This window comes from Paraburkholderia phymatum, assembly GCF_040965635.1.
Taxonomy (GTDB): domain Bacteria; phylum Pseudomonadota; class Gammaproteobacteria; order Burkholderiales; family Burkholderiaceae; genus Paraburkholderia; species Paraburkholderia phymatum_B.
This window is the reverse complement of the sequence record NZ_JBFRCH010000004.1, coordinates 1-452,390: the sequence shown is the minus strand read 5'-3', so window position 1 is coordinate 452,390 and position 452,390 is coordinate 1. Positions and strand designations below refer to the sequence as shown.

Sequence of the window (452,390 nt, the reverse complement as noted above, 5' to 3'; positions counted from 1 at the left end):
CATTGCCGTCGCGGCAGCGGGCACGGTCAACGTGCTGATTCCGATGCAGGCGTTCAATGCGTTCGTCGTGGCCGTCACATCGTGTCTCGGCATGACGTATATGCAGGACTTGATGCCGCGCTCGCCAGGCGCGGCCACGGCGTTGTTCTTCAACGCGTCGCGGGTCGGCTCGATCCTGTCGGGCGTGTTGTCGGGTGTGCTCGTCGCGGGCCTTGGCTATCGCGGGACGTTCCTCGTCTGCGGATGCCTCGCGCTCGGCGCGCTCGTCCTGTTCGCCGATCCACCGTGGAAGCGCATCGCGCAACGCATGCGCGACGCGTGGGACGACTGGCGGCATCCGGCGCAATGAGCACGCGATCCGACGATGCACCCGCCGCATCGCCGACGCGCCAGCGATGCAACACCTGTCACGCGCTCCCGAAAACCCTCACCTTCAAGCCAACACGCCCGCTTGTGAGCAGCCTCGATCGATGAACAGTAGAATCGGATGGAGCCTTCGCGGCGAGGTCCGGCAGGACGCACAGGCTCGGCAGTCGACCCATACCAGGGATACCAGCAGGAAAGCACGGCACGTCACGCGATAGCTCGCGGCGCGCCCCTTCGCCAGGGAGATCTCATGAAGGTGCTCGCTGTTCACCCAAGTGGCCTGATGTACACGCGCGTCTATCTGCGGCTCGAGCCGCTCGGGCTCGAAACCGTCGCGGCCGTGATACGCGAAGCCGGACACGATGTCCGCCTGATCGACCTTCAGGTCGAAACGCATCGCGATCTGTACAAGCTGATCCGCACGTGGCGCCCAGACGTGGTCTGCTTTTCCGGCAACTATCTCGCCAACATTCCCGAGATCATCGATCTGTCGAAGGCCGTCAAGGCGCAGCAGCCGGCGTGCTTCGTGTTCGTCGGCGGACATAGTGCGTCGTTCACGGCGAAGGACATGCTCAGGCACGCGGACGGCGCGATCGATTGCGTGCTGAAGGGCGAAGGCGAAGCGAAGGTCGTCGAGTTGCTCGATGCCGTTGCGCGCAACGACGATCTCTTGCACATTCCGGGCATCGTCACGCGCGAATGCGAAGGGCCGCCGCCCGGCTTCACGGAAAGCCTCGACCACATTCGTCCGGCGCGCGATCTGCTGCGCCACCGGCGCAAGTACTTCATCGGCGTGCTCGACCCGTGCGCATCGATCGAGTTTGCGCGCGGCTGTCCGTGGGATTGCACGTTCTGCAGCGCGTGGACGTTCTATGGGCGCAGCTATCGTTCGCGCAGCCCCGAAGTCGTCGCCGATGAACTCGCGTCGATCCGCGAACCGGGTGTGTTCATCGTCGACGATGTCGCCTTCGTGCATGCGGATCACGGCATGGCGATCGCAAGCGAAGTGGAACGACGTGGCATCCGCAAGAAATACTATCTGGAGACGCGCGGCGACGTGCTCTTGCGCAACAAGGAAGTCTTCGAGCGTTGGCGCAAGCTCGGTCTGCAATACATGTTCATCGGCCTCGAAGCGGTCGATGCCGAAGGGCTCAAGGCGTTTCGCAAGCGCATCGACGTCGGCAGGAATTTTGAAGCGCTCCGGTTTGCGCGCTCGCTCGGCATCACGGTCGCGGTCAATCTGATCGCCGATCCCGATTGGGACCACGAGCGGTTCGAAACGATCCGGCAATGGTGTCTGGAGATTCCCGAGATCGTGAACATCAGCGTGAACACGCCGTATCCGGGCACGGAAATCTGGCTGCGCGAACAGCGCCGACTGACGAGCCTCGATTACCGGCTCTATGACATCCAGCACGCCGTGCTGCCGACGAAGCTGCCGCTACCCGAGTTTTACGGCGAACTGGTGCGCACGCAGCAGGTGCTCAATCGCAAGCATCTCGGCTGGGGCGCGCTTTATCGTGCCGCAAGTGAAGCGGCTTCGCTGCTGATGCGCGGTCAAACGAATTTCGTGCGGATGCTGTGGCGCTTCAATTCCGTCTTCGATCCGGATCTGCAACTGCGCGATCATGCGCGCGAAGTGCGCTACGAGATGACGCCGCCGCCCGCGCAGACGCCCGAACAAAGCAACGTCAAGGTGCTTTACGTGCATCGCCCGACGGGACGCAAGGGCCGCAAGATCGACGACGCGACGGAAACGTTCGTCGATCAGAGCCGCATGGGTGCAGGTTAGCGTCAAGCCAACCGCGTGCGTTCAATCGCTTAGAACGGCTCCTTGAACGGCCGCAGATCGATCTCGTGCGTCCACGCGGATGGGTGCTGAAGATGGATCTGCCAGTACGCCTCGGCGATCGCATCGACGTTCAGCAGACCGTTCTCGCCGCGCTCGGTCGCCGCCTGCGGACGTGCAGTGCGCAGACGCTCGCCGTCGATGCCGCCGTCGATCACCACATGCGCGACATGCAGCCCGAGCGGCCCGAATTCGCGCGCCATGCTTTGCGCAACCATCCGCAGCCCGGCTTTTGCCGCTGCAAAGTGCGCGAAACCGGGCTTGCCGCGCAGACTCGCCGATGCGCCCGTGAAGATCACCGTGCCGCGTCCGAGCGGCGCAAGCCGCCGCGCCGCCTCGCGTCCAACCAGAAAGCCGCCGACGGGCCCCGAGCGAAGGAAGTCCTCCATCTGCTCTTGCGTCAGATCGCGAAACGGAACGTAGCGGTTGTTGCCGACGTTGTAGACGACGAGCGAAGGCACGTCGATATCGTCGGGCGGCGACATCGCCTTGTCGAACAGACGCATGACGTCGGCTTCCGATGCGCCGTCCATCGCGAACGATTCCGCCGATTCGCCGCGCCCCGCGATGTGTTTCGTCACGGCATCGAGCTTCGCCTGCGTGCGGCCCGCGACGATCACGTGGTATCCGTTCGCCGCGATCTTTCTGCACAGCGCCGCGCCCAGACCGAGTTCGGCGCCTACACCGATCACCAATGCGCTATTTCGCTTCATCGCGTCTCTCCGCTGACGTTCTTCATTGTCTGCGCACCGTGCAGCACGGCGCATTGAAACCGTCGCGCGATTATAGGCACCGAACGCAAACGGCTGCCGGCGAAACGACACGCGCGGCAGCGACCGCATTTCCGATCGGCGAGATGTCGAAGCGGCCGCCCGCCATCGCGGACGGAGTCAGGGCTCGGGGTTGTCGAGGTCCGACCTCACGACTGCTTCGCCATGGCGCTGCGCGGCCTCGCGCGCCTGATCGCCGTCGATGAACGGCCCGATATCGGGCGCGCCCGCAAAAGGGAACAGCAGCCGCCCGTCGGTTTTGCGCACGACCTTCAACTGCCCCATGTACGAGCCGTCCGTCGTGCGGCGGTAGGTGGCGTAGATCTGATAGTCGTCCGGCGACTCGGGTTTCGAGGCCACAGTGTCGCGTGCTTTCGGGAAAATCATCCGTGGCCTTGTCATCTTGCAACTCCAAGGTTGAATGCCCGTCTCGGCTTGTTGCAGGCATTTCGGTGAAATGGCGCAATGTCTCGCGTGACCTCGCGTGACAGGTGCGGGGCGCGCACATTGCGGTTCGGTTCATGCTGTACTGCTGCTCGGAGCGTCGATGCGCAGTCGGCGTCAATGCACATTGGCGCCGCCGCCCGGCTTGCCGATGCCCGGCAAGCGCTGATCGCCGCGGGCGCGGCCCGGATTGGGGACGCCCGTGTCGGATGCGGCCGCGCCCGTCATGCCGGGCGTCGACGACTGTTGCGGCTGCGGCGTCTTCAGTTCGCCGGAAGTGACGCCAGGCGTCGACATCGCCTTGTCGCTCTGCGTCGCGGGATGCGAGTCTGTCTGCGCGTAATAGGCCACGGGTGCGACTACGGTCGCGACCGCCGGCGCCGCGACGGACGCACCGGCAAAGATTGCCGCTGTCGCGCCGCCTGCAATGGAAAGCGTGTTCACGACATGCTCCTTTGTTACCCCTGTCCGGAAACGCTCAGCAAACCTCGTTCCGCTTTGTCGGCAGCGCTTCGCGACTGGGCCTGGCGGCTGCGCCGGATGCGCGGATTCGCATGCACGTTCATGCGTAATCCGCGATCGTCAGCGCGAGCGGCACACGCTTCAGCCGGGAACGATGCATGCTCGAATACATGCGATGACGCAGCGAAACGGCTGCGCATTTGCCACATCATTCGAAAAAGGGGAACGCCATGCCACTGAAGAGAGGCACATCGAAGGAAACCGTCTCGCACAACATCAAGACGGAAAAGAAGGCGGGCAAATCGCAGAAGCAGTCCGTCGCGATTGCGCTGAATCAGGCGCGCAAGTCCGGCGCGAAGATTCCGAAGAAGAGCGAGAAGTAGGCTCGTATCGTTTGCTCGAGACGCGGGCGGAGCGATCGGCCCGCGTGACGCGCCGACGGCTTCGGCGAGCGAGCCCAGCCGGCGGCGCCTTTTTCTTTCCAGCGCCCTTTCCAGCTTTCTTATCTCTTACGCAAGACGCGAAACGCAAGACGCGGCGCTACCGCGTGCGCTCCTCGTCGTACTCCGGACGCACGCCTCGCGGTAGCCACGGTTCCTTGCGAATGCACCACAGTTCGTAAGCCGGCTCGAACAGGCCCGTCTCGTCGAACGCGCCAAGCGGCACGTCGATTTCGTCGCGATCTGCGTACATCATGAACGCGACCGAGCCGCACGCCGGACAGAAGTGACGCCGCCCCTGCTCGGAGCTTCGCCATTCGCGCGTGCTGCCCGTAAAAGCGACGGCGTCACCGCGGAAAATCGCATACGAACCGAACGCCGATCCGTGCACGCGCCGACATGTCATGCAATGACACATGCCGACTCGTATCGGCGCGCCCTCCGCGCGAAACCGCACTGCGCCGCACGCGCAACCGCCTTCATGGATTTGCTGCTGGGACTCGTGACTCATCGTGTCCTCCATCAGGTGAAGCCTCATCCTGCTGCACGGAGGCAGTCGGCGTCAAACGTTGCCAACCCCACGAAATCCGGGCACTTGTACGGGTGCAAGGCCTATACTTCGGTAACGGTCGGGCCCGCTTTCTGCCGGCTCGCCGGCCACTTCACACGAGCGTATTGACGCCGGCTACGGACCCCGATGAGTGGATCTGACCGTCGCTAACCATTACTCTTCCAGCACCATGAGCGACGGCATCGAAAGCGCCCGCCGTGCGGGCGTCCTGCGTACCGGCGACCTGAGCGAACGCCCCGCGCGCGCACCCGACCATGCCGCCGAAGTGCGAACGCTGGTCACGGTGGCGAGCGCGCAAACGGGACGCCGCGACACGCTGCTGCAAGCCATCGCCGATGCCGCGCTCGCATCGTGCCGCGCGGGCAGCGCCGGCATCAGCCTGCTCGAAACGACGAGCGAAGGCGAAGCCATATTCCGCTGGCGCGCGGTCGCGGGAGCTTGCGCGGGCCTCGAAGGCCAGACGACTGCGTGGGCCGAATGCCCTTGCGGCGTGACGCTGCAACTCGGCGCGCCGCAACTGTTCGTCGATCCGCAGCGATACTTCACGGCCCTGGGCGATGCCGGCGCGATGATGACGGAAGGCATCATTACGCCGATTCCCTCCCGCAGCGCGGACTCGAAACAGCTAGGCGCGATCTGGGTCGCCTCGCACGACGACCATCGGTTCGACCGCGAGGACGTGCGTCTGCTCGGCAATCTCGCCGTGCTCGCGGGCGCGGCGTTGACGCTGCTCGATGCGCAACAGGCAGCCGAAGCGGAAGCGGCCGCCGCGCAACAGGCGCGACGCGCGCTCGAAGACGCGGCGAGCCGGCGCGACGAATTCATCGCAATGCTCGGCCACGAGCTGCGCAATCCGATGGCGCCCATCGACAGCTCGATCGCCGCGCTCAAGGTGCTGTGCGCGGGCGAAAAGCCCGCTAACGAAGTGCTCGCGATCGCGCAGCGGCAGATGCGTCAGTTGCGCACGCTCGTCGACGATCTGCTCGACGCCGCGCGGCTGCGCCACGGCAAACTCGCGATCAAGTACAGCCGCACGTCGCTGAACGAGATCGTGTATGACGCCGTGACGGCGCTCAAGCATCACATCGACGCACGCAAGCATCGACTCGTGATCGAAGGACTCGACGAGCCCGTTTATGTGCGCGCCGATCACGTGCGGCTCAGCCAGGTGGTCGGCAATCTGCTGTCCAACGCCGCGAAGTACACGCCTGCGGGCGGCACGCTGCGGCTGCGCGTGCAGGTCGATGCGGATAGCCCGGCCGTCGATCCCGAATGCGGCGGCATCGTGTCGATCGTCATCGAGGACAACGGCGTCGGCATGAGTCCCGACGCGCTCGCGCACGTGTTCGAACTGTTCGCGCAATCGCCGTCGAGCATGCGCCGCTCCGAAGGCGGCCTCGGCATCGGGCTCGCGGTCGCGAAGCGGCTCGTCGAACTGCACGACGGCACGATTGGGCTCGACAGCCTGGGCATCGGGCGCGGCACGATCGTGTCGCTACGTCTGCCGATTCTCGATCGCGAACCAGGGCTCGCTCCGGATCTGCCCGTCGTGACGATCGGCGCGCCGAGCCGCATTCTGCTCGTCGACGACAACGCCGATGCGCTCGACGCGCTGCACCTGCTGCTCGAACTCGAAGGGCACAATGTGATCGTCGCGCGCGGCGGACGCGAAGCGGTGCGGGTCGCCGCGAAGGAAATGCCCGAAGTCGGCATCATCGATATCGGCATGCCCGAGATGGACGGCTTCGAAGTGGCGCGCACGATACGCTCGAACCGGGACCTCGCGCATATGTTCCTGATCGCACTGACGGGCTATTCATCGGAATCGGACAAGTCGCGCGCGCTCGCGGCCGGCTTCGACTATCACCTGACAAAGCCTGTATCGATGGAACGGCTCGCCGATGTGCTGTCGCATCGCGACGGCAGAAACGTCAGCGGTCTTGTCTGATGTAATGCGCGATAGAGCGCAGGTGAGCCGGCGTGTGTTAATCGGCGTCACTTTCCCCAAGTCCCGCAAACCCTCACCTATCACCGCTCGGCGCGCTTCGACGCGCTCTTGATGCTGTCCGCAAAGCCTTATGGAACAAGGGTTTGCGACTGGTATCGGTGCGTGCACGAAGTGCTTCCGCCTCACTCCCGAATCTTCTCACCTTGATGGCATGCGCTTCAGCGAACTTGCGTTCCATTCGCAGACCCAGGTAAGGAACCGGCGAAGACGCGGTGACGTCCGCGCCGACCGCGACGACCTATGGTTCGCACGCGCAGTACGCAGCCGTCGATGCTCAACTGCTCGCGCACGGGCGCGACGAGATCCATGCGTCCGTAGAACGCGCAATCCATATGCATCAGCTTGCGCTGGATGATGTCGGGTTCGTCGAACGGCGTAATGCGAAACAAGACCAGGTCGGCTTCGCGGCGCGCGAGGTTGTAGCGACGCGAATCGGTGATCAGCTCGATCGACAACTGCGGATGACGCGCAAGAGACGCCGCGAACGCAGGCGTCAGCACGTGAATGCCGTACCAGTCCGATGACGAGACGCGCCCACGGCTCGTTTGCGTTGATCGTTGCGTGTGTGGATCGCGCGCGGTAGCGTGGCAAAGGTGAGAGCTTTCGGGAGTACGGCGTCTTGCGATTCGATAACCCGTAAAAGCTCACCTTTGAAGCGATGCGCGAGTTTTTCATGTGCGCTCGCATATGCGAGCCGAACGATTTACCCCTTGATTTAGCGCTGTTTTTGCGCTTGAGGTGAATCGCGTGTTGCGTCTGTCGATCACCATCGGCTCGGGTCCTGTAAAGCCTCACCTCAGCCGCGCGAACGCGTACGAGTCGCGCATTCAGCGAAGCACGCTCAGAACTTCACCTTCACCTGGAAGCCGATCGTGAACGGGAGGCGGTCGGAAGGAATCGGCGGAACGACGATGAAGTTCGCGCCGACGCGTTTATATTCGACCATCACAATAGGCGCGACGACGGGACCGATCGTGTGATCGTGACCGAGGCCCCAACTGCCGTAGTTATAGCCGGAGATAATCCCGCCGATCGCAGACAGGCGGATAACGCCCCAGTGCGCGAATTCGGGTGCCCAGACGGCGCCGCCGTACCATGACGGACGGCTCAACGAATTGCGAAACCCGCCCCCCGTCAGCGCCCATTGCCCGTTGAGCCAGCATTCGACGCCGAGTCCTGGATTGAACTGCTCGAAGTGCGTGCCCGGGTCCGGGTTGATGTGATACGACGCGAGCATCGCATCGACCCACACACCTCCACTGCACCAGTCCGCCGCACGCGCGCCCGACGCCCCCGTCAAACCGATGCCGGCTATCACACCCGCCACGCATGCACGACGTATCTTGTTCTTGATCTTTCCAAACGACATGTGTTCTCCGCAACCGGTTGCGCGCCGGCGTCATCGATGTCGCAATGAGTGTCGAATTGCTTTCCAGTCGCGCACTGTACCCCACAACCATGATGTTGATGTGGAGTGTGCGCTCGGAACGACAACGCGCTCGCAGACGCGCAACGATAGCGAAAGAACGATGACAGCCAGGTGAATGCGTTGAGCGCGCAATCACCCGGACGACATGCATGAGACTAAAGGCCGAGATCCGACAGCCCCGGATGATCATCCGGACGACGGCCGAGCGGCCAGCGGTACAGGCGTTCTTCTTCGCGGATCGGCTTGTCGTTGATGCTCGCGTGCCGATAAGCCATCAGTCCGTTCTCGTCGAATTCCCAGTTCTCGTTGCCATACGAACGGAACCAGTTGCCCGAATCGTCGTGCCATTCATAGGCGAAGCGCACGGCGATGCGGTTATCGGTGAACGCCCACAGCTCCTTGATCAGCCGGTAGTCGAGTTCCTTCGCCCACTTGCGCTGCAAGAACGCGACGATCTCGGCACGCCCCGTCGGGAACTCCGAGCGGTTGCGCCATTTGCTTTGCGGCGTGTAAGCGAGCGACACGCGTTCCGGCTCGCGCGTATTCCATGCGTCTTCTGCGACGCGTACTTTCTGGATGGCCGTCTCGCGCGTGAACGGCGGGACGGGCGGACGTCTTTCGATTTCGGCCATGATGTTTCCTCGTTGAACTGCGTCAGGTGGACCTTCGCCCGTTCGGCGAACGGGTGTTTTCACTTGCGGCATCGAGCAGATGCAAGGCGGCCGCGCGCGCATCGAGTGCCGCATCGGCGTCGCCGCTCACGAGCGCGACGCCAATCGCGCCGTCGATCAGGATCAGCCATTGACGCGACAGACGCGCCGCGCGCCGACTATCGCCGCCCGTCGACGCGACGTATTCGTCGCATTGCGTGCGCACGAATTCGAGCAGACGCTCCTTGTGTTCGCGCGCGACGACGCGAATCGGATCGTCAGGCGAAGCGATCTCGCCAGACGCATTGAGAAACGCGCAGCCATGAAACGATTCGGACGCAAACCATTCGCGCAATACATCGAACATCGCGAGCAGGCGCGCACGCGGATGCTTGCCACGGCGCAGCGTGCTTTCGCTGAACCACGTCATCCAGCGTTCGTCTCGCCTTTCGAGCGCGGCCGCCACCAGCGCATCTTTCGATTCGAAGTGCGTGTAGAAGCTTTTGCGCGCAGTACCTGACTGCCGGACGATCGCATCGACGCCCGTTGCGTGAATGCCGCCTGCGTAGATCAGGGCTTCCGTCGCGTCGAGCAGCCGCTCGCGGGCGCTCGTGATGGTGTCATCGGAAGTAGTCATGCGCGAAGGGTAGAACGATCATTCTCCTTCGTCAAGTTTTTGTGCGTTGTGAAATGTCCAGTCCGCTATCGGCGCGTTCGCGCGGCTTGCATTATCGTGTTGGATAATCGTTCAAAAGGATGAGTGTCATGAGCATCGTTTTTCGCCGTCCTGCGCTTGTTGCAGTGTGCGCTGCCGTGTTTGCCGCGACACTGGGCGCGTGCACGCCGCTGCAGGTCGTCACGCACACCGTCACGGCAACGGAAGCGCGAGTGCCCGCCGGCCAGTACAACCTCGATCCACATCACACGAGCATCACGTTCGACGTCGATCACTTGAAGTACACGCGCTTCACGATGCGGTTCGATCGCGTGGAGGGTCAGCTCGACTGGAAGGAAGGCGGGCTCGACAAGAGCCAGGCGACGGTGACGATCGACGCGGCGAGCATCGATACGCACGTCGCACTACTGGACAAGATGGTGAAGGGTCCGGACATGCTCGATGTCGAGCGCAATCCGCAGATCCGTTTTGTCAGCACGCGTTTTGAACGCACAGGCGAAGCGCGCGGAAAGCTGACGGGCGATCTGACGATACGCGGCGTGACGCAGCCGGTCACGCTCGATGTGACGTTCAACGGCTATGGACGCGATCCGCTGACGAAAGCCGATACGCTCGGCTTTTCCGCGGACGGCCGGTTCAGCCGTTCGAAGTTTGGTCTGACGACGTGGTATCCCGCCGTGGGCGATGACATTCACGTCGTCATTCAGACTGAGGCCGCGCGTCCGCCCGCGAGCTGAGCGCGCGGACTCATCATGCCGTCCAGTCGAGGATGACTTTTCCGCTTTCGCCGGAGAGCATGGTCGCGAAGGCCTCTTCGTAGTCGTCGACGGCAAAGCGGTGCGTGAGAACCGGCGATAGATCGAGTCCGCTTTGCAGCATCGCGACCATCTTGTACCAGGTCTCGAACATCTCGCGGCCATAAATGCCCTTGATTTCGAGGCCTTTGAAGATGACCTGCGTCCAGTCGATGGCCGTTTGCGCAGGCGGAATGCCGAGCAGCGCGATCTTGCCGCCGTGGTTCATCGCTTCGAGCATCGACGTGAACGCGCTCGGCACACCCGACATTTCAAGGCCGACGTCGAAGCCTTCCGTCATGCGCAGATCGCTCATCACGTCGCGCAGCGATTCGTGCGACACGTTCACGGCACGCGTCGCGCCCATCTTGCGCGCGAGGTCGAGCCGGTAATCGTTGATGTCGGTGATGACGACGTTGCGTGCGCCGACATGCTTCGCGATCGCCACGGCCATGATGCCGATCGGGCCCGCGCCCGTGATCAGCACGTCTTCGCCGACGAGATTGAACGAGAGCGCCGTGTGCGTCGCGTTGCCGAACGGATCGAAGATCGCGGCGAGATCGTCGGAGATTTCAGGCGGGATCTTGAATGCGTTGAATGCGGGAATCACGAGATATTCGGCGAACGCACCCTCGCGATTCACACCGACGCCGACGGTGTTGCGGCACAAATGCCGGCGCCCCGCGCGACAGTTGCGACAGAAGCCGCACGTGATATGCCCTTCGCCCGAGACGCGATCGCCGATCGAAAAGCCGCGCACTTCCTGGCCCATTTCGACGATTTCGCCTACGTACTCGTGACCGACATGCATCGGTACAGGAATCGTTTTTTGCGCCCAGTCGTCCCACTTCCAGATGTGAATGTCGGTGCCGCAGATCGCGGTGCGAGTGATGCGGATCATCACATCGTTGTGACCCACTTCGGGCTTCTTCACGCGGGTCAACGTCAGGCCCGGAGCGCGTTCGAGTTTTGCCAGTGCTTTCATTGCAATTGATGTCCCGTTTCAGATCACGCCAAGCGAACGACCCACGCGCGCAAATGCGTCGACGGTACGATCGATCTGTTCCGCCGTGTGCGCGGCGCTCATCTGCGTGCGAATGCGCGCGCGGCCCTTCGGCACGACGGGATACGAGAAGCCGATCACGTACACGCCTTCTTTCAACAGCGCATCGGCCATGTTCGACGCGAGTTGCGCGTCGCCGAGCATCACGGGAATGATCGGATGTTCGCCCGGCACGAGCGTAAAGCCATGCGCGCTCATCGCCTGACGGAAGTGCGCGCCGTTTTCGCGGACCCGTGCGCGCAACTGCCTGCCTTCGTCGCTCGCGAGCAATTCGAGCACTTTCAGCGATGCGGCGGCGATGCTTGGCGTGAGCGTGTTCGAGAAAAGGTACGGACGCGAACGCTGCCGCAGCAGATCGACGATTTCCTGGCGCGCCGCGACGTAGCCACCTGAAGCGCCGCCAAGTGCCTTGCCCAGCGTGCCCGTGACGATGTCGATGCGATCGATCACGCCGCAATGTTCGGGCGTGCCGCATCCGTGTTCGCCGATAAAGCCGACGGCGTGCGAGTCGTCGACCATCACGAGCGCGCCGTAGCGGTCCGCGAGATCGCAAATGCCTGCGAGGTCGGCGATGATGCCGTCCATCGAAAAGACGCCGTCCGTCGCGATCAGCTTGAAGCGCGCGCCCGCCGCATCGGCTTCGCGCAGTCTCGCTTCGAGATCCGCGAGGTCGTTGTTCTTGTAGCGGTAACGCTTCGCTTTCGACAGCCGCACGCCGTCGATGATGCTCGCGTGGTTCAGTTCGTCGCTGATGATTGCGTCGTTGTCGTCGAGCAATGTTTCGAACAGGCCGCCGTTTGCATCGAAGCAGCTCGAATAGAGGATGCAGTCGTCCGTCTTCAGGAACGCGGACAACGCACGTTCGAGTTCCTTGTGGACGGTCTGCGTGCCGCAAATGAAACGCACCGACGCCATGCCGAAGCCGTCCTTGTCGAGCCCTTCTTTGGCGGCAGCGATCAGGCGCGCATCGTTCGCGAGGCCGAGATAATTGTTCGCACAGAAGTTCAGCACATCGGCGCCGCTGTCGAGACGGATGTCGGACGATTGCGGGCTCGCGATCACGCGCTCGGTCTTGTGAAAACCATCGGCGCGGATCTGGTCGAGCGTGTTGCGCAGATGCGCGAGGAAAGGGTCTCGCATGAAACGGCTCCTTGAATGGCCGACTTTTCAACGCTACGCCAACGCACGATGTGCGGCAACGCGGCGGCCTGTTATAGTCAGCGATCGGTTTTTATCGGAAATTTTCGTTTTTTCGAACTAAAGTTCGATATGTCGAACAACTCTAAACGATAGGTCTGGAAATGGCAAGTTCGGGAATGCGCCGGGGGGCGTCTGGCACGGCCGCCACCGCGGCGCAAACGGCTGCGGCGCCGCCGCGCGTCGGCGAGCAGATTCAACGGTTGCGCAGCGAACGCAAGATGACGCTCGACGATCTGTCGCGCGCAGCGGGCGTGTCGAAATCGATGTTGTCGGAAATCGAACGCGACAAGGCGAATCCCACGATCGCCGTCGCGTGGCGGCTGACAAATGCGCTCGGCGTCAGTCTGGATTCGCTATTCGCGCCGCAAAAAGCGCCCGAGCCGATTGCCGTTTCTGGTCCGCACGACATTCCGACGCTGAGCGGTCACGACGCCAGATATCAGCTGCGCGTGTGGGGGCCGATCGAGCTGGCGGGCAAATTCGAATGGTATGAATTGACGCTCCAGGCGGGCGGCGCATTGGTGTCGAGCGCTCACGAGCCGGGTACGCGCGAGCATCTGACCGTTTTGCACGGCGTCATCGATATCGACGCGGCGGGAACGACGAAACGCCTGAAGACCGCGGATACGGCGCGCTATGTCGCCGACGAACCGCACGCGATTCGCAATGCCGGTAAGGGCGAAGCGAAGGCCTTGCTGGTTGTGATCCACGGTTAGGCCCGCACAGCCGGTTCTTCGGCAATACGTCAGGTTGCGGCCGATACTGTATGTTTGTACAGTATACGTGACTGACGGAGCCGAAGAAATGAACATCAATCAAGAACAGGATCTGGCGGCGCTGCGCTTCAAATCGGCCGCGCGCGACCTTGAGCATATCGTCCGGCATATTGCTGCGCGTTACATCGTGCAGCGGGTGCCGCTTACCTGGCGACTTCTGCATGCCATCGAAGCGGAAGCACTCGCGGACCTCGGTTTTGCCAGCCGGCACGATCCGTTCATGCTCGCGCTGTTTCAACGGCCAACCGATTTTCAATTCCCCGAGACGGATGATCCCGTCGACTTTGGGCAGTCGAATGCGCTGCCCGCCGTGTTTGCGTTTGCCGTTGCGGCCTATGACGAAGCGCAGAAGTCAAAGAGCGAGACTCGGACGCGACGCGAGGCGAGTGGAAGTGCCGGTCGGGCGTGGGGTGGGTGAAAGGCGTTCGGCGTCTGCTTCGAGGTATCCGGAGGGGCCGCGCTGGGAGTTTATGCGCGTAAAGTCACCGACTACAATCGTTTCACGCAACTAACGGAAGGACAGACCATGACCTCAGCCGATCTCGTTGGCTCCGTCGGCACGTCGCCCGATGCGACGGACCTGTTCGACCAAGAACGTCAAGACTGGCTCGCCGATCCGCGCACCGCATTCGACGCCTGGCTCGCGAGTCAGAATTTCCGCAATTCGTCGGCGGAGGTCTATCGGGCTCAGTGGGGGCTTTTCCTCGAATGGCTGGAGGCTCGGCACAAGAACCTGGTGACGGTCGACATGCGCTCGATTGCCGAATTCGTTGCTGGACTCTCGATACGCAAACCGCAGCGTGCCCGCTATTTGCGCTTGATCGAACGTGTGCTCGATCATGTGCGCGAAATCGAACTCGCGTCCACGAACCCGGCGCGCTTCATTGCTCAGGATGGCGAAGCGGAGTGGCGCAACGCGCGTGACAACGAGCCAACGGGTTTCCTCACGGCCGCAGAACGTTCCGCATTGATCGCACATCTTTCTTCGTCTGTCGCGCATCTGTCACCGGCGCAACGCTGGCGCGAGCGTCGGGATCGCGCGTTGATCGCCGTATTTCTCGGCGGCGGCATCAAGACGGGCGAAGCGCGAATCCTTCCGATTGATTGCGTGACGGCCGGTTCGCCGTGGATCGTGATCGAAGCGGCGAACCCGCTTTTTACGCGCCGGACTCGCCTGGCGCCGTTCGCCGTGCCGATCCTCAACCTATGGCTCGAAGAACGTAAGCAGGCGGAATTGCCGGGCGATCTGGTTTTCCCGGCATCGCCATCCGGGCGGCCGATGCACAAGGCGACCATGCTGCGAGCCGTCGACGCGTTGACGGAAGCATCGGGAATCGGGCATTCCCGAGAAGCTCGTGCAAGTCCGCATACGTTGCGCAACTCGTTCGCAGCGGACCAGTTCGAAAGTGGGATGGAAGTCGAGGTCGTCGGGCAATGGCTAGGATTCGCCCAGGCTGTATCGGCGAATCGGCTGCATCGCGCATGGAAAGCTTGGGCTGAACAACAGAAATTCGACGAAGAAAGACAGTTCGCAACGTCTGCCATGTCTCCCGCGAATGTCGACGATACGCCGGAAGACGGCTAGACGTATCCCGTAAGCCCTCACCTACGCGTTCCCGAAAAAACTCACTTTGACCGTTTTCGGGGAACTGAAAGCGATCCGATCAGGACAAGGAAGCGCTTCGTGCCGGCGACATGAAGCGCGTCACGGCCATCAGTCGCGAGCTGCCCGTCCCCGATGAATGCTCGCATTCTGGACAAAGCAGTTCGTAACGGCCTTCGACCTGAGACAGTTCGGGTTCACCCTCGGCGCATTTCGGACAACGGAGCGGGATTGTGACGTGCCCGTCGACGGCAGTGCCGATCGACTCGAGTTCATTGGCACTCAGCCTTCCTGCCCCTGCCAGCTGACACAGCAGATCCGCAATTGCGGGGCTTATGCCCTGCTGGGCGCGCAGCGCAGCCATCTGGCGCGTCAACAGATCGAGTTCCTCCGACTGCTCGCGCAACTGCGCGTCAAGCCGATCGCCCCGTGCTTTCGCGGCCGCGAGTTGCTGGATGAAATCGAATTCCTTACGGCTCGCATCGCGCACACTCGCCTGATAGGTCGCTGCCATCGCGCGCAACGAATCGAGTTCCACGAGCATCGGCTTGACGCGGCGTTCGGCTTCGGCCACCGCGTCCTTGATCTGTTGCGCATAGTGTTCGGTGTTCTGGCGCATTTCTGCCTGGAGGGCGTCGATGCGATCGCGCAACCCTGCATTCGCCGATTGCTCGAGTTCGAGGCGCCTGCGTACCGACGCGTTTTCAACTTCAAGCCGGCGAACGGACGCTTGCAATCCTTCCTGGTAAGCTGATCCGCTAGTGTTGGCAGCAGCGAGTTGAGTCTCAAGCACGCGTACGCGTTCCCACGCGGCGTCAGCACGGACTTCGCTGCGCTGAATGGTTTCCTGGGAAACTTCGCGTCGAATCTGGCCCTCGTGTGAGTCTCGCTCGGCGGCGGCGAGTAACGTTCTTAGTTCTTGACGTTCCTCATCGAGCGAGGCCTTTGCATGCGCCAACGCATCTTCGAATAACGCGCCAAGCAATTCACCGGCGCGCTCCTCGAGCGCCTTTGGAATGGCGCCGCCGCCAATTCGTACGCGGGATACTGAGCGAATCCGCTCCCAGAAGCTGTCGATGTCTTTTGGTATGTCGCTAGCGCTGCCCGTTTGCGTAAGTTCACGCACGGCAGCCATCGATGGCCGAATTCCGAGGTCGAAAAAGAGCCGCTTGCAGGCATGAAGCGACAATTCCTGGCGACGCGCACCATTGGCGCGCAGCGTGTCGAGTTCGTTTCGGATGGACTGGCGCTCTTCGTCGAGATTCATGGCTACCTCAAGGTCGCGGAAGTCGACGAATCATAACAATTTACGTAGCGTTTGTTACGGGTTTCATTCGGCGCGCGTTTTTCTTGCAACGAAAGCCTGATATCTACGGAATTCGGCGCAGCGAAGCGGATTTGGTAGGCGTGCTCGTGAAACAAATCGAAGAATAATCAGTAAGTCTTTGTTATGACGGCAGTTTAGATGATCGACCGATGTTTTGGCACTGTTTCACGGAGCGCGCGAGTGGTGCCGAGGTTTGTGGTCTTTGAGAGAGCTCGCGGGGCACGCGTTGAGAGTAATAAAAGTAAACACCTTTGAACCTTAGTTAAAGACGTTAACGCTCGCCGAAAGCCTTGTAGAGCAAGGCTCTGCGGGGGCCTGGGTGAAGTTTTACAGGAGACGTGGTGAGGTTTCGCGGGATCGCTCAGTGATGGGGTTCGGGGGGACGGGTGAGCCGGCTCGGGAAAGGTCGTGAGTGGCTTCGGGAACGCCAAAGATCGGCCAGTCGGCCAAAGGTGAGCGTTTTCGGGACGTCAGATCGATCGATGGCGCGTCGACGCTGATTGGCGTACCTCCGTCGCCGGCAGAAGCAGGTGAGGGGATTCAGGACGGCAATTCCGATGGTCATTGAGCTGATTTTGTGGGCGTTTCACACTGTCGGTGAGCACTCGCGGGAGAAAACTGAACAACATGGTGAGATTTTTCGGGATTCGTAGGGCTTTTGGGCTTGTGTTGGGGCCATGCAATCTCGATAGGTGAGGTTTTTCGGGAGCTGGACGCGGTCGAACCGATCGGGAGGCACGCTAGATGAGCAGTTGTTGCGAGCATCGGTCTTGACGGTGAGCGGATTCAGGAGATAAAGCCGCATGCACATCTTGCGCCAGTTTTTGCGTGCAAGATTCGAAAAGGTGAGGCTTTGCGGGAATGATGCGCGACCGGTTTGGGCTGAAAGGTGAGGAAATGCAGGAGCTTCGGCGTCGCAATTGCGCTGAGACGTCGTATTCGCGCGGATTCGGCGACGATGCCATGACCAGGTTCATTGCTAGGAGGTGAGGGTTTTCGGGAGAATCGAGCGGTCAGATTTTGGGCATCTCAGCGTCACCGGATCGGGCTGAGGTGAGAGTTTCCGGGAGTCGCACACTGCATCCGGCTGGGTCGGCGCTATCTAAGTATCTAAATTTGCGGGTTTTTCACTTCGTGATCCACCAAAGGTGAGCTTCTTCAGGACGTCGGGCTACCGATTCGTGGCGGGGCAAAGCCGGGTCTGGATCGGCTCTCAGGTGAGCGTTTTCAGGAGGCTCTTTGCGCACCTGATTTGTGTATGGGGGCTAGGAAGCCTCCCCGGTACCGGATCAGACGTTCGTAAAGGTGAGAATATTCGGGAGAGCGTCGTCGCGGTTGACCGGGTCCGCCGTTTACCGACAGCTGGGAGTTCCCGTGCAGAGATCATCTCCGCGTTTGCGTCTACGTTGGTTCCGGGCGGCGGATTTCTTCGTTTCGGCGGATTGGGCTGCCGGTAAAAGCACGGCTTTCGATGGACCAGTCGGCCCCATACTGAATCACTGAGTTAGTTGCAGCATCTGTCGACATCGCTTGACCGCCCCTGCGAATACTGAAGCGAGGCCAGTCGGCCATTGCCTCCGCAAATAGCCGTTCAGTCCTATCGCTACCAGGAGCCGCAGCAGCATCTGCATGCGTCGTTTATTTGCGACTTCCACAAAGGTGAGCCGTTACGGGAAGCGATTCGGGCGGTCGGCGCGCGCGCGACGCGACCGCACATCAGGCAGTCCCGCGACCATCAAAGCCATCACAAAATGCGTCCGAAATCAAAAGGTGAGGCTTTTCGGGAACGGCTCTGGGTGAGTTGGCCGCCGTAAACGCGTTTCACCCCAAGTAGGTGAGACAACCGCTATAGACGTGCATCACCACAGCCGGTATCCTTTCGCAAAATCTCTTCTTGACTCGACGCATGGCCACAAAGCGCGCGAAAAAAACCGATGTGGTGAGCCCAAGCTCCGCCGAATTGCGCAAGGCCGTCGAGGCGATTGCCATTCAGCCGAAGAGCGGCAAGATCACGCTGCTGACCCGCAAGCTGTTCAACGTGTTGCTCGCAGTCGCCCAGCAGGCGGATGAATCGGGCGACACCTATCGTGCGCTACTTTCCGACATCGTCGCGAACTCCGCTTTCGATTCCAACGATACTGCACTCGTCAAGGAGCACTTGCGCCGGATGGTGTCGGTACAGGTTGAGTGGAGCCAGGGCACGTCGAGCCAGAAGCCAGGGCGCAAGTGGGGCATTTCGACGCTGATCGCCGACGCCGAAATTCTTGAGGACCCCGCGACACGGCGCGTCTGGGTAGAGTTCTCATTCGCGCCGAAAATCAAGAAGAAGCTGCTCGATCCGGTGCAATACGCGCGGCTAAGCCTTCAGTTCCAGAGCCAGTTGCGCAGCAGCGCAGGTCTGGCGCTGTACGAAATCTGCGTGCGCTATCTGACCAATCCCAGCCATCTGACGATGCGTGAGGCGTGGGAGTGGTGGCGGCCGATCCTGTCCGGCACGCCCGACATGGAAGCCGGCGATGAAGCCAAGCGCGAGTACAAATATTTCAAGCGCGACTATCTGCGCCCGGCCATTGCGGAAGTCAACGCCGTTACGAATATCTTTGTCGAACTGATCGAACATCGCGAAGGCCGTCGGGTTGCGGAAATCCAGTTTCGCGTGACCGAGCGCAAGCAGCCGATGCTGGCGCTGGACGAGCATCCGAACGTATTCGACAGTACGCTCGTCGATCGCATGGTGAAGATCGGCATCCCGCTCAAGGAAGCGCAGACGTTGTACGCGGACAGCGAGGAAAACCGCATCCGTGCCGCGTTGCAAATGACGGAGCAGCGGATGCGCAGCACAACGCTGCCGCCCGTGCGCAGCGCGCCAGCGCTGTTCAAGGACGCCTTGAAAAAGGGTTATGCTCCGCCCGTCGACGCATTGCCTTCAACGCCCGCTGGCAAAGGCTCCACCGTGGCGCCAGCAGATGATCTGAAGGCGCGTCTGCTCGGCGAATACATGGCGTATCGGCGCAAGGAGGCACAGGCGCTGTACGACGAACAAGGTGAAGCGGAGCGTGAACTGGCGCGCCACTCGTTCGAGGAAGACGAACTGCCGGGTCTTGGTGCACACATGCGCGACGATTGGCGTCGACGCGGGCTGGAGTCGAAGCTGACGGAAACGGCGTTCTTCGACTGGCTCGCGCGCAGAACCTGGGGCGAGCCGACGGATGGGGATCTGCTCGCATTCACATTGAGTCAGTCGCGCGCCGCCTGATCGCAACTTGGCGCGCACTCGCTGCGCGCCCGTTGCTTTCCGCTACTGCTCAGATAGCATTTGCTCGATTTGCCGGAGTATCTCGTCGCGTTTCTCACGCGTGAGTCCGCGCAATTTCAGCTCGAGCCGATCATCACCGTACGACTTCAGATCGCCGACGGACACACCACCAAGCTTGATGTCGAGCCGTTGTGCGTAACGCTGACGGCCGGCCGGTTTCGCACTCTCCTGCGCTGTCGCCCTTCCCTTGACGATGTCCGCGACCTGCCGCGTGCTCAGATCATCCGAAAGAATCTTGTTGATCAGGCGCAGTGTTGAATCAGTGCCGCGCGCCGAATGATACCGGCCAACCTGATACGCCATGTTCGAACCGAATCGATCCGGTCGCGCCACCATCTCCTGCATCACGGCTTCCGGCAGCTTCGAAATCGACAGTGCGACAGCGATGGTCGACTCATCCAGGCCGAGATGTTCGGCGAGTTCTTTTTGACTCTGGAAGTGCTCTTCGTCCAGGAAGCGGCGCCATACGACGGCATTGTCGAATACCGTCTGCGAATCGCGCTGGACGTTGAGGTCGTAGCCGAGTTTGTAGCTCTGGATGCCGATCGGCAGATCGACCACGATCGCCTTTACCGTCTCCTTGTTCGCCTCCTTCAACGCGCGAACACGTCGACCACCGTCGCTAACGAAGTAACTGCCGGGATTGTTGTAATCAGGAATGACGTGGATGGCCTGCTGCTGTCCTTGCTTCGCAAGGTTGACGGCAAGTTCGGCAATCGACGACTTCAGATAAAAGTACCGCGGATTGAACGGACTCGGCTTGATCGCCTTCAGCGGAAGTTCAATGATCTGGCCAGGGCGGTAGCCTTGCTCAGCTCGCCAGTTGCGGTATTCGACCGACTCGTTCGCCGCTTCCGGTGGCTCGGGGTCGTTGATGGTGGACGACAATGCGGGCGCGCTCGTGAACGCCGCAATGTTCGAGGTCTTGGGCGCATTCTGCACGAGTCCGTCGATCGCGTTGAGCCGATCGAGCGCGGTGCGCTTTTCGCTACTGGTCGAATCGGGGCGTGCCTGGAAGCCTTTGGCGAATTGGGACGGTTTCATTCAGGTACCTTTATGCGCATAAATTCAGGGAAGCAGAGCGGCGATCTCATCGGCGCATGCGCGGATTTCGATGCTGGCAAGCTTGGCGCCTCGGTCGCTCATCTGCAGGACCGTCTGGCCGAGCGCCATTGCCTGCTTGTAGGCCTCTCGCGTCGGAATCTGAGTTCGCAAAAGCGGAAAACCGAGCTCTTCTAATGCACGTTTGAGTTCGCGCGTGAGCATTCGCTTCTCTTCGGTCTTATTGAGGAGAAAGACTGCGCGCAGGTCTTCGTTCATGACCTGCGCCTGCTGCACCAACTTGACGAGACCGACGCTCGACCAGTAATCGGCCGGGGACGAAGATGTGGGAATCACGGCAACCGTCGCAGCTAGCAGGACGACGCCGGAGACTTTCTCAGTGATGGACGGTGGACAATCGACGACGATCAGGTCGTAGTCGGCAACGAACTTCTTGATCTCACGATGGATCTGCGCACCGGCTTCGGAGAGATTAACGACAGGAAACGGGATGCCGGACTCGCTATCTGAGGATGCGCTGGCCCAATGGATGAGGGTGTTTTGACCGTCAGCGTCAACAACAAGAACGCGCTTGCCTCGCTCGTGAAAGGCAGCGCCGAGGTGCATCGCAATTGTGCTCTTACCGACGCCGCCCTTCTGCTGTGTAACCGCGATGATTTCTGCCGCCAACGTTCACCTCCTCTTTTTGTACGCCGCTGAATTTTACCTTGTTGAATTTGTAATTCAATCAATTTTGCCCAGATCCAACGGTTATAGGCCGTTCGGTATGGGTTTATGCGCATAAAGGATGGACAAGTAATCCGCGCTGCAGACCGTCTATGCGTAGGGACAGGATCGGGCGGTTAGGGCTTTGCAGATATGATTGAGGTTCTACCGGCGTTGGTGTGGGAGAGAGACACTGAAGCACGAATCGTTTATGCGCATAAACCGTGGAGGCACATTGCGGTACTACGTGCGGGATGAGGCAATCGGGCGAAGGATATGTGAGTCGTGCTTGTCAGACTGCTGCACTCAGCTTCTGGCGAAAGGACTCGCGGACCGATAAAGCGAGACCACATAAACACGCAATCGTCGCTCGCGTGGTGCATGAACAACCTTGCTCGAATTCATCAACGGAACGCTACCGTCCGTGCCCTGCGCGCGGGACTCTATATTCCTGGCAGGTAGCTGCTTCTAGACGGCCCAGCAGCCCCGATTGCCAACAGCGCTTGCGATGCGGTTCTTGTCCGCAAACCGATGGTCAGATGTTGCGGCGGCCGCAGCCGAGATAACACGCCACGCATAGGCCAACAAATTCAACGGAGGGTCCTTGTCGACGTCGCGAGCGACACAACCCGGCGCGATCCAACCCACAAGTGGGCGACCGCACTCCCAACGCTAATACAACTGCTGGCGCGACGGACCCCGCTCTAGATTCGTCGCTCAACCGGTTGGGCCCAAGCGATTCGCGCAGCATGGCCGTAAAATCCTTCGTTTCATCCCGATCCGGCCTAAAGCACCATGATCACTATCTACCACAACCCCCGCTGCTCGAAATCACGCGGCACGTGCGAACTCATTAGCGACACCTACAATCCGTCGAATGAACCCGTCGAGATCGTCGAATACCTTCGCAGGCCGCTTTCCGTAACGCAGTTGAAGCAACTGAACCAACTGCTTGGCTGCCCGGTTCGCGAAATGATCCGAGATTCGGAGCCGCCCTACGAAGAACTAGGGCTCGCCGACACGTCATTGAATGACGCTCAGTTATACGAAGCAATCGCTGCTCATCCGATCCTTCTTCAACGTCCAATCGTGGTTCGCAACGGACGTGCCGTCATCGGTCGACCGCCTGAGAATGTGAAAGCTCTATTTCCCTAGTTCGCGAATTAGGCCGACGCGTATCAAACAAGCTAGTCACGCTCTGTATCGGAGCGTGACGAACCCAGCCCGGCAAACGCGGCAGCAATCCATTGCTAGCAAGAGATGCTGAACTGATCTTCGCCGTCACCGACAGCTCGACCAAAGCATGGCTGCAATTGACGCACGGGTGACACTCTTGCTGGCGCAGCCCAAAGTAGACTTTGATAGAAGCCGCGCAAGGCATCATCGCGCGGCGCTCGAATCTCGACCCCATTTGGGAGGACCGACATGCTGGAACTTAGACCGTCATGTGAGGGATGTGGCAAATCACTTCCACCGAACGCCACCGATGCGCTGATTTGCAGCTTCGAATGCACGTTTTGCGAGGTCTGTGCGCTGACGAAGTTGCGCAACGTGTGCCCTAACTGCGGCGGAAATTTCCAACACCGTCCGATCCGTCCCGCTGCAATGCTCGCGAAATATCCCGCGGCGGCGAAACGGCACCCCGCGGACGTAGACGAGACATCACATAGCGCATTTTTTGCGCGTTATCGCGATACACCGCCCTCACAGCGCTAGACAGTCGATATCGCCCGAAAAGCGCAAAAAAGCGCCTTATAAGAACCAAGGCGCCTTCTCTTCATCCCGCCGACGTCGAACCGGCGACTTCACGCTTTCCCACCTCCATCAAGACCGCTACCCGTGCGCCAGACCTGCTTCCCGCGCTCGGACAGTTCACCGCAGCTATGCGTCTCGTCGGCTTGCGTACCGTCGATGGCCATATCGCCTCCCGGTTGTTCAAGCGAGCGAGGCTTTTGCTGCTTTCTCGCGGCGATCGCCTCGTCGTGGGATTTTCCAGAATGATCCAAGCTCATAATGTGCTCCTCCCAAAAAGCTTTCTAGAAATGTCACCCGAGCACAGACTGCTCACGGATACCTTAAGCTCACCAAAGTTCGAAAAATCGCTTGTCCACAAGTTCACTTCGAATCTGTAACAGCGCGTATTGTCGCGAGTCGTTTGTTGCGCTTTGCGGCGGCCCGGCAACCCGCTTGATTGATAAGGCAAAGATTCCACCTATCCACAGGGTTATCCAGAAAATCTGTGGATAACTTTTGCGTCCCCCAATTTATCCACTGCAGGCGATTAGCGTGTCATAGCGCGTGCCGAATTCGGCGCTATGGTTCACACGTCGGCCACTATGATTGACCGGCTGCATCTCCTTTTATCGCGCGTTCCGCGCCAACCGAGGAAGGAAGACATGGCCTATCACATTGCAGTCGTCGTCGGCAGCTTGCGCCGCGACTCGACCAACCGCCATCTGGCGAAGGCATTGATTTCGCTCGCGCCTTCAGATTTTTCTTTTGAGTTTCTGGACATCGGCTCGCTTCCGCTTTACAGCCAGGATTACGACCATGATTTCCCAGAAGCGGCTCTCAACTTTAAGCAGCGGATCCACGCTGCCAATGCATTGCTGTTCGTGACGCCTGAATACAACCGGTCGATACCCGGCGTGCTGAAGAACGCGCTCGACTGGGGCTCTCGCCCGTGGGGACATAGCGTCTGGGCCGGCAAACCGGGCGCGGTGATCGGCACGTCGCCGGCTGCGACGGGCACGGCGTTGTCGCAGCAACATTTGCGCAACGTGCTTGCCTATCTCGATGTGGCGACGCTCGGCCAGCCGGAAATGTTCATCAAACACACGACTGGCCAGATCGACGAAAACGGCAATATCACAAGCGACGACACGCGCAAGTTCTTGCAAAAGTTTGTCGATCGCTATGTGGATTGGGTGAAGCGGCACGTCGGCTAACGCCGCACATCGACAAACCACGCACCAGCGCCCGGCATCCGGGCGCTGCCTCGCTTTCGGAACGCGTTTGGCACGACTGCCGGCTATGTCTGACGATGCCCTGTCACGCGATCCCAGCCGTGCCGCACGGCGGCCTTGAACCGCTCCCAGCTGCCCTCCGGCCTATCCCGCTCCCAGTGCTCGCGGACTTCGGGCTCGATTTCTTCCCACTGCCGGTCGTGGTAGCGGGTTTCGCGCGCCATCGCTGCGCCGTGATGATAGGCGGGCACGTACTCGTCGAAGCGCAAGCCTTCGTCCGCGTACTGGGCGTCGTAGTGAGCGCGGAAATCTTCCTCGTACTCGAGAAATTCGTCGGGCACCTGTTGAGGCATCGCGCGCGCGGGCTCGGCCGTATCGGGCGTCATCACGGCGCCTGAGCCGGCAACGCCCGCCGATGCAACGGCCGCCGCCCCAGGGGTTTCGTCCGGAGGCGTGACGGGTTGCGTGCTGGTCGGCGCGGCATGGTGCGGATACTGGCCCGGCCGCGTCGTCTCCTGCTGCGCCGCCGTGTGTGACGGCGCCGAGTCCGGCTGTTCCGGCGGCGGCGTTTCGGGCCGCATCACCGCGCCGGCGCCCGGCGCGCTCGCTGCGGCAAGCGCCTGCGCCGACGGATCGTCGACGGGCGGCACGCCGTGCAGCGCATCCATCTCGGCACGCTTGCGCGCTTCTTCTTCGGTGATCCGCGCATCGCTCGACGCCTGGGCCGCCGTCGGCCCGGCCGCCGGCTTGCCGATGCCAAGCTCATCCATCACCGAATGCTCACGACGTGCTTGCGCCGCATCGTCGCGCGTTGCCGCCGCGCGGCTGCTCTCTGCCGGACGTTCGTTGACTTCGACCGCGCCGAGTCTAGCCAGCGACTTGCGCGCGAGCTCCGCGTGCGATTCGCTCGCGGCGTTCACGGCCACGAGCACCGCGCCGCGCCGCACGGCTTCCGTGTAGCGCTCGGCCTCGGGCGCGGTCGTGCCCGAAGTCTGGAAGAGACTCGACAGAAATCGTTCGATATTGGCGATCACGCCGGGCGTATGCGCGGTGGCGACATCGGCGGGTGTTTCGGGGTTCGCCTGCAATTCGATGTCGGCGGAGGCGAAGCCGGTCTGCACGAGCATGTTGCGCGCGCTCTCGGCTTGCTCGTAGCTGTCGAAAAGACCAATCACGGTGTGTCGCATATCTGTCTCCTGCGGCTTTCTGAACGGACCCCGCTGCGCAGCCGAGGCCGCTCGTTCGTCGATGCCGTGAAACGCGCAACGTTCATGCCGGAATGCATTGCCGCGCGGGCAGCCGGATTGATGAAAGAAGGGGCTCCAAACCTGCGACAGCGTCGAAACCACCGTCAATCGACGCGCCACGCTGCGTGGCGCGCTTTTACAACTAGCTGGTAATCCCTGGCAGTGCGTTCGAACCGGCCGGATGAGTCGGCGATTGCGTGATATCCCGCTGCAATGTCTGCAGGAATTTGTCGAGCAGCGCGATATCGAAGGGCTTCGACAGCATGCGCGCGTCGACGTGGCGCGCGCGCTCCAGTTCCTCCGCATAGCCCGTGACGAGAATCACCGGGAGCTTGGTCTCGAAGGTCTGGATATGCTCGGCGAGATCGATGCCGTTCAGCTTGCCCGGCATGTGGATGTCGGAGATCACGAGATCGAACGGCAGCGGCTCGCCTGCATGCTTCTGCGCTGCGCGCGCGGCGTCGAGCCGTTCGACCGCTGCGTCGGCGTTAAATGTGCACGTGACCTCGTGGCCCATCAGCTGCAGCAGCGCTTCCGTGCCCGCGGCGACTTCGTCGTTGTCCTCGACGAGCAGAATGCGCAGTCCGTGCGGCGCGTCGCGTTGCTCGGCGACGGGTTCGGCGGGCCGCTGGACTTCCGGCGCGTGCGTCGCGCGCGGCAGATACAGCCGCACCGACGTGCCCGCGCCGATCGCGCTGTCGATCGCCGCGAGGCCGCCCGAGCGCTCGCTGAACGCGAACACCTGCGGCAAGCCGAGACCCGTGCCCATGCCCTTCGGCTTGGTCGTGAAGAGCGGTTCGAACGCGCGCGACAGCACGTCCGGCGGCATGCCGACGCCCGTATCTTCCAGCGACAGCTGCACGAAATCGCCCGTGATCGGAAAGCCGTCTTCATGACGGAAAGTCACGTTGCTCGTGCGCACCGTGAAGCGGCCGCCGTTCGGCATTGCATCGCGCGCATTGACGGCGACGTTGATCAGCGCCAGCTCGAGTTCGGCGACGTCGACGTCCATCGGCCACACGCCGACGCCGACGTCCATCACCAGCGCGACCTTCGCGCCGAGCGACGCGCGCAGCAGATCGTGGCAACTGGGTAGCCAGCGCGCGACGTCGAGCGTTTCGCTGCGCAACGGCTGCTTGCGCGCGACGCCGAGCAACTGTCGCGTGAGTGACTGGCCGCTTTTCAATGCGCGCTCGATCGCGGCCAGTTCGCGGTCGAACGTAGCCGCGCCGCGCCGGCGCAGGATCTGCGCGTTGGCCGAGACGATCATCAGCAGATTGTTGAAATCGTGCGCGACGCTGCCGACCAGATTGCCGAGCGCTTCCATCTTGCGCGACTGCCGGTACGCCGATTCGATCGAGCGTCGCATCGACGCCTCCGCCTGCCAGCGCTCCCACGCTTCTTCCTCGGCTGCGAGCCGCTTGAGCGACAGCCAGATCACGCACCACAGCGCGATCGACGGCACGAACATCGACAGGATCAGCACGCTCAAATGCCGATACCACGAGGCCCAGATCGCCGACGTGCGATAGCCGCACGTCACATAGACGGGGTACGAGCCGACGCGGCGAAACGCGACGATCAGGCCCTCTCCGTCGACCGTCGAACGCACGCGCACGACGCCCGCGCGCCGGCCTTCGGCGAGTGCATCGGTATAGGCGTTGTGGCGCATCGGCGCCTCGATTTTCGACATCGGCGTGACGGGGTAGTGCGCGAGCAGCGAAGCGTCGGCGCGCGTCAGCGCCATCGTCATCGGCGAGTCGGTGCCGCCGAGCAGCTCGCGATAGAACGCGTTGAAGTAACTGGGCCGCAGCGCGACGGATACGATGCCCGCGAACTCGCCGTCGTCTGTGCGCCGCGCGACGCCCGTATTGAACACGACTTCCCCCGCGACATGTCCGACCATCACCTTCGAGACATGCGCGAGCACCTGGCCATCGCGGATGCCGATGAAATCCTCGCGCTGGCTGATCGACGCGGAAGGCGCCGGATAGAAGCGGCTGCTCGCGAGCAAGGTGCCGTCTCGACCGAATATGGCGACGGCCGCGACTTGCGGATAGCCGCCGCCCATTGTTTGCAGCTTTTCGTGGATCGAGGCTTCGCGCTCGCGGATGCCGTCGTCGTCGAGTCCCTGGACGAGATCGACGACGCGCGCATCGAGCGCGTCGTTCATGTCGAACACTTTCAGCGCATGCTCTTCGGCGACGCGCACGGTGCGCAGCGTCACATCCGTCGCGTCGGCTTCGCGCGAGCGCAGGTCGTTGAACGCCATCGCCGCGACGAACACGCACGGCAGCACGACGGCCGCCACCAGCAGCGCGATCAGCGTCATGCGGCGCACGGCGAAGTTGTGCTCGGGCACGGCGGGAAACAGGGCCTCGTTCGGCCGCGCGGCGCGCGCGCGCCCGTCCGATGCTTTGACGTCGACGGAAACGGGCCGGTCAGGTTTCGTCATGGCGCAGGCCGCACAGGCGGCGTGTTGCAAGCGGAAGAACTCTCATCATAGAGTCGGTGCGCGGCTTGCTCGCGCGCAATGCAACCATACGCGCAACGGCCGCGCCCCATCGAGGCTCGAAAGCGTTGACGGGACACGCTCGCAAATCAGCGACGAATCCGGAAGCGCAAACGTACACAAAAGTAAAAAGACGACCCCCCGTCCAACTAATTGCTATAGTTTCACTCGCATGCGCCTGTTTTGAGTTAATTTCATTCGACGAATGCCCGTTCGCGAGTTGCCTTTTCGCCGATTTGCTTCGAAAATTGCGCAACGATAAATACTCAGCCCGCCATGATCGGGCGAAATCCGCGCGAGGGCCCGGGCATTGCACGCCATGCAAGTCCCGCCAAACCCTTGCGGAGACCAGCGGGGCACCACGGAGCCATGAACGCCGTCTTGCCGCCGCAGCATGATCAACGGGGTAGGCTTCGAAAATGCCGGTCATTGACGTTGTCCATTGCGTGCACACTGCATCGGCCGCACGCCGCCAGTGCAGCACGCGCCGTACGGCGCGTCCGTCGGGCCGCCATCGGTGTCGAGCATCGCTCGTGCCGACCGCTTCTCCTTGCCGCTTACTCCTCGTCCGTGCGGTGCCATTGCGCGACTGCGCGAGCGGCCACTAAAGATTAAATTCACGCCGCCGTTAACACGTACGAGCCCACTCCGTTTCCAGTCCACTGCCATGTCTTTGCCCATTGTGATCGCCGATGATTCGCTGCTTGCCCGCAAGGTGCTCACCAAGGCATTGCCGGAGGATTGGAAAGTTGACATTACCTATGCTTCGAACGGCCGCGAAGCGCTCGATCATTATCGCAAGGGCCGCGCATCGGTGATGTTTCTCGATCTGACGATGCCCGACATGACGGGCTATCAGGTTCTTGAGGCCCTACAGCACGAGGACCTCAATACGTTCGTAATCGTCGTGTCCGCCGATATCCAGCCGATGGCAAGGGAACGCGTGCGCACGCTTGGCGCGATTGCCTTTATCGCCAAGCCCGTGACCCCGGAGGCGCTGCTTCCCATCCTGAAGGAGTACGGGTTGTATGTCTGAGCCAGTCCTAAACGAAGAGCAGCGCGACGCGCTGCAGGAGATCGCCAATCTGGCGATGGGCCAGGCCGCGACGCGCCTCGCGCTCCTGCTCGATGCGTTCATCGAACTTTCCGTGCCGCGCGTGCGCGTGGTCGCCGTGCGCGAGGCGGCGCAGGCGCTGCGTGACATGACGGGCATCAACGAGCCCGTCAGCGCCGTCCGGCAGGGCTTCCGATCCGACATCAAGGGCGAGGCGCTCGTGATCTGCCGCACGGGCAGCATCGAGCAGCTGTGCGCGCTCGTGAGCGACCCGTACGCGAAGTCCGCGTACGAGGCGACGTCGCAGGAAGAACTCATGTTCGACGTCGCGAACATCCTGACGGGCGCGTGCGTATCGTGCATCCTCGACCAGCTCGGGCGCACGCCGGTGTTTTCGCCGCCGGGCCTGCTCGGTTCGGCGATGTCGCTCGACGACGTCTTCCAGCCGAAAGTACTCGCCTGGGAGGCCGCGCTGTTGGTCGAAGTGAACTTCGCGCTGGAGGATCAGAGTTTCCGCGCCCACCTCGTGATGCTGATGGCGGAAGATTCGATCCGTCATCTGAGCACCGCTCTGGACGCCTTGCTTTCCAGCCTATGAATGCCCCGCTTCCAACGCTGAGCGACCTGGTCGTCGAACGGGTCGGCTTTGGCATTTTCGTGCTCGACCGTCAGATGAACGTGCTGATGTGGAACCGCTTCATGCACGATCACAGCGGACTGTCGGCGCAGCAGGTAGTCGGCAAGTCGATTTTCGCCAGCTTTCCGGAACTGCCGCGCGTGTGGTTCACGCGCAAAGTCGAAAGCGTCTTCCAGCTCGGCAGCTTTGCGTTCAGCTCGTGGGAGCAGCGCCCGTATCTGTTCAAGTTCGATCATGACCGGCCGATCACGGGCGGCGTCGACTACATGCAGCAGGACTGCACGTTCATGCCGATCATGCGCGAGCGCGAAGTGGAGGCGGTGTGCGTGACGGTGTGCGACGTGACGCACGTGAGCATCGTGCAGCGCGAGCGCGAAGAGGCTGTCGCGAAGTTGCAGGAATACGCGGACCGCGACGGTCTGACGGGTATCGCGAATCGCCGGTTCTTCGAAGCGCGGCTGCGCGACGAATACACGCGCTGGCAGCGCTACGGCGGCAATCTGTCGATCCTGCTATTCGATCTCGATCACTTCAAGAAGATCAACGACCAGTTCGGCCACATGGTCGGCGATACCGTGCTGCGCGAGATGGCGCGGCGTGTGTCGCACGTCGTGCGCGCGCAGGATACGTTCGGGCGCTTCGGCGGCGAGGAGTTCGCGTTGCTGCTGCCGTGCACGCCGCTCGAAGACGCGATGCAGGTCGCGGAGAAGATCCGGAACACGATCGGCGAATCAGCCGTCGATGTGCAAGGCGTGAACGTGCCGGTGACTGCGAGCGTCGGCGGCGCGGCGGCGCGGGTGGGCGTGCCGGCCTACGAGGCGCTCATCAACGAGGCGGACGCCGCGCTCTATAGCGCGAAGCGGCAGGGACGCAACCGTTCGGTCGCGTTCATCTGAGCGGTTTTCGCGGCGCAGGGGCCGAGCGCCGCCGGCAAGCCGCGCGTGTTCGACGCCCGCTGCACCGAGGCGCCCGCCGCGCTGATTCACTTGCGGCTCATCCACGAGCCGACGATGCGCCACTGGCCGTCGCGACGCACGAAGTCGTCCTTGAATGCGAACACGGCTGACTGACCGTTCGGCGCCATGAAGTGATCTTCGCCGACTGCGACGGCCCGATCGCCGTCCACATGAACCGCCACATTCTGCAGCGTCTGCGTCGAGCCCGCGGGCAATGGCGGCGCGCTCAGCACATCGCTTTTCGTACGCGTCACGCCCGACGGCGTGACTTCACGATACGAGTCGTCGAGCAGCGCCTCGAGCGTGTCGCGATCGCGATGCATGCTTGCCTGCAGCCACGTTTGCTCCATCTGGCGGATCACGGGTTCGTCGTTTTGCATCGCGAAGACGGGCGCCGAAAACGCAAAAGCGGCGAGAAGAGGCGCCTCAAAAAACATATGGAACTTCATGATATTCCTTCAATAAAGCGGAATTGAGAGTTATTTAAATTGACTAACCCGCGACGCAAAAATAATTGCCAAATTAGCGCCGGAGATAATTCGACCCTAAAATTAATTCCAGGAAAGTGTCGATATTTAACGTCCACCTTTTGCAGGCAGACAGCGGTTTAGCCCGAGGCGTGTCCTCCGGCGTTCATAGCGTCGACAAATGTAATCGAGATTTGCCCCGCGATATCTCAGACAAGTCTTAATTTGAGATAGCTCGCCAATCGAAGTCGATAATCGGACGGCGACAATGCGATTTTGATTGACATTGCGCCAAATGCCGCCGACGTTATTCGGTCGGCATCCCATACCGATTGACCATGCAGCTGCGTGCTTGCCGCACTTGCGCGATCGCTCGCTGTTTCTGCGGCGCCTGTCAAAGGTTGGTATACTTTTCGCCGTTTTCCGGCCTTTGGGGCTGGAGTTTCGCGCGTGTCCGCGCGCGCGGGCGGCTTGCCCTGCGGGTAGGCATGACTTCTTGATCGCCCCGTCGTGGGTGTCTCAGCGGAGATCGTCTTGGCCGTTTCCAATCTCGTCGTGGACGACACACAAACTGACGCAGCCGCCGCAAGTTCGGGCAGCTCGTTTTATCTCGCGATGCGCATCCTGCCGCCGGCGCAGCGCGACGCGATGTACCAGGTCTACGCGTTCTGCCGCGCGGTCGACGACATTGCCGACAGCGACCTGCCGCGCGCCGAACGCGCCGCGGGTCTGGAGCGCTGGCGGGCGGACATCGACGCGTGCTACGCGGGCTCGCCGCGCGCGTCGCTGCGCGAGCTGACCCGGCACATCCACACGTTTCATCTGCAGCGCGAAGACTTCCACGCGATGATCGACGGCATGGCGATGGACGCCGCCGCCGACATCTGCGCGCCCGACGAAGCGACGCTCGACCTGTACTGCGACCGTGTCGCGAGCGCGGCGGGCCGGCTGTCGGTGAGAATTTTCGGGATGCAGGAGCAGCCTGGCATCGAGCTGGCGCATCACCTGGGGCGCGCGCTGCAACTGACGAATATCCTGCGCGACATCGACGAAGACGCCGCGATCAACCGCTGCTATCTGCCGTACGAGCTGCTCGCGCGGGAAGGCATCGCGACGTCGAATCCGCTCACGGTCGCCGACGACCCGTCGCTGCCGCGCGTCTGCGCGACGCTCGCCGAGCGCGCGAAGCAGCATTTCGCCGCCGCCGACGCGATCATGGATGCGCAGCCGCGCGCGCAGGTTCGCGCGCCGCGCATCATGTCGGGCGTCTATCGCGTGCTGCTCGATCGCACGCTGGATCGCGGCTTCGACATCCCGCGCACGAAGATCAGCAAGCCGAAGCTGCGGATGCTGGCCATCGTCGCGCGCTACGCTTTCTTTTGATGCGCAAGCTGGTCCACGTGATCGGCGCGGGGCTGGCCGGCCTGGCGGCTGCTGTGCAGTTGCAGCGGCGTGGCGCGCAGGTGATCCTGTACGAAGCGGCTGAACAGGCGGGCGGCCGCTGCCGTTCGTATTACGACCGTGTGCTCGCGGGCACCGTCGACAGCGGCAATCACCTGATGCTGTCAGGCCAGCAGGCGACGCTGAACTACTTGCGCGCTATCGGTTCCGCCGACGAGCTTGTCGGGCCGACGCAGCCCGAATACCCCTTCGTCGATCTCGCGACGAACCGGCGCTGGACAGTCCGGATGTCGCCGGGACGTTTTCCGGCGTGGATTTTCGAGGCCGGCGCGCGCGTGCCGGAGACCGTGTGGTCGGACTATCTGTCGATCGTGCCGCTGCTATTCGCGAAGCCAGGCCGCACCGTCGCGCAGACGATGCGCAGCAACGGCGTGTTGTGGGACCGGATGCTGCGGCCGCTTCTGCTCGCGATGACGAATGTCGAGCCGCGCCACGCGACGGCAGAACTGGCGGGCGCTGCGCTGCGCGACACCCTCGCGGCGGGCGGCCCCGCAAGCCGGCCGCTGATTGCGCGCAATGGGCTGGGCTCGGCCTTCGTCGAACCGGCGCTGCGGCTTTTGCAGCATGGCGGCGCGGCGATCCGGCTCGGTACGAGGCTCGACGCGCTGGAGCTTGCGCACGCGTCGGAGAGCCGCGTGAGCGCGCTGCGCTTCGGTGACGAGCGCGTCGAAATCGGCGCGAACGAGGCCGTCGTGCTGGCCGTGACGCCTGACGTCGCGCAAGCGCTGCTGCCGGGCGTGCAGGCGCCGGACCGGTTCTCCGCCGTCGTGACGGCGCATTACGCCGTCGAGCCGCCGCTCGGCCACCCGCCGCTGACGGGCCTCGTCAACGCGACTGCGGACTGGCTGGTTGCATCCGATGGGCGTCTGTCGGTGACGGCGTATGACGCCGCAAGTCTCGTCGATACGCCACGCGACGAACTCGCGCGCATGCTGTGGAAGGACGTCGCGAGAGCGACGGGGCTGTCGGACGATCTGCCGCTGAAGTGGCAGCTGACGGTCGAGCCGCACGCGACGATCGCCGCGCGGCCCGAAGACGAGATGCGCCGTCCCGCTACACGCACTCGCTGGAACAATCTGATGCTTGCGGGTGACTGGACGGCAACCGGCCTGCCAGCGGGCATCGAAGGCGCGATCCGCTCGGGCCGGAAGGCCGCGGATACGCTGTTGAATGAACTGATGGAACGCCGATGAACGACCTATCCATGACCCAGACGCTGGGCGATGCACTGCCTCAAACGCTGATCGACGATCACGCCCCCGTCGCTGCCGCGCTGGCAACGGGTGCCGCGCCCGTCGACGCGCTCGACGCCGCCGTCGCGCGCGCGACCGATGCGATCCTCGCCGCGCAAAAGGACGACGGCCACTGGGTCTACGAACTCGAAGCCGACGCGACGATTCCCGCCGAATACGTGCTGCTCGTCCATTACCTGGGCGAGACGCCCGACGTCGAACTCGAACAGAAGATCGCGCGCTATCTGCGCCGCATCCAGTTGCCTGACGGCGGCTGGCCGCTCTTCACCGATGGCGCGCTCGACGTCAGCGCGAGCGTGAAGGCCTACTTCGCGCTGAAGATGATCGGCGATCCGGAAGGCGCCGAGCACATGGTCCGCGCGCGCGAGGCGATTCTCGCGAACGGCGGCGCCGAGGCGTCGAACGTGTTCACGCGCGTTCTGCTGGCGCTCTTCGGCGTGGTGACGTGGTACGCGGTGCCGATGATGCCCGTCGAAATCATGCTGCTGCCCAAGTGGTTCCCGTTCCATCTGTCGAAGGTGTCGTATTGGGCGCGAACTGTGATCGTGCCGCTGCTCGTGCTGAACGCGAAGCGCCCCGTCGCGCGCAATCCGTGCGGCGTGCGCATCGACGAACTGTTCCGCGGCGCGCCCGTGACGACGGGCCTGCTGCCGCGCTCGGGCCACCAGAGCAAGGGCTGGTTCGCCTTTTTCCGCGCGGTCGACAGCGTGCTGCGCGTGACGGACGGCCTGTTCCCGAAGGCGTTGCGCGAGCGCGCGATCAAGGCGGCCGTCGCGTTCGTCGATGAACGCCTGAACGGCGAAGACGGCCTCGGCGCGATTTTCCCGGCGATGGCGAACTCGGTGATGATGTATGACGTGCTCGGCTATCCCGCCGATCACCCGAATCGCGCGATCGCCCGCAAGTCGATCGACAAGCTGCTCGTCGTCCACGAAGACGAAGCGTATTGCCAGCCGTGCCTGTCGCCCGTGTGGGACACGTCGCTCGCGGCGCATGCGCTGCTCGAAACGGGCGATGAGCGCGCCGAGGAAGCCGTGCTGCGCGGCCTCGAATGGCTGCGTCCGCTGCAGATTCTCGACGTGCACGGCGACTGGATTTCGCGTCGTCCGGATACGCGTCCGGGCGGCTGGGCGTTCCAGTACAACAACGCCCATTACCCCGACGTCGACGATACGGCCGTGGTCGCAATGGCGATGCAGCGCGCGGCGGCGCTGACGAAATCGGATGTCGATCGCAAGGCGATTGCGCGCGCCCGCGAGTGGGTGGTCGGCATGCAGAGCAGCGACGGCGGCTGGGGCGCGTTCGAGCCGGAAAACACGCAGTACTACCTGAACAACATTCCGTTCTCCGATCACGGCGCTTTGCTCGATCCGCCGACGGCGGACGTGTCGGGCCGCTGCCTGTCGATGCTCGCGCAACTCGGCGAAATGCCCGCGACGAGCGAGCCGGCGCGCCGCGCGTACGAGTACCTGCTGAAGGAGCAGGAAGAAGATGGCAGCTGGTACGGCCGCTGGGGCATGAACTTTATCTACGGCACGTGGACGGCGCTGTGTGCGCTCAACGCGGCGGGCATCTCGCTCGAAGACGCGCGCATCAAACGCGCCGCGCAATGGCTCGTGTCGATCCAGAACCCGGACGGCGGCTGGGGCGAAGACGGCACCAGCTACAAGCTCGACTATCGCGGCTACGAAAAGGCGCCGAGCATTGCATCGCAGACGTCGTGGGCGCTGCTTGGGCTGATGGCGGCCGGTTACGTCGATCACCCCGCTGTCGCGCGCGGCATCGAATACCTGAAGAGCGAGCAGCGCGACCACGGCCTGTGGGACGAAGAGCGCTTCTCCGCGACGGGCTTCCCGCGTGTGTTCTATCTGCGCTACCACGGCTATCGCAAGTTCTTCCCGCTGTGGGCGCTCGCGCGCTACCGCAACATGACGCGCACGGGCGAGAAGCGCGTCACCGTCGGCATGTGATGGCGGCTCGGCCCGATCGCATGAACGCGAGCCTGCCCGTCATCGCCGTCACGGGGATGGCGTTCGAAGCGCGCATCGCACGCGGCAACGGCGTCGAGGCCGTATTCGCTGCGCGCGCCGATCTGCTCGAACGTGCGCTCAACGAAGCCGTCGCGCGCGGCTGCGCGGGCATCGTCAGCTTCGGCACGGCGGGCGGGTTGGCGCCCGATCTGGCGCCAGGCGCGCTGATCGTCGCGAGCAGCGTGCATAGTCCGCTCGGACACGTCGACACCGACTTGCGCTGGTCCGCGCGCATCGTCACCGCGCTCGGGGCGACGCCGCTGAATACCAAACTGTGGCGTGGACCGATGGCGGGCGTCGGCGCGCCGCTCGTCGGCGCAGCGGATAAAGCGGCGCTGCATGCGTCGACGGGCGCGCTTGCCGTCGACATGGACTCTCACCTCGCGGGCTCGATCGCCGAGGCGAACGGCTTGCCGTTCGCGGTCTGCCGCGCCGTCGTCGATCCGGCGTGGCGCACGCTGCCCTCTGCAGCGACGGCGGGCCTGCGCGACGACGGCACGACGGCCATCGGCCCGATCCTGCGCGAACTGGCGCGCCAGCCGTCGCAACTGGGCGGCCTGCTGCAGGTTGCCGCCGACGCCCGCGCCGCCCGCCGCACGCTCGTCGCAGCCCGGCATGTGCTGGAACGCTCGGGCGCGCTCCTCTGTCCCTGACGCGTCCCGCCGCACGCTTCGCTCACGCGCCCCGCAAGCCCGCAAGCAAGCCGCGCGGCGCCGGACGGCGCGCCGCGAAAACGAAACAGTGTGTCGGCCTTGATAATCCAGGGAAAACCCTTATCTCTGATCTAGCGCTACGTGTTAACCCTGGTGTGCGCCGACGAGCGCACCTACGCTATTCCGAAGAGGGGCCGAATGAATTTCCACACACGCAAATGGGTCAAGCCTGAGGACCTGAATCCCAACGGCACGCTGTTCGGCGGCAGCCTGCTGCGCTGGATCGACGAAGAAGCCGCCATTTACGCGATCTGCCAGCTCGATAACCAGCGCGTCGTGACCAAGTTCATGTCCGAGCTCAACTTTGTCAGCTCGGCGCGGCAGGGCGACATCATCGAGCTCGGCATGACGGCGACCCATTTCGGCAGGTCGTCGATCACGCTGCGCTGCGAAGTGCGCAACAAGATCACGCGCAAGAGCATTCTTACCGTCGAAAAGATGGTGTTCGTGAACCTCGACGAAAACGGCAATCCGGCGCCGCATGGCCGCAAGAAGATCCGCTATGCCGACGAGGCTTTCGAGCGCTACAGCGGAAAGCTGCGGGCGATGCAGCAGCAACCGTCGATGCTTGCCGCTTCGGACGACGCCGATGCAATCGATGCCGTCGATCAGGAAGCGGACGCAGCGCACTGACGCGCGGCGCGGCGGCTCATCGCCGTCATCCTTCGGCTAGCTGAGCCGGCCGCGAGAAAAAATCCCCGGCTGGTCACGCAACCAGTCGGGGATTTTTCTGCATCTACAGGACAAAAAATAAAGCGGCTTATTGCGAAGGAGACTTGCCCGGCGAAGGCGAAGGCGAAGGCGAAGGCGACGGCGCGGGAGCAGCGCCTTGTCCCGGCGCTCCGCCCGACGGATTCGACATCGAAGGCGCGGGCGTGCCGTCGGTGGGCGCCGTCGTCGAGGCGGGCGGCGGCGCGGACGTGTCGCCGGGATCTTCGTAGTTCGGCAGGCCGTCGTCATTGGCGGGCGGCTTCCGCTTTGCCCCGCCTGCGCCCGACGCGCCTTCCGGCGGCGCGGCCTCGCCCGGATTCTCGTAGTTCGGCAAGCCGGTGGGCGCCGCGCCCGGAACAGTCGACGGCGCCACGCCCGATGCCCCCGAAGGCGCTTCCGCACCCGAATCCTCGGGCTCGCTATAGTTCGGCAGGTTCGAAGCGGGCGCGCCGGCGCTGCGCAGCATCGAGCGGCGCTGCTGCGTGTAGGCGTCGCGGACGAACGAATACTTGTCGAGCGCGGCCTGTTCCAGCAGCGTCGTCGCGCCGAGCAGGTCCGAACGCACGCTGACGAACTGCAGGAAGTACAGCGGGTACTTGTACTCCGCGTCCAGATACGTCATCGGATTCGCGCGGAAATCGACGAAATAGCCGAGGCCGTCGCGGAACGAACTCGGCCCGAAGAGCGGCAGCACCAGATACGGACCCGACGGCACGCCCCAGCGTCCGAGCGTCAGGCCGAAGTCCTGCTTGTGCTTCGGCAGGCCGGCAGGCGTCGCGAAATCGATCAGGCCGCCGATGCCGAACGTCGAGTTCATCGCAAAGCGCATCAGGCTTTCCGTTGCGTCCGTGATGTGCAACTGCAGAAGGCTGTTGGCGAAGTTGTCCAGATCGCCGAGGTTCGAGAAGAAGTTGCTGATCGCCTGGCGCAGCGGCTGCGGCGTGACCTTCTGATAGCCCTTCGCGATCGGCACGGCGACGGTGCGATCGAGTGCATCGTTGAACGTGAAAATCGCGCGGTTCATCGGCTCGAGCGGGTCTCCCGGCTTCCGGTCCGGTCCCGTTGCACACCCCGTCGCAAGACTCGCGGCGGCCAGCGCCAGCGCGGCTGTTCGCATCTTCATGCGGCTATCCTTGTTGTTTCTTCAGTGCGCGGCGAGCGCGCGGTTTGCCCATCAGTACCGGCTGAAATACCACAGCGCCCGTCAGCGTGCAGACAAGGGACAGCGCGAGCAGCCGTCCCATGCTCGATGTGCCTGGATGGTGCGACAGCCACAGACTGCCGAACGCCGTCGCCGTGGTCGCTGCGCTGAACAGCACGGCATGCGTGAGACTCGATTGCAGCAGGCCTGTCTGTCCCCGGCGCCATGCCATCACAAAGTAGATCTTGAACGCCACGCCGACGCCGAGCATCAGCGGCAACGCGATGATATTCGCGAAGTTCAGCGGCATGTTGAAAGCGACGCACAATTCCAGCGTGACGATAGCCGACACCAGCAGCGGCACGAGCGTACGCAGCACGTCGCCGAACCGGCGCAGCGTGAGCCACAGCAGCACCGTGATCGACAGGATGGCCCACGCGGCCGCCTGCAGGAACGCCGTGATGATCACGTTCGCCGAGTGCAGGATCGAGATCGGCCCGCCGATTGCACCGGGCTCCGCCGTCTTCACGGCCTTCGCGAAGTTGCGCAGCATCACGTCGTCGCCGGGATCGGTGCCGGGCGGCACCTTCGGCGAAATTTCGACGAGCGCCTGGCCCGTCTTCGATACCCAGCTGTCCGCGATGTCCTTCGGCACGTTCTCGCGCGTGATTTCCGTCGGTTGCAGCAAGGTCGTCAGCTGGTGCAGCGAGATTTTCAGCGGTTCCGACATCGCGCGTTCGGCGCGGTCGCGCGTCGAGACATCGGCGTTCGCGAGCTTCGTCAGCGCATCCGACAGATGCTTCGCTTCGGCGGCGCCGGGACCGGGGTGATCTTCGGAGGCGAGAGCAAGCTGGTTCGCGCAGCGCTTCAACGCGGCGACGCGCACGGCATCCGTGGCGGGCGGCGCGGGCGTCTGCGTGAGCGCAGGCAACAGCTGCTGGGCGGCCGCCGAAATCAGCGCGAGTTTTTGCGGCTGATCGACGGGAATGTACGTGGAGAGCGTCGTCGTGCGGCCAACTTCCGGCAGCTTCGAGAGCCGCGCGGCAATCGCGTCGGCGGCCGCCAGCGAAGGCGCGAGTGCGCGCACGTTGTTGACGGCGGCTTCGGGCGCGTCGTTGAGCGAGATCAGTGTCGCCATCGACTCCGTGTTCGGGTCCTTCAGATGCAACGGATTGAAGTCGAAGCGCAGATGCAGCAGCAGCGGCGACGCGCCGATGATCGCCACGGCCGTCGCGATCAATACGGGCGTGCGGTTGCGGTCGAGAAAGTCGTCGACGGGGGCGAGGAACTTGAAGCCCGGCGACTCCGGTTCGCCCGGCGGATTGAGCACCTTGATGAGCGCGGGCAGCAGCGTCATGTTGGTCACGTACGCGACGAACATGCCGACGCCCGCGATCTCGCCCAGCTCGGACACGCCGCGATAGGCCGTCGGCAGGAACGAAAAGAAGCTCTCGGCAACGGCGACGGCGGCGAGCGTCAACGGCACGCCGATGCTGTAAGCAGTGTGAATGAGCGCGGCCGCGAGCCGGTCGTCGCGATTGCGCTCCTCGCGATACTTCACGCCGAACTGCACGCCGAAGTCGACGCCGAGTCCGACGAACAGCACCATGAACGCGACGGAAATCATGTTCAGTGCATCGACCATCATCAGGCCGAGCGCGGCCGTGATGGCGAGGCCCACGAACAGCGTGACGAACACGGCGAAGATCAGGCGCCCCGAGCGCAGCGCGAGCCACAGAATTCCAAGCACGACGACGAACGTCGCAATGCCGTTGATCTCCGCGCCGTCCTGCACCGATGCGAACTCTTCATCGGCGAGCGGCTGTTCGCCCGTCAGACGGATGCGCGCGCCGTACTGTGCATCGAGATCGAGCGATGCAGCCGTCTTGCGAATCTCTTCCGATGCATGCGCGCCCGCTTGCAGCGCCGCGTAGTTGACGACGGGCTGCACCACGATGAACGCGCGCGCGGGCACTTTCGCCGCGTCCTTGTCGACGAGCGCGCGCCACGAGAACACGGCGGGCTCGTTGGCGAGCACGTGATCGATCACGGTCGCGCTGCGCGACAGCAGGTTGCTCATGTCGGCGAGCTTCACCTGGCCGATCTGCAGCGGCAGCAGCAGGCTCGTGGTCAGCGTGCCCGCGAGACCCGTCAGGCTCGGATCGTGTGCGAGCGAGTTGATGAGGGGACGCGCCTTGACCAGTTGCCCGGTCGTCGATTGCACTTCGCTGACGGAAGGAAACAGCAAGCCGTTCTTTTCGAAGAACGGCCCGCTGCCCGGTTGCGATACCGAGACGAATTCCTTCGTTTCCTTTTGCAGTTCCGTGGCGAGCGTGTTGGCGGCGGCGTTCGCATATTCGGGCGCGCCCGCCTCGACGACGACGAGCAGCGTTTGTCCGCGATCGGGGAACGCCTTGTCGATCTGCTTTTCCAGCGCGGACCATTGCGCATCGTTCTCAACGAGACGGCTGGTGTCGGTATTGATCTTGAAGTGATGAACGACATAGATGGCGCTCAGCACGGCGAGTACGAGCGACAGCCCGATGACCTGCAGCGGACGGCGCACCGACCAGACAACGAGGCGAACGATTGAGGACTTCAGCATGTACGCGAGCGGGACCCAGTCAGATTGGTGTTATTGGCAGAGGGCACAAGTATACCGACGCGGCCGGCGCAAGGTCGCGTAGCGAACGCAGTGCGGCCCGTCAAAGCCGGTATACTGGCCGGTACCCCCGGCGCGGAAGCGGCCGCTTCCGCGCCGGGTCATTCTCAACTGTCCCGATGAGCGTATGAAACGTTATATCTCTGCTTTTCTGGCAGCCGCCGTGGTTTCCACCGCGGCTTTCGCACAAAGCGCGCCTGATGCGATCGTGAAGAGCGCGGTCGAAGGCACGGTCAGTGCGATGAAGGCCGACCCGCAGGCACGCGGTGGCGACATGAAGAAGATCACGCAAGTGGTCGAGTCACATTTCGTGCCCGCGACGAACTTCCAGCGCACGACGCGCATCGCAGTCGGCAAAGCCTGGAGTACCGCGTCGCCCGAACAGCAAAAACAACTGTATGAGCAATTCACGAAACTGCTTGTCGGTACTTACGCGGCATCGCTGTCGCAACTGCGCGATCAGGATGTGAAGTTCCGCTTCCAGCCAGCGAACGCGTCGGCTGATGCGAAAGACACCGTCGTTCAGTCCCACGTGCTGAGCAACGGCGGCGACGATGCGATCGACTACCGCCTGGAAAAAACGGCGAACGGCTGGAAGATTTACGACATCAACATGATGGGCGCGTGGCTCATCCAGGTGTACCAGACGCAGTTCCAGGAGCAGTTGTCGAAGGGTGGCATCGACGGTCTGATCAAGTTCCTCACGCAGCACAACGCACGTAGCGCGGGCTGACAACTGCGGCCTTGACCGCATAGCTTCGCGCGGCACATAACGCACAAACGGCAAGCCACAAACAGCAAGCCACAAACGGCAAGCCACAAACGGCAAGCCACAAACGGCAAGCCACAAACAGCAAGCCACAAACAGCAAGCCACAAACAGCAAGCCACAAACGGCAAGCCACAAACGGCAAGCCACAAACGGCAAGCCACAAACGGCAAGCCACAAACGGCAAGCCACAAACGGCAAGCCACGAACGGCGAGCCACAAACGGAAAGAGCGCAACGGTTTGAACCGTTGCGCTCTTTTTTCATGCGTCTTCGATCAGACTCAGTTCAACGCGGCTGCCGAGGTCTGCACCTTCTTGCCCGTGCCCGCGCGCTTGATCTCGTCGAGCTTGATCTCGACGTGACGCGAGAACACGTATTCGGCGGGACGCTGTCTGTCGAGCGGGATATCCTTTGCGAATTCGCCCGTCGTCCGCGCGCCCGTCAGGCTGACCTTGAACGCCTTCAGCGGATGCGAGACCGTGTCCATCACGGCCGTCGCTTCGAAGCCGCAGTGGACCATGCAGTCCGCGCACTTCTCGTAGTTGCCCGTGCCGTACTTGTCCCAGTCGGTGGTTTCCATCAGCTCCTTGAAGGTCTTCACGTAACCTTCGCCGACCAGATAGCACGGCTTCTGCCAGCCGAACACGGTGCGCGCCGGGTTGCCCCACGGCGTGCATTCGTACGTCTGGTTGCCGGCGAGGAAGTCGAGGAACAAGCTCGACTGGCTGAACGACCACTTCTTGCCGTTGTCGCCGCGCTTGAAGATTTCGCGGAACAGCTGCTTGGTCTTTTCGCGGTTCAGGAAGTGCTGCTGGTCGGGCGCGCGCTCATACGCATAGCCCGGCGACACCGTGATGCCGTCGACACCCATCGGGCCGACCGTGTCGAAGAACGCGGCGACGCGTTCCGGCACGGCATCGTTGAAGAGCGTGCAGTTGATATTCACGCGGAAGCCGCGGCGCTTGGCTTCCTTGATGGCCGCGACGGCCTTGTCGTACGTGCCGTCCTGCGACACCGAGTGGTCGTGCATTTCGCGGTCGCCATCCAGGTGCACCGACCAGACGAAGTACGGATTCGGCTCGTAGTCGTCCATCTTCTTCTCCATCAGCAGCGCGTTCGTGCACAGGTACACGAACTTCTTGCGCGCCATGATGCCCTTGACGATCTGCGGCATCTCCTTGTGCAGGAGCGGCTCGCCGCCCGCGATCGAAACGACGGGTGCGCCGCATTCGTCGACGGCTTCGAGGCATTCGGCCAGCGACAGACGCTGGTTGAGGATGGGGTCCGGATAATCGATCTTGCCGCAGCCGTTGCATGCGAGGTTGCAGCGGAACAGCGGCTCCAGCATCAGCGCGAGCGGATAGCGCTTGTTGCCCTTCAGGTGCTGACGCATGATGTACGCGCCGACCCGGACTTTTTGTAGCATCGGAATAGACAAATCGTCCTCCTTAAACTTCGCGTGCAGCGAGTGGTTGCGTCAGTTTCGACGGCAACTTGAATTCAACTTTTTCCTCACGTCCCGCCATCGTCGTGACGTCGACGGGGCCCAGTGCGCGAAGCGCATCAATGACGTTCTCGACCATTTCTTCAGGCGCCGATGCGCCCGCCGTAAGGCCGACCGTTTCGACGCCTGCGAACCATTCCGGCTTGAGTTCGGAGCCGTCGGCGACGAGATAGCTCGGCACACCTGATTCGCCGCCGATTTCGCGCAGGCGATTCGAATTGGAGCTGTTCGTCGCGCCCACCACGAGCAACACGTCGACCTGCGAGCTGAGCTCGCGCACGGCGGCCTGACGGTTCTGCGTCGCGTAGCAGATATCGCGCGTATCGGGGCCGACGATATCCGGGAAACGGCGCTTCAGCGCATTGATGATGCCGCGCGTGTCGTCCACCGAAAGCGTGGTCTGCGTAACGTAAGCAAGCGGCGTGTCCACGGGAAGCTCCAGCTTTGCGACGTCGGCTTCGCTTTGCACGAGCAGCACGGTCCCCGGAATCTGACCGATCGTGCCTTCTACTTCAGGGTGACCGGCGTGGCCGATCAGGATCAGCGTACGGCCCGCAGCAACGTACTGCCGACCTTGCACATGCACCTTGGTCACGAGCGGGCAGGTGGCGTCCAGCACATCCAGACCGCGCTCTTGCGCGTTGCGTTCGACGCTTTGAGCAACACCGTGGGCACTGAAAATCGCAACTGCGCCCTGCGGCACTTCATCGAGCTCTTCGACGAAACGCGCGCCTTTGCGGCGAAGGTTATCGACCACGTGCCTGTTGTGGACGATCTCATGACGCACATAAACAGGTGCGCCATGTTGCTGCAAAGCGCGATCGACGATCTCGATCGCCCTCACTACTCCCGCACAAAAGCCGCGGGGTTGGGCAAGGATGACTCGCATAGGCTGGCGAACTCCGACTGACGCGGGTTTCCGGGCAGATCGGTAAATACGACCTGTTCGCCGCGTCTGTATAGTTAATTGTCTTAAATCCGACGAAAGTCGATACTCGAGACCAAACGCGCATTCTAACGCTATCGCCGTTTGTTTGCTTTTTTGATGCACTGAGCTGTGGTGTTTCGCGCGGCAAAAATGACTCGCTGCGCAAGGTGACGGGAACCCTTAAACTAGCGGGCCTCGCCGCGCGTGCGCACGCCGCGCACCGTTTGCGCGCGGGCGTTGAATTTTCTGCGACGTCTTTGACGGACGGCGCATTCTTGAACGTATCGAAGGCGCCGTCTATCACATATTCGATGGTCGGACAGCAGTCGTTTTCCACGATTGGCGCGTCGTCGCGGCGGGTGTTGCCGCGCGCGTCCGCAACCGCGCATCGCGGCGCGGCTTCCAAAGAGGGCAATGCATGATTGCGGCGGTTCTGTTTCTGTTGGCGTGTTTGTCGCTCCTGATCTGGTGTGTGCTGCTGTTCGCGCGCGGCGGCTTCTGGCGCGCGCATCCCGCTGCGCCGCTCGCGTCCGGGACGCGTGACGCGTGGCCGGGCGTCGCCGCTGTGGTGCCGGCGCGCAACGAGGCGGACGTGATCGCGCGGGCTGTCACGTCGCTGCTCGCACAGGACTACCCGGGCGCGTTTCACGTGATCGTCGTCGACGACCACAGCACCGACGGCACTGCCGACGCCGCCCGTGCCGCGGCGCTCGCGCTGAAGTGTCCGGACCGGCTGACGGTGATCGGCGCGAAGCCGCTGCCTGCTGGCTGGTCGGGCAAGGTGTGGGCGCAGTCGCAGGGCATCGAGGCCGTGCGCGCGCTCGGCTACGTGCCCGAGTATCTGCTGCTCACCGACGCCGACATCGGCCATCCCGCCGACGCGCTCACGCAACTCGTGATGCGCGCCGACGCGGAACAGCGCGATCTCGTCTCGCTGATGGTCCGCCTGCGCTGCGACTCGTTCTGGGAAAAGGCGCTGATTCCCGCCTTCGTGTTCTTCTTCGCGAAGCTCTATCCGTTCTCGTGGGTCAACAATCCGCGCAACCGCACGGCGGGTGCGGCGGGCGGCTGCATGCTGGTGCGCCGCACGGCGCTGGAAGAAGCGGGCGGCATCGAATCGATTCGCGCGGAACTGATCGACGATTGCAGCCTTGCCGCGCGCATCAAGCATCGCGGCGAAGGGCGTCACCCGATCCGCCTGGACGTGGCGGCGCGCAGCGTGTCGCTGCGTCCTTACGATAGCTGGCGCGAGATCTGGAACATGATCGCGCGCACGGCGTTCACGCAGCTGCGCTATTCGGCGTGGCTGCTCGCGGGCACGCTGCTCGGCATGACGATCATCTATCTCGTGCCGCCCGTCGTCGCCATCGTGCTCGGTCCCAAGGGCTGGCCCGCGTGGCTCGCGTGGGCGGCCATGTGCTGCGCGTATGCGCCGATGCTGCGCTACTACAACCGCTCCCCGCTGTGGGCGCCGTTCCTGCCGCTCGTCGCGCTGTTCTACGTCAGCGCGACGTTCGGCTCCGCCGTGCGCTACTGGCGCGGCAAGGGCGGCCAGTGGAAGGCGCGCGTGCAGGCGCCCGCCGGGTCGAATCAATGAGGCGGCTCGTCTGCCTGATCGTGCTGTCGCTGGGCCTGATGCAGGCCGCACTGGCGGACGATCAGACCAGCCACGACCACATGTCCGCTTATCTGCGTCAGAAGTTCGGCGTCGCAAAGGAGAAGGCCGAACAGATCTCGAACGCAGTGCGCGCCGCATCTGAAAAGTACGCGTTGCCGCCCGCGCTTATTTTGGCGATCATCTCGATCGAATCGCGTTTCAAGGAAAAGGCCAAGGGCGGCAACGGCGCGACGGGGCTGATGCAGGTCGTGCCCGGCGCGCACAAGCGGATGCTGAAAGACGTGAAGGACCTGACCGATCCCGAGACCAACATCGAGGTCGGCTCGGCGATTCTGTATGGCTATATGAAATCGGCGGGCGGCGATATGAATGCCGCGTTGAAGAGCTACGGCGGATCGCAGGCGTATGCGGAGAAGGTCAACGGCCGCGTGAAGACGTTCGCGGAAGTGCTGGACGCCGAGGCGGCTGCGGCATCCGGCGCGGACCAGCCACTGCCGTCACGCGACGGCGGCTGCGATGCGCGCTGGACCTCGCTGTGTATCGGGCCGGTTGTCTACGTGAGCCCCGTTGATGATGCCGCCGACAAGCCCAGCGTTTCGCAGCGCGCGTCCAGCCTGCTCAATTCACTGCTGCCGCATTCGCACTGAACGGACGCGACTATACGAAGCGCACGGATCGACGAGCCGCCGCGCGCATTACTTCTGCGTCAGCATCATGTACATCTGGATGACCATGTCCGGCGAGAACTGGAACGGCACCCAGCCATGTCCCGTATGACGCAGCACCAGCAGACGGTCGCCGTTCGATTGCTTCTGCACGGCCATCACCGGGTTCTTCGTCGAGACGAAACGCCAGCCGGCGGGCAGGTTCGGCGGGACTTCGGGCTCCATCGACGCGCGCGCGTTCGACAGTTCCTCGACTAGCTGACCGACCTGCGACGGATGCAGCGTGACCGACTTGCCGCCGATCGTCATCGTGATTTCGTTCTGGCTCGGGCGTTCGATATGCAGCGTCGGCTTTTCGTCAGCAGCCGCTGCGTCGGCTTCCTGCGGCTCGACTCGTGCTTCAGTCGCAGCTTCCGAAGCTTGCGCGGCTTGCGCGGTTTCAATGGGCGCTTCGACAGCAGCGGCCGCTGCTTCGACAGCGGAAGAGGCGGCCTCGACCTGTTGCCGGGACGTCGTGAAAGCCTGAATCAGCTGATCGACGCCCGTTTCGAGCGCGCCAATCTGTTCGTGAAGGTTCATGCGTAGTTCTCTGGTAAGACCCGCGATTTTACCGTCTGCGCGCCGACGTTAAACTTCGTGTCGGCATCGAGTTGTAACAAAGCGTACGCGCGAGAATCACTGCGTCGGCCTCACGTCTTCAGATAGCCTGCGTCGCGGAACCAGTCGAGCGCATCGCGTAGTCCCTCGCGATACGGCCGCGCGCAATAGCCGAGTTCGCGCTCCGCTTTCGCCGACGTGAAGTACATCTTGTTCTTCGACATCTTCAATCCGTCGACGGTCACGAACGGCTCGCGCTTCGTGAACTTCGCGACGGCTTCCGCGCCCATCGCGAGCGGATACAGCGGCCAGCGCGGCAACGCGATGGTCGGCGGCTTGCGCCCGACCATGCCGGCGATATCGGCGAGCATCTGTTGCAGCGGCAGATTCTCGCCGCCGAGGATATAGCGTTCGCCGATCCTGCCGCGTTCGAGCGCGAGGAAATGGCCCATCGCCACGTCATCGACGTGCACGAGGTTCAGCCCCGTATCGACGAATGCGGGAATCTTGCCGAGCGCCGCTTCGACGATGATGCGGCCCGTCGGCGTCGGCTTCACGTCGCGCGGGCCGATGGGCGTCGACGGATTGACGATGACGGCGGGCAGCCCGTCGTTCGCGATCATCCGTTCGACCGCGCGCTCCGCGAGCACCTTGCTGCGCTTGTACACGCCGATGGCCTGCTGCGGCGTCATCGGCGATGTTTCGTCGACCGACTGGCCCGAGCTCGTCACCTTCAGCGTCGCGACGCTGCTCGTGTACACGATGCGCTCGACGCCTTCTTTCAGCGCGGCGCGCATCGTCGCTTCCGTGCCTTCCAGATTCGAGCGCTCGATTTCATTCGGGTCAGGCGCCCACAGCCGGTAATCGGCCGCGACGTGCAGCAGATAGCGCGCGCCGCGCAGCGCGGCGCGCATCGACGCTTCGTCGCGCATGTCGCCGACGACGATCTCCGCGTCGAGCGATTCGACGTTGCGGCGCGGACTCGTCGGACGCACGAGCACGCGTACCGCGAAGCCCTTTTGTTGCGCGATGCGCGCGACCGCCGAGCCGACGAAACCGGATGCGCCGGTGACGAGTACGAGATCGCGAGTCTGATCGGTCATTGCCTGCCGTTTCCCTTTTTGCCGTTTCTTCTCTACTGCTGCCCGAATGGCGTGTCGCAGAGGTCGGATTGTACGTGCTAAGGCTGAGTGACTGTCGATGGCGCGCGTCGTGCTCGCGTGCCCTTCGGTAAGCAAAGCCCGCGCGGCGCGACTAGAATGCCCGCGTGAATGCATGGAAACGCATAGGGAGGTGAAAGCATGTCCGGCACGGATCTCGATTCGCGGATGGAAACGTATTACGTGCGCGTGCGCGGCATGGTGCAGGGCGTCGGCTTCCGTCTCGCGACGGTGCGCCAGGCGCATGCGCTGGGTATCCGGGGATGGGTGGCGAACATGGACGACGGTTCCGTCGAAGCGATGCTGCAAGGGCCGGCGAATCAGGTCGACCGGATGCTGTCGTGGCTGCGTCACGGGCCGCCGGCGGCGCGCGTCACGGAAGTGACAGGCGAAGAGCGCGCCACCGACAAGCGCTTCGAACGCTTCGAGCAGCACTGAAGCGTACGAAGCACTCGAATTACTTGAATGAAGCAGAAAAAAAGCGCGCGGCACCGCGCGCTTTTTTCCGTGCTGACGAATCAGCGCGCCACCAGCAGGCTCTCTGCAAACCCCCAGTCGCGCTCGATCCATTGATGGCTGCAAACGAAACCTGCGTCGTCGGCGATCGCGTGCAACTCATCCGTGCGGTACTTGTGGCTGCTTTCCGTCCAGATCGTCTCGCCTTCTTCCAGTTCGACCGACAGCTTTGCCGCGCGCACTTGCGCGCTCACATGCCGTTTCGCGCGCAGATGCATTTCGACGCTGCGCACATCCGGGTTGAAGCGCGCGACATGCTCGAAGGCGTCGAGCGGAAAATCGCCATCGAGTTCGCGATTGATCCGCGCAAGCAGATTCAGGTTGAACGCGGCCGTCACGCCGATGGGATCGTCGTACGCGGCGATCAGCACGGGCACCGGCTTTTCGAGGTCGGTGCCGAGCAGTAGCGCATCGCCGGGCGCGAGCATGTTGCGGATGTCGCGCAGAAAACGCGTGGCGGCAAGCCGGCCGAAATTGCCGATCGTGCTGCCGAGAAACAGCACCAGCAGCGGCTCGTCCTTGGCGCGTCGCTTGCTCACTTCGGCGAGCCCCGCGAGATAGTCGCGCTCATAGCCGACGATCGAAATGCGTTCGATGTCACCCAGTTCGCGACGACATAATTGCAAAGCGGTGCGCGAAATTTCAATCGGGCAGTAAGAAGTGGGACGCTTTTTGCACAGCGCCTCGAGGATGCGGCGCGTCTTGCGGCCGCTGCCGCTGCCCAGTTCCGCGACGATTGCATCGTGCGGCAACTGCGCGACGATGTCGGTCGCGTGCCGCGCAAGCAGGCGTTCTTCGGCGCGCGTCACGCCGTATTCGGGCAGCGCGGTGATTACTTCGAAGAGCGCCGATCCCACTTCATCGTACAGATACTTCGACGGCAATTCCTTCTGAGGCTGCTTGCTGAGGCCAGCGCGGACGGCGGCGGCAAACTCCGGCGATACGTCGTGCGACAGATGATGCGATACGGCTGGCTGAGTCATGTTGGCTCCGTGTTGGCTCGTTTCCAGTGATGACTTGACTTGAGGACTGTGGATGCAGATACGTTGGAGTGACTGGACCGGCCTGCGTTCATCCGAGGCTAGCGTGAGCGCGTTCGATGACCGGGGCGTGTCTGCGTTCACACGTCTGCGAAGCAGATTGAAAGCCGCGTGTGAGCGGCGTAGAACGCCACAACCAAGCAAGAACCGCGCACGAGCGGCGCGAGAACTCAACGGGAGCGCGCCCGTCATTCCACCGAAGATTCGCCGACGTCGCGCGGCGCAGAGATGGAGTTAGGTTTTATAGCCCATCGTGCGTGAATATGCACGCACGCATTTCGCCCTGAAAACGCGACGTCGCGCGTGCAACCCGTCTAGAATGCGCGCTTCACGCGATGGCCGCGCTCCACATTCGGGGACGCGCGCGCCGCGCAGTTAAAACAAGACTTAAACAATGGACGACATCACTCGCACTATCGTGCCCCGCCTCGTGCTCCGCTTCGCATTTCGCACGCATGACCTCTCAAAGCGGACGGGCCGATGAACGCATATCAACCGGGGCGTGGCATCGCGTTGTCCGTGACGGCATCGATGCTCTTTGCGCTGATGTCCGTGTACGCGAAGCTGCTGACGCCGTTGACAGGGCTCGACATCTTCGCGTGGCGCGTGATCTGGACCGTGCCCGGCGCGTTTGCATTGATCGTCGTGCGCTCGCGGCTGCCGCAGTTGTGCGCGCTCGTGCAGCGCGCGCTCAGCGAGCCGCGCACGGCGCTCGCGCTGGCCGTCAGCGCCGCGTTGCTGGGCGTGCAGCTGTGGGTGTTTCTATGGGCGCCGCTGCACGGACGGATGCTCGAAGTGTCGCTCGGCTATTTCCTGTTGCCGCTGACGATGGTGCTCGTCGGCCGCTTCTACTATCACGAGCGGCTGGAGCCGTTGCAGTGGCTCGCCGTCGCTTGCGCTGCGCTCGGCGTGCTTCACGAACTGTGGGTGACACGCGCGTTTTCATGGCCGACGCTGCTCGTCGCGCTCGGCTATCCGCCGTACTTCGTGCTGCGTCGCAAGATCAACGCCGATTCGCTGACGGCCTTCGCGCTCGAAGTGTCGCTGATGCTGCCGTTCGCGCTCGCGATGGCGCTCAACGGCGGCTCGCTCGAACTGCTGTCGGGGCGCATCGACATGTGGCTCTTGCTGCTGCCCGGACTCGGCGCGCTGAGCACGGTCGCGCTCGCGTCGTATCTGAAGGCGAGCCGCCTATTGCCGATGGCGCTCTTCGGCATCCTCGGCTATGTGGAGCCCGTGTTGCTCGTGATCGTGTCGGTGACGCTGCTCGGCGAGACGATGACGGCTCAACAGCTTGGCACCTATGTGCCGATCTGGATCGCCGTCGGGCTGACGGCGCTGCATAGCGTGCGTCTGCTCGCGCCGGGTTGAATCGCTGCGCCTGCGCCGCTTGCGCCATGCTCGCGCGACGCGCGATAGCGCCGCGCTAGCGGCCCTCGTGCGTGGCGGCGCGCGCGCCGTCGATGCGCGCGCCGTCGATGCGCGCCGGACTGGCTTTCGCTTCGATCGCGTCGCGCAATGCCGGGCGCCATCCGAACGCAAACAACGCTTCGACCAGCACGAACAGCGGCCCGATCACGAGACCGATCAGGTCGTCGACGAATGCGGGCTTGCGGTGCTCATACGCGGCGTGTCCCACGAACTGGATGATCCAGCCCACGACGAAGAGACCGGCGCCCGATGCGAGCCACGATAGCGTCGGCTGCGCGGCGAGCCAGGTGCCGCACGCGATGCACAACGCGTAGAGGACGGTCATCATCAGGCCGAGCGGCACGTCGAGCGCGAGGTAATAGGCCACGCTCAGCACGACCAGCACGAGCGCCGGCGAAACCGGGAACGGCAGCGCTGCAAACGTCAACGCGGGCCGGCTCAACAGCACGGCGAGCGCCAGCACGATCATCGGAATGCCGACGAAGTGCGTCGCGATGTTGCGGCGGTCCCTGTGATAGGCCGCGTATTGCGCAAGCTGGTCAGTGAGCGTTCTCATCGATGCCCGTCCTCGTTGAACGTCATCATAATCGCGGTCGGCGGGCCGCGACAATTCAGCTAGCCGACAATCCGGCGTGTTCGAAGCGGCCTGTTCAAACCGACCCAACCGACGGACCGCGCTTCGAACAATGACGCCCGGATAGCAGCGGGGCGCGCGTAGCTGAGCGTTTGCCGCGCCGCGTTTGCCGCGCCGTACAGAAGCCCCGCGTCGAACACTAGAACGGATTGTCGATCACGCCCGGCTTCGCGTCGGGCTCTTCCTTGACCTGCTCGGGCAGGTGCGCGTCCGCCTGCAACGCGGCGACGACGCTATCGAGCGCCTCCTTGAGCGCGAGCGCCGCCTTCAGGCCGCGCTTGTCCTTCGTGATGTCGAGCGTGCCGTTCACGACGACGCGCGTGGTGCCGTTCGACACCGTCAGCGCGTCGCCCTGGATGTTGAGCACATCGTCGTCGTTCGAATACGCTTTAAACACCTTTCAGCCCTCCCGGACGCTGGTCCTTGAGTTTTTCCGGAATGCCCGGAAAACGGATTCCGCTCATCGCTTCGAGTTCGTGCACGGTCTTCACGTCGTAGCGGTCGGTCGCCACATTGTCCGCGACGATCGCGAACGCGAGCTTCTTCGACGGCACGTAGACGACCTTGAACAGTTGCGTCGGCACGAATACGCGCGTCGGCCCGATCGTCTGCAGTTGCGAGCCGGTGAAAAGCGGCCCGGTGACGACATACGTGTCGTCGTACTTCTTCGACAGCGTGCGCACGGCCGTCTCGATGTGCGACCACAAGTGCTGGTTATTGACACGATTCTGCGGCACCACGTTCGCGAGCGAGAACGATTGTGCCATTGCCTCCGCGTTCCAGCGGTCGCCCGCGGGGCTCATATGGCCGCGATCGAAGCCGCTGCGCTTGTAGTCGGCGAGCGTCGCGCCTTCGCCTTCAGGCAGGCGCGAGTCTTCGAAGAACTTGTTCGTGCGGACCATGTCCTTCGCGGCCTCGATATGGTCGCGCGTCAGATGCTCGGCGGACCACAACGGGCCGTGCGTGATGCCGGAATGCAGGACGGCGAAATCCGAATAGCAAAGCATGCGCGTCTTCGGCGTCATCCTTGCGTTCGTCAGCACGGGCCATTGGGCGTCGGGCGTGAAATCCGTGCAGGACGGAGCCGCCGATACATGGCTCGCGGCCACGATCAGCAGACTGGCTAACCACTTCTTCATGGATGTGAATGCGAATGAGGGGCTGCAAGTATAGCCGCGCGCGCTATGTGCGAGGCAACAACTACATGCAATCAGCACCGCATCGCGGATGCAATCGGCAAAAGCGTAACGGCCGCGTCGACACACGGCAATTTTTGCTCATTTCGCCTGGACGAAAGGACTGGAGAAAGATTGCAGAGCGAATGAAAGTCCGCGCCCGCGGACGGGCGGCGGGGCGGCGCTCAAATGATGGAAGTGAATCGGAAGCGTAAAGGGCGAAGCAGCGGTCCGGGCCGGACTCAGCGTCCGAACACGCTGTGCTCGGCGTGTACAGGCAGGCGGTCGACGGCCTGCAGACGCCAGAAGCCATTCATCGGCGTGCGCGTGCGGTCGGACGACCACGCCGCGCTGCCTTGTGCTGAACTGACCTGCTGCCGCCGGTCCACGTGCAGGCCGTTCAACGTGCATAAAGGTGCATCCGCGCTGGGCGCGCAGAGCTTGGTGACGCCGTCTTCGTCATGAAGTTCGCCCCATGGGGGCAGGTCGATCCCATCGTGTGCCTCTCTCGACCAGCGACGTTCGTCGGTGTCGAGCCATAGCACGGCGTAATCGTGATTGACGGTGGGGTCCGAACCGTTGATCAGTATCGTCAGCCGCATTAGACAGTCCCCCGGTGAAAAAGGTGATGCAGGTGATGCGCTTCTCAGTCTATGCCGGGCCAGAGGTTATTCAAGACAAACAGCTATCGCGAAGATTGAAAAACCCAATTGGGAACGCATCGCTGAACACCTAGATTAAATGAACGGCACAGGTGCGCGCGTCTGGCCGGTGTTCGACTATGACAAGCACGCGCGTTCCCACAATACAGGCTTTGGACGGAGGCTCAGATGTCGCAACTCAAGGGTTCGAAAACTGAAGAGAATCTGAAGGCCGCATTTGCAGGCGAATCGCAGGCCAATCGCCGCTATCTGTACTTTGCAGCGAAGGCGGACGTCGAGGGACAGAACGACGTCGCCGCGCTATTCCGTTCGACAGCGGAAGGGGAAACAGGCCACGCGCACGGCCACCTCGAATACCTCGAAGTCGTCGGCGATCCGGCAACGGGGCTACCGTTCGGCAACTCGCGCCAGAACCTGCAATCGGCGATTGCGGGCGAAACGCACGAGTACACCGACATGTATCCGGGCATGGCGAAGACCGCTCGCGAGGAAGGCTTCGACGAAATCGCGAACTGGTTCGAAACGCTCGCGAAGGCCGAGCGCAGCCACGCGAATCGCTATACGAAGGCACTGGACGCGCTGGTCGACTGATGCCGCAGGCGCCGGCATCCGTCGCCGGCGCGCTCCATTGCAGTCCGTCTGCGCGCGACCGCCCAGCTGGCGGACGGCAGGCCGAACGCAATCGGGCGGCAGGATAACGGGCTGAAGCGCAACACGAAGCGGCGCGACAACACCGACGCGGGACGAAGCGAGAGAAAGCGAGACGATCGCGATTTCGCGCGTACGGTTGGGCATCCATCGGTTGCGCATCCATCGATTGCGCGCAGAAGAACGAACAGACAACAACTGACAGACAGCCCGCTGCAACTTTGTTGCATGGCACGGGAGTAAGGGAGACGCACGCGATGCCTCACAAGGAAGGCAGCCTCGAAGCGCCGATCCGCTATCCGCTCGACTGGCAATCGGATGCTTTCTACGATCAGGATGCGATCGATCAGGAACTGACGCGCGTGTTCGACATCTGCGCGGGATGCCGCCGTTGCGTGTCGTTGTGCGGCACGTTCCCGACGCTGTTCGATCTCGTCGACGAAACGGAGATGGGCGAAGCGCACGACGTCGACAAGAAGAAATTCGGCGCCGTCGTCGACCAGTGCTATCTATGCGACCTGTGCTACATGACGAAATGCCCCTATGTGCCGCCGCATAGCTGGAACGTCGATTTTCCGCATCTGATGCTGCGTGCGAAGGCGGCGCGATACAAGCGTGGCGAGGTCGAGCTGCGCGACAAGTTTCTGTCGAACACGGATGCGCTCGGCACGTTCGCGGGCATTCCCATCGTCACGCAGACGGTCAACGCGGTGAATCACACGGGCGCCGCGCGCGGGCTGATGGAAAAGGCGCTCGGCGTCGACAAGAAAGCATGGCTGCCTGATTTCGCGTCGCGCAAATTCCGCAGCGCGGCGAGGAAGTCGCCGCAGGTGCAGGTGAAGGACGGCGAGCGCACACCCGGCAAGGTGGCGATCTACTCGACCTGTTATGTGAACTTCAACGAGCCCGGCATCGGTCACGACCTGCTGGCCGTGCTCGCGCACAACGACATTCCGTACGAACTCGTGTCGAGCGAAGCGTGCTGCGGCATGCCGTTGCTCGAGCAGGGCAATCTCGCGGGCGTCGCGGCGAAGAAAGAGAAGAACATGCCCGTGCTCGCGCGTTATGCACGCGACGGCTACGCGATCATTGGCGCGATCCCCAGTTGCGTGCTGATGTACAAGCACGAACTGCCGCTGATGTTCCCCGACGACCCCGACGTGCGCGCTGTCAGCGAAGCGTTCTGGGACCCGTTCGAATACTTCATGTCGCGTCATCGCGATGGGCTGCTGAAGACCGACTTCAACACGCCGCTCGGCAAGGTGTCGTATCACGTGCCGTGTCACGCGCGTGTGCAGAACATCGGACGAAAAACGTCGGAGACTTTCGCGCTCGTGCCGGATACGCAGGTGACGGTGGTCGAGCGCTGCTCGGGTCATGCGGGCACGTTCGGCGTGAAGAAGGAATTTCACGGGATGGCGATGAAGATCGGCAAGCCCGTCTTCAAGGCGATGGCGCAGGCGCAGCCCGATTTCATCACGTCCGATTGCCAGCTTGCGGGCCATCACATCGAACAGGGCTTCGACGAAAACGGCTTGCCGAAGACGCAGCTCGCGCACCCGTTGACGCTGCTGCGCAAGGCGTACGGCCTTTGATCTTCAATCAGCGAGGATACCGATGAGCATCGCAATGAACTCCCTATTGTCGCTCGAAAACTATGCGAAGGCGCGCAAGACGATGCGCGAGCAGATCATCGAGCACAAGAAGATCCGCCTTGTCAGGCTGGGCAATCACGTGACGTTCCTGTTCGAAGACGAACTGACGATCCGCTATCAGATTCAGGAGATGCTGCACATCGAGAAGATCTTCGACGAGGACGGCATTCAGGGCGAACTCGAAGCGTATCTGCCCCTCGTGCCCGACGGCAGCAACTTCAAGGCGACGATGCAGATCGAGTACGTAAACGAAGTCGAGCGGCGCGCGGCGCTGGCGAGGCTGATCGGCATCGAGGATCGCGTGTTCATGAAGGTGGACGGCGAAGAGCCCGTCTATGCGATCGCCGACGAAGACCTCGAACGCGAGACCAACGAGAAGACTTCAGCCGTCCATTTCGTGCGCTTCGAGCTGACGCCGTCGATGAAGGCGCGCCTTCGCGACGGCGCGGGCCTGCACATCGGTTGCGATCATCCGAACTATCCGGTGGACGTGCAGACGGTCCCCGACGAAGTGCGAGCGTCGCTCGTCGGCGATCTCGCCTAGAGCGGCTTGCGATAGACGACGAAGCCCGACAGGTCCGCGACCTTGTCGTAGAGCTGCATCGCGGTGTGGTTCGTCTCGTGCGTGAGCCAGTACACGCGCTCGGCGCGCGCGGCCTTCGCGGCGGCGTAGACGGCTTCGATCAGCGCGCGCCCGACGCCTTTGCCGCGTTCCGAATCGAGCGTGAACAGGTCGTGCAGATAGCACGTGGGTCCCGCCATCAACGTGCTGCGGTGATACAGGTAATGTACGAGACCGACCAGCGTGCCGTCGTCGCGCTCGGCGACCATCGCGTGCATCGGTTCGAGCCCGTCGAAAAAGCGCGCCCACGTGAGCCGAGTGATGTCGAGCGGCAGGGCGGTTTCGTCGAAGCGTCCATAGAAGCGGTTATAGCCGTCCCACAGCGGCAGCCATGCTTCGTAATCGGCGGGAACGACAGGGCGGATCTTCACGGCTTGCGTCACGGGCAGCGCTCCTTGTAATCGGCAGGTATCGTCGAAGCATAGGGTTTCTGTGGCACCATTGTTAGCTCCACGTCGAACGCAAAATCTGGAGCCACACAATTGGACTACGGGCTGTTGATGTCGAGCTTCGCGAGCGAGGCGGCCGGGCGCAAGCTCACGCAGCAGATGCTGCTTTACGAAAGCCTGCGTCACGCGATCCTGAACGGCGACATTCGCCACGGCACCCAGCTCGTGCCGACGCGCGCGCTCGCCGAGCAGCTAGGCATCGCGCGAAACTCGGTGCTGTACGCCTACGAGCGGCTTGCCGAAGAGGGCTTTATCGCGGCGAGCCGCCATGGGTCGATCGTCAGTTGTGTCGCGCTTCCCGGTGCCAATGCGGAGGCGTTCAATGCTGCGCCCCTCAGCCGGCTGTCGCGGCGCGTCGCGGGACTGCCGCCCGATCGCGGCAGCACGCGTGGCACGGGTGGCGCGACGGGCACGCATGCGCCGTTTCAGGCGGGCGTGCCCGCGCTCGACGAGTTTCCCGTCGCGCAGTGGCGCGCATCGATGGAACGCGCGTGGCGCTCGGTCGATGCGCGCGATCTCGGCTACGGCTATTACGCGGGTCATCCGTCGCTCAGGCGTGCTGTCGCCGAATATGTGCGCGTGTCGCGCAGCGTGCGTTGCACGGCCGATCAGGTGTTCATCACGTCGGGCACGCACACGAGTCTCGACCTGTGCGCGCGCATGCTCGCCGACCCGGGCGATTCCGCGTGGCTCGAAAACCCGGGCTATCACGGCGCGCGAATCGCGTTTCAGTCGGCGGGCCTGAACGTCGTGCCGATTCCCGTCGACGCGGCAGGCATCGCACCCACCGACGAGCACTGGCAGCGCACGCCGCCGCGCCTCGTCTACATCACGCCATCGCATCAATATCCGCTTGGCAGCGTGCTGGGCCTGGAGCGGCGCTGGGCGATCATCGGCAACGTCGTCGAACGCGGCGCCTGGATCATCGAGGACGACTACGACAGCGAACTGCGCCACAGCGGCCCGCCGCTGCCGTCGGTGCAAGGGCTGCGGCCCGCGACGCCCGTCGTCTATCTCGGCACGTTCAGCAAGACGATGTTCCCGGCGCTGCGCATCGGCTTCATGATCGTGCCGGCCAATCTCGCACCGGAAATCGGCGGCGTGATCGGCGAGATGTCGCGCCAGGGACGCATCGCCGATCAGATCGCGCTCGCGGACTTCATCGAAAGCGGCAGGTACGCGCGCCATCTGCGTCGCATGCGACGCATCTACCAGCAGCGGCGCGAGGCGATGGTCGGCGCGATTCATCGGCATATGCGCGATCTCGTGACGGTTTCGTCCGACGGCAGCGGCATGCATCTGACCATGCGCCTCGATGCGCCGTTGCAGGACCGCGACGTGAGCATCGCGTTGCGCGAGAAGGGCATCGCCGTGTCGCCGCTGAGCGCGTACTGCCACCAGGGCGAAGACGCCGCGCGATACAACGGCTTCATGCTCGGCTATGCGGGCGTGCATCCGGATAAGGCCGACAGGCTCGTCGCCGAACTCGGCGCGGCGATCCGCTCGCTGGCCATCGGCAAATGATATTCAACCAAGTGGTTGAATAACGCCGAAGCCGTGTCTATACTCGGGCTCATGAACGAGTCCGCACTCGATGGCGTGTTCCACGCGCTGTCCGATCCCACCCGGCGCGCGATGCTCGCGCAGCTTGCCGCCGGCGAACGCAACATCGGCGAACTGGCTGCGCCGTTCGCGATGTCGTTCGCCGCGGCATCGAAGCATGTGAAGGTGCTGGAAGGCGCAGGGCTGGTCCAGCGCCGCGTGGAAGGGCGCTCGCATATCTGCCGGATCGAACCGGCGCCGCTCGCCGCCGCCGATGCGTGGCTGCGCTTCTATGAACGCTTCTGGAGCAGCCGGCTCGACGTGCTCGAAGGCCTGCTGCGCAATCCACCGTAAGCATCTTGTCGACAGGGGGACAAGCAATGAACCTGAACGAACCACTCGGCGCTTTCGACGGGACGCAGGTCGTGCGCTTCGAACGCCTGCTGCCCGGACCGATCGAGCGCGTCTGGGCGTATCTGACCGAGTCCGACAAGCGCAGCCAATAGCTCGCGTCGGGTGCCATGCCGTCGCAGCCCGGCGGCGACTTCGTGATGCGCTTCGATCACTCGCTGCTGGCCGCGACGCCGGAACTGCCGCCCGAGCCGTATCGCCAGTACGCGGGCGGGCATGATTCGTATCACCGGCTGCTGCGCTTCGAGCCGCCTCATGTGCTCGCGTTCACGTGGGGCAGCATTCAGGACAACCTCTCGGAAGTGACCTTCGAATTGTCCGAGGCGGGCGATCAAGTGAAGCTCGTGCTGACGCACCGCAACCTGTCCGGCCGCAAAGAGCAACTCGACGTCGGTCCGGGCTGGCACAGCCATCTCGACGTGCTGCGCGAGCGCCTCGATGGCACTGCGCCCGCGTCGTTCTGGAAGATGTTCGAGCAGATCAAGGCGCGTTACGACAGACTCTGAAGCCTGAAGCGCCCGACACATGGTCTGTCGTCAACGTGTACGATCCGAACTCATCGCGTACACGTTGATGGAGACCAACTGTGTTTCGTTCGATCCTCACCCGCACTACGCTGTTGATCACGCTCGCGCTCGCGCGGACAGTCCCATCGGCCTATGCCGCCGATTCCGCCGCCAGCGCGACGGGCGCATCCGAACATGCTGCCGATTTCGTCGAGCACGACTTCCGCTTCTCGGACGGCACAGTCTTTCCCGAACTGCGCATCCACTACGTGACGCTCGGCACGCCGCAACGCGACGCACATGGCGATGTGACGAACGCCGTGCTGCTGATGCACGGCACGACGGGCACGAGCAAGGCGTATCTCACGCCGTCGATGCGCAAGGAACTGTTCGCGGCCGGCGAGCCTCTGGATGCGAGCCGCTATTTCATCGTGATCCCCGATGGTCTCGGGCGCGGCGGCTCGACCAAGCCGAGCGACGGGTTGCGCACGAAGTTTCCGCGCTACGGCTATGGCGACGTGGTCGAGGCGAATCACCGGCTGCTCGTCGACGGGCTGAAGGTGCGGCATCTGAAGCTCGTGCTCGGCACGTCGATGGGCGGCATGCAGACGTGGATGTGGGGCGAGCGCTATCCGGGCATGGCCGACGCGCTGATGCCGATCGCGAGCCAGCCGATCGCAATGGCGGGCCGCAACTGGCTGTGGCGGCAGATGATCGTCGGCGCGATACGCAGCGACCCCGGCTGGCAGGACGGCCACTACACGACGCCGCCGACGCAATGGGCGCGCGCGATGCCCGTCTTCACGCTGATCACGGGCAACGCGGCGCGCATGCAGGCGGCCGCGCCGGACCGCGCGGCGTCGACGCGCATGACGGAATCGATCGTCGAAGAGGCCGCGAAGAGCGATCCGAACGACGTGCTGTACTGGTTCGAATCGTCGTGGGACTACGATCCCGAGCCGAATCTCGCGGCAATTCGCGGGCGCCTGTTCGCCGTCAATTTCGCCGACGACCTGATCAACGCCACCGATCTCGGCGTGATGCAGCGGCTGATCGGCAAAGTGCCACAAGGGCGCTACGTCGAAATGCCGGAGACGGCGCAATCGTACGGACATCAGACGCTCGCGCACCCGGAAGTGTGGAAGCCCTATCTGATCCAGCTGATGAACGGCGCGTGATCTTCATATCTGTCCAGCGCGGGCGCGCGTGGACCGGGGTGCCGCGAGTGCGATAATCGACGTCGCCCCAAAAATGCAGAGCCGGAGAACATCGTGAGCCGCATCGACAACCCAACACATGACCAGGAAGCCGGCGTCGCCGATTCCACCCAGGACATCACGCGCATCGACGACACTCGCATCGGCGCGGTGCGTCCGCTGATTTCGCCGGCGCTGCTGCTCGACGAATTGCCATGCCCGCCCGGCGTGCAGACGCTCGTCGAAAAGAGCCGCGTCGAAATTGCCGATGTGCTCCATGGCCGCGACGACCGCCTCGTGGTCGTCGTCGGTCCGTGCTCGATCCACGACCACGGCCAGGCGATGGAATACGCGTACAAGCTGAAAGCGGCCGCCGATGCGCTGCGCGACGATCTGCTGATCGTGATGCGCGTCTACTTCGAGAAGCCGCGCACGACGGTCGGCTGGAAGGGCTATATCAACGATCCGCGTCTGGACGGCAGCTTCCGCATCAACGAAGGGCTGCGCCGCGCGCGCGAACTGCTGCTCGAAATCAGCGGACTCGGCCTGCCGACGGGCACCGAATTCCTCGACCTGCTGAGCCCGCAGTACATCGCGGATCTGATCGCGTGGGGTGCAATCGGCGCGCGGACGACGGAGAGCCAGAGCCATCGGCAACTGGCGTCGGGGCTGTCGTGCCCGATCGGCTTCAAGAACGGCACCGACGGCGGCGTGCAGATCGCCGCCGACGCGATCGTCGCCGCGCGCGCGAGCCACGCGTTCATGGGCATGACGAAGATGGGCATGGCCGCGATCTTCGAGACGCGCGGCAACGACGATGCGCATGTGATCCTGCGCGGCGGCAAGAAAGGGCCGAACTACGACGCGGCGGGCGTCGAGGAAGCGTGCGCCGCGTTGCGCAAGGTCGGCTTGCGCGAGCAGGTGATGGTCGACTGCTCGCATGCGAATTCAAACAAGTCGCACGAGCGCCAGATCGAAGTCGCGCAGGATCTCGCGAACCAGTTGTCGGGCGGCGAAAAGCGGATCATCGGCGTGATGATCGAGAGCCATCTGGAAGCCGGCCGTCAGGATCTGAAGCCTGGCGTGCCGCTTGCTCGCGGCGTGTCGATCACCGATGCGTGCATCGGCTGGGCGCAAACCGAGCCGGTGCTGCAGACACTGGCGCAAGCCGTGCGAGTCCGGCGCTCGCGCGTGAGTGTGAGCTAACGCCGTAGGCGTCGAAACTGCCGGATCGGTCAGCTTGATCAGCCTGCCGGCACGTATGGCCGATAACGGGCAACATCGCATGTGGCGCGGCCTTTGCGCGATGCAAGGCCGGCACGCCGGATCGTCCGGCGCATGGAGGCTTATGACTACCGCGAACCAATACTCGAAGACCGCGCCGAGCCGCGCGGATGTCGACGCTCTCGCGGGCGTGACCGTCGTCGAATTCGGCACCGACTGGTGCGGCTACTGTCAGGGCGCGCAGCCCGTGATCGCGGAGGGGTTCGGCCCGCACCCGGGCACGCGCCATCTGAAGATCGAAGATGGGCCGGGCCGGGCGCTCGGGCGTTCGTTCAAGGTCAAGCTCTGGCCGACGCTGGTCTTCATGCGCGATGGCGTCGAAGTGGCGCGCGTCGTGCGGCCGACGGACGCCCAACAGATCGAGAACGCGTTCGCCGCCGTGTCCTGAGCCAAGAGGCAACGCGTCAGCTGTTCGGAGGATCGCCGAACAGGCTGTCGATGTCCTTCGTTTCTTCCGACAGGTTGTATTCCTTCTGCACCGTCTTCAGCGCATCGTCGACGATGCGCTCGAAGCCGATCGCGTTGCCGAAGTGCTTCATCGTCCAGTTGCAGCCGCTGGCATCGGGTTCCTGCGATTGCGGGCGCGGCACGCTGATCTTCACGCCGTCGTCGACGACTTCCGGCGCGCGATGAATGCGTCGGCTCACTTCGTCCTGAAGCTGGGAAGCTGTGCGTGTCTTGCGTAGCATGAGCATCTCCGTGCGGGTGTGACCGATGCGTGGCCGACCGATGGCCACCACGCATCCGGACAGTCTAGCGCAACGCACACCATGCTTTTGCTCGCGGCTCGATAGCCCAGGCTTCGGGCTTATCGCTTGCTCGCTCGCGCGCGGCGCGATGCGCCAGTTTCCCGTTCACGCAAAACGCGCGCGGTCATGCGGCGCGTCGAAATCCTGCACGGGACCGAGCGGCACGATGCCCGTCGGATTCACCGAGCGATGGCTCTCATAGTAATGACGCTTGATGTGCTCGAAGTTCACGGTGCCCGCAACGCCCGGATGCTGATAGATGTCGCGCGTGTACGCCGACAGATTCGGATAGTCCGCAATGCGCCGAAGATTGCACTTGAAATGCCCGAAGTACACGGCATCGAAGCGGATCAGCGTCGTGAACAGCCGGATATCGGCTTCCGTCAGCCGGTTGCCCGTCAGAAACCGCTGCGTCGACAGTTTCTGTTCGAGCCAGTCGAGCGTGTCGAAGAGAGGCATCACGGCATCTTCATAGGCGCGCTGCGTGGTCGCGAAGCCGGACTTGTACACGCCGTTGTTGACCGTGTCGTAGACGCGCGCGTTGATCGCGTCGATTTCGGCGCGCAGCGGCGGCGGATAGAAGTCGCCCTGTTCCGCGCCGATCTCGTCGAACGCTGAATTCAGCATGCGGATGATTTCCGACGATTCGTTGCTCACGATCGTCCGCTGATGCTTGTCCCACAGGATGGGCACTGTCACGCGGCCCGTGTAGTGACGGTCGGCGGCGAGATAGACGTCGCGCAGATACGGCGCGTGGTTGATCGCGTCGGGCACGACGCCGGGACCGTCGTCGAAGGTCCAGCCGTCGGCCAGCATCAGCCAGTGCACGACGGAGACGCTGATCATGTCTTCGAGGCCTTTCAGCGCGCGCATGATCAACGAGCGATGCGCCCACGGGCACGCGAGGCTCACGTACAGATGGTAGCGTCCCGCTTCCGCCTCGAAGCCGTCGCTGCCGCTCGGACCCGCGTCGCCGTCGGGCGTGACCCAGTTGCGGAACACGGCATCCGTGCGCACGAAGCGTCCGCCCGTCGACGACGTGTCGTACCACCTGTCCTGCCATTGGCCGTTGACTAACAATCCCATGTCGCTGCTCCTTTCATCCTGTGCGTTCGACGCGCGCCCGCTTTGTGAGCGGCGTATCGGGCGTATTGGAAAACGGGACGACCACGTGCTTCGTCCTTTCCCCTCGATCCTATGATTTTCGACGCCCGCGCGCCTTTTGCCGTACGATTTTGCCGATGAAATCATTCGACGGGATCGAACATGTTGACCGACGACGAGCTTGCGCTGCTCGAAGCGATCCGTGAAAGCGGCAGCCTGTCGCGCGCGGCGGCGCGGCTCGGCAAGGCGCCGTCGACGGTGTCGCACGCGGCCCGTCAGCTCGAAACGCGCTTCGACGCGTTGCTGTTCGATCGGCGCCGCTACCGGCTGCAACTCACGCCCGCGGGCCAGTTGCTCGCCGAAGAAGCCGCACGCCTGATGCAGGACGTAACGCGCATGACGCAGCGCGTGCGGCAGATCGCGAGCGGCTGGGAAGACCGGCTGTGGATCGTCACCGACGAGCTGATGGAGTTCGAGACGCTGATGCCCGTCATCCATGCGTTCGACGCGCTGCAATCGGGCGTCAGGCTGCGCGTGACGACGGAAGAGCTGAGCGGCACATGGGAGGCGCTGCGCGACGGCCGCGCTGACCTGATCGTCGGCGCGACCAACGAGCCGCCCGCGATTGCCGGCTTGCGCTGGTTTGAGCTGGGCGTCGTGGACTGGGTGTTCGCGGTGTCGCCGCGTCACCCGTTGGCGAGCGTCAAGGAGCCGCTGCGGCGCGAGCAGATAGCGAAGCAGCGCGCTATCGTCGTGGCCGATTCGTCGCGCGCGAGCGGGCGCGCGTATGGGCTGCTCGGCGGACAGATGTCGCTCGCCGGGCCCAGCATGCGCGCGAAAATTCTCGCGCAGCGCGACGGGCTCGGGACGGGCTGGCTGCCGCGTCATCGCGTGGCGTCGCTGCTCAAGCGCGGCGAGCTCGTCGAAAAGGAAACCGCCGATCCGCGCGAGCCGAACCTGCTGTATGTCGCGTGGCGCGGCGATCAGGAAGGCCGCGCGCTGCAATGGTGGCTCGATCAGCTGCGCGAGCCGCGCCTCGCGAAGCGTCTGATGCAAGGCATCGACCAGTTCGCGTGAACCGCCTCCTGAACCATCAAGGTGCGCGCGAAACAAATGGAAATGCGAGGCAGACGTGACAGAAGCGCCGGGCGCGCACGTCGAAGGAATAAACAGGCATAGTGGGGCGTTCTGCTGACGAGGCGACAGCGGCGCGCGCATGCAGCGCGGTCCCGCATGCCGTCTTGCGTTCTTGCATGCGGCTTTCGCTGCCCCTACCGATCTCCAACGAAACGACTCATGGACACATCCACGTCACCACGCACGGCCACACGCGACGGCACGGACACGCTTTACGCGCCATTGCCGGCTACACGCTACACACGCACGGCGATGATCCTGCACTGGCTCATCGCCGTTCTCATCATCGCAAACGTCGCGCTCGGCCTTTCCGCCGATTCGCTGCCGGACGACTGGGTGCGGCCCGTCATCGATACGCACAAGTCGATCGGCATCACGGTGCTCGGTCTCGCGTTGCTGCGCGTGCTGTGGCGCGTGTCGCACCGGCCGCCGCCGCTGCCGCGCGAGTTTCCGTCGTGGGAACGGATGGCCGCGCATGTCGCGCACTTCCTGCTGTATTTCCTGATGATCGCGTTGCCGTTGTCGGGATGGATGCACGACTCCGCGTGGAAGGACGCAGCGACGCATCCGATGCATCTGTTCGGCGTCGTGCCGTTTCCGCGCATCGGGCTCATCATGAATCTCGATCCCGCCGTCAAGGAGCCGTTGCACGACAGGTTCGGCGCGCTGCATACGTACCTCGGCTACGCGCTGTATGCGCTGCTCGCGATGCATATCGGCGGCGCGCTGAAGCATGAGCTGCTCGATCGCAAGTCGGTATTCAAGCGGATGGTGCCGTGATGGATGCCGATGTGATCGAAGAGGCCACGCTCGCGCGCGGCGACGCCTGCGGTACGGGTGGCGAGCGTCCGAAGCCGTCGCTGCGCGACGCGTTGGAGGCGGTATCGCCGCGCATCAATCCGCGCAAGGCGAGCTGGCAGAGCGTCGTGATACACGGCAGCGTGACCGCGCTGTGGCTGCTGCTGTTCGCGCGAGCGTTCTTTCTGCATGGCGCGCTCGCGTGGTCGACGGGCATTGCGTATGTCGTCTACGACACGCTGCTGCTTGCGTTCGTTACCGTAAAGACCTGGCCGCTGGTCCGCCGCTCGTTGCCTGCGCATCGTTGCGCCGACGCCGCGTATCTGCCGACGATGGGCGTGATCGTCGCCGCGCACAACGAGGCGGCCGTGCTGCCCGTGACGCTCGCCGCGCTGCTGAGGCAAACGCATGGGCTGTCGCAGATCGTGATCGCCGACGATGGCTCCACTGACGGCACGCGCGATCTGCTCATGGGCCGCTTCCGTCTGGCCGAGCCGGCGCTGGGCGAGCTGAGCGCGCCCAGCGGCCGCTATCCGAATCTGTACTGGCTGCGTGTGCCGCACGGCGGCAAGGCGCGCGCTCTCAACGCGGCCATCGACGTGATGACGACCGACACCGTGATGACCGTCGACGCCGACACCTTGCTCGCCGACGACGCCGCGCTCGCGATGCGCGCGGCCTTCGCGCAAGCGCCGAAGCTGGTGGCGGCGACGGGCATTCTCGTGCCCGTGTGCAACCGCACGGCGAGCGGGCGCGTGTTCCAGTGGTTTCAGACCTACGAGTACATGCGCAACTTCATCGCGCGCTTCGCGTGGATGCGCGCCGACAGCCTGTTGCTGGTGTCGGGCGCGTTTGCGTCGTTCCGGCGCGATGCGCTCGTCGCTGTGGGCGGCTTCGATGCGCAATGTCTGGTCGAAGACTACGAGCTGATCCACCGGCTGCGCCGCTATTCCGTCGATCGCGGTCTGGGCTGGGACGTGCGCGTGGTCGGCGATGCGCACGCTGAGACGGAAGCGCCCGCGACGCTCGGCGCTTTCCTGCGCCAGCGCCGCCGCTGGTTTGCGGGCTTCCTGCAAACGCAATACTGGAACCGCGACATGACGGGCGACGCGCGTTACGGCACGCTCGGCCGCCTGATGCTGCCGATCAAGGCATTCGACACGATGCAGCCCATCTACGGACTGAGCGCGTTCGCGCTGTTGCTCGGCTTCATCGCCGGCGGACATGGGCTGATCGTCGCGTCGATCTTCAGCGTGATCGGCCTGAAAACGGCCATCGATCTCGCGTTCTATGTATGGAGCATCCACCTGTACGGGCGCTGGACGGGGCTGACGAGCGGCTCGAGTCTGCCGATGGCGGTGGCCGCCGCCATCGCCGAGCCGTTCACGTTCCAGCTGCTGCGGCACACGGGCGCGGCGCTCGGCTGGCTGCATTTTCTGCGCGGCGGCCGGTCGTGGGGCAAACAGCATCGCTCGGGTCTCGTCGGCGCGACGGGGCGCAGGTATTGACGGCCGTTGCGCGCGCCCGTCGAACTGTAATGCGTTGAAGCGCTCGTGTAATGCGTCGAGGCGCTCCTGAGCGTTGCACCTGCAACGACCTTGAACGACCTTGAACGCGCCGCTGCGGCATCGCCGGTCGCAGTCGTTCGCGCTTGGTGCGCACGTCGGCGCGCGAGCGGCCGCGCGTGCCTGACGTTAGCCCTCATAAAGCTCATCGGCGACTTCTAGTAGACTGAATGGCGATATCGGTTTTCCAACAATCAAACCGGCTGGGTCCCGCCGACCAGTCGACCGTTGTGCCAGGAGGCTTCATACATGCATGTCGTCGCTCCGTTGGACAGCAATACCGTCGATAACGCTGACAAACCCGCCGTGCGCGATCTGCGCCGCGTCGATATTCACCCCGATCACTGGTATCCGCTTGCATGGTCGCGCGAAGTGAAGCGCGGCAAGGCGCATGGCGTCCGCTTTGCCGGCGATCCGATCGTGCTGGTGCGCACGGAGTCGGGCAACGTGTTCGCGCTCGAGGACCGGTGCGCGCACCGACAGGTGCCGCTGCATGGCGGAGTGGTCGACGGCGAGGCGATCCGCTGCTGTTATCACGGCTGGACGTATGACTGCACGGGCAAATGCATCGACGTGCCGTATCTGGGCCGCGAACGCCTGCCGAACGGCGTGCGCGCGTATCCGTGCCGCGAATCGGAAGGGCTGATTTTCGTGTTTGCCGGCGATGCGCAACTCGCCGAAACGGTGCCGGTGCCGTCGCTCGGCTCAGTCGCCGACAAGGCCTACAAGACGCGCCGCTTCGGGCGCGAAGTCGCGTGCCATTACTCGTTCATGCACGAAAACCTGATGGACATGAACCATCAGTTCCTGCATCGCAAGCAGATGGGCAAGATGCGCGCGCGTTCGCTCGGCCGGCGGCGCGGCGAGAACTGGGTCGAGGTCGATTACACGTTCTCTCGTGAAGCGGGCCAGCAGCCGATCGGCGAGGCGCTCGTATTCGGGCAGAGCCGTCCCGATTCGAACATCGAGCGCAACGATGTGATGACGGTCCGCACGCAATATCCGTATCAGACGCTGCAGATTCGCACATCCGAAGGCTCGCTCGTGATGGATCTGTGGATCTGCTACGTGCCGCTCGACCGCGAGCAGCGCACCAATCGCACGTTCGGCCTGCTGTCCATCAAGCGGCCGAAGATCGGCGTGCTGCTCGACATCGCGTGGCCGCTGCTGGTGTGGTTCACCGAGCGCATCTTCGCGGAAGATCGCTGGATCGTCGAACGCGAGCAGGAGGCGCACGACGCGCAAGGCGCCGACTGGAATCACGAAGTTTTTCCTGTGATCAACGAGCTGCGCGACCTGCTGCGGCTGTGCGGCGCGCCCGCGACACGGCGCGTGATTCCCATCGAGCCGTCGGCTGAGTCGGTTGCCGTCTGATCTTTCGCGGCCGGTTTTGCGTCTATTGATCGGACGTTAGGCGTTCCAAGGTTCGGTGCCTCGCACTCGCCGCGCTTTTCCGCGCGCCCTTGATGCAGCTTGGGCGTTCGCTGCTTCGACAATGCGTTATGCTTGATTTCATCCGCGCGACGTTGGGCGGATGCGGCGTATTGTTCGAAGGAGGCTGTCTCATGTCCGAGGATGGCGACTTGGCTCCGCCGATCGCGGATCTGGAAATCGTATCGGCGCGCATGTTCGATTTTCCGCGCGATCTCGTCTTCAGGGCCTGGACGGACCCGGCGCATCTCGCGCACTGGTGGGGGCCGAAGGGCTTCACCAATTCATTCCACGAATTCGATCTGCGCCGGGGCGGCAACTGGCGCTTCGTGATGCACGGACCGGATGGCGTCGACTACAAGAATCACAGCGTGTTCGTCGAGATTGCCGCGCCCGAGCGGATCGTGTTCGACCACGTGTCGGGGCCGTATTTTCGCGTCACCGCAACCTTCGATGCAGTGAGCGACGGGCAGACGCGCGTCACGTTTCGCATGCTCTTCGAGACACCTGCTGTCTGTGCGCAGGTGAAGACGTTTGCTGTAAAGGCGAATGAAGAGAACTTCGACAGGTTGCAGAAGGAATTGAAGCGGATGGTTTGACGCTTCGTGCTTTTGCTTTTTGTCCGCTTCAGTCTCTGTTCTTCTGTACGTTTCGGCGCGTTTCGGCGCGTTTCAATAGGCCCAATATAGGCAACGCCCCCATGTTCCGGAGAACATGGGGGCGTTGTGGTCGCCTCGCGGCCCGAGCGCTTACGGCAGGTCGATCGTGCGCATCAACCCGCCACGCTTCGTGTGTGATTAGAAGCGGTGACGCATGCCGACCGACGCGACAGCCTGGCGGCGCGAGGAGGAGATGCCGCCGGCGTCGCCGTTGTCGATCATGGCCGCAACGAAGGCGCCATGCGGCGCGCTCGTCAGCTGGTACACGCCCTGTGCGTAGATGTCGGTACGCTTCGACAGAGCGTAGTCGCCTTGCAGGCCGACCTGGTTCGCGTGGAAGTGGTCATCTTCGATTGCGCCGTTCGTGTACGTATAGGCAATGCCCAGACCCAGAGCCGGCGTCAGGTTGTACCTCGCATTGGCTTCATAGTTGTTGGTGTGGGACGAACCCGTCGTGCCCGGGACATTGTCCAGGCGAGCCTGCGTCCAGGCGAGCCCGACGATCGCCGGACCGAACGCGTAGCTTGCGCCCACGCCGAACTGACGTTCACGATGAGCGGACACGAGGAAGGGCGTACCGTCGGCCTGCAGGGCCGTCATGACGCCCGTCGTGTTGCCGAACGGGCTGTTCTCCTGCGCGTAGCCGGCACCGATGCGCAAGCCCGCATTTTCATAGCCAGCGCCGAAGCTGTACGAGCGGTTATTGGCGAATTTCGAGCTGTTCGAAAAGCCGTACGTGCCGCCGAACGAGAAGCCAGCGTAGTTGGCGCTCGTGAACTTGATCGAGTTGTTGAATGCGACGGCGCTGTTCTCGCTCAGTTGGTCCAGGTTGCCGTAGTGCGCGAAGTTCGTGCCGCCCCAGCTACCCGTTGCCGTCAACGGTGCCACGAAGTCTTGCATCGCGTCGTACTGACGGCCCAGCGTAACGGTGCCAGCCTGGCTCGACAGACCGACGAATGCCTGGCGCGAGAACATCCTGCCGCCAATGGCTTGCGAGCCGTTGTTCAGGTTGAAGCCCTGCTCCAACGTGAAGATCGTCTTCAGGCCGCCACCCAGGTCTTCGACGCCGCGCAGGCCGAAGCGGTTTTCATCGACGGAGCCGCTGCCGAGTGCCCATTGTGCGTGGCCGTCGACGTTGCTTGTGTACGTGATGCCCGCGTCCAGCGTGCCATACAGCGTGACGCTGCTTTGTGCCTGTGCGACCGAGGCGAACGATGCGGCAACTGCCGTCGCGATCAGAATTTTCTTCATGTGTGCTTCCTTCAGTTCAAGGGGCAATACGAGGCTTGAATACAAACGGACAAGCTATGCGCGCCACGTCCCGTGCGAAGCAAGACCACTGCACTTGCCCTGTTTGGGGAAGCGCAAGTATAGAAAGGGCCCCTAACCATCGACTTATGCCGTAATTGGAAATGGTGTATTTCTGAAATGGAAATAAAAGACATCTACGGATGCAGCCGATTGATTTGATTTATCTTTTTATCGGCGATTGAAACATCGTTTATATTGAGATTAATTCATGTTGTTGTAGGCTGACAACGAAAATAGAATGGCGTTTTTATTTCAAGATAAATGGAACTGAGTAGCGCAAACAATGTTTTGCAATTTACCGATTTTCTATTGGACGGCTAGCCGAACAGGCGCGCAGATGCTGGTCTGAAGCGTTATCGGTGAATCCGATCGACGCATGACATCAAGCAAAAATAACGAGTGAACTTTTGCCGAGTTAGTGGATCGCCGATTAAAGATTTAATCTGGACATAAAACAGAAATAGCGGAGTGAGCGTCGAAATTGAAGCAACAGCCGACAGAAAGGATCGATGAACAGAAGAACAAACCTTTGCAAATAGGCCATTGAAATCGGCAATGACAATATTCAACAAAAATTAAAAGGCGGCATTCGTGAAGAATGACGGCCTTTTTACGCATTTAAACATTTCCCAATCGATATCACTTGCCGAGTTCATGGCCGATGATCCCGCCTGCGACAGCACCGCCTACGGTACCCGCCGTACTGTGCGTCGTCTCGTGGCCCACATATCCGCCCGCCGCCGCGCCACCGAGGGTGCACCCTGCCGCGAGCGGCAAGCACGCCGCCGCTACGGCCGCGATGCGGATCAGGACCGTATAGCGCTTCAACATGTCGTACCCCTGCATGATTCAACGTACCTTCCGAGCCGCAAGCGCCGTGCCAATTCCGTCGGCGGAATGTCCATTCGAGTGCGTCAGACGTTCCCAGGCGCGCCGTCACTTTGCTAGACTGCCTTCGCCAGCAGAACCAGTACTGGCGCCATCGTCCGCCGCGCCCAACCGTCCCACGAAGTACGGCACCCTCGAACGCAGCGGTCCCGACAACCGGAAATCGGAGTCCTCATGTCCTACATGCTGCTCATCGTCGAACCAACGGAACAACGTGAAGAGCGCGGAGAAGTCGCGGGCCGCGCCGTCTACGACCGCATGTTGAAATACCGCGCGGACCTGCAGTCGCGCGGTCAGTTGATCGCCGCCGAATCGCTGTCCAGCGTCAACAAGGGCGTGCGCCTCGAAAAGCGCGACGGGCAAACGCGCCTGATCGACGGCCCGTTTGCCGAAGCGAAGGAAATGGTCGGCGGATTCTTTCTGCTGAACGTCGATACCTACGATGAAGCGCTCGCGCTCGCGAACGAATGCCCGGCCGCCGAGTGGTGCACGATCGAGATCCGCAAGGTCGCGCCGTGCTACGACTACTAGCCGAACGCTAGCCAAACGCGCGCCGGACAAGCACTATCAGCCCGCAGCGAGGGTTTTCCCTGGCTCAGACGCATGTCGATCGGACCGCACGCTGCTCGTCGTGGAAGTAAGAAGCCGCCAAGGGCTTCCGTCACTATCCAGGAGAAATGGCGATGCGATTCATGATCATGGTGAAGGCCACTGCGGACAGCGAAGCCGGCAAGATGCCGGGAGAAGAACTGATTGCGTCGATGGCGACGTATCACGAAGAACTGCAGAAGGCGGGCGTGCTGCTCGATGCGTCCGGCTTGCAGCCTAGTTCGAAGGGTTGGCGCGTGCGCTATTCGGGCGGCAAGCGCAGCGTGATCGACGGCCCGTTCGCCGAAACCAAGGAACTGGTCGCGGGCTACACCGTGATCCAGGTGCGCTCGCGCGAAGAAGCGATGGAATGGGCGCGACGCTTCCCTGCGCCGTTCGGCGAGCATGCGGACGGCGAAATCGAAGTGCGTCAGATGTACGACCTCGACGACTTCGAGCCGAGCCAGGCGATGGACCGCTTTCACAACATCGAAGGCGCGAATCATTGAGCTCGCGCGCAGCCTAAGCGAGCCACACCCTATCTACGACCGCGCATTTCAGACGATACGGACGAACAATCATGCACAAGCAAATCTACTTGAACCTGGCCGTGAGCAGCGTCGAGAAGTCGAAGGCCTTCTTCTCGCAGCTCGGCTTCACGTTCGAACCGAAATTCACCAATGAGCAGGCGGTCTGCATGGTGATCGGCGAAAACATCTACGCGATGCTGCTCGCGAAGGACTTCTTCCAGACCTTCACGAACAAGACGCTGTGCAATCCGAAGGAGAGCACGGAGGCGCTCGTCTGCATTTCGTGCGACAGCCGCGCCCAGGTCGACGAACTGGTGGCGAAGGCGCGGGCCGCGGGCGGCGCGGTGCCGCGCGCGCCGCAGGACCATGGCTTCATGTACGGACACGGCTTCGAGGACATCGACGGGCACATCTGGGAACTGGTGTACATGGACCCGAACGCCGTCATGCCGACGGCCGACGCTTCCTGAGGCCGGCCGTGACGACGGCTGCGACTCACCGTGCGATCGAGGCAGTCTGGCGGATCGAATCCGCGAAGGTCATCGCTCATGTCGCGCGAATCGTACGCGACGTCGGCGTCGCCGAGGAACTGGCGCAGGACGCGCTGGTGGCCGCGCTCGAAACGTGGCCCAATGCGGGCGTGCCCGACAACCCCGGAGCATGGCTGATGGCGACCGCGAAGAACCGTGCGCTCGACCGCTGGCGCCAGGACGCCCTGCACGCGCGCAAGCACGAGGAGCTCGGCGCGGACATGGACGCGATGGAAGCGCACATCGTGCCGGATTTCGTCGATGCGCTCGACGCCGCGCGCGCCGACGACATCGGCGACGATCTGCTGCGGCTCGTGTTCACCGCATGTCACCCGGTGCTGTCGAAGGACGCGCGCGTCGCGCTGACGCTGCGCCTGCTCGGCGGCCTCACGACCGACGAAATCGCGCGCGCGTTTCTCGTGCCCGAGCCGACCACCGCACAACGCATCGTGCGCGCGAAAAAGACGCTCGCGGCGGCGAAAGTGCCGTTCGAAGTGCCACAGGCGAACGATCGCGCGGTGCGGCTCGCGTCGGTGCTCGAAGTGATCTATCTGATCTTCAACGAAGGCTACTCAGCGACGGCGGGCGACGACTGGATGCGTCCTTCGCTATGCGAAGAAGCGCTGCGTCTCGGGCGCGTGCTGGCCGGCTTGATGCCGGACGAAAGCGAAGTGCACGGCCTCGTTGCGTTGATGGAGATCCAGGCATCGCGCATGCATGCGCGCGTCGATGCGCAAGGGCGCCCCGTGCTGCTGCTCGAACAGGACCGCAGCCGCTGGGACCCGCTCTTGATCCGTCGCGGGCTCGCCGCGCTGGATCGCTCGGAGGCGCTCGACGGGATGAGCGGCCCGTACACGTTGCAGGCGGCGCTCGCCGCGTGTCACGCGCGGGCCCGCACGGCCGCCGACACCGACTGGACGCAGATCGTCGCGCTCTACGACGCGCTTGCCGAGGTCGCTCCGTCGCCCGTCGTCGAGCTGAATCGCGCGGTTGCCGTGGGCATGGCGTATGGGCCGATGGCGGCGCTGGAAATCGTCGATGGACTGGCGGGCGAAGCGTCGCTGAAAAATTATCACTGGCTGCCGAGCGTGCGGGGCGATCTGCTCGCGAAGCTCGGCCGCAACGACGAAGCGCGCGCCGAGTTCGAGCGCGCCGCTTCGATGACGCGCAATGCACGCGAACGCGAACTGCTGCTCGAACGCGCGCGTGAAATGAGCGGCGCGCATGGACGCATGCAGTAAGCGCGCTTACTGGCGTTGGGACGCGGTTAGCCGGCGTGCCAGCTCGTCACGTGCGCGAGCACCTTGTGCACGAACGGTATCGCGTGCAGTAAGCGCGCTTCGAGTCGGCGTCGGCGCTTTGGTTAGTCTGCGCGTTAGCTCGTGACGTGCGCGAGCACCATACGTGCGAACGGAATCGCGTGCTCGCCCGCGACCATGCCGAGCAAGCCGATCAGCGCGACGATGGGCGGTGCGGGCGATTTCACGTCGATGACGTTGTACAACAGGCCGGCGGCAACGCCCGCCGCCAGCGACGCGATATAGGCCTTCATACGAATCTCCGGACATGATGACGTTGCGTCACATCGTGATGACCACGCGCCCGCGCGTGCCGCCGGCGACGGCGGCGTAGGCGTCGCGCGCCTGTTCGAGCGCGAAGGCCTGCGCGATCGAAGGCGCCTGCAATCCGCCGCCGTCGAACACGGAAGCCAGTTCCGTCATCATCCGCGCGGAGTCGGCGACGCCCAGCTTCGCGCTATCCGCGCCAAGGAGCTGCGTTTCGTTGTGGTAGAAGTCGATCAGGTCGAAGTCGACGCGCCGCTTGCCCGTCGCGCTGATCTCGACGACGCGGCCGCGCCACTTGGCCAGCTTGAGCGCCGTCTCGAACGCGACGCCGCCGACCGCGTCGTACACGACGTCCGCGCCGCCGAGTTCCTTGACGCGCTGCACGGCGTTGTCGTCGAGCGGCACGTAGTGGTCGATCAGACGGCCGGCGGGCGAGTCCGCATCGGGCTTGCGCCGGTCGACGGCGATCACCCGGCAGCCGCGCGACTTCGCGATCTGCACGACCGCGCCGCCAACGCCGCCGCTCGCGCCGATGACGGCGACTGTTTCGCCCGCGACCAGTTGCGCGTAATCGACGGCGCCGAGCCACGCGACCACAAAGTTCACGCCGATCGCCGACGCCTGTTCGTGCGTCAGCGATCGCGGCTTGCGCGACAGCGCGCCGGCGGGAATCCTGATGAACTGCGCGTGCGTGCCGTCGCGCGTGAAGCCGATGTCGCCTCCCGTGCCCCACACGTCGGCGCCGATCCAGTCGGCCGGGCCTTCGACCACGACGCCGCTGAAGTCGCGCCCCGGAATGCGCGGCAGCGTGGTGTGCGCGAAGTGGCCGGAGAGATTTTTCACGTCGCTCGGATTCACCGAGGCTGCTTTTACTTGCACGATGGCGCTTTCGTCGTCGACGGCTGGTGTGGGGACATCGACATGGTCGAGGACCTCGGGGCCGCCAAAAGACTTGAACTGGATCGCTTTCATTGCCGCTCCTGGATGCTGTCGGATTCGGTGGATTCGCTTGCTGCGTCGCACGGGCGATGCAGGGTATGGCGGCAGTCTAGGTGACGGGCGCGACGGCGTTCAGACAAGTGCTTTCGAATATCGGACAGACGGCGCGAGAGGCGCTATCGTCGAGCTTCGCTCATTCACTCACGACGCTTCACCGGAAACGATCGCCATGCGTGACGATACCGGGCCAACGGTAGATCTGGTCGGCGTGGACGGCTGCAAGGGCGGCTGGTATGCCGTCATGCAGGACGCGCGGACGGGTGCCATTTCGGCTTGCATCTGCGCATCGTTTGCCGATGTCCTTGCATGGGCGCCGGCTCCCGCGATCGTGGCCGTCGATATGCCGATCGGGCTGTCGTTATCCGGCTATCGCGCTTGCGACGCAGAAGCGAGGAAGCGGCTCAAATGGCCGCGCAGCGCGTCGGTGTTCCCGACGCCCGTGCGTCAGGCGCTCGACGCGGAATCGTACCGGCAAGCGTGCGACCTGAATCGCGAAGCCACGGGAAAAGGCATCTCGCAACAGGCCTTCAACATACTTCCTAAGATCGCCGACGTCGATAAAGCGTTGCGGGCGAACGCGCGCGATGCATCGCGCGCGTTCGAAGTGCATCCTGAGCTGGCCTTCATGCAGCTTCAAGCGGGGCAAGGCGGCGAGGAGACTGGATTGATCGAAGGAAAGACGACGGCGGACGGGCATGCGCTAAGAAAGGCGTTGCTCGACCCGGTGTTCGGCGCGGCGCTGCAAGCCGCGCTCGATGCGCGCGTTTCGCGGCACGTGCAGAAAGACGATGTGCTCGATGCGTTTGCCGTGCTCTGGAGTGCCGGGCGCATCGCGACGGGCAGCGCGATCATGCTGCCCGGCGAAGAACCCCGCGACAGCGCCGGCCTGCCGATGGTCATTCGCTACTGATTTTGCATTTCGCGGGCGGGAATGCCCGCGCGATCGCCGCGACGCTCATGATGCTGCGCGTGCGTCGCGGCGAACGCCGTTACTCCGCGCCGCGCACGATGCGCAAGTCGCGCTCGACGGCATTGCCGAGCGCTGCCAGCGCCTTCTTGTACGCTTCGCTGTCGTAGGCTGCGACGGCCTGCTCGTACGTCGGAAACTCGATGACGACCGTCCGTTCCTTCAAGCCCTGTTCGCGCACTTCCTCGGCGGCGCCGCGCACGATGAACTTGCCGCCCGCGGCCGCGACGGCGGGCGCCGCCAGTTGTGCATAGGCGGCCAGCGCCGCTGCGTCGTTGGTCTTCCGGTAGACAGTGACCCAGTATCCCTTGCTCATTTCACGTTTCCTCATGTTTAAGGTTTGGCCGTAGCGGCGACGGGCATCCACCTGTCCGCGCCGCCGTCGCTCCCGAATTCTCGCCCAACAGCGCCGAGCGCGCTTGCCGAACCTGCCGCGTGTACCCGACAGCGCGATGAAGGACGGAAGCGTCAGGACTTCGTTCCGGCCGACCCGGCACGCGTCGCGTGAGCGATCGAAGTCGGTCGGCGGCGCGCCGAGTTCGCGGCGGAACATATCGCTGAAGCTGCTCGGAAGAGAGCCGAGCGCGCGCGATGCTGCCGACGGCGCGCCCTTCCGCGAGCCCCGACACCGCGACGGCCGGTTGCACCCGCCTGCGCCATTCCGCGAATCCGACGCCCAGCTCGCGCGTGAAGAGCCGAGCGAGCGTCCGCACGCTCGCGCCCACGGACGCCGCGTGCTGCTCGAAGCTGATCGCATTCGACGGATTGCCGATCACCGCGCGGCACAGCGCATCGAGTCTGCGGTCCGATGCGCCGGGCAGCGGAATGCGCAGCGACGAACGCGGCGCATGCGCGAGTTCGAGCATCGCGAGCCGGTACGCGGTGCCGAGATAATCGTCGTGGCGCGTGCGCGCCTGTTCGTGTTCGGCGATCGACGCAATCAGCTCGCGCAACAGGCCGTTGATTTCGAACACATCGCTGCGCGCGCTCAGATGGCCGATGCTGCGCTCTTGCAGATACAGGTTGCGCATCTCGACGTCGCTCATCATGTGGATCGAGTGCTCGGTGCCGGCAGGCAGCCAGACGGCGCGCTGCGGCGGAACGACGAGCGCCTCGCGCCCGGCCTCGACCCACATGACGCCGGAGACGGCATACAGCACCTGCGCCCACGTATGCGAATGCGAGTCGATGCGAAGACCGCGCGGATGGCGCCGCGCGAGCGAGTGGCCTTCGGCGTCATCGTGCAAAGCGGGCGGACGGGCTTGCGGCATCGGTCACGGCCCTTCCGTGCGGCGCCTGGTCTTGTCGCGGCGGCTGCCTTCGTCATCGTCGTCGCTTTCGTCGATGAACGGCGAGTCCGTATCGACGCCGCCCGAGCGCAGCGCGTTGCGCGCGTCTTCGGCAAGTTGCTCGTAGCGCCGGCGAAAACGCGTGAGCTCCTTCTCGTTCAGCTCCTCGAGATCGAGCAGCGCATTGTGCGCGCCGTCGAGCGCGCGGATCAGCTCGTCGAGCTTGATCTGCATCGCGGCCGTGTCGCGGTTTTGCGTGTTCTGGATCAGGAACACCATCAGGAAGGTGACGATCGTCGTCGACGTGTTGATCACCAGTTGCCAGGTATCGCTGAAATGGAACATCGGCCCGCTGACGGCCCACACGATGACGAGCGCGACCGCGATGACGAACGTCGCGGGTTTGCCCGCCATCGAGGAAAGACTCGTCGAGAACTTCGAGAACCAGTCGTTGTTCGTCACTCGCGGCTCCTGTTGCGTGAAGGTCAATCCTGACGATACGCATTCCCCGGCGCCCGCGCCGAAAAAACTTCATAGAACCAGCGACGGATTCTCCGCGCCCGCGCGTTCAAGTGCTGAACCGGACGATTTGCAGACCGGCAACCGATTCAAGCGAGAACGCAATGAACACACAGCGACTCATGCGCCTGCTGACGGCGGGCGTGCTCGCGCTGAGCGCTTCGGCGGCATTCGCGCAGGTGATCGTCGCGCCGATGGCGCCGCCACCGCCGCGCGCCGAGATCGTGCCGCCGCCGCACGCAGGCTACGCGTGGGACCCGGGCCATTGGCACTGGGCCCAAGGCCGCTACGTGTGGGTGCCGGGACGCTGGCAGGGCGTGCGGGTGGGCTATCGCTGGGTGCCGGGACACTGGGTCGCGCGCGGTCCGAACTGGCGCTGGGCGCCGGGCCACTGGGCGCTCTGATTGGCCGGCGATGGTGCGTCGAGCAGGGAGAGGAGCATGAAAAAGCGGCTGTTGCTGGTGTTGCTTGCCGTGACCCTGGCCGGTTGTGTGGTCGTGCCGGCGCGGCCTTATACGCGGCGCCCTGCCGTCGTCGTGTATTGACCGGACCGTTGAGCGGATGCGGGTGCCCCGCGTATGTGCCGCGAAAGGCGTACATGATAGGGTTCGCCGCGTCCATACGGCCCATGCGAAATCACCCATGACACGGAGCGACGGCAAGTGACAGAACGTCTTGTCGCGAGAGATTCCGCGCCACGCGCGCGGCGCGAGCGGAGTGGCGCGCGTTGAGCGGGCACGATCCGGACGCGGAACTGGTTGCGGGCGTCGGCAGACAGGAACCGGCCGCCGTCCGCGCGCTCGTCGCGCGCAAGTTGCCGCGTCTGCTGGCGCTCGCGATGCGGATGCTGGGAGACCGTATGGAAGCCGAGGACGTCGCGCAGGAAGCGTTCGTGCGGATCTGGAAGCAGGCGCCGAACTGGCGCGAGGGCGAAGCGCGTTTCGACACGTGGCTGTATCGGGTCGCGCTGAACCTCTGCTATGACCGGCTGCGCGGGCATCGCGAAGAGCCCGTCGACACCTTGCCCGACGAAGCCGACCCCGTTGCCGCGCCCGATTCGCAACTCGACGCGCAGTCGCGCGACGCACGCGTGCGCGCCGCGCTCGCCGCGTTGCCGGCGCGTCAGCGCGAGGCGCTCGTGCTCAACTACTACCAGGAACTGTCGAACATCGAGGCGGCTGCGTTGATGGGCATCACCGTCGACGCGCTCGAAAGCCTGCTCGCCCGCGCGCGCCGCAATCTGCGCGCTCGACTTGCCGGCGATGATCTCGCCGGAACGAGGGACTTGCGATGACACCAGAGAGATTTCGCGCCATCGTCGATGCGTACGGCGCGGACGCGCGCCACTGGCCCGCGTCGGAGCGGGCGGACGCGAGCGCGTGGGCCGACCAGCATCGCAGCGAAGCCGACGCGCTGCGCGCCGAAGCCGCGCGAATCGATGCGTGGCTCGCGAGCAATAGCGTCGAAGCGCCGGATGCTGCGTTCGTCGAGCGCATTGTCGCGTCGGCGCCTGCGCCTGCACCGGCATCCGCGAGAAAGCGTCCACGCTGGCTGACGCTGCCCGGCTGGCGCTCGCGGCGCGGAGGGCTGTGGTGGTCCGGCGCGGCGTTCGCGGGCGTCGGCCTGATCGGTGGGTTCGCGGGTGCGTTCGCCGTGTCGTTCTTCCTCGTGACGGGCACGCCGTCGCCGGCATCGGAATCTTCGTATCTGACAACGGGTTTTGGCGGCACCGCCGCCGATTGGAGCGGCGAATGAGCGGACGCGGCTGGAAATATCTGTTGATCGGCTCGCTAGTGCTCAACGTGTTCATGATCGGCGGCGTCGCGGGCGGTGCGTATCAATGGCTCATCACGCATGGGCGCACGACGGTCGCCGCTCAGCCGCAGCCGCGCGCGCTGCGCTTCGCGGCGCAAGGGCTGTCGGAGGAAAGGCAGAACCAGTTCGTCGATGCGCTGAAGGCCGCGCGACGCGAGGCGCGAACTTATGCGCGCGAAGGCCGCGAAGAGCGGCGCGAGGTGCTGCGTCTGCTGTCCGCGCCGCAACTGGATCGCGCGGCGCTCGACTCGGCGTTGAACAGGACACGCGAAGCCGATATCGCGTTGCGCACGCGTGTCGAGCAGAGCGTCGCAGATTTCGCCGCGACGCTGTCGCCCGATGAGCGCGCGAAGTTCGCCGAAGGGTTGAGGGAGCGCGGCCAGTGGCGGATCGCGCAGGCACAACAACAGGCACAACAACAGGCAAAGCAGGCAGAACAACAGCTTCAGCAGCGCCTTCAGCAGGAGCAGGGAGAAGAGCCTGCGAGCGAGTGAATTGCGCTGCATGGTCCGGCGAAAAAAAGCGACAAAGGCATCGACAAAAACAGCGACGAAAGATCGACGAAAACATCGACAACAGCAGCGACGGAAAAGCGCGGCACGCACCGTTTAACGCACATCGAGAAAGCGCATCACAGCCGACACAGGAGCGAGAGCATGGCCAATCCACCCGCTGCAATGACGGCGCCGCCGTTGAGCGCGGCCGCGATCGCGATGAACCGGTTCGGCCTTGGCGCGCGCGCCGACGAAGCGCCGCCCGCCGATCCCAAGTCGTGGCTCGTCGCACAGTTCGACACGTATCAGCCAATGCCCGCAGCATGGGCGGATCAACCGACGTCGCTGGCGATCGCGGCCGAGCTGGCGCAGCAACGCCAGCATGCGTTGGCGAACGCGGCGGCCAGTTCGACGAACGCGGCCAGCGCATCCGCGAGCGGCGCGAACGCCGGCGGCGCGCCCGCCAACACCGCCAACACCGCCAACACCGCCAACACCGCCAACACCGCCAACACCGCCAACACCGCCAACACCGCCAACACCGCCAACACCGCCAACACCGCCAACACCGCCAACACCGCCAACACCGCCACCGCCGACGATGCCAGGAAAGCCGCCCGCCAGGCCGCGAACAAGGCGGTGCGCATGGAAGCACGCGACACCTACCGTTCGGCCGTGAACGCCCGCTTCGCAAGCGCGCTGACGACGCCCGCGCCCTTCGTCGAGCGGCTCGTGCACTTCTGGGCCAATCACTTTGCCGTCTCCATCGATAAAGGCCAGGTCGCGTCGTTCGCGGGCGCGTTCGAAGCGGAAGCGATCCGCCCGCATGTGCTCGGACGATTCGAAGACATGCTGGTGGCCGCCGAGCGTCATCCCGCGATGCAGCTTTTTCTCGATCAGACGCGCTCGGTCGGTCCCGACAGTGCCGCCGCCATGCGCGCCGCGCAGCGCAATCCGAACCGCAAGCCCGGCCTCAACGAAAACCTCGCGCGCGAGATCATGGAACTGCACACGCTCGGCGTGCGCAGCGGCTACACGCAGGGCGACGTCACCGAGTTCGCGCGCGCGATGACGGGCTGGAGCATCGCGGGCGCTCAGGGTCCGCAGCCGAACAACGCGCCGCCGGGCGCGTTCGTGTTCCGTGCGCAACTGCACGAGCCCGGCACGCGGACCATCATGGGCCGCCGCTACGATCAGCCGGGCGAAGGGCAGACGCTCGCCGTGCTGCACGATCTTTCGACGTCGCCCGCCACGGCCACGCACATCGCGACAAAGCTCGCGCGCCACTTCGTCGCGGACAACCCGCCGCCCGATGTCGTCGACCGGCTCGCGACGGCCTTCATGCACAGCCGCGGCGATCTGCCGACCGTCTATCGCGCGTTGATCGACAGCGACGCCGCGTGGTCGCCCGTTGCCGTCAAGTTCAAGTCGCCGTGGGAATGGGCGATTTCGGCGCTGCGCGGGCTCGGCATGCGCGACTTGAACAACGCGAGCAGCGGGAACGGCACCGTGCAGATGGCGCCTGTTCTCACGCAGCTCGGCCAGCAGGTGTGGCGGCCCGGCTCGCCTGCCGGTTACGACGACATCGCCGCGAGCTGGGCCGCGCCCGATGCCCTCGTGCGGCGCGTCGAGATCGCACAGCGTATTGCGTCGCGTGTCGGCGACCGGATCGACCCGCGCTCGCTGGGGCAGACGCTGATGGCGGGCTCGTTGAGCGAGCCGACGGAACTGGCCGTGTCGCGCGCGGAAAGCGCATCGACGGCGCTCGCGCTACTGCTCGTGTCGCCCGATTTTCTACGGAGATAGCCATGCTCACCCGCCGCAGCTTCATCTGTGTGGCCGCAGCCGGCGCGGGCGCGATGCTCGTCGCGCCGCAGATGGTCTTCGCGCGCGTCGCGACGGATCGCCGCTTCGTCTTTGTGATCCAGCGCGGCGCGGCCGATGGCCTGAACACGGTCGTGCCTTATGCCGATCCCGCGTATGCGGCGTTGCGCGGCGCGCTGGCCGTCGATACGTCGTCGTCTGCGAAGCTCGACGGCATGTTCGCGCTGCATCCGTCGCTGGTGCAGATCGGGCAGATGTACGACGGGCGCGAGGCGCTGTTCGTGCATGCCGTTGCGTCGCCGTATCGGGACCGCTCGCATTTCGATGGGCAGAACGTGCTGGAGACGGGCGGCGCGTCGCCGTATCGGGTGAAGGACGGCTGGCTCAATCGCCTCGTCGGCATGATGCCGGGCGCGAATTCCGCGAACCGCGCGTCGAACCGCGCGGCGACGCACGAAAACGCGATCGCCTTCGCGCCGACCGTGCCGATGGCGTTGCGCGGTCCGGCGAGCGTCGCATCGTATGCGCCTTCCGCGCTGCCGCAAGCGCCCGACGATCTGCTCGCGCGCGTTTCGCAGCTTTACGAGCAGGACGCGCAGTTGCGCCCGTTGTGGGAATCGGCGATGGCGGCGCGCGGCCTCGCGGGCGACGCCGGCGCGCGTCAGGACCCGGCGAGCCTCGGCAAGCTCGCGGCCGGTTTTTTGTCGCGTGAGGACGGCCCGCGCATCGCGATGATCGAAACGGGCGGCTGGGACACGCACAGCGCGCAGATGCCGCGACTCGCGGCGCAACTGAAGGCGCTCGACACGATGCTTGCCGCATTGCGCGACGGGCTCGGACCGGCGTGGAGCAAGACGACGGTGCTCGTCGCCACCGAATTCGGCCGCATGGCGGCAGCGAACGGCACGGGCGGGACGGATCACGGAACGGCATCGGTGGCAATGGTGATCGGCGGCGCGGTGGCGGGCGGGCGCGTCGTCGCAGACTGGCCGGGGTTGCGTCAGAGTGATCTTTACGAGGCGCGCGATCTTAAGCCGACGGCGTCGCTGGATGCGCTGATTACGGGTGTCGCGAGCGAAAGCCTCGGACTCGATCCGCACAAGACCGCGCGCACGCTGTTCGCGCAAGAGCGCAGCACGCAGCCGATGACGGGGCTGATTCGCGCGTAGCTTTCGTTGCTGGTGGCGATCAGCTTTCCTATTTCCTAAACCTCAAAAACTAATAGGGAGAAAATCTTGAAGTACGCATCGAATCTGAAGTCCGCGAAGTGGCGCGCGCGGCTGTTGGCCGTGCTGTGCGCATCGACGCTTTCGGCCTGCTACGCCGTCGAGCCCGCGCGGCCGCCGCAGCCCGCGCCCGTTGCGGAAGTGATGCCCGCGCCGCACGCGCCGGGTTATCGGTGGGTGAAGGGCCACTATCGGTGGGAAGGGAATCACTGGCAGTGGGTGCCGGGCCATTGGCGGCCGGCTTGATACCGGGCTTTCATGCCGCTCGATGCGCCGCAAAAAAATTCATTGCGCGTGTCGATCTGAAGGTGGTTCGTTCGTCATAGTGGTGAAGACTCGCCGTCCGGCGAGCTTCGTCGCTCATCAACCCCTTCATCCAGCAACCATCTTGCATGCGACCAGGGCAAGGCATGGGACGGGAGCCGCCGCCAGGGCGTCAATTCCCGTCGACATGCTTGCTCTGGTCGACAAAGGAGAGACACGATCATGTCCAACTCAGCCGTCAAGCCCATCCCCGAGGGCATGCATTCGTTGACGCCGCATATCATCGTCGCGGGCGCGGCGGAAGCCATCGAGTTCTACAAGAAAGCGTTCAACGCAATCGAACAGGTTCGTATGCCCGGTCCCGGCGGCAAGCTGATGCACGCATCGCTGAAGATCGGCGATTCGACGCTGATGCTCGTCGACGAAATGCCCGATTGCGGCGGCGGAGCGTCGCTAGGGCCGAAGGCGCTGAAGGGCTCGCCTGTCGTGCTGCATCTGTACGTCGACGATGCCGACGCCACGATCGCGCAAGCGGAAGCGGCAGGCGCAAAAGTAACGATGCCCGCCGCCGATATGTTCTGGGGCGACCGTTACGGCCAGGTCGAAGATCCGTTCGGCCATCGGTGGTCGGTCGCGACGCACAAGCGCGACGTCACGCCTGAAGAAATGAAGCAGGCGATGGCGCAAATGGCGCAGGGCCGTCAGTAGCATCGGTTGCGTCGCCGAGCGGCGGACGCGGCGCGGCTATGAAAGCCGCGTTCGAAACGCGCCGCGCGGCGCGCCAACGTTGCGCAGCGGCATCGGTCGCGCGATGTTGGTGACATGGTGATGCGGACCACGTAGGCGGCCTCGGCGCGTTCCGAGGCTGCGCTCTTGCATCGCTTTGTCCCGACCTCGCGCGGTACAACAATCCAGGAGATCCGATGGACAAGATAGCGACGTGCCTGTGGTTCGACGGCAAGGCGGAGGAAGCCGCGAAGTTCTATACAGGCATCTTCAAGAATTCGAGCATCGACGAAGTGATGCACTATGGCGAAGCGGGACCGGGCACGCCCGGCAGCGTGCTATCGATGACGTTTCGTCTCGACGGCCGCGAGTTCATCGCGTTGAACGGCGGCCCGCAATTCACGTTTTCTCCGGCGATTTCGATGTTCGTGAAGTGCGAATCGCAAGCGGAAGTCGACGTGCTGTGGGACAAGCTGCTCGAAGGCGGCGGCGCGCCGCAGCAATGCGGGTGGCTCACGGACCGCTACGGCATCTCGTGGCAGATCGTGCCGGCCGCGCTGGGCAAGATGCTGAAGGACAAGGACCCGGCGAAGGCCAGGCGCGTAATGCAAGCGATGATGCAAATGGTGAAGCTCGACGTGAACGCTCTCGAAGCGGCATACGCGCAGCCGTGAATTTTTGCTGGCGAGGCGGGCGCTTGTGTGAACAGTTGCCCGCGTCTCTCGCCGGCGCGTTGGTTTTGGCGATGACGCCGCCTGACGTCTGCCGATGCCAGTACGGGCGTCCGAGTTTATGCGCATCAACTCTGGCCGGCCTCGGGCCACCGCGACCGACGCACTTCAGCGCGCGTTTCTGCGATGATCTGCGCTTTCCTGTTTGCCGGAGAAAGCGCACATGTCCCCATCCTCCTTTGAGGTTGAAACTGATCGACTGGTCTTGCGTCCTCACGTCGTCGAGGATTTCGACGAAAGTCTTGCGTTATGGTCTGACGAGATCGTCACGCGCTTTATCGGTGGCAAGCCGTTTAGCCGCGAAGAAGTGTGGTCTCGGCTTCTGCGTTACGTCGGACATTGGGTCGCGCTGGGATACGGCTATTGGGTAATCCGCGAGAAGCACAGCGGACGATTCGTCGGCGAGGTCGGCTTTGCGGACTATCGGCGCGAGATCGATCCGCCGCTCGATGGCGCGCCAGAAATCGGCTGGGTGCTGATGCCGTCCGCGCACGGGCAAGGCTATGCGACGGAAGCGGTGCTCGGCGCGTTGACTTGGGCCGATGCGAAGTGGCCGGCTTGCGACACCGTTTGCATCATCGCGCCGGACAACGTGGCGTCGCGGCGGGTCGCGCAAAAATGCGGCTACGTCGAAGAGCGACAGACAACGTACAGGGGTCACCCGACGGGAGTTTTTCGTCGGGCGTCAGGCCGCATTCATCCCATCGGTTCTTAAAACTCTCCTATGCCTTCTGGCCGAATGGTGCAGAGCCGCCATTGATGCGACATTCACTACGCGAGTGCACCGGTCATATGAACCACCCAATCGCACACAGATATCGAACGTAGATACGATGTTGACACATTAACCCGCGCCGCGTAGCATCACAGTATCGACATGGTAGATACGCGCGGCGCTTCTGGTCCTTCGTGGGCCTTGTGAAGGAGGAAGTCGTGTATCTGAGTTTCTCGGGCGAAGGTGGCGCTATGGCTATTCAGACAATCAAGCGGTGGGGCAACAGTCTCGCGGTGAGAATTCCCGCGAGCCTGGCTGAGGAATTGCATCTGCGCGAAGATCAGGAAGTCGACATGGTGGTGGCGGACGGCGCGCTGGTCGCAACGCCTGCCGTAAAGACGTTCAACTGGGACGAGTATCGCGAGCAACTCGCGGCGAGGCCGAACGACGTGCATCCGACTATCGATCTTGGCGTTGCGGTGGGTTCCGAACTTGCCGACCCAACGGACCAGGACGACTGGTAAGGAGCAACATGAAAAACGGCGTTCCCGAGATCGGCGATGTGTTGTGGATCAGGCTCGAACCCGTGGTCGGGCACGAGCAGGGCGGCGGGTATCCACGGCCCGTCGTCGTGTTGTCACACGAGGCGCATAACGGTCCCACGCACCGTGTCGTGGCCGTGCCCTGCACGACAAAGGCGCGCGGATTTTCGACGGAGATTCCAGTTTCCGCGTTGCCGAAGCCTTGTGTCGCGTTGATCGATCAGATCGTGACGCTCGATTGGGTCGCGCGGCGTGGCGAGTACCGGGAAGAGCGCATCGCGCAAGGCGAACTCGATGCGATTCGCCGCAGCCTGAAAGCGTTCCTGATGATATGACGACGGGCCGCTCGCGTCGCGCATCGCCGTGATCCAATGTGCAGCGGCGAGGCGCGTCCCGAGTCACGGGCGGCGCGTGACGTGCGCTGCGAACAGCCCGGCGGCCAGCATTTGTCGCTCGCAGCCGCGTGTTCGCTACTCGCGACGGCCCGCCATGCACGCTTGGAGCGTTCGCCGCTGTTTGCCTTGCGAATCGAAGTTCGCTTCATCTAGCCATTCCGCGAAGCCCGCGCGCAGCAGCGGCCATTCGCTGTCGATGATCGAGAACCACGCGGTGTCGCGATTGCGGCCCTTGTAGGTCACGGCCTGGCGGAAGGTGCCTTCGAACGTGAAGCCGAAGCGCGCCGCCGCCGCGCGCGAAGGCGCGTTCAGCGCATCGCATTTCCATTCGAAGCGCCGGTAGCCTAGTTCGTCGAACACGCGCTGCATCAGAAGAAAGATCGCCTCCGTCGCCATGCGCGTTTTTTGCAGGCGCCGCGAGAACACGACGAAACCGACTTCGATCACGCCGTTCGACTTGTCGATGCGCATCAGCGAAAGCGTGCCGACGGCCTTGCCCGTCGCCAGATCGATGACGGCGTAATGCAGCGGATCAGGCGACGCAGCGAGGGCCGTGAGGCAGTCGCGGTACGCTTCGCGTGTATCGAACGGTCCGACGGAAAGATACGTCCAGTCGCGGGCGTCGGGCGCGGCGCTATAGGCGTCGTACAGATCGTCGAGATGACGCTCGACGTTCACGCGTTCGAGCCGGCAATAGCGTCCCGTCATCGGCTGATCGCCGGGCGCTTTGGCTGGCTGCCAGTTCAGCATCGGTTCGCCGATCGGCTGGCCGTATTCGTTGACTCGCTGCCCCACGTTGTTCTCCCGTCGTGTGTGCGTTTGAAATATGCCAATCGGGCAAGATACGGCAAACGCTGCGCGTCCGTAAGAACCAGCCTGCGCGGATTCGATGGAGCCAGCGCCGACCACGGCAAGCGGGCACGGAACGACAGTTGCTGGCCGTCCTCATACCGACCCACGAGCCGCACGCGGCGAGGCGCCACGGAGTCACGCTCGCGAACGTTTGGAACTGAAAGGCTGTCGATACAGAATGAAAGTGATCGAACACCATACTCGGGAGACCCGCATGCTCGATGTCGCCGATGAAATCTCCCGCTTCAACGCCGGCCGTGACCCCGATCGCCTTGCGATGAAGTACGCGCGCATGCGGACATCGCCGTTCGTGTTCCTGCGCGGCACCTGTCATCTGTTCTACAAGCGTTCGTCCAAGGGCAGCGTGCTGGAAAGCTCGCCGCATGCGTGGATTTGCGGCGACTTGCACCTGGAAAATTTCGGCAGCTACAAGGGCGACAACCGGCTCATCTATTTCGACATCAACGATTTCGACGAGGCCTGCCTCGCGCCGTGCCTGTTCGAGATGATCCGTCTGCTGACGAGCGTGCTCGTCGCCGCCGACGATCTGAAGCTCAGCCGCGCGGAGGCGCTCGCGCTGTGCCACATCGCCGTCGATTCGTACGCGGTCGCGCTGCGTTTCGGCAAGGCGCGCTGGATCGAAGAGGAAACGGCCGAAGGGATGGTCGCCGAGCTTTTCGCTGCGCTGCATCAGCGCTCGCGCATCGATCACCTGAATCGGCGCACCGAACTGAAGGGCAAGAAACGGACGCTGCGCGTCGACGGCAAGAAGGCGCTGCCCGTCACCGATAAAACGCGCGAGAAAATCACCGCGTTCATGAACGACCTTGCGAAGCGCGAGCCGAATCCGGCTTTCTACGAGATCATCGATGTCGCGCGCCGCATCGCGGGCACGGGCAGTCTCGGCGTCGACCGCTACGTGATTCTGGTCGAAGGCAAGGGCTCGCCCGACGGCAACTATCTGCTCGACATGAAGCTCGCGCTGCCGTCCGCGACCGCGCCGAATGTCAATACGCCGCAACCTCGATGGGCGAGCGAGGCGGAACGCGTCGTCGAGATACAGCGGCGCGATCAGGTGGTGTCGCAGGCATTCCTGCATGCCGTCGAATTCGAAAAGCGCCCGTACGTGCTGCGCGGCCTGCAACCGTCCGAGGACCGCGTCGCGCTGGAGAACTGGAACGGCAAGCTGCCGCGGCTGGAAAGCGTCGTGGGCAACATGGCGGAACTGGTCGCGTGGGCGCACTTTCGCAGCAGCGGACGCCAGGGCTCCGCTATTGCCGATGACCTGATCGCGTTCGGCGAAAAAAGCAAATGGCAACTTGCGCTGATCGATCTGGCAACGCAGTGCGAAGCGCAGGTCGTGAGCGACTGGCAGGCGTACTGCAAGGCGTTCGATGCCGGGGCTTTTGATCCGACCTCGAAAAACTGACGGCGCGCGGCGAGGCCGCTGCTTGCGAACGCGCCGCGAATGCAATCGCTACGTGTCGAGGCGCACGCTCTCGCGCCACCGGCGGTCAAGAGAATAAACCGCCGCGACTGCCCGCAGCGCCGAACATATCCCGCCGCAACATTCGAAAAATACCAATACGTTTAGCGCGCTGGACGCCAGCGAGGGAGTATGTAAATCTGGCGATGGCGTCGTGGCGGAATGCGCGTCGTTTTTCGGGCTTGTTCGCCCTGCATTTCCTGAACCAGGCTTGTACCCGACGCCGCGCACGGGCGCGCTGCCCGTGGGGCATGAACAATGCCATCCTATGAGTCACTTCCACAACAGGAGACGGCACTATGGAAATCGAAGCGACCGCATGGTTCCCGCTGGACGACTATGCGCCCGTGAGGGACGGGTGGTACGAAGTCCAGCTTGTGAGCGGAGAGACGGCATTCGCCAAATTCGCGGAAGGCGGTTGGACCGAAAGGCCGCTCCTCGTGTTCACACACTGGCGCGGCTTGAGCGAAGATCCCGCGCGCGTGGACACTCCGGAAACCATCGACGCGGAAGCCACGGCAGCAGAAGGCGTGCGCGCTGCGTGGAACGCGTTCTTCCCGGGCGCGAACGGCGAGGCGCACAAGCCGCACGACATCTCGCACGGCAAGCCGCCACCCATCACGCACTGACTTCTCGCATCCATGCGGACCTGCGGACGGCGCGTCGGCGCCGCCGCTCGTTTCAGTGTCAACGCCTCTCTGTCATGCGGCCCTCGCGTTTTTCCTTGCTTCGCTAGAATGCAGCATCGATATCGCGAAGGCCTTCCATGCAAGATTTCCGCCAATCCATCGATCTGGCGCGCGCCACGCGCCTTCTGAATCACGGCCCTGTCACGCTCATCACCAGCGCGCACGGAGGCCGTTCGAACGTGATGGCGGCGTCGTGGGCGATGCCGCTCGATTTCGTTCCGCCGAAAGTCGTCGTCGTGATCGACGCGAAGACGCTGACGCGGCAACTCGTCGAAGCAAGCGGCGTGTTCGGCCTGCAACTGCCGACGCGCGGCTTCGCGCGTCATACGCTTGCGGTTGGATCGAATGCGGGCGTCGAGATCGACAAGCTCGCGGCGCTGCAACTCGAAACGTTCGCCGCGCAGATGATCGACGTGCCGATGCTGGAAGGCTGCGTCGCATGGTTCGAATGCAAGGTGATTCCCGACGATAGCCAGCGCCATGATCTGATCCTCGCCGAAGTAGTCGCGTGCTATGCGGACAGCCGCGTCTACTCGAACAACCGTTGGCACTTCGGCGACGATCACGACATGCGCACGTGCCACTACGTCGCGGGCGGCACGTTCTTCGAAACGGGCGACACGTTCGAAGTCGAAGCCGCGCCCGTCGATAGCGGCAAAAGCTGATTCACGTCTTGAGCGGCACCCAGATCTCGACGCCGCCCATTCCCGTCACGGGGTTGAACTGCTCGCTGTAGCGCTCGAAGTTGGGGGCATCGGCGGGCGTGTGGCCGGACTCGGGCAGCCACTTGTTCCAGATCGTGTTGCACGTGCGGCGTATCGTCGAGATGTGCTCGCGATGCGTGAACACCGCGTAGCGTTGCGCGCCGATGCGCACACGTCCCAGTTCGTCGGGCAAGCCCGAGAAATCGGTCACTTCGACGCCGCACATGTAATCGAAATTGCCTGAGTCGTCGGGGTTGTAGCTGACGCCGTACGCGACCTGTCCGAGCTGTCCCGGCAGCTGGCCGTTGATCGCGTTGAAGCGCTGCCATTGCGCGGGAATGCCGGAGCTGCTCTCGCAGTTGTAGCGCGCGCTCAATCCCGCGACGAGCAACGGAGCGCCGTCGACGAAACGCGGCGGTTCGAGATGGGCTAACAGGGATTCTTCCATTTTGATCGGCTCCACGAGTGCGATGTTGTCGAGATGACCTTGCGCGCGCAACGCTTCGGGCGTGAGCCCGAACTGCTCGCGAAACGCGCGCGTGAATGCCTCGTGAGAGCCGTAGCCTGCATCGACCGCGACGGCGAGAATATCCGGCGCGCCGCGCGCGAGACGCCGCGCCGCTTCCGTCAGACGCCGCGCGCGCACGTAGCGCATCACCGAATAACCCGTTGCCGCTTCGAATGCACGCGACAGATGAAAGCGCGATACACAGCCGCTACTGGCGATGTCGTCGAGCGACAGCTCGCCCGCGAAGTGGCTTTCGATAAACCAGAGCGCTCTTCCGGCAGGGTTCGCGGCTGGGTTCATAAGGACTCTCGTTTCGGCATGAACCCAGCATATCGATTGAAGGTAGCGTTCATTTGATTGCGCTTGCGCTTCGTCGCTACTCCATCGATTCCTTCAACGCGCCGCGTTCCTGTTGCACGGCGGATTGCGTGCCTTGCCGCAACAACGCGCCGCCGAGCGTCCCGGCCGTCGCGGCAAAGATCGCGCCGACGAGAAACGCGACGTGATAGCCGCTCGTGAGCGCGGCAGGCGTATCGGCGTGCTGCGCGCCGCCGCTCGCCGATTGCGCGGCCGCGAGACTTGCGAGCACCGCAAGTCCCAATGCGCCGCCCATCATGAACGACGTATTGACGATGCCCGACGCGAGGCCGGAATCGGCGGGATCGACATCGCTCATCGCCGCGAGCAGCAGCGGATTGAACGCGACGCCCGCGCCGATGCCGAGCAGCACCATGCCGGGCAGCACGTCGACGACGAAGTGACCGTCGACGGGCGCGCGCGCGAACAGCAGCAGTCCGAGCGCGGCCAGCAGCAGACCGGCGGCGAGGGGACGCCGGATGCCGAAACGCATCACCATGCGCGCCGACAGCCCGAGCGAGAAGAAACCCATGATCAGGTTCGCGGGCAGGAACGCGAGGCCGACCTGGAACGGCGCATAGCCGAGCACGCGCTGCAAATAGAGCGCGGAAATGAAGAACCACGCGAACATCGCGGCGGCCCACAACACGCCGACGATGTTGGCCGTCGCGACATTGCGCAACGTGAGGAGCGCGAGCGGCATCAGCGGATGCACGACGCGTGCTTCGATCGCGAGAAACGCGCCGAGCAGCGCGAGCGCGACGACGAGCAGCACGACCGTTTGCGCGGACAGCCAGCCTGCCTCGTTGCCGTTGACGATCGCATAGACGGCGAGCATCAGCGATGCCGTGACAGTCGCCGCGCCCGCGACGTCGAGCCGCTCGCCATGCGCGTGCCCGCGTCCGGCGGGCAGCAGCGCAATGCATGCCGCGTACACGGCAATGCCGATTGGCAGATTGACGAGAAAGATCCAGTGCCAGCTCAGCAGATTGGTCAACAGACCGCCCAGCAGCACGCCGATGCTGCCGCCGCCCGCGCACACGAAACCATAGACGCCCATCGCTTTCGCGCGCTCGCCTTCTTCGGTGAAGAGATTCATGATCAGCGACAGCGATACGGCCGACACCACCGCGCCGCCCAGCCCCTGAATCGCGCGCGCGCAAACCAGCATGACTTGCGAGTTCGCGAGCCCGCATGCAAGCGACGCCAGCGTGAACAGCGTAATGCCCGCGAGGAAGAGCTTGCGATGGCCGTACAGGTCGCCGAGCCGGCCGCCCAACAGCAGAAAGCCGCCGAACGTCAGCATGTAGGCGTTGACGACCCACACGAGTGCGGTTTCGGAAAAGCCCAGATCGGCCGCGATCGACGGCAAGGCGACGTTCACGATGGTCGTATCGAGCACGATCATCAGCACGCCCATGCACAGCACGACCAGTGCTAGCCAGCGTTTTTGACCTTCGATGTTATGCGTCATGCGCGCGTTCCTCCGTGGCTGTCGATGCGCTACCAGTCTAGTCAGGGTCCGTTTGGGACTGCAACGGGAAATCCCCTTTTGCGCACCGCTGTTATACACACGACGGTTGGGGCGGGCCGAAATCGACACGCAACGACTCAATGATTTTGTTTTGCCGCCGCCGCGCGGCGGAAACTTTATGCGAGGCCGCGCGGGAGGGCGGCCTTTACGAAGCCCGGACGGGACCACCGCGTGCGTCAACGGCAGACCGCGGGCACGCTACATCGCACGCAATGCGAATCGCTTGATCTTGCCGGTTTCCGTGCGGGGCAGCGCGTCGATGAAGGCGACGACGCGCGGGTACTTGTACGGCGCAACGGTATTCTTCACGAATTCCTGCAACTCCGAGACCAGTTTGTCGTCCCCGCTATAACCGGGATTGAGCACGACGAACGCCTTCACGATCTGCCCGCGTGTTTCGTCGGGCACGCCGATCACGCCGCATTCGGCGACGGCCTCGTGCTGCATCAGCACGCTCTCCACTTCGGGGCCGGAGATGTTGTAGCCGGCCGACACGATCATATCGTCGGCGCGGGCCTGATAGAACACGTAGCCGTCTTCGTCGATATAGACCGAGTCGCCGGGCAGGTTCCAGCCGTCGCGCACGAACTTGCGCTGGCGCTCGTCGGCGAGATAGCGGCAGCCCGTCGGCCCGCGCACCGCGAGCTTGCCGATCGTGCCTGCGGGCACGGGGCGCATGTCGTCGTCGACGGCTTGCACGATGTAGCCCGGCACGGCCTTGCCGATCGCATGTGGCCGCACGTCGCCACCGGCCGCCGAGATGAAGATATGAATCAGCTCGGTGCCGCCGATGCCGTCGATCATCTCGATGCCGCTTGCTTCTCGCCACAATGCGCGCGTCGAGTCGGGCAACGCCTCGCCTGCGGAAACGCTCTTCTTCAGCGAAGAAACGTCGAAGCGCGGAATCAACGGCGCCATCTGCCGATAGAACGTCGGCGCGGTGAACATCACGGTCGCGCGAAAGCGCTCGACGTTTTGCAGCAGCGTTTCGGGCGTCTGCTTTTCGATCAGCACCGTCGATGCGCCCGCGCGCAACGGGAAGCACAAAAGGCCGCCGAGACCGAACGTGAACGCGAGCGGCGGCGTGCCGCAAAAGACATCGTCGGCGGTGGGCTCGAGCACGTGGCGCGGGAACAGGTCGCACATCGCGAGCACGTCGCGATGAAAGTGCATGCAGCCCTTGGGCGCGCCCGTCGTGCCGCTCGTGAAGGCGATCAGGCACACATCGTCGGCGGCCGTGCCGCACGCTTTGAATTCAGCGGGCTTCAATGCGGCCAGCGCTTCGAGCGAACCGGGCGCGTCGTCATGAAAGACGAGCGTCTGCTCGAGGCCTTCGCAAAAGAACTCGTCGCCTTGCGTCGTGCAGCGCGCGAGTTCTTCCGTCAGCCGCGTGTCGCACAGCGCCGCGCTGATCTGCGCCTTGTCGATGATCTGCTTGAGTTCCTTCGCGCGCAGCAACGGCATCGTCGGCACGACGACGAGACCCGCTTTCAATGCGGCGAGAAACGCAGCGGCCATCTGCAATGTATTGGGACCGCGCAACAGTACGCGATTGCCCGGCTGCAAGCGCAATTCATCGACGAGCACGTGCGCGTTGCGATTGACCATCGCGAGCAGTTCGCCATAAGTGGTCGCCTGCGGTTTGCCATCGACATCCGACCAGATGGCCGGCCGGTCGCGATGCCCGCTTTCGACGGCACGATCGAGCAGTTCAGTCGCGCAGTTGAAGCGCGCCGGATACGCGACGTCGGGATTGTCGAGCAGAAACACGGGCCATTGATCCTCGGGCGGCAAGTGGTCGCGCGCGAAGGTATCGATGTGAGCTGACGGTTCCATCATGAAACTCCTCTGCCATACGTGCTAATCGGTGCTAGTCGTGCTAGTCGTGCGGAAAGGGTTGGTCCGCGCAAATGCGAAGCGGGCCTAGTCGGTAATCACGGCCGTCGCCTCGATCTCGACCTTGGCTTCATCCTCGATCAGCGCGACGACCTGCACCGCGCTCATCGCAATGTCGTAGTCGCCGATCAGTTCGCGGAACGTCTGGCCGATCTGCTTGAGCGCGGCCAGATACTCGCGCTTGTCGGTGACGTACCACGTCATCCGCACGAGATGCTCGGGCCTGCCGCCCGCTTCGCGCAATACGGCGAGCACATTGCGCAGCGCCTGCGCGGCCTGCTCGGCGAACAGATCACTCGTCATGCGCGCTTCCGCGTTCCAGCCGATCTGTCCGGCGATATACACCTGTGTGCCACTCGCCGCGACACCATTCGCATAGCCGCGCGGCTTCAACCAGCCCGCAGGCAGTAGCGGTTTCTTTTTCATGAGCGTTGCTCCTCGGATTGAACGGCATGCGGCGCGAACGCTGCGAGCGCCGTCGCGATGTCGTCGGGGATGTCGATCGACTGGCCGCTTTCCAGCGATGTCGTCACGAGCACCTGTGCTGCGCGAAAGCGCACTTCACCCGCGCAGCGTGCAACGATGGCGAGACCGATCGAGCGGCGCCCGATACGCGTCACGTCGAGCGACAGCGTGATCGTTTCGCTCATGCGGCTTGGCCGCGAGAACTCGCAATCGAGCTTGACGATCGGCAGGCCGACGCGGCGCGTTTGAATCATGTGCGCGTAGTCGATGGCGAGACGCTCGTTGAACCACTCTTCGACGAGCATGTTCGTCATCACCAGATACTGCGGAAAGTAGACGATGCCCGCAGGGTCGCAATGCGCGAAGCGGATGCGCACGGGCATGTCGAACGAGGCATTCATGACGTGCGCTCCTGTTCATGGCTCGCCGCATGCGCTTTCAGCAGATCGCGGCCGACGATCAGTTGCTGCACTTCCGTCGCGCCTTCATAGATGCGCAACGCGCGAATCTCGCGGTACAACCTCTCGACGGTCGCGCCGCTTCGCACGCCCATGCCGCCCCACAGTTGCACGGCGGCGTCGATCACCTGTTGCGCGCCTTCGCTCGCATGCCACTTCGCCATCGCTGCCTCGCGCGTGACGCTTTCGCCCTGATCGCGAAGCCATGCGGCGCGATAGACGAGCAGCGCGCTGCTGTCGATCGTCAACGCCATTTGTGCGAGCTTCGTCTGCGTCAGTTGAAAGTCGCCGAGCGTATGGCCGAACATCTTGCGCGACGCGGCGCGCGCGAGTCCTTCCTGCATCGCGCGCCGCGCAAAGCCCAACGATGCAGCTGCCACCGACGTGCGAAAGATATCGAGCGTGCGCATCGCGATCTTGAAGCCTTCGCCGGGCACGCCGAGCATCTGGCTGCGCGGCACGCGCGCGCCGGCGAAGTGAAGACGCGCGAGCGGATGCGGCGCGATCACGTCGATGCGTTCGGCGATCTCCAGGCCGGACGTATTCGCGTCGACGATAAACGCGCTGATGCCGCGCGCGCCCGGCGTCTCGTCCGTTCTCGCGAACACCACATAGAAGTCCGCGATGCCGCCGTTTGAGATCCACGTCTTGTCGCCATCGAGAACGTAGGTATCGCCTTCCGCGCGCGCCTGCAACGACATCGCGGCGACGTCCGATCCGGCTTCGGGCTCCGACAACGCGAATGCGGCAATCGCTTCACCCTTTGCGACGCGCGGCAGATAGCGCGTCTTCTGTTCGTGCGTGCCCGCGAGCGTGATCGCGCCGGAGCCGAGGCCTTGCATCGCGAGCGCGAAGTCCGCGAGACCGTCGTACTTCGCGAGCGTTTCGCGCAGCAGACATACTGCGCGCGTATCGATCGTGTCGCCGTGCCCGCCATATTGCGTGCCGCCGACGCCGTACTTCAGCCAGCCCGCTTCGCCCAATGCACGCACGAGTTGACGGCACGACGCATCGGTATCTTCATGCTGCACATGTGCGAGATGCTGCGCGGCCCATGCTTCGATGCCCTTGGCCAGTTCGCGATGACGCGCTTCAAAGAACGGCCAGGCCAATGCGCCGTGCGGATCGTTGAGATTCAAGGTCAGTCTCCTTCGAACACCGGGCGCGACTTCGCTGCGAACGCGCGATACGCGCGCTCGAAATCGCGCGTCGTCATGCAGATGGCCTGCGCCTGCGCTTCGGATTCGATCGCTTCGTCGATGCTCATGCTCCATTCCTGATGCAGCATCTTCTTCGTGATGCCGTGCGCGAACGTCGGGCCGGCGACGAGATCGGCGGCGAGCTTCAACGCTTCGTCGAGCAGTGCTTCCGGCGCGCACAGACGGTTGTAGAAGCCCCACGCGTACCCTTCTTCGCCGCTGGCGGAGCGGCCCGTGTACAGGAGTTCGGCGGCGCGTCCCTGACCGATGATGCGCGGCAGGATCGAACAGGCGCCCATGTCGCAGCCCGCGAGACCCACGCGCGAAAACAGGAATGCGAGCTTGCTGCGCGCGGTCGAGAGCCGCATGTCGGACGCCATCGCGAGGATCGCGCCCGCGCCCGCGCAGACACCATCGACAGCCGCGATGATGGGCTGCGGGCAATGGCGCATCGCTTTCACGAGATCGCCCGTCATGCGCGTGAAGAGCAGCAGCTCGGGCATCGGCAGATCGATCAGCGGGCCGATGATGTCGTGCACGTCGCCGCCCGAACAGAAGTTCTCGCCCGCGCCGTGAATCACGATGGCTTTTACATCGGTCGCGTAGGCGAGCTGCCGAAAGAGATCGCGCAACTCCGCGTACGATTCGAACGTCAGCGGGTTCTTGCGCTCGGGACGGTTGAGCGTGACGGTCGCGACGCCTGCGTTGACGGACCAGCCGAAGTGCTTTGCGTCATATGCGGCGAGCGTCGTGCGATTGCCGGCAAGCAGGGCGTCGGCAGCAGCGGATCGGGTCATTTACGTCTCCTGGCTCTTGATCGTGTTCAGCAGATGCTGCTTGAGCTTGCCGAGCTTTTGATGCGTGCGCGATTTCTCATCCAGATCGAGCCCGCCGAACATTTCGACGACCCATTGCTCGTGCGCGACGGCCATTTTGTCGAACAACGCGCGGCCTTCCGGCGTCAGGCGCACGCTCGTCGAGCGACGATCGTTCGGATCGGTGTCGCGTGCGACGAGGCCTTCTTTTTCCAGCTGATCGGTAATGCCCGTGATGTTGCCGCCCGTCACCATCAAACGGCGCGACAGTTCCGTCATCTTCAGCCCTTCGGGATGACGCTCCAGCTGCGCCATCAGATCGAAGCGCGGCAGCGTCGTATCGAACTCGTTGCGCAGACGCTTGCGCAACTCCGCTTGCACGAGATTTGTCGTCGTCAGCATGCGTAGCCACAGACGCAAGCCCATGTGGCTATCTGCGCCTGTGCTCATTTCCATGTCCACGACATTTTCTGCCGGCTTCGCGACGCCTTTGCGCGTGGGTTTCGCTTCGGCCGCGTCGCTGGCCTTTTTCTTTGCAGCTTGACTCATGTGACTTCTCCGCCTGAAACGGAAATCGATTGACCTGTGATGGATTCGGAGCCCGGCACGCACAGCCACAGCACAGCGTTCGCGACTTCGGCGGGTTCGACGAAACGGCGCTGCGGGTTGTGGCGCACGAGGATGTCGCGCGCTTCCCGCTCGCTGCGCGAAGTCTTCGCGGTGATCTGGTCGAGCGATGCGCGCAGCAGCTCCGTTTCCGTATAGCCGGGACACACGGCGTTGACGGTGACGCCCTTCGTCGCGACTTCGAGTGCAAGCGAGCGCGTGAGTCCGATCACGCCGTGTTTCGCCGCGCAATAAGCGGCGACGTACGCGTAGCCGATCTGTCCCGCCGTGCTCGCGATATTCACGATGCGTCCATAGCCGCGTTCGAGCATCGACGGCAATGCGGCGCGCGCGCATAGAAACACGCCCGTCAGATTGACGTCGAGCATGCGTTGCCAGAGCGCGATGTCCGTATTCGCGAAGGGCGCGGCCTGGGCCTGGCCTGCGTTGTTGACGAGCACGTCAATCGGACCTGCGTTCGACGCGGCTTCGGAAAATGCCTTGTTTACAGCACTTTCATCGCACACGTCGACGCTGAGGCATGCGGCGAGCTCGCCATGCCGGCTCAAAATTTCTCGTTGCGCGGCGAGACGTGCCGCGTCGCGGCCTATCAACGTGACGCGCGCGCCCGCGCGAACGAGCGCTTCGGCGGTTGCGGCGCCGATGCCGCTGCCGCCGCCCGTCACGACGGCATGCTTGCCTGCAAGCGTGGTGTTCATCAAACCGTTCCTTCCGCGCGTTGCGCGCGTTCGAGCGGCGACAGACGCGCATTCTCGGCGGCCTGCGCGCGCTCGCGTTCGTAATTGCGTTCGAGCTGCGATTTGGCCGCTGTGTATTGCTTCGGCCAGTTCACGTCGAAGTAGCCGATCTTCGCGGCTTCATTCAAGGTCCACGATGGATTCGCGAGATGCGGGCGCGCGATCGCGCACAAATCCGCGCGGCCTGCGGCGATGATGCTGTTCACGTGATCCGCTTCGGAGATCGCGCCGACTGCGATCGTCGCGATGCCCGCCTCGTTGCGAATGCGATCCGCGAACGGCGTCTGGAACATGCGGCCGAACACGGGCTTTTCGTCCTTGCTCACCTGGCCCGACGACACGTCGATCATGTCGGCGCCGGCAGCCTTGAAGGCGCGCGCGATCTCGACGGCATCGTCGGGCGTCGTGCCGCCATCGACCCAGTCGTGCGCGGAGATGCGCACCGACATCGGCTTGTCCTGCGGCCACACCTCGCGCATCGCGGCGAACACCTGCAACGGATAACGCAGACGGTTCGCGAGCGAGCCGCCGTATTCGTCGGTGCGATGGTTGGTGATCGGCGACAGAAAGCTCGACAGAAAGTAGCCGTGCGCGCAGTGCAGTTCGAGCCAGTCGAAGCCCGCCTCAGCCGCCATGTGTGTCGCGCGGACGAATTGCGCTTCGATGTCGCGCAGTTCTTCATGCGTCGCTTCGCGCGACCATTGGCTGACGCCGCGCAGATACTGCTGCGGCGACGCCGACACCAGCGGCCAGTTGCCGTCGGGCAAGGGTTGATCGATGCCTTCCCAACTGACGCGCGTCGAAGCCTTCGCACCCGCATGACCGAGCTGCATGCCGATCTTCGCATCGGTTTGCGCGTGGACGAACTGCACGATGCGGCGCCACGCGGCGAGATGCTCGGGCGCGTACATGCCGGGGCATCCGGGCGTGATGCGCGCCTCGGGCGACACACAGGTCATTTCCGTCATCACGAGCGCTGCGCCGCCCATTGCACGCGCGCCGAGATGCATCAGGTGATAGTCGCCCGCCACGCCGTCGACGGCCGAATACTGCGCCATCGGCGAGACGACGACGCGGTTCTTCAGCGTCACGCCGCGCAGCTTGAACGGCGTGAACATCGGCGGAATGGAAGGCTTTTGCTGATCGCGTTCGATGCCCGCGCGCACGGCGAGCCAGTCTTCGAATGACGAGAGGTAAGCGGCATCGCGCTCGCGCAGATTCTCATGCGAGATGCGCTGCGAGCGCGTGAGCAGCGAATACGCGAACTGCTCCGGCTCGAACGACGCGTAACGCTCGACGTGCTCGAACCATTCCGTCGAATTGCGCGCCGCATTCTGGATGCGCAGCACGCCGACGCTGCGCACCTCCGTGTAGTGCGCGAGCGCTGCGGCGAGATCGTGCGGATGCGCGTCGATGCTGTTCGCAAGTTCGATCGCATCTTCGAGCGCGAGCTTGGTGCCGGAGCCGATCGAGAAGTGCGCGGTATGCGCGGCGTCGCCCATCAGCACGACGGGCACGCGCTTGTTGTCTGCGCGTGTTTTCCAATGCACCCATTCGCGATTGACGACGCGCGGAAAACGAATCCATTGCGACGAGCCACGCAGATGACTCGCGTTAGACATCAGCGGATGGCCGTCGAGATACTTCGCGAACAGCCGCTCGCAGAATGCGATGCTGTCTTCCTTGCTCATTTCGTCGAGGCCGGCGGCGCGCCACACGCGCTCGGGCGTTTCGACGATGAACGTCGAGGTCTGATCGTCGAAGCGGTACGCGTGGGCCTGGAACCAGCCCCATTCGGTCTTTTCAAACGCGAACGTGAACGCGTCGAAGAGCTTTTTCGTGCCGAGCCACACGAAGCGGCAGTTGCGCATGTCGATGTCCGGCTGATACGTCGATGCGTACTTCTGGCGCATCGCGCTGTTCAGGCCGTCGCTCGCGATGATGAGATCGGCGTCGTAATCGTCGTCGTCGACGACCTGCGTTTCGAAGACCAGCTTCACGCCGAGTTCCTCGCAACGCTCTTGCAGGATGTTCAAGAGACGCTTGCGGCCGATGCCACAAAATCCGTGCCCCGACGAGCGCACCTTCGCGCCGCGAAAGTTGATCTCGATGTCGTCCCAGTGATTGAACGCGTCGAGGATCATGTCGGCGCTTTTGGCGTCGGCGGCGCGCAGGTTGCCGAGCGTCTGGTCCGAAAACACCACGCCCCAGCCGAACGTGTCGTACGGACGGTTGCGCTCGACGACGATCACTTCGTGCGCCGGATGGCGCCGCTTCATCAACAGCCCGAAATACAGTCCGGCCGGCCCGCCGCCAATACAGACGATACGCATTGCTGGTTCCCCAACTCGAGTGCAGCTTTTACTTTAGGTTTTGATAGTTTAGATGTCAAGTAAATTGATGCAACGAAGGGGCGGCGCGGTAGTACGGTGATCCGTGGGAATAAGGTCCGTCACGGAAGAAGCTGCTTCGTAAGCGATTAATGACGCCGCGTGACCCGGCGGGCGGGGACCGCGTTACGAGAGCCCGTCGAGATGTCCCAAGGAAAGGGTCCAGCTAGCAGGAGAGATTCCTGCCGAGGTACGCAGCGACCGCACCTGTCAGTGCGATGCTGTGCAATTCCTCCGGCGATGCCAGCTGCGCCTTGATAATTTCACGATTATCAAGGCGCAGCTCGGGTATGCATTCGAGGTGCAGTTCAAAGAAATGCACCCGGTCTCTTCGTCCGTCCCAGGTGCCGCAGACGCTGCCCGCGGGGAGCAATGGGTACGATGAGAGACCAATCTCCTCCTCCATTTCGCGCTGCGCCGCTGCATCAGGCGTCTCACCGGCCTTGATGCTCCCGCCGGGAAAACTCCACTCGGCCCGGTACGATGACTTCACCAGTAATAGCGCCCGTCCGACGTAGATTGCTACTAGCGCGCCCTCATGGCGAGGCCGTCGAAGGTGCCACCAGGCGCGAGCGAGCGGAAATCCGAAGCGAAGCACCATGCGCCAGACAGAGTCGATAAGCATGGCCGCGCGGGCTCGCTCAAGTCCAGGCATGACGTCTCTCCTTTCGTTTCATGGTTGGTGGATCTTCCGGTTCGCCGCGTTCGAGCGGCTTGGATCGATCCGCGTCTGTTACGCCACTGTTTGCGAACCGTAGTTTATCCGGAGGTTGCTCCCGCTCGGGATAGCGATTGTCATCAAATCAAGGGCATAGGTCGAAAGGGCCTGGCCGCTTCTGGCCGGTTGCACCCGCCGAAGCATGACGCCACAAAGCTGCGGCTGTCGAGGAATCTCGGCATGACGCCACAAAGCTGCGGCTGTCGAGGGATCTCGCGGCCTTTCTGCTCGACGGGCGCGCTTTGCCGCGCAACGCTTGAAAGCCGAAGAACTCGACAAGCTTCAGGCCATGCTCGTGAAGATGCACAACGCGGTCGAGGCACACGACGTGGATGCGGAAGCGATCGCGTCGACGGCGAATTTCATACGGCGCTGACGGCCCCCCGCACAACCGCATGCTCGACCAGTTCTACGCGAGCGTCATCACGATGCTTCGCGAGCACATCGCCGCCGATACGTTCGATGCGACGCTCAACAATGCGAACGCCTTCAGGCAATCGGCGATGCGGCTCAGCCAGCACGAATCCAATTTCTTCGCGGTGCCGGACGCGATCCCGATGCCGCGCAACGAGCGATGTACGCGCATATGGCCTTCGCCGGGAAACAGTTCGAGCCCGGCTTCGGCTTTGCTCGATAGCCGTCTGCTACATGGCGTGCGCGATGTAGCAGACGGGAGGTCCTCATGAAGATGGGTTCGGCTTAGTCGCGAAGAGGCGCAGTCGCGTGATTGTCGTGCAACGTCCGTCCGATCACGCGGGATGATCGAACGTGCCCGGGCTGGCGGACGTCGCCTTCCAGTCCGCGGTGCGTTCCTTCGATGCGCGTGCCAGCGCGTCCTTCACGCCTTGCGCGTCGAGATCGGCCGTGTAGACAGGCGAGCCCGGCTGCTGACGCCATGAATCTGCGATCGTGCCCGTATCCACGGCATCGAAGCCGATGTCGTCGACGAGTCCGAAGACGATCTGCTTCGCCTTCGGATCGTCGCCCGAGACGGGCAACGCGATGCGTCCCGCCGTGCCCGCCGGTTTGCCCATGCCTTCGAGATGCGCGGCGTAGATGTTGTTGAACACCTTGACCACAGGATGCCCGATCTGCTCTTCGACCCATCGGCTCTCGTTCGCACCCGCTTCGATGCCGTCGATCCTGCCGTCGCGCTGACGCGGATAGTAGTTGCACGTATCGATCACGACAGCCGATGGCTTCGCGTTGTCGAAGAGTCCCTTCGGCAACTGCGGGACCTTGGCGAGCGGGATCGTCACGACGATCACGTCGGCGTTCGCGATCATGTCCGGCACGTTGCTCGCCGTTGCGCCCGTTTGCTGCGCGACGGCTTGCAGCGAAGCGCCGCCGCGCGAATTGGCGATGCGTACCGCGTGTCCCGCGTGTCCTTTTTCGACGAGGCGGCGCGCGAGCACCTTGCCGATGTTGCCTGCACCGATGATGCTGATGTTCATCGAACTCTCCTGATCAAGTGGATGTAGCGGCGCGTGACCGGACACATGTATCGAGTCGTCCGGCGCGGCGCCCGTTTCGTCATGCCATGTCGAGCATCCTCCATGCCGATCGGCGGCGATCAATCGCCGCTCGTTTCGAGCGCTAGCGGAGTCGATCAAATAGTGCAAGCCCACGTCGCCATCACGCAACGCTGCGCCAGCCAAAAGTATCATGCCGAACACGAAACAATGCGCCCGAAGCCGCTCCAGCCTTGCTTCCGGCCGCGTGCAAATTTGCGAAGCGAACTTTGTTACACCTCTTACCGGCGAGGCAGGCCGGCGTTACTAAGGCCTTTCAGATGTCCAGTTATACTCGCGCCGTCTCAAAAACAACTGACCCTTCTATGTCGAACCGAATCATTCAGATGGTCGCGATCGCAGCGCTCACGGCTGCGACGTCGATGCCGGCGCTGGCCGGCGATATGAACAATGCGCTTGGCGGCGCGCTCGGCGGTGTGGCCGGCGCGGCGTTGGGCGGCGCAGTCGGCGGTAGCACGGGTGCCGTGATCGGCGGCGCGGTCGGCGGCGGCGCTGGCGGCGCCGTTACGTCGAACCGCCGCGAGCGCACGGGCGCCATCATCGGCGGCGCGCTGGGCGGCGGTGCCGGCACGGCGGCAGGCAATGCGATGGGCGGACGCGGAGGCGGTCTCGTCGGCGCGGCTCTGGGCGGCGGCGCAGGCGCGGCGCTCGGTGGTAACGTCTCGCGCTCGAATTCGTACGCGGATGACCGTGGCTACCATGGCCGGCGCCATCACAAGCATCGCCACTACGACGACTGATCGGCGAACACGGCGTGGTTCTGCGCAGCGCCGGAGTCGCTCCGTAACGAGCGACGCGCTGCGTCAAACCGCGCCGGGCACTGCAATCCGCAAAGGCCAGCTCCCGTTATGAATCGCGCGAAACGCTTCGCGCTTACTTCGCCCAGAGCGTGCGGCCGAAGAAGGTGAGCGTCCTGTCCCAGGCCAGTTGCGACCACACAGGGTCGTACTGCGTGATGGCGATGCGCCCGCTGCCGACCGCCGTCTCGTTGGTGAACGCGTGCTGCGCGAGGTAGCGATGGAATTGCACGTCGACGTTCGCATCGCGTAGCTTCGACTCCAGCGTATCCACGTTTGCGATCGGAAAGGCCGCGTCTTGCGTCGCCCAATGGCCGAGCACGGGCGCCTTGATTTTCGACGCGTCGATGTATTCCAGCGGAGGGTAGCCGTAGAAGACCACGCCCGCGGATACATCGGCGCTCTGGCACAGTGAGAGAAGCGTCAACGCCCCGCCCATGCAGTAGCCCATCACGGCGACGCGGCTCGCGCGCTCCTTCAGATATCGGATCGCGCCGACGATGTCCTGCGACGCAGCGTCGCCGAAGTCGAGCCCATCCATCAGGTGATGCGCCTCTTCCTCTTCGACCGTCGATTTGCCGCGATACAGATCGGGCACCAGCGCGAGGTAGCCCGATTGCGCGAGGCGATTCGCGACGCCGCGAATCTGATCGTTCAAGCCCCACCATTCCTGAATGACGACCACGGCGGGCGCGCCATCGGGTTTGTCGGGCGTGGCGAGATAGCCTTGCAGTTCCTGGCCGTCGGGCCGGCGAAAAGCAATCATTGATGCCGTCGTCGTTGTCATGAGCGTCTGTCTTCCCGTTGATGTTGACTGGACGCCATAGCATAGCGCCGTTGATCCGGCGACGCAGACTGCGGACACATGAAAAAAGCGGGCATCGCCCGCTTCCTCTTCAACCTCGATGCGCCGTTTGGAGCGCGCTTACGACGGCAACTTCCGGAACGAGATCGCAAAGCGGTTCCATGCGTTGATCGCCGAAATGAGCAGCGTCAGGTCGACCAGTTCCGCCTCGCTGAAATGCGGCTTCACCGCTTCCCACACTGCGTCCGGCACATGGTTCTCTGACACCAGCGTGAGGGCTTCCGTCCATTCGAGGGCCGCGCGCTCGCGGGCCGTGAAGAACGGCGTTTCGCGCCACACGATGACCGTCGCGAGACGGCGGTCGGTTTCGCCGCCCTTGCGTGCGTCGGTGGTGTGCATGTCGACGCAGAACGCGCAGCCGTTGATCTGCGAAGCGCGCAGGCGCACCAGATCAGCCAGCGATTTTTCGAGGTCACTCTTGCCGATGCGTTCTTCGAGGGCGAGCATCGCCTTGATCGCATGCGGGTTCGCTTTGTAGAAGTCGAGACGTTGTTCCATGATGGTTTCCTCAGTGATGGAGCGCGTTTGCTTGCGCGACAAGACCAAGATTAGGCGCTGAACTGGCCATGCGAAATGGCCAATTCGAATGAATTTGAGGTAACCACTTTGGAGGCGTGAGGCAGCCGTACCCGTGCGACGACGGACGACGCCGAAATGACCCGCTACGACCTGTGAAGACGGTTCAGGCGCGCGAACTCGGCGGGCCTCGTGAACGACCGATACAGCTCGCCGACAGTACCGATTGCGAACGCGGGCTTCAGCGTCGCGCCGGGGAGGGCGTTCAGAAGCCACTCATATGCGTTCATGTCTCGCTGTTGGGCGTGCATTGCATCGGTCAGAGCGAGGAGCGCCTTGTCGGCCGAGTGTTCGCCCAAGTCGATGAACAGGCTTTCGAAGGGGTCTTTAGTATTCGCAACGGCACGCAATGCAAGGTGGCGCTCGGTCAAATCGATCTCCCGTTTGTGACCCTATGGGACTGTGAGCCGTCAAGCAGACCAGCATGGCATTGCCTTGCCAACCGCGTCACGCCTCATGTTAGCGAGTCGTATGTGTCAACGTGGTGAACATTGTTCGGCGGATTGTCGTCCGTGAGTTTTGCACGCCCATGACATCCAGCCCGATAGCGCTTCGAACGATCCCTCGCTGCCCGTAGCCGCTTTGACAACAGCCGCAGCGATTGTTTCGACTAGCGGCACGCGTTGCACGATCAAAACTGCTGCGGGTTTCACGAATGCATCAGGCGAGCGCCGATTCGACTTGCGCTCCGGCGCTCGTTCGGCAGCGTCGTCGCGCCCGTGTGCCCGTATTCGCTGTTCAGGAATGCAACGTTCGACGACAGCGGACTAACTCTGAACGCGGACAAGGGTTTCAGCCTCTAAATGGCCAGTGCCGGCGAAACGTTGGCGAATAGTGAAGGTACTTCGAAGGTGCCGCGTATCACGTTTGAAATGGTTCTTGCCGCATTCTTTCTGCGTGAAAGCTCGCGGGCTTTCGCTGCCCTTTCGTTGCCTTGCTGGGCAAGGGTTTGACTGTTCTGGCACGACAAGCGCTATCCCGACCGCACGGCTTTGACAGACTCGAACGACTCACTCTCGCTGGCCAAAGCCGTTGTCGTTACTCAATACACGCGTAACTCCTGGCCGGCGCCAGCCGGTTGCCAGGCGGGCAACGATCACTAAAAGAAAGACCGTCCTGTTTTGCCGGTTCCCATTTTTCCGGCGTGCATTTCAATCGATCCGCCCAGGTGCGCGGAGGGCCCGCTTTGCCTGTCGGCGATTCTTCGAAAGGAGCTGCCATGAACAACAGCCTTCGCTCCAGATCCGGATGCTCGCGTGTCGTCCTTCGAGTTTCGTCGCCACCTCGGCTTTTCGGCCGCAAAACCTCAATCAAAACCAACTGAGCGATTCCGCGTGCAACTCGCGGCTCGCAAGGCCGCCTCATCGGCGGGCGGGTAGATGCGCACGACGTCGTAACGGGTACGGGCCGCGTGAGTCGTGCGCATGAGTTGTGAACACGCGGCTCGTCCATGCAAGGACACACTGGGCAACACCAACGATGCATAACCCCATGGAGGCAGGCGATGAATACAGGTACTCCCTCGATGTCGCGCTACCGTCAGCGCACAAGACGCACCTCGGCCATGACGAAAGCACGACGTTCGATTCTGATCGGCGCGGCTCTCGTCGTTGGTGCACTGCTGGGCGGTCAGGTTGCCAGAGCTGATGACATCTACGTCGGCGATTTGGGCGACAACACGGTCAAACGATTCGATGCGTCAACGGGCGCGTCACGCGGCACATTCGTGCAGTCGGGAACAGCAGGCCTGAATGGTCCGATGGGCATGATCTTCACCGATGGGCAACTGATCGTGGTCAATCAGAACTTCGGCTCAGTGGCTGGGGAGGTTTTGCGCTTCGACGGCGACACGGGCATGTTCCTCGGCAAGCTCGTTTCTTCGACCGACCGGGGTGCGGCTTTTGCCCCGCAGGGCATCGTTCGCGGAGATCCGGGTGATCGCTTTTACGTCGCGGACCTCGGCCTTCGCGGCGGCGACTGCGCCAACGAAGGCAACGTGGACGAATACAACGACGCAGGCGCTTTCCTCGGCAATCTGGACCGGCGCGACTTCAAGCCCGCTTTCTATCCGCGCGGCGTGGTCTTCGGTCCCGATGGCCTGTTGTATGTCGCCGCGAGAGGCTGCCCTCTCTCGCCAGACCCCGCCGACGCGCTCATCGCCTATGTGCTGCGCTTCGATCCGTACTCGAAGAAGTTCATCGACGTGTTCGCGTCCAGCAACACCGTGCCCGATTTTCACCGCCCCGAGGGACTGGTATTCGACGACCACGGCGATCTCTGGATCACGAGCTTCCGGGACAACAGCAATGCGAACGACGTGGACAGGATTCTGAAGCTGGACGGACGAACGGGCCAGCTTCGCGATTCGCTGCCGCTGTGGGAGACAGGCGCACCGAGAGCGTTTGCACAGGCCATTCTCTTTGGGCCTGATGGAAAGCTGTTCATTCCCATCTCGGGCAATGCGGCCGAGACGACGGGGCAGCTTCGACGCTGCGACACCAAGACGAAGCACTGCGATGTCATCGTGGCGGCAAATAGCGCGGGCGGGCCGCTCGTTTCTCCGTGGTTCCTGATCTTCAAGCGCAGCGACCCGGCGACGCTGACGTACAGAGGACGATAGCGCGACGCGCACACCCACGAACCGGACGAAGCGCCTCTGGCTGACGCAGCACAGCGGCGGCAGCTTCGTCCGCACAACGAGCATGCGGACCATAAACACAGCCCGACCCGCGACGACCATCGCGCGCGAATCGAAAACGCGCGTTACTTCACGGCGCCGAGCGCGAGCCCCTTCACGAGATAACGCTGCAGCCACGCGAACACGACGGACACGGGCAAAGTCGCGCACAGCGTCGCGGCCATCACCAGATGCCATTCGACGACGTACTTGCCCGCTACCATATCGGTGACTTGCACGGTGAGCGTCTTGTTCTCCGGCGAGCGGATCAGCGTGTAGACGACGGCAAACTCGTTCCACGCATTGATGAACGTGAAGATCGCCGTCACGACGATCGCGGGAACGGCGAGCGGCAGGAACACCTTGAACACCGCGCGCGAGCGGCTGCATCCTTCGAGCCACGCCGACTCTTCGAGATCGCGCGGCACGGTCTGGAAATACGACGACAGCATCCACACGGCGAACGCGATATTGAACGCCGCATACGAGACGATCACGCCGATCTTCGAGTCGACGAGATTGCCGTCGCCATACGGAATCATCGCGGCGAGACGGAACAGGCCGACCACCAGCAGGATCGGCGAGAGCATCTGCGTGACGAGCAGAAACTGTCGATAGAGTCCGCGCCCGCGAAACGGGAAGCGCGCGAGCGCGTATGCGGCGGGCAGGCTGACGGCCAGCGCGAGCGCCGTCGACAGCAGACTGATCACGCAACTGTTGCGCAACGCGACGCCGAAGTTCGCGGCCGTCCACATATCGACGAAGTTCTGCCATTGCCAATGCACGGGAAACCAGCGCGCCGGATAGATGAACACTTCCTGGGCGGGCTTCAATGCGGTGAACAGCATCACGGCGAACGGAAACAGCACGATCACGATGAGCGGCGACAGCGCGAGCCAGCACCACACAGTGCGCTTCATTTTCGTGTTCATGCGGGCTCTCCTTCCTTCGACGGCTGAACGCGCAGGTACAGCACCGAGAACACGAACAGCATCACGAGCATGATCAGCGACACGGCCGCGGCCTGACCGGGCCGCCCGAGCCGGAAGCCGAGTTCGTACAGATACGTGACGAGAATATGCGTGCCGTTGTCGGGGCCGCCTTGCGTCATCACCCAGATGATCGGAAACGAGTTGAACACGTAGATCACGTTGAGCAGGATCGCCATGTTCACGAACGGCCGCAGCAATGGCAGCGTCAACTGGCGGAACTGCTGCCACGCGCTCGCGCCGTCGATGCGCGCGGCTTCGTAGATATCGCCGGGCACGGAAGACAGCCCACCGAGCAGGATCGTCACCGTGAACGGAATCGACACGAGGATGCCGACGGCGATCTCGACGGGGAACGCAAGCTCGGGCGTCGCGAGCCAGTGAATCGGGCCGCCGATCAGCCCGAGCCGCTGCAACGTGACGTTGACCATCCCGTAGTCGTCGTTGAAGGCCCAGCGCCAGACAACGGCTGTCATCGTCAGAGAGACGGACCACGGCAGCATCACGATCGTGCGTGCGATGCCGCGGCCATGAAAGTCCTGATTCAGCACGAGCGCGACGGGTACCGAAATGATGACCGTGCCGCCGACCACGCAAGCCGTCCATACGATCGTCCGGCGCAGCGAATCGAGAAACACGGGGTCGGCGAAGACGGTATAGAAGTTCTTCAGGCCGGTGAAATCGCGAATCGCACCGAAGCGCGACACATCGTGCAGCGACTGGTACACGATGTTGAAGATCGGATAGCTGATGATGAACAGCGCGAGGATCAGACTCGGCGCGATCAGCCACCAGGGCGCGGCGGCGCGCGGCGCGATGGAACGGCTCATGCGCGCTCGATCGACAGTTGCTTGGGCGTTGGAACTCATGAAGCCCTCGGGACGGAATGGGCCGGATGCAATACGGCGCACGCTTCGCAACGAAGCAAGCGCAGCGCGCGCACATCGAACTTGAAGCCGCATCGACATCGAGCCGATGCGGCTTCCGTACTTCGCTAATGACGAATCTTCAACGACGGATCAGGTGCGCCTCAATGGCCGAGCGCCTGGTTTGCCTGGTTGGCCGCCTGCTTCAGCGCATCGTCGGGCTTCGCCTTGCCGAGATATACGGCCTGCATCGCGTTCGTCACGGCCTTCGCGGTGTCTTCCCAGCCCGTCACCGTCGGCGCGAAACGCGCTTGCGGCAAGAGGGCGATGAAGGCCTTCGTGTCGGCATCGTTGAACGCGGGGTCGGCGGCTTCGGCCTTCGTCGTCGGCAGGAAGCCTTCCGTGCTCGTGAACTCGACGCGCGGCTCCTTCGTGAACAGATAGTCGAGGAACTTCCACGCGTCCTTCTTCACCTTCGAGTTCTTGAACATCACGATCGAATCGGTGACGGCATACGTTGCGCCATTCGTGCCGACGGGAACCGGGTCGATGCCGTACTTCAGATTCGGCGCTTCCTTCTTGATCTGCTTCGCGAGGAACGGCGCGGAGATCACCATCGCGACGCGGCCCTGCTTGAACAGGTTCTGCACGTCCTCGCGGCTGTAGCCCGTCACGCCCGGTTGCGTCAGGCCCTGGTCGATCATCGACTTGTACAGCGTCGCCGCCTTGATGCCCGCGGGCGAATCGAAGCCGGCCTTGCCTTGCTTGTTCAGCACGTCGCCGCCGTTGGTCCACAGCGCGTAGTAGTAGTACACGTCGGTTTCGATTTCCTTGCCCTGCAGGCCGAAACCGGCGACGCCCTTCGCCTTCAGTTTCTTCGACGCGTCGATCACGTCATTCCACGTCTTCGGGCCATTCGGATAGCCGACGCTCGCGAGCAGATCCTTGTTGTAGTAGAGCGCGCGTGCCGAAGCGGCGATCGGCAGGCCGTACGTCTTGCCGTTGATCTGGCCAGGCGCGAGGAACGGGCTGATGAAACGGCCCTTGAAGTTCGCGTCCATGTAGCCGTCGAGCGGCTCGGCCACGTCGTCCTTCACGAAATCGAGCAGCCAGCGCGTGCCGACGATCGCGAGGTCGGCGTTGGCGTTGCCCGAGATATCCGTTTGCAGCTTCTGTTGCAGCGTGTCCCAGTTCACGTCCTCGATCTTGATCGTGGTGCCGGGGTTGGCCTTCTCGAACTGGCGGGCCATTTTCTCGAAGTACGGGGCCGTCGCGTCGCTGTAGTGCGCGACCGTCACACGCACCGTATCGGCGTGCGCCGATAGGGCAAGACCTGCAAACGCGAGCGCTGCGGCGACTTTGCCGAGCGTAAGGGAAGCACGTGCATGCAACGACATTTCGTCTCTCCTGAGGTGGTCCGCCGCCGTAGCCGGCTGCTTGGGTTGATTGTTTGAAAAAATCCTACACACGAAAAAAAATGTTGTCACGTAGGGCTGACGATATTTTTTGTCGCCCGCTTTTTTGCATAAGATGCCGTAAAAGATGGGGCTTTTTGTGCACTGCGGGTTTGGCGACGTATGTAGCGAACACATCATTCTCAAACCCTAAAAATGTGCACTATGTAGGAAATTTACACAGCGATTGATGGTCTTGCGCTTCATGCGCAGGTCGTCCGCGAACGTGGAGAGGACGGACATGAAGCGTGTCGTGCTGGTGACGGGAGCGTGCGGTGGAATCGGCAGCGTGCTGTGCAGGCGTTTCGTCGAAGACGGCGCGATTGTGCTCGCGCTCGATATCGACGCGGCCGCGCTGAACGAGCTTGCTTCCAGCCTGGGCGCCGACAACGTGACGCCCGTCGCCGTCGATCTCGGCGATGCTGACGCGGTGCGCGAGCGCGTCGCGCAAGCAGTGACCGCGCGCGGCCCCGTCGACGTGCTCGTCGCGAACGCGGGCGCAGCGCAAGGGCTGACGCTCGCAAAGACGGATGCCGCAAGCTGGCAGCGTGACGTGCATCTGAACCTGAACGGCACGTATCACACGGTCGAAGCAGTGCGCGCGTCGATGATCGAACGGCAGCGCGGGTCGATCGTGCTGATCGGCTCGGTGAACGGCATGGCGGCGCTCGGCCATCCCGCGTACAGCGCGGCGAAGGCGGGGCTCATCAGCTATACGAAGTCGCTCGCGATCGAACTGGGCCGGTACGGCGTACGCGCGAACATCGTGTGTCCGGGCACCGTGAAGACGAAGGCGTGGCAGGCGCGCGTCGACAAGAATCCGCAGGTCTTCGAGAACCTGAAAAAGTGGTATCCGCTGCGCGACTTCGCGACGCCCGACGATATCGCCGATGCCGTGCTCTTTCTCGCGTCGCCGATGGCGCGCGTGATCACGGGCGTCGCGCTGCCCGTCGATGGCGGGCTGATGGCGGGCAATCGCCTGATGGCCGAGGAGCTGACGCTCGAATCGCTATAACGCCTTTAACGCTATTAACGCCTTCGAACAGGCATCGTGACCGCACAACCGCAACGCGGCGACATGCAACGCCGCGCACGACGACGATGAGGACAGCATGGCAGCAGTGCAACTGAGCGGCATCTACAAGCGTTACGGCGACACGCAGGTCGTGCACGGCATCGACCTGCACATCGACGACGGCGAGTTCGTCGTGCTGGTCGGCCCGTCGGGTTGCGGCAAGAGCACGTTGATGCGGATGGTCGCGGGCCTCGAGGAAATCAGCGGCGGCGAACTGACGATCGGCGGCACGCGCGCGAACGGTCTGCCGCCGCAGCAGCGCAATATCTCGATGGTGTTCCAGAGCTACGCGCTGTATCCGCATCTGTCCGTGTACGACAACATCGCGTTCGGCCCGCGTATCCGCAAGGAAGCGTCGACGAGCTTCAAGCCGCGCATCGAGGCGGCCGCGAAGATGCTGAACCTCAGCGGCTATCTGGACCGCTTGCCGCGCGCGCTGTCGGGCGGGCAGCGTCAGCGCGTCGCGATGGGGCGCGCGGTGGTGCGCGAGCCGTCGCTGTTCCTGTTCGACGAGCCGCTGTCGAACCTCGACGCGAAGCTGCGCGTGCAGATGCGCACGGAGATCAAGGCGCTGCATCAGCGGCTGAAGAACACGGTGATCTACGTCACGCACGACCAGATCGAGGCGATGACGATGGCTGATCGCATCGTCGTGATGAACGCCGGGCGCATCGAGCAGATCGGGCGTCCGCTTGAGCTGTACGACCGGCCGGCCAATCTGTTCGTCGCGAGCTTTCTCGGCTCGCCGTCGATGAACTTCGCGGCGGGCGTTGTGGTGAACGCCGCGAACGGCGTTGCATTGCAACTCGGCGACGGCGCGCAGATTCCGCTGACGGGCGCGAACGGCGCGACCGCGAAGCCCGGCGCGAAAGTCACGCTCGGCGTGCGGCCCGAACATATCGAAGCATCGAACGAGGGTATTCCGATGGACGTCGAAGTGATCGAGCCGACGGGCGCGGAAACGCATCTGTACGGCAAGATCGGCGGCGCGTCGTGGTGCGTGACGATGCGCCAGCGCGCGTCGATCGAGCCGGGCCAGCGCGTGACGGTGCGCTTTCCCGAGCAGCACACGCATCTGTTCGACACGGAGAGCGGACGCAGACTCGGCTGACGCGACGACATGCCGTTGATTCACCTTCAATCCAAAGGAACGCACGGGTGTCCGCACCGAACCTGATTCCTCACATCCGCAGCGCGCTCGAATCGCTGCGGCCCGCCGAGCGCAAGGTCGCCGACATGGTGCTGTCGGATGTCGACTTCGCGATGCGCGCGAGCATCACCGAGCTTGCGCAGCGCGCGGACGTCTCCGAGCCTTCCGTCACGCGCTTTTGCCGTGCCGTCGGTGCGCACGGCCTGCGTGACTTCAAGATGCAGCTCGCGCAAAGCGTCGCGGGCGGGATGCCGTATGCGTCCCAGGTCGTCGCGCGCGACGACGATACGCAGGCGCTGATTCACAAGGTCGGCGAAGCGGCCGTCGAAGGCATCATGCAGGCGCGCAGCGCGATCGACCCCGTCGCGGTAAATGCCGCGATGGCCGCGCTGGCGAGCGCGCGCCGCGTGTATTTCTTCGGTGTCGGCTCGGGTTCGGGACTCGTCGCTCAGGACGCGGCGTTGCGTTTCCTGCGCCTCGACATCGCCGCGAGCGCTTTTACGGATGGGCATTTGCAGCGGCTGTACGCGGGCCTGCTCGAACCCGGCGACGTCGCGTTCGCGATTTCGCATTCGGGGCGCAGCGTCGAAGTGAACGAGAGCATGCAGATCGCGAAGGAGCGCGGCGCGACGACGATTGCGTTGACCAGCGTGGGCTCGCGGCTCGCGTGGATGGTCGATATCCCGTTGCTGCTGCGCGTGCCGAGTCCCGTCGATCCGAATACGCCGGGCGTGTCGCGGCTCGTGCATCTGTGCGTGATGGACGCGCTCGCGATCGGCGTCGCGTTGCGGCTCGAACCCCACACGCTGGAGAAGATGCGTCATGCGAAGGCGCGCCTGTCGCACGAAGCGGACAAGGCCGCGGAGGACGAGCCGCGTTAGTCAGGCGTTGGTGAGGCATTCGTCAGGCGTTCGTCGTTGACACTTGGCGATGCACGTAGCCGAAGCGGCGCGACAGACGTTGCGTCGCCGCGAGCAAGGTTTGCGCGGCGCCGCCCTGCGTGTCGCTGTCGAAACTCCCCGCCGTGCCCATCAGCGCGATCGCGAGCACGATGCTGCCCGTGTGATCGAAGACGGGCGCGGCCAGCGTGTTGATGCCGGGAATCGGCTTGTTGAGCGCGGTGTCGATGCCATGCTCGCGGATCTTCGCGAGACGTTCGGCATACGACGGCGCGAGCTTCGCCGCGCGCGCATCCGGCGACGCGAAGATCTCCGCGCGCTGCGCACCCGCGAGACGCAGATGATCCTGCACGAGCAGACCATGCCGCACGTCGTCGGCGACATGGGCGGCGAACACGCGGCCGATCGCCGTGTTGACGAGCGACATCACCGTGCCCACGCGCAGGCTCACATGCAAAGGCCGCGCCGATTCTTCAAGCCGCACGACGGTCGGCCCCAGTGGACCGAGCACGGCCATCGCGACGCTCATGCCCGTCGTCACCGCGAGATCGACGATTTCGGGCTCCGCTTCGCGTGTCGGTGACAGGCGTTGCAATCCGATCAGACCCAGTTCCAGCGCAAGCGGCCCCGCTTCGAAACAGCCTGACGCGTCGCGCCCGAGCAAGCCAATTTTCTGCAGGCTCACCAGATGCGGAAAGGCCTTCGCGGCCGGCATGCCCGCTGCCGCCGCCAGATCGCGCAACGACAACGGCTTGCCCGCCGCGACGAGAGCCGTGAGCAGCTCGCCCGTGCTGTCGAGCGACTGGATGCCGCGCTGCTGTTTCGCGTCCGCGGCTTCGGACGACGAGGTCTTGAGGGCTTCGTTCATGTTCAATGCGCCACGATATCCGCGCCGATCTCGCGCGCCGCGCTTTGCAGCGCTCGCGCGATCGGCCCTGTCCAGTTCACGTCGATTGCGCCGCTCGGGCCGATCACCGTCAGCGCGAGGCACAACTGCCTAGCGGCATCGAGCACGGGCGCGGCAAGACTGCTGATGCCGGGACTCGGCGCGTCGATGCCGCGTTCGATGCCGCGCTCGCGGATGGCGGCAAGCGTCGCGTCGAACGCCTTGCGCTCGGCGGGCGCGACGATATCGGCCGAGCCGCCCGACTGGTTCGCCCACATCGTCTGCAATTGAGAGGGCGCAACGAACGCGCAGAACACGCGTCCCGTCGATGTGGCGGGCAGCGACATCACCGTGCCCACATGCAGGTTCACATGCAGCGGAAAGCCCGCGTGCTCGTAGCGGACGATGGTCGGCCCTTGCGGCCCGGCCGTGCAGATCGCGACGCTGAAGCCGATCTCCTCGGCGAGCGCCGCGACGCGCGGCACGGCGGCACGAAACGCCGGCTGGTTCGCGAGCCGCATCAGGCCGAGCCGCAATGACAGCGGCCCCGGCTCGTAACGTCCCGAGAGTTCGTCGCGCTTGATGAGGCCGAGCCGCGTGAGGCTCACGAGATACGCGTGCGCCTGGCCCGGCGCGATGTCGGCGGCCGACGCGAGGTCGGAGAGCGCGAGCGGCGCGCGCGCCGTCGCGAGCGCATGCAGCAGCCGTCCGCCGACCTCGACGCTCTGTATGCCGCGCTGCTGCTTGCCCGCGCCCGTCTCGCTGTCTGTTGCTGCCTTGGCTTCTTTGGCTGCCTTGCTCATGCCGCTCACGCCGTTCGTCCGCGCCGAAAAAAGGTCCATGTTAAACGAACGCGCGCCTTCGACCGCCGACGATCGCGCCGATCCAGCGAGCGCTCAGGGTAAACACGAAATTAGCATATAGCGATACGTTTAGCTATTGACAAATAATCGGCAGGGTCTAAGATGGAATCAACCCGACGCGACAGCAACCGCCGCCGGGCAATTCCAACCAATCGGGCGAGACAGTCATCCATCAGTGCGCCGGCCGTTCGCATGCGGCGCGCGCCGTTTCGCCCGTCGCCCCATCAATTGACGGAGACGAGCATGGCCAAGGCATTCGCATCGCAAGCCGACCTCGAAGAGAAGAAGATCACGTGGACGCAGCTATCCGACAACGCGTATGCGTACACGGCGGAAGGCGACCCGAACTCGGGCGTGATCGTCGGCGACGACGGCGTGCTGATCGTCGATACGACCGCGACGCCCGCGATGGCGCAAGACCTGATTGCGAAGATCCGCAGCGTCACCGACAAGCCGATCAAATACGTCGTGCTGTCGCACTACCACGCGGTGCGCGTGCTCGGCGCGTCGGCGTATTTCAACGAAGGCGCGCAGCAGATCATCGCGAGCCGCGGCACGTATGAAATGATCGTCGAGCGCGGCGAGGCCGACATGAAGTCGGAGATCGAGCGCTTTCCGCGCCTCTTTGCGGGCGTCGAAACGGTGCCTGGCCTCACATGGCCGACGCTCGTGTTCGAGAAGGAAATCACGCTGTTCCTCGGCAAGCTCGAAGTGCGCATCGCGCATCTGGGCGCGGGCCACACGAAGGGCGATACCGTCGTGTGGCTGCCTTCGCAAAAGGTGCTGTTCTCGGGCGATCTCGTCGAATACGAGGCCGCGTGCTATTGCGGCGATGCGCAGCTCGCACAGTGGCCGGCGACGCTCGAAGCGCTGCGCGCGCTGAACGCCGAGAAGCTGGTGCCGGGCCGCGGCCCCGCGCTCACCACGCCCGAAGACGTGAGCAAGGGCCTCGACTATACGAAGGACTTCGTCACGACGCTGCTGCAAAGCGGCCGCGAGGCCGTCGCCGAGAAGCTCGATCTGAAGGCCGCGATGGCGCACACGCGCAAGGCGATGGACCCGAAGTTCGGACAGGTCTTTATCTACGAGCACTGCCTGCCGTTCGACGTGTCGCGCGCGTATGACGAGGCGAGCGGCATCACGCATCCGCGCATCTGGACCGCGCAGCGCGACAAGGACATGTGGGACGCGCTTCAGGCGTGATTCCCGGCGTGATGCCAGCCAGGCGTGATGCGGCATGAACGAAGCACAGAGCAGACGGACGGAGACAGCAGAATGAGCAGCATCGACTACCAGACCTTGTCGTTCGAATACCGGCGCTGCGCCGAGCAGGACAACGTCGCGGCGAAGCATCCCGTGATCGTGGTCGGCGCGGGGCCCGTCGGGCTCGCGACGGCAATCGATCTCGCGCAGCACGGCGTGCCCGTCGTGCTCGTCGACGACGACTGCTCGCTTTCGACAGGTTCGCGTGCGATCTGCTTCTCGAAGCGCTCGCTCGATATCTTCGATCGCCTCGGCTGCGGCGACCGGATGGTCGACAAGGGCATCAGCTGGAACGTCGGCAAGGTGTTCCTGCAAGACGAACTGGTGTACACGTTCAATCTGCTGCCGGAGGCGGGGCATCGTCGTCCCGCGTTCATCAACCTGCAGCAGTACTACGTCGAAGGCTTTCTGCTCGAACGCGCGCAGTCCCTGCCGAATATCGACATCCGCTGGAAGAACAAGGTGGTCGGCTTGCAGCAGCACGGCGAGCCGGGTTCCGCCGATGCGTTCGTCACGCTGACCGTCGAGACGCCCGATGGCGAATATCCGTTATGCGGCCGCTATGTCGTCGCCGCCGACGGTTCGCGCAGCCCGATCCGCAACATGATGGGACTCGACAGCAAAGGCCGTGTGTTCAAGGACCGCTTCCTGATCGCCGACGTGAAGATGGAAGCGGAGTTTCCGAGCGAGCGCTGGTTCTGGTTCGATCCGCCGTTCCATCCGAATCAGTCGGTGTTGCTGCATCATCAGCCGGACAACGTGTGGCGCATCGACTTTCAGCTGGGCTGGGACGCGGACCCCGTCCTCGAGAAAACGCCCGAGCGCGTGCTGCCTCGCGTGCGCGCGCTGCTCGGACCGGACGTGAAGTTCGAACTCGAATGGGTCAGCGTCTACACGTTTTCGTGTCTGCGCATGGATCGCTTTCGGCATGGCAACGTGGTGTTCGTCGGCGATGCCGCGCATCTGGTGTCGCCGTTCGGCGCGCGCGGCGCGAACAGCGGCTTTCAGGACGCGGAGAACATCGCGTGGAAGCTCGCGATGGTGCTCGACGGCCGCGCGCCGGACGCATTGCTCGACACCTATGCGAGCGAACGCGAATACGCAGCCGACGAGAACATCCGCAACTCCACGCGTTCCACCGATTTCATCACGCCGAAGTCGCCTGTCAGCCGCACGTTCCGCGATGCCGTCCTGAAGCTGGCGCGCAAGCATCCGTTCGCGCGTGCGCTCGCCAACAGCGGGCGTCTTTCAGTGCCTGCGGTGCTGTGTGATTCGGCGCTCAACACGGCCGATCGCGACAGCTTCGACGGCAAGATGGTGCCGGGCACTTCGTGCGCGGACGCTCCGGTTTTGCTGAACGGTGTGCCTGCCTGGCTGCTCGCGCAATTGGGCGAGGTGTTCACGGGCGTGCTGTTCTGCGGCAAGGATGGCATCGATGCCGCGACGAGACGCGCGTTGAAGGCGCTGCACGATGGACCGATTTCGTTAAAGCTGGTTATCGTCGCGCCTGATGGCGCGGGCGATTCGGTACGCGATCTGAAGAGTGCCGTCGTACTCGAAGATGCGGAAGGTCTTGCGTTCTCACGTTACGACGCGACGCCCGGCACGTTCTATCTGATCCGCCCGGACCAGCATGTGTGCGCGCGCTGGCGCGCGCTGGACCAGGCGCACGTCGAAGCCGCGCTCAAGCGGGCTTTGTGCGTGGAAGGCGTGGCGTGAATCGCGGCGAACGGAGCAAGGAGACACAAGTGGCACTCATCACGCAACTCAATCTGACACAACCCGATGACTTCTACGAAGCGCTGATCGACATGCATCGCGACTTCGACGAAGCGCAAAGCCAGGCGGCCAACGCGCAACTGATTCTGCTCCTCGCGAATCATATCGGCGACCATGCGACGCTGATGGAAGCGATTCGATATGCGCGCGAAGGCGTCGACGGAAAGAATGTGCCCGCCGCTGGTCATGCAACGAACGCGCCGCGCGTCGCCGCCTGACCTTGTGATGCGGCTCGCAGCGTAAGCACGCGCGAGCCGCCGCTTTCCCCCACAGCCTCACACCTTCACAACCTCACAACACGGCGCAACAAACGCCGGACCCGTTGGGTCCGTTGGACCCGTATTGTCTGGAGATCCTGATGAGTCAGTCCATGAGCCATTCCGTACCGCATGCCTATGAGCCTGGTGGTTCTGCCGCCACGCAGCACGACGACACGGCGCTGTATCGCAAGGTTACGTTGCGCATCGTGCCGTTTCTGTTTCTCTGCTACGTCATTTCGTTTCTCGACCGCATCAACATCGGCTTTGCGCAATTGCAGATGAAGCACGACCTCGGCTTCAGCGATGCGATGTATGGACTCGGCGCGGCCGTCTTCTATATCGGCTACGTGGTGTGCGAAGTGCCGAGCAATCTGCTCCTGGCTCGCTTCGGCGCGCGCCGCACGTTCACGCGGATCATGCTGCTGTGGGGCGTGGCGTCGGTGTGCATGATGTTCGTCTCGCAGCCGTCGCATTTCTATCTGCTGCGGTTCATGCTCGGCGTGTTCGAAGCGGGCTTCTTTCCGGGCATCGTGCTGTATCTGACGTACTGGTATCCGGCGCAACGGCGCGCCGTGATCCTGTCGATCTTTTTCGCGGGCGTCGCCGTGGCGGGCGTGCTCGGCGGACTCATCTCCGGCTGGATCATGCGCGACATGGCGGGCGTAATGGGCCTGTTCGGCTGGCAATGGATGTTCGCAATCGAAGGCGCGCCCGCTCTCGTGCTCGGATTGCTCGCTGCGTTCTGGCTCGTCGATGGGCCGCAAAAGGCCGCGTGGCTCACGCAGCAGGAGAAGGATCATCTGATCGCGCAACGCGATGCCGAGCATCGTCCCGTGAGTTCGCATTCTTCGCGCTCGTTCATCGACGCATTGCGCAACCCGCGCGTCTATCTGTTCGCGTTCATCTATTTTTCGCTGACGTGCGCATCGTTGACGCTCAACTTCTGGATGCCGTTGATGATCCGCGATTTCGGCGTACACGACGTGCTGTGGATCAGCCTGTACACGGTGATTCCCAATGCAATCGGCGCTGTCGGGCTGATCCTGATTGCGCGTCATTCGGACCGTCACGGCGAGCGCCGTCGGCATTTCGCTTTTTGCACGATGGGGGGCGGCATTGCGCTCTCGCTGCTGACGCTGCATCTGAGCAGCTTTGCCGCGATGCTCGGCATTCTGTCGATTGCCGCCGTGCTGATCTTCGCCGCGCTGCCGATCTTCTGGACCGTGCCGTCCGGTTATCTTTCGGGCAAGGCTGCTGCTGCGGGCATCGCACTGATCAGCAGCATCGGCATTACGAGCGGCATCGTGAGCCCGTGGGTGATCGGGCTCATCAAGACGCAAACGGGCAGCATGGACAACGCGCTCTATCTGCTGACGGCATTGCTGTTCATGAGCGGCATCGCGTTGCTGTGCGGCGTGCCTGCACAGCGCATCGCGGACCAGGCGTCGGCTTGATTGCCTAGACCTGCACCGATGGAATGCTCTTCATGCAACGCAGCGCGAACATCGATCGGCTGTGTCGAATGCCGGAGATCTTGTAGAGCCTTTCGCGCAGGAAGCGCTCATAGCCCGCCGTGCCATCGACGGCCACCTTGACCAGATAGTCGTATTCGCCCGACACGAGGTACGCCTCGAGCACTTCGGGCAGCGTCGCGAGTTCTGCGCCGAAACGGGCCAGCGCATCGTCGTCGTGCCGGTCGAGCGTGACCTCGATCAGCACGACGTCCGCGAAGCCCAGCTTCTGCTGGTCCAGCAACGCGACATAGCCGCGGATATAACCATCGGCCTCGAGTTGACGCGTGCGGTTCCAGCACGCAGTGGTCGACATGCCGACGAGTTCGGCCAGCTCCGCATTCGACAGGCGCGCGTTCTTTTGCAGCGCGCGCATGATCGCGCGGTCCTGATTGTCCAACGGGCGATTGCGCGCTTGCATGATGTGCGTTTGGAATGATGTTCCGGGAATTTTTATTCTACCGGAACGATGTTCCGGCCGGGGCGCGTCTTTTGCGTGAGACAGGAAGCCTATCCCGGCGTCTGCCTGGTATATTCTTCACCATGCTTCCTTGCCCGCAAAGATAGGCGGATTACCCTCCGCCGACGGGTGCCGCCTCATCCGCAAGATGCCGCCGGCAGGGATGGTCAGCGGCGAAACCCACGCCGTGCGACGCGTTCATCGGTCACGGAAGCATTCATCCCCCGCGCGGTTCTTGCGCGTTTCTTCCCTTCGCTTCTATTCGCACGCCTGTTTTTTTTGTCGTATCGACAGGCGCTTTTATTAGTAAAACAATCAACCTATATTTGCAGAAACAGAATCTGTCATCGCGGACGTGATTCCAGTCGGTGCCCGGCAGTGAATCACGCGCGCGCCACGTCGCATCGTCAAGTCATGGCGGTCTTCGGGAGACGGCCATGCTTCAACCAGCATGGGGGAGCCATGTCCACGTCACCTCTTTTCGATGCGCCGCACGGTTCCAGCGATTTGGCCGAGCAGGCCGATGCGCGCCTGCACAACCGCGATCTCGCGCCCGTTCCGCACGACCGCCGCACCTGGACGGGCTATAGCATCTTTGCGATGTGGATGTCGGACGTGCATAGCGTCGGCGGCTATACGTTCGCGGCGAGCCTCTTTCTGCTCGGTATTTCCGGCTGGCAGGTGCTGATCGCGCTGACAGTCGGCATTCTCGTCGTCTACATGCTGATGAACTGGGTCGGCAAGCCGAGCTATATGCACGGCATTCCGTTCCCGGTCATGGCGCGCGTGAGCATGGGCGTGATGGGTGCAAATCTCGCCGCGATGATTCGCGGCATAGTCGGCATCGTCTGGTATGGCGTGCAAACTTACTTCGCGTCCAAAGCAGTAGCGACACTCCTGCTTTTGTTCATTCCTGCTTCCGCCGCATTGCGTGAAGTGAGCTTTCTGAAACTCGATGGCTTGGGCTGGATAAGCTTTCTTTTCATGTGGATCTTCCAGCTCTTTATCTTCCAACGCGGCATGGAGACGATCCGCAAGTTCATCGATTTTTGCGGACCGGCTGTGTACGTCGTGATGTTCGCGCTGATGGCATGGATTCTTTCGCAAGCCGGGCTTGGCAGCTTGAGCCTGACACTTGGCGGCAAAACGCTGACGGGCACGCAACAGTTTGCGGGCATGGGTAATGCCATGCTCCTCGTGGTCAGTTATTTCGCTGCGTTGCTGCTCAATTTCGGCGACTTCTCGCGCTTCGCAAGAAGCGAGCAGCAAATGAAAGTCGGCAATTTCCTTGGGCTGCCCGTCAACTTCATCGTCTTTGCGATCATTACCGTCATCGTGACGTCGGGTAGCGCGAGCGTATTCGGTTCGATGATCATGGACCCCGTCGCGATCGTCGCGCACATCCAGAACAAGGTCGCCGTGGTGATCGGCAGCCTGACGTTTATCGTGGCGACAATGGGCATTAATATCGTCGCCAATTTTGTTTCGCCTGCCTATGATCTCGCCAATCTTTTCCCGAAGCATGTCGACTTCAAGCGCGGCGGTTTGATCGCGTCCATTCTCGCCGTGCTCGTTTGCCCATGGATTTTTGTCGACAGTCCAAAGGCAATTACGATTTTCGTCAGCGTATTCGGCTCCGTGCTCGCACCGCTGTATGGCGTCATGATGGCCGACTTCTATCTGATCAAGAAACAGCAGGTGCCAACGGCCGAGCTCTATACGATGGCGCCGACGGGCCGTTTCTATTACGACGGCGGCTGGAACAAGGTGGGTGTAGCCGCGCTCGTGCTGTCGGGATGCATCTCGGTGGGTTGGGAGTTGTGCACGCAGTTGCTGCACGCGCTGCCCGAAAACAATTTCGGCTGGCTGATCGGTGCGGTCGCGGGCGCGGTGCTGTACGTGGCGATGATGCGGTTCGCGCGGAGAACCTGAAAGAATGACCGGTCGCGCGTTCGCGCTCGCGTAAGTTCTCCGAGGCGAAAAAATATGGGCGTGGGGAAGGCCTTAATGGACCGATTTCGGCGCTAGTTTGTCTTTAGACACCGATCGAATTATTCGATACTCAGGATTCGATTCGTGGTTGCGCGCCCGTGGCGCGCCACCGTCGCCATATGCGCGCGCGTAAATAGCAAGAGCCGCCGAAGCAATAACCCATACTGCTACGACTCTTTCGAACGGACACGAAGATGGACCGGCTGGACGCGTTAAGGCTGTTTGTCGAAATCGCCGAAGCCGGGAGTTTTTCCGCGGCCGCGCGAAAGAGCACGATCTCGACTTCGACAGTCACACTTGCGCTGCAAAAGCTGGAAGAGGAAGTCGGCGCGCGGCTCATTACGCGCACGACACGGCGGCTCTCATTCACGCACGAAGGTCAACGTTTCCTCGACGATGCGCGCCGCGTGCTCGCCGACTGGGATGCCGCAATACTGAGCCTGCGCGACGACGGCCCGTTGAACGGACCAATCCGTCTGACGGCCAGCAACGACTTCGGCCGGACCCGCATCGTGCCATTGCTCGACAAGTTCATGGGCCTGCATCCGCAAGTGCAGGTCTCGCTGCTATTGTCCGACGGAGTGGTCGATCTCGTCGATCAGCGTCTGGACCTTGCGTTGCGCAACGGACCCCTGATCGATTCGCGGCTCAAGGCGCGCTTGCTGCTGACGGGCCCGCTCGTCGTCTGTGCGGCGCCGTCATACTGGACGGCGAACGGCAAGCCGATGCACCCGTCGCAACTTTCTTCGCACAATTGCCTGATATTCGCGCGGCCCGATGGACCGCTCTCGGACTGGCCGTTCATCATCGACGGCAAGAAGGTGTCGGTGAAAGTATCGGGTAATCGTGTGGCGAGCGATGGCAGCGTGCTGCGCGAATGGGCTGTCAACGGCTTCGGCGTTGTTCTCAAGAACCGTTGGGATATCTATCACGAACTGATGTCCGGCCGGCTCGAAACCGCGCTGGACGCATTCATTAGCGAACGCATCGATCTCTTCGCGGTCTATGTGGGCGCGGTGCCGAGCCGGCGCGTGGGCACGCTGATCGACTTCATTGCACACGAGCTTGCTGTCGACGATGCGCTCGAACTGCACCCGCTCGACAGCACGCGTCCTCTCTAGCACGAGAGGCGTTTCCATTGTTCAGACCTTAATCCGGCAGGCAGCCCGCGTTTGCCGGGTTGCACCCGCATTCGAAAGCAGGTAGCCTAACTCCGATTAAACGAGTCGGAGTGAATATGTCTCACATCAGCGCGGGCGTCGAATACGGGTTGCACTGCCTGCTTTACCTGACCGAACAGGCGCCCGGCGGTGTGGCCGAAGCGAGCGTGCGCGACCTGGCGGAACTGCAGGGTGTACCTGCCGATTATGTCGCGAAGCTGTTTACGAAGTTGCATAAGGCGGGACTCGTCATTGCGACAGAGGGTGCGAAGGGCGGCTTTGCGCTGGCGCGTCCGGCAAATCAGATTTCGGTACTCGACGTCGTGACGGCCATCGACGGCGACAAGCCGCTGTTCGAATGCCGCGAAGTGCGCACGCGCTGTGCGGTATTCGGCGAGACCGCGCCGACATGGGCGTCGAGCGGCGTCTGCTCGATCCATGCGGTGATGCAGAACGCCGAGAAGCGCATGCGCGAGGCGCTGGCATCGCAATCGCTGTCGGAGCTGGCGACGCGCACATCGGCGAAAGCGCCACGCTCGTTCGGGCCGCAAGTCGTAAAGTGGCTCGAAGGGCGCGCGACTGGCCGGCGCCGGGAGCGTGGCGATCGGCTTCGGGCGCGCGACGCGGAACGATAGTCGCCGCCAGATCACATTCACGTCGATTTCAACGCGAAAGGCCGCAGCATTGAGGCTGCGGTCTTTTTGTTTGCTGACGGAATGGCCCCCGTTTTGCAGCGGATGATTTATGCCGTCTCGAGTTGCTCGCTGCCGGTGCGTTCCCGCTCCCATGCCGCCCACTCGGTCGCCACGGCTGCGAGGTCTGCATGCGCGCGCTTCAACGCTTCAACGCGTGCTTCCTGATCGGAGAATTGCAGCGGCTGCACATCGACGAAGGTCGGGTCGTCGACACCAATGAAGCCAAATGCGGCCTTGAGCGCCGGCGTCAACGCATCCATCGACGAGAACACGTTGCCGGGACGCAAGTCCGCGCCGCGCGTGGTGATGAACAGTACTTTCTGACGATTCAACTGGCCGACGATGCGCCCACCCTCCGTTGTCTTGTAGGTCATGCCGGCACGCGTGATGTTGTCGATGAACGCCTTGAACGCGGACGGCATCGACCAGTTGTACATCGGCATCGCAAAGACGAACGCGTCGGCCTCGAAGAGGCGCTTGCACAGTGCATCGGAAGCAGCGAGCGTCGCTCGCATTTCATCGGTGCGCTCGTGTGCTTCGCGGTACGTCGCGATCGCGAACGCCTCCGTGACGTGCGCCGGCGTGTCGACAGTGACATCGAGGTAATCGACTTCGACATCTACGCCTTCACTGCGCAGGTTGTCGATGAACTGGCGCGACAGTGTGCGGGAATTGGACCGTTCGCGCTTCGCGCTCGAATCGACGTGAAAAACCTTCATGCTTGCTCTCCAATTGCTACGTTTTTGAAAATCGGCGCCGCATCTGACGGCGGAAGACGGCTGCGTCACTCGCGAGCGAAAGAACTTTCGCTCGTGTCATGTTTCTGATACTGCGACTATATGAATCGTAGTTGTGAGAATAGCGGGTTTGTGAATTCAGTGCAACGGAGGGGATGCAGACGAGATTCCGGGCGTCGTGCATCCGGAATTCGTGTGAAGAAGCGAGAGGGCTTATGCAGTGAGGCTTATGCGGTTATCGAGGGGGACGGCCTGAGCATCCGTGACGAAAACGGGAAACTGTATTTCGGGAAGGCATCGTACGTGCCAAGGAAAACGGCGGCCATTTGGCCGCCGTTGAACAGGAAAGAAGTCGAGCGTATGACAATGACACACAAATACCCAAGTTTCTCCACTTCCTTATATACATTTATGCGCCGGACGAATCGACCATCGAAACTAATCGAGTACGATGCCCCTCGCATAGCCGGGCACTTCCGACGCGAGAATCATTCGGTTGCGGTTTGCGGGGAAATACGTTTCGCACGCGCGCGGACGGAACACAGGATCGCCGCGTCGAATCGGCCTGCCTGTCAGAACGCAGAAGGCGTCCTTGCGCGCGAGGCCGATCCGCCATACCTGATCCGCGTAATGGCCCGAGCGCGGGTCGCTCCAGCAGACACTAAGGGTCTTCGACGACAGAAGTTCGAGAATTGAAATATGCGCCGGCGGCGGTTCCACTTCGACAGGTTCTAGCGCTTCGGGCGGCGGCCGTTTGGTCATGCGGAATTTTTTCTTTGGACCGTATTGCGCTTTTCTGGTCGATTCGAGCGTCAAGGGTGTGGGCATCAAAACGCCCACCAATGCGCGTCGAACGATATCTTCTTCGACCGGACGAGTCATCATTCACCTCCGTCACAGAGTTTGGCTGGCGGCTCGCGATCGCGCGGCCGAGGTGCTGCTGCTGACGTCAACGTTGTTGTACGGTGTGGCTCGCAAGGCAATTTGTTTGACATGCCTGCATGGCGCATCGATTCCAGGCATCGACGCGCCATGACTCTATATTGGACGTTCGGACCGCAATACGGCAAGCTAAGCTTCGCCATTTGAGAGGCAATGCGACCTGGTAAGGGTTGATCGATGCAAGCCATAGAGACGACGCGCCCGTGTGCATCGCAAGCTGGATAAACGCACGCAACGATCCATGGCCGATAGCCACTACCGACGGGCAACTAAATGCTTGACGCTTGCGCACGCCTTGCATGCTGTCGTTCGATTCGATAAGCCAAATATGCACTTGGCTTACTTCTTGTCCCATATCACGAGATTCTTATCATTGTCGTCGGCGACAAAGATGGCAAGCAGCTTCGCAGGCTTGGTCTTGCTGACGTTCTCGCTGATCAGATGGTGAGCGCCCGGCGCCTCCGTCCAGCTCTCACCCGCGTAATACACGCGTTCTTCGCCACCGTCGACCTTGCTGCGGATTTCGCCCTGCAACACATAGCCGACCACGAATGCCTGCCCATGGCGATGCGACTGCGAAACGCCACCCGGTTTGTAGTCGACGATGATGGCCGTCATGGTCTTGCCGGGCACGTTTGCAATGGCGGTCTGGAACGCTGGGCTGATGTGCTCGTGCGGGTCATCGATGCCATGCGCATGGGCGGCATGCGATGCGCTCAGCGCAATACACGCTGCGGCGGTGGATGCGAGAACGGTCTCGACGAAATTCATTTTCAACTCTCCGATACAAAGCATTTCTGAAGGTTGCAACGTGCCAGCGGACGTTAGCACGATAGAAGGAACATACGAACCCGCGTTAACTACGACTTACATAGTCGTAGTTGCGAGAGTAAACGCTTTGTTGGAACTGTGCAAGCAAACGTCTCACGTGCCACCGTGAACATACGAAAGGTCCATAGCCCGCCCGTTGTCCCACATAGCGAGATTTTTGTTCGCAGTTCTCCGCAGCGCATCTGCGGTTCGACATGGGGGCGGCGTCGGCACATTCCGCTTGCGATGTTTGTCACGTATGTCTAGAATCAGCATCATTGACATTTGAGTCAAACATCGCGAGCGGCTCGTTCCGCTCCCTGGAATACCGCCACGCAACGCGCGGCTTCAAGCGGAACACCTCACCATGTCTACAGATGCATCTTTCTCATCGACGGCGGGCACGGGCCGTATCGCCGTATGGGATATCTTTGCGGGTTTCAGTGCGAGCCTCGTCGGAATCGGACTCGCCCGCTTTGCCTATACGCCGCTCATTCCACCGCTGATTCAAGCCCATTGGTTTGCAGCATCGGATGTCGTGTATCTCGGCGCGGCGAATCTCGCGGGCTATCTGATCGGCGCGCTGCTCGGACGCCCTCTTGCGCACCGCGTGACGAACACGTCGGCATTGAGAGCAATGATGTTGCTCGTCACAGTGGCGTTTCTTGCGTGCGCGTTTCCGGTATCGGTGGCGTGGTTCTTCGTCTGGAGATTGATGTCGGGCGTGGCGGGCGGAACGATCATGGTGCTCGTCGCCGCAACCGTGCTGCCACACGTGCCCGCGGCTCGCAAGGGGCTTGCAAGCGGGGCGATCTTTCTCGGCCTTGGCGTCGGTATCGCGGCATCGGGCACGATCGTTCCTTTGCTGCTCAACCTCGGCTTGCGGAATACGTGGATCGGCATTGCCGCGTTGTCCGCCGCTCTGACATTGGCAACATGGCAAGGATGGCCGTCCGCAACGCAATCGTTGCACGCTTCATCGGCGTCTCACACTGTGAAGACGCGCGAGCCTTCTACCGTCCGCGTGCTTTATGTCGAATACGCATTGATGGCGCTCGGCCTCGTTCCCACGATGGTCTTTCTCGTCGATTTCATCGCGCGCGGGCTCGACGCGGGCGCGCACATCGGCGCTTCGTACTGGATTCTCTATGGCGTGGGCGCGACCTTCGGCGCGCCTGTGTATGGCTTCGTCGCAGACCGGCTGGGCGGACGTTTCGCTATCCGCGTGCTGTCGCTGCTGCAAGTCGTGGCGGTCGCGGCGCTTGCGATGTCGAGCAACAGGGTACTGGTCGGCGCGCTGACGCTGCTGATCGGCAGCTATCCGCCCGGCATCGTGCCGACGATGCTCGCGCGCATCCACGAAGTCGTGCATGACCACGGCAAGCAGTACGTCGTGTGGAGCCGCGTGACGACGACGTTCGCAGCATTTCAGGCGATTGCCGGCTACGCGTATTCGGCAATCTTCAACGCGAGCGGCGGCAATCATCGTCTGCTGTTTGCAATCGGGGCGGCGGCGCTGATGTTCGTTGTCGTTGCTGACTGCGTAGCGCCGTGGCTCGCGCGAGAGCCTGAACAAAACCAGAGCATCACATAGTGGTTTTCACGTGTGCCACTGTTGTTCTTAAAAATACGACCGGCCGAATCGTCTATAAACGATGGAGTGCATTGACTTAACAAAGATTAACTACCGCGCGTGCTTTCGAGATACGACAATTCGATCATTCATTCTCGTATGGTTCTTGCAGGCATGACATCGACAGGAGGCGTTCGATCGTGACGGCCGGGGCAGATCGTTCACCACGGAGCGTCATCGACGACGCTGATGTTCTGCCGCAAGCGCACACGCGACGCAGCCGCACGCGTTTGACACTCACTCCGGCTCTTTTCGTTCTCGGCGTGTGCGGCTGGTCTCTGATCGAGACGCCTGCCGAACTCGATCCGTCGTTGGGCCACATGGGCATCTCGGCGCTCGCGATCGCAAAGATTCTCTGGGCCGCCATGGGCCTCGCGGCTGTACGCGGCGTCGTGCGCGCGCAGTGGCTATTTTCCTTCCTGTGCGGATTGAGCCTCGTCGCAATCGTACCGGGGCTGCCCGTCGAATTGAACGAGTCTGTCTGGGTTTTCTCGCAATCGCTGATCGAATGCCTGCTCAAGGCGGGCGCTTTGATCGCGTTGGGTTTTTCGCGTGCATCGCGCACACCGCGTTCTGGCGACATGGCAGTCGGTGCGTGGCATGTCGTCAGCGAGTCCTCGTCCGATACCCTCGATCAACGCTAAAAGTACCTAGACGGTTAACGGTCGCCTGAAAAGATCGCGCGCGATCGAGCAGAACAGATCAGTGGTGCGACTTTGATCCTGCAAACGGCGGCTCATGATGATCGGCGACGACACCTGCGCGCCGTCGAGCGGACGATATGTCACGCCTCGCGCACGCAAACCTCTGACACTTTCCGGCACGAGACACACACCAACCTGCGCGGCGACGAGACCGAGCGCTGTCTGCAACTCGCGCACTTCATGGACGGCTGCGGGTTCGACGGCATGATCGCGGAAGGCGGACAACTGCTGGTCCGCGTAACTGGGCCGTGGCGTGGACGGATAGACGATCAGCGTTTCTTTCGCAAGAGCATCGAGCGTCAACGTGCCCCTTTCCGCGAGCGCATGGCCGGAGGGCAATGCGGCGATCAGCGTCTCTTCGACGAGCACCTCGCGCGCCAATTGCGGTTCGTCGAAACGAAGGCGGCCAAAGCCGACATCGATGCGTCCGCCTTTTAGCGCGCTCAGCTGCTCGATCGTGAACATCTCGATCAGCGAAATCTGGATGAGCGGCGCCGCTTCCCTGAATGCGCGGATCACGTCGGGCAACGGACCGTACAGCGTGGACGGTACGAAGCCGATGACGATGCGCTCGGCGAGTTGCGCAAGGCGCCGTGTGAGCGGCAGCAACTCGTCGCTCTCTTCGAGCAGGCGCTTCGCCTGCGCGTAAAAGACGCGTCCGGCTTCCGTCAGCTTGAGCGGGCGCGCACCCCGTTCGAAGAGCGCAAGGCCCACGCTGTCTTCGATCTGCTGAATCTGCCGCGAGAGGGGCGGCTGCGTCATGTTCAGCCGTTCGGCGGCGCGCGTGAAGTTCCTTTCTTCCGCGACCGCGACGAAATAGCGAAGTTGACGCAGTTCCATCTATGCCCTGAAGGTATGGAAATAGACTCAATCGGTCTTGGACGGATTCCGCTGGCGCCCCTAGTATGGGTCCCAACAGCAGGAGAGCCGTATGATACCAAGCCCCATACAGATACAAGCCGTAGATACCATTCTCGTCGATGTTCCCACGATCCGGCCGCACCGCCTGTCCGTCGCCACGATGAACTGCCAGGTCCTCGTGCTGGTCCGGATTCAATGCGCGGATGGTATGGCAGGCTGGGGCGAGGCGACGACGATCGGCGGGCTCGCTTATGGCGAGGAAAGTCCGGAGAGCATCAAGACCAATATCGACACTTACTTCGCGCCGATGCTCAAAGGCATGGATGCAACGCGCCCCGGCCAGGTCATGGCGAAGCTGCGCGAGAGCTTTCAAGGCAATCGCTTTGCGAAGTGCGCGATCGAAACGGCGCTGTTCGACGCGCAGGCTCGACGCTTCGGCGTGCCGCTTTCGGAACTGTTCGGCGGCCGCGTGACGGATTCCGTCGAAGTCGCGTGGACGCTAGCGAGCGGCGACACAGGCCGCGATATCGACGAAGCGCATCAGATGCTGGAAATGAAGCGCCATCGCGTGTTCAAGCTGAAGATCGGCACGCGCGCGCCCGCTGACGATGTCGCGCATGTCGCCGCGATCAAGGCCGCCGTGGGCGACCGCGCGCAAGTGCGCGTCGATGTGAATCAGGCGTGGAGTCAGGCCGAAGCGCTGTGGGCCATCGAGCGGCTCGCGGATGCAGGCTGCGACCTGATCGAACAGCCGATTGCCGCCGAGGATCGACGCGGACTCAAGCGTCTCACGCATCTGTCGAAGGTGCCCATCATGGCCGACGAAGCATTGCACGGCCCCGTCGATGCATTCGATCTCGCGAGCGCCCACGCCGCCGATGTGTTCGCAGTGAAGATCGCGCAATCGGGCGGCCTGACGGGCGCGGCGGGCGTGGCCGCGATTGCGCTCGCATCGGGTGTCGACCTGTATGGCGGCACGATGCTCGAAGGCGCGCTCGGCACGATTGCTTCTGCGCAACTGTTCAGTACTTTCCGTGAATTGAAGTGGGGCACCGAACTCTTCGGGCCGCTGCTCCTCACCGAAGAAGTTCTCGTCGAGCCGCTGCGCTACGAGAACTTCGCATTGAAGTTGCCGCAAGGGCCGGGCCTCGGCATTCAACTCGACCTCGACAAGATCGAGAGATTGCGCCGCGATACGAAGCGCGGCGCGAGCGTAGTGAAGCTATGACGGTGCTGACACGGCCCGTTGAGCATCGTCGTCAGTGATTGGACTAAAGGAGACATCCCCATGGAAATCAAAGCCATCGACGCCCTGTTGAACAAGATCAACGAGAGCGCCACGCACGAAGGCAACGCCCGCACGAAGCAGGTGGTCAACCGCATCATTCGCGATCTGTTCATCACGATCGATGAGCTCGATGTGACGCCGAACGAATTCTGGTCGGCGCTGAACTATCTCGGCGAAGCGGGCCAAAGCGGCGAGCTCGGCCTGCTGGCCGCCGGTCTCGGCTTCGAGCACTTCCTGGACGTCCGTCTCGACGAAGCGGAAAAGCAAGCAGGTATTGCGGGCGGCACGCCGCGCACGATCGAAGGTCCGCTGTATGTGGCAGGCGCGCCGGAATCGACGGGCCATGCGCGTCTGGACAACGGCAACGAGCCGGGCGAGACGCTCGTGATGCGCGGCCGCGTGCTCGCCGAAAATGGCGAGCCGCTGCGCGGCGCACTGGTCGAAGTGTGGCACGCGAACCATCTGGGCAACTACTCGCACTTCGACAAGTCGCAACCTGAATACAATCTGCGCCGCTCGATCCGCACCGATGAAAACGGCAATTACAGCTTCCGCAGCGTGGTCCCCATCGGCTATAGTGTGCCGCCCGAAGGCAAGACGCAGCAGCTGCTGGATCTGCTAGGCCGTCACGGTCATCGTCCCGCGCACATTCACTTCTTCGTGTCGGCGCCAGGCTATCGCAAGCTGACGACCCAGATCAATATCGAAGGCGATCCGTATCTGTGGGACGACTTCGCGTTCGCCACGCGCGAAGGCCTCGTGCCCGCGGTGAAGAAGGAAGAGGGCGCAACGGGCAAGCCGTATGACATCGACGGCCAGTTCGCGCTGATCGACTTCGACTTCAATCTCGTCAAGGAACGCAACGACGTGCCGACGAGTGAAGTGGAGCGCGCTCGCGCCTGATCGCGCAGCATCGTCGAATGGTTGAATGCGGCCGCCGCTTCAGGCGGTCGCGTGCATTGAAAGCACGGCGCGACGCGAATGTCGCGCAATCGCTCGAGAGTCACTTCGAAAGTCACTCTAAACAAGCGGAGTACCCGAATGCTATTTCACGTGAAGATGGTCGTTAAGCTGCCGCACGATATGCCCGTGGAGCGCGCGAACGAATTGAAGTCCGATGAAAAGGCCATGGCGCAGCGGCTGCAGAAAGAAGGAATCTGGCGGCACTTGTGGCGTATCGCCGGGCTGTATGCGAATTACAGCGTGTTCGATGTGGAAAGTCCCGCGCAGCTGAATGATCTTCTCATGCAGTTGCCGCTTTATCCGTATATGGAAATCGAAGTCGATGCGATTTGCCGGCATCCGTCGTCGATTCACGAGGACGATCGCTAACTGCTTGAGCTGTGCTTTTGTTTTCGCTAGCGCCGCGAAAACAAAAAAGGAAGAGACCAGGCACGCGTCTCTTCCAAAGTACTACTAGGGTAGCCCTACCAGACAACAACCACTACAACATAAACCCGCTTGATCAGTCGAGCGCCGCAGCAGGCCCGAAGAATTCATAACGGCTCTGCTTCTCGGGCACGCCGATCGCTTTCAGATGCCGCTTCACGGCCTTCATGAAAGGCTTCGGTCCGAGGAAATACACGTCGACGTCGCGCGTCGCGGGCATCCATTCCATCAGACGCGCTTCATCGAGCAAGCCTTCCGCGTGATGCGCTTCATCGTCCGTACGCGGCTTCTCGTACACGTAGAAGCGCTTGAGTTGCGGATGACGGTCCGCGAGTTCGTCGATGACATCGCGGAACGCATGCACGCCGCCATGACGCGCTGCGTGGATGAAGTGAATCGGACGCGACGTCTGCAGCGCGGCGTTGAGCATCGCGAGCGTCGGCGTGATGCCGACACCGCCGCTGATCAACACGAGGGGCTTGTCACTGCGCTCCAGCGTGAAATCGCCCGACGGCGCGTACAGATCCAGCGTCGAGCCTTCGTGCACGGAGTCGTGCAGGAAGTTCGAGCCCTTGCCGTTCGGCTCGCGCTTCACGCTGATCCGATATTCGTGGCCATTTGCCGCAGCCGACAGCGAATAGTTGCGGCGGATTTCTTCACCTTCGACGACCAGGCGCAGGCCGATGTACTGGCCCGGATGGAATTCGAGCAGATCGCCGCCGTCGGCCGGGCGCAGATAGAACGACGTGATCTCGTCGCTCTCCTTGACCTTGCGCGCCACCACGAACTCACGCGTGCCGCGCCACCCGCCAGTGGCCGTTTCCTTTTCGACATACACCTTCTCTTCGAGCCCGATCAGCAGGTCGGCCAGTTGCTGATAGGCGGCGGCCCACGCTTCGATCACGGCATCCGTCGCGATCTCGGCGCCGAGCACTTCGCGGATCGCGCGCAGCAGACATGCGCCGACGATCGGATAATGCTCGGGAAGGATGTTCAGCGCGACGTGCTTGTTGACGATTTGCGAAACCAGTCCGCCGAGTTGTTCGAGTTGATCGATATGGCGCGCGTACATCAGCACCGCATTCGCCAGCGCACGTGGCTGGTCGCCCGATTGCTGGTGCGCCTGGTTGAACAGCGGGCGCACGCTCGGGTACTCCGCCAGCATGACCTTGTAGAAGTGCGTGGTGAGCGCTTCTCCACCGCTTTCGAGCAGGGGCACGGTTGCCTTGATGATTGCGCGTTGTTCGGCTGACAGCATGAGTTGTTTCCTCGCAGTTGGGGTGAGTGGCGCCCGCCAATGCGGCGGGTTTCGGGTAATCACCTAACGCAGGTATCGGGCCAGCTCGTGAGCGTCGTAAAATCAAAGGGTTATAAAAAACGTCTGTGGATATGACAAGCGTTAAAAAGACTTCATTCGAAGTCAAACTGACTGCGTCCGAGGTGCTCGATGCGCTCATTCCGCTCGTCGAGGACCTGACGCGCGACTTGCCGGAACGCGAGCGCTATCGCCGGCTGCTGACGACGCTGCGCACGCTGTTTCCCGGCGATGCAGCGGCCCTTTTGCGTCTCGACGAAGACACGCTCGTCCCGCTCGCGATCGACGGCCTGAGCAGCGATACGCTCGGCAGGCGCTTTCGCGTCGGCGATCATCCGCGCTTCGAAGCGCTGCTATCGAGTCGCGCGCCGACGCGCTTTCCTGCCGATTCCGCCTTGCCCGATCCCTACGATGGCCTCGTGCAGGGCGTAAGCGGCCATCTCGAAGTGCACGATTGCCTGGGCTGTCCGCTGTTCATCGGCGGCAGGCCGTGGGGTCTGCTGACGCTCGATGCGCTCGACCCTGAGCGCTTCGACAGCATCGACATGAACGCGCTGCAAGCGTTTCTGAGTCTCGCGGCGGCCACGGTGAGCGTCGCGGAGCGCATCCACACGCTTGAGCGCAACACGGAAGAAGAACGTCAGCGCGCGGAGGCGTATCGCCAGGCGAGCGGGCAGAGCAGCCGCGATCTGATCGGCAGCAGCGCGGCGCATCAGCAACTCGTCAACGAAATCCGCGTCGTTGCGAACAGCGAGCTGACGGTGCTCGTGACGGGCGAAACGGGCGTCGGCAAGGAACTCGTCGCGAACGCGATTCACAGCGGTTCGCCGCGCGCGAACAAGCCGATGATCAGCCTCAACTGCGCGGCGCTGCCCGATACGCTCGTCGAGAGCGAGCTGTTCGGGCACGTGCGCGGCGCGTTCTCGGGCGCGTCGTCGGACCGCAGCGGCAAGTTCGAGCTGGCCGACGGCGGCACGCTCTTTCTCGATGAAGTCGGCGAACTGCCGCTCGGCGTGCAGGCGAAGCTGCTGCGCGTGTTGCAGAACGGGCAGTTGCAGCGCATCGGCTCGGACAGCGAGCACAAGGTCGACGTGCGGCTGATCGCCGCAACGAATCGCGACCTGGCCGAAGAAGTGCGGGCCGGGCGTTTTCGCGCGGACCTGTATCACCGGCTGAGCGTCTACCCGTTGCGCGTGCCGCCACTGCGCGAACGCGGACGCGATGTGCTGCTGCTCGCGGGCTTCTTCCTCGAAGAGAATCGCGCGCGGCTCGGGCTGCTCAGCATCCGGCTCGCGCACGACGCGCAGGCCGCGCTGCTTGGGTACAACTGGCCGGGCAACGTGCGCGAACTGGAGCACATGATCGGGCGCAGCGCGTTCAAGGCATTGTCGCGCCATCGCGAGCGGCCGCGCATTCTGACGCTGACGGCTGCTGACCTCGGCATGTCGGCGAACCCCGGCGCCGATCTGGCGGCGCCCGCATCGCGTTCGTCTTCGACGGACACAAGCGAAGCAAGCGCCACCGACTTTCGCAGCGCCGTCACGGCTTACGAGCGCACGCTCGTCAGCGATGCGCTCGAGCGCAACAACCACAACTGGGCCGCCGTCGCGCGTACGCTCGGCATGGATCGCGCGAACCTGAACCGGCTCGCGAAGCGTCTCGGGTTAAAGTGAACATGTGTCGAGCGGCGCGCGAGACCTGATTTGGTAGTATCTGATCTGTCAGTCAGATCGCCGTTTGCTCCAGGAGGCCTCGCGTGCGTCATTACACCAAAGACAATTTCAAGGTGAGGGAGAGCGTCGGCTTCCAGCTCGTGAAGGCGCGCAACCTGATCGTCACCGAGATGGACGCGGCGCTCAAGGAACTCGACATCTCCGGCCAGCAAATGGGCATCGTGCTGATGCTCAGACAGAACCTCGCGTCGACGCCATTCGAGCTGTCGAAAATGCTCGGAATCGACACGGGGCTGATGACCCGCATGCTCGACAAGCTCGAAGCGAGAGGGCTGCTGGTGCGCTCGCGCGATCAGCAGGACCGTCGCGTCGTCAATCTTTCGCTGACGAAAGACGGCATCGCCGTCGCCGATCAGATTCCCGAAATCGCGCCTGACGTGCTCAACGCGCGCCTCAAGGACTTCACCAAGGCCGAACTCACGGAACTGCGCCGCTTGCTGCGCAAATTCCTGGGCGACTGAACACGCCCTGTGCGGCCGTTCGGCCCGCATCCGCGGTATCCAACTGAAAGACAAGGACTGTCGCATCTGATGGAACAATGAGTTTCATCCATGCGCCGTTGACTGTATCTGACACGTCAATTATTGTTCTTGCAAATAGCACGGAGTCAGAGATGTTGCACGATCCGAAAGACGATTTTCACCTGACGCAAGACGTCATTTGCGCGATCAGCAAGGCGCGCAACGTCGTGATGACGCAGATGGATGCAGCGGTGAAGCACCTGAACATCACGGCGCACCATGTCGGCATTTTGTTGTCGCTGATGCGCGGCGTCGATACGACGCCGGCGATGCTGTCGCGGCACCTCGGCATCGATACGGGCCTGATGACGCGCATGCTCGACAAGCTCGAAACGCTCCGCATGCTCACGCGCTCGCGCAACAGCGACGACCGACGCGTTGTGAATCTCGAACTGACGGACGCGGGCCGCGAGGTCGCACTGCGCATCGCCGAGATCGCGCCGGATGTGCTGAACACGCGCCTTGAGCGCTTCACCGCAGCGGAATTCGACGAACTGCACCGTCTGCTTCGAAAATTCCTCGACGATTGAGCGATTTTTTTATCCAATTATCTGATAGGTCAGAAAATGAGCAATCAGTCAAACACCACGTCAAGCACCAGGCAGCGCGCATCGCGTGCGCTGAAAGTCGGTGTCTCGGTGATGTTCGCGGCAGTGCTGTCGGCGTGCGTGAACTACGCGGGCATCCACAGCGACGCGAAGACGGCCGAGCCGCAGCAGTATGCAACGCAGCAGAGCATTCCCGCCGAGCAGGGCCACTGGCCCGCAGCGAATTGGGCCGATCAGTTCGGCGACGCGCAACTGAAGGCGCTGATCGACGAAGCGCTAAAGAGCAGCCCGACGCTCGACCAGGCGCGCGCCCGCGTCGCGGCTGCTTCGGCCTATAGCGAAACGGCGAAGGCGAGCACGATGCCGCGCGTCGACGCAAGCTACTCGCTCACGCGCCAGCAGTTCTCCAGCACGGCGCTCGTGCCGCCTCCGTACGGCGGTTCGTGGCAGACGGAAAACAAGGGCCTGCTGAGCGCTTCATACGATCTCGATCTGTGGGGCAAGAACCGCGAAGCGTTGAAGTCGGCGGTCTCGCAGCTTCAGGCCAGCCAGGCCGACGCGGAATTCGTCAAGCTGACGCTGACGACATCGATTGCCCGCACGTATAACCAGCTCGCGCGTCTGTATGTGCTGCGCGACATCGCGCAACAGGAGATCGCGCAGCGCGAGCAGATCGACCGCATCACGGCGGGCCGCATCGCGACGGGGCTCGATACGGAAGTCGAGCGCAAGACCGCGCAGGCCAATCTCGCGACGAGCCGTGCCACGCTTAAAGCGCTCGACGGCCGGATTCTCACGACGCGCTATCAGATCGCCGCGCTGCTCGGCGCGGGGCCGGACCGTGGCTTGCAGATCGTGCGTCCGACGCTCGGCCTCGGCGACGAAGTGCGTCTGCCCGACAACCTGCCCGCCGATCTCGTGAGCCGCCGCCCCGATATCGTGGCCGCGCGCTGGCGAGTCGATGCGATGACGCACGACGTGAAGGAAGCGAAGGCCGAGTTCTATCCCGACATCAATCTGAGCGCCGCGATCGGTCTCGACGCGTTCGGCTTCGGCCGCTTTCTGACGGCCGCGAGCCGCACGGCGTCGGTGGGCCCGGCGATCCATTTGCCCATCTTCGATGCGGGCGAATTGCGCGCTCAACTGAAGGGCCGCTACGCCGATTTCGACTACGCCGTCGCGACCTACAACCAGACGCTCGTCACCGCATTGAGCGAAGTGGCCACGCAGCTCGCCGACGTGCGCTCGACGGACGGGCAGCTCGTCGATGCGCAGAACGCGCAGGACGCCGCGCGCCAGGCCGACAAGCTCGCGCTGGTGCAGTACAAGGCCGGCCTCACGAATCAGCTGACTGTCCTGAACGCCGACGTCAATGCGCTTTCCGCCGATCAGGCCGTTGCGAACCTGCGCATGGACCGCCGCGACCAGCAGATCGCGCTGGCCTCCGCGCTTGGCGGCGGCTTCGTCGATGCGTCGAATGCGTCCGATCCCAACACCTCTGCCGTCGCCGCGCGCTGAGCGGCAACTCAAAGAATCTGCCTGGAGAATCGAAATGAGCGAACTCAACACCCCGGAGCGTCAAGCGACGCAAGAAACGCAAGCCACGGCAGCACCGCGCGCGAAGCAGGATGCCGCCGCGAACGAGCCCACGCGTAAGCGCAAGCTGTTGCTCGCGCTACTTGGCGTGGCCGTCGTCGTGTCGGCGGCGGCGTATGGCGCGTACTACACGACGTATGCCCGCTATCACGAGACCACTGACGACGCGTACGTCAGCGGCAACCTCGTGCAGCTGACGCCGCAGGTAACGGGCACCGTCGTCGCCGTGAATGCCGACGATACCCAGATTGTGAAAGCGGGTGACCCCGTCGTGAAGCTCGACAACGCCGATGCGAAGGTCGCGCTCGGCAATGCCGAAGCGACGCTCGGACAGACCGTGCGGCAAGTGAGCAGCCTCTACGTGAACAACGATTTCTATGCGGCCAACGTCGCGCAGAAACAATCCGACCTGGCGCGCGCACAGGACGATCTGCGCCGCCGCCAGGCCGTCGCCGATACGGGCGCGGTGTCGGCGGAAGACATCGCGCACGCACGCGACACCGTGACGGCCGCGCAGGCGGCGCTCGATGCCGCGCGGCAACAGGCGGAAGCGAACCGCGCGTTGACCGACCGCACGACGATCGAGCAGCACCCGAACGTGCAGGCGGCCGCATCGAAAGTGCGCGACGCGTACCTCGCGTACGCGCGCAACACGCTGCCCGCGCCCGTCACCGGCTATGTCGCGAAGCGCTCGGTGCAGGTCGGCCAGCGCGTGTCGCCGGGCACGCCGCTGATGGCGATCGTGCCGCTCGACGGCGTGTGGGTCGATGCGAACTACAAGGAAAGCCAGTTGCGCAACATGCGCATCGGTCAGCCCGTGACGCTGACGGCCGACGTGTATGGCAGCAAGGTCCAGTATCACGGCCGCGTGGTCGGTTTCTCGGCGGGCACGGGCAGCGCGTTCGCAACGCTGCCCGCGCAGAACGCGACGGGCAACTGGATCAAGGTCGTGCAACGCTTGCCCGCGCGCATCCAGCTCGATCAGAAGGAACTCGAAGCGCATCCGCTGCGTATCGGCCTTTCGATGGAAGTCGATGTCGACACGCGCAACGACACCGGCGCGCAACTCGGCACGGCCATGAACACGACGTATCACACGGATGTATTCGATGGATACGGCGCGCAGGCAGATGCGGAGATCGAGAAGATCATCGCGCAGAACAGCGTGCCGATGCATACGGGCGCGGTGGCCGGCGCCGCATCGTCGCGGCCGCTTGCGAAGCGCGACGCGAGCGCGAAGGAAGACAAGCGCAGCGGCTCCGCCCAGCGCGCCGGCTAATTCGCACGCCGGGACGCGGCTCACATCCGTGTCCCCGTTCGCGCAATTATCTGATCAGTCAGATAAAAAACTTTGGACTTGAACTGACATGAATTCCTCGACGCAACTTTCACCGCCACCGCTCACGGGCGGCAAGCTGGTTCTCGCGACGATTGCCGTCGCGCTGGCGACGTTCATGAACGTGCTCGATTCGTCGATTGCGAACGTCGCGATTCCAACCATCTCCGGCAATCTCGGCGTGTCCGTCGACGAAGGCACGTGGGTCATCACGCTGTTCTCGGCGGCCAATGCCGTGGCGATTCCGCTGACGGGCTGGCTCACGCAGCGCGTCGGCCAGATCAAGCTGTTCGTCGCGGCGATCGTGCTGTTCGTGTTCTCGTCGTGGCTGTGCGGCGTCGCGCCGAACCTGATCGTGCTGCTCGCCGCACGTGTGTTGCAGGGCGCGGTCGCGGGACCGCTGATTCCGCTGTCGCAGGCGATTCTGCTCGGCTCGTATCCGAAGGAAAGAAGCTCGACGGCGCTGTCGCTGTGGGCGATGACGGCGACCGTCGGCCCGATCGCGGGCCCCGCGCTCGGCGGCTGGATCACCGACAGCTATAGCTGGTCGTGGATCTTCTACATCAACATTCCCGTGGGCCTGTTCGCTGCCGCCGTGACGTGGATGATCTACCGCGACCGCGAATCGCCGACACGCAAACTGCCCATCGACAAAGTGGGCCTGATGTCGCTGATCGCCTGGGTCGCGTCGCTGCAGATCATGCTCGACAAGGGCAAGGACCTCGACTGGTTCAACTCGCCTGTGATCTGTGCGCTCGCGGTCATTGCGGCCATCAGCTTCCTGTTCTTCCTGATCTGGGAGTTCACGGAGAAGAACCCGATCGTCGATATCCGCCTGTTCGCTGTGCGAAATTTCCGCGGCGGCACGATTGCGATCTCGATCGCGTATGCGGTGTTCTTCTCGAACCTCGTAATCCTGCCGCAATGGATTCAGGGCTATCTCGGCTATCGCTCCGTCGATGCCGGTCTCGTGACTGCGCCGCTCGGCATCTTCGCCGTGCTGCTCGCGCCTGTGATGGCGAAGATCATGCCGAAGTCCGACGCGCGCGTGCTCGCGACGCTCGCTTTCATCGGCTTCGCAGGCGTGTTCTTCATGCGCTCGCAGTACACGACGGGCGTCGACCCGTGGACGCTGATCCTGCCGACGCTGCTGCAAGGCATTCCGATGGCGCTGTTCTTCGTGCCGCTGACGGCCATCATCCTGTCGGGCCTGCCCGCCGACAAGATTCCGGCCGCGGCGGGCCTGTCGAACTTCGTGCGCGTGTTTGCGGGCGGCGTGGGCACGTCGCTCATCACGACGGGCTGGAACAACCGGACCATCCTGCACCATGCGCAACTCGCGGAGCAGTCGAGCGTGAACAACCCCGCGTACACGAACGCGATCGCGAGCGTGCACTCGACGCTCGGCGGCAGCATGGATCAGGCCGTCGCGTTCTTCGAGCGGTCGATGAATGCGCAGGCCGCGATGCTCGGGCTGAACGATATCTTCTGGTTGTCGTCGATGATCTTCGTCGTCATCATTCCGCTGATCTGGCTGACGCGGCCGGCCAAGGGCGGTGGCAGCGGCGCGGCAGCGGCGGGCGCGCATTGAACCTGAGGTGATCGACCCGATCGCGAGCGCGCGTGCGAAGCCCCGGTCCAAATCAATGGACCGGGGCTTTTCGCTGATGTCCTGAATGCGTCGGTGGCAGCGACAGTGAAGCGCTCAGCCTCGCTGCTGCGCGACGGCCTTGCGAACGGCATCGACAGCGGGCGTTGCGTCATGCGGCGCTCGCGTCGCGTCGGTGTTCTTCACTTCGATGATGCCGGTGCCGCGTGCCTTGACGCTGTTCGTCGGCGCGGTTGTCGGCGGGATCAGTTCGGGTTTGTTGCACGTTTTCGCGCGCGCTGCGGGCTGCATCGCGACGGGCTGCATGCTAGCCGAGTCCTTGTCCGCGCCCGCTGCGATCTGCGCGTCGCTGCATCCCCACGATTCCAGCAGCGAGCGCGCCATTCCCGTCGAGCACTGCGCGCGGCTGCGCGTGATGCGCGCCGCGACCTTCACGAATGCACTGTCGTGCATCGCTTCGAGTCGCTCATACGCGCGCGCGGCATCGTCGATGTTCAGCGCAACGGCCGTGCGATACGCGTCGCGTGCTTCGTCCATTGCGGCGGGTGAAACGAGGCCGGTCTTGACCGATGGCAGACTCAGCGCGTCGCCTAGATTCACGTACGCTTCCTGATAGCCGGGATTCTTCGCAATCGCGATCCGCAGTTCGTTGACGGCGGCGGCGCGATAGTCGATGTCGTCGGTGCCCGGCTGCATCGAAGCTCCCGCGAGCGCCGGCATCTGCGCGAGCCCGAGCCACGCGCGGGCGAGCGCGTTGTGCGCGGGCGCGTAGTCTTTGTGCAGTTGAACGGCGCGCTTGAGCACCTCGGCGGCGTGCTGGTAGCAGCCCATATCGGCGAGCGCGACACCCCAGTTGTAGTACGCCCACGGACGCACCTTCTTCCACGCATGCAGTTCGCCGCTCATGTCGACGATGCGGCGCGCGTGCCGGACGGAGCCTTCGTAGTCGCGCGCGTAGGTGTCGAGCTTCGACAGCGCGAGCAGTGCCCACGCGGCGTCCTCTTTCGATGCGCCTGACGCATCGCGCCCAGAGCCCGCCGCGAGTTGTTCGAAGCGTTCGCGCACGTCGTCGAACTGGCAGCGCGCGTCGCCCGCGTCATCCGCGTTGCCCGCGTTGCCCTTCAAGCAGCGCTTCTGCTCCATCTGCGTCAGATACGACGCGTACAGCAGCGGGCTCTGATGCTGAAGGATCGTCATCGCGGCTTGCTGCAGCGCGTGCGTGAGCGCCTGCGATTCGCTCGATGCATCGGCGTGCGCGGCCGCTTCGGACGACACGCCGTTGCCGAGCGCGACGGTGCGTCCGTCGGGATCACGCAGCGTGAGCATCATCGCGAACGACGATGACGTGCCGGCGACCGTGCCATACACCGACGAGTCGCGCTTGAGCAGCGTGCGCGCGAATTCGATCAGCGGCCGGATCGACAGGTCGGTGCCGGGCACTGTGATGTCGGGCAGCTTGAACTCGGACAGCACGTGCTCGGTATCGTTTGCGGGCGTGACGGATTCGGCTTCCTTGCGCAGGTCGCTGAGCGTGTCGACGAGCAGATGCTGCAAGGTCTGATCGGTATAGCCCCGGTGCTTGAAATCGTCGGAGACCTCGATCGGCTCGATGAGCGTCATCGGATCGAACCATGCGCCGCACAGCGCGATGATCCGCGGCCCGAGATAGAACGCCGCGACGAGGACGAGCGGAATCACGATGCCGAGATACAGCACGTGGCGGCACAGGAACCGTATCGCCCAGATGAACGCGGCGAGCGGATTGTCGAGAGATTTCATGGAGCCTCCTTGCGCGCGTTGCGTTCCGCTGCGATTGGCGCACCTGTCACAAGGCATCGAACATGCCAATTCGTCTGACGCTGGAAGAAGCAAGGCCAGGCGGGCGCGAGGACGCAAGTGTGTTGGGAGTCGGGCAACGAACTTTGGGCGGGAGTTGGATCATGGGCATCACACGGCATTGATTTAACAGTTGCCGCCCCGTCTGCTTTCAGTATCCGTATGGCAATGAAAGCAGATGGAATATCGAATAAGGGTAAACGTAATGACAAATCTGGTATCGTGCGCTCGGGCGCGATCAGCCTGAACGCGAAAACCGGCATCGACGGGATTTGTTCCAGGCGGTACATCAGCCGGCCCCGCGCCGGCCGGAGAGCAAGCCGCCATGCGGGTCGGCGCGTTGCCGCCCGTCATGGGCAGCGCCCGGTCAAGACATTTCGTCGTCGGGAAGATCCACCTCAATGTCAGGCCGATTGCCGGCCACATCAGGATTTCTTAAGCGAAAACCGTAAAAAATCGTCTCCGGGTTCCTCCCGGTGTCAACCTTTTGGGCAAATTGCCGTTGTCCGTTTGTAAAGAGTTGAAACAGGCGAAGTCAAGGCGGCCATAGCCCCCGGGTTCGCTCCGAAATCCAACATTATTCGATGCGGACGCAACGAGACCATTGCTGCCCATCCTGGCAACACCCGAATTCATCCATGTCTGACCAACCCCGTTTTTTGAGCCGCGCGGCCGCGCTGCTTCAGCGAGCGTGTGCCATGCCCGGCAGCCGGCGGCTGCTGTCGCCCGTGCTGTCGCTGGGCGTCTGCGTGCTGCTCTTGATCGTCTTCCAGCATCTGTCGCAGGCCGTCGACTATCGCTCGGTGATCAGCCACCTGCGTCATCTGACGGCGGGCGAATGGTCGGCCGCGCTCGGCGCGACCGTGCTCAGCTATATCGCTCTCGCAGGCCGCGATGCCGTCGGGCTGCGCTACGTCGGCAAGACGGTGCCGCGCGCGGCGCTCTGGATCGGCGCGACGGCGGGCTCGGCGCTCGGCAACGTGACCGGCTTCGGCGCGCTGACGGGCGGCGCGGTGCGCGCGCGGGTGTACGCGGTCGCCGACGTGACGCCCGCGCAGATCGGCCGCATGACGGTCTTCACGAGCGTTTCGCTTGCGCTCGCGCTCGTCCTGATGACGGCGCTCGGCATGCTGTGTGACGCAACGACGCTCGCGCCGATGCTCCACAGCCCGACGGGCGCGCTCGCATGGGGCGGCGCGGCACTGCTGACGCTGCTCGGGCTCATCACGCTCGCGTGCGGCAAGAACACGCGGCAAATCCGCACTCGCTGGAGCTGGCTCGCGTTCGATGTGCCGTCGCGCCGCGATTTCATCGCGCAAGTGCTCCTCGCCGCGCTCGATGTCGCCGCCGCCGGTCTCGCGCTGTGGGCGCTGTTGCCGCACACGGACGTGAGCTTCGTTTCGTTCATCACGATCTACGCGGCTGCGATGCTGCTTGGGCTGATCGGCCATACGCCGGGCGGCGTCGGCGTGTTCGAGGCGGCGATGGTGTTCGCGCTCGGCGGCAGCGTGCAGACGCACTACATGGTCGCCGCGCTGCTCGCCTATCGCGCGATCTATTTCGGCTTGCCGCTGATCGTGTCGGCGGGACTGCTGGCCGGCTTCGAAGGACGCGCGCTGAAGAAGCATCTGCCGCTGCATCACGCGGCCGCCGTATCGCAGCTTGCGCCGCTGTTTCTGAGCCTCGTGACGTTCGTCGTCGGCGGCATGCTGGTGATCTCCAGCGCGACGCCCGCCTTCTGGTATCGCATTGCGATCCTGCGGGACTTTCTGCCGCTGTGGGTGCTCGAAGGCTCGCAGATGCTGTGCAGCCTCGTCGGCGTGGCGCTGCTGTTCGTCGCGCGCGGCCTGTCGCGGCGTCTCGATGCGGCGTGGTGGCTCACGCTCGGTCTCGTTGTCCTGAGTCTCGCGCTGTCGCTGACGAAGGGTCTCGCGTTCGTCGAAGCGGGCGTGCTGTCCACGCTGATCGTGCTGCTTCTCGCGACGCGCTCGCGCTTCAACCGCCGCTCGTCGCTCTTTGCCGAGCCGTTCACGATGGCCTGGCTCGTGTCGGTGATGATGGTGCTGATGCTCGCGGTGTGGGTGATGCTGTTCGCGTTCCGCGACGTGCCTTATACGCGCGACCTGTGGTGGCAATTCGCCTTCGACGAACGCGCGCCGCGCGCGTTGCGCGCGACGCTTGCGGCCAGCCTGTTCGCCGCGACGTTCGCGTTCTGGCAATTGCTGCGTCCCGCGGCGGGCCGCTTCGTGATGCCGGCGAAGCAGGATCTCGAGGACGCGGCCCGCATCTTCCGCGCGCAGGAACGCAGCGACGCCGGTCTCGCGCTGATGGGCGACAAGAGCTTCCTGTTCTCCAAGTCGCGCCAGGCCTTCCTGATGTACGCGAAGTACGGCCGCACGTGGGCCGCGCTGCACGATCCCGTCGGTCCGCGCTGCGAGTGGGCCGAGCTGATAGGCGAGTTCGTCGCGCTCGCGCATGCGCATGGCGGGCGCGCGGCGTTCTATCAGGTGCGCGCGAACGCGCTGCCGCTCTATCTCGATGCGGGTCTCACGCTGATGAAGCTCGGCGAGGAAGCGCATGTCGTGCTCGACGAATTCGATCTGAAGGGCTCGCATCGCGCGCATCTGCGCTATGCGTTGAAGCGCGGCGAGCGCGACGGCTTCACGGTCGAAGTGATCGAGCCGCCGCGCGTGCCCGAATCGATGGAGACGCTGCGCGCGATTTCCGATGTCTGGCTCGACAGCCGCGATGCGCGCGAAAAGAGCTTTTCCGTCGCCGCGTTCACGGAGGACTATCTGGCCGCGCAATCGGTGATGCTCGTGCGGCAGAACGGCGAGCCCGTCGCGTTCGTCACGTTCATGACGACGGACCTGAACACGGAAGCGACCGTCGGCGTAATGCGCCACGTGCCGCAAGCATCGCCGTACGCAATGGAGTACCTGTTCACCCAGCTCGCGCTGCATCTGAAGCACGCGGGCTTCCGTTCGCTGAGCCTCGGCATGGCGCCGTTCTCCGGCATGTCGCCGACGCCGCTCGCGTCGCGCTGGCACCGGCTCGCGGGCATCGTGTGGCGCTTCGGCGGCCGCTTCTACAACTTCCGCGGACTGCGCGCTTTCAAGAGCAAATTCCAGCCTCAATGGGAGCCGCGCTATCTCGCTGCATCGGGGTCTGTCGGCGTGTTCTTCACGCTCGCGGATCTGTCATTGCTGGCAGGGGGCTGGCGTTCATGATCAAGCAAAAGTTTTATCGGCTCGCCGTCCTGGCGAGCGTTTCGCTGTGCTCGCTCGCGGGCATCGCGTCGACGGCGCACGCATATGAAACCGTATCCGGCGGCCTTTATGGTCAGGTCACGGTGACGAAGCCCGCGGGCGAAGTGCACGGCTTCGTCGTGCTGTTCTCGCGCGAAAGCGGCTGGAGTGCCGCGGATCAGCAGGCCGCCGACGCGCTCGCGAAGGACGGTGCAATGGTGGTCGGCGTCGATACGAAAAAGTACGCGGCGAATCTCGCCGCGAAGAAAGAGACTTGCCATCAGATCGTGGGCGACGCTGAAGCGGTGAGCCATCAGCTCGAACGACAGGTGCAGTCGAATCGTTACTTCATGCCGATCGTCGCGGGCTCCGGCCAGGGCGCGACGCTCGCGATGGCGGTGCTGAAGCAGGCGGCGGAGAACACGGTGGCGGGCGCCGTGTCGGTCGCGGCGCAGAGTAGTCTCGACAAGCGTTTCAACCCCTGCCCGCCGGACCCGACCATCACGCACGGGCCTGGCCTGCCCGGCTTCGTCGAAACGGATGCGAATGCTTCCGCCGGCACGCAGCGCATCGTCGAATTGACGGCGCCGCATCTGCGCGTTGCGCCGATGAAGGAAGAGGACGTCTCCGATCTTCCGTTGATCGAACTGCCTGCCGCGCATCCGAACGGCTTGATGGCGATCGTGATTTCAGGCGACGGTGGCTGGCGCGACCTCGACAAGACGATCGCCGAAGAACTGCAGAAAGATGGCGTATCCGTAATCGGCTGGGACAGTCTGCGTTACTTCTGGTCCGAGCGTTCGCCGCAACAGACGAGCCACGACCTCGCGCGCGTGCTGCAAACCTACACGACGCGCTGGCACGCGGACCACGTCGCGCTGATCGGCTATTCGTTCGGCGCCGACGTGATGCCGTTCGCGTACAACCGCTTGCCCGATGCGATGCGCGCGAAAGTGTCGCTGATTTCGCTGCTCGGCTTCGCGCCCGCAGCGGACTTCCAGATTCGCGTGACGGGTTGGCTCGGCATGCCCGCCAGCGACAAGGCGCTGAAGGTGAAGCCCGAGTTCGCGCGTCTGCCGCCGCGGATCGTGCAGTGCTTCTACGGCGAGCACGAAGAAGATACGCTGTGCCCGACGCTCACGAAGACGGGTATCGAAGTGATCCGCACGTCGGGCGATCATCACTTCGGGCACGACTACGCGGCGCTCGAAAAGCGTATTCTCGGCGCACTGAAAAAGCAGGCTGGCGGCGCTTGATATAGCGTTCGATATCGATATCAGCTTGATGGCGAATGCAGCGCGGCGACTGTGCATGAACGACAGTCGCCGCGCTTGCGATGTAACGCGCGGGTGTGTCCCGCATCTTCGATTATTGTTGCGGCCGCAATGGCCGCATCAGCTGTGCGTCTTCAGTGAAAAATCAAATACAGAATCACGAGGACGATAAGCGGCACACCTAGCAACCAACCGATCAGATAAGGCATCTCTTTCTCCCTGTGCGACTGCCGAGACCAGGCGGTCGTCGTGACACAGCGCTTTGCAGAGATCGGCGCAAGCGATATGCCACTGGATCTTTGATTGCGATGCAGCATGGCGTCGTATCTACGCTAAAGCCCTGACACGGCTTGCTTTAAGCGGTCATTCATGGCGATTCCGCATGCGCGTGCTTTGCGCATTGCGTTCGCTTTGCGCGGGCGGGCAATGCGGGTTTTGCCGCGCTGTCGCAATCCTTTCAGGTTCTATGCGCTTTTTCATTGAATGCGCCGCAATTCGGCGAATGCGCACTAATATGATCTTTGACCGGATTGAATTGGCGCTTTTCGAACAGGTAATGGAAGTACACAGCGGCGCATCGTCGGTGGGCGAATTCGCAGGTTTTCAGTTGAGCCGCGACTGGTGCGTTTTACTGGTGTCCGTGCTGTATTCCTCTGAGAGATGCCATGCTGAAGCGTCGAACCTTCCTGCTGGGCGGTGCGGGCGCAGTCGGCGCGCTGATCGTCGGATGGTCGGCGCTGCCGCCGCGTCAGCGGATCGTCGCGTCGGCGACCGTGCCCGTGCGGCCGGGCCAAACGGCGCTCAACGGCTACGTGAAGATCGCCAACGACGACACCGTCACCGTGATGATGTGCCGGGCCGAGATGGGACAGGGCGTGCATACGGGGCTCGCGATGCTGGTGGCCGAGGAACTCGATGCCGACTGGCGCGACATCCGCGTGGCCCATGCGCCGATCGACGGCATCTATAACAACGTCGAGAGCGTCGTCGGCGATCTGCCGTTTCGCCCCGACGACGACGGCGTCATCAAGGAACTCACGGTATGGCTCGCGCGCAAGCTCGCGCGCGATTTCGGCACGTCGATGACGGGCGGCTCGTCGACCATCAACGATCTCTGGCAACCGATGCGCGAGGCGGGCGCGTGCGCGCGGGCGATGCTGATTGGCGCAGCCGCCGAAATCTGGAGCGTGAAGGCGTCGGAGTGCCGCGTCGAAAAGGGCAAGGTGTTGCACGGCTCGGGGCGCAGCGCATCGTTCGGGCAACTCGCCGCCGAAGCCGCGCGCCAGCCGCTGCCGCGCAAGCCCATACTGAAAGACCCGGATACCTTCAAGCTGATCGGCAAGCCGCTCACGCGTATCGAAGCGCCTTCGAAGGTGGACGGCACCGCGCGCTTCGGCATCGACGTGCTGCCGGATGGCCTGCTGTACGCGAGCATCGCGATGTGCCCGACACCTGGCGGCACGGTGCGCAAATTCGACGGCTCGGTGGCGGCAGCGCTGCCGGGCGTGCAACGCGTATTCGCTGTCGATGCGTATAACGGCGGCACGGGCGGCGTCGCCGTGATTGCTGACGACATGTTCGTCGCGATGAATGCGCTCGACGTGCTGTCGATCGAATGGAACGACGGCGCGACCAAAGGATTGAACAATGCAGCCGTCGTGGAGCGTCTGTCGCAGGCGCTCGACGAGAGCGACGGCCACGCATGGTACAGCCACGGCGACGTCGATGGCGCGCTGGGCCGTGCTGCGCGGATCGTCATGGCCGAGTATCACGTGCCCTATCTCGCGCATGCGGCGCTCGAGCCCGTGAACTGCACTGCGCAAATCAAGGACGGCACGACAACGGTATGGGCCGCGACCCAGGTGCCCGCCGTCGCGCGCATGCATGTCGCGAAGCTGTTGGGCATCGACGCCGGGCAGGTCGATTTGCAGCAGCAACTGATAGGCGGCGCGTTCGGACGCAGGCTCGAAGTCGACTTCATCGTGCAAGCGGCGGCGATTGCGCGCGAAGCCAACGGACGCCCTGTGCAAACGCTCTGGACGCGTCCGCAGGACATGCGCCACGACTTCTATCGGCCTGCCTGCCTGTCGCGTTTCAAGGCGGGACTCAGTGAGCAGGGCCAACTGATCGCCTGGCATAACGCATCGGTGAGCCAATCGATTGTCACAACATGGATGGCGCGCAATTACCACATCCCCGACATCGGCCTCAATCTGGACAAGACCGTTACCGAAGGCGCGTTCGATCAGCCTTATGAAATGCCGAACGTGTGGATCGGGCAACGCACGATCGAGTTGCCGATGCCCGTCGGCTTCTGGCGTTCCGTTGGGCATTCGCATCAGGCGTTCTTCATCGAGAGCTTTATCGACGAACTGGCCGCCGCCGCGCACAAAGATCCTGTCGCGTTTCGTGCGAATCTGTTGACGCGGCATCCGCGGCATCTGGCCGTTCTGCGGAAAGTGGCGAGCATGTCCGGATGGCGTGCGCCCCTCGTATGGTCCGAAAACGGTATCCGGCATGCGCGCGGCGTCGCGTTGCATGAAGCGTTCGGCAGTGTGGTCGCGCAGGTCGTCGACGTGTCGATGGAAGCGGGCAATGCCATGAAGGTAAACCGCGTGTTTTGCGCGATCGATTGTGGTCTGCCCGTCAATCCGAATCTGATCAGGCAACAGGTGGAAGGCGCGATCGTGTTCGGCCTTTCCGCTGCGCTCAAGGAAGAAATCACGCTCGACGACGGCGCAGTGGTCGAGAGCCTCTATAGCGAATTCGACGTCGTGCGCATGGACGAATGCCCCGATATCTGCGTCGAGATCATGCCGTCGAAAGGGCATCCGCAAGGCGTCGGAGAAGTCGCGCTGCCGCCCATCGCGCCCGCCGTCGCGAATGCGCTGTTCGCGCTGACGGGCATGCGCTTTCGCACGTTGCCGTTCAAAGTGAAGCTGTACTCCGGGAGTGCAACATGCTCAAGCTGAATATCAACGGCAAGGCGGTCGACGTGTATTCCGATCCCACGACGCCGCTGCTCTGGGTCTTGCGCTGCGAACTGAAGATGACGGGCACGAAGTTCGGTTGCGGCGTTGGCGTATGTGGCGCGTGTACGGTGCTCGTCGGCAAGGAAGCGAAGACCTCCTGCCAGGAAAAGCTCTCCGATATCGGCGCCAATGACGTGACGACAATTGAAGGATTGCACGGACCGCAAGCACGTGCGCTGAAAGAAGCGTGGACGCGTATCGACGTCGTGCAGTGCGGCTATTGCCAGAGCGCGCAGTTGATGGCCGCGAGCGCACTGATCCTCAACAACCCGCATCCGAACACGAAGGATATCGACTGCGCAATGCACGGCATCATTTGCCGTTGCGGCACTTATCCGCGCATCAGGCAGGCGATTCTCGAAGCAACGGGGCAAGTGAGGAGCAATGCCAGTCCCTGCGAGAAGGGCTAATACCCCTTGTTGTAGAGCGTCAGATGATTGCTCACCGACGTCACGCCCGGCACGCCCTTCGTCACGTCCGCAGCCTGCTGGATCTGCGGACCATCGGGCACGCTGCCCGATAACGTGACCACTCCGTCGCGTGCCTTCACGTACACATTCGACACGTTGAAATTGGGCGCTTTCGCCAACGCCTTGCGGACGTCGCGAGCCAGTTTCTTGTCCGACGGCGTCGCCTTGCCTGAATGCGCAGCCGGACTCGACGACATCGACATGCTATCGCTGGCCTGCGCGTAGACGTTCGGCATCGACATCACGCATCCCACGGCGACAAGCAGTTTCACGACATTGCGTGCTTTCATGATTGCCCTCTGTTTCGGCTTCGCAGATCCTGAGTGAAAGATAGTCAACATTCCGCTTCGGATAAAGCCGCTCATGCGAATAAGGGGAAACCCGCAGTTGTCGATTATCGTGAATGGAGATATCGCTTATTCGCGCTATTGCGTTGCTCGATAAAAGCGTGACTTGCACACTTTGACGCAAATGAAGACGCTTATCAGGAGACACATATGCGTACGCAAGTTGGCATCATCGGCGCGGGTCCTGCTGGACTGGTTCTCTCTCATCTTCTTCATTTGCAAGGCATCGACTCCATCGTGCTCGAATCGCGCAGCCGCGAGCAGGTCGAATCGACGATACGCGCGGGCGTGCTCGAACAGGGCACGGTGGATCTGCTCGCGGAAACAGGCGTCGGCGAGCGCATGAAAGCGGAGGGCGCGCTGCATCATGGCTTCGAACTCGCGTTCGAAGGCAAGCGCCGGCGTCTCGATCTCACTGGATTGACGGGCAAGTCCATTACCATTTACGCGCAGCACGAAGTGGTCAAGGATCTGGTCGCCGCGCGCATCGCCGCGCAAGGCGAACTGCATTTCGAAGTGTCGGACGTATCGCTGCATGACATCGAAAGCAGCGCGCCGAGTATTCGCTACCGGCATCAGGGCGAAGTCCGCGAACTGCATTGCGATTTCATCATTGGATGCGACGGCGCGCAGGGCATTTCGCGCAACGCGATTCCCGAGGCGCTGCGCCGCGATTACCAGCGCGTTTATCCGTTCGCGTGGTTTGGCATTCTCGTCGAAGCGCCGCCGACGTCGGATGAACTGATCTACGCGCGCCATGAGCGCGGCTTCGCGCTCGTCAGCACGCGTTCGCACCACGTGCAGCGCATGTACTTTCAATGCGATCCGGAAGACACCGTCGACCATTGGTCCGACGACCGCATCTGGGCCGAAATGCACGCACGCGTCGATTCGGACGAAGGGCACAAGGTGATCGAAGGCAGGATCTTCCGGAAGAACATTATTGGCATGCGCAGCTTCGTCTCGACGACGATGCAGCACGGCCGGCTGTTCCTTGCCGGCGACGCGGCGCATATCGTGCCGCCGACGGGCGCGAAGGGCCTCAATCTCGCGGTCTCCGACGTGCGCGTATTGTCGGAAGCACTGCGCGAGTTCTACAAGCAAAACCGCACCGATCTGCTGGCCCGCTATAGTGAAACAGCGCTCAAGCGCATCTGGCGCGCCGAGCATTTCTCGTACTGGATGACGCGCATGATGCACCGCCTCGACGATGCATCGCCGTTCGAGCAGCAGTTGCAGGTCGCGGAACTGGAGTACGTGACGACGTCGCGCAGTGCAGCGATGTCGATGGCCGAGAACTATGTCGGCACGGCACCCGTGTAAGCGGCGCGGGTCGAGCGAGAACGCTCAGCCTTCCGTGTCGATACCCAGCGCCTCGACGGCCTTGCGCTGATAACCGCCCGTCGCAAGCAGCAGGCTGCGTGAATATTCGTTGTCGACCTGCTGTGCGCGAATTCGCCCGATGTCGAGTTCTTCGACGATCTCGCCGTTGCGCATGATGGCAACGCGCGAACACAGAAAGCCCACGACGGCGAGATTGTGGCTCACGAGAATCATCGTCAGATCGCGCTCGCGATGCAGGCGCTTGAGCAGATTCAAGATCTCCGCTTGCACCGAGACATCGAGCGCAGACGTCGGTTCGTCGAGCAGCAGCACACGCGGCTCGACGATCAGCGCGCGCGCGATTGCCACACGTTGACGTTGGCCGCCCGATAGCTGATGCGGATAGCGAAAGCGAAACGACGCATTCAATCCCACTTCGCGCAGCGCATTGACGATACGTTCTTCATGCTGGCCGATTCCGTTGATCCGCAACGGCTCGCGCAACGTCTGGTCCACGGTGAAGCGCGGATGCAGCGAGCCGTACGGGTCCTGAAACACCATCTGCACGTCGCGCCTTTGCGCGTGTTCGCCATGCTGTGAGATACGCACGGTGCCTTGCGCGACAGGCGAAAGGCCGCTCAGCGCGCGAAGAATGGTCGACTTGCCCGAGCCCGATTCGCCGACAAGCCCGAACACTTCGCCGCGCGCGACATGAAAGCTCGCGTTGCGCACGGCGTCGACGGTGCCTGCTGCCGTTTTGAAGCGCACTGTCAATGCATCGACGTCGATCATGCGGACGCTCCTTGCGCATCGTCGAGCCATGCGGGATCGCGCGACAGAACGGGCAGTTCGGTGGGCGGATCGGCGAGCGGCGGATTGGCGGCGAGCAGGCCGCGCGTGTACGGGTGTTGCGCATGCACGAAATCGCGCGCCGCACATGTTTCGACGACACGGCCCGCATACATCACGACGATGCGATCGCAGAACGACATCACGAGCGGCAGATCGTGGCTGATAAAGATGAGGCCAGTCTCATGTTTCGCAATCATCTCGTCGAGCACGGCGAGCACCTGCATCGAAACGAGCACGTCGAGTGCGCTGGTCGGCTCGTCGGCGATCAAGAGGCGCGGTCCCGTCGACACCATCATCGCGATCATCACGCGTTGCCCCATGCCGCCCGAAAGCTCATGCGGATACGAATCCGCGACGCGCTCGGGATTGCGGATATGCACCGCTTCGAGCGCGGCGATGATTTTTTCGCGCATTGCACGCCGTTTCAGCTTCGGGTCGTGCAGCGCGAACGCTTCGCGCATCTGCCGCGCGACGGTCATGACGGGGTTCAGTGAGTACTTCGGGTCTTGCAGGATCATGCCCATTTGCTGACCGCACAACTGGCGGCGTCTGTCGGCGCGCATGGTCAGCAGATCGTGCCCGTCGAAGCGCAACGTTTTCGCCGTGCAGTGCGCGGCAGGCGGCAACAGGCCGAGCAGCGCGCGGCCCGTCAGCGATTTGCCCGAACCCGATTCGCCGACGATGCCCAGGCGCTCGCCCTTGCGCAGAGTCAGCGAGAGTCCGCGCACCGCTTCGTTCAACGTGCCGTCATGCGTGCGAAACGCGATGCGCAGATCGTCGATCTCGCACAGAGGGGCCGTTTCATTCGTGCGCATGTCAGTCTCCATGACGCGGATCGAACACGTCGCGCAGCCCGTCGCCGAGCAGATTGAATGCGAGGCTCACGAGCAGGATCGCAAAGCCCGGTATCGTCGCGACCCACCATGCGTCGAGCAGCACGTTGCGGCCCGACGCGACCATGAAGCCCCATTCGGGACTGGGCGGTTGTGCGCCGAGCCCGAGAAAGCCGAGTCCCGCGACGGTCAGAATGATGCCCGCCATGTCGAGCGTCGCGCGCACGATCACCGACGACGAACACAGCGGCACGATATAGCGCAGCAGAATGCGCAGATTCGATGCGCCTTGCAGGCGCGCCACGTGAATGAAGTCCGCTTGCACGAGCCTCAACGTTTCGGCGCGCGCGAGACGTGCGTAGGCGGGCCACGCGGTAATCGAAATCGCGATCACCGCATTGAACACGCCCGGGCCCAATGCCGCGGCAAAAGCGAGCGCGAGCACGATCTTCGGGAACGCGAGCGCAATGTCGGTCACACGCATCAGCACGTTATCGACCCATCCTCCGAAGAAGCCCGCCGTCGTGCCGATCATCAAGCCGATCGGCACGACGACCACGACCACGAGAATCGCAATCGACAGCGTGAGCCGCGATCCATAGATCACGCGCGAGAGAATGTCGCGGCCGAGTTGATCGGTGCCGAGCCAGTGAGAGGCCGAACCGGGCGGCAGCAGGCGATCAGACAATACCTGCCTGAGGGGATCATGCGGCGCGATCCACGGTCCGATGATCGCGACGATCACGAGCAGCGCGAGGATCGACAGGCCGAATACCGAAAGCGGATTGCCCGCGAAGCGCCGCCAGCGCCGATACGCGAGACCGAGCGCCGCCTGTCTGCGAGAAGCGGGCGTGTCGGTCAGCAGCCATGCTCTGAGCGTCGGGCGCGACGAGTTCATCGGCCAGTCCTGCTTCGAGCGGTCAACAGTGGGACGCACGTAGAAGTTCTCCGTTGCATCAGCGGGCGCGCGGATCGAACACGCGATAGAGCGCATCCGTCAGCAGGTTCAACGCAATGAATGTGATGCCGATAACGAGCGTGCTGCCGAGCACGGCATTCATGTCGGCGTTGAGCAGGGCGCCCGTCAGATACGAGCCGATGCCCGGCCATGCGAATACGATTTCGGTCAGCACCGAGCCTTCGAGCAAAAAGCTGTATGACAGCGCGATCACTGTCAGCAGCGGCACCGCGATATTGCCGAACGCATGCACCCACACTACGCGCCGCTCGGACAGGCCTTTGGCGCGCGCCGTCGTGATGTACTCCTGGTTCAACTGGTCGAGCATGAACGAGCGCGTCATCCGGCTCAGGTAGGCGACCGAGTAGTAGCCCAGGATCGCAGCGGGCAATGCGATGTGCGACAGCGCATTGAAGAACACATCCCATTCGCCCGCGATCAGCGAATCAATCAGCAGGCTGCCCGTGCGCGTGTCGACCATGCCGTCGAACACGGGATCGATTCGTCCCGGTCCCGACACCCAATGCAGCTTTGCATAGAAGAGCAGCAGCCCCATCAGGCCGAGCCAGAACACGGGCACGGAGCTGCCGATCAGGCCAATGAAACGCGCGACATGATCGATCCAGCGATTGTGCCGCGTGGCGGCAATCACGCCGAGCGGCACGCCGACCAGTACGCCGATGATAGTCGACAGCGTCGCGAGTTCCAGCGTCGCGGGAAACACGCGCTTGATGTCGTCGATCACCGGGTTCGCCGTCAGCAGCGATACGCCCAGATCGCCGTGCAGCACCGCGCGCACATAAATGAAGAACTGCTCGGCAAGCGGCTTGTCGAGTCCTAGCTGAATGCGCGCCGCTGCATACGCGCTCGCCGACGCGCGATCGCCGAGTATCGCGAGCACGGGGTCGATGGGCACCTTGCGGCCGATCACAAAGGTCACGGCAAGCAGGCCCGTGAACGTGACGGCGAGCGTGAGCGCCCAGCGCAGCACGCGCAGCGTCCAGCGCACGCTCGCGCTGCGCGCGGACGCAGCGCGAATGCGGTCGATCGGGGTGAGCGTAGTCGACATAGGCTTTGAGTGTCGCGTGCGCTTACTGCTTCTTCACATGCAGATACGACACGAGATCGTTGATTGGACCGACTTCGAGACCCGATACGCCCGGACGCATCGCCACTTGCGACACCTGCTGGAACATGATGACGAACGGCGATTTCGCGAGCATTTCCTTCTGCATCGCTTGATAGAGTTGCGCGCGCTTCGTCGTCGACGATTCGGCGAGCGCCGCATTGGTCTCTTTCGTCAGATCGGGAATGTCCCACGAATTACGCCACGCGAGCATCTTGTACGAGGACTTGTCGGAGTTGTCCGGGTTCCACGCATAGCCTTGCGCGTTGCTGTGCGGGTCGATGTAGTCCGCCGACCATTCGCCGATATAGATATCGTGCTGGCGCGCGCGATACTTCGCGAGCGTCTGCTTGTTGTCGCCCGGAATGATCTCGACCTTGATGCCGCCTTGCGCGAGATTCGCCTGCACCGCTTGCGCGATTTCGTTGTACGGGTAAGCGCTGCGCACATCCATCGTCACGTTGAAGCCGTTCGGCAAGCCCGCTTTCGCGAGCAGCGCCTTGGCCTTCGCGACGTCCTGGTGATAGGGATTGGTATTCAACGCGCCAAGAAAGCCTTCGGGCAGGAACGTCTGATGAACCTTGAACGTGCTCTTCGTCACGTTCTTCTGAATGCCGTCATAGTCGATCAGCCACTTCATCGCTTCCTGCACTTCCGGTTTCGCGAGGTTCTGGTTCTTCACATTGAGGCCGAGATAAAGCAGCGTCGCTTGCGGCACCGACATCACCTGCACCTTGTTCGCCTTAGTGAGCGTGGCGAGATCGTCGGGGCTCAGATTGCGCGCGACATCCGCGTCGCCGTTTTCGAGCAGCAGGCGCTGGCTCGACGCTTCGGGCACGTGGCGCATCACGATCCGCTTCATCGCGAGCGGCGCGCGGTAGCCGTCGTATTTCTGCAGGATGATGCTGTCGTTCGCCGTCCATTTGACGAGCTTGTACGCGCCGGAGCCCGCTTCATTCGTGCGCAGCCATTCATTGCCGAAGTCGTTGCCCTTCTGATGCGACATCAACAGCTTCTTGTCGACCACCGATGCGGGCCAGGCGCCCAGCACGTTCAGCACGAAAGTAGGCGCGTACTTCTGGTCGGTCGTGATGCTGACAGTGGAGTCGTCGATCTTCTTGACGTTTTGCAGCGCGTTGTCCTTTGTCAGGCCGATGCCTTGCAGCACCGCGGCCGCGCCCTTGTCGAGCAGCACGCAGCGCTGGATCGACCACGCGACGTCGTCGGCCGTCAGCGGATTGCCCGAGTGGAACTTGAGGCCGGGGCGAACCTTGAACGTGAACGTGAGTCCGTCGGGGCTGACCGTCCACGATTGCGCGACGTCGCCGTTGAATTTCGACGGGTCTTTCAGATCGACGCGCACCAGACGGTCATACGTATTCGCGACGTATTCCTCGGGCACCAGCTCGTAGACTTCGCCCGGATCGAGCGTCGAGAATTCGTCGAGCGTGGTGGCGATCACCAGCATGTCTTTCGGTGTCGCCGCAAATGCGGTGCTTGTTGTCGTCATCGTAAGCGTCAGCGCGGATACGACCGCGACTGCCGCCAGCGCATTGCGCAAAACCAGATTCATACTCGCTCCGTATCAAGAGGAAAGTGCGGTGAGAAATCTGCAAATAGACCTGTGATTACATCAATTTCAATGGGCCGCTTTCGCTGTTGTCGATCACGGGCAGCGCGCGCGAGCCCGGCAATTCGTAATGCCACCACTCGCTCGGGATGTGCGTGAAGCCGGCCGCGTGCATGATGCCGAGCAACAGCAGCCGATTGCGCTGCACGTCCTGCGGCAGGCCCTGATGGAAATGCTCTGACTCCTTGACCATCGCGTCGAAGCCCGTGCCCATGTCGAGCGGCTCGCCGTCGCTGTCGAGCAAGGTCAGATCGAGCGCGGTGCCACGGCTATGGTTCGAGCCGCGTCCAAGCTCGGCGATATAGGTCGGATCGGGAAGAAAGTCCCACAGCACCTGTTGCGCTTGCGGCGGACGGTACGCATCGAAAATGCGCAGCTTCATGCCGATGCTCGCGGCGAGTTCGACGGCCTTGCGCAAGCCCGCTTCGGCGGGCGTGAGCAACAGGCAGTGCGCTTGCTTATAGATGGCCTTGCCCGTGAAATTGCGGTCGGTCGCATAGGCGAGGTCGATGTCGACGCCGTGTGTTTCCTGCGTGATATGAATCAGCTGAGGTTTGTCGGTCATGAGAGTCAAAGGTCGAATTGATCGAGCTCGCGCTGCAACTCGCGGTTGCGCGCGACGCGTTCGCCGATGGCGGTACCCAGCCGTTCGACGATCGACGTGATCAGCAGATTGAAGAGGCACGTGAGCGGCGCGAGCGAGTCCCAGAACTGGCCGACGTCTGTTTTCACCTGCAACAGATCGCATGCAAAGTCGCGTGCCCACGGACAATAGAGATCGGTGACGAGCGCAAATGGCAATTCTCGCCGCGCAGCCGCTTCGCAATAACGGCGTGCGATGCGCGAATACGCGCGCGTATCGGTGACGATCAGATAAGGCGATGCGAATTCCGAATTCAGCGAATCGACATATGAGCCCGACATGCCGTCGGAGTAGAACACGCGCGGCCGCAGATATTCGAGGTAGCTGTAGAACGCGTTCGCAATGCCGCGCGTCGATTGAATGCCGAGAATAAAGACGGCATCGGCCGTGGCGATGCGCTGCGCGACGCGCGCAAACGTTTCGGCTTGCGCAAGCTGGTACACGTAGCGGATTGCATCGACTTCGAGATCGAGTGAACGGGCAAGAGCGGTGTCGCGCGTGGCGTTGTCGCTGATATTGTTGTTTTCGCTCTCGTAGTGACGCTCGCTGCGCCACGCGTCGAGCCGGTCGGTGATGAACCACGGGCGCGCTTGCGCGCCGCGCAATTCGCGCTTCAGGTCGTCGAGATTGCGATAGCCGACGCTGCGCAGAAAGCGCCCGACCGAAATGCCGCTCGTGCCCGTCTGCTGCGCGATCTGGTCCGCGGTCTCCAGGCCCAGGCGTTCCAGGTTCGCCAGCATATAACTGGCGATACGCTTGGCCGTGGGCGTGAGCGTCGCGAAACTCGCTTCGACTGTGTGGGCGAACGCGGTGGACATCGAGTCGTTTTCCGGGTCTTTGTTCTGCGTCGTGTCGGTTAGTTATCTGTCATTGCTAAGCGAACTGGTATGTATATGACAAGGACAATAAAGCCAGTGCTAACTTAAATTTTTAATCGAATTCCAAAAACCAATAGAAAAGGGACGCACCGCGCGTCGAATGTCATTCTTCTGTCACGCGTTGCAGCGCGTGTAATGGTCGCCCTCATCTGCTCGCCGATCCGAATGGCGCTAAGATCGTCGCCGCAGCATTCGGGTCGCGTGTATCGAGCACCGCGCGACTTTCATCCCGACGTAACACCGACGGCATTGCATTGGCATGCCGTCCGGCGTTCCCTTTTGAAAGCAGCGGCGCGGCGGCCCGCTGCCCATGTAAAACCACCGTACGTTCCGGCAGAACATCCGCCGGACTTTCTTATAAGTGTTGGAGGGCTGAACGTGAAAAAGCTGACTACTGCCTTTGGCGCACCCGTAGTAGACAACCAGAACATTCAGACGGCGGGGCCGCGTGGCCCAGCGTTATTGCAGGACGTGTGGTTCCTCGAAAAGCTCGCGCACTTCGACCGCGAAGTGATTCCCGAGCGCCGGATGCATGCGAAAGGTTCGGGCGCATTCGGTACATTCACCGTCACGCACGACATCACGAAGTACACGCGGGCAAAGATCTTCTCCGCAGTCGGCAAGAAGACGGAACTGTTCGTGCGGTTCTCGACGGTGGCGGGCGAGCGTGGCGCCGCCGATGCGGAGCGCGATATTCGCGGCTTCGCGATCAAGTTCTATACGGACGAAGGCAACTGGGATCTCGTCGGCAACAATACGCCCGTGTTCTTTTTGCGCGATCCGCTGAAATTCCCCGACCTGAATCACGCGGTCAAGCGCGATCCGCGCACGGGCTTGCGCAGCGCGGAAAATAACTGGGACTTCTGGACGCAATTGCCCGAAGCACTGCACCAGGTGACGATCGTGATGAGCGATCGCGGTATTCCGAAGTCGTTCCGTCATATGCATGGCTTCGGCAGCCATACGTTCAGCTTCATCAACGCCGCGAAAGAGCGCTTCTGGGTGAAGTTCCATTTCCAGACGCAGCAGGGCATCCAGAATCTGACCGATGCGGAAGCGGCCGCGCTCGTCGGCGCCGATCGCGAGAGCTCGCATCGCGACCTGTATGAAGCGATCGAGCGCAAGGAATTCCCGAAGTGGACGATGTACGTGCAAGTGATGCCGGAGAAGGACGCTTCGAAGTGCTCTTACAACCCGTTCGACCTGACGAAGGTGTGGCCGAAGAAAGACTACCCGCTGATCGAAGTCGGCGTGATGGAATTGAACCGCAACGCGGAGAATCATTTCGCCGATGTCGAGCAGTCCGCGTTCAATCCGGCCAACATCGTGCCGGGTATCAGCTTCTCGCCCGACAAGATGCTGCAAGGCCGGCTCTTCTCATACGGCGATGCGCAGCGCTATCGCCTCGGCGTGAATCACAGCCTGATTCCCGTGAATGCGCCGAGATGCCCGGTGCACAGCTATCACCGCGACGGCTTCATGCGCGTGGACGGCAACATGGGCGGCGCCACGCCGTATAACCCGAACACGCGCGGCGAATGGCTCGATCAGCCGGACTTCAGCGAGCCACCATTGTCGATCGAAGGCGCCGCGGATCACTGGAATCATCGCGTCGACGAAGACTACTATTCGCAACCGGGCGCGCTGTTCAGGCTGATGAGTGCCGAGCAGAAGCAGGCGCTGTTCGACAATACGGCGCGCTCGCTGGCGGGCGTGTCGGAGCCTGTCCAGAAGCTGCACATCGAGCATTGCACGAAGGCCGATCCGGCTTATGGGCAAGGCGTTGCGGCAGCGCTGGATTCGGTGAAGAAGAGCAGCGCTACGCCGAATCGCGCGCTGTGAGCCGCTGTGAGCCGCTGTGAGCCGTTGTGAGATGCGCGCACTGCGCATCGCACGTGACGCGGCGATGCAAGGAAGCGTTTAGCCTGAGCGTTCCCCGAAGATCGGCTGAGGCCGACCTTCGGGACCGCGCCAAAGAGCCGACGCGCGTTCCCGGATTATTCAAGCGACGCAACGAAAATGCGCGCGATCTCTTCGAGTCCGCGCTGGTCATCGTCGTCGAAGCGCGCGAGCATGGGGCTGTCGATATCCATCACGCCGACCAGTTCGCCATTCGACTTTTGCAGCGGAATCACGATCTCCGAACGCGAGGCCGAGTCGCACGCGATGTGACCGGGGAACGCGTCGACATCCGGCACGACTTGCGTTTGTCGCGTCTGCGCCGCGTGGCCGCACACGCCGCGACCCATCGGAATGCGCACGCAGGCAGGCTTGCCCTGAAACGGGCCCACCACGAGTTCGCCGTCGATCGCGAAATAGAAGCCCGCCCAGTTCAGTTGCGGCAGGCTGTGAAAAATCAGCGCCGACAGATTCGCCGCATTGGCGATCTGATTCGATTCGCCCTCAAGGAGCGAACGCGCCTGCGAGGCCAGTTCGCGATAGAACTCGGCCTTGGGCAGCGCGGTATTGATGGTGGCTTCGAACATCGGATGCACTCACGTCTGCTTCATTGAAGCAGCCATTCTCGCATCAATGGGCGCGACGCGACGGCAGGCGTGTCAGATGCCGATGAATTCCGCGAACTCGTCGAGCGGCGTGCGCTGCGCACGCCACTGGTTGATCGCGGCGTCCGTATCCTCGTAGCCGATTGCCATGCCGCTGAACAGCATGCGCTCGTCGGGCAAGTCGAGAAACGCGCCGATCGTCTTCGGATACATTGCCCAGCATTCCTGCGCGCAGCTATGCAGCCCTTCCTCGCGCAACAGCAGCATGACGGACTGCATGAACATGCCGAGATCGGACCATTGCGGCGGTCCCATGCGACGATCGACGGTGCAGAAGAGCGCAAGCGGCGCATCGAAGAACGCGAAATTGCGCGCGAACTGCGCGAGACGCCCGGGCCGGTTCTCGCGCGCGATGCCGATGCTGCGATACAGATCTTCGCCGACCTCGAAACGCCGCTCGCGATACGGCGAATGAAGATTCGGCGGATAGATGTGGTACTCCGTTTCTTCGCCACCCGGCGCATCCGCGATGCGCTCGCGCATGATGTGCTTGAGTCGCGCGAGTGCGTCGCCCCCTACGACATGGATATGCCACGGCTGCAGATTGCCGCCCGAAGGCGAGCGCGCGGCAGTGGCGAGCACACGGCGGATCACGTCGGGCGCGACGGGGTCGGGCAGAAACTGGCGCACCGATTTGCGGCTGGTGACTGCATCACTGACGTTCAAGCTTTTCTCCGTGAGCCATGGCCAACGACATAGGCCGATGATACAGGCGATGATCCGCGTGTCCTGCTAAAGCTTCTGTAAGGCGGTGCCGTTAATGGGACCAAAACCCGGGGACCAAAACCCGGGGACCAAAACCCGGGGACCAAAACCCAGGGACCAAAACCGAGCGACCAAAACCGAGCGACCAAAACCGAGCGACCAAACCACGATGACCATACGCAAAACAAATGGGGAGCCGCATTTGAATACGATGAAGCGGGCAACACATGTCGCCGCGATCGCCGCGATTGCTGCACTGGCTGCGCTGGCCGGTTGCGTCACGAGCGAGCAGCAGATCTCCGCCGCGCCTGCACGGCCGCGTCCCGCTGTCGTCGCGGTGCAGGCTCCGCCGCCTGCCGTCGTCGTGCGCGCGCCGGCGCCTGCGCCCGTTGGGCAGCCTGTGTACGTGTCCGCGCCCAGCGACGTCTATATTGCAGGCGTCGTGGATCGCGACGTGGTGTTCGTCGGCGGCAACACCTATCTGTGGGTGGTGGGCCCGGATGGCCGGCGTCATCGGCATTTCTACGCGCATGGCGATCGCCGCGCCGAAGTGTTCCGCCGACGCGAGCATCTGCGCGCCGAGATTGCGCGTCGTGGCGGTCACGCGCCGAGCCACGCGGTCGTCGCGCATCGCGACGCACATGCACCGCATCGGGCCGATCGTCGTGTAAGCGCGCCGGCGCGGCATGCGTCAGCGCAGCATCGTCCGCAGCCTGGCGCGGCGCACGTGGCGGAGCATCACGGCAACGATCGCGGACCGCGCGGCCACAACCGGCCGCCGCGCGTCGAGGAGGCACAGCAGCAGGCACCCCACCGGCAGGGGCACGCGGGCTGAGCGCTCATTCATCGTAGGGTCGAGCGTCGTGCCAGTCGCTGATGTGTGACGGCTAGTTCAAATCACTTACCTGAACCGTATGCGCGCACGAAGAACGCAATCGTGATGCACGCCGTCAGCGTCAGCGTGCCGTAGCGGATCACGCGCGCGGGCGCGCGCCGTCCCACGTGTGCGCCGCCGTATCCGCCGAGCGTCGCGCCGATCAGCATCGCGAGAGTCTCGGGCCAATGCACCGCGTGCGCGACGATGAACGCGAGGACGGCCATCGTGTTGGCCGCGCTCACGAGCAGCGTGCGCGGTGCATTCAGCAGCTTCAATTCGCGGCTGTCGAGCAGGCCCCAAACGGCCATCATCATGATGCCGACCGCGCCGCCGAAATAGCCGCCATATACGCCGAGCACGAACTGGATCACGAGCACGGCCGCTCGCCCGATATGCCAGCGCTCGCGCATCCATTCGCCGAAGCGCCGGCCGAATGCGAGCGCGAGCGTTGCGAACAGCAGCAGCCACGGCACGACGAAATCGAATGTCTTTGCAGGCGTGAGCAGCAACAGCAGCGCGCCGCAAATCCCGCCGATCAGTGTCGTGACGATCATCGCGCGCAACGAAACGGGGCCGATCGGCCCGAGTCCGTCGCGATACGCCCACGCGCTCGCGAGGCCGCCGGGATAGAGCGCGACGGTGCTCGAAGCGTTCGCCTGAACCGAAGGCACGCCCGCTGCGATCAGTGCGGGAAGCGTGACGAACGAGCCGCCACCCGCGAGCGCGTTCATGCCGCCTGCGAGCAGTCCCGCGCCCGCTACAAGGAATAGACCATTCATGCGACGCATCATAGCGGCGGCGGCTTCGCGGATACAATCGGGATTCTCCGATGCCAGTGTTCGCCCCAGCCGAAGATGACGACGTCGCGTTTTGACCTTACCGATTTGCGGCTATTCCTGATGGTCGTCGAGCACGGCAGCCTCACGCGCGGCGCGCAGGCGATGCACCTCGCGCTTGCTTCGGCGAGCGAGCGCATCTCGGGCATGGAGTCCGCGCTCGGCACGCCGTTGCTCGAACGCACACGGCGCGGCGTGCGCGCGACGCCCGCAGGCGAGGCGCTCGTGCGTCACGCGCGGCTGATCGTCGGGCAGATCGAGCAGATGCGCGGCGAGCTGCGCAGCTATGCGACGGGCCTGAAAGGCCGCGTGCATCTGATGTCGAACACGGCGGCGCTCGCATCGTTTCTGCCCGAGCAGTTGTGCCGCTTCTTGAGCGCGCATCCCGATCTCTCCGTCGACATCGACGAACGGCCGAGCGCCGACATCGTGCGCGCCGTGGCCGAAGGGCGCGCCGACCTTGGCATCGTCGCGGATATCGCCGATCTGGCCGCGCTGCAAACGCATCTGATCGCGGACGATCAACTGGTGGTCGCCGCGAGCCGCGCGCATCGCATTGCCAATGACGCGCGCGTCGCGTTCGCCGATATCGTCGACGAGGCCTTTGTCGGCCTTTCCGATGCGGCGCTGGAGCGGCATCTCACGGAGCGCGCATCGCGGCTCGGGCGGCAGATGCAATATCGCGTGCGTCTGCGCAACGTCGCCGATCTGGGCCGGCTGATCGAAGCGGGTGTCGGCATCGCGATTCTGCCTGCCGCGTGCACACAGCCGCTGCGCGACGCGAATCTCGCGATCCTGCCGTTGTCCGAAGCCTGGACGTCGCGGCGCCTGCATCTGTGCGCGCGGGACTTCGCGGCGCTCACGCCACATGCGCACGCACTCGCGAAACAGCTGATGACGCTCAATGCAGTGACGCCATAAACGCGGTGTCGCGATAGCGCCGCCATACGTGTGCGCCGCTACAACTGCGATTCGATCGGCAGTATGCCGAGCAGCCAGATGCCCGCCTTGCGCAGCGCCGACACATCCGGCTCACTGTCGAGGACTTTCGTGCTGCCGTCGGGCGCCGTATCGATCCACACGATGCTGTTCGTGCCGTTCGGATTCGGTCGCAGTTCGAGCCGCCAGGCGATGTGGTCGAGGCTCGGCTCGAGCGTATCGACGACTTGCGATGCGGCCGCTGCACTTTCGCAATACACGCCGATTTCCGTATTGAGTTCGACGGAACGCGGATCGAGATTCATCGAGCCGATAAAGAGCGTGTCGCGGTCGAACACATAAGTCTTTGCGTGCAGCGATGCCTTCGACGAGCCGAACAGTTGCTTCTTGTCCTCGTCGCTCTTCTCGCTCGCAACGGGCTTCAGTTCGTAGAGCCGCACGCCCGCTTCGAGCAAAGCCTTGCGGTAGCGCTGATAGCCCGCGTGAACGGCGGCGACATCCGTGGCGGCAAGCGAGTTGGTCAGCACGGTCACGCGCACGCCATTGTGCGTGAGTCCCGTAAGCCACGCGACGCCTTCTTTTCCGGGCACGAAATAAGGCGAGACGACGAGCATCTGATGCTCCGGCTGAAGGTGGAGCGCCTTCAGTTGCGTCATCAGATGCCCTTGCGCGTTGCCCGGCGAGCGCGTGATTTTCGCGGGATCGTCGTAGAGCAGCGTGGCTTTGCCCCACGAGTATTGCGCCGCGTCGTGCGAATGAATCACGTGCGTGAGCCGCGCACGCGCATTGACGACGTACGGGTTGTTCTCTTCGGACGCGAGATACGCGTCGAGCTTCGCGCGAATCTCCGTGAGCGCGTTGGAGTCCGCTTCGCGGCCCATCAGGCTGGCGATGGGATATGACGCGTCGGAGTTCCAGTACAGGTCGAATGCCGTCGATACGTCGCGAACCACGGGACCATGCACGAGCACATCGAGGTCGCCGAAAGCGACATCGGTCGACGCGCCGAAGTACTCGTCGCCGATATTGCGGCCGCCGAGTATCGCGCCTTCGTTGTCCGCGATCATCGATTTGTTGTGCATGCGCCGGTTCACGCGAAGGAACTCGGTGGCCATGCCGATCTTCTTGAACGTGCGGCTCGCGACGGGATTGAAGAGGCGTATTTGCACGTTCGGATGCGAGTCGAGTGCGAGCAGCAGCTTGTCGTCGGCGTTGGTGCCGAGATCGTCGAGCAGGATGCGCACGCGCACGCCGCGATCGGCGGCGCGCAGCACGGCGGCGCCCAACGCGCGGCCCGTCAGGTCGTCGTGCCAGATGTAGTACTGGAGATCGAGCGTGCGATCGGCGGCTTGCGCGAGCACGAGGCGCGCGACGAGCGCATTGACGGCGTCTGGCAACAGATGGAACGCGCTTTCGTCCGGGTGCTGCTGCTCTTGCCGCGTGAACGCGTTCGCAAGGCGCGTGTTCTGCGTATCGGTGACGGCATGCGTCTCGACGCGGTCCGTCTGCGGCGGCAAGCTCGCGCACGAAGTCAGCAAGGCCACGGTGAAGGCCGCGAGAAGACTTCGTAGCTTGATCATGTGCGCGCTCCGCAACGGGATGCGCGTCAGATTAGCGGGAGCGTTGGGCGGTTACAAGGGGAACAAGCGGGAACAAGCGGGAGCAGGCGGAGCGCCGCCGTGGCAGCGCGTTACGAGTCGAGCGAAGAGGCGCGGTTCGTCGGCGCTGCGCCCATCAGCAGCGTCAGGATCTTCACGATCATCATGGGATCGACGGGCTTCGCGCAGACGGCGTCGAAGCCGCCGGCGCGCAGCTCGTCGAAGTTGTCGTCGGTCTCATAGGCCGTGTATGCAAGCAGCGGCACGGACGCGGTCTCGGACGACGCACGCAATGTCCTCGCGACGGCGAGCCCCGACACGCCCGGCATCGCGACGTCGAGCACGATGCCGTCGGGATGCCATTCGTTCGCAATCTTCAGCGCGTCGCAACCGTTGTAGGCGACGCGCGTGTCGAAGCCGGTGCCGGCGAGAAAGGCAGCCAGTGAGTCGGCGGAATCGATGAAATCGTCCACGACGAGTACGCGTGGCGGGATCGAATGCGCGGCGAAGCGCGCTTCTGTCCATATGCGATTTCGCGCTGGCCTGGAGCTCGTGTTGCGCATGCTGCTCCCCCTGAATGGTCCGTCGCTGTTTGCGGCTGGTCGTCTGTCTGTCTTGTAAGCAGACGCAGCAACGGGCATTCCATCCTCGCATCCGGCCAGCTTTCAATCCCGCAATGCGAGCCGCCGCGCAATACCGGAAAACGCTGGATATTCAGCGAATTCGCGCACGCTTCGGCGCTGGGCTCCGGAAGCCGCCTCGCGCACCCGGCGTGTCAGATGCGCCGCGCGTCGACCATGAAAGTCCGTCACGCGGATTGCAGCTTTTCCATATGCCGCGAGGGTCGAATCGGCGGGCGGCGGCGCAAGCGCGGAACGCAACAGGGCGAACGCCGCGCTGCAACGCACGGCTGCGTGTTTCGACGGGCACATAGACAAAGGCCTGGCGGGCGATTTGCCATGCTACGATGCCGTCATCCGCCGGGAGAAACCCAGCCCCGGATTGCATCGCACTTTCTTCGCTGCAGGAGGCTTGCCATGCACTTCGACTACAAGGGATTTCGTATCGACTGCCGGGCGAGGCACGACGAAGACGGTCACTACGTCGCCCAGGCCAAGCTCACTCGAGCGGCGACGGCGCATACGCCCGCCGAAGTGCATCAATCAGGCGACATCGATTCATTCGTCGACGAATCGGACGCGGTGACATGCGCGCGAACGTGGGCGATCGAATGGATCGATGAAAACTGGGACTAGCCGGACTGCTTTATCGCCCGGCCTCTGAAGTTCCACGCCGCGCGGAAGAACGTGCAATACCTATTGCGCCGTTTGCTGGCGCCGGTACTCGTTCTTCTTCATCTCCAGGTACTCTTGCCGGTCGAGCTCGTGCAACTGGCGCGGGTACTGCTCGGTTGCATCGAACCATGTCGCGAAGCGTCGAGCGGCGCGCTTGTCGGCGGGCATCGCGAGCGAAGCCAGATAGGCGTCGATTGCGAGGTAATAGCGCATCGTATTGCGTTCGACGAGCCCGCGCACGCCGCCGATGTAATCGCCGTCCGGCGCCTTCGTGAAGCCCACTTTCCCGCTGCCTAGCGTCGCGAGATAGGCCTTCATCGCAATGCGTCCTGCTGTGCCGAAGCCATACGAGTAGGTGAGATGCAGGAAAGTGCGCCCATTGCCGATGTCGGCGGCTTCGAGCACGATGCGGTAGTCCTTCGTGCTGAGCGGTCCCGTCGCCGCGCTCAGATTGACCTGGAAGTAGTCGGGGCTCGTCGCCACCGAGCGGTAGTCGAATTGCACACGGTACGTGTCGCCGAGTTCCTGTTCCGTCTTCTTGCCCACGTTCATGCTGATGATCGCGCCGTTGCTGCCTGAAGAAGCATGACAGTACTTCGTGTTCAGATGCAGGATCAGCACCTCGCACCAGTTGGCGGGGCCTTGCTGCGGATCGTTGAGCGCGCTGTTGACGAGCTCGAAAGGATAATCGACGACGGCGTAGATATCGCCCTTCAGCGTGCTCTGCGTTTCTTCCGAGTCGAGATGGATCGGGCGATGAAACGCGTTCGACTTGAGTTGCGGCGCGAGCGCGTCGTACTTGTCCCTGAGCGCCGTGGCGTTGTCGTCGGCCCATGTCAGCGCGCCGAGCGACAGGCCCAATAGCGCGAGCACCATGAACGCAAGTCGCCTCGTGATACGCATGATCCGCTGAGTGCTCATGACGGCGCTCCCGCTGACAGCTTCGTGGCTGGTCAACCCATTGGGCAAATTTCGCACGAATATAGCAGAGACGCTAACAAAGAAGCGCTGAAATGCGGATGAGCCGTTCGAGCATAAAGGTGATTTGAACCGGCATTCATCGCAGCATCGTTCGTTCCTAGAATGGCCTCCATGCGTTGACTCCCGTCACGCAACCACCTCTCGGTCAATTTCTGGAGCAGATCATGGGACGTCTCAATAGCCAAACCATCAGCGAAGCCACCGGCCAGGCCGCCGATCTTTTTGCGGGCATCAAGCGCGCTGTCGGCATGGTGCCGAATGCGTATGTCGACATCGGCACGAACAGCCCCGCTGCACTGCAAGTCGTGCTGACCACGGGCGACGCGCTGAGCAAGGGCGCGCTGTCGCGCAAGGAAGTGGAAGCCGTCAAGCTCGCGATCAGCGGAGTCGCGGATTGTGATTACTGTCTTGCAGCTCACTCGCTGGCGGGCCGCAAGGCCGGCATTGCGGCCGACGATATCGCCGCGCTGCGCGAAGGGCGCGATTCCGCCGATGCGCATCTGAATGCAATCGCAGCGTTTGCGCGCACGGTGTCCACGACGCGCGGCACCGTGCCCGTCGAAGTCGTCGATGCCGTGAAGGCTGCGGGCTATAGCAACCAGCAGATCGTCGAGACGCTGCTCGCGATCGCCGACATCACGTTCACGAACCTGTTCAATCGCGTGAACGATACCGTCGTGGATTTTCCGAAGATCTGACGCAATGGCGAGCCGCTCGAGTCGGGTGGCTGCCATGCGCCCGTGACTGGCCACCGCCCGTCACGGGCGTTTTGCATTGATCGCGTATGGCTGTGCGGCAGCGCGTCTCCCTGGATTCATTTGTAGCGATTTGATTCAGCGCTCGGGCCGCAAGGTTCGATCCGCTAGAATGAGGCTCGCTTTTTCAACCAAGGAGATTCGCGTGAAATCAGTTGTTGCCCTGCTCGCCGCAGCCGCGCTCGCGTCAACGGCGCTCACCGCTCAAGCTGCATCGACGGAAAAGCTGCCCTCGGGCGTCGTCGTCGAACACCTGACGCAGGGAAGCGGCCCACAACCCACGGCCGCCGACGTCGTGCGCGTCAACTATCGCGGCACGCTCGCAAACGGCACGGAGTTCGACAGCTCGGCCAAGCACGGCGGTCCGGCAGAATTTCCGCTCGGCCGCGTGATTCCCTGCTGGACGCAAGGCGTCGCCACGATGACAGTGGGCGAAAAGGCGAAGCTGACCTGCCCGGCCGCTACGGCTTACGGCTCGCGCGGCGTCGGCCCGATCCCGCCGAACAGCGATCTGACATTCGAAGTCGAACTGCTCGCGATCGTCAAGTAACGATTTCTCTTTGCGCAGCGCCCTGGCTCCCCACGCAGTTCTATTGTGGCGGCGGCGCTGCACTTTCTTCCCGCCTCGCATTCCACATCGTGAGGAGCAAAAGCTCCGGCGGCGCAAATCCCGTATTGAATCGTTTGATTATCGTTAACGCTGGTTGGCAGAAGCCAAATTGGCGTGATACCTAATTGGTCTTGCGGCGAGTCAGATGGACGATTGGGATTCTGTCACCAATATGAAAAACTGCGCGCTCAGAATCCCGCAAAAAATAAGATTTGCATGACGGGGTATAGGGTGACCAGAAAACAAAGGGTGCTGTTCCTCTGCCGGGACAACGCAGCGCTTAGCATCTTGGCGGAAGCCTTGCTGCGCGAGCTGGACGGATTGCATTTCGACGCTTTCAGCGCAGGTCTCGAACCCGCCGACAAGGTCCACGCGGCGGCAATGGGAGAGTTGCGTCACGGTTTTTCCAGCCTGGAGCTGCTCAATCCGAAGAGCTGGCTGGAGTTCACGAGCGAATGGGCGCCGCAGATGGACTTCGTCATTACCTTGTGCGAAGAGTCCGCGCGCGTCGACATGCGCGCGTTTCACGGCGGGCCGCAATTGCGTCACTGGACGCTGACGCCGTCCGCGCGCTCCGCTGCGGGCGCGTTCGAATACGCGTTCTGGCAGATATTGAAGCGCGTCGAAGATTTCATCGCCGCCGAACGCCGCCCCTGGCCGTCATTGAAATTGCCGTCGGTTGCGCCTTGCGCGCCCGATGCGTGTGATCTGCTGTTGAGCGGCCAGTAACCGCTTAAAGCAACGGCTTAAAGCAACGGCCCAAAGCCGCAGCCACGGAACGCGGCTGCATCGGGAACCTGAATTGCTCGGTCAGTCATGATCGGCACCGAGTGCTTACACAATCAGGGAACCCGATGAAAGCCGAAGCCAATACCGAAGCCAGTCATGCACTGCCGCACGACGGCACTGCCGAAGCCCATTTCTCTCACTATGCCACGCCGTTGATCGACCGCGCGCTCGCTTGCGCGGCCACGCTGCGCGCCAATCCCGACGCGGAAGTGCTGCACGACCTGCGTGTGTCGTTGCGGCGCTTGCGTTCGTTGTTGTGGGCGTACCGGCCGCTTCTCGACGACACGTTCGACGCGCAGCAGCGCGCGCTCTTCAAGTTCTTCGCCAGCGCGGCCGGCAAGACCCGCGACTGGGACATTCTGATTGGCTTGCTCGAAGAGACAGCCGACACGCAAGGTCAACCCCACGAGGCGCTCGAAGCAGCGCGAGCAAAGGCGCTGGACGCGAGCCGCGAAACGCTTGCGCACGCCAACGTGAAGAGCGCGCTGCGCGATGCGCTCAAGGACGCGAATCGCAAACTGAATACCGCGCACGAGCGCACGCCGCTGCCGAAGTTCGCGCGCAAGCGGCTCACGTCGGCGCAAAGGTCGATGGAGAAGCGCATGAAGCGAGCGTCACATGCGAAGCGCTCGGACTATGCGTCCTATCATGAAGTGCGCAAGGCAGGGAAGAAGCTCCGCTATCTGATCGAGTTCTTCGAGCCGGTGCTGAAGAAGAAACAGGTGAAGTCCGTCAGTTCGCTGAAGAAGCTTCAGAAGCGCTTCGGCGAATTGAACGACGTCATCGCGAGCGAACAGTTGCTTCGCGAGAACCCGAGCGTGTTTTCCGACGAAGCGCTAAGCGCACGCGCGCTCGACTCGCTTGCCAAAGAACGCAAGCGCCGCATGCGCGCGGCAGCGAGGCTGTTATGACGGGCGCCAACGATGCCGCTCGTGATGACGCGTCAATGCATGTGCGCTACCGGTTGGCGCTCCAACGTTTGCACGTCATGTGTCATGTCGATGGAAACGGATAGAAGCGCAGCCGCGTTGCGACGCGATGGATGCTGAAGGCGATTGCGCGGGCCTTGCCGTTCCTGGGCTGGCCGCCTGGCGCCCTGTGTCCTGCTAGTGCCCTGTTCGCGAGCGCAGTGTCTGGCGCACGCGCTTCGCCGCGAAGAGCGGCACATAGTCGAGAATGCGTGCTTCGCGCTCATAGTCCTCGACGGCGTCTGTGTACATCTGCGATACGACTTCTTCGGGACTGTCCGTGGATTCTGCGATTTCGTGCACGATCTTTTGCGAGTCGGCCGTCTTCATCCGGGGTCTCCCATCATTCAGTCACTAGTCGAAAGCTTGAATTGAAGAACACACGGCCGGTCACTGCCAATAGAACTTCGCAATCGACGGACCCAGACCGGTGCCGTTGTACCGCAGCGCGCGAAGAATGCCTGATTGATCAGACAGATAGCACACCTGCGCAAGAACTTTTCCACAGGCCTGTGCACAGAAATTGTGGATAACGCAGAACCGGATCGTCGATGAAAGCTCGCCGTCATTGAAGCCACTTGCGTACGTCTTTTTCCCAGTCGGGCTCGCCGCATCCTTTCGGGTTCTCGGGGCCGAGCACCGTGATATAGCCTCTGCTCTTCATGCACGACTCGTACGCGCGCACCTTCGTGCACTGGCCCGGGCCTGAATTCATCGCGACCGTCTTGCATTGCGCAATCGAGTGGTCCATCGGTCCAAAGTCCATGTCGCTCGAGCGGTTCAGCGACGGCGCATCCGCGCCTGTCGCCGAGAATTCGACGGGGCCCGTGTGCGTGCACGCCGTTGCCAGCAGCGCGAGCGCCGCCACCGCTAACCGTGCGTGCAAGACGTCGCGAACGTGGGCGCGCATTGTCATGATTCGATTCCTTATTGATGAGCCTGGCGCATAAGCGGTTGCATCTTGCGAATGATTGAACTCGAAAAGAGCGATGCTGTTATTCGCCGATCAGATGCAGCACGATATCGCGTTCCTGCGGCCGCGCGCGATGCTCGAACAGATAGATGCCCTGCCATGTGCCGAGCACCATGCGGCCGTGTTCGACGGGGATCGAGAGCTGCACCTGCGTCAATGCGGTGCGAAGATGCGCGGGCATGTCGTCGGGGCCTTCCGTGTCGTGCTCGTATCGGCCGGGATCTTCGGGTGCGAGTATTGCGAAGTGCCGTTCGAGATCGCGTTGCACCGAAGGGTCCGCGTTCTCCTGAATCAACAGCGACGCCGACGTGTGCCTGCAAAACACGGTCAGCATGCCCGTCTGGATCGATTCGTCGCGCACGAACGCGGCGATCTCCGCAGTGAAATCGAATAATCCGCGAGCGCGCGCCCGCACGTTCAGATGTCGAATAGCCTGGCGCATGAATCGTTCTCCGATGTGTCCGTTGTGTCGCGTCGTTGCGAAATGCAATGCTTGTCGATGAGTTTACCGCGCGCTTCGCGTTTCATCTTCTGCGACAGGGCGAGTCGCGGCACATCGATTGCTAGGCATTTCGCACAGCCGATTTCGCTTTGCAAAAAAGACTATGCTGGCGATGCCGAATTGCTTGCCGTTAATCGGCAACTGAAAGGAGGCCGTCATGGAACGCGACGAATTCATCGACGCGCTGAAGCGCGAAGGCTTCGCTGAAATCGTGACCGTGACACGCGATGCACACGGCACGCTCGACGATCACGCGCATCCTTTCGAAGCGAAAGCGCTGATCCTGCACGGCCAGTTGACGTTGCGAGTCGGCGAGTCGGAGCGCGTGTATCGAACGGGCGACGTATTTCATTTGCACGCAAACGAAAACCATTCGGAGCGTTTCGGGCCGGACGGTGTTCAATATCTGGTCGGCCGCAAATGAAGGCATTACGGGTCCGCGACAGTCGCGGCAGCCTCGCTGCAAGGTCCGCGCCGAGCCGTTAATATTTTTGGACCATGCGTTGCCGCGCGATGCGCCTGCGCGTTACCGATCACTTCACTCTCGAGGAGGCCCTGAATGACGACGACGCCCGTCTGGTTCATCACAGGCTGTTCAACCGGTTTCGGCAAGGAACTGACCCGCGCGGTGCTCGCGCGCGGTTGGCGCTGCGTGGCCACGGCGCGCAACGTCGCGTCGCTTGCGGATCTGGCCGAGCCCGGCAGTGATGCCGATGCGTGTCTGCTGCGTGTGATGCTCGACGTGACGGACGACGCGCAGATCGCAGCCGCCGTCGATGCCGCGCAAGAGCGTTTCGGCGCGATTGACGTGCTCGTGAACAATGCGGGCTACGGCTATCAGTCGTCGGTCGAAGAGGGCGACGAAGACGAGATACGCGCGCAGTTCGACGTGAACGTGTTTGGCCTCTTCGCGATGACGCGTGCGGTGCTGCCGGGCATGCGGGCGCGCCACAACGGACATGTGCTGAACATCACGTCGGTCGCGGGGCTCCTGGGCTTTCCGGGCTCGGGCTATTACGCGGCGACCAAGCACGCCGTCGAGGGCTGGTCCGATGCGCTCGCAACGGAAGCCGCGCCGATCGGCATCCGCGTGACCTGCATCGAGCCGGGGCCGTTTCGCACGGACTGGGCGGGCCGCTCGCTGAAGCAGACGCCAAACCGCATCGACGACTACGCGGAGACGGCGGGCAAGCGCATGCAGGCGACGGCGCAAATCAGCGGCCATCAGCCCGGCGATCCGGCGCGCGCAGCCGAGGCGATGATCCGCATCACTGAAACCGACGAGCCGCCGCGTCACCTCGTGCTGGGCGCATTCGGCGTCGACGCGGTGTCGAAGCGCCTGCATGCGGCGCTCGCCGATATCGACGCGTGGCGCGAGACGAGCCTCGGCGCCGACTTTCCCGATGGCGCGAAGTAGTCACTCAGGCTGTGGCGCGTCGGGATAGTACTGCGGTGCTTCGCGCCGGTCATGCATGCCATAGTCGCGTATCACGCGCACGCTGCGCAGCCGCGCACCGCCGGGTAGCGCGAGCGTGTTCGCGTAGCTGTCGGCGGCCTGCCTGTCGCGCCATGCCGTGAGAAGAATTACGTCTCCAGGTGTCAGCACGGCGTCGAACGCGTCCCACGAAACGAGGCCCGCTGCGTCGTCATGCAGTCCCAATGCGATCGCAACGTCGTGCGCGCCCGCCTGCATCACCCATTCGGCTTCGCGGCGCGCGTCGATCAGCACGATCGTCGTCGCGTCACCTGCCTGCGTTTCGTCGAGCCGCTGTTCCGCGATCGCGTAGCCTTCGGGCGGGTGCGTGTCGCGCGTCACCTGGCCGACGCGCAGATGATAGTCACGCAACGTCTGCGCGCGGCCCTTCTCCTGCATCCCGTGATGCAGCGCTTGCGTGCGCCAGCGCACGAGCGCTTTTTCATCGCGCCAACTCGATAGCGACAGCAGCCACCCTTCGCGCGTGAGACTGCGATAGCGAATGTTGTCGATGAAACCATCGATCTGCTCAAGTTCCGGCTTCAGTTTCTTCGCGTAGCCGAGATACGCGTCCCATTGACCGGCGCGCGGACGCACTTCGAACAGCACTGAAAACATCGTGTCCTCCCCGTATTCAGACGGCTGCGATGCAATCGATTTCGATATCGAAGTGCCCTGGCCACGCGGGCACGCCAACGAAAATGCGCGCGGGCGGATCGTTCGGGAAATAGCGCGCGTAAATAGCACTGACGGTCGCGAACTGCTCGACCGAAGTGCAGTAGACATTGCACTTCAACACATTATCGAGCGACGAGCCCGCTGTCTCGACACACAGCTTCAACTGTTCGAGCACGAGTTCCGCTTGACGTTCGAGCGGCGCATCCACGACTTCGCCCGTTGCGGGATCGAACGGCGGCAGACCCGATACATAGATCGTGTCGCCGTGCCGCGTGACGACGGAAGTCGGCGCCTTGAATCGTTCGAGCCAGCTCGACAGCGGTTCGACCCGGATGATCTCGCGTTTCATTGCGATGCTCCTCGTGCGTGATGTCGAAGCCATCGTAACGCCATCGGCTGCGATGATGTTTCAGAGCGAAGCGAAATGACAGACGGGCGCGCATGAGCATGAATGCGTGCAGGAAACCACCTCATTCTTCGCTCATTCTTCGAGCCTACGATGCACCCATCGATTCAACACGCTGCGCGCCGCATCATCCGGCGCGCTGCGGTGAGAGGGGAAAATCATGAACAGGTCATGGGTCAAGGCATGCTCGTCGGTGCTCGTCGTTTCGCTCGCGCTGAGCGGCTGTGCGACATTCGACGGAGCCGCCAATGTCTATTCGGCGTCGCAGGCGCAGCGTGAAGAAACGGTGCGCTCCGGGACCGTCGAAAGCGTGCGCGGCGTCACCATCGATGCGAGCAATGGACAGCCCGGCGTACTCGGCGCGCTCGGCGGCGGGCTGCTGGATGCCGTCGCGGGAAGCTCGATCGGCGGAGGGCACGGCTCGCTGCTGTCGGGCGTCATCGGCGGCATTGCGGGCGCAGTGGCGGGCGATCAGGTGCAGAACCATTTCGCGCAGAAGCACGGCGTCGAAATCACCGTACGGCTCGACGACGGCTCACTGCGCGCCGTGACGCAAAGCGTCGACGGTCCGATGTTCTATGCGGGCGAACGCGTCCGGTTGCTGTCGAGCGGCGGCGTGACGCGCGTGACAGTCTGAATGATGCGTGACGTTCAAAAGCAAAACGACCTCGCAATGCGAGGCCGCTTCACGTTTCAACCGCACGTTTCGTTCAGACAGCTAACGCTGGCAATCGCGCTCAACCCGGCAGGCGATTCGCAACGGCCACCGTCGCGTGGTTGTTCGACGCGACGCCCGTATCGGCCGGCAGCGCGGAGCCTTGTGCCTGCGCGACGAGATTTTCCGCGGACGGGCCGATTGCGTCGGTGAACGTCTTAGGATGCACGCCGATCGCGAGCACCAGCACGGCCATCGCACCGAGCAGCGCGAACTCGCGCTTGCACAGATCGCGCAGGCTCGCGACGCGCGTATTGCGGATCGCGCCGAACATCACGCGCTTGTACATCCACAGCGTGTATGCGGCGCTCAGGATCAGCGTCAGCGCAGCCGTTGCGCCGATCCAGAAGTTGAAGCGGATCGCGCCCATCAGCACGAGGAATTCGCCGACGAAGCCAGACGTGCCCGGCAACCCGACGTTCGCCATCGAGAACAGCATCGCGAACGTCGCGAGCTTAGGCATCGAGTTGGCGACGCCGCCGTACGCATCGATCGCGCCGCTTTTCGTGCGGTCGAACAGCATGCCCGTGCACAGCAGCATCGCGCCCGCCACGACGCCGTACGACAGCATCTGCACGACCGCACCTTCCGTGCCCATGCGGTCGAACGTGAAGAGGCCCAGCGTGACGAGACCCATGTGCGCGACGGCGGAGTACGCGAGCAGCTTGCGCATGTCGGTTTGCGCGAGCGCGAGCAGGCTGCCGTAGATCACGGCGACGAGCGACAGCGCGATCATCGCGGGCGCGAAGAAGTGGCAGGCGTCGGGCACGATGGGGAGCGCGAAGCGCAGCAGGCCGTAGCCGCCCATCTTCAGCATGCCGAGCAGCACGGCAGCGCCCGTCGGGCCGTCCGAGTGCACGTCAGGCAGCCACGTGTGCACGGGCCACATCGGCACCTTCACCGAGAACGCAGCGAGGAAGCCGATGAACACCAGCAACTGCGGCGTGAAGTCGAGCTTCAGCGCGCGCCACGCGGCGATGTCGAACGTGTGCGACTGCGCCCACAGATAGATCAGCGCGGCCAGCATCGCGAGTGAGCCGACGAGCGAAAAGAAGAAGAAGCGCACGGCCGCATAGACACGGCGCTTTTCGCCCCACGTGCCGATCAGCAGGTAGAGCGGAATCAGCGAGGCTTCGAAGAAGACGAAGAACAGCATGCCGTCGAGCGATGTGAACACGCCCTGCATGCAGCCCGACAGCAGCAGGAACGCGCCGTAGTACTGCGCGACGCGCTTCGTGACCGATTCCCACGACGCGATCAAGATGATCAGCGTCGTCACCGACGTCAGCACCGTGAACCACAGCGAGATGCCGTCGACGCCGAGGTGATACGAGATGCCGAAATCGGGTAGCCAGGGCAGCTGTTCGGCGAACTGCATCGTCGCCAGCGACGAATCGAAGCCCGACACGAGCGGGATGACGGGCAGGATGCTCACGGCGGCGCCCGCCAGCGCGAGCCAGCGCGTGCGGTTCGGGGCGCTCTCGGAGCCGGTGGCCAGCACGACGATGCCGGCGAGGATCGGGACCCAGATCAGGAGGTCGAGGACTGATGGGAAGTGCATTTACTCGTTCGACGCGAATAGCAGGCCCTCGCCTGAAAAGGCGAAGGGAGGAAAAAAACCTTACATGGACATTTCGACGGTCGGCCCCTGAGCGGAGCGGGACGGTGCGCAGACTTGCGCACGTGCATAACCAAAACGCATGAGGCGGTCAGGGTTAACGAGCATACATCAAAACAATAATGTTGCGCTGCGACAAGAGTCAATTTAATTTGTTGCAGAACTGGCTATTGACACTGATGCGCATGCCTGAGCAAGTGACTTGCGCTGCACAAAAAAGCGACAGTGGAAGCGCTTCCGCACGCCGAACTCAACGGTTGCTTACAGGGGTTGCCCTAGATTGAAGCGGCCGTTGTTCACGATACGCTTAAGTCGCGAGGAGCCGAACCATGAGAAAAGTTTTCCACATCGCCGTGATTGCCCTTTTAGCCTACCTGGTTGCTGACCGGGCGCTTCTACATGCGCAGACTCGCGAAGCCAGCACGTTCGCTTGTGCTCAGGGCGCGGAACAGGTGAAGCTGGATGCGCTAGGGCGGGGATTCGACGACGCTGCTGCGAGCAGCCAGGGCGAGGCGTTCAGGTCGGGGTGTCTCGTGACGGGACGCGGCCGTCCGACGGAGATGCTGGCGCGCAACTGATGCGCCATCGAGTCGCCATCGAGTCGCCATCGAGGCGCTATTGAGGCGGAAGGGCAGGGGGAACGTGCCGGTCGCACGATACGACATGTGCGACCGGCATCGGACGCGATGTACGCGCTTAGCGCGACATCATGTTCATGCTGACGTTATGCATGACCCACAGCGTGCCGCCGATCACGATCACGGCGGTCAGCACGGTGTACGCGAACGCCGTCAGGTTCCAGCGCTGGCTCGACGAGCCGTTCATGTGCAGGAAGAAAATCACGTGCACGATGATCTGTACGAGGCCGAGGCCCGCGATCGCGTAGATCGCCTGCGTGCCCGTCAACGCGCCCGTCAGCACCACGCCGAATGCGGCTGCCGTCAGGATGACGGACAGCACGAAGCCGATCGTGTAGCTGCCGAAGCTGCCGTGGTTTTCTTCCGAATGTGACGAGTGAGAATGGCTGCTCATTTAGATCACGCTCGCAAGATAGACAAACGAAAAGACACCGATCCACACGATGTCCAGGAAGTGCCAGAAGAGGCTTAGGCACGTCAGGCGGCGCAGTTCGCGTTCGCCGAGGTCGTGCGCGCGCACCACCTGGATCATCATCACGATCATCCACAGCAGACCGGCCGAGACGTGCAGGCCGTGCGTGCCGACCAGCGTGAAGAACGCCGACAGGAACGCGCTGCGGTCCGGACCTGCGCCTTCGGCGATCAGATGCGAGAACTCGCGCACTTCGAGCACGACGAACGCCGCGCCCAGCACGAACGTCACCGCGAGCCACAAGAGCGTCGCGCTCTTGTTGTTCTTGTGCGCGCCCAGCATCGCGAAGCCGTAAGTGATGCTCGAGAACAGCAGGATTGCCGTCTCGATCGCGACGCCCGGAATCTCGAACAGGTCTTTGCCGCTCGGACCGCCGGCGAACTGATGGCTCATCACTGCAAACGTCGCGAACAGCGCCGCGAACAGAATGCAGTCGGTCATCAGATACAGCCAGAAGCCGAACACCGAATGGGACGGAGCGTGTTCCGCGTCGTGATGCGGCTCCGCAAGAATAGCTTTTTGAAGCATCAGGCAATCTCCTCAGGCTCGGGCATGCGCTTGGCCGCGCCTGCACCTGCACCCGATCCGGCGCCGTGGCGCTCTTCGATCAGTTGAACCGTATCGGCCGGGATGTAGTAGTCGATGTCGTTATCGAAGCTGCGGGCGATCACAGTCGCGATCGCGCCGATGAAGCTCGCGATCGCGAGCCACCAGATGTGCCACGTCAGCGCGAAGCCCAGCACGAGGCTGAACCCGCCGATCCACACACCAGCGCTCGTGTTCGACGGCATATGGATGTCGCGGTACACGGGCTCGCTGCGTTCCACCTTGCGGCGTGCCTTGATCTCGACGAATGCGTCGAGCTCGCGCACGATGGGCAGCGTCGCGAAGTTGTAGATCTGCGGCGGCGAGGTCGTCGCCCATTCGAGCGTGCGGCCACCCCACGGATCGCCCGTCAGGTCGCGATTTTCCGGCTTGTTGCGATCGCGGATCGACACGACGAGTTGCAGCAGCTGGCACGCGATACCCATCGCGACGAGCACGGCGCCCACTTCGGCGACGAGCAGCCACGGATGCCATGCCGGGTTGTCGTAGTGGTTCAGACGACGCGTCATGCCCATGAAGCCGAGCACGTACAGCGGCGTGAACGCAACCCAGAAGCCGATCTGCCAGAACCAGAATGCCGCCTTGCCGAGCTTCTCGTTCAGCTTGAAGCCGAAGGCCTTCGGGAACCAGTAGTTCATGCCCGCGACGTAGCCGAACAGCACGCCGCCGATGATCACGTTGTGGAAGTGAGCGATTAGGAACAGGCTGTTGTGCAGCATGAAGTCCGCGCCCGGAATCGCCAGCATCACACCCGTCATGCCGCCGATCGTGAACGTGACCATGAAGCCGACCGTCCACAGCACCGGCGTCGTGAACTGAATGCGGCCCTTGTACATCGTGAAGAGCCAGTTGAACACCTTCACGCCCGTCGGGACCGCGATGATCATCGTCGCAATGCCGAAGAACGCGTTGACGTCGGCGCCCGAGCCCATCGTGAAGAAGTGGTGCAGCCACACGAGGAACGACAGGACCATGATCGCGCAGGTCGCCCAGACCATGGTCTTGTAGCCGAACAGCGGCTTCTTTGCGAACGTCGCGATGACTTCCGAGAAGATGCCGAACGCCGGCAGGATCAGGATGTAGACCTCGGGGTGGCCCCATGCCCAGATCAGGTTCAGGTACAGCATCGCGTTGCCGCCGGCTTCGTTCGTGAAGAAGTGCATGCCGAGGTAACGGTCCAGGCCGAGCAGCGCGAGCGCGACGGTCAGGATCGGGAACGATGCCATGATCAGCACGTTCGCGCACAGCGAAGTCCACGTGAACACGGGCATCTTCATCAGCGTCATGCCGGGCGCGCGCATCTTGATGATGGTCACGAAGAAGTTCACGCCTGTCAGCAGCGTACCGATACCCGAGAGCTGAATACTCCACAGGTAGTAGTCGACGCCGACGCCGGGACTGAACTGCAGCTCGGACAGCGGCGGATACGCGAGCCAGCCGACCTGCGCGAACTCGCCGATCAGCAGCGAGATGTTGATCAGGACCGCGCTGATCGCCGTCATCCAGAACGACAGCGAGTTCAGGAACGGGAACGCGACGTCGCGCGCGCCGATCTGCAGCGGAACGATGATGTTCATCAGGCCGACCATGAAGGCCATCGCCATGAAGAAGATCATGATCACGCCGTGCGCCGTGAAGATCTGATCGTAGTGATGCGGCGGCAGATAGCCGGGTGCGTGATACGCGAGCGCGAGCTGCGTGCGCATCATGATCGCGTCGGCGAAGCCGCGCAGCAGCATGATGAGGGCGACGATGATGTACATCACGCCGAGCTTCTTGTGGTCGACGGACGTGAGCCATTCGGTCCACAGATAGCGCCACTTGCCGAAATACGTGATTGCGCCGAGCACGGCGAGCGCGCCGAGGATCATGCCCGCGCCCGCGACCATGATGATCGGCTCGTGGTACGGAATGTCCGCGAGGGTTAATTTACCGAACATGCTTACCCCTTGGTACCGTTAGGCCCACAGTTCGCGTCCTTCATGTTGTCGACGACGTGACCGTTGTTGTAGCGGGCGACGATGTTGTTGAAGAGTTTGGGATCGACCGACGAGAAGTACGACACAGGCGCCTTCTCTTCAGGCTGCGCCACCTTGTAGTAGCGGTCCATGTTGAGGTGATCCGTCGATGCGCGAACCTTCGCGACCCAGGCGTTGAAGTCTTCAGGCGTTTCGGCGAGCGTGCGGAACTTCATGTCCGAGAAGCCCTTGCCGCTGAAGTTGGCCGACGCGCCGGCATAGTCGCCGACTTCGTTCGCCAGCAGATGCAAACGCGTCTGCATGCCCGCCATCGCGTAGATCTGGCCGCCCAGTTGCGGGATGAAGAACGAGTTCATCACCGTGTCGGACGTAATGCGGAAATTCACCGGCGTACCGACGGGAATCGCGAGCTGGTTCACGGAAGCGATGCCCAGATCCGGATAGATGAAGAGCCACTTCCAGTCGAGCGCGACGACTTCGACGGTGATCGGCTTCACGTCCGATTCCAGCGGCTTGTACGGGTCGAGCTCATGCGTGCTCTTCCACGTCAGGACGGCGAGGAACAGAATGATCAGCGCAGGGATCGTCCAGACGGCCACTTCGATCGCGGTCGAATGCGCCCAGTCCGGACGGTATTCGGCCGCCTTGTTCGAGGCGCGATAACGCCAGGCGAACAGCAGCGTCAGGAGGATGACGGGGATCACGACGATCAGCATCGTCCACGTCGAAGTCGCGATCAGCGACTTCTCGGCGGCGCCGATAGGGCCTTTCGGCATGAGCACTTCAAGGTTGCACCCCGATAGCAGGAACGCTGGGGCAATTGAAACGAGACCGACTAGCCGGCCCGCGATTTTTTTCATCGTCGCGGCCCTCTCTACAAAATCAAACAAACGAACGCTTGCATTTCCTTGCTCCTTTTATAAGCGCTCGCATAATACGAAGAACACGTGTTGCAGTACAGCACTTTGACGCGAACGAACTATTGCGTAATAAGCAGTGAGACATAGTGTCGCAATGCCGCATTTTTTCGATTTCCGGGCCGCTGGCGCGGCCGAAAAAGCGGCTTTGTAAGTCGTTTGTATGGAGTTGGCGGGCATGCCGGATGCGTCGCGGGCGGCATGCGAGAAGACTACGGAGGACGCGATGGACGATCAGTTCGACCTTCGGCGATTCGTCGACGCCCAGGCCCCGATTTATGCGCAGGCGCTAGCGGAATTGCGCGTCGGACGCAAGCGGAGCCACTGGATGTGGTACGTGTTTCCGCAGATTCAGGGGCTCGGAGAGAGTCCGATGTCCCAAAAATTCGCGATCACGTCATTGCCCGAAGCTGTCGCATATTTGCAACATCCTGTGCTCGGTCCCCGTTTGAAGGAGGCGACGCAGGCGGTCAATGAAGTCGAAGGGTCGACGATCGAGACCATCTTCGGATACCCGGACTATCTGAAGTTCCGTTCGTCGATGACCTTGTTTTCGAAGGCAGCGCCAGGCGAACCCATATTCGCGAATGCGTTGGCGAAGTACTTCAACGGCGAGCCCGACGAGAGGACACTCGAACTCATCTGAACGTGATTCAACGGGCGGCCAGCGGCTCACGCATGAAGCCGCGTCCCCCGCGCGCATCGGGCCACGCAGCGCCGTTGCGCGGATCATCTCGTCAGCCCCGATAAGCGATTCTTAAGGTTCGCACGGCCACAATGTTGCGTCGCGAAGCCCGCTACGAGGCTTTGCCCATCATGACGGGGCACATACATGATTGCGATCTACGCGGCGTTGAAAACGGCCGGCTTGCGTCCAACGTCCAGCCGGGCTGCCGTGCTCAAGCTCTTCCATGAATTTCCGAACGAGCACTTCGGCGCCGATCAGGTGTTCCGCAGGCTCTCGCAGGATACGGAAGCGTGCAGTCTCGCGAGCGTCTATCGCGCGCTCGCGCAGTTGCATGAGGCCGATCTCATCTCCAGTGCGTCCCTTGGCGACGCGCGCATCGTCTACGAACTGAATCGCGGGAAGCGCCACTATCATCTCGTCTGCAATCGTTGCGGGCGCATCCAGGATGCGTACGACCCGGGCCTCGAAGAGCAGCAGGCGAAGATCGCGGCCGAGCATCACTTTCACTACTCCAGCTCCAATCTGGTGATCTTCGGCCGCTGCGCCGAATGCGAAGGCTTGCCCGTCGAATCGGCGCGGCGGGCGGGCGCCAGCTGACGCATTCGTTTCGAACCATCCCTTCGCGCTGCGTCGCCGTCAATGGCGACGCGTGTTCATCGACGACTGAAGCAGCACGAGCGGCATCTGCACGCGGGTTGCTGCGATCTTCGTGTCGGCATGACGCGCCGCCCAGGCTGCTAAGGGCGCGTTAAGCTAATGCCGCCGACAATGGAGGCTATTCAGGAGAAACAGCGCGATGCGTTTGCTGCTGGTGGAAGATGACGAGATGATCGGCGAGCCCGTCGTGGAGACGATGCGGCGCGCGGGATATGCGATCGATTGGGCGCATGACGGACGCGAAGCCGAGCTGTCGCTGGACAACGACGTCTACGATCTGGTTCTGCTCGATCTCGGCTTGCCGAAGGCCGATGGCATCGATGTGCTGAACCGCTACCGGCGGCGCGGCGGCAGCGCGCCCGTGATCATCCTCACTGCGCGCGATGCCGTCGAAAGCCGCATCGTCGGACTCGACGCGGGCGCCGACGATTACCTCGTCAAGCCATTCGATCTCGACGAGCTAGCTGCACGTGTGCGCGCGCTGCTACGCCGCCGCACGGGGCAAACCAATCCTGTCTATTCGCACGGCGATCTGACGCTGAACCCCGCCACGCATGAAGCCACGCTCAACGGCGAACTGCTGTCGCTCGTGCCGCGCGAATTCAGCCTGTTGCAGGCGCTGATCGAAGAACCGATGCGCGTCTTCACGCGCCCCGAACTCGAAGAGAAGCTGTATGGCTGGGGCGAGGAAGTGGGCAGCAACACGATCGAAGTGCACGTGCATAGCCTTCGGCGCAAGATCGGCGCGGATCAGATCGTGACGGTGCGCGGCGTCGGCTATCGGCTGAAGAGGTGCGAGTGACATCGATCCGGCGCTGGCTGCTTGGCTGGCTGATTGCCGGCCTGGCCGCGGCGGCGCTGATCGCGGGTTACGGCATCTTCCACACCGCGCGCGAAGAGGCGAGCGAACTGTTCGACTACGAGCTTCGCACGGTGGCGCTTTCCGTGCCCGCGAACATCAGCAGTACCGATACGCTCGCGCACAGCACGCCGGATTTCGAAGGCCTTTCCGACGATCGTCTCTTCATCGAGGTCTGGGATCAGGCGGGCATGAGCATCTACAAGTCGCTGGACGGTATCGACCTTCAGCGCTTTCCCGCGGGCCTGCGCACGATCGAGCGCGACGAGTATCACTGGCGCGTGTTCGGCGTCAAGGAGGGCGACCGCTTCGTGCAGGTCGCGCAGCCCGTGTCCGTGCGCGACGACCTGGCGCTGCGGCTCGCATTGCGCACGCTCTGGCCATTGGCCTTGCTCATTCCCGCGATCATTCTGATCGTGCTTTTCGTCGTGGGGCGTGGACTTGCGCCGCTCGGCAGCATTTCGCGCGCGCTCGCGACGCGTTCATTCGATTCGCTGGAACCCTTGCATCTCGATGGGCGCATGCCCGTCGAAATGAAGCCGCTCGTCGATGCGCTCAATGATCTGCTGAACCGCCTGAACATCGCCTCGCAGTCGCAACGCACGTTCGTTGCCGACGCCGCGCACGAACTGCGTTCGCCGCTTGCCGCGCTGAAATTGCAGTTGCAGGCGGCGGAGCGCGACGGTTCGCTGGTCGGCAGCAAGCAGACATTCGAGCGCATCGAAGGGCGCCTGAACCGGCTGATACATCTCGTGCATCAGTTGCTGACGCTCGCGCGCGAGGACGCGCAGCGCAGCGCGCGGTTCGAACCTGTGAGCCTGCGCAGACTGTGCGAGCGCACAGTCGGAGATTTTTCGCTGATTGCGGAGGCGAGGCAAATCGATCTCGGCCTGGAATGCCATCACGCGCGTGACATCGACGATGCCTACAAGGTTCGCGCGGAAGCGCAAGGCATCGAGGTGCTGCTCAACAATCTGATCGACAACGCGATTCGCTACACGCCGCCGGGCGGCAAGGTCGACGTGATCCTGTCGCGCAACGGCGCGGACATCAGCGTCGGCGTGTCGGACAGCGGTCCGGGTATTCCCGAGACGGAGCGCGAGCGTGTGTTCGACCGCTTCTATCGCAGCGCGGGGAACAAGGAGCATGGCAGCGGCCTGGGGCTCGCGATTGCGCTGAAGATCGCGCAGCGTCATCACGCGGTGCTTCGGATGGACAACAATGAAGAGCGGCCGGGGCTGCGGGTTACGTTGGCGGGGTTGCGGGGGGAGTAGGGGTAGGGGCGGGCTTTGGCTTGCATGAAAGGCCAGCCGATCCAGCCCTCACGGAAACACCAGCACAAAGCGCGTCCCGCTCGCATCGCTTTCCGCATGCACCGTGCCGCCATGCAATTCCATGATCGTGCGCACGATCGCGAGCCCGAGGCCCGTCGATCCCGGCGATCCTTGCGACGAGCGCGATGAAGTCAGCGAACTGCGCGACGGATCGATGCGATAGAAGCGATCGAAAATCCGCTCAAGATGTTCTTGCGCAATCGGTTCGCCTTCGTTCGACACCGTAACGCGCACGCGATCGCCCATCTGATGCGCGTCGAGCACGGCCTCCTTGCCGCGCGGCGTGTAGCGCAACGCGTTGGCGAGCAGGTTGCTGACCGCGCGGCGGAACAGTTCGAGATCAGCGGTGAGCATCGCTGAGCCCGTCACGCGTATGCGCACGTCGGCATCTTCGGCGACGCCCTCGAAGTACTCGCCGATATGCGTCAGCTCCTGCACGGCATCGAATACGCGCATGTGCTTGACGAACTGCGGATGCTCCGCGCGCGCGAGGAACAACACGTTCTCGATCATCCGTGACAGCCGCTCGCATTCCTCCAGGTTGGATGCGAGCAGCGCTTCGTATTCGTCGGCGGAACGCGGACGCGCGAGCGCGACTTCCGTTGCGCCGCGCATGTTGCTCAGTGGCGTACGCATGTCATGCGCGAGATCGGCCGTAAAGCGCGACATCTGCTTGAAGCCATGATCCATGCGTTCGAGCATCGCGTTGAGCGTCGTCACCAGCGTTTCGAGTTCGCGCGGCACGCTGGCCACGGCGATACGCGTATTCAGCCGGTTGACGGTGACTTCGCTCGCGCTCGCCGCGATATCGCGCACGGGCCGCATCGCCGCGCGTATCAGCAGATAGCTCAGCACGGTGGTCAGAATCACGCCGATGGTGCCGTAGATCTTGAGCGTGTCGCGATAGTGATCGAGCAGCGCATAGCGGTCGCTCATGTTGCGCGCGATCAGGATGCTGACCATTTCGCCGCCGCGCAGCTTCGCATCCGTCGCAATGCCGCGTATCGGCGAGCCTGTCCCGTTCGTCCAGCCGGCGATCGAAGCTTCCGTGATGCGCGCCGTTTCGGGCACTCGCGCAATGGAGCGCCCCGCGGACAGAATCGAGCTGTCGCCGATGGGCATCGCCGCGCCGAGCGTGCTCACCGCGTTGTGTTCGATCGCCAGTTGCCCATCGGGATCGAACACTTCCATCGACATGCCCGGATTGCCCAGCACGATGCTCGTGATGCGGTCGCCGTGCTCGCGAATGCCCGCCGTCGTATCGATCTCCGCCGCGAGGCGGCGCGCGTGGCGCGCGGCGAGCACGATGCTCATGTCGTCCTGCGAGCTGACTTCCCGTTCCAGCGCGCGATAGAGAAAGCTGCCGACCAGCACGAACACCGCGAGCGTCGTCGCCCCGAATGCGAGCGCGAGCGTGGCGGTGATCGAGCGGCCGCGCATCAGGCCGATTCCTTGATTTCGAGTACATAGCCGACGCCGCGCACTGTGTGAATCAGCTTGACGGGAAAGTTGTCGTCGACCTTGCTGCGCAAGCGGCGAATCGCGACTTCGACGACATTCGTGTCGCTGTCGAAATTCATGTCCCACACGTACGACGCGATCTGCGTGCGGCTCAACACTTCGCCGTGGCGGCGCGCGAGCAGCTGCAGCAGCGAGAACTCGCGCGGCGTGAGATCGATGCGCGTTCCGCCGCGTTTGACGCGACGCCGGTTCACATCCATTTCGAGGTCGCCGATTCTGATCAGCTCGCTTTCGCGCGGCGGGCCGCGTCGTGCGAGCGTGCGCACGCGCGCGAGCAGCTCGACGAATGCAAAGGGCTTGACGAGATAATCGTCGCCGCCGAGTTCGAGGCCGCGCACGCGGTCGTCGACATCGTCGCGCGCGGTGAGAAAGAGCACAGGCGTGGTGCGCGTCGCGCGCAGCGTCTTCACGACGGTCCAGCCGTCCATCCACGGCAGCATCACGTCGAGAACGATGACGTCGTAGTCCTCCTCTTGCGCGAGAAGCAGCCCATGTGAGCCGTCGTTCGCCACTTCGACCGAATAGCCGGATTCCTCCAGCCCTTTCTTCAGATACGCGGCCGTTTTGGGCTCGTCTTCGATCACGAGGATGCGCATCGCCATGCTCCGCTGCGGATTGATTTTTTAATCATACCGGCATGGGGATGAGGGCTGATTACATTTCGGTAATGTGCGGATGCGTGCGTTGGCAAGCCGTGCGAATAAAAAAAGCGCCTCCGAAAGGAGGCGCGCTCAATTGCAACAACAACCACTGCGAGAAATTCAATCAGCTGATATTCGGCCGCCATTTCAGCAAGCGCTGCTCGAGGGCCGTCAGCAGATAATCGGCGGCCAACGCGACGACGGCCAGCACGATCATCGCCGCGAACACACCGCTTGCATTGAACGCGCCTTGCGCTGTCGAGATCAGCAGTCCGATGCCCTGCTTCGAGCCAAGAAACTCGCCGACCACGGCGCCAACCAGCGCAAAGCCGAAGCTCACATGCAGACTCGCGAGAATCCAGCTCAGCGCCGAAGGAATCACCACGGAAGTCGTCACCTGTCGTCGCGATGCGCCAAGAATCTGCGCGTTCGCGATCATGTAGCGGTCCGCTTCGCGCACGCCCTGGAACGCATTCGCGAACACGACGAAGAACACCATCACGACGGCGAGCGCCACCTTCGACGCCATCCCCAGACCCAGCGCAATCACGAACACCGAACCGAGCACCACGCGCGGAATGGAGTTGGCGATCTTGATGTAGAGACTGAACACATCGGAGAGCAGCTTGTTGCGTCCCAGCACGATGCCGCAGAACACGCCCGCGACCGAGCCGATGATGAAGCCGAGCCCCGTCTCTTCGAGCGTGACCCATACCTGCGTGAGCAGCGGCCCTTGCGACGTGCCGTTCACAAACCAGTCGACGATCTGCTCGAAGATCGCCGAAGGCATCGAGAAGAAGAACGGATCGATCCACTTCATGCGGGCCGACAGTTCCCAGCCGCCCAGCACGATCACGAGGACGGCGATGCGCAGCCCGATCACGAGCGCGTTGCGTTGACGGATGCGCTTCTGCGCAATGCGTTCGACCTGCGCGAGCGAACTCGCGTCGAGGCCGGCGGGCATCATCTGTTGAGGCGTAGTAGACATTGAACGGATTCCAGCCTGATTGAATTAACCGATCTGCACTTCTTCGCGCAGGTCGTGCCAGATGTCGCGCGAGATTTCGATAAAGCGCGGGTCATAGCGGACTTCCGACGTGATGCGCGGACGCGGCAGATCGATCTCGTAGACCTTCTTCAGCGTCGCGGGCCGCGCCGTCAGCACGAATACGCGATCCGCGAGTGCGATCGCTTCTTCGAGATCGTGCGTGACGAACACGACGGAGCCCGCATTCGCCGACCACAACTGCAGCAGCTCGTCCTGCATCAGCGTGCGCGTCTGCATGTCGAGCGCGGAGAACGGCTCGTCCATCAGCAGGATTTCCGGCTTGTTGATGAACGTCTGCGCGAGCGCGACGCGCTTCCTCATGCCGCCCGACAACTGATGCGGATAGTGCTTGCCGAACTTGTCGAGCCCGACGCGGCGCAGCCATTCGTTCGCCTCGTCATACGCGGCCGATTTCGAGCGGCCGCGATAGAGCGGACCGGCCGCCACGTTGTCGAGCACCGAGCGCCACGGAAACACGGCATCGGCCTGGAACACGAAGCCGATGCGCGGATCGATGCCGTCGACGGGCGCGCCCATCACCTGCACTTCGCCTGTCGTCGGCTTGAGCAGGCCCGTAATCATGCTGAGCGTCGTGGACTTGCCGCAGCCCGTCGGTCCGACGACGGCGACGAACTCGCCCTTCGCCACCGACATGCTGAAGTCGCGCAATGCGACCGTCGCCTTGCCGTCCGGTGAAATGAACCGGCACGATACGTTGCGCAGCTCGATGGCGGGTGCGCCGTGCGGCCTGGATTGATTCATCGCGTGCTGCCTCTTTCCTTGCGGGTGATAGGTGGACGACGATACGGCTTACTTCGCGGCCGTCGCGACCGTCGAGACGTAGTCGTTCGAGTAGGTCTTGGCGAGATCGATGTGCTTGCCCTTCACCGACGGATTGAACGCCGACAGCACCTTCAGCACCGTCTCGGGACCGTCGGCAGGCATCTTGCCGTCCTTCGTGAACATCGGCAGCGAGGCCTTCAGCGCGGCCACGTACAGATCCTTGTTGGCGCCGTAGTAGTCCTTCGGCATCTTCGCGGCGATCTCGTCGGCGCTATGCGTCGCGATGAAGTTCAGCGTCTTCGCGAACGCATGCGAGAGCTTCGTCGCCTCGGCCTTGTGCGATTCGGCCCACGCGCGCTGCACGTAGAAGCTCGAAGCGGGGTACGTGCCGCCGAGCGCCGCGCGCGTGCCTTCGATCGTGCGCATGTCGACCAGCACCTTCGCGTCGCCCATCTTGAGCAGCTGCGAGACGGTCGGCTCGGTCGTCATGCCCGCCTGAATGCGATCCTGCTTGATCGCCGCGATGAAGCTGTTGTCGGCGCCGACGGGCAGCAGCGTGTATTGCGTCGACGGGACGCCCGCGCGCTGCGCGAGGTATTGCGTGAGGAAGCTCGTCGACGAACCGAGGCCCGTCACGCCGAGCGTCTTGCCCTTCACGTCCGCCATGCTCTTGATCTCGCCCGCTGCCTTGGTCGACACCATTTCGACTTCGCCCGGCACCTGGCCGAAGATCACGAGCGCCTGCACTTCCTTGCCCTTGCTCTGCAGATCGATCGTGTGATCGTAGAAGCCGACCACGCCTTGCACGGCGCCCGCGAGCAGTTCGTTTTCGGCATCGACGCCCGCCGGTTGCGAAAGAATCTCGACGTCGAGCCCTTCGTCCTTGAAGTAGCCGAGTTGTTCCGTCAGCTTGGCGGGCAGATAGATGATCTTGGCGGCGCCGCCGACCATGATCGAGATCTTCTCCGCGTGAGCACTGGCGGAAGCAGCGGCGAGGGCGAAAGCGAGGCCGGACACGGCTGCGATCTGGCGGAAGGTACGCATCATCAGTCTCCTTGTGGTGAGGCGCCGTCCGCATTGGCATCGCGGCATCGCGCCTTTTTGAATGAGTGGGGCGATTATAGAAAGCTCAAACCTTCTGTCAGCTTTCGGGAGCCGCGCTGAAATATGGGTGTTAACCCGATGCAAGCGCCGACATTCCGTCGACATACAATCGCGCGGCAGTGCCGCGCAAACGCGATGGCGAGCCCGGCGCTGCTTTTACATGCAATCCGTTGACCGATGAAACTGCTGTTGATCGAAGACAATCCGACGCTGTCGCACTGGCTCGCACGCATGCTCGAGCAGGAGGCGTTCGCGCTCGATGCGGTGCAGGACGGCGAAGCCGCCGATCAACTGTTGCGCACGAACCGTTACGACGTCGTGCTGCTCGACCTGAACCTGCCGAGGCTGTCGGGCAAGAACGTGTTGCGGCGTCTGCGTCAGCGCGGTGATGCGACGCCCGTGATGATCCTGACGGCGAGCGGCTCGATCGACGAGAAGGTCGAGCTGCTGGGCGCGGGCGCCGACGACTATCTGGTGAAGCCGTTCGAAGTGCGCGAGCTGGTCGCGCGCGTGAAGGTAATGATTCGCCGGCAGACGGCTTCGACTGCGAACGAGGTGTCATGCGGCGATCTCGTGTTCGACATCGACACGCGGCAGTTCGCGCTGAAGGGCGCGCCGCTCAACGTCACGCCGCGTGAGCGCAGCGTGCTCGAAACGCTGATCCTGCGCATGGGCAAGACGGTGTCGAAGGCCGCGCTAATGGACTCGATCTTCACGCACGACGATCAACCCAGCGAAGACGCGCTCGAAATCTACGTATCGCGGCTGCGCAAGAAGCTCGACGGCAGCTCGGCGGCGATCGTCACGCTGCGCGGGCTCGGCTATCTGCTGCGCAAGAAGGACGACGTCGAATGAAGCATCATTCAACGCGTAATCCGAGGCACGACCCGAAGCACGACCCGAGGCGCAACGCATGATGACCAGCAGCCTGCGCATCCGTTTGCTGTGGTGGCTGCTCGTGCCGCTCGCGATCTATGTGTTCGTGACGGGCAAGGCCGAATACGACAACGCGCGCCGCACCGCCGACCTCGTGCAGGACAACACGCTGCTGTCGTCGGCGCGGATGATCGCGGGCGAAGTGGAATGGGCGGACGGCATGCTACGCGTCGATATTCCGCCCGCCGCGCTGGAAATCTTCGCGTCGCCGTATGGCGATCAGGTGTTCTACAACGTGAGCGTCGACGACGATCGGCTGCTTGCCGGCGTGCCGGATTTTCCGCTCAGCGCGTCGGCGCCGTCATCCGCTTTCGCCACGCACGATTCGAACGATGGGCAGGATAGGCCCACGTACTATGACGCCGGGTTGCACGGCTCGTCGATACGCGCGATCGGCTACGTGCGGCGCATGTACGACAACGGCGCGACGCGGCGCGTGCTGGTGTCGGTCGGCAAGACGCAAGCTTCGCGCGATGCGATGGTGCGCGAACTGTGGCGGCCGCAACTGGTGCGCCAGATCGAGATGATGCTGCTCGCCGTCGCGCTCGCGTGCATCGGCTTGACGTTCGAGCTGCGTCCGCTGCTGAAGGTGAAGGACGAAGTGATGGACCGCGATCCGATGCAGCTCGAACCGTTGCGCGTCGATCGCCTGCATACGGAATTGCGGCCCATCGTCGATGCGATCAATCAATGCATTGCGCGGCTCGGCTTGCAGGTGGCCGCGCAGCGGCGCTTCATCGCGGATGCCGCGCATCAGTTGCGCACGCCGCTCACGCTGCTCGACACGCAGTTGCAGTACGCGCGGCAGCATCGCGAACTGGAGCCGTCGCTGGGCGAAGCGCTGGCCGCGATGCAGCGAAGCAACCGCTCGATGGTCGGCCTGACGAACAAGCTGCTGTTGCTCGCGCAGGCGGAAGCCGCCGACTACACGCGGCTCGCGAACGAGCCCGTCGATCTCGCGGCAATCGCCAAGGACGTCGTCGAAGAACTCGCGCTCTTCGCGCAGAATCGCGGCATCGATCTCGGCGCGGAACTCGACGCATCCGCGCGGATGATCGGACATGAGGGCCTGCTCTCGGCGCTGGTGTCGAATCTCGTCGAAAACGCGATTCGCTATACGCAGACGGGCGGACACGTGACGGTCTCGGTGCATGGCGACGCGGCGTGCATCACGCTGACGGTCTCCGACAACGGCCCAGGCATTCCCGCCGAAGCGCGCAGCCGCGTGTTCGAGCCGTTCTACCGCGCATCCGCCGACACGGAAGGCACGGGTCTTGGCCTCGCCATCGTGCGCGAGATCGTGCAGGCGCATCGCGGCGAGATCGCGCTCGAAACAGGGGAGAAGGCGGCGGGCGCGATCGGCGATGCGCGCGGCCTGACGGCGCGGGTCACGTTTGCGGCGGCATCGGCGAAGGCGGCCTAAACGCGCATCAGGGCTCGACCGATACCGAGCGCTTCAGGCACCGCAACGCGAAGATCGAACGGCTGTCCTGAAACCCCGGCAGCCGATACAGCTTGCGTCGCAGGAAGGACTCGTAGCCTTCCGTGCCCGCGACCGCGACCTTGATCAGATAGTCGTATTCCCCCGACACCAGAAACGCCTCGACCACTTCGGGCAGATCGGCGAGCGCTTCGCCGAAGCGCTCCAGCGTGCGCTCGTCGTGCTTCGCGAGCTTCACTTCGATGATCACCGTGTCGGGCAGGCCGAGCGCCTTCTGGTTCAGCAACGCCGCGTAGCCTTCGATCACGCCCGCTTCCTCGAGCGCGCGCACGCGGTTCCAGCACGGCGTAGCCGACAGGCCGACGCGCTCCGCGAGCTTCGCGTTGGAAAGACGTCCGTCGTTGCGCAGCTCGCGCAGTATCCGCTGATCGGTGGAGTCGAGTTTCATGTTTGCGGAGAGGCTTTCTGGTGAATCGGAAGACGAATCGTCTTCACGATCGATTTTGCGTAGGCGATTATTTTGCCACGACGCGCCGAATTCCCGATAAACAGAACAAATCTCCGAATTTGGCCACCTACACTTTTTCGATCGGGGGATCGGCGCACCCGCTGCCCTCGCGATTCGAACGCACGCGTTCGCAACCCGGACGACATGCGGCCCGCCGGCGCGAAGCCATCGCTTCGCGCCGGCTCAACTGCCTGCCCACAAGGAAGGAACACAGATGGACCGACTGACGACGAATTTCGCTGGAACGCTTTTCGGGCTTCACGGCGAGCCCGCCCACGAACGCATTGTCGTGGCCAGCGACGCGCAATCCGGCCTGCAAGCCGTGGTCGCCGTCTACAGCACGGCGCGCGGCCCGGCGTTCGGCGGCTGCCGCTACTGGCAGTACGCGTCGGAGTACGAGGCGTATCACGACGCGCTGCGTCTGTCGCAAGGCATGGCGTTCAAGAACGCGTTGGCCCGTCTGCCGTTCGGCGGCGGCAAGGCCGTGATCCTGAAGCGTCCCGAGCAGATGGATCGCGCCGCGATGTTCAAGGCGTTTGGCCGTCTCGTGCAATCGCTCGGCGGCATCTATCTGACGGCGGAAGACGTCGGCACGACGGCCGACGACATGCGCGCCGTGCAAAGCGAAACGCCGTTTGTGAGCGGCATTCCACGCGACAACGATGTGTACGGCGGCAACCCGTCGCCGCGCACCGCGTACGGCGTGTTCGTCGGTCTCAAGGCGGCTGTGCAGGTCGCGCTCGGACGCGACACGCTCGACGGCGTGTCGGTTGCGGTGCAAGGGCTCGGCTCCGTGGGCTGGGATCTCTGCGAGCGGCTGCATAACGCAGGGGCGGAGCTGATCGTCGCGGATATCGACGCAGGCAAGACCGGGCGCGCGAAGCATCTGTTCGGCGCTCAGGTCGCGGACACGGCGCGCATCGCGGGCGTCAGCGCGGACGTATTCGCGCCGTGCGCGCTCGGCGGCTCGATCACGGAAGCCGTCGCCGCGCAATGCGAGTTCAAGGTGATCGCGGGCGGCGCGAACAATCAGCTGATGTCGCTCGCCGAAGGCGACACGCTGCACAAGCGCGGCATTTTCTACGCGCCCGATTTCCTCGTGAACGCGGGCGGCATCATCAGCTGCGTGCGCGAGTATCTCGGCTCGGCCGACGAACAGGCCGTGCTCGCGGAAGTCGCGCAGATCGGTCCGCGCGTGTTCGAACTCGCGGAACGCGTGAAGGCGACGGGCATCGCGCCGGCGCGCGCGGCCGTGGCCTGGGCGCGGGAGCAGATGAAAGCGGTCTGATTTCGAAGTGCCGCGCGGCGCGGCGATGCCTCGCGGCGCATTGGGCTAAGGGTTCATCCCGATGGCCCTTTGTTTTTGCAAATTTGTATGATGACCTTATGACATCGCAAATTGCGGAACATGCATGTTCGAGAAAATCCCCAACAAGGCGCTGAGCGATACGGTCGCGCAGCAGCTGCTCGCGCAGATCGACAAGGGCGCCTTTGCGCGCGGCGGCAAGCTGCCGACGGAAGCCGTGCTCGCGCATGAGTTCGGCGTAAGCCGCACGGTGATCCGCGAAGCAATCTCGCGCCTGAAGAACGAAGGCGTGGTCGAGCCGCGCCAGGGCAGCGGCGTCTATGTGTCCGTGCATGGCGCGATCCGGCCGCTGAGGATCGACTACGCCGAGGCGATGGAAGGCGGCTCGGTCCTGCAGATTCTCGCGGTGCGGCGCGCGATCGAAGCCGAGGTCGCTTCCGAGGCCGCGATGCGCCGCACGGACGCCGACATGACGGCCATCGACGCCGCGCTCGGCAAGATCGACGAAGCCGTCGCCGAAGGGCGCGACGGCGTGGCTGAAGACGTCGCGTTTCATCGCGCGATTGCGGCCGTCACGGGCAATCCGTATTTCATGAAGACCCTCGCGTTCCTCAACCAGTATCTCGAAGCGGGCACCGTCGTCACGCGCCGCAACGAGGCGCTGCGCGAGGACTTCTCGCGTCAGGTGCGCGACGAGCACGCGGCGATCGTCGCAGCGATTCGCGCAGGCGACCCGATGGCCGCGCGCAACGCCGCGCAGACGCACATGTACAACGCGGCGCGCCGGCTCGCCGAAGCAGGCATCTGCTGATCCGGATATGCGGCTGCTCGAAAGCCGCGCAAGCCGCAATCTGAAGCATCGTTCGTAGAGGAAGGTTATGACCAGAAAAGTCGGAGTGATCGGTCTTGGCGCGATGGGCATGGGCGTCGCGCGCTCGCTGCTGCGCGGCGGGTTCGATGTCCACGCATGCGACGTTCGGCGCGAAGTGCTCGACGCATTCGCGGCCGATGGCGGCACGCGCTGCGCAAGTCCCGCCGAACTCGGTGCGCAATGCGACGTCGTCGTTACGCTCGTTGTCAACGCGGCGCAAACGGATGCTGTGCTGTTCGGCGAGCACGGCGCCGTGAAGTCGATGAAGCCAGGCAGCGTCGTGATCGCATGCGCGACGGTCGCGCCCGACTTCGCGATCGACCTGGGCCGCCGCGTCGAAGCGGCCGGGCTGCTGATGCTCGATGCGCCCGTTTCCGGCGGCGCGGCGCGCGCGGCATCCGGCGAAATGACGATGATGACCTCGGGCCCCGCAGCCGCCTATGCCGCCTGCGAAGACGTGCTCGCCGCGATGGCGGGCAAGGTGTATCGGCTGGGCGAGCAGCATGGCGCGGGCTCGAAGGTGAAGATCATCAACCAGCTGCTTGCGGGCGTGCACATCGCGGCCGCCGCCGAGGCGATGGCGCTCGGCCTGCGCGAAGGCGTGGACCCCGCTGCGCTCTACGACGTGATCACGCACAGCGCGGGCAATTCGTGGATGTTCGAGAACCGCGTGCCGCACATCCTCAATGGCGACTACACGCCGCTGTCGGCCGTCGATATCTTCGTGAAGGACCTCGGCCTCGTGCTCGATACCGCGCGGCGTTCGAAGTTTCCGCTGCCGCTGTCGGCGGCGGCGCATCAGATGTTCATGATGGCGTCGACGGCGGGCCACGGCGGCGAAGACGATTCCGCCGTGATCAAGATTTTCCCGGGCATCGATGTACCGGCGAAGCGCTAAGCGAGTGGACTGCACGACATGACGACCTCTGCCAACAAGCCGCTGCTAGGCTGCATCGCCGACGACTTCACGGGCGCCACCGACCTCGCGAACATGCTGGTGCGCGGCGGCATGCGCACCGTTCAGACCATCGGCGTGCCTGCCGCCGACACGCGCATCGAAGCCGACGCGCTCGTCGTCGCGCTGAAGTCGCGCACGATACCCGCCGCCGATGCCGTCGCGCAGTCGCTGGCCGCGTTCGAATGGCTGCGCGCGCAAGGCTGTCGGCAGTTCTTCTTCAAGTACTGCTCGACGTTCGATTCGACCGATGCGGGCAACATCGGCCCCGTCGCCGATGCGTTGCTCGATGCGCTGCATGCGTCGCGCGCCGATACGCAGTTCACGATCGCGTGCCCGGCGTTTCCGGAGAACGGCCGCACGGTCTATCGCGGACATCTGTTCGTCGGCGACGTGCTGCTGAACCAATCGGGCATGGAGCATCATCCGCTCACGCCGATGACGGACGCGAACCTCGTGCGCGTGCTGCAACGGCAGACGCAATCGAAGGTCGGGCTCGTGCGCTATGACGCCGTCGCGCAACGCGCTGAAGCGGTGCGCGCATCGATCGATACGTTGAAGCGCGACGGCGTGCGCATGGCCATCGCCGATGCGATTTCGGATGCCGATCTCTACACGCTCGGCGAAGCGTGCGCGGACCTGCCGCTAATCACGGGCGGCTCGGGCGTCGCGCTCGGCTTGCCGGCGAATTTCCGCCGCGCGGGCTTGCTCGGCGATACGGACGACGCGGGCGAGTTGCCGCGCATTGAAGGCGCGTCGGCGGTGCTGGCGGGCAGCGCATCGAAGGCGACGAACGCGCAGGTCGCTGCGTGGCGCGAGACGCGTCCCGCGTTCCGCATCGATCCGCTCGCGGCGGCGCGCGGCGAGCCTGTCGTCGAACAGGCGCTGACCTTCGCGCGCGAGCACATGAACGCCACCCAGCCACAGCCCGTGCTGATCTACGCGACGGCTTCACCCGATGAAGTGAAGGCCACGCAGCGCGAACTCGGCGTGGCTGAAGCGGGGCATCTCGTCGAGCGTACGCTGGCTTCGATCGCGCGCGGCCTGCATGACCTCGGCGTGCGCAAGTTCGTCGTCGCGGGCGGCGAGACCTCGGGGGCCGTCGTGCAGGCGCTCGGCGTCGAGATGCTGCGCATCGGCAGGCAGATCGATCCGGGCGTGCCCGCGACGGCGAGCATCGGCGCGGCGCCGCTCGCGCTTGCGCTCAAGTCCGGCAACTTCGGCGCCGTCGATTTCTTCGCGAAGGCGCTGCGTCATCTGGATGGAGGCGCGCAATGACGCCTGCCGTTCACATTGGCGAAGAAGCGAGAATCCGCGAAGAGATCTGCGTGACGGGTGCGAGCCTGTACGAGCGCGGCTACACGGTCGGCAGCGCGGGCAACATCAGCGCGCGCCTCGACGATGGCTGGCTGATCACGCCGACGGACGCCTGTCTCGGAAGGCTCGACCCCGCGCAGATCGCGAAGGTCGATCTTGCGGGCAACGCGGTATCGGGCGGCAAGCCGTCGAAGACGCTCGCGCTGCATCGCGGCGTCTACGAGCGCAATCGCGACGCGCGCGGCATCGTCCACACGCATTCGACGCATCTCGTCGCGCTGACGCTCGCGGGCGTTTGGAGCGACGCCGACGTGCTGCCGCCCATCACGCCGTACTACGTGATGAAGGTCGGCCACATTCCGTTGATCCGCTACAAACGTCCGGGCGATCCGCAGGTCGCGCAGCAGATCGCGGCACTCGCAGACAGCGTGCGTGGCGTGCTGCTCGAGCGGCTCGGGCCTGTCGTGTGGGAGCGCTCGGTGTCGCAGGCGTCGTATGCGCTCGAAGAGCTGGAAGAGACGGCGCGTCTATGGCTGATGACGAAGCCGCGTCCGGCGCCGCTCGACGAAGCCGCGCTCAAGGAACTGCGCGAAGTGTTCGGCGCGCGCTGGTAACGCGGCGGCGTTCAACTGGTTCGCAAAAGGGTCGGCAATAAGGTCCGAAAAAAGGTCCGCAAAAAGGTCCGCAATCCGACGCGAACCGTCCGTATCGATCAACCCAGGCAAAAAAGCCGGAGACCGCCCGACGTGACGCGAGCGGTCCGAAACCGGCGCCATTCCGAAGGAGACAACACATGACTGGTTATCAGGCGGCATCCGTTCGCCCCGCTTCACCCGCCGACGCCGCCAACCAACCCGGCGCCGCTGAAATCGAGCGCACCTATGGCAAGGTGTTCTGGCGCATCGTGCCATTTTTGATGCTGTGCTATGTGGTCGCGTATCTGGACCGCGTCAACGTGGGCTTCGCGAAGCTGCAGATGTCGCAGGACCTCGCGTTCAGCGAGACCGTGTTCGGACTCGGCGCGGGCGTGTTCTTCCTCGGCTACTTTCTGTTCGAGCTGCCGAGCAACATCCTGATGCACAAGCTCGGCGCGCGTATCTGGATCGCGCGGATCATGATCACATGGGGCGTGCTTTCCGCGCTGTTCGTGTTCGTGAAGACGCCGACGCAGTTCTACGCGCTGCGCTTTCTGCTCGGTCTTGCCGAAGCCGGTTTCTATCCCGGCGTGATCCTGTATCTGACCTACTGGTTCCCGTCGCACCGACGCGCGAAGATCATCGCTGTGTTCATGTCGGCGATTCCGGTGTCGGGTATCTTCGGCAATCCGCTGTCGGGCTGGATCATGCAGACCTTCGATTCGCATCACGGCTTTGCCGGCTGGCAATGGATGTTCGTGATCGAAGCGGTGCCCGCGATTGCAGTCGGCATCGCGACGATTCTCTATCTCGACAACGGCATCGCCAGCGCGAAGTGGCTGACTGCGCGCGAGAAGAAACTGCTCGCCGATGAAATCGCCGCGCAGCCGCAGGAGAAAGCGAAGTCACATTCGCTCGGCGCAGTGTTCCGCGATCCGCGCACGTGGTGGATGTCGCTGATCTACTTCGCGTTCGTCACGGGCCAGTACGGACTCACGTTCTGGATGCCGACGCTTGTCAAATCGACGGGCGTGACGGGCGCATTCGAAATCGGTCTCTTGAGCGCGATTCCGTTTCTCGTCGCGATCGTCGTGATGAACGTAATGGGCCGCAGCGCGGACAAGTACCGCGAACGACGCTGGCATCTGATCGGCCCGGCGCTCGCGGGCGCAGTCGGCTTTACGATTGCGGCATCGTTTGTGAACAACACGGCCGTGTCGATTACGTTCCTGTCGATTGCCGCAGCGGGCGTGCTGACGTGCGCGCCGCTCTTCTGGTCGCTGCCGACGGCGTTCATGTCGGGCGCGACGGCTGCGGCGGGCATCGCGATCATCAATTCGGTCGGCAATCTCGCGGGCTTCGCGAGCCCGTACATGATCGGCTATCTTAAGGATGTCACGCACAGCACGCAGTCCGGCATGTACGTGCTCGCCGCGATGCTCGTGCTCGGCGCGATCGCTGTATGGCTGACGCCCGCGCGGCTCGTGAACCGCTAAACGCACAATTGCGTGAACGCCGGATGCGTCGCGTATCCGGCTAACGTTCGATAGAGATAGATACAGGAGTTGCTTCGATGCCTCGCTTCGCCGCCAATCTGACGATGATGTACAACGAACACGCATTCCTCGACCGCTTCGCCGCCGCCGCGCGCGACGGCTTCGAGGCCGTCGAGTTTCTGTTTCCTTATGAATATGCCGACGCCGACCTGAAAGCGCGTCTCGACGAGCACGGACTCACGCAGGCGCTCTTCAACGCGCCGCCCGGCGACTGGGCAGCGGGCGAGCGCGGCATCGCGTCGTTGCCGGGCCGCGAGGACGAGTTCCGGCGCAGCGTCGATACCGCGCTCGAGTACGCGCGCGTGCTCCGCAACGACAAGCTGCACGTGATGGCCGGTCTGATCAGGCCGGAGCAATCGCGCGCCGCGCATCGCGACGTGTATCTGAAGAATCTCGCGTATGCCGCGAAGACCGCGCAGGCGGACGGCATCACCGTCGTGATCGAGCCGATCAACACGCGCGACATTCCCGGCTTCTTTCTGAATCGTCAGGACGACGCGCAGGCGATCTGCGCGGAAGTCGGCGCGGCGAACCTGAAGGTGCAGTTCGATCTTTATCACTGCCAGATCGTCGAAGGCGATCTCGCTGTCAAGCTCAAACGCGACATGGCGGGCATCGGCCACATCCAGATTGCGGGCGTACCCGAGCGGCACGAGCCGGATATCGGCGAAGTGAACTATCCGTATCTGTTCTCGCTGATCGACGAACTCGGCTACGACGGCTGGATCGGCTGCGAGTACCGGCCGCGCGCGGGCACGTCGGCGGGGCTCGGATGGATCAGGCCGTATGTGAAGGCACGCGGCTGATCGACGGGCGCGCACGACAGATCCACAGACGGACCACATATTGAGGAACGACGGCACATGAAAGTACTGATCACAGGCGGCGCTGGTTTTCTGGGCCAGCGCCTCGCGCGCGAACTGCTTGCGCGCGGCGAATTGAAGGGCGCGGAAGGGCAGCGCCAGCCGATCACCGAACTGGTGTTGCTCGATGTCGTGGCCGCGCCCGGACCGGACGACGCGCGCGTGCGGATCGAAACCGGCGATATAGCAGAGCGCAGCGTGCTCGAACGGCTGATCGACGAGAAGACATCGGCGATATTTCATCTTGCCGCCATCGTCAGCGGCCAGGCCGAAAGCGATTTCGATCTGGGCATGCGCATCAACCTCGATGCGTCGCGGATGCTGCTCGACGTGTGCCGGATGCGCGGGCACAAGCCGCGTGTCGTGTTCACGAGTTCGGTCGCCGTCTATGGCGGCGACTTGCCAGAGGTCGTGCTCGACGATACGGCGCTGAATCCGCAATCGTCGTATGGCGCGCAGAAGGCGGGCGCCGAACTACTGCTGAACGACTATTCGCGGCGCGGTTTCGTCGATGGCCGCGTGCTGCGCCTGCCGACCATCAGCGTGCGGCCGGGCAAGCCGAATGCGGCAGCGTCGTCGTTTGCGAGCGGCATCATCCGCGAGCCGCTGACGGGCGAAAAAGCAGTATGTCCCGTGAACGGCGCGACGCGCTTGTGGCTGCTGTCGCCGCGCAAGGCGATCGAATGCCTCGTGGCCGGATGCGAGATCGACGGGGCCGCGTTCGGCAACCGGCGCACGGTGAATCTGCCGGGCGTATCGGTGAGCGTCGAAGAGATGATCGCGGCGCTGCGCGAAGTGGCAGGCGATGCCGTCGCGGCACGCATCGAATGGAAGACGGATGAGCGCGTCGAGAAGATCGTCGGTAGCTGGCCTGCGCAGTGGGACACGTCGCGCGCGCAACAGCTCGGCTTTGCCGGCGATGCGTCGTTCAAGGATATCGTCCGCGCGTTTATCGACGACGAACTGGGCGGGAAGATTCCGGCGTAATCCGCGCGGATCGCAAGTCATACTAGAAGCCTGCAACGCGAGGCCGCGCGTATCCGCAAGACGGGTTCACGCATCTGACATTTGCGTTCGCTCCCGGCCCACTATCTGGCACGACAGACTCTGAAAAGACCGCACAGGCGGTCTTTCGTCGTTGTGGAGCGGCACTTTAAATGGCCTCGGGAGCGCCACTCTATAGGCAGCCCTTAAATAGTCCGACTACTTTAGGGTATACGTTGATTAATCGGCAAAAGTACGTGATATAGGATTTTCCGCAGGGTCGTCAGGGGCACACGCATGCACACGGGGTTCGTGAAGTGTGGTGCCTCCCGGCACCGGCGCTTCCCTCGCCTGAGCCGTCATGCACAGCAAGTTATTCAATAACTCAAAGACTGGAGAGTGACATGGCCGGTAAGCAGGAACCCAAGGACGAAGTCCAGAGCATGCGTCGTGGAATGCTGCAAGGCGCTGGCCTCGGTGCAGCGTTGGCATTGCTCGGCGGCGCGATCACGCCGGCGCAGGCTGCCGACGCGGGGCCGTTTCCGGCCCATAAGCGCTGGAAGATCGTATTCGTCAATCACGTGACGACAAACCCATTCTTTGTCCCGACGCAGTATGGCATTCAGGACTCCACCGCTTTGCTCGGCATGGACTACCAGTGGACGGGCTCGGCCAACGCCGACATCGCCGAGATGGTGAATGCCGTCAACGCAGCGATCGCCGGGAAGGCCGATGCGATTGCCGTGCCGATCGTCGATCCGAAGGCTTTCGACAAGCCGATCCAGGCCGCGCTCGACGCGGGCATTCCTGTGTTCGCCTATAACGCCGACGCGCCCCAGGGCTCGTCGAATCCGCGTCTGTCGTACATCGGCCAGGACCTGTATCTGTCCGGCTATCAGATGGGCGAGCGCATTGCGAGCCTGATCGACAGCGGTCTGGTCGGGCTCTTCATCGCGACGCCCGGCCAGTTGAACATCCAGCCGCGCCTGGACGGCGCCGTGGCCGCGATCAAGAAGTCGGGCAAGAAGATCGACGTGCAGACCATCGCGACGGGCGCGACCGTCAACGAAGAGCTTTCGAAGATCAAGTCGTTCTATCTGGGCCACCAGGACCTGAAAGGCATGTTCGCTGTCGACGCGGGCAGCACCCAGGGCGTCGCCGAAGTGATGAAAGAGAACAACCTTCCGGCGAAGGGCGTGCACGGCGGCGGCTTCGATCTGCTGCCGCGCACCGTGCAACTGATCCACGATGGCTTTCTCGACTTCACGATCGATCAGCAGCCTTACGTGCAAGGCTTTTATACCGTGGTCCAGGCGTTCGTGTATCTCGCATCGGGCGGGCTGGTCGGACCGGCCAACGTCAACACTGGTTTGAAGTTCGTGACGAAGGCCTCCGTCGATCCTTACCTGAACACGTCGACACGCTACGAAGGCAAGAGCACGAAGCCGCAAATCGTTCCGCACACGGGAGCGATAAAAGGGTGACGTCTCCTGTAGCGGACATCAAGAAGGCGCAACGGCCGCGACGCTCGTCGCGGTCGTTTCTGCGTTCGAGCGAGCTTCGCATCCTCGCGGTCGCCGTCATTCTGTGCGCGTACTTCGAGACGGCCAACCACGACTTCCTGCTGACGTCGGCGAGCCTGCAGAATCTGTCGCAGTTCATCGCTCCCGTCGCCATCATCGCGTTCGGCGAAATCATGTTGATGATCGGCGGAGAGATCGATCTTTCCGCCGGCATGGTGTTCGCGTTCGCGCCTTTCATCATGCATTTCACGCACGAGGCGGGTTTGCCCGCGTGGCTCTCGGTGATCGCTGGCCTGGTCGCGGCGGGCCTGATCGGATTCGTCAACGGAGCGGTCACGGTCTATCTGCGGATTCCGTCGTTCGTCACGACGCTCGGCACGCTCTTCTTCGTCAACGGCTTCACGCTGACGATATCGAGAGGCACACCCGTCTCGCCGCCCGAGGACGGTCTCTTTGCCGAGTTCATGGGAGCGTGGGGCTACAGCGAGATCATCTGGGCGATCGTGCTCGCGGCAATCATGCACGTATTGCTGCGTCACACGCGCTGGGGCCTGCATACGATTGCGTCCGGCGCGAATCCGCTCGGCGCGAGCGAGGCGGGTATTCATGTCAGGCGGCTGAAGCTCGGCAACTTCGTCCTTGCCGCGGTGCTCGCGGGATTGACGGGCACGCTCGAATGCTTCCGCATTTCGTCGATCGATCCGCAAGCGGGCGGCAACCAGATCATGTTCCTCGCCGTTGCCGCGGCTGTGATCGGCGGCACGCCGCTCGCAGGCGGGTCGGGCACGATCATCGGCGGGCTGATCGGCGCGGCCGTGCTCGGCATTCTGAGCGACGGCTTCACGCTGATCGGCATCAACGCGTTCACGTTCAACATGATTCTCGGCGCGGCGATCCTCGCGGCGATGATCTTCAACATCCACGTCGTACGTCTCGCGCGCAAAGGAGAGTTGTGATGTCTTCGTCGCCGGAAGAAGCGCTGCGCGGGGAGGACATCGTCAAGCGCTTCGGCGCCGTGACCGCGCTCGACGGCGTGTCGCTGACGCTCAGGCAAGGGGAAATCCTCGGCATTCTCGGCGACAACGGCGCGGGCAAATCGACGCTCATCAAGATCCTCACCGGCTTTCATCAGCAGACGAGCGGCAAGCTGTTTCTCGGCGGCCAGGAAACGATGCTGCGTTCCGTCGATCACGCGCGTGCGCTCGGCATCGAATGCGTGTATCAGGATCTCGCGCTCGCCAACTCGCTGAGCATCTATCACAACATGTTCCTGAACCGGGAGATTCTCAGGCCCGGGCCGTTCCGTCTGTTGAACCACCGCGCGATGCGCGAGCGCGCCGCGGAATGCCTCGAAGAGATCGGCGTGCATGTGCCGTCGGTGGACCTTGCTGTCGAGCAGCTTTCGGGCGGACAACGGCAAGCTATCGCGGTGGCGCGCGCGGTCAACTCGAACGCGAAGATCCTGCTGCTCGACGAGCCGCTCGCTGCGATGGGCGCGCGCGAAGCGGGGCTCATCATCGATCTGATCCTGCGGTTGAAGGAGAAGGGTGGCCTGTCGATCATCATGATCATGCACAACTACGCGCAGACGCTCGACATCGCCGATCGCGTGATGCTGATGCAGCGCGGCCGCGTGACGTATCAGCGCGAGACGGTCAGCACGTCGGTTGCCGAGCTGATGGACATCGTCAGGCGCGAATATCGGGCGATGCGCACGCAAGGGGCGTGAGCGGCGGGTCGGCGTTCCGTTCGTTGCCAACGCATTCGCTGCGCGCGCACCTACAGCCCGCTTTCAATCGGCGCCCGTATTGGCACGGCCGACATCATGCGGGACAATCGCGGCAACCTGTCGACATGAGGAGCCACCATGTTCGCATTGATATTGGGGTTGCTGCTGTTCCTGGGCGCGCATTCCGTCCGCATTTTCGCGGACGACTGGCGCAAGGCGCGGATCGCGCAGATGGGCGAGAAGCCGTGGAAGGGCGCGTATTCCGTCGTGTCCATCATCGGGCTCGTGCTGATCGTCTGGGGATATGGGCTCGCGCGGCGCGAGCCGATCATGCTCTGGTCGCCGCCCGCGTGGGCGCCGCATCTCGCCGGCATCCTCACGCTCGTTGCGTTCATCCTCTTTCCGGCTGCATATGTGCCGGGCAATCACTTCAAGGCGCTGGTCAAGCATCCGATGACGATCAGCGTCGCGCTGTGGGCTTTCGCGCATCTGCTGGCGAACGGGACGCTGAACGCAGTCATCCTGTTCGGCGCGTTCCTCGTCTGGGCGCTCGCCGATGTCGCCGCCGCGCGAAGGCGTGATCGTGTCGAAGGCATCGTCTATCCGGGCGGGACGCTTTCGCGCGATGTGATTCCCGTCGTGATCGGCGTCGTCGCCTGGGTCGTCTTCGCGTTCTTCCTGCACGGGTGGTTGATCGGCGTGAAGCCGATGGGGTGAGCTTCAGTTCGCGCCAGCTCGGCGGCCTCATGGAATCTCGCCACCATCGCAACGCTATGGGCGACGACCTTAACCGGTCGAATCGCTAACAGCTTGAATTCGAGCGGCGTAGCGTGCCCGCTTCGTCTTGCTTCTTTCTGACTCTTCTTGCGTGAGTTCAATGCCCGGCAAGGAATTCGTTTTTCGGGGCAAGCTCGGGGCGCAAGGTTTGCGATGGGAGCTCCCCAAAAAGACTACGGTAGTCGGTCGCAAACCTTCCCAAATGAACGAACCCCCATCGCGCCGCAGCGTCCCCGACCGTCATCTGGGCGGCAAGGGTCGAGCGCAACAGATGGCGTACCTGACCAAGGCGTATGCGGCGCAAGTAGGATGAAGGCGACTGTCCCGTGATATTCAGAAAGCCTGTCTGCAGTGTGCTGCGGCATACGCGCAACTCAGTACACAGGTCGAGCACGGTAGGCGGACATTCTGGATTGCCAAGGATCAGATCCTGGCTGCGTTTTACTAAGTCATCCGCGTCACACCAGGGCTTCGCGTTGTTTCGGATGCGCTGAGAGCGCAGAAAACGCCATCCAGCAGCTGCTTGCGGATCATTGTGCGTGCGTCGGCGCAGGAGAAGCGTTCCGCATGGCGGCTCATCGCATTGACGTCGGAGCGCAGCCCCGAAAACACATTGCCATCCCGCAGGAACTGAATGTGCCGGTTCTTGTTTGGTGTCTTGCCGACACCTGGCGCGCCAGACAGTTGATCGAATTCCGCCGCTGACATCGTGATGCCGCCCACTTCCGCGCCGCTGGGCCGATGCAATATCCAGTCGTCGCCGCCATGTAGGACGCCGACCAATGGTGTGCAGATTTCTTCGCGCCTTCGCGTCGGCGCAAAGGTGCCCCATGCCACCGAGATCGAGCCCGGCCGGACCTGACCGCGCTGGGCGAGTTGGCGATTGGTGCTTTCCGCAAATATGTGGAATCCGTCACCCAGGTCGAGCTGCTGCACCGTGCCTTCGAACGGCCCCTTCCCGGTCTGAAAGTAGCTCAGATCGAAATTGACGAAGCTCTGCGCATGCTCCTGTGCATCGGAAAAACGCTGAACAGAATAATAGCGATTCATTTCGGCACTTAAGTGTTGTGGGCTCGTTGTGGCAAACCGTTTCCCCCTGGCGAGGGTTTACGAGGCTCGCCATGCGGCATGGATCTCAACATCCGAACGAGTCTATACAAGGTAATGCACACCGCCAATTAGCCATATAGGGGGTATCGGCCGTCGTTCAGCGCACGAGTTGGTAATTTCGGCTAAAGGGTTCGTTAAACATCGCCTTATTCTGGCTACACCGCCCGACAGGAATGGACGCTGAACGAAAGAGAACAGTTGCGCCTGGTCAGATTGGAGCGAGTTCCGATGTAACCCCATTAAGCCGGCGCAACGCGACGCGGATGCCGGACAGCCTTCTCAAGATTTGTTCAATCAAGGAAATCCGTAATGACTCGGAAGGTAATCGTTGCCGGGGTCGGAATGATCCCGTTCATGAAGCCGGGCACGAGCGGCTCCTATGTCGAAATGGGCGCGGAAGAAAAACTCGGCATGGAAGGCCAGGACACGTCGGAAATGTTCTTCGACGATTGTGTGGTGCCGGCCGATTGTCTGCTCGGCGGGCAGGAAGGCCAAGGCTTCTACCAGTTGATGGATCAACTCGCTTACGAGCGGGCACAGATCTGCTTCAGCGCGGTGGGCACCATGCGGCGCGCGCTCGATCTCACGGTCGAATACGTGAAAGAGCGTAAGGCCTTCGGCAAGGCGCTTTGGCGCGCCGCTCGCCTTGTTTTGCTATGTCGATCGCACCATGGGGCCGCCGCAGTGGTCGGACCTGGGCATGTTCTTGCAGACGGTGATGCTGTTGCTGCAGGAAGAAGGCATCGATAGCTGTGCGCAGGAGTGCTGGTCCGCCTATCCGCTGACAATTGCGAAATTCCTCAATGGTCGGCCAGATCATGTGCTGTTCGCTGGCATGGCAATCGGTTATGCCGATCGTGAAATGCCGGTGAACCGGCTAGTGGCGGACCGGGCGCCGCTAGAGGAATTCGCACGGTTCAGGGGCATTTGACCACGACAATAGGGGCGTATGTGGCGGCTTGATGAAGCTATCGAACCGCTTGGCATTTCCGGCCGCGCCTGTTGCTCACCTGCCGTTTCAAGCCTGCGCGGTGGTGCCGGTCTACCCGGCCGGATACGAAGGTGCTCGCGGCGCGCCGTGGTGCGCCGGTGCAGAAAAGAATGGGAGACACGTGATGAAAGTGAACTTTGGCCGCATCCTGGCGCAGACCGCCATGACCCTCGGCGAGCGCGAGGCGCTGGTCAATGTCGAGCGCAATCGCCGGTACACGGTGACGCAACTGCACCGGCTGGGCAATCGGATCGTCAACATGATGCGCGAGCGGTTGCAATTGCGCCGGGGCAGCGTCTTCATGTGCATTCTCGAGAACGACAACCTCTCGCTGGTGCACGCATGGACTGTCCTCAAGGGCGAGGCGGCCGCCGCGATCACCAACTACCGCGACTCGTTCGACGAGCACCAGTGGCAGATCGATTTCATGCGCCCGTCGGTGATTTTCATCGAGAACGCGCTGCTCGATCGTTACTTCGAGCCGCTACGCCAGCGCGGCATCACCGTGATCTGCATGGACCCGCCGGCCGAGCCGCGCGAGGGCTTGCTGTGCTTCTGGGATCTGCTCGAAGGCGCAAGCGATGCCGAGCCGGACGTGGAGAGCGACGTGCATCACGACGTGATGATGTATCGCTTCACCGGCGGCACGACGGGCAAGAGCAAGTGCGTCCAGTACACCATGGAGAACTGGCTCGGCTGCCGCGACTCGCAGTTCGTCGACAGCGACCTCGATCAGCTCTTCGTGCGCGACTCGCGCGTGCTGCACATGGCGCCCGTGAGCCACGGCTCGGGCATGTCGCTGCTGCCAACGCTGTTTCGCGGCGCCTGCTCCGTGACGCAGAATCTCCCGGATCTGCGCGAGTGGTGCCGGAACGTGGAGAAGGAGCGCATCACGGTGGGCGTCCTGGTGCCGACGCTGCTGTACCGCCTGCTCGACCTGAAGGAAGCGGGCGAACACGATCTCTCGACGCTGTGCACGCTCGTCTATGGCGCCTCGCCGATGAGCGCCGCCAAGCTCGTGCAGTTGCAGGCGCGCTTCGGCAACATCTTCATGCAGGTGTACGGCGCGAGCGAATGCCTGCAGATCGTAACGGTCCTCACCAAGGCGGACCACGCGAGCGCGGGCGAGGCGCGTCTCGCATCGGCCGGCCGCGTGACGGCGAGCGCGGAACTTATCGTCGTGGACGAGGACGGCAGGCCGCTGCCAGCGGGCGCGACGGGTGAGATCTGGATCCGTTCGCGCGCCACGGTGTCGGGCTACTTCAACAATCCCGAGGCCACGGCGAGCGAGTTCCACAACGGCTACTGGAAGTCGGGCGATCTCGGCTATCTCGATGCACAGGGCTATCTGTACATCGTCGATCGCAAGAAGGACATGATCATCACAGGAGGCTTCAACGTCTATGCCGTCGAAGTGGAAGCGGCGCTCACCGCTCACCCCGCGGTCGAGAATGCCGCAGTGGTGGGGGTGCCGCACGACGAATGGGGCGAGGCAGTGCACGCCGAGGTCGTGCTGAGGGCCGGCGCGCAGGTGAGTACCGAAGCGCTGATCGAGCATGTCAAAAGCCGCCTCGGCAGGTTCAAGGCACCCAAATCAATCGAGTTCGTGCCGACGCTGCCTATGTCCGTTGTGGGCAAGGTGATGCGCAGACAGATACGGGAAAAGTACTGGCAGCGCCACACGCGACGGGTCTCATAGAACTGGCGGGCCAGCGCCGAAGGCGCGCGAAACCAGGAATTTCGCGGCGCGACCATCGCGGAGGCGGTGCTCATTCCGCACGATCCCAAATATCGTTGGACAGACAAATCATGAAAATGCTTCGTGCTGCATTCACACTTGCGGTGGTGTTCGGCGCCGCGCTGATGTCGGCGGACACAGTCGCACAGTCACCGTCCCTTTCCACGGCCGAGGCCCGCGAGATTGCCATGGAAGCCTACGTATACGGCTACTCTCTAGTGGACAATTACCGCATCCAGTACGCGTATTTCGTGGACCGCGACAACCCCGAATACAAAGGGGACTGGAACCGCATCGCCAACGTCGCGCGAGTCTATACGCCGCAAGACAAGGCCATCCAGACGCCGAATTCGGATACGCCTTATTCTTTCCTCGGTGCCGACCTGCGTACCGAGCCGCTCGTGCTGACCGTGCCGGAGGTGGAACAGGATCGCTACTATGCGGCGCAGTTCGTCGATCTCTATACCTACAATTTCGCCTACGTCGGCACGCGAACGACGGGCAACGGCAGCGGCAAGTTCCTGCTGGTCGGACCCAACTGGAAGGGGCCGACGCCGAAGGGCATCAAGGGTGTCATCCGGTCCGATACGGATCTGGCGTTCGTGCTCTATCGCACCCAACTTTTCAGGCAGGACGACATCGGAAACGTCAGGAAGGTCCAGGCCGGATTCAAGGCAGAGCCGCTGTCCGTGTTCCTCGGCGAGCCGTCGCCGGCCGCCGCGCCCGCCGTGGATTACTTAAAGCCGCTTACCCGCGAGCAGGAGCGCACATCGCTCGAGTTCTTCGACGTGCTCAATTTCGTATTGCGGTTCTGTCCGACCTATTCAGACGAGCAGCCGCTGATGGACCGTTTCGCGAAACTCGGCATCGGCGCGGGCAGGAAGTTCGACGCGCAGGCGCTGTCGCCTGAAATCCGCAAGGCAGTCGAACAGGGTATCGCCGACGCCTGGCGTTCGATCGACGAACTGGGCAAGCGAGTCGCGGCAGGCGAGGTGACGAGCGGCGACATCACGGGGTCGCGCGCATATCTGAAGAACAACTACCTCTACAGGATGCGCGCGACGGTTGCCGGCATCTACGGCAATTCGAAAGAGGAAGCCATCTACCCGGCCTATTACGTGGACGCGTCCGGGCAGCGACCCGACGGTGGCCACTATCGCTACACGCTGCGCTTCAAGCCGGGTCAGTTGCCGCCCGTCAATGCGTTCTGGTCGCTTACCATGTATCTGCCGTCGCGGCTGCTCGTGGCGAATCCGCTCGACCGCTACCTGATCAATTCGGCGATGTTGGCCGACCTGAAGCGCGACGCGGATGGCGGCGTCACGCTTTATCTCCAGCACGACTCGCCCGGCAAGGACAAGGAAGCCAATTGGCTGCCCGCGCCGGACGGCCAGTTCCTGGCGGCCTTGCGCCTGTATTGGCCGAAGCAGGAAGCGCTCGACGGCGAATGGAAACAGCCGCCGCTGCAGCGGAGCGGAGCGGTGATGACCGGCTCGACGGATAGCCGGTGATGCACTATCCGTTGGACGTGATGCGTGCTCAAAGATCCAGCACTAACTCCGCAGATTTGGCGCGCGAAACACAGACCATGATCTGAGTTTCCTTTTCGTCGCCGCGCAGTACGAGATCCCGATGATCGGCCTCTCCCGAGCATAGTCCCGTGCGGCACGACCCACAGGTGCCGCTTTCGCACGAGCTTGGCACTCGCACGTTCGTGGCGCGCAGCACGTCGAGGATCGAGCGGTCGGCGGGGATCTCCAGAGACGTGCCGCTGCGCTTGAGCCGAACCATAAATGGCGTGCTTTCCCGTGCGTTCGCGCTGCTCGCGCCGAAGCTCTCGAAGTGCACGGTACCGGACGGCCAATGGCCCGTCATGTCGCGCACGGTGTCCATCAGCGCCTGCGGCCCGCAGCAATACACGTGTTGTGCCGACTTCGACTTCTCGAATACGGGCCAGAAGTCGAACGATTCCGCCGGGTCGCCGAAGTCGTGGTGAATCGTTACCGCCTGGCGCCACTCATTGCTGCTGAGTTCGTCAAGAAACGCGGTGCCCTCCGGATCGCGGGCCAGGTAATACAGCTTGAACTGTCTAAGGCCTTCCGCCCGGAGCTGGCGCGCCATCGACAGCATGGGCGTAATGCCGATGCCTCCCGCGACAAGAATGAACGATTTCGCCCGCTCGTCGAGCGGGAATTCGTTTCGCGGCAGCGAGACCTCGATCACGTCCCCAGCGGAGGTTTCGTCGACGAGGCTCATGGACCCGCCTCGCCCGTGGCTGTCCCGCTTCACCGCAATGACGTAGCGATCCCGCTCCTGCGAGTCGTTGCAGAGCGAATAGCTGCGACGCGCGCCGTTGGGCACAACTACGGTCAAATTCGATCCCGCTTCGAACGGCGGCAGCGGGGCGCCGTGCGGGTCGGTTAGCTCAAAGCGCCAGATGTCGCGCGCAATCTTCTCCTTTTCCGCAATCTTCAGATGCAGAAAACCGCCTTCTGGGGTAGTCATGTCCGTCTCCTTCCGCTCGATTCGTTTCGCTACCATGGAGCGTATGTTATTGCTAGATATCTAATGATGCAAGTCGATCCAACGCAATTCCCTGGTCGGTATAAACCCCCACTTGCAAGTGTGACCATCGACCCGTAGCCTAATTGCTAGACGTCTAATTATGCGGAGCACAGGCGCAAGACCTCTCGTCGGGAGGGAAAGCTTGTCCGTTTCCGCAGACAAAAAAGTGTGAAACCAGGAGAGCCCCGGACATGACAGACTCAACGTTGAGCTACGAGGATGCGCCCCCGCTTCGAGTCGCCGATTCGGCGACCGTCGAGGCGACGTATCGCAAGGTCACACTAAGGTTGATGACCTTTCTTTTCTTTTGCTGGGTCTTGAACTATCTCGATCGCGTCAATGTCAGCTTCGCGCAGTTGCAGTTGAAGCACGACCTTGGCCTGAGCGATGCCGCGTACGGGCTCGGCGTGAGCCTGTTCTTCATCGGCTACATCCTGCTGGAGGTTCCGAGCACGCTGCTGCTCAGGCGCATCGGCGCTCGCCGGACCGTTACGCGGATCATGCTGCTGTGGGGCGCCATTTCCACTGCAATGGCGTTCATGACGGCACCCTGGCAGTTCTACCTCGCTCGAACGCTGCTCGGCGCCGCCGAGGCGGGCTTCTGGCCAGGGATCATTCTCTATCTCTCGTACTGGTATCCCGCGAAACGCCGCGCCCGCATCACGTCGCGATTTCTGCTCGCGATTGCCGCGGCGGGCATTATCGGCGGCCCGCTTTCGGGGCTGATCCTCGAAAACTTCATGGACGTATGGGGCTTTCGCAACTGGCAATGGCTGTTCTTTCTCGAAGGCTTGCCCGCCGTGATTGCCGGCGTGGTCGCGTGGTTTTACCTGACGGACAAGCCGCAGGATGCGTCGTGGCTCACGGATCAGCAAAAGCGCATCGTCGTGGAAGCGCTCGAGGAAGAACACGGGCAGAAGCCGCACGATGCGCCGAGCCGTCTGCTCGTCGCACTGCGCGACCCGCGCGTGTATGTGATCGCCGCAGGCTGGGCCACGGTGCCCATTTGCGGGACCATCCTCAATTACTGGACACCCACCATCATCAAGCAGGCGGGCGTTTCCAGCATGTTGCAGATCGGCTTGCTGTCCGCGCTGCCATACATCGTCGGCGCCGTTGCCATGCTGCTGATCGCACGCAGCTCCGACCTGCGGCTCGAGCGCCGTTGGCACTTCGTGCTGTCGACGACAGCGGGCGCAACGGGCGCGGTGCTGCTCACGATCCTCACGCACAACTCGGCTGTCGCAATCGCGTGCCTGAGTCTCGTTGCGGTGAGCTACTTCGCGGCCGCCGCGATCATCTGGACCATTCCGCCGAACTACCTCAAAGGCGAGGCGGCTGCGGGCGGAATTGGCGTCATCAGCAGTTTGGGACAGGTGGGCGCTTTCTTCGCGCCGATCGTCCTTGGCTGGGTGAAGAGCGTAACCGGAAGCTTCTCGGCAGGCATCCTGCTGGTCGCGGCGCTCGTTTTCATCGGCGGCATTGCCGTCTTCTTCGGCGTGCCGCGCGAGCGGCAGGCGCCACAGTCCGGCGCGTGACGATGCACGTGACGGACAGCACTTTGACAGTCAGACAGGAGCAGGAATGAGCAAGCTTCAACTCTCGATCGCCGTGGGCAATTACGACCGGATGCGGCCGCTGATCGACGGCGACGTTCAGATCGACGGCGTCGATCCTGTGTTCATGCTGCAGGACCCGGAGGAAATTTTCTTTCGCGCATTCCGGCACGCGGATTACGACATTTGCGAGCTTTCGCTCAGCAGCTATTCGGTGAAGACGGCTGCGGGCACCTCGCCCTACATCGCCGTGCCGGTGTTTCCGTCGCGCGCGTTCCGGCACAGCTCGGTCTACGTGCGCTCCGACCGTGGGATCGAGCGGCCCGAAGACCTGAAGGGCAAACGCATCGGCGTGCCGGAATACCAGCTTACGGCCAACGTGTGGGTGCGGCTCTTTCTCGAAGAGGAATATGGCGTGAAGGCTTCGGATATTCGTTGGGTGCGGGGCGGCTACGAGGACCCGACGCGCGTGGAGAAGATCGCGCTCAAGCTGCCCGAAGGCGTCGTGCTGGAAAACGCGCCCGAAGGGCAGACGATCTCGAACCTGCTGGCCGACGGCGAGATCGACGGCGTGATCGGGCCGCGCGCGCCGTCGTGCTTCGAGCGCGGGCATCCCAAGGTCAAGTATCTCTTCGACGACCCCCAACAGCGCGCCGCCGAGTGGTACGAGCGCAGGAAGCTCTTTCCGATCATGCACACGCTCGGCATCCGCAAGACACTGGCGGAGCAGCATCCGTGGCTGCCCGGCGCTATCGCGAAGGCTTTCGAGCACGCGAAGCAGGTAGCGCTCGCGCGTTTGAGCGACACCTCGGCGACCAAGGTGACACTGCCTTTCATCGAAGACCAGTTGCGCAACGCGCGACGGTTGATGGGCCCCGACTTCTGGTCGTACGGATTCGCCAGCAACGAGCACGTGATCGACCGCTTCCTTGCGCAGCATCATGCCGAGGGCTTGTCGAGCCGGCGCCTTGAGCCCGCTGAGCTGTTCCACCCAGCGAGCCTCGAGAGCTTCAAGATCTGACCTTCCGCGGCAGTCGTAGCGTCGCGCACTCGCCCGTTGCCGGCTGCGCGACGCATGCGTGGAAGAGGACAAAAAAATATAATCAGGAATCCATAATACAAATGAACATGAAGGGACACACATTCCCGCTCGCATGCGGCGGACTGCTGGCGCTCGCCTGCACGGCGGCCCATGCGCAAAGTTCGATCACGCTGTACGGCATCGTCGATGCGGGCGTCGAATACGTCAACCGCGTGGCCCAAGGCAGCCAAACGGGCTCAGCGATCCGGGAGCAGTCCGGCAATCTGGCCGGCTCACGCTGGGGGCTCAAGGGCTCGGAGGATCTTGGCGGCGGCTACAAGGCCGTGTTCACGCTCGAGGGCGGATTCAACGTGAACACGGGGACGCTCGGCCAGAGTGGACGGCTGTTCGGCCGTAAGGCGTTCGTTGGCCTCGCGACACCGTACGGGACGCTCACGCTCGGGCGTCACCAGAACCTGCTCTACGAGCTGATGTACAAGTACGACGCGCTGACGTTCAATCCGAGCTATTCCGCGCAAAGCATGGACAGCCAGTTCGTGAACCGCGCGGACAATTCGGTGCGCTACGGCGTGCATCTCGGCGACGTGACGTTCGCGGCGCTGTACAGCACGGGCTTCGACTCGACGATTCCAAACGGCGCGAACGTGCCCGGCGCGACGAAAGTGGGCCGCGAGATGAGCGCCGCGGTGCTGTACGACCGCGGGCCGTTCAGCATCGGCGTGACGTACGACCAGTTGCAGGGCACGTCGATTGCCACGCAGAGCAACACGCAGCAGCGCGCGCTGCTCGGCCTTTCGTATGACATTGGGCCCGTCAAGGCGCTGGCGGGCCTGCGCTGGCTGAACACGCGCAACACGGACGTGCCACCCAGTTCGATGCTCTATTGGGGCGGCGTGACCTGGCGGGTGAACACGCCGCTCTCCGTTTCCGCCAGCGTCTATCACACGCAGTTTCGCAATCCGCACGGCGGCCCGACGATGGGAGCGTTGCTGGTCGACTACTCGCTCTCGAAGCGCACCGATGTGTACGCGGAAGGCGCGTATGTCTCCAATCGTTCGTTTTCCAATGTCGGCATTCGCGGCACGGGCGTGGACATTGCGCCAGGCATGGACCAGGCGGGCGTGACCGTGGGCATTCGCCACACCTTCTGAGCGGCCGGGCGCTGTGGAACAGTGCCTCTCGCGCCGGCTAAAGCGCTATGATTGTCGCCAGTCTGGTCACAATAACGGCGAGGAACGTATGGCAGCAGCAGGTACTTCGGGAAAGGGCGGGGTCGCGAGCGAGGACCCCATCCTGCGGCACTGGCGCGAGGCGGTGCCGGATGATCGTCTTGCTCACCTGGTGAAGGATGCGGGCCGCGCGATGATTCGCGGTCTGCAAATGCGCCTGGCGCAGCACGAAGTCTCGTTCGGCCATTGGGCGTATCTGCGTGTGCTGTGGGTCACCGACGGTCTCACGCAGAAGGAGCTCAGCGACGAGACGGGCACCACTACGCCCACTACGTTCAGCGCGGTGTCGGCGATGGAAAAGCTCGGGTACGTCGAGCGCCGCTATGCGCCCGGCAATCGCAAGAACACGCACGTCTATCTCACGCCGCGTGGCCGGAGCCTGAAAAAGAAGCTTGTTCCGCTTGCGGAAGAGGTCAACGAGATCAGTGTCGCCGGATTGAAAGCCACCGAGATCAACGTCGCGCGCAAGGTCCTGCTAACGATTATCGAAAACATGGCGCGCGACGAAGCCGAGTCGAACGATCCGGCGCGCCGCATTCCGTCGACGCGGGAAATGGGCAATCTGATCGCGGCGCGTGGCGAGGAGTACGAGAGCAACTGAAGCCGGCGGTTTCCTGATTTCATAGGTCGTTTCCTGGGTTCAATTTTATTAAATATCTAATAATATTGACGGCCGCGCTCATGCGCGGCAGCAGATGGCTTCAAGCTGCTTTCCCGCTCAATATACGGGCCCTGAAATGGATGCAATGACCCGCGCGGCCATGACGCGCAATGTCCGCGAAGCGCTCGCGGAAGATGTCGGCGATAACGACTGGACTTCACAACTGATCGATCCTGCCGGTTCGGCCGAGGCGGTTCTCATCGTGCGCGAGACCGCGCTCCTGTGCGGCAGGCCATGGTTCGACGAAACGCTCGTGCAGACGGACCCTTGCATCGCTATCGAATGGTTCGTCGGCGAAGGCGAATGGATGCGTGAAGGGCAGGCCGTGTGCAGGATCGCCGGGCCCGCGCGCAGCATGCTTACCGCCGAGCGCACCGCGCTCAACTTTCTCCAGCTGCTTTCGGGCGTGGCCACGGCGACATACGCGATGGCGCGCATTGTCGAAGGCACGGCGGCGCGCATTCTCGATACGAGAAAAACGCTGCCGGGACTGCGCCTTGCGCAAAAGTACGCGGTGCGCGTGGGCGGCGGAGAGAACCATCGCCGGGGACTTTACGACGGCATCCTGATCAAGGAAAACCACATCGCCGCGGGCGGCGGCATTGCGCCGACGATTCGCGCCGCCCAGGCGCTTGGCGCGGAAGTGCCGCTTCAGGTCGAAGTGGAAACGCTCGACGAACTGGCCGAAGCGCTGGACTCTGGCGCAAGGTCGATCCTGCTCGACAACTTCTCGCACGATGCGATGCGCGAGGCCGTGCGCCTCAACGAGGGGCGTGCCAGTCTGGAGGTGTCGGGCGGTGTCACGACAGAAACGCTGCGCGCGATTGCCGAGACGGGCGTGAACCGCATTTCCGTGGGTGGGCTCACGAAGCACGTGAAGGCGGTCGATTTTTCGCTGCGCTTTCGGGCATACGTCGGGGGCGTACGTCGCGCAGCGCGACCCGGCGCGCGAGTACACTGCGTAGCGATGGATCGCTGACGTTCGTGCAGAAGTAAAAAAGCCTTCGCGTGCGAAGGCTTTTTCGTTGCCGCCGATTGGCGGAGCGGAACGTCGATATCAGAGCAGGACGTCTGCGCCCGCCTCGCTCGACTTCAGTATGGCGAGGCAAATTTCCAGCGTGCCCTTTGCCCATTCTCCGTCGTGAAGGGGCCGTCGTCGCTCGACAACGGCGCCATACAGTTCGTCGATGACCTCGGCGCGCGGCACGGCGGGGCGCGACAGCGGCAGCGTCGCGCGCCGCTCGCCGTACACGACGATCGAGTCGGGCAGGGGTCGCAGGTCCGCGCGTTCGCACGAGACGATGACGGGACCGAAATGCTGATGAAACCGCGGCGGTTCGTCTGCAGAGGCGCGAGGCGCTTTGTATGCCGATCCGCCGTACGTGCCGGCTGCCTTCAGCTTTGCTTCGTCGTTCGACGAGGCGAGCGTCGCCAGACGCCTGCGGGCATTGCCGTACGCATCCGGGCTCGTCTGGTCGCCCATCTCGCCGATCCAGCCAGTCCACTCGTCGCTGTTGAAATGGCCGTATCCGTTGTAGGAGAGGGACGCGTAAGCTCCGTTTTCGAACCAGATCAGCGCGGAATACGCGCCTTCCGTGGGACGTGCCGGGTCCCACCGGCCGACGCTCGCGCGTAGCCGAACCGCGCGAGAGCCGGCGAGCAAGCGCACGATATCGACCTGGTGCGCCGCCTGGCTGAAGACAGCGCCGCCGCCTTCGGCCGTCATCAGCTCCTCGGGCCGGCGCGGCCGGTAGAGGTAGTCGGTGTAGTTGATCGCCTGGATCGTCTTCACCGTGCCGAAAGCGCCTTCCCGGATCAGTTCGCGTGTGCGCAGATACGGCGTGTCGAAGCTGTGGCAATGGCCGACGATCAGATGCACGTTCGCGGCGCGACACGCGGAAATCATGCGTTCGCAGTCGGCCGCGTCGAGCGCCATCGGCTTTTCGACCAGCACGTGTTTGCCATTCGCCGCGGCAATTTCCGTGTGCTGTGCGTGGAACTGATGCGGGCTCGCCACGTAGACGACTTCCACGTTGGGATCGTCGGCCAGTTGCAGCACGTCGGCGTAGGTTCGCGCGTCGAAGTCGGCGGCGAACTGCCGCCGCGCTTCTTCGCGCGGATCGCACGCGGCAACGAGCTGGACTCTCGGGTCGCGCAGGAAGGTGGGCAACATCAGCGAGAATGCCCGCCCCAGTCCTGCCACCCCAATGCGCAAGCGGCGATCTTCCATGGCGTTGCGCCTCCGTTATTGCGAGACCTGATAGTCGGTCGCGACTACGGCCGACTGGTCGTCGGGCAGCGCGTGCTTCGCGCTGACATAGCGGACCTCATACGTGCGCCAGTCGATCTCCTTCGGCACGACTGCCTGATACGAGCAGACGTCATGTGCAATCACTTTCGCACCCGTGCCGATCGCTTCGTCACCTTGCTGGAATTCGGCGAGCGCGTCGAGCATGCGCCGGCGGAATTCGACGATGGCGAGATCGCTCGCACCGAGACGCTCGTCCGAACGGTTCGCGATCGGGCCCATCGTGACCCACATCGCGATGTCCTGGTTCGGGAAGCCCGTGATGCCGGTGAAGTTTCCGTTCGCCATCGCCGCGCGGTCCTGCCAGAAGCGGTTCTCGTGATTGCGCAGCGGACGATAGCGTTCGTCCAGATCAATACCCACCTGCTGATGCAGGAATTTGCGCCAGGTTTCGGTTTCCGGCGTAGTCGCCGGATCACCCCATGCGATGAAGTAGAACGCAGTGTTCGTGTCGTCCATCGGCACGTTGATGTTCGCGACGTTGTAGAGATTGTTCGGCGGAATCAGCACGGTTGCCGGCGCAACGAATACCGTCGAGCGCACGTAGTCGTGCGTGTTGGCGTTGAAGATCGGGCGGCGTAGCGCGGCGTAGCGAAAACCGTAACCGGTACGCTCGACCTGCAAGCGCGGCGCCTTGTCGGTGGAAGGACGCAGCCAGTTTTTCGAAGTTGCCTCGGCGCCGCCGACGCGCGCCGGCACGAAGTCCGACGAATGAAGGCTCGAACTGTGCGCGGAATCGATCGCGCCTTCGAGAATCTGCGCCCAATTGCAGGGCAGCAGCGCCTTTGCGATGCTCACGCGGGTGTCCGCGCTCGGCGCCCACGCGGGCGGAACGAATTCGGGCACGGCGTCCTGCGGACCCATGAATGCCCACACCATGCCGCCCCATTCCTGCACAGGGTAGGCCTTGTGCTTGACCTTGTCGGTCATGCAACTCGAGGCGGGCTCGGACACCATTTCGATCACGTTGCCGAGCACGTCGAACTTCCAGCCGTGGTACAGGCAACGCAGGCCGCAGTCTTCATTACGCCCATAAACCAGCGACGCACGGCGATGCGGGCAATACTCGTCCATCACGCCAACGCGGCCTTCCGTATCGCGGAACACGACCAGGTCCTCGCCGAATACGCGCGCTTTCATCGGCGCGCCGTCCGGCTCGCTCACTTCCTCGATCAGACAGACGGGGGTCCAGTGGCGGCGCATCAACTGCCCCATCGGGGCATCGCCTTCGACACGGCACAGCAGTTCATTTTCTTCGTGGGTCAGCATGTTTGTCTCCCGGCGAGAGGTCGCCTCCATCAACAGGTGTTGCCAAATTCTATTAGATATCTAGCGAAAATGGCAAGCCCGTTTGCAGGAGACTTCGGGTAACTACGGACGCGTTTGGAGCGTGAGAAGGGGCGGGGATATGGGGACAGCCAGCGGAGGAAAGGGTGGTGGAAGGAGTACCCGGACGGGAGACCGCGCCACGGCGGGGCTCTACGTAGCAATGGAGCGAGGCGGCCAGATAACCGGCTTCATCGACGCCGGGTGCGCATGATGTCGTCATGTCGGACGAGACGTTCAAGGAACCACCATGCAAAAGCACGCCACTAGCGGCATCGGTGTCGCGTCCGGTCCCATGACGGTGTTGTGGTTTTCATGATCGGCATCGCGGGATTCGTCGACACATTCGCGGCACCCGTCATTCCGGTCTCGCTCGATCCGCCGTTCGAACAGGCATCGATCGCGCGCGTTCAGGCAGGATAGGGCAGGTCATAGGTCTCGCGACTCGCTGCGCGCAGCGCGTCGATCATCAGCGCAGCAGCGGGCGAGAGCAGTTTTTCACCGTGGGTGATCAGCCCGAAGTCGTCCATCCTGCACTCCATCGGCAGAGGCAGAATTTCCACCATGCCGTGAGACGCGTAGTAGCGCGCAACGTCTTCCGCGAGCACCGCAATCATGTCGCTCTTTTCCAGCACGCGCGTGACGAAGAGCAGAGCGGCCGTTTCGACGACATTCGACGGCGGAGGGAGGCTTGCACGCTGAAACATCAGCTCGAAACGGTGCCGTAGCACACTGCCTGCTGGTGGCACGATCCACGCGCTGCGCTGGACGTCGGACAGCTCTATTGGCGCCCCGGTCAGCAGCGGATGACCTCGGCGAACCACGGCGCGGACCGGTTCGCCCGCGAGCGCCTCGTAGCGCAACTGAAGCTTGTCATGTTCAGCCGACAGCCGCCCGATTACGATGTCGAGCTTGTCTTGCCCCAGATGCTCGAGCAGCACATTGCTGGTGTCTATTTCGACCGAGATACGTATGTTCGCGTGCATGCGCTTGACAGCCGCGACAGCCGCCGGAAGCACGCGCACACCCGGCGACGTGATGGCGCCTACCGCAACGTGACCAAGGCGTCCCGCCTTGAGAGCGGCAAGTTCATCCTGGGCCTGTTCGAGACTGCCCAGCACGATACGCGCGTGCCGGATCAGCGCATCGCCATAGAGCGTCGGCCGCACCCCACGCGGCATGCGTTCGAATAGAACTGCCCCAAGCATCTCTTCCAGTTCGCGCAGCAGCTTCGAAGCGGCTGGCTGTGTCATGTTCAGCGCCGCCGCGGCGCGATGGATGTTGCCTTCCTCCGCAAGCGCGACGACCAGCAGCAATTGCCGTGTTTTCAGGCGCGTGCGCACGTACCAGGGGTTCGTATCCAGCATGGACTAAGTATTAATACCGATATATGAACTGATATGGGAAACATCCAACATTTCATTAGTAGGTTATCAACTTTGTTCATACACTGCACGCAAATCTGGCCTACCTAAAAGACGGACGATGTCGGCAACCAAACCCAAATTGCGGTCACAACAGTGGTTCGGCACCACTGACAAGAACGGCTTCATGTATCGAAGCTGGATGAAGAATCAAGGCATTCCCGATCACGAATTCGACGGCCGTCCGATCATCGGCATCTGCAACACGTGGTCTGAACTTACGCCCTGCAATGCGCATTTCCGCAAGCTCGCAGAGCACGTCAAGCGCGGCATCTATGAAGCAGGCGGCTTTCCCGTCGAGTTTCCGGTGTTCTCGAATGGCGAATCGAACCTGCGTCCTTCAGCGATGCTCACGCGCAATCTCGCGTCGATGGACGTGGAAGAAGCGATTCGCGGCAATCCAATCGACGCTGTCGTGCTGCTGTGCGGCTGTGACAAGACCACGCCCGCATTGCTGATGGGCGCGGCGAGCGTCGACGTGCCCGCGATCGTCGTGACGGGCGGTCCGATGCTCAACGGCAAGCTCGAAGGCAAGGACATCGGCTCGGGCACCGCAGTATGGCAACTGCACGAATCGCTCAAGGCGGGTGAGATCGATCTTCACCATTTCCTGTCGGCGGAAGCGGGCATGTCCCGCTCGGCGGGTACATGCAACACGATGGGCACGGCTTCGACGATGGCCTGCATGGCCGAGTCGCTCGGCGTATCGCTGCCGCACAACGCGGCGATCCCGGCTGTGGATGCGCGCCGTTACGTGCTTGCTCACATGTCGGGCATCCGTATCGTGCAAATGGCGCTCGAAGATCTGAAGCTCTCGAAGATCCTCACGCGCGAGGCATTCGAGAACGCGATCCGTACGAATGCAGCGATTGGCGGTTCGACCAATGCCGTGATCCATCTGAAGGCGATCGCGGGACGCGTCGGCGTGCCGCTCGAACTGGAAGACTGGATGCGCATCGGCCGCAACACGCCGACCATCGTCGATCTGCAACCGTCGGGTCGCTTCCTGATGGAGGAGTTCTATTACGCGGGCGGCCTGCCGGCAGTGCTGCGGCGCCTGGGCGAGGCGAACCTGCTGCCGCATCCCAACGCGCTGACCGTCAACGGCAAGTCGATGTGGGACAACGTACGCGAGGCGCCCAACTACAACGACGAGGTGATTCGCCCGTTGGACAGACCGCTCATCGCGGACGGCGGCATCTGCATTCTGCGCGGCAATCTCGCCCCGCGCGGCGCCGTGCTCAAACCGTCGGCGGCTACACCAGAGCTGCTCAAGCATCGCGGCCGCGCGGTGGTGTTCGAGAACTTCGATCACTACAAGGCAACGATTGGAGACGAATCGCTCGACGTCGACAAGGACTCGATCCTCGTGATGAAGAACTGCGGACCGCGAGGCTATCCGGGCATGGCCGAGGTCGGCAACATGGGCTTGCCGCCGAAGCTGTTGCGCCAGGGTGTCAAGGACATGGTGCGCATCTCTGATGCGCGCATGAGCGGCACCGCGTACGGCACGGTGGTGCTGCACGTCGCGCCGGAAGCGGCGGCGGGCGGCCCGCTTGCCGCCGTGCGCAACGGCGACTGGATCGAGCTTGATTGCGAAGCAGGGCGCCTGCATCTCGACATCAGCGAGGAAGAACTCGAGCGCCGTCTCTCCGACATCGATCCGGCCACGGCGCCGGGCGTCGCCGAGCAGATGGGCAAGGGCGGTTACGCGCGCCTCTACGTCGATCACGTGCTGCAGGCAGATGAAGGCTGCGACCTCGATTTCCTCGTCGGGAAACGCGGCGCCGCCGTCCCGCGACATTCGCACTGACGCGCATCGAAGGCAGATCATGACGATCCAACTCACGGGTGAACTGCTGATCGCGGGCCGCGCGAAGCGCGGCGAGGGCGCGCCGTTTCAGGCGCTCGATGCGGCCACGGGCGAACCCATTGCGCAACCCGTATTCCGCAGCGCATTGCGCACCGACGTCGACCAGGCCTGCGAGCTTGCCGACGAAGCGTTCGACATGTATCGCGCGTTGCATGCCGAAAAGCGCGCGCAATTCCTCGACGATTGCGCGGCGCGTATCGAAGCGCTCGGCGATCGACTCATCGAGCGAGCAATGGCGGAAAGCGGTCTGCCGCGCGCGCGTCTCGAAGGCGAACGCGCGCGTACGGCGAACCAGTTGCGCATGTTCGCAGCACTCGTGCGCAGCGGCGACGCACTCGATGCGCGCATCGAACCCGCGTTGCCCGAGCGCCAGCCGCCGCGCACTGATCTGCGCTTCTGGCGCATCGGCGTCGGTCCTGTGGCGGTGTTCGGTGCGAGCAATTTTCCGCTGGCGTTTTCGGTTGCGGGCGGCGATACGGCCTCGGCACTCGCAGCCGGTTGTCCCGTTGTCGTGAAGGCCCATCCCGCGCATCCGGGCACGTCGGAACTCGTGGCCCGCGCAATCCAGGAGGCGGTCGCGGCTGCCGGTTTGCCTGCGGGCGTGTTTTCGCTGTTGTTCGACGCGGGCCACGAAGTGGGCAGCGCGCTTGTCCAGCATCCTGCAATCCGCGCGGTCGGCTTCACGGGCTCGCGCGCGGGCGGTCTTGCGTTGATCAAGCTCGCGGCGGCGCGCGCCGAACCGGTTCCCGTCTACGCCGAAATGAGCAGCGTGAATCCGAACGTGCTGCTGCCCGGCGCGCTTGCCGCGCGAGGCGAGACGCTGGCGCGCGAGTTCGCCGCTTCGGCGACGCTGGGCTGCGGGCAATTTTGCACCAATCCCGGCCTGATGCTCGGGCTGGCGGGCATCGAGTTCGACGTCTTCGCTGCCGACGCCGCGCGGGAATTCAGCAGCGCGAGCGCGGGCGTGATGCTGACGCCTGGCATTCTGCGCAACTACGAACGCGGCATCGAGCGGTTGACACGACATCCGCAGGTGACAACGCTCGCACGCGGTAACGCAGCGCCAGGCCGCGCACAAGCGGCACTGTTGCGCGTGAGCGCAAAGGACCTGCTCGCGGACTCGACGCTTGGCGAAGAAGTATTCGGGCCCAGCAGCGTACTCGTGGAATGCGCCGATGCGCTCGAGCTGCGCGCGGTGCTGCGCAACATTGAAGGCCAGCTGACGATCACGCTCCACGCTGAACCCGTCGACGGCGAACTCGTGTGCTCGCGAACGGGTTCCCGACTGGCGTCGAAGTCTGCGACGCGATGGTTCACGGCGGCCCGTTTCCGGCCACCTCGGACGGCCGCAGCACCTCGGTGGGAACGGCGGCCATCGAGCGCTTCCTGCGCCCGGTCTGCTACCAGAATCTCGCCGATAACCTGCTGCCCGACGCACTGCGCGACGCCAATCCACTCGACCTGCGCCGGCGCGTTGCAGGCAAACCGGAAACGCAGCGCACGCCGTGAAGCGCGGACCTGGAAGATCCGCGCGCCAGTGCGCGTTGCGAATCGTGAATATGGTGAGAGCAACGATCGCGCGGGGCAACGAAACTTTTGAAGCAGGACTGACAACATGAATATGAGCCGTACGCCCCGCTACCGGGGCATCTTCCCCGTCGTGCCGACCACTTTCACGGAAACCGGCGAACTCGATCTGGCCAGCCAGAAGCGCGCTGTCGATTTCATGATCGACGCGGGCTCGGACGGCCTATGTATTCTCGCGAACTTCTCCGAGCAGTTCTCGCTCTCGGACGAGGAACGCGAAGTCATCACACGCACGGTGCTCGAACACGTAGCGGGCCGCGTGCCCGTGATCGTCACCACCACGCATTACGGCACCAACGTGGCCGCCGCGCGCAGCAGGCGCGCACAGGAGCAGGGCGCGGCAATGGTCATGCTGATGCCGCCGTATCACGGCGCCACTTTCCGCGTGCCCGAGGCGCGGATCTACGAGTTCTACGCGCGCGTGTCCGACGCCATCGATATTCCGATCATGATTCAGGACGCGCCCGCAAGCGGCACCGTGCTTTCGGCGGCGTTGCTCGCACGCATGGCGCGCGAGATCGAGCAGGTCTCGTACTTCAAGATCGAGACGCCGGGCGCGGCAAACAAGCTGCGAGAGCTGATCCGGCTCGGTGGCGATGCAGTGGAAGGACCGTGGGACGGCGAAGAAGGGATCACGCTGCTAGCGGACCTGAACGCAGGCGCAACGGGCTCGATGACGGGCGGCGGATTCCCGGACGGCATTCGCCCGATCATCGAAGCGCATCGCGAGGGCCGCATCGACGACGCCTTCGATCTTTATCAGAAGTGGCTGCCCCTCATCAATCACGAGAACCGCCAGGCCGGTCTGCTCGCCTGCAAGTCGCTGATGAAAGAAGGCGGCGTGATTGCGTGCGAACTGCCGCGCCATCCACTGCCCGCGATGCATCCGGACACACGCGCCGAGCTGATTGACATCGCGCGTCGTCTGAAGCCGCTTGTGCTGCAGTGGGGCAAATAAAAAGCATGAACGCACCCTACAGATTAGGCATCGTCGGCGTGGGCAAGATCGCACGCGACCAACATCTGCCGGCGATCGCAAGCAACCCGGGGTTTGCGCTCGTCGCGACCGCGAGCCGCAACGCGCAGGTCAACGGCGTGTGCAACTACACGAACATTGGCGCAATGCTCGAGGCCGAAGCCGACCTCGACGCTGTCACGCTGTGTGCGCCGCCCCAGGTCCGCTATGAACAGGCGCGCGCCGCGCTCGAGGCGGGCAAGCATGTGATGCTCGAAAAGCCGCCTGGTGCGAGCGTGAGCGAGGTCATAGCGCTTGCTGAATTTGCACGCAAGCAGAACCGGACATTGTTCGCCACCTGGCATTCCCGTTGTGCCAGCGCCGTCGAACCCGCGCGCTACTGGCTCGCCGAACGGACGATCCGCGCGGTGCATGTGCGCTGGAAGGAAGACGTGCGACGCTGGCATCCGGGGCAGCAATGGATCTGGGAACCGGGCGGCCTCGGCGTGTTTGATCCCGGCATCAACGCGCTGTCTATCGTGACACGCATCCTGCCGCATGAAGTCATTCTGCGCGATGCAACGCTGCATGTGCCGGCAGATTGCGCGACGCCCATCGCCGCCGAACTCGATTGCATCGACACCGACGGCGCGCCCGTGCGCGTCGAATTCGACTGGCGCCACGGCCCTGTCGAGCAATGGCAAATCGATGTCGAAACGACGGATGGCCTGCTTTCGATCAGCGAAGGCGGCAAGCGCCTCGCAATCGCGGGCGACTCTGTCGCGCTCGAACCAGAGCGTGAGTACGCGGCGCTCTATGAACGCTTTCACTGGCTCATCGCGCACGGCACGGACGACGTCGACGTGCGGCCGTTGCGCCTCGTCGCCGATGCATTCCTGCTTGGCAAGCAGATTGAAGTTGAGGCCTTCGGCCGCTAGACGCTTTATCGACCCTTCGCAACAACCATATCAGAGGAGACTAGCAACATGACCAGCAAAATCCGCCGATTCACGCTTCGTGCGATGTTTGCGGCAATGTGCATCGCGCCGCTCGGCATGAACATGGCGGCCCACGCCGATTCGCCAACCAAGATCGGCTTTCTCGTGAAGATGCCCGAACAGGCGTGGTTCATCAATGAGCAGAAGGCTGCTACGGCGCTCGGCCAGAAAGAGAACTTCTCGGTCGTCAACATCGGCACGCCCGACGGTGAGAAGGTGCTCGCCGCGATCGACAATCTCGGCGCACAAGGAGCACAGGGCTTCGTGATCTGCGCGCCCGACGTTCGTCTCGGACCGGCCATTCGAGCAAGAGCAAAGCGCTACAGCATGAAGGTCGTCACCGTCGACGACCAGCTCGTCGATTCCTCGGGCAAGCCGCTTGCGGACGTCCCGCACCTCGGCATGTCGGCGTTCAAGATCGGCAATCAGGTCGGTCAGGCGATCTCCGACGAAATGAAGAAGCGCGGCTGGAAGCCGGAAGAAGTGGGTGCGATCCGCATCACCGACTATGAGCTGCCGACTGCAAAGCTGCGCACGGATGGCGCGACGCAGACGCTGCTCGCGAATGGCTTCAAGAAGGACAACATCTTCGACGCGCCGCAAAAGACCACTGACGACGAAGGTGGCTTCAATGCGGCATCGCCCGTGTTGTCCAAGCATCCGAACATCAAGAAGTGGGTGGTCTTCGCGCTGAACGAGGAAAGCGTGCTGGGCGGCGTGCGCGCGACCGAGCAGTTGCACATTCCTTCAGCGGATGTGATTGGCGTCGGCATCAACGGCGCGGGTGAAGCGTTCGCCGAGTTCCAGAAGAAGGATCAGACGGGCTTCTTCGGCACGATCGCCGTCAGTTCGACGAACCACGGCAAGCAAAGCGCGCAGAACCTCATCGACTGGATTCGCAGCGGCAAAGAGCCGCCTGCGGACACGCAGACCACCGGCAAGCTCATGACTCGCGACAACTGGCAGGCCGTGCGCACCGAACTGGGCATCTGACGATTGCCTGAGCGTAAAGGCGAAAGAAGAGCAGGGATGCAATGACTGAAACCATGACTTGTGCGGGCGCGACGGAAGCGGCGAACGCTGAAGCTCAACAGGGCAAGCGCGCCTATCTGGAACTTCACGGGATCACCGTGAGCTTTCCGGGCGTGCGCGCGCTCGACAGAGTATCGCTGGAAGTACGTGCTGGTGAAGTGCACGGCCTGATGGGAGAGAACGGCGCGGGTAAATCCACGCTGCTCAAGGTGCTGTCGGGTGTGAATCAGCCGCAGGAAGGCACGTTGCGCCTGAACGGCGTCGAACACAGATTCACGACGACGAAGGCCGCGATCGAGGCTGGCATCGCAATCATCTATCAGGAACTGCATCTCGTGCCCGAGCTGACGGTCGCTGAAAACCTGATGCTCGGGCAACTCCCGAATCGCCTTGGCGTGCTCGATGAGCGCGCGCTCGTCGAGCGTGCGATGGCTGAGCTAAAGCGTCTCGGCGAGCGCATCGATCCACGCACGCCGATCAAGAACCTCTCGATCGGCCAGCGCCAGATGATCGAGATCGGCAAGGCGCTGATGCGTGACGCGCGCGTGATCGCCTTCGACGAACCCACGAGTTCGCTTTCGGCGCGCGAAACCGAGAACCTCTTTCGCATCATCAACGCGTTGCGTGAAGAAGGGCGCGCGATCATCTACGTCACCCACCGCATGGACGAGGTGGATGAACTCTGCGACCGCGTCACGGTGTTTCGCGATGGCAAGCGCATCGAGACCTTCGAATCCGTGGCCGAACTCGACCGCAATCGGCTGATCGCCGCGATGGTGGGCCGCTCGATTTCGGATGTCTACGGCTATCGTCCGCGCGAGGCGGGAGAGGTATTGCTCGAAGCGAAGGGACTGCTTGGGCCGGGACTTGCCGAACCGATCTCGTTCGCGGCACGGCGCGGCGAGATCGTCGGTTTCTTCGGGCTCGTGGGCGCGGGCCGCTCCGAACTCATGAAGTTGATCTACGGGGCAACGCGCGCCAGCGCAGGGCACGTCGAGCTCGACGGCAAACGCGTGAACTTCGCGAGCCCCCGCGATGCCGTGCGCGCCGGCATCGCGCTGTGCCCCGAAGACCGCAAGCAGGAAGGCATCGTCGCGATCGCCTCGGTGGCGGACAACCTGAATATCAGCGCGCGCCGTCACTTCAGTCCCGCGCGGTTCCTGCTCGATCCGCGACGCGAGCGCGAACTGGCGCAGGACTACATAGAGAAGCTCGCGATCAAGACGCGCAACGGCGAAACAGCGATCGGCACGCTCTCGGGCGGCAATCAGCAGAAAGTCATCCTCTCTCGCTGGCTCGCCGAACGCATTGAAGTATTTCTGATGGACGAGCCCACGCGCGGCATCGATGTCGGCGCGCGTGCCGAGATCTACAACCTGCTGTACGAGCTGGCCGAGGCGGGGCGCACGGTAGTGATGGTGTCAAGCGATCTCGCCGAAGTGATCGGCGTGGCGGACCGCATCATCGTCATGCGCGAAGGGCGCATAGCGGGCTGCGTGCCGAAGGCCCAGGCATCGCCTGATGAACTGATCAAAATGGCGCTGCCGCACTGAAGCAACTGATTTGCCGTGCGTGCTCGCAGCATCTGCGGCGCTCACGATTCGAATGATGAACCAGAGATGAGTCAAGCCATGCAATCACAGGGCACTTCCGCCGCCAACCAGTCCGCCGCGCCCATCACGCCTTCGCGCGCACGCGCATGGGACATGATCAACAGGTCGGGCATCGTCGTGGTATTCGTCGTGCTGTTCGCGGTGCTTTCCGCAACGGTGCCCGACTTCCTGACGACCCGTAACATCCAGGGCCTTCTGCTCTCGGTTACGCTGATCGGCTCGATCGCCGTCACGATGATGTTCGTGCTCGCGCTGGGCGAGGTCGACCTTTCCGTTGCTTCGATCGTCGCGTTTTCGGGCGTCGTTGCGTCGACCGTGATTACGCAGTCGCATAGCGTGCTGCTCGGTGTCGCCGCGGGCGTGCTCGCGGGCGGAGCCGTAGGGCTTGTCAACGGCGTGCTGATCGCCCGCTTCAGGATCAACTCGCTGATCGCCACGCTTGCGATGATGGAAGCTGTGCGCGGCCTCGCGTTCCTGACTTCGAACGGCGATGCCGTGATGATTTCCGAGGAGCGCTTCTTCGATCTCGGCGGCGGCTCTTTCCTTGGAATCTCCTTTCCTATCTGGAGCAACATCATCGGCTTCGCCGTTTTCGGCTTCCTGCTCAAGAAGACCGTGTTCGGCAAGAACGTACTTGCGGTCGGCGGAAATAGCGAAGCGGCGCTGCTAGCGGGTCTGCCCGTCACGCGCATCAAGATCGCAGTGTTCGTCCTGCAAGGTCTCGTGACGGGTTTTGCCGGCGTCATGCTCGCATCGCGGATGAGCCTCGGCGACCCGAAGACTTCCGTGGGACTGGAACTCGGCGTGATCTCCGCATGTGTGCTGGGCGGCGTGTCGCTCACGGGCGGCGTGGCGACGATTTCGGGCGTGCTGGTCGGCGTGCTGATCATGGGCGCAGTCCAGGACGCGATGAGCCTCATGAACGTGCCCACTTTCTATCAATACCTGATTCGCGGCGGCATTCTGCTGCTCGCGGTGCTGTTCGACCAGTTCCGGCGTAGCAAGCGGGCGGTCTGACTTTAACCGGGCCCGCGCGGCGAAGATTCCGGACGAGCATGCGCGGGTACTTGTAATCAGTGATCCGGGAAGGAGGACACGAGCGAAGTAGGGCCTCGCAGACGCGCTCTGACCGCGCAGATGGTCGCTATGCCACGTCGAGACGTCGGCCCGTATCAAGCGGGAAGGCAGTACTAACAGATATAGTACATAGGAGACAGAACATGAGACTCATCAGCAAGCTTGCGTTCGGCACGCTCGTCAGTGCGGCATTGACCTTTGCGGCCACTACCAGCGCGTCGGCTCAGGAAAAGCAGATTACGCTCGGGTTTTCACAGGTCGGCGCAGAAAGCGCGTGGCGTACGGCAAATACCGTGTCGGTGAAAAGTGCCGCAAAGGATGCGGGAATTAACCTGAAGTTCTCCGATGCCCAACAGAAACAGGAAAACCAGATCAGGGCAATCCGTTCGTTCATCGCGCAAAAGGTGAATGTCATTGCGTTCTCGCCGGTTGTGGAATCGGGTTGGGAGCCGGTGCTGAACGAAGCAAAGGCAGCGCACATTCCGGTGATCCTCACCGACCGTGCTGTCGACGTGAAAGATACGTCGCTTTACGTGACGATGATTGGCTCCGACTTTCTTGAGGAGGGACGGCGAGCCGGCCGGTGGCTCGAAGAACGCTACAAGAACGAGCCGGGCCCCATCAATATTGCGGAGTTGCAAGGCACGGTCGGGTCGGCACCCGCCAACGATCGTCACGCAGGCCTGATGGAAGTGGTCAAGAACGATCCGAAGTTCAAGATCATCGCTTCACAAAGCGGCGACTTTACGCTCGCTGGCGGCAAGCAGGTCATGGAAGCGTTCGCCAAGTCCTACGGCAAGCAGATCAACGTCGTGTACGCACATAACGACGACATGGCGCTCGGCGCGATCCAGGCCATGGAGGAGGCGGGCATCAAGCCGGGCAAGGACGTGACCGTCGTATCGTTCGATGCAACCAAAGGCGGCTTCGAGGCGATGATCGCCGGCAAGATCAACGTGGACGTCGAATGCAGCCCGCTGCTCGGACCGCAGCTGATGTCGGCCGTGAAGGACGTCGTTGCGGGCAAGCAGGTGCCCAAGCGCATCGTGACGAACGAGACGGTTTTCCCGATGAACGTCGCGGCGCAGACTCTCCCGAGCCGAAAGTACTGACGGGCGCCCGAAGCTGACGGCTTTCGCAAGGCGGTCTGGTGCTGCCAGCCAGACCGCTGCTGCACATTCACGACCATTTTGGCAGCGCGGTTTTCAGGTGCGTAACGGCCATGAATCCAACACCCATCCTCGAAATGTCCGGCATCGACAAGACGTTCCCGGGCGTGAAGGCATTGCAGCAGGTGAATTTCCGGCTCTTTCCGGGCGAGATCCATACGTTGATGGGCCAGAACGGTGCGGGCAAATCGACGCTCATCAACGTGCTGACGGGTGTGCTCGGACATGATCGAGGCGAGATCAGGCTAGGCGGAAAGACCGTGCACTTCGCGGCCCCGCTCGATGCTGAAGCGGCAGGAATCCAGACGATCTATCAGGAAGTGAACCTGTGCCCGAACCTGTCGGTAGCGGAGAACATCTTCGTCGGCCGGCAGCCGATGAAGCGCGGCGCGATCGACTGGAAAACCATCCATATACGCGCCCGCAAGGTGCTTGCGGATCTCGATCTTTCCCTCGACGTCACGCGCTCGCTCGACGCCTATCCGATCGCCGTGCAGCAGATGGTCGCGATCGCGCGCGCGGTCTCGGTTGACGCGCGCGTATTGATTCTCGACGAGCCGACGTCGAGCCTCGACGACGGCGAGGTCACGCGACTGTTTTCCGTCTTGCGGCGACTCAAGGCATCGGGGATGGCGATACTGTTCGTCACGCACTTTCTCGAACAGACCTATGCCGTCTCTGATCGCATTACCGTGATGCGTAACGGCGAGCGTGAGGGCGAGTATCTGGCAAGTGACTTGCCCGTCGAAGTGCTGGTCGCGAAGATGACGGGCCACGAACGGATGAGCGAGCGGCTCAAGGAAGGTGCGTCGGAAGCGGCGCGCGAAGACAATCACACGCAACCGCTCCTGTCGATGAGCGGCGTAGGCAGGCGCGGGCTGATGAACCCCGTCGATCTCGAAGTGCGGCCAGGGGAGATCGTGGGCCTTGCCGGTCTGCTCGGCTCGGGGCGTACCGAGACCGCGCGCCTCGTGTTCGGCGCGGAGCGCGCCGACTCGGGCACGACGCAGGTGGACGGCGCGAACGTGAAGCTCACGTCGCCGCATCACGCGGTGCGCCATCGCATTGCGTATTGTCCGGAGGATCGCAAGAAGGAGGGCATCGTCGCCGCGCTGTCGATTCGCGAGAACATCGTTCTCGCACTCCAGGCACGACGCGGCTGGTGGCGCATGATCAGGCCGTCGCGTCAGCGCGAGATCGCGGACGAGTACATCGCACGGCTCGATATCAAGGCGCGCGATGCGGAGCAACCCATCGGCCTGCTCTCGGGCGGCAACCAGCAGAAGGTGCTGCTTGCACGATGGCTCGCCACCGAACCCAGGCTGTTGATCCTCGATGAACCTACGCGCGGCATCGATGTGGCTGCGAAGTTCGACATCATGGATCGCGTGCTTTCACTATGCGCGAAAGGTCTCGCGATTCTTTTCATTTCGTCGGAAGTCAGCGAGGTCGTGCGTGTCAGTCACCGGATAGCCGTGCTTCGCGACCGGCGCAAGATCGCGGAGATCTCTGGCGAAGGATTGTCGGAAGACCGCGTGTATCGACTCATCGCAGGAGGACAGTCATGACCCGGATCAGGACATGGCTTCACCATCAGCTGGTCTGGCCTGCGTTGACGCTCGTGCTGCTGTTCGCACTCGACATCGCACATCGGGCCAGCTTCCTTTCGGTCACGCTGCTCGACGGCCATCTTTTCGGCGCGCCAATCGATATTCTCAACCGCGCGGCGCCGCTCGTGATCGTGTCGCTCGGGATGACGCTCGTCATCGCGACACGCGGCATCGACATCTCGGTCGGCGCCATCGTTGCGATTGCGGGCGCGGCGGCCGCTATCGTCTTGCAGGAGGACCCTTCGCGCGTCGGCGGCGCACTGCTTGCGGCGCTCGGCGTCGGCGTGCTCGCAGGCGTCTGGAACGGCGTGCTCGTCGCGTTCGTCGGCATGCAGCCGATCATCGCAACCCTCATCCTGATGGTCGCGGGGCGCGGTGTCGCGCAGCTGCTGACAAGTGGACAGATCATTCCCATCGGCGCGCCGGGCTACCTGAAACTCGGCGACGGTTACTTCGCAACGGTGCCCTGTTCGGTGTGGATCGCGATAGCCGTGACCGCGGTGACGGCGCTGCTCATCCATCGCACGGCACTCGGTCTCTTCATCCGGTCGATCGGCGTGAATCCCGTCGCGACCCGGCTTGTCGGACTGCGCTCTGGCACCATCGTGTTTAGCGTCTACGTGTTTTGCGGAGCGATGGCGGCGATTGCGGGGATCATCGCGAGCTCGAACGTGCGCAGCGCGGACGGCAACAACGCGGGGCTGCTGCTCGAACTCGACGCGATCCTGGCGGTGACGCTCGGCGGCACATCGCTGCTCGGTGGCCGCTTCAGCCTCGCCGGCACGGTGCTCGGCGCACTCATCATCCAGACGCTCACGTACACGACGTACTCGATCGGGGTTCCGCCGGAAGCGACGCTGATCGTCAAAGCGGTGGTCGTGATCGTGGTCAGCATGATCCAGTCAGAAGCGACTCGCCGCTTGCTGGTCACGCAGATCAGGCGGGTCCTCCCTTCCGCGCAGCCGGGCGCAGCCACGGGATCGACGACGTCATGAACAAGCTCATTGGCCGTCTGGCCGACCCTCGCACGCTGCCCATCGTCGTGACGATCCTGCTGTTTGCCGCGCTGTTCGGATTCGGCTCGATCATGTACACGGGCTTCTTCTCGATGCAGGTGCTGACGGGCCTGTTCGTGGACAATGCGTTTCTTCTGATCGTCGCGATCGGCATGACGTTTGTGATCCTGTCGGGCGGCATCGATCTGTCCGTCGGTGCAGTCGTTGCATTGACGACGGTTCTCTGCGCGATGGGCGCCGAACGGCTGCATTGGCCAATCTGGGTGATCGCGCCGCTCGTACTGGCCTTTGGCGCGCTATACGGCGCGGCGATGGGCGCACTGATCCACTTCTTCAGGCTGCAGCCGTTTATCGTGACGCTCGCCGGCATGTTTCTCGCGCGCGGCGCGTGCTTCCTCATTACGACGCAGTCGATCACGATCAACGAGCCGACCTTTCATGCGATCGCCAGCCTGAATGTACCCGTTGGCGGCGGGTCGCTCAACGCGGGTGCGCTCATCGCGATCGCCATGCTCGCAATCTCGCTCTACGTTGCGCACTTCACGCGCTTTGGCCGGAATGTCTATGCGGTCGGAGGCAATGAACGGTCGGCGCTGTTGATGGGGCTGCCCGTCGCGCGCACGAAGGTGGGCGTGTATGCGCTCAGCGGGCTGTGTTCTGCGTTGGGAGGGGTCGTATTTACCCTTTATGTGCTAAGCGGCTATGGGCTGCAGGCCCAGGGTATGGAACTCGACGCGATCGCGGCTACTGTGATTGGCGGCACGTTGTTGACGGGCGGAGTCGGCTACCTGATCGGATCTTTGTTCGGCGTCGGCATACTCGGCACGATCCAGACATTGATCACGTTCGACGGCACCCTCAGTTCATGGTGGACGCGCATCGTGATCGGCGCATTGCTATGTGTCTTTTGTCTGCTGCAACGAATCATCGAGCGCCATGCGGCACGACGGCAATCGGGTGGCACGGGTCTTGGCACGAAACCCGATTCGCCGCCTGGCACACCGCGACCGGGCACGGGCGTTCACGACGAGACTGCGCTTGTCAAGACGGTGTGAACCACCTATCGGAAGAAAGATATGTCTACGTTGCGAGCGCACGAAATAGACGCGACAGGCTCGGTCGTCATGGACACCACAACCACACCGGCGGTCATCGGAAATGCAAATAAAGCGAGTCATTTCGGTAGTCGTGCGACGCTTGCGAACGCTTACCTGAAGCTTGAAGTTCTGCCAGGCCTGGGCGGAGGAATTTCCCGGTTCGACTGGAATGATCGCGGTATATGGAAACCTGTGTTTGCGCGGCCTTCGCTGGCGACATCGGGAGTAGATAAGAATCAATTGGTATGTTATCCGCTATTGCAGAGTCCCTGCATTCGTCGAGGTCAGTCGCACGCTCAAAAAGATCCGCTCGGGACAATTCGAAATTGCGCGGAAGAGCATGCTTTAGCGGAGGTCGTTGGTTTGCATGACTGGCAAATAGAACGGATAGATGCGAGAAGCGTAAAGCTGAGTGCCGTGAGTGCCTTGCAAAAAGCGTATCACGCAATTCTGGAGTATCGGCTTGACGGTCCGACGCTAACCGCGAAGATTCAGATCGAGAACAGGAAGGAAAAGGCAATGCCGTTTTCGATCGGCATTCGTCCGTTTTTGATCCGTGATGCAGATACCTCAGTGTGCGCACCGGCCAGTTCCGTTTGGCTTTCAGGTGACGGCGACGCGTGCTCGCGGTTCGTACCGACACCGCCCGCCTGGCAATTTGGCGTGACTTATCCGTTGCCTCGGTCACAAGTCGATCATGTATTCAAGGGTTGGGGCGGCCGTGCGTTGTTCGAATGGCCAGCGCGCCAGTTCTCGCTCGAGATCTCGTCAGACGCTGCGAGCTACAGACTTCACGCGCCACGTCAGGAGCGCTTCTTCTCTTTTCAGCCCTACGACGCTCTTGATGGCGCGGCAAGTGCTATCGGAGTACACGAAGGTTGGCCGGCATCTGTTCACGCCGGTGCAAGAATGTCTCGCAGGTTCAAGTTCACTGTCGGACGTCCTGGACAATCAGGCGGCACGCTAGGGCCCGAAAATTCTTCGAATGCGAGGCGTGGTGTAAACGCGTACTGAAGTCGGTCGGGTGAAGAAGGCTCGGGAAGTTTTCTATTTCGATGCCTTAATGTGTTCTTCAGAAAATATCTGATTGAAATCTCCCAAAGCCTATCGCGCGCTGTTACTCGCGCGGAGAGCGCACTCGTAATAATGGAAATCCCGTACGCGAATCGAACTGCAGTGAAAGTAATGAGAAGGGTTGGGCATCATAGAATCGCGCCATAGACGCGAGGCATGCGGAGAATCAGCGGGCGGCGTCGATGAAACAGGGAGTTCAAATTGACGCTGAGTTTGCGCGCGCGGTTGCTGTTATGGTTGATCTTTCCGCTGGCCGTATTCGTCGCGGTAACCGCGATGATTTCATATGACTCGGCCAGCAGCACCGCCAGTGTTGTTCAGGATGCGGCGTTGCTTTCGTCCGCGCGCACGATTGGCGAAGATATCGATTGGGTCGAAGGCCGGCTCACTGCCAATGTTCCGCCCGCTGCACTGGAAATATTCGAGTCGCCGTATCAGGACCAGGTGTTCTACAAGATTGTCGCCGCCGACACGCAGTTGCTCGGCGGCGACCCCGATCTGGCATTGCCGTTGCGAGAAACGGCACAGCCCGTCTTTTACGATTCGACGCTGGATGGGCGCGACATCAGAGTGGTCGCGTATACGCGCCAGTTGTACGACTCCGGCAAGGTCGAGCCCGTCACGGTCGTGGTCGGCAAGACGCAGGCATCGCATCACGCAATGCTCGAACAGCTTTGGCGGCCGCATTTCCTTCGCGAATGCCTGATGCTTGCGCTCGTGGCGACGCTCGTGCCACTTGGCCTGACCGTCGAGTTGCGTCCGCTGATGAAGCTCAAGAACAGCGTCGCTGATCGCGAGCCAATGCAAATCGAACCGATGCGCGCCGAAGGGCTGCCATGGGAACTGCGTCCCATCGTCGATGCGATCAATCAATGTATTGCGCAGCTCAAGGTTCATACAGCGAGGCAGCGCCAGTTTATTGCAGACGCCGCGCATCAGTTGCGCACGCCGTTGACGCTGCTCGATACGCAGATCCAGTATGCGTCCCTGCGCGAACATCGCGATCTCGAAGTTGCCGCCGCGCTCAACGGCATGCGGCGCAGCACGCAGAAAATGACGGACATGACGAATCAGCTACTGCTATTGGCACAAGCGGAAGCTGCACCGGCGCACGACCATACGCGGGTCGATCTGTCCGCAGTGGTCGCATCGGTGCTCGAAGAACTCGTCGTGGTCGCACATCGTCGTGGCATCGATCTGGGAGCGGAGTTCGCAGCCGACGTGCATGTCGAAGGCAACGCAAACCTGTTGCATGCGCTCGTCGCGAATCTCATCGATAACGCGATCCGCTATACGCAGAATGGCGGACGTGTGACGGCGTCATGCACCCGCCAGGGCGACGATTCCGTGCTCCAGATCATTGATAACGGTCCCGGCATTCCCGCCGAAGCGCGCGTGCATGTGTTCGAGCGTTTCTATCGCGGCACGACGCGTATCGAAGGAACAGGTCTTGGTCTGTCGATCGTGCGGGAGATCGCGCAGTTGCACGGCGGTGCGGTTGCGCTGGGGCATGCCCAGGATTCCAGTGGTCTGGTCGTTACCGTGCGAATGCCCGCATCGCGAAGCTAAGGACATCGCAATGAAACTACTGCTGGTGGAAGATAACGCTGACCTTGCGCACTGGATCGTCAATCTGTTGCGCGCTGAGAACTTCATCGTGGATAGCGTGCCCGACGCCGAGCGGGCCGAGGCGATATCGGGGAATCAAAGCTATGACGTCGTACTGCTCGACATGCGCTTACCGTGCATGAGCGGAAAGGATTTGCTGGCACGCTTGCGACGGCGCGGCAACAATGTACCCGTTCTGATGCTGACCGCGCACGGGTCGATCGACGACAAGATCGACTGCTTTGGAGCAGGTGCGGACGACTATGTCGTCAAACCGTTTGATGCGCGCGAACTTGTTGCGCGCATCAAGGCACTCGTGCGGCGCCAGTGCTCCGAGAAGGCCGTGTCACTGAATTGCGGGGATTTGCACTATCAGTTCAATACGCGCGAATTCCGTCATAACGATACGCCGCTTCCGTTGCGCCGCCGGGAACATGCGATTCTCGAAACGCTGATGTTAAAGCACGGAAAGACAGTATCGAAGGCGACGCTGATGGAGAGCGCATTCAGCCTTGATGATGAACCGAGCGTCGATGCCATCGATATCTATATCCATCGCCTCCGCAAGCATCTTTCCGCATCGACCGCGCAGATCATGACGTTGAGAGGATTGGGCTATATCTTGCGGACACGGGATGTTTGATCGACGGGAGTGCGTCTCTATCGGTAAATATACTTAGAAATCCGAGACGGTCGCGATAGCGCCTTGAAGGATTCGCCTCGCTAGCATTGAGACAAGTTCTGGCTGTGTCAACGGACCGGGACCATACAAGGAAACAAATCTCAACGCGGCAAACAGAGGAGACAATCTTGAAGAAACGGCACTTGACCTTGGCTCTCGCGTCCGGTGCGATCGCGGCGACGGGCGCACACGCGCAGTCGAGCGTTCAGCTGTACGGCCTGATCGATCTGAGTGTGCCCACCTACGTCACTCACGCCGACGAGAAAGGCAATCACGTCGTGGGGATGGGGATTGACGGCGAACCCTGGTTCAGCGGAAGCAGATGGGGCCTCAAGGGAGCGGAAGATATCGGCGGCGGCTCGAAGATCATTTTCAGGCTCGAAAGCGAGTACCGCGTGAGCGACGGCCAGATGGAAGACCCCGGTCAGATCTTCGACCGCGATGCGTGGGTCGGCCTTCAGGACGACCGCTTCGGCAAGCTCACGTTCGGCTTCCAGAACACAATTGCACGCGATGCGTCCGCGATTTATGGCGACCCTTATGGCAACGCGAAGCTGACCACGGAAGAAGGCGGCTGGACGAACGCGAACAACTTCAAGCAGATGATCTTCTATGCTGCGAGTGCAACGGGTACGCGCTACAACAATGGCGTAGCCTGGAAGAAGCTCTTCGATAACGGCCTGTTCCTCGCGGCAGGTTATGCGTTCGGCAACACCACGTCATTTCCGACTGGTTCGAACTACCAGGCAGCCGTTGGTTATAACGGTGGGCCGTTCGCCGTCTCCGCTTTCTACAATCACGCGAACAAAGCAGGTAATACCAACCAGTCGTATTCGGTCGGCGGCAATTACAGTTTCAGCATTGTTCGCTTGAATGCAGGCTATTTCCATTATCTCGGCGATCAGGGTGCGCTGGGACAACGACATGACGATGCGTGGACGGTATCGCTGAAGGTCGCGCCGAAGGGTCCATTGGATTACGAACTCGGCTATCAACAGATGCGCGTCAAGAATGCCGCCTATAACGCAGACGGTGACATTCCGAATGCCAACGTCGGCACATTCGATCCTGCTTCGGGCCTGCATAACGGGTATAAGGAAACGCTGTACTGGTCGGCGTTCTATCACCTGTCCAAGCGCACGGAACTTTATCTGGCTGGCGACTACATGAGACTGCACGGCGGCTATACGGTCGCGAGCACGTTCGGTGCGTCGAATCAGCTCGAGCTGACAACGGGCATCCGTACGCGGTTCTGAACGTGCGTTGAAGGGGGAGAAGACATGCGCTTGCCGGCAGTCAAACGCGTCCCCCGCGAACGGGACGCACGCTTGTGAAGCGTCCGTCCCGTTCGCGCTGAAGCATCGCGGATGCGGCTATCGCATCAGCTGACCGACGCGCAGGTCACGGACGGCGCAGTATAGGGCGTCGGATACTCGGAAGCTGGCCCGCTTAGCATGCGCAAAGGCTGGGTCGCCAGCACGTCCGCTTCACGTTGCTCGCGTCGCGTGAGCATTTGGCCTGACGAATATGCATCAGGCAGTGGCTCATTCACTGCGCAGCTCAGCGTCTTACCGTCGCTGACACGTACCGTCGTCGTATACGCGTAGTCTGGTTGCGCCGCAACGGAACTGATGCACCAGACGCTGCCCATTGCAGCGAAAGCAATGTTCAAGGTTCGAGTCCGCATGATTCGCTCCTTATTTCCACCTGACTTAGACACCGAGGCTGCGAGGTGGTGCGACCGATTTTGCGGAAGGATTTCTTGCGGAATAGTCAGGTAAACCGCGAATTTCGAGCGATTGTGGCAGCGCCAGGAGGTCTACCGGCACCGTAGTGCCGGTTGGAATTGAAGCGTTAGCGGATCTTACTCACAAAATTAATTAACCAATAGATGACTCGTTTGGGACTAAAGCGGAAGTCAAAATTTGGTATCAACTTCCGCTTTATTAGTCAGTTCCGCACGCACCTGAACCCGGCATACACATGCTGATAGCGCGGCTGAAACCAGTTGCGGAAAGTGGGCCGCACCATGCATTGCGCAGTGCGGGCCGAGCCGCCTTTGAGCACGTAGTGCTGTCCGTCGAAGAAATTGGCCGAGTAGCCGGGATAGAACGGGAACGCATCGAAGCCCGGCAGCGGTTCGAATAGCGACGACGTCCACTCCCATCCGTTGCCATACTGGCCTTCGACGCCGAACGCGCTGACGTTGTCCGGCGTCGCATCGACGGCTTGCGGGTCCCAGTTGCGGAAATCGAAATTGCCCGAAGCCGAGGGCGGTGTGCCGTGCGCCGCGCGCTGCCATTGCGCTTCCGTCGGGAGCGTCTTGCCCGCCCAGCGCGCGTACGCGCTTGCCTCCGCGTGGCTCACGTAGACGGGCCAGTCGGGCGGCAGTGCAACGTCCTCGAACATCGTGCGCAGCGTCCATTCGCCATCGCCAGTTTGCGACCACGTCACGGGACGCGAGATGTCCTCAGCTTCCTTCCACGCCCAATCCCTGTCGCTCCACAAAGCGCGATCGCGATAGCCGCCCGCATCGATGAATTCGCGGTACTGGGCGTTCGTCACCATGTAGCGGTCGATCTCGAAGGTATCGACATGTACGCGCTGCTCGCCGAATTCGTTGTCCCAACCGAACCGGCCTTCCTCTTTCAACATGCCGAGCACGGTCTCGCCAGCGGGCACGCGCAGCATCGGCGACGATTCGACTTTGCGCAGTTGTTGCGCGCCCGGCATGCTGCGCGCGGGCGCGGCCTTCATCTCGAGCGGCAGTTGATGCAGCATGTACGCGAGCGTTTCCGCATGCATCAACCGGTGTTCGATCGCGACATGCAGCAGTTGTGCGGGCGAACCCGTTGCCATGTCGCCATGGCCGAACTCGAACGTCTTGAGCGTGCCGTCGATCTGCTCGCGCGCTTTGTTACCGTAGCCGCTGACGACGTCGATGGTCGGCCAGTCGGAAGACTGATCGGTGGGAAAGCCGCCATCGACGGGGTCGATGCCGAACGCGAACAGATTGTCGAGTTCCGGCGCGAAGGCGGGCAGTGCGGTTAACCGTTCGTCGAACAAGTTGCGATCGAAGGCTTCGAGATGGCCGATGTAGAACACGATCCGATGACGTTCACGGATCGGGCGTTCATAGAGGTATTCGGGTTTGACGACCGCGAAGAGAGCATCTGTGACGCTGCGGGCATCGATGAGACGTTGGACCAGCGGGTGCTGCAGGACAGGCTCGCGATTCATTTCGCCAGGTCTCCTTGTTGGGGAGATTTGCATGGGACCCGAGCGAGGCGCTAAACGCCATCTCGGGTCGCAAGGGACAGTCTTGCACTGTACCGCAGGCGCAGGAGACGTGCCAGGCGAGTGCACATGACCACGCTCGATGCGTCGCCATGTGCCTGAACCGCTGTGTTATCAGGCGCTCGGCGCGCCGACCTGGCGCAGGCCTTCGGGATCGACGATGTGAATGAAGCGGCCTTGTGCGTCGATCAGTCCGCGCTTTTGAAATCTTGACAAGGTGCGGCTCACGGTTTCGAGCGTCATGCCGAGATAGCTGCCCATGTCTTCGCGCGTCATCCGCAGATTGAATTCAGCCGGTGAATAACCGCGCTGAGCGTTGCGCTCGGAGATGTCGAGCAGGAATGCCGCGACGCGCTCGTCGGCGCTCAGCGAGCCGAGCACCATCATCTGCGCGGCTTCGCGGACGATCTGCTCGCCCATCAGCTTGTGCAGCCGCTCCTGCATCGAGCCGATCTCGCGGCACAGATGCTTGAGCTCCGCGTACGGGATGATGCACACGGAGCTGTCCTCGAGCGCGACCGCGCTGCACGCATGCTGATCGCTGCTGATGCCATCGAGCCCCAGCGCCTCGCCCGCGAGCCGCAGCCCCGTGACCTGCTCGCGGCCGTCGCGATGCGCCATCACCGTTTTGAGCGAACCCGAGCGGACGGCGTACAGGTTGTCGAAAGAATCGCCCGCGCGGTAGAGCGATTCGCCGCGCCTGACGGAACGCGCCGTGCAGATCACCGCTTCGAGTTGCGGCAGTTCATTAGCGGCGACGCCTTGGGGCATGCAGAGCTGCCGCATCGCGCACGACGAGCAGCGCGCGCTGGTGCGGGTCGCCGGAGTGGTGTGACGGACGCGGACTGCGCGAGTGGAAGCGGGAGCGGTAGGGGTGAGCATAGGGACCAACCGGCTAAAAAAGGTGATAGCTGATTGTCCCACTCGATGCGCGCGCAACGAGGCGGCAAAATGACGCGTCACTGCGCGCTTCGCTGTTGAGCGAGGTCACAGTCGTGAAGGCGCGCTCCGAGGCGCTGTGAGCTGTTCAGGCTGGCGCCGGCTTGTCCGCTTCGTCTCCACCCGCCGCGGACGGGACCAGCAGCACGGGCAACGTCGACTGGCGCACGCAGCGCTCTGCCACGCTGCCCAGAATCAGCCGCTGCATGCCGCGCCTGCCGTGCGTGCCCATCACGATCAGATCGGCGTTGAACTCGGTGGCGGCGCGCAACACGAGCGTCGGCACGTCGTCCAGCGACGAGGCTTCGCCGACCAGGATATCGCCCGGCACGCCGCGCTCGTGCATCGCCGCCGACAGTTCCGCCGTCAACTCCTTGCCCTGCTCGACGAGCCGGTTGCGCAGGATGGACGGATCGTAGCCGGGCGCGTCGAAGTACATGGGCGTGTTTTCGACCGCGTAGAACGCGCGCAGCGTCGCGCCCAGTTTGCTCGCCAGATTCAGCGCGTTGTCGAACGCGCGGCGCGAAGTATGGCTGCCGTCGACTGCAACGAGAATGCGTGTGTACATGAAGCCACCGTGCCGTGGAGCGCGGCGCACCGCCGTGTTCCGCGGGCGCCCGCCGCGAGTGGAAATTGTGCCCCGATTACGGTTGCAGCTTAAACGATCGCCGAAAAATGCGCGCTTTCGTCGCTGGAAAACGCAGATGTCAATCAGACATTTGTCAAATTTTGCCGTCGAGCCCGAGGTCGTTCATACTGGCGGCATGCTCGCCAAGACGCGCTTTCCGGCGCAGTCGCACATGGATTTCATCAGGCGGCGCGCGTTATTTGCCTTACAATTCAAATCTACTCTGACAAGCCGCACCCTTCGACGATGAATGAGCGTAAATCGACAGGTCTGCCGGACAAGATCTACAGCGACATACTCAACCGGATTCTCGAAGGGGAATACAAGGAGGGCGGGCGTCTGCCGACCGAGCACGCGCTCGCGGAGCGTTTCGAGACGTCGCGGCCGACCGTGCGCGAAGCGCTGGCCCGTCTGCGCGCGGACGGCATCATCGTGACGCGCCACGGCTCCGGCACGACGGTCGCGCGCCGGCCCGATCCCGATGTGCGCCGCTTCGCGCCGCTGGAAACGCTGTCCGATATCCGGCGCTGCTACGAATTTCGCATCGTGACGGAATCGGGCGCGGCCGAACTTGCCGCGCAGATGGCCGACGCCGACGACATCGCCGCGATCCAGCACGCGTGGGACGAACTGGAGCGCGTGATCGAGACGCAGGGCATCGGCGCAAAAGACGACTTCGCGTTTCACCTGGCTGTCGCGCGCGCGTCGAAGAACCAGTTCTTCATCACGATGATGGGCTTCATCGAAGAGCAGATCGTGTTCAGCATGAACCTGTCGCGCAATCTGTCGCTGGTGAAGACGCTGGAGCGGCAGCGGCTGGTGCAGGCGGAACACCTCGCTGTGCTCGACGCGATTCGCGGCAAGGACGCAGCAGGCGCCGGCCAGGCGATGCGCCTGCATCTGCAGCATGCGCGCGACCGGATGTTCGGCTCCTGACTTTTCCGGCTCGACGGGCCGCGTGAAGTGCGCAAGCGCGGCCCTGTTTCTTCCCACCTGAAAAATGCGGTGTGCCTCGCGCCGTATCGCAAAGAAGTGAATCCTTCCCGTCCCTTGTCGAACAGAGTCGGCGCGTCAGCGCCTCACTCCGGGCCCATGCAAATGCTGCCTTTTCGTGACGCGCTGCTGGCCATGCTCGGCATCGGTCTGGTCAACATGCTCGTCGCGCTCGATCAGACGGTGGTCAGCACGGCATTGCCGTCGATCGTCGTCGAACTGCACGGCTTCGAGTACTACGCGTGGATCGCGAGCGCCTATCTGCTCGCATCCGTCGTGACGGTGCCCGTATTCGGGCGCCTCGGCGACTACTTCGGCCGCAAGCGTTTCGTGATCGCGGCCGTGATCGTGTTCACGGTGGCGTCGCTGCTGTGCGGTGTCGCGGGCAGCATGCCGTTTCTGGTGTTCGCGCGAGGCTTGCAGGGTGTCGGCGGCGGGATGATGGTCGGCACGGCGTTCGCGTCGATCCCCGATCTCTTTCCCGATCCGCGTGCCCGCGTGCGCTGGCAGGTGGTGATGGCGGCCGCCTACGGGATCGGCACGGCGGCGGGCCCGTCGCTCGGCGGCTGGCTCAGCCAGCATTTCGGCTGGCGCTCGACGTTTCTCGTGAATCTGCCCGTTGGCGCGCTCGCGCTGTACTTCATCCGGGCGCATTTGCCGCACTACCGGCGCGAGCGCGCGGGCGACGTGCGCATCGACTGGATGGGCGCCGTGCTCGTCGCGCTGGTGCTGGGCGGCTTTCAGACGTTCATCGAAGCCGTGCCGAAGGACGGCCTGACGACGGGCAACCTGATCCTCGCCGCGCTGGTGGCGGCGTGCGCGGCGGCGCTGCTGGCCTGCGAGCGGCGCGCCACGCATCCCATCGTGCCGCTCGACCTCTTCAGGGACCCGCAGCTCGTGACGCTCTTCACGCTGTCGGTGTTGTCGGGCTTCGTGATGTTCTCACTGATCTTTTTCGCGCCGCTGCTATTGCAGGGCGGCTTCGGACTGTCGCCGCAGCAGGCCGGCCTGCTCGCGACGCCGATCGCCGCGTGCATTGCGCTCGGCAGCCTGATCAACACGCGCATCGTGATCCACATATCGCGGCCCACGGCGATTCTGTCGATCGGCTTTGGCCTGCTCGTGGCGGCATCGGTCGGCATCGCGCTCGCCACGCCCGCGACGCGGCATCTGTTTCTCGAGCTTTCGATGGCCGCTGTCGGCATCGGCCTCGGGTTCATTCTCAACAACCTGAACGTGTTCGGCCAGGAGATCGCGGGACGCGAGCGCTTCGGCATCACGACCGCGCTGCTTCAGTCGACGCGCATGGTGGGCGGCATGCTCGGCACCAGCATCGTCGCGACGATCGTGAACCGGCGCTACGCGTCGGGCGTGGAGGATTCGCTGCGCGTGCTCGGCGAGCCGGTCGCGTCGGTGTGGCGGCCGAGGCTGGCCGATCCGCGCATTCTCGTTGACGAGAGCTTGCGCAACTCGTTGCTGACGGAACTGAAACGCGCGGGACTCGAAGGCCCCGCGCTGCTCGACGCGGCGCGTCACATGCTCGTGCAATCGATCCACATAGGCGTCGTGCTGACGGGCTGCGCCGCGCTGGCCGCTGTGTTCGTCGTGCGCCGGATCTCGCACATCACTTTTCGTCGCGGTTAGCCAGGCCCGCCCGGCACACCGCGTGCGATGCGACGGGCTCAAGCGAAGCGGCAGAGCGCGTCGCGTTGCGCGAGGCGTACCGTGGGCCTGCGCGCATCGCAACTGTCCCGCCGTCGTCTCGAGCTCGATGCGGAACCGGCTCGGCGACGTATGTCCGTCAGGCCGCCACGGGCATCGGCTTGCAGACGGCGGCGCGAATCGCGTCGACGGTGATGTCGAGTGCAATCGTCCGCTCTACGCCGATCTTCACCGGCGGCCCGAGCCGCGTGACTTCGATGCCCGCGCGGCGCAGCAGCCGTTCGATCGCCGTAGTCGTCACAGTCACGTAACGGGTAATCCCCATCCGATCCGCGAAAGTCACCAGTTCGTGGATTGCGTGCATCGTCAAATCTGCGAAGCCAAACGTTTGCGCGCCGTCCGTTTCAATAGCAAAGCGGCTCAATTCCCATATATTCCGTCCGAGCGGAGCTGCCTGGCCATCCAGTAATTGCGGGAAGGTGTCCTTCAGCATGTTCGGCCCTTCCGTCGGCATCAGCCGCCAGCAGCCGCAGACGCGCCGGTCGCCGTCCTGGATGAGCATGTAGTACGGGCCGAGCGCGTCGTAGCCGTCGATTTCCATCCCCGCGATGGTCGGAACGTCCCAGCCCATCCTGTCCCGGAAGACGCGGGCGCGCAGCCGGTACATTTCGTTGATGTTGTCGTTGTCGAACTCCTGCCGTGTGCCAATCCGAATCGCGGTATGCATGGTGTGCTCCTTACGTGGTAGCGGTACGCAGGAAACGTATGCATTTCGGATAAAAAAAACACCTATTCACCTGGATAGGTGTTAAGTGGGCGCGGGGATTACAAAATTGAGACGAGGTAGCCAATCATCAGGGGAAAACATCATGGAACTGCAAAATCACTGGCAATCGGGTGTTCACGCAAACGTTCAACCGACCGTCCAGAGCCGTAGTTCGGAGCCGTCGTCCAATGTGGATCGCGTGCTGATCATCGCGTACCGCAAGAAAAAGAAAGAGAGCCAGCGCCAGTTCTGGGCGCGCTTCGGCGTGACGCAGTCGCGCGGCAGTCGCTTCGAATCGGGCGCGGAGATTCCGGCTCCCGTATCGATCCTGCTGGGTCTGTACTTCACGAAAACGGTCACGGACGGCGATCTGGGCAGGGCAGAGAAGGTGCTCCACAACCCGGAGGCTCGTGAGCTGGTCAACCTGGATCAATAAGGCCGAGTTGCGTCGCAATCACGGCAGCAGCGCGCCGTGAGTTCACGCCGAATTTCGCGCGAATGTTCTTGAGATGGAAGTTCACAACCGCTTCCGAACAATTGAGAATGTGCGAAATTTCCCACGTGGACTTACCGCGTGCGGTCCATTTCAGACATTCCTGCTCGCGCGGCGTGAGCTTCGGCACCAGCGCCTGCGTGTGAGCATCCAGATGGGGCTGGCTCGTGTCGATGACCAGGTCGCGCAACAGCACCAGGTTCGGCAGCACGACATCGAGATGGCTCCAGAATTCGTCGGTCGGGTTCCGATCGTTCACGAAGCAGATCAAGCCCGATTCCTGTCTAGGCCCATGAATGGGCAGACTTACACCCGCGCGCAGACCATATGCGCGGGCTTCCTCGTACATCGTCTGCTGCGGGTACGTCGCGAACAGGTCAGGCGACCAGATCAGCGGTGACGAGCGCGTCATGCAGTGCGCGACGGTCGGATCGATGTGCGCGAAACCATGGGCGTTGTAGAACTGCCGCCAGGTCGGCGAGTACGTGCTGCGAATGAACGCGTCCTCCAGCCGGATGCCCGGGCGCGGAAGAATCCCGACCAGCACGCGATCGAAGCCCCACCCGTCGGCGAGACGTGCGACTTCGCGGAACCATGTGACGTCGTTCTCCGCTTGCAGCAAAGGCGACATCTGCTCAATGAAATGTTGAGGCAAGGTGCTATCTCTCGAGGTTCGCAGCGGAGCGGGCTCTGGCCATGCCGATGCTGCGGATACTCATGACTCGTGGCACATCAATTTATCACCATTATTAGCTTTTTAATGCGAAATGGCGATAGCCGATTTCGAGTTTATTCTATTTCCGTTCCAAAGAGCCACTTGCCGTGACGGCCAATTAAACCGGTTTGGCGAAATGGTGCATTAAGTGGCGCAATCCGCTCCTGGCGTGGCAAGCAGCCGTTCTTTAAAGCGCTTCACTTGAAAGGCGTTTGCACGTTATTGAGTCGGTACTAAATACGCAGGACCTCTAAATCGGAATAGATTACAAAACGTTTGAATCAAACAGGCCATGATTTTTGAGTCGTTGTCATACCAGATTTTTTTAGAATCGACGTCCGGATTGCGGCGCGAAAGCCTGCATTCGTGTGATGAAAAGCGTTTCCAGTTGCGATCTGCAGAAGCGTCGCGCCGCTCAAAGTTGTTTGACAACATTGGCGGCGCAATGCTAACTTGCCCAGGTGATCGTCTTTGCTGCGAGCCGTCCCATGAACGTGTCCACCATTCTCGAAAGCGAGTTTTCCGCCAGTGTCATGGCGGTTCCGCCGCTCGCGCGCCGCGCCGATCTGACACTCGATTTCGCCGAAAACCAGAAGCTGATTCGTCACATCGAGGCGGGCGGGGTGCGCACGCTCCTCTATGGCGGCAATGCGAACCTGTATCACGTTGCCGTCAGCGAATATCGTGAACTGCTGGACATGCTCGCGGCGCTAACGGGTCTCGCGACGCGTGTAATTCCCGCCATCGGCCCCGGCTACGGCAAGATGCTCGACCAGGCGCGCATTCTCGCGCAGACGCCGTACCGAACCGCGATGGTCCTGCCCATGACGGGCTTCACGACGTCCGAAGGCGTCGAGGCGGGGCTCACGCGCATTGCCGACGCCGCAGGCATTCCGCTCACGCTGTACATCAAGAGCGAAAGCTACGTGAGCGTCGACACGCTCGCGCGGCTCGTCGACCGCGGCACGCTCATTGCTGTGAAGTACGCGATCGTGCGCGACGATCCATCACGTGACGATTACCTCCGCCGGCTACTGCAAAACGTGAGTTCGGCGAAGGTGATTTCAGGAATGGGCGAGCGACCGGCGCTCGCGCATGTGCGGCAATTCGGTCTCGCCGCATGGACGACGGGGTCGGGCTGCATCGCACCGCGTGCGGTGATGGCTTTGCTGCGCGCGTCGAAGGCGAAAAACGCCTATGCAGCGACAGGTGACGACAAAGCACAGCGTCTTTACGACGCCTTCATGCCGCTCGAAACCTTGCGCGACGAGATCTCGCTGATCCGCGCGCTGCACGACGCGGTGACGTTGTCGAAGCTTGCGGACATGGGGCCGATTCTGCCGTTGCTGAGTTCGACGCCGCCCGAACATCATGCGAAGATCGAAGCTGCGACGCAGGCCTTGCTCGACTTCGAGCGGCGACTCGCGGAACAGTCCGCCCATTCATGACGTCGCACACCCACTATTTGGATTCCAGGCCGCGCGATGCGACATGATTCGCGTCGCGCGGCCATCGACAGGAGCTGGACATGCAGATTACCGGTGACATGCTGATCGGCGGGTCGGCGGTGCGCGGCACCAAAGGCACGCTGCGCGCGTTCGACCCGGCGCGCAACATGGAAATCGAACCCGAATTCGGCGCGGGCGGCACGGTCGAGGTAGACCGCGCGTGCGCGCTGGCCGCGCTCGCATTCGACCCGTATCGTCAAACGTCGCTCGAAGTGCGCGCGCATTTCATCGAGACGATTGCGGAGAACATTCTCGGGCTCGGCGACGCGCTGATCGAACGCGCGCAGGCCGAATCCGCGCTGCCGAAGGCACGGCTCGAAGGCGAGCGCGCGCGCACCGTCGGGCAACTGAAGCTGTTCGCATCGCTGGTGCGCGAAGGCCGCTGGCTGACCGCGACGCTCGATTCCGCGCAGCCGGATCGCAAGCCGTTGCCGCGTCCCGACTTGCGCATGCAAAAGATTCCCGTGGGCCCCGTCGCCGTATTCGGCGCGAGTAATTTTCCGCTCGCGTTTTCGGTCGCGGGCGGCGACACGGCGTCGGCGTTCGCGGCGGGTTGCCCTGTCGTCGTGAAGGCGCACCAGGCGCATCTCGGCACGTCCGAGCTCGTTGGCCGCGCGATCCAGAAAGCCGCCGCCGATTGCGGCCTGCACGAAGGCGTGTTCTCGCTCGTGATCGGCGCGGGCAACGAGGTCGGCGAGGCGCTCGTCCAGCATCCCGCGATCAGGTCGGTCGGTTTCACTGGCTCGCGCAGCGGCGGTCTCGCGCTCGTGAATCTCGCGCAGAAGCGCCGCGAGCCGATCCCCGTGTTCGCCGAAATGAGCAGCATCAATCCGATGTTCGTGCTGCCCGGCGCGCTCGCGAAGCGCGCCGGGCAGATCGCGACGGCCTTCGTCGAATCGGTGACGCTCGGCGTCGGCCAGTTCTGCACGAACCCCGGTCTCGTGCTGCTTCTCGAAGGCCCGCACAAGAAGGCATTCATTGACGCCGCCGCTAAGGCGCTCGCGCAGAAGAGCGCGCAGACCATGCTGACGCCGGGCATCGCGAACGCGTACCAGGACGGCGTCACACATCGCACCGAGCAGCGCGGCGTGCAGAGCATTGCGCGCGGCACGTCGTCGGATGCGACATGCGCGGCGTTGCCTGCGCTGTTCCAGACGGAAGCGATGCACTTCCTCGCGTCCACCGAACTGGAGGACGAAATCTTCGGGCCGACGTCGCTGATCGTCACCTGCACGGACATCGAAGAAATGGTGAAGGTCGCCGAATACCTCGAAGGCCAGTTGACGGCGACGCTGCACCTCGAAGCCGACGACTACGACATCGCGCGGCAACTGCTGCCGACGCTCGAGCGCAAGGCCGGCCGCATTCTGGCGAACGGCTTTCCGACGGGCGTCGAGGTGTCGTACGCGATGGTGCATGGCGGTCCGTACCCGGCGACGTCCGATTCGCGCGCGACGTCGGTCGGTGCAACGGCCATCGAGCGTTTCCTGCGTCCCGTCTGCTACCAGGATTTGCCCGCCGATCTGCTGCCAAAATCGCTGCGCGACGAGAATCCGCTGAAGCTCTGGCGTCTGCGCGACGGCAAGCCTGCGCAAGCATAAGCGCCGGAGCTGCTGCCGCGACCGGCCGCATCTAAGAACAACTCACAAAGACCGCAGAGCGCCGGGCGTCGATCCATTCGACGCCCGGCGTTCGCACCGACAGCGCCATGACCGAACCCAGCAATCACCGACGATATCCCGATCCTTCCATCCGCAGTTTCGATCCCCGCTTCGACGCGTTGCGCCTCGCATCGGCTTCTGTCGAGTGCCTGTACCAGGGCGCGCGCTGGTCGGAAGGGCCCGTGTGGTTCGGCGACGGCCGCTATGTGCTATGGAGCGACATTCCGAACAACCGCATCCTCCGCTGGGACGAAGAGACAGGCGCCGTCACGCCGTTTCGCCGGCCGTCGAACAACGCGAACGGCAACACGCGCGACCGCGAGGGGAGGCTCGTCACCTGCGAGCATCTGACGCGGCGCGTCACGCGCACCGAATACGACGGCTCGATCACGGTCATCGCCGAGCGCTACCAGGGCAAGCGATTCAACTCGCCGAACGACGTGGTCGTGAAGTCGGACGGCTCGATCTGGTTTACCGATCCATCCTTCGGCATCGACAGCTTCTACGAAGGCGAGAAGCAGGAATCCGAGTTGCCGCAAAACGTGTATCGCGTCGATGGCCAGACGGGCGAAGTGACGATGGTCTGCGACGAAGTGATCGGGCCGAACGGGCTCGCGTTCTCGCCGGACGAATCGGTGCTGTACATCGTCGAGTCGCGCTCGAAGCCGCGCACGATCCGCGCGTTCGACGTTGCCGGCAATGGCCAGTCGCTCGCGAACAACCGCGTGCTGATCGACGCGCAGCACGGCACGCCGGACGGCTTTCGCGTCGACATCCACGGCAACCTGTGGTGCGGCTGGGGCATGGGCACGGACGAGCTGGACGGCGTGCGCGTGTTCTCGCCGCAAGGCGAAGCGCTCGGACACATAGCGCTGCCCGAACGCTGCGCGAACCTGTGCTTCGGCGGCCGGCATCGCAACCGGCTCTTCATGGCCGCGAGCCACGGTCTCTATTCGCTGTACGTGAACACGCAAGGCGTGCGCGGCGGCTGACGCAACGCGCGCGTCCAGCACGACGACTGGCCGATTGTTCAAAGTTGCCTAACAAGTCGAGCGTCAGTATTCTCCCTATGACCAACGGCCAGGCCTGCTCATCTGGCTGAAATCGTTGTCACAAAAGGATTTGAAGATTCTGTAAGTCTGCCTTGCCACGAACGGCATCGGGTAGAATTTGCTTGACATCATGCCCGCGCCTTCGTTATGTTTCACTGACTAGCAGCCCGTAGTACGTCACCGCCGCATCCCGGTCGGCGGGCGTTCCATACCAAGAGGCGAGGAGACGAAATGGCTTTTTCTGGCAGGTTGTCGGTGAAGTTGGCAGGTGTGTGCGTGGCAGTTGGCGCGGCAGTCGCAGGGTTCGCGCCGGGGTTCACACAAACGGCGCGGGCGGCCGATGCCGTCACGCTCAACATCGTCGACGTCGCCGGCGATCTTCAATTGACGCAAAAAGGTTTCGAAGCCTTCAAGGCCAAATACCCGAATCTCGTCTCCAACATCACGTACACGAACGCGCCCGCGCCGCAACTGCCCGGCAAGATCAAGGCGATGCAGGCGGCCGGCCGCTCGGACATCGATCTCGTGCTGACGGGCACCGACGCGCTCGCGGCGGGCATCGAACAGAATCTGTGGATCAAGCTGCTGCCCGACCAGAACGCCGCGCTGCCCGGCGTGCTCGACAAGTACGCGCCGGGTCCGCGCAAGATGCAGGACATCGCGCAAGGCTTCGGCGTCGAAGTCGCGTACATGCCGGCCGGTCCGCTGATCGAATACAACCCAGCCAAGGTCAGCGATCCGCCGAAGACGCCCGAGCAACTGCTCCAGTGGTGCAAGGCGCATCCGAACAAGCTGATCTACGCGCGTCCGGCGAATTCCGGCCCGGGCCGCACGTTCCTGATGGGGCTGCCGTATGTGCTCGGCGATAAAGACCCGAAAGATCCCGTCAACGGCTGGGACAAGACGTGGGCTTTTCTCAAGCAGCTGAACGACTGCATTCCTTACTATCCGGGCGGCACGTCGGCCGTGATGAAGGAGCTGGGCGAAGGCACGCGCGACATGACCGTCACGGTGACGGGCTGGGACATCAACCCGCGCGCGCTCGGCATCGTGCCCGCCGAATTCAAGGTGCAGGCGTTCGACAACATGACGTGGGTGAACGACGCGCACTACATGGTAATTCCGAAGGGCGTGCCGAAGGAAAAGCTCGACGTGCTCTACAAGCTGATGAACTTCATGCTGGAGCCGGCGCAGCAGGCGATGACCTATGACGACGGGTACTTCTATCCGGGCCCGGCCATCAAGGGCGTGACGGAAGCGCAGGCGCCGGAGCACAGCCAGGAAGTGCTGAAGAAATTCGGCCGTCCGGAATACGCGAAGCTGCTTGCCGATCGTCCGCACGTTTTGCCGTTGAGCGCGGCGGCGATGGTGGCGGCGTTCCAGAAGTGGGACCGCGAAGTCGGCGCGCAGAAGACGAAATAAGACCCGATAGCGTATCCGTCATCGCGCGAGGCGGAGCAGCCGGGGCGCGCGTATCGTGCATGCATCTTGTGCGCGTCGTGCGCGCATCGGCGATTGTGACGGCGGGCCGCGAGCACTCCGTGCTTTGCGGCGCTGTCATGCAACATCGTAGGGAAGCGACCATGAAGCATCAATTTGAGCAGTTGCGCCTCGAGTCCGTCTGCCGCAATTTCACCAATGCCGAAGGGCAGGCGGTGGCCGCGTTGCAGGGCCTCGATCTGAACATCCGCCGCGGCGAATTCATCGCATTGCTGGGGCCGTCGGGCTGCGGCAAGTCGACGGCGCTCAACTGCATCGCGGGCTTGCAGCCGCTGTCGGGCGGCGGCATCTGGCTCGACGAAAAACGTATCGACGTGCTGCCGCCCGAAAAGCGCGGCTTCGGCATGGTGTTCCAGAACTACGCGCTGTTTCCGCACATGTCGGTGCTCGACAATGTCGGCTTCGGCCTGAAGATGCGCGGCGTCGCGAAGGCGGAAACGGCGCAGCGCGCGCGAGAAGCGCTGCAACTCGTGCAACTGGTCGGCCACGAGAAGAAGCTGCCGGGCCAGCTGTCGGGCGGCCAGCAACAGCGCGTCGCGATTGCGCGCGCGATCGTGATCGAGCCGCCGCTCATCCTGATGGACGAGCCGCTGTCGAATCTCGACACGAAGCTGCGCATCGAAATGCGCGCCGAGATTCGCCGCATTCACACGCAACTCGATCGCGCGACCATCTACGTGACGCACGATCAGGACGAAGCGCTGTCGATGGCCGACCGCATCGTCGTGATGAGAGAAGGCGTCGTGCAGCAGGTCGCGACGCCGAAGGAGGTTTACGGACGTCCGAAGAATCTGCACGTCGCGCGTTTCATGGGCTATCGCAACGTGCTGCCGTTCACGCTCGAAGGTACGCAGGGCGAAGGCGTGGCCGTCGAGGCGAACGGCGTGCGCATCATCGGCATGGCGATGGACGGCTTCAGCAGCAAGCGTGTTTCCGTTGCGCTGCGCCCCGAGGACATGGAGCGCGCCGCGCCCGGTTCGGAGAACGCATTCGACGCGCAGGTGACGACCGTCGAGTACGGCGGCCGAGATTCGTTGATTCGCGTGAAGAGCGCATTCGGCGAACTGTGGGCGCGCGTCGCGGGCGAATTCACCGAGGGCGAGCGCATCACGCTGCGCGTGCCGCCGACGCGCACGCTGGTCTACGACGGAGAACCGACATGAGCACGGTGACGTCCTCCGCTTCGCGAGCGCTCGCTGCGCCGCGCGACGGCAAGGCGTGGCTCGTGTCGCCCGCCTTGCTGTTCATCCTTGCGCTCTTCGTCTACCCGTTCGTCTATGGGCTCGCGCTGTCGTTCAGTCCGATGGAAGGCGGCGGCATGTGGGCGAACTACGCGAAGTTCTTCAGCGACACGTCGATGTGGCCGACCATTCTCGTCACGCTGAAGCTCGCCGTGCCCGCGACGCTGATCAATGTCGGCGTGTCGGTGCCTGTCGCGTTCGCGCTGCGCCGTCCGTCGCCGTATCAGAAGTTCGTGACGACGCTGCTCGTCATTCCCATCACGCTCGGCACCGTGCTGATCGCCGACGGCATGCTCACGTATTTCGGTCCGAACGGCTGGTTTCCGCAGGCGCTGCAAGGGCTGCATCTCTACACCGACGAAGTGCGCCTCACGCACAACTTCTGGGGCGTGCTGATCTCGCTGATCGTGTCGGGCTTTCCGTTCGCGTTTCTGCTCACATTGTCTTACGTGACGGGCATCGATCCGACGCTCGCGAGCGCCGCCGCGACGCTCGGCGCGAATCCGTGGCAACAGTTCCGGCAGATCTATCTGCCGCTGCTCGTGCCGGGGCTGACGATGGCCGCGTGCCTGTCGTTCGTGCAGGCGTTTTCAGTGTTTCCATCAGCGGTGCTGCTCGGTGCGCCGGCTGGGCCGACGCGTGTGATGTCGATCGCCGCCGCCGAGGCCGCGTTCGAAAACTACGATTACTCGCTGGCTTCGGCGATCGCGATCGTGATGGGATTCGTGCAACTGGTGATCGTCGCCGCGATGCTGGGCGCGCGCCGCTTCTTCTACAGCGGACCGGCGACGGGAGGTAAGGGCTGATGGCAACCGATCGTCAAGTCGCGCATCCGTGGCCCGCCGCGCCGCAAGGGCAAACGGTGAAGGCGATGAAACCGCACGTCAGTCTGCGCGACCGCGTGTACAAGGCGCTCGTCTGGGGCGCGATGATTTTCTTTCTGCTGAACATCGTATTGCTGATCGCGACGGTCGCCGTCAATTCGATCGCGACGCGCTGGTTCGGCACGCTGCTGCCGCAGGGCTTCACGCTGCACTGGTACGCACAGGCGTGGAGCGACTTTCAGCTGGCGGCCGTGCTGTGGGTGACGGTCGAAGTGGTCGGCGCGGTTGTGCTGCTGTCGATCCTGCTCGGCGTGCCCGCCGCGTATGCGCTCGCGCGCGTGCAGTTTCGCGGCAAGCGTTTCGCGATGCTCGTGTTCCTGCTGCCGCTGATGGTGCCGCCCGTCACGTACGGCATTCCGATGGCGACGGTGATGTACAAGGTCGGGCTCGCGGGCACGCTCGCCGGTGTGATTCTCGCGAACCTCGTGCCCGCGCTGCCGTTCGTCATTCTCGTGATGACGCCGTTCATCGAGCAGATCGATCCGAATCTGGAATCGGCGGCGCGCATTTTCGGCGCGAACACGTTCCGCTATTTCCGCTACGTGCTGCTGCCGCTGCTGGTGCCAGGCATGCTCGCGGCGGGTCTGCTGGTGCTGGTGCGCACGATCGGCATGTTCGAATTGACGTTTTTCACGGCGGGGCCGTCGACGCAAACGCTCGTCGTCGCGCTGTACTACGCGGTGTTTTCGACGGGCGTGCGCGCGCCGCAATCGATCGACGCAATGGCGATGATCTACATGGCGATCACGCTGATCTGGGTGCTGATTGCGTTGCAGTTCGTGAGCCCGACGCAGATCGTGTCGCGCGTGAAGGAGCAGCGGGCTTAGGCGCCCGCTTGCCCGCACGCATCAGCGCGGCACGCATCAGCGCGACACGCATCAGCGCGGCACGCGTTGGCCGACGTTCAACGGGCCGGACTCAACGGCCGGCGCTCGATAACTCAACGGCTCAATTGCCGCCGACGCGATACACGCGCCCCGTCTGCGCGCCCTCGACGCTGCGCAGATAACCCTGCGCGGCCTTGCTTGCGTCGACGGGTTCGAAGCCGCGGAAGAACGGCGCATAGCTTTCCATCGATTCCGTCAGCACAGTCGGACTGACGACGTTGATGCGGATGCCGCGCGGCAGCTCGATCGCCGCGCCTCGCACGAAGCCTTCGAGCGCGAGGTTCACGGTGGTCGCGCTGACGCCCTGGCTGATCGGCTCGTCGGCGAGAATGCCGCTCGTCAGCGTGAACGAGCCGCCGTCGTTCACGTACTTTTGCGCGGCAAGCACGAAATTGATCTGTCCCATCAGCTTGTCGCGCAGGCCGATCCAGAACTGCTCGATCGTCATCTCGGTCAAGGGCCCGAAATGGACCTTGCCCGTCGCCGTGACCACGGCATCGACGTTGCCGATCTGCTGAAACAGCCGTTCGATGCTCGCCGGGTCCGTGCTGTCGACACGATGCGCGCCGCGCGTCGCGCCCACTTCGATCACTTCGTGACGCGCTTTCAATGCGGCGGCGACGGCTTGGCCCAGCGTGCCCGTTGCGCCGATCACAACGACTTTGCCCATGTGCTGCTCCGTGAGTTCAAGAAGATGCACCGATTATGCGGACTGCAACGCCGCCGAAAAAGGCACGTCCGCGACAAGATCATGAAACTGGGAGTTTCGAATCGCACTTCCATGAGTGCGCAGAGAAGCGAAACGAAGCGCGATGATTATGCCAACGCACGCAAACTTCACCATTGCACAGACGAACGCCGCGTGAGCGGCCAACGCGCGATTGAAGCGAAAACGCGAAAAATGCGCGAAAGCTCGTGAACCGTGCGTGACGCGTCAACGGATTGACGCGTCACGCGAAACGACGCTCACTCGTCGCGTTCGAGTTCGATGACGCGCGTCGGCCGTTGATGGTTGAGTGCGAAGTGCATGCGTCCGCGCAACGGATCGCCCGTATGCGAATACGACTGGTGGAAGCGGTCGTCGAAGCGCTCGACTGTCTCGGGCGCGATCATGCCCTTGTCGATCACGTGATAGCCCGGCTCCAGCGCGAGCAGCAGATGGTTGCCGCCGATACGGCTATCGAATCCCGCGAGTTCCGCGAACGGATCGTCGGGCACGCTGTTGACGAGCGTTGCGTTGCTCGTCGTGATCTCGTCGGGGCCGATGGGCCCATGGCCCGCGATGCGCGCGGCTTCGTGATTCTTGCTGTCGGTATCGACGGTGCTGTCGTGCGTTCGATCGTTATGCATTTCGGCGCTGCGCGCCATCGCGGTTCCGGACTGCGTCGCGGGCACCGGGCGTGTATTGAGGCTCATGTTGTGTCCTCCTTTGCTTGTGGTCCCAAACATAGGATAGGAGCAAATCCCGTTCCGTGTGAGCGTACGATTACCTTTCGAACTACGCGTGACGGCCCTTCGGGTGACCGGCAGATTTTTGCTAATTTTTTTCGTGGACGCCCAACTTCTACAGAGTATGATTCCTGTTCGACGAGCGCAGCAACACCCAGCATGACCGCGGCGACCGCGGCGACCTCGCGGACTGTTTCAGCCCACGGCACCTGCACTCGTGAGAGAACGATAAGGACCATCTATGGGGCAGTCAGGGGCGGGTGACTCATGCACGTTGATGCTGCATTCACACATCGTGGCTACTTGCTTAACTGCGCGCCGGCGCGCGTGGGCGATGGAACATGGCAACCGTATGTCGTCGTATCGCGTTCCAGCGATGGCGAACTGGTCGCCAACCGTTTCTTCCCAACCGACCTCCGTTTCACCGACGAAGCCGCTGCTATTGCGCACGCGCGCGACTGGGCCGTGCGCTGGATCGACGCGAGCAGCATGACGGTGTAGCTGGCTGCATTGCACGCCGTTTAGCACATCACTTGCTGCGCAATGTCGCGCATGACGCGAGGCGCACAGCATCACGCGTGCAATATGCAACGCGCGCGAGGGCCGCACGGCACGCGGCGAAACGCGGTAATCTCTGGGGACAGTTCACTCTAATCGTGCCTCGTGCGCGAACGATGTTGTCGCCATGTCAAATGTTTCTTCTCACAACTGGGGCCTCGAACAGATCGTCGCCGATTTGCGCGCGTCGCGTGAAGAGCTGCATCGCACGCGTCATCCGCGCGGCATTCGCGAGCTGCCTTCGCGCGGTGCCGTGATCAACATCGTCGGCGGATTGCGCGCCGCGCTTTTCCCGACGCACTACGGCGCGCCCGATCTGACCGACGAAAGCGTCGATTACTACGTCGGCCATACGCTCGAAAGCACGTTGCGCCTGCTGTCCGAACAGATCCGCCGCGCGCTGCGCTTTCTGCCCGAGCACGCCGAGACCACGGACGCCGAACTGAGCACGCACGCCTTCAATGTCGCGCGTGATTTCGGCAAGCAGTTGCCCGCCATCCGCGCGCTGCTCGTCAGCGACATTCAGGCCGCCTACATTGGCGACCCCGCCGCGCAGCACATCACCGAGATCCTGCTGTGCTATCCGGGCGTCTGGGCGATGACGCATCATCGGCTCGCGCACGCGCTGCATCGTCTCGGCGTGCCGCTGCTCGCTCGCTTCATCAACGAGATTGCGCATTCGGCGACGGGCATCGACATTCACCCCGGCGCGAAGATCGGCCCGAGCTTTTTCATCGATCACGGCACGGGCGTCGTGATCGGCGAAACGGCGATCATCGGCGAGCGCGTGCGCGTCTATCAGGCGGTCACGCTCGGCGCGAAAAGTTTTGCCGCAGATGAAGACGGCACGCTCGTGAAGGGCAACGCGCGCCACCCGATCGTCGAAGACGACGTCGTCATTTATGCGGGGGCGACGATTCTCGGCCGCGTGACGATCGGACGCGGCTCGGTGATCGGCGGCAACGTGTGGCTCACGCATAGCGTGCCGCCTGGCAGCAGCGTGTCGCAAGGCAAGATCCGCGAAGGCGAGCGCACGCGCAACGACGAAGGGCGGCGTTGATGGATGAGCGTTCGATCGCACGATTGATGGCCGCATTCGAACCGCGCCCGTTCGACATGAGCGATTGACAAGCGAATGACAACATGAAGCCGCGTGGACGCGTTCAGATGCTGCGTTGTGCGCTCGACGGCGTCGAAGCGACGGCCGCACACACGACGCATGCGTTCGCGCGTCATTCGCACGATCGCTTCGGCATTGGCGTCGTGGTCGCGGGCGGGCAGCGTTCGGCAAGCGGACGCGGGCCCGTCGAAGCGCGCGCGAACGACGTCATCACGGTCAATCCCGGCGAAGTGCACGACGGCAGTCCGCTCGACGAACACGGACGCGCGTGGCGCATGCTGTACTTCGAGCCGTCGCTCGTGTACGCGACGCTCGCCGAATGCGCGCATGCGCCCGTGCGCGAAGTGGAACTGACGCGGCCTGTGCTGCACGATCCGCAATTGTCCACGTGCTTTTCGCGCCTGTACTCGGTTGCCGTGAGCGCGCCGAACGAGCGAGCGGGCTTCGATGACCTCGCATGCGAAGAAGCGCTGCTCACGCTGTTCTCACATGTGGGCCGTCATCACGCGACGCCGCTCGCGCTTGAACGCGAACGCGTCGGTCCGATCGCACGAGCAAGACGCCGTATCGACGACGATCCCGCGTCGTCTGCGACGCTCACTGACCTTGCCGCCGAAGCGGGCATGAGCCGCTTCCAGTTGTTGCGCAGCTTCGCGCATGAAGTTGGCTTGCCGCCGCACGCATACCGGATGCAGCGGCGCGTCGCGCTCGCTCGGCGGCTCATCGCCAGCGGGATGACGCTCGCGGATGCCGCGGTCTGCGCCGGTTTCTCGGATCAGAGCCACATGACGCGTGCATTCGTGCGGCTCCTCGGCATCACGCCCGCGAGTTATGCGGGCGCTGTCCGTTGATTCGCACGATCGCTTTGCATAGGGTTCTGCAATAACGTTCAAGACTGCGCGTTCGTGCACGCCATACGCTCCTCGCATCGTTCGATATGAGGAGGCGCGGCATGCATGCACGTTACGTCGGTTACTTCTATTGCGCGCTCGCGATGATCGGCGTGGGCAGCACGGTCGTCGTCAGCAAGGCGATCGCGGGCGGCTTGCCGCCGTTCTCGGCCACCGCGCTGCGCTTCGCGATTGCGTTCCCGATTTTCGTCGCAATGATGCGCGTGCGGAAGCTTCCATGGCCGAAGCTCGATGCACACGACGGGTGGCTCGCGATCGCCCAGGCAGGAGCCGGGAGCGTCGGCTATACGGTGTGCCTGATCGGCGGGATGCGGCTCGCTTCGGCCGCCGATGCGGGCGTGATCGCGGGCACGCTGCCGGCCGTGTCGGCGGCTGTGGCCGCACTGGCGCTCGGCGAGCGGCCGTCGCCCGCATTGCTTGGCGCGATCGCGCTCGCTACAGGCGGCGTGCTCGCCTGCACGGTGCGGCTCGACGATCTGACGGCGTCGCACGGCGCGCATTCTCTCGCGGGCAACGCGCTGGTGTTCGCGGCCGTTGTCTGCGAGGCGCTTTTCATTCTGCTCAACCGCAAGCTGCGCACGCCTGTCGCCGCGCTGCCGCTGTCGGCGCTGATGAGTGGAATCGGCTTTCTCGTCGCCATCGTGCCCGCATGCTTCGAAGCGCCGTGGCGTCTGCCGCTCGACGCGAACCTGATGGCGGCGCTCGCGGGCGTCGTCTATTACGCGCTCGTGCCGACGGTGCTGGGCTTCGTGCTGTGGTACGCGGGCGCGGCGCGCGTGAGCGGAGCGGAGGCGGGGCTCGTGACGGCGCTCGTGCCCGTATCGACGCTTGCGCTTGCGGCCGGCGTGCTGCACGAGCCGATCAGCCGCGCTCAGTTGATGGGCGTCGCGTGCGTGCTCGCGGCCATGTTGCTCGCGACGTTCGGGCAAGGCAGGCCGATGGGCGCGCGACGCGCGGCGGGTTAGGGCTGGCGGCTCGATGCGGCGTTTCGACGTTCGACCCGGCGGCGCGTCTCGACGCGAGTCAGAAAGAACGGCTCTGCAAGCCGCTCAGGTATTCGCCACGCTCATTGAAGTCGGGCTATTGACGATCGACAGAAACTCGCGGCGCGTCGATGGGTCCGAGCGGAACGTGCCGAGCATGCGCGACGTGACCATCTCGACGCCTGCCTTGTGCACGCCGCGCGTCGACATGCACTGATGCGACGCTTCGAGAATCACGCCGACGCCCTTCGGCTGCAATACTTCGTTGAGCGTATCGGCGATCTGCACGGTCATCTTTTCCTGAATCTGCAGACGCTTGGCGAACGCATCGACGAGCCGCGCGAGCTTCGAAATGCCGACCACGCGATGCTCAGGCAAATAGGCGACATGCGCGCGCCCGATGATGGGCACCATGTGATGCTCGCAATAGCTCTCGAAGCGGATGTCCTTCAGCACGATCATTTCGTCGTAGCCGTCCACTTCGGAAAACGTGCGGGCCAGAATGTCGCGCGGTTCCACGTCGTAGCCCGCGAAAAATTCCTCATACGCACGCACGACGCGCGCCGGCGTATCGATCAGCCCTTCGCGCCGCGGATCGTCGCCGGCCCAGCGCAACAGCACGCGCACGGCATCTTCGGCTTCCTCGCGAGTCGGACGGGTGGGTGTGTCGGCGGGTGTTTTTGTCTTCGTGGTCATCCCTCGCTCCAGTTCCAGTAAAACGCGCATCGTACGTTGGCGCATTGTTCCATGTTTCGCGACCCCACGCCCGACATGGATATGCGCGTCATCGGGGCGCCACTTCGACGCGCTACTTCGGCCACTCGTCCTTCGCATCGTTGAACAGCTCCGCGACGACACCGCGCAGCCAGCTCGCACGCGGATCGTTGTGGAACTTGCGATGCCAATGCTGGCGCAAGTCGAATCGGGGCAACGGCAAAGGCGGTTCGACCAGCGTGATCGACGCATGTTCCGACACGTAGGCGAAGCCGATCGCGTGCGGCACCGTCGCGACGAGATCGCTGCGCGCGAGGATGAACGGCAGGCTCATGAAGTGCGGCGTCTCCAGCACGGCGCGGCGTCGAATGCGCTTTTTCTCCAGATACCGTTCGAGCACTTCCTGGCTGCGGCCTTCCGCGCGCACGACGGCGTGCCCGAGGCCGACGAACTGCTCGAGCGTGAGCGGCGCGCCCGCCAGCGGATGATCGCTGCGCAGCAGGCAGATGAAGCGGTGCGTGAAGAGCCGCTGCTGGAAGAAGTTGTTGCCGGACAGATCCGGAAAATAGCCGACGGCCAGATCGACGTCGCCCGATTCCAGGCCGCGTTCGACCAGCGCGGGCGGCAGCGACACCGAGCGCAGGTTCGCATGCGGCGCGCGCTCGGCGAAAAGCTGCAACAGACGCGGCAGAAACACGATTTCGCCGACGTCGGACAGCGCGAGCGAGAAGGTATGCGTCGATGTCGCGGGATCGAAGTCCTGCGTTTCGAGCATGCCTTGTTCGATGCGCGCGAGCGCCTCGCGAGCGGCGGGAATCAGCGCGAGCGCGCGCGGCGTCGGTTCCATGCCGCGCGACGTGCGCACGAACAACGGATCGTTGAAGTACTCGCGCAGGCGGCCGAGCGCGGTGCTCACGCGCGGCTGGCTCACGCCGAGACGCTCGGCGGCGCGGCTCACGTTGCGCATGTCTTCGAGCGCGACGAGGTAGGGGATCAGGTTGAGATCGAGTTCGGCCATGCTTGGGACGCGGGCGTTGCGATGGCCCGCATATTATCGAAAAATCGTATACAACCTAGCCTGGCAATCGCGCTGCCGCATATCAGGGAAAGCGCCGACGGCAAGCCGGCGCGTTCCGATGCGGCCTCGCGGATGCTGGCGGAAAATGATGCGGCCCGCGCTTCATGATGGACGGGCGCATCGCCACCCAAGCCCACGCAACGCCCGCTAGGGCAAACCACGAATCCGTTGCCTTGACAAGAGACGCGGGCGCAAACCATAATGCGCCGGTACGTTCGCTAAACGAAACTGTGTTCGTATAAAGAACTTTCCGGGTTCAATACGAAGCGCAAGCGGAAGGCGGACCAAACTCATGCGGCCTGCGGCAGGTCTGCATGCCGGCAGCAGGGCCATGAAGGACGAAAGCGGACGTGGAGACCGTCCGGCGCGCAATCCCGTCGAGCGGTCGGCGGGTCACGCGGCGCGCGGAACGACGCGTTCCAAAGGAAATTCGACATGATCAACAAGATTTTCGAGTCACTCCAGTCGGCGGTCGCCGACGTGCATGACGGCGCGACCGTCATGATCGGCGGCTTTGGGACGGCAGGCATGCCTTCCGAGCTGATCGACGCGCTCATCGAACAGGGCGCGAAAGAACTCACGATCGTCAACAACAACGCCGGCAACGGCGACACGGGCCTCGCGGCGCTGCTCAAGGCGAAGCGCGTGCGCAAGATCATCTGCTCGTTCCCGCGTCAGACCGACTCATATGTGTTCGACGCACTCTTTCGCGCCGGCGAAATCGAACTGGAACTCGTGCCGCAAGGCAATCTGGCCGAGCGCATCCGCGCGGCGGGTGCGGGCATCGGCGGCTTCTTCACGCCGACGGGCTACGGCACGAAGCTCGCCGAAGGCAAAGAAACGCGCGTGATCGACGGCAAGCATTACGTGCTGGAATCGCCGTTGCACGCCGATTTCGCGCTGATCAAGGCATATAAGGGCGACCGCTGGGGCAACCTCGTCTATCGCAAGACCGCGCGCAACTTCGGGCCGATCATGGCGAGCGCCGCGAAGACGGCGATCGTGCAGGTGTCGGAAGTGGTGCCGCTCGGCGCGCTCGACCCCGAAGTGATCGTGACGCCGGGCATCTTCGTGCAGCGCATCGTCGAAGTGCCGCAAGCGGTACACGCCTCGCAACGAACCGGGCAAGCCGCCTGAAGCAAGGAGACCCGACATGAAACGACTGACCCGCGATGAAATGGCGAAGCGCGTCGCTCAGGACATTCCTGAAGGCGCTTATGTGAACCTCGGCATCGGCGTGCCGACGCTGGTGGCGAATCACCTCGACGCGAACAAGGAAATCTTCCTGCACAGCGAAAACGGCCTGCTCGGCATGGGCTCGGCGCCCGCGAAAGGCGACGAGGACGACGAGTTGATCAACGCCGGCAAGCAGCACGTCACGCTGCTGACGGGCGGCGCGTTCTTCCACCACTCCGATTCGTTCGCGATGATGCGCGGCGGCCATCTCGACTACTGCGTGCTCGGCGCGTTCCAGGTCTCGGCGAAGGGCGACCTAGCGAACTGGCACACAGGCGCGCCCGACGCGATTCCCGCAGTCGGCGGCGCGATGGATCTGGCCATCGGCGCGAAGCAGGTGTTCGTGATGATGGAGCATCTGACGAAGCAGGGCGAAAGCAAGATCGTCGCGGAGTGCTCGTATCCCGTGACGGGCGTCGGCTGCGTCGACCGCATCTATACGGACCTCGCGATGATCGACGTGACGAATGACGGCCTCGTCGTGCGCGAGATCTTCTCCGATATCGACTTCGCGGAACTGGAAAAGCTGACGGGCGTCGCGCTGATCGACGGCACGCAGCAGGCGCGCGCGGCTTGAGGCTCGCGCAAAGCCAGGTCACCGCGTAAAGAAAAACGCGCGCAAGAGCGCGCGTGACCTCAGCGCGGCGTTCGGCGACAATGAAGCCGAACGCCGCGCGCTTTCAGGCGCTGCATTCAGGCGCAATATCGACGCGCATTCATCCCGAAGCACCGACCATCATGCTAGAAGCCAGCGCCCGCCTGACCATCCTGATCTGCGGCACGCAGCCGATGAACGACATCTGGTCGCCGCGCGCGACGCTGCAACGGATGCTCGATGTCGAAGCCGCGCTCGCGCGCGCATCGGCTGCGCATGGCGTGATTCCGCAGTCATCCGTCGCCGCGATCGAAGCGACGTGTCATGCGGACAAGCTCGACGCCGATGCGCTTGCACGCGATGCCGCGCTCGGCGGCAATCTCGCGATTCCTCTCGTCAAGCAATTGACCGCACGCGTGAAAGACGCCGACGCGGAAGCGTCGAAGTTCGTCCATTGGGGCGCGACGAGCCAGGACATCATCGATACGGCGACCGTGCTGCAACTGCGCGATACGTTCGATCTGCTCGCTGGCGCTCTGTCTTCCATATGCGACGCGATCGCCGCGCTCGCACGGCAGCATCGCGCGACGCCGATGATCGGCCGCACGTGGCTGCAACAGGCGCTGCCCATTACGCTCGGCCTGAAGTTCGCGCAATGGCTCGATGCGCTGCTGCGTCATCGCGAGCGGCTCGACGCGCTGCGCGAACGCGTGCTCGTGCTGCAATTCGGCGGCGCGGCAGGCACGCTTGCGAGCTTGCGCGACAAGGGCAGCGCGGTTGCCGAAGCGTTGGCGAAAGAGTTGAAACTGGATATGCCCGCCGTGCCGTGGCACACGCAGCGCGATCGGATCGCCGACGCGGCCGCGTTCTTCGGCATGCTGATCGGCACGCTCGGGAAAATTGCGCGCGACATCTCGCTGCAAATGCAGACGGAACTCGGCGAACTCGGCGAGCCGGTTGCGGCCGGCAAGGGCGGTTCGTCGACGATGCCGCACAAGCGCAACCCCGTCGGCTGCGCGGCCGTTCTGACGGCGGCGACGCGTGCGCCCGGTCTCGTCGCGACGGTGTTCGCGGGCATGGTCCAGGAGCATGAGCGCGCGCTCGGCGGCTGGCAGGCCGAGTGGGATGCGCTGCCCGATCTTGCGCGCCTCGCGGGCGGCGCGCTCGCGAATATCGAGCAGATCGCGAAGGGGCTCGAAGTGAACGTCGAGCGGCTCGCGAAGAATCTGGACGTGACGCACGGCCTGATTCTCGGCGAAGCGGTGATGCTCGCGCTCGGCGACAAGATCGGCCGGCTCGATGCGCATCATCTCGTCGAGCAGGCATCGAAGGAAGCGGTGAAGTCCGGCAAGACGCTCTTCGACGTGCTGGCCGCCGATGCATCCGTCACTCGACACCTGCCCGTCGAGCAGTTGCAACGTCTGCTCGATCCCGCTCATTACGTCGGCAGCGCGCACGCTTTCGTGGACGCCGTGCTGGCTCTTCATACCGCGCGCAAAGAACGCGTGACACAACATCAGGAGTAAAGGAATGCCCTACGCCGCAGTGAATGGCATCGAACTTCATTACCGGATCGACGGCGACCGTCACGGCAGCACGCCGTGGCTCGTGCTGTCGAACTCGCTCGGCAGCGACCTGTCGATGTGGACGCCGCAAGTCGCCGAGTTCGCGAAGCACTTTCGCGTGCTGCGCTACGACACGCGCGGCCACGGTCACTCGGAAGCGCCGAAGGGGCCGTACACGATCGAGCAGCTGACGGGCGACGTGATCGGCTTGCTCGACACGTTGAAGATCGCGCGCGCGAATTTCTGCGGCGTATCGATGGGCGGGCTGACGGGCATTGGCCTCGCGGCGCGTCACGCCGACCGCATCGATCACATCGTGCTGAGCAACACGGCTGCGCGCATCGGCTCGCCGGAAGTGTGGGTGCCTCGCGCGGCCCGTGCTCGCAGCGAGGGCATGCTCGAGTTGTCGGATGCCGTGCTGCCGCGCTGGTTCACGGCCGAATTCATTGCACGCGAGCCGATCGTTTTCGGCTTTATCCGCGATGTATTCGTGCATACCGACAAGGAAGGCTACGCGTTGAACTGCGAAGCCATCAACGCGACCGACCTGCGCCCCGAAGTACACGGCATCAAGGCGCCTGCGCTCGTGATCTCCGGCACGCACGATCTGGCCGCGACGCCCGCGCAAGGCCGCGAGCTGGCTGCTGCGATCGCGGGTGCGCGTTACGTCGAGCTGGACGCGTCGCACATTTCGAACATCGAAGTCGCGGACACGTTCACGAAGACCGTGCTCGATTTCCTGAAGGAGCAGCGATGAACGACGAACAACGTTACGAAGCGGGCATGGGCGTGCGCCGCGCGGTGCTGGGCGATGCGCACGTCGACCGGTCGATTGCGAACCGTACGGAAGTGACGGAGGAGTTTCAGAACTTCATCACGCGCTATGCGTGGGGCGAGATCTGGACGCGCGATGGCGTGCCGCGCCATACGCGCAGTCTGCTGACGATTGCGATGATGGTTGCGTTGAATCGCGGCGAGGAACTGGCGCTGCATCTGCGTGCCGCGCGGAATAATGGGGTGACGCGGGATCAGGTGAAGGAAGTGTTGTTGCAGACGGCTATTTATTGCGGGGTGCCGGCGGCGAATTCCGCGTTTCATCTTGCTGATAAGGTTTTTCGTGAGCAGGATGAAGAGGCGGCCAAGGGCTGATTGTTTGAATCTGCGACGGACAAGGTAATACGAATAAAAGGCCGTCGCAGACACCAATGCACCTGCAAACCCCGCCCATTTCCTGTATATGATGCAGCCCATCGCAACTCAACGCCGACGGGCACGATGCTCCCCAACCTGCTGGTCCAACTCGTCAACGGACTCGCCGACGCCTCCGCGCTCTTTCTCGTCGCTGCGGGCCTGTCGCTGATCTTCGGCGTCACGCGCATCGTCAACTTCGCGCACGGCTCGTTCTACATGCTGGGCATCTATGTCGCGTACAGCTTCGCGACCCGCTTCAGCGCGAGCACAGCGGGCTTCTGGCTGTCGATGCTCGCGGCTGCCCTCGTGACGGGCATATTGGGCGCACTCGTCGAGCTGATCGTGTTGAGGCGCATCTATCAGGCGCCCGAGCTTTTCCATCTGCTCGCGACGTTCGCGCTCGTGCTGATCATTCGCGATGCAGCGCTCGCGATCTGGGGGCCGCAGGATCTGTTCGGCCCGCGCGCGCCGCATCTCGCGGGTGCTGTCGAGCTGCTGGGCCATCGGCTGCCGACGTATGACATCGCGCTGATCGTCATCGGGCCGCTCGTGCTTCTGCTGCTGTGGTACGCGTTGACGCACACGCGATGGGGCACGCTCGTGCGCGCCGCAACGCAGGATCGCGAAATGCTCGGCGCGCTCGGCATCGATCAGGCGTGGCTCTTCACGGGCGTGTTCTTCGTCGGCGCGTTTCTCGCGGGGCTCGGCGGCGCGTTGCAAGGGCCGCGCATGTCCGCGAATCTGTCGCTCGATCTCGAGACCATCGGCAACGCGTTCGTCGTCGTGGTGGTCGGCGGGATGGGTTCGATCCCCGGTGCGTTCATCGCGGCGCTGTTGATCGCTGAAATCAAGGCGCTGTGCATCGGTATCGGACATGTTTCCCTGTTCGGCGTCGATCTTTCGTTGAGCCGCTTCACGCTGGTCGCGGAGTTCGTCGTGATGGCCGTCGTGCTCGTCGTGCGGCCCTGGGGATTGCTCGGGCGCGCCACGTCCGCCGTGCGCGCGATGTCCGTTGCCGAGACGCCGCTGAAGCCCGCGGGCAAGCATCTGAAGTGGCTGGCCATGTGCGTGCTTGCCGTTCTCGCGCTCGCGCCGCTCGCGGCCAACGCGTTTCCGTATATGCCCGTGCTGCTCGTCGAAATCCTGATCGCCGTTCTGTTCGCCGCGAGCCTGCACTTCATCATGGGGCCGGGCGGCATGCACTCGTTCGGCCATGCCGCATATTTCGGCCTGGGCGCATATGGTGCCGCGCTCTTTCTGAAAGTGCTCGATCTGCCGATGGAAGCGGCGCTCGTTTTCGGTCCATCGCTGGCCGTGCTCGGCGCACTCGTGTTCGGCTGGTTCTGCGTGCGGCTGTCGGGCGTGTATCTGGCGATGCTCACGCTCGCGTTCGCGCAGATCGTGTGGTCGGTCGTCTATCAATGGGATGACGTGACGGGCGGCAGCAACGGCATCCTCGGCTTGTGGCCGTCGAACTGGCTGTCGTCGCCCGTCGCGTACTACTACCTGACGCTCGCGTGCGCCGCGCTTGGCGTGTGGCTCTTGCGCCGCATGCTGTTTTCGCCGTTCGGCTACGCGATGCGCGCGTCGCGCGATTCGGCGTTGCGCGCGGAAGCGATCGGCATCGATACGAAGCGCGTGCAATGGGCCGCGTTCGTGATCGCATCGCTGTTTTGCGGGCTCGCGGGCTCGCTTTACGCGTTTTCGAAAGGCACGATTTCGCCGGAAGTGATCAGTGTGAGCCGTTCCGTCGATGGACTCGTGATGGTGCTGCTCGGCGGCATTCAGACGTTGACGGGCCCCGTCGCGGGCGCCGCGCTGTTCACGTGGCTGCAGGATGCCGTCGCGCGGCAGACGGACTACTGGCAGGCGCTGCTCGGCGTCGCGATCCTGCTGCTCGTGATCGCGTTTCCGCAAGGCATCGTGGGCTTCGTGCGCGAGCGCTTCGAGCGCGACGATTCAAACGAAGCCGGGCATCGGCAAGCAACGGGAGGCGGACGATGAGCCTTCTGCGCGTATCGAATCTGTCGATGTCGTTCGGCGGCGTGAAAGCCGTCGACGATGTGTCGTTCGACGTTCAGCCCGGCGAACTGCTCGCGCTGATCGGCCCGAACGGCGCGGGCAAATCGACGTGCTTCAACATCGTCAACGGACAACTGCGTCCTTCGCATGGCTCGGTTGTGCTCGACGGTCATGAACTCGTCGGCATGCGGCCACGCGATATCTGGCGGCGCGGGGTCGGCCGCACGTTTCAGGTGGCCGCGACCTTCAATTCGATGACCGTGCTCGAAAACGTGCAGATGGCGCTCGTATCGCGCGAAAAGCGTCTATACGGTTTATGGAAACCCGCCGCATCGTGCTTCGAAGACGAAGCAATGGCGCTGCTCGATCAGGTCGGCATGGCCGCGCATGCGCGGCGCGCGTGCAGCGTGCTCGCGTATGGCGACGTGAAGCGCGTCGATCTCGCCATCGCGCTCGCGAATCGTCCGAAGCTGCTGCTGATGGACGAACCGACAGCGGGCATGGCGCCGAAGGAACGCAACGATCTGATGGCGCTGACGAAGCGTCTCGTCACCGGGCGCGGGATCGGCGTGCTGTTCACCGAGCACAGCATGGACGTGGTGTTCTCGTACGCGGACCGCGTGATCGTGCTCGCCCGCGGCAAGCTGATCGCGCAAGGCGACGCGGACACGATACGCAACGACGCGAACGTGCAGGCCGTGTACTTCGGCACGGGCAAGACGTTCCAGCCGCGCGCATCGCTGTCGCCCGACGGCGCGGCGCGAACGGAGTCGCGCGCATGAACATACCTATGCTGAAAGTCGAGAAGCTGAACGCGTACTATGGGCGCGCGCATATCCTCTTCGACGTGAGTCTCGAAGTGGGGCGCGGCGAAATCGTCGCGCTGATGGGCCGCAACGGCGCGGGCAAATCGACGACGATGAAAGCCATCATGGGCCTCGTGCCGCGCCGTGAAGGCCTCATTCAATTCGACGGCGCGACTATCTCGGCGCTCGCGTCACACAAGATCGCGCGCATGGGACTCGGCTACGTGCCGGAAGACCGCCGCGTGTTCGCGGATCTGACGGTGATGGAGAACCTCGACACGGGACGTCAGCCGCCGCGCGTAGGCGCGCCCACTTGGGAGCCCGACAAGCTCTTCAGGCTCTTTCCGAATCTCGGCGAAATGCCGAAGCGCCTCGGCGGCCAGATGAGCGGCGGCGAGCAGCAGATGCTGACGGTCTCGCGCACGCTGATGGGCAATCCATGGCTGGTGCTGCTCGACGAGCCGTCCGAAGGCGTCGCGCCCGTGATTGTCGAACAGATGGCGAACATGATTCTCGAACTGAAGCGCGAAGGGCTGTCGATCCTGCTGTCGGAGCAGAACCTGCATTTCGCGGAACTCGTCAGCGATCGCGCTTATGTGCTGGAAAAAGGCCAGATACGCTTTAGCGGCACGATGCGTGAACTGGCGCAAAACGATGTCGTCCGGCGCGCGTATCTGAGCGTTTGATGTGTTGACGGCTTCGTATCGAACGACGCGCGTTGAAAGCGCATCCGCGAAACTCCGGTACGATGCACCGTCCGGCGGCCTGGGTTCGTCTCGTCTCGCCGCATCACTCAACTGACAATAAACGGAGTTACGCATGACCTCGCGCGCAGCCTGGATTTCTCGCATGACTGCTTCACTGACTGTCTTGCTGACACTGTCGCTGACGGCGACGGGCGCGTTTGCACAGCAGACGATCAAGATCGGCGAAATCAACAGCTACAAGGCGCAGCCCGCATTCCTTTTGCCGTACAGGAACGGCTGGAATCTCGCGCTCGATCAGGTGAACGCGGCGGGCGGCGTGCTCGGCAAGAAGCTCGAAGTAGTCTCGCGCGACGACAACGCCAATCCAGGCGACACGATCCGCGTCGCACAGGAGCTGATCGCGCGCGAGCAGGTGCAATTGCTGTTCGGCGGCTATCTGTCGAATACGGGTCTTGCCCTCACGGACTTCGCGAAGCAGAAGCGCATTTTCTTCCTCGCCGCCGAGCCGCTGACGGACAAGATCGTTTGGGCCGACGGCAACAAATACACGTACCGTCTGCGTCCGTCGACCTACATGCAGGTCGCGATGCTCGTGCCCGAAGCGGCGAAGCTGAAAAAGAAGCGCTGGGCGCTCGTGTATCCGAACTATGAGTACGGCCAGTCGGCCGTCGCGACGTTCAAGAAGCTGCTGAAGGCCGCGCAGCCCGACGTCGATTTCGTCACCGAGCAGGCGACGCCGCTAGGCAATCTCGACGCGGGCGCGACCGTGCAGGCGCTCGCCGACGCGAAGCCCGACGCGATCTTCAACGTGCTGTTCAGCGCGGACCTCGGCAAGTTCGTGCGTGAAGGCAATACGCGCGGGCTCTTCAAGGATCGCAGCGTCGTGTCGCTGCTGACGGGCGAACCGGACTATCTCGATCCGCTCGGCGCCGAAGCACCCGCCGGCTGGATCGTGACGGGCTACCCGTGGTACTCGATCGATACGGCCGCGAACAAGAAGTTCGTCGCCGACTATCAGGCGAAGTATCACGACTATCCGCGTCTTGGCTCGGTGGTCGGCTACGCGGCGCTGATGTCGATCGCGAACGGCATCAAGAAGGCCGGCTCGACGGACCCCGACAAGCTCGCAGCCGCGTTCAAGGGCTTGAATGTCGATACGCCGTTTGGGCCGATCACCTATCGGCCGCAAGACAATCAGTCGACGATGGGCGCGTTCGTCGGCGTGACCGCGTTGAAGGACGGCAAGGGCGTGATGACGTCGTATCGCTATATCGACGGTGCGAGCGTGCAGCCGTCGGATGCGGAAGTGAAGAAGCTGCGCCCCGCCGAATAGCGCTGAATGGCGTGGGATAAACCCGGATAAAAGGCGCTGCGGAAGGCGCATCCCGAAGGCCGGCTACGCGCATTGCGCAGCGGGCCTTTTTCTTTGTGCGCGCAGGAAGTCACCCGGTGTCACTACGCGGCGTCACTCCTCTGCGTCGTGCTCGGCCACGAAGTGCCGCAGATACGCGAGCACGGCCGCTTCCGCCGCGCGATGGTCCGCGCAGCTCTTCGAGCCGGCGTTTTCCTCGTCGCCGAAGAGCGTCGAGGGCGCGTCGTGCACGTCCACTTCCTGCCCCTCGCGGAAGATGCGGATCTCGTGCACGTCCTCCACATACTCCGCGATCCAGTGGATGCCTTCGATGTGGGTGCCTGCCCTGACTGTCGGTGTATTCATGAGGCGTCTCCCGGCGAGCCGGGTCATCGTGCCGGCCCTTCACGTACCTTCACCTGCCATCGGTGCCTTCACGTAAACCATAGACGCTCGGCGCGCATCGCGCAGCCTATGTTGTGCATCGAATCCGCGTCCATTGTGCTGACCTTGCTTCAACGCAGCCTGCAATTTGCGCATGCTTTCTGAAGCAGGTTCGCTGAAATAGCGGAAAACGCGGGGATTCGCGGCGATGCGCCGCGTCGGATCGGCGAGGCACACCCGTTGCTGCCATGAATAGGCCACCAGTCAAACGGGAGCACTGTCATGCCTGAAAAAGCAACCATGAAGCGTGCCGCCGCCGACAAGCGCGCCGGCAAGTCGTCGAGCACTCAGGCCGGCGAGTTCGTGAAGGAAGAAATCGACCACGTACGCGAAGGCAAACACGGCGTGAAATCGGCGAAGCAGGCGGTCGCGATCGGCCTGTCGAAGGCGCGCCGCGCGGGCGTCCCGCTGAAGCAGCCGACGGCGGGGACGACGAGCGAAACCACCCGCAAGAAGGCCGCCGCCGATACGGCAGCGGGCCAGAAGAAGTCGCCTGCGGCGAAGAGAACGGCGTCCAGGAAGGCTGTTGCCAAGACGACGGGCAAGAAGACGGCGGCACGCCGCCCGAGCAGCGAATCGACGGCCAAGCGCTCGCGCGTCTCCGAGTCCGTACTGAAGCGCGAAAGCGGACGCGGCGCGACGAAGGAAGCGCTGGCGAAGCAGACGAAGACGGCGGCGGCAAAGCGTCCGGCCGCAAGCCGCACGGCTGCGGCGAAGAAGGCTGCTGCGACGAAGGGCGCGGCGGGCCGTTCAGCCGCTGCGAAGAAGGCAGCGCATACGCGGGCTGCGCGCGCGCATCACTAGCGTATGTGTTGAAACGCCGCCGCGTTCGGCACCAAACGGATGAGCGCGGCGGCGCAGATCGAACGCTTACTGCACGGAAGCCAGCGTGTCGCGCACCGTCTGGAAGATCCTGTCGATCTGCGCTTCGTCGATGATCAGCGGCGGCGAGAACGCCAGAATGTCGCCCGTGAAGCGGATCAGCACGCCCGCTTCGAAGCACCTGACGAACGCCTCGTACGCGCGCGCGCCGGGTGCGCCGTTGCGCGGCTCCAGTTCGATGCCCGCGACCATCCCGAGATTGCGGATGTCCTTCACGTGCTTCGCGTCGCGCAGCGCGTGGGCGGCGGTTTCGAACTTCGGCGCCAGCGACGCCGCGCGCTCGAACAGGCCTTCGCGGCGATACAGGTCGAGCGTCGCGACACACGCGGCGGCTGCGAGCGGATGCGCCGAATATGTGTAGCCGTGGAACAGCTCGATCGCGCCTTGCGCGCCGCTGTTGACGATCGTGTCGTGCACCGTGCGGCTCGCCGCGACAGCGCCCATCGGCACGGCCGCGTTGTTGATCGCCTTCGCCATCGTCAGCAGATCGGGCTTCACGCCGAAGTATTCGCTCGCCGTCGCCGCGCCCAGACGGCCGAAGCCGGTAATCACCTCGTCGAAGATCAGCAGGATGCCGTGCTTCGTGCAGATGTCGCGCAGCTTCTGCAGGTAGCCTTGCGGCGGAATCAGTACGCCCGTCGAGCCCGCGACGGGTTCGACGATCACGGCGGCGATCGTCGACGGATCGTGCAGCGTCACGATGCGCTCGAGTTCGTCGGCGAGATGCGCGCCCCACGCGGGCTGGCCCTTCGAGAACGCGTTGTGTTCGAGGTTGTGCGTGTGCGGCAGATGATCGACGGACGGCAGCAGCGCGCCCGAGAACGTCTTGCGGTTCGGCGCGATCCCGCCGACGGAAATGCCGCCGAAGCCCACGCCGTGATAGCCGCGCTCGCGGCCGATCAGACGCGTGCGCTGCGCTTCGCCGCGCGCGCGGTGGTAGGCGAGCGCGATTTTCAGCGCGGTATCCACGGACTCCGAGCCCGAGTTCGTGAAGAAGACGCGGTCGAGCCCTTCGGGCATCAGTTCCGCGACCTTCGACGCCGCTTCGAATGCGAGCGGATGGCCCATCTGGAACGTCGGCGCGAAATCGAGCGTGGCGGCCTGCTTCTGCACGGCGGCGACGATCTCGTCGCGGCTATGGCCCGCGTTCACGCACCACAGGCCCGCGCATGCGTCGAGCACGTCGCGCCCGTCGCTCGAGCGGTAGTACATCCCTTTCGCCGATTCCAGCAGGCGCGGCGCGGCCTTGAACTGGCGGTTGGCGGTGAACGGCATCCAGAAGCTCGACAGGTCGTCGATGACGGGGCGCGAAGTCATGGGTTTCTCCTCGAATGGGTAGCGAAACTGTAGCGTCCGAGGTTAAATGGCGGACATAAACAGTTGACTCACTGCGCTGCTAACTGTGCTGGCCGAATCGCATCGACTGTGCTGTTAGCAGCCGCGCGTGACGACGAGCCGCCGACCTGTCTTGACGCTGAAGATGATCGAACTCGAACTGGACCGTGACCGCCGTTCCGCGCCGACGCTCGTCGAGCAGGTCGTGCAGGGCTTCGCGCACGCGATCGATACGCAGGCGCTGCGCGCGGGCGCGCTGCTGCCGTCGGTGCGTCAGCTTGCGCAGTCGCATTCGCTCAGCACGTTCACGGTGACGGAGGCGTACAACCGGCTCGTATCGATGGGGCTCGTGATCGCGCGGCGCGGCTCCGGCTATCGCGTTGCGCCGCACTCGCGGGCCGCGCATGCGAACACAGTCGACTGGCAGCCGCCGAGCCTCACCGCGACGTGGCTGCTGTCCGACGTGTTCGCCGATCATTCCGTGCCGATCAAGGCGGGCTGCGGCTGGCTGCCGAACGAGTGGATCAACGAAACGGGCATGCAGCACGCGTTTCGCGCGATGAGCCGCGTGCCCGCCGCGCGTCTCGGCGACTACGGGCATCCGTACGGCTTCGCGCCGCTGCGCGCGAAGATCGCCGCGCAGATGGACGGGCGCGGCCTGCCCGTCGACGTGTCGAACGTGCTGCTCGCTCAAGGCGCGACGCAGGCGCTCGATCTGATCGTGCGAACGCTGCTGCGCGCGGGCGACACCGTCGTGGTCGAAGATCCCGGTTATTGCAACCTGCTGCAGATCCTCAAGCTCGCGGGCCTCACCGTGATCGGCGTGCCGCGCACACCGGCGGGCGTCGATACGGACGTGCTGGAAAAGATCGTCGACCAGCATCATCCGAAAGCGATCTTCGTCAACACGACGTTGCAGAACCCGACGGGCGCGACGTATGGCATGGCATCCGCGTTCCGGCTGCTGCAGATCGCCGAGCGCAACCGCATGTGGGTGATCGAGGACGACGTGAGCCGCGAACTTTGCGCCCCCGGCGCGCCCGTTTTCGCGGCGATGGAAGGCTTGCGGCGCGTGCTGTACATCAGCGGCTTTTCGAAGACGGTGACGCCCGCGCTGCGCTGCGGCTACGTCGTCGCCGAGCGCGATGTACTGCGCGAACTGGCGCGCACGAAGATGGCGGTGGGGCTGACGTCGTCGGAGGCAATCGAGCGGATCGTCGACAAGGTGCTGCACGAAGGCCGTTACGCGCGCCATGTCGAGCAGGTCAACGACAGGCTGCGTGCCGCGCATGCGAGCGTCGAAGAGCGGCTCGATGCGTTGGGTCTCGACGTGTTTCACCGGCCGCGCGCCGGGCTCTTTTTGTTCGCGCGTCTGCCCATCGAGCCCGAGCGCGCCGGCGAGATCGCGACGGCGGCTTTATCGGACGGAATCTGGCTTGCGCCCGGCTCCTATTTCCGTCCCGACGACGCGCCGAGCGCGTGGTTCCGCTTCAACGTCCCGCATTCCACCGACGACGCGTTGTGGCGCTTCATCGAACGGATCGGCCGCGACGTTGCGGCGTGAGATCGTGCCAGGCTTTCGCGTCGTGATTCGCCGTGATTTGACGAAAGGCGCGCGCGGCGTCACGGCCGCGCGAGCGCGTCGATCAGCTCGACGATGTGTTCCGCGCCAACGTTGTCTTCCAGCAGCCCGATAAAGACGCGGCTGTAAAGCTGGTCCTGCTGGACCTCGGGAAGATCCATGCGGGCATTTGCGATCGCTTCGGCCGCGCGGTGCGCGGAGCTGACGATTCGTTGTGCGAGTTTCTTTTCCATACCCTGCGCTATCGACAGCCAATTGAAAAGCTTGAGCCGATTTCGTCCCAATCGTGCGTTCGTGCTTCAGCAGAACGAACGCGCATGTGGCGCGTTGCTGCCGCCACCGCCGATCCGTTCGCAAAAGTCGCCGCGCACCGCGTCGCCCTGCTGTTTCCGTATAACGGCATCGCCGCACGGAAGTTGATCGGGATTTGCAAATTCTGACGATCGCGCATGCGCGGACCGCGCTTGGCGTTGCATGGCGGGCCTGTGCGCGGATCACGCGCCCGGAATCGAACGGGTGGCGAATGCGTAGCCGTTCTTGCCGCTGCGCTTGACTTCGTACATCGCGCTGTCGGCGGCCGCGACGAGCAGACGGTGATCGGCGACGCGATCCGGAAACGTCGCGATGCCGACGCTCGCGCGCACGAGGGCGAGGCCCATCTGCGTATCGGTATCGCCGACGCAGTTCATCAGACGCGTGGCGATGCCCGCGAGTTCGCTATCGCCGCCGAAGCCCGACACGAGCGCCGCAAATTCGTCGCCGCCGATTCGCGCGACGAGATCGCCCGGCCGCAGCGACTGGCGAAAGCGCTGCGCGACGGCGATCAGAAAAGCGTCGCCGACGCCGTGGCCCAGCGTGTCGTTGACCTGCTTGAAACCGTCGAGGTCGATGAAGAGCACCGCGCACTTTCCGGGCGTGCGGCCGGCCGCGAGCTGCTCGAGCCGCGCGAGGAATTGCTGGCGGTTCGGCAGGCCCGTCATCGCGTCGTGCTGCGCCGCATGCCGGAACCGATGCGTCAGCCCGGCAAGATGCCGGTGACGCCGCGCGAACACGACGAGCGCCGCCAGCAACGCGCCGCCCACCACGACCATCAGCACGGCGAGCACGCTGGCCACGCGCAGCGTACGTGTGCGGACGTCCGCGCTGATGTCGTCGCGGCGCGCGCGCCAATAGTCTTCGGTGGCGGCGAGCGCGCGATTCATGTCGTCGATGCTGTTCGCTGTATCAAGCGGTTGCCACAGGCGCGGCGCGGGGATCGGGCTGGACGCGATCAGCGCGTCGAGCGCGGCGACGCGTGCGTGCAGTTCGCTCAGCGCTTGCTGATAGTCGGATTGATCGGCGGCCGGCGCCGCGTTTGCGGGAGTGGTCAGTTTCAGCAGGCTCGCGGCGTTGCGCGCGTTCTTCGCGCGTTCGACGGCTTCGAGCACGAGTGCAGCGTATTGCTGCTGAAAGTGATCGGAGTAGAGCGCCTTGACCTGAATCGCGATAAAGACCAGCCCGAACACGAGGCACACCAGCGCGGCCATGCCGACCGCAATGGGCTGCGGACGCCAGCGCGGGCGAGGAGGGTGGTACGGCGTGATGGTCTCCTCCACGCCGCCCGGTCAGGGATGGGAATACGGATCGGCGTTGTTGTTCCGCTCGCGGCCGCGATGGTAGGCGACCTTGCGGAACATCGCCGTCAGCCGGGAGACGAACGTTTGCTTGGGCTTCGCGCGTTGCTGCGCGTGGCGGCTCGCGACGGACGTCTGCTTGCCACGGTCGGCGCGAGCGGCGGAACTGGCGGCCGCAGCCTGCGCGGAACGCGCGGCCTGCTGCGTATCGTCGGCGGTGTCGGCGGGATCAGCGGCATCGGCGGTGTCGGTGGGATCGACTGCATCGTCGGGGGCTTGCGCCAAAGCCAGCGTGCGATTGGCCTGACTGGCCTTGGCGTCGCGCAGCTGCGATGTCGTCGGCGTGGCGGGTATCACGCGGCCCGTCACGGCGCTGGTCGGCAGCGCGGCGCGCGCGGGGACGGCCGATTCGGCGTCAGGTATGACGGCGACAGCCGACGGCGGCGGCCGTCTCGCCGCCTGCACGGCATCGCTGTAAGTCTGCTGGTCGCGGCTGAACCAGATCACATAGGCAGCCGTGCCCATCACGCCGACGGCGAGGCCCATCGCCGAAATCAGGCAGATCTGCACCCAGTTGTAATGCGGGGCTTGCGGGTCTTCGCTGTCGTACGGAAAAAAGCTCGTGTCGTGCGGTTGCCGAGGACCGCTTTCGCGGTCTGGCGAATCATTTGCGTCCATGTGCAACGCCTCCGACCTGTGCGGTCTGCGCTTGTCAATGGCGAATCCGGCGCTGCGTGTCGCTCACGAGCGCCGGAAAATTTGCCTTGCGGATAACCTGCGTCCCGGAGCAATTTGCGAGCCCGATGAACGCCGATGCGCATTGAATGGATCGGTTCGGATGGCGCGGCCCGCGCTCGTGACGGCAGGGGTTATGACGTGGCTATTCTACTGTCAAATCGCGCAGATGGCAGTCGTGAAACAGGGACGTGTGAGGCGCGCGACAGTCGGGCAAAAAACGACACAAAGCTGGAAGGAATTGCACGGTGTCCGCGTGTGGCGGACACCGGCGATTGCGCCGGGGCGCGGCGCGTCACGCGAAAAAGCGCAGCACGATCGGATACAGCGACGCCACCAGCAGCAGCGCCATGACGACGTTGAACGCGCGCAGATAAGCGGGCTTCGACAGCGCGCGCCGCATGGCCGTGCCGAACGCGGCCCATAGGCAGATGCACGGCAAGCCGATCACGTAGAAGAGCACAGCCATCAGCAGCGCATTTATGCCGAAGTCGGCGCTCAGATGAATCGTGGTCGCGGCCGTCAGCACCATCATCCACGCTTTCGGATTGACCCACTGAAAGGCGATTGCTTCGTGAAAGCGCATTGGCCGGCGCTCGCCTTTCTTCATCTTCATTTCGCCGGAGGTCGCGATCTTCCACGCGAGATACAGCAGATACGCGACGCTCAGCACTTCGAGCACCGTGTACAGCACCTCGAAGCGCCGGAACGCTTCGCCGAGACCGAAACCCACGGACAGCATCAGCAGCGCGACGCCCGCACTGATGCCGAGAATATGCGGCAGCGTGCGGCGGAAACCGAAGTTGACGCCCGATGCGAGAAGCATCGTGTTGTTCGGTCCTGGCGTGATGGTCGTGACGAGCGCGAACAGGATGCCGGCGGGCAGGGCGCTCAAGTTTTCGAAGGACATGGACGGCTCCGCGAGAGTTTCGATTTGCGACAGTGTAGCGACGGAAGCCGGTACAGTACCTGTACAGATTTATGGATGATTTCCGGTACGGAAGGCGGCGGGTGGCCGATTGCCAAAGGGGTCCTGTTTGCATAAGACGCCATTAGAATTGAGATTCCCGTCGCTTTAAATGAGATTTTCGACAATTTAAATGAGATTGCAATCGCGTGACGAATTTCCGCTTGCGCGATACTTGATGATTCGGGAAATGCTGTGTGAGAATCGATCAGGCGAGTACGGCACAGTGAGGTGGTCATGCGGCAAGGAAAAATCGCGGAGCGCTTCGATTCGTCTGCAGACCTCGAATGGTCGGGCGCAGTAATATCTAGGGAGGAGTGGATTAAAGATCCCGATGCGGCGTTTGAATTATGGATCACAAGTTCTCTTTCGAATGGTGATCGTGAATTTGCTCGAAACTCGATTGCGATGTACGGATCGATGTTGCGTGCATTTCAAAGATTCCTGAGTGACTGTCGTCCGAAGCAAAATGTATTAACCGTCAATGCCGATCAGATAATGCGGTTTCTGGATAGTTTGGAAGGTCGTGGACATACTCTTCCGCGCAAAGGGCAGGAAAAAAGACCTCCTCAAGCAAAAATTGTCCAAAGTGCTATTCAAATGGCAACAAAGCGCCGATATGCCTTCTTGCTTTCCAAGCTTATGGTTAATTTAATAGAAGTTGGTTGTCGCCAATTAAATCCTTTCCATGAGGATGTGCCCATTGTGGCGGGTTACGATCTCGAACCGACAATAATTTTTTTAAGTGAACCTGAAGATCTGCTGTTGCAAGATTACCTATTGAATAGGCTCGACACGTCGGAATGGTGGCAAAAACGACGACGGATCATGTTGCTTTTTATTTTGGCTACAGGAGTTAACGTGGGCGAAGCCACTGCTGCGGCGATCGACGATTTTATGATGGATAGTGGCACGCTTTATTTTTGCGCAGTTAGATGTGATTCATTGACTAAACGTCGTATAGTGCGCTACCGAGTGCCTATTCCAATGTTTTGCTGTGAGCCAATACGAGACTGGCTCGATGAAAGACGTACCTATCTGGCTGATTCAAATTGTGACGATAAAACGCATGCCTACCTTGCTTTTCCGCGAAGGGAGGCTGGTGGAAAATTATCGAGCGTAGCTGTTTATTTTAGTGTGAATGTTTGTCTACATGAAATCGGGTTTCAAGCGAAAGATATGGGGCCGCGGATACTTCGTTATACATTTTTGCGAAGACAAATATTGCAAGGGTTATCCGATGAAGCCATCATGTCAATGTGCGGGCTGACGACGGCTAAAACGGTGCGGAGAATGAGAGACGTAATTAGAAATTTTGATTGCGAGCGCCCTTAATTTTGTACATTGCGCTGTGCTTGTATCCATATCTGCCCATTATCGGACGCTTGCCGGAGGATTTTTTGTCCCAAACCACTGATCTGGAGAGCTCTCAGCATCAATCAATATTTGCCAGTCCTGAAAATAAGAAAATTTGAGGTGTTTAAACCCATTCCTTCAATTGCCCAGAGCTCGCGTCGCGAGTCATTCCGTGGCATCCGGGCATTTATCTAGGCGGCGTTTGATCATTCACCTACGCGTCCGAGAAACGAACTCGAACCTCGGAATGTGTCATGAACGGTGAGGTCCGTCGGGAAAACTCCCTTCCACAAAATCCCGTAGTTGCGTGAGGTCCGTGCGCGCGTACGCGGCCGTCGTCTGCACCGACGCGTGCCCCAGTAACGTCTGCGCAACGGGCAGCGGCACCGCGTGATCGACCACGAGCGTGCGCGCATAGCCGTGCCGTAACCAGTGGGTCGACGCCGCATGCAGCAGCGCGCGCGTCGCGGTGTCGCCCGGCGGTACCCGCTGTTCGGCCGCCTGCAGCACCGCCTTCACCTCATCGTAGAGGCCGCTGTGACCCAACGCGTCGCGCTTCTCGCTATGGATCAGCGGGATCGACTCGAACGGCGCGGGTTCGGCGGGGAGACCCCGCAGCACGCGATAGTCACGGAGCACCGGTACACAGCGCGACGGCAGCGGGATCGCCCGGCCTTTGCCGCCCTTGCCGCGCACGTGCAGCGTCCAGCGTTCTGCTGGGCGCGCGGACGGGGCGCCGCCGGTCGGGGCGGCTGGAGCCACCGCGGTGGCCGCTTCCGTATCCACGCTCAGGCGCGGTAGTCCCTGTTCCGCGGACCATTCGAGCTCGGCCAGCCGCGCGCCGGCAAAGCGGTACAGCGACCAGATCGCGCAGCGGCGTTCCCAGACGAGCGGCGACACCTCGGGTGGCCGCTCGCCGGCCGTCACCGCATCACACAGCATCAGCAGCCGGGCGGGCAGGATTCGCGACGGCGTCCACGTCATGCGCGCGGCGCCGTCGCCCGACAGTTCGACGGCGGGGTTGACCACCAGGTAGCCGGTTTTCTGCCAGTAGCGGAACAGGCTCGAGACGACCGCGAGCGCGCGCCGGCGGCCCGCATCGCTGCCGGTCTGGCGCGCGGTTGATGGGCGGCGCGTGGTCTGGCGGTCAGTTGGCGTCGTTCCGCGGGTTGGGCCCGCGCGTTCGAGTGAGCGCCGGAACGCGAGCAGGTCGTCGCGCGTCAGGTCCGACAGGGGGCCCCGCCGGTGCGCCTCGCACCAGCCGATCAGGCGCCGCAGTTCGGTCCAGTACGCGCGCAGCGTGTGCGGCGAGCGCTGGGCGCGGTCGCGCAGAAACAGCGCGAGCGCTTGCGCGTCATCGGCGGCGCCCAGCGAATTCGTGGTCGTCGCGTTCATGAACCGGCCGGCGCGGGTGAGCCATGTACGCAGTACCGCGGGATCGCCATCGCCGGAGACGAGTGCGAATGTGTCGGCTCCGCTGGGAGTGATCTGACCATCGACCGTATCACCGGCTGTACTGTTCATGCCGCGGTCGATATCGGGCGAGCCGGGCGCGGCGGCCTCGGTTCCTTCAGGCAGGTAGCGGAAGCGGCGCCGGTGCGCGCGTAGCACGCGCGTGAGGATCACGTCGGCGGTGGGGGCGTTGTCGTCGGCGGCGAGGTGCAGGCGCCCGTGCGCCCAGTATTCGATCGCCGCGTCGTGCTCGAGCAGCAGTGCGAAGACGGCGGGATGCGCGCGTTTCGCGTCGGCGAGCGACGGCGCGACGCGCTTGAGGTCGGCAAGCGTCCAGCGTCGGTACACCGGATGGCCCAGCACCTCGGCAACGTAGGCGAGCGCGGCATCGGTGCGGGACGGCAGCCGTTGCACGGGCAGGGTGCCCGTGTCGATCCAGTCGGCGGGTGTCATGACGACGGGCTCTTGCGCGAACGGGATGAGCGGGACCGCGGGCGCGGCGTAGCGGCGACCGCGGCCGCGTGGCCGGGACTCACGTTGCGAGCCGGCTGGCGGCGAGCAGGTCGTGGCTGCGCGGCGGGCTGCATCAGCTCCGTCGTACGCGCCGTCTGCAGCGCCTGCAGTGCATGCCGCTGTTCGGCGACGACGGTCGCGAGCGCCGCCGCTTCGGTCGCGGCCTGCCGGTGGGCGTCGCGTCCGCTGGCGAGTTCTTCCAGCAGCCGTTCGCGTAGTCCCTCGAGCGCCGCGATCCGGGTCTGCGCATCGGTGAGCGCCGCGGTGAGCCGTTCGCGCTCCGCAGCGAGCGCGTGACGCTGGTGTTCGGTCTCCTGGAGCAGGCGTTTCGACAGGCCCTCGTAGCGGGCGTGCACGGCCGCGAGCGCGGCCGCATGGCCGGCTCGGGCCTCGTCGAGCGCCTGGATCGCTTCTGCTGCGGACTGTCTGAGCGCTGCGGCCGTCTGCTCCCGTTCGGCGAGCGTTGTCATCGCGACCCGGCATTCGGTGCGGGCCGTCGCGAGTTCGGTGTCGCGAGCCGACAGTTGTGTACGCAGGTCGGCCAGTTCCACGCGCAGCAGTTCGACGCGCAGGTCCGCGTCGTGCCTGGCGCCCTGTGCGGCCGCCATCGCGTCGCGGGCTTCCGCTTTCAGGCGTACGACGTCGTCCAGCTGCACGCTGACGGCCGCGGCCCACAGCGCGCGCATCTGCTCTGCGATCGCGTCGGGCAGACCCGGTACCGCGACCTCAGCGAGGCCCGTCTGCACCAGTTCGGCCTCGAGGTCGTTCAGCGCGCGCGACAGCATCGCGGGGTCGCCGGCGCCCAGGCGCGCGCGCAGGCGCCGCACCGACACCGCGTGGCGGAAGCGCTCACGGGTGACCGCGTTGGCTGGAGTAGCCGGGGCGGTGGACTCTGCGTCGCCCGCTTCGGCGAGCATCGCCAGCACGGTGGCGCGGATCTGCTCGGGGCTGACGGCGGCGGGACGGGCCATGGCGGGACTCCGGCGCCCGGTTGGAAGAAGGGCGCTCCATCCAGTCTAGTGCACGGTCGGGTTCACGCACGCGCCGAACGTCAGGAAACCGTTTTTTGCAGGAAAACAGCGGCGGTTCCGGTGATAAACCCGCTTATCACCGGAAAACGGCACCGGCTCCCAATAGTGCGTTGCGGCCCGTCATGCGTGCGGGCGGTGCCAACGAAGAAGGGCGGATGAGGGTAGAGCGCCATCGATGACCGGTTGATTCGCGTGTGTTTCAGCGGCGTGGCTTGCCGCGGCGAACTGCGCCTGTCGGCTTTATGGCAAGACGTCCGCACAGCTGTTTGAGCCAGCGTCGAACCCACACGCGATCGTCGGGACTAAGCTGCTCTAGCAGTTCGACGATGTCGACGGCGACATGCCTGGATTCACTTGAGGGGGGAACGAAGAGGCTGCTCACTTCAATCCCGTAAAGAGATGACAGGGCAACCAGGCGTGCTGGCGAAGGCCACGACCTGCCGGTTTCAATCCGGCTGATCGTCTGTTTGTCGAGTTCGAGAAGTTCCGCGACTTCTTCCTGCGTTCTGCCTGCGTCGAGACGCGCATTGGCCAGCGCCCGCCCTACCTGAACTGCAATTTCTTCTTCCGCGCGCGAAGCCACCGGGTGAACACCTTTGGTTGTTGATCGACGTGGAATCGTCGCTGCGTTCGCTTATTCTGGTAACATCATTAAATGCCTATGATGTAGGCGCAATATGCCTATCCGGAAAGCGTTCCGAATGACGGCCTGTGCACTCGCATGCTAGCGGTGCATGTCCGGGACCTGGACGATCCCCGGGTCGCCTGCGCATGCACGGACTACGGAGGACGCGTCGAGCCAGCACACAGTGCCATTTCAGGCCTGCCAACCCGTCACTCCCTGCGTGGCGGTGGCAAGTCTGTCGTCTTGAGAGTGATCTATGTTTTTGACTTGTGAACAGAACCGCCTGCCGGCGGGACCCGCATTCGCTTCGGAGGTGGCGTTGTGGGCCGTTGCCGAAATGTGGGGCGGCGAAGATGTGCTCATCCTGCAGTTCGCCGCCACAAAACGCGGTCTTCCCCGGGTTGCAATGGTGGGGCTCTCAACAGGTGGTGCAAATACGCTGATGCAGCTTGAATCGGACGGCCAGATCGTGCGGGGCGCCGCGGTGCTGAGCGCCAGGCAGAAGAATTGTGCGCAGTGGACGCTGGAGCCGGTGAGCGAAATTCACCTCGGCGCCACGGAAGCCTTCGATGACCAGTCTCCGCTGGTGTCCTTTGCGCGCTTCACGACCGCAGCGGGCGAGCACATCTCGCTGCCCATCGGTTTCGCCGCCAAGCACTCCCGTGGCAGGCGCATTTACCCGAGTACCCCGGCGCGTTCGCCGAAGGCTGGCCGCCGGAAACCGGCCGATGTAGCAGACTGACGTATGCGCATCCAGATCGCCTCCGACCTGCATCTCGAAATCGTGCACCAGAGTTTTCCTGGCTACAACCTGTTCGCACCGTCCGATGCACGCGTGCTGGTGCTCGCGGGGGACATTGCGAAGGGTGCGGACGCCATCGAACCGTTTGCGCGCTGGCCGGTGCCGGTGATCTATGTGCATGGCAATCATGAAGCGTATGGCGTGGCGTACGGCACGCTCGCTGACACCATCCGCATGCGCGCGGCCGGCACCGCGGTTCAGTACCTCGAGCGCGACACGTTTGTCATGTACGACGTGCGGTTTCTCGGCTGCTGCCTGTGGACGGACTATGCACTCAATGGCATGCGCGAGCGGAGCATGGCGCTGGCCGGGCGCATGCTGCCTGATCATCGCGTGATCCGTGTCCATGACGGCGGACGGTTCCGGCCCGAGCATGCGCTGGCCGAACACGAAAAGGCGCTCGACTGGTTGCAGCACGAACTGGCGAAACCCTTCAACGGGCGCACGGTCGTGGTGACCCATCACGGCGTCGCGCCGCTGTCGGTGCATCCGCGCTTCCTTGACGATCCCGTCAGCCCGGCATTTGTCAGTGACCTCCGACCGCTGCTCCAGATGGCCGATGTGTGGATCCACGGCCACGTGCATGATCCGGTCGACTATCGCGTCGGCGAGACGCGCGTGATTGCCAATCCGCGCGGCTATGCGACGAACCGTCTGATGGCGGGTGCGCCGGCCGACCTGAAATGGGAAAACCCTGCGTTTGATCCGGCGCTGGTGATTGAGGTCTGATCGTCGGTGCTGCGGCGCCGTGTGTAGCGGGCGACGACGCGCGCGGCCCGTCCGCGACAACGGGATACGGGTACCGGTGATGCCGATGCCCGGCGGTAGTCAGATCAGGGCAGGCCAGGGCGACTGGCCCGTCACGGACCCCATCAGGAGGAACAACATGACCGGGATCGAAACACGGGCCGAAGAGACGTCCGGGCTGTACGCAGGCCTCAGGCTGACCGGTTGCCGGGCGATCGGCGTGCTCCGCGCCACTGACCCGGAACTGGTTGACGCGCTGCTGGCAACGTTCGAATCCCACGACAAGGCGGCTCGCTGGCTCGTGGGCCGCACACTCGGTTTCGGCGGATCCAGCGCGCTTGAGCTGCTGGCGCAGGGGGAGCGCGAGCGGGTCATGCACGTCCTCAATCACCTCCGTTACGGCCTGTGTGCATGACGACGCCGGAGGCCTTCAGCGGCGGTCTGGCAGGAACCCGTATGGCGCCCGCTGCGGTCCCGGTCCCCGCTGCCTGGCCCGGGCCGGCCCGCACCGGCGGCCGGGTACTCTATCTGGATTTTGACGGGGTGCTGCATCCGGAAAATGTCTGGCGGCGCCCGGGCATCGGCCCCTATGTCGCGACACCGCCGGGGCATCGCGTGTTCGAGCTGGCGTCGCTGCTCGCGCAGGCGCTTGAGCCGTATCCGGATCTCCAGATTGTGCTGGCAACGAACTGGGTGCGCGTGCTCAGCTTCACGCGGGCCGCCCGGCGGCTGCCCGCCGGTCTGCGCGTGCGCGTGATCGGTGCGACGTATCACAGCAGGATGGATGCTGCCGCGTTCCAGGAAATGCCGCGCGGTGTTCAGGTCCTCGCGGACGTGAGTCGCCGGCGGCCGGCGGCATGGCTTGCACTCGACGACGATGCCGAAGGCTGGGCACCTGCATGGCGGACACACCTGGTCCGCACGCACGCAGTGCTGGGCATCAGCGCGCCTGAGGTTTTCGCCGAGCTCCGCGAAAAGCTCGCCGGCATGTATCGCGAAGGCGCAGCCGGGTGCGAACCGACCAGGCCCCACGGTGCAGGTCACGAGGAGCGGCCTGAGCCGGGACGGATGGTCGTGTCAGGTCCGCGTGCATCGCGTACGTGACGGGTACAGAACCTGAAGCTGCAGTGAACTTCCTTGCCGGGGCGTCGGGAGTCGGACACGTTTGCGAAGAGACTACGTTCACAGAAAGAGCCGCTGGCAGGGCCGCCGGCAACCGTTCTGGCTGGCCCGAGAGACTACAGATATCGGGAAGCCATCTGACATGGAGCGCGCGTGACCAAAGCGAACCGGCGAAAGAGACGGCGACAATCATTGCCGCCCTGCGAGAGCAGCGCACAGTTACGGGCGCGCCTGAAGGCGTTCGCGCTCGCTACGCGTAAAACAGGAACGGTGATGGCTGCAGACTTCTACCCGCTTCAGACGCAGCGGGAGGAAACGATCCAGAAAATACTGGCCGAGGGAGAGTGGATCGGCGCAGACACCGCTCCCGGGGACGTGGCCGGATGGCAGCAACACGGCTGGATCTTTGGCGTCGAAGCAGCTGGCGGCAGGCTGTACTTTGCCCGATACCAGTTCGATGATCACGATGAACCGCGGCCAGTCATCCGGGAGATTCTGGCGGAACCCGGCCCCGCCGCAGACCCGTGGACAATTGCCGCCTGGTTTCACTTTCCCAACGGCTGGATTGTGAAGGAAGGGTGTTCCGGTCCGGTCGCGCCGAAAGATGCGCTCGACTGCCCCACCGCGGTCCTCAATGCCGCGCGCCGGTTCCGCGGAACATTCGTGGCGTAACGGCTCGGTGACGTGATCATCTTCTCACCGCGGCAATGTCCCTCTGGACATGTCGACTGATTAAGCAAAGGAAAACCATCATGGGCACCAAAGACACGATCCGGTTTCAGGAGAAGACAGGTGAACTGCCAGGCTGGACGCTCTATACCGAACTGTTCGAGAAAGACGACATCGTCTATCTGGAGCTCGAGGGCGTGCAGGCCGATGTGACCATGATCGGCAGTCTCTGGGGGCATCCCACCGGCACTGTCGTGCTGCGTCTGCCGACGGCCACGGCGCGGCAGCTGGGGCTGGTTCCGCGAGAGTGGACAAGGGATGCGCCGCGATTGAAGGAGTAGGGCATGCTCGAATTCCGGGAGAAATCGGTGTACGAGGTCTCAGCGTGCACGTGCGATCGCTGCGGACGGCGCATGACCCCGGATGATGCCGACCGGGAGTGGCATGAACGGGTGTCGATCGCCTGTCACGGGGGATTCCATTCCATTTTTGGCGATGGCTGCGCGATCAGTGTCGACCTGTGCCAGCACTGTGTCCGGGACACTTTAGGTGAATGGTTGCGGATCTCATCAACGAGCATCGACGACAATGACCTGTCTTCAGACCCGCTTGCGTTGAGCGCCTTGCGGGGCATCGTCCGGCATGGTGCCGACGATGCCATGTCTGTCGAGGCGATGAACGCCGCCGTCGCGGCCGGCGCGATTGCCTCCGGGAGAGGTGACCCGTCGCCCGATACCGGCCCGACGGCCGTCGCTGACATCAGCCGGATCGTGATGGCACTGGATGCGACGCGTGCCGCGGCGTCGGTGATTCTCAACGCGCTGGAAAACCTCGGGAGTGCAATCACGCCGGAAGCCGGGGCAGAGCTGACGCGCCAGGTGCGGCAACACATCAACGGGCAGGAGGAGAGCGCCCTGCAAGGACTCGTCGACGCTTCGCCGGTCAGGCGGTTGCCCCTTTCGCGCGCCGGGATGGAGGCGAAGGCGGTTGCCGCCGTGCTCAGCGGAACGACATGGGTGACCGCTCAAACCGTTGGCAGGCGGCAGAATCCCGATGCCTCGAATCTGCAGGCGGTGACGAGCCGTTGGGAGAAGGAGGGCAAGATCTTTTCCATCGAGCGGGCCGGACAGACTTTATATCCGGCATACATTTTTGACGAACTCGGCAATCCCATCCCCGAAGTCGCAGAGATTCTGAAGGTCTTTCACGATTACATGCCGCTCCGGATTGCCTCATGGTTCGAGTCGACGAACAGCATGCTCCAGGGCAAACGTCCTCGTGAGAGCCTGGCAACAGATCCGTCGGCCGTAGTCGATGCTGCCCGGGATCATGTAAAAGGAGCGACGCATGGATAGCACGGTCGCGTTGCATTTAACGTCGCACCTCGTTTCATGCCGAGGCTTGCGGATGGACGGCGGGGTTCGGCCAAGAGCGGTCCTCCGCACTCTTTGGGTGAACGTCTGTTGACGAGCGACGAACCGCCATTTTGCAGCGACGACGACCGATGATTCGACAGACGGGCCAAACGCGCGACGGTGAATTTCATTTGAGCGATCGGGCCTGTGCCATCACAGCAAGCAGGGTGATTGTGTTTTTTTATGTTCGGCCAGTATGCGTTAGAGGACAGTATCCTATATATGAGAAGATACTAAAGAGCAGGCCGGTGAATTTTGTCCGATAAGGCTTAGCATCCTCGCCTATAAAGAAGAGGATATCAGCGGAGCGGACATGCCAAAGAAAAACGCTGTCCCTAGCGCAACAAAAGGCGAACGGAGTCCTCCTCCACGCGGTAAAAATCCGTCCTTCCTGTCGATTCTCAAAGCAGTTTACCGGGCCACCAAGCTTTACATCGCCCTCCTTGTAACGTTCGCTGGCGTCCCGATTGTTGTCATCCGAGAGGCCACCAGCTTTGGGGTTCCTGAGTGGCTTGCGTACATCTTTTCGGCTATCCCAGCCCTGCTGATCTCTCTATGGCTCGTGCCGGCGTGGCGCGAACAGAGGAACAAGCGTATCGCGACAGAGCGGGGTATTCACGGACAGATCAAAGATCCGGAGTATTTCCGCCTTACACCGTACGACTCTGCAGCAGACTTTCGCCGTGCGGACAACGTGCACGAGAAGGTCTATGAATGGCTGATGGGGAATCCTGCGCCGCTGCTCTACCTTAGCGGCGCGTCGGGTTCCGGGAAAAGCTCAATCATCTCTGCCTGGGTGGTACCCAAACTCGCCCGTGAGGGCGTCCTGACTCAGGTCGTGAGCGCTCGGATCGTCGGCAACCCCATTTCCGCGGTTACTCAGGCCCTGTTGAAGCCTGGCGTGATCTGGGAGCGCCCGCCGACCGGCGGAAACGAAAGTCTGCGCGACATGTTGGAACGAGCGGGGAGGCGCATTGATACCAAGAAGCTGCTTTTGGTGCTCGACCAGTTCGAGGAGTTCCTGATTCTAGCTGACGACGCGCAACGCGATGCTTTCACCGCGCTTCTGCACTCGCTAGCGGAAAGACCTGTGCGAAATCTGCAGGTGCTGATGATCCTGCGCAGCGACTACCGCGCGCTTCTCGATACGCTCGGACTTCCGGAAATCGAAAAAGATCGGAAGGAGGTTCCGGCTTTTCTCGAACGCGATGCGATGACGTTTCTTCGAAATTCAGGACTCACAGTCAGCCCCATACTTGAGACCGAAATTCGCGAAGAAGCGCGCGAAGTAGAGCAGACGCCTGGTCTCATTCGTCCGGTCACCATCAATCTTTTTGGAATGGTGGTGGGCCGCTTTGAAGCGCTCCCCAAAAATTACCGAAGAGGCACGCTGCTGCGCAGCTATCTTCGAGATCTGATCGAAAGAAAAGATATACGTGACTTCGCCCCTTCAATACTGCGTTGCATGATGACCGGCAATGGGACCAAGCAACCCGTTTCTTGCGCAGACATCGCGCGCACTGTCGGACTCAGTCCGGCGCAGGTACGCGGCCATCTGGTGCCCCTCGCGAGCGAGGGTATCGTGCGTGAACTTGACCCGAAACAGGGAAAATGGGAAATCGCTCACGATTTCATCGCCGGTCTCTATCATCAGATTCTGGCAGGCTGGCGCGTCTCCGCTTGGCGACGTGCAAGGCCATGGGTAATTGGAGGCGGAACCATTATATGGCTTGTGGGTATATTTGCTGCGCCGTTCCTGATTCCAACACATCGTCCTGCCGCAGTGAACATTGAAGTGATGCCTGACACTATCAGCCTCGCGCCTTGTTATTATCTTCCGGTCGCCTATCTATTTAAAGAGGTCAACGGGGTTCCGGTCTCCATGAAATCCGAAACAGTCAAATGGATAACCCTTGATGGGCGGGAAATCTATTCCGAAAAGATGGTGAGGATATTTGGCGGCTCTTTCACTATTCCGGGCAAAGGTAATTATGAATTGAGGGATAATATATACCTCCCTCCTGCGATTGCGAACTATGCGAAGAGTATTAAGGCGAAGGAGATCGAGCTTGTGATCATCTTCAACGGTTCGGACGACAGTGGCCGTTCGACAAGTGTCGAATCGTTTTTGCGGATCGCTATGGCGCCTCAAGTCAAATTTGATAACTGTTTTGATGTACAGCTGCAGCCTCCCTCGCGACGCGTTTTTTGATGATCGTTGCGGCGTGACGAAGATGCGCGGCACCCCTCGGGAGGCTTTGCACCTGTTGTAACGCCTGACGTCTCACGGACAACAACCGCCACCCAAGGTCGCGCATGGAGCGACAAATGGTTCGCGAATGTGTACAGCCTGATCCTTTGTGAGTATGAGCGGATGCGAACACGAATCGGCTGCCTCAAGATACGCCGACCGTGTAGCGTGCGGCCGCTTTGGAGCACGTTGGTGGCGTTCGCGGAGACTGGCTGAGGGGCGGTAACGGGTCGATTTGAGGCATCGGCCCTACACTCGGCATGCGACATGCCATTTACGGTGCCGTCCCAATGCTCACATTCGGAGCACGGGCGCTTCGCTCCGTATGGGTTGGAGAGGGTAGACATGGTTAAATGCTATATAAGCATACAGTAGTGTAGGCGCTCGCTCCGCAAGGGCCGTGGCTATCATGGCGGGTCAAGGAGGTCGCCATGTGTACCAGCTACGAAGCCAATCCGAATGACGCCTGGGATGTTTTCGCGATCGCCGGCCTGTGGCGTCAGTGGAAGGAAGGCGAAGGCTCACTGTCCATCGCCTTCACGATGATGACCGTCAACTCCGACGAGCATCTGCTGATGAAACGCTTTCATAAGCTAGGCGACGAGAAAGCGCTCGGTTGTCATCATTCCGCCGACAGAGCACGCGGACTGGTTGTCGTGTAAATCGACTGACGAGGCGCGCTCTTTCCTGCAACTCTATCCAGTCGAAGCGATGTACGCTGAGGCAAATCCGCTTCCACCGCGGAAGCCGAAGGTTGTCGCTGGCGATGAACCGCTGTCTCTGTTCTGAATGGCCCGGTCCCTTGTCGGCCGCCTTGCCCGTCGCGGAGCACATGAGAAGCAAAACCATGACCGAGATCAAAACACTGGCGAAAGAGGCGTGCGCGCTGTACGGTAGCCTCGGGCAGACCGGTCTCCGGGCGATCGGCGCGCTCCGCTCAACCGACCCGGAACTGGTCGACGAACTCCTGGCAACCTTTGAATCCCGGGGCGAGGCCGCCTCTTGGCTCGTGAGTCGCACGATCGGCTTTGGCGGTTTCAGCGCGCTTGAACTGCTGGCGCAGGGTGAGCGCGAGCGGGTCATGCACGTCCTGAATCACCTGCGTTTCGGCCTGTGTGCATGATGAGAACGCCCGCGTTGAGTGGCGGCATGGAGGAGACCCGCGCGGGGCCCGCTGCGGCCCCAGACTTCATGCGTAGCGTGACGCCCGTAAGAGCGAGGAAACAAACATGAGCCGAGCCATGAGGACATGATGAGTGAAGTTTCTCCAGACGGGCCCGATCCGCTGGTGGCCGCCAGGCGGCGTGGGTGGCGACTGGCCATAGCCGTGTTTAATCATCGTGACACCTTGCGCCCGACGGATGCAGCGTCGTACTCTGGACGCACCGCTACCTCGATCGAGGCGGCCCGACAGCGCGGCGCGCTCTATGCCTTGACCCTGCGGGGCCAACCGCATGAGTTCCGATACCCTCGCTGGCAGTTCGACGCGTGCCCCGAGCGGCTTGCCACTGTGCTCGATCCGTTTGTCCGTGCTCGCAGCAACTGTTACGTGGTCCATCAGTTCCTGCTCACCCCTCATCGCGCGCTTGGCGGCGCGACCCCTGCCAGCATAATCATCGGCACCGGGCACGAACTCGATATCGTGCTGCAACTGATACGCCAGATTCTCGACGCCGAACAGGGTGCTGGGTAGGTTGCGGCTGATCCAGAACGCTCAACGCAGGGAGGGGCGGTGATCCGCGTGCCGCGAACGAGACCGATGAGAGTAGGCATCCGACCTTTAGCAGTCGAGGGTCGTGAAGTCATCTTCTAACTTCGGTAAGTTATGAGGTGGACCCGTTGTTGGTCTGTCTCAACAGGTCATTTTCATTAACTTGGAAAACGCCATATTTATCGCTGGAACGCCCATCCTCTTTCTTGACGTTAACCTCGCCGCCAGCGTTCGGCCACAACCCGCCGTCCACATGCGTCGGTGACTGGACGTCCGGGCGTCGGCTCCGCCCCGGTAACCGGCCAGTCAACGACGACCGTTCTTTCGGTGGTGCCACACTAATGTTTGCGGCGCGGAGCTTAGGCGCTTCAGTAGTCGTTCGCCGAGGCCGTTCCAGTTTAAAGTTTTCTGATGCCGCCCCTCACTCCGTAGCTATCAGTGCGGGAAGCGCCGAAAACGTTATTGGACTGTGCGTGAAGGTTGGGGCGAAGTAGCGCGACCGCGCGTTTAGCGCGCGAGCCGCGCGGCGGCCAGAAGGTGCTTCCCCGTAAGTAGCAGCGGAGGATTGCCTGAGAGACCTGCACCCCCGGCGCAACGACACATACGCGGACTCCCTTGCTAGCGGCTACTGTCCAGATTGGCGAACGGTGAGTGAGTTGGTAACCGAGGTGACACCCGAAACGCCCTTCGTGACCTCTTCGGCCCGTGACACCTCATCCTGACTGGTCACGCTTCCTTGCAGGGACACAGCACCTCCGCGGGCCCGGACTGTGATGTTGGCCGCATTGAGTTGCTTGTCCTTTGCAAGCGCCGCCCGCACTCGCTTCTGCAGAGCACGGTCGGCGGACTTGCTGCTCGATGCGGACTTCGTCGTTTGGGATGCGGACGACGCATTTCCGCCTTGCGCGAACCCGGCCAACGGCGTGCTGGTCAACAATGAATAAGTTATGAGCAAAGCTGCCTTCTTCGTATTCACTTACACCTCCACTATAAAACGTCTCAATAGTGTGCCCACGCGGCCAAAGTCCAATCGCTCGGGTAGTTCAAGTTATGTGACAAGTTGGGTGGCAGCCGCATAGGGGACCACGCTACGTCGACGAACTACGTCGACGTCAGCGCCCCGTCCCGTTAGAACGTGTGCATCATCCCGAAGTAGCCTCCTTGCTGGTTATGCCCTGCTAACGGCAATGAATCAGCGGTTTCAACCGGCCAGTTCGAATTTTTGCCGTTGAACATTGCTCCGAAGGTCGCGTACACGAAAGTGCGCTTGGAAAGGTTGTACGTTGTGCCGATCACCCCCAGATTTCCACTGCCTCCACCGTGGTTCGCGTTGCCGTGATACCACCCCGCACCGACTGCCAGCGCCGGGTTGATCTGGTACGATGCGCCGAACCATTCTTGCTCGTTGCGGGTCGAAGCGAACGGATTAGTGGCGCTCGCGACAGTATCGCTCCCGGAGGACACTAGTGCCTGATAGCCAGCGTAGAACTTCAGGGCGCTAAATTGATAAGTGCCGCCGATCATGTACTCACGTGAAGATACATACGGATTTGACAACTTACCGTTCCCGTCCCGGATCTCTTCATAGACGCCGTAAGCATTGAAGCCGCCGAGAGAGTAGGTCGCGCTTCCGCTGAGCTGTCGATTCCCACGGAAATTTCCGGCTGCGTTTCCGAAGCCATTCTGCAACCTGAAGGAAAAACCTGCCCACTTCGGCGAGTTATAGGTGATCGTGTTGGATCGGGATCCGTACGCGCGACCTTTCGCGAAATTCGCGATGCCAATTGCTTGCTGGCCCAACGGATCGAGATAGTATCCTGTCTCATCCGTCAAACTCATGACCTGGCCGGCCCAAAGGCTGCCCCAGCCGTCTTTATTGAGCCCGACATAAGCATAACGATTGAATAAGCTTTGTCCGACTTGACCCGTTCCGGCCGTGAACGCGCTTTCCAGCTTGAACTCCGCGTGCAAACCGCCGCCGAGGTCTTCACTGCCCGTCAGGCCCCACCAGCTTATACCGTACTGATTGCTTCCGAAACGGTACTGGTTCGCGGTCTGGCCGTTAGCCGTTGCGACGTTGTTAACGAAATCAAGTCCGGATGCGATCCGTCCGTACAACGTGACCGAGCTCTGAGCATGCGCGGCACCCATACCAGATGCGACGAAAGTCGCAATAAAAATCGCCTTTTTCATTGTTCCTCCATGTTAGGTAGTCTTATTTGTGGCAAGTCTCTTGGAAGTTTATTAGTAGTCAGTACTCCATATAAAATGGACGTCGGTTAGTCGAGCGTCGTTGATGACGAAGGAAAGCCGTATTCAGATCAAACGACGGTCAAGCTGACGACGAGACAAGCATGGCGATACGAGACCGCGGCGAGCGAGTAACAACCAGGGAACCCTGACTCTGCTAGTTTTGAAGCACTAGAGGAGCGAGGAATAACCGCTCCTCTTCCACGAAGAGGTCTTTTATGGCGGCATCGTGCGCGACCCGATATGGCATAGAAGGCCGTTCGCGGAGCCACGTTTCTTTTGTGCCGTTCCAGAGTTGAACAGGACTAGTTCGTCTGTCGTCGTCTGGTCCTCGCTGAGCACAGCAGACACAAAGTTTGGGTCCGTGGCCATTGTTTCCAGCAACCCAGCGAGGAGCGGGACAAACAGTTCCCTGGTCGAGGGCAAAATCTTGAAGCGCGTGTAGAGCGAGACCATCCTGCTGTCCCTCTTTGGTTACCGATCAGCCCTCGAACTGGCGAATCGTCGCGTTGTACGCGCGTGTAGCCATTTCTTCCAGAGGAAGCTTGCGTTCCACTTCGGACAGGATTTCCACCCCCCACGGACCGTCGAAGCCCGTCGCCTGCACAGCCTTGATGAAGCCCTTCACGTCGAGCACGCCTTCGCCGGGCAGGCGGCGTTTGTGGATCGTGTCCATCCACAGCGGCTCGATCGCATAGCGGTCTGCGTCGTCGAGTTCGATGCCCTTGATGAAGCCAGGCTTTATCGTTGCAATTTCCTTGAAGTCGACGTTTCCACGGCTCAAGTGCCAGATGTCGAGCAGCAGACCCGCGTTTGCCTTGTTCGCACCTTCGACGATTGCTCTGCCGGTTTCAATCGTGCGAACGTTGCTGAAAGGCATGATTTCCAGCATGACCTGCGTACCGCGTTTTTCGGCGTCATCGGCCAGCTTTCCGAATTCGTCGACCATGAGAGGTACGTTCGCAGCTTCCTCGCCAATCCCGGGCCCGACCTTAACGATACGCGCCCGAAGTTCTTCGGCAGCTTTGAGGTAGTAGTACCGCATGCTGTCGGAGGTGCGGCGTCGCTCGCCGGTCTGATACCAGTCAACGAGAAACTCGAACTCAACGTGCTTGATGTCATTGGCCTCGAGGATTCGGCGCATTTCGGGGAAGCCAATCTTGTCAGCAGTAGCGTAGATGTCCGTGTGAATCAGGCCGATTCCGTCCCAACCCGCCTTTGCTGCGGCCTCGACACGATCCCTGAAACTGAACGGACTGATCTCGGTTGGGCCGAATGGATAAACGTCGCCAGACAGAGTGAAGTAAGCGGCGACAAGCTCGATTTTGGACTCAGACATAAGACCCTCACGGAAAACAGCGACGCGTCCGACATGGGCGTCGCTTGAGATTTCCGCAACTATCACGTAGTCGCTCTGGCGAATAAATAACCAGAGAATCGCCAGTGAGTAGACTTCAAGGATACCGTCCTGTTTTCTGCCTGACCGCCCGGCGGCATCTCCTCCGCCAAAGCCGCGCCCAGCCTCATTTTTCCGGCTCTCGCGGACCTTCCGCGGACGTTGGCGCGGAATTTTTCCGCTGGGCGGAAATAACTTTTCGTGCTGTTGCATTTTTCTTTCCGGCGCGACGCCTTACTGTGCCTCCCATGAACAACAAAACGGACCCTTCCAGTTCGGGTTCAGGAGACAGCAGCGTGACCTTCCGCGCATCTATTACCCCTTCTACAACGTCGCCGCTGTTCTCAGCGAAGTCGCTCAGTAGCCCAGGGCGGCGTTCCTTGCGCCGACGCAGAGTGACGAGCGCGCGTGCGCCTGCGTGACAGACTCTTCGCCCAAACGCCAGGCGCGTTAAGTCGGCGATCTGTAGAAGGCCACGTTGGATCTGACGGATATCGTGTCCTGATGACCTATACCGACCCTCGTCTCTAGCGCCACTTGCGATTCACGCAAGTTTGACGTTCCAAGGCACTAATCATCGATACAAGGAGTATTCGAATGTCCGGTTCTATCAATTTCGTCGCCAGTTATTGGACGGTTTCTGGTGCGGTGTACCCGCTGGCAAAAACTGAAGTCAGCCCATTCAGCTTTGAAGAACGCGTTGAAACAGCCGCTCGGGCAGGTTTCAAGGGGATGGGCTTTGTGCATCAGGATCTCGTCGCAGTCCGCGATCGTCTCGGCTACGCGAACATGAAGCGAATCCTCGAGACGAACGGCATCGAGGATATCGAGGTCGAGATTCTGACCGACTGGTTTGCCGATGGCGATCGCAAGGCGCGGTCCGACCTTGAACGTGCCGATCTCCTGGAGGCCGGCGAAGCATTGGGCGCCAGGGCGCTGAAGGTTTCAGGTGATCACCAGGCCAAAGAGTGGCCCCACGAAGTGCTTGTGGAAACCTTCCGCGATCTGTGCGCCGAATTCGGCCGAGGCGGCATGAAGGTCGGCATTGAAATCATGCCGTGGTCGAACTTCAACAGTGTGAACGGCACGATGGCCGTCGTGCGCGATTCCGGCGCGATGAATGGAGGTTTGTTCCTCGACATCTGGCACATCGAACGCGGCCCTTCGACGATGGCAGACATTGCGCGTCTCGAAGCTAGCGACATCGTCTCCGTTGAGATCAATGACGCCGCCAAGGAAATGGTAGGAGACATCTGGAATGACACGCTCCACCACCGTCTCCTGCCCGGTGAGGGAACCTTCGCCGTCCGTGAATTCATCGATGCGGTGCGCGAGACGGGCTATGCGGGGCCGTGGGGAGTCGAGATGCTCTCCAAGTCGTGGCGGGAGAAGTCCTTGGCCGAAGCCGCGGAAGCTGCGATCGCTGCTGGCCGCAAATTCCTGGCATAGATCCCGAACCTACGATGCACGCCGCTCGAACATCGGTTGCCGCTCTTCCTCTCCCTTGCGCGGTTAAGGGGAGCGCGGTCGACCTTCGTGGCGGCGCATCGGGCCCCGCGATTTTTCCGGCCAGGGGAAAGGTGATTTCGTTTATGGGCATTTTTCGTGTGGCGGCAATGCCTTAATTTCAAGCTCAGCCACGCAGCCCTTGATTCATCGCGCGGACCTGTAATCACACACGTGACGCGCACAAAAATACCGCTGAGACCGGCGGATTCACACATTAACGGAGACAAAGCATGAGCTCAAAATCGTTTGTGCAAGCCATTGGTACGACCCTCGCGTCCGTCGCGACGCTGGCGAGCGTTTCAACTTTCGCTGCTGCTGAACCGCCCAAGATCGGGTACTCCGCCGGGTTCTTGACCGATCCGTTTCAATCGGTTCTCGTTGAAGGCACCCTCGATCAATCAAAAAGCACCGGTCTTGCTGTCCTCCCCGCATCAAATGCCAACGGTGACGCCGCCAAGCAGATCACCGACGTACGTAACCTCGTCGCAGCGGGTGCCAAGCTTCTCATTGTCAACCCGACCGACAGTCGGGCCATCGTTCCCGCACTCGACTTTGCGAAAGAAAAGAGCATCCCGGTCATCGCGGTCGACGCGGCGCCGGCCGGCGGTACGGTTTATATGATCGTCCGCGCAGACAACATCAAGATGGGTGAGCAGGCGTGTGAAGCGATGGGCAAGGCGCTCAATGGTAAGGGCAAGGTGCTCTCCTTGATGGGTGACCAAGCGACCACCAACGGCCGGGATCGAACGGTCGGCTTCGATGACTGCATGAAGAAAAATTTCCCGAACGTGAAGGTCATCGAACAGCCGACGAACTGGAAGCCCGAAAAGGCCGCGTCCATTACTCAAACCATCCTGACATCCAATCCGGACCTCAACGGGATCTACGCTCAAAGCGACTCCGTCATGCTCCAGGGCGTCCTGAGTGTCTTGAAGAGCGCTGGCAAGCTGGCTCCAAAGGGCGATCCGAAGCACATTGCATTGGTGACCATCGATGGGACGCAAACAGCGCTGAAAAACATTCGGGAAAAATACGTCGACGCTGCGATCTCGCAACCGTTGGATCTCTACATCAAGCATGCCGTCTTCTTCGCCCACCAAGCCCTCAAGACCCCTGACACCGCTGATCACGGTGACATCAAGGCGAACGTAGTTGCCCTGGGGAGTAACAAGATGGATCTCATTCCGGCAACGGTCGTAGACGAGAAGAATGTGAATGACTCGTCTTTGTGGGGTAACGCGAAGAAGTAGGTTTATGAAATTTGGCGCAGGAAGATCTGTTCAAGGATCAGCCAAGTAATAGGAGACACCGAAGTGAACGCAACCGCCGTTGCCGATCCCCATCGTGAAGGCGCAATCGACCGTCCCGTCCTCGCCGCATCCACCCACAACCTTTGCAAGAGCTTTGGTTCTGTGCGTGTGCTGAAGGACGTGTCACTCCAGGTTCCGACAGGCGACTCGCGCGCGCTGGTCGGGCGAAATGGTGCAGGCAAGTCGACGCTTGTTGCACTGCTGACCGGCTTGCACGAGCCCACGTCCGGAACCGTCGAATTCGCAGGGCGTCCCGCGCCCCCTCTGAACGACCGAAATGCGTGGCGGGAGACGATCGCATGTGTCTATCAACGTTGGACGATTATCCCGACTCTTTCGGTTGGCGAGAATCTGCTGCTCAATCGTCAGAACCCGAAGGGTAGCGAGTGGATCAACTGGCGCCGGTCATTCGACTACGCAGCGGATGTGTTGCGTAGCTGGGGACTCGACGTAAATCCAACCATGCCCGCCTGGCGCTTGACCGTCGAGCAACGCCAGATTGTGGAGATCGGTCGTGCGTTACTGCAGGGAAGCCGTTTGCTGGTGTTGGATGAGCCGACCGCTGAACTGGAACGGCGGGAGGTCTCCCGCCTGTTCGATCGCATCAAGGCACTTCAAGAGTCCGGGATCACATTCATGTACATCTCGCATCATCTCGAAGAGATCTACGAGATATGTCAGAGCGTGAGTGTGATGCGCGATGGCGAGCTGGTCGCGGATAGCCTGCTCAAGGATATGCCGAAGGCGAGTCTTGTTGAGGCAATGGTTGGAGCATCAGGGACCGCTCTAAGGCGGACATCAGCGCCACCGGCGAGTGAATCGTCACCGATCACGGCAAGCATCGAAGATGTGTCGCTGGCTGGCAAGATCGAGAGCGTCTCGTTCAGCATTCGCCGTGGAGAATGCCTGGGCATCACTGGCCTGGCGGGTTCAGGAAAGGATGAGCTCGGGGAGGTGATAGCCGGACTTCTGACGCCGGACGCGGGCGTCGTCCACCTCGATGGTCAGCCGGTTCCCAGAGGAGACCCCACGGGGGCGCGAAGATGCGGTGTGGGTTTCGTTCCCCGGGACCGACATGAGGAAGGCCTACTACCTCAACTGTCAATTGCCGAGAATATTACCGTGTCGATTAACGACACGTTCGGCTGGGCGGGATTCATCAGTCCTCGGAAACAGGCTGACGCAGCCCGACAATTGATGGAATCACTCGGCGTCGTTGCTTCATCGCAGAGTCAGCCGATCGGCGAACTTAGCGGCGGGAATCAACAGAAGGGTATGGTTGGCCGCGCCCTCGCAACTAAGCCCAAGTTGCTAGTGCTCGCATCTCCCACTCAGGGCGTAGACATCGCATCAAAGGGAGCGTTGTTTTCGATCGTCGAAAAGGCTAGAGCGCGAGGCACCTCCGTCCTCGTGATTTCCGACGACCTGGATGAGCTCGCAATATGCAGTCGCGTTCACGTCCTATTCCGAGGGCGCCTTACCCACACATTCGATGCTGGGTACGACGAGCACAAGCTCGTGGCGGCGATTGAGGGACTGTAGATTCAAACTTGAGGATACCACCGTGGCACACACTTCTTTGCGTACTGTACCGACCGGCATGACGGGCAGGGTCAACATCATCGGATCGCTTCGTGAACTGGTTCTGGTTCCCGTGATCATCGTATCGATGATCATCGGGACATTTCTTAACTCAGCGTTTCTTACCGCGGATAATCTTCTTAATATTCTGCAGCAGTCGTCAGAGCTGTCCATCCTTGTTTTGGCGCAGACGCTCATTCTGATCGCGGGCAAGTTCGACTTGTCTCTTGAGTCAATCGTCGGTTTTGCGCCTATGGTTGCAGGCTGGCTAATGGCTACGGACGCGTCGAATGGCGGGCTGGGCCTGGGGCTTAGCGGCGGCTTGGGCATCACGGTTGCCTTCGCGATCGGCGCTGCGATCGGGTTTTTCAACAGCATGTTGATCGTGAAGCTCCGTCTGAACGCGTTCATCGCCACGCTCGCAATGTTGATTCTGCTGCGTGGTGCGACAGTTGGTATCACCAATGGCCGCACGCTCTTCGACCTGCCGGCAAGCTTCACGTATCTGGGTTCGGCCAAGTGGCTTGGAGTGCCCGCGTCGATCTGGGTTGCTGGCATTCTGTTCGCCGCGTTCGCGGTCCTGCTACGCTACCATCGCCTCGGCCGCTCGATCTACGCGATCGGTGGGAACGCGGAGGCGGCACGTGTCGCTGGTATCCGGGTTGAGCGAATCACCATCCTGATCTACGTCGTCGCAGGCGTGCTGGCCGCACTCTCCGGCATCATGCTGACCGGCCGAATCTCCTCAATCGTTGCAAGCCAGGGCCAGAACATGATCTTCTACGTGTTCGCCGCAGCCGTTATCGGTGGTATCAGTCTCAACGGTGGTCAAGGGAGCCTGATCGGCGCACTGACCGGCGTTCTCCTGTTGGGCATCCTGCAGAACATCCTGACCCTTTCTCAGGTGGCCGCGTTCTGGATCGACGCTGCGTACGGCGCGATCATCCTCGTGGCGCTCGTCATCGCCCGTCTCAGCGGCGAGAAGCCTAGGTCTTAAATTGCGGTCGGTCGAAAACCATATTGGAGAACGTGATGACATTGATTGAGAAGCTGTCGCTGCAGGGTAAGGTTGCGCTCGTGACTGGCGGTGCGGGGGGGATTGGCCAAGCTATTGCCAAGGAGTTGCTAGCGCTTGGCGCGACTGTCGTCCTTTCCGACAGGCCTGACGTTGCCGCTGAAGCAACGAGCAGCCTCGATGCCGATCCTTCGAAGCTTGTTTTCAACGCCTTTAACGTTGCTGATAGTCAGGCGGTCGCGAAGGGCGTTGAAGAGATTGTCTCGAAGCATGGCCGCCTGGATATTCTTGTTGCGAATGCTGGCGTGTCCTACGACGAGACTACACTTGAGCATACCGATGAGAGCTGGCGGCGAGTGATGGGCGTGAACCTGGACGGTGTCTTCTTTTGCGTGCGTGAAGCCGGACGTGCGATGGCAAAGGCAGGCGGAGGGTCTATCGTTGCGATCTCTTCGATCTGCGGTGTCACAGCAGTTCGACCAGAGGTTCACATCGGCTACGACGTGTCGAAAGCCGGGGTCGCGCACATGTGCCGAAATCTTGCGGTCGAGTGGGCGAAACGGAATATCCGTGTCAACGCGGTCAGTCCGGCCTATGCGGAAACGCCCATGCTTCAGGCGGTCGGCGAAGAGAACCCCGCAGTCATGAAGCAATGGCTCGAGGACATGCCGATCGGTCGACTGATGAAGCCGAGTGAAGTCGCCTCCGCTGTCGCGTTCCTTGCCTCGGATGCGGCGAGTGGGATTTCCGGACACAACCTCCTGGTCGACGGCGCATACTCCGTTTCTTAACCGGACACGGGCGCTACACGTCCCAGCTGGGAGGACCGAGCCGCCGTCAGGCGGCTCTTTTTTACCAATACGGGGAGCGAGGGTGAGCGACGGACGATTACGCGTGCGCTGCCCCGACAAGATCCCGGACCTGCTTACGGCGCTGAAGGTTACGTCTGGGCAGGGGAGGGTCCAAGATTCCTTGCGAAGCTATTGATCACAGAACTTACTGTGCAAGGGACGCAGCCACAAGTTCATAAGACCGACACCGCGCGGCCACGTCAAAGATCCGCGCATCGATCATGAGTTCGTCGGCTCCCGTTTCCTCGATGAATTTTCTCAGCCAGTTGCCGACCTCAATCTTGGTTCCGATTGCGATACACGACAGTTCTTGCATCAACCTGTATCTGGCGCTTTCGGACAGGCTTTCGACGAAGCCATCTACCGGCTTTGGCAAGGGCCCTGGATTGCCTGAATGCAGGTTCGCCACCCACTGGAAATGCGAGCTGGCGAGAAATGCGGCCTCTTCGCGCGTTTCAGCAGCAAACGCGTTCACACCGAGCGTCAGGTAGGGACGAGCGAGGTGTTCTGACGGTTTGAAGTTTTGCCTGTACGCGGCGACCGCCTGCCAAAGCAGCTGAGGCGCGAAATGAGACGCGAAAGCGAAAGGCAAGCCCATCGCAGCAGCCAAATGGGCGCCGTATATCCCTGAACCGAGAATCCAGATAGGCACGTCTCGACGGCCTGGAATCGCGCGGATACTTTGTGATCCGTCGTCTGATAGATATCCCTGAAGTAACGCCACGTCTTCGGCAAGGTCCCGAGCGGCTGTATTCGCTCCTCTCACCGCGTGGGAGGTCGCGCTGTCGGCTCCCGGCGCCCGTCCAACGCCCAGGTCAATGCGGCCGGGGTAGAGGCTATCAAGTGTTCCGAATTGCTCAGCGACGACCAGCGGGGAGTGGTTTGGCAGCATGATCCCGCCGGACCCAATTCGGAGCGTCGCTGTCCCAGCAGCCAGATGGCTAATCACAAGGGATGTTGCTGCTGAGCCTATACCTGGCATGTTGTGATGTTCCGCGACCCAGTATCGCTGGTAGCCGTTCCATTCAACATGTCGTGCTAGCCGAAGTGCGTCCTGCAATGAGTCTGCAAGCTCTTTTCCCTCGCCGATCATTACGAGGTCCAAGACCGATAGTGATGTCATCCTTTCCCCAGAAAATACGTGGGCTCCGCATCAGAAGCGGCGAACACGTTGCCGCCTTGCCGGCGGGAGACCGCATTCGCAGATTGGAGCTGCTTTACGATGCTCATCATCACAATGAATCGACGACGAATAAAGACCAAAAGATTCCACAGACAGTGGAATTTTTTTCTATTGAGGGACTGCTCGGCTGAGCCAAAGGATTGGGCGCGATCCGCTTGCGGCGGTCGAGCCGACCTGTTCCTTAGAGGTGCGGCGAGGCGGAGATCCTCGTCGATCAACGTAAAGCCGGCGGTCGATCGGTGAAAATCGAGAGGTCTTGCGTAGCGCGGTTCTGCCGAGCGGAAACAGACCGTACTCGCGATCGATGGCTGCGGAAGGTTTGGTTTAGTCGAGGCCGCCGCTTGCCGCAATTTCGAGCAAAGTGTCGACTACATGGCGCACTTTGGGTCGCAAGTGCCCCACTTTCGGCCAGACTGCGTTCACATCTATGATATCGGTTGATATGTCCTGAAGGATCTCTACCAAACGACCGGACTCGAGATGTTCTCGCACCATGAACATCGGCATTTGACAGCAGCCCATGTCGGCAAGCGCGGCCGCGACGATTGGATCGCCGTCGCTAATTTGATGCGTCGCGGGAGGGGAGATCCGGCGCGACTCGCCGTCAACATTGATTCGCCACGAAAGTGGTAGCCCGCGCCGATGGCCGACAATGCATACGTGATGGTCCAAGTCCTCGGCGTTTTTTGGAGTGCCTCGTTGTGCCAGGTAATTGGGCGATGCAACTATTAGCATTCTTTGACGAGTCAGTCGTCGAGCGACCAGGCCGCTAGAGCTTTGGACCTCGCCAAATCGGATGACGAGGTCAACTCCCTCCTCGATTGGATCAATGAGGTGATCCGAGAAGGTCATCGTGAACTGCAAATCGGGGTTCTTTCGCCCGATATCTAGCAGGATGGGAACGATCACCCTGCGCCCGAACACACCGGGCATATCAATGCGCAGGCGACCGACTGGCCGTTGCTGACCCGGGCCCAGCGCGGTCTCCGCTGCGGCAATCTCTTCAAGGGCGGATGCGCAAGCCGCAAAGTACGCCTCACCGTCCGCGGTAAGCGAGATGCTCCTGGTGGTGCGATGGAAGAGCTGGGCGCCAAGTCGTTCCTCAAGCTTGGCTATTGCCTTGCCGACTGCGGACTTGGTCAGGCCAAGCTGTTCCGATGCATCGGTGAAGCTGCGGGATTTAGCAGCCGTCACAAAAATCAGTATCCCGCTAAACGTATCGGCTTGTGCCATTTCTGCCCGGTTGGCTTGAGAAATAAATTCCCCAATATCCGGCTTTTCCGCTCTAGCGTCAACCTAGAGTATTCCCTTCGAGCATCCGCATCGGTGCGATGCGGGTTCAGACCGGTAAGCCGTCGGACTAAATAAGGCTTCGAATGCTGCCACCATCGACGCCCCATACTGCGGAAGTTACAAACGAAGCCAGGTCCGAAGCGAGGAAAACGATCACGTTGGCCACCTCCTCAGGTTCGCCAAGCCGATTGAGCGGCAGGTTCCGAAGCGACAACTCGCGCTCGACGGCTTCCTTCGGAGCCATTCCATGGAATTTGCCCATGGTATCGGCGAAACCGCCTTCCTTCGTCCAGAACGGTGTCCAAACCGGCCCCGGTGCCACCGCGTTGACCCGGATCTTCGGCGCTTCGGCACGAGCGAGACCCTTCGTAAGAGCGAGGACGGCAGCTTTGGAGGCGGAGTAGTCGATCGGAACTGGCTCAGGCTGGCGTGCCAGGTCAGAAGCATTGTTGATGATGACCCCCTTCTCCCGAGCACGGAGCACGGGGAGGAGATGCCGGCATGTTCTGACGTAGCTCAGGAAGTTGAGGCTCATTGTGAAAGCCCAGTCTTCATCTGAGAGGTCATCGAAGGTTCGAACTTTCCCCGATCCGACGTTAGTGACGAGGATGTCGACTTGGCCGTTGTAAGTCTTGAGCGCAGTGTCAACGCCGGCGGCGACACCGTCTGCCGTCGACAGATCTGCCCGTGCGATCGTGACATTGGTCCCGAGCGAACGCAGCTCGGACTGAGTTTCCTCGAGCGCGCCGGCATCGATGTCGATAAGGCAGAGGCGCGCGCCTTGGCGCGCGAACGCGATGGCGGTTGCCCGACCGATGCCTTGGGCCGCACCTGTTATAAGGACGATCTTGCCTTCAAGGCCTGTGTTCATTCTGTCTCCGATTGCTCAATTGACTTGTTCGTAAGCGTCAATCCTGGTTTTCTGCGGTCCTGTGCAGGGCCTTTCGTCCACCATGGCAGGCATGCACTGGACAGCAGGGCAACGACTTGCGCTTAGCGGTTATCCACCCGCTTGATGAACGGCTTGATGTCGACCGTGTTCCAAATTCCGGCTTGGTTGAATGGGTCGTTCTCAACGAACCGCTCGATGTCCTCGACTGAATCGGCTTCGTAAAGAAAGAAGCTCCCGATCATGGTCTGCCCGTCCGGCTTCGTCAGCGGGCCCGATATCAGCGTCTTTACCGGGGAGGTCTGCAGATATCCTTTGTGCGCGTCATAGTTCTCAAGCCGGCGCTCGACCATGTTCGGATGGTCGAGGCAGTAGACCGTGAAATGCATGATTACTCTCCCTTCTCAAAAGCAGCCAACGGGCGAAATTGGGCCGAGCCGCCGGGATTACGAGTGCCTATCGCGGAGCAACGCCAGCGAAAGCGTCCTGCAGCAATGCATGAATTGCTTCGCGTTCGATCGGTCTCGGGTTCCAGTAGGGATTGGAACTGGCAATTTCGGTAACCTTTTCTACATCGGACGAAGACATGCCGATTTCCTTGAGTCCCAGCGGCGCACCGCATTTCCTGGCAAGCTCGTAGACTCCAGTCGCAGCGTCGTCTGCCCCCAAGGCGCGAGCGATTCGCTCCATCGCACGCGGCGCTGCATGCCTGTTGTACGCAAGCGCGTGCGGCAGAACGATGGTATGGGTCTGTGCGTGCGGAAGGTTGAAGCTGCCACCGAGCGTGTGGCAAAGCTTGTGGTGCAGCGCCATCCCGACGCTGCCCAGTACCGTCCCGCAGAGCCACGCACCGTACTGGGCATCAGCCCGGGCGTCAAGGTTCTGAGGATCGGCAACGATCGCCGGTAATGCACGGGCAAGAGCTGCAATCCCATCTTCTGCCATCAGGCTCGTTATCGGATTCTCGTCTTTCGAGTAGAGGGCCTCAGCGGCATGGGCGATCGCGTTGATCCCGCTTGTAACCGATAGACCTACCGGCAGCGTCATTGTGAGGTCTGCGTCGTAGATGACGGTCTTCGGCAGCACCCGGAGATCCGTGCCCGTCTTCTTGAGACCCGCGTCGGTGATGCCGTAGATCGGAGTCATTTCGCTGCCCGCGTAAGTCGTGGGTACAGCGAGAATCGGGAGATCCGACTCCAGCGCGATGGCCTTACCAAGGCCAATGGTCGATCCGCCGCCAACTGCGACGGCACAGTCAGCCCGCAGCTCAGCAGCCATTTCCCGGGCCTTCTTCGCTAACTCCAGGGGGACATGCATAACAGCACGGTCGAAAACCGCGACTGCACGAGCGCCGAGCCGAGCAGCAACGACGTCGCCGGTCTCTTTCTGATCAGGACTACACAAGATAAGTGCGCGCTCTGAGTTAAGCTGAAGCACCTCTCGCTCGAGATGCCTCAGGCTTCCGGCCCCGAACACGACGCGTCCAGCTCGTGCCTGATAAACAAACTCACGTTTTTGCATGGAAATACTCCACTGCGGTTTCCGGATTCGACTCGCTTTCTGCGAGGTAGTCGACTTGGAACCTTGCAATCCGGATGTCGCCCAGTTCGTTGCGTACGCGGAGGTGTTCTGGATGAGAGGCATAAGCTTCTAACGCTTCACGCGAGTCGAACTCCGTGACGAGTACTGCATCGCAAGCGTAGTCAACTTTGCTGTAGTCGAGTCCGACTTCGAGGTGACGCATCCCGGGAATCAAACCTCGCAAGCCCTCAAATCTGCTCTTTACGAGAGTTGACGCCGCCTCTCGCTCCGCAACCGTCTCTCCACGGACTCGCCACATCACAATATGTCGGATCATGCGTGAACCTCCAGCGGGTTAAGCACGAAGTCGTAGTCGAGCGTGTACCATGGAGCGTCAAGGTTCCGCCCGTCAGGGGCAGTTCCCGGTTCATGACGCTTCCACTCCACGATAAGCGTTGAGCGCACGCCAAACACTACGTCGGAGTCGAGGTACTTATCGCCCTCACGAAATACGTGGGTAATCAACCGCTCGTATCCTGGCGCTTCAATCATGAAATGCAGATGCGCTGGTCGCCACGGATGCCGTCCCACTGCCTGCAGCATGCGACCGACGGGCCCGTCATGAGGGATGGGGTAGGCTTCAGCGAGGATGGATCGGAAATTGAAGTAGCCTTCTGCATCCGCTTTCAATCTGCCACGTGCGCGGTGAACGGAGTGCCCTTCATCGCCGAAATTTTGGACATCGTAGAAACCTTCCTCGTCCGACTGCCAAACATCGATCTGTGCATTTGGAATGCCCTTGCCGTTTGCGCCGCGCACTTGACCCTTCACGTAGCAAGGCGCGCCCTTCGCGCCGTTGGCTATGTCATCTCCGTTGCTGTAGAGGGGGGCACCCTCAACATAGAAGGGGCCGAACACTGTCGCTTCCGTGCAGTTGGCTGGTTTGCGGTTGTTTTGCGACATGACCAGCATGGAGAGACCGAGCGTGTCCGACAACAGAATGAATTCCTGTCGTTTGTCATCGGTGATATGACCGACCTCGGTTAGAAATTCGATAGCTTTGAACCACTCGTCCTCAGTGAGATGAACGTCGCGGGCAAAAGCGTGTAGATGCTGCGCCAGGCTCGTCATAATGGTCCGCAGTCTTGCATTTTTGCAATCCGCGAACGATGCGATAACGGCTTGGGTAATGGTGTCTTCGTTGATGTTGCGCATCGTGCATGTCTCCGGTGTGCGCTCGGGCGTCTGAACTCGAAAGGTAATGGGTCGGGGGGGGGTAATAAAATGCCTAGACGCGAAATGACATTTCCTCTAGCTGGAAAAATCTGGCCTCGGGACGCAGACGGGGGTGTCTGAGACTAGTTGACGGCGACTGTAGAGTTAGGCTCTACAATTAGGCGACTCCAAGGCTGTTTATTCGTCTCGGCCGTTGCGGCATATTGAGCCGCAAGCAGGCGGAAGAATCGCTCCGATTCTTCCAGCACGAAGCTGAGGGACACGATGGACCGCTGGACGCAATTGCAATTGTTTGTGCTGACTGCCGATCTGGGTAGTTTGTCGAAGGCGGCTGAGCAGCTCGATATGTCAAACGCTGCAGCCAGTCGTACACTGAGCTCACTGGAAGAGCGCTTGGGTGCCCGACTGATAGAGCGAACAACCAGGCGGATGTGGCTAACCGAAGCTGGGCGTGAGTACCACCGCCGATGCTCCGCTGTTATCTCTGAACTGGCGGAGGCCGATTCGATTGCTTCAGAAGAAGTGGTCAGTCCTCGTGGTCTCCTTCGGGTCACCAGTTCTGTGTCGTTCGCAATGATGCACATCGCACCGGCCCTTCCCGAGTTTCTGCGGCGCTATCCAGAGTTGTCGGTTCAGATCGTGGCGGCGAACCAGTATCAAAACTTCATTGAAGCCGGCATTGATATTGCAATACGCACGAAAGAGCATGAGTCAGATTCGGGTATCACAATTCGTCGTCTTGCAGAGACGCGGCGGGTACTTGCCGCTTCGCCGTCATATCTCGCGAGTCATGGTCGGCCCCAAAATCCGGAGAGTTTGGCCGACCACAAGATGCTGGTCTACAATCTCGCCGCGGACCCGTACCAGCTTCACTTGCGCCGCGGGGAGGATGAGCGAAAAGTGCTTATCACGAGTGCCTTAGACTCGAACGAAGGCCAAGTAATTGTGGCGGCCGGTCGGGCGGGACTCGGAATTGTCGTGCAACCTCTCTACATCATTCACGATGACATCGTCTCGGGTCGCCTCGTTCCTGTTCTCGAAGACTGGCAACTCCCGCGTCTCACGATCAATTTGGCTTATCAAAGCAGGCGGTTCCAGCCAGCCAAGATCAAGGTATTCACCGACTTCCTCGTCGAGCGCGTGAAGGCACTCAACCTTGAAGAACGTTGGATGACATTCGCCAGGTGATGGGCCATCAAGGAGAAACGCATGAAGCACCGGGGAGTCGTCTATGACGTCGGCTTGAATTTCAATGGCAATGGGCTTTCGGTGGAGCCGTTTGATCCCGCTCTCGTGAAGCACGACTTCGGTGTGATCGCCAACGTTCTGCATGCCAATGCGGTCCGCATTGAGGGGGAAGTGATCGACAGATTAGAGTCGGCCGCGCGAGTCGCAGCCGAGTACGGGCTGACGGTCTTCTTCAATCCGTGGAAAATGGGCGCGAGCGTGGAGGAAACGCTCGGCTATTTGAAGGGCGCGGCGCAGGTTGCGGAAAAGCTCATGCACCAGGGCGTGGATATCGTCTTCGTCGCCGGTTGCGAATACTCCATCTTCAGCAAGGGCGTATTCTCGGGAGAGACCTTCAACGAGCGGGTCAGTTGGTTTGCGTCACAGTACGCTGCGGGTGAAAGCATTTCCGATGGCATCCCGGCTTCGCTGCAGGAGCCGAATCAAAGGCTCAACGACATACTTGTGCAATTCGCTACCGTGATTCGGGCTGAGTTCAGCGGCGCCCTGACCTATTCGGCAGGCGTCTGGGAGGATGTGGATTGGAGCATCTTCGACTGGGTCGGCGTCGACTACTATCGGCGAGGCGAGCACGAGGTAGAGTATCTTGCCGGGCTCGACCGCTATAAGGCCCACGGTACGCCTCTCGCGGTCATGGAATTCGGGTGCTGCGCCTACGAGGGAGCGGCAGCACCAGGGGATGGGGGTTTCACAACTTTACTGGGAGTCAACCCCGATGGCAGCGGGTTCTTCAAGGACGACATCGTGCCGACCCGAAGTGAAACCGAGCAGGCCAATTACGTTGAGACGCAATTATCGTTGTTCGTCGACGCGGGAGTGGATGCCGCCTTCGTCTTTGTCTTTTCCTTTCCATGCATGCCCATCGGCGAAGGCGCCAAGGACTTGGACATGATGAGCTTCTCGCTCGTCAAGACTTATTCGGCCTCCGACACCCGCTCGAAGGCAGTGCCTCCGTGGGCACCAAAAGCTGCATATCATCGGGTTGCCGATCATTACAAAAAGCTGGCCGAAGCGGAAGGCTCTTACAATCGTAGCGATCCGCGTTGATGAACTCACGCCGCAGATCCGAGTGTCATCTCACGGACTAGCGAAAAGCACTGCAGACCCGGCTGCGCCATTTTGACCAGCAGATATGCATGAACGCAAACGCGAATGTGATCCCGGCCGATCGGCTTTGGCCGACGACTTCCTCGCCCAGCCACTACGCGAATGGCCGCTGCGGGTTTTGAACTATGCCGAATGCAGAGATGCGCGAGGCGTGGGGTCGTCGCAGTCAGGCAAGCAGGTATTCGCGCGCCAACGTGCGCGCGCGATGCAGGCGGCTTTTTGTTGCCGGGACCGATAGACCAAGTCGCGTGGCGATTTCGCCGATCGTGAGTTCTTCAAAGTCGCGAAGCAGGAGGACGTCGCGGTAGTCGGGTGGCAGCGACTCCAGTGCGTCGACGAGTTCACGGCGCAGCGAATCGGTGTCGTGCCGCTCCAGCCATCGATCGACCGCCTCTTCGTTATAAGGATCGAAGTTCAATGCCTTGCGACCGAGTCGCCTGCATTCGTGGCGTACGACTGCGAAGAGCCAGCCCGAGAATGCGGCAGCGGCGCGGACCGACCCGAACTTGCGTGCGACGATGAGCAGCACTTCCTGGACTGCATCGTCGACATCCGAAATAAAGCAATTGCGCTGTGCATAGCGGCGTATGTCTGGCTGAAAGAGGCGCAGCAGGCGCTCAAGCGCGACGGGGTCGCCCGAACGTGCCGCGTCAATTGCCGCTTGCTTTTGTTCGTCGACGGACATGTCACCGCTTCTGTTGTCTCGCGAGGCGCCGGCCCACCATTGCACAGGCGGGGCAGAACCCGACCAGACCGGAAATAGTGATACCTGCGGCTGCCAGCGCTCCGACAATTCCGGCGACTCCCTTGAGAAACGCGATCGAAAGCGCCGCGCCGACAACACCCAGAATGATACGGACAACGCGCTCCCAGCCTGGAACATTCTTGACGTAAAACATGTCTTGCTTCCTTTATCAACGTGAGAGACGACCTCTCCGGAAGCTAAGAGGCGGCGACAACGCGAACCGGTTCGCGCCCCAATTTATTTTTGTTTGCCTTATTTACGGGTGTACTCGGCTCGTTGTGAACGGCTGCCAGATCTCGAAATCCGCTTTGCCGCGCCGGTGTCATGGGAGACAGCTTCGGGTGTGCGCCGTGAAAAGGTGGCGCTTTCCAGCGGGTGCAAGCCCCGCCCGGCAACCGCTCCAGCCGGAAGCAACCGGAGCAGCTATGGAGGCAACGAAGTGGCTGAAGCCTTCGGTGATGCGTGTCACGAATTGGTGACAGCGCGAGTGTGCAGGCCGTAACGCGCGTGAACGCCGAGCAAACCTCGAAAATGTCGATGCGCAGGCCGACCCGAACACCCTATCGGGGAAGGCTGATACGACTGGATGGATGAGCGAAGCAGTGCCGCCAGTCGCTGCGCCGGGGTAGTGGCGACAGCATGTACACAAGGAAAGCGTACGCAACACGGGAAGTCCCTTGGCGTGGTCAGGGATGACCAACCGGACGCCCGTGAGGGACAGGCCGGGCGCCTTGGGATGACGGAGAGGCCCGTACTACCGCTGAAGCCGGTGTAATGCTGGTGGAGGGAAGGGGCCTCAGTTCAAGACAGACGCAATACGTAGTGAGGACGTGGAGATTGGGCAACCTATCAACTCCGATTCGTGTTCAGAAGCTGCAGATGGCGTTACACGCGAAAGCGAAGGCAGAAGCCGGGTATCGCTTCTACGCGCTGTACGACAAGATCTATCGCGAGGATGTGCTGGCGCATGCGTACGCCCAGTGCCGCTCGAACAGGGGCGCGCCGGGTGTCGATCGGCAGGACTTCGCGGAGGTCGAGGTGTATGGGGTGCAGAAGTGGCTCGGTGAACTGGCGCTTGCGCTCAGGCAGGAGACTTACCGGCCGGACCCTATCAGAAGAGTGTTTATCCCGAAGGCCAATGGCAAGCTGAGGCCACTGGGCATCTCGACCTTGCGTGATCGGGTGTGCATGACGGCAGCGATGCTGGTGCTCGAACCGATCTTCGAAGCGGACCTTCCGCCGGAGCAATACGCTTACCGTCCGGGCCGCAATGCCCAGCAGGCGGTGATCGAGGTGGAAGAGCGGCTGCACCGAGGGCAAACGGACGTCGTTGACGCGGACTTGGCGGACTACTTCGGAAGTATTCCACACGCCGAATTGATGTTGTCGCTCGCGCGACGCATCGTGGATCGGCGTGTGCTGCACCTGATCAAGATGTGGCTGGAATGCCCCGTTGAAGAAACCGATGATCAAGGACGGAAGAAACGGACGACGGAGGCCAGGGACAGCCGGCGAGGTATCCCACAGGGCTCCCCCATCTCACCACTGCTGGCGAATGTGTACATGCGTCGGTTTGTGCTGGCGTGGAAGAAGCTCGGACTTCAGCGCAGTCTTGGCAGTCGCATTGTGACGTACGCGGACGATCTCGTAATCCTGTGCAAGCGAGGCAAGGCCGCAGAGGCGTTGCTGAAACTGCGCGAGATCATGGGCAAACTGAAGCTGACCGTCAATGAGGAGAAGACACGCATTTGCAAGGTGCCGGAAGGCAAATTCGACTTCCTGGGTTACACGTTTGGGCGGCTGTATTCTGCGGTGACTGGGCAGGCCCGTATGGGCATGCGTCCGTCAAAGAAGAGTATCCGTCGCATGGTCGAAAAGATTCATGCGATGACCGCCCTCAAGACGGTATGGCAAGAGACCACGGAGCTGGTGGGCAAGTTGAACCGCACGTTGCGCGGCTGGGCGAACTACTTCAAGGTAGGAACGGACAGACCCGCGTATCGGGCGCTCGACAACTACACCGCTGCGCGGTTGCGTCGGTGGTTACGCAACAAGTACAAAGCCAGGCGAAGCAGGCGCGGGGGCTATCCACGCTCGCACCTCTATAAGCACTTCGGTCTTGTGCGCCTGACGGGGCCTTGGGTGTAACGTGCCGTGTACGAAGGCGTGATGTCTTGTCCGAGAGCCGGATGCGGGAGATCTGCATGTCCGGTTCGATGAGCGGGGTGTGGAAACGGGGCTACGGCGAGGTTACTTGGGCACCGCCAAACGAAAGGGGCGGCAACAGACAAACCGCACCTACCGCTACCGCGCCACATCTCGACTCTACCGTTCAGGGGCGGACGCATCGGGCCCGAGTCGGGCCATTTCACGCCATTCGCCGTTGCCGCGGTGTCGGCGTTCGGACGACGCATTAGAAAGCGGTCGCTCGTCAAGGTTCGATGCTCAGGGCGAACGCATATCAGCGTACTGAAACTGGCCTAGTTTGCGTTAGCCTGCAAACCGACTGTGCTCGTCCTCCGCATAAATGATCCTCGTGCCGTTACCGGCGAGCCATTTTGCGAAATCCTCCCCCAAGCCTTCGTCGGTAACGAGGTAGTCAATCCTGTCCATCGCACCGAACGCCGCAAACTCACGTTTCCCGAACTTCTTGGAGTCAGCGAGAAGGTAGACCGTCTTCGCGGCATCAATCATCGCCCGCTTAACGTGCAGGTCGATGAAGTCCGGGTAGGAAATGCCTGACTCTTTCGAGACACCCCCGGCAGCCAGGAACAGTTTGTCGACGAACATCCCCTCGAAAAAGGTCGACGCCTTTTCTCCCGAAACCGCAATTGTCTCCGGCTTGAACTCGCCACCCGTCAGCATGATCCGGTTGGTCGGCTCCGCGCCTAGCATGATGGCGATGTTCAGCGCATTGGTCACGATCCGCAGGTTTTGTCGGTCAAGCAGGTTCTTTGCAAGTTCAGTCGTCGTTGCGCCGCAATCAAGGATGATGGAATCGCCATTGTTGATGAGCGTCGCAGCCATCCGGCCGATCAGCGCTTTCTCGGGACTCGTCGGCAGGATGTTGGCCCGATCGACAACGGACCGGCCCGCACCGGCCTGTGAAGTGACGAGGCGGACGTTCCCGTGAACACGTTCGACGTGTCCATGCTTTTGTAGCTCATCAATGTCTTTTCGAATGGTTGGCATGGAAACGCCAAACTCGGTGGAAAGCTCCGAAAGCTTTACCAGTTTGGCTGCCTGCACTCTTTCGAAAATCTTTTCCGTTCTCGTCCGTTGGTCCATTTGCTTATCCCGCGAAGCCCCTGTGCGGCTTCGCCACCTCAGCCGATATTGTGCCCTAAACCGCCGCGTTATGGTCCGTCTAGGTGTTTCCCCTTTTTCTGTTGATTTCTCTTTGACTTTCGAACGAAAGTAACAGAAACTCAGTCTCAAGCAAACAGGAAGTTCGGGAGCTGGGAATGGAAAACCCCTACAAGCAGTCCGGTGACGCGCTCCATCGGCGGGCGCAGGAAATCCGTAAAAAGATTTGTGTGATGAATTCTGCTGCGAAGAGCGGCCATACGGGCGGTGACATGTCAGAGGCCGACGTACTCGCGGCACTTTACTTCCATGTGCTCCGCTACGAGGTGCAAGCTGACCGGACGGTCAAATGGCACGATGAATTCATCCTGAGCAAAGGGCACGGCGTGGGCGGACTCTACTCCTGCTTTGCTGAACTCGGCTGGCTTGCTGACGATGAACTGCTCACCTACCTGAAAGACGATTCGCGCCTGCCGGGCCACCCGGTGCGGCAGAAGCTGCCGTCATTCGTGACCGTCAACACGGGCGGTCTGGGTCATGGCTTTCCGATCGCGGCGGGTCTCGCGATGGCTAAGCAGCGTCATCCCGGCAACACGGGCGGCTCAACTGGCCGGGTCTTCGTACTCACGGGCGACGGCGAGCTCGAAGAGGGCTCGAACTGGGAGGCTGCCATGGCTGCGGCACATTTCGAACTGGCGAATCTGGTCGTGATCGTGGATCGCAACCGCCTGCAACTGGCGGACTTCACCCACAACATCATGGACATGGATCCGCTCGACGAGAAATTCCGGGCTTTCGGATTCGAAGTTCACGACGTCAATGGAAACCAGGCGGACGCAATTTGGAAACTAATCGAAAGTCTGGACTACGAGAACGGAAAACCCAAAGTCGTCATCGCTCACACGATCAAGGGTCGGGGCGTGTCGTTCATGGAGAACGTACCCGCATGGCACCACAAGTTCCCGGACGAGAAGCAACTGCAACAGGCATTGGAGGAACTGGATCATGCGTGAGTACGCCGATTTGCGAGACGGTGCGGTCAGCGCGCTTGGACGGTTGACGGCTGAAGGCCGGGACATTCTTGTGATGGTCGCGGACTCGACATCCACCTCCAAAATCAACCCGTTCCTCGAGACCTATCCTGAACGGGTCATCAACGTGGGCATCGCCGAGCAGAACATGGTCGGCATGGCTGCCGGACTGGCGTTGGGCGGCCACATCGTCTTCACGGCCAATGCCGCGCCGTTCCTCGTCGCCCGCGCCAATGAGCAGGTCAAGAATGACGTCTGCTACAGCGCGACGAACGTGAAGATGCTCGGTCTGAATGCCGGGGTGGCCTATGGTCCGCTCGCGTCGACGCACCACGCGATCGACGACATTTCGATCATGAGCGGGTTCGGGAACGTCCAGATTCTCGCGCCATGCGACGAGGTCGAAGTCGTGCAGATGATCGAATACGCTGCGGCCGTTGAGGGGCCGGTGTACATCCGGCTCGACAACGCGAAGTTTCCCATCGTGCACGACGCGGATTACCGGTTCCAGCCTGGCCGTCCGGACGTGCTGATCGAAGGCAGCCGCGTCGCCGTGATTGCGTTGGGTTCCGTGGTCGGCGAAGCGCTAGAAGCGTGTGAGGCCGTGAAGGCACAGCACAACATCAGCCCGACGCTCGTCAACCTCTCTTCGATCCGACCGCTCGAGCAGGACGCCTTCGCGAAGATCATTGCGGCTCATGACTCTGTGGTTACTGTCGAAGAACACTCGCTTCACGGCGGGATCGGTGCGATCACCGCGGTCCTGATGGCACGACGCCAGTTCGCGAAACCGCTCACCATGCTCGGTATCACGGAAGGCGAGTTCGCAAAGTACGGCACACGCAAAGGAATCCGGCGTCACTACTGCATTGACGCAGCAGGCATTGCCGAAGCGATCCGCGCACAATGCGCGCACTGAACGTACAGCAAAGATTTCAAGGAGACACGGGAATGGCAATTCAGTATGACATGTCGCTGCGTCATGGCGTCGACTTTGACTTCCGGCTCGACGGCAAGGTCGCCGTCGTGACGGGTGGCCTGGGCGGTATCGCGATGGCGACGAATGCAGCGCTTATCGCAAAGGGTGCCCGCGTCGCGATTTTCTATCCCAGCTTCGAAGAGCCGCGCGTGAAGGCTGCAATCGAAGAACTCGGGACGGCAAATGCCGCAGCGTTTCCGTGTGACGTCGCCAGTGAGGCCGATGTCGAGAAGGCGATGAAAGCAGCGCTTGAACACTTCGGTGATCTGCATCTCCTCGTCAATGCAGCCGGCTGCATCACGCTTACGCCCGCTGAAGAGATCAGCGTGGACGAGTGGGAAAAGCAGATCGGCGTGAATCTCACGGGCCCGTTCCTGTGCTCGAAGCATTTCGCACGGCACGTTCTTTCGAGCGGCCACGGCGGCAAGGTGGTCAACATCGCTTCTCAAGCCGCGACCGTGGCGATCGACAGGCATTGCGCGTACACGTCGGCAAAGGCAGGGCTGATCGGCATGACCAAGGTGCTTGCAAAAGAGTGGGCATTGCGAGGGATTACGGTTAATACCGTTTCGCCTACCGTCGTGCTCACCCCGATGGGTGCAGCAGCGTGGGAAGGCGAAAAGGGCGAAGCGATGAAGAAGCAGATCCCTGTCGGACGTTTTGCGTACACGGATGAAATCGCCGCGGCAATCCTGTTTCTGCTCTCGAACGGAGCGGACATGATCACCGGCGCCGACATCATGATCGATGGGGGTTACACGATCTGTTGATCACACTTTGTGAGCGCAGCTGGACGAGGCTGCGACACGTTGATAAAGAGACCAACCTGGAGACAAAAATGCTGAAGAAATTCGCACTTGCTGCTGCCGTCGCTGCTTCGTTCGCAGCAGTACATTCCATCGATGCGATGGCCGCTTCGAAGGGAACCATCGCAATCCTGGTCAACGCACTGGATAACCCATACTACGCTGCAGAAGCCAAGGGCGCCGAGACTGAAGCCAAGAAGCTCGGTTATGACACGATCGTGCTGTCGCACGGCGAGGATGTGAACAAGCAGAATGAACTCGTTAACCTCGTGATCGGCAAGGGCGTCAAGGGCATCGTTCTCGACAATGCGGATTCGAACAGCAGCGTCGCGACCGTTCGCACCGCCCAGGAAAAGAAAGTGCCTGTCGTCCTGATCAACCGCGAGATCCCGAAAGATGGTATCGCGATCGCGCAACTGAGCCACAACAACCTGCAGGCCGGAACCGAAGTCGCGCAAAAGTTCGTCGAAGCGATCGGCGAGAAGGGCGAATACGTCGAGCTGACCTGCAACCAGGCCGACAAGAATTGCGTGACGCGATCGCAGGCGTTCCACCAGGTGCTCGATCAATACCCGGATCTGAAGATGGTTGCCCGCCAGGACGCCAAGGGTGCGCTGCTGCCTGGCAAGCAGGCAATGGATTCGATCCTGCAGGAACACCCGAACATCAAGGGCGTCATTTGCGGTAACGGTCCTGTTGCGCTCGGCGCAATCGCATCGCTCGAATCGGCCGGCAAGAAGAACGTTGTCGTGATGGGTATCGACGGCAGTAACGATGAGCGCGATTCGCTCCTTCAGGGCAAGCTGAAAGCCAGCGTCATGCTGCAGGCGCAGGGAATCGCGATCCACGGTGTCGAGCTGCTCGACAAGTACATCGCGACTGGCAAGACCGGCGAACCGGAGCGTCAACTCACGCGCGGCATCCTGATCACAAAGGACAACGCCTCGCACGTTAAAGACTTCTATTACACCAAGTAATCGCACCAGGTGTTAATGCGGGTGCAGTGACCCTGCACCTGTAGAAGTCTTGTCAAGAGAGGTTGTCATGGTTTCTTCCCTATCTGCAGCCCGGCTGGCGCTGGTCGTTCTCGGCGTCGTTTCAGTTGCCGGGTGTCACGTTGTGACGGATACCGAACTGGCCCAGATTCGCAGTCAGGGGCAGCATCAAGGCCCTGATCCAGAAAAGATCCTGAACGAACAACTGATCCCGTATGCGGACAAGAATGCCAAGCCGGCCGCTCAGGTGATCGGCGCTGCCGGTCAGAACTTCGATAGCGCCTGCAAGGAGTACGGTTTCCGTCAAAGCACGGCTTTCCCGTGCAACTTCTGGATTCGCGTGCAGGGCAAGGTCGTCAAGGTGGACGATTCATCGCGCGTTGGAAAGGCATATGTGGATGTGACGCCTTCGTCCGGTGGCGATCCGGTACACATCGCGCTCGAGACTGGTCCAGTCGTCATCGGTACCGGCGTTCGCGACGGTTTTCCTGGTGTCAAGTACAGCGACTTTGATGATCAGACGCGCTTCGCCGTATTTGGGCAGGATCTGAACAAGCTGGTCGTCGCGCGAGCGCAAAAATCGCTCAAGCTCAAGGTTGGTGACACGGTCGATGTGGCCGCAGTCTTCAGCAGCTGGAGCGAGCCGACGGGTGAAATCCGCGCAATTCCGGTGGCCTGGAAATGAACGACTCTCGAACCATGAATCCCGTCAACGTCATCGAGACGCGCGGATTGTCCAAGGTTTATCCTGGCACCGCAGCGCTGGTCGACGTGGACTACAAGGTGCGACGGGGCAAGGTCAACGTGCTGATCGGTGAGAACGGCGCCGGCAAATCGACGTTGATGAAACTGCTCGCCGGCGCGGAAGTCCCGACGTCGGGAGAAATCTGGGTCGACGAGAAGATTGCGCAGATTTCTGACGTGCGTAGCGCCGAGAAGCACGGCGTCGGCATCATCTTCCAGGAACTGAATCTGTTTCCGGACATGACGGTTGCCGAAAACATCTTCGCTGGGAACGAGTTAACGAGTTCCGGTGTGATCCGCAGCAAGGACGAAAACCACCAGGCGAAAATACTGCTTAATCGTCTGCAGATTCCGATCGAACCTCGCACGCGACTGGGCGATCTGTACGTCGGGCAACAACAGCTGGTTGAAATCGCAAAGGCGCTCTCCAAGCACATCAAGGTGCTGATCATGGATGAGCCGACTTCTGCGCTCTCGAAGACGGAAGTCGAGATCCTGTTCAAGATCATCGCACAACTCAAGGAAGAGGGCGTCACGGTCATCTATATCTCCCACCGTCTTGAAGAGATTATGGCGATTGGAGACTGCATTACCGTGCTGCGAAACGGTCGCCTCGTTGCAGAAGACGATATTGCAAATATCGACATTCCATGGATCATCGAAGCGATGGTCGGCTCGTCGAAAAAGCGCTTCGCATTCGAGCAGCACACAATCGGCGAAGAGGTCCTGAAGGTGAAGGATCTTGCTCTGAAGCGCTCGAATGGTATCTACGCGGTTGACCACGTTTCGTTTTCCGTCAAGGCCGGTGAGGTCATCGGTATCTACGGTCTGATGGGGGCTGGTCGTACCGAACTGCTTGAATCATTGCTCGGCGCGCAACCGCTCGCTCTTGGTGAAATCGAGCTTGCCGGCAAGGCAATCGAAGATCTTCCGATCCCAAAGCGAATTGAGGCTGGCATCGCGCTCGTGCCCGAAGACAGGCAGAAGCAGGGGATGGTGCAACTGATGTCGATCCTCGAAAACATGACATTGTCGAGCCTGTCTAAGTTCACCCGGCGTCTCGCTTTCGGTTCGCTTCGACGTGACAAGCAGCTCGAGGCATCGACCGATATCGTCAAGCGCCTCGCGATCAAGGCGGCTTCCGTCGACGCACCGATTACATCTCTGTCGGGCGGGAACATGCAGAAGGTGGTGATCGGGAAGGCACTGCTGACGTCCCCGAAGGTATTGCTGATGGACGAGCCGACGCGAGGTATCGACGTCGGAGCGAAAGAAGATGTCTACAAGACCATCAGCCTGCTCGCGCAGTCGGGTATCGCAGTCGTATATGCGACCTCGGAACTGGACGAAGCAATGGCTGTTTCCAATCGGGTCTTCGTGATGGCCAGCGGGAAGTTGACGGCAATCATGGAACGTTCACAGTTTGACAGCGAACGCATCGTGCGCGCGTCTACACCCGCAACAGCCGTAGTGTGAAGCAATTTGAGGCAGAAACCATGAACACTCCGAACAGCAGCAATCCTCCGATTCAACCGGTCCACAGCAAGCACAACCGGCAGTCTGCCTACATGGCTTCGCGCGTTGCGGTCAACCTGCTCAAGTTGCGGATCTTCATCGCGCTCTTTGCGATCATCATCGTGTTTTCGCTTGCGACGGAAAACTTCCTGTCGACCAGCAACATGTTGATCATGGCGAAACACGTCACGATCGTCGCCATTCTGTCGATCGGGATGACGCTGGTTATTCTGACGGGAGGCATCGACCTCTCGGTTGGCTCCATAGTCGGGATCAGCGGTATGGCTGCAGGGTATCTTCTGCTCGAAGGCGTCAAGGTCGGCCACCACATCGTGTTTTTCAACCCGTGGGGAGTGACGCTGATTGCGTGCGCCTTGGGCGCGATCATCGGTGCAGTGAACGGCTATCTGATCACGGCACTCAATGTCGCGCCATTTATCGCAACCCTTGGCATGTTGTATGTCGTGCGCGGCGCGGCACTGCTCGTCAACAATGGCAGCACGTATGCCGATCTCGGCGGTAATCCCGCTCTGGGCAACACAGGCTTCGAATTCCTTGGAAACGGCACCATTCTGGGCCTGTCGATGCCCGTCTGGATCATGGTGATCCTTGCCGCTATCACTATCTTTGTCGCAAAGCGCACGCCGCTTGGCCGCCGCATCTATGCGATCGGCGGCAATGAGCAGGCCGCTCGCTTCTCCGGCATTCGTACAAACCGCGTGAAGCTGTTCGTGTACATGTTCTCGGGGTTTTGTGCGGCGATCGTCGGACTCGTTATCACTGCCCAGTTGCAAACGGCGCACCCGTTGACGGGCCAGACGTTCGAGTTGAACGCGATTGCCGCGGTCGTGTTGGGCGGTACGGCATTGATGGGGGGCCGCGGTACGGTCTTCGGTTCGGTCGTTGGCGCCTGCGTGATCAGTATTCTTGGCGATGGCATGGTGATGTGCGGCATCAGCGATTTCTGGCAGATGGTCATCAAGGGCCTCGTCATCATCTTCGCCGTCGTCATCGACCAGTTGCAACAGCGCCTGCAGAGTCGCATGGTTTCGCTCACCGCCTGAGTGTCAGGGCACGAACCGTCTTCAGGAAAGTGACATGCAATACGTTCTGGCGATTGATCAAGGCACAAGCGGTACCAAGGCGATCGTGTTCGACCCCAAAGGACAGGTGCACGCTCGTGGCTTTGTGGCTGTGCCGTGTACCCATCCGCGTACGGGATTCGTCGAGCAGGATCCGGACCTGATCTACGAGTCGGTACTGCAAGCTGTATCCATATGCCTTGGCGAGTTCAAGGGTGACCGCAAGGACATCGCTGGTGTCGGGATCTCGAACCAGCGTGAGACGGTCGTGCTTTGGGACGCGGAAGGTCGCCCCATCGTTCCCGCAGTGTCCTGGCAATGTCAGCGTTCGCTTGCGATATGTGACCGGCTCAGGCAGGAAGGCAAGGCACCTGCCATTGCCGAAAAGACGGGTCTGCTGATCGACCCATACTTCTCCGGCACGAAGCTCATCTGGTTGAACGAAAAAGATGACCGAGTGCGATCGCATATCAAGGCGGGCACGGCACACTTCGGTACGGTCGACAGTTGGTTGCTGCACCGACTGACCAAGGGCACAGCATACCGTACCGACTATACGAACGCGTCCCGGACGATGCTGTTCAATCTCGCGAAGCGGGAGTGGGATCACGAACTGCTTGCCGATTTCGGTTTGCAGGGGCTGCAACTGGCCGAACTGCGTCCGTCGGCATCTGATTTCGGCGCAAGCGATTTCGATGGCATTTTCGATCAGCCAGTCCCGATCGTGGCGATGATCGGTGACTCTCATGCGGCCGCGGTCGGCGAAGGGTGTCTGAGTCCCGGTGTTGCCAAGGCGACGATGGGCACTGGCTCGTCGATCATGATGAACGTGGGTAGCAAGCCCTTGCCCGCCGCCCACGGCCTGGTGTCGGCCCTTTGCTTTGCCACTGAGGAGCGTGTGGACTATGCACTCGAAGGCATCGTTATCAGTGCGGGTTCGACGCCTTCGTTCCTCAAGGAGAAGCTGCGAATCATCAAGGACTTTGCAGAAGCAGAGCAAGCCTTCACTGAATACGACAACGGTGGCGTCTTTCTGATCCCCGCGTTTTCGGGAATCGGCTGCCCGCACTGGAAGTATCCGGGCGGCGCACAGATCGTGGGTCTGAACTTCTCGACATCGTGGCAAAACGTCGCGCGCGCAGCATATGAGTCCATCGTCTACCAGATCAAGGACGTGATCTCGGTCATGGAAGGCGCGGCCAATGTCCCGCTGCGTGAACTCTTCCTCGACGGTGGGCTGGTGCAGCGGCCTTTCCTTCTGCAATACCTTGCCGACACGTTGAACCGGCCGGTCAGTACGCTCACGCTGAGCGAGATTTCGGCCGCAGGCGCGGCAGCGCTCGCTGTGTTGCAGCTTGGATCAATCAGTTCGCTGGATGCATATCGCGAAAGTCGGGTGGTGTCGCGACGTGTCGAGCCAGGACCAGGCGTCGAAGCGGCTGCCAGGAACCACGAACAATGGTTGCAATGGATCGGACGGCTCTAAGGTCCGTGTCTAACGGAGAGTGAAAGATGGCGTTCCAGCAGCGTTTTGAAAACAAGGTAGTGGTGGTTACCGGCGGTAGCCGTGGCATTGGGTTGGGTATCGCGAGGCGCTTTGCCAAAGAGGGCGCAAAAGTATGCGTCTCCGCCAACGAGAAGGCAGTGCATGACGCGGCGGCGCAGTTGCGTGATTCAGGCTTCGACGCCATCGCCATCGAAACAGATGTCACCAGCAAGGAACAGGTTGTCGCGCTGTACGAGGAGGTTGCGGCCAAGCTGGGTGAAGTGGATGTTTCCGTGCAGAATGCCGGCGTCATCACGATCGCAAAGCTCGAAGACCTGACTGAACAGGAATGGGACAGGGTCCTTGCGGTCAACACCAAAGGCGTTTTTCTTTGCTGCCAGGAAGCTGCGAAGCGGATGCTGCGTGCGGGAAAAGCTGGCCGTCTGATCAATACGGCATCGGGACAGGCCCGCCAGGGTTTCGTCTACACGCCCCACTATGCAGCGAGCAAGTTTGGTGTCCTGGGGATCACGCAGAGTCTGGCGAAAGAGTTAGCGCCGACGGGCATCACGGTGAATGCGTTTTGCCCTGGGATCATCACAACCGATATGTGGTCGTACAACGACGAAGCATGGGGCAAGCTGCTGGGTGATTACAAGCCTGGTGAGCTCATGGCCGAGTGGGTCGAAAACATTCCCATGAAGCGCGCCGGCAGCGACAAGGATGTCGCGGGTCTCGTCGCATTCCTCGCGTCGGATGACGCGGCCTACATCACAGGGCAGACCGTCAATGTGGACGGTGGGATGTTCATGTCCTGAGGTGGGTGCTTTGGTCGCGAGCAACGTTGCCCGCGACCTTGCACCGCCGTCGGTTTGCAGCTTCAGGCGGTCTGTAGCAGGGAAAGCTTACGTACCGTGGCGCCGCAAGCCCGCGCCACTTCTGCGCCCTTCACAACGAAATGATCGGTGAAGAACTTGATGTGCTCTTCACCGTGGTGGAAGTGGTGGGGTGTCAGAACGGCAGAAAACACGGGCGTATCTGTTTCGAGCTGGACCTGCATCAAGCCTGAAATCACCGCCTGAGCGACGAATTCGTGACGATAGATGCCACCATCTACAACGAGTCCCGCCGCAACGATGCCCGCGTACCGACCACTCTGTGCGAGTCGTTTCGCGTGGAGGGGGATTTCGAACGCGCCCGGCACTTCGTAGAGATCGATCTCATCGGCGCCGTAACCGAATTCCTTGATGACGTTCAGGAAAGAGTGCTTGCACTGGTCAACGATATCGCGGTGCCAGCACGCCTGAATAAAGGCTATCCGGTTGCGATTGCTGCCGGAGGCGAATGCTGTCTGTGCTTCGATTGAGAGAGATTTGTTCATGGATTTCAGCCTGTTTTGTGTGAACAGGGCGAAGAACAGCCGTTTCCCGCACGCGCGGGAATGCTGGCTGTCCTGTTCTCTTTCATCCGGACTATACCGTCGGCCCCGGAATCCAACCGGGTCTGCTGACCTCTGTTATCGCAGCAACGTCGAAACAGAGCGCTCGCGGGCTACGTCTGCGAAAGACGATTACCGCCGGTGGGGAATCGCACCCCGCCCCGAGAACGTGTTCTTGACGAACGGAACGTACGTTATCACGAATCCGATAAGCCTGCTTCCCGTTCGTCCTGATTGTGAAACGTAACGAATGACTGAGGTATCGAAAATGCGACGCAAACTTGTGCTGGGAAACTGGAAGATGCATGGTTCGATCGGTGCCAATGGGCAACTGTTCGAGGCCATCAGGCAGCACGCGAGCCAGAATGATGTTCCGGTTGAGGTCGGCGTGTGTGTCCCGGCACCGTATCTCTCGCAGGCCAAAAACGCGTTGTCCGGCGCAGCGGTAGCATGGGGCGCACAGGATGTCTCCGCTTACGCTAGCGGCGCATACACCGGAGAGGTATCCGCTGCGATGCTGGCGGAGTTTGGTGCACGTTATGTCATTGTCGGGCACTCGGAAAGGCGCGCCTATCACAGAGAGACTTCGGAGCTCATTGGTGCCAAAGCGCGGCAAGCTATCTCGGCAGGCCTCGTCCCCGTCATCTGCGTCGGCGAGACGATGCAGGAGCGGGATTCTGGTATTGCAGAGCAGACAGTTCGCGACCAGCTGTCTGATGTTCTCGCATTCGTAGGCGCGGAGAGTCCCGACCGTATCGTCATTGCCTACGAACCGGTATGGGCAATCGGCACCGGACGCAGTGCGTCGTCTGCAGACGCGCAGACGATTCATGCTGCTCTGCGCGCCTGCTTGCGCGAACACGGCACAAACATGGAGCAGATCCGCATTCTCTATGGCGGCAGCATCAAACCCAACAACGCGCTTGGATTGCTGAGTTGTGCGGACATCGACGGAGGACTGATAGGTGGCGCCTCGCTCTCTTCCGACGACTTTATATCGATCATTGATTCAGCGTGTCGTGCTTTGGGCAGCGAAACGCGTGTTGCAGAGGTCGCCAATGCCGGTATCAAGTCGTAGACCGCGCACAAAAGCGTCCCGTCGTGTGCGGTGGTCGACTCAGACCTTGCTTCCGCTACCGCACGAGTCCGTCCGCAGCCTGTCTCTCAACGCGCATCTGGCGTTGGAGGCGTGTAGGGCACGAGATGGGAATCGCCACATGCTCAACGAACTGACTCGGTTGACTTACCTGTCGTTCTACATGTGGAAAGCCGGTGTTGGAGAGATCGACCTGGCAGTATACGAGGCTGCGGAGGATGCGCTAAATCAAGCGGTTGCAGGAGCCGAACGTACCGGTGTCTGGCATCTGCCGGAGTCACACGTCAGAGCGTTGGAGCAGATGTTAGTCGCGTACGACGGACAGATTGCGACGGTATCTGCCCGGACCTACATGGAGGCTGTTATCCGGCTGGATCGCGTTCTTTCGCAGAACACGCCGCAGTCGCCTGTGGCAAAGATGCTGGCAACTGAACAACTGAAACTCCGTGCGTCTGAGCTTAATTCGTGACCGATGAAAACCTGTTCCCGGGAGTGTGTTGAGATGAATCGTCCGCCTCTGACAGCATTGTCGGATGATCGGTCACGCGAAGGCTGGTTGAACGCCTCGTCCTTTGAGCGAGAGTACAGACATCATTCAGTCTACAGGTGTGCCTTGAGAGAGCCGACGGTATCGCTCGTCGGGAAAATCGATGGGCGACCAGATGTCGCGTCCGCTGCGGTCCTGGGATACGACTGAGCAGTGTCGCATTTCCTGGAAGTCAATAGAGCCTGTTTCGGGCGTGTTTCCCTAATATCGCATCGCCGTACACGAAGCGGAATTTATGGAATTTCAACCTACCTCTAGCTTTACCTTTGTTCTGTTTGGTGGAACTGGCGATCTGTCGATGCGCAAGATCCTTCCCGGTCTGTATGAAGCGCACCGCGCGGGCATGCTCGAGGCGAGCGGCAAGATCGTTGCCGTCGCGCGGCATGCAGACGACCGTGACGGCTATCTGCAGTGGGTCAATGAACATGTGAAGGCGCACGTCTCCACGAACGGCATCGACGAAAACGCGTGGTCGAGCTTTCTCGAACGCATCGAGTACGTGAAGCTCGATCTCGGCAAGGCCGAGGACTTCGTCAAGCTGCGCGACGCGGTGCAGGACCTGCCCGGCACACGCGTGTTCTATCTGGCGACGGGCCCGTCGCTGTTCGTGCCGATCTGCCGCGCGCTCGCGTCGGTGGGTCTCAACGAAAACGCGCGCATCGTGCTCGAAAAACCGCTCGGATATGACCTGCGTTCTTCAAATGCGATCAACGATGCCGTCGGCGAGATCTTCGCCGAAGGGCAGATCTACCGTATCGATCACTACCTCGGCAAAGAGCCCGTGCAGAACCTGTTGGCGCTGCGCTTCGGCAATGCGCTGTTCGAGCCGCTGTGGCGCCGCGAGTGGGTCGAGAGCATTCAGATCACGATCGCCGAAGAACTCGGCGTGGAAGCGCGCGGCGACTTCTACGACAATACGGGCGCGCTGCGCGACATGGTGCAGAACCATTTGCTGCAACTGCTTTCGATCGTCGCGATGGAGCCGCCGCATTCGATGGATTCGGATTCCGTCCGCGATGAAAAGCTGCGCGTGCTGCGCGCGCTGAAGCCGATCGATCCGCGCGATATCAGCAAGGTCGCCGTGCGCGGCCAGTATCATGCGGGCGTCATTCGCGGCACGTCGGTGCCCGCATATGCGACGGAACCCGGCGTGAAGACGGACAGCGCGACGGAAACGTTTGTCGCGCTGAAGGTCGAGATCGAGAACTGGCGTTGGGCGGGCGTGCCGTTCTTCCTGCGCACCGGCAAGCGGCTGGCCGATCGCGTCGCGGAGATCGTCGTGAACTTCCGCGCCGTGCCGCATTCGGCGCTGGGTTCGTCGGCGCTGCGGCCGGGCGCGAATCGCCTCGTGATCCGCCTGCAGCCGAACGAAACGATCCGCCTCTATTGCCTCGCGAAGAAACCGGGCGAAGGGATGAACCTGTCGAGCGTCCACCTCGACCTCGCCTTCGACCAGTTCTTCAAGGAAGGCCAGATGGAGGCGTATCAGCGTCTGCTGCTCGACGTGATCCACGGGCGTCTCGCGCTTTTCGTGCGTCGCGACGAACAGGAAGCGGCATGGAAGTGGGTCGAGCCGATCCTCAACGAATGGGCCGCGTCGGGCAAGCCGAAGCCTTATGCGGCGGGCACGTGGGGGCCGGCGGCCGCAAGCGCGATGCTTGCGCAGCACGACACCTGCTGGCTCGAAGAAGAGAATTGAAGGTCACAGGGCACAGGAAGCTCACGCAAATTAGCCTGGGGTCATGCGGCAAGAGTCGACGCTACCTTGTATGAACCGGCAGAGCGATAGTCTTGCAACGGAGGAGTTCAATATGTCCGAGATCAATTCATTTCACGCGGAATCGTTGAGCGCGGCAGATCGGGAAATACTTGCGCAGGGCTTGAGCGCTCTGCTCAGAGAACGATCAGTCGCTTACGAACTTGCACTTAAGGTCGCCGTCGCCCGAGGTCTCGTCCAGCCGGATGTCTGTGATTTCGGCTTACCCGATATCCTGAGATTAAGCCGCGTGATCTAACTCGGCACCCAGCCGAAACAATTCCCGCCGACGGTCGATGGAAAAAACGGCGCTGTTGAATCGGTGCTGCCGCGTCGGTCGCGAGGAGTTCGGGGGAAGGATGTCCGAAGTCCATCGGAACCAGTCCGATGATGCATCGGCGTCAGCGTGATTGCGGTGATAACCGGGCATTATCTTGGCAAGCTCTGGACGGGCACCGCGAGCGCGGGAGGGGCCATACCTGACCTTCAGGTATGGCGTCCGTCAGGCCGTAATGAGTCGCTTTGCCGACAGTCGCGGTTGGCGGCGGGGAACGTCAGCGTTCATTGCTAGCGAATGCGTACTTGCGACCCGTTTCGGTCATCTATGGCACCGCACCTTGACGACCGTTCTCGGGGTCTATCGATCGTTCGCTTTCGCGTGCCCGGCAACATCCAAGCCGACGTTTCGTATACCCGATCCGCTTTTCCGGGACTAACCTGGGACGTCATTGAAGCCATCGCATTCGATCATGGAGATGCGGTTCACTGGAGTGCTCATCGCACATTCGTCTGGTAGCGATTCGATTTTCGCGGGGCCACCCTGGCTGCGCGTGATGGTAGCCATGTGACTTCCGTGAAATGCGGCCCACGTGTTTAGACCATATTGCGATATAATCGCAAGCGATATATCGAAACAGCGAGTCATTGACCTTCGTTCGAAGAGGATGTACATGAAACCTACTGAACTGCCAGAACCGGCACCCGTGCCGCTTGCGGACTATCTTTGCTTTGCTGTGTACTCCACGAATCTGGCGTTCGGCAAGGCTTACAAGCCCGTTCTCGATGTACTTGGCCTCACGTATCCTCAGTTCATTACGATCATAGCGCTCTGGGAGCAAGACAATCAGACAGTGAGCGGGTTGGGGGAGAAGTTGTTCCTGGAGTCGAACACGCTTACACCACTGCTGAAGAAGCTCGAAGTGATGGGCTACGTGGAGCGCAAGCGTGATCCCGAGGATGAGCGCCAGGTGCGCGTCAGCTTGACGAAAAGCGGCCGGCGGTTGCGCGAGAAAAGCCTGAAAATTGCAGACCTCACCGATGCGACTGGGCTCAGCCCGGACGAATTCCAGAAATTGCAGAAAGCGATCGTGACGTTGCGCAGTAATTTGATCAACTCACTCTGACGCGCTTTCTCCGGAAGCGGGGTAGCCGACACGGATCGCTTTCTCTCAGAGCGATATCACTTCCGGCGCGAGCGACAACATCAGTTCTCGCTCTTATGTGTCCATCAGTCGGAGTACGACTCAGCTAACGGGTGAACTCGGCGCGTCATGTGTCGTCCCGCGCTGGTTGAGCGCAAACTTTCGACGACGCGCGACCCGAAGTCCGCGCACCCCCTTCTAAAGAGAGCTTAAGCTGATCCAAGCTCGTGACAACTGGCTCAGGAAGCGGCGCTAACTGCGAATGCGGTACAACGCGCATATCTTGTTGCCATCCGGATCGCGTAGGTAAGCGAGATACAGCCGACCACCAGGTGCTTCACGCACACCGGGGGGCGCTTCAATCGACGTACCGTGATTAGCAAGACCAGCCGCGTGCCAGAGATCTACCTGCGCGGCCGACGAGCACTCGAAGCCGACTGTTCCGCCGTTGGCGTACGTGGCCGGTCGCCGATCGAGCGGCTCGGTAATGATGAACATTCCCGTGTTGTTGCGATACACGTAGCGTCGACGGTGGACGTTGTCATCTTTGATGCCTTCGTCATAGCCGAGTGCGCCCAGTACGGCATCGTAAAATCGCCTTGCTTTTTCGAGGTCGTTGGTACCTACCGCAATGTGACTGAACATTACTGGCAATCTCCTGCTTGAATGGTGATTGAATCTGAGTGCCAGCCGCGAACTGGCTTTTGCTGATGTTGAGCAGACGTTAGCCGGGCCGTATTTAGTCTGGCGCGATATATGTGGAAAGCGCGACGAGATTCAGTCCCTCATGGCTGACGTCAGTTGTGGAGGGCGCTCGAGGTTGGTCCGCAGCTTCGAAATGGCCTCCTGTACATACAGGACCTCGCCAAGCACTAGACCCATAGTCCTAGCGGAATCAGCGCTCAGTGCTTTCTCGCGAAGCTGCCGACCGTTTCCTGTGAGGCTGATCAATATGCGACGTTTATCCTTTGGATCGCGCTGTCTATCCAGATAGCCCATGAGTTGCAACCGATTTAATATTGGCGTTAGCGCGTTGGTTTTTAAAAGCAGCTTTGCTCCTAGCTCGCCGACGGCCTGGGGCGAGCGCTCCCAGAGCGCAATGATTGTGACGTATTGCGGATAGGTGAGTCCCAGTTCGTCGAGGATCGGACGATAGGCTTTGACGAAGGCAAGGTTTGCTGAGTAGATCGCGAAACAGAGCGATTCAGAAAGCTTTACGGGTGCCGCGAACGGGTGGTCTTTAGATCTCGTCTGCATCATCTTGAAAAGCGTAGGAATCCAATGAGACTCTCGTATGGTGATCTGGATAGCTCGGGATCACGAACGACTGCTACCTGCATGCGCCTCCAGGCTGCTGTGTGAGCAGATAAAACACGACGGAGCGCTAGGCGACGGGTTACAGAAGGCCGGCGCTGTCGAGCTCGTTAAAGTGGAGCAGTTCGGGACGCTCTCGTTCCGCCCAACCCCGCGGAGTTTGATGGAGTTCATACGGCAACCGGTATCGTGACACCAATTGGGATCAAAGCTGGTCGTTGTCGTATCGAGTAATATCAGCAACGCCTTGGCGAGTTGGGTGCCTTGTGGCGCGTGGATCTTGCAATCCGATACGTAAGCATTTTGCAGCCATATTGGCTGTCCGGTTCGGCTCACCTATACACCTTCCATTCCTGTCGAACGAAATGGCAGGTGTATCCGTCGGGATTGCGTTCCAGATATCCTTGATGTTCCGGCTCCGCTTCCCAGAATTCCCGCGCTGGCGCAATCTGGGTGACAACCCTACCAGGCCAGAGGTCGGACGCATCGATTTCGGCCACCGTGTTACCGGCTACCGCTTTTTGCTCTTCGCTGAGGTAGAAGATTGCTGACCGGTAACTCGGCCCGATATCATAGCCTTGTCGGTCAGCAGTCGTCGGATCATGTATCTGGAAGAAGAATGCCAGGAGCTGGCGATAACTTATTGTTCGCTTGTCGAATACGACCTCAACGGCTTCTGCATGTGTGCCATGATCGTGGTAGGTGGCGTTAGGCGTGGAGCCACCGGTGTAGCCTACGCGTGTTGAGACTACGCCGGGAAAGCGTCGCAATAGCGCTTCCATTCCCCAGAAGCACCCACCAGCCAAAATGGCAGTTTCAGTTTCCGTCGTCATTTCATCCCTTTTTCATAGTCGATGGATGCCTCGCTGTCATCCAATCGAAGTTCTGCTTGACTCGTGATCGTCGGGCGGAATACAAACTACCTGACATAACAGCGGAAAAGCAATTACCGAGGCGTTCTGACGCCAAGCCGGTTGTTCACAGAGCTCACACCCTCTACTTTCCCGGCCGCATTGCCGGCAAGGGTGATCTGATCGTCGCTGATGCAACTGCCGGTTAACGTGACCATACCGTCGACGGCCCTGACGTAGATATTCGCGAGATTCAATCCCTTGGTGCGCGAGAGCACATGACGGACCTTCTTCGCGAGCGCGCGGTTTGTGGCCTTTGCAGTTTTGGGTGACGTCGGCACCGCAGCATTTGTCGGAGCCGACGGTGACGTTGCGTCTTGTGCATGTACACCAAGGGAAAGCGTCAACGCGAAAGCAGTGACAGCGGATTTGACGGCGCGAGTGACCTGCAATTTGGTATTCGATGTGTGGACGAGCATGACATTCACGACGAGATCTCCTCAGTACATTGCCCAGTCATTCCGGGCCGGGGTTTATAGTTCGCATGCGATGTACTCGCATGCGTGTAAGGATGCGACAAAGACTCTTCAATGTCAATAGCATGCTATCTAATCGTTTGCGATCGGTATGGGGATGGGGAAGCGTAGCCCATTCGGAAAGACGCTCGCGGACGGCCCCGTTTCACATGCCGCGTGAACTTATCAGTGGTTCAAATGGTCTTGGACCGAGCCACATAACCTTAGAGAACCTAAGCATGAGCGTCCGCAGAAGCAGCGACGGTGGTTATTTGTCTTTCGCTCTAGCAACGCCCGCGAAGTGACGCGGTTCGCATAGGGCAACTTCCACCGCATGATCGCGGCGACAGGTAGCTCAAGTATCAACGCCGAGCGATGAATCGGCCGTTTGCAGCACCGGGTAGTCCGTGTAACCGGTTTCCCCTTCGGCGTAGTAAGTGGAAGGATTGGGCTGGTTTAGCGGTGCGTCGAGCTTGAAGCGCTCCGGCAGGTCAGGGTTAGCTATAAACAACTGACCCCACGCGACGGCATCCGCGTCACCTGCATCGAGCGTCTGCTGAGCCGATGCCCGCGTAAACTTCTCGTTCGCGATGTACGGTCCGGCGAACACGGCTTTCAGTTTTGGACCAAGACGGTTCTCGCCGAGCGATTCCCGGGCGGCGATGAACGCGATCCTGCGCTTGCCGAGCTCGTGAGCGACATAGCCGAACGTAGCCGCTGGGTCGGAATCGCCCATCGTACCCACGTCGCCGCGAGGCGCGAGGTGCATGCCAACACGGTTAGCGCCCCATACGTCGATACACGCGTCGGTTACTTCGAGGAGGAGGCGGGCGCGATTTTCGATTGAGCCGCCATACTCGTCCGTACGATGGTTTGTGCTGTCTTGCAGGAACTGGTCGAGCAGATAGCCATTCGCACCGTGCACTTCGATGCCATCAAAGCCCGCGGCCTTGGCATTCCTGGCACCCGTACGATAGGCATCGACGATGCCTGGGATTTCGGCGAGGTCGAGCGCGCGCGGCGTCACGAATGGTCGCGGCGGACGCACGAGGCTCACGTTGCCTTGTGGTGCGATTGCGCTCGGCGCAACCGGCAGATCACCGTTCAGGAAGATCGGATCCGACATGCGGCCGACATGCCAAAGTTGCAGAAAGATCCTGCCCCCAGCGGCGTGCACGGCTTCGGTAACGAGCTTCCAGCCTGAGACCTGTTCCTGCGACCAGATGCCCGGCGTCGCGGCATAGCCGACACCTTGCGGCGTGACCGAAGTGGCTTCCGTGAGGATCAGTCCGGCAGACGCGCGTTCAGCATAATACTTCGCCATCAGCGCATTAGGCACCCGTTCATCACCGGCGCGCTTGCGGGTCAGCGGGGCCATGATGATCCGATTCGGCAACGTGAGGTCGCCAACCTGGAGAGGGTCAAAAAGAGTCGGCATAACAGTTTGCTTTTCCTGACGGACATAAGGTCCGCGACGTTGAAACCTGCGTGATACGCGAGCTGACCGAGGTCCAGCTTTCATGCCAGCATCTGTACATGAATGGTGTTGGCATGCATCGACGAAGCCCAGATATGAGGGTCTCGGGCGTCACGCTACCGGGACCGGTTCGGCGCCGTTAGCGTTGCGCCGCGTCTTTCAGGTAGATGCCCTCCGACAGCCCGGCCTTTACTTGCCGAGTGACAGCGTCGGTGGACACTTCCTCCACGCCGGCTTCAATGGCTTCGTACGCTTGGCGCACGACGTCGGCCGGGGTTGCTTTCGGGACTTCCAGTCCGCGCACCAGATCCGTATCGATAAAGCCGGCATGCAGCCCGACAACCTGCGTGCGCTGTTCGCGCAGCGACTGGCGTAGGCCGTTCGTCAACGCCCACGCGGCCGACTTCGACACGCCGTAGGCAGACAGAATTGGCCGGTTCACCCAGCTCGCGACCGATAGCACGTTCAGGATTGCGCCACCGCCGTTGGCGGCAAGGTTCCCTGAGAACGCTCGCGACGTCGCGAGCATGCCGACCACATTGGTCTCGAAGTGATCGCGCAGCGCCTCGATTGCGCCGCCGTCGGTCAGACTCCCAAGCCGCGCGATACCCGCGTTGTTGATGAGTAGAGTGACATCTCGCGCTGCATCGGCGGCCGCGGCTACGGCTGCCGGATCGGTCACGTCGAACTTCACGGGAATCACTCCCGGTAACGTCACGCTGCCCGGATCGCGTGCAGCTGCATATACCTTCCACGCCCCTCTTTCCAGCGCCTGTTTTGCGAACTCGAGGCCAAGCCCGCGGTTCGCGCCCGTTACGAAAACGACAGCATCTTCGATCTTCATAGTCATTCCTTTCGCATGTTGAATCGCATGCGCGTCGGCTCGCCGTGCGCGTGGGATCTGTTGGGAACAAGGCTGCATTCGCTTACCGAAACGTTGCGCCGTGCCTTCCCGCGCAGCAGCTAATCGCGACGCGCAGCCAGCGCCGGATTGCTTTTGTCGGACGATTTGTGACCTCTTACGCATCGCGCACGACGATGGCGAAGGATATAACTATGAAAATCATATCGTCAAGTGTGGCGTGAGTTTGCCAACGATTTCCTGTGGGGCCGGAAAGTTCGTGGCAATGGAGTTCGCCCCGCGGCGGCGCGTACCGGACAGACGGGTCGACCGACCTGGCGTCCCCGTGGCCGCGTTTGCCCCAGTCGTAACGTGCTGCACGCCCGTCACTGTCTGATAGGGGAGCAACAAGCCACGCGGGCGGGGCACGCTTGTCCCTGAAAGGACGCGCCGGCAATTCACATCAGTCGCCGACGCCCAAGTCGGCCAGGAGATCGCTTGTTTGCTTACACCGCGCGCAACAGGTTGCTGGACAGGCGGCACCATGCTGGTCGAGCGTCCGATCTATGTTCGCGCTATCGCAAAATCGCATGCGATTAAATATTTTACGATTGACATTGTGCGCGTCCTTCTTCATTATTCGACGCAAGCGATTACATCGCATGCGATTTAAGAGCTTACCCCCTTATTCACACAGGAACCCATCATGACCAAGATCGATCAAGTCCTCTTCTCAGGCAACTCCAACGCCGCGGTCAACCACGACCCCGATGTCCAGCGTGGTGAGCACGGCGTACTCGACCTCAAGCTTTCGGCACTCGACAGTGAAGGCCGCGATTTCATTGCCACCGAGCTGCACCCACGAGCCGAACAGCTGTTTTCTGGTGCGTGGTCCGCGTGTTACATCAGCGCATTCGAAATCGCTGCTTCGCTCAGGAAGGTCACCCTGCCGGCCGACTATTCCGTGGACATCCAGGTCAGTATCGGAACGGTCGGTAACGGATTCTGCCTCGGCGCCGATTTCACCATCCGAGCGCCGGGTCTGGCAACGGAAGTTGTCGAGGCAATCGCGAAGCGCGCCCACGAAATCTGCCCGTATTCGAAGGCCGTTCACGGCAACATCGAAGTCGGCCTGAACGTCGTAGTTGCGTGACAAATACATCGCATACGACCACATCGGACAAGAGTTAAACAGCTTTTATTACCTTTATATACACAGGAATCCATCATGGAAAAGATCCAAAAAGTCCTCGCTGCAGGCAACTCCCACGCCACGGTCAATCGCGACCCCGATGCCCAGCGCGGCGAGTATGGCGTCTATGACCTCAAGCTGACTGCCCCCGGCGTTGAGAACCTCGATTACATCGGTACCGAGCCGCACCCGAGAGCCGAGCAGCTGTTTGCCGGTGCCTGGTCCGCCTGTTACACCACCGTGTTCGGCATGGCGGCCCAACTGCAGAAGGTCACGCTGCCGCCCGACTATTCCGTGGACATCCGAGTGAACATCGGGCAAACCGGTGCAGCCTGGTTCCTCGGCGCAGAACTCAACATCCGCGTGCCGGGTGTGGAAAAGGCAGTCGTGGAGAAAATCGCGCACCTGGCCCATCAGATCTGCCCGTACTCGAAGTCCGTGCGCGGCAACATCGAGATCAACACGAACATCGTCGCGGCGTGATGCGCCTGGGCACGTGTCTCTCTTCGGGGAGCACGCGCCCTTTACTGAACATCTTCCAGGAGTTTCCATCATGAAGACCAAGCTCATCGTTGCACTGCTCATCGCAGTTTCGGCATCCGTCACCGCACCCGCGTTCGCCAGCGGCTACGGACCGGCTCCTTTCTATAAGCCCGCGGTTGGCGCACCCGCATCGCAAAGCGGTCAGAGTCTGCGAACCGTCGCCGCCGAACGCGAAGATGCAACCAGCCCGGAAAAGGCGTACGGCGGTGCAGTTTACGGCACGTCGGAAGCGGGGAGCAGTCTTGCTGTGGCGTCGCGCGACAACTTTTTCGCGCATCACTAAGTCGTGCATCTTTCCGCCGCTGGGTCGTGCGCGCATCTTCGTTGCTCCTGCGCGCAGGCCACAGCATCAGGCGGTCGAGGATTTGTTATCGGAGAAAGAAGCAGGCAATGCTCAGCCATGTAGCGGTCGGCACCGACGACCTGGGAAAAGCGAAGCGGTTCGACGATGCCGTGCTGAGACCGCTCCGCTATGGTGAAGGAACTTGAGGATGACAACGAGCAAAAGCCAAGGAGGACACACGTGAAATCCAAGGATCAACTGGCACCGGAAAGTCTAATGCTGTCCGACTACCTGTGCTTCGCGGTCTACTCGGCAAACCTGGCTTTTGGCAAAGCATACAAGCGGATACTCGAGGAACTCAGACTTACCTACCCACAATACATTACGATCGTTGCGTTGTGGGAGGAAGGCAACCAGACCGTCAGCAGTCTTGGCGCAAAACTGTTTCTCGAGTCCAACACACTTACGCCAATGCTGAAGAAGCTCGAGGCGATGGGCTATCTGGAAAGACAGCGCGATCCTGGTGATGAGCGCCGGGTGCGAATCAGTCTCACGAAGAGCGGCCGGCGGCTGTGCGAAGAAGCTCTTAAGATGGACCCCGTCGAGACAGGCCTCGCGCCGGACGAGTTCGCGCATGTTCAGTCGGCGGTCGTGACGTTGCGGAACAACCTTATCAAGTCAGTTCAAAGCGGAGAATAAGCGCTTACCGGCGGTATTGCAGCGGCGTCCTTTTGCAGACATACAACGGACTCGCTGGCCCAGCATACGGACGATCTGATCAGGCGGGATACGTTCGGAGAGAGCATCCGAAGCTAGTCGACCTCTGCGAGATGCCCGTCGCGACAAACCGCGCGGGCGCGACGACGGGACGGGCAAAAACTGGGCGCCATGGCGTATTCGCCCCGCGCGTGTCGACTACACCATTGGTCCTAGCGTCTGCAGACGCACTCCTCAGTCTATGTTTGCGTTCCCTGAGATTCCCGTATGATAGGAATGGTGGGTCGCTCATGGCGTAACGCCATCCGCTCTACTACCTCATCACAACCGGCTTGCGATGCCGCATCGCCCGGCTTAGGCAGATGTCAGCACGAAGGTGCCGCCGGATCTGGAGGCCGATAATTCTGTGACGTTGCTGGCGAACGTTTGAAGAAAAGTCTTAAGCGATGCACGGTTGTCCGCGCCAGTTGAGCCAAACAAGGTGTTGAAGTCCTGCTGCAACTTCGATACCGCGTTGTTCAATGACGTCGTCGAACCTGTCTCACTGTTCCCGCTGGCTTCTCCGGTCTGGATGCTTCCCGCGCCAACGGCCCGTGCAAGCGATTCAAGTCCTTCAGCAAGGGGATTCGAGTAAGCCGTCGTTGCAGATGGGCCGTTCCCCTGATTACCTGAGTTGCCCTGCGATGCTGGTGAGGAGGCGGTTCCGTATTGCAGACTTGGGGCTACCTGAAGGATCTGGCCGATAAACTGCTCAAATATCGCATCAACACCTGCTCCGGATAGCGACCCCGCATGCGACGTGGAGCTAATGCCCTGGGCCCCTCCGGTTGCAGGCGTACCGGTTTGGCCGAATGGGAGAGCGAGTCCCAGTTGAGAAAACGCCTGAACGATCGCTTGGACCAGCGGATTCCCGGGAGGCGACGATGGCGTCTCCGTATGCTTGTACGCTTGCGAGATCGACTCGTGCTGTACGCTGATCCCTGGTACTTGTCCCGAATCCAGCAATAGCAGAATACGGATGTCTTTGTAGTCCTTGCTGTTGAGTTGTTGTGCAATCGTCAATGGTTCCTTTTGCTCGTTGTTAGAGCTGTTGTGGAACAAGTTCAATGCTGCGGTTAGTCGTTGAGCGGCGTTAGTTCGTCACGCAGCTGCCGCGAGCGGGGGAGCCTGTTTTCGTGGCGAAGTCTCCTGAAAGTTGTTCTGTCGCGTCGAATTCATACGTCACATCGTATACGATCGAATCGTATAAGATATGACGTCGAAGAGAAATTTGAACGCAGGCGGCGGCGACAAGCTTATTTTGTTGGATTTCAGCGTCGCTTGAGACGGCACCGCAGTGCTACCTGCTGTCACGGCTATAGCTTAATCTGCGCTTCTCTATTCGTGCAGTCGGCCTGATGCAGGAGGAACTGGCCAGAAAGCCGACCCGATCTGTAGCCGCTGGTCCGACCTCGTTGGCTAAAACATCCTGGATTTGGGGGCAATCGAACGGGTGCAGTCAGGGCAGACTAGCGATGCGTATGAATCACGCAGACTTGGCGGTCTTCACCGCGTCCTGTCGCGCCGCCCGCTCCTGCGCGTAGGAAGGGCTCAATTCAGCCTTCAGATCTTCGCGCCGCAGTGGTTCACCACAGGCCTCGCACACTGTGCCAATCCCGGCATCGTGGCCACAGGTAAGGTGCGTATAGTGAACCGCGACGTCCTCGTCCGGCGACTTGTGCCATGTTTCACCCCATTCGCGGAGCGCAAGGATGACCGGATAGAACGCTCGGCCCATGTCCGTGAGTTCGTATTCGTAGCGCGGGGGCTTTTTCATGTAGCGCTTGCGCTCGATCATGCCATCTGCCTCGAGTCGTTTGAGGCGGGACGAGAGCATCTGCGGTGTTGCCTGCGACTGCGCCAACAGCCCGTCGAACCTCCGGTTGCCCATGAACAGCTCACGCACGATCAAGACAGTCCAGCGGTCGCCGATGACATCCTGAGACCGGGCGACCGGGCACAGCGTATCGCTACTTTTGGACAACGCAGCCATTCAAGACCTCGCAACGAGCCTGAATATGATAATCATATTAATGATAGCACGGGTTCGCGTCGCACGCATGCGCGGCGAACCCATGACTTCGTAGCCTGCGCGGATTACGCGCTGCTGGCACGCTACTTTTAAGCTGACCGCGGTTCAGGCCTTGGACAACTCACCGTCGGTCAGACGCCAGATGCCGCGAGGGTTGTTATGCCGCAAGGCTTCCGGCAGCAGCTCGTCCGGAAATCCCTGGTAGCAGACAGGCCGCAGGAAGCGCTCGATCGCAGTCATGCCGACGGAGGTAAAGCGGCTATCCGACGTTGCAGGGAAGGGGCCACCGTGGATCGACGCATAAGACACCTCTTGTGGATGCGCAAACGCATTGACGACAATCCTTCCCGTACGGCGTTCGAGAAGGGGCAGCAGGCGGGCGGCGAGTGTGTGATCAGCGGAATCGATGTGCATCGTTGCCGAGAGCTGGCCCCGAAACCGCCTAGCGATACCGATCAGTTGCTCGAGGTCCCTCACCCGCACCAGTAGTGCAGCGGGTCCGAAAACCTCTTCCGACAAAGCCGGATTCTCCAACATCCGGGCGCCGTCGATTTCGAAGAGAATCGATTGACCGTCCCACGCACCCTGCGGTTCGCCGCCCGCCGCGATTCGCGTCGCCCCGGCGTTGCTCTGGCGTTCGACGTTCTTCCGATAAGCCGTGAAAATGCCAGGCGTCAACATCGTGCGCGCCTGCATTGCTTCGACGCGGGAGATCATCGCCGCCTTCAGTTCAAGGTAACCTGGCCCATCAATGGCGAGCAGGATGGCAGGCTTCAGGCATGCCTGACCGACGGTAACGAGCATGCGTTCGGCGAAACCATCGCCAATGACGCCACCCCGGGCAGCGAGCGCAGCCGGCATTACGAAAGTCGGATTCACACTCGTCATTTCGGTAAAGACCGGTATTGGATCTGGACGGTGCTGGGCGCGTCGGAACAGTGCCATTCCTCCGCCCTCCGACCCGGTGAAGGTGACCCCCTTGATGAGCGGGTGATCGACCAGCGCCTCCCCGATTTCGTTCCCGCCACCGCGGATTAGAGAAAACACACCTTCGTGCAAGCCTGAGTTCTTCACAGCCTGCTGGATTACCCGTCCCATCATTTCTGACGCGCCGGGGTGCCCGTTGTGGGCCTTTACAACGACAGTGCAGCCTGCGGCCAGCGCCGACGCAGTGTCTCCGCCCGCGACCGAGTAGGAAATCGGAAAATTGCTCGCGCCAAAAATCGCGACCGGCCCGAGTCCGATTTTTTGCATCCGATGGTCCATTCGTGCGCGCGGCTGACGTTCCGGTTGAGCACGGTCGATCGTCGCCTGGCGGAAGCGCCCCTGACGGACGACGGTCGAGAACTGACGAAACTGGAGTGCGGACTTCGCGGCTTCTCCTTCGAGTTGCTCGACCGGTAAGCCGCTCTCGAGCGACGCGCGTCGCGCGAGCTCCGGCGTGACAACGTCGAGGCCGTCGGCGATTCGATCGAGGAACTCGGCGCGTTCCGTAAGGCTCGTGTGGCTGTAGCTATCGAATGCGTCGTCCGCGAGATGTGCTGCGCGATCAACCTCTTCAATTCCGCCAAACGCGAAGGTCGGCTCAATCTCGACATTCAATGCCGGATTAAGTGCTTTCATGCTGCCGGACGTCCCTGCGACTTCCTGCGCACCAATTAGTAGATTACCGGTGAGTTTCATGAGAGTTCCTTTCGATCAGGCGGGAAGTGCAGCAACCAGCTCTGCCGTCGTCAGGATTTCATGGGCGAACGTGGGGCCGTTTAGTTCGTGCGCGGCCCGCATCATTTCCTTGGTGAAAGCGGCTGTGGCGTCTCGAACGAGCGTGACGTGATAACCCAGCTCCATTGCAAAGCGGCTCGTGGACTCGATACATGTATTCGCCAGCAGGCCGACCACGATCACGTGCGTGATGCCTTGCTGTTTGAGCTGGAAGTCGAGATCAGTGTTAGCAAAGCCGCTTTGGCCCCAGTGCTCGTGTATGACGATGTCGCCTTCCTGCGGCACAAAGTCAGGATGCCACTCACCACCCCACGTGCCCTTGGCGAACGTTTGGCGCTTCTGCACGAGGCGTTGAGTTGGGTTCGGATGGTCCCAGTTTTCGTAATCACCAGGTTGCCAGCGGCGATGCGGCACATAAAGAACCTGGATATCTGCTTTCCGCGCGCTAGCGACAGCAGCACGGAGATTGTCGAGCAGCCGGACTTCGGCGGCGATATCGCGAAGCATCGGAAAGAGCTTGCCGCCGTCCGAAAGAAAGTCGTTGTACGGATCGACCAGCAACAGTCCGGTGCGGTCCGCGTCGTATGCAGGGTTGGACATTTCAATACTCCGTTAGGTGAATGTGCGAATGAAGCATTCGCGTTGCACAGTCGGCGCCGGGTTGCTTTTGTTGGACGATTCGTGACGCCTAACGCATCGAAGACAATGACCGAAGGATATAACTATGATAATCATATCGTCAAGCGCTGCGCGGCTTCCCTGACGACTCGCCTGAAGTTGAAACGTCTGCAACCCACCGTCCAGCGGAGCGTCTACCGTGCCAGCGGCGCGCTTCGATTAACCAGGCGTAGCGCCGGAATTGACCTACACTCTGGTGACGGGCGAGACAGCGCGCAAGACCGGCGGCACCATACTGGCCGCTGCGGGATCCATCGCGGCGAGTTAGGTGCATATGAGGTTAAGTTGGCGGTGGCTGGCGTTGAAAATGTCGAGTTCGTCCGTAGCAAGAGCCGAGTAGGTGTTTCCGGCGTCTGGTCGGCCTGTTAAACCATCGTGCTCGGCAGGGCAGGACAGCTACGGAGGTCACACTGCCCGCTCGCCCATTCCGTGGACATCCAGGTGTACATCGAGCAGGCCGGCCCGCGCTGTTCCTCGGTGCCAAGTTCAATATCCGCGTGCCCGGCAATGGAAGAGGCGTCGTCGAGAAGATCGAGGACCTGGTCCATCAGATCTGACCGTACTCAAAGTCTGCGCGGAAACATGAAGTCAGCACGAACATCGTCGCAGCATGATCGCCATGGGCACGCGCCGTCACTGAACATCGTTTTGGATGTCCCCGTCATGTAGACGAAGTTCGTCGTTGCACTGCTCGCGCGTCGAAATTGTCAGCGGACGTGCAAGCTGCCGGGGCCAGCAGTCGCCCTGAACTTAATACTGGTTTAGCAATCGCCAGGAGAAGCACCATGCCTGACTCTTCACAGTTCGACATCGACCCCAGTTGTCCGGGCCGGTGGACAATCACCTTTAGCAACCCGCCGATCAACATGTTTGTTCCTGCGACGATCGTCGAATTGGGTACAGTAATGACCGACCTTGACTCAGACCCGTCCGTGAAGGTCGTAGTCTTCCAGTCGGCGAATCCCGATTTCTTCGTCGCCCATCTTGATGTAGCTAAAGCGGCCGAACGGCCAGAGGTGTTGGGTCTTTGGCGCGACTTCGTACTGCGACTCGCGTCATCGCCAGTGGTAAGCATTGCAAAGATTCGTGGACGCACGCGCGGCATCGGGAACGAGTTTGTTCTTGCCTGCGACATGCGCTTTGCCAGCAGGCAGAGTGCCATATTTGGCAACCCCGAAGTCGGGGTTGGTCTGGTTCCGGGAGGCGGAGCACTGGAATGGCTCCCGCGCCTGGTCGGTCGGTCGCGGGCACTTGAGTTTGTTCTCAGCGCCGACGACTTCGACGCCGACATAGCCGAACGCTATGGATGGGTGAATCGCACGCTGGAAGATGACGCTCTCGACACATTTGTCGATACGCTGGCCCACCGCCTGGCCTCTTTTGACCGCGAAACACTCGGCGCGGCGAAAGCTCAAATCAATCGTTTCGGAATGCCGGCGGCTGGCGAGATCCAGTCGAGCATTGACATGTTCTTTCCGGCGCTGGCCTCGCCAAGTGGGCAGGCCCGTCGCGCCAAGCTCCGGACCCTGGCCTACGGAGTTCCGAGCGATTTCGAATTGAATTTCGGCAGGTACCTGCCTGCGCTAGGGCAGGCGGGCGACGATGACACTGGCGCGCCGGTCGCCGGTGCTGCAAAGGTCTGAGCCTCTTCCTGCGTTTCGCACGGCGCCCCATCGACGTGGTGCGTCGCAGGTTTATTTTCCAGCCTCTCGTCTCGGACATCCGAGATGTCGCGACCAGGTTACCACGGCGATGATGAAGCAGAAGGTTTCTTTCGAGAACGGTCGGAGTGAATTGCTGGCCGGACTCATTGAGCTTCCCGACAAACCTGTCGCATATGCGCTGTTCGCACATTGCTTTACTTGCGGTAAGGACTTGAAGTCCAGCGACGCGCATCGGAAAGTTCGCCTTGGTGAGCTCGTGTGACAGCGTCTACTAACGGTGGCTGTGCGATAGTTAGTGGGACGCAATGGTGCAATGTGTCAGTGATGAAGCGTCCATTCGTACAGGCCGGCCACTTGGACAGATGCGTCGGCTCAACTGCTGTACTCAAGTGCCGAAAATGCGTTCATCGTCGCGAATGGGCTGGCAGCTTTATGACGCCCTTCGGACGTTTGAGTGTCCGTGCTACCGCGCGCGCAAATGCGCCGTTCCTGGCCGAAAGCACCAGTTCCGTGAACGTTCCACCGAGCTGACGTTCGAGTCTCAAAGACAAATTTCCGGCGACGTGGGTGAACGCGTACTTCCGGCCAGGTACGGTCGTTGGCGTGCACGCTTGCGCGGACATTTGAACGTCGGATCCGTTCAGGTTAAGGACGTTCGCGACGCGCCGATCTAGCTCGTCGCGGTCGCTGCCTGAGGCTATCGTGCGTCCGGTTCCGAGCGGTCGTTCGCCCGCCGCCTATGAAAATGGGCGCTTCAACAGTCCGATGCACAGATGGTGGACCGGAACGCGCACAGGCAGACTCACGACTATAGTTATCGGAGAAACGGCCGCATGTGAGCAGCAGAAGTTTGACAGGAGACGTCCATGGGGAAGCTATTTACGATCTGCTTGGTGATGGCATTCCTTGCAGCTTGTCAAGTTGCGCCGCATCGGGCAACTGAAGCGATGGAAGTCAAGAAAATCAGAGTCAATGATACTGAATTGGCGTATGTCGAAGAGGGCAGCGGGGAGACAATAATTTTTGTTCACGGGGCGTCGGGAGACTGGCGCACATGGGAAGGCCTGCGCCCCTTCATCGCAGAAAAATACCACTACGTAGCATTGAGCCGTCGCTATCATTATCCGAACGACTCGAGCGGTGATGGCAAAGACTATTCCGTGCTTCAGCACGCGGAGGATGTGGCTGCGTTCATCAGAGCGCTAAACGTTGGCAAGGTGCACCTTGTGGGAGGATCCTATGGCGGTCGCGTCGTTACCTATGTGGCGCTGAAACACCCCGAACTCCTACGAAGTCTGGTCGTGAGCGACCCAGCCGTCATTGCTCCCTTAACAGACGGAGGGAAGGCCGCACTTGCCGACTACCAAAGGGACGTGGGCAAGTCTGCGGCGGCGGCGAGGGCTGGCGATGTAAGACAGGCCGCGATTTTGTTGTTTAATGCCGTTCAAGATGATCCCACCGCATTCGAGAATGCACCTCCTGTCATTCAGGAACGCTTTCTGGCCAACGCCAAGACGTTACCCATGATGTTTGCAGGTGCGCCCCCCCCTCCGGTGACATGCGAGGAGCTAGCGTCGCTCAAGGTACCCGTACTGGTGATGCGCGGACAACTGACTCGAAATAACTTCGCATTGGGAGACGAGATGCTGCTCAGCTGCTTGCCCAAGGGAGCCGAGCTAGCAGTCGTTCCGAATGGGCGCCACATGTGGTACCCAGTGAATCCTCGCGCAGGAGCGGATGCCATTCTCGCATTTATTGCAAAGCACTGACTTGCCGTGATCAGAAGCCACGGGATGCCGGCAGCGGGTTTATCGGCGCCGGGGAGTAGGAGGAAGTGTTCCGTCATAACTTTGCCGTCAGTGGCCGCTCCGGGCACTCAATTACTTACCGGCCCAAAGGCCGCTTGGATCTGAAGAACTGCCGTTGACGTGTCGCGGACTTTGTTGGCTGAAGTGGGTCCGTACTCAGCTGGACGCGTCGGACCGGGTTCGGCCTTGTGAAGACTGCGCTTACCGGTGATATGTGACAGAGAATTTAGTAGCGACGCTATCTTTAGACCTGTTTCTCGCGCGCCCGCAATACAAAAACCCTTGCGTGGACCGACCTGATGGATCCTGCACCGTCACGGGCCGCTGCTCGAATTTCGGCTCAAAATAAAGACGGGGGAAGGGCCCGGCGTCCCACTGACCTACAACGAATGGCTCCCAAACGGTTCCATTTGTATAAAGATGATACGTTGCCTGCACCTCAACCTTGTCCACGTGCGCGTCGGTGGGCAATGCTACGCATGCGACCGTACAATTGGACTCGGTTTGCGTCCTTTGCGAAAGATGAAGAGCGGCTCCGACACTGCCCGCTACATCAGAAGCTAGTTCTAGTGTGCCGCCGACAGGATCGAATATCATGCCATCCTTGAACGGGAAGGTCGTCTTGATAACGTTCCCAATCTTGTTTAGCGTCGTATCGACGGTCGTGGAAATAGATCCACCGGGGCAAGGTCCTTCTCCCTCGACTGTGTTAGCGACTCCCGGAATTCCCATCGGAGGCGAGTCGACTTTTTCACTAAACACATACGTCGTGTATATGGAAAGAAGAGCGCCTACTGCATAAGCGTTGAGATTCTTCGTATTCATATAACGGCCTGTCATTTGGTCAAAACGAAGACGCGACGCCAACCCCGCGGCCGGTCCGACACGTTCCCGAAAAACTATAGGCTATGGTCTAAAATCCTTCTAGGTCGATGGGAGCTTCCAGTCAACTCCGCTCCGCCACACGATCGGAAGAGGGATGAAATGAACAAGTTCATGACTTGTCTGATTTTATTGACGTTCTTTACGCTAAATTCGAAAACATCTTTTGCACTCGATTGTGAGCGAACTTGGCCTTCTGACGTGGCAGATATCGCAGGTTCACGGAATTCCGTCAACAAGCAGTCGGATCTTATTATTAGCCCGAATACAGAACTTTCCGGCACAGGAGCGAAGCAGAACACCACGTGGAAAATCGATAAGGGAATAACCATCACTCATACGCAGGGTCGTCATCCCGATAAAATGGGTAGTGCTTGCGTCTCCGTACCTCGGAATTTCGAGGCTGTACAATTGTATTGCGGGGTCGCCGAAGAAGGACAAAAGTCCTTGGAACCATGCTATCCAATCGCCGATAAGAAAGAGTGTCCTCTGGGATACATTCGAAATACCAAAGTTCGCGCGACGCCCCCCGGCGCACCGAATCCTCAGCAGGTTTGTGTTGAATTCGCAAATTCATCCGGTGATAAACCACGCCACATTGGAATAATCGTGCGTATTAAACCTCGATAGCGAGTTTATGGTCACACAATCTATTCGTTCGCGTTTCGCCGCTCGAATATTAGGGCGACTGCTTTCGAGTGAATGACGGACTTTCACAAAAACTGAGATGAGCAGTGGGATCGCAAACGCCCCGGCAATGAATCACAACCATCGAATTCTTACTGTTTAGGTCTATACTCGAGAGGGTGATCCAGTGAACGTGCGCAAAGGATCCGCATTGTTGATTTCAGAGGTTGCCGTTCATGCGAGTTACATTGATATGGCAAGCCAACCTCGGTAAATTCCGACTCATATGTTGCATTCAAGACTGCATACCTAGTTTGGCGACCGCAAGGCGGCATGGAGACAATCGGACCCGTTGAAGGCTCAACTACCCCTGCGCACCAACTATGTTGGTCAACGCACGCGGTCGTGGTCGCATACTTCGCTATTAATTGGATAGACAACGGTAGTCGTACGGGTGTCCGGCCGTTGCATCTCTAAAGCTGTCGTTCGCTTCCAGCCAGTTCGAATGTCCGCAGAGGGTCGCAAGTACGCATTCGCTAGCAGTGAACGCTGACGTTCCCCCGCCGCCGAACTGCGACTGTCGGCAAAGCGACTCATTGTCGCCTGACGGACGCGATACCTGAAGGTCAGGTATGGCTGAAAAGCCGGCAGCTACTGCCATGCCCTACCGCGCTCGCGGTGCGTCTCCAGCGCTTGCAGTGATAATGCAGAGGATTCTTAGCGAAGCGCAGACGGCGCAACTGCGCCCGCAGTGGCACGACGTACGGGCCGTCTGTGCTTCGCTAAGAGTCCTTGAGCTAAACCGCTCCGCGGACGGTTGGGCTTGGGCATTGAATCGAAGCGCGGGGGCGATGTTCACGACGACGGTGTTCGCAGCGCCCGGGACGAACGATTCTCGCCCCGGTTTGGAGAAGGAAGACCTGCACAACGTAGGTGACGAACAGGCGACGCGGGGTGGATCAGGCGACGGTGGGGGACGCCTGGCCAAGCGAGTCCAACGACGTCGGCGGGACGCGCCGGAACGGGTGTTGGAGGCGAGCGAATCGGGATTCATCGGGATTCGCCGTGGCGCTCGCGGTGGCGCACCGGACAACAGGCGCTTGATGCACAGCATGCGCACGCGAGCATACAGGACAATCGCGGAGCGAGCGGTCTGTAAGTTTTGCGTAGCGGTTTCGATAGTCGGGTTCGGGCGCGCCGCCGGCGCCGCTGGTGGGCTCGACGTTGAGCAGATGGCAGCACACGGTCATGCGATTCCCGTCGCCTTTAGTGAAGCCGGCGTTGCTTCGTCCGCTGCGCCGGACGCAAGCCACCCGCCGTGAGCGCGCAGCAGCGCAAAGACCCCACGGTCGTAAATTTCGCCCCAACGAGCGCGGGCCAGCATGCGGATCGTGTTCGCGGCCTTCTGATAGATCAGCGCGATACCACCAAGCCCCTTGTCATCCGCCGCGCTTTTTCCAATTCGTTAGTTCGACTTCGACAGAGCAGCCTTGCTCCGTTTGAGCAACGCGCGAGATGCGCTGCGCTCGCCTACCGTCGTGTCCGGCCCGTTCGGATCGAGGCTGAACTCGCAAGTGGCGGCAATTTCCCGGCAGCATTGCTCGCTGACCTGGACGACGGAGACGTTTACGTCCATCGAATCGAGTTCAGGGATCACTCCACCGATACTTCGCGCAGCCCCTTCATGCTGGATCGTGGGTGGCGAGCTTGAGCGTAATCACGTTTTGCTTCTTCCGTTATTCGGGAAGAAATTCTTGCGAGAGCACGTCATCGACGGCCCACGACAACACTTCGGGGAGCGCATCAAGATCAAGGCCCGTCTCGTTGCTCGCCGCGCTACGCGCTTTCGACCAGACGATATCGAGCCAGGCCGCATCGTTGAACTTGTCGCGAAGACTTGGGGCTTCATCCAGCACGTAGGCAACTCCCTTGCGCTGCGTGCGAACCGCGAACTTCCAACACTTGCTGCGACGCGAGGGCTGGAACTGCCATTTCAGCAGATCAGCCAACAGGGACCGACATACGGCTTGCCAATTCGCGTTGCTGGCTCTTGCCCACGTCTTCAATCTCCTCAGCAATATGCTGAACGTCGATGGCGGACAGCTTGCCCGCGCGCAAAAGTGCGGCTTGCTCGTTGGCCCACGCAACTACGTCCTGTGCGTATCTCGTTCCCATGATGATTCCATCTCAAGACGATGGTTATAGCTGCCCGGCCGCCCGCGGAAGTTTCGGGTTAGCAGTGCATCATGCGGCAAACACCATATTCCGGGCAAGCCGCCATATCGAGTGCATGCGGGTACAAGTTGAGACAACGTTTGACCAACAATCCACTCCCCGGCGTCGAGCGAAGAACCGACTCCGTAACACCATCCGAGTACTGCCCGACGTGCGCAAGCGTTGCTGTCGGTGGAAGAGCGTTGCATCGCCATCGAGAAGGGCCTGCTCAGCCGGGGGCAACTTGATGATCCTTCAACCCGCGATGCTGACCGGGCCGAGAAGGGCACCCGCCTTCGAAGGTGGCGCGCCCGAACAGGGCTGACGGCCGGTTTCACGTACGCATGGACGGCTGCGACAATGCCTTCGCCGAGGCAATCAGATCGTCGAGCATCGCGGCACGCCTGGCGGAATCAGTGTCGCGCCCCGTCATGAAGCACAGCGCCGCGATGGGCAGGCCGGTACGATCGCGCACAGGCGCGGCCATGCAAAGCCGGAACGACATCGAAAGACCCTCCGTGCAGCAATAGCCCCGTGCACCCGCATCGCGAACGTCCCGCATGAAGTCGTCGAATCCGATGCGGCGGCCGTCATCCAGTACGTAGTCTTCGTCCGGAATCAGCGCCTGGACGTCCGCCTCGGTCAGATGTCCGAGCAACAGGCGCCCCGTTGCCGTCCACGGGATCGGCACCTTCACCCCGATATCGGAGGTGATGTTGAACGGGCGCGCGCTGTTCTCCGACAGCACTACCGTGTACTTGTTGCCTTCGAGCATGCACAGTTGTGTGGTCTCGTCATACTTGCGCACGAGACCGAGTATGGTTTGATGTGCGCGGGTGATGAGATCGTTGTGCATGGCGTAATCGGCGCCGTAGTAGTGCATTTCGCGTCCGAAAAACACGCTGCCGTCGGCGGCAGTTTCGAGCCAGCCCGCCTCCGTGAGTATCGTGACCAGCTCGTAGACGCTCGAACGCGGCGCACGCGTCGCCTCGATCAGCTCGCGCATCGTCAGTGGACGCCGCGCAACATGTAGTTCCCTGAAAATGCCGATCACGCGGTCCACGCCCCGGGCCCGTGACGATTCTGATGCAGACATTCCGTAGACTCCGTCGGCGATAGGGATCGCAGTTCGTTCTTCTGTTGTTGTCGTTCGTTCTTGTGCGATGGATGCGATAGATGCGATGCGTCAATGATCGAGCACGCGGTGCAGGAACTGCCTGGTCCGCTCGTTCTGCGGCGTGACGAAGATCTCCTCCGGCACGCCCTGTTCGGCGATCACACCTTTGTCCATGAACACGACGCGGTCCGCCGTCTTGCGCGCAAAGCCCATTTCGTGCGTGACGACGACCATCGTCATGCCGTCGCGCGCCAGGCCGCGCATGACTTCCGTGACTTCGCCGACCAGTTCCGGGTCCAGTGCGGAGGTCGCTTCGTCGAAGAACATGATGCCGGGCTCGACAGCCAGCGCCCGCGCAATCGCGACACGCTGCTGCTGGCCGCCCGACAACTGGCTCGGATAATGTTCGGCGCGATCGGCGAGGCCCACGCGGTCGAGCACGTCCATTGCGCGTTTGCGCGCGTCGGCGGGACTCATCTTGCGCGCCTTGATCAGCGCGAGCGTCACGTTGCCGAGCGCCGTCTTGTGCGGAAACAGATTGAACTGCTGGAACACCATGCCGACGTGACCGCGGATTTCCTTCGCGCGACGCACATCGTGGAGCGGCACTTCGTTGACCCAGACTTCGCCGGAATCGGCCGTTTCGAGACCGGCCATGATGCGCAGCACCGTGCTCTTGCCCGAACCGGACGCGCCGATCAGCACGAGCACCTCGCCGGGGCGCACTTCGAGATTGATTTCCTTCAGTACCTTCGTCGCGCCGAACGATTTGCTGACGCCGTTCAGGTTGATAACTGGCTTGGACCCGATGGATGTGGTCATGACAACGCGCTCCTACGATCATGGTGGCGCACCCACTGCGACAGCGGGAAACACACGACGAAATACAGCACGGCGACGAGTCCATAGATTTCGACCGGCTTGCCGACGCGGTCGACGATGGCCTGACCGCCGTGCATCAGTTCCGACATACCGATCATGCTGACGATCGAGGTGTCCTTGATCAGCGACAGGTACTGACCGATCAGCGGCGGCAACACGATCTTGCCCGTCTGCGGCAACACGACCGAGAAGAACGTCTGCGTCTTGCTGAGACCGAGAATCTGCGAGACTTCCCATTGCCCTTTGGGTACGGCTTCGATGCCCGAGCGGAACACCTCGGCGATATAGGCGCCCTGGTACACGCTCAAGCCGACGACGCCCGCCGCGAACACATCGATCGCATAGCCGAAGTACGACACGCCGAAATAGATGAACATCAGCGTGATGAGAACGGGCGTGCCGCGAAACAGTTCGGTGTAGAGCTTCGCGACGCGCGCGCTGCCCCACGGTCCGAACGAGCGCAGTACCGCGGCGAGCAGGCCGATCAGCGTGCCGCCGACAATCGATGCCGCGGAGAGCAGCAAGGTCGCGACCAGTCCCTGCAGCAGGATCGACAGGCTGGTCGTCAGCAGTTCGGTTGACATGGACGGTTTCCCCTTCGATGGTTCAGGTGCGGTTCGCCTGACGCGGAATCAGCAGAAGCCGCCGACGCGTGTGCTGCCTGAGCACGAGGGGCGGGTGGAACATGCGCGCGCCGATCTGCTCCGCGATCCATGACAGGCAGTTGCTCAGGAGCAGATACGCGATCAGCGTCACCGAGAACGTCTGGATATAGAGCAGGGTTCGCGCATTGATCACGGTCGCCGTGCCCGTCAGTTCAGGCAACGCGATCGCGGACAGCAGCGACGTGCCTAGCAGCAACTGGATCAGGTTGTTGACGATGGCGGGATAGACGGCGCGCGCCGCTTGCGGCAATACGACTTCGATGAAGACCTGCGAACGGCCCAGGCCAAGAATGCCGGCCGCTTCGATCTGTCCGCGCGGCACTGACTGAATGCCAGCGCGGAAAACTTCCGCCATATACGCGCCCACATTCACGCCGAGCGCGATCACGCCCGCCGTGTACGCACTCAGGTTCAAACCCAGTGACGGCAAACCGAAGAACACGATGAATATCTGCAGCAAGACAGGCGTATTGCGGATCAGCTCGATATAGCAGCGCGCGACGACGCGCAGCGGCGCGAGATGCGAAGCGCCCGCGAGCGCCGTCAGCAGACCGAGAATCAGCGCTACGCAAAATGCGAGCAGCGTGACCTGCAACGTGAGCCACGCGGCCTGAAAGAATTCGGGCACATAGCCCCACAGGGTCAGCCATTGATAACTCATCGCCATTCCTTCGCAAAAGCGTACGGGCGCTTGCGTCGCGCGTTCGTGTTCAGAACTGCGGGTTGAGCGGATAGCGGGGCGCGGTGCCGAACCACTTCGTGTACAGCTGCGCGTTTTGTTTCGACGCGTTGATGTTGAACAGGAACAGATTCAGGTAGTCGAGCCAGACCTGATCGCCCGATTTCACACCGAACGCGTTGTATTCGAGCGGCACGAGGGCTTCGTTGGTGACGGTCAGTTCGGGGTCCAGCTTCGCCTGATAGGCGAGGAAGTTATTGTCCTCGATCATTGCGTCGGCCTGGCCCTGCTTGACAGCGAGAATGGCGGCTTCCGAGCTGTCGTATTCCTGGATCTTCACGGGGATACCCAGCGCGCGCACTTCGTCGCCGTTCGTCGAGCCCTTGACGGTTGCGATCGTATGGCCCGACATGTCCTTCACCGACTGAATGCCGCTACTCTTCTTGACGAGCAGCGCCTCGCTCGCGACGACGTACGGCGTCGTGAACGCGATTTCCTTCGCACGCTCGAGGTTGCGCGTGAAGTTGCAGAAGACCACGTCGACCTTGGCAGTCTGCAGATTCGGAATACGGTTCGCGCTCGTCGTGTTGACCATTTCGAGCTTCACGCCCATCTGCTTCGCCAGTTCTTTCGCGAGATCGACGTCATAGCCGTCCGGTTGTCCGTTCTTGTCGTAGAAGCCGAATGGCGCGAAGGTCAGACAGTCGCCGACACGCAGCGTGCCGCGTTGCAGGACGGCCTGCAGGGTCGAGCCGGTCGCGGCATCCTGGCCGGGCGTCGCGACCTTGGTGCAACCGGTGAGTGCCAGCAGGCCGACGACGGCGGACAAACAGGCGAACCTTACGCTTTCTTTGAACAGTCTCATTTTCGACCCTGTGAAAGGAATTCCATCCTGGACGGAACTCGCGACCGTAGCGGTTATGGCTGCACGCAGGCGTGAACCGACAGATCGCGCATCTGGCTGTGTCCGGTATCTCGGAATCGAATCCGACACAGCAGATGTTACCCAGTGTTTCATGGAAAAAAACGGATGACAAGCGGGTATACGCGACGCGCGCCTTCAATATCGATTGAAGGCGCGGCGAAAGTGGGGGAAGGGCAGGTCTGGCGGGAGAGCGGGGGATCGCGGCGCGGTCAGTGTGGCTTCAGCAGCACCCTGATCGCGAGGCCAGCGAATTCGCGATCCTGATCGCCTCGTCCCATTCTTCGAGCGAGAAGCCATGCGTGACGATGCCTTTCGACGTGACGAGCCCGCGAGCAGATCATTGAATCCGACGGCAATACGGACCGAGATTCGCGCCGCGCACATCGAGTTCCTTGCGGTCGCCGATGATGGACCAGTCCGTCGTCGTGGCGCTGCCGAACACTAAGACCTCCACGAAGCGTCAGAGCTTCCTGATGAGATCGCGCCCCTGCGTGACACCCGACGGCGAGCGGGTCGTCTCGATGTACACGTCGCAGCCATACTGACCTTCGCTCGGGACGAGGGGTGTCTGGTGGTGTAGCTCTTCCGGGTCGGCAGGTTCAGGCGGGAACAAGCCGACGCGGTGGCAGCCCATTCTCGGTTGTTTCCGGAGAATTAGTGGGAAGAGGGAGCATTTCATTGCCGCGATAACCCGCGCCTTATCGCGGCGAGCAATGGAGGGGCACCGCGAGTGCGGGAGGGCAGGGGAGTTTCTGCCGGCTTGTCGGCCTTAGCCGACAGTCGCCATTAACTCACCATGCGGCTGCAGTGCGTTGCTTTGCTGTCGTTCGCGATGCGATACCGTCGACCGTCGGCCTTCGTAGAACTGCGAACGAGTCTTGACGACCCAGAGCGGAAATTGGGGTTCGGGAAAAGCGGACTTCAAAAGTGAGCTAACCACCCTGCGCGGCATTTTGCGCAGGTCCGGCTGAAAGGGTTAGACTACGGTTTAGCCGCTTCCCGGCGTGCTTTCATTTGCTGAAACTTGGGCCGCATGTAGTAAATCAACTCTAGGATTGCCTGAAGGAAATCCAAAGCCTCCTCCGCGTCTTGGCGGGAAATCGGCTCATCAGTTGCGTGCGCGCCAAAATTTCTGATGACGCGCAGTTCATTCGCCCATGTGAAGATTTCTTGGCTGATCGTGCCGTCCTTATGCATAGCCTGAAGGCCAGCGAACATGGTCTTCTGTTTGGGATCGTAGGCTTTTGTTACGGCCTCAAGCGTTCGCCCCACCATCGTTACGCACGCGATCCATGACTTGGCCCCTTCGCACTTGACCGCCTCCTCGTACGAAGTACGTACGACAGGCGGGAGCATAAAGCCCATATGGCGGTCATGTGGTGGATACAGCCGATAGTAAGAGTCGTTCTCGAATCCATCTCCAACATCTTCCCGGACAAAAATGGCAGGCTTACTGCAGGCATCGCACTTTGCGAACGTATGTTCTTCGGGAGGGCCTTCATCGGGAAGGATATGCACCTGCAATGGATGGAAATTTGTGTGCCTTTCACAGTGGTCGCAGTAGTAGATCAATGCTTCTCCTTTGTAATCTAATATTAAATCTACGGGCTTACTCGCCCGCCCCATGCGGCAATCGAGATCGCCATTGCGGCCCACGTAAAGTGCACGGGCCAACCATCGGAGACCGTCAGCTCGGTTACGTACGTCATTACAAAGGCCAAGAGCGGCAACGGGACTACGTAATCCGAATACCAGCAAGACCGGGAAGAGAACGTATTTTTATTCTCCAACATCTTGCTGAACCGATGCGTCATCCGGTCTCACTGCGAGCGCATACCATGTGCGCGCGGATACAGGAAACCGGTAATGCCGGCAGTTCAGAAGATCGAGCCACAAAAAACCAGCTTTGACTGCCGAAGTCGACGTCTGAACGTTCCACTCTTTCTCACGAAGGAACTGAATCATTCGGCCGCGAGCATCCTCCATATCTTCGGGAAGATCCAGCACTTCCGTCGCGCCTGTGTCGAAGTGAACATCCTCGAAATACCATCGCTTAGTTGACTCGGCGTCGGGGTGCCAGAACTGCGGCCGCAATTGCGGCACCTTCCGTTTGAGACTTCGAACTAGGTGCTTATATTCCTCTTTCATGTCGCACACAACACACCAGGTCGCCAAGGTCGCAGCAAGCCACGACGAACCAACACAATCCTTCATCAAATCTTCGTCGTGGAACACAGCTACGTCGACAAGATCGTCGAATGAATCGCTGCTGATGGGAAAGCCCCATCCCTGTACTAAGGAAAAGACGAGACGTCCCTGTAGTTCGTAAACCCAGTCCCTTATTTCTTCAAATTTCTCAACGAGAGATAGGAACAACAATGCCAACGATACGTCAATTGCATTTTGATCCAGTCGCGGAGAAGCGGTCGCAGGCATGTTGGCCAGCATCGCGCAGAGGAGCTCCGCAACACGACCAGCCTTCTCCTGCCCCTCAGCGCTCTTGTCCGCGCCGTATAACGCAATCCCAAAGCTCGCGATCAATCCGACATGTTCGAGAAGAACGATCGCGTACTCAGCGCTTTCGCCGGTGTACCCCGACATTCCGTCTCTAGTTTGCAAATGTGGCGCCAGTTTGGTCAGGTAAGCGACCCCGGCCTCAAAGTAGCTGTGGTGCAGGAGTTCAAAGGCCTTCATGACCTCCTTGTCTTTGAGGTCGTCATCCGAGAGCTGAACGCGGTGCCACGTCTTCAGTAAAAAGTGCTCTGCGGCCCAAAGTGCCTGTCTCGTGTCACCAGCGTCCTGTGCCGCCTTCGTAAACATGCGCAGCGCAAGGTTCAAGCGGATGATCGCTTTCGCTAACGTCTTTCCGCCTTTCGCCGTCGCAGGAAGCTCCCCTTGCGAATCTAGCCCGAGTTGCCGCGTGAGCAAGCGGTCAACATCTAGCATCGAGTAGTCTCGTTCGCCCGCGAAAGCCAACGCCTTTCGAAGTCCAACTCGGTCCTCCTCCTGAAACACATGCTCATCGAGCATGAACCGCTCAATGAGGTCTGCGACTTTGTCACCGCTCCAAAATTCGAAAACTGCGGTTTCCTTATACTTCTCGATGAAACCGTTCCAGTTAGGCTGCGTGTCCTGTTTCAGGTCACCGGTCGTGGCCACGACGATTTTCTTTCGAATACTCTGATGCGCGGGCTCGACGTACTTGGTGAGGTAGACATCTAAGGTCTCTTCAAGGCTCTGCCGCACGGATTGCACGGTCGAAGACCATTCCTGGCGTCCGATGTCTCCTTGCTTGATGACAAAAAGGACGAGCTCCTCTACATCGTCGTCCGGGTTTTTCCCTGCTACTGGCAGATCGACACCCAACTGTCTGACGCCGGTCTGTGGACGAACGAGCGGTGTATAACCCATTGCAATTGCTAAATCCGGCAACAGGCAGTCGAACTCGTCCCGCTCACGTAGCGTTCTCAGGTAAGCGGAAATAATCAGCCTCATGCGCCGCCTCGTTTCGCTTGTTGAAAACAGAAACGCGTATAGGCACGCCCAACGGGATCCAGAACGTCTCGTCGTGGCAGGGTCGCGCTCGCCATGTCGATGATTGGAGATATTCGCATCGATCCGTTGCTTGCGGTTTGCTCGGTGCCGACGAAAGAGAACATTAACCGTTACGGGCCAATGATTGGGCGGGCGTCGGAAGGCGTGAGCAATACAGAAAAGGACATCCTGATCGGTGAGGAGACGGCGCGGGACTTCGTCGCCTGAGCCGCCATCAACTAATCAACCGCCGGATCCGGTCGCAGGCGCTCATCGCTGAGTCTCGTCGAATGGCTGGCGAGGTTCGGTCATCTGCCTATCAGGCTCCCCTCGTTCATCGGTGCTGGATCCGCTTGGAGTCGTTGGCTATAGCACCCCTACATAGTCCGATCCATTTGAGGGACATCCAACCTGGAGTCCGACCGCGTTGTTGCTCATTGCGAATCTAATCAAGTATCGGCGACCTTCTTTGCGTGCCCGGCAGCGCTGAACATGGCAACTGATGCCGACCTCATCAACCGTGACCCAACATAACCTGGGGCTATACAGGATAGAATGTGAGGCGTTGTAATGCCTTCATGGCGACCAGCAGGAGCAAGTCGAAGCGAGTTATGACAAACTTCGGGAAGGAGGTTGAAGGATTATGCAACTTGCGTCAGATCGCAAGCAAGGCCCAGGAAAACGTGGCGACCGCCATGAACATCAAACAACCTTCCGTCTCCAAGATCAAAAATCGGGTGGATATGTATCTCTCGACACTCCGCAGCTACGTCGAAGCGGTCGGTGGCAAACTTGAACTAACAGTGAAGCTGCCGGCCCGGCCGCCCGTGAGGGTCGAGAATCTCGTCGACTTAGCTCGGCGAGCGGTGAGGTTATCAGGTTGGCGAGTTGGTTTTCGACGGAGGCTCGCTTGACGCCTGAGACAAACGCTCGGCTGCTAGCGTCTATGAACGCCGGTCGCCTTCTGGTGGTGTGCGGCGCTGGGCTGTCGATGGCGCCGCCCAGCAGCCTGCCGTCGGCGTGGGCGGTCGCCGAGAAGTGCTTCGACAAATACCGACTAGAGTCTGACCCGCAGTGCGACGTCGCTCTCCGGCACAATCTGGAAGCCCTTGCCGAGCACTTTGCAGGCGTCAACACCCTGCAATCGGTCTTCATCGAACACCTCGTGCCTTGGCACGCTTTTGTACGGCCTTCGAATGCCGGGCATGCCGCGATAGCGGATTTTCTCATCACCCGCGCCGCCGTTGCCGGCATATCGAGCAACTACGATACTCTTATCGAGAGACGCGCTTGGGACTATGGCGCGGACTTCCGCGGATCGCTCGATGGAAATGAAGCCACCGCCGATTCGGTCCGCCAGGCGCCCCTGCTAAAATTTCATGGCTGCTCCCACCGCGATCGGCCATCAACCGTGTGGGCGCCTTCACAGCTCAACGATCCGACCATATCGGCCCGCATTGCACGAAGCAAAGTTTGGATGGCTGCCAACCTTCGGCAGAAGGATCTGCTCGTCGTCGGGTTTTGGTCGGACTGGGAGTATCTCAACGCCGTTATCGGAGAAGCGCTGATCGATGTACAGCCGCTGTCCGTGACCGTGATCGACCTGTCGCCGGTGAACGCGCTCCAGCAGAAGGCTCCCCAGCTCTGGGAGATAGCACACGCGCAAAACGTGACGTTCGAACATGTTCAAGAATCAGGAGCTGTGGCGCTCGACGAGCTTCGTCGCGCGTTCTCATCGAACTACCTTCGGCAGGTTCTCGATGCGGGACGGGTTGCCTTCGAGCACGCCACCGGAGTCCAGTGCGACCCAGCTTGGCTAAACGTCGACAACTTCGATAGTGAAACTCTTTACGGTCTGAGACGCGATGCCGAAGGTGTTTCGGCGTCAGAGCCGGCTAAACTCCTGCGGCCAGCAAATCCGGAAGCCCTCGGGTTCTTCCACTTGCTACTCCGTCAGGCAGGGGCAATTCAACGCGCCGACGGTTATAACCTGAACGGTCGGAGCATCCGCGTCATCAATGGAGCACAATCCGTCCTCGGGACGCTTCGCGGCAGGTTCGTCGAGCCACCTGCGGTGATGCAGTCTGACATCGTTGTGGCAGTGGGCGCAACGGACCTTGGCGTACCGAACAACGTCGTGCGCGGCGGACGCGCCGGTGACGTCATTCGTCCCGACCCAGCGGGCGAATGGTTTGATCTCGCTGGGGCAAGGGCGGCGCTAGGCATCTAATGGACATTCTCACGCAAGCCGAAATCCTCCTTCGCGACGCCCAGTACGAAACCTGGACGTGGACTGGCTCTGCCGGCCCGGTGACTTGTTTTGAAAACGCGGCGCTGATGGGATTCGTCCACGCCTTCGACAACGCAGATGGGCTACTCACCGCCTGGAAGGAGAGCCAGCAGGTCGCACTCGCTCGGCACGCCACCTCGTTGCGCGGCGCCGGAGCGAAGGCGTGGAACGTCTATTCGGTCTTTCTTACTCCTGATCGCGATGCGCACCGAGGGCGCGAGATCGAGCGCATCGAAGAGGATTTCTCTTTGACCCGGAAGATCGCCAGGGCATCGATCACGACGGCCGATGACGTTGAGAAGGCGCTTTTACCAATGCTGTCCATACGCTCCAAGCCGCTGCTCGGCGCGTCCAATTTCGAAACGAGATTGCGCGCCAGGCTGAAGGACATTCCTCTCGATGCCGTTACCGCGTTCCTAAACGAAACCACGCCGGCGGAGGTCGCTCGCATTTTGGGAGAGAAATCATGAGACTCGATTTCATCGAAATATGCGGCTTTCGTGGTTTCAGGGATCTCGTCCGGATCAACTTCGGACGGGGCTTCACGGTGATCACTGGCCGAAACGGCGTGGGGAAAAGCACACTGTGCGATGCGGTCGAGTTTGCGATCACGGGCTCCATCGACAAATACGCCGTCGAGAAGGCGGCAAAGGAAAGCCTCAGCGATTACCTCTGGTGGCGCGGCGAAGGTATCCCCAAAGCTCATTACGTCACCGCCTCGTTCGTCGACGATAACGGGAAGCCATTCACCATCAACCGAACGCGGGAATCTGGCTCCGATCGCTCGGTAGAGGAAATCCGCGCCGCACTCTGTCATGGACCTGCGCCGGACGACGCTCTTCGGCAGCTTACCCGGACGTCGATTATTCGCGACGAATGGATCGCGGCGCTTAGCCTAGACCTCACCGAAACGGAGCGATTCGATCTCGTCCGCTCGGCGCTCGGCGCATTGGAGGGTTCGGAAGCGGCTAGCAAAGCCAAGGAGGTCGTGGCGGCGGCCGAAGCCGCTCACTCTAGAGACGAAGCCGCCTATGAGGCCGCCCGTTCGCGCCTGGCTGACAGGCTAACGCAACAGTCTGAGACACAAGCCTCCCTCAGCCGAGCCGGGGATGTCTCTGCGGCGCTCCAGGTGATCGCCGCCGCGGTGCCAGATGCACCGCCCGAGCTGACGGCACGGCTGGTGGCAGGTCGAAACGCACTCGTGAACGGACGGGCTCGATGGGGTCGAATGGGCGAAGCGCTTCAACTCGGTCGCGAGGTCGCGTCGGCGCAAGCCGCCTTCAACGCTCCGGAGGCAATTGCGAATCGAGAGGCCGCATCAGCGACGAACGAAGCGGCGCAGCGGGAGCATCAGTCTGCGCAGCAAGCCGTCTCCGAAGCCGAACAGCGCCTCGTGCGCGAAGAAGAAATGGACGCGATCGCGGCGTCGTTAAGCCTTCTCGTCGAGCACGGCGAGCGCCTTGGGCTGCACGATGATCACTGCCCGCTATGCGCGGCCCACCGAACGTCGGAGGAGTTTGCCGCCGGTTTGGCCGCTGCACGGCGACGAATTGCATCACTGGCTTCGGGCGTTCAGCGTGCTCGCGATGCTCTCGCCGCCGCGAAAGACAATGCGCGGAAACCTAGCCTCGCGTTGCAGGCAGCAGTTGCCACCGTTCAAATTCATGCGGACGAACTGCGCCGGCTGCACGACCAGGAAGCGGCGCATGTGGATTTCTACACCCAGTGGGGGCTTGATCACCGCTTCATCAATGATCCTGACGGGCTGGAGAAGGCGATTTCTCTCGAACGCGACCAGTTGATCAACCTTGAACGTGCCCTCCTTGTGCTGGAAGCCTCACAAGCGGTGTCGCAGATGTCGTCGATCGAAAGCAACATCTCGGCGCTGCGAGCTGAAATCGAGAAGCTGGCGCAGGCGGTCAGTCAGTCGCAAAGTGCCGTCACCGCAGCCCGCGAAATCGAACGCTCCGTCAAGCGTGTGGGTGCTGAGATCATCGACGAGCGGCTCGCTCAGATCAGTCCCCTGCTCAACGAGCTCTATCAACGCCTCCGACCGCACGCCGACTGGCGAACGATCGACTACAGCATCCGCGGAGACGTTCGACGCTTCCTTAGCCTCAAGGTGGGAGAGGGCCTGAACCCGCAATTCGTCTTCAGCAGCGGCCAGCGCCGCGCAGCAGGCCTGGCCTTCCTTCTCTCGGTTTATCTTGCGCGCGCGTGGACGCCACTCAGGTCCCTTCTCCTCGACGATCCCGTTCAGCATATCGATGATTTTAGGGCTCTTCACTTAGTCGAAGTGCTCGCCGCCCTCCGCTTGGACGGTCGCCAGGTAATCTGCGCGGTCGAAGACCCCGCGCTGGCCGATCTATTATGCCGGCGCTTGGTGAGCACCTCGACGGAGGGAGGCCGGCGTCTCGACATCGACCTTGGACCGGTCGGCACCACAAGCGTAGTCCTCGCCCAAGAAATTCATCCGATGCCGGTCGGCGTTCTACGTGGTGTCGCCACCGCATGACGACCAAAAGCGCGCAAATCGAACTCCCGGCGCCGCGCGAACGTCGGGCTCACGGCCCTTGGAGCGATCTGGCGCTCCACACCATCGGCTGGCGCGCGTTTCAGGATCTTTGTTCGCAGGTATGCGAGGTCATACTCGGCCGACCCGTGGAGATCTTCCGCGAAGCCCAGGACGGCGGTCAAGACGCGGTCTTCCTCATCCCGTCGGGAACAGACGCGCCGCCCATTGGCACGGTCCAGTGCAAGCATACGTCCGATGCCATGAAGGCCTTGAAGCTCAGCGATCTCACCGCCGAGCTTGGGAATGTCGAGCAGCTGGTCGAAGTGGGTCAGGCTGACACATACGCCTTTATGACGAACATGAGCGTAGATGCGCCTGTCGCGGCGGCCATGCGTGCCAAGCTTCGGGCGCTTGGCGTGCGTAAGCCGCACATTCTCGGTCGCCAATACATCGTCCGGGTCATCAAAACCAGCGCGCGCCTACGGGCCCTCGTCCCGCAGGTCTACGGCCTTGGGGACCTCACCTCAATCGTGGATGAGCGACTGAGCGAGCAGAGCCGGGCGCTGCTTGACAGCTGGACTCCAAAGCTTCGCACCTATGTGCCGACGAAAGCCCATCGCGACGCCGTCAACGCCATTTCCAACCATGGCGTGGTGCTGCTGTTGGGCAATCCCTCAAGCGGTAAATCGGCAATCGGCGCCATCGTCTCGACAATCGCTTCGGAAAATCCAGACAACACCGTTCTCGCTTTGACCAGTCCCCGCGACTTCGAGGCCGGGTGGAATCCCAACGATCCTGGCCGATTCTTCTGGATCGACGACGCCTTCGGCTCGAATGTGCTACGCGACGACTATGTGCAAGACTGGGCATCGGCGTTCTCCAAACTGCGGGCTGCCATCAAGCATGGCAACCGATTTCTCCTGACATCTCGTAAGCATATATATGAGGCGGCGCGGCGTCGTCTGGGCCAACGCAACCTTGCACAATTCGCCGATGGCAGCGCCGTTGTTGACGTCGGTCAGTTGAGGTCAGAAGAAAAGGCTCAGATTCTCTATAACCATGTGAATTTCGGCAAGCAGAGCCAGAGCTGGCGAACAAGCGTCAAACCACACTTGGCCGCTGTCGCCGACGTTCGCGACTTTCTTCCTGGGATTGCCGAACGCCTCGGTGACCCGAACTTCACGAAGGGGCTCGCACCCCGCGAAAGCTCGCTCGTGCGTTTTATGGAAGAGCCAACAGAGCATCTGATTGATACGATCAGTGCCTTGGATGATCAGCTGCAAGCTGCGCTCATCCTGGTTTACGTGCATCAAGCTGGCTTCGATCCTGGTAACCATGATGTGTTGGCTGCCAAGGCGGTTGCAGAGCTGACGGGGCACATCCTTAGTAAGATCCAGGATCGTTTCGCTGAACTGAAAGGCTCGTTCCTGAAATTATCCGGATCAAGATGGACCTTCGCCCATCCGACGATCTCCGACGCCTTGACGGAAATCTTGCGCCAGAAGCCGCATATGATGGCGGCGCTCATACGGGGCGCGACAATTGACACCATTCTCAGCAGTTTCACGTGCGAGGGATCGCCTCTCATTCGAGACGCGCTCGTCATCCCGACGACGCTCGACGACGCTCTTGTCGCCCGGCTCGGCCACACCCCAAATGAATGGCACCCCAATTGGATGCTATTCCACTTTCTGTCTTATCGGGCGAGCGAATCCGTATTCTCAAAAACGGTCCAGCAATTTCCAAATTTACTTCGCCGATCCTGCTGGCGAACCGACCCTGCCGGCAACGACCCCCGGATCGCGGCCTACGCCCGGGCCCATCACCTCGGCGCGTTGCCGGGCGATCTGCGCTCGGATGCGGCCGGCATCCTTGAATCCGCCGCCCTCACGAACCTAGACGCTTCGTTTTTCGACGAACCCGAGATCTTAGCGCTCCTAACGCCGCTAAGACTGATCAGAATTGGGTTTGCACTGCGAACAACGGTACTGCCTTCGCTCGAAGAGCGGATCGACGAGATTGTCGCCGACGCTGACTTGGACGAGGAGCCTGACAGCCACTTCAAGAAGCTTCTTGCCGTGCTCGATCGCATTGAAGCAATCGGTGTGGACGCGGACGCCGCAGCCATGATCTACGACGCGCGCAATCAGGTGAAGCGGTCAGTCAAGGGACTGGAAGAGCGCAAGCGCGAGGAGGAGGAAGGCACGGAGGACGAAGCGGATTGGACGCACATAGTGACACAAAAGAAGGAGGAAGCTCCGGCTCCTACTCCCGTCGCCGCGAAGCGCTCAGTGTTCGACGATGTCGACAAATAGTTGTCGACATCGTCGAACAATTGCGCTCCCACTCTGCCCCACCCTCGACCGAGAACGAGGACGCGAAGCGCGCGCTCAGAGGCCTGCCGACGCTCAAGCGGGCTCCGACTATCAGATCGGCGTCTCGATCTCTCGATCCTCGCTGCCCTGAAATTCCTCCTCATTTCCAATGCGGCGACGCGCCTCGTACTCGAGCCAGCGAACGAGGAGGGTTTGGAAGCGAATCTAGAGCGTGTTATGAACTTCGAAGTACGGGGATTGCATGGACGAGCATAAGCATGGCGAAGACGACAAAGTGGAGCCCGGCAAGAGTTTCGGGCAGACGCTCATAGTCGCGTGCCAGGCGCCGAAAGCGGTTAAGCCATCCGAAGCTGCGCTCGACCACCCATCGCCGTGGTAGTAGCACGAATCCCTTCTTTGCTTCGTCGAGCTTGACCACCTGAAGGTCGATTCCCTGGTCTCGCGCCGCCTGCGCGGGTTCTTCACCCGTATAGCCCTGATCGGCAAATGCCACTTTTACAGTTTCTCCCGTTGCCTGTTGCACCTGACGCGCCAACTCTGCCACCTGCGCACGCTCCTGCTCGTTGGCCGGTGTCACGTGCACAGCGAGCAACTGACCCAGCGTGTCGACCGCCATATGCACCTTGCTGCCACGCTTGCGCTTGTAGCCGTCATAGCCTGCACGTGGACCGCTTTCGCAAGTTGACTGGATTGTTCGTCCATCGAGGATTACTGCGCTGGGCTGCCCCTGCCGCCCTTGCGCCACACGTATGATCGATCGCAAATCACTTACCATGCTCTCAAAACAGCCTGCTGTCAGCCATCGCTGCGTCTGCTGGTACACGAGTTCCCACGGCGGAAAGTTGTTGGGTAGCATGCGCCACGGAGCCCCAGCGCGAGCCATCCAGCGCAATGCATTGAACATCTCGCGCAGCTCGTATTTGCGCTGTGGTGCGCTCTCATCCATCAGCGTCAGATACGCTGCCACAAAGCTCCATTCTTCGTCTGACACGTCTGTCGGATATGGTTTGCGTTTTTCTCTTGTCATGCCTCCAGGGTACCAGGTTTGACACGAAGTTCCTAACACCTTCTAGAGTTCCATGCTCCAGGACGCGTATCCAAATCGACTCGAGGGGTGTGGCGAAGAAAGCTTTGATAATTGCGATTTCCGCGCGATAAGTAGCGAGATAGCTCGGGCACTCGCTCAGCGCTTCTCACTGCTAGCCGGCTTTGGGCCTGAAAGCGGCCGACTACCATAGACGCTGCTATTGCGGCAAAGGGTCGATGAACTGTGAGTTGACGAAGCCCGGAAGCGGCCGCCCCGCTGCGCGACGACGTCACCGTCGGCAACCCGCCCTATTGCTGACGTACAAGGGAGCCTCGCCGACCGTCGGCAAAGGCCGACCAGCTCTCGCCGGAAACCGAGCTGATTCCGGATTGAACCGGACGTTGGAATGACGGTCTCGTGTATTGCGCGGTCGGCAACTATTGGCCGTCTCTACTCATTCACGGAAGGCGTTCGAAAACTGCCGTTGAAGATTTCAACGGCAGCTATACGCCACCTCCGTTGAACTGGTGCTCTCGGCCACAATCTGCCGTTCAGCGGGTGTGGAAATCTGCCATTGGAGCGGCTGCACTACTCCCGAGAGACGAACGAGCTAATTGCAAACTTCATCCTTTGCGGACATACAGGCGTTTGTGTCCCACGTCGGCCCCGTTTTCCCCGACGTATTTGGAAGACGAGCCACCGAAAGTGCCCTTTGGGATCGGAAGGGCATAGGACGCAATTGCACGAGAATGTACGGTAGACCACCTTTGAGGAAAGTATTCGTAAGGCGCTCAGCCTACCCTCATGATGCCGTCCGTTCTAACAAACGGGCGACATTAGGCTCCGCCTTGCCGACGGCAGTTTCCCAGAAACGTCAAACACTGTCTAAGGATTGCGAGGTCCACGCCAGCGCTCAGAAGAGCAAGCGTTCCCGCGCCAGAACGCGTGCTTAAAGTCGCCGATGCACCAGTCGGCGATACCGCTTGGTACGTAGCAGGATTACACGATGGAGGTAATCATGGGCTCCGCGCCTTTTTACATTTTGTTATCGCGCGCCTTCGACACTGTATCTGCCAAATTTCTCTCATCCGTACGCCACTGCACAACGCGACGCCCGTTTTTTGATACGTCCAGTAAAAAGTTTGTCTCTGCCGCGCTAATCGGCTTGACGGCGACGGTCATTGGCTCACCGACGGCTCTGGCAGCTGAATGCGATGCCGCGCTAGTGCGATCAATTTTCTCGTCGGGATCTACCATTCACACTGACTTCAGGTTAGCGCAAATGGTGTCGAAAGAGCAGTATAACGATATAAAGCACAATTTCTCGGGGATAGTGGAAATTTATGGTGTCCCCATCGGAGAAAAATACGCAGACTACACGAAGAACTTCGAAAAGATGCTACAGATAACAAATACTTCATTAAGCGAAGATCTCGCGCGCAATATAGCCTGGATAGGGCTCGATCCCGACGCAAAAGACGCGTATAGCGAATGCATTCGTAGCGGCAATAGTGTCAAGGAAGGATTGCATCTGATTGCCCAGGATGCCACGCAAACTGAGGTGACGGTGTTGGTTCGGTGGGTGCCATCACCAGAGACAACCTCTAATCAGACGAACCTTATATGGAATTTGAAGAGCAACATGTTGAACTCTGATTTACCAACCCTCATTCACGTGATTGGAGATCAGCGAGTTGTCGTTAAACGGCCGACAGCGCAGTTCACTGTAAAAGTTCGGAACGGAACAAGGGATGCCACCATCGTGCTGACCCCATACGTGCCGCCGCCGAAACCGCCGGCCGCACAGCCTGCCTTCATCGAGCAACTCAAGACCGAACCCATCGCAGCGAACTGCGGCGCAATTGGCGGAAACAACTGTTCGGGTGCACCCACGGTCGACAAATGCGTGACAGTAGATTCGCTTAGCAACGTGTTTGAGATTGCCACTGCGAACATCGTTGACAAGATAAAACAGGGAAGCGCAGACGCCTGGATTACGTCCAAAGAGCCACAACGCATATGCGCGAGGGCTGACGCATCGGTTGGACCAGGAGGTACAAGCAGCGGCGTATCAGGGAAGATCTCAGTAATGCAACGCATTTGGCAGTCTGATCCAGACGGTGACTTGTTTCGATATATCAGACGGGGGGGGACGCAGCCCCCTCAAATGATGATGTTGGTCAGGTAAGCGAAGATACCTCACGGGATCGACAATATCGGGGTCTAGCTGGGAGTTATTAATTATTGTGCCTTCCATTCGACTTTCTGAGCGAATTTAGCGCTCGATGCTACCGTCACCCTTTTCAATGGAGGAAGATATGTCGAAAATTACTTTCGTAAGCAAGAAGCCAGCAGGCGCACTTGGAAACTTTAACTACGAATACACATGCAGTTGCGTGGGAGGCTCCACGATGCCGAACGTGACTGTGACGGCAGCGAACGACAACGAAGCAAGGGTGCTGGCACAAATGCAGTGTGACGACTCCTGTGGAGAAGGAGTGAAAGCCGCAATTGCTCAGTTCACGGTTACCAGCCCTGAATCCATCGTCCGTTTCAATCCCCCTTCAGCCAAAACCGTGACAGTAACCTCGGATCGAGTTTACGAGTCAGCACCAGATGTCACGCGGCGACAGTTCGCTTGCATCTCATTCTTCCCCGCTGACATTGGTTATCTCGGCATCCGGAACAACTGTGCCGAATGCAAGGTTGCGGTAGTCTCGTGGTCCGACGCAGGTGTGTATACGTATAAGGTTTCCGGCTACGATCAGATCGTTGTGGAGTTAGTTAGTGGTACTGGTCAATTAATTGGAGAGCAGCCGTGCTGATCTCACGGCAAAGGTCTAACGCATTGGTCAAGCGGATTTGCCTATGGCGAGCTGCTTGCCTACTATTCGTTGAACGAAGCTTCTGAGAAAACTTGACCGACGGAAATGTGTCGACTCTGAAAATCCGACGTTACTCATTCTCTTTTACACCCTCGCCCCCGGATTCTCGAAAGGCTTAAAAAGGAGATCAAAATGCCATCCGTTGCTCTGCAAAAGCTCGATTTTCCAACTGGCCTGCCACCAACCATAAGTCATCCGTCCATGCAGGTTGGTGGCATACTCGACGATGGCACTGTCGCAGGATTCGTAAGCGACGGCTCGCGGGTGTTCGGACTCTTTGCTAACAAAGATGGGCACACAAAATATTTCGATGCCCCACCGAATTTACCGTACGGAGGTAACGCACCTTTTCTAGGGACCCCCGCACGGATGATCAATCGCAATGGATTATTATTAAGTTACCCACTTTCAACCAATGATGTTTTTACGCTTGATAGCCGCACCGGACAAGTGGGGAACATTGCTGTTAAATCAACAATCCAGGGCATTCCGATGTCGCTTCTGGATGACGGGACGATATACGGCCTAGGCTATGGAACCGGAAAGGCCGTGCATATCACCCCGGACGGCCAGTTCACGACCGTGAAAGTTCCGTTAAATGGCTTCGGTGATGCGCTTAGCATAGTTGTTTCTAGCAACGAAAGCGCAATGGTCTATCACGCAATCAAAGATGGCGAAAACAGACCCGCAGGTTCGTACGACGCAATCATTGTCTGCAACGCGCGCGTAACCCACCTCTCACTGTTCGAGGCTTTGGCGGTCAACGATAAAGGTGACGCGGTGGGGTCTCAAATAGATGGACAGCCCGGGATTCCGCCCGCGGCACGGCTTAGCGCATATATCAATGGCCAAATGAGCCCAATCTCTGTTGAAATCCTTCCAGGCTTTCTTACGTCTGGCATAGGACGCATATCAAACGACGGCACGCTAGTTGGTACGTATATTAATAAGGGAGTCACAGCGTGTGGGCTGTTCGCGTGGAATGACGGATTGGCTACCGATCTTTCGAGTGCTGGGGATCTTCGCGGGATGAAAGTTTCTTTAGTCACGCCGTTTAATGAAACCAATGCGTTCGCAATCACTGGACGCGGACCCAATGACGCATACGATTCCGCTTTTCGGGCACAACTCTTGCCATAGCTTGCAAGGAGAGTCTTAATAGTCGATCTGTGGCCATCAATGCGATATCTGAGGCTACGTGCTCACCGAACTCGTTGGCTACATGGGTTAAAAGGCGGTAAGGTCGCTCAGTTTCTCATCATTTCACTTGATGGCCGAGCGTTGACTTAATGCGGACGCGCTCATTGGCCGAGAGCGACTCGCGAAGCTAATTTCAATGAGCGGAGTACACCGACCCACTGACCGTGGCGGTCTCCCTAAGCGACTGCTGCACTCCGAAACCTGCCGTTAAAGCTTAGACTGCTTGACCGGCGGCTGAGGGGCGCGAGTACGCATTTGCTTGTAGTGAATACTGACGTTCGCCGTAGCCGAAGTGCGAACGTCGGCAAAGCGACTCGTTGCCGCCGGACGGATGCGATACCTGAACGTCAGGTATGGCCGATTTCGAGGCGCTCGATTTGCACGTTCAAGAGCCTTGGAGCATCCAACGACGGGTTCTCGCTGGCTGGCGGCAACGCTGCGTGACAACCACTACGACGGAAGATTTATGGTTGAAAACGTGTGAACATCGAAAGTTATTTGGGTAACGGGCGCCGTTCGGTGAGCCATTTTCGAGGCCGAAAGTCGGCCAAAGCGGAAGTTATTTGGTTGAATTTGCGGAGGCAAATCGAGTTCCTCTACACGATCCCACGGCGAACCACCTTTGAGCGACCGTCAGTTCGCTAGTCGCAACGCTACTTGTGTGCGATTGGACAATTCACCACGTATCCCAGACGTCGGCGAAGCCAGACCTTAAATTTCGGGCCCTCAACTCATCCGTATCCATCTGCGGATAAAGGCGATAGATCCTTAATGGTCGCATATTTACGGATGATTCACCCTCCGGAGGCCAAACTGGTGAAAGTGCCCGAATGCTTTCCGGTTCAAGTCTTTGAACAAGAGTCAGATACGGCTGAAAAACATGTGCGAACGTCGGGTGTATACACACCCTATCATGAGCGTCCCAGATCGCCCAGTGAGCAATTGCTGTTGCTCGGGCGTCTCCAACTAATTTAGCTTCCCGATACAAGCACCAGAGTGCGACAAACCTAATTAACTCGGTGCCGTGTGGGTCTGAGGGGGCGGTCAACCTTCCGGTCTCCACTTCCGGTTCGTAGTAGTTGACGCCTTTTACAGCATGTGTCACATCGGTCGAACGTCGAGTCCAGAAGGGGTCCAGTGACTGATCCAGTGGCCTAGAAAAAAAGAATTCTTTTGCGAACCATGGAGCGAGGTCGTGGAGTATGGCTCTTACCTTCGCTAGCGAAACGGTAGGGTCAACAACGCTCAGAAGCGGATATGAAAACCACGCCTTTGCCCGTTTGAGCGCAGGATCACTATCGACGTCGGCCACGATGTCGTAGTTGTGTTTGCCCCGTGGGCCGGGGCGAAGGACAGTCTCCCCGGAAAGTACTTTGTATATGTACTTGCTGTTGGCGGGTTCTTTGCCAGATTGGTAGGGTTCATCTGGAGAATACCGTTTGCTGGCGCCCGATGCGGTATATCCCGAGTCAAACAAGAGTTGCCTACCCCACATCATCGAACGCATCGCAGCGATCTGATCAACGGGGTCTCTGTCGGTCAGCGCGTCAGGGGGCGCTGGACGCACGTCATGAGCCATTGGGCGGGCTCTCCAGTGAGTGTAACCAGTATAGTTGTCTGATTACACCATACGGCCAGAATCATTGTAAATCTGCGTTTTTGGTGTCTCGGTGAACGCCAACTGAGACACGGCATCGTGTTGCACGATTTTTGAAGCCTGATAGCGTATTGGAGCAACGGCTCCGTCCGGCCGGTCGTCGAGCGAACATCGCATGTAGTCGAGGATTCTTACGTGTCGCAGCAAGGCGACACGCGTCACTTCGATGTGCTCGGCCGGAGTCAAGCATTCGCTGCGATCGATGCTCGGCACCTAGTTCAGTAGCAGCACGCGGTCAGTGGAATTTCCGGCCTCGCTTCACCGCGGGCCGCAACAATGGCTATGAGGAACACCGCTTCGGAACAACCTAACCGCGGATCGCGCGCAGGCGCCGCCTTAAGTGGTCGCATAAAACGGTGACGCCACCCCGACAGGCGCTGTGCCACACAGGCCATCTAGGAACTGTCGCTGGTGCAGGAGATCGATCCTGGCGCCCATCGAACTTACGTCCGGTAGCACTACGTGTTACGGAAGATTTGTATCTCGACGAAGGAGGTCTTGAGATGAAAGACCCTTAAAAAGGTAGGCTGAATAGACAACGCCTCGAGGCGGCAACCTCAAGGCGTCGATGTACTGCGTCGAATCTCACATCCGATGTAGTTCATTCTACTCAGCCCCCTCCCCATGTCAATCGCCCAATCAGATTTTTTTCGATCTGAGGCGGGCGCTCGTCCAAAGATTCGCGCACCTCAGTTGAGGTAGCCCGAAAGTGGAGCATAGATATGAGCATAGATTCGCAAATTGCTGCTGCCCGAGCAGCGATTGCAGGGCACGACGGCGTTATAAGGGGACGTCGAAAACCAAGAATGGGTAAACCTGGAGGGCGGGGCTCGCTGTTTTTCAGCGTAAAGAACCGTGGGTTCATTCCGGTCAGATCACGACTCCAGAGATTGTATTGCTTCTTGCTCGAAGAGGATCCTGAAATTGTTTTGTATCGGACTGATGCAATCGAAATCCGCACGGGCAATCAGATACAAATTCCAACATTTTTAGTTTGGAAAACGAACGGTGTTGTATCAATCAGGGAAATCGTAAGTACAAGAAGTTTGGCTTCACCAAATGTTGCTAGGAAATTTAAGGCTTTGTCTGTGGCCGCAAGTTCTTTAGATATACCGTTTGAAGGTATTAGTGAGAAGGAGATTCGTTCCAGAGTTGATCTGGACCTGATGATCTCCACCTATAACCGAGGTGGAAAACGTTACGGCCGAGAGGTCGTAGGTGAGTATGTCCTTGAGTTCAGCAAGCTCATACCTCAAACGGAGTTCACGGTAGGTCGATTTCGATCGCTACTCACCGAAAACAGTCTTCCATGCGGCTATCTCGAGGCGGCAATTTTCCATCGACTTATATCTTTACGGGGGAGCGCTGGTCTCGACGCAGACACAATGCTGGAGGTGCGCCGTGCGTGATCTAGTGCATCCAGCTAATGCGGATTTATCCGTAACCATCATCGTCGGACTTCGATTTTACATGCATGGAGTCGAGAATGAAGTCTCGTGCGTAACTAAAACGAGCATTAGATTTGCAGCATCCGATGGGGGAAAATCACGCGTATTTCCAATGAGATCATTTAGGAAAGCGCTCGACGAAGGCGTTATTCAGGTCGTCGACAGCGAAGGAAACCCGCAAACTATCAGTCAAATAAGAACGTTGTCTAGACTGAGCGAACGGCAGATCGAAGAGAAAAATTTACGTCTCAGATACGTCAAGTTTGCCTTGTCTAACGGGCCATTTCCATTTAGAAAAAAGAATCTTCTTGATACGATAAGAGCAGTTTCGTCCGAGATGGAAAGGGAGCAAAAGGAACTCTTCGAGGACTGGGTGAGTTCGCCCGATAGCGAGGGTGATCTGGAGCTTAGAAGAACTCCTGAACCACCTTCTCGAGCGACGCTTGCGAGATGGCTTAAGCGATATATTGATTCTGGTCACGATCCATTGTCACTCGTGAGTGATACGGATCGGAGGGGGCCACGTGGAGGGCGGTTCTCCCCAGAAATAGAGTCTCTTATTGCTTCGAAAATAGACAGTGAATATCTAACAGACCAAAGAATTTCTGCGGTCTTGACACATAGCATCATTGTTGACGAGATAGTCGCAAATCCGCAGAGCTACTCTGCTACACCTCAAATTCCGAGTGATCGAACGATCCAGAGAAGAGTTGCTGAGATAGATCCGTACATTAAGACATGGTTGCGATTTGGACGACGGCAAGCGGATCGCAAATTTACGCCAGCAGGCATAAGTTTCCTTGCGAGCCGTCCGATGGAATGGGTCTTCATGGATGGTCATGTGATGCATGTCCTTGTCATTGATCCTTCCGATGGAGACATACTTTGTAGACCGCTACTCGTCGCGCTTCTAGATCTTTGTACCCGGTCGTTGGTGGGCTATTACATCAGTCTGCTGCCGTTCTGTGCCACAACCGCTCTCGAGGCCGTGAAGGACATGCTTTGCAGAGATCCGTCTGTCGAACCGGGCGGCGAGGCCGAATTAATAACTCCTGATAACGGCAAAGATCTCAGATCTTCAGCGATGGTTAATGTTTTAAAGCGAACCGGAATGCATTTCGAGCCGGCAGAGGCATACCATCCGAACGGAAAGGCAGCAATGGAGCGGTTTTTCTCAACAGTCTCTGTGCAGTTTTCACACACTATTCCTGGTACTACCTTTTCATCAGCGGAGGACAGAGGCGACTACGATTCTGAAGAACACGCAGCCCTGACACTGGATTCTCTCCGACCGTTATTTAAGCAGTGGGTCGACACTGTTTATCATGTTTCTGTCCATAGCGAAACGGGGCGCGCTCCGAAATTGCACTGGCAGGAGTTGCAACAACAATTTCCTATCCATCATTATCCGCGTAAAGAAATAGACGCGATTGCCCGGGTCCCTTATCAAAGAGTCATTTCAAATGGACGGGTCGAAGTGGATTACCTTCACTGGAAATCGCATTCGCTTGCTTCGTGGGAGCAGCAGGGTGATCGAGATGTCATTGTCCTACTCGACGACTTGGATCTTGAAAGGGTGTGCGTGCATCGCGTTGGAGATCCTCAAGGGTACGTGTTTGCCGATCCCTGTAAGCCTATGTATATGAAGGGTCTCAGCCGCTACGAGCACCAGGAGATACGCAGTCGGTTCAAAGAAGCCGGAGAGAAGGATTTAGCTAAGATCGGAGAGCATACGTTGCATCAGGCTCGCGCCAAATTATGGCGAGACATTCGAGAAGCGGCAGGTGCGATTAAAAAGCGCGTCAAAAGAGCGCTGCTTGGAAGTAAGTCGACACAGGCTCCAGTGCCTGACGACGAACCGACGGATGTATCGGTGGAGGAGATCAGCATAGTAGATCTAGCGACAAATTCTGTTACTTCAGGTTCTAAGGAACTGGAGGTATCGACTCGAGTAATCACTCGATATCAATCTTTCGAAAAATAGGTGGATTTATGAATGATCTTTTTGACCTTGATAGCGGCAGAGAGAAGTTTATGAAGAGGATCAATCTTATCGATCCGGTGGTGGTCGTGCATGATGATATGAAGGTTGCGGTCAATGGAATAAAGGATTGCATTTTATGGTCCAGATCATCCTCGGAACCTGTGGGTGCAGTGCTAACGGGGGTTGGAGGGGCAGGAAAGAGCACACTCTCCCAGTCTTTCGTTGATGCATTCCCAAGATTTGATCGAGACTACGGAGATCGAACGGTTAATATTGTGCCGGCCTTTTACGCGAAAATTCCGCCTTCTGCCACGCCTAAGAGTACGGCCTCGGCACTCGCCAAGGCGGTTGGCGATCCAAAATACAAAAGGGGATCGGAAAAGGAAATAACCGAACGATTTGTGAAAATCCTTGAGACGTGTGAAACGGAAATAATATTTCTTGATGAATTTAATCATCTTAAGCTTAAGGGCACGACTTTTGGGAAAAATGTGTGCAAGTGGATTAAGACGTTGATCGATGCAACTTCTATAGTGATATGTTTGGTGGGAACGCCTGACTGTTTGGACTTGTTGGAAAGTGATGAGCAGCTCGCTCGGCGTTTCGCGCGGAGATTTTCGCTAGGGATGCTTGTGGCGGGAGATGAAAAATTAGGAAAATCGCTGGATTCATATCTGATTGAATACATCGACGAGTGTAAAAAAAAGATCGGAATCTCCGAAATGCCTGATTTCTCAAGCTATGTGTATGTATGGCGAATTTGCCTTGCTACACGAGGTATCCCCGGTTTTATCACTTTACTCATCAAAGAGGCGTGTCTAAATGCGCTTAGTTCAGGGCGAGATTCGCTGACAATGGAGGATCTGGCGGCGGCCTTCGATAAAGGGATAACCTCGTCGGTTGCGCTGACTCCGCCTGGCGTTAATCCATTTCGCCTGTCAGATGCGCGTGTGAAGGAGGCATACATGGAGCAGGCGAGGGATGAACGATCACCTATTGGCTCGTCCAAATCCATTTGCGGATGAATCGCCGCAAGGCGTCTTCCTTAGGGCCGCCTTATTCAACGGATGGCGTTCGCCGTTAGAGATGCTGCTTGCCTTTCAACTGCGGTATCGTCGAACAGTACTGACTGACCCAAAGGTGCTTCAGGAGATATTTGACACATTGGGCATATCGTCACTGGCGTCCGCGGTGATTTTTAACGGCGAAAGGGATTTCTTTCTGAGTTATGCAGCACGACCACGGGCTTCTTTGCTCCGAGCATACGCGACGCCTGTCTGCGTGTCATGTCTTTGCGAATGCGATTATCTTCGCCGTCGGTGGTCGAACCGACTTATATGTTCGTGCGTCATTCATATGCAGGCGTTGCTTTTCGAATGTCCTGAGTGCAGACAAACGCTCGGATTGGACCGTGGTGCTCCCTCTGTCTGTTCTTGCGGATTTGATTTGCGGAAGGCAAAACCTCAGTCAGCGTCGCCTTTCGCGATGTCTATTGAACGTGCATTCGACCGTAGAGATCATGGACTTGTCGGAGATCTCGCACGTCTCTTTCTCCTTCTCGAAGATATCGACTTTACGCGTTCTGAAGAGGATTTTGATTGGTCAAATACGGCCGCCGCCCTCTCACTGAATGATAAACGGTCGATTGACGGGCTTGCTGCTTTGCTGCGTCGCAACAACAGTGCGGAAACTCCGCAACGGACTCTCCGTCCTTTGATGAGATACGGATCAGTGACCCGGTTGCTCGCACTACAGGCGATCAGTGTGTTCGACGCCGAGCGTCACGAGGGGCGCTAAGCCATGAAAGATGGTGTCTCAATTAATAAGTCTTATGACGAAGGGCGACTCGAGAAATCACCGTGACTTCCGTAATCTCATCAATTTTGGCGTAGAAGGCGGAAAATCTCATTTGGCGTGTCGGGGAGTCTCATTTGAGTTGGCGCTGAGCCGATCCGCGGCAGCCACGGCCGCGCTTGTGATCTCAGTTATCCTGTCGTCTTAAGGTTTGTCCGTAAAACGACGTCAAGGTGAGATTCGCAGCAAAAATGATGAGACCGCTGGGGCCAACCCCTCAACCTGAACTGGCACGACGCGACGCGGCCCGTATGCCGGGCAGGTCGCGTCCTGCTTGCGCATTGCGAGATCAGCCATGAGACGCGCGCGTGGCTGGAATGTCGTCGATGTTGTCGAGGCTCGGGAAGCGGTTCGGCTGGCAGCATTCGACGTTCGGGTGTGCTCAACAAGCCACGGCCGTTCGTCCCATCACGTCTGCGCCGTGCAAGGAATCACTGCCGCGATGCGACTACGCTGTTGGTATGCGTTAAGCCGAGAGCTGTCCGTATTCACCTTGGCTTGTCAGCCGGATTGAACGTGCTGGCACTCCGTTTGAAACCAATAGTCGACCAGGCGCTGTGCCTCGTGTAGATCATCCGGGTAGTACGGATCGTCATACCATGGTGACGGGTCGTAGCCCGCTTTCCGCAGGGCAGCGAGTTCGCTCTGGTGTTGCGCCATCGTCGGGGGCGCGTTGGTCCTCAACGCCGCCAGGTCGCGGCACTCTGTTGGAGTGAGGTGAGGCCCGGCATACGGCGCGCCGCCGGCGGCACAACCGGCGAGCAAAATCACCAGTGCGGAAAGTATCGATCGTGTTCCAGGCGGCGTTTTCATAGTCCGTGTCCGAACTCATCCGCAAGCGTCGTGCCCTTGAGTTCGGCGATAAGCCTCGCGAGCTCCCGATGCGTGTCGATCTCGTGACGGATTTGATCAGTCTTGCGTTGCCCACGATAGACGAGGACAACGGGCAGCGCGGGCCTCGCCGGAGATAAACGCACCTTCAAGTTGTCCTCCCCGCGCCGTGGCGCGATAGTCGCGGCATACGTTGCCATGCGCGGGCATCATCGGTCGACGCCGACACTTGCCAGAGAGCAAGGCTTGTGCCTTTGTCTATCTGTCAGCCGGAGCGTGGTCGACGGCCAATGGTGTCCCGTGCCGCCTTTCATCCGCCATGTGCGCGAATGAGCGGATAAACAGCGAGCCCGATGAGCGCCGCGGCGACCACAATGACGGGCTCCGGGAGCTTCCTGAAGCGCCAAAGCAGCAAAATCGTCGCGAGCGCCAGGAGAACGGTGGGCCAGTCAACAATCGAGCGGCGCGCGATCACGATCACGGAGCCTGTGATCGCACCGACGGCAGCCGCGGTGATGCCGTCGACAAACGCCTTGACGGCGGGAAGCTTGCCGTACTTCTTGAAGTACGGCGCTGGCAGCACCGTGAACAGATAGCAAGGCAGGAATGTGCCGAGAGCGGCCACACACGCGCCCACGAACCCCGCGACGAGGTATCCGATGAAGCCAACCGTGATCACGACCGGTCCGGGCGTAATCATCGCGACGGCCACGGCATCGACGAACTGTTTGTCATTGAGCCAGTGATGCTCGGTGACCACACCACCGTAAAGGAATGGCACGATCGCCAGTCCCGAGCCGAACATGAAAGCGCCGGCCTTCGCGAAGAACAAGCCGATCTGGCCGAGCAGGGGCCAGTCAAGTCCGCTGAGCACGCCGCTCGCGGCCGGCAGCTGCGCTGACGGCGCGTGCGGCGTCGGTCGCCGCTCACCGCGCCACTAACAAGCAATCATCACCCGTTGCGCGCGAGATGCGTCCTGAACGTGTCGATCAGCGCGCGCACTTTCGGCGGCGTGTGCTGTGTCGGCGGAAAGACGGCCTGAATGCCGGCAGGCTCCGTCGACCACTCGGGCAACAGTCGGACGAGCCGTCCCGCAGCGACATCTGCGGCAATCGAAAAATCCGTCAGCAGGCCGATGCCGCCGCCCGCGAGCGTCGCGGCGCGCGCAGCCTCGGCCGTATTGACGAGAAACGCGTTCTCGCAGCGCACGCTCTGCGCGCTGCCGTCCGCGTGGCGCAAGTCGAGCGTCTGCGGACGCGGCAACACGGTGAGCGCGACGAACGGCAACGCGGGCAGCTCGGCGGGCGCGCGCGGCTCGCCCCACGTTTCGATGAACTGCGGGCTCGCCACGACCCACTTCTCGAAGCTCCCCAGCTTCACCGCGCGATAGTTGGAATCGGCGAGCCGTCCGAGACGAATCGCGACGTCGATGCCATCCGCGATCAGATCGACGAGGTGATCGCTGCACAGCAGTTCGACATCGAGTTGCGGATGCGCGCGGCGCAGCTCGACCAGCACGGGCGCGACGGCAAGCGTGCCGTAGTCGATCGGCGAACTGACACGCAGCGTGCCGCGCACGGGCGCCTCTTCGCCGCCGATTTCGGCGAGCGCATCTTCGGCGGTGCGCAGGATCTTCACGCTCGCGTCGTAGAACGCGCGGCCCGCCTCGGTGACGCCGAGCCGCCGCGTCGTGCGCGCGAGCAGGCTCGCGCCGACTTCCGCTTCGAGCCGCTGCATGTGCGTGCTGACCATCGTCTTCGCGAGCCCGAGGCGCCCGGCGGCCGCCGTCAGCGAGCCCGCCTCGACGACGGCGACGAAGACGGCCAGCCGGTTCAGGTTTACGTCGCGCACGTCCGCCATGATCGATTGTCCACTCTCGAAGGATTATGTTTTCAAGGTTATCAGCCTTCTACGCGCGGGCAGCGCACGCTAACCTGAAGCTGTCGTTCCGTTGCCCGTTCGTTGTCCATCCACTGTCCATCGCGACCGAACCCGGAGCCATCGATGCCCGCTGCCAAGCCCGCCCAGCCGATCCGCCTGTACACGACCCTGCTATCGGGTCACGGCCATCGCGTGAAGCTGTTCCTGACTCTGCTCGACCTGCCGTTCGAAGTGATCGAACTCGACATGCGCGCGGGCGACAATCGCGAGCCCGAGTATCTGGCGCTCAACCCGTTCGGCCAGGTGCCGACGATCCAGGACGGCGACGTGACGCTGTTCGATTCGAACGCGATCCTCGTGTATCTGGCGAAGCGCTACGGCGACGCATCGTGGCTGCCCGACGATGCGATCGGTGCGGCCGCCGTGCAGCGCTGGCTGTCGCTTGCGGCGGGACAGATCGCGTATGGTCCGTGCGCGGCGCGTCTCGTCACCGTGTTCGGCGCGCCGCTCGATCACGAAACGGCGAAGGGCATCGCGGCGAGGCTGTTCGACGTGATCGACCGCGAGCTGGCAACGAAGCCGTTCGCCGCCGGCGAGCACGTGACGATCGCCGACATCGCCGCGCACACGTACATCGCGCATGCGCCGGAAGGCGGCGTGTCGCTCGAACCGTATCCGAACATCCGCGCGTGGCTGCGCCGCGTCGAAGCGCTGCCGCGTTTCGTCGCGATGCCGGTCACGAAGGCGGGATTGCTTGCCGCGTGATGTTTGTTTCCACGGCCCGTCTGATTCACATCGCCCTCATGGTCTGCGACGCGGGAGCCGCATCATGTCCGATTTCATTCTTCTGAACGGCTGGGGCATCGAAGCCTCGCCGTTTCATGCCGACGAACTCGCCGCGCAGCGGCTCGCAGGCGTGGACAGCCGGGCGGATTCATCGGGCCGTCGCGGCATTCGCCGCTACATGCCGGATCAGCATCGCGAGTTCTACGGGCAGCAGCCGTTCATGATCTTCGGCGGCGTCGATGCGAGCGGGCAGCCGTGGGCGACCGTGCGCGTCGGCGAGCCGGGCTTCGTGTCGTCGCCGGATGCACGCACGCTGCGCATCGACGGCGGCGCATTGCCCGGCGATCCGCTCGACGGACGCTGGCGGACAGGCGCGCTGATCGGCGGGCTCGGCATTCAGCCTCATACGCGGCGGCGCAACCGGATCAACGGCGTGGTGACGGCTGTCGATGGCGGCACCATCACGCTCGAAGTGAGCCAGAGCTTCGGCAATTGCGCGAAGTACATCCAGGGCCGCAAGCCGACGTTTATCGAACGCGCTGCGGATGCGGTTCACGCGCCGCAAGAAATCGCGATGCAACTGAGCGACGCGGACAAAGCGCTGCTTTCGCGCGCCGACACGTTCTATATCGCGAGCGCGAACACGGCCGACGATGCGGGTTTCGCGCGCGGCGTCGACGTCTCGCATCGCGGCGGCGCACCGGGCTTCGTGCGCATCGACGATGCCGCGACACTGACCACGCCCGATTTCAGCGGCAACAAGTTCTTCAATACGATCGGCAATCTGCTGCACGATCCGCGCGCGGGGCTGCTCTTCATCGACTTCGCGACGGGCGATCTGCTTTATCTCGCGGTGCTCGCGGAAATCGTCTGGCAAGGCCCCGAATTGACGGCGTTCGAAGGCGCGGAGCGGCTCGTGCGATTTCATGTGCAAGAGGTGCGGCGCGGCAAGGGTGTGCTGCCGTTTCGCTGGTCCGAGGTCGAGTACGCGCCGCAATTCGCGGCGGCCTTCAACACCATCAGCAAGCAGAGCAAGCAGGTAGCCGCATCGCGGTGGCACAAGCTGAAGGTTGCGTCCGTCGTCGAAGAAACGCCGTCCATTCGCTCGTTCTATTTCGAATCGACGGACGGCGCGCCGTTGGCCGCGTACCAGCCGGGACAATATCTGCCGATCCGCATTCCCGCCGATGGTCATGACGCGCCGTTGACGCGCACCTACACGCTCTCGGATGCGCACGATCCGCGTCGTTACCGGATCAGCGTGAAGCGCGACGGCGTGGCGTCGAACTGGTTGCACGATCATCTCGCGGCGGGCATGGAGATCGAAGCGATGGCGCCGCGCGGCGCGTTCGTCTACGACGCGGCCAGCCCGCGCCCGGCCGTGTTCATTTCGGCCGGTATCGGCATCACGCCGATGATCGCGATGCTGCATCGCGATCTGCAAGCGCGTGCCGGCGACGCGGCGCATGCGAAGCCCGTGTTCTTCTTTCACGGCGCGCGCAGCGATCGCGAGCGGCCGTTTAGCGCGCATCTGAAAGAGATCGCGGCGCGCCATCCATCCGTGTCGATGCATCTGTTCGACAGTGCGGCGAGCGCGCTCGCTGATGGCGTGGCACGAGGCCGCGTGAGCATTGCCGAACTGAAGCGCGCGCTGCCTTTCGACGACTACGACTTCTATCTCTGCGGCCCCGAGCAGTTCATGCGCGACCTGTACGAAGGGCTGCGCGCATTGAATGTCTCCGACGAACGCATTCGCTTCGAAGCGTTCGGACCCGTGAGCGTGAAGCGCACACCCGCTGTCGTTCAAACGGCGGAGCATGCTGCAACGGAAGACGAAAAGGGCGGTGTGCAGGTGACATTCGCGCGCTCGCGACGCACGTCCCAATGGCTGCCGAAGCACGGCAGCTTGCTCGAATTCGCGGAGAAGAACGGTATCGAAGCGCAGTCGAGCTGCCGCTCGGGCGTGTGCGGCACGTGCTCGACGAAGGTGCTGTCGGGCGAGTTCGCGTATGACGGCGACGTGGGAGCCGAAGTCGAGAGCGGCTGCGCATTAATCTGCATGGCGCATCCCGTCGTCGAAAGGGAGAGCGCTGGCCTGACGCTCGATCTCTGAAGTGCTTGTGGGCGTGTTTGTGTGTTATTTGCCCGCGCCTGTCGAAGGCACGCACGTGATCATCAGCGAACTGCCGTTGCCTGCTCCGGCGCTGAGCATCGCGCGATGAAACTCGCGATGGTCGCACGACCATTCAGCGATGAAGTCAGCGGCACATGACGGATGCGGCTTGAGGTCGAGCTTCGCGTTGACGATGTAGCGGCACGTCGCGTGTGAATCGCAGCGGCTCGCCAGGTCGCGCGTGGCGTTGCCGGGCGCCGCGCCGCAATTCGCGCCGTAGGTGCCCGACTGGATGCGTATCTGTTGCTGCGCTTGCACGCTCACGCTGGCGAGCGCGCTCGCGATGACGACGCACACGAACAAGCCACTTCTTCGCGCCATGATCTTTCTCCTGTCGACCAGCGTTAGCGCTTCAGCGCTTACGCTGGTCCCACGCAGAGCGAACTCGACCAGCGTTAGCGCTTCAGCGCTTACGCTGGTCCCACGCAGAGCGAACTCGACCAGCGTTAGCGCTTCAGCGCTTACCCGATCCACGCAACACGTTCGCTACAAATCGCGCATGCGCTCCAGCACCGTCGCGACGATGCGATCGCAGTGCGCGCCGCCGAACTCGAAAATCTCCGGACCGATCTTCTCGACTTCCTCTGCGAGCGATTCACGCAATAACACTTTAGCCCTGAAATGACGGCTTCGCACGGTGGCTTCGGGAATGTCGAGGCACTGCGCCGTTTCTTCGACGCTCATCTCTTCGACCGATCTCAGCATGAACACAGTGCGAAAGCTTGCAGGCAGTGCGTCGAGTTTGCGCTCCAGCAGCGCGCGGATTTCCGCGCGGGCCGCCGCATGATCGGGGGCGCTGTCATGATTGGCGTTCATTGTGGGCATGGCGGTGGACATCTGCTCGTCGTCGGGACAATCGTGCTGCATCGGTAGCAGGTTCTGGCGGCGTGCATCGCGGCGCATTCTCGCGAAGCATTCGTTCAGCACGAGACGCGACAGCCACGTGAAGAGTTGCGCATCGCCGCGAAACTGCGCGATCGCGCGGTATGCGTTCAGATACGCGTCCTGCAATGCGTCTTCCGCTTCGGCATCGTTGCGCAGCGTCGCGCGCGCAAGCCGATACAGACGCCGGTTGTAGCGGCGCATCAGCAGCTCGAACGCGGTGCGCTCGCCCGCTACGATGCGGCGCACGATATCCGCGTCGTCATCGGATAGCGGGTTGGTCTGTGGTTTCGTCTGCTGTTTCGTCCGGATATCGGCGATCGTGCCGTCCATCGTGTCGTTCCTCGTGTATTCGCATGCCGTCATGGCGCCGGCTCGACGATCAGTGTCCCATGCATCGTCGGATGAAAGATGCAGCGGTACGCATAGCGGCCGGGCTTCCCTACCTTGTAGCGCCATGACGCATCGGGCGCAATGCTCTGCGAATCGAAGCCCTTCGCGTCGGTGCTCGCCGTGTGCGCGACGAGATCCTTGTTGACCCATACGACTTCGTCGCCGCGATGCACGGTCAGCGTCGGCGGATTGAATCGCATCTGCTCGATCGTCACGACATAGGTGCCCGCCAGCGCCGGCGTTGCGGCGGCGAGCAACGCCAGCGCGCACGCGCACCGCACGGCATCGCGCACGCGGTTCATTGCGCCTGCGGCAGTGACGACTGCACCATCTTCGCGTGCTCCAGATGCGCGACGAACGCGGGCCTGACCTTCACCAGCAGCGCCTTCAGCTCGGCGTTCTGCGCGCTCGGAATCAGCGTCTTGTCGAGCGCGCCGATCACGTCCTGGTGATAGGTCACTTCGTGATCGATATACGCACGGTCGAACTTCGCGCCTTGCAGCGTCTTCAGGTTCGCGATGTTCGTTTCGCCTCCCTGTTTGAGGCTGTCGCTGGTGGGATTCGCTTCGGGCTTGACGCCGAGCTTATGCACGAGATCAGCGGCAGCCTTGTTGACGCCCGTATGGTCCTTGACCATCTGCTGCGCGAATGCCTTGACGTCTTTCGAATGCGTCTTCGACTCGGCGAGCTTGCCCGCGTCGATATCCGCCTGATTCGCGGCGACGACGATCGCGGCGATCTGCGGATCGGTCGGGCCCGAGCCCTGAGCCCAGGCGCAAGCGCTTGTCAGCGCAAGCGCGGAGAGTAACCAGCGTGTGGATTTCATCTGAGGCCTCCTCGATAAGGTGAGCCGCCTGCCCATCGTCAAGAAGGGCAGGTGTTTGAATGCGATTCGAGGAGTTAGATGTCACGTGCGGGAAGGCTGTTCCGGCACGCGGCCGTTGTGCGATGTATGTGCGATGTGCCGCGCGACACGCCATGCAATATCGGCGGCAGAGAGGGGAGCGTCAGCTGTGCGTATGCGTCGGTGTCTTGCGCACGGGCGGGAAATGCTTCTTGCCGGACGAGAACGTCAGGCGCCGAAAACGCTCGCGCTTGTGCTCTTCCTCGAAGTGCGCAAACGAAGTCTTCACGAGATCGCTGCGCGACACGACGCCGAGCAGATGCATCGAATCGCGATCGGCGACGACGGGCAGCCGTTCGAGATCGTGCACGGCAAGACGCGTCGCGACGAGACGGCAGGTTTCGTCGGGCAGCGCGACGACGAGCGAGTGGTCTTTCAGCACGTCGGCAAGCGGCGTATCGAGCGTGTGACGCGTCGTGCCTTCGCGAACGGCGTCGAGCATCGCACGATCGACGACGCCGAGCACAATGCCGTTGCCGCGCACGACGGGATACGCGCGGCGCTTCTGCGTCGCGCCGAAGTACCGCGTAAGCGCGTCGCCCACAGCGAGCGCACCGTCGATCGCGTCAATCTTTTGCGTCATCACTTCGTCGACATAATGCCGTTCGAGCGGATCGACGCCGTACTCGCGATAGATGTGATAACCGCGGCGCGCGATCTTTTCCGTCATGATCGAGCGCTTCATCACGACGGTCGCGAAGCCGTGCGCGACCAGCGTCGCGGCGAGCAGCGGCAGCAGCGCATTGGCGTCGTGCGTGAGGCCGAACGCGAACACGATGGCGGTGAGCGGCGCGCCCAGCGTCGCGCCGAGCGTCGCGGCCATGCAGACGAGCGGCCACAGCGCGGGCTCGTTGCCCGGCAGCACATGGGCGAGCACGGTGCCGAGGCCAGCGCCCAGCATCAGCAGCGGCGCGAGCACGCCGCCCGACGTGCCCGAGCCGAGCGCGACCACCCAGATCACCGCTTTCACGACGAGAATCGCAATCGCGACCTGGATGACGATGTGTTGATGCAGCAGATCGCCGATCACGTCATAGCCTACGCCGAGCGCGCGCGGCTCGATGAAACCGCCGATGCCAACGATGAGGCCGCCGATCGCGGGCCACCACATCCAGTGCACGGGCAGCTTGTGAAACAGGTCTTCCGTCTTGTAGAGGGCCGCCGACAGGCCCGATGCGAGCGCGCCCGACAACAGCCCTGCGATCACGCACGACACCAGCGAAATGGCCGTGGGCGCAGCCGTTTCGAGCGGAAACAGCGGACCCGTGCCGAAGAAGATCGCGCGCGCGAAGCCCGCGACCGCGCAGGCCAGCGCGACGGGCAGGAAGCTGCGCGGCCGCCATTCGAAGAGCAGCAGTTCGACGGCGAGCAGCACGGCCGCAACGGGCGTGCCGAACACGGCCGTCATGCCCGCCGCGGCGCCCGCGACCAGCAGCGTCTTGCGTTCCGCCGAGGTCAGCCGCACGCACTGCGCGATCAGCGAGCCGAGCGCGCCGCCCGTCATGATGATCGGGCCTTCCGCGCCGAACGGGCCGCCACTGCCGATCACGATGCCCGACGACAGCGGCTTCAGCACCGCGACCTTCGGCGACATGCGGCTCTTGCCGAACAGAATCGCTTCGATCGCTTCGGGAATGCCGTGGCCACGAATCTTCTCGGAGCCAAAGCGCGCCATCATGCCGACGATCAGTCCGCCGACGACGGGAATCGCGATCACCCACACGCCGAGCGTATTCGTCGCGGGCGAGCGGTCGGCGAACGAAAAGCTGCCGAAGAAAAAGAGGTTCGTGAACAGATGAATCAGGCTCAGCAGCACGAAGGCCGCGAGCGTGCTGAGAAAGCCGATGCCCGCCGCCAGCGCGGAAATGCCGGGCAATCGTGCGTTGCTGGAAAAGTCCCGCTTGTGAGAGTTGTCGCTCATGTGTCTACTGCTGCGTTCAGCTGGATTAAAGGTCGGTTTTCAAAGGTCGATTTGCGGAATGCTGAACGCGCCGTTGAGCGAGCGCAGTTCCGCGCGATGCAGTTCGGCAAGACGCGCGAGCACCCTTTCTCCAGCTTTCAGCAGATGCACTTCCACCTGACGCCGGTCGGTTTCGCTGATCTTGCGCTTCACGAGTTCCAGCGCCTCGCAGCGCGAGACCAGCGCGACGACGCCGTGATGCTGTGCCTGCAGCCGCTCCGCCAGTTCGCCGATGGTCGCCCATTCGCGATCGGGATAGCCCTTGATATGCAGCAGCAACAGATATTGCAGCGGCGTGATGCCTTCGCCCTGCGCGGCCTGTTCGGAGAAGCGCTCGAAGCGCCGCATCTGATAGCGAAACTCCGATAGCTGTGCGTAGTCCGCTTTGTTCAATGTGCGTGTGAGTACTTTCATCTTGCTCGCGCCAGGGGGAATCGGAAAATCTATCACAAAACGATATACCCGGCGATGCCTGTGCATTGCCGGACCAAAAGATGTATTGCTGCTGCGTTAAAAGCGCTGCGCGAACTGCATCAGGCAGCGGCGGGGCGCTGTTGCGCCTCGGCCTGCATCTGGGTCTGCCGGTAGAGACCTGCGATCAGATCGGATTGGGTAACGATGCCGACCAGCCTGTCATGCGTGTCGACGACGGGAATGTGGTGATGATCGTCGTCGGCGAAGAGCGGCACCAGTTCGACGATGGGCGTGCCCGTCGCGACCGTGCGCACGTGCGTCGTCATCACGGTGCTCACGAGCCGCGCGCGCGTCGCGTCGCGCTTGAAGAAGCGCGCCGCAATCGTGTCCATCAGGCGCAGATCGGCCGTCTTGGGCTTGTTCGCAAGATCCGCTCGCGTGAGGATGCCGACCACGTGCTGGCGTTTGTCGATGACGGGCAGCGCCTTGATCGAATGGCGCTGCAACAGATCGGCTGCCGCGCGCAGCGTCGTGTCGGGCGTGATGCTGACGACGGGCGTCGACATCACGTCGCGGCACGCCAGTTCGCTGAACGTGCGCGTGTAGGCCTGCAACTGCGTTTCGCGAAACAGCGTTTCGAGGTCGTCGGGATCGATGTCGAGCAGCTCGCCGCGTCGGTTCAGCACGGCTTCGAGGTCGGCGCGCGTGATGCTGTTGCCCGACTCGGGCACTTGCGGCGTGGCGGGCGTCGCGCGCGAAGCCGCGTGCGGATAACGATGGCCCGTCACGGCGTGATAGACGAGCGCCGCGCCGAGCAGCGCCGCCGACTGGATCAGGATCGGCTCGAGCACGAAACGAAAGCCGAGCGCGTGAATCGCGGGGCCGCCGAGCACGGCCGTCAGCGCGACGGCGCCTGACGGCGGGTGCACGCAGCGCAGCGCGAACATCGCCGCGATCGCCATGGCCACGGCCAATGCCGCGGCCGCGACGGGATCGGAGATGAACGTCGCGCACGCGACGCCCACCGTCGCCGACACAAGGTTCCCGCCGATGATCGACCACGGCTGCGCAAGCGGACTCGCGGGCACGCCGAACAACAGCACGGCGGACGCGCCCATGGGCGCGACCAGCATCGGAATGCTCGCGTTCGGGCCTAGCAGCAGATGCATGCTGCCGCCCGTGAAAGCGATGCCAATCAAGGCGCCGAGCGCCGAGCGCATGCGCTCGGGCCATTTGACGTTCATCGCGGCCGGATAAAAACGCGCCAGCCAGCGGAAAAAAGGGGAACTGGTCAAGATGTTGTTCTGTTGGTCGTGGTTGGAGGCGAGGCACGCGTACGTTAAGGGAAAACCCCTCAGCAAGGAAACAACTTGTGGTCATGGATATATGCCAATGTGATATAAATCCGCGCTTTCGCCGTACAGGCGAGCCTCGACAAGGCCCGCAAATACAGGGAAAACCCGCATCGGTCATCCGGTCGGACTGGATCACAACGTGATACGAATCGGGGGCGGAACATGTGTCGATCATGCAGGGACAGCGCAGAAAATGCCCCCTGCGTTTTGCATCGCAGCAGCGCGCGGCGCACGGGCATCCCTCATGCGGCCAGATGGAGACGGCGAAACGTGCCGTTAGCTGGCACGTCGCGGCATTAACGGGCATGATCGAGCCATGTGCGCTCGAGCCCGAGCGGCATACTTCCCCCACCGACGCGCCCCAAGGAGATCGAGCATGGAACCCTTTGACGCCGCCAATCCGTTCGCCGAATTCAACAAGTTATTCGAACAGTTCAAGCTGCCCGGTTTCGACGTGCCCGCCGTGATGGAAGCACGCCGTAAGGACGTCGAGGCGCTGATCGCCGCGAACCAGACGGCCGTGCAAGGCATGCAGTCGCTCGCGCAAAAACAGGCCGAAATGCTGCGCTCGACGCTGACTGAACTCCAGGAAGTCGTGCAGAAGCAGGCGGCCACGGGCGGCATGCCGTCGGCGCAGACGGCGGAGCTCGTTCAGCAGACGCTGCACAAGGCGCTGGCCGACATGCAGCAGTTGACGCAAGCCGCGTATCGCACGCAGGCCGACTCCTACGCGGTGATTGCGAAGCGGGTCGAAGAAAACGTCGAGGAGCTGAAGGCGCTGTTGCAGAAGAAGTGACGGCGAGTGACGGCGCCGGCGCGCGATCGTTCGGACGTCGGTGCGGCTACTTGCGCGCGGACGCTTGCGCGATCACGCGATGCACGAAGCGCAGCTTGTCGACGACGGGCGGCGCGAGCGTGAACGGATAGCCGTCGGGCATGCCGAGGCTGCGGTTCAGGCTGTTCAGCGCGTCCGTCAAGGGAAACCAGCGCTTCATCAGATTATCGAAGCTCGCTTCCTCGACGGGCGTCTGGTCAGTGAGCCGCGGCTCGTTCGACGCGGGCGGCAAGAGCGCGAGCCCGTATGCCGTCGACGTATCGAGCACATCGACGATCAGCAGATAGTGCGCCCACGTTTCGGCCCAGTCTTCCCACGGATGCATCGTCGCGTACGCGCTGATGCAGCGCTTCTCCCATTCGACGGGCGCGCCGTCGCGATAGTACGCGTCGAGCGCTTCGCCGTAGTCGGCCTGTTCGTCGCCGAACCGCTCGCGAAACGGCTTGAGCCAGCGCGTGCCCGCAACCAGCTTTTCGAAGTAGTAATGCCCCGACTCGTGACGAAAGTGCCCGAGCAGCGTCCGGTACGGCTCGCGCATGTCGGTGCGGATTTTTTCGCGGTGCGCGTCGTCGGCTTCGGCGACATTCAATGTGATGCGGCCGTTGTCGTGCCCCGTCATTACAGGCGCAGCTTCGTCGATGTTTTCGAGGAAATCGAATTCGAGTCCGTTCTCCGGGTCGGCCCGGCGCGATTCGATCGCGAGGCCGAGCGCGGCGAGCGTGTAGAGCAGCCGCCGTTTCGCCGTCTCCAGCCGATACCAGTAGAGCCGGTTGTTCGGCTCGGCGAGATTCGGGATCGTGCGCGTGAGGCGGCATGAGCGGCATAGTGTTTCGGGGTCGTCGGCGGGCAGCATCCAGTTGCAGACGTTTTCGACCGCGTAGTTGTGGCACTGGCGGTACAGCGCGCCTTTCGCGTCGGGATGCAGGCTGCGCCACCGGCCATCGCCAGCGTCCTCGAATGCGCTGATTTCGCCTAGTTCGGGCACGTAGCCGAGCAGCGCTTCGCAGCGCTCGCACAGCACGTTCTCGAAGAACACGCGCTGGTCGCATCGATTGCAGTGAAACGCTTTCATCGCTTCGACCTTTGATGTGAAAGTGATGACCGACCGCTGTGCAACGCGCGGCATGTGCGGCGCGCGAGCATACGCGCAATGTTCATGCCGCTTCGCTATAACGTCGATGAGGCTGCGTACATTGCGTGCGCGTTCGCTTCGCTGATGCGCCGCTTTGGTGCGCATGAACGGGCACGCAACGCGGCGTATCGTTTGTCGAAGCATGCAGCGATGATGTGATGACGCGTTCGATTCAAGCGCAGTACCGGCTTCACTTTGCGGGGGCGCTTCAAACGATCAACGGCATGAAGCTTGCTTTTTGCGGCTGCCCCTTCTCGCCAGGAGTCCGGAGTGTCCATACGTGTCGCGTTGAACCATGTCACGCACTATCGCTATGACCGGCTCGTCGAACTGTCGCCGCAAGTCGTGCGGCTGCGCCCGGCGCCGCATTGCCGCACGCCGGTCCTGTCGTATTCGATGCGCGTCGAGCCCGAAGAGCACTTCATCAACTGGCAGCAGGATGCTTTCGCGAACTATCAGGCGCGGCTCGTCTTTCCCGAGCGCACGCCGGAGTTCAAGATCACGGTCGATCTCGTCGCGGAGATGGCCGTCTACAACCCGTTCGATTTCTTCCTCGAACCCGCTGCCGAACAATTCCCGTTCGAGTACGCGCCCGAGCTGGCCGCGGAGCTTGCGCCCTATCGCGTCAAGCGCGAGATGACGCCGCGCTTCGCGGAGTTCGTCGCGAGCATCGACCGCTCGCCGCGCCGCACGAGCGACTTTCTCGTCGATCTGAACCAGCGGCTGCAACGCGAGATCCGCTACCTGATCCGGATGGAGCCTGGCGTGCAGACGCCCGAGGAAACGCTCGTGAACGCGTCGGGCTCGTGCCGCGATTCGGGCTGGCTGCTGGTCGAGACGTTGCGTCAACTGGGGCTCGCGGCGCGTTTCGTGTCGGGTTATCTGTTGCAACTCGCGCCCGATGTAAAGTCGCTCGATGGCCCGAGCGGCACCGAATACGACTTCACCGACCTGCACGCGTGGTGCGAAGTGTTCCTGCCGGGCGCGGGCTGGATCGGCTTCGATCCGACTTCGGGCCTACTCGCGGGTGAGGGCCACATTCCCGTCGCGTGCACGCCGGAGCCGGGCAGCGCCGCGCCGATCTCCGGTTCCGTCGACGAGTCCGAAGTCGAGTTCGCGCACGCGATGTCGATCACACGCGTGCTCGAAACGCCGCGCGTGACCAAGCCCTATACGGAGGCCGCGTGGGACGCCGTGCTGACGATGGGCGCACACGTCGACAGCCGGCTCGATGCTATGGACGTGCGCCTGACGATGGGCGGCGAGCCGACGTTCGTCGCCGTGCGCGACCGCGATGCCGCCGAATGGAACACCGACGCGCTCGGCCCGACGAAGCGCGCGTATGCCGTTGCGCTGATCGACAAGCTGCGCGCGTACTACGGTGCGAACGGCTTTCTGCATGTCGGCCAGGGCAAGTGGTATCCGGGCGAGCAGTTGCCGCGCTGGGCGCTATCGCTGTACTGGCGCGGGGACGGCGAGCCGTGCTGGCACGATCCTTCGCTTTTCGCCGACGAGCGCAACCCCGGCCGCTACACATCGGACGATGCGCGCCGCTTCATCACGCTGCTGGCCGATAAGCTCGGCGTCGACGGGCAGCACGCTTGCGCGGGCCATGAGGACACGTGGTACTACCTGTGGCGCGAGCGGCGCTTGCCCGTCAACGTCGATCCGTTCGATTCGCGTCTCGACGACGAACTGGAGCGCGCGCGTCTGCGGCGCGTGTTCGATGCGGGGCTGTCGAGCGTGACGGGCTATGTGCTGCCGCTCGCGCGCGCCGATGGCGGCACAGGCGCGCGCGGCTGGACGAGCGGCGCATGGTTTTTCCGCGACGGGCGCATGTACCTGATTCCCGGCGATTCACCGATGGGCCTCAGATTGCCGCTCGATTCGCTGCCGTGGGTCACGAAGGCGGACTATCCGTATCAGCATGCGCACGATCCGTTTGCCGAGGCTGCGCCGCTGCGCACGTCGGCGGAACTAAGGATGCAGTATGAGGGCGTGTCGTATGCGCAGGCGCGTAGTGGTGATTCAGTTGCGGGCGCCAGTGCAAGCGGCATGGCTCTGGGACCAGGTGCAGCGCGAGAAGACCGCATGCCCGAGCGTGGCGAATCGGCGTCGTCGGTGATTCGCACCGCGCTGTGCGTCGAGGCCCGCCATCCCGCGCGCGCGGCGGGACCGAAAGCGGAAGCCGATGCCACCGGCGATGGCCACGCGCTGCTGCATGTTTTCATGCCGCCGCTCACGGCCCTCGACGACTATCTCGATCTCCTCGCCGCCGTCGAAGCGACGGCCGCCGAACTGAAGATGCAAGTCGTGATCGAAGGTTATCCGCCGCCGCGCGATCCGCGTCTCTCGGTGCTACAGGTGACGCCCGATCCGGGCGTGATCGAAGTGAACATCCATCCGGCGAAGAAGTGGGGCGAACTCGTCGATCACACCGAGTTCCTGTATAAGGCCGCGCACGAGTCGTATCTAAGCACCGAGAAGTTCATGCTCGACGGCCGCCACGCGGGCACGGGCGGCGGCAATCACTTCGTGCTCGGCGGCGCGACGCCCGCCGACAGCCCGTTCCTGCGCCGCCCCGATCTGCTCGCGAGCCTCGTCGCGTACTGGCACAACCATCCGTCGCTGTCGTATCTGTTTTCAGGGCTTTTCATCGGACCGACGAGCCAGGCGCCGCGCGTCGACGAAGCGCGCAACGATCAGGTCTACGAGCTCGAACTCGCATTCGACGAACTACAACGACAGGTCGACCGGCTCGGCGGACAAAGTAGCGATCGGCTGCCGCCGTGGATGATCGACCGCGCGCTGCGCAACATCCTGATCGACGTGACGGGCAACACGCACCGCGCCGAGTTCTGCATCGACAAGCTCTATTCGCCCGATGGCCCGGCGGGGCGCCTCGGCCTGCTCGAATTGCGCGGCTTCGAAATGCCGCCGCATGCGCGCATGAGTCTCGTGCAGCAACTGCTGTTGCGCGCGCTCGTCGCGAGGTTCTGGAAAACGCCGTACACCGCGCGGCTCACGCGCTGGGGCACCGAGCTGCACGACCGCTTTCTGCTCGGCACGTTCGTGCAGATGGATTTCGACGACGTGCTCGACGATCTGCGCGACGCGGGTTATGCGTTCGAGAGCGAATGGTTCGCGCCGCACTTCGCGTTCCGCTTCCCGGCCATCGGCGACATGCACGCCAACGGCATCACACTGTCGATCAGCGGCGCACTGGAGCCGTGGCACGTGATGGGCGAGGAGGGCTCGGCGGGCGCGACGGTGCGCTATGTGGATTCTTCGGTGGAGCGGCTCGAAGTGAAGGTGCTGGGCCTGAACGACAACCGACATCGGGTGGCCGTGAACGGCGTGCCGTTGCCGTTGCAGCCGACGGGGCGCGTCAGCGAATACGTCGCGGGCGTGCGCTTTCGCGCGTGGCAGCAGGCGTCGTCGTTGCATCCTACGATAGGCGTGCACGCGCCGCTGACATTCGATATCGTCGATACGTGGACGGGGCGTTCGATCGGCGGATGTCAGTATCATGTCGCTCATCCGGGCGGGCGCAACTACCAGACGTTCCCGGTAAACGCCTACGAAGCGGAAAGCAGGCGTCGCGCGCGCTTCTTCACGATGGGCCACACGCCCGGTCCGCTCGTCGTGGACGCGCCGTCGCGCAGCCTGGAATTTCCGTTCACGCTCGATTTGCGGCATGGGTAAACAACGGGTCGAACCCACAACAACACATTCGCGATACGACCTTGACTTTTCAATCGACCTTTCCGTTCGAAGCGACAGCGGGCCATCCCGATGCGCTGGCGCTGCTGCGCGCGCTGCCGCTGCTCGACGTGCGCGAGGGCCACTGGGACGAGTTGCGCGACGCGTCGGGCGCGCTGCGCGAACCGTGGCGGCGCTTTTTCGAACTGCTCGGCGAGGAGGGCATCGCGGGTCTCGCGCCGGGGCGCGCGTCGGTCGCGCAGCAGGTGCGCGACAACGACATCACGTACAACGTCTACGCGGACAAGGGCGAGCCGCGTCCGTGGGCGCTCGATCTTCTGCCGTTCATCATCGACGAGAGCGAATGGGCGCAGATCGAGCGCGGCGTGAAGCAGCGCGCGCAACTCCTCAATGCGATCGTCGCCGATGTGTATGGCCCGCAGACATTGCTGCGCGAAAGCAAGCTGCCGCCAGCGCTCGTCTACGGGCATCCGGGCTATCTGCGCGCCGTGAAGGGCTTCGCGCCGCTCGGCGGCCAGTTCCTGCAAGTGATCGGCGTCGATCTGGCTCGCGCGCCGGGCGGCGACTGGACGGTGGTATCGCATCGCACCGAAGTGCCGTCGGGCCTCGGCTACGCGCTGGAAAACCGGCTGATCGTGTCGAACGTCTTCGCCGATGCGTTCCGCGAGCTGCGCGTGAGCCGGCTCGCGCCGACCTTCTCCACGCTGATCGCGACGCTCGCCGAATGGGCGCGCACGACGATGCCGAAGGGCACCAGCCCGGACACGACCGATAGCGCCGCGCATATCGCGCTGCTGACACCGGGCCCGTTCGCCGAGACCTATTTCGAGCATGCCTTTCTCGCGCGCTATCTGGGTGTGACGCTCGTCGAGGGCAAAGACCTGACGGTGCGCAACGACATGCTGTACCTGAAAACGCTTACGGGCCTTGAGCGCGTGCACGTCGTGCTGCGCCGCCTCGACGACGCTTTCTGCGATCCCGTCGAGCTGCGCGCCGATTCGACGATCGGCGTGCCCGGCCTGTTGCAGGTGATGCGCGCGGGCAATGTGATCGTGTCGAACGTGCCGGGCTCGGGCTTTCTCGAATCGCCCGCGATGCACGGCTTCCTGCCCGGCATCGCGCAGACGCTGCTCGACGAGCCGTTGCTGCTCAACGGTGTGTCGACGTGGTGGTGCGGCGAGGACGCCGCGCGCGAACACGCGTTTGCAAACATGGATGAAGCGTTTCTCCAGCCGACGTGGCCCGCCCGCACACCGATATCGCCCGATGGCCCGCCTGGGATCGCGCGCGGCGTGCAGCGGCTCGAAGAATGGCGCGGCCGCATCGAGCGTTCGCCCGATGCGTTCACGATCCAGCAGCCGCTGCCGTACTCGTGCACGCCGCGCTACGAGGACGGCGCGCTTGGCAACCGGCCGTGCGTGCTGCGCGCGGTCGCCGTCGCCGATGCGAACGGCGGCTGGCATGTGCTGCCCGGCGGCTTCACGCGGCTCGCGGCAGAGCGGCAATCGTCGGTGTCGATGCAGTTCGGCGGCAGCAGCGTCGATACGTGGGTGCTGTCGAGCGATCCCGGTTCGACGTTCACGCTGTTGCCTTCGCCGCTCAAGCCCGCCGACCTCGCGCGCAAGCATCGAACAGTGTCGAGCCGGGCGGCGGAGAATCTGTTCTGGAGCGGCCGTTACGGCGAACGCGCGGAAAACAACGTGCGCCTGTTGCGGCTGATACTCGGCTCGCTCGAAAGCAATGGCGCGGACACGATGTTCTCGACACTCGTCGAGCTCGCGCTGCATTTCGGTCTCGTGCAATCGGGCGACATGGTCGCGGGCCAATCGTTGCAGGCGTTCGAGCGCACGCTGGTTGCGAATCTGCATGAGAGCACGGGCGCTAGCAGCATCGGCCAAAACCTCGCGAGCCAGGCGCGCGCGAGCGGCGAGATTCGCGGGCGGCTGTCGAACGATCACTGGCGCATCACGCTCGCCGCGCGCAACGACTTCCGCGACGCGCTGCACGAGCTGACGCCTGCCGCGGCGGTGTCGTCGAATGCGTCGTCGCGTGGCAAGGCGCGCTACAACCGCGTCACGCTGATGGACGCGCTCGAACGTCTCGCGACGCAGCTCGCCGCGATCAGCGGCTCGCAAGGCGACCGCATGACGCGCGATGAAGCGTGGCGCCTGATGTTCGTGGGCCGCCATATCGAGCGCGTGTGGGCGATGACGTCGATCTTGCGTGTCGTCGCGATGCAGCGTCAGATCGCGACGCCCGCCGGCTTCGATCTGCTGCTGCAACTGTTCGACAGCACGCTGACGTTTCGCTCGCTGTATCCGGGACGTTTCGAAGTCCCTGCGCTGCTCGATCTGCTCGTGATCGAGCCGACCAATCCGCGCGGCCTGTATGGCGTGTATGCGCGACTGTGCGCGAAGCTCGACGATATTTCGAACGCCGCGGGCGGCGGGCGTCATCGGCCGTTCAGCGATTTGCTGCCGCATACGAGCATGCTGCCGTCGCTCGAACGACTGTGCGTGACGGACGCCAACGGCATGCACGCGGAACTGGTTTCGCTGTGCGACCGTCTCGCGATGAGCGTCACGGCGGCCGCCAATGAAATCAGCGCGCGCTATTTCAGCCACGCGAACACGTTCGCCGCGCAGGTGTCGTCATGAAGGGCATGAAGGGCGTGAACGGCGAGAAGACCTTGCTGTCCGTGTCGCATCGCACGACCTACCACTATTCGACGCTCGTCGAAACGGCGCAGCATCTCGCGACGATCCGACCGCTCGCGTGCGCGTGGCAGCGCGTGGTTGCGCACACCGAGCGCATCGAGCCGGCGCCTTCGTATCTGCACAGCCGCATCGACGCGTTCGGCAACGACGTGCTGTATTTCGCGCTCGACGCACCGCACGAACGTTTGCAAATGATCAGCGAAACGACCGTCGAACTCGCGCCGCGCTGGACGCATCTCGATCCCGATGCGACGCCCGTATGGGAAGCGGTCGCGGATTCGCTGCATTTTCGCGCGGGCGGCGTGTGCCATCCGCAGGTGGAGTTTTGTTTCGCGTCGCCGAATATCGCGCTGCGGCCGTCGTTGCGCGACTATGCGCTGCGCAGTTTCAAGCCGGGCACGCCCATCGTCGCGGGCGCGATCGATCTGATGCACCGCATCCACGCGGATTTCGACTACAGGCCATCAGCGACGATGTTCGATACACCCGCCGAACGCGCGTTCGATATGAAAAGCGGCGTTTGCCAGGACTTCGCGCAGGTGATGATCGGCTGCCTGCGCGCGCTCGGCCTGCCGGCGCGCTACGTGAGCGGCTACTTGCGCAACGATCCGCCGCCGGGCCAGCCGCGTCTGATCGGCGCGGACGCGTCGCATGCGTGGGTATCCGTGCATTGTCCCGAGAGCGGCTGGATCGACCTCGACCCGACCAACGACGTGCTCGCCGACATCGACCACGTGACGCTCGCGATCGGCCGCGATTACAGCGACGTGTCGCTGCTGCGCGGGATGATACTCGGCGGCGGCGCGCATCGCGTCGAAGTTGCCGTCAGCGTGCTCGCGCTCTGAGCGGCGACTGCAACAATGAATTTCACCCGCACGCCGCTGCGCGATTTGACAGCGTGCATACGCACATATAGACTGCCGTTCATGAGCAAGCCCATTTCCCACGACGATTGCAATTGCTTCGCGCTGCGCCAGGCGGCGCGCTACGTCACGCAAATCTACGAGCGCCATCTGGGGCAGGTCGGCGTGACGGCGGCGCAGTTCACGATTCTCGCCAAGCTCGCGCGCAAGCGCGGCCTGACGATGGTTGAACTCGCCGACACGATGGTGATGGAGCGCACCACGCTCGTGCGCGCGCTCAAGCCGTTGCAGCGCGATGGTCTGGTCCTCAGCGAGCCGTCACCGCATGACGGGCGCACGTATCAGTTCAGTCTGTCGGATACGGGCAAGAAGACCTTCGAGCAAGCCGCTCTCGCATGGCGTGCCGCGCAGGACGAGTTCGAAGGCAAGTTCGGCCGCAGTCGCGCCAAGGCGTTGCGCGCGGAACTGTTCAACCTCACGTCGTCGTAATCACGTTGTGCTTTTTTGGTGCGTCGAAAGACGCGTTCGATCAAATCGATTTATTGGTGTGCATATGCACGTAGAGACCGAAGCACCCGAAGTGCGGTTCTCGCCTGACGACGATTGCTTCGCGATCCGGCAGGCGGCGCGCTTCGTGACGCAGCTTTACGACCGGCATCTCGCGCGCGTCGGCCTGAAGACGACGCAGTTTTCGATCATGTGCCGGCTGCGGTACCGCAAGTGGATGACGATGAAGGAACTCGCGGATTCGATGGTGATGGAGCGCACGTCGCTGGTTCGCGCGATCCAGCCGCTGCAACGCGACGGGCTGGTGTTCACGGAAGCGTCGCGCAGCAATCGACGCGTGCTCACCGTGATGCTGACGTCGGCGGGCGAGGAACGCTTGAAGCAGGCTCGCGAGCATTGGCATGCGGCGCAGCAGGAATTCGAGGAACGCTTCGGCACGAAGCGCGCGGCGTCGCTGAGAGACGAGCTGTTTGATATGACGAAGCGGTAGTACCCAGCATGACATGCAGCGGCGCTTTCACGCGCTTTTTTTCAACGCTTTTCAGTGCATACGCACATCTAAACATGTCTACTTCACCTTCCGTTGCACCGCCGAGCGTCGCCGGCGCTGCGAAACAGACCCGCAGCATTCCGTGGATGATGTTAGCGGTGATCGCCGTGATCGTCGTGATCGCGGCGGCGGGATCGTACTGGTTCTTTGTCGGCCGGTTTATCGAAACAACCGACGATGCGTACGTGGGCGGCGACGTCACCGTGCTTGCGCCGAAGGTGAACGGCTTCGTCACCGATGTGCTGGTGCAGGACAACCAGTACGTGAAAGCAGGGCAGGTGCTGATCCGCCTCGACGCGCGCGACTACGATGCGCGTCTCGCGCAGGCCAACGCTGAAGTCGCGAGCGCGCAAGCGTCCGTGACGGAACTCGAAGCGAAGAAGTCGCTGCAACTCGCGACGATCAACGAGCAATCCGCCGAGGTGCGTGCATCGAGCGCCGAGCTTACGCGCAGCGCGTCGGACTCGACGCGCTATCGCCAGCTCGTGAAGGACGATGCCGTGTCGAATCAGGTCGTCGAGCGCGCGGACGCGGATCTTTTGAAAGCGCGCGCAGCAGTGGACCGCAGCGGCGCGGCGCTGATCGCGGCGCAACGTCAGTTGAGCGTGCTCGACGCGCAGATCAACGATGCGCATGCACGCGTCGCGACAGCCGAAGCGGCGCAGCGTGTCGCCGCGCTGAACGTCGAGTACACGACTATCCGTTCCCCCATCGACGGCTATGTCGGCAATCGCACGGCGCGCGTCGGCGTGCTCGCGAATGTCGGCGTGTCGCTGCTGACGGTGGTGCCAGCGAGCGGCCTGTGGATCGATGCGAACTTCAAGGAAGACCAGTTGAAGAAGATGAAAGTCGGCGACACCATCGACGTCGATCTCGACGCGTCGAGCCATCGCATCGAAGGCACCGTCGAGAGCCTCGCGCCAGCGACGGGCGCGACGTTCAGCGTGCTGCCCGCCGAGAACGCCACCGGCAACTTCACGAAGATCGTGCAGCGCGTGCCCGTGCGCGTGCGCCTGTCGGTGCCGAAGGAGATGCAGGGCGTGCTGCGCCCGGGCCTCTCGGCGACGGTGAAAGTGCATCTGCGCGGCGACGGCGAGACGACGCGCGACTCCGCCCGCGCGGCTTCGTAACTCGACGGATGCAACGCCCATCATGAGCAAGACCACATCCGCCCCGATGAATCCCGCCGATCTGCCGACGGGCACCAAAGTTTTCGCGTTCTCGCTGCTGTGCCTCGGCTTCTTCATGGCGACGCTCGATATCCAGATCGTCGCGTCGTCGCTGAAGGACATCGGCGGCGGGCTGTCCGCGAGCCAGGACGAACTCTCCTGGGTGCAGACCTCGTATCTGATCGCCGAGATTCTGGTGATTCCGATGTCGGGCTGGCTCACGCGCGTGTTCTCGACGCGCTGGGTGTTCGCGTTCTCCGCATTCGGCTTCACGTTGACGAGCATGCTGTGCGGACTCGCATGGGACATCAATTCGATGATCCTGTTTCGCGCGCTGCAAGGCGCGCTCGGCGCCGCGATGATTCCCACCGTGTTCACGACAGCATTCGTGCTGTTTCCGGGCAAGCAGCGGCTGATCGCGTCGACGACGATCGGTGCGCTCGCGTCGCTCGCGCCGACGATCGGCCCGGTGATCGGCGGCTGGATCACCGATCAATGGTCGTGGCACTGGCTCTTCTATCTGAACCTCGTGCCGGGCGCGCTTGTGACGGTGCTGGTGCCGCGCTTCGTCAACGTCGATCATGCCGATCTGTCGCTGCTCAAGCGCGGCGACTATCTCGGCATCGTGTTGATGTCGGGCTTTCTCGGCTGCCTCGAATACGTGCTCGAAGAAGGTCCGCGCAAGAACTGGTTCGGCGATCACGCGATTCTGTTTTGCGCGTGGATTTCCGCGATCTGCGGCTTCCTGTTCCTCGTGCATGCGTTCACCGCGAAAGAGCCGATCGTCGATCTGCGCGCGCTCGCGGTCCGCAACTTCGGCATCGGCAGTCTGCTGTCGTTCATCACGGGCATCGGGCTCTTCTGCGCAGTGTTCCTCACACCCGTATTCCTGTCGCGTGTACGCGGCTTCGATTCGCTGCAGATCGGCGTCGCGCTGCTGTCGGTCGGCTGCTTCCAGTTGATCGCGCTGGCGGCGTATTCGTTTCTCGCGCGCTTCGTCGACATGCGTCTGCTGATGGTGTTCGGGCTGGTCTGTTTCGGCGTCGGCTGTTATCTGTATGTGCCGCTGACGAATCAGTGGGGCTGGCACGAACTGCTGATCCCGCAGGCGCTGCGCGGCATCGGCCAGCAGTTCTGCGTGCCGCCCATCGTGACGATGGCGCTCGGTTCGCTGCCGCCGTCGCGGCTCAAGTCGGCGAGCGGGCTCTTCAATCTGATGCGCAACCTGGGCGGCGCAATCGGCATCGCCGTATGCAGCACGATGCTCAACGACCGCCTGAACCTGCATTACGAACGGCTCGACGAACACGTCAGCGCGGGACGCCCCGTGATCGAAGCGCTGCTGCGCGATCAGGCCGCACATTTCGCGGCTGTCGGCGGCGATGTGCTGAACGGCGCAGCAGCGGGACTCGGTGCGCTGCACGCGCTGTTGTTACGCGAAGCGCTCGTGCTCACGTTCTCCGATACGTTTCTTGCCGTGTCGCTGTGCTTCGTCGTCGGTCTCGCGAGCGTGCTGTTCTCGCGGCCTTTCGGCAATACCGCGCCGCCGCCCGATGCGCACTGAACGCGCGCAGCTCATTCAACCGCTGCTCTTCAACGATCCCGACTGGAAAACCCGACATGAAATCGATCGTAGCCAAAGCGCTTGCCGTTGCTGCCGCGATGACGCTCGCGGCGTGCGCCGTGCAGCCCGCGACGCACGCTGATTTGCCGCAGACCGTGAAGACGGTCGCGCCCGACGCGTGGAGTGTCGATGCGCCCAAAGACACCGTCGACGCCGACGCATGGTGGTCGCAATTCGGCGATCCGCCGATGCACCGCCTCGTCGATATCGTGCTCGGCGACAACCTCGACGTGAAAGCGGCCGTCGAGCGCGTGAAGCAGGCACAGGACATCACGAAGCAGCAGCGCGCGGCACTCGCGCCGCAACTCGATGCGGGCGCGACGGCCGCGTACCAGCGGCAGAACACGCCGCCGCCGCTCGGCTATGTGAAGCAAGCGGGCATCGGCTTGACGGCTTCGTGGCAGCCGGACGTATTCGGCGGCGAGCGGCTTGCGGTGCTCGCCGCGCAGGCGCAGGTGACGGGACGCCAGTCGGCGCTCAATGAATTGCGGCTCGCGCTCGCCGCAAATACGGCCGCTGCGTATATCGACTTGCGCTGGGCGCAGGCGCAATTGCAGATCATCAACGACAACGAGCAGATTCGCAGCCGCGCGCTGAAGCTTACGCAGGAGCGCCTGCAATACGGGCTGTCGACGCAACTCGACGTAGCGCGCGCGCAGAACCAGTTGCAGGATTTGCAGGCGCAGATTCCGAAGATCAGGTCGGACATTCAGCACGACATGAGCCTGATCGCGGTGTACTCGGGACGCACGCCAGAGAGCGTCGGCAGCCTGCTGATCGACGAAGCGCGGCCGATTCCCGTGCCCGCGCAAAGCGTTCCGCAGACGCTGCCTTCCGAAGCGCTGCTGCGCCGTCCCGATGTGCGCACCGCTTATGCAACCGTTGAGCAGCGCGCGGCCGAAGTGGGCGTCGCGAGAGCGGACCGTTATCCGAAGTTCCGCTTGAGCCTGAGCGACGGCATTCTCGCGTCGTCGTATCTCGGCATGCCGACATTGACCGACAACCTCTTCAGCGCCGCATTGAGCGCGACGAGCCCGATCTTCAACGCGGGCCGCATCACCGCGCACATCGACGAGAACGAAAGCCGCATGCGCGAATCGCAACTCGGCTTGCAACAGACGATGCTGAACGCGCTGAAGGACATCGAGGACACGCGCAGCGATCTCGTCAATGGTGATGCGCAGGTCGCGAAGCTCGCCGGCGCGCTCGATGCATCGGGCCATGCGCTGCGTCTGTCGAATGAACTGTACAAGGGCGGCGCGTCGAGCTTTCTCGATGTGCTCGCGGCGCAGGAGGCGTATCTGCGCGACGCCGAATCGTTGAATCAGGCGAAGCGCGAGCATGCGCAGGCGGCCGTCGCGCTGTACCGGTCGCTGGGCGGCGGATGGGATGCGCCCGCCGATGGCAACGTCGCGAAGACGGCGCAGCCTTCGACGGACGTGGCCGCCAACTGAAGCGTTCAACGAAGCGCCTCGTTCAGGCGAGGCATCGAAGTGCAGTAGTTCAACTTGAGGAATAGCGATGAATGCACGCGATGTAGTGATTGCTCATCCCGTCCGCACGCCGATCGGCGCGTTCGGCGGATCATTGAAAGACGTTCCCGCGACGCAGCTCGGCGCCGTTGCAGTCCGCGAAACCCTGCGGCGTGGCGGAATCGACGCGAAAACGTTGTCGTCCGTGGTGATGGGCAACGTGATCCAGGCAGGCAACAAGATGAACCCCGCGCGGCAATCGTCGATCGGCGGCGGCGTGCCCGTGTCGGTGCCGGCGCTGACCGTGAACCGCGTGTGCGGATCGGGGGCGCAGGCGATCGTGTCGGCCGCGCAGGAGATCGCGCTCGGGCTCGGCGACGTGGCCGTCGCGGGCGGCATGGAGAACATGGACCGCGCGCCGTATCTGCTCGAAAGCGGCCGCTGGGGCAGCCGCATGGGCAACGCGCAGGTGCACGACAGCATGTTGCGCGACGGGCTCGTCGATGCGTTCTCGAATGAGCACTCGGGCTGGCACACGGAAGACCTCGTGACGAAAGCCGAACTCACGCGCGCCGCGCAGGACGAATGGGCGGCGCGCTCCCAACAGCGCTTCGTTGCCGCGCAGGAACGCGGCGCATTCGACGCGGAACTCATTGCCGTCGAAATCGAAGGACGCAAGGGCACCGTGCAGTTCGCGCGCGACGAGCAGCCGCGTCCCGATACGACGGTCCAAACGCTCGCGAAGCTACGCCCCGCATTTCGTCCCGACGGCACGATCACGGCGGGCAATGCGCCTGGCCTCAATAGCGGCGCGGCGGCGATGATCGTCGCGGCGCGCGACTATGCGGACGCGCATGGCATCGAAGCGTCGGCGCGGCTCGCTGCGTTCGGTATCGCGGCCGTCGAGCCAGGCATGTTCGGACTCGGCCCCGTGCCCGCCGTGCAGATCGCGCTGGAGCGCGCGGGCTGGAAACTCGGCGATGTCGAGCGCGTCGAGATCAACGAGGCGTTCGCGGCGGTGCCGCTCGCGGTCGCGCAAAAGCTCGGGCTCGCGCACGACATCATCAACGTCGAAGGCGGCGCGATCGCGCACGGCCATCCGATTGGCGCGACGGGCGCCGTTCTCACGACGCGTCTCATCCATTCGATGCGCCGCGATGGGTTGAAGCGCGGCATCGTCACGCTTTGCATCGGCGGTGGGCAGGGCATTGCGCTTGCGCTCGAAATCGTTTTGATGTGCGTTTGATCGGCGTTTAAGGACTCGCGGCGGCCCGTGCAAGCCCGCTGTGGTCCGCGAAGATTTACGACATACTGCATATGCACATACTTCGCGCGCGGCCGCGCAAAGCCGCGCGCGATGCCAACGGACGGATGATGACCCAAGGAGAAGCAATGCGAATTCTCGTAGTCGGCGCAGGTGCTACAGGTGGATATTTTGGCGGCCGTCTTGCACAGGCGGGTCGCGACGTCACGTTTCTCGTGCGTGCGAAGCGGGCCGAAGAACTGCAACGCTCGGGCCTCGTCATCAAAAGCCCGCGCGGGGATGTCACGCTGCGCGACGTGAAGACCGTGCTCGCGGATCAGATCAGCGAGCCTTATGATCTCGTGCTGCTGAGTTGCAAAGCCTATAGCCTCGACGATGCAATCGAATCGTTCGCGCCCGCCGTCGGCGACGCGACGATGATCCTGCCCGTGCTGAACGGCATGCATCACATCGATGTGCTGAAAGAGAAGTTCGGCGCATCGAAGGTATTGGGCGGCCAGTGCGTGATTGCCGCGACGCTCAATCGCGAGCGCGAAATCGAGCATTTGAACGACATGCATTCGATCGGCTTCGGCGAACTCGGCGGAGGCATCAGCGAGCGCGTGCGCGCGATTGCGTCGACGTTCGAAGGCGCGGGCTTCGATTCGACGGCGGCCGACAACATCCTTCAGCAGATGTGGGAGAAGTGGGTGTTCCTCGCGACGCTCGCGGCCACCACCTGTCTGCATCGTGCCGCGATCGGCGACATTCTGAAGACGCCGGACGGGCGGCGCGTGATCGAAGGCGTGCTGGGCGAATGCAAGGCTGTCGCGGCGGCGAACGGGTATCCGCTCGGCGAGGCGTCCAATGCGCGCGCGCAGACGATTCTCTTTGCCGAGGGCTCGCCGTTGACGGCATCGATGCTCCGCGACATCGAAGGGCAGTCGCGCATCGAGGCCGATCATATCGTCGGCGATCTGATCGCGCGCGGCGGTGAGGCGCAACAGGGCGCGCTGTCGTCGCTGCGCGTCGCGTACAGCCATCTGAAAGCATACGAGGCACGGCGCGCGCGGCAATCGGCTTAAGCCGCGAATGCAGGGCGGAGGAGCGTGCGGAAGCTGAAGTAGAATCGACGGCACTGACTCACGCGAGGTGGATCATGCCCACTCCTCAGGGATCGGTGCCCGCCCTCTGCACGGCTTCCGCGACGATGTTCTCGATCGGGATCATCTTTCTCGGCTACTGGGGACTGCAGGAAGCAGGCGACTGGACGCTCGCCGACAAGTTCGTCGCGGGGCTGGCGATAATCGGCTTCGCGTTTCTCGGGCTCGTGCCGTGGGTGGCGACGAGTCCCGTCGTACCGGAAACGAGCGATGCGAAGATTCGCATCGCGCGCATGATGTTTCTGATGGGCGTGGTATCGGTGTGGATGGCGATCGTGGTGTCGGTTGTCTTCTGAACATTGATGCGGGCCGATCCTGCGCTTGCGGCCATCGAATGCCGATGCCCGCAAGCATGAAACGCATCAAAGCCCCGCTTAGAACACCTTCACCGGCACATTCACGACAAGACGGTACTCCATGTTGTCCGGGTCGGAGTAATGCGCGGTCGACTTGTGATACATCGCGATGAACGTGATCTTCGTATCCTTGAAGCGGCCGCTTTGCAGCGTATAGCCTGGAATAAAGCCGATTTCGTGGTGCGTGCCGTGCACAAACTCGTCATTGCTCGTGTACGGGCCGATCGCATTGGAAGCCGCGCCTGCCGAAGCATCGGCGCCCCAACCCGTCACACCCCACAGCATCGCCTTGAAGCCGGGCAGACCCGCATACTTGCCATCGAACGTATAGCGCAACTGAAAGGCCTTTTCGTGCGGCGCGTTGTAGTCCACGTCCTCGAGTTCACGAGATAGATGCCTTTGGTCTCGTTCACGTAGTCACACCGAAGGTGAACACGCATGTCTATCCATTCCACAGTCTTTCCTGCCGTCTGCACTCGCCGACGAATCAGGCGATACCCGTCGCGGACCCGGCCGCCGATTCCCACGGTAAGCTTGCAAAAAAACAGCACGCGAAGCAACGGGACGACATGGACATTCACATCGCCGTCGAGGGCCGCCACGATCTCGCCGGGCAGATCTACCGGCAACTGCGGGCGGGGATTATCGAAGGCCGCCTTGCGGGCGGCACGCAACTGCCGTCGACGCGCGATCTCGCGACGCAACTCGGCGTGTCCCGCAAGACGACGCTCGACGTATTCGAGCGCCTGCTCGCCGAAGGTTTCCTGAATGCGCGCGCGGGCTCGGGCACGTTCGTCGCCGAAGGATTGCAGCGCCTGCCCGCCGAACGTTCGTCGCACGCGCGCGCCGCGCATGACGCGTTCGGCACGCCGGGAGCGCACAGCTTGCATCGCGCACGCGCCGCTGCACAGTCCAGCGCCCGCGCGCAGCCCATGTGGTCCGCCGTGCCCGAAGTGCTCGGTCCGCAGCCGACGCTCGGCACGTCATTCGACTTTGTCGGCGGCATCACCGACAAATCCCATTTTCCGTTCGACGTCTGGCGCCGCTGCGTGAATCACGCGCTGCGCGTGCAATCGCGCGGACGCGGCACGTATCGCGATGCCGCCGGCGAACAGGAGCTGCGGCTTGCGATTTCGCGCTATCTCGCGTTCAGCCGCGCTGTCGCGAGCAACTGGGAAGACATCATCGTGACGCAGGGCGCGCAGCACGCGCTCGATCTGATCGCGCGCGTCACGCTTCGTCCGGGCGACGTCGCCGTTGTCGAAGATCCCGGTTATCCGCCTGCGCGCGCGTGTCTGACGGCCGTGGGCGCGAAGGCCGTGCCCGTGCCCGTCGATGCCGAAGGCCTCGTGGTCGGCAAGCTGCCGAAGAACGCGCGCCTCGTCTATGTCACGCCGTCGCATCAGTTTCCGCTCGGCATGCCGATGAGTCTCGCGCGGCGCGTCGAGCTGCTCGAATGGGCGCAGCAACGCGATGCCGTCATCATCGAAGACGACTACGACTGCGAATACCGCTTCGAAGGACGGCCGATGGAGCCTTTGAAAAGCCTCGATCGCGCGGGCCTCGTCGCCTATGTGGGAACGTTTTCGAAGACCATCTTTCCCGAGTTGCGCGTCGGTTACACGGTGCCGCCCGCGTCGCTGTTCGACACGTTGAAGAAGGCGAGGCTGATCGGCGACTGGCATGGTTGCTCGCTGACCCAGACGGCGCTGGGCAGCTTCATGCTGAACGGCGACTTCGCGAAGCACGTCAAGCGCATGCACAAGCTCTACGCCGCGCGCCGTGCGTGCCTGCTCGCGCATCTTCAAGGCGGCCTCGCGCGCTGGTTCGAGCCGATCGTACCGACAGCGGGTATTCACCTGGCGGCGCTGCTCAAGGCCCCCCTCACGGAAGCGGCCGTGATCGAAGCGGCCCGCAGCGAGTCGATCGCGCTGCACGGTCTCGCGCCTTTCTTCGTTCGCGCGAAGCCGCGCCCTGGGCTCGTGTTCGGCTATGGCGGCATCGAGGCAGAGCATATCGACGCAGCGCTCACGAAGCTCGCGAAGCTGATGCCGCGTGTCGAATCAAGGACTTGAGTCTCGACGATCCGCGCTGGACAGGTATGCCGAAATCGCTTGCCGTTCACGTTTACCCCTTAAAAACAGGCGTGAAATGAGCGAGGTAGTCTGCGCCACGCAACAAACCGTAACCGTTACACACAAAAGATTCGCTCAGAAACCAAAAGCGCTTGTAGAATCCGGCCTTGAAGCGTGCGCATATCGCGTGCGCTTCTCGCTTTTACTGAACCCTAGAGGTAGGAGAAACATGGCGACTTCCGCAAAAAAGGTAGCCAAGAAGGCTGCTACGGTACCGACGAAGAAGGTTGTTGCAAAGAAAGCCGCTGCTCCCGCAAAGAAAGTCACGGCTAAGAAGGTCGCCGTGAAGGCGTCCGGCGCTCCGTCGCCGGTCAAGGACACCTTCACGAAGGCCTCGCTGGCTGCACACGTTGCGGAGCGCGCAGGCGTCGAGCCGAAGTCGGCGAAGGCAGTTCTGGCTGCTCTCGAAGACACGATCCTCGGTTCGGTTCACAAGAAGGGCGCTGGCGAATTCACTCTGTCGGGTCTTCTGAAGATCGTCGTCCAGGCTGTTCCGGCGAAGAAGAAGCGTTTCGGCAAGGACCCGTTCACGGGTGAAGAGCGCTGGTTCCCGGCCAAGCCGGCAAGCGTGCGCATCAAGGCACGTCCGCTGAAGAAGCTGAAGGACGCAGCAGCAGCGTAATCGATGTCGACGGCAGCGGCGCAAACCGCTGCCGCGTTCATCTGAATCCCCGCAACGCGCAAGCGTGCGGGGATTTTTTTGTCTGCGCGTGTTGGTCCCTGCATCGCGTCACATTCCCAAAGACGGTTCGCATCTGCATCGAATCGAGCCACGTGCGCGACGCCACGCACTTTAGTGGCGCATCGCGTACCGCCGCGCTACGATGGCACCGAGTCGTCTGCCCATCCGCGTGCGCGCTTCGAGTGCATCCGCTGCGCGCTCCGCGTGTAAAGCAAATGGCATAACGCTTGCTTGAACGTGATCGACAACCGAATGCGCAGCGCATTCGCCTTCGATCCGACAAAAAGAGTGGGGCGTGACATGCGATGCTTTGACGAGATGCGTCATCACGATGACGCCGTGCGGCCGCACTATCAGCGGTTCGAGCGCTGGCTCGTGCAGCAGGGCAACGAAGCGATCGCAAGAAAGCGGGCTGAGGCCGATCTTCTGTTTCGCCGGGTTGGCATCACGTTCGCGGTCAACGGCGATCTGTCCGGCACCGAGCGCCTCATCCCGTTCGATCTGATTCCGCGCATCATCCCGCGCGGCGAGTGGCAGACGCTCGAAGCGGGACTGAGGCAGCGCGTGCAGGCACTCAATCTCTTCATCCACGACGTCTATCACGAGCGCAACATCGTGCGCGCGGGCGTCGTGCCCGCCGACCAGGTCTACACAAACGCGCAGTACCGGCCGGAGATGCAGGGCGTCGACGTGCCGCTCGGCGCCTATGCGCACATCGCGGGCGTCGATGTCGTGCGCGCCGGCGAGAACGGCGACTTCTACGTGCTCGAAGACAATCTGCGCGTGCCGTCGGGTGTCTCGTACATGCTGGAGAACCGCAAGATGATGATGCGGCTCTTCCCCGAACTCTTCGTGCAGAACCGCATCGCGCCCGTCGCGCACTATCCGGACCTGCTGCTCGATACGCTGCGCTCGGTGGCGCCCGCGGGCGTCGACGATCCCGTCGTCGTGGTGCTGACGCCCGGCATGTACAACTCCGCTTACTTCGAGCACACGTTCCTCGCGCAGCAGATGGGCGTCGAGCTGGTGGAAGGCAAGGACCTGTTCGTCGACGACAACTACGTGTTCATGCGCACGACGCAAGGGCCGCGGCGCGTCGACGTGATCTACCGGCGCGTCGACGACGACTTTCTCGATCCGCTCGCGTTCCGCCCGGATTCGGCGCTCGGCGTGCCGGGTCTGTTGACTTCGTATCGCGCGGGCCGTGTGGCGCTCGCGAACGCGATGGGCACGGGCATCGCCGACGACAAGTCGATCTATCCGTACGTGCCCGAGATGATCGAGTTCTATCTGGGCGAGAAGCCGATCCTCAACAACGTGCCGACCTACCAGTGCCGCAAGCCGGACGATCTCGCGTACACGCTCGCGCATCTGCCCGAGCTGGTCGTCAAGGAAGTACACGGCGCGGGCGGCTACGGGATGCTGGTCGGGCCGGCGTCGACGTCGGCGGAAATCGAGGCGTTCCGCCAGCGCCTGATCGAGAAGCCGGCGGGCTACATCGCGCAGCCGACGCTCGCGCTGTCCGCGTGTCCGACCTTCGTCGATGCGGGCATCGCGCCGCGTCATATCGATCTGCGTCCGTTCGTGCTGTCGGGCAAGACCGTGACGATGTGCGCGGGCGGACTCACGCGCGTCGCGTTGCAGGAAGGCTCGCTCGTCGTCAACTCATCGCAAGGGGGCGGCACGAAAGACACCTGGATGGTCGACTGACCGCATTCGACCGATGCTTTGAAGAGCCGGGCGTCCGTCGATCACGATGGACGCCGCGCGAAAAACGGGCAACCCGGCGCGCTCTCCGTCACACGCTGACGCAAGCGCGCGCCATCAACACGGAAAGCCGATATGCTGAGCCGCACCGCCGATCATCTGTTCTGGATGGCCCGTTACATGGAGCGCGCCGAGAACACCGCGCGCATGCTCGACATCAACCTGAAAGCGCAACTGCTGCCGCAGACGCCCGAGCAGGAAGAGCGCGCGCAGCGTTCGGTGCTGCGCATCTCCGAGCTCGAAGACGCGTTCGCGCAGCGCCATTCGGAGCCGACGCGCGAAAACGTGCTCGACTTCATGGTCGCCGATTCCGCGAATCCGTCGAGCATTCATGCGTGCCTGCAGGCGGCGCGCGAGAACGCGCGCGCGGTACGCGGCACGCTGACGACGGAGTGGTGGGAAACGATCAACGACACGTGGCTCGAATTCAATGAGCGCACGCGCTACGGCCAGGTGGCGAGCAATCCTGCCGCGCTGTTCGAATGGGTGAAGTTCCGCTCGCATCTGTCGCGCGGCGTGACGATCGGCACGGCGTTGCAGGACGACGCGTTCTTCTTCACGCAGCTCGGCACCTTCCTCGAACGCGCGGACAACACGGCGCGCATTCTCGACGTGCGTTTCGCCGACGCCGAGCCGAACTCGCGCGAGGCCGCCCGTCAACTCGAAGACTTCTATTACTGGACGTCGATCCTGAGCTCGGTGTCGGCGCTGGAGATTTACCGCAAGGTGTATCGCGATGTCGTGACGCCCGCGCGCGTGGTCGAGCTGATGATCCTCAACTCGCAGATGCCGCGCTCGCTGCTGGCGTCGCTCGACGGCGTCTGCGAGAACCTCGCGATGTTGCGCACGCAAGGCTCGAACCAGTGCGAGCGCTTTGCAGGCAAGCTGCGCGCCGAGCTGCTTTACGCGGACATCCGGCAGATCTTCGAAGCCGGCCTGCACGCGTGGCTCACGCAGTTCCTTGCCCGCGTGTTCGAACTCGGCAACATGGTCGCGCGGACCTATCTGATGCTGGCTGTTGCATGACGGAGTGCCCTCAATGTTTCTCTCGATCCGCCACGACACGTCCTACCGCTACGAATCGACGGTCCACTATTCGATCCAGCAGCTGCGCCTCACGCCGTCGAGCGGTGCTTCGCAGGTGGTGCGGCGCTGGACGCTCGAAGCGCCCGGCAAGCTCGATTCGACCTTCGACGCCTACGGCAATGTGCTGCACACGCTCGTGCTGAACAAGCCGCACGACGAGATTCGCGTGCACGTATCGGGCGAAATCGACACTTTTCCGCTGATCGACGGGCGGCTCGGTGACGCAGCGGGCGCGATTCCGCTCGAGCATTTCACGTGCGCGACGCGGCTGACCGAATGCGATCCCGCGATCCGCGATCTGGCTGCGTCGGCGCCGCCCCTCGACAGGCCGGCGGCGCTGATTGATCTCGCGGAGAAAATCGTCGAACGCGTGACGTTCGAGCCGGGCGTCACGGGCGTGGCGAGCACGGCGTCGCAGGCGCTCGCGCTCGGCAAGGGCGTCTGCCAGGATCACGCGCATCTGATGCTCGCGTGCTGCCGCGCGCGCGGCCTGCCCGCGCGCTACGTGAGCGGCTATATCGAACCCGGCGACGTCGAGCATGCCGCGAGTCACGCGTGGGTCGATGTGTGGCTCGCGGGCCTGGGCTGGATTTCCGTCGACGTCACGCACGCGGCGTTCGCAAGCGAGATGTATTGCCGGCTCGCGGCGGCGCGCGACTACGAAGCGGCGTCGCCCGTGCGCGGACGGCGTATCGGTGGGCTGGAAGAGACGCTCGATGTGTCGGTTGCGGTGAGGGCGCAGGAGCAGGTGGGGCAGTAAGGCGTGTCCAGTCCGCAGCGCGTGTCTTTAGTCGCGCAATCGACTGCGTTGCAGTCCATCGAAAAGATATGGCCTCGCTGGCTGATGTCATTGCCATAGAAAACATCGCCCGGTTTTTCATGGACGTCCATAGACCGATCGCGTTGCGCGATTTAACAATGGCCGGTCCATTTACCGTCCCTTAATTAATTGAAAGAAAGCGCGGCATTTTTTTAAAGCGATGAATGCAGTCCAAGCCTGCCTGTCGATGCAGTCGAGGTCACTGCATCGTGCTCAATTTCAACCGTATTTCGAATGATTTGTGCGTAATTTATGGGGCAAACGTTTGTACGGTGTTTCGATAGCTCAAGGCGGCGGCCAACTGTCCGTTAACAGGAGTACGGGCAAAACAGGACATCACGGTCGCTCGGCAATGCGAGCAGGACCGGCTTCCAATACGGGCGATTAACCATCTGAGGACCTTGCTATACGCAAGGGTGCCCTTCGCGGCATTTCGCCGCTTCATTTTGCGTGCTCAGCGCTGTGCTTGCCCGAAAAGTCCACTGGAGTTTTGAGATAATGAGCGCCGGGCTCGCATCAGGGAATGGATTGGTTGGCGTTTGTTCGCAGATGACGAGCTGCAGAAATAACGACGATGCGGCTGTTTCAGCCGTCTACTGGTTTGGGGTTGCAGAACATCGGGCAACGCGTGCTCGCGCCCGCGCGCGGCGGGCAGCATTTCGCGCGCAGGCGGAAGGCGGATCACCTTCTTCCTGCGATACGGTCAGTTCGACGGGCGCACTACCTTGCGACCTCCTGACGGCCGGGTTCACACCGGACTTCGTGCCGGCTGCGCGCTCGGAACAGCGTCCTTCTCCAGCCCGAGGCCAGTGGGCTGCACAGCGTGATCCACGCGATCGCACAGCACAGCGACAGCGACGGCTGCGCTGTCACGGTCTTTTGCTCGACCGGACAGTTCATGCCCGTCAAGCGAGATGCGATCGATCGTGGCCTCGATGCCCGAATTGGCAAGTTTGACAAGCAGGACCAGCAGCGTGGTTGCGATAGGCATCACACGCTCGACAGTGGGCAGCCGCACTATCGCAGCAGATGGAATCAGCACCATAACGGCGATCAGTTCCTGACGGAACGCGCTTTCGTGGCGCATGGTTGCGACGAATACCCGAGACGAGTGGCACAGCGCGAAAAGCCCTCGCATCGGACCGTTGTGCTTGCACGTTTTTGCGAGTGACGTCGAATCAGTCGACCACTCATGATGGAAACAATAAATTGATTGCCGGAAGTTATTACATCGTGCTGCCGCCATTGATCTCGCTGGAATTGCAACCAGCCCTCTCCGACTCATTTGCGTGTCCACGGAATGACCATCTGGTAATACCGCGCGCCACGCGCATGATTTCCAGCGAGTCGACGCGCTCATGAAAACTTTTGTGTCGGCTTGTCTCGCCGCATCGCTTGCGGGTGCGTCCCTCGCGTTTGCCGGCCTTCCCGCGCATGCACAAACTGCTGCTGACTCTGCCGTGCGTACGCCGGCGGCGTATGTTGCCGCCAGCGTGCCGGGAGGCGCGGACGCGCACGTCGCGCCCTCATCGGTCGCCTCGGCGCAGCATGTTTCGTTCGCTGCATTGGGTGCCTGGCAGCCGCTCGATCTGCATGGTCTCGACGACACGCGCACCGTGAATCTGGGCGTGCGGCTCGATCATGCCGTGAGCGCTGCATGGCTGCGTCTACGCTTCACGTACTCGCCCGCGCTCGTATTTCCGATCTCGCACATGAAGGTGACGCTCAACGGCGAGGCGTTCGCGACCGTGCCGTTCGACCGTGAGCACGCGGGCCAGATGGTGACCCAGGATATTCCGCTCGATCCGCGTTTTCTGACCGACTACACGCAGATCGGCCTCAACCTCGTCGCGCATTACACGCTCGACCATTGCGAGGACCCGGATAGTTCGGCGTTATGGGCCCAGATAAGCCCCATGAGCGAGGTGATCCTGCAGACCTCGCCCATCCGTCTGCCGAACGATCTGGCGTTGCTGCCTGCGCCGTTCTTCGACCGGCGCGACGTCGGCCGGCTCGACCTTCCGTTCGTGCTGCCGCCGTCACCTGACAACGCGACGCTGCGCAGCGCGGCGATTGTCGCGTCGTGGTTCGGCGCGCTCGCCGACTATCGCGGCGCGCGCTTTCCGGCGCTTGGCGCGTTGCCAGCAAACAGTCATGCTGTCCTGATCGGCACGCGCGCGCAGTTGCCGGTCGCACTCCCGTTGCCGGATGTCGACGGGCCGATGCTGATCGTCGCGGACAACCCGAGCGCGCCCGCGCGGAAGCTGCTCGTCGTGACGGGGCGCGACGCGAGCGAAGTCGATGCGGCTGCCTACGCGCTCGTCCTCGGCAAGAACGCGATGTCGGGGCCGGCCGTGCGCGTCTCGCAGGTCGATATCGGCGCGCCGCGCAAGCCTTATGACGCACCTCGCTGGCTGCCCGTGGACCGGAAGGTGGCGTTCCACGAACTCGTCGACAACTCGCAGCAATTACAGGTGACGGGCAGCGCGCCGGATGCGATCCGGCTCAACCTGCGCGTGCCCGCCGACATTTTCTCGTGGAGCGGAGCGGGCGTGCCGCTCGAACTCAAGTATCGCTACACCGCGCCGACGGTGCAGAACAACTCCGCTCTCGCGATCGAAATCAACGATCAGCTCGTGAAGTCCTACCGGCTTCCGCCCGCGAAAGCTGAAGATGCCCAGGGCCATCTGCAATTGCCGCTGCTGTCGGCGGCGGGCGGAGGCTCGGCGAACGCGCTGGAGATTCCTGCTTTTCGCGTCGGCAGCGCGAACCAGTTGCAGCTGCGCTTCCGTCTGGACTCGCAGAAGACGGGGCTGTGCCAGAGCGTCGCGGCCAATCCCGTGCAGGCCGCGATCGACCCCGACTCGACAATCGACTTTTCCCGCTTCATCCATTACGCGGAGATGCCCAATCTCGCGTACTTCTCGAACAGTGGCTTTCCGTTCACCCGGTATGCCGATCTTGCGCAGACTGCCGTCGTGATTCCCGAGCATCCGTCGCGCGAAGAACTCGAATCCCTGTTGACGATGCTCGGGCATATGGGGCAGTGGACGGGGCTGCCGTCATTGCGCGTGCAGATCAGGCGCCCGTCGGAACTCGCGGCGGTGCCCGACAAGGATCTGCTCGTGATCGGCACGGGCAATTCGATGCCGCTCTTCGCCCGTTGGCGCACGAGCCTGCCGCTCGCGATCGACGGGGCCAGGGGCGGCATCCAGCCGGCGTCTTTCTCCGTCCGCGAGCACTGGCGGGATGGCTCGCTGTTGCCGAAGGGCGGCGCGCATCTCGATCGCGATGGTGCGCTCGCGGCGCTGATCGGATTCGAAGTGCCCGGCAGCCGTCATCGCAGCGTCGTCGCGTTGACGGCGACCGACGAGGCGCATCTCCCGGCGCTGCTCGACGCATTCGACAAGGGCGACAGCGTTGGCAAAGTGCAGGGAGACGTCGCGCTGATCCGCGCGGATTCGGTGGAAAGCATGCGGGTCGGGCCGACCTATCTGGTCGGTGAACTGCCGTGGTACGCGCCACTCTGGCGCTATGCCGTCGAGCATCCCTTGCTGCTCGGCGTTCTCGGCGTGATTGCGGGTCTCCTGCTGGCGATCGGCGCATTCGCAGGTTTGCAGGCGCTCGCTGAGCGGCGGCGGGGAATCTGAGCGATGCCGATGTGCCGTGAAAAGCAGCGGGGCGCGCGTTTCGCGCGTTTGCGCAGTCCACGAGTCTGTGCGCGAGGGGCGTGCATGAGGGCGCTTGCGTGTGCGCTGACGTTATTCGGGTGCGGAAGTGCTCATGCGGCAACGGTCGCCCCCACAGACACAGTGGGACGGGACGCTCCAGCGCAAGCCGTCGCGACGCGATCATGCGGCGCGCCCCAGATCTGGCCGCGTTGGCAAGGGTTTCTCCAGCAATTCGTCTCCGCGGATGGTCGTGTGATCGACGTCGGGTCGGCCGATGAACGCACCGTCTCCGAAGGACAGGCCTACGCGTTGTTCTTCGCGCTGGTCGCCAACGACCGCGCGAGCTTCGACAGAATTCTGCGTTGGACGGAAGTCAGCCTCGCCCAAGGCGATCTGGCGACGCATCTGCCCGCATGGCTATGGGGGCGTCGCACGGATGGCGACTTCGCTGTGCTCGATGCAAACGCGGCGTCCGATGCCGACTTGTGGATCGCCTACGCACTGCTCGAAGCGGGCGAGCTGTGGGGCGAACGCAGCTACTTTGCGCGTGGCGCTCTGCTCGCGAAGCATGTGCTCGATGCGGAGACTGCCTACGTGCCCGGTCTCGGTCTCACGCTGCTGCCGGGGCCCGTGGGCTTTCATCCAGAGCCGGATCTCTGGCGTGTGAACCCGTCCTATTCGCCCCCACAGGTGTTGCGGGGCATCGGTACGCGCTTGCCGTCCGACGCTCGCTGGGCTCGCGTCGTCGAAAGCGGCTCGCGTGTGCTGCTGGATACGGCGCCTCTCGGCTACGCGCCGGATTGGGCGCTCTACCATCGTGGACAAGGCTTCCAGCCCGACGCCGAGACGCATGCCGTCAGCGCGTACAACGCGATTCGCGTGTACCTGTGGACGGGCACCATGAACACGCGCGATCCACTGTCGAACCGGCTTGCCGAGCGCTTCAAACCCTACGCGGACTTTATTGCCTCTCACGGCGCCCCGCCCGAAACGATCGATGCCGTGAGCGGCAAGCCCGGCGAGAATATGGGCAATGCGGGGTTTTCCGCAGCGACGTTGCCGTTCCTCGATGCGCTTGGGCGCGTGCCGCTCGCCGACGCGCAAGTTGCGCGGATCGACACGCTCGACGCCCAAACGCCGCCCGGCTACTACTCGAGCGTGCTGAGCCTGTTCGGACTCGGCTGGCGCGACGGCCGCTATCGCTTCGCTGCCGACGGCACGCTCGACGTGCGCTGGAGCGCGGCATGTCACGGAGGCGCGCGTTGAACGTGCTTCGCGTCGCACGCGCTGCCGCATTCCGCCGACCGCGAGCGAGAGGCGTGCAAGCGGCTATCGCCAGCCTGGTCGTGTGCGCGGGATTCGCGTCTGCCGACGCGCAGGCGTCGACAGCGACGACAGCATCTGCGGGGCGGATACGGCCCGCGTCCGGTGCCTCGATGCCGCCCGCGCCCGCAAGCGATGCCGAGCAGCGATTGCCAGCCGACGCTCAGCGCCTGCTCGCCGCTGCACGCATGTGGTCAAGCAAGCATCGCGACGATCTGGCTTCGCAGTCGATCGACAAGGCGCTGCTGATCGCGCCCGACGCGCCCGATCTGCTGGCCGAGCGGGCGCGCATTCAATTGAGGCTCGGACGCACTCGCGAAGCGCAGGAAGCACTTGCACGTCTACGGCGGTTGGCTCCCGCCAGCGCGCAGACGGAGGCGCTTGCCGACGAGTTGCGCGTCGCGACGAGCGGCCGCGAGGAGTTCGCCACCGTCCGTCTGCTCGCACGCAGCGGCCAGTCGGCCGAGGCCGCGCGCCGGCTCGTCGCGCTGTTTCCACATGGCGCGCCGCCCGGCCCGCTCGGTGCCGAGTATTACCAGATTCTCTCCGGCGCGAAGGACGGCAGGATGCTCGCCGTCGATGGGCTGCGCCGGCGCATTGCCGCGAACCCCGACGACGTCGACGCGATGCTCGTTCTCGCCGGGCTGCTGAACGGCAGCAGCGATACGCGCGCGGAGGCGAATCGCCTCGCATGGCGGCTCGCCTTGCGACCGGACGCCGATCACAGCGCGGCCATGAACGTCTGGCGCCACGTGCTGCAATCGGCGGGCGCAGATCCTGCCTATCTCGACGCGCTGCGCGCCTGGCTTGCGCTGGTACCCGACGATACGGAGTTCCGGGACCGCGTGGCGGCGATCGACGCCCGGCTCGACGCACAGCGCCGTCTGGAGCGAGACCCGGACTATATCGCCGGGCAGCGGGGGCTCAAGGCGCTGGCACGCGGCGATCTCGTCAGCGCGGAGCCGCTTCTCGTCCAGGCTGCCCGCGCGCGGGCCGACGACGCGGATGCAGTCGGCGGCCTCGGGCTCGTGCGGATGCGCGAGGGGCGGCGCGACGAGGCACGTGCGTTGTTCCTGCGCGCAGCCGCGCTCGACGCGGACAATCGCGGCAAATGGGAAGGTCTCGCGCGCACCGCGACCTTCTGGGCCACGCTCGCCGATGGCCGCGCGGCAGCGGCAGCGGGTCGTGCGCACGATGCGGCGAGCGCCGCGCGCGCCGCACTCGCGATGCAGCCGGACAGTCCCGATGCAAAGTTGCTGCTCGCCGACGCGTTGCTTGCCGGGCACGACTGGCAGGGTGCGGAGCCGTTGCTGCGCAGCCTCTTGTCGGCGCGCGAGCCTGGTCTCGGCGCCGTGCGCAGCATGCAGACGCTGCTCGATGCAACAGGACGCAGCGAGCAGCTCGGACCGCTGATCGAGGCGCTGCGCGGCCGCTTCAGCGACCCGGCGGACAGGCGCAGCCTCGATGCGATGCGCGGCGGCGTGCTCGCGGACGAGGCCGCGCACGAGGCCGCGCAGGGCAAGCTGGGCCCGGCCGCGCAGCGTTACGAGGCTTCGCTGCGGCTCTCACCCGACGCGCCATGGACACGCTTCGCGCTCGCGCGGCTGTATCGCGACATCGGATTGCCGCAACTCGGACGCGACGTGATGAACGATGGCGTGAAGCAGTACGGGTCGCCGGAGATGTTCTATGCGAGCGCGCTCTATCTGAATTCCATCGACGACGTGGCGGGAGCGAAGCAGGCACTCGCGCGCGTTGACGACGCCGGGCGCAGCGAGAGCATGCGAGCGCTCGCGCGCAAGCTCGATGCGCAACTGGCGCTGACGGGCGCGCGTGCCGCGTTCGCTTCCGGCGACCGGGCTGGCGCGACGCGCATGCTCGAACATGCCCAGACGCTGGCGGCCGACGACCCCGATATGCTGGCGAGCGTGGGCACGATGTGGATCGACGCGGGCGACGCGGATCGCGGCCTGGCTTTGCTGCGGGACTGGATTCGCGCGAACCCCGAGCGCGCGGATGCGGGCGTGCGCCTGCGATACGGCGACATGCTCGGGCACGCGCGTCGGAACGCCGAGCTCGATAGCTGGCTTGCGCAGATTCGAACGGGCGGCGGACTCGACGAAAGCGAGCGCTCGCGGCTTGAAGATCAGGCGCTGCGCCTTGCGCTGCGCGAGATCGACGATGCACTGGACAGCGACGACTACGCGCGCGCGCAGCGGTTGCTTGCTCGCGTCAGCGCGGCGGGCCAGCGGGACCCGCGCTATGCGCTCGAGGTCGCCGATGTGCAGCGCGCGCAGGGGCACTACGATGCAGCTCGCGCCGCGCTCGAGCCATTGCTCGCCGCCACGCCGGAGAACGCGGACGCCCAGCTTGCGCTTGCGCGCATCGAGGCGGAAGACGGCGAACGACGCGCTGCCCTTGCCGTCGTGCGGCGCGTCGTCGACGCGGCACCGGAGGACGATGTCGACACGCGCCTGTCGGCGGCCCGCAGGTTGTCCGTGCTGGGCCAGTACGAGGAAGCCGGACAGATCACGGACGCCTTGCGTGTCGCCTACCCGGGGCGAGCGGACGTCACGGTGCAGGCGGGCCGCGTTGCACAGGATCTCGGTCGTTATCAGGAAGCCGAATCGTTGTACCGGCTGTCGGCGCATGAAGAGAAGCTGGCGGGCGTGACTTCGGGCGCCGCTGACGGCACGCCCGCGCAGGCCGCGCTAGCCGGGTTGCAGCAGCGTCGCGATCCGATGATTGAAGCGGGCGTGCTGCCCGCGTACAAGTCGGGCGACGCGGGCATCTCCGAGTATCACGCGTGGCAGGCGCCCGTGTACGTGCAGATTCCGTATCGCTTTGACGGACACTTCTTCGCGCATATCGACACCGTGACGCTCGATGCCGGCAAGCTGTCGCTGGGCGGCTGGCCCAACGATATCGGCGGCGCCAACACCTTTACGCGCGACACGTTCGGCACGTTTGCGAGGGTCGATAACGCGGACCTGGCGCAACTCGCACAGTGGAGATCAAACAACCCGGCGCTGGCCGACGCGGTCAACGCGAACGTGCAGCGCTACGCGAGCCAGCGAGCGACGGGCGTGGCACTGGGCACGGGCTATGTATCGGACGCGTGGCGTGTCGATATCGGCACCACGCCGCTCGGCTTTCCTGTCCATTACCTCGTAGGCGGCATTCGCTACCGGTTCGATGCCGGCCCGGCGAGCTTCAGCGCGAGTGTGTCCCGACGGCCGGAGACGGGCAGCGTGCTGGCCTACGCCGGCATGCACGACCCGGTGACGGGAACTGTCTGGGGAGGCGTGCGGCGCGACGGCATCGATCTGCATTCGGCCGTCGACGTCGGCCGCGTCAGCGTGTTCGCCGACCTGGGTGTCGCCGAGCTGACCGGGCGCAACGTTGCGTCGAACCAGGAGGTCACGCTGCGCACAGGCTTCATCACCCCTGTCTGGCAGCGCGCGACGATGCGCGTGAATACCGGACTCATCGGCAATGCCTGGCACTACACCGACAATCTGCGTTTCTACAGCTACGGGCAGGGCGGCTACTACAGTCCGCAACGTTATCTGTCGCTCGGCGTGCCGCTCGAATGGGAAGGGCGGCACGATGCGCTCACCTGGGACATCACGGCGACCGTCGGATTGTCGAACTCCTACGAAAAGGACTCGCCCTATTACCCGAACGGATTGCCGTCGTTCTACGGCCCCGGCTTTCCGGCACTCGTTTCCGGCAGCAACCTGGTCTACGGAGGCAGCTCGACGCAAGGCGTGAGTTTTTCGTATGGGATCTCGGCCATTGCGCAATATCGCTTCAATGCGCATCTGGTAGCGGGTGTGCGCGTCGAGATCGATCATGCGCATGACTACGCGCCGAGCGCAGGCATGGTGTACGTGCGCTATTCCTTCGATTCGCGCAAAAAGGACCGCAGCCTGTCGCCGACACCGGTTCGCCTGTATTCGAGCTTTTGAACGGCGCATCGATCAACGAACGGACACTTTTCATGGACACCGCTTCCTCCTCCCTCGCGACGACGGGCGCTCTACCGCTGCGACGCTGGCTGGCAGCCGCAACGAGCATGATGCGCCCACCCTCTGCGAGGACCGGCCGGCTTGGCGTCGACGGTCTGCCCGACGACTGGGCGTGGATCGAGAACGGCAAGCTCTACGCGGTGTACGCGAAGGGAGGCACGCCGGCCGCGGACGCGCTGATCTGGGCGAGCGTGCGGTCCTCGCAATCGCGCCATGTGACCGTGGTGCTGGCGCGAGAACGAGACGCCGTCACTGCGCGGCTGCGCGAACTCGGTTTCGCCGACGATCGTCCCGCGCGTGGCTGGCCCCGTGGCCTGAACGTGCTCGCGATGCCTCCCGAGACAGCGCACGCCGAACGCGGCGCGCGCCCCGTCGCATTCGCGCGTCTGATTGGCGCGCTGCATGCGCTTCGTAGATCCGGCGTGCGCCGGCGGGCGCTTTACGTCATCGAGGGAGGCGAGCGCTGGTTCAGCTGGAGCGATCCCGTGGCCCTCGCGCGCGAAGGCCGCGCGCTCGCCGGCTGGTGCGCGGCACGACGCGTCGCGATGGTGCTGCTGCTGGACGCAGAAGGCGCGCAAGCTGCGTCGCAATCGGGCAATGCCGCGTTTCACGACCTCGCGCTGCCCGACGGAATGGACGACACGCCCGACGGGTTGGCGGCTCTCGCTGGGCGTCCTGAATTCCATGCCGCGTGCGCGGGTGTCGCACGAGTTCAACACACGCACGGCGAGCTGCTGTGGCACGGGGACTTCTGGCGCAGTGGCGAAACGTTGGTGACGGGCGAGCGTCTCGGACTGCGCTTTTCCGAGGCGGGGCGGCTGACGGTGGCTCCCGTGACGGCAGATGCGTGGGAAGTCGACGGCGATGTGTTGCTCGCCCGTGACGACGCACGCGTGGTGGTGACGCGCGCGGCGGTACACGGTGAGGAGCGCTGGCTGCCGCCGCAATGGGAGACCGTCGAAGATCAGATGTCGCTTCTCGCCGCGTGCAGCGGCGCCCAGGCCGCGACCGTTTTGCTGGACTATCGAGGCAGCGCGGATCTCGAGTCTCTCTGTTCGACGATTCATGCGTTGCGCCGTCGATGCGGACGCGCGCTCAAGATCGCAGTGGTGGAGCGAGGCGAAGTCTTGCGGCACCAGTACGAATTGCTGGTGCTGAATCTTGGCGCGAACCTGGTGCTAGGCCGCGAGCTGCCATTCTCGCGTGTCCAGTCGTTGCTGCACTCGCTTCAGGGGCAGCTGCATACGCGCCCTGTCGCCGTCGACTATCGCGCCGCGCTTGCTGCCGCCCTTAGCGACTCGGGATCGGGCTATCTGCCCGTTGGCGAATTCTGCGAGCGGCTTCGCACCACCGTTGCGCGTGGCGCGCCGCTCAAGTTGCCTCATGTCCTCGTGAAGCTCAGGCTCGCGCCGGTCCGGGCTCATGGCGAGGCGCTGCGCCATTGCATGCCCCGGCGCTCGGGTGACGTGCTGACGCTCGACGCTACTCATCTCTATCTGTTTCTGTTCGCGTGCAGGCCAGCCGACGTGGATCGCGCACTCGCGAACATCGTCGATGTGCCCGTAGACCAGCTCGCGGAACGTGTGGAGCGCCTCACCGAAGATGCGATCGACGCCGAGCTGCGCGATCTCGAAGCAGCGAACCGGCGCAAGCGGTTCGCGGACTACAGCGATCTGTATCTCGCGGTGCCTCGTTCTGTCCCATCGCCGTCGACGGCCGAAGCAGTCGACAGGCCGCGGCAAGCGAGTGAGGAAAGCCATTCGCCTGTCGATCAGCCGGGCACTGCGAACAGGCGCGCGGAGACCTCGGCTTCAGCCACGTCTCGATCTGGCGACGGGGCGCTCGTCCCGCCGCGCCCACGCCGCGCCGTTCGCGCGGCGATGCCTGTGCTCATGCGGGAGAAAGCGTGATGCCGTTTCTGTTCATCTGTCTGGTGACGGGCATGGTCGTTGCCATTCCCGTCTGGATGCTCTGGCAACGCTTCGGCACCCGGCGCGGTCTCGATGGCGTGAAGCGCTTCGATCCCCGCGAGGCCGTGCCGTGTACGCTCGAACCCGTCGCACTGAGCGCACAGCTTGTGCGCGAGGTTGCACGACGTGAAGAGGCCCGCCGATGAAGACCATCGCGGTGGTATCGACGGCAGGCGGCGCGGGGCGTACTACATTGAGCGCCGCGCTTGCCGTGCTGCTTGCGCGCCGCGGCCGCCAGATCGTCGCGCTCGATTTCGATCCGCAGAACCTTTTGGGCGCGTATCTGGGACTCGATTCGGTGGATGGGCCGGGCATCGGCGATGCGATCACAGTCGAAGCGGCAGACGGCGTAGACCCGTGGCAGGAATGGACGTGGCGCAACGAAGAGGGCGTGCTGTTCGTTCCCTACGGCCGGCGACCGCTCGCCGAAAACACGCGATGCGAGACGCGGCTTGCACAGGCGCCGCAGTGGCTTGCTCGCTCGCTCGCGCTGCTGGATCTCGACGATGACGCAGCCGTGCTGATCGACACGCCACGCTACCCGTCGCAGCAGGCGGACCAGGCGATTCGCGCAGCCGATCTCGTGTTATGCGTTACGCCGCCCGAGCCCGTTGCGTGTGCGACGCTGGTTTCCAGTCTGCCCGATTTGCAGGCCGCAAGCGCGCGGTTCAGTGTGGTCGTGAACCGGCTGAATCCTGCGCGCGACATGCAGCGCGATGTGCTGACGATGCTCCGTGCTGCGCTGGGCCCGGGACTCCTCGTCGATCAGCGGGTGCATTTCGATGCCGCACTGCCGGAGTCGTTCGCGCGTGGCAGCTGGCTCTTCGACGACGCACCGTACTCGCAGACTGCGCATGACCTCCAGGGCCTCGCGAACTGGCTCGACGCCTCGCTCGGCGAACGTGCCGACAAGGGCAAGAACCGATGAGCACGCCACACATGGACGACAACAACCAGTCTGCCGATGCGGCCGACGTCGGCTGGCGCACGCGTGTGCTGGACTGGCTCGCACGCGGGCTCGGTTTGACGGCCGAGCGAACGGCGCTCGACTGGTGTGTCCGCCTCTTTTTTCATCCGCCGTCAGCGGGGCGGCCCGACCGCGTTCGCGATGCTGCGCGTGCGGCTTTCATTGCGCTCGCCGCGCACTGGGGCGTGCTCGATATCCGCAGTCCGCGCGAATGGTTGTGGCGCGCCTTCGTCAGACCGCGGCGCGCGCTGTCGTTCGAATGGATCGATACGTGGATCGTGCCCGCTTACCGTTGGATCACGGCCTGCTGGCGAGCCGTGCAGGCACGCCTGCCGGATCTGCCGTGGATGCGCTGGGGCGAACGCGTGGAACGCGGCGTGGGCGCGCTTGGAAAGGTGCGTTGGCTGCTGCCCGTCTTCGCGACAGCCGGCGCGGCGCTCTGGCTGCTCGTGGGCACGTCGCCGCTGACGCCCATCGGCCAGTTCGAGTTTTTTGCCGTCACCGTGCTCGTCGCGCTCGTCCTGCGCCGCGTGCCCGGACGCGCGCCGCTGCTGGTCCTTGCGCTGCTTGCGCTCTTTGCGATGACACGCTATGCGTGGTGGCGCGCCACGGAGACGCTCGTGTTCGCGTCACCCGGCGAAGCCGTCGCCGGCTATATGCTGTTCGGCGCGGAAGCCTACACATGGCTGATCCTCGTGCTCGGCCTGCTGCAAACCGCGTGGCCGCTCGAGCGCAAGGTCGAGGCATTGCCAGCCGATCCGCGCGACTGGCCGAGCGTCGACATCTTCATTCCGACCTACAACGAGCCGCTTGCCGTCGTGAAGCCGACGGTGTTCGCTGCACAGGGTGTCGATTGGCCCGCCGATCGCCTGCGCGTGTATCTGCTCGATGACGGCAATCGTCCTGATTTTGCGGACTTTGCGCGCGAGGCGGGGATCGGCTATCTGACGCGAGATGACAACCGGCACGCGAAAGCGGGCAATATCAACCGCGCACTTGCGCGTACAGACGGCGAGTACGTCGCGATCTTCGACTGCGATCACGTGCCGACGCGTTCGTTTCTGCAGATGACAATGGGCACGTTTCTGCGCGACAAGCGCTGTGCGCTCGTGCAGACACCGCATCATTTTTTCTCCCCGGACCCTTTCGAGCGCAACCTCGGGACGTTCCGCCGCGTGCCCAACGAAGGCAATCTGTTCTACGGGCTCGTTCAGGCCGGCAACGACCTGTGGAACGCAGCGTTCTTTTGCGGCTCTTGCGCGGTGCTCCGGCGCAGCGCGCTCGATGAAATCGGCGGCATTGCCGTCGAGACCGTGACCGAGGACGCGCACACCGCGCTCAAGCTGCACCGGCGCGGCTACACGAGCGCGTATCTGCCCACCGTGCAGGCAGGGGGGCTCGCGACCGAAACGCTCGCCAGCCACATCGCGCAGCGCACGCGCTGGGCACGCGGCATGGCGCAAATATTTCGCATCGACAACCCATTCCTTGGGCGCGGACTCAGCTTCTTTCAACGGCTGTGCTACAGCAACGCGATGCTGCATTTCTTCTACGGCATTCCGCGTCTGATTTTCCTGACCATGCCGATGGCGTACCTGTTCTTTCAGATGTACTTCATCAATGCCGCCGCCACGCGAATCGCGAGCTACGTGTTGCCGTATATCGTGCTCGCGAATATCGCGAACTCCCGGATGCAAGGACGCTATCGGCACTCGTTCTGGGCTGAGGTGTACGAATCCGTGCTTGCGTGGTACATCGCGCTGCCCACGACCGTCGCGTTCTTCAGCCCCCGGCACGGCAAATTCAACGTGACCAGCAAGGGTGGCCGGATCGCCGAGGGATTCTTCGACTGGACCATATCGCGGCCCTATCTCCTGCTGCTTGCGCTCAACGCGTGCGCACTGGCAGTTGGCGCGTCGCGCCTCGCGTTCGAGCAGGGCGCCGAAGGCCCGACGATCGTCATGAACATGGCCTGGACACTCTATAACCTCGTGATGCTGGGCGCCGCGCTCGGCGTCGCGCGTGAGGTGAAGCAGGTACGAGTGACGCACCGTATCGCGATGCGCATACCCGCCACGCTCATTCTCTCTGACGGCACGACCGTCAGCTGCACGACGACCGACTACTCGACGGGTGGCTTCGGATTCGATGTCGAGCCGGGGCTCGGCATCCGGCCGGGCGACACGCTCGACGTGTGCATCAGCCGTGGCGATCGTCTGTTCCACTTTCCGTCTCGTGCGTGCCGCTACGTTGGCCGGCAGCTCGGCGCGCAGTTCGACGCGCTCACGCTCGAGCAGGAGCGGCAACTCGTGCAGTGCACGTTCGGCCGCGCCGATGCCTGGCTCGGATGGAGCGGCACGGACAACGACGATGCGCCATTGCGCGGCCTGAAGGAAGTGCTGCTGATGGGCGTGGAAGGCTATTCGCGCGTGCTGGCGAGCGGGCGGCGCGCCGTGCAATCGCTGCTTGCACTCGATCGCACTCGATACTGACGAGCGGCGCCCGCACCCTTGTAGACTCTCTGACCTCGATCATGACTTTGTGGAACCTGTATTTCATCGCCAAGCTTTATTTGTTTGAGTCTGGCCATCTGTCGCCACTGTGGATCGCGAATATCGCTTTCGCAGCTGTCCTCGCGGCGACCTCGATGTTCCGGCGCCGCTCGCTGCGCGTCGTGCGCAACCTGATCGGGCTCGCGATCGGACTGCCGCTGATGTATCGCGAGGCGAACGTCCCGCCCTTCTCACGCGTGGTCGAGGAATTCAGCAACCTCACTACGTTCAGCGGCGGCTACTGGCTCGAACTGGCGGGACGCTTCCTGCCGCCGATGTTGCTGCTCGCGTTGGTCGGCGCAGTGCTCGGATACCTGCTCGTCAATCGCTGGTTGCGCGTCGCGACGTTCGTGTTCATGGCGCTTGTCGCGATTCCCGTCTGGCAAGCTGGCGCCGCGCTGCTCGTACGCACTTCGCAGACATCGACGGCAGCAGCGGACGCCCGTCAGGCAGTGGCGCAGCCGGCCGATCACGACGCGGTGCTTGCGGCGTTCCGGAAGACCGAGTCGCAGAGACAGGTGAATTTCGGCAAGCTCGCCGACGACCCCTCGCGCCAGTTCGACGTGATCGTATTGCACATCTGTTCGCTTTCCTGGGATGACCTGGACGTAGCGAAGGCGCGCAATCACCCGATGCTGAGTCACTTCGATTATCTGTTCACGAACTTCAGCACGGCCGCAAGCTACAGCGGACCGGCGGCGATTCGCGTGCTGCGTGCAACCTGCGGACAGGAGTCGCATGCGGATCTGTACAAGGACGCACCGCCGCAGTGTCATCTGTTCGGGCAACTCGCGGCGGCGGGCTATACCGCGCAGACGCTGCTCAACCACGACGGGCATTTCGACAATTTCCTGCAGATCATTCACGACAACATCGGCGTGCCTAACGCACCGATGATTTCGAACACCGACGTGCCCGTTGCAATGCATGCATTCGACGGTTCGGCGATTCACGACGACTATGGCACGCTTGCAAAGTGGTACGCGCAACGCGCGCAGATTCCCGGTCCGGTCGCGCTGTACTACAACACGATCAGCCTGCACGACGGCAACCGGTTGCCCAACAGCAGCTTGTCGAGCCTCGAGTCCTATCCGCAGCGCGTGAACACGCTGATGAGCGACTTCGACCGCTTTGCGGACCTGATTGCGTCGTCAGGCAGGCGCGCGGTGATCGTGTTCGTGCCCGAGCATGGTGCTGCGTTGCGTGGCGACAGCAACCAGGTGGCGGGGCTTCGGGAGATTCCGACGCCGCGCGTCGTGCACGGGCCGGTCGGCGTGCGGCTGGTGGGCTTCGACGGAAATCACGGTCCGACTACCGTGATCGATCGTCCGACGAGTTTCCTCGCTGTCGCGCGGTTGCTGTCGAACCTCGTGTCGAACAGTCCTTTCAAGCCCGGCGTCGCGCTCTCACAATACGCGGCGAATCTGCCGCAGACGCAGATGATCGGCGAGAACGAGGGCACCGTGACGATGGCGACCGCGGACGGCTATGTGGTCAGAACCCCGGACGGCGTGTGGGTGGACGCGCGATGAGAGAACACGCTGAAAACGGGGGCGAGCCCGGACACGACATTGACGGCCTCGCGCGTCATGTACCCGAAGTCGACGTCGCGCGCTACGTGGACGAACAGGCGCGCGGCGCGTACGAGGACGCGCTCGTGCGCTGGCCGCTGCTCGCGCGGCTGATGAAGCTCGAAGGGCGTTGAGAGGTCACATCATCGCCGGGCGCCTGGAGGCACGGCGGCGTTTGGATGGCGGATGTGGCACATCGACGGACACTGCTGGCTCACGTCATCCTCAAGTTCTTTGCGCAGTTGCCGACATGGGGAATGAAGGCAATAGCAATACAACGCCAGGACGCTTCGCAACGTCCGTAAAATGTGTGGTCTGGACGGCGACCGTCCTGTCCGGACCGGCAATGCACGTCAGACGGAACGCCAAAGATTGAATCGTGAAGAACTTTTTCGATAACAAGCTCGCCGAGCGCTACGGCTACGGGATCGCCGTATTGATCGCCGCAAAGGCTGCCGATCTGCAGCGCGGAATTGATGCAACGAATGCTCGACGCAGAACTGAAGGCCGTCGTCTGCTCGACGACGCGTGCGTGGAAGAGGTGATCTCGGGTCTGCGCAATAACGGGCTGCTTCCCGAGGAAAGGAATGTGGATGGCGCTGATCTGCCTGATGTGGGGGCAGCGGGGTGAGTGCCGTCTGCGGTTAGCGTCGCGTCTGTTTGCTGTGTATTAGTGCCTTTAATCAGGCGAGCGTCACGCGAAAATTCATTCGTCTGAAAAAACAAAAAAAACCGATGTCGCCGGCGCATTGGCGGGTAATTAGCCTGAATAGCCTGAAGGCAGAGACTTTTTATTGCTGCCGGTGCTTTCGCGAGGTGGCGCTTTGCACTCCGCTTCTGCTGTAGCGGAGCAGCCGGCATGCAGTACCATGCCGGGAGAGCGTAGAAGCGAGCCCGTCGCCATCGACTTTTTTTGGCGACGGGTTTTTTCTGGGCGATCCAGTGGCCGATCCGCACGTCGTCTATCGTCGAGACATCGAGAGACGCAGGAGTACCGAAATGACCTACTGTGTGGCGATGTGCGTCGACGAAGGCCTCGTGTTCCTCTCGGACACGCGGACCAACGCCGGTGTCGATCACGTCAGCACCGCGCGCAAGATGTCGGTGTTCGAAGAGCCGGGACACCGCATGCTGGTGCTGCTCAGCGCGGGCAACCTGTCGCTCACGCAGGCCGTGCTGCACGAGCTGTCAGAGCCGGCCGAGCCATCGCGGCCCACGCTGTGGACCGTCTCGACGATGGCGGATGCCGCGCGCGTCGTCGGCCAGGCGGTGCGCGACGTGCATCAGCGTGAAGCGAGCGCGCTGCAGGCGTTCGGCGTCGACTTCAATTGCAGCTTCATTCTTGGCGGCCAGATTGGCGATGGCGGCACGGGCGGTAATGGTGTCGTGCAGCCGCATCCGCGTCTCTTCATGATCTACGCAGCGGGTAATTTCATCGAGTCGTCACGTGTGAATCCGTACTTTCAGATCGGCGAGTCGAAGTATGGCAAGCCGATCATCGACCGCGTGCTCGCGCCGTCGACGCCGCTCGACGAAGCCGCCAAGTGCGCGTTGATCTCGATGGATTCGACGCTGCGCTCGAACCTCTCGGTCGGGCTGCCGCTCGATCTGCTCGTCTACGAAAAGGATGCGCTGCGCGTGACACGCTTCGTGTCGATCGATCAGGACAACACGTATTACCAGATGATTCACCGCACGTGGGGCGAGCGGCTGCGGCAGGTCTTCAGCGAGATACCCGAGCCGGACTGGCGGAGCGCGGGCGATGTGCCGCGCGACGGACATGTCGGCGAGATGGTGCTGTATCGCGCGCCTGGCGCGCTGCACGCCGATGTCGATGAGGCCCCTGTGGATGCCGGCGCGCGTCCGGCACAGACCCTGGCGCAAGCCGACAAGCCCAAAGCGCGCGGGTAATCCGGGCGCAGAGATGCTCCAAATAAGCCTGCACCAATAAAAAAACCAGCCTTCGGCTCGCGCCTCCGGCTGGCTTCTGAAATACGGCTCGACGTCTCGAGCCGTACGCCATTCGTTCTTCGAATTAGAACTTGTGACGGATACCCAGGCTGACGATCGTTTGCGACGACGAGCCCGACTGGTAGCCGTACGAACCGACGGAAGCGTCCGCCGTCACGACCGACGTGCGGCTTTCGCGCTGGTGACCGTTTGCGTGTTGGTATGCGCCGATCAGGTACAGGTCCGTGCGCTTCGACAGCGAGTAGTCGCCACCCAGCGAAACCTGGTTGTAGCTTGCCGACGTGTCGCCCGAGCCGTGCGTGTAGATGTAGCCCAGACCCAGCAGCATGGCCGGCGTCACCTGGTAGCCAACATAGCCGCCTGCAACGTTGTACTTCTCTTGCTGCGAGAACGCCGACAGGCCGTCCGGCTTGTACTGCGCGAAGCTGTAGCGGATGCCGAACGTGAACGGACCCGCGACATACTGACCAGCCGCCGAAGCGATGCCGATCGACTTCGCCGAAGCGTATGCGCTGTTGATCGTCGAGCCGTCGAACGTGCCGTCCGACGTTGCGCCCGGACCCCAGCCCGGCGTCGGGCTCGTTGCGGACACGCCACGGCCTGCTGCCGTGTTGCCGTTGGTCATGTGGAGGTAGCCTGCTGCGACGCTGAACGGACCGAAGCCGTACGTTGCCGCGCCCGACCACGTCTGGCCCGCGCCCGTCGCGCCTGCGACGCCGCCCAGAGCGTACATGCCTTCAACCTGGAGGCCGCCCCAGACCGGCGACACGTACTTGACTGCGTTGTTCGTACGCGAGCTGTTGTCGTTGTTGTCGACGTCGCCCGGCGTGGTGAACGTGCTGCCGAAGTAGTTGTCAGCCGTCAGCGCCTGAACCATGTCGACGACCGGGTCGTACTGGCGACCCAGAGTCAGCGTACCGTACGCATCGTGCGTCAGACCGACGTATGCCTGACGGCCGAACAGACGGCCGCCCTGGCCCATCTTGCCCGAGTTCACGTCAAAGCCGCTTTCCAACTGGAAGATCGCCTTCAGGCCGCCGCCCAGGTCTTCCGTACCCTTCACGCCCCAGCGGTCACCCTGCAGGTTGCCCGCGAACATCGTGAACAGGTGGTTGTTGGCCGGGTTCGCATGATTCACGTACTGGACCGATTCATCGATCAAGCCGTACAGCGTCACGCTGCTTTGTGCATGCGCCGCGCCTGCAGCGCCGAGCAGTGCCAGCGAGAGGGTAGACAGTGCGATTCGTTTCATCCATTTCTCCACGCAGATGATTGGTTTCGTTGTTGCGAATCGGAGAATAGCGCAGTGTCTCCAAGTGTAAGAACTGAAAAAAATTAAGGTGTATCGAAAATGTGACAGCCCGTTAGAGGCCTTGTATCGCCGGCTTGTCGACGATTGTTGCTTTTTCGGCAATATTTAATCTTTGACTATGCATTATTGTTGTTTTTATGACAGTGATCGTGCAAGTCGGTACCCATTGCGCGTTTCTGCGCAAGTGCCATGTAAGAAAGTTGTCTAATCAAATGCGGAAACCTCCGCTTCCAGATCACGAAGCCATCGGCGCGGGCGGCGCAAAACTTGTTGTTACGGGTGGACATCCGCGTTCCGTTGTGATCGTGCAAGCACGATTCCGTTGAAGCGTGCGCTTAACGCGCGTCGCTGGCGGCGGGCGGTGCTCCGGCATCGTCGACGCTGTGGCGGCGGCCGGCCACTGTGGCAACAAAGAGCGCCGTCCCTGCCGCGACCAGTACCGAGCCCCACGGGTGGCGCCGGACATAGCGGTCCGCTGCAACTGCCGTGCGGCCCGCGCGCACCAGCGTGTTCGCGGCGGCGCGCGTCGCGTGCGTTTCCGCCTTCGCGACCGTTTTGCCGATGGTCACGGCTTTGCTGATGCCGGCGTCGTGTGCCGCGACGAGCTTTGCCACAGCCGACGGCCGCGGTTTTGCGCCTGCCGAGATGCCGGCTGCGTCCGCTGGAACGCCGCCGGCGCCCGCTGCCGTGCCGGCTGCACCCGCCATTACGCCGGCTGCGTGCGGCGGCGCCGCGCCCCATACGGAGCCGCGCTTCGCAGCACCAGCCGCCACCGTCGACGCGGCCAGCACCGACGCCAGCATCGCGCGGCTGCCGGGCGGCGTGGCGGGCGCGAAGCCCCACGCGCCGCGCGGATCGTGCATGCGCCCGCGCGCGGCGGCAAACTCGGCGCCGAGCAGCAGTACGACGGCCGAAAAGTACAGCCACATCAGGAGCACCGCGAGCGAGCCCGCCGCGCCGAACGAATTCGCCATGCCCGCGTGCGCGAGGTAGAGCGCGAAGAGCTTCTTGCCCGCCGAGAACAGCGCGGCCGCCACCGTCCCGCCGACGAGCGCATCGCGCCAGCGCACGGGCGCGTCGGGCAGGAACTTGAGCAGCCCGGCAAAGGCGAAGGCAAGCACCAGCCAGCCGACGAGCAGTTGCAGCAGGTTGCCGACCACTACATACGGCGAATCGCCCCACAGCATGTTGCCGATGAACGTGATCGCCGTATCGAGCACCAGCGACACGATCAGCAGGAACGCGACGCCGAGCACGAGACCGAACGAAATCAGCCGCACGCGCACGAGCGCCATCACGCTCGACGCGCGCGGCGCTTCGGATGGCCAGACGACATCGAGCGCGCTGTTCAGCGACGAGAACGTCGCCGACGCGCCGATCGCAAGCATCGTGAACGAAATGACAGCGGCGATGCCGCCTGCTCCGCCGCTGCGATGCGCGTTCTGCACGATCGTCGTGACGGCGGCGGCGGCATCGTTGCCGAGCACGCCGTGGACCTGTCGAAAGAGTTCGCCGCGCGCGGCATCCGCGCCGAAGAACCAGCCGGATACCGCGATCACCATGACGAGAGTCGGCGCGAGCGAGAACGCCGCATAGAACGCAATGCTCGCTGCCATCGCGGCGCAGCGGTTGTCGGCGAACTGCCGCAGCGCGCCGACAGCCCACGACGCCTGCTTTTTCGCCACTGACTGCAACTTCTCGGCGGAGAGGGAATCGAGTTCCATGACGTCCTTGTTGATGCGGGTATCGATGAGACTTCATGCAGACAGCAAGGCACGTGCTCGCGGATTCGCCGTGCATCGCAGTGCTCGTACACGCCGCGAGTGTCAATGGTATGACGCAAGCGTCGCGCCCATCTATCTATGTCGATACATCAACTGCGAACCGACAGGCATATGACGTGCTGTCGTTCTGCTCTGTTGTGCTTACGACGTGCAAGAAACGACTTATACTTTTTCTCACCTCCCCACAAATAGAACGAGAGGCGATCATGCTGCAAATGTCCCGCCGTCAGTTCCTGAAGGTGACGGCGAGCACGCTAACGGGATCGAGCCTGGCCCTGCTGGGCTTCTCACCCGAACCCGCGCTCGCCGAAGTCCGTCAGTACAAACTGGCTCGTACTACCGAAACGCGCAACACGTGTCCTTACTGCTCAGTCGGCTGCGGCATTCTGATGTATGGCCTCGGCGACGGCGCAAAGAACGCGACCACGAGCATCATTCATATTGAAGGCGACCCGGATCACCCCGTCAATCGCGGCACGTTGTGCCCGAAAGGCGCGAGCCTGATCGACTTCATCCATAGCGAGAGCCGCCTCAAGTATCCCGAGTATCGTGCTGCCGGTTCGGATCACTGGCAACGCATCTCGTGGAACGACGCGCTCGACCGCATCGCGAAGCTGATGAAGGAAGACCGCGACGCGAACTTCATCGAGAGCACGCCCGACGGCAAGAAGGTCAACCGCTGGCTGACCACGGGCATGCTCGCGGCGTCGGCGAGCAGCAACGAGGTCGGCTATCTGACGCACAAGACCGTGCGCAGCATGGGGATGCTCGCGTTCGACAACCAGGCGCGTGTCTGACACGGCCCGACGGTGGCAGGTCTTGCCCCGACGTTTGGCCGTGGAGCGATGACGAACCATTGGGTCGACATCAAGAACGCGGACGTGATTCTCGTGATGGGCGGCAATGCGGCCGAGGCGCACCCGTGCGGTTTCAAGTGGGTGACGGAGGCGAAGGCGCATAACAAAGCGAAGCTGATGGTCGTCGATCCGCGCTTTACGCGCACGGCGTCCGTCGCGGACTTCTATGCGCCGATCCGTACGGGCACCGACATCGCGTTCCTTGGCGGCGTGATCAACTATCTGCTGACGAACGACAAGATCCAGCACGACTACGTGAAGAACTACACGGACTTTCCATTCATCGTCCGTGAAGACTTTGCGTTCAACGACGGCATTTATTCAGGCTACGACGCGAAGGCCCGCAAGTACCCGGACAAGTCGACGTGGGACTACGAACGCGGCGACGACGGCTTCGCGAAAGTGGACATGTCGTTGCAGCATCCGCGTTGCGTGTACAACCTGCTCAAGAAGCACTACTCGCGCTATACGCCGGAGATGGTCGAGAAAACGTGCGGCACGCCGAAGGACAAGTTCCTGCACGTGTGCGAGACGCTCGCGACGACAGCGACCCCGAACCGCGCGGGCACCATTATGTACGCGCTCGGCTGGACGCATCACTCGGTCGGCTCGCAGATGATCCGCACGGGCGCGATGGTGCAGTTGCTGCTGGGCAATATCGGCGTCGCGGGCGGCGGGATGAACGCGCTGCGCGGACACTCGAACATCCAGGGGCTGACGGACCTCGGCCTGATGTCGAATCTGCTGACGGGCTACATGACGCTGCCGAACGATCCCGAGCAGGACTACGAGGGCTACATCAAGGTGCGCGCGTCGCAGCCGCTGCGGCCCAATCAGCTGAGCTACTGGAAGAACTACCGCGCGTTTTACGTCAGCATGATGAAGTCGTGGTGGGGCGACGCCGCGACGGCCGACAACCACTGGGGCTACGACTATCTGCCGAAGCTAGACAAGCCGTATGACCTGCTGCAAGGCCTCGAGCTGATGAACCAGGGGAAGATGAACGGCTACATCTGCCAGGGCTTCAATCCGCTCGCGTCCGCGCCGAACAAGGGCAAGTCGTCGGCGAGCCTCGCGAAGCTGAAATGGCTCGTCATCATGGACCCGCTCGCGACGGAAACCTCCGAGTTCTGGAAGAACCACGGCGAATTCAACGATGTCGATTCGTCGAAGATCCAGACTGAAGTGTTCCGCCTTCCCACTTCGTGCTTCGCCGAGGAAAACGGTTCGCTCGTCAGTTCGAGCCGCGTGCTGCAATGGCACTGGAAGGGCGTGGAGCCGCCGGGCGAGGCGCGCAGCGATCTCGAGATCATGTCGGGAATCTTCGTGCGCATGCGCAAGGCGTACAAGGAACAAGGCGGCAAGTATCCCGACCCGATCGTCAATCTGAGCTGGCCGTACGCGAATCCCGAAAGCCCGACGCCCGCAGAAATGGCGATGGAATACAACGGCCGCGCGCTCGCCGATCTGCCCGATCCGAAAGACCCGAGCAAGGTGCTGGTGAAGAAGGGCGAACAGCTGGCCAGTTTCGCGCAACTGAAGGACGACGGCACCACCGCGAGCGGCTGCTGGATTTTCTGCGGCGCGTGGACCCAGGCTGGCAACCAGATGGGCCGACGCGATAACTCCGATCCGACGGGCATCGGCCAGACGCTGAACTGGGCGTGGGCATGGCCCGCGAACCGTCGCGTGCTGTACAACCGCGCATCGTGCGATGTGAACGGCAAGCCGTTCGACCCGAAGCGCAAGCTGATCGCGTGGAACGGCACGAGCTGGAGCGGCACCGACACCCCTGACTTCAAGCTCGACGAGCCGCCCGAAAACGGCATGGGTCCGTTCATCATGAACGCGGAAGGCGTCGCGCGTTTCTTCGCGCGCGACGCGATGAACGAAGGTCCGTTCCCCGAGCATTACGAGCCGTTCGAGAATCCGCTCGGCTACAACACGTTCCATCCGAACAATCCGCAAGCGACCAGCAATCCCGCCGCGCGCGTGTTCCCCGACGACCGGGCGGCGTTCGGCAAGCCAGCCGATTTCCCGAATGTGGCGACCACTTATCGTCTGACGGAACACTTCCACTTCTGGACCAAGCACGCACGCCTCAATGCGATCATCCAGCCGCAGCAGTTCGTCGAGATCGGCGAGGAGCACGCGAAGCAGATCGGCGTGGTGTCAGGCGACCGCGTGAAAGTGACGAGCAATCGCGGACACATCGTTGCCGTGGTCGTGGTGACGAAGCGGATCAAGCCTTTGACGATCGACGGCAAGAAGGTGCAGACGGTCGGCATTCCGCTGCACTGGGGCTTCACGGGGCTCACCAAACCGGGCTATATCACCAACACGTTGACGCCTGTCGTGGCCGACGCGAATTCGCAGACACCGGAATTCAAGTCGTTCCTCGTGAAGGTCGAGAAGGCATAGGGAGGCGTCATGGCATATCAATCGCTCGATATCAGGCGCATCTCCGCCACGACCGTGCAGCCCACGTCAGTGCGCGAGCCGGCGACGGGCGGCGTCGCAAAGCTGATCGACGTGACCAAGTGCATCGGCTGCAAGGCGTGCCAGACGGCGTGCATGGAGTGGAACGATTTGCGCGACACGGTTGGCGTCAACACGGGCATCTACGACAACCCGCGCGATCTCACCGAGCATTCGTGGACGGTGATGCGCTTCACCGAATACGAGAACCCGAAAGGCGACCTCGAATGGCTGATCCGCAAGGACGGCTGCATGCACTGCGAGGACCCGGGCTGTCTGAAGGCGTGTCCGTCGCCAGGCGCGATCGTGCAGTACACGAACGGCATCGTCGATTTCCACGAGGAAAACTGCATCGGCTGCGGCTATTGCATTTCGGGCTGCCCGTTCAACATTCCACGGCTTTCGAAGGCGGATCATCGCGTCTATAAGTGCACGCTCTGCTCGGATCGCGTGGGCGTCGGCCAGGAGCCCGCGTGCGTGAAGACGTGTCCGACGGGCGCGATCGTGTTCGGCACGAAAGAGGACATGAAGGCGCATGCCGCGGAGCGCATCGCGGACCTGAAGGAGCGCGGCTTCGAGAAAGCGGGGCTGTACGATCCGCAGGGCGTGGGCGGCACGCACGTGATGTACGTGCTGCACCATGCGGACAAGCCGTCGCTCTACAATGGCCTGCCCGACGATCCGCACCTCAGCCCCTTCGTGCAATTGTGGAAGGGCGTTGCGAAGCCGCTCGCCGTCGCCGTGATGGCGCTCACCGCGCTGACGGGCTTCTTCCACTACACGCGCGTCGGGCCGAACGAGGTCTCGGACGAAGACGAAGATGCCGCCCGCAACGAAGCGCGCGATATCCGCGCGCGGCATGCAAGCAAGCCCCAGGAGCCCGTCAAATGAACCAGCATCGGCAAGAGAATCCGGATCTGATCGTGCGCTATACGGCGAACGAGCGCACGAATCACTGGATCACGGCGATCACGTTCGTCCTGCTCGCGCTGTCGGGCCTCGCGATGTTTCACCCGTCGATGTTCTGGCTCTCCGCGTTGTTCGGCGGCGGGCAGTGGACGCGCATCCTGCATCCGTTCATCGGCATCGTGATGTTCGTGTCGTTCCTGATTCTTGCGCTGCGCTTCTGGCACCACAACTATCTGAACGACGACGACCGGCAATGGCTGCGTCAATACAGGGATGTGCTCGCCGCGCGCGAGGACCGGTTGCCCGAAGTCGGGCGCTACAACGCCGGGCAGAAGCTGCTGTTCTTCGTGATGGTGGTGTGCCTCGTGCTGCTGCTGCTGAGCGGCATCGTGATCTGGCGGGCGTATTTCTCGTTCTACTTTTCCATCGAGGTCCTGCGCGTTGCGGCCGTGATTCATGCGATCACGGCGTTCGTGCTGATCTGCGGAATCATCATTCACATCTATGCGGCGCTGTGGGTCAAGGGCTCCGTGAGCGCGATGGTGCGCGGCACGGTGACGCTCGGCTGGGCACGCAAGCATCATCCGAAGTGGTTCCGCGAAAGCATCAAGTGACAGGCGGCGCGCGTGCCGGAGAGCGCGCGCTGCATCCGCATATCTGCTACTGTTGACGCCATCCAGACCGTAACGGCAGGAACCTGAATTGGTGCAACGCATCCTGGAGCCTGGCCAGATCGAATCAATCGATCACTCGGCCCTTCCGCGCATCCGCCGTCCCGAGCGCGCGACGCTGTTCTCGACGCGCGCCGCGCGTCTTCGCGAGCTTGCGGGTGCGAGCCCGATCGGCGGGTATGTCCGTCTGATGGCATCGCTCGCCGACGCGCAGCAGCAGGCGCTCGCGCAAGTGAGCGCGACGATGCCTTCCGCCGAATCCATTGCTCTCGCACAGCAGCACTCGATGCCGATCGCACCGTCGTCGACGACGGAGCGCGATCCCGTGTGGCACGACGTGCTGCAACGTCTGCTCGATCGCGTCGAAGCGGCCGGTCTCGTGACGCCCGCGCTCGCGCGAGTGATCGACGGCTTGCGCATGAAGAGTGCGCAAGAACTCGACGCGCTCGCCGACGCGGTCCTCGCGCTGCGCTTCAACGAAGTCGATCCCGCGTCCGCGCCGTTCGTGATGGCGGCGCTGCAAGTGGTGTGGACGGACATCGCGAGCCGCATCGACGAGCGCGACGTGCCGTATCTCGACACGCCGGGCATATGTCCCGTATGCGGCGCGCAGCCGGTGGCGAGCATCGTGCGCGTCGGCGGGCAGTATCAGGGCTTGCGCTATCTGCAATGCGGGCTGTGCTCGACGGAGTGGCACGTGGTGCGCGTCAAGTGCTCGAATTGCGATTCGACGAAGGGCATCGCGTATCACGGCATCGACGGCGGCAGCGAAGCGCTGAAGGCCGAATCGTGCGACGAATGCCACACGTACCGGAAGATCGGCTATCAGGAGAAGGACTACGACTTCGAGCCGCTCGCCGACGATCTCGCGAGCCTCACGCTCGATCTGCTGATGAACGAAGCAGGCTACCGGCGCAGTAGTCCGAATCCGCTGCTGTGGCCCGAGGTGCCGTCGGACGAGTGAAGCTCATATACATGCACGGGGAGTGCGAGCGTGAGCGAAGTGTCGGGCAACGAATTGGGCGATGACCCGCGCGCGCTGCTTGCGCGCGTGCCCGCCGTCGAGCGCGTGCTGTCGACGCCGATGGCGCAGCGTTTGATCGATGAATATGGCCACACGCAAGTCGTCGATGCGATACGCGCCGCAACCGACACGCTCAGGCGCGAACTGCTTGCGGGCGCTCCGTTCGATGCGTCGTTCGGCTTCGAAGCGAGGCTCGCCGACGATGCACAGCGTGTGCTCGCAGCGCGCGCACGGCCTCATCTGCGTTCCGTGTTCAATCTGACGGGCACGGTGCTGCATACGAATCTGGGCCGCGCGCTGTTGCCCGACGAAGCGGTGCGCGCGGTGGTCGTTGCGCTCACGCGGCCGATGAACCTCGAATTCGATCTCGCGACGGGCAGGCGCGGCGATCGCGACGATCTGATCGACGAACTCATCTGCGAACTGACGGGTGCCGAGGCGGCCACCGTCGTCAACAATAACGCGGCGGCCGTGCTGCTCACGCTGTCGGCGCTGGCGTCGAAGAAGGAAGTGGTGGTGTCGCGCGGCGAGCTTGTCGAGATCGGCGGCGCGTTCCGCATTCCCGACATCATGTCGCGCGCGGGCGCGAAGCTGCGCGAAATCGGCACGACGAACCGCACGCATCTGAAGGATTACGAGGAAGCGATCAACACGCGCACCGCGCTGCTGATGAAAGTCCATTGCAGCAACTACGCAATCGAGGGCTTCACGACAAGCGTGTCCGTCGATGACGTCGCGCAGCTTGCGCATGCGCGTGGCTTGCCGATGGCCGTCGATCTCGGCAGTGGCACGCTCGTCGATCTCGCGCAATACGGCTTGCCTCGCGAGCCGACCGTGCGCGAGGCCGTCGATGCGGGCGCCGATCTCGTCACGTTCAGCGGCGACAAGCTGCTGGGCGGCCCGCAAGCGGGATTGATCGTCGGACGCGCGGAGCTGATCCGCAAGATCAAGAAGCATCCGTTGAAGCGCGCGCTGCGGGTCGGCAAGCTCACGCTCGCGGCGCTCGAACCTGTGTTGCAGCTATATCGCGCGCCCGAACTGTTGCGCGAGCGGTTGACGACGCTGCGCCTGTTGACGCGTCCCGCTTCCGACATGCAGGCACAGGCGGAGCGCCTGGAAGACGTGCTGCAACGTGTGCTCGGATCAGCGTATGCGGTGACGGCCGAACCGATGGCGAGCCAGATCGGCAGCGGCGCATTGCCCGTCGATCAATTGCCGAGCTATGGGCTGGTGGTGCGCAACGCACACGGCAAGCGCGGGGGCCGCGCGCTGATGAAACTCGAAGAAGCGCTGCGCGCGTTGCCTCGCCCCGTGATCGGCCGCATTACCGACGATGCGCTGCGTCTCGATCTGCGTTGCCTCGAAGCCGCCGACGAAGCGGCGTTCGCCGCGCAATGTGCGGAGCTGCGTCTATGATCGTCGGTACGGCGGGTCATATCGATCACGGCAAGACAACGCTCGTGCGCGCATTGACGGGCGTCGATACCGACCGCCTGAAAGAAGAGAAAGCGCGCGGCATTTCGATCGAACTCGGCTACGCGTACACGCCGCTCGATAACGGCGACGTGCTCGGCATGATCGATGTGCCGGGCCACGAACGGCTCGTGCATACGATGGCGGCGGGCGCATGCGGCATCGACTACGCTTTGCTCGTGATCGCCGCCGACGACGGCATCATGCCGCAAACGCGCGAGCATCTTGCGATCCTGCAACTGCTGGGTGTCACGCGCGGCGCGATTGCGCTGACGAAAACCGATCGCGTCGATGCAGCGCGTCTCGCGCAAGTGCGCGACGAGATTCGCGCATGGCTCGCATCGACGCCGTTCAACGACGCTCCTTTCTTCGAGACGAACGCGACCGCGCCGGACGATAGCGGCGTGTGCGCGCTTTCGCTTCATCTGCGTGATGCTGCTGTCGCGTGGCAAGGCCGGCGCGACGATGGGCTGTTCCGTCTTGCGATCGATCGCGTGTTCACGCTCGCGGGGCAGGGCACGATCGTGACGGGCACTGTGTTCGCGGGACGCGTCGCGACAGGCGACACGTTGATGCTCGAACCTTCGCATCAGGCCGTGCGCGTGCGCAGTATCCACGCGCAAAACCGCGCGTCCGATGTGGGCCGTGCGGGGCAGCGCTGTGCGCTGAATCTCGCGGGCATCGACAAGGAAGCGATCGCGCGCGGCGACTGGATCGTCGATGCGCGGCTCGCGAAGCCAGGCGAGCGGCTCGACGTCGAACTGACGCTGCTCGACGATGCAGGCATCACGCTGCAACACTGGGCGCCGCTGCATGTGCATATCGGCACGCTGCATCGCGTCGCGCATGTCGCGCTGCTCGATGACGATACGCTGGACGCGGGACACGCGGCGCGCGTGCAGCTCGTCTTCGATGCTCCTGTGTGCGCGCTGCCGGGCGACCGCTTCATCGTGCGCAATGCACAGGCGACGCGCACGGTCGGCGGCGGTCGCGTGCTCGATCCGTTCGGTCCGCCGCGCAAACGCCGGACAGCGGAAAGGCGCGCGTGGCTCGATGCGTTGCGCGTGTGGCTCGGTGAAGGGCGCATCGGTCCGCTGCTCGAAGAAGCGCCACGCGGCGTATCGCGTTCGATGCTGATGCAACTGACGGGCCTGCCCGCCGAAGCATTGCCCCTTCCCGCCGATGCCACTGAAATTGCGCTGCACGGCAAAGATGCCGGCGATGCGGTGATCGTGTTGCGCTCGCATTGGGCGCGTCTGCGTTCGCAGGTGATGGCGGCGCTCGATCAGTATCACGCGCGCTCGCCGGACGAACTGGGACCCGACGCCGCGCGCTTGCGGCGCATTGCTGGGCCGCTGGTGCCGGATGCGATGTGGCGCGCGTTGATCGATTCGCTCGTCGACGAGGGCGCAGTCGCGAGAAGCGGGCCGTGGCTGCATCTGCCGACGCATACGGTGTCGCTAGATGCGCGCGAGCAGGTTCTCGCAAGTGCGTTGCTGCCGTTGATCGTGCGAGGCCGTTACGATCCGCCGTGGGTGCGTGATCTCGCGAAGACGACAGCGCGCGACGAGGATGCCGTGCGCCAGGTGCTGCGCAAGCTCGCCCGGCAGGGCGATGTGTATCAGGTCGTGCGCGATCTGTTCTATCACCGCGAGGTTGTGCGTGAACTGGCGCGGCTCGTTGCCGCTATCGCCGGGGAGGGTGGCGGCGCGTTGGGCGCGTCGGCGTTTCGCGATGCGACGGGCTTGGGACGTAAGCGCGCGATCCAGATTCTCGAGTTCTTCGACCGCATCGGCTATACGCGCTTTCAGCGCGACGTTCACTGGCTGAGGCCGGATTCGCAATTGCATGAGGCGTTGGTGTGCGAAGCGGCCGTGTGATGCCGATGGTCGGTTGTCGGTTGCAGGCGCAACTGGACTGACCGTGACGATGAGCGGCCGCTATAATCGGTTGCGGAAAGCGGGGTGCGTCACGTGATGCGTTGATCTCGTTTCTCTTTGCACGGCTGATCGAAGTTGGACACGGAAGGCATTCGTATCTGGTGGTGCGGCTGGGCTTCAAACCCAGTGAGGGGTGTCAGCCACTCCTCGGTCGGTTCGACTCCGGCTGCCTTCCGCCGTCAGTTTCCGGGTTATTCCCGCACTCTTTTTTTGTAGAGTTCATCAATTAATGTCGTTTACGACAAGAATTGCCTGTTTTTTGGTCTGCTCCCGTTTTTGGAGGCGTTTCTGGAGCATTGTTGTCACCTCTGACAGTCGATGAGTTGAGGAGCTTCAATGCTCTCGTGTGGAATTCGCTATATACCAAATTCTTCTTTACTCCGGTACGCGGCAATATCCGCTCCGCAACTTCTTCCTTGTTGACGTTACGCCTTCCTGGCGCAGTTCTTGAAAATGTCTCCAGTATTCGTCAAAGGCCCTTTCCTTGCACGTCAACTTTTCCATCCGTCTCGATTCCTGTCCCCGATGCACTAACATTGCTGCAAAGTCTGGGGTCAGTGTTTGCAAACAATTTATATTCACATCAAGAAGTCGGCTGGCTTGACTTAGGTTATGAAGTATCCCTAATTTATCAAGCTTATCTAGCTCTGTAAGCAAGGCGTCTGAAGTTTTGAATGTTCGGACGCCGCGTTGGCGAGCTAGCGTGACGCTGGTGGCCTTAGCGTCCGCATACATCTTGTGTAATTTCAAATCGTTTCCAAGTACGACGTCGGATATCTTGCAGTCACAACGGTCTGCGATAGTGGTCAACATTGGAAGCGATATCTTGCGGTGGCGATCGCGGCAGCAATTTTCGATAACGCTTACGTTGCCCAGATACTTAGCTAACCGGGATAGGTTACCGTCGAACAAAGTGTTTGCAGCATGCTGTATAAACTCGCTAGTACGACAGCCGTTGGCGAATTTTTCGGGACGTTGGTGTATCTCATCTAACAATTCCGCGACCAAGTGCGCGGATCGGACTTCCGCCGCGCTGCCCGGATCGAAGGCCATGTGGTCGAAGCGGAGCAGCTCTATGAACAGGCCATCCGCCTGGCTCAGGAAAGCGGCTTTGTCCATACCGAGGCGCTCGCCAACGAACTCGCGTCCCGCTTTTACGCGGCGCGTGGTCTGGAAAAGATTGCCCGTGTTTATTTGCAGGACGCCCGCTACGGCTACCTGCGTTGGGGAGCCGACGGGAAGGTGCGGCAACTTGAGGAGCGGTATCCATACCTCGGGAGGGAAGAGCCCGCGCCCGGACCGACGAACACGATCGTAACGCCCGTCGAACACCTCGACCTCGCGACCGTGATCAAGGTGTCGCAGGCGGCCTCAGGAGACATCGTCCTTGAAAAGCTGATCGATATGATCATGCGTACGGCAATTGAACAGGCCGGCGCCGAACGAGGCCTGTTGATCCTGGCGGACGGCGGCGAACAACGGATAGCGGCGGAAGCGACGACGGGCTGCGACGCGACGTGGTTGCAGCTGCGCGATGTGCCCGTGAGCGCGGCGATGCTGCCGGAGTCGATCCTCTACCATGTGCTGCGCACCCGGGAGAGCATCTTTCTCGACGATGCCGCCGCTGACTCCTCGTTTGCCGCAGATCCCTACATCCGTCAGCATCGCTCCCGTTCAATACTCTGCCTGCCGTTGATGAATCAGTCGAAGCTCACCGGCGCGCTCTACCTCGAAAACAGTCTGACGGCCCGTGTGTTCAGCCCGGCCCGTATCGTCGTGCTGAAGCTGGTGGCCTCGCAGGCTGCGATCTCACTGGAAAATGCTCGTTTGTACCGCGATCTCGCGGAACGCGAAGCGAAGATCCGGCGCCTGGTGGACGCCAACATCATCGGGATCATTGTCTGGAATGCCGGTGGTGAAATTCTCGAGGCCAATGACGCGTTTCTTCGCATAGTGGGCTATGAGCGTGAGGATATTGTCTCCGGTCGCGTCCGATTGACCGACCTGACCCCGCCGGAATGGCTCGACCGCGATGTCCGGCAATGGCTGCCGGAGCTCAAGCAAACCGGTCGCTTGCAACCGCTAGAGAAGGAGTATTTCCGGAAGGACGGCAGTCGGGTGCCTGTGCTGATCGGCGTGGTGAGCTTCGAAGAAGGAGGGAACCAGGGTGTCGCTTTCGTACTCGATCTGACCGAGCGCAAACAGGCGGAGGAAAAGGCCCGCGAAAGCGAGCGGCGCTATCGAGAGGTGCAGACGGAGCTGGCGCATGCGAACCGAGTCGCGACCATAGGGCAACTCACGGCCTCGATCGCTCACGAAGTCAACCAGCCGATCGCCGCGACGGTGACCAACGCTCAGGCTGCCCTGCGGTGGCTGAGTGCTCAGCCTCCCAATGTCGACGAGGTCGGGCAAGTGCTCGGCCGTATTATCAAGGAGCCAATCGGGCGGGGGACGTGCTCGGCCGGATCCGTCAGCTGGTCAGGAAGGCGCCACCGCGGAAGGAATCGGTCGACATCAATGAGGCGATCCGCGAGGTGATCGAGCTTACCCGTGGTGAAGCCTCGAAGAGCGGCGCCTCAGTGCACACACAACTCGCGGACAGCTTGCCGTTCGTCGAAGGAGACCGTGTCGAACTGCAACAGGTGCTCCTCAACCTGCTCATCAACGCGTTCGAGGCGATGGGCGGCGTCAGCGACGGCGTGCGGCAAATGCTGATCAGCACAGGGAATGCCGACAACGACTGCGTGCTCGTGACAGTGCGCGATTCGGGGCCGGGCTTTGCTCCTCACAGCGCCGAGCATGTTTTCGCCCCTTCTACACCACGAAGCCCACCGGCTTGGGGATGGGGCTGTCGATCTGTCGTTCGATCATCGACGCGCATGGTGGCCGAGTTGTGCGCGTAGTGCGTCTGTCAGGTTCCGGTGTACTGCAGCCGTTCAAACGGCAGACATCCCCGCTGGCTGAATGGCAGGTTGTGGCCGGGAGTACGCGTACACCCACGTCGCCGGAAAGCTGTCGTTGAGACTCGAACGTTAGCTCCGGGGCTGGTGCTCTCGGCCAGAAGGCGTCATTGAGAAGTGGGACGCGTCGCCTATTCCAAAGTTGTTTTTTCTTCAGATAACCGACGTTGTAACTACGTCTCGCTTCTTCAGTGATAGCGCTTCCCGACCTATAGCTCTAAGCACGGTTCGTCCAGCACTTCGAAGGGAGGTATTAGGAAGGTCTGAACAACCCGTTTTTTTATCGCACTTCTGCCGAGCGCCCGAGACAGGGATCGCGGTATCACTGGCACGGCGTCAGACCACTACCGGTCGCGTCTTTTACCCAGCGGCTCGACATCCGT

The 452,390-nt window shown here is 62.2% G+C and carries 424 protein-coding genes, 1 tRNA gene, 11 pseudogenes and 1 riboswitch (1 of these 437 running past the window's edge); of the genes and pseudogenes, 260 read left to right on the top strand and 176 right to left on the bottom strand.

The window, feature by feature from the left end:
• Positions 1-349, top strand: partial view of a sugar efflux transporter gene (locus AB4Y32_RS11670; RefSeq protein ID WP_368721482.1) — the 3' end only. The gene continues 962 nt to the left of window position 1, outside the view; only the last 349 of its 1,311 coding nucleotides appear in the window; the start codon falls outside the window, past its left edge; its stop codon occupies positions 347-349.
• Positions 350-616: 267 nt separating this feature from the next.
• Positions 617-2,158 carry a hopanoid C-3 methylase HpnR gene (gene hpnR / locus AB4Y32_RS11665; protein WP_368721481.1) on the top strand — a complete coding sequence of 514 codons (1,542 nt, stop codon included), beginning with the start codon at positions 617-619 and terminating at the stop codon, positions 2,156-2,158.
• A 29-nt stretch (positions 2,159-2,187) separates the two neighbouring features.
• Here the strand turns inward: hpnR and AB4Y32_RS11660 are convergent, their stop codons facing one another.
• From AB4Y32_RS11660 to AB4Y32_RS11650, 3 genes are all read right to left on the bottom strand, one after another.
• Entirely contained in the window at positions 2,188-2,928 is a 741-nt protein-coding gene (locus tag AB4Y32_RS11660) for an SDR family NAD(P)-dependent oxidoreductase (protein ID WP_368721480.1), read from the bottom strand.
• A 177-nt stretch (positions 2,929-3,105) separates the two neighbouring features.
• Positions 3,106-3,387: a DUF6723 family protein gene (locus AB4Y32_RS11655; protein WP_368721479.1), complete on the bottom strand. Its 282-nt coding sequence runs from the start codon at positions 3,385-3,387 to the stop codon at positions 3,106-3,108.
• Positions 3,388-3,546: 159 nt separating this feature from the next.
• Entirely contained in the window at positions 3,547-3,873 is a 327-nt protein-coding gene (locus AB4Y32_RS11650; RefSeq protein WP_368721478.1) for a hypothetical protein, read from the bottom strand.
• 248 nt (positions 3,874-4,121) lie between these two features.
• On the opposite strand from AB4Y32_RS11650, the gene AB4Y32_RS11645 reads away from it, so the two are divergent.
• Complete coding sequence (locus AB4Y32_RS11645) at positions 4,122-4,274, top strand: DUF6496 domain-containing protein (protein WP_177200307.1); 153 nt, start codon at positions 4,122-4,124, stop codon at positions 4,272-4,274.
• Positions 4,275-4,431: 157 nt separating this feature from the next.
• On the opposite strand, the gene AB4Y32_RS11640 is transcribed toward AB4Y32_RS11645, so the two are convergent.
• Positions 4,432-4,842 carry a GFA family protein gene (locus AB4Y32_RS11640; protein WP_368721477.1) on the bottom strand — a complete coding sequence of 137 codons (411 nt, stop codon included), beginning with the start codon at positions 4,840-4,842 and terminating at the stop codon, positions 4,432-4,434.
• 229 nt (positions 4,843-5,071) lie between these two features.
• On the opposite strand from AB4Y32_RS11640, the gene AB4Y32_RS11635 reads away from it, so the two are divergent.
• Positions 5,072-6,850 (top strand): hybrid sensor histidine kinase/response regulator, encoded by a 1,779-nt coding sequence (locus AB4Y32_RS11635; protein WP_368721522.1) that lies wholly within the window; start codon positions 5,072-5,074, stop codon positions 6,848-6,850.
• Positions 6,851-7,200: 350 nt separating this feature from the next.
• On the opposite strand, the pseudogene AB4Y32_RS11630 reads toward AB4Y32_RS11635, so the two are convergent.
• From AB4Y32_RS11630 to AB4Y32_RS11615, 4 genes and pseudogenes are all read right to left on the bottom strand, one after another.
• Positions 7,201-7,449: pseudogene (locus AB4Y32_RS11630) on the bottom strand (LysR substrate-binding domain-containing protein); the annotation flags it as partial.
• Positions 7,450-7,751: 302 nt separating this feature from the next.
• Complete coding sequence (locus AB4Y32_RS11625; RefSeq protein ID WP_368721476.1) at positions 7,752-8,279, bottom strand: hypothetical protein; 528 nt, start codon at positions 8,277-8,279, stop codon at positions 7,752-7,754.
• A gap of 215 nt (positions 8,280-8,494) precedes the next feature.
• The gene (locus AB4Y32_RS11620) at positions 8,495-8,971 is read right to left on the bottom strand and encodes a nuclear transport factor 2 family protein (RefSeq protein ID WP_368721475.1); all 477 of its coding nucleotides are present in this window, start codon (positions 8,969-8,971) and stop codon (positions 8,495-8,497) included.
• A 22-nt stretch (positions 8,972-8,993) separates the two neighbouring features.
• A complete protein-coding gene (locus AB4Y32_RS11615) occupies positions 8,994-9,626 on the bottom strand; it encodes a TetR/AcrR family transcriptional regulator (protein WP_368721474.1) in 633 nt (210 codons plus the stop codon).
• A 128-nt stretch (positions 9,627-9,754) separates the two neighbouring features.
• Between AB4Y32_RS11615 and AB4Y32_RS11610 the strand changes: the two genes are divergently transcribed.
• A complete protein-coding gene (locus AB4Y32_RS11610; RefSeq protein ID WP_368721473.1) occupies positions 9,755-10,402 on the top strand; it encodes a YceI family protein in 648 nt (215 codons plus the stop codon).
• Between the two features lie 13 nt (positions 10,403-10,415).
• Here AB4Y32_RS11610 and tdh read toward each other — a convergent pair whose 3' ends face one another.
• Positions 10,416-11,444, bottom strand: a complete 1,029-nt coding sequence (gene tdh / locus AB4Y32_RS11605; RefSeq protein WP_368721472.1) for an L-threonine 3-dehydrogenase — start codon at positions 11,442-11,444, stop codon at positions 10,416-10,418.
• A gap of 18 nt (positions 11,445-11,462) precedes the next feature.
• Entirely contained in the window at positions 11,463-12,662 is a 1,200-nt protein-coding gene (locus AB4Y32_RS11600; protein WP_368721471.1) for a glycine C-acetyltransferase, read from the bottom strand.
• A gap of 161 nt (positions 12,663-12,823) precedes the next feature.
• Here AB4Y32_RS11600 and AB4Y32_RS11595 point away from each other — a divergent pair, with 161 nt between their 5' ends.
• From AB4Y32_RS11595 to AB4Y32_RS11585, 3 genes are all read left to right on the top strand, one after another.
• Complete coding sequence (locus AB4Y32_RS11595) at positions 12,824-13,438, top strand: helix-turn-helix domain-containing protein (protein ID WP_368721470.1); 615 nt, start codon at positions 12,824-12,826, stop codon at positions 13,436-13,438.
• A gap of 88 nt (positions 13,439-13,526) precedes the next feature.
• The gene (locus AB4Y32_RS11590) at positions 13,527-13,916 is read left to right on the top strand and encodes a DUF2471 family protein (protein ID WP_368721469.1); all 390 of its coding nucleotides are present in this window, start codon (positions 13,527-13,529) and stop codon (positions 13,914-13,916) included.
• 108 nt (positions 13,917-14,024) lie between these two features.
• Positions 14,025-15,083: a tyrosine-type recombinase/integrase gene (locus tag AB4Y32_RS11585; protein WP_368721468.1), complete on the top strand. Its 1,059-nt coding sequence runs from the start codon at positions 14,025-14,027 to the stop codon at positions 15,081-15,083.
• A 79-nt stretch (positions 15,084-15,162) separates the two neighbouring features.
• On the opposite strand, the gene AB4Y32_RS11580 is transcribed toward AB4Y32_RS11585, so the two are convergent.
• Positions 15,163-16,368, bottom strand: a complete 1,206-nt coding sequence (locus AB4Y32_RS11580) for a DNA-binding protein (protein ID WP_368721467.1) — start codon at positions 16,366-16,368, stop codon at positions 15,163-15,165.
• 1,966 nt (positions 16,369-18,334) lie between these two features.
• Between AB4Y32_RS11580 and AB4Y32_RS11575 the strand changes: the two genes are divergently transcribed.
• Positions 18,335-19,684, top strand: coding sequence for a replication initiation protein (locus AB4Y32_RS11575; RefSeq protein WP_368721466.1), 1,350 nt, complete (start codon positions 18,335-18,337; stop codon positions 19,682-19,684).
• 42 nt (positions 19,685-19,726) lie between these two features.
• On the opposite strand, the gene AB4Y32_RS11570 is transcribed toward AB4Y32_RS11575, so the two are convergent.
• Both AB4Y32_RS11570 and parA read right to left on the bottom strand, forming a co-directional pair.
• Entirely contained in the window at positions 19,727-20,788 is a 1,062-nt protein-coding gene (locus AB4Y32_RS11570) for a ParB/RepB/Spo0J family partition protein (RefSeq protein ID WP_368721465.1), read from the bottom strand.
• Between the two features lie 24 nt (positions 20,789-20,812).
• Entirely contained in the window at positions 20,813-21,475 is a 663-nt protein-coding gene (gene parA / locus AB4Y32_RS11565) for a ParA family partition ATPase (protein ID WP_368721464.1), read from the bottom strand.
• 831 nt (positions 21,476-22,306) lie between these two features.
• On the opposite strand from parA, the gene arsC reads away from it, so the two are divergent.
• Both arsC and AB4Y32_RS11555 read left to right on the top strand, forming a co-directional pair.
• Entirely contained in the window at positions 22,307-22,666 is a 360-nt protein-coding gene (arsC, locus tag AB4Y32_RS11560; protein WP_368721463.1) for an arsenate reductase (glutaredoxin), read from the top strand.
• Between the two features lie 270 nt (positions 22,667-22,936).
• On the top strand, positions 22,937-23,227 hold the full coding sequence (locus tag AB4Y32_RS11555; protein WP_368721462.1) for a DUF1272 domain-containing protein: 291 nt from the start codon (positions 22,937-22,939) through the stop codon (positions 23,225-23,227).
• Between the two features lie 89 nt (positions 23,228-23,316).
• Here the strand turns inward: AB4Y32_RS11555 and AB4Y32_RS11550 are convergent, their stop codons facing one another.
• Positions 23,317-23,523 (bottom strand): hypothetical protein, encoded by a 207-nt coding sequence (locus tag AB4Y32_RS11550; protein ID WP_368721461.1) that lies wholly within the window; start codon positions 23,521-23,523, stop codon positions 23,317-23,319.
• A 384-nt stretch (positions 23,524-23,907) separates the two neighbouring features.
• Between AB4Y32_RS11550 and AB4Y32_RS11545 the strand changes: the two genes are divergently transcribed.
• On the top strand, positions 23,908-24,459 hold the full coding sequence (locus tag AB4Y32_RS11545) for an NADPH-dependent FMN reductase (RefSeq protein WP_368721521.1): 552 nt from the start codon (positions 23,908-23,910) through the stop codon (positions 24,457-24,459).
• Between the two features lie 83 nt (positions 24,460-24,542).
• On the opposite strand, the gene AB4Y32_RS11540 is transcribed toward AB4Y32_RS11545, so the two are convergent.
• Both AB4Y32_RS11540 and AB4Y32_RS11535 read right to left on the bottom strand, forming a co-directional pair.
• A complete protein-coding gene (locus AB4Y32_RS11540) occupies positions 24,543-25,664 on the bottom strand; it encodes a hypothetical protein (RefSeq protein ID WP_368721460.1) in 1,122 nt (373 codons plus the stop codon).
• Between the two features lie 202 nt (positions 25,665-25,866).
• Positions 25,867-28,179 (bottom strand): hybrid sensor histidine kinase/response regulator, encoded by a 2,313-nt coding sequence (locus AB4Y32_RS11535; protein ID WP_368721459.1) that lies wholly within the window; start codon positions 28,177-28,179, stop codon positions 25,867-25,869.
• 724 nt (positions 28,180-28,903) lie between these two features.
• On the opposite strand from AB4Y32_RS11535, the gene AB4Y32_RS11530 reads away from it, so the two are divergent.
• The 3 genes from AB4Y32_RS11530 to AB4Y32_RS11520 are packed head-to-tail and all read left to right on the top strand — an operon-like array spanning position 28,904 to position 30,823.
• Positions 28,904-29,272, top strand: coding sequence for a response regulator (locus AB4Y32_RS11530; protein WP_368721520.1), 369 nt, complete (start codon positions 28,904-28,906; stop codon positions 29,270-29,272).
• Positions 29,265-29,888 carry a chemotaxis protein CheC gene (locus AB4Y32_RS11525; protein ID WP_087736591.1) on the top strand — a complete coding sequence of 208 codons (624 nt, stop codon included), beginning with the start codon at positions 29,265-29,267 and terminating at the stop codon, positions 29,886-29,888. Before AB4Y32_RS11530 ends, AB4Y32_RS11525 begins: the two co-directional genes overlap by 8 nt.
• Positions 29,885-30,823, top strand: a complete 939-nt coding sequence (locus tag AB4Y32_RS11520) for a GGDEF domain-containing protein (RefSeq protein WP_368721458.1) — start codon at positions 29,885-29,887, stop codon at positions 30,821-30,823. The genes AB4Y32_RS11525 and AB4Y32_RS11520 overlap by 4 nt, the downstream gene beginning before the upstream one ends.
• 86 nt (positions 30,824-30,909) lie before the next feature.
• Here the strand turns inward: AB4Y32_RS11520 and AB4Y32_RS11515 are convergent, their stop codons facing one another.
• Positions 30,910-31,332, bottom strand: coding sequence for a nuclear transport factor 2 family protein (locus AB4Y32_RS11515; protein WP_368721457.1), 423 nt, complete (start codon positions 31,330-31,332; stop codon positions 30,910-30,912).
• A gap of 552 nt (positions 31,333-31,884) precedes the next feature.
• Here AB4Y32_RS11515 and hpnD point away from each other — a divergent pair.
• From hpnD to AB4Y32_RS11490, 5 genes are all read left to right on the top strand, one after another.
• On the top strand, positions 31,885-32,733 hold the full coding sequence (hpnD, locus tag AB4Y32_RS11510; RefSeq protein ID WP_368721456.1) for a presqualene diphosphate synthase HpnD: 849 nt from the start codon (positions 31,885-31,887) through the stop codon (positions 32,731-32,733).
• Positions 32,733-34,004, top strand: a complete 1,272-nt coding sequence (hpnE, locus tag AB4Y32_RS11505) for a hydroxysqualene dehydroxylase HpnE (RefSeq protein WP_368721455.1) — start codon at positions 32,733-32,735, stop codon at positions 34,002-34,004. The genes hpnD and hpnE overlap by 1 nt, the downstream gene beginning before the upstream one ends.
• Entirely contained in the window at positions 34,001-36,034 is a 2,034-nt protein-coding gene (gene shc, locus AB4Y32_RS11500) for a squalene--hopene cyclase (protein ID WP_368721454.1), read from the top strand. The genes hpnE and shc overlap by 4 nt, the downstream gene beginning before the upstream one ends.
• Complete coding sequence (locus tag AB4Y32_RS11495) at positions 36,034-36,747, top strand: phosphorylase (RefSeq protein WP_368721453.1); 714 nt, start codon at positions 36,034-36,036, stop codon at positions 36,745-36,747. Before shc ends, AB4Y32_RS11495 begins: the two co-directional genes overlap by 1 nt.
• A 198-nt stretch (positions 36,748-36,945) precedes the next feature.
• Positions 36,946-37,440, top strand: coding sequence for an acyl-CoA thioesterase (locus tag AB4Y32_RS11490; RefSeq protein WP_368721452.1), 495 nt, complete (start codon positions 36,946-36,948; stop codon positions 37,438-37,440).
• Between the two features lie 127 nt (positions 37,441-37,567).
• On the opposite strand, the gene AB4Y32_RS11485 is transcribed toward AB4Y32_RS11490, so the two are convergent.
• Positions 37,568-38,641: an MlaA family lipoprotein gene (locus tag AB4Y32_RS11485; RefSeq protein ID WP_368721451.1), complete on the bottom strand. Its 1,074-nt coding sequence runs from the start codon at positions 38,639-38,641 to the stop codon at positions 37,568-37,570.
• Positions 38,642-38,645: 4 nt separating this feature from the next.
• A complete protein-coding gene (locus tag AB4Y32_RS11480; RefSeq protein ID WP_368721450.1) occupies positions 38,646-41,264 on the bottom strand; it encodes an MMPL family transporter in 2,619 nt (872 codons plus the stop codon).
• A 184-nt stretch (positions 41,265-41,448) separates the two neighbouring features.
• On the opposite strand from AB4Y32_RS11480, the gene AB4Y32_RS11475 reads away from it, so the two are divergent.
• The gene (locus AB4Y32_RS11475) at positions 41,449-42,054 is read left to right on the top strand and encodes a phospholipid-binding protein MlaC (RefSeq protein WP_368721449.1); all 606 of its coding nucleotides are present in this window, start codon (positions 41,449-41,451) and stop codon (positions 42,052-42,054) included.
• A 317-nt stretch (positions 42,055-42,371) separates the two neighbouring features.
• On the opposite strand, the gene hpnH is transcribed toward AB4Y32_RS11475, so the two are convergent.
• Positions 42,372-43,529: an adenosyl-hopene transferase HpnH gene (gene hpnH, locus AB4Y32_RS11470; RefSeq protein WP_087736602.1), complete on the bottom strand. Its 1,158-nt coding sequence runs from the start codon at positions 43,527-43,529 to the stop codon at positions 42,372-42,374.
• A 10-nt stretch (positions 43,530-43,539) separates the two neighbouring features.
• Positions 43,540-44,484, bottom strand: coding sequence for a 4-hydroxy-3-methylbut-2-enyl diphosphate reductase (gene ispH, locus AB4Y32_RS11465; protein ID WP_368721448.1), 945 nt, complete (start codon positions 44,482-44,484; stop codon positions 43,540-43,542).
• 457 nt (positions 44,485-44,941) lie between these two features.
• On the opposite strand from ispH, the gene AB4Y32_RS11460 reads away from it, so the two are divergent.
• Together AB4Y32_RS11460 and AB4Y32_RS11455 are read left to right on the top strand one after the other, a co-directional pair.
• Complete coding sequence (locus AB4Y32_RS11460) at positions 44,942-46,120, top strand: glycosyltransferase (RefSeq protein WP_368721447.1); 1,179 nt, start codon at positions 44,942-44,944, stop codon at positions 46,118-46,120.
• The gene (locus tag AB4Y32_RS11455) at positions 46,117-46,788 is read left to right on the top strand and encodes a lytic transglycosylase domain-containing protein (RefSeq protein ID WP_368721446.1); all 672 of its coding nucleotides are present in this window, start codon (positions 46,117-46,119) and stop codon (positions 46,786-46,788) included. Before AB4Y32_RS11460 ends, AB4Y32_RS11455 begins: the two co-directional genes overlap by 4 nt.
• Positions 46,789-46,836: 48 nt before the next feature.
• Here the strand turns inward: AB4Y32_RS11455 and AB4Y32_RS11450 are convergent, their stop codons facing one another.
• Positions 46,837-47,385, bottom strand: coding sequence for a hypothetical protein (locus tag AB4Y32_RS11450; RefSeq protein WP_368721445.1), 549 nt, complete (start codon positions 47,383-47,385; stop codon positions 46,837-46,839).
• A gap of 110 nt (positions 47,386-47,495) precedes the next feature.
• Entirely contained in the window at positions 47,496-48,506 is a 1,011-nt protein-coding gene (hpnA, locus tag AB4Y32_RS11445) for a hopanoid-associated sugar epimerase (RefSeq protein ID WP_368721444.1), read from the bottom strand.
• Positions 48,507-48,704: 198 nt separating this feature from the next.
• Here hpnA and AB4Y32_RS11440 point away from each other — a divergent pair, with 198 nt between their 5' ends.
• Positions 48,705-49,001 (top strand): acylphosphatase, encoded by a 297-nt coding sequence (locus AB4Y32_RS11440; protein ID WP_368721443.1) that lies wholly within the window; start codon positions 48,705-48,707, stop codon positions 48,999-49,001.
• Between the two features lie 80 nt (positions 49,002-49,081).
• Here the strand turns inward: AB4Y32_RS11440 and egtD are convergent, their stop codons facing one another.
• Complete coding sequence (egtD, locus tag AB4Y32_RS11435) at positions 49,082-50,062, bottom strand: L-histidine N(alpha)-methyltransferase (RefSeq protein ID WP_368721442.1); 981 nt, start codon at positions 50,060-50,062, stop codon at positions 49,082-49,084.
• Between the two features lie 537 nt (positions 50,063-50,599).
• Between egtD and rarD the strand changes: the two genes are divergently transcribed.
• Entirely contained in the window at positions 50,600-51,490 is an 891-nt protein-coding gene (gene rarD / locus AB4Y32_RS11430) for an EamA family transporter RarD (protein WP_368721441.1), read from the top strand.
• 55 nt (positions 51,491-51,545) lie between these two features.
• Here rarD and AB4Y32_RS11425 read toward each other — a convergent pair whose 3' ends face one another.
• The 4 genes from AB4Y32_RS11425 to AB4Y32_RS11410 all read right to left on the bottom strand — a co-directional run bounded on the left by AB4Y32_RS11425 (position 51,546) and on the right by AB4Y32_RS11410 (position 53,961).
• On the bottom strand, positions 51,546-52,106 hold the full coding sequence (locus AB4Y32_RS11425) for a DUF962 domain-containing protein (RefSeq protein ID WP_368721440.1): 561 nt from the start codon (positions 52,104-52,106) through the stop codon (positions 51,546-51,548).
• Between the two features lie 217 nt (positions 52,107-52,323).
• The gene (locus tag AB4Y32_RS11420; RefSeq protein ID WP_087736613.1) at positions 52,324-52,581 is read right to left on the bottom strand and encodes a hypothetical protein; all 258 of its coding nucleotides are present in this window, start codon (positions 52,579-52,581) and stop codon (positions 52,324-52,326) included.
• Entirely contained in the window at positions 52,574-53,323 is a 750-nt protein-coding gene (locus AB4Y32_RS11415) for a DNA/RNA non-specific endonuclease (RefSeq protein WP_368721439.1), read from the bottom strand. The genes AB4Y32_RS11420 and AB4Y32_RS11415 overlap by 8 nt, the downstream gene beginning before the upstream one ends.
• A gap of 278 nt (positions 53,324-53,601) precedes the next feature.
• On the bottom strand, positions 53,602-53,961 hold the full coding sequence (locus AB4Y32_RS11410; protein ID WP_368721438.1) for a DUF3564 domain-containing protein: 360 nt from the start codon (positions 53,959-53,961) through the stop codon (positions 53,602-53,604).
• Between the two features lie 228 nt (positions 53,962-54,189).
• On the opposite strand from AB4Y32_RS11410, the gene AB4Y32_RS11405 reads away from it, so the two are divergent.
• The 3 genes from AB4Y32_RS11405 to AB4Y32_RS11395 all read left to right on the top strand — a co-directional run bounded on the left by AB4Y32_RS11405 (position 54,190) and on the right by AB4Y32_RS11395 (position 56,868).
• Positions 54,190-54,612, top strand: a complete 423-nt coding sequence (locus AB4Y32_RS11405; protein ID WP_368721437.1) for a rubrerythrin family protein — start codon at positions 54,190-54,192, stop codon at positions 54,610-54,612.
• Between the two features lie 314 nt (positions 54,613-54,926).
• Positions 54,927-56,264, top strand: a complete 1,338-nt coding sequence (locus AB4Y32_RS11400; protein WP_368721436.1) for a heterodisulfide reductase-related iron-sulfur binding cluster — start codon at positions 54,927-54,929, stop codon at positions 56,262-56,264.
• Between the two features lie 22 nt (positions 56,265-56,286).
• Positions 56,287-56,868, top strand: a complete 582-nt coding sequence (locus AB4Y32_RS11395) for a DUF3501 family protein (RefSeq protein ID WP_368721435.1) — start codon at positions 56,287-56,289, stop codon at positions 56,866-56,868.
• Here the strand turns inward: AB4Y32_RS11395 and AB4Y32_RS11390 are convergent.
• Positions 56,865-57,329, bottom strand: a complete 465-nt coding sequence (locus AB4Y32_RS11390) for an N-acetyltransferase family protein (protein ID WP_368721434.1) — start codon at positions 57,327-57,329, stop codon at positions 56,865-56,867. The two genes, AB4Y32_RS11395 and AB4Y32_RS11390, sit on opposite strands and share 4 nt — an antisense overlap.
• Positions 57,330-57,428: 99 nt before the next feature.
• On the opposite strand from AB4Y32_RS11390, the gene AB4Y32_RS11385 reads away from it, so the two are divergent.
• The 7 genes from AB4Y32_RS11385 to AB4Y32_RS11355 all read left to right on the top strand — a co-directional run bounded on the left by AB4Y32_RS11385 (position 57,429) and on the right by AB4Y32_RS11355 (position 62,722).
• Positions 57,429-58,919, top strand: a complete 1,491-nt coding sequence (locus AB4Y32_RS11385) for a MocR-like pyridoxine biosynthesis transcription factor PdxR (RefSeq protein WP_368721433.1) — start codon at positions 57,429-57,431, stop codon at positions 58,917-58,919.
• A gap of 51 nt (positions 58,920-58,970) precedes the next feature.
• The gene (locus tag AB4Y32_RS11380) at positions 58,971-59,291 is read left to right on the top strand and encodes an ArsR/SmtB family transcription factor (protein ID WP_368721432.1); all 321 of its coding nucleotides are present in this window, start codon (positions 58,971-58,973) and stop codon (positions 59,289-59,291) included.
• A 26-nt stretch (positions 59,292-59,317) separates the two neighbouring features.
• Entirely contained in the window at positions 59,318-59,443 is a 126-nt protein-coding gene (locus AB4Y32_RS11375) for a hypothetical protein (protein ID WP_368721431.1), read from the top strand.
• A gap of 15 nt (positions 59,444-59,458) precedes the next feature.
• On the top strand, positions 59,459-59,854 hold the full coding sequence (locus tag AB4Y32_RS11370; protein ID WP_368721430.1) for an SRPBCC domain-containing protein: 396 nt from the start codon (positions 59,459-59,461) through the stop codon (positions 59,852-59,854).
• A gap of 80 nt (positions 59,855-59,934) precedes the next feature.
• Complete coding sequence (locus tag AB4Y32_RS11365; RefSeq protein ID WP_368721429.1) at positions 59,935-61,032, top strand: alpha/beta fold hydrolase; 1,098 nt, start codon at positions 59,935-59,937, stop codon at positions 61,030-61,032.
• A gap of 93 nt (positions 61,033-61,125) precedes the next feature.
• Positions 61,126-62,256, top strand: a complete 1,131-nt coding sequence (locus AB4Y32_RS11360; RefSeq protein ID WP_368721428.1) for a 3-deoxy-7-phosphoheptulonate synthase — start codon at positions 61,126-61,128, stop codon at positions 62,254-62,256.
• 142 nt (positions 62,257-62,398) lie between these two features.
• Complete coding sequence (locus AB4Y32_RS11355) at positions 62,399-62,722, top strand: thioredoxin family protein (protein WP_368721427.1); 324 nt, start codon at positions 62,399-62,401, stop codon at positions 62,720-62,722.
• A gap of 16 nt (positions 62,723-62,738) precedes the next feature.
• On the opposite strand, the gene AB4Y32_RS11350 is transcribed toward AB4Y32_RS11355, so the two are convergent.
• Both AB4Y32_RS11350 and AB4Y32_RS11345 read right to left on the bottom strand, forming a co-directional pair.
• Positions 62,739-63,023, bottom strand: coding sequence for a hypothetical protein (locus AB4Y32_RS11350; RefSeq protein ID WP_368721426.1), 285 nt, complete (start codon positions 63,021-63,023; stop codon positions 62,739-62,741).
• Between the two features lie 165 nt (positions 63,024-63,188).
• The gene (locus tag AB4Y32_RS11345) at positions 63,189-64,169 is read right to left on the bottom strand and encodes a glutathione S-transferase family protein (protein ID WP_368721425.1); all 981 of its coding nucleotides are present in this window, start codon (positions 64,167-64,169) and stop codon (positions 63,189-63,191) included.
• 180 nt (positions 64,170-64,349) lie between these two features.
• On the opposite strand from AB4Y32_RS11345, the gene AB4Y32_RS11340 reads away from it, so the two are divergent.
• From AB4Y32_RS11340 to AB4Y32_RS11320, 5 genes are all read left to right on the top strand, one after another.
• A complete protein-coding gene (locus tag AB4Y32_RS11340) occupies positions 64,350-65,264 on the top strand; it encodes a LysR family transcriptional regulator (protein WP_368721424.1) in 915 nt (304 codons plus the stop codon).
• A gap of 219 nt (positions 65,265-65,483) precedes the next feature.
• On the top strand, positions 65,484-66,104 hold the full coding sequence (locus AB4Y32_RS11335; RefSeq protein WP_368721423.1) for a cytochrome b: 621 nt from the start codon (positions 65,484-65,486) through the stop codon (positions 66,102-66,104).
• Complete coding sequence (locus AB4Y32_RS11330) at positions 66,104-67,630, top strand: glycosyltransferase (protein ID WP_368721519.1); 1,527 nt, start codon at positions 66,104-66,106, stop codon at positions 67,628-67,630. Before AB4Y32_RS11335 ends, AB4Y32_RS11330 begins: the two co-directional genes overlap by 1 nt.
• 306 nt (positions 67,631-67,936) lie before the next feature.
• Positions 67,937-69,061 carry a Rieske 2Fe-2S domain-containing protein gene (locus AB4Y32_RS11325; RefSeq protein WP_368721422.1) on the top strand — a complete coding sequence of 375 codons (1,125 nt, stop codon included), beginning with the start codon at positions 67,937-67,939 and terminating at the stop codon, positions 69,059-69,061.
• A 191-nt stretch (positions 69,062-69,252) separates the two neighbouring features.
• Positions 69,253-69,717 carry an SRPBCC family protein gene (locus AB4Y32_RS11320; protein WP_368721421.1) on the top strand — a complete coding sequence of 155 codons (465 nt, stop codon included), beginning with the start codon at positions 69,253-69,255 and terminating at the stop codon, positions 69,715-69,717.
• Positions 69,718-69,915: 198 nt separating this feature from the next.
• Here AB4Y32_RS11320 and AB4Y32_RS11315 read toward each other — a convergent pair whose 3' ends face one another.
• Entirely contained in the window at positions 69,916-71,028 is a 1,113-nt protein-coding gene (locus AB4Y32_RS11315) for a porin (protein WP_368721420.1), read from the bottom strand.
• A gap of 699 nt (positions 71,029-71,727) precedes the next feature.
• Complete coding sequence (locus AB4Y32_RS11310; protein ID WP_368721518.1) at positions 71,728-71,919, bottom strand: glycine zipper 2TM domain-containing protein; 192 nt, start codon at positions 71,917-71,919, stop codon at positions 71,728-71,730.
• A gap of 231 nt (positions 71,920-72,150) precedes the next feature.
• Between AB4Y32_RS11310 and AB4Y32_RS11305 the strand changes: the two genes are divergently transcribed.
• The 4 genes from AB4Y32_RS11305 (at position 72,151) to AB4Y32_RS11290 (ending at position 74,865) form a co-directional block, all read left to right on the top strand.
• Positions 72,151-72,507, top strand: coding sequence for a YciI family protein (locus AB4Y32_RS11305; RefSeq protein WP_087736631.1), 357 nt, complete (start codon positions 72,151-72,153; stop codon positions 72,505-72,507).
• Between the two features lie 152 nt (positions 72,508-72,659).
• Positions 72,660-73,073: a YciI family protein gene (locus AB4Y32_RS11300; protein WP_368721419.1), complete on the top strand. Its 414-nt coding sequence runs from the start codon at positions 72,660-72,662 to the stop codon at positions 73,071-73,073.
• Positions 73,074-73,144: 71 nt separating this feature from the next.
• Positions 73,145-73,564 (top strand): VOC family protein, encoded by a 420-nt coding sequence (locus AB4Y32_RS11295; protein ID WP_368721418.1) that lies wholly within the window; start codon positions 73,145-73,147, stop codon positions 73,562-73,564.
• A gap of 8 nt (positions 73,565-73,572) precedes the next feature.
• A complete protein-coding gene (locus AB4Y32_RS11290; protein ID WP_368721417.1) occupies positions 73,573-74,865 on the top strand; it encodes an RNA polymerase sigma factor in 1,293 nt (430 codons plus the stop codon).
• A 134-nt stretch (positions 74,866-74,999) separates the two neighbouring features.
• On the opposite strand, the gene AB4Y32_RS11285 is transcribed toward AB4Y32_RS11290, so the two are convergent.
• Both AB4Y32_RS11285 and AB4Y32_RS11280 read right to left on the bottom strand, forming a co-directional pair.
• Positions 75,000-75,176, bottom strand: a complete 177-nt coding sequence (locus AB4Y32_RS11285; RefSeq protein ID WP_368721416.1) for a DUF1427 family protein — start codon at positions 75,174-75,176, stop codon at positions 75,000-75,002.
• Positions 75,177-75,204: 28 nt separating this feature from the next.
• Positions 75,205-76,161 (bottom strand): zinc-binding alcohol dehydrogenase family protein, encoded by a 957-nt coding sequence (locus AB4Y32_RS11280; protein WP_368721415.1) that lies wholly within the window; start codon positions 76,159-76,161, stop codon positions 75,205-75,207.
• Positions 76,162-76,357: 196 nt separating this feature from the next.
• Here AB4Y32_RS11280 and AB4Y32_RS11275 point away from each other — a divergent pair, with 196 nt between their 5' ends.
• Positions 76,358-77,098: a DUF429 domain-containing protein gene (locus AB4Y32_RS11275; protein WP_368721414.1), complete on the top strand. Its 741-nt coding sequence runs from the start codon at positions 76,358-76,360 to the stop codon at positions 77,096-77,098.
• 79 nt (positions 77,099-77,177) lie between these two features.
• Here the strand turns inward: AB4Y32_RS11275 and AB4Y32_RS11270 are convergent, their stop codons facing one another.
• Genes AB4Y32_RS11270 through AB4Y32_RS11260 form a run of 3 tightly spaced genes read right to left on the bottom strand, consistent with a single transcriptional unit; the run spans position 77,178 to position 78,906 of the window.
• Positions 77,178-77,471, bottom strand: coding sequence for a DUF1330 domain-containing protein (locus tag AB4Y32_RS11270; protein WP_368721413.1), 294 nt, complete (start codon positions 77,469-77,471; stop codon positions 77,178-77,180).
• Between the two features lies 1 nt (position 77,472).
• A complete protein-coding gene (locus tag AB4Y32_RS11265) occupies positions 77,473-78,426 on the bottom strand; it encodes an AraC family ligand binding domain-containing protein (protein WP_368721412.1) in 954 nt (317 codons plus the stop codon).
• Between the two features lie 3 nt (positions 78,427-78,429).
• Positions 78,430-78,906 carry a low affinity iron permease family protein gene (locus AB4Y32_RS11260; protein ID WP_368721411.1) on the bottom strand — a complete coding sequence of 159 codons (477 nt, stop codon included), beginning with the start codon at positions 78,904-78,906 and terminating at the stop codon, positions 78,430-78,432.
• A 161-nt stretch (positions 78,907-79,067) separates the two neighbouring features.
• On the opposite strand from AB4Y32_RS11260, the gene AB4Y32_RS11255 reads away from it, so the two are divergent.
• From AB4Y32_RS11255 to AB4Y32_RS11200, 12 genes and pseudogenes are all read left to right on the top strand, one after another.
• Positions 79,068-79,367 carry a hypothetical protein gene (locus AB4Y32_RS11255; protein WP_368721410.1) on the top strand — a complete coding sequence of 100 codons (300 nt, stop codon included), beginning with the start codon at positions 79,068-79,070 and terminating at the stop codon, positions 79,365-79,367.
• A 290-nt stretch (positions 79,368-79,657) separates the two neighbouring features.
• Positions 79,658-80,257, top strand: a pseudogene (locus AB4Y32_RS11250) (RNA polymerase sigma factor); the annotation flags it as partial.
• Positions 80,254-80,718: a hypothetical protein gene (locus tag AB4Y32_RS11245; RefSeq protein WP_368721409.1), complete on the top strand. Its 465-nt coding sequence runs from the start codon at positions 80,254-80,256 to the stop codon at positions 80,716-80,718. The pseudogene AB4Y32_RS11250 and the gene AB4Y32_RS11245, both read left to right, overlap by 4 nt.
• Positions 80,715-81,272: a periplasmic heavy metal sensor gene (locus AB4Y32_RS11240; protein WP_368721408.1), complete on the top strand. Its 558-nt coding sequence runs from the start codon at positions 80,715-80,717 to the stop codon at positions 81,270-81,272. The genes AB4Y32_RS11245 and AB4Y32_RS11240 overlap by 4 nt, the downstream gene beginning before the upstream one ends.
• A 162-nt stretch (positions 81,273-81,434) precedes the next feature.
• Entirely contained in the window at positions 81,435-83,078 is a 1,644-nt protein-coding gene (locus AB4Y32_RS11235) for a DUF1800 family protein (RefSeq protein ID WP_368721407.1), read from the top strand.
• A gap of 2 nt (positions 83,079-83,080) precedes the next feature.
• Entirely contained in the window at positions 83,081-84,265 is a 1,185-nt protein-coding gene (locus tag AB4Y32_RS11230) for a DUF1501 domain-containing protein (protein ID WP_368721406.1), read from the top strand.
• Between the two features lie 66 nt (positions 84,266-84,331).
• A complete protein-coding gene (locus tag AB4Y32_RS11225) occupies positions 84,332-84,568 on the top strand; it encodes a hypothetical protein (RefSeq protein ID WP_368721405.1) in 237 nt (78 codons plus the stop codon).
• 240 nt (positions 84,569-84,808) lie between these two features.
• Positions 84,809-85,294 (top strand): VOC family protein, encoded by a 486-nt coding sequence (locus tag AB4Y32_RS11220; protein ID WP_368721404.1) that lies wholly within the window; start codon positions 84,809-84,811, stop codon positions 85,292-85,294.
• A 215-nt stretch (positions 85,295-85,509) separates the two neighbouring features.
• Positions 85,510-85,986 (top strand): VOC family protein, encoded by a 477-nt coding sequence (locus AB4Y32_RS11215; protein ID WP_368721403.1) that lies wholly within the window; start codon positions 85,510-85,512, stop codon positions 85,984-85,986.
• 220 nt (positions 85,987-86,206) lie between these two features.
• Complete coding sequence (locus AB4Y32_RS11210) at positions 86,207-86,758, top strand: GNAT family N-acetyltransferase (RefSeq protein WP_368721402.1); 552 nt, start codon at positions 86,207-86,209, stop codon at positions 86,756-86,758.
• 251 nt (positions 86,759-87,009) lie between these two features.
• Complete coding sequence (locus AB4Y32_RS11205) at positions 87,010-87,282, top strand: AbrB/MazE/SpoVT family DNA-binding domain-containing protein (RefSeq protein ID WP_368721401.1); 273 nt, start codon at positions 87,010-87,012, stop codon at positions 87,280-87,282.
• A gap of 8 nt (positions 87,283-87,290) precedes the next feature.
• Positions 87,291-87,635, top strand: coding sequence for a type II toxin-antitoxin system PemK/MazF family toxin (locus AB4Y32_RS11200; RefSeq protein WP_368721400.1), 345 nt, complete (start codon positions 87,291-87,293; stop codon positions 87,633-87,635).
• Between the two features lie 135 nt (positions 87,636-87,770).
• Here the strand turns inward: AB4Y32_RS11200 and AB4Y32_RS11195 are convergent, their stop codons facing one another.
• Complete coding sequence (locus AB4Y32_RS11195) at positions 87,771-88,490, bottom strand: GNAT family N-acetyltransferase (RefSeq protein ID WP_368721399.1); 720 nt, start codon at positions 88,488-88,490, stop codon at positions 87,771-87,773.
• A 271-nt stretch (positions 88,491-88,761) separates the two neighbouring features.
• Between AB4Y32_RS11195 and AB4Y32_RS11190 the strand changes: the two genes are divergently transcribed.
• From AB4Y32_RS11190 to AB4Y32_RS11180, 3 genes are all read left to right on the top strand, one after another.
• Positions 88,762-89,976, top strand: coding sequence for a DUF2252 domain-containing protein (locus AB4Y32_RS11190; RefSeq protein ID WP_368721398.1), 1,215 nt, complete (start codon positions 88,762-88,764; stop codon positions 89,974-89,976).
• A 356-nt stretch (positions 89,977-90,332) separates the two neighbouring features.
• Positions 90,333-90,662 carry a hypothetical protein gene (locus tag AB4Y32_RS11185; RefSeq protein WP_368721397.1) on the top strand — a complete coding sequence of 110 codons (330 nt, stop codon included), beginning with the start codon at positions 90,333-90,335 and terminating at the stop codon, positions 90,660-90,662.
• A 137-nt stretch (positions 90,663-90,799) separates the two neighbouring features.
• Positions 90,800-91,387, top strand: coding sequence for a flavin reductase family protein (locus AB4Y32_RS11180; RefSeq protein ID WP_368721396.1), 588 nt, complete (start codon positions 90,800-90,802; stop codon positions 91,385-91,387).
• A gap of 1 nt (position 91,388) precedes the next feature.
• On the opposite strand, the gene AB4Y32_RS11175 is transcribed toward AB4Y32_RS11180, so the two are convergent.
• From AB4Y32_RS11175 to AB4Y32_RS11115, 13 genes are all read right to left on the bottom strand, one after another.
• Complete coding sequence (locus AB4Y32_RS11175; RefSeq protein WP_368721395.1) at positions 91,389-92,234, bottom strand: AraC family transcriptional regulator; 846 nt, start codon at positions 92,232-92,234, stop codon at positions 91,389-91,391.
• Between the two features lie 76 nt (positions 92,235-92,310).
• Complete coding sequence (locus AB4Y32_RS11170; protein WP_368721394.1) at positions 92,311-93,765, bottom strand: DHA2 family efflux MFS transporter permease subunit; 1,455 nt, start codon at positions 93,763-93,765, stop codon at positions 92,311-92,313.
• A 258-nt stretch (positions 93,766-94,023) separates the two neighbouring features.
• Positions 94,024-95,661, bottom strand: coding sequence for an AMP-binding protein (locus AB4Y32_RS11165; RefSeq protein ID WP_368721517.1), 1,638 nt, complete (start codon positions 95,659-95,661; stop codon positions 94,024-94,026).
• Between the two features lie 87 nt (positions 95,662-95,748).
• Positions 95,749-96,147, bottom strand: coding sequence for a RidA family protein (locus AB4Y32_RS11160; protein ID WP_368721393.1), 399 nt, complete (start codon positions 96,145-96,147; stop codon positions 95,749-95,751).
• Complete coding sequence (locus AB4Y32_RS11155; RefSeq protein WP_368721392.1) at positions 96,144-96,587, bottom strand: acyl-CoA thioesterase; 444 nt, start codon at positions 96,585-96,587, stop codon at positions 96,144-96,146. The genes AB4Y32_RS11160 and AB4Y32_RS11155 overlap by 4 nt, the downstream gene beginning before the upstream one ends.
• On the bottom strand, positions 96,584-97,783 hold the full coding sequence (locus AB4Y32_RS11150; RefSeq protein WP_439899774.1) for an acyl-CoA dehydrogenase family protein: 1,200 nt from the start codon (positions 97,781-97,783) through the stop codon (positions 96,584-96,586). The genes AB4Y32_RS11155 and AB4Y32_RS11150 overlap by 4 nt, the downstream gene beginning before the upstream one ends.
• Positions 97,784-97,785: 2 nt before the next feature.
• Complete coding sequence (locus tag AB4Y32_RS11145) at positions 97,786-98,640, bottom strand: enoyl-CoA hydratase family protein (protein WP_368721391.1); 855 nt, start codon at positions 98,638-98,640, stop codon at positions 97,786-97,788.
• The gene (locus tag AB4Y32_RS11140) at positions 98,641-99,207 is read right to left on the bottom strand and encodes a MarR family winged helix-turn-helix transcriptional regulator (protein ID WP_368721390.1); all 567 of its coding nucleotides are present in this window, start codon (positions 99,205-99,207) and stop codon (positions 98,641-98,643) included.
• Positions 99,204-99,983, bottom strand: coding sequence for an SDR family NAD(P)-dependent oxidoreductase (locus tag AB4Y32_RS11135; RefSeq protein ID WP_368721389.1), 780 nt, complete (start codon positions 99,981-99,983; stop codon positions 99,204-99,206). Before AB4Y32_RS11135 ends, AB4Y32_RS11140 begins: the two co-directional genes overlap by 4 nt.
• Complete coding sequence (locus AB4Y32_RS11130; protein ID WP_368721388.1) at positions 99,983-102,355, bottom strand: bifunctional salicylyl-CoA 5-hydroxylase/oxidoreductase; 2,373 nt, start codon at positions 102,353-102,355, stop codon at positions 99,983-99,985. The genes AB4Y32_RS11135 and AB4Y32_RS11130 overlap by 1 nt, the downstream gene beginning before the upstream one ends.
• 223 nt (positions 102,356-102,578) lie before the next feature.
• Positions 102,579-103,067 (bottom strand): NUDIX domain-containing protein, encoded by a 489-nt coding sequence (locus AB4Y32_RS11125; protein ID WP_368721387.1) that lies wholly within the window; start codon positions 103,065-103,067, stop codon positions 102,579-102,581.
• Positions 103,068-103,539: 472 nt separating this feature from the next.
• On the bottom strand, positions 103,540-103,716 hold the full coding sequence (locus AB4Y32_RS11120; protein WP_368721386.1) for a hypothetical protein: 177 nt from the start codon (positions 103,714-103,716) through the stop codon (positions 103,540-103,542).
• Positions 103,717-103,879: 163 nt separating this feature from the next.
• Entirely contained in the window at positions 103,880-104,584 is a 705-nt protein-coding gene (locus AB4Y32_RS11115; protein ID WP_439899773.1) for an NADPH-dependent F420 reductase, read from the bottom strand.
• Positions 104,585-104,967: 383 nt separating this feature from the next.
• Here AB4Y32_RS11115 and AB4Y32_RS11110 point away from each other — a divergent pair, with 383 nt between their 5' ends.
• Positions 104,968-105,402 (top strand): hypothetical protein, encoded by a 435-nt coding sequence (locus AB4Y32_RS11110; protein WP_368721384.1) that lies wholly within the window; start codon positions 104,968-104,970, stop codon positions 105,400-105,402.
• Positions 105,403-105,535: 133 nt separating this feature from the next.
• Here AB4Y32_RS11110 and AB4Y32_RS11105 read toward each other — a convergent pair whose 3' ends face one another.
• The 3 genes from AB4Y32_RS11105 to AB4Y32_RS11095 form a co-directional block, all read right to left on the bottom strand.
• Positions 105,536-106,246 (bottom strand): dienelactone hydrolase family protein, encoded by a 711-nt coding sequence (locus AB4Y32_RS11105; RefSeq protein ID WP_368721383.1) that lies wholly within the window; start codon positions 106,244-106,246, stop codon positions 105,536-105,538.
• Between the two features lie 138 nt (positions 106,247-106,384).
• Positions 106,385-106,822, bottom strand: coding sequence for a carboxymuconolactone decarboxylase family protein (locus tag AB4Y32_RS11100; protein WP_368721382.1), 438 nt, complete (start codon positions 106,820-106,822; stop codon positions 106,385-106,387).
• 164 nt (positions 106,823-106,986) lie between these two features.
• Positions 106,987-107,271, bottom strand: a complete 285-nt coding sequence (locus AB4Y32_RS11095; protein WP_368721381.1) for a hypothetical protein — start codon at positions 107,269-107,271, stop codon at positions 106,987-106,989.
• Between the two features lie 1,133 nt (positions 107,272-108,404).
• Here AB4Y32_RS11095 and AB4Y32_RS11090 point away from each other — a divergent pair.
• Entirely contained in the window at positions 108,405-109,520 is a 1,116-nt protein-coding gene (locus AB4Y32_RS11090; RefSeq protein ID WP_368721380.1) for a hypothetical protein, read from the top strand.
• A gap of 143 nt (positions 109,521-109,663) precedes the next feature.
• On the opposite strand, the gene AB4Y32_RS11085 is transcribed toward AB4Y32_RS11090, so the two are convergent.
• The 3 genes from AB4Y32_RS11085 to AB4Y32_RS11075 form a co-directional block, all read right to left on the bottom strand.
• A complete protein-coding gene (locus tag AB4Y32_RS11085; RefSeq protein ID WP_368721379.1) occupies positions 109,664-110,509 on the bottom strand; it encodes a carbohydrate ABC transporter permease in 846 nt (281 codons plus the stop codon).
• Complete coding sequence (locus tag AB4Y32_RS11080; protein ID WP_368721378.1) at positions 110,506-111,396, bottom strand: carbohydrate ABC transporter permease; 891 nt, start codon at positions 111,394-111,396, stop codon at positions 110,506-110,508. Before AB4Y32_RS11080 ends, AB4Y32_RS11085 begins: the two co-directional genes overlap by 4 nt.
• A 200-nt stretch (positions 111,397-111,596) precedes the next feature.
• Positions 111,597-112,829, bottom strand: a complete 1,233-nt coding sequence (locus tag AB4Y32_RS11075) for a sugar ABC transporter substrate-binding protein (RefSeq protein ID WP_368721377.1) — start codon at positions 112,827-112,829, stop codon at positions 111,597-111,599.
• Between the two features lie 298 nt (positions 112,830-113,127).
• Between AB4Y32_RS11075 and AB4Y32_RS11070 the strand changes: the two genes are divergently transcribed.
• The 3 genes from AB4Y32_RS11070 (at position 113,128) to AB4Y32_RS11060 (ending at position 115,992) form a co-directional block, all read left to right on the top strand.
• The gene (locus AB4Y32_RS11070; protein WP_368721376.1) at positions 113,128-113,901 is read left to right on the top strand and encodes an SDR family oxidoreductase; all 774 of its coding nucleotides are present in this window, start codon (positions 113,128-113,130) and stop codon (positions 113,899-113,901) included.
• A gap of 97 nt (positions 113,902-113,998) precedes the next feature.
• Positions 113,999-115,072, top strand: coding sequence for an ABC transporter ATP-binding protein (locus tag AB4Y32_RS11065; RefSeq protein WP_368721375.1), 1,074 nt, complete (start codon positions 113,999-114,001; stop codon positions 115,070-115,072).
• A gap of 47 nt (positions 115,073-115,119) precedes the next feature.
• Complete coding sequence (locus AB4Y32_RS11060) at positions 115,120-115,992, top strand: MurR/RpiR family transcriptional regulator (RefSeq protein ID WP_368721374.1); 873 nt, start codon at positions 115,120-115,122, stop codon at positions 115,990-115,992.
• A 22-nt stretch (positions 115,993-116,014) separates the two neighbouring features.
• On the opposite strand, the gene AB4Y32_RS11055 is transcribed toward AB4Y32_RS11060, so the two are convergent.
• Together AB4Y32_RS11055 and AB4Y32_RS11050 are read right to left on the bottom strand one after the other, a co-directional pair.
• Entirely contained in the window at positions 116,015-116,878 is an 864-nt protein-coding gene (locus tag AB4Y32_RS11055; protein WP_368721373.1) for an IclR family transcriptional regulator, read from the bottom strand.
• Between the two features lie 2 nt (positions 116,879-116,880).
• Entirely contained in the window at positions 116,881-117,738 is an 858-nt protein-coding gene (locus tag AB4Y32_RS11050; protein WP_368721372.1) for an IclR family transcriptional regulator, read from the bottom strand.
• A gap of 264 nt (positions 117,739-118,002) precedes the next feature.
• Here AB4Y32_RS11050 and AB4Y32_RS11045 point away from each other — a divergent pair, with 264 nt between their 5' ends.
• The 4 genes from AB4Y32_RS11045 to AB4Y32_RS11030 all read left to right on the top strand — a co-directional run bounded on the left by AB4Y32_RS11045 (position 118,003) and on the right by AB4Y32_RS11030 (position 122,515).
• Positions 118,003-118,962 (top strand): MBL fold metallo-hydrolase, encoded by a 960-nt coding sequence (locus AB4Y32_RS11045; RefSeq protein ID WP_368721371.1) that lies wholly within the window; start codon positions 118,003-118,005, stop codon positions 118,960-118,962.
• 72 nt (positions 118,963-119,034) lie between these two features.
• The gene (locus tag AB4Y32_RS11040; RefSeq protein ID WP_368721370.1) at positions 119,035-120,741 is read left to right on the top strand and encodes an FAD-dependent oxidoreductase; all 1,707 of its coding nucleotides are present in this window, start codon (positions 119,035-119,037) and stop codon (positions 120,739-120,741) included.
• A 29-nt stretch (positions 120,742-120,770) separates the two neighbouring features.
• Positions 120,771-121,019, top strand: coding sequence for a DUF2783 domain-containing protein (locus AB4Y32_RS11035; protein WP_368721369.1), 249 nt, complete (start codon positions 120,771-120,773; stop codon positions 121,017-121,019).
• Between the two features lie 152 nt (positions 121,020-121,171).
• Positions 121,172-122,515, top strand: coding sequence for an MFS transporter (locus tag AB4Y32_RS11030; RefSeq protein ID WP_368721368.1), 1,344 nt, complete (start codon positions 121,172-121,174; stop codon positions 122,513-122,515).
• Positions 122,516-122,519: 4 nt separating this feature from the next.
• Here AB4Y32_RS11030 and AB4Y32_RS11025 read toward each other — a convergent pair whose 3' ends face one another.
• Positions 122,520-122,993, bottom strand: coding sequence for an Lrp/AsnC family transcriptional regulator (locus AB4Y32_RS11025; protein WP_368721367.1), 474 nt, complete (start codon positions 122,991-122,993; stop codon positions 122,520-122,522).
• Positions 122,994-123,068: 75 nt separating this feature from the next.
• Between AB4Y32_RS11025 and AB4Y32_RS11020 the strand changes: the two genes are divergently transcribed.
• From AB4Y32_RS11020 to AB4Y32_RS11010, 3 genes are all read left to right on the top strand, one after another.
• Positions 123,069-124,964: an NCS1 family nucleobase:cation symporter-1 gene (locus AB4Y32_RS11020; RefSeq protein WP_439899772.1), complete on the top strand. Its 1,896-nt coding sequence runs from the start codon at positions 123,069-123,071 to the stop codon at positions 124,962-124,964.
• A 254-nt stretch (positions 124,965-125,218) separates the two neighbouring features.
• Positions 125,219-126,145 carry a LysR family transcriptional regulator gene (locus AB4Y32_RS11015; RefSeq protein WP_368721366.1) on the top strand — a complete coding sequence of 309 codons (927 nt, stop codon included), beginning with the start codon at positions 125,219-125,221 and terminating at the stop codon, positions 126,143-126,145.
• Between the two features lie 116 nt (positions 126,146-126,261).
• Complete coding sequence (locus AB4Y32_RS11010; RefSeq protein ID WP_368721365.1) at positions 126,262-126,819, top strand: Rrf2 family transcriptional regulator; 558 nt, start codon at positions 126,262-126,264, stop codon at positions 126,817-126,819.
• A gap of 107 nt (positions 126,820-126,926) precedes the next feature.
• Here the strand turns inward: AB4Y32_RS11010 and AB4Y32_RS11005 are convergent, their stop codons facing one another.
• The 3 genes from AB4Y32_RS11005 to AB4Y32_RS10995 all read right to left on the bottom strand — a co-directional run bounded on the left by AB4Y32_RS11005 (position 126,927) and on the right by AB4Y32_RS10995 (position 129,329).
• Entirely contained in the window at positions 126,927-127,598 is a 672-nt protein-coding gene (locus AB4Y32_RS11005; protein ID WP_368721364.1) for an FMN-dependent NADH-azoreductase, read from the bottom strand.
• Between the two features lie 456 nt (positions 127,599-128,054).
• Positions 128,055-128,378, bottom strand: coding sequence for a DUF3331 domain-containing protein (locus tag AB4Y32_RS11000; RefSeq protein ID WP_162849230.1), 324 nt, complete (start codon positions 128,376-128,378; stop codon positions 128,055-128,057).
• A gap of 519 nt (positions 128,379-128,897) precedes the next feature.
• Positions 128,898-129,329 carry a cupin domain-containing protein gene (locus AB4Y32_RS10995; RefSeq protein ID WP_368721363.1) on the bottom strand — a complete coding sequence of 144 codons (432 nt, stop codon included), beginning with the start codon at positions 129,327-129,329 and terminating at the stop codon, positions 128,898-128,900.
• Positions 129,330-129,735: 406 nt separating this feature from the next.
• On the opposite strand from AB4Y32_RS10995, the gene AB4Y32_RS10990 reads away from it, so the two are divergent.
• The gene (locus tag AB4Y32_RS10990) at positions 129,736-130,962 is read left to right on the top strand and encodes a YbfB/YjiJ family MFS transporter (RefSeq protein ID WP_368721362.1); all 1,227 of its coding nucleotides are present in this window, start codon (positions 129,736-129,738) and stop codon (positions 130,960-130,962) included.
• 269 nt (positions 130,963-131,231) lie between these two features.
• Complete coding sequence (locus tag AB4Y32_RS10985) at positions 131,232-131,645, top strand: hypothetical protein (protein WP_368721361.1); 414 nt, start codon at positions 131,232-131,234, stop codon at positions 131,643-131,645.
• Positions 131,646-131,651: 6 nt separating this feature from the next.
• Here AB4Y32_RS10985 and AB4Y32_RS10980 read toward each other — a convergent pair whose 3' ends face one another.
• Entirely contained in the window at positions 131,652-132,545 is an 894-nt protein-coding gene (locus AB4Y32_RS10980) for a LysR family transcriptional regulator (protein WP_368721360.1), read from the bottom strand.
• 91 nt (positions 132,546-132,636) lie between these two features.
• Here AB4Y32_RS10980 and AB4Y32_RS10975 point away from each other — a divergent pair, with 91 nt between their 5' ends.
• The 3 genes from AB4Y32_RS10975 (at position 132,637) to catC (ending at position 135,186) form a co-directional block, all read left to right on the top strand.
• A complete protein-coding gene (locus AB4Y32_RS10975) occupies positions 132,637-133,794 on the top strand; it encodes a muconate/chloromuconate family cycloisomerase (protein ID WP_368721359.1) in 1,158 nt (385 codons plus the stop codon).
• A 60-nt stretch (positions 133,795-133,854) separates the two neighbouring features.
• Complete coding sequence (gene catA / locus AB4Y32_RS10970; protein ID WP_368721358.1) at positions 133,855-134,757, top strand: catechol 1,2-dioxygenase; 903 nt, start codon at positions 133,855-133,857, stop codon at positions 134,755-134,757.
• A gap of 138 nt (positions 134,758-134,895) precedes the next feature.
• Positions 134,896-135,186 carry a muconolactone Delta-isomerase gene (gene catC / locus AB4Y32_RS10965; RefSeq protein WP_368721357.1) on the top strand — a complete coding sequence of 97 codons (291 nt, stop codon included), beginning with the start codon at positions 134,896-134,898 and terminating at the stop codon, positions 135,184-135,186.
• A 133-nt stretch (positions 135,187-135,319) separates the two neighbouring features.
• On the opposite strand, the gene hmpA is transcribed toward catC, so the two are convergent.
• Complete coding sequence (gene hmpA, locus AB4Y32_RS10960; RefSeq protein ID WP_368721356.1) at positions 135,320-136,501, bottom strand: NO-inducible flavohemoprotein; 1,182 nt, start codon at positions 136,499-136,501, stop codon at positions 135,320-135,322.
• A 131-nt stretch (positions 136,502-136,632) separates the two neighbouring features.
• Here hmpA and norR point away from each other — a divergent pair, with 131 nt between their 5' ends.
• The 6 genes from norR to AB4Y32_RS10930 all read left to right on the top strand — a co-directional run bounded on the left by norR (position 136,633) and on the right by AB4Y32_RS10930 (position 143,883).
• Positions 136,633-138,231, top strand: coding sequence for a nitric oxide reductase transcriptional regulator NorR (gene norR, locus AB4Y32_RS10955; RefSeq protein WP_368721355.1), 1,599 nt, complete (start codon positions 136,633-136,635; stop codon positions 138,229-138,231).
• Positions 138,232-138,314: 83 nt separating this feature from the next.
• Positions 138,315-138,752: a MarR family winged helix-turn-helix transcriptional regulator gene (locus AB4Y32_RS10950; RefSeq protein ID WP_368721354.1), complete on the top strand. Its 438-nt coding sequence runs from the start codon at positions 138,315-138,317 to the stop codon at positions 138,750-138,752.
• A 152-nt stretch (positions 138,753-138,904) separates the two neighbouring features.
• Positions 138,905-139,342, top strand: a complete 438-nt coding sequence (locus AB4Y32_RS10945; RefSeq protein ID WP_368721353.1) for a MarR family winged helix-turn-helix transcriptional regulator — start codon at positions 138,905-138,907, stop codon at positions 139,340-139,342.
• A gap of 36 nt (positions 139,343-139,378) precedes the next feature.
• Entirely contained in the window at positions 139,379-140,878 is a 1,500-nt protein-coding gene (locus AB4Y32_RS10940) for an efflux transporter outer membrane subunit (RefSeq protein WP_368721352.1), read from the top strand.
• A 34-nt stretch (positions 140,879-140,912) separates the two neighbouring features.
• Positions 140,913-142,235 carry an HlyD family secretion protein gene (locus AB4Y32_RS10935; RefSeq protein ID WP_368721351.1) on the top strand — a complete coding sequence of 441 codons (1,323 nt, stop codon included), beginning with the start codon at positions 140,913-140,915 and terminating at the stop codon, positions 142,233-142,235.
• A gap of 88 nt (positions 142,236-142,323) precedes the next feature.
• On the top strand, positions 142,324-143,883 hold the full coding sequence (locus AB4Y32_RS10930; protein ID WP_368721350.1) for a DHA2 family efflux MFS transporter permease subunit: 1,560 nt from the start codon (positions 142,324-142,326) through the stop codon (positions 143,881-143,883).
• Between the two features lie 114 nt (positions 143,884-143,997).
• On the opposite strand, the gene AB4Y32_RS10925 is transcribed toward AB4Y32_RS10930, so the two are convergent.
• A complete protein-coding gene (locus AB4Y32_RS10925; RefSeq protein ID WP_368721349.1) occupies positions 143,998-145,680 on the bottom strand; it encodes a tetratricopeptide repeat protein in 1,683 nt (560 codons plus the stop codon).
• A 695-nt stretch (positions 145,681-146,375) separates the two neighbouring features.
• Here AB4Y32_RS10925 and mprF point away from each other — a divergent pair.
• The 4 genes from mprF (at position 146,376) to AB4Y32_RS10905 (ending at position 153,701) form a co-directional block, all read left to right on the top strand.
• Entirely contained in the window at positions 146,376-148,967 is a 2,592-nt protein-coding gene (gene mprF, locus AB4Y32_RS10920) for a bifunctional lysylphosphatidylglycerol flippase/synthetase MprF (RefSeq protein WP_368721348.1), read from the top strand.
• Complete coding sequence (locus AB4Y32_RS10915) at positions 148,964-150,241, top strand: virulence factor family protein (protein ID WP_368721347.1); 1,278 nt, start codon at positions 148,964-148,966, stop codon at positions 150,239-150,241. The genes mprF and AB4Y32_RS10915 overlap by 4 nt, the downstream gene beginning before the upstream one ends.
• Positions 150,242-150,924: 683 nt before the next feature.
• On the top strand, positions 150,925-153,231 hold the full coding sequence (locus tag AB4Y32_RS10910; RefSeq protein ID WP_368721346.1) for a xanthine dehydrogenase family protein molybdopterin-binding subunit: 2,307 nt from the start codon (positions 150,925-150,927) through the stop codon (positions 153,229-153,231).
• Complete coding sequence (locus AB4Y32_RS10905; RefSeq protein WP_368721345.1) at positions 153,219-153,701, top strand: (2Fe-2S)-binding protein; 483 nt, start codon at positions 153,219-153,221, stop codon at positions 153,699-153,701. Before AB4Y32_RS10910 ends, AB4Y32_RS10905 begins: the two co-directional genes overlap by 13 nt.
• On the opposite strand, the gene AB4Y32_RS10900 is transcribed toward AB4Y32_RS10905, so the two are convergent.
• Positions 153,698-154,051: a BON domain-containing protein gene (locus AB4Y32_RS10900; RefSeq protein WP_368721344.1), complete on the bottom strand. Its 354-nt coding sequence runs from the start codon at positions 154,049-154,051 to the stop codon at positions 153,698-153,700. The genes AB4Y32_RS10905 and AB4Y32_RS10900 overlap by 4 nt on opposite strands.
• A 207-nt stretch (positions 154,052-154,258) precedes the next feature.
• On the opposite strand from AB4Y32_RS10900, the gene AB4Y32_RS10895 reads away from it, so the two are divergent.
• Positions 154,259-155,431, top strand: coding sequence for a 4-hydroxybenzoate 3-monooxygenase (locus AB4Y32_RS10895; protein ID WP_368721343.1), 1,173 nt, complete (start codon positions 154,259-154,261; stop codon positions 155,429-155,431).
• Positions 155,432-155,455: 24 nt separating this feature from the next.
• Here AB4Y32_RS10895 and AB4Y32_RS10890 read toward each other — a convergent pair whose 3' ends face one another.
• From AB4Y32_RS10890 to sapR, 7 genes are read right to left on the bottom strand one after another with little or no spacing between them, the layout of a single operon-like run.
• The gene (locus tag AB4Y32_RS10890; RefSeq protein WP_368721342.1) at positions 155,456-156,223 is read right to left on the bottom strand and encodes an ABC transporter ATP-binding protein; all 768 of its coding nucleotides are present in this window, start codon (positions 156,221-156,223) and stop codon (positions 155,456-155,458) included.
• Complete coding sequence (locus AB4Y32_RS10885; protein ID WP_368721341.1) at positions 156,220-157,098, bottom strand: ABC transporter ATP-binding protein; 879 nt, start codon at positions 157,096-157,098, stop codon at positions 156,220-156,222. Before AB4Y32_RS10885 ends, AB4Y32_RS10890 begins: the two co-directional genes overlap by 4 nt.
• Before the next feature lies 1 nt (position 157,099).
• Positions 157,100-158,014, bottom strand: a complete 915-nt coding sequence (gene nikC, locus AB4Y32_RS10880; RefSeq protein ID WP_368721514.1) for a nickel transporter permease — start codon at positions 158,012-158,014, stop codon at positions 157,100-157,102.
• Between the two features lie 58 nt (positions 158,015-158,072).
• The gene (locus tag AB4Y32_RS10875; RefSeq protein ID WP_368721340.1) at positions 158,073-159,143 is read right to left on the bottom strand and encodes an ABC transporter permease; all 1,071 of its coding nucleotides are present in this window, start codon (positions 159,141-159,143) and stop codon (positions 158,073-158,075) included.
• 22 nt (positions 159,144-159,165) lie between these two features.
• Positions 159,166-160,773 carry an ABC transporter substrate-binding protein gene (locus tag AB4Y32_RS10870; protein WP_368721339.1) on the bottom strand — a complete coding sequence of 536 codons (1,608 nt, stop codon included), beginning with the start codon at positions 160,771-160,773 and terminating at the stop codon, positions 159,166-159,168.
• A 55-nt stretch (positions 160,774-160,828) separates the two neighbouring features.
• Positions 160,829-161,395 (bottom strand): D-alanyl-D-alanine dipeptidase, encoded by a 567-nt coding sequence (gene ddpX / locus AB4Y32_RS10865; RefSeq protein WP_368721338.1) that lies wholly within the window; start codon positions 161,393-161,395, stop codon positions 160,829-160,831.
• A 5-nt stretch (positions 161,396-161,400) separates the two neighbouring features.
• A complete protein-coding gene (gene sapR / locus AB4Y32_RS10860) occupies positions 161,401-162,291 on the bottom strand; it encodes a sap1 transcriptional regulator SapR (protein WP_368721337.1) in 891 nt (296 codons plus the stop codon).
• 438 nt (positions 162,292-162,729) lie between these two features.
• Here sapR and AB4Y32_RS10855 point away from each other — a divergent pair, with 438 nt between their 5' ends.
• Positions 162,730-164,193, top strand: coding sequence for a catalase (locus AB4Y32_RS10855; protein WP_368721336.1), 1,464 nt, complete (start codon positions 162,730-162,732; stop codon positions 164,191-164,193).
• A gap of 155 nt (positions 164,194-164,348) precedes the next feature.
• Here AB4Y32_RS10855 and AB4Y32_RS10850 read toward each other — a convergent pair whose 3' ends face one another.
• Both AB4Y32_RS10850 and AB4Y32_RS10845 read right to left on the bottom strand, forming a co-directional pair.
• Entirely contained in the window at positions 164,349-164,837 is a 489-nt protein-coding gene (locus tag AB4Y32_RS10850; RefSeq protein WP_368721335.1) for a GAF domain-containing protein, read from the bottom strand.
• 72 nt (positions 164,838-164,909) lie between these two features.
• Positions 164,910-165,581 carry a nitroreductase gene (locus tag AB4Y32_RS10845; RefSeq protein ID WP_368721334.1) on the bottom strand — a complete coding sequence of 224 codons (672 nt, stop codon included), beginning with the start codon at positions 165,579-165,581 and terminating at the stop codon, positions 164,910-164,912.
• 250 nt (positions 165,582-165,831) lie between these two features.
• On the opposite strand from AB4Y32_RS10845, the gene AB4Y32_RS10840 reads away from it, so the two are divergent.
• A complete protein-coding gene (locus AB4Y32_RS10840; RefSeq protein ID WP_368721513.1) occupies positions 165,832-166,455 on the top strand; it encodes a hypothetical protein in 624 nt (207 codons plus the stop codon).
• Positions 166,456-166,517: 62 nt separating this feature from the next.
• Here the strand turns inward: AB4Y32_RS10840 and AB4Y32_RS10835 are convergent, their stop codons facing one another.
• Complete coding sequence (locus tag AB4Y32_RS10835; RefSeq protein WP_368721333.1) at positions 166,518-167,276, bottom strand: sulfite exporter TauE/SafE family protein; 759 nt, start codon at positions 167,274-167,276, stop codon at positions 166,518-166,520.
• A gap of 75 nt (positions 167,277-167,351) precedes the next feature.
• Between AB4Y32_RS10835 and AB4Y32_RS10830 the strand changes: the two genes are divergently transcribed.
• A complete protein-coding gene (locus AB4Y32_RS10830; protein ID WP_368721332.1) occupies positions 167,352-168,254 on the top strand; it encodes a LysR family transcriptional regulator in 903 nt (300 codons plus the stop codon).
• 38 nt (positions 168,255-168,292) lie between these two features.
• On the opposite strand, the gene AB4Y32_RS10825 is transcribed toward AB4Y32_RS10830, so the two are convergent.
• Both AB4Y32_RS10825 and AB4Y32_RS10820 read right to left on the bottom strand, forming a co-directional pair.
• Entirely contained in the window at positions 168,293-169,852 is a 1,560-nt protein-coding gene (locus tag AB4Y32_RS10825) for a phospholipase D family protein (protein WP_368721331.1), read from the bottom strand.
• 110 nt (positions 169,853-169,962) lie between these two features.
• Positions 169,963-170,343, bottom strand: coding sequence for a response regulator (locus AB4Y32_RS10820; RefSeq protein WP_368721330.1), 381 nt, complete (start codon positions 170,341-170,343; stop codon positions 169,963-169,965).
• Between the two features lie 564 nt (positions 170,344-170,907).
• Here AB4Y32_RS10820 and AB4Y32_RS10815 point away from each other — a divergent pair.
• Positions 170,908-171,126 carry a hypothetical protein gene (locus AB4Y32_RS10815; protein ID WP_087732885.1) on the top strand — a complete coding sequence of 73 codons (219 nt, stop codon included), beginning with the start codon at positions 170,908-170,910 and terminating at the stop codon, positions 171,124-171,126.
• Positions 171,127-171,186: 60 nt separating this feature from the next.
• Here the strand turns inward: AB4Y32_RS10815 and AB4Y32_RS10810 are convergent, their stop codons facing one another.
• A complete protein-coding gene (locus tag AB4Y32_RS10810; RefSeq protein WP_368721329.1) occupies positions 171,187-172,086 on the bottom strand; it encodes a hypothetical protein in 900 nt (299 codons plus the stop codon).
• A 224-nt stretch (positions 172,087-172,310) separates the two neighbouring features.
• On the opposite strand from AB4Y32_RS10810, the gene AB4Y32_RS10805 reads away from it, so the two are divergent.
• The 4 genes from AB4Y32_RS10805 (at position 172,311) to AB4Y32_RS10790 (ending at position 175,211) form a co-directional block, all read left to right on the top strand.
• Positions 172,311-172,844: a carboxymuconolactone decarboxylase family protein gene (locus tag AB4Y32_RS10805; protein WP_368721328.1), complete on the top strand. Its 534-nt coding sequence runs from the start codon at positions 172,311-172,313 to the stop codon at positions 172,842-172,844.
• Between the two features lie 202 nt (positions 172,845-173,046).
• The gene (locus AB4Y32_RS10800) at positions 173,047-173,451 is read left to right on the top strand and encodes an FKBP-type peptidyl-prolyl cis-trans isomerase (RefSeq protein ID WP_368721327.1); all 405 of its coding nucleotides are present in this window, start codon (positions 173,047-173,049) and stop codon (positions 173,449-173,451) included.
• Between the two features lie 348 nt (positions 173,452-173,799).
• A complete protein-coding gene (locus AB4Y32_RS10795) occupies positions 173,800-174,240 on the top strand; it encodes a low molecular weight phosphatase family protein (protein ID WP_439899771.1) in 441 nt (146 codons plus the stop codon).
• Between the two features lie 125 nt (positions 174,241-174,365).
• The gene (locus tag AB4Y32_RS10790; RefSeq protein WP_368721325.1) at positions 174,366-175,211 is read left to right on the top strand and encodes a CHAD domain-containing protein; all 846 of its coding nucleotides are present in this window, start codon (positions 174,366-174,368) and stop codon (positions 175,209-175,211) included.
• A 195-nt stretch (positions 175,212-175,406) separates the two neighbouring features.
• Here AB4Y32_RS10790 and AB4Y32_RS10785 read toward each other — a convergent pair whose 3' ends face one another.
• The 3 genes from AB4Y32_RS10785 to AB4Y32_RS10775 all read right to left on the bottom strand — a co-directional run bounded on the left by AB4Y32_RS10785 (position 175,407) and on the right by AB4Y32_RS10775 (position 176,683).
• Positions 175,407-175,598: a DUF3562 domain-containing protein gene (locus tag AB4Y32_RS10785; protein ID WP_368721324.1), complete on the bottom strand. Its 192-nt coding sequence runs from the start codon at positions 175,596-175,598 to the stop codon at positions 175,407-175,409.
• Between the two features lie 235 nt (positions 175,599-175,833).
• Entirely contained in the window at positions 175,834-176,184 is a 351-nt protein-coding gene (locus AB4Y32_RS10780; protein WP_368721323.1) for a hypothetical protein, read from the bottom strand.
• A 79-nt stretch (positions 176,185-176,263) separates the two neighbouring features.
• Positions 176,264-176,683, bottom strand: coding sequence for a secondary thiamine-phosphate synthase enzyme YjbQ (locus AB4Y32_RS10775; RefSeq protein WP_368721322.1), 420 nt, complete (start codon positions 176,681-176,683; stop codon positions 176,264-176,266).
• 217 nt (positions 176,684-176,900) lie between these two features.
• Here AB4Y32_RS10775 and AB4Y32_RS10770 point away from each other — a divergent pair, with 217 nt between their 5' ends.
• Together AB4Y32_RS10770 and AB4Y32_RS10765 are read left to right on the top strand one after the other, a co-directional pair.
• Positions 176,901-177,167: a cupin domain-containing protein gene (locus AB4Y32_RS10770; RefSeq protein ID WP_368721321.1), complete on the top strand. Its 267-nt coding sequence runs from the start codon at positions 176,901-176,903 to the stop codon at positions 177,165-177,167.
• A gap of 135 nt (positions 177,168-177,302) precedes the next feature.
• Positions 177,303-178,160 carry an oxidoreductase gene (locus tag AB4Y32_RS10765; protein WP_368721320.1) on the top strand — a complete coding sequence of 286 codons (858 nt, stop codon included), beginning with the start codon at positions 177,303-177,305 and terminating at the stop codon, positions 178,158-178,160.
• Here the strand turns inward: AB4Y32_RS10765 and AB4Y32_RS10760 are convergent, their stop codons facing one another.
• A complete protein-coding gene (locus tag AB4Y32_RS10760) occupies positions 178,161-178,835 on the bottom strand; it encodes an antibiotic biosynthesis monooxygenase (RefSeq protein WP_368721319.1) in 675 nt (224 codons plus the stop codon).
• Between the two features lie 16 nt (positions 178,836-178,851).
• Positions 178,852-179,244, bottom strand: a complete 393-nt coding sequence (locus AB4Y32_RS10755; protein ID WP_368721318.1) for a RidA family protein — start codon at positions 179,242-179,244, stop codon at positions 178,852-178,854.
• A 217-nt stretch (positions 179,245-179,461) separates the two neighbouring features.
• Here AB4Y32_RS10755 and AB4Y32_RS10750 point away from each other — a divergent pair, with 217 nt between their 5' ends.
• A complete protein-coding gene (locus AB4Y32_RS10750) occupies positions 179,462-179,938 on the top strand; it encodes a glycine zipper 2TM domain-containing protein (RefSeq protein WP_368721317.1) in 477 nt (158 codons plus the stop codon).
• Positions 179,939-180,038: 100 nt separating this feature from the next.
• On the opposite strand, the gene AB4Y32_RS10745 is transcribed toward AB4Y32_RS10750, so the two are convergent.
• Positions 180,039-181,577 carry a NuoM family protein gene (locus AB4Y32_RS10745; RefSeq protein WP_368721316.1) on the bottom strand — a complete coding sequence of 513 codons (1,539 nt, stop codon included), beginning with the start codon at positions 181,575-181,577 and terminating at the stop codon, positions 180,039-180,041.
• Between the two features lie 386 nt (positions 181,578-181,963).
• On the opposite strand from AB4Y32_RS10745, the gene AB4Y32_RS10740 reads away from it, so the two are divergent.
• Entirely contained in the window at positions 181,964-182,212 is a 249-nt protein-coding gene (locus tag AB4Y32_RS10740) for a hypothetical protein (protein ID WP_368721315.1), read from the top strand.
• Between the two features lie 118 nt (positions 182,213-182,330).
• On the opposite strand, the gene cyoD is transcribed toward AB4Y32_RS10740, so the two are convergent.
• Genes cyoD through cyoA form a run of 4 tightly spaced genes read right to left on the bottom strand, consistent with a single transcriptional unit; the run spans position 182,331 to position 186,189 of the window.
• A complete protein-coding gene (gene cyoD, locus AB4Y32_RS10735; RefSeq protein WP_368721314.1) occupies positions 182,331-182,666 on the bottom strand; it encodes a cytochrome o ubiquinol oxidase subunit IV in 336 nt (111 codons plus the stop codon).
• Positions 182,667-183,272 (bottom strand): cytochrome o ubiquinol oxidase subunit III, encoded by a 606-nt coding sequence (gene cyoC / locus AB4Y32_RS10730; protein WP_368721313.1) that lies wholly within the window; start codon positions 183,270-183,272, stop codon positions 182,667-182,669.
• Positions 183,272-185,290 carry a cytochrome o ubiquinol oxidase subunit I gene (gene cyoB / locus AB4Y32_RS10725; protein WP_368721312.1) on the bottom strand — a complete coding sequence of 673 codons (2,019 nt, stop codon included), beginning with the start codon at positions 185,288-185,290 and terminating at the stop codon, positions 183,272-183,274. Before cyoB ends, cyoC begins: the two co-directional genes overlap by 1 nt.
• Before the next feature lie 2 nt (positions 185,291-185,292).
• Positions 185,293-186,189, bottom strand: coding sequence for a ubiquinol oxidase subunit II (gene cyoA / locus AB4Y32_RS10720; RefSeq protein WP_368721311.1), 897 nt, complete (start codon positions 186,187-186,189; stop codon positions 185,293-185,295).
• 283 nt (positions 186,190-186,472) lie between these two features.
• On the opposite strand from cyoA, the gene AB4Y32_RS10715 reads away from it, so the two are divergent.
• The 4 genes from AB4Y32_RS10715 (at position 186,473) to AB4Y32_RS10700 (ending at position 189,724) form a co-directional block, all read left to right on the top strand.
• Positions 186,473-186,892, top strand: a complete 420-nt coding sequence (locus AB4Y32_RS10715; protein ID WP_368721310.1) for a DUF1810 domain-containing protein — start codon at positions 186,473-186,475, stop codon at positions 186,890-186,892.
• Between the two features lie 186 nt (positions 186,893-187,078).
• On the top strand, positions 187,079-187,531 hold the full coding sequence (locus tag AB4Y32_RS10710; RefSeq protein ID WP_087732864.1) for a Fur family transcriptional regulator: 453 nt from the start codon (positions 187,079-187,081) through the stop codon (positions 187,529-187,531).
• A 199-nt stretch (positions 187,532-187,730) separates the two neighbouring features.
• Positions 187,731-188,393 carry a response regulator gene (locus tag AB4Y32_RS10705; protein WP_368721309.1) on the top strand — a complete coding sequence of 221 codons (663 nt, stop codon included), beginning with the start codon at positions 187,731-187,733 and terminating at the stop codon, positions 188,391-188,393.
• Positions 188,390-189,724, top strand: a complete 1,335-nt coding sequence (locus AB4Y32_RS10700; protein ID WP_368721308.1) for an ATP-binding protein — start codon at positions 188,390-188,392, stop codon at positions 189,722-189,724. The genes AB4Y32_RS10705 and AB4Y32_RS10700 overlap by 4 nt, the downstream gene beginning before the upstream one ends.
• A 48-nt stretch (positions 189,725-189,772) precedes the next feature.
• Here AB4Y32_RS10700 and AB4Y32_RS10695 read toward each other — a convergent pair whose 3' ends face one another.
• The 5 genes from AB4Y32_RS10695 to AB4Y32_RS10675 all read right to left on the bottom strand — a co-directional run bounded on the left by AB4Y32_RS10695 (position 189,773) and on the right by AB4Y32_RS10675 (position 194,821).
• Positions 189,773-191,224: a heavy metal sensor histidine kinase gene (locus AB4Y32_RS10695; protein WP_368721307.1), complete on the bottom strand. Its 1,452-nt coding sequence runs from the start codon at positions 191,222-191,224 to the stop codon at positions 189,773-189,775.
• Entirely contained in the window at positions 191,224-191,901 is a 678-nt protein-coding gene (locus AB4Y32_RS10690; RefSeq protein WP_368721512.1) for a heavy metal response regulator transcription factor, read from the bottom strand. Before AB4Y32_RS10690 ends, AB4Y32_RS10695 begins: the two co-directional genes overlap by 1 nt.
• Before the next feature lie 169 nt (positions 191,902-192,070).
• The gene (locus tag AB4Y32_RS10685; RefSeq protein WP_368721306.1) at positions 192,071-192,934 is read right to left on the bottom strand and encodes an ABC transporter permease; all 864 of its coding nucleotides are present in this window, start codon (positions 192,932-192,934) and stop codon (positions 192,071-192,073) included.
• 24 nt (positions 192,935-192,958) lie between these two features.
• Positions 192,959-193,756, bottom strand: coding sequence for an ABC transporter ATP-binding protein (locus tag AB4Y32_RS10680; RefSeq protein WP_368721305.1), 798 nt, complete (start codon positions 193,754-193,756; stop codon positions 192,959-192,961).
• Positions 193,757-193,804: 48 nt separating this feature from the next.
• A complete protein-coding gene (locus AB4Y32_RS10675; RefSeq protein ID WP_368721511.1) occupies positions 193,805-194,821 on the bottom strand; it encodes an ABC transporter substrate-binding protein in 1,017 nt (338 codons plus the stop codon).
• Between the two features lie 237 nt (positions 194,822-195,058).
• Here AB4Y32_RS10675 and AB4Y32_RS10670 point away from each other — a divergent pair, with 237 nt between their 5' ends.
• Positions 195,059-195,736 carry a response regulator gene (locus AB4Y32_RS10670; RefSeq protein WP_342931473.1) on the top strand — a complete coding sequence of 226 codons (678 nt, stop codon included), beginning with the start codon at positions 195,059-195,061 and terminating at the stop codon, positions 195,734-195,736.
• Positions 195,737-195,797: 61 nt separating this feature from the next.
• Positions 195,798-197,240 carry a sensor histidine kinase gene (locus tag AB4Y32_RS10665; protein WP_368721510.1) on the top strand — a complete coding sequence of 481 codons (1,443 nt, stop codon included), beginning with the start codon at positions 195,798-195,800 and terminating at the stop codon, positions 197,238-197,240.
• Positions 197,241-197,247: 7 nt separating this feature from the next.
• Here the strand turns inward: AB4Y32_RS10665 and AB4Y32_RS10660 are convergent, their stop codons facing one another.
• Positions 197,248-197,706, bottom strand: a complete 459-nt coding sequence (locus AB4Y32_RS10660) for an Lrp/AsnC family transcriptional regulator (RefSeq protein ID WP_087732959.1) — start codon at positions 197,704-197,706, stop codon at positions 197,248-197,250.
• A 274-nt stretch (positions 197,707-197,980) separates the two neighbouring features.
• Between AB4Y32_RS10660 and AB4Y32_RS10655 the strand changes: the two genes are divergently transcribed.
• The 12 genes from AB4Y32_RS10655 to AB4Y32_RS10600 all read left to right on the top strand — a co-directional run bounded on the left by AB4Y32_RS10655 (position 197,981) and on the right by AB4Y32_RS10600 (position 210,222).
• Positions 197,981-199,054 carry a Leu/Phe/Val dehydrogenase gene (locus AB4Y32_RS10655; RefSeq protein WP_368721304.1) on the top strand — a complete coding sequence of 358 codons (1,074 nt, stop codon included), beginning with the start codon at positions 197,981-197,983 and terminating at the stop codon, positions 199,052-199,054.
• A 124-nt stretch (positions 199,055-199,178) separates the two neighbouring features.
• Positions 199,179-199,883, top strand: a complete 705-nt coding sequence (locus AB4Y32_RS10650) for a FadR/GntR family transcriptional regulator (RefSeq protein ID WP_368721303.1) — start codon at positions 199,179-199,181, stop codon at positions 199,881-199,883.
• Positions 199,884-199,950: 67 nt separating this feature from the next.
• Positions 199,951-200,841 (top strand): L-threonate dehydrogenase, encoded by an 891-nt coding sequence (gene ltnD / locus AB4Y32_RS10645; protein WP_368721302.1) that lies wholly within the window; start codon positions 199,951-199,953, stop codon positions 200,839-200,841.
• A gap of 18 nt (positions 200,842-200,859) precedes the next feature.
• Positions 200,860-202,176: a 3-oxo-tetronate kinase gene (otnK, locus tag AB4Y32_RS10640; protein ID WP_368721301.1), complete on the top strand. Its 1,317-nt coding sequence runs from the start codon at positions 200,860-200,862 to the stop codon at positions 202,174-202,176.
• On the top strand, positions 202,173-202,829 hold the full coding sequence (gene otnC, locus AB4Y32_RS10635) for a 3-oxo-tetronate 4-phosphate decarboxylase (protein WP_368721300.1): 657 nt from the start codon (positions 202,173-202,175) through the stop codon (positions 202,827-202,829). Before otnK ends, otnC begins: the two co-directional genes overlap by 4 nt.
• A 179-nt stretch (positions 202,830-203,008) precedes the next feature.
• Entirely contained in the window at positions 203,009-204,346 is a 1,338-nt protein-coding gene (locus AB4Y32_RS10630) for an MFS transporter (RefSeq protein ID WP_368721299.1), read from the top strand.
• Between the two features lie 77 nt (positions 204,347-204,423).
• Positions 204,424-205,212, top strand: coding sequence for a 2-oxo-tetronate isomerase (otnI, locus tag AB4Y32_RS10625; protein WP_368721298.1), 789 nt, complete (start codon positions 204,424-204,426; stop codon positions 205,210-205,212).
• 57 nt (positions 205,213-205,269) lie between these two features.
• Complete coding sequence (gene denD, locus AB4Y32_RS10620; protein ID WP_368721297.1) at positions 205,270-206,256, top strand: D-erythronate dehydrogenase; 987 nt, start codon at positions 205,270-205,272, stop codon at positions 206,254-206,256.
• A gap of 401 nt (positions 206,257-206,657) precedes the next feature.
• Positions 206,658-207,737 (top strand): sugar ABC transporter substrate-binding protein, encoded by a 1,080-nt coding sequence (locus tag AB4Y32_RS10615; RefSeq protein WP_368721296.1) that lies wholly within the window; start codon positions 206,658-206,660, stop codon positions 207,735-207,737.
• Complete coding sequence (locus AB4Y32_RS10610; RefSeq protein WP_368721295.1) at positions 207,734-208,732, top strand: ABC transporter permease; 999 nt, start codon at positions 207,734-207,736, stop codon at positions 208,730-208,732. The genes AB4Y32_RS10615 and AB4Y32_RS10610 overlap by 4 nt, the downstream gene beginning before the upstream one ends.
• Positions 208,732-209,505 (top strand): ATP-binding cassette domain-containing protein, encoded by a 774-nt coding sequence (locus AB4Y32_RS10605; protein ID WP_368721294.1) that lies wholly within the window; start codon positions 208,732-208,734, stop codon positions 209,503-209,505. Before AB4Y32_RS10610 ends, AB4Y32_RS10605 begins: the two co-directional genes overlap by 1 nt.
• 138 nt (positions 209,506-209,643) lie before the next feature.
• Positions 209,644-210,222, top strand: coding sequence for an NnrU family protein (locus AB4Y32_RS10600; protein ID WP_368721293.1), 579 nt, complete (start codon positions 209,644-209,646; stop codon positions 210,220-210,222).
• 157 nt (positions 210,223-210,379) lie between these two features.
• On the opposite strand, the gene AB4Y32_RS10595 is transcribed toward AB4Y32_RS10600, so the two are convergent.
• Complete coding sequence (locus tag AB4Y32_RS10595) at positions 210,380-210,676, bottom strand: helix-turn-helix domain-containing protein (protein WP_368721292.1); 297 nt, start codon at positions 210,674-210,676, stop codon at positions 210,380-210,382.
• 50 nt (positions 210,677-210,726) lie between these two features.
• On the bottom strand, positions 210,727-211,332 hold the full coding sequence (locus AB4Y32_RS10590) for a hypothetical protein (RefSeq protein WP_368721291.1): 606 nt from the start codon (positions 211,330-211,332) through the stop codon (positions 210,727-210,729).
• A 369-nt stretch (positions 211,333-211,701) separates the two neighbouring features.
• Between AB4Y32_RS10590 and AB4Y32_RS10585 the strand changes: the two are divergent.
• From AB4Y32_RS10585 to AB4Y32_RS10570, 4 genes and pseudogenes are all read left to right on the top strand, one after another.
• Positions 211,702-211,965 (top strand): annotated as a pseudogene (locus AB4Y32_RS10585) (hypothetical protein); the annotation flags it as partial.
• 55 nt (positions 211,966-212,020) lie between these two features.
• Positions 212,021-212,323 (top strand): annotated as a pseudogene (locus AB4Y32_RS10580) (nitroreductase); the annotation flags it as partial.
• Between the two features lie 184 nt (positions 212,324-212,507).
• Positions 212,508-214,082, top strand: coding sequence for an AMP-binding protein (locus AB4Y32_RS10575; protein WP_368721290.1), 1,575 nt, complete (start codon positions 212,508-212,510; stop codon positions 214,080-214,082).
• 110 nt (positions 214,083-214,192) lie between these two features.
• Complete coding sequence (locus tag AB4Y32_RS10570; protein WP_368721289.1) at positions 214,193-215,632, top strand: DUF1254 domain-containing protein; 1,440 nt, start codon at positions 214,193-214,195, stop codon at positions 215,630-215,632.
• A 28-nt stretch (positions 215,633-215,660) separates the two neighbouring features.
• On the opposite strand, the gene AB4Y32_RS10565 is transcribed toward AB4Y32_RS10570, so the two are convergent.
• Positions 215,661-216,626, bottom strand: a complete 966-nt coding sequence (locus AB4Y32_RS10565; protein ID WP_368721288.1) for a PDR/VanB family oxidoreductase — start codon at positions 216,624-216,626, stop codon at positions 215,661-215,663.
• Between the two features lie 251 nt (positions 216,627-216,877).
• Here AB4Y32_RS10565 and AB4Y32_RS10560 point away from each other — a divergent pair, with 251 nt between their 5' ends.
• From AB4Y32_RS10560 to nadC, 5 genes are all read left to right on the top strand, one after another.
• Entirely contained in the window at positions 216,878-218,224 is a 1,347-nt protein-coding gene (locus AB4Y32_RS10560) for an MFS transporter (protein ID WP_368721287.1), read from the top strand.
• 46 nt (positions 218,225-218,270) lie between these two features.
• The gene (locus tag AB4Y32_RS10555) at positions 218,271-219,263 is read left to right on the top strand and encodes an ABC transporter substrate-binding protein (RefSeq protein WP_368721286.1); all 993 of its coding nucleotides are present in this window, start codon (positions 218,271-218,273) and stop codon (positions 219,261-219,263) included.
• A gap of 101 nt (positions 219,264-219,364) precedes the next feature.
• The gene (locus AB4Y32_RS10550; protein WP_439899770.1) at positions 219,365-220,435 is read left to right on the top strand and encodes a porin; all 1,071 of its coding nucleotides are present in this window, start codon (positions 219,365-219,367) and stop codon (positions 220,433-220,435) included.
• Between the two features lie 88 nt (positions 220,436-220,523).
• On the top strand, positions 220,524-221,114 hold the full coding sequence (locus tag AB4Y32_RS10545) for a MarR family winged helix-turn-helix transcriptional regulator (RefSeq protein WP_368721285.1): 591 nt from the start codon (positions 220,524-220,526) through the stop codon (positions 221,112-221,114).
• A gap of 136 nt (positions 221,115-221,250) precedes the next feature.
• A complete protein-coding gene (gene nadC, locus AB4Y32_RS10540) occupies positions 221,251-222,153 on the top strand; it encodes a carboxylating nicotinate-nucleotide diphosphorylase (RefSeq protein WP_368721284.1) in 903 nt (300 codons plus the stop codon).
• A gap of 78 nt (positions 222,154-222,231) precedes the next feature.
• Here the strand turns inward: nadC and AB4Y32_RS10535 are convergent, their stop codons facing one another.
• From AB4Y32_RS10535 to AB4Y32_RS10525, 3 genes are all read right to left on the bottom strand, one after another.
• Positions 222,232-223,404 carry a Gfo/Idh/MocA family protein gene (locus AB4Y32_RS10535; RefSeq protein WP_368721283.1) on the bottom strand — a complete coding sequence of 391 codons (1,173 nt, stop codon included), beginning with the start codon at positions 223,402-223,404 and terminating at the stop codon, positions 222,232-222,234.
• A 15-nt stretch (positions 223,405-223,419) separates the two neighbouring features.
• Positions 223,420-224,751: a Rieske 2Fe-2S domain-containing protein gene (locus tag AB4Y32_RS10530; protein WP_368721282.1), complete on the bottom strand. Its 1,332-nt coding sequence runs from the start codon at positions 224,749-224,751 to the stop codon at positions 223,420-223,422.
• Between the two features lie 467 nt (positions 224,752-225,218).
• Positions 225,219-226,175: a LysR substrate-binding domain-containing protein gene (locus AB4Y32_RS10525; protein WP_368721281.1), complete on the bottom strand. Its 957-nt coding sequence runs from the start codon at positions 226,173-226,175 to the stop codon at positions 225,219-225,221.
• A gap of 118 nt (positions 226,176-226,293) precedes the next feature.
• Between AB4Y32_RS10525 and AB4Y32_RS10520 the strand changes: the two genes are divergently transcribed.
• The 15 genes and pseudogenes from AB4Y32_RS10520 (at position 226,294) to AB4Y32_RS10450 (ending at position 244,879) form a co-directional block, all read left to right on the top strand.
• Positions 226,294-228,045, top strand: a complete 1,752-nt coding sequence (locus AB4Y32_RS10520; protein ID WP_368721280.1) for an IlvD/Edd family dehydratase — start codon at positions 226,294-226,296, stop codon at positions 228,043-228,045.
• Positions 228,046-228,070: 25 nt separating this feature from the next.
• Positions 228,071-229,614: pseudogene (locus tag AB4Y32_RS10515) on the top strand (aldehyde dehydrogenase (NADP(+))).
• 106 nt (positions 229,615-229,720) lie between these two features.
• Positions 229,721-230,650 carry a dihydrodipicolinate synthase family protein gene (locus AB4Y32_RS10510; protein ID WP_368721279.1) on the top strand — a complete coding sequence of 310 codons (930 nt, stop codon included), beginning with the start codon at positions 229,721-229,723 and terminating at the stop codon, positions 230,648-230,650.
• 5 nt (positions 230,651-230,655) lie between these two features.
• Complete coding sequence (locus AB4Y32_RS10505) at positions 230,656-231,585, top strand: Gfo/Idh/MocA family protein (protein WP_368721278.1); 930 nt, start codon at positions 230,656-230,658, stop codon at positions 231,583-231,585.
• Between the two features lie 48 nt (positions 231,586-231,633).
• A complete protein-coding gene (locus AB4Y32_RS10500) occupies positions 231,634-232,638 on the top strand; it encodes an arabinose ABC transporter substrate-binding protein (RefSeq protein ID WP_368721277.1) in 1,005 nt (334 codons plus the stop codon).
• A 41-nt stretch (positions 232,639-232,679) separates the two neighbouring features.
• Positions 232,680-234,230 carry an L-arabinose ABC transporter ATP-binding protein AraG gene (gene araG, locus AB4Y32_RS10495; protein WP_439899769.1) on the top strand — a complete coding sequence of 517 codons (1,551 nt, stop codon included), beginning with the start codon at positions 232,680-232,682 and terminating at the stop codon, positions 234,228-234,230.
• Between the two features lie 66 nt (positions 234,231-234,296).
• Positions 234,297-235,307 (top strand): L-arabinose ABC transporter permease AraH, encoded by a 1,011-nt coding sequence (araH, locus tag AB4Y32_RS10490; RefSeq protein WP_368721276.1) that lies wholly within the window; start codon positions 234,297-234,299, stop codon positions 235,305-235,307.
• Positions 235,308-235,510: 203 nt separating this feature from the next.
• The gene (locus tag AB4Y32_RS10485; protein WP_368721275.1) at positions 235,511-236,479 is read left to right on the top strand and encodes an ABC transporter substrate-binding protein; all 969 of its coding nucleotides are present in this window, start codon (positions 235,511-235,513) and stop codon (positions 236,477-236,479) included.
• A 110-nt stretch (positions 236,480-236,589) separates the two neighbouring features.
• Positions 236,590-238,104, top strand: coding sequence for a sugar ABC transporter ATP-binding protein (locus AB4Y32_RS10480; protein ID WP_368721274.1), 1,515 nt, complete (start codon positions 236,590-236,592; stop codon positions 238,102-238,104).
• Positions 238,101-239,141, top strand: a complete 1,041-nt coding sequence (locus AB4Y32_RS10475; RefSeq protein ID WP_368721273.1) for an ABC transporter permease — start codon at positions 238,101-238,103, stop codon at positions 239,139-239,141. The genes AB4Y32_RS10480 and AB4Y32_RS10475 overlap by 4 nt, the downstream gene beginning before the upstream one ends.
• Entirely contained in the window at positions 239,138-240,217 is a 1,080-nt protein-coding gene (yjfF, locus tag AB4Y32_RS10470) for a galactofuranose ABC transporter, permease protein YjfF (RefSeq protein ID WP_368721272.1), read from the top strand. The genes AB4Y32_RS10475 and yjfF overlap by 4 nt, the downstream gene beginning before the upstream one ends.
• 69 nt (positions 240,218-240,286) lie before the next feature.
• Positions 240,287-241,273, top strand: a complete 987-nt coding sequence (locus AB4Y32_RS10465; protein WP_368721271.1) for an aldose epimerase — start codon at positions 240,287-240,289, stop codon at positions 241,271-241,273.
• 261 nt (positions 241,274-241,534) lie between these two features.
• On the top strand, positions 241,535-242,902 hold the full coding sequence (locus AB4Y32_RS10460) for a sensor histidine kinase (protein WP_368721270.1): 1,368 nt from the start codon (positions 241,535-241,537) through the stop codon (positions 242,900-242,902).
• Between the two features lie 10 nt (positions 242,903-242,912).
• On the top strand, positions 242,913-243,584 hold the full coding sequence (locus AB4Y32_RS10455; RefSeq protein WP_368721269.1) for a response regulator: 672 nt from the start codon (positions 242,913-242,915) through the stop codon (positions 243,582-243,584).
• Positions 243,585-243,751: 167 nt separating this feature from the next.
• Positions 243,752-244,879, top strand: a complete 1,128-nt coding sequence (locus AB4Y32_RS10450; RefSeq protein ID WP_368721268.1) for a porin — start codon at positions 243,752-243,754, stop codon at positions 244,877-244,879.
• A 694-nt stretch (positions 244,880-245,573) separates the two neighbouring features.
• On the opposite strand, the gene AB4Y32_RS10445 is transcribed toward AB4Y32_RS10450, so the two are convergent.
• The 3 genes from AB4Y32_RS10445 to AB4Y32_RS10435 all read right to left on the bottom strand — a co-directional run bounded on the left by AB4Y32_RS10445 (position 245,574) and on the right by AB4Y32_RS10435 (position 248,427).
• Positions 245,574-246,863, bottom strand: coding sequence for an SUMF1/EgtB/PvdO family nonheme iron enzyme (locus AB4Y32_RS10445; protein ID WP_368721267.1), 1,290 nt, complete (start codon positions 246,861-246,863; stop codon positions 245,574-245,576).
• A gap of 171 nt (positions 246,864-247,034) precedes the next feature.
• Positions 247,035-247,802, bottom strand: coding sequence for a fumarate/nitrate reduction transcriptional regulator Fnr (fnr, locus tag AB4Y32_RS10440; RefSeq protein WP_368721266.1), 768 nt, complete (start codon positions 247,800-247,802; stop codon positions 247,035-247,037).
• A 145-nt stretch (positions 247,803-247,947) separates the two neighbouring features.
• Complete coding sequence (locus AB4Y32_RS10435; RefSeq protein ID WP_368721265.1) at positions 247,948-248,427, bottom strand: universal stress protein; 480 nt, start codon at positions 248,425-248,427, stop codon at positions 247,948-247,950.
• A 306-nt stretch (positions 248,428-248,733) separates the two neighbouring features.
• On the opposite strand from AB4Y32_RS10435, the gene AB4Y32_RS10430 reads away from it, so the two are divergent.
• Both AB4Y32_RS10430 and AB4Y32_RS10425 read left to right on the top strand, forming a co-directional pair.
• Positions 248,734-249,423 carry a FadR/GntR family transcriptional regulator gene (locus AB4Y32_RS10430; protein ID WP_368721264.1) on the top strand — a complete coding sequence of 230 codons (690 nt, stop codon included), beginning with the start codon at positions 248,734-248,736 and terminating at the stop codon, positions 249,421-249,423.
• A 192-nt stretch (positions 249,424-249,615) separates the two neighbouring features.
• A complete protein-coding gene (locus AB4Y32_RS10425) occupies positions 249,616-251,124 on the top strand; it encodes an MFS transporter (RefSeq protein ID WP_368721507.1) in 1,509 nt (502 codons plus the stop codon).
• Between the two features lie 157 nt (positions 251,125-251,281).
• Here the strand turns inward: AB4Y32_RS10425 and AB4Y32_RS10420 are convergent, their stop codons facing one another.
• The gene (locus tag AB4Y32_RS10420; protein ID WP_368721263.1) at positions 251,282-251,869 is read right to left on the bottom strand and encodes an acyl-homoserine-lactone synthase; all 588 of its coding nucleotides are present in this window, start codon (positions 251,867-251,869) and stop codon (positions 251,282-251,284) included.
• Between the two features lie 142 nt (positions 251,870-252,011).
• Between AB4Y32_RS10420 and AB4Y32_RS10415 the strand changes: the two genes are divergently transcribed.
• A complete protein-coding gene (locus tag AB4Y32_RS10415) occupies positions 252,012-252,344 on the top strand; it encodes an XRE family transcriptional regulator (protein WP_368721262.1) in 333 nt (110 codons plus the stop codon).
• On the opposite strand, the gene AB4Y32_RS10410 is transcribed toward AB4Y32_RS10415, so the two are convergent.
• The gene (locus tag AB4Y32_RS10410) at positions 252,328-253,032 is read right to left on the bottom strand and encodes a helix-turn-helix transcriptional regulator (protein WP_368721506.1); all 705 of its coding nucleotides are present in this window, start codon (positions 253,030-253,032) and stop codon (positions 252,328-252,330) included. The genes AB4Y32_RS10415 and AB4Y32_RS10410 overlap by 17 nt on opposite strands.
• Before the next feature lie 572 nt (positions 253,033-253,604).
• Between AB4Y32_RS10410 and AB4Y32_RS10405 the strand changes: the two genes are divergently transcribed.
• The 7 genes from AB4Y32_RS10405 (at position 253,605) to AB4Y32_RS10375 (ending at position 261,789) form a co-directional block, all read left to right on the top strand.
• The gene (locus tag AB4Y32_RS10405) at positions 253,605-254,564 is read left to right on the top strand and encodes a dihydrodipicolinate synthase family protein (protein ID WP_368721261.1); all 960 of its coding nucleotides are present in this window, start codon (positions 253,605-253,607) and stop codon (positions 254,562-254,564) included.
• An 80-nt stretch (positions 254,565-254,644) separates the two neighbouring features.
• The gene (locus AB4Y32_RS10400; protein ID WP_368721260.1) at positions 254,645-256,225 is read left to right on the top strand and encodes an aldehyde dehydrogenase (NADP(+)); all 1,581 of its coding nucleotides are present in this window, start codon (positions 254,645-254,647) and stop codon (positions 256,223-256,225) included.
• A gap of 107 nt (positions 256,226-256,332) precedes the next feature.
• The gene (locus AB4Y32_RS10395; RefSeq protein ID WP_368721259.1) at positions 256,333-257,277 is read left to right on the top strand and encodes an SMP-30/gluconolactonase/LRE family protein; all 945 of its coding nucleotides are present in this window, start codon (positions 256,333-256,335) and stop codon (positions 257,275-257,277) included.
• Between the two features lie 291 nt (positions 257,278-257,568).
• A complete protein-coding gene (locus AB4Y32_RS10390; RefSeq protein ID WP_368721258.1) occupies positions 257,569-258,759 on the top strand; it encodes an ABC transporter substrate-binding protein in 1,191 nt (396 codons plus the stop codon).
• Positions 258,760-258,920: 161 nt separating this feature from the next.
• Positions 258,921-260,000 carry an ABC transporter ATP-binding protein gene (locus tag AB4Y32_RS10385; protein ID WP_368721257.1) on the top strand — a complete coding sequence of 360 codons (1,080 nt, stop codon included), beginning with the start codon at positions 258,921-258,923 and terminating at the stop codon, positions 259,998-260,000.
• Positions 259,997-260,884 carry an ABC transporter permease gene (locus AB4Y32_RS10380; protein ID WP_368721256.1) on the top strand — a complete coding sequence of 296 codons (888 nt, stop codon included), beginning with the start codon at positions 259,997-259,999 and terminating at the stop codon, positions 260,882-260,884. The genes AB4Y32_RS10385 and AB4Y32_RS10380 overlap by 4 nt, the downstream gene beginning before the upstream one ends.
• Positions 260,884-261,789: an ABC transporter permease gene (locus AB4Y32_RS10375; protein WP_368721255.1), complete on the top strand. Its 906-nt coding sequence runs from the start codon at positions 260,884-260,886 to the stop codon at positions 261,787-261,789. Before AB4Y32_RS10380 ends, AB4Y32_RS10375 begins: the two co-directional genes overlap by 1 nt.
• A 121-nt stretch (positions 261,790-261,910) precedes the next feature.
• Here AB4Y32_RS10375 and AB4Y32_RS10370 read toward each other — a convergent pair whose 3' ends face one another.
• Together AB4Y32_RS10370 and AB4Y32_RS10365 are read right to left on the bottom strand one after the other, a co-directional pair.
• Entirely contained in the window at positions 261,911-262,519 is a 609-nt protein-coding gene (locus AB4Y32_RS10370; RefSeq protein WP_368721254.1) for a short chain dehydrogenase, read from the bottom strand.
• Positions 262,520-262,815: 296 nt separating this feature from the next.
• A complete protein-coding gene (locus AB4Y32_RS10365; RefSeq protein ID WP_368721253.1) occupies positions 262,816-263,265 on the bottom strand; it encodes a DUF3005 domain-containing protein in 450 nt (149 codons plus the stop codon).
• Between the two features lie 300 nt (positions 263,266-263,565).
• On the opposite strand from AB4Y32_RS10365, the gene AB4Y32_RS10360 reads away from it, so the two are divergent.
• The 4 genes from AB4Y32_RS10360 to AB4Y32_RS10345 all read left to right on the top strand — a co-directional run bounded on the left by AB4Y32_RS10360 (position 263,566) and on the right by AB4Y32_RS10345 (position 266,852).
• A complete protein-coding gene (locus tag AB4Y32_RS10360) occupies positions 263,566-263,799 on the top strand; it encodes a hypothetical protein (RefSeq protein WP_368721252.1) in 234 nt (77 codons plus the stop codon).
• A 184-nt stretch (positions 263,800-263,983) separates the two neighbouring features.
• The gene (epsC, locus tag AB4Y32_RS10355) at positions 263,984-264,916 is read left to right on the top strand and encodes a serine O-acetyltransferase EpsC (RefSeq protein WP_368721251.1); all 933 of its coding nucleotides are present in this window, start codon (positions 263,984-263,986) and stop codon (positions 264,914-264,916) included.
• Positions 264,917-264,999: 83 nt separating this feature from the next.
• On the top strand, positions 265,000-265,827 hold the full coding sequence (locus AB4Y32_RS10350; protein WP_368721250.1) for an AraC family transcriptional regulator: 828 nt from the start codon (positions 265,000-265,002) through the stop codon (positions 265,825-265,827).
• Positions 265,828-265,928: 101 nt separating this feature from the next.
• Positions 265,929-266,852: a DMT family transporter gene (locus tag AB4Y32_RS10345; protein WP_368721249.1), complete on the top strand. Its 924-nt coding sequence runs from the start codon at positions 265,929-265,931 to the stop codon at positions 266,850-266,852.
• 84 nt (positions 266,853-266,936) lie between these two features.
• Here AB4Y32_RS10345 and folE read toward each other — a convergent pair whose 3' ends face one another.
• Together folE and AB4Y32_RS10335 are read right to left on the bottom strand one after the other, a co-directional pair.
• On the bottom strand, positions 266,937-267,566 hold the full coding sequence (gene folE, locus AB4Y32_RS10340) for a GTP cyclohydrolase I FolE (protein ID WP_368721248.1): 630 nt from the start codon (positions 267,564-267,566) through the stop codon (positions 266,937-266,939).
• Between the two features lie 112 nt (positions 267,567-267,678).
• Entirely contained in the window at positions 267,679-268,602 is a 924-nt protein-coding gene (locus tag AB4Y32_RS10335; RefSeq protein WP_368721247.1) for a LysR family transcriptional regulator, read from the bottom strand.
• A 495-nt stretch (positions 268,603-269,097) separates the two neighbouring features.
• On the opposite strand from AB4Y32_RS10335, the gene AB4Y32_RS10330 reads away from it, so the two are divergent.
• From AB4Y32_RS10330 to AB4Y32_RS10290, 9 genes are all read left to right on the top strand, one after another.
• Positions 269,098-269,799: a 3-oxoacid CoA-transferase subunit A gene (locus tag AB4Y32_RS10330; protein WP_368721246.1), complete on the top strand. Its 702-nt coding sequence runs from the start codon at positions 269,098-269,100 to the stop codon at positions 269,797-269,799.
• Positions 269,800-269,815: 16 nt separating this feature from the next.
• Entirely contained in the window at positions 269,816-270,475 is a 660-nt protein-coding gene (locus AB4Y32_RS10325; RefSeq protein WP_368721245.1) for a 3-oxoacid CoA-transferase subunit B, read from the top strand.
• Between the two features lie 161 nt (positions 270,476-270,636).
• Positions 270,637-272,019: a 3-carboxy-cis,cis-muconate cycloisomerase gene (locus AB4Y32_RS10320; RefSeq protein ID WP_368721505.1), complete on the top strand. Its 1,383-nt coding sequence runs from the start codon at positions 270,637-270,639 to the stop codon at positions 272,017-272,019.
• Positions 272,020-272,023: 4 nt separating this feature from the next.
• Entirely contained in the window at positions 272,024-272,815 is a 792-nt protein-coding gene (pcaD, locus tag AB4Y32_RS10315; RefSeq protein ID WP_368721244.1) for a 3-oxoadipate enol-lactonase, read from the top strand.
• A complete protein-coding gene (gene pcaC / locus AB4Y32_RS10310) occupies positions 272,812-273,207 on the top strand; it encodes a 4-carboxymuconolactone decarboxylase (protein WP_368721243.1) in 396 nt (131 codons plus the stop codon). Before pcaD ends, pcaC begins: the two co-directional genes overlap by 4 nt.
• 126 nt (positions 273,208-273,333) lie before the next feature.
• Entirely contained in the window at positions 273,334-275,253 is a 1,920-nt protein-coding gene (locus AB4Y32_RS10305; RefSeq protein WP_368721242.1) for an ABC transporter permease, read from the top strand.
• A complete protein-coding gene (locus AB4Y32_RS10300) occupies positions 275,250-276,053 on the top strand; it encodes an ABC transporter ATP-binding protein (RefSeq protein ID WP_368721241.1) in 804 nt (267 codons plus the stop codon). Before AB4Y32_RS10305 ends, AB4Y32_RS10300 begins: the two co-directional genes overlap by 4 nt.
• Entirely contained in the window at positions 276,050-276,763 is a 714-nt protein-coding gene (locus AB4Y32_RS10295) for an ABC transporter ATP-binding protein (RefSeq protein ID WP_368721240.1), read from the top strand. Before AB4Y32_RS10300 ends, AB4Y32_RS10295 begins: the two co-directional genes overlap by 4 nt.
• A gap of 133 nt (positions 276,764-276,896) precedes the next feature.
• Positions 276,897-278,117, top strand: coding sequence for an ABC transporter substrate-binding protein (locus tag AB4Y32_RS10290; RefSeq protein WP_368721239.1), 1,221 nt, complete (start codon positions 276,897-276,899; stop codon positions 278,115-278,117).
• Positions 278,118-278,249: 132 nt separating this feature from the next.
• Here AB4Y32_RS10290 and AB4Y32_RS10285 read toward each other — a convergent pair whose 3' ends face one another.
• Entirely contained in the window at positions 278,250-278,501 is a 252-nt protein-coding gene (locus AB4Y32_RS10285) for a hypothetical protein (protein ID WP_087735112.1), read from the bottom strand.
• Between the two features lie 300 nt (positions 278,502-278,801).
• Between AB4Y32_RS10285 and AB4Y32_RS10280 the strand changes: the two genes are divergently transcribed.
• Positions 278,802-279,383 carry a DUF6496 domain-containing protein gene (locus tag AB4Y32_RS10280; protein ID WP_368721238.1) on the top strand — a complete coding sequence of 194 codons (582 nt, stop codon included), beginning with the start codon at positions 278,802-278,804 and terminating at the stop codon, positions 279,381-279,383.
• 66 nt (positions 279,384-279,449) lie between these two features.
• On the opposite strand, the gene AB4Y32_RS10275 is transcribed toward AB4Y32_RS10280, so the two are convergent.
• A complete protein-coding gene (locus tag AB4Y32_RS10275) occupies positions 279,450-280,778 on the bottom strand; it encodes an aspartate aminotransferase family protein (RefSeq protein WP_368721237.1) in 1,329 nt (442 codons plus the stop codon).
• A gap of 163 nt (positions 280,779-280,941) precedes the next feature.
• Between AB4Y32_RS10275 and AB4Y32_RS10270 the strand changes: the two genes are divergently transcribed.
• Positions 280,942-282,360, top strand: coding sequence for a PLP-dependent aminotransferase family protein (locus AB4Y32_RS10270; RefSeq protein WP_368721504.1), 1,419 nt, complete (start codon positions 280,942-280,944; stop codon positions 282,358-282,360).
• A gap of 59 nt (positions 282,361-282,419) precedes the next feature.
• Here the strand turns inward: AB4Y32_RS10270 and AB4Y32_RS10265 are convergent, their stop codons facing one another.
• Positions 282,420-282,611 carry a hypothetical protein gene (locus tag AB4Y32_RS10265; protein ID WP_152758257.1) on the bottom strand — a complete coding sequence of 64 codons (192 nt, stop codon included), beginning with the start codon at positions 282,609-282,611 and terminating at the stop codon, positions 282,420-282,422.
• A gap of 84 nt (positions 282,612-282,695) precedes the next feature.
• Between AB4Y32_RS10265 and AB4Y32_RS10260 the strand changes: the two genes are divergently transcribed.
• Complete coding sequence (locus tag AB4Y32_RS10260) at positions 282,696-282,818, top strand: hypothetical protein (RefSeq protein WP_368721236.1); 123 nt, start codon at positions 282,696-282,698, stop codon at positions 282,816-282,818.
• 54 nt (positions 282,819-282,872) lie between these two features.
• Here the strand turns inward: AB4Y32_RS10260 and AB4Y32_RS10255 are convergent, their stop codons facing one another.
• The 3 genes from AB4Y32_RS10255 to AB4Y32_RS10245 form a co-directional block, all read right to left on the bottom strand.
• A complete protein-coding gene (locus AB4Y32_RS10255; RefSeq protein WP_368721235.1) occupies positions 282,873-283,973 on the bottom strand; it encodes a diguanylate cyclase domain-containing protein in 1,101 nt (366 codons plus the stop codon).
• A 9-nt stretch (positions 283,974-283,982) separates the two neighbouring features.
• The gene (locus AB4Y32_RS10250) at positions 283,983-284,669 is read right to left on the bottom strand and encodes a hypothetical protein (protein WP_368721234.1); all 687 of its coding nucleotides are present in this window, start codon (positions 284,667-284,669) and stop codon (positions 283,983-283,985) included.
• A gap of 352 nt (positions 284,670-285,021) precedes the next feature.
• The gene (locus tag AB4Y32_RS10245) at positions 285,022-285,636 is read right to left on the bottom strand and encodes a LysE family translocator (RefSeq protein WP_368721233.1); all 615 of its coding nucleotides are present in this window, start codon (positions 285,634-285,636) and stop codon (positions 285,022-285,024) included.
• Positions 285,637-285,930: 294 nt separating this feature from the next.
• Between AB4Y32_RS10245 and AB4Y32_RS10240 the strand changes: the two genes are divergently transcribed.
• Positions 285,931-287,028 carry a tyrosine-type recombinase/integrase gene (locus AB4Y32_RS10240; protein ID WP_368721232.1) on the top strand — a complete coding sequence of 366 codons (1,098 nt, stop codon included), beginning with the start codon at positions 285,931-285,933 and terminating at the stop codon, positions 287,026-287,028.
• 273 nt (positions 287,029-287,301) lie between these two features.
• Here AB4Y32_RS10240 and AB4Y32_RS10235 read toward each other — a convergent pair whose 3' ends face one another.
• The 3 genes from AB4Y32_RS10235 to AB4Y32_RS10225 all read right to left on the bottom strand — a co-directional run bounded on the left by AB4Y32_RS10235 (position 287,302) and on the right by AB4Y32_RS10225 (position 290,628).
• On the bottom strand, positions 287,302-288,954 hold the full coding sequence (locus AB4Y32_RS10235) for a tyrosine-type recombinase/integrase (protein WP_368721231.1): 1,653 nt from the start codon (positions 288,952-288,954) through the stop codon (positions 287,302-287,304).
• Positions 288,951-289,985, bottom strand: coding sequence for a DNA-binding protein (locus AB4Y32_RS10230; protein ID WP_368721230.1), 1,035 nt, complete (start codon positions 289,983-289,985; stop codon positions 288,951-288,953). Before AB4Y32_RS10230 ends, AB4Y32_RS10235 begins: the two co-directional genes overlap by 4 nt.
• A 259-nt stretch (positions 289,986-290,244) precedes the next feature.
• Positions 290,245-290,628, bottom strand: coding sequence for a helix-turn-helix domain-containing protein (locus AB4Y32_RS10225; protein ID WP_368721229.1), 384 nt, complete (start codon positions 290,626-290,628; stop codon positions 290,245-290,247).
• 298 nt (positions 290,629-290,926) lie between these two features.
• Between AB4Y32_RS10225 and AB4Y32_RS10220 the strand changes: the two genes are divergently transcribed.
• The 11 genes from AB4Y32_RS10220 to AB4Y32_RS10170 all read left to right on the top strand — a co-directional run bounded on the left by AB4Y32_RS10220 (position 290,927) and on the right by AB4Y32_RS10170 (position 299,369).
• Positions 290,927-291,412, top strand: a complete 486-nt coding sequence (locus AB4Y32_RS10220; RefSeq protein WP_368721228.1) for a hypothetical protein — start codon at positions 290,927-290,929, stop codon at positions 291,410-291,412.
• A gap of 3 nt (positions 291,413-291,415) precedes the next feature.
• Entirely contained in the window at positions 291,416-292,201 is a 786-nt protein-coding gene (locus tag AB4Y32_RS10215; RefSeq protein WP_368721227.1) for a metallophosphoesterase, read from the top strand.
• Between the two features lie 157 nt (positions 292,202-292,358).
• Entirely contained in the window at positions 292,359-292,634 is a 276-nt protein-coding gene (locus AB4Y32_RS10210) for an antitoxin Xre/MbcA/ParS toxin-binding domain-containing protein (protein WP_368721226.1), read from the top strand.
• On the top strand, positions 292,631-293,323 hold the full coding sequence (locus AB4Y32_RS10205; RefSeq protein WP_368721225.1) for an HAD domain-containing protein: 693 nt from the start codon (positions 292,631-292,633) through the stop codon (positions 293,321-293,323). Before AB4Y32_RS10210 ends, AB4Y32_RS10205 begins: the two co-directional genes overlap by 4 nt.
• Positions 293,324-293,494: 171 nt before the next feature.
• Positions 293,495-294,013 carry a hypothetical protein gene (locus AB4Y32_RS10200; protein ID WP_368721224.1) on the top strand — a complete coding sequence of 173 codons (519 nt, stop codon included), beginning with the start codon at positions 293,495-293,497 and terminating at the stop codon, positions 294,011-294,013.
• A gap of 80 nt (positions 294,014-294,093) precedes the next feature.
• Complete coding sequence (locus AB4Y32_RS10195; RefSeq protein ID WP_368721223.1) at positions 294,094-294,351, top strand: hypothetical protein; 258 nt, start codon at positions 294,094-294,096, stop codon at positions 294,349-294,351.
• 3 nt (positions 294,352-294,354) lie between these two features.
• A complete protein-coding gene (locus AB4Y32_RS10190) occupies positions 294,355-295,365 on the top strand; it encodes a hypothetical protein (RefSeq protein WP_368721222.1) in 1,011 nt (336 codons plus the stop codon).
• A gap of 373 nt (positions 295,366-295,738) precedes the next feature.
• Positions 295,739-297,637 carry an nSTAND1 domain-containing NTPase gene (locus AB4Y32_RS10185; protein WP_368721221.1) on the top strand — a complete coding sequence of 633 codons (1,899 nt, stop codon included), beginning with the start codon at positions 295,739-295,741 and terminating at the stop codon, positions 297,635-297,637.
• 470 nt (positions 297,638-298,107) lie between these two features.
• Entirely contained in the window at positions 298,108-298,338 is a 231-nt protein-coding gene (locus AB4Y32_RS10180) for a hypothetical protein (RefSeq protein ID WP_368721220.1), read from the top strand.
• Between the two features lie 185 nt (positions 298,339-298,523).
• On the top strand, positions 298,524-298,799 hold the full coding sequence (locus tag AB4Y32_RS10175) for a hypothetical protein (RefSeq protein WP_368721219.1): 276 nt from the start codon (positions 298,524-298,526) through the stop codon (positions 298,797-298,799).
• A 126-nt stretch (positions 298,800-298,925) separates the two neighbouring features.
• Entirely contained in the window at positions 298,926-299,369 is a 444-nt protein-coding gene (locus tag AB4Y32_RS10170) for an integrase (protein ID WP_368721218.1), read from the top strand.
• 643 nt (positions 299,370-300,012) lie between these two features.
• Here AB4Y32_RS10170 and AB4Y32_RS10165 read toward each other — a convergent pair.
• The 3 genes from AB4Y32_RS10165 to AB4Y32_RS10155 form a co-directional block, all read right to left on the bottom strand.
• On the bottom strand, positions 300,013-300,363 hold the full coding sequence (locus AB4Y32_RS10165; RefSeq protein WP_368721217.1) for a BON domain-containing protein: 351 nt from the start codon (positions 300,361-300,363) through the stop codon (positions 300,013-300,015).
• A 152-nt stretch (positions 300,364-300,515) separates the two neighbouring features.
• The gene (locus AB4Y32_RS10160) at positions 300,516-301,580 is read right to left on the bottom strand and encodes a porin (protein ID WP_368721216.1); all 1,065 of its coding nucleotides are present in this window, start codon (positions 301,578-301,580) and stop codon (positions 300,516-300,518) included.
• A gap of 538 nt (positions 301,581-302,118) precedes the next feature.
• Positions 302,119-303,246: a sugar phosphate isomerase/epimerase family protein gene (locus AB4Y32_RS10155; protein WP_368721215.1), complete on the bottom strand. Its 1,128-nt coding sequence runs from the start codon at positions 303,244-303,246 to the stop codon at positions 302,119-302,121.
• A gap of 384 nt (positions 303,247-303,630) precedes the next feature.
• On the opposite strand from AB4Y32_RS10155, the gene AB4Y32_RS10150 reads away from it, so the two are divergent.
• From AB4Y32_RS10150 to AB4Y32_RS10130, 5 genes are all read left to right on the top strand, one after another.
• Complete coding sequence (locus AB4Y32_RS10150; RefSeq protein ID WP_368721214.1) at positions 303,631-304,482, top strand: sugar phosphate isomerase/epimerase family protein; 852 nt, start codon at positions 303,631-303,633, stop codon at positions 304,480-304,482.
• Between the two features lie 290 nt (positions 304,483-304,772).
• Positions 304,773-305,792 (top strand): sugar ABC transporter substrate-binding protein, encoded by a 1,020-nt coding sequence (locus AB4Y32_RS10145; protein ID WP_368721213.1) that lies wholly within the window; start codon positions 304,773-304,775, stop codon positions 305,790-305,792.
• A gap of 63 nt (positions 305,793-305,855) precedes the next feature.
• Positions 305,856-307,394 (top strand): sugar ABC transporter ATP-binding protein, encoded by a 1,539-nt coding sequence (locus AB4Y32_RS10140; RefSeq protein ID WP_368721212.1) that lies wholly within the window; start codon positions 305,856-305,858, stop codon positions 307,392-307,394.
• A 22-nt stretch (positions 307,395-307,416) separates the two neighbouring features.
• On the top strand, positions 307,417-308,430 hold the full coding sequence (locus AB4Y32_RS10135; RefSeq protein WP_368721211.1) for an ABC transporter permease: 1,014 nt from the start codon (positions 307,417-307,419) through the stop codon (positions 308,428-308,430).
• Positions 308,431-308,465: 35 nt separating this feature from the next.
• A complete protein-coding gene (locus AB4Y32_RS10130; RefSeq protein ID WP_368721210.1) occupies positions 308,466-309,239 on the top strand; it encodes an SDR family NAD(P)-dependent oxidoreductase in 774 nt (257 codons plus the stop codon).
• Positions 309,240-309,444: 205 nt separating this feature from the next.
• Here the strand turns inward: AB4Y32_RS10130 and AB4Y32_RS10125 are convergent, their stop codons facing one another.
• From AB4Y32_RS10125 to AB4Y32_RS10095, 7 genes are all read right to left on the bottom strand, one after another.
• Entirely contained in the window at positions 309,445-310,422 is a 978-nt protein-coding gene (locus tag AB4Y32_RS10125; protein WP_368721209.1) for an LLM class flavin-dependent oxidoreductase, read from the bottom strand.
• Positions 310,423-310,806: 384 nt separating this feature from the next.
• A complete protein-coding gene (locus tag AB4Y32_RS10120; RefSeq protein ID WP_368721208.1) occupies positions 310,807-311,715 on the bottom strand; it encodes a LysR family transcriptional regulator in 909 nt (302 codons plus the stop codon).
• A gap of 127 nt (positions 311,716-311,842) precedes the next feature.
• Positions 311,843-312,646: an SDR family NAD(P)-dependent oxidoreductase gene (locus AB4Y32_RS10115; RefSeq protein WP_368721207.1), complete on the bottom strand. Its 804-nt coding sequence runs from the start codon at positions 312,644-312,646 to the stop codon at positions 311,843-311,845.
• Positions 312,647-312,768: 122 nt separating this feature from the next.
• A complete protein-coding gene (locus AB4Y32_RS10110) occupies positions 312,769-313,053 on the bottom strand; it encodes a YciI family protein (protein ID WP_368721206.1) in 285 nt (94 codons plus the stop codon).
• A 67-nt stretch (positions 313,054-313,120) separates the two neighbouring features.
• The gene (locus AB4Y32_RS10105; RefSeq protein ID WP_368721205.1) at positions 313,121-314,185 is read right to left on the bottom strand and encodes a maleylacetate reductase; all 1,065 of its coding nucleotides are present in this window, start codon (positions 314,183-314,185) and stop codon (positions 313,121-313,123) included.
• Positions 314,172-314,522 (bottom strand): Dabb family protein, encoded by a 351-nt coding sequence (locus tag AB4Y32_RS10100; protein WP_368721204.1) that lies wholly within the window; start codon positions 314,520-314,522, stop codon positions 314,172-314,174. Before AB4Y32_RS10100 ends, AB4Y32_RS10105 begins: the two co-directional genes overlap by 14 nt.
• The gene (locus AB4Y32_RS10095; RefSeq protein WP_368721203.1) at positions 314,519-315,400 is read right to left on the bottom strand and encodes an intradiol ring-cleavage dioxygenase; all 882 of its coding nucleotides are present in this window, start codon (positions 315,398-315,400) and stop codon (positions 314,519-314,521) included. Before AB4Y32_RS10095 ends, AB4Y32_RS10100 begins: the two co-directional genes overlap by 4 nt.
• Before the next feature lie 285 nt (positions 315,401-315,685).
• On the opposite strand from AB4Y32_RS10095, the gene AB4Y32_RS10090 reads away from it, so the two are divergent.
• Positions 315,686-316,609 (top strand): LysR family transcriptional regulator, encoded by a 924-nt coding sequence (locus AB4Y32_RS10090; RefSeq protein WP_368721202.1) that lies wholly within the window; start codon positions 315,686-315,688, stop codon positions 316,607-316,609.
• Between the two features lie 21 nt (positions 316,610-316,630).
• The gene (locus AB4Y32_RS10085; protein WP_368721201.1) at positions 316,631-317,716 is read left to right on the top strand and encodes a hypothetical protein; all 1,086 of its coding nucleotides are present in this window, start codon (positions 316,631-316,633) and stop codon (positions 317,714-317,716) included.
• Positions 317,717-317,942: 226 nt separating this feature from the next.
• On the opposite strand, the gene AB4Y32_RS10080 is transcribed toward AB4Y32_RS10085, so the two are convergent.
• Together AB4Y32_RS10080 and AB4Y32_RS10075 are read right to left on the bottom strand one after the other, a co-directional pair.
• Entirely contained in the window at positions 317,943-318,461 is a 519-nt protein-coding gene (locus tag AB4Y32_RS10080; protein WP_368721200.1) for an RNA polymerase sigma factor, read from the bottom strand.
• A gap of 1 nt (position 318,462) precedes the next feature.
• Positions 318,463-318,675, bottom strand: a complete 213-nt coding sequence (locus AB4Y32_RS10075) for a DUF2892 domain-containing protein (protein WP_368721199.1) — start codon at positions 318,673-318,675, stop codon at positions 318,463-318,465.
• A 620-nt stretch (positions 318,676-319,295) separates the two neighbouring features.
• Between AB4Y32_RS10075 and ltrA the strand changes: the two genes are divergently transcribed.
• Positions 319,296-320,669 (top strand): group II intron reverse transcriptase/maturase, encoded by a 1,374-nt coding sequence (gene ltrA, locus AB4Y32_RS10070; RefSeq protein ID WP_368721198.1) that lies wholly within the window; start codon positions 319,296-319,298, stop codon positions 320,667-320,669.
• A 342-nt stretch (positions 320,670-321,011) separates the two neighbouring features.
• On the opposite strand, the gene AB4Y32_RS10065 is transcribed toward ltrA, so the two are convergent.
• Positions 321,012-321,809 (bottom strand): DeoR/GlpR family DNA-binding transcription regulator, encoded by a 798-nt coding sequence (locus AB4Y32_RS10065; protein WP_368721197.1) that lies wholly within the window; start codon positions 321,807-321,809, stop codon positions 321,012-321,014.
• Positions 321,810-321,985: 176 nt separating this feature from the next.
• Between AB4Y32_RS10065 and AB4Y32_RS10060 the strand changes: the two genes are divergently transcribed.
• The 9 genes from AB4Y32_RS10060 to AB4Y32_RS10020 all read left to right on the top strand — a co-directional run bounded on the left by AB4Y32_RS10060 (position 321,986) and on the right by AB4Y32_RS10020 (position 331,283).
• Positions 321,986-322,840, top strand: a complete 855-nt coding sequence (locus AB4Y32_RS10060) for a transketolase (protein ID WP_368721196.1) — start codon at positions 321,986-321,988, stop codon at positions 322,838-322,840.
• Positions 322,833-323,777: a transketolase family protein gene (locus tag AB4Y32_RS10055; protein WP_368721195.1), complete on the top strand. Its 945-nt coding sequence runs from the start codon at positions 322,833-322,835 to the stop codon at positions 323,775-323,777. The genes AB4Y32_RS10060 and AB4Y32_RS10055 overlap by 8 nt, the downstream gene beginning before the upstream one ends.
• Before the next feature lie 32 nt (positions 323,778-323,809).
• A complete protein-coding gene (locus AB4Y32_RS10050) occupies positions 323,810-324,607 on the top strand; it encodes a GolD/DthD family dehydrogenase (protein ID WP_368721194.1) in 798 nt (265 codons plus the stop codon).
• 68 nt (positions 324,608-324,675) lie between these two features.
• Positions 324,676-325,620: a D-ribose ABC transporter substrate-binding protein gene (locus AB4Y32_RS10045; RefSeq protein ID WP_368721193.1), complete on the top strand. Its 945-nt coding sequence runs from the start codon at positions 324,676-324,678 to the stop codon at positions 325,618-325,620.
• Between the two features lie 67 nt (positions 325,621-325,687).
• On the top strand, positions 325,688-326,323 hold the full coding sequence (locus AB4Y32_RS10040; protein WP_368721192.1) for a DUF2291 family protein: 636 nt from the start codon (positions 325,688-325,690) through the stop codon (positions 326,321-326,323).
• A 14-nt stretch (positions 326,324-326,337) separates the two neighbouring features.
• Positions 326,338-327,858 carry a sugar ABC transporter ATP-binding protein gene (locus AB4Y32_RS10035; RefSeq protein WP_368721191.1) on the top strand — a complete coding sequence of 507 codons (1,521 nt, stop codon included), beginning with the start codon at positions 326,338-326,340 and terminating at the stop codon, positions 327,856-327,858.
• Positions 327,855-328,961 carry an ABC transporter permease gene (locus tag AB4Y32_RS10030; RefSeq protein WP_368721190.1) on the top strand — a complete coding sequence of 369 codons (1,107 nt, stop codon included), beginning with the start codon at positions 327,855-327,857 and terminating at the stop codon, positions 328,959-328,961. Before AB4Y32_RS10035 ends, AB4Y32_RS10030 begins: the two co-directional genes overlap by 4 nt.
• A gap of 34 nt (positions 328,962-328,995) precedes the next feature.
• On the top strand, positions 328,996-330,465 hold the full coding sequence (locus tag AB4Y32_RS10025) for a glycerol kinase (RefSeq protein WP_368721189.1): 1,470 nt from the start codon (positions 328,996-328,998) through the stop codon (positions 330,463-330,465).
• 26 nt (positions 330,466-330,491) lie between these two features.
• A complete protein-coding gene (locus tag AB4Y32_RS10020; RefSeq protein WP_368721188.1) occupies positions 330,492-331,283 on the top strand; it encodes a glucose 1-dehydrogenase in 792 nt (263 codons plus the stop codon).
• Positions 331,284-331,345: 62 nt separating this feature from the next.
• Here AB4Y32_RS10020 and AB4Y32_RS10015 read toward each other — a convergent pair whose 3' ends face one another.
• Positions 331,346-331,846: a 6,7-dimethyl-8-ribityllumazine synthase gene (locus AB4Y32_RS10015; protein ID WP_368721187.1), complete on the bottom strand. Its 501-nt coding sequence runs from the start codon at positions 331,844-331,846 to the stop codon at positions 331,346-331,348.
• A gap of 70 nt (positions 331,847-331,916) precedes the next feature.
• Positions 331,917-332,076: riboswitch (FMN riboswitch) on the bottom strand.
• A gap of 77 nt (positions 332,077-332,153) precedes the next feature.
• Here AB4Y32_RS10015 and tpiA point away from each other — a divergent pair.
• From tpiA to AB4Y32_RS09990, 5 genes are all read left to right on the top strand, one after another.
• Positions 332,154-332,981, top strand: a complete 828-nt coding sequence (gene tpiA / locus AB4Y32_RS10010; RefSeq protein WP_368721186.1) for a triose-phosphate isomerase — start codon at positions 332,154-332,156, stop codon at positions 332,979-332,981.
• A gap of 139 nt (positions 332,982-333,120) precedes the next feature.
• Positions 333,121-333,468, top strand: coding sequence for a hypothetical protein (locus AB4Y32_RS10005; protein WP_368721185.1), 348 nt, complete (start codon positions 333,121-333,123; stop codon positions 333,466-333,468).
• 313 nt (positions 333,469-333,781) lie between these two features.
• Entirely contained in the window at positions 333,782-335,245 is a 1,464-nt protein-coding gene (gene zwf, locus AB4Y32_RS10000) for a glucose-6-phosphate dehydrogenase (protein WP_368721184.1), read from the top strand.
• Positions 335,246-335,357: 112 nt separating this feature from the next.
• The gene (locus AB4Y32_RS09995; protein WP_368721183.1) at positions 335,358-335,561 is read left to right on the top strand and encodes a hypothetical protein; all 204 of its coding nucleotides are present in this window, start codon (positions 335,358-335,360) and stop codon (positions 335,559-335,561) included.
• A 691-nt stretch (positions 335,562-336,252) separates the two neighbouring features.
• Entirely contained in the window at positions 336,253-336,705 is a 453-nt protein-coding gene (locus AB4Y32_RS09990) for a MarR family winged helix-turn-helix transcriptional regulator (RefSeq protein ID WP_368721182.1), read from the top strand.
• 270 nt (positions 336,706-336,975) lie between these two features.
• On the opposite strand, the gene AB4Y32_RS09985 is transcribed toward AB4Y32_RS09990, so the two are convergent.
• From AB4Y32_RS09985 to AB4Y32_RS09960, 6 genes are all read right to left on the bottom strand, one after another.
• Complete coding sequence (locus AB4Y32_RS09985; protein ID WP_368721181.1) at positions 336,976-337,368, bottom strand: VOC family protein; 393 nt, start codon at positions 337,366-337,368, stop codon at positions 336,976-336,978.
• A gap of 132 nt (positions 337,369-337,500) precedes the next feature.
• Complete coding sequence (locus AB4Y32_RS09980) at positions 337,501-337,983, bottom strand: MarR family winged helix-turn-helix transcriptional regulator (RefSeq protein ID WP_368721180.1); 483 nt, start codon at positions 337,981-337,983, stop codon at positions 337,501-337,503.
• Between the two features lie 386 nt (positions 337,984-338,369).
• Positions 338,370-338,870, bottom strand: coding sequence for a peptide-methionine (S)-S-oxide reductase MsrA (gene msrA, locus AB4Y32_RS09975; protein WP_368721179.1), 501 nt, complete (start codon positions 338,868-338,870; stop codon positions 338,370-338,372).
• Between the two features lie 113 nt (positions 338,871-338,983).
• On the bottom strand, positions 338,984-339,367 hold the full coding sequence (locus AB4Y32_RS09970) for a BON domain-containing protein (RefSeq protein WP_368721503.1): 384 nt from the start codon (positions 339,365-339,367) through the stop codon (positions 338,984-338,986).
• 391 nt (positions 339,368-339,758) lie between these two features.
• A complete protein-coding gene (locus tag AB4Y32_RS09965; RefSeq protein ID WP_368721502.1) occupies positions 339,759-340,841 on the bottom strand; it encodes an alkene reductase in 1,083 nt (360 codons plus the stop codon).
• Positions 340,842-341,019: 178 nt separating this feature from the next.
• Positions 341,020-341,724, bottom strand: coding sequence for an SDR family oxidoreductase (locus AB4Y32_RS09960; protein WP_368721178.1), 705 nt, complete (start codon positions 341,722-341,724; stop codon positions 341,020-341,022).
• Positions 341,725-342,427: 703 nt separating this feature from the next.
• On the opposite strand from AB4Y32_RS09960, the gene AB4Y32_RS09955 reads away from it, so the two are divergent.
• From AB4Y32_RS09955 to AB4Y32_RS09940, 4 genes are all read left to right on the top strand, one after another.
• Entirely contained in the window at positions 342,428-342,874 is a 447-nt protein-coding gene (locus AB4Y32_RS09955) for an Ohr family peroxiredoxin (RefSeq protein ID WP_368721177.1), read from the top strand.
• Positions 342,875-342,949: 75 nt separating this feature from the next.
• Positions 342,950-343,396, top strand: a complete 447-nt coding sequence (locus AB4Y32_RS09950; protein ID WP_368721176.1) for an Ohr family peroxiredoxin — start codon at positions 342,950-342,952, stop codon at positions 343,394-343,396.
• 70 nt (positions 343,397-343,466) lie between these two features.
• Positions 343,467-343,739: a hypothetical protein gene (locus AB4Y32_RS09945; protein ID WP_368721175.1), complete on the top strand. Its 273-nt coding sequence runs from the start codon at positions 343,467-343,469 to the stop codon at positions 343,737-343,739.
• A 276-nt stretch (positions 343,740-344,015) separates the two neighbouring features.
• Positions 344,016-344,438 carry a MarR family winged helix-turn-helix transcriptional regulator gene (locus tag AB4Y32_RS09940; protein ID WP_368721501.1) on the top strand — a complete coding sequence of 141 codons (423 nt, stop codon included), beginning with the start codon at positions 344,016-344,018 and terminating at the stop codon, positions 344,436-344,438.
• A gap of 372 nt (positions 344,439-344,810) precedes the next feature.
• Here the strand turns inward: AB4Y32_RS09940 and AB4Y32_RS09935 are convergent, their stop codons facing one another.
• The 5 genes from AB4Y32_RS09935 to AB4Y32_RS09915 all read right to left on the bottom strand — a co-directional run bounded on the left by AB4Y32_RS09935 (position 344,811) and on the right by AB4Y32_RS09915 (position 349,475).
• Entirely contained in the window at positions 344,811-345,557 is a 747-nt protein-coding gene (locus tag AB4Y32_RS09935) for a hypothetical protein (protein ID WP_368721174.1), read from the bottom strand.
• A gap of 424 nt (positions 345,558-345,981) precedes the next feature.
• A complete protein-coding gene (locus AB4Y32_RS09930; RefSeq protein ID WP_342943239.1) occupies positions 345,982-346,488 on the bottom strand; it encodes a winged helix-turn-helix transcriptional regulator in 507 nt (168 codons plus the stop codon).
• A 144-nt stretch (positions 346,489-346,632) separates the two neighbouring features.
• Positions 346,633-348,210: an aldehyde dehydrogenase (NADP(+)) gene (locus AB4Y32_RS09925; protein ID WP_368721173.1), complete on the bottom strand. Its 1,578-nt coding sequence runs from the start codon at positions 348,208-348,210 to the stop codon at positions 346,633-346,635.
• Between the two features lie 15 nt (positions 348,211-348,225).
• Complete coding sequence (locus tag AB4Y32_RS09920; RefSeq protein WP_368721172.1) at positions 348,226-348,849, bottom strand: isochorismatase family cysteine hydrolase; 624 nt, start codon at positions 348,847-348,849, stop codon at positions 348,226-348,228.
• A 443-nt stretch (positions 348,850-349,292) separates the two neighbouring features.
• On the bottom strand, positions 349,293-349,475 hold the full coding sequence (locus AB4Y32_RS09915; protein WP_368721171.1) for a hypothetical protein: 183 nt from the start codon (positions 349,473-349,475) through the stop codon (positions 349,293-349,295).
• 237 nt (positions 349,476-349,712) lie between these two features.
• Between AB4Y32_RS09915 and AB4Y32_RS09910 the strand changes: the two genes are divergently transcribed.
• The 3 genes from AB4Y32_RS09910 (at position 349,713) to AB4Y32_RS09900 (ending at position 353,911) form a co-directional block, all read left to right on the top strand.
• Positions 349,713-350,570, top strand: coding sequence for an enoyl-CoA hydratase/isomerase family protein (locus AB4Y32_RS09910; RefSeq protein ID WP_342943236.1), 858 nt, complete (start codon positions 349,713-349,715; stop codon positions 350,568-350,570).
• Between the two features lie 887 nt (positions 350,571-351,457).
• A complete protein-coding gene (locus tag AB4Y32_RS09905; RefSeq protein ID WP_368721170.1) occupies positions 351,458-352,360 on the top strand; it encodes an alpha/beta fold hydrolase in 903 nt (300 codons plus the stop codon).
• A 1,023-nt stretch (positions 352,361-353,383) separates the two neighbouring features.
• Positions 353,384-353,911, top strand: coding sequence for a hypothetical protein (locus AB4Y32_RS09900; protein ID WP_368721169.1), 528 nt, complete (start codon positions 353,384-353,386; stop codon positions 353,909-353,911).
• Positions 353,912-354,953: 1,042 nt separating this feature from the next.
• On the opposite strand, the pseudogene AB4Y32_RS40685 reads toward AB4Y32_RS09900, so the two are convergent.
• The 11 genes and pseudogenes from AB4Y32_RS40685 to AB4Y32_RS09850 all read right to left on the bottom strand — a co-directional run.
• Positions 354,954-355,164 (bottom strand): annotated as a pseudogene (locus tag AB4Y32_RS40685) (IS91 family transposase); the annotation flags it as partial.
• A gap of 209 nt (positions 355,165-355,373) precedes the next feature.
• Positions 355,374-355,544, bottom strand: coding sequence for a hypothetical protein (locus AB4Y32_RS09895; RefSeq protein WP_368721168.1), 171 nt, complete (start codon positions 355,542-355,544; stop codon positions 355,374-355,376).
• Positions 355,545-355,644: 100 nt separating this feature from the next.
• Positions 355,645-356,083: pseudogene (locus tag AB4Y32_RS09890) on the bottom strand (DUF29 domain-containing protein).
• A 373-nt stretch (positions 356,084-356,456) separates the two neighbouring features.
• Positions 356,457-357,218, bottom strand: coding sequence for an IclR family transcriptional regulator (locus AB4Y32_RS09885; RefSeq protein ID WP_368721167.1), 762 nt, complete (start codon positions 357,216-357,218; stop codon positions 356,457-356,459).
• A gap of 90 nt (positions 357,219-357,308) precedes the next feature.
• On the bottom strand, positions 357,309-358,061 hold the full coding sequence (locus AB4Y32_RS09880; protein WP_342938937.1) for an amino acid ABC transporter ATP-binding protein: 753 nt from the start codon (positions 358,059-358,061) through the stop codon (positions 357,309-357,311).
• Positions 358,058-358,705 carry an amino acid ABC transporter permease gene (locus tag AB4Y32_RS09875; RefSeq protein ID WP_368721166.1) on the bottom strand — a complete coding sequence of 216 codons (648 nt, stop codon included), beginning with the start codon at positions 358,703-358,705 and terminating at the stop codon, positions 358,058-358,060. Before AB4Y32_RS09875 ends, AB4Y32_RS09880 begins: the two co-directional genes overlap by 4 nt.
• Positions 358,706-358,727: 22 nt before the next feature.
• Complete coding sequence (locus AB4Y32_RS09870; RefSeq protein ID WP_368721165.1) at positions 358,728-359,447, bottom strand: amino acid ABC transporter permease; 720 nt, start codon at positions 359,445-359,447, stop codon at positions 358,728-358,730.
• A 49-nt stretch (positions 359,448-359,496) separates the two neighbouring features.
• Positions 359,497-360,330 carry an ABC transporter substrate-binding protein gene (locus AB4Y32_RS09865; RefSeq protein WP_342938935.1) on the bottom strand — a complete coding sequence of 278 codons (834 nt, stop codon included), beginning with the start codon at positions 360,328-360,330 and terminating at the stop codon, positions 359,497-359,499.
• 269 nt (positions 360,331-360,599) lie between these two features.
• Positions 360,600-360,934, bottom strand: a pseudogene (locus AB4Y32_RS09860) (erythritol/L-threitol dehydrogenase); the annotation flags it as partial.
• 437 nt (positions 360,935-361,371) lie between these two features.
• Positions 361,372-361,962 (bottom strand): DUF4145 domain-containing protein, encoded by a 591-nt coding sequence (locus tag AB4Y32_RS09855; RefSeq protein WP_368721164.1) that lies wholly within the window; start codon positions 361,960-361,962, stop codon positions 361,372-361,374.
• Between the two features lie 207 nt (positions 361,963-362,169).
• A complete protein-coding gene (locus AB4Y32_RS09850) occupies positions 362,170-363,885 on the bottom strand; it encodes a hypothetical protein (protein WP_368721163.1) in 1,716 nt (571 codons plus the stop codon).
• Positions 363,886-363,978: 93 nt separating this feature from the next.
• Here AB4Y32_RS09850 and AB4Y32_RS09845 point away from each other — a divergent pair, with 93 nt between their 5' ends.
• From AB4Y32_RS09845 to AB4Y32_RS09820, 6 genes are all read left to right on the top strand, one after another.
• Positions 363,979-364,152: a hypothetical protein gene (locus tag AB4Y32_RS09845; RefSeq protein ID WP_368721162.1), complete on the top strand. Its 174-nt coding sequence runs from the start codon at positions 363,979-363,981 to the stop codon at positions 364,150-364,152.
• A 422-nt stretch (positions 364,153-364,574) separates the two neighbouring features.
• Positions 364,575-364,838, top strand: coding sequence for a transcriptional regulator (locus AB4Y32_RS09840; RefSeq protein WP_368721161.1), 264 nt, complete (start codon positions 364,575-364,577; stop codon positions 364,836-364,838).
• Between the two features lie 32 nt (positions 364,839-364,870).
• Positions 364,871-366,154, top strand: coding sequence for a hypothetical protein (locus tag AB4Y32_RS09835; protein WP_368721160.1), 1,284 nt, complete (start codon positions 364,871-364,873; stop codon positions 366,152-366,154).
• Positions 366,154-366,684: a hypothetical protein gene (locus AB4Y32_RS09830; RefSeq protein WP_368721159.1), complete on the top strand. Its 531-nt coding sequence runs from the start codon at positions 366,154-366,156 to the stop codon at positions 366,682-366,684. The genes AB4Y32_RS09835 and AB4Y32_RS09830 overlap by 1 nt, the downstream gene beginning before the upstream one ends.
• Positions 366,681-368,729 carry an ATP-binding protein gene (locus AB4Y32_RS09825; protein ID WP_368721158.1) on the top strand — a complete coding sequence of 683 codons (2,049 nt, stop codon included), beginning with the start codon at positions 366,681-366,683 and terminating at the stop codon, positions 368,727-368,729. Before AB4Y32_RS09830 ends, AB4Y32_RS09825 begins: the two co-directional genes overlap by 4 nt.
• Complete coding sequence (locus AB4Y32_RS09820; protein ID WP_368721157.1) at positions 368,726-371,044, top strand: hypothetical protein; 2,319 nt, start codon at positions 368,726-368,728, stop codon at positions 371,042-371,044. The genes AB4Y32_RS09825 and AB4Y32_RS09820 overlap by 4 nt, the downstream gene beginning before the upstream one ends.
• A gap of 235 nt (positions 371,045-371,279) precedes the next feature.
• On the opposite strand, the gene AB4Y32_RS09815 is transcribed toward AB4Y32_RS09820, so the two are convergent.
• The gene (locus tag AB4Y32_RS09815) at positions 371,280-372,092 is read right to left on the bottom strand and encodes an IS5 family transposase (RefSeq protein ID WP_368721156.1); all 813 of its coding nucleotides are present in this window, start codon (positions 372,090-372,092) and stop codon (positions 371,280-371,282) included.
• 1,006 nt (positions 372,093-373,098) lie between these two features.
• On the opposite strand from AB4Y32_RS09815, the gene AB4Y32_RS09810 reads away from it, so the two are divergent.
• From AB4Y32_RS09810 to AB4Y32_RS09800, 3 genes are all read left to right on the top strand, one after another.
• Positions 373,099-374,280, top strand: a complete 1,182-nt coding sequence (locus tag AB4Y32_RS09810; RefSeq protein WP_368721155.1) for a hypothetical protein — start codon at positions 373,099-373,101, stop codon at positions 374,278-374,280.
• 130 nt (positions 374,281-374,410) lie between these two features.
• Positions 374,411-374,917: a hypothetical protein gene (locus tag AB4Y32_RS09805; protein ID WP_368721154.1), complete on the top strand. Its 507-nt coding sequence runs from the start codon at positions 374,411-374,413 to the stop codon at positions 374,915-374,917.
• A 192-nt stretch (positions 374,918-375,109) separates the two neighbouring features.
• Positions 375,110-376,117 carry a hypothetical protein gene (locus AB4Y32_RS09800; RefSeq protein WP_368721153.1) on the top strand — a complete coding sequence of 336 codons (1,008 nt, stop codon included), beginning with the start codon at positions 375,110-375,112 and terminating at the stop codon, positions 376,115-376,117.
• A 736-nt stretch (positions 376,118-376,853) separates the two neighbouring features.
• Here AB4Y32_RS09800 and AB4Y32_RS09795 read toward each other — a convergent pair.
• A complete protein-coding gene (locus tag AB4Y32_RS09795) occupies positions 376,854-377,756 on the bottom strand; it encodes a hypothetical protein (protein WP_368721152.1) in 903 nt (300 codons plus the stop codon).
• A gap of 800 nt (positions 377,757-378,556) precedes the next feature.
• On the opposite strand from AB4Y32_RS09795, the gene AB4Y32_RS09790 reads away from it, so the two are divergent.
• From AB4Y32_RS09790 to AB4Y32_RS09775, 4 genes are all read left to right on the top strand, one after another.
• Positions 378,557-379,243, top strand: coding sequence for a hypothetical protein (locus AB4Y32_RS09790; protein ID WP_368721151.1), 687 nt, complete (start codon positions 378,557-378,559; stop codon positions 379,241-379,243).
• Positions 379,236-381,266, top strand: a complete 2,031-nt coding sequence (locus AB4Y32_RS09785) for a hypothetical protein (RefSeq protein WP_368721150.1) — start codon at positions 379,236-379,238, stop codon at positions 381,264-381,266. Before AB4Y32_RS09790 ends, AB4Y32_RS09785 begins: the two co-directional genes overlap by 8 nt.
• An 8-nt stretch (positions 381,267-381,274) precedes the next feature.
• On the top strand, positions 381,275-382,291 hold the full coding sequence (locus AB4Y32_RS09780; protein WP_368721149.1) for a TniB family NTP-binding protein: 1,017 nt from the start codon (positions 381,275-381,277) through the stop codon (positions 382,289-382,291).
• A 460-nt stretch (positions 382,292-382,751) separates the two neighbouring features.
• A complete protein-coding gene (locus AB4Y32_RS09775; RefSeq protein ID WP_368721148.1) occupies positions 382,752-383,063 on the top strand; it encodes a hypothetical protein in 312 nt (103 codons plus the stop codon).
• A gap of 558 nt (positions 383,064-383,621) precedes the next feature.
• Here AB4Y32_RS09775 and AB4Y32_RS09770 read toward each other — a convergent pair.
• The 4 genes and pseudogenes from AB4Y32_RS09770 to AB4Y32_RS09755 form a co-directional block, all read right to left on the bottom strand.
• Positions 383,622-383,933, bottom strand: coding sequence for a DUF4148 domain-containing protein (locus AB4Y32_RS09770; protein WP_368721147.1), 312 nt, complete (start codon positions 383,931-383,933; stop codon positions 383,622-383,624).
• Positions 383,930-384,103, bottom strand: a complete 174-nt coding sequence (locus tag AB4Y32_RS09765) for a hypothetical protein (protein ID WP_368721146.1) — start codon at positions 384,101-384,103, stop codon at positions 383,930-383,932. Before AB4Y32_RS09765 ends, AB4Y32_RS09770 begins: the two co-directional genes overlap by 4 nt.
• 158 nt (positions 384,104-384,261) lie before the next feature.
• A pseudogene (chrA, locus tag AB4Y32_RS09760) lies at positions 384,262-384,852 on the bottom strand (chromate efflux transporter); the annotation flags it as partial.
• A gap of 50 nt (positions 384,853-384,902) precedes the next feature.
• A complete protein-coding gene (locus tag AB4Y32_RS09755) occupies positions 384,903-385,811 on the bottom strand; it encodes a LysR family transcriptional regulator (RefSeq protein WP_368721145.1) in 909 nt (302 codons plus the stop codon).
• Between the two features lie 144 nt (positions 385,812-385,955).
• Between AB4Y32_RS09755 and AB4Y32_RS09750 the strand changes: the two genes are divergently transcribed.
• The gene (locus tag AB4Y32_RS09750) at positions 385,956-386,597 is read left to right on the top strand and encodes a glutathione S-transferase family protein (protein WP_368721144.1); all 642 of its coding nucleotides are present in this window, start codon (positions 385,956-385,958) and stop codon (positions 386,595-386,597) included.
• Positions 386,598-386,661: 64 nt separating this feature from the next.
• A complete protein-coding gene (locus AB4Y32_RS09745; protein ID WP_368721143.1) occupies positions 386,662-388,731 on the top strand; it encodes a 2Fe-2S iron-sulfur cluster-binding protein in 2,070 nt (689 codons plus the stop codon).
• Positions 388,732-388,755: 24 nt separating this feature from the next.
• On the opposite strand, the gene AB4Y32_RS09740 is transcribed toward AB4Y32_RS09745, so the two are convergent.
• The 7 genes from AB4Y32_RS09740 to AB4Y32_RS09710 form a co-directional block, all read right to left on the bottom strand.
• A complete protein-coding gene (locus tag AB4Y32_RS09740) occupies positions 388,756-389,112 on the bottom strand; it encodes a hypothetical protein (RefSeq protein ID WP_368721142.1) in 357 nt (118 codons plus the stop codon).
• 165 nt (positions 389,113-389,277) lie between these two features.
• A complete protein-coding gene (locus tag AB4Y32_RS09735) occupies positions 389,278-390,039 on the bottom strand; it encodes an RNA polymerase sigma factor (protein ID WP_368721141.1) in 762 nt (253 codons plus the stop codon).
• Entirely contained in the window at positions 390,036-390,368 is a 333-nt protein-coding gene (locus tag AB4Y32_RS09730) for a cupredoxin family copper-binding protein (protein ID WP_368721140.1), read from the bottom strand. The genes AB4Y32_RS09735 and AB4Y32_RS09730 overlap by 4 nt, the downstream gene beginning before the upstream one ends.
• Positions 390,365-390,892 (bottom strand): DUF4142 domain-containing protein, encoded by a 528-nt coding sequence (locus AB4Y32_RS09725; protein WP_368721139.1) that lies wholly within the window; start codon positions 390,890-390,892, stop codon positions 390,365-390,367. The genes AB4Y32_RS09730 and AB4Y32_RS09725 overlap by 4 nt, the downstream gene beginning before the upstream one ends.
• A 181-nt stretch (positions 390,893-391,073) precedes the next feature.
• A complete protein-coding gene (locus AB4Y32_RS09720; protein WP_368721138.1) occupies positions 391,074-392,891 on the bottom strand; it encodes a chloride channel protein in 1,818 nt (605 codons plus the stop codon).
• A gap of 39 nt (positions 392,892-392,930) precedes the next feature.
• Positions 392,931-393,344 (bottom strand): MarR family winged helix-turn-helix transcriptional regulator, encoded by a 414-nt coding sequence (locus AB4Y32_RS09715; RefSeq protein WP_368721137.1) that lies wholly within the window; start codon positions 393,342-393,344, stop codon positions 392,931-392,933.
• Between the two features lie 119 nt (positions 393,345-393,463).
• Complete coding sequence (locus AB4Y32_RS09710) at positions 393,464-394,639, bottom strand: HPP family protein (protein WP_439899768.1); 1,176 nt, start codon at positions 394,637-394,639, stop codon at positions 393,464-393,466.
• Positions 394,640-395,075: 436 nt separating this feature from the next.
• Here AB4Y32_RS09710 and phaP point away from each other — a divergent pair, with 436 nt between their 5' ends.
• The gene (gene phaP, locus AB4Y32_RS09705; protein ID WP_368721136.1) at positions 395,076-395,495 is read left to right on the top strand and encodes a TIGR01841 family phasin; all 420 of its coding nucleotides are present in this window, start codon (positions 395,076-395,078) and stop codon (positions 395,493-395,495) included.
• 46 nt (positions 395,496-395,541) lie between these two features.
• Here the strand turns inward: phaP and AB4Y32_RS09700 are convergent, their stop codons facing one another.
• Complete coding sequence (locus AB4Y32_RS09700; protein ID WP_368721135.1) at positions 395,542-396,606, bottom strand: putative zinc-binding metallopeptidase; 1,065 nt, start codon at positions 396,604-396,606, stop codon at positions 395,542-395,544.
• 330 nt (positions 396,607-396,936) lie between these two features.
• Between AB4Y32_RS09700 and AB4Y32_RS09695 the strand changes: the two genes are divergently transcribed.
• The 11 genes from AB4Y32_RS09695 (at position 396,937) to AB4Y32_RS09645 (ending at position 411,993) form a co-directional block, all read left to right on the top strand.
• Positions 396,937-400,371: a DUF2126 domain-containing protein gene (locus tag AB4Y32_RS09695; protein ID WP_368721134.1), complete on the top strand. Its 3,435-nt coding sequence runs from the start codon at positions 396,937-396,939 to the stop codon at positions 400,369-400,371.
• A 41-nt stretch (positions 400,372-400,412) separates the two neighbouring features.
• A complete protein-coding gene (locus AB4Y32_RS09690) occupies positions 400,413-403,046 on the top strand; it encodes a circularly permuted type 2 ATP-grasp protein (RefSeq protein WP_368721133.1) in 2,634 nt (877 codons plus the stop codon).
• Positions 403,043-403,951 carry a transglutaminase family protein gene (locus AB4Y32_RS09685; protein WP_368721132.1) on the top strand — a complete coding sequence of 303 codons (909 nt, stop codon included), beginning with the start codon at positions 403,043-403,045 and terminating at the stop codon, positions 403,949-403,951. The genes AB4Y32_RS09690 and AB4Y32_RS09685 overlap by 4 nt, the downstream gene beginning before the upstream one ends.
• Positions 403,952-404,032: 81 nt before the next feature.
• Positions 404,033-404,458, top strand: a complete 426-nt coding sequence (locus tag AB4Y32_RS09680) for a MarR family winged helix-turn-helix transcriptional regulator (protein WP_368721131.1) — start codon at positions 404,033-404,035, stop codon at positions 404,456-404,458.
• Between the two features lie 64 nt (positions 404,459-404,522).
• Positions 404,523-404,966 (top strand): MarR family winged helix-turn-helix transcriptional regulator, encoded by a 444-nt coding sequence (locus AB4Y32_RS09675; RefSeq protein ID WP_368721130.1) that lies wholly within the window; start codon positions 404,523-404,525, stop codon positions 404,964-404,966.
• Positions 404,967-405,040: 74 nt separating this feature from the next.
• On the top strand, positions 405,041-406,156 hold the full coding sequence (locus tag AB4Y32_RS09670) for an HlyD family secretion protein (RefSeq protein ID WP_368721129.1): 1,116 nt from the start codon (positions 405,041-405,043) through the stop codon (positions 406,154-406,156).
• Between the two features lie 22 nt (positions 406,157-406,178).
• Positions 406,179-407,759, top strand: coding sequence for a DHA2 family efflux MFS transporter permease subunit (locus tag AB4Y32_RS09665; protein WP_368721128.1), 1,581 nt, complete (start codon positions 406,179-406,181; stop codon positions 407,757-407,759).
• A 56-nt stretch (positions 407,760-407,815) separates the two neighbouring features.
• The gene (locus tag AB4Y32_RS09660; protein ID WP_368721127.1) at positions 407,816-409,273 is read left to right on the top strand and encodes an efflux transporter outer membrane subunit; all 1,458 of its coding nucleotides are present in this window, start codon (positions 407,816-407,818) and stop codon (positions 409,271-409,273) included.
• A 67-nt stretch (positions 409,274-409,340) separates the two neighbouring features.
• Positions 409,341-410,537: an acetyl-CoA C-acyltransferase gene (locus tag AB4Y32_RS09655; RefSeq protein WP_368721126.1), complete on the top strand. Its 1,197-nt coding sequence runs from the start codon at positions 409,341-409,343 to the stop codon at positions 410,535-410,537.
• A 146-nt stretch (positions 410,538-410,683) separates the two neighbouring features.
• Positions 410,684-411,619, top strand: coding sequence for a 2-dehydropantoate 2-reductase (gene panE / locus AB4Y32_RS09650; protein WP_368721125.1), 936 nt, complete (start codon positions 410,684-410,686; stop codon positions 411,617-411,619).
• 74 nt (positions 411,620-411,693) lie between these two features.
• Positions 411,694-411,993, top strand: a complete 300-nt coding sequence (locus AB4Y32_RS09645) for a hypothetical protein (RefSeq protein WP_368721124.1) — start codon at positions 411,694-411,696, stop codon at positions 411,991-411,993.
• A 78-nt stretch (positions 411,994-412,071) separates the two neighbouring features.
• Here AB4Y32_RS09645 and AB4Y32_RS09640 read toward each other — a convergent pair.
• Positions 412,072-412,472, bottom strand: a pseudogene (locus tag AB4Y32_RS09640) (OprD family outer membrane porin); the annotation flags it as partial.
• Between the two features lie 150 nt (positions 412,473-412,622).
• Here AB4Y32_RS09640 and AB4Y32_RS09635 point away from each other — a divergent pair.
• From AB4Y32_RS09635 to AB4Y32_RS09615, 5 genes are all read left to right on the top strand, one after another.
• Positions 412,623-414,128, top strand: coding sequence for a MocR-like pyridoxine biosynthesis transcription factor PdxR (locus tag AB4Y32_RS09635; protein WP_368721123.1), 1,506 nt, complete (start codon positions 412,623-412,625; stop codon positions 414,126-414,128).
• Between the two features lie 229 nt (positions 414,129-414,357).
• Positions 414,358-414,810, top strand: coding sequence for an HU family DNA-binding protein (locus AB4Y32_RS09630; protein WP_368721122.1), 453 nt, complete (start codon positions 414,358-414,360; stop codon positions 414,808-414,810).
• Positions 414,811-415,170: 360 nt separating this feature from the next.
• On the top strand, positions 415,171-416,580 hold the full coding sequence (locus tag AB4Y32_RS09625) for a circularly permuted type 2 ATP-grasp protein (RefSeq protein WP_368721121.1): 1,410 nt from the start codon (positions 415,171-415,173) through the stop codon (positions 416,578-416,580).
• A gap of 132 nt (positions 416,581-416,712) precedes the next feature.
• Positions 416,713-417,663, top strand: a complete 951-nt coding sequence (locus tag AB4Y32_RS09620; RefSeq protein WP_368721120.1) for an alpha-E domain-containing protein — start codon at positions 416,713-416,715, stop codon at positions 417,661-417,663.
• A 13-nt stretch (positions 417,664-417,676) separates the two neighbouring features.
• On the top strand, positions 417,677-418,483 hold the full coding sequence (locus AB4Y32_RS09615; protein ID WP_368721119.1) for a transglutaminase family protein: 807 nt from the start codon (positions 417,677-417,679) through the stop codon (positions 418,481-418,483).
• Positions 418,484-419,291: 808 nt separating this feature from the next.
• Here AB4Y32_RS09615 and AB4Y32_RS09610 read toward each other — a convergent pair.
• Positions 419,292-419,789: a diacylglycerol kinase gene (locus AB4Y32_RS09610; RefSeq protein ID WP_368721118.1), complete on the bottom strand. Its 498-nt coding sequence runs from the start codon at positions 419,787-419,789 to the stop codon at positions 419,292-419,294.
• Between the two features lie 112 nt (positions 419,790-419,901).
• Here AB4Y32_RS09610 and bcsB point away from each other — a divergent pair, with 112 nt between their 5' ends.
• From bcsB to AB4Y32_RS09555, 11 genes are all read left to right on the top strand, one after another.
• Positions 419,902-422,193 carry a cellulose biosynthesis cyclic di-GMP-binding regulatory protein BcsB gene (bcsB, locus tag AB4Y32_RS09605; protein WP_368721117.1) on the top strand — a complete coding sequence of 764 codons (2,292 nt, stop codon included), beginning with the start codon at positions 419,902-419,904 and terminating at the stop codon, positions 422,191-422,193.
• Positions 422,194-422,202: 9 nt separating this feature from the next.
• A complete protein-coding gene (bcsZ, locus tag AB4Y32_RS09600; protein WP_439899775.1) occupies positions 422,203-423,480 on the top strand; it encodes a cellulose synthase complex periplasmic endoglucanase BcsZ in 1,278 nt (425 codons plus the stop codon).
• The gene (locus AB4Y32_RS09595) at positions 423,459-427,508 is read left to right on the top strand and encodes a cellulose synthase subunit BcsC-related outer membrane protein (RefSeq protein WP_439899767.1); all 4,050 of its coding nucleotides are present in this window, start codon (positions 423,459-423,461) and stop codon (positions 427,506-427,508) included. The genes bcsZ and AB4Y32_RS09595 overlap by 22 nt, the downstream gene beginning before the upstream one ends.
• 32 nt (positions 427,509-427,540) lie before the next feature.
• On the top strand, positions 427,541-429,478 hold the full coding sequence (bcsE, locus tag AB4Y32_RS09590; RefSeq protein WP_368721116.1) for a cellulose biosynthesis protein BcsE: 1,938 nt from the start codon (positions 427,541-427,543) through the stop codon (positions 429,476-429,478).
• Positions 429,478-429,684, top strand: coding sequence for a hypothetical protein (locus AB4Y32_RS09585; protein WP_368721115.1), 207 nt, complete (start codon positions 429,478-429,480; stop codon positions 429,682-429,684). The genes bcsE and AB4Y32_RS09585 overlap by 1 nt, the downstream gene beginning before the upstream one ends.
• Entirely contained in the window at positions 429,681-430,466 is a 786-nt protein-coding gene (gene bcsQ, locus AB4Y32_RS09580) for a cellulose biosynthesis protein BcsQ (RefSeq protein ID WP_368721114.1), read from the top strand. The genes AB4Y32_RS09585 and bcsQ overlap by 4 nt, the downstream gene beginning before the upstream one ends.
• Positions 430,463-432,997 (top strand): UDP-forming cellulose synthase catalytic subunit, encoded by a 2,535-nt coding sequence (bcsA, locus tag AB4Y32_RS09575; protein WP_439899766.1) that lies wholly within the window; start codon positions 430,463-430,465, stop codon positions 432,995-432,997. The genes bcsQ and bcsA overlap by 4 nt, the downstream gene beginning before the upstream one ends.
• Positions 432,998-433,038: 41 nt before the next feature.
• Positions 433,039-434,589 carry a cellulose biosynthesis protein BcsG gene (bcsG, locus tag AB4Y32_RS09570; protein ID WP_368721113.1) on the top strand — a complete coding sequence of 517 codons (1,551 nt, stop codon included), beginning with the start codon at positions 433,039-433,041 and terminating at the stop codon, positions 434,587-434,589.
• Positions 434,586-434,762, top strand: a complete 177-nt coding sequence (locus AB4Y32_RS09565) for a hypothetical protein (protein ID WP_368721112.1) — start codon at positions 434,586-434,588, stop codon at positions 434,760-434,762. Before bcsG ends, AB4Y32_RS09565 begins: the two co-directional genes overlap by 4 nt.
• Before the next feature lie 245 nt (positions 434,763-435,007).
• A complete protein-coding gene (locus tag AB4Y32_RS09560; RefSeq protein ID WP_368721111.1) occupies positions 435,008-435,259 on the top strand; it encodes a hypothetical protein in 252 nt (83 codons plus the stop codon).
• Positions 435,260-435,627: 368 nt separating this feature from the next.
• Positions 435,628-436,539: a peptidase gene (locus AB4Y32_RS09555; protein WP_368721110.1), complete on the top strand. Its 912-nt coding sequence runs from the start codon at positions 435,628-435,630 to the stop codon at positions 436,537-436,539.
• Positions 436,540-436,663: 124 nt separating this feature from the next.
• On the opposite strand, the gene AB4Y32_RS09550 is transcribed toward AB4Y32_RS09555, so the two are convergent.
• Both AB4Y32_RS09550 and AB4Y32_RS09545 read right to left on the bottom strand, forming a co-directional pair.
• Positions 436,664-437,851, bottom strand: a complete 1,188-nt coding sequence (locus AB4Y32_RS09550) for a porin (protein WP_368721109.1) — start codon at positions 437,849-437,851, stop codon at positions 436,664-436,666.
• Positions 437,852-438,246: 395 nt separating this feature from the next.
• On the bottom strand, positions 438,247-439,635 hold the full coding sequence (locus tag AB4Y32_RS09545; RefSeq protein WP_368721108.1) for a YhjD/YihY/BrkB family envelope integrity protein: 1,389 nt from the start codon (positions 439,633-439,635) through the stop codon (positions 438,247-438,249).
• A gap of 266 nt (positions 439,636-439,901) precedes the next feature.
• On the opposite strand from AB4Y32_RS09545, the gene fdnG reads away from it, so the two are divergent.
• The 7 genes from fdnG (at position 439,902) to AB4Y32_RS09510 (ending at position 449,223) form a co-directional block, all read left to right on the top strand.
• On the top strand, positions 439,902-442,973 hold the full coding sequence (gene fdnG, locus AB4Y32_RS09540) for a formate dehydrogenase-N subunit alpha (protein ID WP_368721107.1): 3,072 nt from the start codon (positions 439,902-439,904) through the stop codon (positions 442,971-442,973).
• Between the two features lie 9 nt (positions 442,974-442,982).
• Positions 442,983-443,921, top strand: coding sequence for a formate dehydrogenase subunit beta (gene fdxH / locus AB4Y32_RS09535; protein WP_368721106.1), 939 nt, complete (start codon positions 442,983-442,985; stop codon positions 443,919-443,921).
• Positions 443,918-444,553: a formate dehydrogenase subunit gamma gene (locus AB4Y32_RS09530; protein ID WP_368721105.1), complete on the top strand. Its 636-nt coding sequence runs from the start codon at positions 443,918-443,920 to the stop codon at positions 444,551-444,553. Before fdxH ends, AB4Y32_RS09530 begins: the two co-directional genes overlap by 4 nt.
• Before the next feature lie 88 nt (positions 444,554-444,641).
• Positions 444,642-445,574 (top strand): formate dehydrogenase accessory protein FdhE, encoded by a 933-nt coding sequence (gene fdhE / locus AB4Y32_RS09525; RefSeq protein WP_368721104.1) that lies wholly within the window; start codon positions 444,642-444,644, stop codon positions 445,572-445,574.
• A gap of 30 nt (positions 445,575-445,604) precedes the next feature.
• A complete protein-coding gene (gene selA / locus AB4Y32_RS09520) occupies positions 445,605-447,050 on the top strand; it encodes an L-seryl-tRNA(Sec) selenium transferase (protein ID WP_368721103.1) in 1,446 nt (481 codons plus the stop codon).
• Positions 447,047-448,987 (top strand): selenocysteine-specific translation elongation factor, encoded by a 1,941-nt coding sequence (gene selB / locus AB4Y32_RS09515; RefSeq protein WP_368721102.1) that lies wholly within the window; start codon positions 447,047-447,049, stop codon positions 448,985-448,987. The genes selA and selB overlap by 4 nt, the downstream gene beginning before the upstream one ends.
• A gap of 143 nt (positions 448,988-449,130) precedes the next feature.
• A tRNA-Sec gene (locus AB4Y32_RS09510) sits at positions 449,131-449,223 on the top strand.
• Positions 449,224-449,422: 199 nt separating this feature from the next.
• Here the strand turns inward: AB4Y32_RS09510 and AB4Y32_RS09505 are convergent.
• Positions 449,423-450,166, bottom strand: coding sequence for a hypothetical protein (locus AB4Y32_RS09505; protein ID WP_368721523.1), 744 nt, complete (start codon positions 450,164-450,166; stop codon positions 449,423-449,425).
• On the opposite strand from AB4Y32_RS09505, the pseudogene AB4Y32_RS09500 reads away from it, so the two are divergent.
• Positions 450,083-452,069, top strand: a pseudogene (locus AB4Y32_RS09500) (GAF domain-containing sensor histidine kinase); the annotation flags it as partial. The gene AB4Y32_RS09505 and the pseudogene AB4Y32_RS09500 overlap by 84 nt on opposite strands.
• Positions 452,070-452,390: the final 321 nt, after the last annotated feature.

What these genes read in the sequence shown, in the direction of transcription:
- AB4Y32_RS11265 (WP_368721412.1), bottom strand. Translation starts at nt 78,426, where the DNA reads ATGCCGCAAGCCCGTCCGCCCGCTTTGCACGATGACGCCGAAGGCCAC.
- AB4Y32_RS11545 (WP_368721521.1), top strand. Translation starts at nt 23,908, where the DNA reads ATGGCCTATCACATTGCAGTCGTCGTCGGCAGCTTGCGCCGCGACTCG.
- otnC (WP_368721300.1), top strand. Translation starts at nt 202,173, where the DNA reads ATGACGCCTGCCGTTCACATTGGCGAAGAAGCGAGAATCCGCGAAGAG.
- AB4Y32_RS10295 (WP_368721240.1), top strand. Translation starts at nt 276,050, where the DNA reads ATGAACATACCTATGCTGAAAGTCGAGAAGCTGAACGCGTACTATGGG.
- pcaD (WP_368721244.1), top strand. Translation starts at nt 272,024, where the DNA reads ATGCCCTACGCCGCAGTGAATGGCATCGAACTTCATTACCGGATCGAC.
- AB4Y32_RS10110 (WP_368721206.1), bottom strand. Translation starts at nt 313,053, where the DNA reads ATGCATTTCACGGTCTACTGCCTCGACCATCCGAACATGGTCGAGCGC.
- AB4Y32_RS10755 (WP_368721318.1), bottom strand. Translation starts at nt 179,244, where the DNA reads ATGAAACGCGAGATCATCCGGGTCGAACCGCTGTCGAGCTGGCTCGAA.
- AB4Y32_RS09755 (WP_368721145.1), bottom strand. Translation starts at nt 385,811, where the DNA reads ATGGCGGACGTGCGCGACGTAAACCTGAACCGGCTGGCCGTCTTCGTC.
- AB4Y32_RS10785 (WP_368721324.1), bottom strand. Translation starts at nt 175,598, where the DNA reads ATGAAGACGGCCGACTCGCAAAAGATCGTGCACGAAATCGCAGAATCC.
- bcsQ (WP_368721114.1), top strand. Translation starts at nt 429,681, where the DNA reads ATGAAGACCATCGCGGTGGTATCGACGGCAGGCGGCGCGGGGCGTACT.
- AB4Y32_RS10370 (WP_368721254.1), bottom strand. Translation starts at nt 262,519, where the DNA reads ATGGGCAAAGTCGTTGTGATCGGCGCAACGGGCACGCTGGGCCAAGCC.
- AB4Y32_RS10705 (WP_368721309.1), top strand. Translation starts at nt 187,731, where the DNA reads ATGCGTTTGCTGCTGGTGGAAGATGACGAGATGATCGGCGAGCCCGTC.
- AB4Y32_RS10465 (WP_368721271.1), top strand. Translation starts at nt 240,287, where the DNA reads ATGGACACCACAACCACACCGGCGGTCATCGGAAATGCAAATAAAGCG.
- AB4Y32_RS10805 (WP_368721328.1), top strand. Translation starts at nt 172,311, where the DNA reads ATGGGACGTCTCAATAGCCAAACCATCAGCGAAGCCACCGGCCAGGCC.
- cyoB (WP_368721312.1), bottom strand. Translation starts at nt 185,290, where the DNA reads ATGTTCGGTAAATTAACCCTCGCGGACATTCCGTACCACGAGCCGATC.
- AB4Y32_RS09990 (WP_368721182.1), top strand. Translation starts at nt 336,253, where the DNA reads ATGAAACCTACTGAACTGCCAGAACCGGCACCCGTGCCGCTTGCGGAC.
- AB4Y32_RS11140 (WP_368721390.1), bottom strand. Translation starts at nt 99,207, where the DNA reads ATGAGTCAAGCTGCAAAGAAAAAGGCCAGCGACGCGGCCGAAGCGAAA.
- AB4Y32_RS10150 (WP_368721214.1), top strand. Translation starts at nt 303,631, where the DNA reads ATGTCCGGTTCTATCAATTTCGTCGCCAGTTATTGGACGGTTTCTGGT.
- AB4Y32_RS11275 (WP_368721414.1), top strand. Translation starts at nt 76,358, where the DNA reads ATGCGTGACGATACCGGGCCAACGGTAGATCTGGTCGGCGTGGACGGC.
- AB4Y32_RS10050 (WP_368721194.1), top strand. Translation starts at nt 323,810, where the DNA reads ATGGCAATTCAGTATGACATGTCGCTGCGTCATGGCGTCGACTTTGAC.
- AB4Y32_RS09685 (WP_368721132.1), top strand. Translation starts at nt 403,043, where the DNA reads ATGAAGGGCATGAAGGGCGTGAACGGCGAGAAGACCTTGCTGTCCGTG.
- AB4Y32_RS09885 (WP_368721167.1), bottom strand. Translation starts at nt 357,218, where the DNA reads ATGTCTGCATCAGAATCGTCACGGGCCCGGGGCGTGGACCGCGTGATC.
- AB4Y32_RS11425 (WP_368721440.1), bottom strand. Translation starts at nt 52,106, where the DNA reads ATGAGAACGCTCACTGACCAGCTTGCGCAATACGCGGCCTATCACAGG.
- cyoA (WP_368721311.1), bottom strand. Translation starts at nt 186,189, where the DNA reads ATGAAAAAAATCGCGGGCCGGCTAGTCGGTCTCGTTTCAATTGCCCCA.
- hpnR (WP_368721481.1), top strand. Translation starts at nt 617, where the DNA reads ATGAAGGTGCTCGCTGTTCACCCAAGTGGCCTGATGTACACGCGCGTC.
- AB4Y32_RS09730 (WP_368721140.1), bottom strand. Translation starts at nt 390,368, where the DNA reads ATGAACCGCGTGCGCGATGCCGTGCGGTGCGCGTGCGCGCTGGCGTTG.
- egtD (WP_368721442.1), bottom strand. Translation starts at nt 50,062, where the DNA reads ATGACTCAGCCAGCCGTATCGCATCATCTGTCGCACGACGTATCGCCG.
- AB4Y32_RS10130 (WP_368721210.1), top strand. Translation starts at nt 308,466, where the DNA reads ATGACATTGATTGAGAAGCTGTCGCTGCAGGGTAAGGTTGCGCTCGTG.
- AB4Y32_RS10670 (WP_342931473.1), top strand. Translation starts at nt 195,059, where the DNA reads ATGAAACTGCTGTTGATCGAAGACAATCCGACGCTGTCGCACTGGCTC.
- AB4Y32_RS10435 (WP_368721265.1), bottom strand. Translation starts at nt 248,427, where the DNA reads ATGTACACACGCATTCTCGTTGCAGTCGACGGCAGCCATACTTCGCGC.
- AB4Y32_RS09830 (WP_368721159.1), top strand. Translation starts at nt 366,154, where the DNA reads ATGGACATTCTCACGCAAGCCGAAATCCTCCTTCGCGACGCCCAGTAC.
- norR (WP_368721355.1), top strand. Translation starts at nt 136,633, where the DNA reads ATGACAAGCGTTAAAAAGACTTCATTCGAAGTCAAACTGACTGCGTCC.
- AB4Y32_RS11635 (WP_368721522.1), top strand. Translation starts at nt 5,072, where the DNA reads ATGAGCGACGGCATCGAAAGCGCCCGCCGTGCGGGCGTCCTGCGTACC.
- AB4Y32_RS10530 (WP_368721282.1), bottom strand. Translation starts at nt 224,751, where the DNA reads ATGCTGACCCACGAAGAAAATGAACTGCTGTGCCGTGTCGAAGGCGAT.
- AB4Y32_RS09795 (WP_368721152.1), bottom strand. Translation starts at nt 377,756, where the DNA reads ATGGCTCATGACGTGCGTCCAGCGCCCCCTGACGCGCTGACCGACAGA.
- AB4Y32_RS10990 (WP_368721362.1), top strand. Translation starts at nt 129,736, where the DNA reads ATGTCTACAGATGCATCTTTCTCATCGACGGCGGGCACGGGCCGTATC.
- AB4Y32_RS11625 (WP_368721476.1), bottom strand. Translation starts at nt 8,279, where the DNA reads ATGTCGTTTGGAAAGATCAAGAACAAGATACGTCGTGCATGCGTGGCG.
- ltrA (WP_368721198.1), top strand. Translation starts at nt 319,296, where the DNA reads ATGCTGGTGGAGGGAAGGGGCCTCAGTTCAAGACAGACGCAATACGTA.
- AB4Y32_RS09700 (WP_368721135.1), bottom strand. Translation starts at nt 396,606, where the DNA reads ATGAAAGCGTTTCACTGCAATCGATGCGACCAGCGCGTGTTCTTCGAG.
- AB4Y32_RS09625 (WP_368721121.1), top strand. Translation starts at nt 415,171, where the DNA reads ATGCGATGCTTTGACGAGATGCGTCATCACGATGACGCCGTGCGGCCG.
- AB4Y32_RS11535 (WP_368721459.1), bottom strand. Translation starts at nt 28,179, where the DNA reads ATGACGAAACCTGACCGGCCCGTTTCCGTCGACGTCAAAGCATCGGAC.
- AB4Y32_RS11410 (WP_368721438.1), bottom strand. Translation starts at nt 53,961, where the DNA reads ATGCGGCTGACGATACTGATCAACGGTTCGGACCCCACCGTCAATCAC.
- AB4Y32_RS11620 (WP_368721475.1), bottom strand. Translation starts at nt 8,971, where the DNA reads ATGGCCGAAATCGAAAGACGTCCGCCCGTCCCGCCGTTCACGCGCGAG.
- AB4Y32_RS11590 (WP_368721469.1), top strand. Translation starts at nt 13,527, where the DNA reads ATGAACATCAATCAAGAACAGGATCTGGCGGCGCTGCGCTTCAAATCG.
- AB4Y32_RS11280 (WP_368721415.1), bottom strand. Translation starts at nt 76,161, where the DNA reads ATGAAAGCGATCCAGTTCAAGTCTTTTGGCGGCCCCGAGGTCCTCGAC.
- AB4Y32_RS10605 (WP_368721294.1), top strand. Translation starts at nt 208,732, where the DNA reads ATGTCTTCGTCGCCGGAAGAAGCGCTGCGCGGGGAGGACATCGTCAAG.
- AB4Y32_RS09880 (WP_342938937.1), bottom strand. Translation starts at nt 358,061, where the DNA reads ATGACCACATCCATCGGGTCCAAGCCAGTTATCAACCTGAACGGCGTC.
- AB4Y32_RS10825 (WP_368721331.1), bottom strand. Translation starts at nt 169,852, where the DNA reads ATGATCAAGCTACGAAGTCTTCTCGCGGCCTTCACCGTGGCCTTGCTG.
- ddpX (WP_368721338.1), bottom strand. Translation starts at nt 161,395, where the DNA reads ATGACCGACAAACCTCAGCTGATTCATATCACGCAGGAAACACACGGC.
- AB4Y32_RS09790 (WP_368721151.1), top strand. Translation starts at nt 378,557, where the DNA reads ATGAGCATAGATTCGCAAATTGCTGCTGCCCGAGCAGCGATTGCAGGG.
- AB4Y32_RS09655 (WP_368721126.1), top strand. Translation starts at nt 409,341, where the DNA reads ATGAATGCACGCGATGTAGTGATTGCTCATCCCGTCCGCACGCCGATC.
- AB4Y32_RS10280 (WP_368721238.1), top strand. Translation starts at nt 278,802, where the DNA reads ATGCCTGAAAAAGCAACCATGAAGCGTGCCGCCGCCGACAAGCGCGCC.
- AB4Y32_RS11660 (WP_368721480.1), bottom strand. Translation starts at nt 2,928, where the DNA reads ATGAAGCGAAATAGCGCATTGGTGATCGGTGTAGGCGCCGAACTCGGT.
- AB4Y32_RS10205 (WP_368721225.1), top strand. Translation starts at nt 292,631, where the DNA reads ATGACGACGCCGGAGGCCTTCAGCGGCGGTCTGGCAGGAACCCGTATG.
- AB4Y32_RS10710 (WP_087732864.1), top strand. Translation starts at nt 187,079, where the DNA reads ATGATTGCGATCTACGCGGCGTTGAAAACGGCCGGCTTGCGTCCAACG.
- AB4Y32_RS10505 (WP_368721278.1), top strand. Translation starts at nt 230,656, where the DNA reads ATGAACGCACCCTACAGATTAGGCATCGTCGGCGTGGGCAAGATCGCA.
- yjfF (WP_368721272.1), top strand. Translation starts at nt 239,138, where the DNA reads ATGAACAAGCTCATTGGCCGTCTGGCCGACCCTCGCACGCTGCCCATC.
- AB4Y32_RS11255 (WP_368721410.1), top strand. Translation starts at nt 79,068, where the DNA reads ATGAACACACAGCGACTCATGCGCCTGCTGACGGCGGGCGTGCTCGCG.
- AB4Y32_RS09815 (WP_368721156.1), bottom strand. Translation starts at nt 372,092, where the DNA reads ATGACAAGAGAAAAACGCAAACCATATCCGACAGACGTGTCAGACGAA.
- AB4Y32_RS09735 (WP_368721141.1), bottom strand. Translation starts at nt 390,039, where the DNA reads ATGACGGCATGCGAATACACGAGGAACGACACGATGGACGGCACGATC.
- AB4Y32_RS10905 (WP_368721345.1), top strand. Translation starts at nt 153,219, where the DNA reads ATGCTCAAGCTGAATATCAACGGCAAGGCGGTCGACGTGTATTCCGAT.
- AB4Y32_RS09620 (WP_368721120.1), top strand. Translation starts at nt 416,713, where the DNA reads ATGCTGAGCCGCACCGCCGATCATCTGTTCTGGATGGCCCGTTACATG.
- AB4Y32_RS10565 (WP_368721288.1), bottom strand. Translation starts at nt 216,626, where the DNA reads ATGACTACCCCAGAAGGCGGTTTTCTGCATCTGAAGATTGCGGAAAAG.
- AB4Y32_RS11600 (WP_368721471.1), bottom strand. Translation starts at nt 12,662, where the DNA reads ATGCGAGACCCTTTCCTCGCGCATCTGCGCAACACGCTCGACCAGATC.
- AB4Y32_RS10790 (WP_368721325.1), top strand. Translation starts at nt 174,366, where the DNA reads ATGAAAGCCGAAGCCAATACCGAAGCCAGTCATGCACTGCCGCACGAC.
- AB4Y32_RS09965 (WP_368721502.1), bottom strand. Translation starts at nt 340,841, where the DNA reads ATGCCGACTCTTTTTGACCCTCTCCAGGTTGGCGACCTCACGTTGCCG.
- AB4Y32_RS10240 (WP_368721232.1), top strand. Translation starts at nt 285,931, where the DNA reads ATGCGGCAAGGAAAAATCGCGGAGCGCTTCGATTCGTCTGCAGACCTC.
- AB4Y32_RS11220 (WP_368721404.1), top strand. Translation starts at nt 84,809, where the DNA reads ATGTCCAACTCAGCCGTCAAGCCCATCCCCGAGGGCATGCATTCGTTG.
- AB4Y32_RS09665 (WP_368721128.1), top strand. Translation starts at nt 406,179, where the DNA reads ATGAGCAAGACCACATCCGCCCCGATGAATCCCGCCGATCTGCCGACG.
- AB4Y32_RS10380 (WP_368721256.1), top strand. Translation starts at nt 259,997, where the DNA reads ATGAGCACGGTGACGTCCTCCGCTTCGCGAGCGCTCGCTGCGCCGCGC.
- AB4Y32_RS10455 (WP_368721269.1), top strand. Translation starts at nt 242,913, where the DNA reads ATGAAACTACTGCTGGTGGAAGATAACGCTGACCTTGCGCACTGGATC.
- AB4Y32_RS10300 (WP_368721241.1), top strand. Translation starts at nt 275,250, where the DNA reads ATGAGCCTTCTGCGCGTATCGAATCTGTCGATGTCGTTCGGCGGCGTG.
- AB4Y32_RS10485 (WP_368721275.1), top strand. Translation starts at nt 235,511, where the DNA reads ATGAGACTCATCAGCAAGCTTGCGTTCGGCACGCTCGTCAGTGCGGCA.
- AB4Y32_RS11235 (WP_368721407.1), top strand. Translation starts at nt 81,435, where the DNA reads ATGGCCAATCCACCCGCTGCAATGACGGCGCCGCCGTTGAGCGCGGCC.
- AB4Y32_RS11010 (WP_368721365.1), top strand. Translation starts at nt 126,262, where the DNA reads ATGTCTCACATCAGCGCGGGCGTCGAATACGGGTTGCACTGCCTGCTT.
- otnK (WP_368721301.1), top strand. Translation starts at nt 200,860, where the DNA reads ATGACGACCTCTGCCAACAAGCCGCTGCTAGGCTGCATCGCCGACGAC.
- AB4Y32_RS10900 (WP_368721344.1), bottom strand. Translation starts at nt 154,051, where the DNA reads ATGAAAGCACGCAATGTCGTGAAACTGCTTGTCGCCGTGGGATGCGTG.
- AB4Y32_RS09565 (WP_368721112.1), top strand. Translation starts at nt 434,586, where the DNA reads ATGAGAGAACACGCTGAAAACGGGGGCGAGCCCGGACACGACATTGAC.
- AB4Y32_RS10065 (WP_368721197.1), bottom strand. Translation starts at nt 321,809, where the DNA reads ATGGACCAACGGACGAGAACGGAAAAGATTTTCGAAAGAGTGCAGGCA.
- AB4Y32_RS11305 (WP_087736631.1), top strand. Translation starts at nt 72,151, where the DNA reads ATGTCCTACATGCTGCTCATCGTCGAACCAACGGAACAACGTGAAGAG.
- AB4Y32_RS10035 (WP_368721191.1), top strand. Translation starts at nt 326,338, where the DNA reads ATGAATCCCGTCAACGTCATCGAGACGCGCGGATTGTCCAAGGTTTAT.
- AB4Y32_RS10885 (WP_368721341.1), bottom strand. Translation starts at nt 157,098, where the DNA reads ATGCGCACGAATGAAACGGCCCCTCTGTGCGAGATCGACGATCTGCGC.
- AB4Y32_RS09720 (WP_368721138.1), bottom strand. Translation starts at nt 392,891, where the DNA reads ATGAGCGACAACTCTCACAAGCGGGACTTTTCCAGCAACGCACGATTG.
- AB4Y32_RS10690 (WP_368721512.1), bottom strand. Translation starts at nt 191,901, where the DNA reads ATGCGCATCCTCGTGATCGAAGACGAGCCCAAAACGGCCGCGTATCTG.
- AB4Y32_RS11490 (WP_368721452.1), top strand. Translation starts at nt 36,946, where the DNA reads ATGAATTTCCACACACGCAAATGGGTCAAGCCTGAGGACCTGAATCCC.
- AB4Y32_RS10680 (WP_368721305.1), bottom strand. Translation starts at nt 193,756, where the DNA reads ATGAATCAATCCAGGCCGCACGGCGCACCCGCCATCGAGCTGCGCAAC.
- AB4Y32_RS11215 (WP_368721403.1), top strand. Translation starts at nt 85,510, where the DNA reads ATGGACAAGATAGCGACGTGCCTGTGGTTCGACGGCAAGGCGGAGGAA.
- AB4Y32_RS11345 (WP_368721425.1), bottom strand. Translation starts at nt 64,169, where the DNA reads ATGGGATTGTTAGTCAACGGCCAATGGCAGGACAGGTGGTACGACACG.
- AB4Y32_RS10780 (WP_368721323.1), bottom strand. Translation starts at nt 176,184, where the DNA reads ATGACAATGCGCGCCCACGTTCGCGACGTCTTGCACGCACGGTTAGCG.
- AB4Y32_RS10250 (WP_368721234.1), bottom strand. Translation starts at nt 284,669, where the DNA reads ATGGACGCAAATGATTCGCCAGACCGCGAAAGCGGTCCTCGGCAACCG.
- AB4Y32_RS10430 (WP_368721264.1), top strand. Translation starts at nt 248,734, where the DNA reads ATGAATGAGCGTAAATCGACAGGTCTGCCGGACAAGATCTACAGCGAC.
- hpnA (WP_368721444.1), bottom strand. Translation starts at nt 48,506, where the DNA reads ATGACCGATCAGACTCGCGATCTCGTACTCGTCACCGGCGCATCCGGT.
- AB4Y32_RS10080 (WP_368721200.1), bottom strand. Translation starts at nt 318,461, where the DNA reads ATGTCCGTCGACGAACAAAAGCAAGCGGCAATTGACGCGGCACGTTCG.
- AB4Y32_RS11640 (WP_368721477.1), bottom strand. Translation starts at nt 4,842, where the DNA reads ATGAGTCACGAGTCCCAGCAGCAAATCCATGAAGGCGGTTGCGCGTGC.
- AB4Y32_RS10005 (WP_368721185.1), top strand. Translation starts at nt 333,121, where the DNA reads ATGCTCAACGAACTGACTCGGTTGACTTACCTGTCGTTCTACATGTGG.
- AB4Y32_RS09820 (WP_368721157.1), top strand. Translation starts at nt 368,726, where the DNA reads ATGACGACCAAAAGCGCGCAAATCGAACTCCCGGCGCCGCGCGAACGT.
- AB4Y32_RS11370 (WP_368721430.1), top strand. Translation starts at nt 59,459, where the DNA reads ATGCCGTCGCAGCCCGGCGGCGACTTCGTGATGCGCTTCGATCACTCG.
- AB4Y32_RS11450 (WP_368721445.1), bottom strand. Translation starts at nt 47,385, where the DNA reads ATGAACCTTCACGAACAGATTGGCGCGCTCGAAACGGGCGTCGATCAG.
- AB4Y32_RS11115 (WP_439899773.1), bottom strand. Translation starts at nt 104,584, where the DNA reads ATGAACATCAGCATCATCGGTGCAGGCAACATCGGCAAGGTGCTCGCG.
- AB4Y32_RS10600 (WP_368721293.1), top strand. Translation starts at nt 209,644, where the DNA reads ATGTTCGCATTGATATTGGGGTTGCTGCTGTTCCTGGGCGCGCATTCC.
- AB4Y32_RS11085 (WP_368721379.1), bottom strand. Translation starts at nt 110,509, where the DNA reads ATGAACACGAAAATGAAGCGCACTGTGTGGTGCTGGCTCGCGCTGTCG.
- araG (WP_439899769.1), top strand. Translation starts at nt 232,680, where the DNA reads ATGACTGAAACCATGACTTGTGCGGGCGCGACGGAAGCGGCGAACGCT.
- AB4Y32_RS09725 (WP_368721139.1), bottom strand. Translation starts at nt 390,892, where the DNA reads ATGAAATCCACACGCTGGTTACTCTCCGCGCTTGCGCTGACAAGCGCT.
- AB4Y32_RS11645 (WP_177200307.1), top strand. Translation starts at nt 4,122, where the DNA reads ATGCCACTGAAGAGAGGCACATCGAAGGAAACCGTCTCGCACAACATC.
- AB4Y32_RS11040 (WP_368721370.1), top strand. Translation starts at nt 119,035, where the DNA reads ATGAGCAGCATCGACTACCAGACCTTGTCGTTCGAATACCGGCGCTGC.
- AB4Y32_RS09950 (WP_368721176.1), top strand. Translation starts at nt 342,950, where the DNA reads ATGGAAAAGATCCAAAAAGTCCTCGCTGCAGGCAACTCCCACGCCACG.
- AB4Y32_RS09615 (WP_368721119.1), top strand. Translation starts at nt 417,677, where the DNA reads ATGTTTCTCTCGATCCGCCACGACACGTCCTACCGCTACGAATCGACG.
- AB4Y32_RS10095 (WP_368721203.1), bottom strand. Translation starts at nt 315,400, where the DNA reads ATGCGCAACATCAACGAAGACACCATTACCCAAGCCGTTATCGCATCG.
- fdxH (WP_368721106.1), top strand. Translation starts at nt 442,983, where the DNA reads ATGGCATATCAATCGCTCGATATCAGGCGCATCTCCGCCACGACCGTG.
- AB4Y32_RS10770 (WP_368721321.1), top strand. Translation starts at nt 176,901, where the DNA reads ATGGAACGCGACGAATTCATCGACGCGCTGAAGCGCGAAGGCTTCGCT.
- AB4Y32_RS10525 (WP_368721281.1), bottom strand. Translation starts at nt 226,175, where the DNA reads ATGCTGGATACGAACCCCTGGTACGTGCGCACGCGCCTGAAAACACGG.
- AB4Y32_RS11160 (WP_368721393.1), bottom strand. Translation starts at nt 96,147, where the DNA reads ATGAAAAAGAAACCGCTACTGCCTGCGGGCTGGTTGAAGCCGCGCGGC.
- AB4Y32_RS09835 (WP_368721160.1), top strand. Translation starts at nt 364,871, where the DNA reads ATGAACGCCGGTCGCCTTCTGGTGGTGTGCGGCGCTGGGCTGTCGATG.
- AB4Y32_RS11285 (WP_368721416.1), bottom strand. Translation starts at nt 75,176, where the DNA reads ATGAAGGCCTATATCGCGTCGCTGGCGGCGGGCGTTGCCGCCGGCCTG.
- AB4Y32_RS10040 (WP_368721192.1), top strand. Translation starts at nt 325,688, where the DNA reads ATGGTTTCTTCCCTATCTGCAGCCCGGCTGGCGCTGGTCGTTCTCGGC.
- AB4Y32_RS11655 (WP_368721479.1), bottom strand. Translation starts at nt 3,387, where the DNA reads ATGACAAGGCCACGGATGATTTTCCCGAAAGCACGCGACACTGTGGCC.
- AB4Y32_RS09870 (WP_368721165.1), bottom strand. Translation starts at nt 359,447, where the DNA reads ATGAGTTATCAATGGCTGACCCTGTGGGGCTATGTGCCCGAATTCTTT.
- hpnE (WP_368721455.1), top strand. Translation starts at nt 32,733, where the DNA reads ATGCGCAAGCTGGTCCACGTGATCGGCGCGGGGCTGGCCGGCCTGGCG.
- AB4Y32_RS10590 (WP_368721291.1), bottom strand. Translation starts at nt 211,332, where the DNA reads ATGAATCGCTATTATTCTGTTCAGCGTTTTTCCGATGCACAGGAGCAT.
- AB4Y32_RS11335 (WP_368721423.1), top strand. Translation starts at nt 65,484, where the DNA reads ATGGACACATCCACGTCACCACGCACGGCCACACGCGACGGCACGGAC.
- AB4Y32_RS10015 (WP_368721187.1), bottom strand. Translation starts at nt 331,846, where the DNA reads ATGAACAAATCTCTCTCAATCGAAGCACAGACAGCATTCGCCTCCGGC.
- AB4Y32_RS11295 (WP_368721418.1), top strand. Translation starts at nt 73,145, where the DNA reads ATGCACAAGCAAATCTACTTGAACCTGGCCGTGAGCAGCGTCGAGAAG.
- catA (WP_368721358.1), top strand. Translation starts at nt 133,855, where the DNA reads ATGGAAATCAAAGCCATCGACGCCCTGTTGAACAAGATCAACGAGAGC.
- AB4Y32_RS11190 (WP_368721398.1), top strand. Translation starts at nt 88,762, where the DNA reads ATGCTCGATGTCGCCGATGAAATCTCCCGCTTCAACGCCGGCCGTGAC.
- rarD (WP_368721441.1), top strand. Translation starts at nt 50,600, where the DNA reads ATGAACGCATATCAACCGGGGCGTGGCATCGCGTTGTCCGTGACGGCA.
- AB4Y32_RS10115 (WP_368721207.1), bottom strand. Translation starts at nt 312,646, where the DNA reads ATGAACACAGGCCTTGAAGGCAAGATCGTCCTTATAACAGGTGCGGCC.
- AB4Y32_RS10765 (WP_368721320.1), top strand. Translation starts at nt 177,303, where the DNA reads ATGACGACGACGCCCGTCTGGTTCATCACAGGCTGTTCAACCGGTTTC.
- AB4Y32_RS10940 (WP_368721352.1), top strand. Translation starts at nt 139,379, where the DNA reads ATGAGCAATCAGTCAAACACCACGTCAAGCACCAGGCAGCGCGCATCG.
- AB4Y32_RS10685 (WP_368721306.1), bottom strand. Translation starts at nt 192,934, where the DNA reads ATGTCTACTACGCCTCAACAGATGATGCCCGCCGGCCTCGACGCGAGT.
- AB4Y32_RS10170 (WP_368721218.1), top strand. Translation starts at nt 298,926, where the DNA reads ATGATGAGTGAAGTTTCTCCAGACGGGCCCGATCCGCTGGTGGCCGCC.
- AB4Y32_RS11005 (WP_368721364.1), bottom strand. Translation starts at nt 127,598, where the DNA reads ATGAAGGTTTTTCACGTCGATTCGAGCGCGAAGCGCGAACGGTCCAAT.
- AB4Y32_RS11485 (WP_368721451.1), bottom strand. Translation starts at nt 38,641, where the DNA reads ATGAAGATGCGAACAGCCGCGCTGGCGCTGGCCGCCGCGAGTCTTGCG.
- AB4Y32_RS11230 (WP_368721406.1), top strand. Translation starts at nt 83,081, where the DNA reads ATGCTCACCCGCCGCAGCTTCATCTGTGTGGCCGCAGCCGGCGCGGGC.
- AB4Y32_RS09865 (WP_342938935.1), bottom strand. Translation starts at nt 360,330, where the DNA reads ATGAGACTGTTCAAAGAAAGCGTAAGGTTCGCCTGTTTGTCCGCCGTC.
- zwf (WP_368721184.1), top strand. Translation starts at nt 333,782, where the DNA reads ATGGAATTTCAACCTACCTCTAGCTTTACCTTTGTTCTGTTTGGTGGA.
- AB4Y32_RS09555 (WP_368721110.1), top strand. Translation starts at nt 435,628, where the DNA reads ATGACCTACTGTGTGGCGATGTGCGTCGACGAAGGCCTCGTGTTCCTC.
- AB4Y32_RS10890 (WP_368721342.1), bottom strand. Translation starts at nt 156,223, where the DNA reads ATGATCGACGTCGATGCATTGACAGTGCGCTTCAAAACGGCAGCAGGC.
- AB4Y32_RS09980 (WP_368721180.1), bottom strand. Translation starts at nt 337,983, where the DNA reads ATGATGCAGACGAGATCTAAAGACCACCCGTTCGCGGCACCCGTAAAG.
- AB4Y32_RS11515 (WP_368721457.1), bottom strand. Translation starts at nt 31,332, where the DNA reads ATGAAGTTCCATATGTTTTTTGAGGCGCCTCTTCTCGCCGCTTTTGCG.
- AB4Y32_RS09995 (WP_368721183.1), top strand. Translation starts at nt 335,358, where the DNA reads ATGTCCGAGATCAATTCATTTCACGCGGAATCGTTGAGCGCGGCAGAT.
- AB4Y32_RS09715 (WP_368721137.1), bottom strand. Translation starts at nt 393,344, where the DNA reads ATGAAAGTACTCACACGCACATTGAACAAAGCGGACTACGCACAGCTA.
- AB4Y32_RS11525 (WP_087736591.1), top strand. Translation starts at nt 29,265, where the DNA reads ATGTCTGAGCCAGTCCTAAACGAAGAGCAGCGCGACGCGCTGCAGGAG.
- AB4Y32_RS09845 (WP_368721162.1), top strand. Translation starts at nt 363,979, where the DNA reads ATGTCGATGATTGGAGATATTCGCATCGATCCGTTGCTTGCGGTTTGC.
- AB4Y32_RS10560 (WP_368721287.1), top strand. Translation starts at nt 216,878, where the DNA reads ATGACAGACTCAACGTTGAGCTACGAGGATGCGCCCCCGCTTCGAGTC.
- AB4Y32_RS10375 (WP_368721255.1), top strand. Translation starts at nt 260,884, where the DNA reads ATGGCAACCGATCGTCAAGTCGCGCATCCGTGGCCCGCCGCGCCGCAA.
- AB4Y32_RS10870 (WP_368721339.1), bottom strand. Translation starts at nt 160,773, where the DNA reads ATGAATCTGGTTTTGCGCAATGCGCTGGCGGCAGTCGCGGTCGTATCC.
- AB4Y32_RS10230 (WP_368721230.1), bottom strand. Translation starts at nt 289,985, where the DNA reads ATGGCCCGTCCCGCCGCCGTCAGCCCCGAGCAGATCCGCGCCACCGTG.
- AB4Y32_RS09745 (WP_368721143.1), top strand. Translation starts at nt 386,662, where the DNA reads ATGTCCGATTTCATTCTTCTGAACGGCTGGGGCATCGAAGCCTCGCCG.
- AB4Y32_RS10365 (WP_368721253.1), bottom strand. Translation starts at nt 263,265, where the DNA reads ATGAGCCTCAATACACGCCCGGTGCCCGCGACGCAGTCCGGAACCGCG.
- AB4Y32_RS10195 (WP_368721223.1), top strand. Translation starts at nt 294,094, where the DNA reads ATGGGCACCAAAGACACGATCCGGTTTCAGGAGAAGACAGGTGAACTG.
- AB4Y32_RS09910 (WP_342943236.1), top strand. Translation starts at nt 349,713, where the DNA reads ATGCCTGACTCTTCACAGTTCGACATCGACCCCAGTTGTCCGGGCCGG.
- AB4Y32_RS10025 (WP_368721189.1), top strand. Translation starts at nt 328,996, where the DNA reads ATGCAATACGTTCTGGCGATTGATCAAGGCACAAGCGGTACCAAGGCG.
- folE (WP_368721248.1), bottom strand. Translation starts at nt 267,566, where the DNA reads ATGACCACGAAGACAAAAACACCCGCCGACACACCCACCCGTCCGACT.
- cyoC (WP_368721313.1), bottom strand. Translation starts at nt 183,272, where the DNA reads ATGCTTCAAAAAGCTATTCTTGCGGAGCCGCATCACGACGCGGAACAC.
- AB4Y32_RS10815 (WP_087732885.1), top strand. Translation starts at nt 170,908, where the DNA reads ATGCACTTCGACTACAAGGGATTTCGTATCGACTGCCGGGCGAGGCAC.
- catC (WP_368721357.1), top strand. Translation starts at nt 134,896, where the DNA reads ATGCTATTTCACGTGAAGATGGTCGTTAAGCTGCCGCACGATATGCCC.
- AB4Y32_RS09945 (WP_368721175.1), top strand. Translation starts at nt 343,467, where the DNA reads ATGAAGACCAAGCTCATCGTTGCACTGCTCATCGCAGTTTCGGCATCC.
- AB4Y32_RS10740 (WP_368721315.1), top strand. Translation starts at nt 181,964, where the DNA reads ATGAGAAAAGTTTTCCACATCGCCGTGATTGCCCTTTTAGCCTACCTG.
- AB4Y32_RS10275 (WP_368721237.1), bottom strand. Translation starts at nt 280,778, where the DNA reads ATGACTTCGCGCCCCGTCATCGACGACCTGTCGAGCTTCTGGATGCCG.
- AB4Y32_RS09630 (WP_368721122.1), top strand. Translation starts at nt 414,358, where the DNA reads ATGGCGACTTCCGCAAAAAAGGTAGCCAAGAAGGCTGCTACGGTACCG.
- AB4Y32_RS11105 (WP_368721383.1), bottom strand. Translation starts at nt 106,246, where the DNA reads ATGACAACGACGACGGCATCAATGATTGCTTTTCGCCGGCCCGACGGC.
- AB4Y32_RS09670 (WP_368721129.1), top strand. Translation starts at nt 405,041, where the DNA reads ATGTCTACTTCACCTTCCGTTGCACCGCCGAGCGTCGCCGGCGCTGCG.
- AB4Y32_RS11570 (WP_368721465.1), bottom strand. Translation starts at nt 20,788, where the DNA reads ATGAAACCGTCCCAATTCGCCAAAGGCTTCCAGGCACGCCCCGATTCG.
- AB4Y32_RS09545 (WP_368721108.1), bottom strand. Translation starts at nt 439,635, where the DNA reads ATGGAACTCGATTCCCTCTCCGCCGAGAAGTTGCAGTCAGTGGCGAAA.
- AB4Y32_RS10060 (WP_368721196.1), top strand. Translation starts at nt 321,986, where the DNA reads ATGGAAAACCCCTACAAGCAGTCCGGTGACGCGCTCCATCGGCGGGCG.
- AB4Y32_RS11125 (WP_368721387.1), bottom strand. Translation starts at nt 103,067, where the DNA reads ATGCCTGGACTTGAGCGAGCCCGCGCGGCCATGCTTATCGACTCTGTC.
- AB4Y32_RS11080 (WP_368721378.1), bottom strand. Translation starts at nt 111,396, where the DNA reads ATGAGCCGTTCCATCGCGCCGCGCGCCGCCGCGCCCTGGTGGCTGATC.
- AB4Y32_RS11405 (WP_368721437.1), top strand. Translation starts at nt 54,190, where the DNA reads ATGTCGCAACTCAAGGGTTCGAAAACTGAAGAGAATCTGAAGGCCGCA.
- AB4Y32_RS10085 (WP_368721201.1), top strand. Translation starts at nt 316,631, where the DNA reads ATGAAGCACCGGGGAGTCGTCTATGACGTCGGCTTGAATTTCAATGGC.
- AB4Y32_RS09550 (WP_368721109.1), bottom strand. Translation starts at nt 437,851, where the DNA reads ATGAAACGAATCGCACTGTCTACCCTCTCGCTGGCACTGCTCGGCGCT.
- AB4Y32_RS09595 (WP_439899767.1), top strand. Translation starts at nt 423,459, where the DNA reads ATGTCACGGAGGCGCGCGTTGAACGTGCTTCGCGTCGCACGCGCTGCC.
- tdh (WP_368721472.1), bottom strand. Translation starts at nt 11,444, where the DNA reads ATGAAAGCACTGGCAAAACTCGAACGCGCTCCGGGCCTGACGTTGACC.
- AB4Y32_RS11320 (WP_368721421.1), top strand. Translation starts at nt 69,253, where the DNA reads ATGTCCGAGGATGGCGACTTGGCTCCGCCGATCGCGGATCTGGAAATC.
- AB4Y32_RS10400 (WP_368721260.1), top strand. Translation starts at nt 254,645, where the DNA reads ATGCAGATTACCGGTGACATGCTGATCGGCGGGTCGGCGGTGCGCGGC.
- AB4Y32_RS09675 (WP_368721130.1), top strand. Translation starts at nt 404,523, where the DNA reads ATGCACGTAGAGACCGAAGCACCCGAAGTGCGGTTCTCGCCTGACGAC.
- AB4Y32_RS10830 (WP_368721332.1), top strand. Translation starts at nt 167,352, where the DNA reads ATGACGACGTCGCGTTTTGACCTTACCGATTTGCGGCTATTCCTGATG.
- AB4Y32_RS10480 (WP_368721274.1), top strand. Translation starts at nt 236,590, where the DNA reads ATGAATCCAACACCCATCCTCGAAATGTCCGGCATCGACAAGACGTTC.
- AB4Y32_RS11440 (WP_368721443.1), top strand. Translation starts at nt 48,705, where the DNA reads ATGTCCGGCACGGATCTCGATTCGCGGATGGAAACGTATTACGTGCGC.
- pcaC (WP_368721243.1), top strand. Translation starts at nt 272,812, where the DNA reads ATGAACGACGAACAACGTTACGAAGCGGGCATGGGCGTGCGCCGCGCG.
- AB4Y32_RS10360 (WP_368721252.1), top strand. Translation starts at nt 263,566, where the DNA reads ATGCACGTTGATGCTGCATTCACACATCGTGGCTACTTGCTTAACTGC.
- AB4Y32_RS11270 (WP_368721413.1), bottom strand. Translation starts at nt 77,471, where the DNA reads ATGAGCAAGGGATACTGGGTCACTGTCTACCGGAAGACCAACGACGCA.
- AB4Y32_RS10895 (WP_368721343.1), top strand. Translation starts at nt 154,259, where the DNA reads ATGCGTACGCAAGTTGGCATCATCGGCGCGGGTCCTGCTGGACTGGTT.
- AB4Y32_RS10385 (WP_368721257.1), top strand. Translation starts at nt 258,921, where the DNA reads ATGAAGCATCAATTTGAGCAGTTGCGCCTCGAGTCCGTCTGCCGCAAT.
- AB4Y32_RS10660 (WP_087732959.1), bottom strand. Translation starts at nt 197,706, where the DNA reads ATGAAACTCGACTCCACCGATCAGCGGATACTGCGCGAGCTGCGCAAC.
- AB4Y32_RS09825 (WP_368721158.1), top strand. Translation starts at nt 366,681, where the DNA reads ATGAGACTCGATTTCATCGAAATATGCGGCTTTCGTGGTTTCAGGGAT.
- AB4Y32_RS09680 (WP_368721131.1), top strand. Translation starts at nt 404,033, where the DNA reads ATGAGCAAGCCCATTTCCCACGACGATTGCAATTGCTTCGCGCTGCGC.
- AB4Y32_RS11145 (WP_368721391.1), bottom strand. Translation starts at nt 98,640, where the DNA reads ATGACCCGATCCGCTGCTGCCGACGCCCTGCTTGCCGGCAATCGCACG.
- AB4Y32_RS11065 (WP_368721375.1), top strand. Translation starts at nt 113,999, where the DNA reads ATGGCAGCAGTGCAACTGAGCGGCATCTACAAGCGTTACGGCGACACG.
- AB4Y32_RS10335 (WP_368721247.1), bottom strand. Translation starts at nt 268,602, where the DNA reads ATGGCCGAACTCGATCTCAACCTGATCCCCTACCTCGTCGCGCTCGAA.
- AB4Y32_RS10330 (WP_368721246.1), top strand. Translation starts at nt 269,098, where the DNA reads ATGATCAACAAGATTTTCGAGTCACTCCAGTCGGCGGTCGCCGACGTG.
- AB4Y32_RS10145 (WP_368721213.1), top strand. Translation starts at nt 304,773, where the DNA reads ATGAGCTCAAAATCGTTTGTGCAAGCCATTGGTACGACCCTCGCGTCC.
- AB4Y32_RS10180 (WP_368721220.1), top strand. Translation starts at nt 298,108, where the DNA reads ATGTGTACCAGCTACGAAGCCAATCCGAATGACGCCTGGGATGTTTTC.
- AB4Y32_RS11395 (WP_368721435.1), top strand. Translation starts at nt 56,287, where the DNA reads ATGAGCATCGCAATGAACTCCCTATTGTCGCTCGAAAACTATGCGAAG.
- AB4Y32_RS11175 (WP_368721395.1), bottom strand. Translation starts at nt 92,234, where the DNA reads ATGAACCCAGCCGCGAACCCTGCCGGAAGAGCGCTCTGGTTTATCGAA.
- ltnD (WP_368721302.1), top strand. Translation starts at nt 199,951, where the DNA reads ATGACCAGAAAAGTCGGAGTGATCGGTCTTGGCGCGATGGGCATGGGC.
- AB4Y32_RS10980 (WP_368721360.1), bottom strand. Translation starts at nt 132,545, where the DNA reads ATGGAACTGCGTCAACTTCGCTATTTCGTCGCGGTCGCGGAAGAAAGG.
- AB4Y32_RS10155 (WP_368721215.1), bottom strand. Translation starts at nt 303,246, where the DNA reads ATGCAACAGCACGAAAAGTTATTTCCGCCCAGCGGAAAAATTCCGCGC.
- AB4Y32_RS10535 (WP_368721283.1), bottom strand. Translation starts at nt 223,404, where the DNA reads ATGGAAGATCGCCGCTTGCGCATTGGGGTGGCAGGACTGGGGCGGGCA.
- mprF (WP_368721348.1), top strand. Translation starts at nt 146,376, where the DNA reads ATGTCTGACCAACCCCGTTTTTTGAGCCGCGCGGCCGCGCTGCTTCAG.
- AB4Y32_RS09940 (WP_368721501.1), top strand. Translation starts at nt 344,016, where the DNA reads ATGCTGTCCGACTACCTGTGCTTCGCGGTCTACTCGGCAAACCTGGCT.
- AB4Y32_RS11595 (WP_368721470.1), top strand. Translation starts at nt 12,824, where the DNA reads ATGGCAAGTTCGGGAATGCGCCGGGGGGCGTCTGGCACGGCCGCCACC.
- AB4Y32_RS10350 (WP_368721250.1), top strand. Translation starts at nt 265,000, where the DNA reads ATGAAGCCGCGTGGACGCGTTCAGATGCTGCGTTGTGCGCTCGACGGC.
- AB4Y32_RS11415 (WP_368721439.1), bottom strand. Translation starts at nt 53,323, where the DNA reads ATGAAGAAGTGGTTAGCCAGTCTGCTGATCGTGGCCGCGAGCCATGTA.
- epsC (WP_368721251.1), top strand. Translation starts at nt 263,984, where the DNA reads ATGTCAAATGTTTCTTCTCACAACTGGGGCCTCGAACAGATCGTCGCC.
- AB4Y32_RS11455 (WP_368721446.1), top strand. Translation starts at nt 46,117, where the DNA reads ATGAGGCGGCTCGTCTGCCTGATCGTGCTGTCGCTGGGCCTGATGCAG.
- AB4Y32_RS11185 (WP_368721397.1), top strand. Translation starts at nt 90,333, where the DNA reads ATGGAAATCGAAGCGACCGCATGGTTCCCGCTGGACGACTATGCGCCC.
- AB4Y32_RS10345 (WP_368721249.1), top strand. Translation starts at nt 265,929, where the DNA reads ATGCATGCACGTTACGTCGGTTACTTCTATTGCGCGCTCGCGATGATC.
- AB4Y32_RS10265 (WP_152758257.1), bottom strand. Translation starts at nt 282,611, where the DNA reads ATGGAAAAGAAACTCGCACAACGAATCGTCAGCTCCGCGCACCGCGCG.
- AB4Y32_RS11025 (WP_368721367.1), bottom strand. Translation starts at nt 122,993, where the DNA reads ATGCAAGCGCGCAATCGCCCGTTGGACAATCAGGACCGCGCGATCATG.
- AB4Y32_RS09900 (WP_368721169.1), top strand. Translation starts at nt 353,384, where the DNA reads ATGAACAAGTTCATGACTTGTCTGATTTTATTGACGTTCTTTACGCTA.
- AB4Y32_RS11210 (WP_368721402.1), top strand. Translation starts at nt 86,207, where the DNA reads ATGTCCCCATCCTCCTTTGAGGTTGAAACTGATCGACTGGTCTTGCGT.
- AB4Y32_RS10160 (WP_368721216.1), bottom strand. Translation starts at nt 301,580, where the DNA reads ATGAAAAAGGCGATTTTTATTGCGACTTTCGTCGCATCTGGTATGGGT.
- AB4Y32_RS10185 (WP_368721221.1), top strand. Translation starts at nt 295,739, where the DNA reads ATGCCAAAGAAAAACGCTGTCCCTAGCGCAACAAAAGGCGAACGGAGT.
- AB4Y32_RS10105 (WP_368721205.1), bottom strand. Translation starts at nt 314,185, where the DNA reads ATGCAAAAACGTGAGTTTGTTTATCAGGCACGAGCTGGACGCGTCGTG.
- AB4Y32_RS09985 (WP_368721181.1), bottom strand. Translation starts at nt 337,368, where the DNA reads ATGTTCAGTCACATTGCGGTAGGTACCAACGACCTCGAAAAAGCAAGG.
- AB4Y32_RS10325 (WP_368721245.1), top strand. Translation starts at nt 269,816, where the DNA reads ATGAAACGACTGACCCGCGATGAAATGGCGAAGCGCGTCGCTCAGGAC.
- AB4Y32_RS11000 (WP_162849230.1), bottom strand. Translation starts at nt 128,378, where the DNA reads ATGACCAAACGGCCGCCGCCCGAAGCGCTAGAACCTGTCGAAGTGGAA.
- AB4Y32_RS10510 (WP_368721279.1), top strand. Translation starts at nt 229,721, where the DNA reads ATGAATATGAGCCGTACGCCCCGCTACCGGGGCATCTTCCCCGTCGTG.
- AB4Y32_RS10995 (WP_368721363.1), bottom strand. Translation starts at nt 129,329, where the DNA reads ATGAATTTCGTCGAGACCGTTCTCGCATCCACCGCCGCAGCGTGTATT.
- AB4Y32_RS10630 (WP_368721299.1), top strand. Translation starts at nt 203,009, where the DNA reads ATGACTGGTTATCAGGCGGCATCCGTTCGCCCCGCTTCACCCGCCGAC.
- hmpA (WP_368721356.1), bottom strand. Translation starts at nt 136,501, where the DNA reads ATGCTGTCAGCCGAACAACGCGCAATCATCAAGGCAACCGTGCCCCTG.
- AB4Y32_RS10760 (WP_368721319.1), bottom strand. Translation starts at nt 178,835, where the DNA reads ATGTTTTCAGTGCTGTTCGAAGTGCGTCCGCGCGCCGGTCAATGGGAC.
- AB4Y32_RS10320 (WP_368721505.1), top strand. Translation starts at nt 270,637, where the DNA reads ATGCTAGAAGCCAGCGCCCGCCTGACCATCCTGATCTGCGGCACGCAG.
- AB4Y32_RS10220 (WP_368721228.1), top strand. Translation starts at nt 290,927, where the DNA reads ATGTTTTTGACTTGTGAACAGAACCGCCTGCCGGCGGGACCCGCATTC.
- AB4Y32_RS11330 (WP_368721519.1), top strand. Translation starts at nt 66,104, where the DNA reads ATGGATGCCGATGTGATCGAAGAGGCCACGCTCGCGCGCGGCGACGCC.
- AB4Y32_RS11460 (WP_368721447.1), top strand. Translation starts at nt 44,942, where the DNA reads ATGATTGCGGCGGTTCTGTTTCTGTTGGCGTGTTTGTCGCTCCTGATC.
- AB4Y32_RS10575 (WP_368721290.1), top strand. Translation starts at nt 212,508, where the DNA reads ATGAAAGTGAACTTTGGCCGCATCCTGGCGCAGACCGCCATGACCCTC.
- msrA (WP_368721179.1), bottom strand. Translation starts at nt 338,870, where the DNA reads ATGACGACGGAAACTGAAACTGCCATTTTGGCTGGTGGGTGCTTCTGG.
- AB4Y32_RS11045 (WP_368721371.1), top strand. Translation starts at nt 118,003, where the DNA reads ATGGCCAAGGCATTCGCATCGCAAGCCGACCTCGAAGAGAAGAAGATC.
- AB4Y32_RS10775 (WP_368721322.1), bottom strand. Translation starts at nt 176,683, where the DNA reads ATGCGCCAGGCTATTCGACATCTGAACGTGCGGGCGCGCGCTCGCGGA.
- AB4Y32_RS11245 (WP_368721409.1), top strand. Translation starts at nt 80,254, where the DNA reads ATGACACCAGAGAGATTTCGCGCCATCGTCGATGCGTACGGCGCGGAC.
- AB4Y32_RS11520 (WP_368721458.1), top strand. Translation starts at nt 29,885, where the DNA reads ATGAATGCCCCGCTTCCAACGCTGAGCGACCTGGTCGTCGAACGGGTC.
- AB4Y32_RS10425 (WP_368721507.1), top strand. Translation starts at nt 249,616, where the DNA reads ATGCTCGGCATCGGTCTGGTCAACATGCTCGTCGCGCTCGATCAGACG.
- phaP (WP_368721136.1), top strand. Translation starts at nt 395,076, where the DNA reads ATGGAACCCTTTGACGCCGCCAATCCGTTCGCCGAATTCAACAAGTTA.
- AB4Y32_RS09895 (WP_368721168.1), bottom strand. Translation starts at nt 355,544, where the DNA reads ATGGACGTAAACGTCTCCGTCGTCCAGGTCAGCGAGCAATGCTGCCGG.
- AB4Y32_RS10810 (WP_368721329.1), bottom strand. Translation starts at nt 172,086, where the DNA reads ATGAGCACTCAGCGGATCATGCGTATCACGAGGCGACTTGCGTTCATG.
- AB4Y32_RS10215 (WP_368721227.1), top strand. Translation starts at nt 291,416, where the DNA reads ATGCGCATCCAGATCGCCTCCGACCTGCATCTCGAAATCGTGCACCAG.
- AB4Y32_RS10090 (WP_368721202.1), top strand. Translation starts at nt 315,686, where the DNA reads ATGGACCGCTGGACGCAATTGCAATTGTTTGTGCTGACTGCCGATCTG.
- AB4Y32_RS10500 (WP_368721277.1), top strand. Translation starts at nt 231,634, where the DNA reads ATGACCAGCAAAATCCGCCGATTCACGCTTCGTGCGATGTTTGCGGCA.
- AB4Y32_RS09780 (WP_368721149.1), top strand. Translation starts at nt 381,275, where the DNA reads ATGAATGATCTTTTTGACCTTGATAGCGGCAGAGAGAAGTTTATGAAG.
- AB4Y32_RS11325 (WP_368721422.1), top strand. Translation starts at nt 67,937, where the DNA reads ATGCATGTCGTCGCTCCGTTGGACAGCAATACCGTCGATAACGCTGAC.
- AB4Y32_RS11350 (WP_368721426.1), bottom strand. Translation starts at nt 63,023, where the DNA reads ATGCTACGCAAGACACGCACAGCTTCCCAGCTTCAGGACGAAGTGAGC.
- AB4Y32_RS11075 (WP_368721377.1), bottom strand. Translation starts at nt 112,829, where the DNA reads ATGTCGTTGCATGCACGTGCTTCCCTTACGCTCGGCAAAGTCGCCGCA.
- AB4Y32_RS10570 (WP_368721289.1), top strand. Translation starts at nt 214,193, where the DNA reads ATGAAAATGCTTCGTGCTGCATTCACACTTGCGGTGGTGTTCGGCGCC.
- nikC (WP_368721514.1), bottom strand. Translation starts at nt 158,014, where the DNA reads ATGAACTCGTCGCGCCCGACGCTCAGAGCATGGCTGCTGACCGACACG.
- AB4Y32_RS11200 (WP_368721400.1), top strand. Translation starts at nt 87,291, where the DNA reads ATGAAAAACGGCGTTCCCGAGATCGGCGATGTGTTGTGGATCAGGCTC.
- AB4Y32_RS09800 (WP_368721153.1), top strand. Translation starts at nt 375,110, where the DNA reads ATGCCATCCGTTGCTCTGCAAAAGCTCGATTTTCCAACTGGCCTGCCA.
- AB4Y32_RS09530 (WP_368721105.1), top strand. Translation starts at nt 443,918, where the DNA reads ATGAACCAGCATCGGCAAGAGAATCCGGATCTGATCGTGCGCTATACG.
- AB4Y32_RS11475 (WP_368721449.1), top strand. Translation starts at nt 41,449, where the DNA reads ATGAAACGTTATATCTCTGCTTTTCTGGCAGCCGCCGTGGTTTCCACC.
- AB4Y32_RS11100 (WP_368721382.1), bottom strand. Translation starts at nt 106,822, where the DNA reads ATGGAACAACGTCTCGACTTCTACAAAGCGAACCCGCATGCGATCAAG.
- AB4Y32_RS11580 (WP_368721467.1), bottom strand. Translation starts at nt 16,368, where the DNA reads ATGAATCTCGACGAAGAGCGCCAGTCCATCCGAAACGAACTCGACACG.
- AB4Y32_RS11165 (WP_368721517.1), bottom strand. Translation starts at nt 95,661, where the DNA reads ATGGAACCGTCAGCTCACATCGATACCTTCGCGCGCGACCACTTGCCG.
- AB4Y32_RS10270 (WP_368721504.1), top strand. Translation starts at nt 280,942, where the DNA reads ATGATCGAACTCGAACTGGACCGTGACCGCCGTTCCGCGCCGACGCTC.
- AB4Y32_RS10210 (WP_368721226.1), top strand. Translation starts at nt 292,359, where the DNA reads ATGACCGGGATCGAAACACGGGCCGAAGAGACGTCCGGGCTGTACGCA.
- AB4Y32_RS10875 (WP_368721340.1), bottom strand. Translation starts at nt 159,143, where the DNA reads ATGTCGACTACGCTCACCCCGATCGACCGCATTCGCGCTGCGTCCGCG.
- AB4Y32_RS10675 (WP_368721511.1), bottom strand. Translation starts at nt 194,821, where the DNA reads ATGCGTACCTTCCGCCAGATCGCAGCCGTGTCCGGCCTCGCTTTCGCC.
- AB4Y32_RS10925 (WP_368721349.1), bottom strand. Translation starts at nt 145,680, where the DNA reads ATGAAATCTCTCGACAATCCGCTCGCCGCGTTCATCTGGGCGATACGG.
- AB4Y32_RS11180 (WP_368721396.1), top strand. Translation starts at nt 90,800, where the DNA reads ATGCAAGATTTCCGCCAATCCATCGATCTGGCGCGCGCCACGCGCCTT.
- AB4Y32_RS10020 (WP_368721188.1), top strand. Translation starts at nt 330,492, where the DNA reads ATGGCGTTCCAGCAGCGTTTTGAAAACAAGGTAGTGGTGGTTACCGGC.
- AB4Y32_RS09930 (WP_342943239.1), bottom strand. Translation starts at nt 346,488, where the DNA reads ATGGCTGCGTTGTCCAAAAGTAGCGATACGCTGTGCCCGGTCGCCCGG.
- bcsB (WP_368721117.1), top strand. Translation starts at nt 419,902, where the DNA reads ATGAAAACTTTTGTGTCGGCTTGTCTCGCCGCATCGCTTGCGGGTGCG.
- araH (WP_368721276.1), top strand. Translation starts at nt 234,297, where the DNA reads ATGAGTCAAGCCATGCAATCACAGGGCACTTCCGCCGCCAACCAGTCC.
- AB4Y32_RS09970 (WP_368721503.1), bottom strand. Translation starts at nt 339,367, where the DNA reads ATGCTCGTCCACACATCGAATACCAAATTGCAGGTCACTCGCGCCGTC.
- AB4Y32_RS09810 (WP_368721155.1), top strand. Translation starts at nt 373,099, where the DNA reads ATGGAGGTAATCATGGGCTCCGCGCCTTTTTACATTTTGTTATCGCGC.
- cyoD (WP_368721314.1), bottom strand. Translation starts at nt 182,666, where the DNA reads ATGAGCAGCCATTCTCACTCGTCACATTCGGAAGAAAACCACGGCAGC.
- panE (WP_368721125.1), top strand. Translation starts at nt 410,684, where the DNA reads ATGCGAATTCTCGTAGTCGGCGCAGGTGCTACAGGTGGATATTTTGGC.
- AB4Y32_RS11340 (WP_368721424.1), top strand. Translation starts at nt 64,350, where the DNA reads ATGTTGACCGACGACGAGCTTGCGCTGCTCGAAGCGATCCGTGAAAGC.
- AB4Y32_RS10930 (WP_368721350.1), top strand. Translation starts at nt 142,324, where the DNA reads ATGAATTCCTCGACGCAACTTTCACCGCCACCGCTCACGGGCGGCAAG.
- AB4Y32_RS11205 (WP_368721401.1), top strand. Translation starts at nt 87,010, where the DNA reads ATGGCTATTCAGACAATCAAGCGGTGGGGCAACAGTCTCGCGGTGAGA.
- otnI (WP_368721298.1), top strand. Translation starts at nt 204,424, where the DNA reads ATGCCTCGCTTCGCCGCCAATCTGACGATGATGTACAACGAACACGCA.
- AB4Y32_RS09660 (WP_368721127.1), top strand. Translation starts at nt 407,816, where the DNA reads ATGAAATCGATCGTAGCCAAAGCGCTTGCCGTTGCTGCCGCGATGACG.
- AB4Y32_RS10445 (WP_368721267.1), bottom strand. Translation starts at nt 246,863, where the DNA reads ATGAATCGCGAGCCTGTCCTGCAGCACCCGCTGGTCCAACGTCTCATC.
- AB4Y32_RS11400 (WP_368721436.1), top strand. Translation starts at nt 54,927, where the DNA reads ATGCCTCACAAGGAAGGCAGCCTCGAAGCGCCGATCCGCTATCCGCTC.
- AB4Y32_RS10475 (WP_368721273.1), top strand. Translation starts at nt 238,101, where the DNA reads ATGACCCGGATCAGGACATGGCTTCACCATCAGCTGGTCTGGCCTGCG.
- AB4Y32_RS10175 (WP_368721219.1), top strand. Translation starts at nt 298,524, where the DNA reads ATGACCGAGATCAAAACACTGGCGAAAGAGGCGTGCGCGCTGTACGGT.
- AB4Y32_RS11110 (WP_368721384.1), top strand. Translation starts at nt 104,968, where the DNA reads ATGTCGAACCGAATCATTCAGATGGTCGCGATCGCAGCGCTCACGGCT.
- AB4Y32_RS11530 (WP_368721520.1), top strand. Translation starts at nt 28,904, where the DNA reads ATGTCTTTGCCCATTGTGATCGCCGATGATTCGCTGCTTGCCCGCAAG.
- AB4Y32_RS10045 (WP_368721193.1), top strand. Translation starts at nt 324,676, where the DNA reads ATGCTGAAGAAATTCGCACTTGCTGCTGCCGTCGCTGCTTCGTTCGCA.
- AB4Y32_RS11135 (WP_368721389.1), bottom strand. Translation starts at nt 99,983, where the DNA reads ATGAACACCACGCTTGCAGGCAAGCATGCCGTCGTGACGGGCGGCGGC.
- AB4Y32_RS11480 (WP_368721450.1), bottom strand. Translation starts at nt 41,264, where the DNA reads ATGCTGAAGTCCTCAATCGTTCGCCTCGTTGTCTGGTCGGTGCGCCGT.
- AB4Y32_RS09955 (WP_368721177.1), top strand. Translation starts at nt 342,428, where the DNA reads ATGACCAAGATCGATCAAGTCCTCTTCTCAGGCAACTCCAACGCCGCG.
- AB4Y32_RS11030 (WP_368721368.1), top strand. Translation starts at nt 121,172, where the DNA reads ATGAGCCATTCCGTACCGCATGCCTATGAGCCTGGTGGTTCTGCCGCC.
- AB4Y32_RS10745 (WP_368721316.1), bottom strand. Translation starts at nt 181,577, where the DNA reads ATGCACTTCCCATCAGTCCTCGACCTCCTGATCTGGGTCCCGATCCTC.
- nadC (WP_368721284.1), top strand. Translation starts at nt 221,251, where the DNA reads ATGGATGCAATGACCCGCGCGGCCATGACGCGCAATGTCCGCGAAGCG.
- AB4Y32_RS10125 (WP_368721209.1), bottom strand. Translation starts at nt 310,422, where the DNA reads ATGACATCACTATCGGTCTTGGACCTCGTAATGATCGGCGAGGGAAAA.
- AB4Y32_RS11055 (WP_368721373.1), bottom strand. Translation starts at nt 116,878, where the DNA reads ATGAACGAAGCCCTCAAGACCTCGTCGTCCGAAGCCGCGGACGCGAAA.
- selB (WP_368721102.1), top strand. Translation starts at nt 447,047, where the DNA reads ATGATCGTCGGTACGGCGGGTCATATCGATCACGGCAAGACAACGCTC.
- AB4Y32_RS10245 (WP_368721233.1), bottom strand. Translation starts at nt 285,636, where the DNA reads ATGTCCTTCGAAAACTTGAGCGCCCTGCCCGCCGGCATCCTGTTCGCG.
- AB4Y32_RS11015 (WP_368721366.1), top strand. Translation starts at nt 125,219, where the DNA reads ATGGACCGGCTGGACGCGTTAAGGCTGTTTGTCGAAATCGCCGAAGCC.
- AB4Y32_RS11495 (WP_368721453.1), top strand. Translation starts at nt 36,034, where the DNA reads ATGGCGGCTCGGCCCGATCGCATGAACGCGAGCCTGCCCGTCATCGCC.
- AB4Y32_RS11050 (WP_368721372.1), bottom strand. Translation starts at nt 117,738, where the DNA reads ATGGACCTTTTTTCGGCGCGGACGAACGGCGTGAGCGGCATGAGCAAG.
- AB4Y32_RS10945 (WP_368721353.1), top strand. Translation starts at nt 138,905, where the DNA reads ATGTTGCACGATCCGAAAGACGATTTTCACCTGACGCAAGACGTCATT.
- AB4Y32_RS11315 (WP_368721420.1), bottom strand. Translation starts at nt 71,028, where the DNA reads ATGAAGAAAATTCTGATCGCGACGGCAGTTGCCGCATCGTTCGCCTCG.
- AB4Y32_RS10235 (WP_368721231.1), bottom strand. Translation starts at nt 288,954, where the DNA reads ATGACACCCGCCGACTGGATCGACACGGGCACCCTGCCCGTGCAACGG.
- AB4Y32_RS10910 (WP_368721346.1), top strand. Translation starts at nt 150,925, where the DNA reads ATGCTGAAGCGTCGAACCTTCCTGCTGGGCGGTGCGGGCGCAGTCGGC.
- AB4Y32_RS10120 (WP_368721208.1), bottom strand. Translation starts at nt 311,715, where the DNA reads ATGGCACAAGCCGATACGTTTAGCGGGATACTGATTTTTGTGACGGCT.
- AB4Y32_RS10550 (WP_439899770.1), top strand. Translation starts at nt 219,365, where the DNA reads ATGAACATGAAGGGACACACATTCCCGCTCGCATGCGGCGGACTGCTG.
- AB4Y32_RS11610 (WP_368721473.1), top strand. Translation starts at nt 9,755, where the DNA reads ATGAGCATCGTTTTTCGCCGTCCTGCGCTTGTTGCAGTGTGCGCTGCC.
- AB4Y32_RS09770 (WP_368721147.1), bottom strand. Translation starts at nt 383,933, where the DNA reads ATGAAAACGCCGCCTGGAACACGATCGATACTTTCCGCACTGGTGATT.
- AB4Y32_RS10555 (WP_368721286.1), top strand. Translation starts at nt 218,271, where the DNA reads ATGAGCAAGCTTCAACTCTCGATCGCCGTGGGCAATTACGACCGGATG.
- AB4Y32_RS09850 (WP_368721163.1), bottom strand. Translation starts at nt 363,885, where the DNA reads ATGAGGCTGATTATTTCCGCTTACCTGAGAACGCTACGTGAGCGGGAC.
- AB4Y32_RS10305 (WP_368721242.1), top strand. Translation starts at nt 273,334, where the DNA reads ATGCTCCCCAACCTGCTGGTCCAACTCGTCAACGGACTCGCCGACGCC.
- AB4Y32_RS10975 (WP_368721359.1), top strand. Translation starts at nt 132,637, where the DNA reads ATGATACCAAGCCCCATACAGATACAAGCCGTAGATACCATTCTCGTC.
- sapR (WP_368721337.1), bottom strand. Translation starts at nt 162,291, where the DNA reads ATGTCCACCGCGTTCGCCCACACAGTCGAAGCGAGTTTCGCGACGCTC.
- AB4Y32_RS10075 (WP_368721199.1), bottom strand. Translation starts at nt 318,675, where the DNA reads ATGTTTTACGTCAAGAATGTTCCAGGCTGGGAGCGCGTTGTCCGTATC.
- AB4Y32_RS10415 (WP_368721262.1), top strand. Translation starts at nt 252,012, where the DNA reads ATGGAACTGCAAAATCACTGGCAATCGGGTGTTCACGCAAACGTTCAA.
- shc (WP_368721454.1), top strand. Translation starts at nt 34,001, where the DNA reads ATGAACGACCTATCCATGACCCAGACGCTGGGCGATGCACTGCCTCAA.
- AB4Y32_RS11615 (WP_368721474.1), bottom strand. Translation starts at nt 9,626, where the DNA reads ATGACTACTTCCGATGACACCATCACGAGCGCCCGCGAGCGGCTGCTC.
- AB4Y32_RS09805 (WP_368721154.1), top strand. Translation starts at nt 374,411, where the DNA reads ATGTCGAAAATTACTTTCGTAAGCAAGAAGCCAGCAGGCGCACTTGGA.
- AB4Y32_RS10405 (WP_368721261.1), top strand. Translation starts at nt 253,605, where the DNA reads ATGAACGTGTCCACCATTCTCGAAAGCGAGTTTTCCGCCAGTGTCATG.
- AB4Y32_RS11380 (WP_368721432.1), top strand. Translation starts at nt 58,971, where the DNA reads ATGAACGAGTCCGCACTCGATGGCGTGTTCCACGCGCTGTCCGATCCC.
- AB4Y32_RS09505 (WP_368721523.1), bottom strand. Translation starts at nt 450,166, where the DNA reads ATGGACAAAGCCGCTTTCCTGAGCCAGGCGGATGGCCTGTTCATAGAG.
- AB4Y32_RS10650 (WP_368721303.1), top strand. Translation starts at nt 199,179, where the DNA reads ATGTTCGAGAAAATCCCCAACAAGGCGCTGAGCGATACGGTCGCGCAG.
- AB4Y32_RS10395 (WP_368721259.1), top strand. Translation starts at nt 256,333, where the DNA reads ATGACCGAACCCAGCAATCACCGACGATATCCCGATCCTTCCATCCGC.
- AB4Y32_RS09750 (WP_368721144.1), top strand. Translation starts at nt 385,956, where the DNA reads ATGCCCGCTGCCAAGCCCGCCCAGCCGATCCGCCTGTACACGACCCTG.
- AB4Y32_RS11240 (WP_368721408.1), top strand. Translation starts at nt 80,715, where the DNA reads ATGAGCGGACGCGGCTGGAAATATCTGTTGATCGGCTCGCTAGTGCTC.
- AB4Y32_RS10615 (WP_368721296.1), top strand. Translation starts at nt 206,658, where the DNA reads ATGGCCGGTAAGCAGGAACCCAAGGACGAAGTCCAGAGCATGCGTCGT.
- AB4Y32_RS10935 (WP_368721351.1), top strand. Translation starts at nt 140,913, where the DNA reads ATGAGCGAACTCAACACCCCGGAGCGTCAAGCGACGCAAGAAACGCAA.
- AB4Y32_RS11555 (WP_368721462.1), top strand. Translation starts at nt 22,937, where the DNA reads ATGCTGGAACTTAGACCGTCATGTGAGGGATGTGGCAAATCACTTCCA.
- AB4Y32_RS11155 (WP_368721392.1), bottom strand. Translation starts at nt 96,587, where the DNA reads ATGAATGCCTCGTTCGACATGCCCGTGCGCATCCGCTTCGCGCATTGC.
- AB4Y32_RS10420 (WP_368721263.1), bottom strand. Translation starts at nt 251,869, where the DNA reads ATGCATACCGCGATTCGGATTGGCACACGGCAGGAGTTCGACAACGAC.
- AB4Y32_RS09960 (WP_368721178.1), bottom strand. Translation starts at nt 341,724, where the DNA reads ATGAAGATCGAAGATGCTGTCGTTTTCGTAACGGGCGCGAACCGCGGG.
- AB4Y32_RS10390 (WP_368721258.1), top strand. Translation starts at nt 257,569, where the DNA reads ATGGCTTTTTCTGGCAGGTTGTCGGTGAAGTTGGCAGGTGTGTGCGTG.
- AB4Y32_RS10750 (WP_368721317.1), top strand. Translation starts at nt 179,462, where the DNA reads ATGAACAGGTCATGGGTCAAGGCATGCTCGTCGGTGCTCGTCGTTTCG.
- AB4Y32_RS09920 (WP_368721172.1), bottom strand. Translation starts at nt 348,849, where the DNA reads ATGTCCAACCCTGCATACGACGCGGACCGCACCGGACTGTTGCTGGTC.
- AB4Y32_RS10850 (WP_368721335.1), bottom strand. Translation starts at nt 164,837, where the DNA reads ATGTTCGAAGCCACCATCAATACCGCGCTGCCCAAGGCCGAGTTCTAT.
- AB4Y32_RS10840 (WP_368721513.1), top strand. Translation starts at nt 165,832, where the DNA reads ATGAAGCGGGCAACACATGTCGCCGCGATCGCCGCGATTGCTGCACTG.
- bcsE (WP_368721116.1), top strand. Translation starts at nt 427,541, where the DNA reads ATGGACACCGCTTCCTCCTCCCTCGCGACGACGGGCGCTCTACCGCTG.
- AB4Y32_RS11120 (WP_368721386.1), bottom strand. Translation starts at nt 103,716, where the DNA reads ATGCGCGTACATCGCTCGTTGCGCGGCATCGGGATCGCGTCCGGCACC.
- AB4Y32_RS11550 (WP_368721461.1), bottom strand. Translation starts at nt 23,523, where the DNA reads ATGAGCTTGGATCATTCTGGAAAATCCCACGACGAGGCGATCGCCGCG.
- AB4Y32_RS10695 (WP_368721307.1), bottom strand. Translation starts at nt 191,224, where the DNA reads ATGCGCGGCCGCTCGATCACCGCCACGCTCGCGCTCGCATTCGGGGCG.
- AB4Y32_RS10520 (WP_368721280.1), top strand. Translation starts at nt 226,294, where the DNA reads ATGTCGGCAACCAAACCCAAATTGCGGTCACAACAGTGGTTCGGCACC.
- ispH (WP_368721448.1), bottom strand. Translation starts at nt 44,484, where the DNA reads ATGCGAGTCATCCTTGCCCAACCCCGCGGCTTTTGTGCGGGAGTAGTG.
- AB4Y32_RS10410 (WP_368721506.1), bottom strand. Translation starts at nt 253,032, where the DNA reads ATGTCGCCTTTGCTGCAAGCGGAGAACGACGTCACATGGTTCCGCGAA.
- bcsG (WP_368721113.1), top strand. Translation starts at nt 433,039, where the DNA reads ATGACTTTGTGGAACCTGTATTTCATCGCCAAGCTTTATTTGTTTGAG.
- denD (WP_368721297.1), top strand. Translation starts at nt 205,270, where the DNA reads ATGAAAGTACTGATCACAGGCGGCGCTGGTTTTCTGGGCCAGCGCCTC.
- AB4Y32_RS10100 (WP_368721204.1), bottom strand. Translation starts at nt 314,522, where the DNA reads ATGATCCGACATATTGTGATGTGGCGAGTCCGTGGAGAGACGGTTGCG.
- AB4Y32_RS10290 (WP_368721239.1), top strand. Translation starts at nt 276,897, where the DNA reads ATGACCTCGCGCGCAGCCTGGATTTCTCGCATGACTGCTTCACTGACT.
- AB4Y32_RS09740 (WP_368721142.1), bottom strand. Translation starts at nt 389,112, where the DNA reads ATGGCGCGAAGAAGTGGCTTGTTCGTGTGCGTCGTCATCGCGAGCGCG.
- AB4Y32_RS09925 (WP_368721173.1), bottom strand. Translation starts at nt 348,210, where the DNA reads ATGAAACTCACCGGTAATCTACTAATTGGTGCGCAGGAAGTCGCAGGG.
- AB4Y32_RS09610 (WP_368721118.1), bottom strand. Translation starts at nt 419,789, where the DNA reads ATGGCGGCAGCACGATGTAATAACTTCCGGCAATCAATTTATTGTTTC.
- AB4Y32_RS11375 (WP_368721431.1), top strand. Translation starts at nt 59,318, where the DNA reads ATGAACCTGAACGAACCACTCGGCGCTTTCGACGGGACGCAGGTCGTG.
- AB4Y32_RS10285 (WP_087735112.1), bottom strand. Translation starts at nt 278,501, where the DNA reads ATGAATACACCGACAGTCAGGGCAGGCACCCACATCGAAGGCATCCAC.
- AB4Y32_RS11575 (WP_368721466.1), top strand. Translation starts at nt 18,335, where the DNA reads ATGGCCACAAAGCGCGCGAAAAAAACCGATGTGGTGAGCCCAAGCTCC.
- fnr (WP_368721266.1), bottom strand. Translation starts at nt 247,802, where the DNA reads ATGCTCACCCCTACCGCTCCCGCTTCCACTCGCGCAGTCCGCGTCCGT.
- AB4Y32_RS10545 (WP_368721285.1), top strand. Translation starts at nt 220,524, where the DNA reads ATGGCAGCAGCAGGTACTTCGGGAAAGGGCGGGGTCGCGAGCGAGGAC.
- AB4Y32_RS09915 (WP_368721171.1), bottom strand. Translation starts at nt 349,475, where the DNA reads ATGGACCAGGTCCTCGATCTTCTCGACGACGCCTCTTCCATTGCCGGG.
- AB4Y32_RS10715 (WP_368721310.1), top strand. Translation starts at nt 186,473, where the DNA reads ATGGACGATCAGTTCGACCTTCGGCGATTCGTCGACGCCCAGGCCCCG.
- AB4Y32_RS11310 (WP_368721518.1), bottom strand. Translation starts at nt 71,919, where the DNA reads ATGTTGAAGCGCTATACGGTCCTGATCCGCATCGCGGCCGTAGCGGCG.
- AB4Y32_RS09775 (WP_368721148.1), top strand. Translation starts at nt 382,752, where the DNA reads ATGTCTATTGAACGTGCATTCGACCGTAGAGATCATGGACTTGTCGGA.
- AB4Y32_RS09635 (WP_368721123.1), top strand. Translation starts at nt 412,623, where the DNA reads ATGGACATTCACATCGCCGTCGAGGGCCGCCACGATCTCGCCGGGCAG.
- AB4Y32_RS11540 (WP_368721460.1), bottom strand. Translation starts at nt 25,664, where the DNA reads ATGCGACACACCGTGATTGGTCTTTTCGACAGCTACGAGCAAGCCGAG.
- AB4Y32_RS09585 (WP_368721115.1), top strand. Translation starts at nt 429,478, where the DNA reads ATGCCGTTTCTGTTCATCTGTCTGGTGACGGGCATGGTCGTTGCCATT.
- AB4Y32_RS11170 (WP_368721394.1), bottom strand. Translation starts at nt 93,765, where the DNA reads ATGACGCATAACATCGAAGGTCAAAAACGCTGGCTAGCACTGGTCGTG.
- AB4Y32_RS10055 (WP_368721195.1), top strand. Translation starts at nt 322,833, where the DNA reads ATGCGTGAGTACGCCGATTTGCGAGACGGTGCGGTCAGCGCGCTTGGA.
- AB4Y32_RS10655 (WP_368721304.1), top strand. Translation starts at nt 197,981, where the DNA reads ATGGACCGACTGACGACGAATTTCGCTGGAACGCTTTTCGGGCTTCAC.
- bcsA (WP_439899766.1), top strand. Translation starts at nt 430,463, where the DNA reads ATGAGCACGCCACACATGGACGACAACAACCAGTCTGCCGATGCGGCC.
- AB4Y32_RS11300 (WP_368721419.1), top strand. Translation starts at nt 72,660, where the DNA reads ATGCGATTCATGATCATGGTGAAGGCCACTGCGGACAGCGAAGCCGGC.
- arsC (WP_368721463.1), top strand. Translation starts at nt 22,307, where the DNA reads ATGATCACTATCTACCACAACCCCCGCTGCTCGAAATCACGCGGCACG.
- AB4Y32_RS11070 (WP_368721376.1), top strand. Translation starts at nt 113,128, where the DNA reads ATGAAGCGTGTCGTGCTGGTGACGGGAGCGTGCGGTGGAATCGGCAGC.
- tpiA (WP_368721186.1), top strand. Translation starts at nt 332,154, where the DNA reads ATGACTGAGGTATCGAAAATGCGACGCAAACTTGTGCTGGGAAACTGG.
- AB4Y32_RS09875 (WP_368721166.1), bottom strand. Translation starts at nt 358,705, where the DNA reads ATGTCAACCGAACTGCTGACGACCAGCCTGTCGATCCTGCTGCAGGGA.
- AB4Y32_RS11090 (WP_368721380.1), top strand. Translation starts at nt 108,405, where the DNA reads ATGAATACAGGTACTCCCTCGATGTCGCGCTACCGTCAGCGCACAAGA.
- AB4Y32_RS09905 (WP_368721170.1), top strand. Translation starts at nt 351,458, where the DNA reads ATGGGGAAGCTATTTACGATCTGCTTGGTGATGGCATTCCTTGCAGCT.
- AB4Y32_RS09645 (WP_368721124.1), top strand. Translation starts at nt 411,694, where the DNA reads ATGCCCACTCCTCAGGGATCGGTGCCCGCCCTCTGCACGGCTTCCGCG.
- AB4Y32_RS11585 (WP_368721468.1), top strand. Translation starts at nt 14,025, where the DNA reads ATGACCTCAGCCGATCTCGTTGGCTCCGTCGGCACGTCGCCCGATGCG.
- bcsZ (WP_439899775.1), top strand. Translation starts at nt 422,203, where the DNA reads ATGTGCCGTGAAAAGCAGCGGGGCGCGCGTTTCGCGCGTTTGCGCAGT.
- AB4Y32_RS11355 (WP_368721427.1), top strand. Translation starts at nt 62,399, where the DNA reads ATGACTACCGCGAACCAATACTCGAAGACCGCGCCGAGCCGCGCGGAT.
- AB4Y32_RS10915 (WP_368721347.1), top strand. Translation starts at nt 148,964, where the DNA reads ATGATCAAGCAAAAGTTTTATCGGCTCGCCGTCCTGGCGAGCGTTTCG.
- AB4Y32_RS11130 (WP_368721388.1), bottom strand. Translation starts at nt 102,355, where the DNA reads ATGCGTATCGTCTGTATTGGCGGCGGGCCGGCCGGACTGTATTTCGGG.
- AB4Y32_RS10835 (WP_368721333.1), bottom strand. Translation starts at nt 167,276, where the DNA reads ATGAATGGTCTATTCCTTGTAGCGGGCGCGGGACTGCTCGCAGGCGGC.
- AB4Y32_RS10260 (WP_368721236.1), top strand. Translation starts at nt 282,696, where the DNA reads ATGTGGCGCGTTGCTGCCGCCACCGCCGATCCGTTCGCAAAAGTCGCC.
- AB4Y32_RS10665 (WP_368721510.1), top strand. Translation starts at nt 195,798, where the DNA reads ATGACCAGCAGCCTGCGCATCCGTTTGCTGTGGTGGCTGCTCGTGCCG.
- AB4Y32_RS10190 (WP_368721222.1), top strand. Translation starts at nt 294,355, where the DNA reads ATGCTCGAATTCCGGGAGAAATCGGTGTACGAGGTCTCAGCGTGCACG.